The organism is Streptomyces sp. P9-A2 (genome assembly GCF_036634175.1).
In the GTDB taxonomy this organism is placed as follows: domain Bacteria; phylum Actinomycetota; class Actinomycetes; order Streptomycetales; family Streptomycetaceae; genus Streptomyces; species Streptomyces pratens.
On sequence record NZ_JAZIFX010000001.1, the window covers coordinates 2,006,798 to 2,458,041 of the forward strand.

Sequence of the window (451,244 nt, forward strand, 5' to 3'; positions counted from 1 at the left end):
CGGCCCGGGCTACGCGGCGACTGGGCCGGGGCGCTGACCGCGTTCGACACGGCGTGCCCCGCGGACGACTCGGACGCCGGAGTGCGGGCCGACCGGCTGGCGGACCTCAAGGCGACCCTCGCGGGGCTCGGGGCGCCGCTGCACACCTGGTACGGGGTGCGGGTCTTCACGAACACGGCGGTGGACGGGGCGAGCGCCGCGCACACCCCCGGCTGCCCCGACGACCTGACGGCGCTCCTCGCGGTCGAGGAACGGGCCGGCCGCACGGACCCCTACCGCGGGGTGGCGGCACTGCTCCACCTGTGCGGCGTACGGGGCTAGAAGACTCACCAAGATCTTCATGAGTCTTCTAGGACAGACCCTGGCGGACGTGGGACGGGCGAGGGCCGAAGCCCCCGCCCTGAAGGTCATGTCGCCCTCGCCCGGATTCTCACGTCCGGGGGCTTCACGCCCGGGACTTCACGCCCCTGGGTTCACGTCCGGGGCTTCACCCCCGGGGTCCACGTCCGTGGGTTCACGCCTCTTCCGCGTGCAGGCTCATCGGCCCGTAGATCTCCGTGGTGTCCTCCAGCAGCCGCACCTGGTCGGCGCCACCCTCCACCAGGGCCTTCCAGTTCTCCCCGATCCAGGACTCGGCGTCCCCCTGCGTGGTGAATTCCTCCGGCGTCACCGCGGGCTCGACCTGCGTCCCGTCGGCCTTCTCGAACCGCCACGTCCATGCCGCCATGTACGCCTCCATGGGTATGAGCACCTGCACGACAGGAGCCGGATCATGGTCCGGCTCCTGGAGCAGAGCCTAGAGCCTGTCCGGCGGATGATTCGGGGGATCATCGGTGTCAGTGCCCGGTCGGGCGCGCAGGAGCCGTGGGGAGGGGCGAAAATCGGGTCCGTGGAACTCACTCTGCTCGGCACCGGTGCCCCAGCGGGCCTGCCCCGCCCCGACTGTCCCTGCGCCGCCTGCGCGTCCGCCGCCGGCCCCCGCGCGCGCGCCGCGACCTCGCTGCTCGTGGACGGCTCGCTGCTGCTCGACCTGACGCCGGGCGTGGCGTTCGCCGCCGCCCGCGCGGGGCATTCGCTGGGCGGTGTGCGCCAGGTGCTGCTCTCCCATCCGCACGACGGCCCCGCGGTCGAGGTGCCCGCCGGGCTGCCGCAGCCCGGCCGGGTGCCGGACGGCCGGGAGCTGGCGCTGCTGACGGGCCACCGGGTGCGGGCACTGGCGCTGGACGCACCGGGCACCGGGTACGCGGTGACCGGCCCGGACGGGCAGCGGCTGCTGTATCTGCCGCCGGGCACGGCGCCGGCCGGTCTGGAGGAGCCGGCCGAACCGTACGCCATGGTGCTGCTCGACGTCGTGGGGCGTCCGGACGGGCTGGCGCGGCTGCGGGCGGTGGGTGCGGTGGGGCCGACGACGGACGTCGTCGCCGTGCATCTCGACCACGACGTGCCGCCGGGCGCGGAGGAGCGGCGCCGGCTCGCGGCGGCCGGGGCGCGCGCCGTGCCGGACGGGACCACGCTGGAGGTGGGCGCCTACGAGCACGTTCCCGATCTGCCGCGCCGGACGCTGGTCCTGGGCGGGGCGCGGTCCGGCAAGTCGGTGGAGGCCGAGCGCCGGCTGGAATCCCTGCCCCAGGTGCTGTACGTGGCGACCGGCGGGTCCCGCAACGGGGACACCGAGTGGGCGGCCCGGGTGTCGGCCCATCAGGAGCGGCGGCCCGGGTCCTGGCGGACCGTGGAGACCTGCGATGTGGTGCCGTTGCTGGGGACCGACGGGCCGCCGCTGCTGGTGGACTGTCTGTCGCTGTGGCTGACGGACGCGATGGACTCCGTCGGGGCGTGGGACGACGCCCAGTGGGCGGACGGCGGGGAGCGGGCGCTCAAGGAACGGGTGCGCGAGCTGACGGACGCGGTGCGCGCGACCCGGCGGACCGTGGTCGCCGTCTCCAACGAGGTGGGTTCGGGCATCGTCCCCGCCACCGCGTCCGGCCGCCGGTACCGGGACGAACTCGGGCGGCTGAACGCGGCGTTCGCGCAGGAGTGCGAGCAGGTACTGCTGGTCGTGGCCGGCCAGGCACTGGTGCTCCGGGGGTGAACAGCCGGTGCCTGGGCGGGGGCCGGGGCAGGGTGCGAGGCCGGGGCGGGGTCAGTTCGCCGGCTTTCGGGCGATGATCCGGTACGCGTTGGCGAACGGGGTGTGCCGCAGGACGGGCGCCAGCGCGAGGTCCGTCAGCGCCGCGACGGCGACCAGCGGGGCGCCCGCGCGCAGCAGTACGGCACGCGCCTGCTGCTGGAACGGGGTCGGCGGGATCGCGCGCCAGGGGGCGTCCGGGGCGGGCAGGGCACGGGAGAGGGCCAGCGCGGTGGCGCCGGCCAGGTCGTACGGGACGTACAGGGAACGGTGCCCGGACCTGGACGTGCCGGACCTGGACGTGCCGGACCTGGCGGCGGACCCGGTGATGCCGGGCCCGGTGGTGACGATCGCACAGCCGAGTGCCTCCAGTTCGGCCCGGAGGTTGCGCGGCGGCAGCAGGTGGAGCCGGCGGGGCTGGTCGTAGGACAGCCACCGGTTGCCGAACAGAGCGGCGAACACGCAGCCGGGGTCCAGGGTCTCGATGAGCAGATGGCCGCCGGGGCGCAGGGCGTCCAGGGCGGCGTGGAGTTCCGCCCGCGGGTCGGTGGTGTGCTCGAGGTGGTGCAGCAGGCTGACGACGTCGTAGCGGGCCGACACCCGGGCCAGCAGCTTCGGGTCCGTCAGCGCGCCGATGTGGGCCTCCTCTACGCGGCCGAGGACGCGGGCGCGTTCGACGCGCGCGGTGAGGTCGGTGCCGTCGAAGGCGGTGTAGGGGAAGAACTCCCGCGCGATGTCCGGGAAGCGGCCGTGTCCGGTGCCGACGTCCAGCCAGCTCTCCGGTTCGCCGAAGCGCAGCATCGCGCGGGCCGTGGCCCGGCGGCGGCGCGGGGCGTCGCGCAGCGCGAGGACGTGGTCGGTGACGGCGTCCCGGGGGGCTCCGCGCGGTGTCCGGCGGTGGAAGGCCAGGCCCTCGGCGGTGAGCCGGGGGTTCTGGAAGGTGTGCCCGCATTCCCGGCACGCGTCGACGGTGAACCGGCCCGGCCGGTGCCGTCGCAGGTCTCCGGTGCGCAACCGGTTGCGCAGCCGCGTGGAGCCGCACCAGGGACAGTCTCCGCGGCGCGGCTCGTGCACCCGCACGGAGGCCTGCTGGGCGGGGACGACCGGGGCGCGGGGGACGGCGGGCGCGTCGGCGGACGACGGGACGGCGGCGGGCGCGTCGGGTTCGGACATGGCGGCTCCGGATGAGTCGGGCGGGGCGAGCGGGGACAGAGGGGTGAGCGGAAGAGGCAGTGGAGGGGCGAGCAGGACGAGCAGGAGCGAGAAGGGGCAAGCGGGAGGAGCGAGCGGGAGCGGTTGAGCAGGAGGGGTGAGCAGGAGGGGCGAGCAGGAGGGGTGAGCGGGGGCAGAGAGAGCGAGCAGGGGCCGAGGGGGTGAGCAAGGGCCGAGGGGGTGAGCAGGATGGGTGGAAGGGACTCGGGTACTGGTCGGACGGGCGGGGCACAGTGATGACATTCCCTTGCAAAACGTTACGGATCGGATGGCGCTCCCGGGCGCAACGACGTCGGGGTGGCGTCGCCCGGTGGGTGGGATTCCGACGACGGGCCCCAGGGCTCCGGCGTGTTCGAGCCGGGCCGGTACTGTTCGGCGAATGAGCGCGCTTAATCTCGACGACTTCACCGATCTGATCGAGCGTCCGGACGGCGGGGTACGCCGTGACGCGGAGGCGCGTCGCGAGCGCCAGATCGTGCCGCCCGGGTCACTGGGCCGCCTCGACGAGCTGGGCGAGTGGCTGGCCGCCGCACAGTCCGCGGTGCCGGTGCGGCCGGTCGAACGGCCGCGGGTCGTCCTCTTCGCCGGTGATCACGGGATCGCCCGGCAGGGTGTCTCGGCGCGGCCCGCGGGCAGCGCCGGGGAACTGGTGCGCGAGGTGCTGGAGGGCGGCCGTCCGGTGTCCGTGCTGGCCCGGCGGCTCGGGGTGCCGGTGCGGGTGGTCGACATGGCCCTGGACTGCGATCCGGACACCCTGCCCGAGGACGTCGTACGGCACCGGGTGCGGCGCGGCAGCGGACGGATCGACGTCGAGGACGCGCTGAGCCCCGAGGAGGCCGAGGCGGCGTTCCTGGCCGGGGTCGCGGTGGCCGACGAGGAGGCCGACTCCGGTACGGACCTGGTGGTGCTCGGCGATGTGAGCGTGGGCGGGACCACGGCGGCGGGTGTGCTGGTGGGCGCGCTGTGCGGGACGGACGCGTCCGTGGTCACCGGGCGCGGCGGGCTGGCGATCGACGACCTGGCCTGGATGCGCAAGTGCGCGGCGGTCCGCGACGCGCTGCGGCGGGCCCGGCCCGTGCTCGGCGACCAGCTGCGGCTGCTGGCGACGGTGGGCGGGGCCGACCTCACCGCGATGACGGGCTTCCTGCTGCAGGCCGCGGTGCGGAAGATGCCGGTCGTGCTCGACGGGGTCGTGACGGCGTCGTGCGCGCTGGTGGCGCAGCGGATCGCCTTCCGGGCGCCGGACTGGTGGCTGGCCTCGCACGACAGCGGGGAGCCGGGCCAGGCGAAGGCACTGGACCGGATGGCGCTGGAACCGCTGCTCTCCCACGGCGTCACCGTGGGCGAGGGCACGGGTGGCCTCCTGGCCCTCCCCCTGGTCCAGGCGGCGGCCGCCCTGGCCGCGGAACTCCCGGAACGCCCGAAGGAGCCGGAGGGGCCGGAGACACCGGAGACACCGGAAGCACCGGAAGCACCGGAAGCACCGGAGACACTGGAATCCTCGGAGCAGCCGGCCGTGGCGGACGACCGGCCGAAGGAGTCGAAGACCTCGGCAGTACCGAAGCCCGAGTAGCCGTCCCCGTACGTCCCTCGCGCCCGCTCCCGGAGCAACACCCCACCCCGTCGCCCGCGTTCGACGGAGCGGGGAAAGGTCCCGGCCCCGGACCGACATGGCGGTCCGGCCGAGGCAGCGGCAGCGGCAGCGGCAGCGGCAGCGGCAGCGGGGGAAGTCTTTCCGCCGGGCACTCGCCGGCTCCACCCCCGGGAAGGCGTTCCGGGCAGCCCGCACCCGTACCGGCCGAAGGGCCGCGCCCCGGCGCAAGCCCTCCGCCCGTCCGTCACCCGCGTTCGAGCGGGCGGGGCGGGTCGGGGTCGGGCTTGCCGCCGAGCCAGTCCTGGACGGCGCGGCGGGGCGCCGACCAGCGGAGGTCGTGGTGGTAGGCGCGGAGGACGGCTTTGGCGCGGGCGCGGTGCCTGCGCCGGTAGAAGCGCCGGGACCACGGGGAGCCGGGACGGGCCAGCCGCAGCGCGCCGATCACGGCGATGACGGGGACGATCACGCCGAACACGGCGATCCTCGCCTTGCCCTTGCTCAGGGCGATGAGCGAGAAGAGGAAGTTGACCGCGACGTTCAGGGCGACCCCGGCGCGGTTCTGGAGTTCGTCCTCGCTGAGGTCGTTGACCCCGAACGGGGAGAACCCGGCCAGCACCAGCCCGACCAGGGCGGCGGTGAGGACGACCACCTCGACGCTCTGCCGGCCCGCCTCGGTCCAGTAGACGTCGTCGAGGTGCAGGATCAGCGCGAACTCGTCCAGGACGAGACCGGCGCCGATGCCGAAGACGACCGCGCTGAGCGCCGACCCGAAGCCGTGCCGGCCGCCCGCCACCGCGCCGAAGCCGCCGACGACGGTGAGGATCACGCCGGGCACGACGTGGTGGATGTGCAGGCCGCCCGCCTCGACGTTGCCGAAGGGGCCCTTGCCGGTCCGGATCAGCCGGGTGACGGCCCGGGTGATCACGAAGGTGAGGACGAAGGCGGTGAGGGCGAGAAGCAGCGGCAGCTTGCCCGGTTCGATGATGTTCCGCTGCAGCCAATGTCCCATAAGCGCACTTTATCCACGGCTGCCCGGGGCGCCCTGCTGACCACCGGGTAACCTGCGCCGGTGCCCGCACCCTTCCCGACCTCGCTGTCCGACGGTCTGCGCTTCGCCTTCGGCACCCTGACCGTGCTCCCGGTCCGGGTGGCCCGCTGGGACCGCCCGGCCGCGCGCGGCGGCATGCTGTGCGCTCCGCTCGCCGGGCTGGTGGTGGGCGCCGCGGCCGCCGCCGTCGGACTCCTGCTGCTGTTCCTCGGCGTGGGCGCGTCGCTCGCCGCCGTCGCCACCGTCGCCGTACCCGCCGTTCTCACGCGCGGGCTGCACCTCGACGGGCTGGCCGACGTCGCGGACGGGCTCGGCAGCGGCAAGCCGGCCGCGGACGCGCTGCGGATCATGAAGCAGTCGGACATCGGGCCGTTCGGCGTGCTCACCCTCGTCCTGGTGCTGCTGGCCCAGACGGCCGCGCTGGCCCGGGCGTACGACGACTCCTGGACCCGGGGCGCGCTCGCCGCCGTGGTCGCGGCGGTCGCGGCCCGGCTCGTCCTCACCCTCGCCGCCCGCAGCGGGGTGCCGCCCGCCCGTCCGGAAGGGCTGGGCGCCGCGGTCGCCGGGGTCGTCCCGCGGGCGGGTGCGGCGGCGGTCGGGCTCGCGGTGGCCGGGGGCGCGGCGGCCGGGGGCGCCCTCCTCGGCGCGGACGGCGTCGTCCGTACCGTCCTCGCGGTGCTGCTGTCGGCCGCGGCCGCGGAACTCCTCCTGCGGCACTGCGTCCGCCGCTTCGGCGGGGTCACCGGCGATGTGTTCGGCGCGCTGGCGGAGACCGCGGCGACGGCCGTCCTCGTCGTCGCCGCGCTGGGCTGAACCGTCCACGAGGCCCCGGGGCCCGTCCGGTACGGGTCTCAGCAGGCCCGGCGCCAGACCCCCAGTTCGTACTTCTTCAGCAGGGAACTCAGCCGCAGCCGCCGGGAGTCCGCGCAGAAGCGGTCGGTGGGCAGTTCGTACTCGGCGTGGAAGACGGCCTTGCCGGCCTCGACGAACGGGGTGAGCCGCGCGCACTCGCCGTACTGGGCGCACTGCTCGTTGACCGCGAAGTCGTAGTCGCCGACCAGTTGCGGGATCTGGTCCAGGTCGTTCTTCAGGCCGACGGCCAGGCCGCGTTCGTGGGCGAGCCGGGCGATCAGGCGGTTGTAGCGGAGCTGGTCGGCGGCGGTGAGCGGGAACCCGGTGCGGTTGCGGTAGCCGTCCATGTTGTCCGGCTCCACCGCGTCGAAGCCCTTGTCGCGGCACATGTCGAACCGCTCGGCCATGATCGGTCCCAGCACGTCGGTACGCCGGATGTCGAGCCAGCGCTCGCCCTCCCAGCCGTTGCCGCGGCCGATCACCTCGTCGGGGAAGTCGCCGGCGTCGGGGCGGAAGTCCTCCCAGGCGCCCGTGGACAGATAGCAGATGACCTTCCGGCCGTCGCGGTGCAACCGCGCGACCGTGTCCCCCGAATGGTCGAACCCGTCGATGTCGTAGACCGGTACGTCCACGGAGGTGTCGAGGCGCCCGCTGAGCTGCCACTGCCAGTCGGTGCCGGGACGCGGCTGCCAGCGGGGACCGCTGCTCCACCCGGACCCGGAGCCGGACCCGGATTCGGACCCGGATTCGGACCCGGATTCGGACCCGGAGCCGGGCCCGGGGTCCGTTCCCGAGGCGCAGCCCGCGAGCAGCAGCAGCAGCAGCGCGCACAGGGCGAGCGGCACGGCAAGCAGTCCTGGGGGTCGTCTCATGGGTGTCCCTCACCTTCGCCGCCGTCAGGCGGTCCGCGGGCAGGGCCCCGACGACGGCCGCCACGTCACCGATCGGTGAAGACCCGCGTGAGGGAGTGGACACACAGACGCGCGTAGTCTCGTCCGGAGTGTCGCCGTACCGGGGACGGCCCCGCCGAGACCGTACCGCCAGGTCGCCGTCAGGGTCGGCGCCGGGCCGGTCGACCCACACCTTTCGGCCACAGCAACTTCACATCGGAAGCGAGAATTCACCACCGTGACTGCTCTCACTCTCAGCACCGCCGCGTTGCCCGGCCTGCGGGCCGACGCGATCGTGATCGGTGTCGCCAAGGGCACTGCGGCCGGGCGCCCGGTCGTCGTACCGGGCGCCGAAGCCGTGGACAAGGCCTACGACGGCGGGCTCGCCGGCGTCCTGGAGACCCTCGGCGCGTCCGGCGCCGAGGGTGAGGTGACGAAACTCCCCGCGCCGACCGGCTTCAAGGCGCCGCTCGTGGTCGCGGTGGGTCTGGGCACCCGGCCCGAGAAGGACGCCGCACCCGACACCGAGGCACTGCGCCGGGCGGCCGGCGTGGCCGCCCGCGCCCTGTCCGGATCCAAGAAGGCCGTCTTCGCCCTCCCCATGACGGACGCCGCCGACGCCGGCGCGGTCGCCGAGGGCGCGCTGCTCGGCGCGTACTCCTTCGACGCCTACAAGAGCGGCGACGACACCGGCGGCAAGAGCAAGAAGAAGGATCGCGGGGCGCCGCTCGCCGAGGCCGTGCTGGCCGGCGTGAAGTCCCGCGACAAGGCGTTCAAGGCGGCCGTGGAGCGTGCCACCGCGGTGGTGGAGGAGCTCAACCGGGCCCGCGACCTGATCAACACCCCGCCCAACGACCTCGACCCCGAGGCGTTCGCCGCCGTCGTGCAGGCCGCGGCCGAGGAGCACAGCATCAAGGTGCAGGTGCTCGACGAGAAGGCGCTGGCCAAGGGCGGCCACGGCGGCATCCTCGGCGTGGGCGCCGGCTCGGCGTCGGGTCCGCGGCTGGTGAAGCTGTCGTACACCTCCGCCAAGGCGAAGAAGCACCTCGCCTTCGTCGGCAAGGGCATCACGTACGACTCGGGCGGCATCTCGCTGAAGCCGGCCGGGCACAACGAGACGATGAAGTGCGACATGAGCGGCGCCGCCGCCGTGTTCGCCGCGGTCGTCGCCGCCGCCCGCCTCGGCCTCGCGGTCAATGTCACCGGCTGGCTGGCCCTGGCCGAGAACATGCCCTCGGGTTCCGCGACCCGCCCGGGTGACGTGCTGCGCATGTACAGCGGCAAGACGGTGGAGGTGCTCAACACCGACGCCGAGGGCCGTCTGGTCCTCGCGGACGCGCTGTGGGCCGCCTCGGAGGAGAAGCCCGACGCGATCGTGGACGTCGCGACGCTGACCGGCGCGATGGTCCTGGCGCTGGGCAACCGCACCTTCGGCATCATGGCGAACGACGACGCCTTCCGCGCCGCGGTGCTGGAGGCCGCCGAGGAGGTCGGCGAGCCCGCCTGGCCGATGCCGCTGCCGGAGCACCTGCGCAAGGGGATGGACTCGACCGTCGCCGACATCGCGAACATGGGCGAGCGGATGGGCGGCGGACTCGTCGCCGGTCTCTTCCTGCGCGAGTTCGTCGGCGAGGGCATCACCTGGGCCCACCTCGACATCGCGGGGCCGGCCTTCAACGAGGGCGGCCCGTTCGGGTACACGCCCAAGGGCGGTACGGGTTCGGCGGTACGGACGCTGGTCCGCCTCGCGGAGCAGACGGCGGCCGGCGAGCTGGGCTGAGCCGACCGGTCGCGGCGGGACCCCGTGCGCGGGCAGGACGGGGCCCCGCCGACCGGGCCGGCCGGGTCACGCCCTGCCGGCCCGGTCGTGCCCTGCCCGGGTCATGCCCTGCCCGGGTCGTGCCCTGCCCCGGTCATGTGTCATGCCCTGCCCGGGTCGTGCCGCGGAGACGTGTCGTAGGGGTCGTCACGCGTGCTCACCTTGCCCGCGACGGGCGGGTGTTCGAACGTGGGACGCCTCACACCGCCGCCCCACGTCTCGTTCCGCGTCGACAAGTGCGAGGATAGGGCTCGGCAGGACAGGGCCCCACCGAAGGGCCGAAGGCAAAAAAGCGGCCGGACACCAGCCGCCGACCGGTCGCTGGAGACCGGCGTGGCGCACATGCATGGAGGACGTGACGTGGCGAACGACGCCAGCACTGTTTTCGACCTAGTGATCCTCGGCGGTGGCAGCGGCGGTTACGCCGCGGCTCTGCGCGGGGCGCAGCTGGGCCTGGACGTCGCCCTGATCGAGAAGAGCAAGGTCGGCGGTACCTGCCTGCACAACGGGTGTATCCCCACCAAAGCCCTGCTGCACGCGGGAGAGATCGCCGACCAGGCCCGCGAGAGCGAGCAGTTCGGTGTGAAGGCCACCTTCGAGGGCATCGACATGGCGGCCGTCCACAAGTACAAGGACGACGTGATCTCGGGCCTGTACAAGGGTCTGCAGGGTCTGATCGCTTCCCGCAAGGTGACCTACATCGAGGGTGAGGGCCGGCTGTCCTCGCCGACCTCCGTCGACGTGAACGGTCAGCGGGTCCAGGGCCGCCACGTCCTGCTGGCGACCGGCTCCGTGCCGAAGTCGCTGCCGGGCCTGGAGATCGACGGCGACCGGATCCTCTCCTCCGACCACGCCCTCGTCCTGGACCGGGTGCCGAAGTCCGCGATCGTGCTGGGCGGCGGCGTCATCGGCGTCGAGTTCGCCTCCGCGTGGAAGTCGTTCGGCGCCGAGGTCACCATCGTCGAGGGCCTCAAGCACCTCGTCCCGGTCGAGGACGAGAACAGCTCGAAGCTGCTGGAGCGGGCGTTCCGCAAGCGGGGCATCAAGTTCAACCTGGGCACCTTCTTCCAGAAGGCCGAGTACACCCAGGACGGCGTGAAGGTCACCCTCGCCGACGGCAAGGAGTTCGAGGCCGAGGTCCTGCTCGTCGCCATCGGCCGCGGCCCGGTCTCGCAGGGCCTGGGCTACGAGGAGGCCGGGGTCGCCATGGACCGCGGCTACGTCCTGGTCGACGAGTACATGCGGACCAACGTCCCGACGATCTCCGCGGTCGGCGACCTCGTCCCGACGCTCCAGCTCGCGCACGTCGGCTTCGCGGAGGGCATGCTGGTGGCGGAGCGGCTGGCCGGTCTGAAGACCGTCCCGGTCGACTACGACGGCGTGCCCCGGGTGACGTACTGCCACCCGGAGGTCGCCTCCGTCGGCATCACCGAGGCCAAGGCCAAGGAGATCTACGGCGCGGACAAGGTCGTCGCCCTGAAGTACAACCTGGCGGGCAACGGCAAGAGCAAGATCCTCAAGACCGCGGGCGAGATCAAGCTCGTCCAGGTCAAGGACGGTGCGGTGGTCGGCGTCCACATGGTCGGCGACCGTATGGGCGAGCAGGTGGGTGAGGCCCAGCTGATCTACAACTGGGAGGCGCTGCCTGCCGAGGTCGCCCAGCTGGTCCACGCCCACCCGACGCAGAACGAGGCGCTCGGCGAGGCGCACCTGGCCCTCGCGGGCAAGCCCCTCCACTCCCACGACTGACGTCCTCGGTCACGGGCGCGACGACACAGACTTCCGCACTTCTAAGGAGCAACCGAAACCATGGCGGTTTCCGTAACCCTTCCGGCGCTCGGCGAAAGCGTCACCGAGGGCACTGTCACCCGATGGCTGAAGGCCGAGGGCGAGCGCGTCGAGGCCGACGAGCCGCTGCTCGAGGTCTCCACCGACAAGGTCGACACCGAGATCCCGGCTCCGGCCTCCGGCGTGCTGTCCTCCATCAAGGTCGCCGAGGACGAGACCGTCGAGGTCGGTGCCGAGCTGGCCCTGATCGACGACGGCAGCGGTGCCCCCGCCGAGGCCCCGGCCCCGGCCGCCGAGCAGCCCGAGCCCGCCGCCGCACCGGCCCCTGAGCCGGCGGCGGCCGCCCCCTCCACCGAGCAGCCCGCCCCGGCTCCGGCGCCCACCGCCGACGCCACGGCCGGCGGCGGCTCCGCCGAGGGCACGGACGTGGTCCTGCCCGCGCTCGGCGAGTCCGTCACCGAGGGCACCGTCACCCGCTGGCTGAAGTCGGTCGGTGACAGCGTCGAGGCCGACGAGCCGCTGCTCGAGGTCTCCACCGACAAGGTCGACACCGAGATCCCGGCGCCCACCTCGGGTGTGCTGCTGGAGATCACGGTCGGCGAGGACGAGACGGCCGAGGTGGGCGCCAAGCTCGCCGTCATCGGCGCTCCGGGTGCCGCTCCGGCGGCTGCCGCCCCGGAACCGGCTTCCGCCCCGCAGGCCGCCCCCGCACCGGCTCCGGCCGCGACTCCGGAGCCCGCCCCGGCTCCGGCCGCACCTGCACCTGCTCCGCAGCAGGCCGCCCCGTCCCCCGCGCCGGCGGCTCCCGCCGCTCCGGCTCCGGCCGCTCCGGCTCCCACCGCTGCCGCGCCCGCCGCGGCTCCGGCCGCCGCGCAGCCGGCCGACGACGGCGCCTACGTGACCCCGCTGGTGCGCAAGCTCGCCGCCGAGCACGGCGTTGTCCTGTCCACCGTCAAGGGCACCGGCGTCGGTGGCCGTATCCGCAAGCAGGACGTGGTGGCGGCGGCCGAGGCCGCGAAGGCCGCCCCGGCCGCCGCTCCCGCGCCGCAGGCGGCACCGGCCGCCAAGCGGGCCCCGGTCCTCGAGGCCTCGCCGCTGCGCGGCCAGACCGTGAAGATGCCGCGGATCCGCAAGGTCATCGGCGACAACATGGTCAAGGCGCTGCACGAGCAGGCGCAGCTGTCCTCGGTCGTCGAGGTCGACGTCACGCGGCTGATGAAGCTGCGGACGCGGGCCAAGGAGTCGTTCGCGGCCCGCGAGGGCGTCAAGCTCTCCCCGATGCCGTTCTTCGTCAAGGCCGCCGCCCAGGCGCTGAAGGCCCACCCGGCCGTCAACGCCCGGATCAACGTGGACGAGGGGACCATCACCTACTTCGACACCGAGCACATCGGTATCGCGGTGGACTCCGAGAAGGGCCTGATGACCCCGGTCATCAAGAACGCCGGTGACCTCAACATCGCCGGCATCTCCAAGGCCACGGCCGAACTGGCGGGCAAGGTCCGGGCGAGCAAGATCACCCCGGACGAGCTGTCCGGCGGGACCTTCACCATCAGCAACACCGGTTCGCGCGGTGCGCTGTTCGACACGATCATCGTGCCTCCGGGCCAGGTCGCGATCCTGGGCATCGGTGCCACGGTCAAGCGTCCGGCCGTCATCGAGACGGAGGAGGGCACGGTCATCGGCGTCCGCGACATGACGTACCTGACGCTGTCCTACGACCACCGTCTGGTGGACGGCGCCGACGCGGCCCGTTACCTGAACTCGGTCAAGGCGATCCTGGAGGCGGGCGAGTTCGAGGTCGAGCTCGGCCTGTGATCCACGGCCACTGAAACCGGGTCGCCGACCCCGGTCCCTGGTGCCCCCGTCCGGAAGTCTCCGGGCGGGGGCACCGTCGTGTGCGCGGGGACGGGGCGAGGGACGGGTGGGGGTGGACGGTGCGCGGGGGACGGTGCGGTGGTGGACGGTGGACGGGATCCGGTGCACGGGCCGCGCGGGCCTGGCCGTACAGCCCGTCCGGGACTCGGCGCATACGTCGTGGGACGTGACGTATGCGCCGTGTAAGCCTCGTCTCACCTGCTCCAAAGCACCCTGTGCGCCCCTCCCGGACGGCGTCACAGCCGTATTGTCTAAGGGTCAAACGCCCTCAAGGGTCCTGTCCGTCGTCCGTCCGCCGCCCCTCGACGGGGGGCCCTTCGGGCGGCTGCCCCGGATTCACGAGCCCTGTTCAAGGAGCACTCATGACCGCGCCCGTCGTCCACTCGCTGCGCGAGCAGATCCGCGAGCACATCCTGGAAGGGATCATCAGCGGGCGCTGGCAGCCGGGCGAGCGGATCGTGGAGCGGCGGATCGCGACGGAGCTGGAGGTCAGCCAGACACCGGTGCGGGAGGCGCTGCGCGAGCTGGAGTCGCTGCGGCTGATCGAGTCGGCGCCCAACAAGGGCGTGCGGGTGCGGAACCTCTCGGCCACCGACCTGGAGGAGAGCTACCCGGTGCGGGCGGGTCTCGAGGCGATCGCCGCGGAACTGGCGGCGGACCGGCTGTCGGAGGACTGCTCGGCGCTGGAGCCGCACGTCGCCGCGCTGTACGAGGCCGACCGTGTCGCCGACGGCACGGGCCAGGTGCGGCACACGGTCGCCTTCCACCGCGAACTGGTCCGTGCGGCCGGCAACTCGGTGCTGCTGCACACCTGGGAGGGCCTGGGCATCGAGGTCTTCACCGCCCTGTCCATCCGCTGGCTGGGCACGGTCCAGCAGTCCTACGCGGAGGAGCACCAGGACCTGGTGGCTGCGTTCCGTCGCCGTGATCCGCGGATCGCGGAGATCGTGAAGGCCCATGTACTGGGGTGCGCGCCCCGGGCGTGAGCCCGGCGCGGGCCTCGGGCGGCAGGCGCTCGAGCCCGTACGGGAACACCCGGACGTGCGCCGGGGCGCCCGCCGGAACCCGTGTCGCGACACCTGCGGAGACCCGCGCTCACCTGCGAAAACATCCCCTTTTTCACGTCACTCGGTGCCACCTCCCCGGGCACCGCGTGCCGACTTTCTTGAAATCAAGAGATTTTCACCTGAACTCTTTGATCGATCATCGATCAGCAGGTTATTGTCACCGACGGGGTCTCCATCAGAGACCTCAGCCCTGTCCTGCCAAAGACCAAGGGCAACCCCGAACCCTTACCGATGAGGGAACCCCCTTCGACTGAGGAAGGCGGCGACATGACCGACCCCAAGGCCATCCAGCCGAGTGAGCTGGACCAGCTCCCGGACCGCGACCCCGAGGAGACCGCCGAATGGCGGGCCTCGCTCGACGCCGTCGCCAAGGCAGCCGGCCCGCACCGGGCCGCGTACCTGATGCGCCGTACGCTGGAGCGCGCCGAGGGCGCCGGCATCGCACTGCCGCGGCTCCTCGAGACCGACTACGTCAACACCATCCCCACCGCCGCCGAGCCCGCCGTGGACGGCGACGAGGCGATGGAGTCCCGTATCACCGCGTGGAACCGCTGGAACGCGGCGGCGATGGTGAGCCGCGGCAGCAAGTACGGCGTCGGTGGCCACATCGCCACCTTCGCCTCCGCGGCCTGGCTCTACGAGACCGGCTTCAACCACTTCTTCCGCGGCAAGGAGGGGGACGGCTCCGGCGACCAGCTCTACATCCAGGGCCACGCCTCCCCCGGCATCTACGCCCGTGCCTTCCTCGACGGCCGGCTGACCGAGGCGCACCTCGACAACTTCCGCCGCGAGGCCGGCGGCGACGGACTGCCGTCCTACCCGCACCCGCGGCGCCTGCCCTGGCTGTGGGAGTTCCCCACGGTGTCGATGGGCCTGGGCCCGATCTCCGCGATCTACCAGGCGCGGTTCAACCGCTATCTGACCAGCCGCGGCATCAAGGACCTGTCGAACTCCCACGTGTGGGCGTTCCTCGGCGACGGCGAGATGGACGAGCCGGAGTCCACCACCGCGCTCACCCTCGCCTCCCGCGAGGGCCTGGACAACCTGACCTTCGTCATCAACTGCAACCTGCAGCGGCTCGACGGTCCGGTCCGCGCCAACTTCAAGATCGTGCAGGAGCTGGAGGCCCAGTTCCGCGGCGCCGGCTGGAACGTGATCAAGAGCCTGTGGGGCACCGCCTGGGACGAGCTGTTCCAGCTGGACACCACGGGCGCGCTGGTCCGCCGCCTGCGCGAGGTACCCGACGCGCAGGTCCAGACGTACCAGACCCGCGACGCCGCCTACATCCGCGAGGACTTCTTCGGCAAGGACCCGGCGCTCGCCGAGATGGCGAAGCTGCTGAGCGACGACAAGATCATCGAGTGCTTCCAGCTCTCGCGCGGCGGCCACGAGGCCCGCAAGGTCTACGCCGCCTACCGCGCCGCGCTCTCCCACACGGGCGCGCCGACCGTGATCCTGGCCCAGACGGTCAAGGGCCACACGCTCGGCGACGGCTTCGCGTCGAAGAACGCCAACCACCAGATGAAGAAGCTGTCGGCGGACGAGTTCAAGGCGATGCGTGACCGCCTCGAACTGCCGATCAGGGACAGCGACTTCGTCGACGGCGAGGTCCCCTACGGCCACCCGGGCGCCGACTCCCCCGAGGTCCGTTACCTCCAGGAGCGGCGCGCGGCCCTCGGCGGTCCGGCCCCGGCCCGCCGCGTCCACCCGGTCGCGCCGCTGCCGGCCCCGGCCGAGAAGGCGTTCACCGCCTTCGACAAGGGCTCCGGCTCGCAGAACGTGGCCACCACCATGGCGTTCGTCCGCCTGGTCAAGGACCTGGTCCGCGACAAGGAGACCGGCAAACGCTGGGTGCCGATCGTCCCCGACGAGGCGCGCACCTTCGGCATGGAGTCGCTCTTCCCCTCACTGGGCATCTACTCGCCCAAGGGCCAGACGTACGAGCCGGTCGACCGCGACCAGCTGATGTACTACAAGGAGGCCAAGAACGGCCAGATCCTCAACGAGGGGATCACCGAGGCCGGTTCCATGGCCAGTTTCATCGCCGCCTCCACGTCGTACTCGACGCACGGCGAGCCGGTGATCCCGTTCTACATCTACTACTCGATGTTCGGCTGGCAGCGCACGGCCGACCAGATGTGGCAGCTCGGCGACCAGCTCGGCCGCGGCTTCCTCGTCGGCGCCACCGCCGGCCGTACCACCCTCACCGGTGAGGGCCTCCAGCACGCCGACGGCCACTCCCCCGTCATCGCGGCGACCAACCCGGCCGCGCTGACGTACGACCCGGCGTTCGCGTACGAGATCGCCGTCATCGTCAAGGACGGTCTGCGCCGGATGTACGGCGAGGCGGCCCCGGGCGAGGACCAGAACGTCTTCTACTACCTGACGGTCTACAACGAGCCGGTCCGGCAGCCGGCCAAACCGTCGGCCGCCGGGATCGACGAGGGCATCCTCAAGGGCCTGTACCGCTTCAACACGGCGGAGTCGGCCGGACTGGCCCCCGCGGCCAACGCCGCGCGGATCCAGCTGCTCGGCTCCGGTACGGCGATCCACTGGGCGCTGAAGGCGCAGCGGCTGCTCGCCGAGGAGTGGGGCGTGGCGGCCGACGTGTGGTCGGCGACGTCGTGGACCGAACTGCGCCGGGACGCGCTGGACGCCGACGCGGCGCTGCTGCGCGGCGAGGAGCGGGTGCCGTACGTCCGGCAGGCACTCCAGGGTGCCGAGGGTCCGGTGCTGGCGGTGTCCGACTACATGCGCCAGGTCCCCGACCAGATCGCGCAGTGGGTCGAGCAGGACTACTCCTCGCTGGGCGCCGACGGTTTCGGCCTGTCGGAGACCCGTGAGGCGGCCCGCCGGCACTTCGGTGTCGACGCCGAGTCCATCGTCGTCGCGGCGCTGGCGCAGCTCGCCCGGCGCGGCGAGGTGCAGGCCACGGCCGTGAAGGAAGCGCGCGAGAAGTACGGCCTGTAACGAAGCAGGGCCCGTGACAGGGCACCCGGTCCCGCGGACCGTGAAGGCAGGAGGCCCCCGCTGCGGCGGGGGCCTCCTGCCGCATCATGGGCCGCATGCGTGCTGCCCGGCTGATCAAGATGGTGCTGTTGCTCCAGTCCCGGCCCTCCATGACCGCCGCCGAACTGGCGCGCGAGCTGGAGGTGTCGGAGCGGACCGTCACCCGGGACGCGCAGGCGCTGTCCGAGGCCGGGGTTCCGGTGTACGCGGAGCGGGGGCGGGCCGGCGGGTACCGGCTGGTCGGCGGATACCGGACCAGGCTGACGGGACTGGCCCGCGGCGAGGCGGAGGCGCTGTTCCTGTCCGGGGTGCCGGGCGCGTTGCGCGAGATGGGGCTCGAGGACACGGCCTCCGCGGCCCGGCTGAAGGTGTCGGCAGCGCTGCTGCCCTCCCTGCGGGACGCGCCGAGGACGGCGGCGCAGCGGTTCCATCTGGACGCCCCGGGCTGGTTCCGCGAGGTGCCGGCGCCCGAGCTGCTGCCGGCCGTGGCGGACGCGGTGTGGGACGACCGCCGGGTCGTCGCGCGCTACCGGCGCGGGGACACCGAGGTGGAGCGGGAGCTGGAACCGTACGGGCTCGTACTCAAGGCGGGCGTCTGGTACCTGTGCGCGCGGGTGCCGGGGCGGAAGGCGTCGGAGCGGGGGCCGTCGGGCCCGGGGGCCCACCGGGTGTACAGGGTGTACCGGATCGACCGGTTCACGGCGGTGGAGGCGGTGGCCGGGGCGGATGCGGGTCCAGGCCCGGGTCCGGGTCCGGGCCCGGGCCTAGGTGCGGGTCCGGGCCCGGGTGCGGGTCCGGGCCCGGGCCCAGGTGCGGGTCCGGGCCCGGGCCCAGGTGCGGGTCCGGGTCCGGGCCCAGGTGCGGGTCCGGGTCCGGGCCCGGGTCCGGGCCCGGGTCCAGAGCCGGGTCCGGGTCCAGAGCCGGGTCCAGAGCCGGGTCCGGGTCCAGAGCCGGGTCCAGAGCCGGGTCCGGGTCCAGAGCCGGGTCCAGGTGCGGGTCCAGGACCGGGTCCGGGTCCAGGTGCGGGTCCAGGTCTGGACCCAGGTGCGAGTGCGGGTCCGGGCCCGGGTGCAAGTACGGGTCCGGGTCCAGGGCCGGGTGCGGGTGCGGCACGTTTCGAGCGCGACCCGGAGTTCGACCTGCCCGCGTTCTGGGCGGAGCGGGCGGAGCAGTTCGCGCGCTCGATCCTGCGGGCGGAGGTGGTGGTACGGCTGTCGCCCGAGGGAATGCGCGCGCTGCCGCACGCCGTGGACGCGGTGGCCGCGCGGGAGGCACTGGCCGGGGCGGCCGGGACCGGGGCGGACGACGACGGCTGGGTGACGGTGACCCTGCCGGTGGAGTCCGAGGAGGTCGCCCGTACCCAGCTGACGGCGCTGGGCCCCGAGGCGGAGGTACTCGCGCCCGCCTCGCTGCGGGAGTGGTTCGCCGCCCAGGCCGTACGGCTGGCCCTGCTGTACGGGAGGAATTGATCCGCGTATTCCGGGGTGCGTCCCGGGGTTCCAGGGCCGATGCTTGACGCGTGATGGACGAGACGGAGTTCTGGGAGCTGGTCGACACCGCCCGCGGGGACGCCGAGGGCGACCCGGAGGAGCAGGCCGACCTGCTCGTGGAGCGGCTCGCGCAGCTGGATCCGGAAGCCGTCCTCGACTTCGCCCGGCACTTCGAGGCCCGCTACCACCGCGCCTACCGCTGGGATCTCTGGGGCGCCGCCTGGGTCCTCCTCGACGGGGCGAGCGACGACGCCTTCGACTTCTTCAGGTGCTGGTTGATCGGCCAGGGCCGCGAGGTCTACGAGGGCGCGTTGCACGACCCGGACGCGCTGGCCGATCTGCTGGACGACTTCGACGAGGAGATCGACGGCGACGGCGAGGAGCTCGGTTACGCGGCGGACGAGGCGTACGAGCAGCTCACCGGCACCGTGGCCCCCGACCTGGACCTTCCCGCGGGCCCGGCCGAGCCCGCGGGCACGCCCGCCGACTTCGAGAACGACTCCTTGCTGGCCGAGCGCTATCCCCGGCTCTGGGACCGGTTCCGTCCCTGAGCCCCGGGGGCCTGCTCACCTCGGGGTCCCCGCGATCCGGCTGTTCTCCCCCTGCGCCTTTTCCTGTGCTTTTTCCTGTGCCTTCTGCTGCTGCTCCTGCAGGCTTCCGGGGTCCGGCCGGCGACCCTGCAGTTCTGCCGCCATCTCCCTGATCCTCGGCAGGCGTGCTTGCAGGGCGGCGCCCGGACAGCTGGTCATGAAGCCGTCGCTGTGGCCCGCGAGGGCGGGCAGCATCGCGGTGGTGCCGGCCGCGTACCGGCTGCCGCCGTTGCTGGAGACCAGCCGGACGTCGGATCGCGGGTCGGTGCCGGACAGACCGAGCTTCCAGGCGGCCAGCTCGGCGATCGCGCGCTCCATCGCGGGTGGCACGGCCACCCCGGCGCTGAAGGTGCCGAGCGCGGCGATGCCCGTGCTGCGGTGGTTGAAGCCCTGGGTGTGGGCGCCGGTGACGGGACGGCCGGTGCCGCCCGCGCGGCCTTCGTAGATGGTGCCGCAGCGGTCGACGACGAAGTTGTAACCGATGTCGTCCCAGTCCCGGGCAGTGGTCTGGCCCTCGTAGAGGCTGCGAATCTGGGTGGGGGCCCCGGCGCAGTCGTAGTCGTTGGGCGAGTCGGTGTGATGGACGAAGACGGCGACGACCTTGTCGTCGTAGCGCGGGGGCGGTTGTTCGCGGCCGGCGTCGCCCACCCAGGCCGCTCTCGACACGATGGGCGGCCTGGACGCCGTGTGGGCGGCCGTCTCACGGACGGGGGCCGGGGCGGCGGCCGAGGGCTCCGCGGCCCGTTCGACTCCGTACGCGCACAGCACCAGGGCGGCCGCCGCGGCGACGCCGGGCAGGCAGCCGAACAGCACTTTGACGGTCCTGGGCAGGCTCGTACGGCCGGTTCCGCGGGATATCCGGGAAGCATGGCGCGGCCGCGCTCCCCTTGGTCTTCTGAGGACACGCATGTCTTCACTGTGGGGCGGACAGAGCGGGCCCGCGACGTGGCCGTGCCAACCGGTGGAACCATCGTCCGGGTCCACGGCGGAACCATCGTCCGGGTCCTCGGCGTTCTTCCGGGTACACGCGCGTGCGACCGCTTTCCGGTGGTCACCCGCGCGTGGCTGATCACCGGGCCCCTCCCCCACGTATGAGAGGGCCCGAGAGAAAGGCGGCGTGCGTGGACCTGCTCGACATCCTGCTGTTGCTGGTCGTCCTGGCCTACGCGGCGTCCGGCTACCGGCGCGGTCTGCTGGCCGGCTGCGTGTCGCTGGCCGGTTTCGTGGGCGGTGCCCTCGTCGGCGTGTGGATTCTGCCCTGGGTGATGGACCTGGTGACCCCGGGGACCACCGGGGCCACCGTGACGGCCCTGGTCACGGTGTTGCTGCCGGCGGCCGTGGGCCATGAGCTGGCGGGCCGGCTGGCGCTGCGGCTGCGTCGGGAGCTGGACCGGGGGCCGCTGCGGGTGGCGGACGGCGTCGGCGGGGCGGTGGCCAACTCGGTGGCCGTGCTGATCGTGGCCTGGGTGATCGCGTCCGTCCTCGGTGCCTCCTCGTCCCCGCTGATCACCTCCGCGATCCGGGACTCGCGGCTGCTCGGCACGGTCCACGAGGTGATGCCGGACAGCACCCCCGCGTGGTTCTCGCGGGCCACCTCAGCGCTGACCGAGGCGGGTTTCCCGCAGGTCTTCAACCCGTTCGAGAACGAGTCGACGGCCGAGGTCGCCGAGCCCTCCGGCGACAGCGTCACCGCCGCCGCCACCCGGGCCGCCCAACGGAGCACGGTGAAGGTCGAGGGCGTCGCGGGTCTCCAGGGCCGCGAGGGCAGCGGCTTCGTGTACGCGACGGAGCACGTGATGACCAACGCCCATGTGGTGGCCGGCATCGACGAGCCGACCGTGCGGGTCGGCGGCGTCGGGCGGGCGTACGAGGCCCGGGTGGTGCTGTTCGACCCGCAGAAGGACGTGGCCGTGCTGTACGTGCCCGAACTGCGGGCGCCCGTCCTCCGGTTCGTCGACGACGCCGACCGCGGCGATTCGGCGGTCGTCGCGGGCTACCCGCAGGACGGCGATCTGAATCTCCAGGCGGCGACGGTCGCGAACCGGGTGCAGGCGAGAGGACGGAACATCTACGGCGACCAGGGCGTCACGCGCGAGATCTACTCCATCCGCTCCACCGTGCGCCCCGGCAATTCCGGCGGGCCGCTGCTGAGCACCGACGGCCGGGTGTTCGGCGTGGTGTTCGCCCGGTCCACCTCGGACGTGGAGACCGGCTACGTCCTGACCGCGGCCGAGGTCGCCGGCGAGGCGGAGCGCGCGGCGAACGCGACGGCACCGGTGGACACGGGAGAACCGGTGACGTCGTAGGCGGCGGGGTGGGCCGGTGGCATGCAAGGTGCGACCAGGTGTCGCGGTCCAGCAGGGCCGGTTCCCGCTCGTCGGAGTGGTGTGCGGCGCGGATCGACAGGCCGGGAGTGGGGGCACTTTACGGTCGGGTCCGTCGTGTTCCCGCCGTGATGCCCGGGCGGCGGGGCAGGATGGGAATCGTGACTCCGCTCCCCTCTCGAAAGAAGGGGGCTTCCCACCCGAGGGTCGCGGTCCAGCCCGAACCGATCCCTTGCGGGACACCAGAAACGTACGCCAGGGATTCGATTCCCCCACCGGCTGAAGTCGGTGGTTCCCTCGAAAGAGGTCCGATGGAACCTTCCCGAATCGCGGTGGCCGGTGCGTCCGGCCTCATCGGCGGTGCACTCGTCCGGTCCCTCACCGCCGACGGGCACCGGGTGGTGCGCCTGGTGCGCAGGACTCCCCGCGCGGAGGACGAGGTGCGGTGGGACCCGGAGCGGGGGTCCGTGGACGCGGCCGGGCTCGCCGGGTGCGACGCCGTGGTCAATCTCGCCGGTGCCGGGGTGGGCGACCACCGCTGGACACCCGAGTACAAGGCGCGGATCCGCGACGGCCGGGTGCGGGGCACGGCCGCGCTCGCCGAGGCGTTCGCCGGGATGGAGCGGGACGTACGGCCGCGGGTGTTCGTGAACGGCAGTGCGATCGGCTACTACGGCGAGACCGGCGACCGGACGGTCGACGAGAGCGCGCCGGCGGGCTCGGGCTTCCTGCCGGAGCTGTGCGTCGAGTGGGAGGCCGCCGCGGCACCGGCCCGGGAGGCGGGCGTGCGGACGGCGTTCGCCCGGACCGGGCTCGTGGTGGCCCGCGGGGGCAGGGCGTGGGGCAGGCTCTTCCCGCTGTTCCGGGCCGGGCTGGGCGGGCGGCTGGGCGACGGGCGCCAGTACTGGTCGTACGTCGCCCTGCACGACGAGGTGGCCGCCCTGCGCCATCTGCTCGACACCGACGGGCTGTCCGGGCCGTTCAACCTGACCGCGCCGCACCCGGCGACCAACCGTGAGATCACCGCGGCGATGGCGCGGGTGCTGCGCCGGCCGGCGGTGTTCGCGGTACCGGCGCCGGTGCTGCGGACGGTGCTCGGGGAGATGGCCCAGGACGTGCTGGGCAGCGCCCGGGTGCTGCCGACACGGCTGCTGGAGTCGGGGTTCCGATTCGCGTTCCCGGACATCGAGGGGACGATCCGCGCGGCGCTGTGACGGGACGGCCTGGGCGGAGGGCACCCCGGGTGCGGAGGATGCCAAGGGCGCGGAGGGTGCCAAGGGCGCGGGCCCGCCGGGCGGGTGTGCCCTCGGTGACCGCGGTCCGCCGTCGAGGCCCCGGAACCACCCCGGCCCGGGACCACCGGAGCGCGGAACCACCCCGGCCCGGGACCACCGGAGCGCGGGGCCGCCAGGGCGCGGGACCACCGGAGCGCGGGGCCGCCAGGGCGCGGGACCACCGGAGCGCGGGACCACCGGAGCGCGGGCCCGCCGGGGCGGGTGCGCCCTCGGTGACCGCGGTCCGCCGTCGAGGCCCCGGAACCACCCCGGCCCGGGACCACCGGGGCGCGGAACCACCGGGGCGGGTGCGCCCTCGGTGACGGTGGTGTGTCGTCCGGCGGGCGTATGCGACCGCCGTGCGCCCGTGCCCCTGTCGATGCGCGACTCCCCGGGTGCCCTCCCGGACCTAACCTCGAGCAGAACTCGGGTATTCCTGGGGCCTGTTGGGGGCATGACGTCTCCAGCGTCCGCGCAACCTCGAGGAGGGGCACGTGCTTGAGCCCACGTACCAGGCGGACGTCGTCGTCGTGGGGGCCGGGATCGCCGGACTCTCCGCGGCGCGACGCCTGACCGGCGCAGGAGTCACCACCGTGGTCCTGGAGGCCGCCCACGCGGTGGGCGGCCGGATGGCCACGGAGAAGGTCGACGGCTTCCGGCTCGACAGAGTCGGGCAGTTGCTGTCCACGGCGTATCCCGAGCTGCGGCCGACCGCGGGCGTGGAGGGGCTCGTACTGCGCCCGTTCGCGCCCGGGATCCTGCTGCACAGCGACGGACGGCACCACCGCGCGGGCGTGCCCACCGGCGCGAGGGGCGCAAGGGGCGCACTTCATGCGGTGCGCGCCCTCGCGAGCGCCCCTCGGGCGGGGTCGGTGCCCAGGAGGCCGGTGGCCGTTCCCGGACGGCAGGTGTCCACACCCCGGAGCCGGACCGGTGCCCCGCTGGGCACCGCCGTCGACCAGGCCCGGCTGGGCGCCGCGTTCACCCGGCTCGCGGGCACACCGGTGGAACGGCTGCTGGCCCGGCCGGAGTCGACCGCCGCGGAGGCGCTGACGGCCCGGGGCCTGCCGGCCCGTACCGTCGACGGCTTCCTCCGTCCGCTGCTCGCCGCGCTGTTGTGCGACCCGGACCTCACCACGTCGAGCCGGTGCGCGGATCTCGCGCTGCGGGCCTTCGCGGCCGGGCGGCTGTGTCTGCCGGAGGGCGGCGCGGAGGCGTTGCCGGAGCTGCTGGCGCGGGGGCTGCCCCCGGGCACGGTGCGCACCGGCGTCCGGGCCGTCTCCGTCTCGACGACGTCGGTGACCACCGCCGAGCACGGCGAGTTCCGCTGCCGCGCGGTGCTGATCGCGACGGACGCGCGCGCCGCCGCGCAGTTGCTGCCGGGCCTGCGGGTGCCGGACTTCCACCCGGTGACGGTGGTGCACCACGCGACCGACGAGCCCCCGCAGACCGGCACCTCGCTGCTCCTGGACGCCGACCGGGGCGGCCCGGTGACGCACACGGCGGTGGTCAGCCGGGTCGACCCGTCCCGGGCCCCGGCCGGCCGCGCGCTGGTGTCGTCCACGGTGCTGGGCCCACCCGGAGCGCAGGTCGACGCGGACGTACGCGTGCACCTGTCCAGGCTGTACGGCATGCCGACGGCGCGCTGGGAGACACTGGCGGTCCACCACACCGCCGACGCCGTGCCGGCGACGCCTCCGCCGCACGATCTGCGCCGCCCGGTACGGCTGCTGGCGGGCCTGTACGTGTGCGGCGACCACCGCGACACCAGCACCGTGCAGGGCGCCCTGCACTCGGGCCGCCGCGCCTCGACCGCGATCCTGGCGGACCTGGGCGCGGACCGCCCCCTGCACACGGCCGACCCCCTTCCGACGGCCCGGGCGGCCTGACCGCCCCGGCGGGCGGGACGGCGCCCCGCGCCGCCCCGCCGTCTCCTGGCCGGACACCCCGCCCTCCACCGGCGCACGGGGCTTGTCCGGACCCGGGCAGCCGGGAGCCGGGGTCCGGGCAGCCCGGGGAGCCGTCAGTCCCTCCACGAGGCGTCAGGCGGCTCTCCGGCGGCCTCCCTGCGGCCCTCTTGCCGGATCCCGTGGCCCGGTGGTGGCTGCGGCGGCCGAGGGGCGCGTAGCCACCGTGGCCGCTCGGCCCGCGCCCCTCCGCCCGCGCCCCTCGGCGTCGCCGCTCAGCCGTACGCCGCGATCCTGTCCCGGTAGACGCGGACCGGTGCCGCGTCGCGGTAGGGCTCCAGGCGGCGTTCGAAGTCGCGGACGTACTCCACGGCCCGTACCGAGCGCATCTCGGCGGCCTGGCCCGCCGCCTCGGCGGCGATGAGGCAGGCCTGGTCGAGTTCGCCGAGACCGAGGCGCGCGGTGGCGAGGACGACCCGGCAGAACAGGCGGCTGCGGGCGTAGCCGGGGGCGCGCAGTTGCAGCGAGCGCTCCGCGTGCTGGGCGGCGGCCCGGAACTGCTGGAGGTCGCGGTGGCAGTGGCCGAACTCGTCCGCGAGCTGGGCCTCGTCGAAGAAGCGCACCCAGTGCGGGACCTCGTCGCCGGGCCGGGCGCTCTCCAGGGCTCGTTCGGCGCGTACCAGCGCCGCGGTGCAGGCACGGACCTCACCGAGCACCCCGTGCCCGCGCGCCTCCACGGCGTGCAGCAGGGCCTGCACCAGGGGCGGGGTGGAGCCGCCCGCACCCTGCTGGGCCACCCGCGCCAGTTGCACGGCCTCCCGGCCGTGGCCGAGGTAGACGGCCTGTCGGCTCATGGTGACCAGGACGTACGCGCCGTAGGCCCGGTCCGCGGCCGCCTGGGAGAGGCGGAGCGCCTGGACGAAGTAGCGCTGGGCAAGCCCGTGCGCGCCGATGTCGTACGACGTCCAGCCGGCCAGCCGGGTCAGGTCGGCGACGGCGGCGAACAGGCGGCGTCCGGTCTGTTCGCCGTAGCTGCCGCGCAGCATCGGCTCGCACTCGTGCTCCAGGTAGCGCACCAGGGCCTGGCGGGCGTGGCCGCCGCCGTAGGCGTCGTCGAGGGTGCGGAACAACTCGCTCACCGAGCGCAGGGCGGCGATGTCGCCGCCGGTGACCCGCTGGCCGGGACCGCGTTCGGCGGCGTGCCGGCGGCGGGCGGCGAACCCTGGCGGCCGCCCCGCCGGCCCGCCCGCCGACCGGATCTGGGCGGGAACGCGGAGCGGTGGCTCGGCGCGGGCCACCTTCTCGTCGGCGCGGCCGATGAGCCAGTCCCGGCTGGGCACGACGAGCCCGGCCGAGGTGAAGGCGATCTTGCGCAGCTCGGCGTGACTGCCGGAGTCCTTGCGCCACAGCCCGCTGACGATGTCGATGGCCTCGTCGGGGGCGGCGGCGAACTCCAGGCCCGCGTAGACGGGGGCACAGGCGTCCAGGCCGAGGTCCTGGGCCGTGAGCCTGCGGCCGAGGCGCCGGGTGAAGACCTCGGCGATGAGCGCGGGTGTGGTGCCCCTGGGCTGCTGCCCACGCAGCCAGCGGGTGACGGAGGTCTTGTCGTATCTCAGGTCGAGCCCGTGTTCGAGACCGAGCTGGTCCACGCGACGGGCGAGTCCCGCGTTGGAGAACCCCGCTTCTGCGATGAGCGCGGCGAGCTGGCGGTTGGGGGTGCGCTGCGCGGGTCGTTCCGACATCTGCGGTGCGGTCTCCTGCCTTCCGGTGAACGTGGTGGTGCCCGGATGGCCCATGAGCAGCCGATGCGCATCCGTGAGCAGCTCTTATGACCTGCCGAACGGCGCGAATGTAGCGGAGAGTGAACGCTCGGTTGCGGCCTTCGATCCGCATTCATCCGATCGTGTGAGGATTGACCTCACGGCTGACGACGGACGGCGACCGGCCGCACGGTCGTACAGTTGCTTGGGCACGTTTCACGCCTTACCGCTTGTTTGCCTTACTGCCTTACTGCCTTACTGCCTTACTACCGTCTGGGGAGGCGCTTGCCGTGAGTGAGTTGCGGTTCGTCCGAATGGGTTTCGGAACCGAGTCCGTCGACTACCAGGTGGCCTGGGACGAACAGCGCCGGGTGCACGCGGCGCGGTTCGCCGACGAGGTGCCCGACACCGTGATCCTGCTGGAGCACCCCCCGGTCTACACGGCCGGCCGGCGCACCCAGGACAGCGAGCGCCCTCTCGACGGCACCCCGGTCATCGACGTGGACCGCGGCGGCAAGATCACCTGGCACGGTCCCGGCCAGCTGGTGGGCTACCCGATCCAGAAGCTGCCCCGCCCGGTGGACGTGGTGGCACACGTGCGGCGCCTGGAGGAGGCTCTGATCCGCGCCTCCGCGGAGTTCGGCGTGACCGCCACCCGCATCGAGGGCCGCAGCGGGGTGTGGGTGCTGGGCGACCCGGTCGAACAGCGTCCGGCGCGCTATGGAGGGGCGGCGCGCAGCGCTTCGGCCGAGGGTGGCGGCGGGCGACGGGCGGGCCTCTCCCTCGACTTCGACCCCCGCCTGACCGACGAGGAGTTCGACCCGCGGCTGAACGGCCCCGAGTACGCGCCCTCCAACGCCGGCCAGCGCCGCGAGGACCGCAAGCTCGCCGCCATCGGGATCAGGGTGGCCAAGGGCGTCACCATGCACGGCTTCTCGTACAACGTGCAGCCGGACAACAAGTGGTTCGACCGGATCATCCCGTGCGGCATCCGCGACGCGGGCGTCACCTCCCTCGCGGCCGAACTGGGCCGCGACATCACGATCGACGAGGCGCTCCCGGTCGTCGAGCGCCACCTGCGCGACATCCTGGAGCACGCCGACCCGAAGCCCCGGGAGATCGTCCGCGCGAGCGCCTGATCCGGACCGGGCCGGCCCGGTCCGGACGAGAGGCCCCGGCCTCGCGTCCGGGAATGCGCCCCGCGCCTCGGAGGTTGGCCTGACCGCCAGGCCCGACAAACACGGGCGTACCCTGGTGTACGCCGAAGAATCGAAGCTAGGGAGCCGATGTGTCCGCAGTCGCACCCGACGGACGCAAGATGCTGCGCCTGGAGGTCCGCAACAGCCAGACCCCCATCGAGCGCAAGCCCGAGTGGATCAAGACACGGGCGAAGATGGGGCCCGAGTACACGAAGATGCAGAACCTCGTCAAGAGCGAGGGACTGCACACGGTCTGCCAGGAAGCCGGCTGCCCGAACATCTACGAGTGCTGGGAGGACCGCGAGGCGACCTTCCTCATCGGCGGCGACCAGTGCACCCGGCGCTGTGACTTCTGCCAGATCGACACCGGCAAGCCTGAGGCCCTCGACCGGGACGAACCGCGCCGCGTGGGCGAGTCCGTGGTCACCATGGACCTGAACTACGCCACCATCACCGGCGTCGCCCGCGACGACCTGGAGGACGGCGGCGCCTGGCTGTACGCCGAGACCGTGCGCCAGATCCACGCGCAGACCGCCGAGCGCGCGGACGGCCGCACCAAGGTCGAGCTGCTGGCCCCCGACTTCAACGCGGTCCCCGAGCAGCTGGCTGAGGTCTTCTCCTCCCGCCCCGAGGTGTTCGCGCACAACGTCGAGACCGTGCCCCGCATCTTCAAGCGGATCCGCCCCGGCTTCCGTTACGACCGCTCCCTGGAGGTCATCACCGCCGCCCGGGACTACGGCCTGGTCACCAAGTCGAACCTGATCCTCGGCATGGGCGAGACCCGCGAGGAGGTCGGCGAGGCGCTCCGGCAGCTGCACGACGCCGGCTGTGAGCTCGTCACCATCACGCAGTACCTGCGTCCGTCGGTGCGCCACCACCCCGTCGACCGCTGGGTGAAGCCGCACGAGTTCGTGGAGCTGAAGGAGGAGGCCGAGCAGATCGGCTTCTCCGGTGTGATGTCCGGCCCGCTGGTCCGCTCCTCGTACCGCGCCGGCCGCCTGTATCAGATGGCGGTCGAGAAGCGCGGTACGTACGTCGCGGCGCAGGCCGTCTGACGCCACGTCCCCGCCCGTTCCAGCACCGGGTGAGGCATCCGTGTGAACTCACGCACAAGATACTACTGACCAGTAATGGCCGAGAAGAAGCGGCCCCGGCCGTCCTCGCAGATGAGGGCGTACGCCGGGGCCGCGTCGGCTTCCGCGGGGCTCGAACCTCGGCTTCATCTCCGTTTGACCGAGGGGTCACGCCCTGGTAACACCAATCAGTGACCCTGGAATCACACCACGTACTCCCATACCCGAAGACGTTTCGAGGGGGGACCTCCACCATGCAGGCCGCGCCCGTCCGCGCCACCGCCATTCCGTCCTTCGGCACCGCCCTGCGCGCTGTCGAGTCACTTCTGATGAGCGGCGGTCAGCGCACCGCCCGCCGTAACGCCTGGACCTCCGTGCTGGAGGACCGCCGTCGCGCCAAGGACCGGGTCGAGGCACAGCGCGTACTCGACCGGTCCCCGACCGTCACCAGCCTCTGATCCCTCTCCCCGCTTCCCGGACTCCGCCTGTCCCCACCAGGTTCCGCCCCGATGCCGGTTCCGCGCCCACTCCCCGCGCGGTGCCCGGCCTCCGCCCGGCCCCTCACGGACACTGCCGTCGTCCTCGCTCCAGAGGGCACGTAGACTTCGTGGCATGGCGAGGAAGGAAACCGCAGCGGACGCTGCGAACCCCGGGCGACTGAAGCAGATCGCTCTGACCTACAAGATGACCCGCAGGGCCGACAAAAAGATCGGTCTTGTACTCGCAGCTGTCGGAATTGTCACCTTCGGTGTCTTCCTCGCGATCGGTTTCTTGATCGGTCACCCCATCTATCTCGGCATCCTGGGCTTCCTGCTCGCCTTCCTCGCGACGGCGATCATTTTCGGGCGCAGGGCCGAGCGAGCGGCCTTCGGGCAGATGGAGGGACAGCCGGGCGCTGCCGCGGCCGTACTGGACAACGTCGGCCGGGGCTGGACCACCACCCCCGCCGTGGCGATGAACCGCAATCAGGACGTGGTGCACCGCGCGGTCGGCAAGGCCGGCATCGTACTGATCGCCGAGGGCAACCCGAACCGGGTGAAGAGCCTGCTCGCCGCCGAGAAGAAGCGGATGAACCGCATCGTCGCGGACGTGCCGGTGCACGACATGATCGTGGGCACGGGTGAGGGGCAGGTCGAGCTGAAGAAGCTGCGCACGACCATGCTCAAGCTGCCCCGTGTCCTCACGGGCCCGCAGGTCACCGCGACCAACGACCGGCTGCGCGCGCTGGGCGACCTGATGAGCAACATGCCCCTCCCGAAGGGCCCGATGCCCAAGGGTATGAAGCTCCCCAAGGGCGGCCCGAAGGCCCGCTGAGGCCCCGTATACGACGCTTGCACGAGGAGGGGGCGCCCGGAATGACTCCGGGCGCCCCCTCCTCGCCGTACCGGCTTCGTCGTACCGGCATCCTCGGCGTCAGGCCCGCACCTCGACCGTGCGGGCGAGCCGGTCGTGCAGACCGCGGCCGTCGCGGTCCCAGATCAGGGCGGGGACGGCCAGGCAGAGCAGCGCCGAGCGGACCAGGCCGCGCACCGGCTGGACCCGGCCGCTTCCCAGGGCGACGACGCGCAGACCGAAGAGGCGCTTTCCGGGAGTGAACCCGACCGTGCCGACGGTGAGGACGCTCAGCGCGAAGAACAGCAGAAGCGCCCAGTTGCCGGTGCTCTGCCCGTAGCCGTCGGTGATGAGGCCGTATGCGATCAGGACGCACAGCGCCCAGTCGACGGCCAGGGCGCCGATCCTGCGCCCCGGAGGGGCGATGGAGCCCGGTCCGTCCTCCGGAAGCCCCAGCTGCTCGCCCCGGTATCCGAACTCGGCGCCGGCCTCTTCGAGGGCCGCGCGCGGCCCGGAGAGCCACGATCCGATTGCCTGCCTGTTGTCCACCCGACCACGGTACTGCGCCCGTGCACGACCGGCGGAGGGTGGGGTGGACCGGGGAAGGCCCGGGGACCGGGGCCGGGCCGGGGCCGGGCCAGGGCCGGGAAGAACGACGATGCGACGGCGAGACCCGACCGGACTACCGTGAGAGATGAGCCGGTTAACTTGTGCGAAACAAATGGGTCACGCACGAGAAATCACCCCTGCCTAGGGTCGAGTGCAGCGTGGGCCGCCCGCACTGGCCGCACGAACGATCTACCACCCCGGCGGGACGGTCGGGAGTAGGAGGAGCTGGATGTTCCAGAACGCCGACGAGGCCAAGAAGTTCATCGCGGACGAGGACGTCAAATTCGTCGACGTCCGGTTCTGCGACCTCCCGGGCGTGATGCAGCACTTCACGGTGCCTGCTGAGGCGTTCGACCCCGATGAGGAACTGGCCTTCGACGGATCCTCGATCCGCGGCTTCCAGGCCATCCACGAGTCCGACATGGCGCTGCGCGCGGACCTCACGACCTCCAGGGTCGACCCGTTCCGCCGTGACAAGACGCTGAACATCAACTTCTTCATCCACGACCCGATCACGGGCGAGCAGTACTCCCGCGACCCGCGCAACGTCGCCAAGAAGGCCGAGGCCTACCTCACCTCCACCGGCATCGCGGACACCGCCTTCTTCGGCCCCGAGGCCGAGTTCTACGTCTTCGACAGCGTGCGCTTCAACACCTCGGCGAACGAGTCCTTCTACCACATCGACTCCGAGGCGGGCGCCTGGAACACCGGTGCGGTGGAGGACAACCGCGGTTACAAGGTCCGCTACAAGGGCGGCTACTTCCCGGTCCCGCCGGTCGACCACTTCGCCGACCTGCGCGCCGAGATCTCCCTGGAGCTGGACCGGTCCGGCCTGAAGGTCGAGCGCCAGCACCACGAGGTGGGCACGGCCGGCCAGGCCGAGATCAACTACAAGTTCAACACCCTGCTCGCGGCCGCCGACGACCTGCAGCTCTTCAAGTACATCGTGAAGAACGTCGCCTGGCGCAACGGCAAGACCGCGACCTTCATGCCGAAGCCGATCTTCGGCGACAACGGCTCGGGCATGCACGTCCACCAGTCGCTGTGGACGGGCGGCACCCCGCTGTTCTACGACGAGCAGGGCTACGCCGGCCTGTCGGACATGGCCCGCTACTACATCGGCGGCATCCTCCGGCACGCCCCGTCGCTGCTGGCCTTCACCAACCCGACGGTGAACTCGTACCACCGCCTGGTGCCGGGCTTCGAGGCCCCGGTGAACCTGGTGTACTCGCAGCGCAACCGTTCCGCCGCGATGCGCATCCCGATCACCGGCTCGAACCCGAAGGCCAAGCGCGTCGAGTTCCGCGCCCCGGACGCCTCCGGCAACCCGTACCTGGCGTTCTCGGCGCTGCTGCTCGCCGGCCTGGACGGCATCAAGAACAAGATCGAGCCGGCCGAGCCGATCGACAAGGACCTCTACGAGCTGGCCCCCGAGGAGCACGCCAACGTGGCGCAGGTCCCGACCTCGCTCGGCGCCGTCCTCGACCGCCTCGAGGCCGACCACGAGTTCCTCCTCCAGGGCGACGTCTTCACGCCGGACCTGATCGAGACGTGGATCGACCTCAAGCGCACCACCGAGATCGCCCCGCTGGCCCTGCGCCCGCACCCGCACGAGTTCGAGCTGTACTTCGACGTGTAGGAGGCAGGCCGGGTGTGCCCTGGGCTTGAAGCCCTGGCAACAGGCTGTGACCTGCGAAAGTCCGTCACCGCTTGTCTTCCGCCCCCTGGGCGCCGAGTGCGCACCGTCCCCTGACGTGATGCCAGATATCAGAACGCGGCGAGGGCCGCTCCCCCATGGTCGGGGGGAGCGGCCCTCGCCAGTCCTGACGGTCAGGCAGGACGGTGCTACCGGCGCGGTACCGTGCGATTCTGGGGCCGACCCCGCCAACCCGCCCCTGACCGGCTGATCGGTACCTCCCGCGCAGTGCGGTGGTGCTTCGGGAAGGGGGACGAACGCGATCTCTTGCACTGAGCCGCATCGTCCTCGTTGACGTCCACGTTCGGCGGGGAGAACCCTACGCCGCGGTGAGCGTCGGGCACGAGCTGCTCGGTACGAGCCCAACGCTGGGGTCGGTCCGTGTCGTGCACCGACTTGACGATCTGCGTCGTCTGCTGGAGTCCCATCAGCAGGCCGCCCATGCCTTGATGGTGTCCCACCAAGTGGTGTAGGCGATCAAGGCGCGAATCCGCAGGTCACCGTCAACGTCAGGGCTTTCCGGGCGTGAGATCGAGTGACGGTATGTCAGCCTGGGATTGATGGGTGCCCGATGCGGTGGATCTCTGCCGCCCTACGCCCGAGGTCAGGCTCACGGGCTCCGCGGCGGTGGTGATCCGGGATGCGACTGGCATGACGGTCCGTCAATAAGCTGACCGTCACCGATCGGTAGACCCTGGACGCGACCTGCAGCTTTCCACGTTGATCCCCTACACCACTCGGCGGGACACGATCCTGGCGGCGCGGGACCAGCGCTTGGAACTGCTCCCACAGAGGGTCGGTGATGGTTGAAGGCAGGACGGGCACGTGCCCTTCTGCTTGGCCATGGTGATCGTGGGCCTGTTGTCCAGGGCTGCGCCCGGTGCCCCCGACCGCCCAGGCGCGGTGCACGCCGCACCAGTGCCGTGGCGGGTAAAGCCAGCCGATTGGCCTAGCACTTGCGGGATGGCCGGGAGCATATGAGTGTTGTTAGTGGAACATCCGCTGCAGGGGAGTCGGCTGAGCGCCCAAAAAGCCTCGGGAGTGCGGAGCACGGAGCACAAGCCAGCCGCAGACCCCAAAGCCAGCAGCGTGACGTCAGGCGCCGCCCTCTATGGCAGGCGCACTCCAATCCCCCCAGACGGCACCTTGCACGCAATCGTGCCCACGCCTTGGCCTGCGTTTATCGCCTCGGCACGGTCGTCGGATCCGCCCCGAAGCACATCAACGCTCGATGGAGGCTGAAATGTCTACTCGCACAAAGACCACTCTCGGAGCCATGGCCACCCTGGCCTCGCTCGCAGTCGCCGCGCCCATGGCGATCGGCACCACGGCGCACGCAGACGTCAACAGCGGGACCGTCAATGTCGTCGGAACCGTGAGTTGCCTCGGGCTTGGCGACAACTCGAGCCCGACCGGGGTGTCGATCACCACCACGGACGGGGTCACCCGTAATACCGCCCTCCGGACCGAGGACACAGACACGCTGTACAGCGTGACCTTCCCCAACATCCCGAAGACCGGGGGGACTAGGGCGATGGCAACGGTCACCTGCAAGGCCCCCAACGGTAACGAGACGCCCTTCTCGAAGGAGATCAAGATAGACCGACCGGCACTCGCCAACCAGTTCAACCTGACCAGGGACCTCGGCTGAGCTTGTCCTTGAACCCCGACGAGATCGTTTCTCGTCGGGGTTCATCGTGCCCGGACGGCAGGCGCGGCAGCGATCAGAGGGTGTTCTCGAACAGCAGCAGGTCGGGGGGCCGGCGGGGTTGTTCTTGATCACACCGCTGGTCGCGTCGCTGGTGATCCATCTGTTGCCGGTGGAGGAGGCGCCGCCGTTCGCACCCTTGTGGAGCACGCCGACACCCGCGACCGTGCGGGCTGGCCATGGAGGTGCCGCTGACGGCGTTGGTGTCGCCGAGGACCCAGGCGGAGGCGATGCCCACGCCTGATGCGTAAGGCTCCACGCACGAGCCGTGGTTGGGGAAGGAGGCAGCGTTGTCGTTCTTGTCGGAGGCTGCGACCGTGGTCACACCGGAGGCGCCGGCCGGCGACGTGTCACAGGCGACTTCGCCGTCGTTCCCGGCCGCAACGGCGAGGAAGATACGGTGTTCATCTCAACTTCGCGAGAGGACCAGGTGACCTGACGGACGGCTGGCACACGGTGCAGCGCGTCCGTCATCGATCAGCACGTCACGTCCTCCGAGGAGGCGTCGCCTCCGTCGGCATCGCCTCGGTCCACATCGGTTCCGTCACGACGGCGGTCGGGGCGGTGAGCCGTTCGGCGGCGTACCGGAGTTCGTCCTCGCGCCGCGGATCGTACGGCTCCTGCGACGACCTGGCCACCCGGCCGCGGTCGGCGTAGGAGCCTGTAGGCGCCCCGGTCGCGCCGAGAGCGACGTCCGCGAGGCGGCGCCCGGCGGTGCTGCGGCCGATCCCTCGGCTCACGCCCGTCATCACGATGGGGTGCTGCGTGGAAGGCTCCTTCTGAGGCAGGCCCGACGACGCCTGACCGCCCCACGAGACCATCTGCCCGGGTCAGGAGCTAGGCGCCCACGTGTGTCCGGAACCCGCTTTCCCCGGTGAGCCCCGCGAGGGATGATTGAACTGACACTGTTGTTCGAGAGAGGTCACGGGGATGTCCGAGAGGAACGACGAGGAGCGCGAGTTCGACATCAAGTGGGCGGACACGGCCGAGCACAAGGAGCCGTCGGCCCGCGCCCGTATGCTCGCCGCACGCTGGAAGGACAACCCTCCCGGCCCGGTCCCGTTCCGCGGCGAGCCGGAGCGCAGGGCGTCCCGCCGCTCGTCGTCGTCCTGGGTCTCCACCGCCGTGGTCCTCGGCTGCGTCGCCGCAGTGATCGTCTTCCTCGGCTACATCAACTTCCGGCCGTACTGATCGCAGAGCGGCCGGGCACCCCCGGGGATCGGGGGCACCCGGCGCCGGTCAGGGCCCGGCTCAGCGGTTGTAGCGCATGAAGGCCCGGACCATGTGGCAGGTCGTGTCCGACGGCGTGTGGATGCCGATCAGGTTCGCCACGCCGCGTATCGTCTCGTTGCGGGCCTGGTCGGGGAGGTAGACGCCGGAGTCGAGCAGGGCGATGGCGAGCCGCATCGCCTTGAGGCGGCGGTTGTGCGTCACGTACCAATCCCGCGGGCGGCCCGGCGGCAGCGGCCGCTTCGTCACGGGCGCGCAGGGCATTTCGAGCTGGACGGCACGCTTCGCTGTGGACTGGATGGGCATCGGCTTGAGTGCGGCAACGGGCACAGGGATCCTCCTGTCGCGGTCAGGGTGTCCACCGGGATCCACGCCGGCCCCGGCAACACCCTCGAACACTGCTCCTAGTTTACTGCCCGGCACTGACATTCGGGGAACCCGAAGCAGCCATCGAATGCCCAGGTGAGGCCGCAAATTGTGGCCGCGGAACACCCGGTCCGCAGGGGGCGTGTGAGGCCGGAGAGAAATCGAACAGAGCCGGACCGGGCGTACGGTGGGCGGCATGGAGATCTGGATCAATCCGGCCTGTTCCAAGTGCCGGAGCGCCATCAGCCTGCTGGACGCCGAGGGTGCCGGCTACACCGTCCGCCGTTACCTGGAGGACGTGCCGAGCCCGGACGAGATCCGGGAGGTGCTGGAGCGGCTCGGGCTGGAGCCCTGGGACATCACCCGCACCCAGGAAGCCGCCGCCGAGGAGCTCGGGCTCAAGGAGTGGCCGCGGGACGACGGATCGCGCGAGCGCTGGATCACGGCGCTCTCCGAGCATCCCCAGTTGATCCAGCGCCCGATCATCACCGCCGAGGACGGCACGGCGGTCGTGGCCCGCACCGACGAGGCGGTACGGGACGCCCTGTCCCGCTGAAGACCAACTCCCTTGTGACACAGGCCACTTCGGAGAGTTGGCCGGGGCGCTGAGCAACTCCGTTCGGGATCTCGTACATAGCGGCGTACGCTCCCCTACCGTTTCAGGAGGCGCGCATGTCGCGCAGGAGAACGCTCGGCCCCAAGAAGAAGATCGCGCTGCTGGTGAGCGCGGTGACGGTGGCCGGTGGCGGTGCCTTCGTCATGGCGAGCACGTCGAACGCCTCCCAGGCGCCCACCACCAAGTCGGCGGCCGACTCGACCGTCTGTCAGGGCCTCGCCACCGCGCTCGGCAACAACCAGAAGTTCATCGAGGGGCAACGGGCCGCTCCCGACGCGCTGTCCGAGGCGCGGATCGCCAACCGCGAAGCGGTCATCGCCGAGATCGAGCTCAAGCAGGAAGCCTCCGGGTGCACGGTTGGGGAGTCGGCTCAGGACTCCCAGCCCGCACAGCCCCAGCAGCCTGCGCAGCCCGAGCAGCCCGCCCCGGACGAGCAGGCCGGCGGGGACGAGCAGGCCGGCGGGGACGAGCAGGCGGGCGGGGACGACGCCGCGCAGAACCCGGGCGGCGGCGGCGCGGCGGCCTCCGGTGAGCAGGTGTGCAACGGCTCCACGATCACCCTCTCCGGCGAGGACGGCGCCCCGGCGGCGTCCAGCAACCAGTTCCCGGCCGGGACCAAGTTGAAGGTCACCAACCTGGACAACAACAAGTCCACGACCGTCGAGGTCACCGGCGTGTCCGGCAGCTGTGCCCTGCTCAACAACGCGGCCTTCGAGCAGGTCCGGGAGCCCGGCAAGTTCCTGATCCGCCGGGCGCTCATCGAGAAGGTGGGCTGAGACCCGGGGGCAGGCCCGGAACCCGGAAGCACTCGTAAAAGCCCCCTGAGGCGCAGACCAAGTTCGGGGAGCGGGGCGTGCCGCAGCGCGCCTCCGCCCGGTCGCGCCCGGGGTGGGAGCCCTCCCCCGCTCGACCGCCGTCGAGAGCGGAGGAGGGCTCTCTGTCGTGTGCGGACCGCCGTGCGGCGGCTGTCGCGTACGGCCCGTCGTACCGCCCGGTCGTGCCTGCCCGGTCGTACGGTCCAGTCGTGTACAGCCCTGTCGTGTACGGCCTCCTCACGTGATCCCGTCCCCTACGAGTCGCCCCCTGCACGCCGTGCTCACAGGGTGATCCGGGGACAACCGTCGCCGGTGACACGGGGTTCACACTCGGGCGATGGTCGGGAAATCGCCTGTTGGCAAGCTGCGTGCCGGCCGGCTCGATCTCTCCCCCGACACCCGCTGGTGAGGCGAGGGATGCCCGTCCACCGGGTGCCCCTCGCTTCGTCGGGTTTCGGACCGCCCCGGGCGTCCATGCCGTGAACGAGGCTCCTGCTGGGGCCCGGGGTCTGCTTCAATGGGGGCATGGACGGTTTCCGGGAGCTCATCGCGACGGGTCGCCATGACCTCGAGCCCTTCTGGCCCTCCCGTCAGCACGACGACTTCGACCGGGAGTGTTGCCGCGCGACGACCGCGCCGGCCCTCTGACGCCGTACATCCCGGCCTTCCACCGGCGCGCACCGCGTACGTCCTCGACGAGCCCGGCCACGATCCCGCGGCCGTCGAGCCTCTCGACGAACCCTTCGCGCGAAAGAGCTGACTCCTCATGGCGACCACTCGTCCTGTCTCCGCCGCGGCCGACGCGGCCACCACCGTCTCCGCGGCCCCCTCCGCCTCCCCCGCCCCGCTGGGCGCCCCTCTCAACACCTCACCCCACGCGTCCCGCACCGCGTCGGTGAACGGTCATCCGCGTCACCGGCTGCGGGCCGTCGCCCCGGACGAGGTGGTCACCGTCGCCGACCTGCTTCCGCCGGGGGCCACCTGGCTGCCCGCGCCGCAGCACAGCCTGCCCGCCCTGCCCGGACATCCGCCGATGGTCGGCTACCTGGTGCTGGTCCCCGCCGACCAGCGGCCGCCGTTCCCGGTGGCGGTCCCGGGCCCCGGAACCGCCCAGCACCCCGGCACGGCTTCCGCGGCCGCACCCGCCGCCGACGCCGGCGCCGGCGCCACCGCCACCCAGCGGATCCGGGTCGACACCGTGCAGCGCACCACCGAGGTAGACGGTCGGCAACTCGACCTCACCTACCTGGAGTTCGAGCTGCTCGCCCATCTCGTGGCCCATCCGAACCGGGTGCACAGCCGCGACCACCTGGTCGCCACGGTCTGGGGCTACGGCCATGTGGGCGACGGCCGCACCGTCGACGTCCACATCGCCCGGCTGCGCCGCAAACTGGGCGCGGAGCACCGGGGCACGATCCAGACCGTGCGCCGGGTCGGTTACAAGTACACCCCCTGAGTCACCGTCGCTCTGCCCTCGGCAGATCCCTGTTCCCTCACGCCACCCGGTCCGGCAGAGTCCGACGTATGAGGCTTCTGGTGCTGGGTGGTACGGAGTTCGCGGGACGGGCCGTCGTGGAGGCGGCCCTGGGGCGGGGCTGGGAGGTGACCGTCTTCCACCGGGGGCGGCACGCGGCCGTGCCGGGCGTGCGGTCGCTGCTGGGCGACCGCACCGCCGTCGACGGCCTGGCCGCCCTGGACGAGGCGGACGGCACGTGGGACGTCGTCGTCGACACCTGGTCGGCGGCCCCGCGGGCCGTCCGTGACACGGCGCGGCTGCTGCGGGACCGTGCCGGCCGGTACGTGTACGTGTCGAGCCGCTCGGTGTACGAGTGGCCCGCGCCCGCCGGAGCCACCGAGGAGGCCCCCCTGGTAGCGGGCGCCCGCGCGGACGCCGATCGCACCGACTACGCGCGGGACAAGCGGGGCGGCGAACTGGCCGCCGTGGACGCCTTCGGCGCCGACCGGTCGGTGCTGGTGCGGGCGGGGCTGATCCTCGGGCCGTACGAGAACGTCGGCCGGCTGCCCTGGTGGCTGAACCGGATGGCCCGCGGCGGCCCGGTCCTCGCCCCGGGGCCGCGTGACCTGCCCCTCCAGTACGTCGACGTCCGCGACCTGGCCGAGTGGATCCTCGGGGCGGCCGAGCAGGGGATCGGCGGGCCGTACAACCTGACCGGCCCGCCGGGGCACGAGACGATGGGCACGCTGCTGGAGGCGTGCGCGGAGGTGACGGGGGGCACGGCCGAGCTGCGGTGGACCGCACCGGAGACGATCCTGCGGGCGGGCATCGAACCGTGGACGCAGCTGCCGGTCTGGGTGCCGCCGGGCAGCGAGGCGCACGACGCGATGCACGCCTCGGACGTCTCCCGGGCGCTCGCGACGGGGCTGCGCTGCCGTCCCGCCACCGAGACCGTGGCCGACACCTGGCGCTGGCTCCAGGACCTCGACGGGGCCGCGCCCCAACGCCAGGACCGGACGGCCAAGGGGCTCGACCCGGAGACGGAGGCGAAGGTGCTCGCGGAGATCGGGGAGAAGGGCGGAGGCGGGGAGAAGATGTAGGCAACACCACCCCGGTGTCGGGGAGTTCGGCCCGGGACCGGGTGCCGCCGCTCGGCCGGACTCTGACGTCATGACCACAAGGCGCGGGACCACGGGCCGCATGAGCGGTGCCACAACGGCCACGGACCCCACGAGCGCGGAGGCCGGGAGGTTGGTGGCCATGAGTTCGGAGGCCATGAGTTCGGAGGCCATGGGTTCGGCGGCCATGGGTTCGGCGGCCGGGAGCAGGGGCACCAAGAGGGGCGGCGGGCGTGAACGACACACCAAGGGCCTTCCGAAACGGCCCAGGGCCGGTCCGACGCGGCGATCGCCGGCAAGCTGGTGGTGACGGAGCGCGCCATCGCCAAGCACACCTCGAACATCTTCGCCGAACCGGGCCTGGAGGTCTCGGACGACGACAACCGGCGGGTGCCGGCGGTTCTCGCCCATCTCGGCCAGGGCAGGCGAAAGGGGACCCGGTCACGCACCCCACGTGGTCGATCAACAACCCCCGGTACTCCAGGGGCTGTTGAAACCAGTGCGCCGGCAGGAACTTCTCATCGATTTCCGTTACGGATGAACACCCCCGGGGCGGCTCCCGTATTCAAGGGAGCCGCTCCGCTTCTGTCGGGCGATTCGATACCCGTAAGGGGGTGCTCCTCAGCGAAGTCAGAGGAGTTCAGTGACTCCACCCACCGCTGAGGCGGCGGGCTTCCAACCGAAGACTGCGGTCCAACTCGAACCGACCCCCTTTTGCGGGGCACAGCGCGAACTACCAGAGCACCGGGAAGGCCGAGAGCCCCCTTGCGAGGAGAATGATGGGACGCAATACAAGAAAACGCCGTATGCCGTTGGCCGCCAAGGCCGTGGCCGGGACGGCGGTCCTGGCGCTCGGTGGGGGCGGGCTGGTCTGGGCGAACTTCTACGCTTCGGCCGGCGAGTCGAACCAGTCGCAGAATCAGACGAAGGCGAACGCGGCACAGCAGATCGCCACGATCGACTGCCCGGACGTGGGCCAGCAGCTCCCCGACGTGCCGGACCCGGCCCGCGGTGAGGTCGACGGCGAACTGGCCTCGATGGACCAGCAGATCACCGACGCCTATCAGAGCCTGGTCACCACCCGCCGGGCTCAGGCCGGGGACTCGCGGTACGTCCAGAACACCATTCTGGGTCCGCTCAAGGACCGGCGTAAGGCGCTCATCGACCGGATCAAGCTGCAGATCACCCGCGCGGGCGGTCAGGCTCCCGGGAACCTGGACGAACTCGCCTCCTGCTCCGGCCGCCCCGCCGACCAGCCGCTGCCGACCGACGGTCAGAACGGTGACGGCCAGGACGGCGGTGGCCAGGACAACGGTCAGGACCAGGGCGACGGTCAGAACGACGGCGGTCAGAACGACGGCGGCCAGGACCAGGGCGAGGGCCAGACCCCGAACGACAACGGCAACGGCGCCGCGGGCCCGTTCGCCGAGGACTTCGTCAACATCAACGACGTCCAGCCGAACTCGCGGAACCTGCCGAACGGTCTGGCCGCCAACGGCAGGTCCGGCTCCAAGGGCAGCTTCACCACGAAGTGCGGTGTCAACGAGAACGAGCTGTACAACAGCGACAACATCATCGTGGCCCCCGGTGTCGCGAACGGCGCGCACCACATGCACGACTACGTGGGCAACCAGAGCAACAGCTCGCTCTCCAGCGACGACGACCTGGTCGCCGCCGAGACCAGCTGCCAGAACCAGGGCGACAAGTCCTCGTACTTCTGGCCGGTGCTGCGCGTGCAGGACGGCACCCAGGAGTTCGACGCGGCCGACCAGGGCGGTGGCGCCGAGGGCAACGTCGGCAAGATCCTGCAGGCTCAGGAGGCCCAGCTCCGGTGGGTCGGCAACAAGCGGAGCAAGGTCGTCGCGATCCCGAAGCTCATGCGCATCATCACCGGTGACGCCAAGGCGTTCACCAACGGTCTCGCGAACGCCAACACCTCGTACAGCTGCACCGGCTTCGAGGACCGCCAGTCCACGGACAAGTACGTGCTGTGCCCCGAGGGCAGCCAGCTCGTGCGCACGTCCAACTTCCAGAGCTGCTGGGACGGACAGAACACCGACAGCGCCAACCACCGCGCCCACGTGGCGTTCGTCCAGGCGGACGGCAGCTGCGCGAACGGTTTCAAGGCCATCCCGCAGCTCCAGGTCCGCCTGGTGTACGACGTTCCCACCCCGACCATCGAGAACGGTCAGGTGAAGAACCCGTACGCCGTGGACAGCTTCCCGGAGCAGCTGCACAAGCCGATCACCGACCACAACGACTTCATCAACGTCATGGACGAGAGCCTGATGAACAAGATGGTCAAGTGCATCAACACGGGCAAGAAGTGCACGTAGTCCCCTCGGTCACCCACTGAGAAGGACCGGTGAGGTGAAAGGGCCGGTGGCGGGAATCCCGCCACCGGCCCTTTCCGTGTTCCCGGTGTTCCCGGCTGTCCGGTGTGCTCGTCCGGACTCCGGACTCCGGACTCCCGGCTCCGGGCTCCCGGCTCGGCTTCAGCCCTCGTGCCCGGCGTGGCCGGAGTGCCCGCCCTCTTTCTTCTCCCCCGCCGGGCCGGACGGATGCGCGCCGCCGCCGTGGTCCATGTTGCTGTGGTCGATGCCCTCCTCCACGTCGCCGCCGAGCCGGCCCCGCAGGTCCTCGAGCACGTTCTCCTCACCGACGGCGACCCACTTGCGGCCGACGAGGTAGAAGCCGCCGTAGTCCTTGGCCGTCTCGATCCACTCGCGCTGGCCGCGGTCGGTGGCGAAGGTGGCGAGGACGTACTTCTCCTTGCCCTTCTCGCAGATGGCCTGGCGGATCGTGTCGGCGTCGGTCTGCATGTTCGGCTCGCACTTCACCTCGGCCGCCAGGTGTTCCAGGCTGCCGGTGGCCATGACCGGCGCCTCGCTCTTCCCGTCGCCGTTCGTTTCCTCACCGCCGGACCCGCAGCCCGCCAGCGCCAGTACCGCCACCGCGCCGGTCAGCGCGAGCATCGGTCGGGTCAGCCTCATGAGTTCCTCCGGTCCTTCCGGCGACATGCCGCACGGAGCCCCGGCGAGGGGCTCTCCGCCTTCGATACGGTTCGGGGGCCCGGAAGTACTCAATCGGTGACCTACGGGCGCATCGCTCGTTCTGCCTACCGTGCAGTCACAGCATGCCGCCAAGCGCCCCGCGCCCCCTTCCCCCGACGGACCGCTCGTCGACGTCGGGCAGGCCGAGGCCGCCCTCGTCGAGCACTATCCGCGGCTCGTCCGGCTCGCGTACCTGATGCTGCCGTCGGAGCCGGGCGGCCGGGGCAGGCGGGTGCTGACCGCGCACGCCCTGGTCCAGCGCGCGCTGCCCCGCGGCCGCACCGCGGCGCCGGCGATCCCCGCCCAGCCCCGGCAGTCCGCCGGCGGCCGGGCCGCGCACTCCGCCCGCTCCGGGCGGCGGCCGGAGCGGCCCGCCCAGGCCGCCCGGCCCGCCTGGGCCGACGACCGTGCCGGTGACCCCGGGTACGCGCTGGTCAGGCTCCAGGTGGTGCGTACCGCGCTGCGGGCGGGCCCGTCGCGCAGGCGCGGGACACGGCGCAAGCGGACCGGGCTGCCGGCCCTGCCCCCGCTGCCGCCGCCGCTGCCCCAGGTATGGGGACTGCGTCTGTTCCCCCGGTCCGGAGGCGCCGACGAACTCGCCCTGGAGCAAAGACTGTCCGCCCTGTCCGGCCCGGCCCGCGCCGCCTGGGTGCTGCGCGGTCCGGAGCGGCTTTCGGACGACGACGTCCGCACGGTGCTCACCGACGCGGGTGTGGCCGACGCCGCGGGGGCGCTGCGCGAGGCCGACCGGGTGCCGGCCGAGGACCGGCTGCTCGGCTCTCCCGCGTTCGACCCTTGTTCGCTCCAGGCCCGGCCCACCGATCTGGTGCGGCGCCGCAGGCGCCTGAAGGCCGTACTGGCCGCCGGGGCCGCGCTCGTCGTCTGCGGTGCGCTGTTCGGGCTGCCGGACGACGGCTGGGGCCCCGAAGGTGCCGCCGCGCCGCCGTACGCGCTGAACCGGGCCGCGCAGGCTGCCCTGGACCCGGGGAAGCTGACCCAGGTCTCCCCCAGCGTCTGGAAGACCTCCGCGCGTACCGACTTCTCCGTGTGGCCGGCCCGCGGCGACCTGGCCGGCGACGCGGGCCTGCTGCGCCGTGCCCTCGCCGTGTGGGCCCGGCCCGGTGAGCGGGTGCGGGTGTCGGCGACGCCGGGCACCCCGTCCGGCGGTCCGGCCGGGCCGCCCCAGCTGCTGTACGCCGGGGTGGTCGACAACGCGCGCGTGGTGGTCCTCCACGACGGTCTGCGCATCGCCAGGTACGCCGAGCCCGTGGACGGCGCCGAGGGCGCAGAGGGTGCCGCCCTCGACTTCGCCCGGGTCGACGGCGCGGACCGGGCCGGGGCGAGCGCGCTGGTACTGGGCCGGTCCGACGGCAACATCCGCTATCTGACGGCGCCCTGGGTCCGTGCGGCGGGTGTGCGGGACCTGCGCGAGCCCGGCGTGGACGCGGCGGACCTCTCGCTCACCGGCGGTGTGACCTCGCCGCTGGCCGGCCCGGCCCCGAAGCCCGGCTCGTGCGCCTCGTGGAATGTGCTGGAGCTGACCGACGACGCCGGCACCCGGCTGATGACCGACCTCGGCGAGCTGGTTCCGGCCGTGCTGACCGCGGGGCGGCCGGGGGCGGCCCGTGAGACTGGCGGTGAGTCCGCCGATGGGCCCGCCCGTGAGTCCGCCGGTGCCGAGGTATCGCGCACATGGTCGCCGTTCGCCTGCTCGCTGGCGTCGATGCGCTCGGCGGGCGTACGGAGCGTGAACGCGTGGGCGTTCGCCGAGCAGCCGCTGCCGGACGCGAGCGACGCCGGCGTGGGGTCTCCCCGCCCGGGGGACGGGGGAGGTTCGGCGGCCTGGGTGTGCACCCGGGCCGAGACCTGGCGGGGCGGCGGTACCCGGGTACAGGCTCAGTTCCACACGCCGGGCGGACCGTCCGGGGTGGTGGCGGCCCAGGCCGAGGACGTACCGCAGTGCGGGGAGCGGGAGCCGCGGGTGCTGGCCGGGGTGCTGTGGAAGTCCGGGGCGGGCACCTGGTACCTGCTGGCCGCCGGCAGCCGCGGCACCACGTCGGTCACCGCGACGGGCGGGGTCGAGGGCACCGCTCAGGGCAACCTGCTGACCCTCGAGGCCGAACAGGGGGCCCAGGCCGACCTCGAGGGCACCCTGGAGAACGGGGAGCCGGTCACCGGGCTCCGCTGACCCGGGGCGGGCCGGCCGGAGGAAGGGATGGTCGTTGCCGCCCGGTCCGGACCGTTCACGGCCGGATTCGATCGGTAGGCTGTGTATATGACTACCGGGGTACGCCGCAGAATGGGAGTCGAGGAGCGACGGCAGCAGTTGATCGGCGTAGCCCTCGAACTGTTCAGCCGTCGCTCGCCCGACGACGTCTCCATCGACGAGATCGCGTCGGCGGCCGGCATCTCACGCCCGCTGGTCTACCACTACTTCCCGGGCAAACTCAGCCTCTACGAAGCCGCGTTGAAGCGTGCCGCGGACGATCTGGCGTCGCGGTTCGTGGAGCCGCGCGAGGGTCCGCTGGGGGCGCGGCTGGTGCGGGTGATGGGCCGGTACTTCGACTTCGTCGACGAGCACGGGCCCGGTTTCTCCGCCCTGATGCGCGGCGGTCCGGCGGTCGGCTCCTCGACCACCAACGCGCTGGTCGACTCCGTACGGCAGCGGGCGTACGAACAGATTCTGTCGCACATGGGCGCGATGGACCCGCCCGCGCGGCTGGAACTGGTGGTGCGGTCCTGGATCTCGCTCGCCGAGTCGACGGCGCTGATCTGGCTGGACGGCCGTCGCATACCGCGGGAGGAGCTGGAGGTCCAGCTGGTGCACGACTTCGCCGCCCTCTGTGCCGTCGCGGCGGCCCACGACGAGAAGTTGGGCGTGCTGCTGCGCGGCCTGCTCAAGGACGAGCCGGGCGACGGACCGTTCACCGACCTGGTGGGCAGGCTCATGGCGCTGGCGTCCCGGTGAGCACCGTGACGACGTGGGGTCTGGTCGTCGAGACGACGATGGGCGCCGGGGAGCGCAAGCACACGGAGGCCCAGGTGGTGGCGCACGTCACCGGATCCCGGGCGGAGGCGCTCGCGCAGCTGGAGCGACGGGCGCGCCACCACGTACCCATGCACCCCATGAGCCCCAAGCGTCGTCGCCTCCTGCGGGCCGGCGACGGGTTCCTGCTCGTCGTCGACGGGGCGTGGCAGTCGTTCGTGACCCGGTTCACCGTGGCGGAACTGCTGGAGGACTCCGCCGCGCCCCCTGTCCCGGAACCCGTGGTCGAGGCACCGGCCCCGCTGCCGGACGCCCCTGCCGCTCCGCCGGGTGAGCCGGCGGAGCAGCGGGGCGAGCCGGCCGTCGAGCCGACTGTCGAGCTGGACGAGGACGGAGTGCCGGTGCGGCCGGCCTGGCTGGGCCGCGCCGACCTGACCTGACCCGGCCTGAAACCGTCCGCCGTCCGGTGAGGACCTACTCGCCCTCGAACTTCCGGTAGGACGCGTCGAGCTCGCGTACCTCGGCGGAGGCGTGCAGGGTCAGGTCGCCGACCGCGCGCACATGCTTCCGTACCAGTTCCAGAACGGCCTCGGTGAGCCGTGCCTTGGTCTCCTCGGTCCGCCCGGGGAGCAGGGCGATGTGGACGTGCACCAGGGCGTGGTCCTCTGTCCGCTCGTGGCCGATGAAGACGTCGCCGGTCGGGCGCAACCGGGTCTTGCACGCCGGGAGCCTCGCCGCCGCGATCTCCACCACGGTGCTGTGCAGGTCCCGGACGAAAGCGGGCCAGTCGCATTCGAAGAAAGACGTCACTTGTGCGGAGTGGTCGACGGTGATCTGCGGCATGGGTGGGCCCTCCGGTTCCTGGTCGGAGGGCCCACCCTAGCTTCCGCTGCTTCGCACCCGGCCTCTCAGCCGGCCGCGGTGAACACCGCGACCGAGCGGGCCGGGACCGTGAAGGTGCCGGTGTCCGACGCGTAGGACGAGGTCTTCACCACCGCGTCCGAGCCCGCCGCCTGCACCGGGTGCAGCAGGTGGTCCGTGCCGGCGAGGGCGCCGACGCGCTGTTCCTGCCGCTCGGGCGTGGCGTTGAAGACCACGACCAGGTCGCCGAGCCGCATGGTGATGACACCCGGTGTCTCGTCCTTCCCGGACAGCGGGAAGGACAGCGCGGCCTGTACCTGCCCCGCGGTGTCGAGGGAGAAGGCCCCTTCCGTCGTACGGATCTTCAGCAGGTCCCGGTACGCGGCCGAGGCGCCCTCGATCTGCGGGCATCCGACCTGCACGGCGCCCAGCAGGGGCTTGGCGTAGGGCCACTTGTCGGCGTTGTCGGCGGCCGGCGGCAGACCGCGGCCGAAGCCGTTGCCGTCGGCGCAGTTCCAGTGGACGGCGTTGAACCAGTCGCCGCTGTCGTAGGAGTTGCGGTCCAGGGACTTGGAGCGCAGCAGGTCGGTGCCGGCCTGGGAGAGCGCGGGGCCCTGGGACAGGGCGGCGGTCGCCATGGCGAGGACCTGCATGCGGGCCCGGTCGTCGGCGCCCACGGACGTCGGCAGCTTGAACGCGAGGGCGTCGAACAGCGACTCGTTGTCGTGCGCGTCGGCGTAGGCGAGGGCGTCACCCGGGGCGTCGGCGTATCCGGCCGGTGCGCCGTTGTAGTCGACCTGGGAGCCCTTGACCTCCTTGCCGTCGGTGTCGGTGAAGCGGTACTCGGCGAGGTTGCCGCTCAGGCCCACCTTGATCAGGTCCTGGTAGTGCAGGAGGCGGGCCTTCTGCTCTGCCTCGGTGCCGTTGTCCTGGGAGGAGTTCGGTTCGGTGTAGAGGCCGGAGGCGAAGCCCTGGACGCCGGGGTCCTCGTCGAAGGGGCCGCCGCCGCGGACGGCGTCACGGGCCCGGTCGGAGAAGGTGGCGATGCCGGTGCCGGCCATGTTCTGCTGCGTGGCCTGCTCGAAGCGGGCGTCGTCGGCGATCTCGCCGAAGTTCCAGCCCTCGCCGTACAGGATGATCTTCTTGCCGTCGACGCCGTCCTTCTTGAGGGTCAGCGCGTCGAGGGCCTTGCGGACGGCGAGGATGTTGGCCTTGGGGTGGTGGCCCATGAGGTCGAAGCGGAAGCCGTCGACCTTGTACTCCTTGGCCCAGGTGACGATCGAGTCGACGACGAGCTTGCCCATCATGGTGTTCTCGGGCGCGGTGTTGGCGCAGCAGGTGCTGTTGGCGACGGAGCCGTCGGCGAGGAGCCGCTGGTAGTAGCCGGGCACGATCCGGTCCAGGACGCTCGTCTTCTCCTGCCCGCTCGCCGCGGTGTGGTTGTAGACGACGTCCATGACGACGCGCAGGCCGTCCTCGTTGAGCGCCTTGACCATCTTCCGGAACTCGACCGTGCGGGCCGTGCCGTCCGGGTCGGTGGCGTAGGAGCCCTCGGGGACCGTGTAGTGGTACGGGTCGTAGCCCCAGTTGTAGGCGTCCTTGGCGGCGGCCTTCGCCACGCACTCCTGCTGCTTGTCGGAGTCGGCCGGGTGGGCGGCGAGGTCGCAGTCGACGGTGGCCTGGTCGGACTTCTTCTCGGGGATGGTCGCGATGTCGAAGGCGGGCAGCAGGTGCACGTAGGAGGTGCCGGCCTCGGCCAGCTTCCGCAGGTGCTTCGAGCCGTCGCTGTCCTTGTCGGTGAAGGCCAGGTAGGTGCCGGGCCGCTTCGCGGTGCGGTCCTCGACGGAGAAGTCGCGGATGTGCAGTTCCTGGATCTGGGCGTCCTTGAGGGGGACGGCCTTGGGCTTGTCCAGGCCCGGCCAGCCCTTGGGGGCGAGGTCGCGGTCGCCGAGGTCGACGACGAGGCTGCGTACGGAGTCGGTGGTCAGGGCGACCGAGTAGGGGTCGGTGACCTTGTTGGTGACGAGTTCGCGGGTGCTGGGCGCCCACACCTTCACCACGTACCGGTACGCCTTGCCCTTCCATGCCTTGGGGCCGGTGACGGACCAGACGCCGGTGGCGTCGTCGCGTTTCATCGTGGCGGTGGAGCCGCCGATCTCCAGCGCAACACTCTGCGCGGTCGGCGCCCACACGGAGAGTGTGGGACGGCCGTCGCGGAAGACGGGGCCGAGCGCCGCCTTCGTCGCGCCGGCCGCGTACAGGTCGTCCAGGGCGCCCGCGATCTGCACGCCGGTCGCCGCGAGGACCGCTCCGTTGGCGGCACGCTGGGTGGCGACGACCTGGCCACGCAGGGCCTCGCGTACGCGGTCCCGGTCACGCGGGTCGACGGAGTGGGCGGTGCCGTCCTTCAGGTGCGGGAACTTCTCCTTCTGCGCGTCGGTCAGGGCGGCCGGGAGCAGCCGGATCACGCGCGCGTCGTCGCCGGTGGTGAGCGTGCCGCCCTCCGCCTTCACGGAGCCGGTGCGGGAGGCGAGGAGCTGGGTGGAGGCGGCGCTCGCGGAGCCGTCCCAGACGACGGTGTTCCGGTCGATCCAGAGCGCCTTGGCGGTGGCCAGGTCGACGGCGGCGGCCGAGCCGGGCGGCTGGGGCAGCAGGTGCTTCTCCTCGCCGCTCAACAGCCACACCTCGTGGCCGTTCGCCTTGAGGTCGAGCGACCGGTCGGAGGGGAGGTCCTTCTCGTCGCCCTTGTGGATGATGTAGCTGAGGCTGGTGGCACCCGCGGTGAGCGGTACCTCGAAGACCGCGCCATAGGGATCAGTCTTCACCGGCTTCAGGGGTTTCGACCAGTCGGTGGGGTCGGCGGCGCCGGTCCAGGTGTGCAGTCCCCAGCCGTCGTAGTCGCCGTCGGCGCGCTGGTAGTGCAGCACCGCCTTGCTCTTGTCCTGCGCCGGGTACTCGGGGCGTTCGGTGGTGACGGTCTCCTCGCCCTGCTCGATCCAGACCTCGCCGCTCTTCGTGACGTCGATGGTGCGGTCGGTGGAGACGTCCTTGTCGCCGTCCTTGTCGATGACGAGGAAGCCGACGTCGGAGGCGCCGGGCTTGAGCTTGACGTGGGCGAAGGCGCCGTAGGCGTCGCGGCCGGTGAAGGGGTGGCTGTTCGGCCATTCGGTGGCCTCGCCGTCGGCGAGGTCGCCCCAGGCGTACAGGCCCCAGTCGTCGTAGTCGCCGTCGGCGCGCTGGTAGTGGACGACCACGTGATCGCGGGAGGCGGCGGTGGGCGGTTCCTCGACCGGCGGGGTGCCGGTGGTGGAGGCGGCCAGGGCGCTCGCGGTGCGGCCGGCCGAGTCGATCGCGACGGCCTTGTAGCGCAGGGCGGTACCGGCGGGCACGTCGTCGCCGATGGTGTGGGTGACCTTGTGGGGGGCGTGGTCGGAGGAGCCGAGCGTGCGCCACTTCCCGGTGCCGGTCTGCGCGGCGAAGACGACCCGGTTGAGCTGCCCGCCCTCGACGTCGGCGGTGAGCTCGACGGTGCCGGTGGCGCCGGCCTCGGGGGCCTTGAGGGTGACCGTGGGCTTGGCGGCGGGCTGAGCGAGCTTGCCGGACGCCTTGAGGACGATCGCCGAGCCCGCCGGGACGGTGACGGTGATCTTCTTGTCCGCGCCGCTGGTGACGGTGGCGCCGGTGCCGTGGAGTCCCTTGAACGTCATCCGGGCGGAGTTGGTCGCGAAGGTGGCCTTCTGGGCCTCACCGGCGTTGTTGAAGGCGACGACGTACTCGGTGGTGTCCTGGCCGGTGCGGGTGCCGGTGCGGGCGCCGGTCGCGGTGCGGGAGAAGGCGTAGACGCCGGGGCCGTCGGCCGCGTGCCGCTCCTGCTGCACGCCGTCGGTGAGAGCGGGGTGGGCCTTGCGGAGCTTGGCGAGGGCGCTGATCTGCCGGTAGAGCGGGGACTTCGTGTCGTAGGTGTCGTCGGCGTGGGTGCGGTCGGTGCCGATGAGGTCGTCGTCGAGGTAGTCGGCGGTGCGGGAGGCGAACAGGGTCTGGCGGGCGTCCTTGTCGCCGCCGGCGCCGGTGAAGCCCTGCTCGTCGCCGTAGTAGACGACGGGGTTGCCGCGGCTGAGGAACATCAGCTCGTTGGCGAGCATGTCCTTCTTCAGCAGGTCGGCGTCGGACGCCTTCGGGTCGTCCTGCTTGAGGAACGTCCCGATGCGGCCCATGTCGTGGTTGCCGAGGAAGGTGACCTGCTCGTAGGCGTTGGCCTTGTCGGTCGTGTACTTGTGGTCGTCACCGAAGACGGAGGCCAGCTTCTGCGCGCTGCCGCCCTGGGAGGCGTACTGGCGGGCCGCCTCCTGGAACGGGAAGTCGAGGGTGGCGTCGAGGCGGCCCTCGGTGACGTAGGGGGCGGTGACGTCGGTGTCGGCGGAGTAGACCTCGCCGAACATGAAGAAGTCGTCACGCCCCTTCTTCGCCGCGTAGGCGTCGAGGGCGGTGGCCCACTGGGTCCAGAACTCCATGTTGACGTGCTTCACGGTGTCGATCCGGAAGCCGTCGATGTCGAAGTCCTTCACCCACCGCTGGTAGATCTTCTCCATGCCGTCGACGACCTCGGGACGCTCGGTCCACAGGTCGTCGAGGCCGGAGAAGTCGCCGTACTCGCTGGACTCGCCGGCGAAGGTGGAGTCACCCCGGTTGTGGTACATCGCCGGGTCGTTGAGCCACGACGGGACCTTGACGTTCTTCTTCGCGGCGGGGACGACCGGGGTGCGCGGGAAGGAACCGACGTCCACGCGCGGGAACTTCCGCGAGCCGTCGGCGTAGTCGGCGTCGTCGAAGGGCTTCCCGTCCTTCGTCAGGTAGGGGAAGGCGCCCTTGGAGAGGTAGTCGTAGGACTTCTCCTCGTAGTCGACGACGTCGGCGGTGTGGTTGGTGATGACGTCGAAGAAGACCTTCATGCCCTTGTCGTGGGCCTTGTCGATGAGGGTCTCGAGGTCCTTGTTGGTGCCGAAGTGCGGGTCGACCTGGGTGAAGTCGGTGATCCAGTACCCGTGGTAGCCGGCGCTGGCGTCCTCGCCGGTGCCCTGCACGGGCTGGTTCTTGAAGATGGGCGCCATCCAGATGGATGTGGTGCCGAGCCCCTTGATGTAGTCGAGCTTCTGGGTGAGGCCCTTGAGGTCGCCGCCCTGGTAGAAGCCCTTGTCGGTGGGGTCGTACCCGGTGCTGAGCCGCGAACCGGTCAGCCCGCCCCGGTCGTTCTTGGTGTCCCCGTTGGCGAAACGGTCCGGCAGGACGAAGTAGAACTGCTCCCGGGTGAGGTCGTGCCGCGCGGGGGCCTTCGCCAGCGTGGCGTCCGACGGGGGTGCGGGGGGCGGGGCGGCACCGGCCGCCACGGGCGAGAGGAGGGTGGCGGCGAGCGCGGCCGCGGTGACGGCTGCCACTCGGCCGCCGTACACGGTGCGGCGTCTCCCGGACGCCGGCCATCTGGGTGTCACAGGTGTGAACTCCTTGCGATTACGGCACATTTCGGGTCCGACCCCGCACCACGGCACAACCTGTTCCGGCCATGTCACCGGGGTGTCGCGCGACCGTATCGCCGTTGAAAGCTTTACAGCAAGGGTGTTGAAAGTAACGGTAAGGACTTGCATGCGGACGCCGGACGCGCCGCCCTCGTGAAGGGCGGCACGACCGGCGCGCGTTCAGCAGCTCGACTTGCCCGCGTACACCGCGAGGGCCGAGTTCGAGCCCAGGGTGGCGGTGAGCTGGCCCGAACCGTTCACCGTCACCGGTGTGTTGTTCTGGACGTTGCAGTACGTGCCGGAGGGCAGCGAGGTCTGGTAGGTGCGGGTCAGGGAGCCGGACTCGTGGTTGATGGCCACGAAGCCCTTGTTGCCCCGGCCGAAGGCGATGGCGTCGTTCCCGTTGTCCCACCAGTTCGTCACGGCCTGTCCGCGCGTGGTGTTGCGGAAGGCGACCATGGACTTGATCTCCGGCCAGGCGTGCTGGCACTTCCAACCGTTCTGCCAGCAGGCGTTGACCTGACCGCCGCTGGGCGGGCCGGCGTCGTGGTCGGAGAACTCGTACCCCGAGTTGATGTCCGGGGAGCCGTAGGGCCAGGCCAGCATGAAGACGTTGGCCAGGGTGTAGTTGGCGCCGTCCTTGTAGTTCAGCGTGGAGCCGTTGCGCTCGGTGTCGTGGTTGTCGACGAAGACGCCGGAGACGGAGCTGTTCATGTAGCCCCAGCCCTCGCCGTAGTTCTTCAGGTAGGCGAGGTTCTCGTTGTTGAAGACCCGCTTGAGGTCGTAGGCGTAGCGGAACTCCTGGACGTCGCCGGTGCCGGTGTACTCGCCGGGCTGGACGGCCTCGCCCGCGCCGTAGATGGCCTCCTGCTTCCAGTACACGCCGGGGTTGGAGAGCCGGGACTTGATGTTCGCCAGGTCGGCGGCCGGCATGTGCTTGGCCGCGTCGATGCGGAAGCCGTCGACCCCGAGGGAGAGCAGGTCGTTGAGGTATCCGGCGATGGCACCGCGGACGTAGTTCTCGCCGGTGTCGAGGTCGGCGAGACCGACCAGTTCGCAGTTCTGGACGTTCCCGCGGTCCTGGTAGTTGGTGATCTGCGAGGTGCAGTTGTCGAAGTCGGGCGACGAGTACAGGCCCGGGTAGTTGTACTTGGTGTACGAGGAGCCGCCGGTACCGGTGCCGTTGCCCGCGGCCATGTGGTTGATGACCGCGTCGGCGACGACCTTCACGCCGGCCGCGTGACACGTGTTCACCATGTTCCGGAAGGCGGTGCGGTCACCGAGCCGACCGGCGATCTTGTAGCTGACGGGCTGGTACGACGTCCACCACTGCGAGCCCTGTATGTGCTCGGCGGGCGGGGAGACCTGGACGGAGCCGTACCCGGCGGGGCCGAGGGTGGTGGTGCACTCGCGGGCGACCGAGTTGAAGTTCCACTCGAAGAGGACGGCGGTGACGTCCTTGTTCCCGGGCGGCGCGGCCTGCGCGACAGTCGGGGTCATGACAACCGAAGCGACCGCGAGTGCGGCGACCCCGGCGAGGGTTCTGCGTGCCATGTGGGGTTCCTTCTTCATCGAAGGGTGTGGGGAGTGCGAAGGCGACTGAAGCTTCTTGCTGAAACCTTCAGAAACCTTGCGGTGACGCAGATGTTAAAGCTTCACCCTCCGAAAGGGCAGCACCCCGTACGAAGTTGCTGCAGGAAATCCGGGTCATCAGCTTGCGTGACGTCTTTGAAGGGGGGTCTCAGCGGCGGCCGGAGCCGACCCCGGCCAGCCCCGTGCCGACAAGAACGTAGGCGACGAAGGCGGGGATCGGCATGTGCCCGCCCGGGAAGTCGATGTCGTCGATGGAGTACCCGGAGACCCCTACCCAGACCAGTCCGCCGACGAGCACGAGCACGGCGTTGCCGGTCTCCCCCATCATCCGCATACCGGCCCACAGCAGCAGGGGCATGAGAGCCCAGGAGGCGGCCGTGGTGAGTAAGAACTCGAAGGCACCGGAGAACATCGTGTGATCGGCTGTGGCTCTACTGTCCTGGGACCACGCGTAGCCGGCGGACATGAGGGCGTGGCAGGCCGCGGTGGCGGCGACGACGGTGAGGGCGCCCTTGGCGTGTCGTATGTACTGCATGGTGGAATCCTTGCTCTTCGCAGGCCGGTGGGCCCCGACGCGCCCGTGTCGGGACCCACCGGCCGTGCGCGGACGGTGACCACGAGGTCGGGTCCCCATAGTGACCCGCATCAGCGCGCGCTGGTTCGTATGCCGTCGATGAAGGTGGCCCAGGCGGAGGTGCTGATGAGCAGGATCATCGGATTCCTTTCGTGGATACCCCCGCCTTCAGGCGGGGGTGGGGGTACCGCCCGCTTGCGAGGGAGAAACGAAACCCCTGCGGAGCAGGGCAGGAGGCGGCGTTTCGCCGCCAGGGCGAAACGCCGTGCTCTGACCAGCGGGCTTGATCCTCACAAACAGGTACACTAGTTTGTGAGCTATGGCCACTCACGTGAAGCGGGCGTACAAGTACCGCTTCTGTCCGACCGATGCGCAGGCAGCGGAGCTGTCGCGCACGTTCGGATGCGTGCGGAAGGTCTACAACCTCGCCCTCCAGGCCCGCACCGAGGCGTGGACACGGCAGGAGCGGGTCAACTACAACGCCACCTCGGCGATGCTGACGGCCTGGAAGAAGACCGAGGAACTCGCCTTCCTCAACGAGGTGTCCTCGGTCCCGCTCCAGCAGTGCCTGCGGCACTTGCAGACGGCGTTCGCGAACTTCTTCGCCAAGCGGGCCAGGTACCCCCACTTCAAGAGCCGGAAGAAGTCCCGGGCGTCCGCCGAATACACCACCTCCGGCTTCCGGTTCCGCGACGGCCGGCTCACCCTCGCCAAGATGACCGAGCCTCTGGACATCGTGTGGTCGCGCCCGCTTCCCGAGGGGGCGAAGCCGTCCACGGTGACGGTCTCGCGAGACGCGGCCGGGCGCTGGTTCGTGTCGATGCTCGTCGAGGAGACGATCACCCCGCTTGCCCCGTCGCGGGAGCGGGTCGGTATCGACGTGGGCCTTACTTCTTTGCTGACCCTGTCGACCGGCGAGAAGATCACCAACCCGAGGCATGAACGCAGGGACCGTGCCCGTCTGGCCAAGGCCCAGAAGGCACTCGCCCGCAAGGAGAAGGGCTCCGGCAACCGGGCCAAGGCCCGCCTCAGGGTCGCCCGCATCTATGCCCGGATCACCGACCGCAGGCGGGATCACCTGCACAAGCTGTCGACTCGTCTCGTGCGTGAGAACCAAACGCTCGTGATCGAGGACCTGACCGTACGCAACATGGTCAAAAACCGGAGGCTGGCCCGCGCCATCTCCGATGCCGCATGGACCCAATTCCGGAGCATGCTGGAGTACAAGGCCCAGTGGTACGGCCGGGAAGTGATCGCGGTCGACCGCTTCTTCCCCTCCTCCAGGCTGTGCTCGGCCTGCGGCGCCCTGCAGAGCAAGATGCCCCTCCATGTCCGCACCTGGACATGCCGGTGCGGCATCACCCACGACCGCGACGTGAACGCCGCGAAGAACCTTCTGGCCGCCGGACTGGCGGCAGCAGCCTGTGGAGACGGTGTAAGACCTCAACGGAGCACTCCGGGCGGGCAGTCGTCGATGAAGCAGGAACCCCAGCGGGCGACCGCTGGAATCCCCCGCCTTTAGGCGGGGGAACATGTCAAGGCACCACAGGAACGTACGAGGCGCGCGGCCGCGATCCAGGACGCCGACGAGGCCAGGAACGAACTCTCCTCGGCACTGGACGACGCCGGCGTGCTCCTGCCCTCGCTGGGGCTCGACACCGTCTCGCTGGCCAGCGGCTATCTGCCGCCGCTGGTGGATCTCGGACGCTGCAATCCGGGCACGGCACGCAAGCTGGCGGAGGCGCTGCGGGAGGGCCGCGCCGCCGGATTGATCACCAGGGTGCGTGAGGTGAACCAGCGGAGCGAGCAGCGCATCAGGTAGCACCCGCAACGGGCGAGGCCCGCCGCTCCCGGTCGGGGAGCGGCGGGCCCTGTGCCCGGCCCGTGAGGCCTCAGTCCTTGGCGAACCACACCGTCGTGTCGCCCGGCACCTTCGTCTCGCCGTCCGCCTCGTCCACGTCACCGCTGGCGAGCAGTACCCGCCCGTACGCCGGGGTGGTCACCGCCTCGCCCGTGGTGTTGGCGACGCACACGAACTCCCCGCGCCGGAAGGCGAGTACGCCCTCGGGTGCCCGCAGCCACTCCACCGTGTCGCCCGCGCCCAGATCGGTCTGTTCACGGCGCGCGGCGAGCGCGGCGCGGTACAGCTCCAGGGTCGAGCCGGCCGTGCCGGTCTGCGCCTCGACGCTCAGCTCGCCCCAGTTCTCCGGCTGCGGCAGCCAGCTGCCGCCGCCCCCGAAGCCGTACGAGGAACCGTCGCGGGTCCACGGGATCGGCACCCGGCATCCGTCGCGGAAGCCGTCCTGGCCCGCGCCCCGGAAGTACGCCGGGTCCTGGCGCACCTCGTCCGGGAGGTCCACGACGTCCGGGAGTCCCAGTTCCTCGCCCTGGTAGACGTACGCGGAGCCGGGCAGCGCCAGCATCAGCAGCGTCGCCGCGCGGGCCCGGCGCAGGCCCAGTTCCCGGTCACCGGGCAGCCGGATCTGGGTGCCGAGGCCCGCCGGGTTGGCGAAGCGGGTGGCGTGCCGGGTCACGTCGTGGTTGGACAGCACCCAGGTGGCGGGGGCGCCGACCGGGCGCATGGAGTCCAGCGTGCGGTCGATGACCACGCGCAGTTCCTCGGCGTCCCAGTGGGTGCCCAGGTACTGGAAGTTGAACGCCTGGTGCAGCTCGTCGGGGCGGACGTAGTTCGCGGTGCGCTCGACGGTCGGGGTCCAGGCCTCGGCGACGAAGATGCGCTCGCCGGAGTACTCGTCGAGGATGAGCCGCCACTGCCGGTAGATGTCGTGCACGCCGTCCTGGTCGAAGAACGGCATGACATCGTTGCCCAGCAGCTTCAGCTGCTCGTGGTCCCCCAGGTCGGGCAGGCCCTCGGCCTTCACCATGCCGTGCGCGACGTCGATGCGGAAGCCGTCCACGCCCATGTCGAGCCAGAACCGCAGGATGGAGCGGAACTCGTCGCCGACGGCCGGGTGCTCCCAGTTGAAGTCGGGCTGCTCGGGTGCGAAGAGGTGCAGGTACCACTCGCCCGGGGTGCCGTCGGGTTCGGTGACCCGGGTCCAGGCGGGGCCGCCGAAGATCGACTCCCAGTCGTTGGGCGGGAGTTCGCCGTTCTTCCCCTTGCCGGGGCGGAAGTGGTAGCGGTCGCGCGAGGGCGATCCGGGGCCTTCGGTGAGCGCCCGCTTGAACCACTCGTGCTGGTCGGAGGAGTGGTTGGGCACGATGTCGACGATGATCCGCAGGCCCAGCTCGTGGGCGTCCCGGATCAGCGCGTCCGCGTCGAGCAGGTTGCCGAACATGGGGTCGACGGCACGGTAGTCGGCGACGTCGTAGCCGGCGTCGGCCTGCGGGGAGGCGTAGAAGGGGCTGAGCCACACGGCGTCCACCCCGAGGTCGCGCAGGTACGGCAGGCGGGAGCGGATGCCCTCCAGGTCGCCCATGCCGTCGCCGTTGCTGTCGGCGAAGCTGCGCGGATACACCTGGTAGATCACCGCGTCCCGCCACCAGTCATGGCGTCTGGCGACGGTGGCTACGGCAGCGTCGGTCGTCGGGGTGGGGGCCGGGGCGGCGGCGTGCTGCTGGCTCATGTCGTCCTTGAATACGTGGGGTCGGTCAGGGAGGCGAGTGGGGCCGAGGCCGAGGAGGGATACGGAAGGCGGGAGACAAGGCGGCCGCGGTGCCGGCGGGGTCTGGGGGTCCCCCCTGCTCGAAGAGCTTGGGGGCGGACACCGCGGCCGCCTACCCCGCGCGGCACAGCGCGCGGGAGTCGTCGGACGGAGGGCGTCAGCCCTTCGTGCCGCCCGCGGTGAGGCCGGCCACCAGGTTCTTCTGCACGAGGTAGAAGAACGCGGAGACGGGTATCGCGATCAGGACCGCCGTGGCGGCCATGAGGTGACGCTGGGAGTCGTGCTCGCTGACGAAGCTCTGCAGACCGACGGCGAGCGTGTACTTCTCGTCGTCCAGCATGAACGTCGTGGCGAAGGCGACCTCGCCGAACGCGGTGATGAAGCTGTAGAAGGCGGCGACCGCCAGGCCCGGCTTGGCGAGCGGCAGGATCAGCCGCACGAACGTGCCGAACGGGGACAGCCCGTCGACCCGGCCCGCTTCGTCGATCTCGAACGGAATGGTGTCGAAATAGCCCTTCATCAGCCACGCACAGTACGGCACCGCGGTCGAGCAGTAGACGAGGATGAGGCCGAAGTAGGTGTCGATCAGCTGAAGGTCGGACAGGATCTGGTACATCGGGACCATCAGGACGGCCACCGGGAACATCTGGGTGACCAGCAGGACCCACATGAACTTCTTGTACCCGGGGAACCGCATCCGGGACACCGCGTACCCGGTGGTGGCGGCGACCAGGACGCCGATGACGGTCGTGCCGAGCGAGACGATCAGCGAACTCTTCAGCCAGTCGAAGAAGTTCGTCTCCTGCAGCACGAACGCGTAGTTGTCCAGCGTCATCTTGCCCCAGATGCCGCCGGGGCGCAGATAGTCGTCCTTGTCCGGGCCGAGGGACAGGAAGACCAGCCAGGCGACCGGGAACAGTGCGATGACGCTCGCCACGATCAGGATGCCGTGCGAGCCGAGGGCGCCGCCGCGGCTGACCTCACCGCGCCGCCGCGTTTCGGGCCGGCGGGGTGTGGTCCTCCCGGCCGGCTTGCCCGTCACCACGGCCGGCGGTGGGGTGTCGAGGGTGCTCATGGGGGCTCCTGCCTCAGATCGCGAGCTGCTGCTCATTGCGGTTCAGCCAGCGGCGGTAGAAGGAGGTGAAGACGATCAGGATGGCCAGCAGCAGCATGCCGTAGGCCGCGGACTGCGCGAAGTCGCGCGGTTGCTGCCCGAAGCCGAGTTGGTACGCCCAGGTGACGAGGATCTGGGCCTCCGGCGCGGTGTTGCCGAACAGCAGGAAGATGACGGCGAACTGGTTGAAGGTCCAGATGATGCCGAGCAGCACGACGGTGGAGCTGACCGAGCGCAGACCCGGCAGGGTGACGTGGCGGAACCGCTGCCAGGCGGTGGCGCCGTCCATCTCGGCCGCCTCGTACAGGGTCCCGTCGATCGACTGGAGGCCGCCGAGCAGGGAGACCATCATGAACGGCACACCGCACCAGGTGTTGACCATGATCGCGGCGAACCGCTGCCAGAAGGTGTCCTCGAGCCACAGCGGTGTCGGCAGGCCCAGGGACTCCAGGCCCGAGTTGATGATGCCCGCGTCGGCGAGCATGAACCGCCAGCCGAAGACGGTGACGAAGGTCGGCACGGCCCACGGCAGGATCAGGATCAGCCGGTAGAAGGTGCGGCCGCGCAGCTTCTGGTTGAGCAGCAGGGCCAGGCCCAGACCGATGGTGTAGTGCAGGCCGACACAGGCCGCCGTCCAGACGATCGTCCAGATGAAGTGCGACCAGAAGCGGTCGTACGACGTCTCGCCCCAGAGGATGTCGGCGTAGTTGTCCAGGCCGATGAACTTGTACGTGGCCTCGATCTCGTTGACGCCGATGGTGCGGGCCGAGTTGAGGCTGTTGGCGTCGGTGAGAGTGAGGTAGAAGCCGTACGCCAGGGGATACAGCACGAGGACGCCGAGCACGACGACCACGGGCACGATCATGGCGAAGGCGTACCAGTACTTCTGGTAGGCGTGCTTCAGGCGGCCGGCCCGGCCGGCACGGGGCGGACGTTCACCGCTGCGCTTGCCGGTCGCGCGGTCGATGGCGACTGTCATGGTTCGGCACCTTCTGGATGATCAAGGGGTTCGGCACACAGGCCGGTGGCCGCCGGCTCCTGGAAGGGATCCGGCGGCCACGCGGGCCCTACTTGCTGAAGTCCGGCACCAGCTTGGTGATGGCGATCTCGGCGTCGTTCAGCCCCTTGTCCAGGGACTTCTTGCCACCCGCGATCTGGGGCAGCTCGTCGTCGAGCGGAGTCCACAGCGAGCTGTACTCGGGCAGGGCCGGGCGCGGCTGGGCGGCCTCGAGGACCGTCTGGTAGCCGGCGATGCCCGGGTCGGCCTTGACCTTGTCGGTGTAGGCGTCGTCACGCGTGGGCAGCGTGGAGTTCTTCAGGGCGATGCTCTCCTGGGCCTTGGCCGAGGTCATGAAGTTCACGAACTTCAGCGCGGCCTCCTGCTTCGCGGCGTCGGAGCCGGCGTAGACGGAGAGGTTGTGGCCGCCGGTCGGGGCGCCCGCCGTGCCGGTGGAGCCGGCCGGGACGGTGGCGATGCCCAGGTTGTTCTTGTCCTTGAAGGCCGAGCCCTTGTAGAAGTTGGTGATCTCCCACGGGCCCTGGATGATCGCGGCGACCTTGCCGTTGACGAACGCGTCCTGGATGTGGGCGTAGGCGTCGGCGGTGGTGTCGGCCTTGTGCAGGCCCTTGCCCTTGAAGAGGTCCAGCCAGGTGCCGTAGGCCTTCTTGGCCTCGGGCGACTTGACGGTGATCTTCTTGGCGTCGGCGTCGACCGTGTCGGTGCCCTCGCCGTAGAGGAAGGACTGGGCGTAGTAGGCCTGGGTGGAGCCCCAGTAGCCGTCGACGTCGGTCTTGTCCTTGATCGTGGCGGCGGCCTTCTTCAGGTCGTCCCAGGTCTTGGGGGCCTCGACGCCGGCCTTCTCGAAGAGTTCCTTGTTGTAGACCAGCGCGAGCGTGTCCGTGACGAACGGGACGCCGTAGACCTTGTCCTCGTACGTGGCCTGCTCTATCAGGTTGGACTTGAACTTCGCCTGGTCCTTCAGCGCCTCGGTGCCGTCCAGCGGCAGGAAGAAGCCCTTCTTGGCGAAGGCGGGGGTCCAGCCGACCTCGGAGCGCAGCACGTCGGGGGCGCCCTTGGAACCGGCGGCGGTGTCGAACTTGTTCTGCGCCTGGTCGAAGGGGACGTTGACGTACTTGACCTTGACGTCCTTGTTGGCGGCCTCGAACTCCTTGACCAGGGCCTGGTAGGTCGGCGCCTCGTTGGTCGCGTTGGAGGTGTCCCACCAGGTGATGCTGACCGGACCGTCGGCCGAGTCGCCGCTGTCGCTGTCTCCGCCGCAGGCCGTCGCTGTGAGGGCGAGGGACGCCACCAGCGCGGTGGCCGCTATGCCACGCCGCATGAGTTCTCCTTGAGGGTGAAAGCCCGTGTAGTGCAGGGACGGCCCCGTCTGCCGTCCTGCCGACTTGCCGACCGCGCCGATGGGGCCGCCGGGCGACGTGAACGTAACAGCGATGCAACCGATCCGAAAGACCTTGCTGAAAAATTTTGCAAGAAAGCTCGACGGTTACCCCGTCGTGACCTCTCCTCGATCCCCTCCCCGTGATGCCCCGATCGCCGTACCACCGCCGGTTTTCCGATGCCAGGACAGGAGTTCGGACTGCTGTGCAAGACTCTGCAAGTACTTGCCGTCCGTTTCCGTCGGGGGAATGATCCGTTGCGGTACGGACGCCGTGCAGCCTGCCGAGCACGACGTGTCGCATACGACATGCCGACCACGACATGAGGGACCGCGATGACCCAGCAGCCCGCGACGGGCCGTTCGACCGCACGCGCCAGGCGTCCGGCCGGTGTGCAAGGACGGGGGCGGCCGATAGGGTCCGGTGCTGTGACCACACGTCTTGCCGACATCGCCGCTCAGGCCGGGGTGAGTGAGGCGACCGTCAGCCGCGTGCTCAACGGCAAGCCGGGCGTCGCCGCCACCACCCGCCAGTCCGTCCTCGCCGCCCTCGACGTCCTGGGCTACGAACGTCCGGTGCGGTTGCGGCAGCGCAGCGAGGGCCTGGTGGGGCTGATCACTCCCGAGCTGGAGAACCCGATCTTCCCGGCGCTGGCCCAGGTCATCGGGCAGGCGCTGACCCGTCAGGGCTACACGCCGGTGCTGGCCACCCAGACCCCGGGCGGGTCGACGGAGGACGAGCTGACGGAGATGCTGGTCGACCGCGGGGTGGCCGGCATCATCTACGTCTCCGGACTGCACGCGGACACCACGGCCGACATGCAGCGCTACGACCGGCTGCGCGCCCGGGGGGTGCCGTTCGTGCTGGTCGACGGCTTCTCGCCGAAGGTGCAGGCGCCGTTCATCTCGCCCGACGACCGGGCGGCGATGGCGCTGGCGGTCACGCATCTCGCCTCCCTCGGCCACACCCGGATCGGGCTGGCGCTGGGGCCGAAGCGGTTCGTGCCGGTGCAGCGCAAGATCGAGGGCTTCGTCCGCGCCGTGCAGGAGCAGGTGGGGCTGGCCGCCGAGACCGTGGAGACGGAGCTGGTCCAGCACTCCCTGTACACCCTGGAGGGCGGCCAGGCCGCCGCCAGCGCGCTCATGGACCGGGGGTGCACGGCGGTGGTGTGCGCCAGCGACATGATGGCGCTGGGTGCGATACGGGCGGCCCGCCAACGAGGGCTCGAGGTGCCGACGGACATCTCGGTGGTCGGCTTCGACGACTCCCCGCTGATCGCCTTCACCGACCCGCCGCTGACCACGGTCCGCAAGCCGGTCCCGGCGATGGGCCAGGCCGCGGTGCGCACCCTGCTGGAGGAGATCGGCGGGACGCCCGCCCCGCACAGCGAGTTCGTGTTCATGCCGGAACTGGTGGTCCGGGGCTCGACGGCTTCGGCACCCGGGGACCGCAACCGCTCCCGATGACCTGAGCCGGGACGCGGCGCGGCGTCGGCCCACTGCCGGTGCACGGGGTCCTCGGCGTCACAGGTCACAACGTCACGGCGCTCTCGGCGTCACGGGGTTCTCGACGTCACGGGTCACAACGTCACGGCGCTCTCGACCTCACCGGGTTCTCGGCGTCAGGCGGGCCGATCACCCCAGTCGAGGCGGAGCACGGCCAGGTCGTCGGAGTGGCGGCCGGCGTTCAGCGCGTGGGTTTCCTTGATGAGGAGGTCGACGTGATCCGCCGGGTCCGCCGCCGGCAGGTTCCCGATCAGCGCGAGCAGCCCTTCGATGCCGAGCCGCTCGCCCTTCGTCCCGTTGTGTCCTTCGATGAGACCGTCGGTGTAGACGGTCAGGGCTCCGGCGGCCGGGAGCGGGACGACCGTGGAGGGCCAGTTGCGCTCTCCGGGGACGATGCCCAGGGCGATGCCGTGTTCGGCGCTCACCTCCCGGGTCCCCTCGGCCGTGGTGAGGAGGGGCTCGTGGTGGCCGGCCAGGTGGAGGACGGCGGTGCCGGAGCGCTGATCGAGAGTGAGGAGAGTGCAGGTGGCGAACAGGTGCTGGCTGTCGCGCTCGGCGATCAGGAGACGTTCCATCAGGTGCAGCAGGTCCTCTCCGCGGTGCCCGCCGAGCACCAGGGAGCGCCAGGCGATCCGCAGGCAGACACCCAGTGCCGCGGCGTCGGGACCGTGGCCGCTGACGTCGCCCACGACGGCGTGCAGCAGCCCGTCGTCCCCCTCCACCACGTCGAGGAAGTCCCCGCCGAGCAGGGCCATCGCGGCACCCGGCAGGTAGCGGGACGTCACCCTCACCGTGGAGGTGTCGAGCATCGGCTGGGGCAGCAGGCCGCGTTCCAGGCGGGCGTTCTCCTCCGCGCGCAGCCGGGTGGCCTGGGCCTCGGCGCTCGCGCGTTCCGTCCGGCTCCGGTAGACGGCGTAGCGCAGCGTTCTTCGCAGCAGGTCCGCCTCGACCTTGCCCTTGACGAGGTAGTCCTGCGCTCCGGCGGCCATGGCCTCGGTGCCCGCCCGGTCCTCGGACAGCCCGGTCAGGACGATCACCGCGGTGTGCGGGGCCAGCCCGCGCACGGCCGTGACCGCGTCGACGCCCGACACGTCGGGCAGGTGCAGGTCGAGGAGGATGCAGTCGATCGGGCTGCCGGCCAGTTCGGCGCGCGCCTCGGCCAGGGTGGTCCGGATGGTCAGCGCGAACCGCATCCCCGTGTCGTGGAGGAGTTCCTCCACGAGCAGGGCGTCGCCCGGGTCGTCCTCGATCAGCAGGATGCGGTACACCGGCCCCTCGGGGGCCGCTTCCGGCACGGCTGCCGTGAGCGCCGTCATCGCACCGGCTCCGCGTCGACGCGGGTGGCCTCCGGCGTGGTGGACGGGGCGGGGCTCTCCGGCGGCCGGGGGGCGAGGGTGAAGGTGATGCGTGCGCCGTCGTGGTGTTCCGGGTCGACCCCGATGGTGCCTCCGTGGAACTCGACGATCTTCTTGCACATCGCGAGGCCGATTCCGCTGCCGGTGTAGGTGTCCTTGGTGTGCAGCCGCTGGAAGATCACGAACACCTTGTCGGCGTACTCCGGTGCGATGCCGATGCCGTTGTCGGTGACGGTGAACCGCCACAGTTCGCCTTCCCGGGCCGCCGTGACGTGGATCTTCGGCGTTTCGCCCGGGCGGCGGAACTTGACGGCGTTGCTTATCAGGTTCTGCCAGAGCATGCCCATCTGGGTGGGGTCGGCGACCAGGGTCGGCAGCGGATCGTGGGTGATCTCCGCTCCGGCCTCCTCGATGCCGACGCTCAGCTCGGACAGGGTCCTTTCCAGCACCTTGTCCAGGTCGACGTTCTGGTGGGAGTTGTGCAGCCGTCCGACCCGGGAGAAGTCGAGCAGGTCGTTGATGAGGGTCTGCATGCGGTTCGCCCCGTCGACCGCGAAGTCGATGTACTGGTCGGCCCGGCTGTCGAGCTGTCCTCCGTAGCGCCGCTGGAGGAGCTGGGTGAAGCTGGAGACCTTGCGCAGCGGTTCCTGCAGGTCGTGGGAGGCCACGTACGCGAACTGCTCCAGCTCGGCGTTGGAACGCTGGAGGTCCGCGGCCTGCGCGTCCAGCCGCAGCCGGGTGTCCTCGCTGAGGGCCAGTTCCTGTACGAGACGCTGCCGCATGAAGTCGATCTCGCGGCTGAGGTTGCGCAGGTCGGCGGGACCGGTCGGGGTGATGGGATGTTTGAAGTCACCGCCGGCGACGGCGCGGGCGTCCGCGCCGAGCCGCTCCAGCGGCATGTTGATGCCGCGGCGCAGTCCTTCGAAGATCAGGGCCGTGAGGACGGCGATGAGCACCGCGATGGCACCGAACACCCAGTTCCTCAGGACCATCGTGTCCATCAGGTCGTGCCTCGCCCGTTCGCGGTCCGCGTACAGCCGTTCCTGCTGGCGGCTGAGGGCGGCACGTACGTCGTCGAAGGCCTCCTTGCCCTCCGCCGCCCGCCGGGTGGCCATCGTCGAGGGTGAGCCGGCGGGCGCGGCGGCAATGGGCCGGGCGACCCTCTCCTGCCACTTCGCCACGGCGTCCCGCACGGCTTTCAGGTCGTCCAGCCCCGCGCGGTCGCCCTCGAGCAGCCCGGTGAGTTCCGCGAGGCCCGCTTCCTGCTCGGTGAGCCCCTGCTCGTAGGGGGTGATGAACTCCGGCAGGCCGGTGAGCCCGTAGCCGCGGATCCCGGTCTCCTGGTTGAGCACGGCCGCCTCCAGGCGGATCGCGACGGTCAGCGCGGGGGACCGCACGTTCACGAGGTCGTCGCTGATCGTCTGGGTGCGCCCCAGCACCCATGCGCCCACGGTCCCGAGCAGGGCCAGCACCACGAGGGACACGGCCACCCCTACGCGAAGCCACCGCCTGGTCGTCCAGGCGGAAAACCCTCGTATGCGCGATTGCCTCTCGTCGGCGGTCATCCTGTGGGCTCCTCGTTGCGGCAATCACCTTGAAAGTTGGGCCAGCACACTTTAAAGGGCGACAACCCTTGTTGTCGCGGAGCTGCTCCGGGACCTAGAGTTTCGGACATGCCTGGCAAGGACTTCGTATCGCGGATCACCCCGCAGGAGACCGCCTCCCTCACGGACGCGGCAGTCGGTGACCTCGCGCAACGCCTCGCCCGCCGGCTCCTGGGAGCACCTTCGCACCCGGCACCGGACGACCCGGCACAGGCCCTGGCTCTGCTCCGCGTGCTGGATCAGCTCAAGCAGGCCGCTGAACGGCTCCAGCGGGAGGCGGCCGTGGCGGCCGCCCGCGCGGGTGCCGGCTATCCGCAGATCGGGGCCGCCTGCGGTATGACCCGGCAAGGTGCCCGGCGCCGCTGGCCGGGACTTTTCCACCATTCGACCGAGAAACCCACGGAGCGCCCGACAATGACCACCCCCGCCCGCCCCTTCGACGTCCTGCTGGTCGAAGACGACATTGCCGACGCCATGCTCATCGAGGAAGCCCTCTCCGAGCGCGGGGCCCGCAACCTCGTCCAGGTCACGGACGGGGTCGCCGCGCTGGAGCACCTGCGGGCCCCGGGCACCCCGCGGCCCGACCTCATCGTCCTGGACCTGAACATGCCCCGGATGAACGGCCGCGATCTGCTCAAGGTCCTGAAGAACGACGACGACCTGCAGACGATCCCCGTGGTCGTGCTGACCACGTCCACCGCTCCGGACGACGTCACCGGCGCGTACAGCAGCCACGCCAACGCCTACGTGACCAAGCCCGTCAACCTGGAGGAGTTCGAGCGGGCCGTCCAGAGCATCGACTCCTTCTACCTGGACACCGCCACCCGGCCCCGTCTCTGAACCGGCCAGGGCCCGGGAATCCCGGGTTCCCCCGGGTCACCGTGTCATCCGCAGGTCGCAGCCGGGGAGCCCCCGCGTCCTGCTCCAGGAGGAGGACGCGGGCCCCTTCCCGGAGAGGACATGCGGGTCGATCGCCCCTGGGGGAGGATCTCTCCCAAGGGCTTTTCTGGCAGACTCTGTGCCCATGGGCGAAACGACGGTGACCACGCTGGAAGGTCGGCACCAGGCCGCAGCGCACCCCGTCGAGAACCGGACGGGGCACGGACTCCTGCACCGTCTGCGCACCCCCCGCCGACCGCGGTTGTGGTTCGAGATCCTGCTCATCGCGGTGAGCTACTGGACGTACTCGCTCGTCCGCAACGCCGTCCCGGAGCAGAAGTCCGAGGCCCTGCGCAACGCGGACCGGCTCTGGGACCTGGAGCGGCAGCTCGGTCTCGCCTTCGAGCAGTCGGTCAACCACGCCGTGAACTCGGTGACCTGGCTGGTCGTCGGCATGAACTACTACTACGCCACACTGCACTTCGTGGTCACGCTGGGGGTCCTGGTGTGGCTCTACCGCAGTCACCCCGGCCGTTACGCGGCGACCAGACTGGTGTTGTTCTCGACCACCGCCGTCGCCCTGGCCGGTTACTACCTGTTCCCGCTCGCCCCGCCGCGCCTGATGAACGGCGGCGCCTTCATCGACACCGTGATGGTCCACGAGACCTGGGGTTCGATGGCCTCCGGTGACCTGAAGAACATGTCCAACCAGTACGCCGCGATGCCGTCGATGCACATCGGCTGGTCGGTGTGGTGCGGGCTGACCGTCTTCGCGCTGGCGACGGTCCCGTGGGCGAAGGTCCTGGGCCTGCTGTACCCGGCGGGCACGCTGGTGGTCATCGTCGCCACCGCCAACCACTTCTGGCTGGACGCGGTGGGCGGCGTGCTCTGCCTCGCCTTCGGCTACGCGCTGGCGACCCTCTGGTACGGGAGGATGCCCTACGCGCTGCCGCGAGAGGCGCCCGACGGCGGGGGCGGGGGCAGCCGGGACAGGGGCGGCTGGAGCAGGGCCCTCTCGGGCAGAGGCTTCCCGGAGAAGGGTTTTCCGGGGAAGGGTCTCCCGGGCAGGCGCGGCACGGACAGGGCCGTCGCGGGTTCGGACGGTGGGGGCGCGGGTTCGGACGGTGGGGGCGCGGGCCGTACGAACGCGGGCGTCGTGAGCCCGCGCGCCCCGGACGACTCCCCCGGCCCTCGCACGGCCGACGGCGCCCCCGCCGCGAGCACCACCGCCCGCGCGCCGGACACCCCGCGCCACTGAGACATCCGTCCGTTGCCAAGACCCTAGTCGGGTCTCAGCATTCCGGGCATTTCGGCCCGGAAGGTCCGTCTCGTCACCAGAGCGTGAGGGCTTCGGCTTGAGTACGGTCTCTCGCTTCTGTCTGCCGCTGCTGCGGCAGGGTTGCGCCACCTGCCCGCCCCGCACTCGTCCTGCGACGGGTGCGGGTGGCGCGGGTCTTCTGGTCGGCTCCACGAGGCTTCGACACCGCCGGGGCGGCGTCCTGGTCTCCGGCCACTCCGGTACCAGTCATGCAGGATGCCGCGAGTGCGGCGAGGTTGAGTGCGGCGTTGTCGTCCCGGTCGATGACCAGGCCACAGGCGTCGCACTCATAGGTCCGCACGTGCAGCGGCAGCTTGGCTTTCACCGCGCCGCACCCGGAACAGGTCTTGGAGGAGGGGTACCAGCGGTCGGCGACCACGAGGCGGGTGGCGTGGCGCCGGCGGGTCTTGTACTTGAGCTGTCGGCGGATCTCGCCGAATCCGGCGTCGGCGATCCGGCGGGCCAGACGCCGGTTCTTCAGCATCCCGGCGACGTTCAGGTCCTCCACCACCACGGTGCCGTACTCGGCCGCCACGCTGGTGGTGAGCTTGTGCAGGGCGTCCGCTCGAAGGTTCGCCACCCGGTGATGCACCTTGTTCCGCTGGGCGTTGGCTTTCTCCCACCGGCGGGACGGCTTGCACCCGGTCCTGCGGTCGGGGCCCTGGCGTCGGGACACGATCCGAGACGCACGGCGCAGTTGCTTGCGTGCGGTGTCGTAGTGCCCGAGGTTGGGGACCTGCCGGATCTCGCCCGTCGAGTCGGCCATGACCGCGAGGGTCTTCACGCCGAGGTCGATGCCGACGGCCACGTCCGGGCGTGCCACGCGTTCGAGGTCGCGCTTGACCTCGGCCTGGAAGGACACGAACCAGCGTCCCCGCTCGTGGCGCACCGTGGCGGACAGGATGCGTGCCGTTCCGGCCTGGACGCGGGCGAGGAGCCCGGCGGTGGGCTCGTGGGTACGGAGCGTGCCCAGCCGGGGCAGCGTCACATGCCGGCCGTCCGTATCCACGCGGATGGTGCCGGTGGTGAACCGGCAGGCAAGACGCGCCTTCCGCTTCGACTTGAACCGCGGCGTGCCCATCCGCTTGCCGCCCCGCTTTCCGTTCTTCGACTTCGCGTAGTTGTCGAACGCGGCAGCAGCGTTCGCGAGACCGGTGTTGTACGCCTCCTTGGAATTCTCCTCCCACCAGGCCGCGAACCGCGGGTCGGTGTGCTTGGCCTCGTTGAACGCCTTCCGCAGCGCGGGCAGCGACCACGGCCGCCACGGCGTCAGCCCGGCCTCGGGAACGCCATATGACTCTTCCGCACGGCGCTGCCACCACGACGCGGTCACCCAGCCGACGGCCCAGTTGTAGGCGGCCCGCGCGGCACCGCAGTGCGACCGCAGCGCGGCGTCCTGGGTGACGTTCGGGTCGAGTGCGAACCGGAACGCCTGCACGACGAACCCGGGCTGCGGCCGGAACTTCTTCACTCGTCGGCCTCGTCGGCCTCGTCGGCCTCTTCGGTCGCCACGGCCACCGCGCGGGCGGCCCGATTCTTCGCCGCCCGCCGCCCGTACAAGCGGGCGCACATGGAGGTGAGCACCTCGGTGATGTCCCGTACCAGGTCATCGGTGGTTTCGGTGGGGTCGAGAACGACCAGGCGCCGCCCGGACGCCGACAGGGCCGCCTCCAGGTACTCGACACCGAACCGGGCCAACCGGTCACGGTGCTCGACCACGATCACGGCCGCGCCCGGATCGGACAGAAGCCGATGCAGCGTGCGGCGCCGCCCGTTGAGGCCCGAGCCGACCTCGGTCACGACCTCCGCGACAGCCAGGCCCAGCCCGTTCGCGCCGGACACGACCCTGGCGGCCTGCCGCTCAAGATCGGCTTTCTGGTCGGCGGACGAGACACGGCAGTACGCCACCACACGCCCGGACGGCTGGACAACGACCTCGTCGACCAGCCACGTCCCGGACGGCGCCTGGCGGACCGGAACGGGCATCTTCCCGTCCTTCACCCACCGCCAGGCGGTCTGGTAGCTCACGCCCTGCTGACGGGCCCACTCCGAAAGCTTCACAAGCCCACCGCATGTGAGACATACGACTAAAAACGACTATAAATGACTAGAAAATCTGTAGCAGCTTTCACCCCCCCTCGGGGAAACGCCCCCGGCGCCGGGGGGAAAGCGCCTCCTCGTCGGGGAGGCGCTTCCATGCCTCTGCGGCGCCCCGCGCGCTCCGGTGACCGCGCCCGCCGGCCTTTTCGTGCGGGGTGCCCGCACCGGATGCCCGCGCCGGGTGCCCGCGGTCCGCTCCTACGACCCGCCGTAGAACAGTTCCTCCATCACGCCCCGCGCCCTGCGGGCCGTGCGCCGGTACACGTCCAGCATGTCACCGGCGTGGCCGGCGCCGTAGCCGAGGTAGCGGCCGACCGCGGCCAGGTCGCGGGGGTCGACGGGGAAGGTGTCCCCGGCCCGGCCCCGGACCAGCATGACCGCGTTGCGTACGCCGGTGGCCAGCACCCAGGCCTCGTCGAGGATGCCCGCGTCGTCCGCGGAGATCAGTCCGGCCGCATGGGCGGCCGCCAGCGCCTCGCGGGTACGGGTGGTGCGCAGCCCCGGCTCGTGCGCGGCGTGCCGCAGCTGGATCAGCTGGACGGTCCACTCCACGTCGGACAGGCCGCCGGGACCGAGCTTGACGTGCAGCTTGGGGTCGGTGCCGCGCGGCAGCCGCTCGGACTCCATGCGGGCCTTCAGCCGCCGGATCTCGCGCACGTCGTCCTCGCCGAGCCCGGCGGGCGGGTAGCGCAGCGGGTCGATCAGCTCGACGAAACGGCGGCCGAGGTCCTCGTCGCCGGCCACGTGCTCGGCGCGCAGCAGCGCGTGCCGCTCCCACACCAGGGACCAGCGCCGGTAGTACGCCTCGTACGACTTCAGGGTGCGCACCAGCGGTCCGGACCGGCCCTCGGGGCGCAGGTCCGCGTCGACGAGCAGGGGCGGGTCGGCGCTGGGGGCCTGGAGCAGGCGGCGCATCTCGGCGACGACCTTGGCGGCCGCGTCGGCCGCCTCCCGCTCGTCCACGCCGTCGCGCGGCTCGTGGACGAACAGGACGTCCGCGTCGGAGCCGTAGCCCAGCTCGTGGCCGCCGAAGCGGCCCATGCCGATGATCGCGAAGCGGGTGGGCAGGTCGTCCCCCCAGCCCTCCCGGACGACGGCGCGCAGCGTGCCGGCGAGGGTGGCTGCGGTCAGGTCGGAGACGGCGCCGCCGACCAGGTCGACCAGGGCGCCCTGGTCGGCCTCGGCGGGCTGGGACTCGGTGCCGTAGGAGCCGATGATGTCGGTGGCGGCGGTGCGGAACAGTTCGCGGCGGCGGATCCCGCGGGCGGCGTCGACGGCCTGGGCGGCGCCGTCGGCGCGGCGGACGGCGGCGAGGACCTCCTGCTCCAGGTGGGCGCGGGTGCGTGGCCTGAGGCCGCCGGCCTCGCCGTCGCCGAGCAGGGCCACCGCCTCGGGGGCGCGCAGCAGCAGACCGGGGGCGAGCCGCCCGGCGGACAGGACGCGGGCGAGGTTCTCCGCGGCGGCGCCCTCGTCCCGCAGCAGCCGCAGGTACCAGGGGGTCTTGCCGAGCGCGTCGGAGACCTTGCGGAAGTTGAGCAGGCCGGCGTCCGGGTCGGCGGATTCGGCGAACCAGCCGAGCAGCACCGGCAGCAGGGTCCGCTGGATGGCCGCCTTGCGGGTCACGCCGGACGCCAGCGCCTCCAGGTGGCGCAGGGCGGCGGCCGGGTCGGCGTAGCCGAGGGCGACCAGCCGTTCGCGGGCCGCCGCGGCACTGAGCCGGGCCTCGCCGGGGGCGAGCTGGGCGACCGCGTCGAGCAGCGGCCGGTAGAACAGTTTCTCGTGCAGCCGCCGTACGACGGAGGCGTGCCGCCGCCACTCGCGGGTCAGGCTCGTCACCGGGTCGGTGCGCAGGCCCAGGGAGCGGCCGATGCGGCGCAGGTCGGCGTCGTCCTCCGGGACCAGGTGGGTGCGGCGCAGCCTGAAGAGCTGGATGCGGTGTTCCAGGGAGCGCAGGAAGCGGTAGGCGTCGTCGAGCTTGGCGGCGTCCGCACGGCCGACGTAGCCGCCGGCGGCGAGGGCGCCCAGCGCGTCGAGGGTGGTGCCGCTGCGCAGGGAGGCGTCGGCGCGGCCGTGCACCAACTGGAGCAGCTGCACGGCGAACTCGACGTCGCGCAGTCCGCCGGGGCCGAGCTTGAGCTGGCGGTCGACCTCGGCGGTGGGGATGTTGTCGATCACCCGGCGGCGCATCTTCTGCACGTCGGCAACGAAGTTCTCCCGCTCGGCGACCTGCCACACCAGCGGTCGCAGGGCGGCGACGTACTCCTCGCCGAGGGCGAGGTCGCCGGCCACGGGGCGGGCCTTGAGCAGCGCCTGGAACTCCCAGGTCTTGGCCCAGCGCTGGTAGTAGGCGCGGTGCGAGGCGAGGGTGCGCACCAGCGGGCCGTTGCGGCCCTCGGGCCGCAGGTTGGCGTCGACGGGCCAGATGGTGCCCTCGACGGTGTTCGCGGAACAGATCCGCATCATGTGCGCGGCCAGCCGGGTGGCGGCGCGCAGGGCCTTGTCCTCGTCGGCGCCGTTCACCGCCTCGCCGACGAAGATGACGTCGACGTCCGACACGTAGTTCAGCTCGTGCCCGCCGCACTTGCCCATCGCGACCACCGCGAGCCGGCACAGGGCGGCGTCCTCGGGCGCGTCGGCCTCGGCGAGCGCGAGGGCGGCGCGCAGGGTGGCGGTGGCGAGGTCGGCGAGTTCGGCGGCGGTCTCGGACACCTCGATGGTGCCGCAGACGTCGCGGGCGGCGATGGACAGCAGGCAGCGCCGGTAGGCGACGCGCAGCGACACGGGGTCGCCGGCTTCGGCGAGTCCCTGCTCGAACTCGGTCACACCGGGGTGCAGGTCGCGCGCCTCGTACGTGACGAGCGCCTGCCAGTCCTCGACGTGCCGGGCGAGATGGTCGGCCAGTGCCTCGGAGGCGCCGAGCACGCCGAGCAGCCGGTCACGCAGCGGCTTGGCGGCGATCAGGGTGTCCAGCAGCTCCTGCCGGCCGGCGGCACCGGTCTGCGCCTCCAGCATCCGGGCCAGCCCCAGCAGCGCGAGGTCGGGGTCGGCGGTCCGGCCCAGCGCCTCCAGCAGCACCGGGTCGTCGCGCACCGCGGTCAGCTCGGGGCCGTCCAGCAGCCGCTCGGCGGCCGACGGGTCGGTGAAACCGTGCCGCAGCAGCCGCGTGAAGGTACTGCTCCTGCGCCCCGGCACCGACGTCATCCCCGGCCTCCCTCGGTCCTCGGCCCGCACCGGCCTCACATCGGGCTCACATCGGGCTCGCCACGAACTCATCCAGGCGACGAGCCTATCCGCCCCACCGCGCCCCGGCCCCGGGACGACCGTGCGCGATGAGTTCCGGAGGCGGGCGGACGGGGCCGAATCCTCCGGGCACGCTGTCGTGTTTTCGGTGGCGCCGCGCACCGTTTTCGGCTTCGGTGAGGGAGAACCCCGTTCAGCCGGACCGGACGGCGGTTCACGTGACGCCGAGAGCCCGCACCGACCGGGCCCACCGCACCGACCGCACCGACTCAGCCGGAGGAAACCCGATGAACATGGCCATGACCCTCGAAGTGCTTCCGCTGCCCGTCAGCGACATCGACCGGGCCAGGGACTTCTACCGGGACAAGGTCGGCTTCCACGTCGACATCGACCAGGAGGTCATGCCGGGCATGCGCATCGTCCAGCTGACACCCCCGGGCTCCGGCTGTTCGATCGCGCTGGGCAACAGCATCTGGGAGATGTCGGGCCACACCCGCCCGACCCCGGGCTCGTACCAGGGCCTGCAGCTCTGCGTCGCCGACATCAAGGCGGCCCACGCCGAACTCACCGCCCGCGGCCTGGAGATCTCCGAGCCGGTCGTCTACGCCCCGGACGACGGCGCCACCTTCATGTACTTCAAGGACCCCGACGGCAACGGCTGGGCCGTCCAGGAGTACCGCCGCCGCGCCACCGAACCCCTCCACCAACTCCTGACGGACCAGGCCACCGAGGCGGGCAGCCCGGATCACTCGTAGGTGTACCGCTCCCCTCTGCCCCTCACCCACCCTCACCGCCTTCCCTACCGTGAGACGCCTCGCGGTACAGGCGCGGTACATGTCCTCCAGCGCGGGCGTCAGTTCGTCGCCGCCGAGACCGATCTCGCCCTGCGGACGTGGCTCAGGCTGCCGAGTCGCGTCCATCCGGTAGCGCTTCCTCCGGCTGATGGCGTCCGTGCGGGGTGAAGGTAAAAGCCGACGTGTCACGATCCAGGTCGATGGTCAGTGACGCGTCCAGAGCCTTGGCCAGACGGGTGAGCAGCGGCAGAGTCGGTACAGAGTCTCCGCCCTCGATGTTGGAGATCTGCGGCTGGGTCATCTCCGCCCGCCGCGCCAGCTCGGTCTGCGACAGGCCGAGCGCGGTACGCCGGTCGTGGACAGCCTGGCCGAGGGCGAAGGCATACCCGGCTTCGATATAGGCGGCGGACTCCTCGACCGTCTCCCCCAGAAGCTTCCTGGTCCGGCGGGTCTTCCATTCCGAGTGGTTCATGGGTTCCCTTCCTCCGTCCGGTCGTAGCTGTGCTCGGCAGGGCCGTGACCGGCCTCGCATACCTTCTGCACCTGCTGGGCACGCTCGACCTCGCCACTCTCGCGTTGCTTGGCCTTGCGGAACACCGTCAGCAGCACAATGCGCCGGTCGGGAGCGAGCCAGTACGTGATGCGGACGGCATTGCCGTCCATGGTGAAGCGCAGCTCTCGTACCTTGCCGCCGAGGTGACGAGCGTACGGCTCCCCCAGAGTGGTCGGCTGGTCCGCGAGCATGTCAACAGCACGTTCAGCCTTGTCGTAATGCGCGTCCGTCAGGAGCTCCAGCCATCGCCGAACCTCCGGTTCGATCTCGATCGACCATCGATCTTCCACGCTCACCACTATATAGAAATCCATATGAGGCGCCGATGGGAGGTGCGACCTGCGACACTCCCCCGCCACCCCACTCCTGGAACAACCATGAGTCACCCCTCGTGGACGGCGGCGGCCCGCCACTGCACGGAGCAACCGCCCTTCTTCACCCTCGCGCTCGCCGCCTTCGCGGCCTTGAGCACGACCTCACCGACCCCCGGATCACTCGTAGGTGTACCGCTCCCCTCTGCCCCTCACCCACCGTCATCGCCACACCTACCGTGAGAGACCTCGCAACGCGGTACGTACGACGGAGGGGTGCGGATGTCGGTGGACGGTGAGGCGGTACAGGTCAGGGACGAGGCGGACGAGCCGGGCTGGGAGGTCGACCCTGACGACGAGTGGGGGACGGCCGTCATCACCACGGTGGGCCGTCAGTTGAAGCTGCGACGGGAGTCCGTGGGCATGCGGGTTGCCGACTTCGCGGCGGCGATGGGATACGGGGAGGACCTCGCCTACAAGGTCGAGGCCGGCAACCGGATCCCCCGCCCCGAGTACCTGGAGAAGGCCGACGAGGTACTGGGCGCGGGCGGACTGCTCGCCGCGATGTCGGAGGACGTGGCGAAGGTCCGGTACCCCAAGAAGGTACGGAACTTGGCGAAGCTGGAGTCCCAGGCGGTGGAGCTGCTGTCGTACGGCAGTCACAACCTTCACGGAGTCCTGCAGACCGAGGAGTACGCCCGCGCGCTCCTGAGCACGCGGCGGCCGACGCTCTCGGAGGACGAGTTGGAGAGGGCGGTCGCCGCGCGTACGGCTCGCACCGCCGTCTTCGAGCGGAGCCCCGCACCGGAGCTGAGTTTCGTGCAGGAAGAGGTGACTCTCCGACGGCCGATCGGAGGCATCATGGTGCTGCGCAGGCAACTCGAACACCTTCTGGAGTTGGCACAGTTGCGACACGTGTCGATTCAGGTGATGCCGACGTCCCACGGGGATCATCCGGGGACCGGAGGACGAATTCAGATGCTCAAGTTCGCAGACGGCACAGCGGTTGGACGGGCCGACGACGAGTTCGGCAGCCGTCCCGTCACCGACCTTCGACATCTGAGGATTCTGGAGCTGCGCTATGGCATCATCCGAGCCGAGGCGCTGACCGGACGAGAGTCGTCGACTTTCATCGAACAGGTGCTGGGGGAGACATGAACCGCAAGGGATCGGTCACGGACGACGTCGAACTGACCTGGTTCAAGAGCACCTACAGCGACAGCAGCAACCCCAGCGACTGCGTCGAGGTCGCCATATCCCCCGGCGTCGGCACCGTCCTCGTCCGGGACAGCAAGAACGCCCAGGGGCCTCGACTCATCGTCGCCCCGGCCGCCTGGACGGACTTCCTCGGGGGCGCGGACCGGGAGTGACGGTCAGGATCTTCGTCCCCTCCGTGCCGCAGCGGAGCGTCACAGCGCCAGCGGGTTCTTACGCACCTTGAAGGCGGTGGCGTCGGAGCGGTACGCCTCCCCCTCCTGGCGCTCGTTGCGGAGGAATCGGTGCGGACCCGGGTCGGCCGTGATGCACGCCCGGCCGATCCGGGGACGACGGTCGCGCGGCGGGTGTCCGCGCTCGGCGGTACGCCGAGTACGCCGGCGCTGAGGGCCGGCGCCGATGACGGGCACCGGACCTGGTGGACGTGTTCGGCGGCCGGACGGGGCCCCGTTGACAGAACTCGGGCAAGATCACACAATCATCGCCATGACCACGTACTGGTTCGTCAGGATGTCAGGGGCGCCGCGCGTCCCGGATCGAACCGGCTGCGAGCGCTCCGGCCGATAGCCGGCCGCACCCTCTGGCCCCGGCCGGCCTCTCGCCGCTCCGAGCCCTGCTTCCCCACCTTCCCGGCCGACGGCCTCGCACAACCCCTTTCCCGGGCCGTCCCGGCACTTCCGCGCACCCGCGTACGGCGGGTGCGCTCCTCGGCGTCCACGACGCCGGGACGGTCCGTGCCCCGACACGGCCGGCCCGTCCGCATCCGTGACCCGTTCGAACCCCGTATGCAGAGGAAGGATGTCCCATGACCGTCACGAGCACCGCACCGACCGCCACTTTGCGTGAGGCATGTATCCCCGGAGACGGCGTCTACGAAGGACGGCGCATCCTGCACCGTGTGCCCGAGGGGTGGGAGGAACGGCCCTACGAGCTGTTCGAGGTCGAGCCGCAGGCGCGCACGATCGGCGCCGAGATCAGAGGAGTCGACCTGTCCCGTCCGCTCGGCCCCGAACTGCGCGCCGAACTCCACCGGGCCCTGCTGGAGTGGAAGGTGCTGTTCTTCCGGGCCCAGCACCTCGCCCCCGACCGGCAGCGCGCCTTCGCGCGCCACTGGGGCGAGCTGGAGACCAACCCGCTGCTCGCGGCCGGTTCCAGCGAGGACGTCGTCCGCTTCGACAAGGGCAGCGGGTCCACTCCGACGTTCGAGAACATCTGGCACGCCGACGTCACCTTCCGCGAGCGGCCGGCGCTCGGTGCCGTCCTCCAGTTGCGCGAGGTGCCGCCGGCCGGCGGCGACACCCTGTGGGCCGACATGGCCGCCGCCTACGACAACCTCCCGCAGGACGTGAAGGACCGCATCGACGGTGCCCGCGCCGTGCACGACTTCATCCCCGGTTTCGCGCGCTTCTACGGGCCCGAACGGCTCGCGCCGCACCAGGAGCACTTCCCGCCCGTGGAACACCCCGTCGTGCGCAGACACCCCGACACCGGACGGCGCATGCTGTTCGTGAACGCCTCCTTCACCACCCGGATCACCGGCATGCCCCGTGAGGAGAGCGACCGCCTGCTGCGCTACCTCTTCCAGCAGGCGCACATCCCCGAGTACCAGGTCCGTTTCCGCTGGCAGCCCGGTGACGTGGCGTTCTGGGACAACCGGGCCACCCAGCACTACGCGGTCAACGACTACGGCACCCACCGCCGGGTCGCCGAACGCGTCGCCATCGCGGGCGACCGCCCCTTCTGACCTCCGGCACACGGCCGTACGGGGTCCCGGACCCCGCACGGCCGACGGGGCCGGGCGGGCGACGCCGCTTGCAGCGTGCGTCCCGGACGGTCCGCCACCAGCGTCACGAACCGGGCCGACCCCTCAGGCCCGGCCTCCCTCGGCCATCACCGCGAGGGCGTGGAGCAGGCCGGTGGTCTCGGTGGGTTCGGCGCGGTCCCCCTCTTGAAGTTTCCCCGCCGAGCCGGACGCCTGGACACCGGGTGGTGAACCGGGGCGACCATCGGGGCTCCCACCCCTCCGCGCCGCAGCGGAGCGTCACAGCACCGGCAGCAGGTTCTTCAGCTCGAAGGCGGTGACCTCGGAGCGGTAGGCCTCCCATTCCTGGCGCTTGTTGCGCAGGAAAAAGTCGAAGACGTGTTCGCCCAGGGTCTCGGCGACCAGGTCGCTGCGTTCCATCAGGGCGAGGGACTCGCCGAGGTTCTGCGGAAGGGGTTGGATGCCGAGGGCGCGGCGTTCGGCGTCGGAGAGGGCCCAGACGTCGTCCTCGGCGCCGGGCGGGAGTTCGTAGCCCTCCTCGACGCCCTTCAGGCCGGCGGCCAGGAGGAGCGCGTAGGTCAGGTACGGGTTGGCGCCGGAGTCGATCGAGCGGACCTCGACGCGGGCGGAGCCGGTCTTGCCGGGCTTGTACATGGGGACGCGCACCAGGGCCGAGCGGTTGTTGTGGCCCCAGCAGATGTAGGAGGGGGCCTCGCCGCCCGCGCCCGCGGTGCGCTCGGAGCCGCCCCAGATGCGCTTGTAGGAGTTGACCCACTGGTTGGTGACCGCGGAGACCTCCGCCGCGTGCCGCAGCAGGCCCGCGATGAAGGAGCGGCCGACCTTGGAGAGCTGGTACTCGGCGCCCGACTCGTAGAACGCGTTGCGGTCGCCCTCGAAGAGGGACAGGTGGGTGTGCATGCCGCTGCCCGGGTACTCCGAGAACGGCTTGGGCATGAACGTGGCCTGCACGCCCTGCTCCAGCGCCACCTGCTTCATGACCAGGCGGAACGTCATGATGTTGTCGGCCGTGGACAGCGCGTCCGCGTAGCGCAGGTCGATCTCCTGCTGGCCGGGAGCGCCCTCGTGGTGGGAGAACTCCACCGAGATGCCCATCGACTCCAGCATGGTGATCGCCTGCCGGCGGAAGTCCATGCCCACGTTGTGCGGGGTGTGGTCGAAGTAGCCGGAGTTGTCCGCCGGGGTCGGGCGGCTGCCGTCGACCGGCTTGTCCTTCAGCAGGAAGAACTCGATCTCCGGGTGGGTGTAGAAGGTGAACCCCTGGTCGGAGGCGCGGGCCAGCGCACGCTTGAGGACGTAGCGCGGGTCGGCGAAGGACGGCGAGCCGTCCGGCATCAGGATGTCGCAGAACATGCGGGCCGTGCCGGGGGCCTCGGCGCGCCACGGCAGGACCTGGAAGGTCGACGGGTCCGGCTTGGCGATCATGTCGGACTCGTACACCCGGGCGAAGCCCTCGATGGCGGAGCCGTCGAAGCCGATGCCCTCGTCGAACGCCTGCTCCAGTTCGGCCGGGGCCACGGCCACGGACTTCAGGAAGCCCAGCACGTCCGTGAACCACAGCCGTACGAACCGGATGTCGCGCTCCTCCAGCGTCCGGAGCACGAATTCCTGCTGCTTGTCCATCTTCCGCTTCCCCATCCTTGCCGGTCAGGCCGCCAGTCTCTCCCGCGCCGGGTGGCCTCCTCGGGCGGCGGTCGGGCACTCGGGCCATCCCACCACATCCGGGTTTCGCCCGTGTTGCCGACCTTGATCGTTCCACGGGTCCCGGCCGCGCGTACGCACATGGCTCGACGTCCCGTCCACGCCGGACGCACGACCCTGCGCATCACCTTGCGTATCACCCTGCGGCCCGTCCGGCCCACTGTCCATCCCGCCTCCCCACGGACCGGCGTCCGTCACCGCGTGAGCGGGCCCGCCGCCAGGCCCCCCTTGTACACGGTCCCCCCGGCGGCCCGACACCCACCCCCCCTTAATTGGTATTTCAGATGCAAGTTTTAATGGGTGACGCAGACAGTCGAGAAGGCAGTCGAGAACGAGGAGACCCGATGCTGTCCGAGCAGTCCGCCGTTACCGTCCGCGCCACACTTCCCGCCGTCGGCGGGGCCCTCGGTGAGATAACCGAGCGGTTCTACGCCGGGATGTTCGAAGCCCGCCCCGAGCTGCTGCGCGACCTGTTCAACCGCGGCAACCAGGCCGCCGGCACCCAGCGCGAGGCCCTCGCCGGGTCCATCGCGGCCTTCGCCACGCACCTGCTGGCGCACCCCGACACCCGGCCCGACGCGATGCTGGGGCGCATCGCCCACAAGCACGCCTCGCTCGGCATCACCCCGGACCAGTACGCGATCGTCCACGAGCACCTGTTCGCCGCGATCGTGGAGGTCCTGGGCGAGGCCGTCACACCCGAGGTCGCGGCCGCCTGGGAAGAGGTCTACTGGCTGATGGCGAACGCCCTCATCGCCATCGAGAAGCGGCTCTACGAGGAGCAGGGCGGGCCCGGCTGGCGGGAGTGGGAGGTCGTCGAGCGGGTCACCGAGACCGCCGACGTCGTCTCCTTCCGGCTGCGCCCCGCCGACGGGGGCCCGGTGCGGGACTTCCACCCGGGCCAGTACGTCTCCGTCCGCGTCGCCCTGGACGACGGCGCCCGGCAGATCCGCCAGTACAGCCTCTCCGGCGCGCCCGGCCCCGACGAGCGGCAGTTCAGCGTCAAGCGCGTGCACGACGACGGAACGCCCGAGGGCGAGGTCTCCGGCCACCTGTACGCGCGCGTGCGGGCCGGCGACGTCCTGGAGCTGTCCGAGGCATACGGCGATCTCGTCCTCGCCACCGAACCCGCCGCCCCCCTGCTGCTCGCCTCCGCGGGCATCGGCGTGACCCCGATGACCGCGATGCTGGCCCACCTCGCCGACCACGGCTACGACGCCCCCGTCGTCGTCGTGCACGGCGACCGCTCCCCCGCCGACCACGCCCTGCGCGTGGACCACGAGACGTACGCGGCGAAACTGCCGGACGCGGCGGTGCACCTCTTCTACGAGCAGGACGCCCCGGCCGGCACGTCCACCGGCTACGTCGACCTCACCGATGTACCGGTCGCGTCGGGCACGCGCGCGTACCTGTGCGGTCCGCTGCCGTTCATGCGGACGGTGCGGGAGCAGTTGATCGGCAAGGGCGTCGCGCCGGCCGACATCCACTACGAGGTGTTCGGCCCGGACCTCTGGCTGGCCAAGCAGGGCTGAACGCGCCCCGCACGGCCGCGCACGACCCCGCACGGCCGCGGCTCGCACGGCCGCACCCCGCCGCGGCCACGGCCACGGCTACGGCCGCGGCGCGCGGGCGATCTCCAGCAGCAGCGGGCCCGTCGGGCCCGTGCTGATGTCCGCCACGGTGAGCGGGTCCAGTGAGGTGAAGAACGCCTCCTGGGCCTGCCGCAGCGCGCCGCGCAGCCGGCAGGCGGAGCGGAGCGGGCAGGGCGTGCCCGTTCCGGACGCGGACGCGCCCTCGCAGTCGACGACGTCGTCCTCGCCCTCGAAGGCGCGCACCAGGGCGCCCACCGAGGCCGTGCGGCCCCGCTCCGTGAGGGTGAGGCCGCCGCCGCGGCCGCGGCGGGCCGTGAGCAGTTCCATGTGCTGGAGTTCGGCGACGACCTTCGCGGCATGGGTGTACGGCACGTCCATGGCCTCGGCGACATCGCGCGTCGTCGGGTTGGTCTTCTCTTCGGCCACGGCCAGGCGCATCAGGACCCGCAGGGCCAGGTCGGTGGAGCGCAGCAGCCTCATACAGGGCAGCGTAGGTAATACGCATCCCGCGTTCAAATTTTTCCGGCCCGTGATGCTCCGGGGTCCACCGTGCCCGCCACCCCCATAGCGTCGAATTGACGATTACACTGGGCCGCGTGCCTCAACTTCGTCTCGCTCTGAATCAGATCGACTCGCGTGTCGGCGACCTCGCCGGCAACGCCGACACGATCGTCCGCCGGACCCGGCACTGTGCCGAACAGGGAGCCCACCTCGTGGCGTTCCCGGAGATGGCGCTGACCGGGTACCCCGTCGAGGACCTCGCGCTGAGATCGTCCTTCGTGGAGGCCTCCCGTGAGGCCCTGCGCTCCCTCGCCGCGCGGCTCGCCGAGGAGGGCTTCGGGGAACTGCCCGTACTCGTCGGCTATCTCGACCGCAGCGCCACCGAACAGCCGAAGTACGGCCAGCCCGCGGGCGCGCCGCGCAATGCCGCGGCCGTGCTGTACGGCGGCGAGGTCGTGCTGGGCTTCGCCAAGCACCATCTGCCGAACTACGGCGTCTTCGACGAGTTCCGGTACTTCGTACCCGGCGAGACGCTGCCCGTCCTGCGGCTGCACGGCGTGGACGTCGCCCTCGCCATCTGCGAGGACCTGTGGCAGGACGGCGGCCGGGTCCCGGCCGCGCGGTCCGCGAAAGCCGGGCTGCTGCTCTCCGTCAACGCCTCGCCGTACGAGCGGGAGAAGGACGACACCCGGCTCGAACTGGTCCGCAGGCGCGCCCGGGAGGCCGGCTGCACGACCGCGTACCTCGCGATGACCGGCGGTCAGGACGACCTGGTCTTCGACGGGGACTCCATCGTCGTCGACCGTGACGGTGAAGTCGTGGCGCGCGCACCGCAGTTCACCGAGGAGTGCGTGGTGCTCGACCTCGACCTCCCGGCGGCCGCCGCGGACGCTCCCCCGGCCGGCGAGGTGGTCGACGACGGGCTGCGGATCGACCGTGTCGTCCTGTCCGAGGCAGCGCTGCCCTCGTACCCGCCGGAGCGGACCGGGGTCCTCGCGCAGCCCCTCGACGACGACGAGGAGGTGTACTCGGCGCTGGTCGTGGGGCTGCGGGCGTATGTCGGGAAGAACGGGTTCGAGTCGGTGCTGATCGGCCTGTCCGGCGGGATCGACTCGGCGCTCGTCGCCGCGATCGCCTGCGACGCGGTGGGCCCCGAGAACGTCCACTGCGTGGCCATGCCGTCGAAGTACTCCTCGGACCACTCCAGGGGCGACGCGGCGGAGCTGGCACGGCGGACCGGGCTGAACTTCCGTACCGTCTCCATCGAGTCGATGTTCGACGCCTATATGGGGGCGCTGAAGCTGTCCGGGCTGGCGGAGGAGAATCTGCAGTCCCGACTGCGCGGGACGATGCTCATGGCGATCTCCAACCAGGAGGGCCACCTCGTCCTGGCACCGGGCAACAAGTCGGAACTGGCGGTCGGCTACTCGACGCTGTACGGGGACTCGGTGGGGGCGTACGGGCCCATCAAGGACGTCTACAAGACATCGGTGTTCCGGCTCGCCCAATGGCGCAACCGCTCCGCCGCTGCGCGGGGCGAGACCCCGCCCATCCCCGAGAACTCGATCACGAAGCCGCCGAGCGCGGAACTGCGGCCGGGTCAGGTCGACACGGACTCGCTGCCGGACTATCCCGTCCTCGACGCGATCCTCGAGCTGTACGTGGACCGGGACCGGGGCGCGGACGAGATCGTCGCCGCCGGGTTCGACGCGGAACTGGTGAAGAAGACGCTGCGGATGGTCGACCGGGCCGAGTACAAGCGGCGGCAGTACCCGCCGGGGACGAAGATCTCCCCGAAGGGCTTCGGCAAGGACCGTCGGCTACCGATCACGAGCGGCTGGCGGGAGTAAGGCCTACCGTCGGGCGAACAGGGCGGGGGCGGCCCCGGGACTCCGTTCCCGGGGCCGCCCCCGCGCCTCAGCCGCCCCGCATCTCAGCCGCCCGGCGTCGCCAGCTTCACCCGGGCCGCGATGGGGAGATGGTCGCTCGCCGTCGCGGGGAGCGACCACGAGCTCTCCGGTTCCGCGCCCTTGACCATGATCTGGTCGATCCGCGCCATCGGGAACGCCGCCGGCCAGCTGAAACCGAAGCCGTCGCCCGCCGCGCCCTGGGTCGACCGCATCTGGGAGGTGACGGCGTTCAGTGCGCGGTCGTTCATCGTGCCGTTCAGGTCGCCGAGCAGAACGACGTTCTCCAAGGGCTCCCTTCTGATGGCCGCGCCCAGGGCGTCGGCGCTCTTGTCCCGCTGACGGGCGGTGAAGCCGGCCTCCATCTTCACCCGTACGGAGGGGAGATGGGCGACGTACACGGCGACCTGCGCCTCGGGCGTCGCCACCGTGGCCCGCATCGCGCGCTTCCAGCCGAGGCGTATGTCGACGGCCGCCACGTCGCTCAGCGGGTACTTGCTCCACAGTCCGACGGTGCCGACCACCGCGTGGTGCTTGTACGTCGACGCCAGCGCCTCCCGGTACGTCGGGACCGCCGACGCCTTCAGCTCCTCCAGCGCCAGGACGTCCGCCCCCGAGGCCGCGACGCCGCGGGCCGTGCCGGACGGGTCGGGGTTCTGGGCGTTGACGTTGTGCGTGGCCACCGTGAGGTCGCCGCCGGAGCCGGTCCGGTCGATGAGCAGGCCGCCGAAGAGGTTCAGCCAGACGACCAGGGGCAGCAGCAGCGCGATCAGCGCGGTGGCCGACCTGCGGACGAGAGCCGACACCAGCAGCACCGGGACGGCCAGCCCCAGCCACGGCAGGAACGTCTCGAGCAGACTGCCCAGGTTGCCGACCACGTTGGGGATCCGGGCGTGGGCGCCCATGACCAGGGCGATCAGCATCGCGCACACGGCCAGGATCACGCCCCGGCGCCAGATCCGGCGGTCCCCGCGCCAGCCTCTGGTCAGGCGGTTCCACAGGCGCCGGATCCCGGCTGTCCGGCGTTTCTCGGGCCCTGAGCCGCCGTCGTCCGTCTCCGTCATGTACGCCTGCTGCGCCATACCGTTGCCTCACACCTTGCCGTGCACACCGTCGCCCCCGTGTGCGTAGACCATAGGGGATGCTCGGCGCTCTTCCCGCCGTCCGTCGACGGCAGTACGGAGGCGAGGACGAACGGAGCCGCTCCGGGAGTTCCAGGCGGGACCGGGGAAAGCGCGCTCTGTGACGAAATGCGCACAGTGTGGCGGCCGGGAATCCGGGGATCCGGGGATCCAGCGGTCATGGAACGGGACGCAGGCCCTGGAGGAGAGTGTCGACGACCTGTTCGGCGAGTCCGTCCGGCAGACCGGCGTCGGGGCGCAGGAGCGTGCGGACGAGCAGGGGGCCGACGACGATGTCGTTCAGCAGCTCGAGGTCGACGTCGGCGCGGAGTTCGCCGTTCTCCCTGCCGCGGCGCAGCACCTCCAGGCCGAGCCTGCGGCGTGGCAGGACGACGGTGTTGTGGTAGGCGGCCCAGATCTTCGGGCTGCTCTTCATCTGGGCGTGGACGTTGTGCAGGATCACCGAGGCCCTGCTGGCGAGGCCGCGCCGGCGCAGGGACTCCAGCAGGGCGACGAGGTCGTCGCGCATGGAGGTGCCGGGGAGTTCAGGGTCGCCGGGTTCGGCGGCGCGCAGGACGTCGACGAAGAGTTCCTCCTTGCCGCTCCAGCGGCGGTAGATGGTGGCCTTGCCGACGCCGGCGGTGCGGGCGATCCGCTCGATGGACAGCTCCGCGAGGGGCACACCGTCCTCCAGGAGCTTCATCGCGCCCTCGATGATGGCCCGTTCGACGGCCTCACTGCGGGGTCGACCACGCGCGGGGCCGCCCGGCCGGGGGACGGGACCGGAACTTGGGACGGGGCCGGTGGTACCAGGGCCGGCGGTGCCGGGATCGGCGGTACCAGGGCCGGTAGCACCAAGGCCGGCGGTGCCGGGATCGGCGGTACCAGGGCCGGTAGCACCAAGGCCGGCGGTACCGGGATCGGCGGTACCAGGGCCGGTAGCACCAAGGCCGGCGGTGCCGGGATCGGCGGTACCGGGGCCGGCGGTGCCGGGGCCGGCGGTGCCGGGGCCGGCGGTGCCGGGGCCGGCGGTACCGGGATCGGCGGTACCAGGGCCGGTAGCACCAAGGCCGGCGGTGCCGGGATCGGCGGTACCGGGGCCGGCGGTGCCGGGGCCGGCGGTGCCGGGGCCGGCGGTGCCGGGATCGGCGGTGCCGGGATCGGCGGTACCAGGGCCGGTAGCACCAAGGCCGGCGGTGCCGGGATCGGTGGTGCCGGGGTCGGCGAGGCTCACGTCGCTGTGTCCTTTCCGTGGGCTGGGACGATTCTCCCCGGTGCGTCTCCCCTGCCCGATCCCCGCGTCGTCTCCCGTGTCCCGGTCCGCTCCTCAGTCCCGCCTCTTCGCCGCGCCCTTCGCCCCCGTCGTGTCCTTCGCCCCCGTCGGCACCAACTCCTCGTCCTTCCCGTCCCCTCCGGGCTCCGGGCTCCGGCCGGGCAGGAACAGGGCGACGACGATCGCGCCGAGCACCGCGACGCCCGCGCCGCACAGCGCCGTGATGTGCATGGCGTGCAGGAAGGCGTCGTTGGCCGGACCGACCAGGGCGTCACCGCGTGGCCCGAGCCGGGCCGCGGCGCCCAGGGTGGCCTCGATGGACTCGCCGGCGGCGTGCCGTACGCCCGGCGGCAGCAGGACGAGCTTGTCCTCGATGTGCGTGCGGTACGCGGTGGACAGCACCGAGCCGAGGATGGCGACGCCGAAGGCGCCGCCGACCTGGCGGAAGGTGTTGCTGAGCGCGGAGGCCGAACCCGCCTTCTCCCGCGGCAGCGCCTGCATGATCACGACGCTGACCGGCGTCATGACGTTCGCCATCGCGGTGCCCATCAGGAAGAAGATCACCTCGAGGATCCAGATCGGCGTGTCCGCGTCCAGGGCGGCGAACGCGGCCAGCGTCGCCGCGAGCAGCAGCATGCCGCCGGTGGTGGTCGCCCTGTTGCCGAAACGGTCCACCAGCAGCCGGGCCCGCGGCGCGAAGATCATTTGCGCCGCGGCCAGCGGCAGCAGCAGCAGACCGGTTTCCAGCGGCGAGTACCCGCGCACGCTCTGGGTGTAGAAGACGGCGAAGAACATCACGCCCAGCAGTGCGAAGAAGACCAGCGCGATCGCGGTGATCGAGGCCGAGAAGACCTTGTTCCCGAAGTACGCCATGTCGATGGACGGATGGGTGCTGCGCTTCTCGAGCACCACGAACGCGACGAGGACGGCGAGCCCGGCGCCGATGGCCGACAGCGCCGTGGGGTCGGTGAAGTCGGCGAGCTGGCCGCCCTTGATGATGCCGTAGACCAGCAGCACCAGGCCGGTCACGGACAGGACGACGCCGACGGGGTCGATCCGGCCGGGGTCCGGGTCGCGGGAGTCCGGCACCAGCCACAGCATCAGGGCGAGGGCGATCAGCACGATCGGCACGTTGACGAGGAAGACCGAGCCCCACCAGAAGTGGTCCAGGAGCACTCCGCCGGTGACCGGGCCGATGGCGATGGCGAGGCCCACACCGCCCGCCCAGATGCCGATGGCCTTCGGCTGCTCGTCCCGTTCGAAGATGTTCATCAGCACGGCCAGAGTCGCCGGCATGACGAAGGCGGCACCCAGACCCATCACCGCGCGGAAGCCGATCAGCTCCGCCGGGGAGCCGGAGAACGCGGCGAGCGCCGAGCCCATGCCGAACACCGCGAGGCCCCCGAGCAGCACTTTCTTACGGCCGAGCCGGTCGCCCAGCAGACCCGCCGTGAACAACAGGCCCGCGAAGACGAGCGTGTAGGCGTTGATCGCCCACTCCAGCTCGCTCTGGGTGGCGCCCAGGCCGGTGGGGGCGGGCGTGGAGATCGTCTTGATGGCGACGTTCAGGATCGAGTTGTCCAGGACGACGATCAGCAGGCTCAGGATCAGCACACCGAGGATCACCCAGCGGCGCCGGTGCACGTGTTCCGGTATGCGGCGACCGGGGGCGGCGGCGGGGGAAGTCATACGGCCACCGTAGAACCGTTTCGAAACGGCACGGTCTCGTATCGGAATTCCTTTGCCGAGACCTTGCCGCGGCATTGCGCACCTTTCGGTGGAGACCGTCCCCTGGCACCGACTCCCGCGAGGTGCCACCATGGAAGGGATCCGGGGACGCCGTCAGGGTGCCTCGAGATGACGTGTTAGGAGCCGTTGCCATGACGCAGCTTTCGGCTGCCCAGACGGGCAAGTCCGTCCCCTCCGACGGCAGTAAGGCGCTGTACGGGGGCAAGAGCACACGCCGTGTCACCGTCCGCGACATCACCCTCGCCAAGGAACGCGGCGAGAAGTGGCCCATGCTCACCGCCTACGACGCCATGACCGCGTCCGTCTTCGACGAGGCCGGCATCCCGGTCATGCTCGTCGGCGACTCCGCGGGCAACTGCCACCTCGGGTACGAGACGACCGTTCCCGTCACCCTCGACGAGATGACCATGCTGTCCGCGGCCGTGGTCCGCGGCACCGGCCGCGCCCTGATCGTCGCCGACCTGCCCTTCGGCTCGTACCAGGAGGGACCGGTGCAGGCGCTGCGCTCGGCGACCCGGCTGGTCAAGGAGGCCGGGGTGGGCGCCGTCAAGCTGGAGGGCGGGGAGCGCTCGCACCGGCAGATCGAGCTGCTGGTCGAGTCCGGCATCCCGGTGATGGCGCACATCGGACTCACCCCGCAGTCCGTGAACGCCATGGGCTACCGCGTCCAGGGGCGCGGCGAGGAGGCCGCGCAGCAGCTGCTGCGGGACGCGAAGGCCGTGCAGGACGCGGGCGCCTTCGCCGTCGTCCTGGAGCTGGTGCCGGCCGAGCTGGCCGCCGAGGTGACCCGGACGCTGCACATCCCCACCGTCGGGATCGGCGCGGGACCGGAGACGGACGCGCAGGTGCTGGTGTGGACCGACATGCTCGGGCTGACCGGCGGCCGGGTACCGAAGTTCGTGAAGCAGTACGCGAACCTGCGTGAGGTCATGGGCGGCGCGGCGAAGGCGTTCGCCGAGGACGTCGTGGGCGGAACGTTCCCGCAGGAGGAACACTCCGTCCACTGAGCGATCGCAGTCGCCGGAGCAGCGCGGTGGCGCTGCCGCTGAACCAACGCCGCACACTGACGGGCCCGCCGGTCTTCCCCCAACCGGCGGGCCCGTCCCTCTCTTTGCGCCTGAACCGGCGCCGCTCTCGCGGAGGGGGTGGCTCGCCGTCGGGGTTGCTCAATTGATGGTTGCGGTGGTCGTCGTGGGGAGGTGGGGGCGCGTGGGATCGGCTGCCCGCCCACACCGGCGCAGTGCCCCTGCGACGAACCCCCGACAGCTTCCCGACAGTTCTCTGTCGGGAAGCTGTCGGGGGTTTGTCGGTGGGGGGTGCGAGGGTCGGGGCATGAAGCGAAACGACAACGACTCCGGTGGCGCGGACAGCGCTGTCACCGTACGGGGGCTGGTCAAGCACTACGGCGAGACCAGGGCACTGGACGGTGTCGATCTGGAAGTGCGCGAAGGCACCGTGATGGGGGTTCTCGGGCCGAACGGCGCCGGCAAGACCACCCTCGTCCGCATTCTCTCCACCCTGCTCGCCCCGACCGCGGGCGAGGCCACCGTCGCCGGGTACGACGTACTCCGCCAGCCCCGGCAGCTGCGCAGGGTGATCGGGCTGACCGGGCAGTACGCCTCCGTCGACGAGAAGCTCGCCGGCTGGGAGAACCTGTACCTGATCGGCAGGCTGCTCGACCTGTCCCGTAAGGAGGCCCGGGGCCGCGCCGACGAGCTGCTGGAGCGGTTCTCTCTCACCGAGGCGGCCCGGCGTCCGGCGGCCACGTACTCCGGCGGTATGCGGCGCCGGCTGGACCTGGCAGCGTCGATGATCGGCCGGCCCGCGGTGCTGTTCCTGGACGAGCCGACCACGGGACTGGACCCGCGCACCCGCAACGAGGTGTGGGTCGAGGTCAGGCGGCTGGTCGGGGACGGGGTGACCGTGCTGCTGACCACCCAGTACATGGAGGAGGCCGAGCAGCTCGCCTCCGAGCTGACCGTCGTGGACCGGGGCAAGGTCATCGCGAACGGCGGCATCGAGGAGCTGAAGGCCAAGGTCGGCGGCCGCACCCTGCGGATCCGCCCGGCCGATCCGCTCCAGCTGCGCCCGCTCGCCTCCGCGCTCGACGAGCTGGGCATCACCGGGCTCGCCGCCACCACCGTGGACACCGAGCGGGGTGCCGTCCTGGTGCCGATCCTCAGCGACGAGCAGCTGACCGCGGTGGTCGGCGCCGTCACCGCGCGGGGCCTGACCCTCGCCTCCATCAGTACCGAACTTCCCAGCCTGGACGAGGTGTTCCTGTCGCTCACCGGCCACCGCGCCGGCGCCCCGCAGGACACCGCGCCCGCCGAGACCCATGAGGAGGCCGCCGCATGAGCTCCGCGACTTCCGCGACTTCCGCGAAGACCACGACGACCGCGAAGACCGCCACGACTGCCACGACCGGCCCCGCTGCGGCCGGGGCGGGCAGGGCCGGCGGAGCGGGCGGGCCGTCCGGGGCCTCCCGCGCGAACTCCGCGGACGGGCGCATTCCGCTGCGTTCCCATCTGCGTCACACCAGCGCCCTGGTCCGCCGCAATCTGCTGTGGATCCGGCAGGACCCGGAGTCGATGTTCGACGCCGTGCTGTTCCCGATCGTGTTCACCCTGCTGTTCGTGTATGTCTTCGGCGGCTCGATCGGGCAGTCGCTGGGCGGCGGGCAGGAGGCGTACGTGCAGTACATCGTGCCCGGCCTGATGGCCATGATGGGCATGAACATGGCTATGGGGGTGGGTACCGGCTTCAACCAGGACTTCAACACGGGCGTCATGGACCGTTTCCGGTCGCTGCCCATCGGCCGGGGCTCGGTGCTGTTCGCCAAGATCGCGGTCGAGGTGCTGCGCATGCTGATCGCCACCGCGATCCTCATGGTCGTCGGTGTCCTGGTCGGCTTCGACATCACCAACTGGCCGGGACTGTTCGCCGCCGTGGGACTGGCCGTGCTGTTCGGTTCGGCCCTCATGTGGATCTTCATCACGCTGGGCGTGGCGATGAAGAACGCGCAGTCGGTGCAGGCGATGGGCTTCCTGGTGCTGATGCCGCTGCAGTTCGGTTCGTCGATCTTCGCTCCGACCCAGTCGATGCCTGGCTGGCTGCAGACCTTCACCGATGTCAATCCGCTGTCCTCGCTGGCCGACGCCGCGCGCGGTCTGATGGTGGGCGGCCCGGTCGCGGACGATCTGTGGCTGACGGTGGCCTGGTCGGTGGGGATCACGGCGGTGATGGCGCCGGTCGCCATCCACAAGTTCCGCACGAAGAGCTGATCCCGCGTCCCCGCGGCCCCTCGTCCCCGCACCCCCGCGCTCCCGCGCTCCCGCGTGACGGGTCAGACCAGGGTGGCGGCCTCCTCCGGGGAGAGGTGGCCGCCCTCCGCGTACGCGGTCTCGTACGCCGTGTCGCCGAGGGCGTCCCGGGTCCGCCGCTCGGCCAGCTCGCGCACCTCGCGCTCCATGCGCCCGGCGACATGGCGGGGCGGCAGCGAGGCGTCGGCGGCGCCGAGGCAGCGGGCCGCGTCGCGGGCGCGCCGCCCGCCGTCCACCGTGGCCAGGGCCGTGGCGCCCAGGGTCAGATGCGCGGCACGCATGTGGGCGGCCATGGCCAGGGTCAGCGGATTGCCGGACTGCTCGAGCGCCGCGCGGATCGCGACCAGCGCCCGTTCGTCCTGGCCGTCGGCGACGTCGAGCCAGCCCTCGGCACCGAGGATGAACGCGTCGAAGACGACGTAGTGCGCGATACGGAACTCCTCGCGAAGCACGCGCAGTTGGTCCCGGGCCTCGGCGGTGCGCCCGGTCAGACCGAGCCAGCCGGACAGGAAGAGCCGAGCGGCGGGCAGGGCAGGCTCGTGCCTGCCGCCGCCCTGGTCGATGACCTCGCGCAGCAGCCGCTCGCCGCGCTCCTCCTCACCGGCCTCCAGCAGTACGCCGCCCAGCCGGGCGGTGAGCACGGCCGTCTGGGCGTGGGCGCCGAGGCGTTCGGCGTGCTCAATCGCCGCCTCGTAGTCGGCGGCGGCGAGCGCGCGCTCACCGCGGCGCTCGCGTGCCTCGGCGCGCGCGGCGAGGGCCTCGGCGGCGCCCCAGGCGTCGCCGAGACGCCGGTAGATCTCCAGGGCCTCTTCCGCGTCGCGCAGCGCGTCGCCCGCCCAGTCGCTGCGGTTGGCGAGGAAGTTGGCCCTCATATGCAGGTTGGAGGCCAGTTCCCAGTCGAATCCGGGTGTCTGCCGGCAGGTGCGGACAGCGTTGTCGACGACCGCGCGCAGGGTGTTCATCTCGCCGGTCAGCATCAGGGCGAACGCCCAGAACGTGCCGGGCGGTCGGCACGTCTGCGGCTGGCCGGGCTCGTAGGTCGCGGCGATGACCCGCAGTCTGTGCTGCGCCTGCGGGGTCGTCCAGTCCTCCAGCTCCGTGTCCATGCACGCCATGTGGGACAGGTGCACCCCTCGTCTGGCTTCGGCGAGCATCTCGCCGCTCATCGGCGGCGGGGCGTCGATGCAGCGCTGCCACAAGGAGGGGACGGGGCGTACCGGTTCGGTGAAGGGGTCCGGGCCCAGCGCCATCACCTCACGGCACCAGTTCCGGGCCTCGATCCGCTGGTCGCGCATCTGCCAGTACCAGCTCAGCGACAGTGTCAGGCAGAGCGCCTCCTGCTCGTCGCGGGCGGCGACGGCGTGGCGCAGCGCGGTGCGCAGGTTCTCGTACTCGCGCTCCAGCCGTTCGATGGCGGCCAGTTGGTCCGGTCCGCGCAACAACGGGTCGTTGATGCGGGCGATTTCGCGGTAGTAGGTGAGGTGGGCGCGTTCGGCGCCGGTCCGCTGTCCGGCCTCGTCGAGCCGTTCGGAGGCGTACTCGGCGACCGTCTCCAGCAACCGGTAGCGCATCTCGTCGCCGCCGGTGCGGTCACCCGAAGGGGCTGCCACCACAAGGGATTTGTCCACGAGTGAGCCGAGGGCGTCCAGGACTGCGGGCCCGCACACGGCCTCGGCGGCGGCGAGGTCGCAGCCGCCCGCGAAGACGGACAGCCGCCGCAGAACGTCCCGTTCACCGTCGTCGAGCAGGTCCCAGGACCAGTCGACGACGGCCCGCAGGGTCTGCTGGCGGGGCCGGACGGTGCGGCTGCCGGAGGTGAGCAGCCGGAAGCGGTCGTCGAGCCGGTCGGCGATCTGGCGCGGGGTCAGCATCCGTAGCCGGGCGGCGGCGAGTTCGATGGCGAGGGGCAGCCCGTCGAGCCGGTGGCAGATCTCCGCGCACGCCTTCGGGTCGTCCTCGACCCGGAAGCCGGGGCGGGCGGCGGCCCCGCGGTCGGCGAGCAGCCGCAGCGCGACCGGTTCCGGCAGCGGTTCCACCGGGCGCAGCACCTCCCCCGGAACGCCGAGGGGTTCACGGCTGGTGGCGAGCACGGTGAGGCCGGGGCAGCGTTCGAGGAGCGTCTCGACCAGCCGGGCGGCGGCGTCCACGACGTGCTCGCAGTTGTCCAGGACGAGCAGCATGCGCCGCCGGCCGCAGTGTTCGGCGAGGCGGTCCACGGGGTCGTCGCCGCGTTCGGTGGCGGCCCGTATGCCCTCGGCACCGGCGCCGTACAGCACGGTCTCGCGGGCACCGACGGCGGTGACCACCGCTTCGGGGACACCGGCGGGGTCGTCGACCGGGGCGAGTTCGGCGACCCGGACTCCGTCCCGGGCCACCCCTTCGTCGCCGCCCCCGTCGCCGCCCCCGTCGCCGTGGTGCGCGGCGGACGCCCGCAGGAGGGCTTCGGCGGCCTCCTGCGACAGCCGGGTCTTCCCGGCCCCGCCGGGGCCGATCAGGGTGACCAGGCGGGCCGAGGCGAGGTCGCCCCGGACGGCCTCGAGGTCGGCCTCCCGGCCGACGAAGGAGGTCAGCCTGGCCCGCAGACCGCCGGGCGGGGACGAGGACGAGGACGAGGGCAAAGGCGGGAGTGGGGACGGGGTGTCGGCGGGCTTCCCCGCTCCGGGCGCCCCCGCCTTCCCGGGCCGGGCCGGCGGCGCCGCTTCGGGTACCAGCAACTCCGCATGCAGGGCGCGCAGTTCGGCGCCGGGGTCGGAGCCGAGACGGTCGGCGAGCAGCCGGCGTACACCCTCGTAGGCGGCCAGTGCCTCGGCGGTGCGGCCGGCGTCCCGCAGGGCGCGCAACCGCAGTACCTGGAGGGGTTCGTCGAGCGGATGGCCGTCGCACAGGGCGGTCAGCTCGGGCAGCGACCGCTCGGCCTCGCCGAGGGCGAGGGCGGCGCCGTGCCGGGCGCGCAGGGCGTCCAGGTGCCGGGCGTCGGCCCGGGCCGCCTCGGCGGTGCGGTAGGGCAGATCGGCGAGAGCGGGGCCCCGCCACAGGGCGAGGGCGTCGTCCAGGACGAGGCCCGCCTTGGCCGGATTCCCGTCGGACAGCGCGCGCAGGCCCTCGCCGGCCAGCCGCTCGAACCGGTGCAGGTCGATGTCGTCGGCCGTGGCGGTGAGGCGGTAACCGCCGTCGTCGGAGGCCACCGCGTCCGCGCCGAGCGCCCGGCGCAGCCGCCCCACCAGCGCCTGCAGCGCCCCCGTCGCGTCGGCCGGCGGTTCGCCGTCCCACACCTCGTCGACGAGCAGACGTACCGGCACCGTACGGCCGGCCCGCAGCGCGAGCACGGTCAGCAGCGCACGCAGCCGTGCCCCGCCGACCGGGACGGCGGTGCCGTCGGGGCGGAGTACCTGGGTGGTACCGAGGATGCGATAGCGCACGGGGTCCATTGTCTCCGGTGGGCCGGGGGCGGTCACAGGGTGGGGGCGGGTGGGCGGGTCGGCGGCCCTCCCGCACGCCCCTCCCCCGCCGCCCCGTTCAGGTCCCCACCCTCTCCGGAACCGGTGGCCGACGCGAGACGTTTTCCGGGTGCGCCCGGTACGGTCGGGCAGTCCGCGCGCGGCGCCCCGCGCGTCCAACCATGTGCCCGCCGGCCTCGTCCCCGCCGGGCCGTGGCCCGACAGTCAGCCCAGGGAGCCCCATGACCACCGCCACCACCCGCCACGGCGACCGGAGGATCAGCCCGGTGTTCCTGGGCATCCTGGCCGTCACGGCGGTCACGGGATGGGCCACCTGGACCGGGTTCGCGAACCAGCCGGGCGTCGCCGTGTTCCTGTTCGTGACGGCCGCCTGGATCGTCTCGCTGTGCCTGCACGAGTACGCGCACGCCCGCACCGCGCTGCACAGCGGCGACATCTCGATCGGCGCGAAGGGCTACCTCACGCTGAATCCCGCGAAGTACACCCACGCCCTGCTCAGCATCGTGCTCCCCGTGCTGTTCGTGATCATGGGTGGGATCGGTCTGCCGGGCGGGGCGGTGTTCATCGAGCGGCACCGGATCCGGGGGCGCTGGCGGCACAGTCTGATCTCGGCGGCGGGCCCGCTGACGAACGTCCTGTTCGCGCTCGTGTGCACGGCGCCTTTCTGGCTGGGCGCGCTGGACGGCGTGCCGGCCGACTTCCGGTTCGCGCTGGCGTTCCTGGCGCTGCTCCAGGTGACGGCCGCGATCCTGAACTCCCTGCCGGTGCCGGGCCTGGACGGCTACGGCGTGCTCGAGCCCTGGCTGTCGCGGAGCCTGCGGCGCCAGGTGGAACCGTTCGCACCCTTCGGCCTGCTGTTCGTGTTCGCGCTGCTGTGGGTGCCGGCGGTGAACGGCGTGTTCTTCGACGTGATCGACTCGATCCTGTCGGCCCTGGGCATCCACGAGTTGGAGACGTACTGCGGCCTGGATCTGTTCCGCTTCTGGCAGGACGAGAGCGAGTTCTGCTCGGTCACCGCGTAAGGAGACCGGCCGGCGGGCGACGGGGGACCGACGGGCGGCCGCGGCGCGTGACCCGTCGGCGCGTGACCCGTCGGCGTGTGACGGGTCAGCCCGTGACGGGCCGGTCGCCCTGCGCCGTCTCCGCGCCCTGCGCCGCCTCGGCGGCGGCCTGCCGCTCCATCTTCCCCCGCCGCACGTAGTACCAGGTCATGTTGGACGACAGTCCCGCGAGCAGGATCCAGACGACGCCCAGCCAGCTGCCCTGGACGAAGGACACGACGGCCGCGGCGACGGCGAGAAAGCAGACGGTGAGGGCGTAGAGAGCGAGTCGGGGCATGGCGGCTGGGCTCCTGTCGGGGGACACTGCTTCGCCCACCAGTGTCCCCCATGAGGTCATACGTCCGTCACACGGAGCCCGGCGTGTGCCTTGTAGCGGCGGTTGACGGAGATCAGGTTGGCGACCAGGGACTCCACCTGGTGGGCGCCTCGCAGCCGCCCGGCGAAGATGCCGCGCATGCCGGGGATGCGTCCGGCGAGGGCCTGCACGATCTCCACGTCGGCGCGGACCTCACCGAGCACCATCACGTCGGTGTCGATCTCGTCGATCTCCGGGTCCTGGAGCAGGACCGCGGACAGGTGGTGGAAGGCGGCGGTGACCCGGGAGGCCGGGAGGAGGGCGGCGGCCTGCTGGGCGGCGCTGCCCTCCTCGGGCTTCAGCGCGTAGGCGCCCTGCTTGTCGAAGCCGAGCGGGTTGACGCAGTCGACGACGAGCTTGCCGGTCAGTTCCTCGCGCAGGCTCTCGAGCGTCTTGCCGTGGCCGTCCCAGGGCACGGCGACGATCACGATGTCGCTGCGGCGGGCGGTCTCGGCGTTGTCGGCGCCCTCGACGCCGTGGCCGAGTTCCTCGGCGGCGGCCCGCGCGCGTTCGGCGGCGCGCGAACCGATGATCACCTTCTGGCCGGCCTTGGCGAGCCGGAAGGCAAGGCCCTTGCCCTGCGGCCCGGTTCCGCCGAGCACGCCGACGACGAGCCCGGAGACGTCGGGCAGGTCCCAGGGGTCCTTGGCGGGAGCCTTCGCGGGGGCTTTTTCGGGCTGCTGTGCGCTGTCGCTGGGGGTACTGGAGGTCATGGCCCGACTCTACGGGCGCGGCGGAATCGTTTCCGGCTCACGCGGCCCCACGTGAGCGCTGTCACTGCGCCGCCCCACGCCCCCCGGTCGGATGAATCAGGGGCGAATTCCACGTCACCGGGGCCCGGTTGGGGCAGGGTGCGCCTCATGGACGCCGTACGGGTCGCGCTGCTGAGGGACGTGCTCGCCGGGACCGAGTGGCTGGGGGCCACCCGGCGGTTCGCGGGGGCCCTGCGGGGGTCGGTGGTGTCGCACGGGGGCGGGCTGCTGCTCGTGGGGACGCGGGAGTACGAACCGTGGCACCTGGCGGCGCACCTGGTGGACGAGGCGGCCTGGTCGGGCACGCCGGAGCTGGTCCCGACGCTCGTACGGCACGACGCGCGCCCTTCGGACCCCGCGCATCTGGCGGTGGGGCTCGGCCGGCTGGAGGCGGCGCGGCGGGGCGAGACGCTGCTGGTGGTGGCGCCCGGTGAGCCCACGGCCCCGCTGCTGGAGCGGGTGTCCGACGCCCGCCGGGCCGGCGCGACCCTGCTGGCCCTAGGCCCCGGCGACGGCGAGCTGCCGGCGCTGGCCCACGAGACGCTGGCCGTCCCGCCGGGCGCCGAACTGGACCTGGACACCGTGCAGCACCTGGTCGGCGCGGCGGCCGGCGAGAACGCCCTGCCGTCACCGCGGGGCCACCGCCGTTTCCGGGACCGCGTGTCCCGCCTGGCCGACCTCCTGACGGCCCCGCCCCCGGCCCGCTGGTAGCCGGAGCGGGCCCGCCCGGCACCTGGGCTCAGCCCGCGGCCTCGGCTCAGCCCGCGCCGCCCCGGCCGCTGCCGCTGTCGCCTTCACCTTCGCCGGTGGGGGCGTCGTGCCACTTGGGGTCGTTCTCCCACTGGAGGTTGCGCTCACGGGCCGTCGCCATGGCGTGCTCGGCCTCGGTGCGGCTCGTGTAGGGACCGAAGCGGTCCTTGTTGGGACAGTCCGGGCCCTCCTCGACCTTCTGGTGTTCCAGGCAGTAGTACCACTCGCCCGGCTTTCCGACCGTCCGCTTCTTGAACAGGGGCATGACCGGCTCCTCTCGCCACGGAAGACGGTGCCCCGTGGGCTCTGAATTAGACTCGCCGCCATGTCTGGCCAGTCGCTGCTCATCCCAGGGGAGCTCTCTCCCACCCGTTCCGTACCCGGAAACATCCGCCGCCCCGAGTATGTCGGGAAGCCCGCTCCCACGCCGTACACCGGGCCGGAGGTGCAGACCCCCGAGACCGTGGAGGCCATGCGGACCGCCGGGCGGATCGCGGCGCGCGCGATGGCGGAAGCCGCCGCGCTCATCGCGCCCGGCGTGACCACCGACGAGCTGGACCGGGTGGCGCACGAGTACATGTGCGACCACGGCGCGTACCCGTCGACGCTCGGTTACCGCGGTTTCCCCAAGTCGCTGTGCACCTCGGTCAACGAGGTGATCTGTCACGGCATCCCGGACTCGACGGTGTTGCGCGACGGCGACATCGTCAACCTGGACGTGACGGCGTACATCGGCGGGGTGCACGGCGACAACAACGCCACGTACCTGGTGGGCGATGTGGACGAGGAGAGCCGGCTGCTGGTGGAGCGGACCCGGGAGTCGCTGAACCGGGCGATCAAGGCCGTCAGGCCGGGCCGGCAGATCAACATCATCGGCCGGGTCATCGAGTCGTACGCCAAGCGCTTCGGTTACGGCGTGGTCCGGGACTTCACCGGTCACGGCATCAACACCTCGTTCCACTCCGGGCTGATCGTCCCGCACTACGACAGCCCGCACGCGACGACGGTCATCCAGCCGGGCATGACGTTCACGATCGAGCCGATGCTGACCCTGGGCACGCACGAGTACGACATGTGGGACGACGGCTGGACGGTCGTGACGAAGGACCGCAGGCGGACGGCCCAGTTCGAGCACACCCTGGTGGTGACGGACACCGGCGCGGACATCCTGACCCTGCCGTAACCGGAACCGGAACCGGACCGGGGCCCAGGCTCCCGACCTCGAAGCCCGCTCTCTTCGGAGGGCGGGCTTCCGTCGTCCCGCAACGGGGTAAAGAGTTACCGACGGACTGTCGGCAAGCTCTTGACTTAGGTAAGCCTAACCATAGAAGATCTGGACTCATGGACTCCTTCTCGACCCTCATCCGCACCGCCTCCCACGAGCAGCACGTGGAGGCGGAGACCTCGACGTTCATGAGTGACCTGCTCGGCGGACGCCTGGGCATGGAGGCGTACGCGCGCTACACCGAGCAGCTGTGGTTCGTGTACCAGGCACTGGAGTCCGGTACGGAGCAGCTGGCGTCGGACCCGGTGGCCGGCCCCTTCATCCGCCCGGAGCTGCTGCGCCTGCCCTCTCTGGAGCAGGACCTGGCCCGTCTGCGGGGCCCCGAATGGCGCGCGACGCTGACGGCACTGCCCGCCACACAGGCGTACGCGGAGCGGGTCGCGCACTGCGCGAGCGCATGGCCGGCGGGCTACATCGCCCACCACTACACCCGCTACCTCGGCGACCTCTCCGGCGGCCAGATCATCCGCGACAGGGCGGAGCGCACCTGGGGCTTTCCGAAGAAGGGCGACGGCGTCCGCTTCTACGTCTTCGAGGGGATATCCAACCCGGCCGCCTTCAAGCGCGAGTACCGCGAACTGCTCGACGGCATCCGGGCGGACGACCTGGAGAAGCAGCGCGTCATCACCGAGTGCAAGCGCGCCTTCGCCCTGAACACCGACGTCTTCCGCGCCCTGGGCGAGGAGTTCCCCCTGTCGGCGTGACATTCCCTCCGGGGTCGGTACCGCGATCACAGTGAGGGATTCGCCGTGATCGCGGTACCGGGCGGCCCTCCGAGCGGGAAGGTGCCCGCTGACGCCCTCCGGCCGCTCCTCCCGCCCCGCCGTGACCGACGAGGAAGACGGCGGAAAGCAGCCGCCGGCGACTGCCCGCCATTCATTCCACCGACGAGAACCCGGCACATCGCACGCGGTGCTCCGGTCGCCGTGGTCGGGGATGCGGCAGAGACTGAACCCGGATTCTGTTCAGGAACACCCCCGGAGCGCAGGAGAATGGGCCCCACTCGGGCGTTACCGCCCCGCGAAAGGCAGCGGCTTCGATGGCTGCCCGCCGTGCTGATCCTCGGCGTGTTCGTCCTCGACCTCCTCAGCCCGCGAGGTATGAGGGTGTTTCCCCTGCTGGCGGCCGCCCCCGTGCTGGTCGCGCCCTGGTTCTCCCTGGCCGGGACGATCGCCACCGGCGGGGCGGCGTTCCTTGCCGCGCTGCTCCTGCCGCTGGTGAGAGGCAGGATGCCGTTCGGCGTCGACGATGTCGTCCCGTTCTCCACCTTCGTCACCCTGACCCTCCTGGCCGTGGTCGTCAACCGGCTGCTGGCCCGCGAGCGGCGGCAGCTGAAGAACGCCCGCGAGGTCGCCGAGGCCGTCCAGCGCGCGGTGCTTCCCTCCCCGCCCGGGCGGATCGGGCCGCTGGCCGTGGCCGTCCGGTACGAGGCCGCCGCACGGGAAGCCGCCATCGGGGGCGACCTGTACGCGATCCACCCGACTCCCCATGGCGTCCGGCTGATGATCGCCGATGTCCGGGGCAAAGGCCTGGGCGCGGTCCACACCGTCAACGCGCTGCTGGGCACCTTCCACGAGGCCGCCCTTCGCGCTCCGGACCTGCCCGGCGTGGTCTGCTGGCTGGAGGATCGGGTGCGGGAGGCCAACGCCGCCGAGGGCGGGACAGGACCCGAGACGTTCGCCACCGCCGTCATCGCCGAGTTGTCCACCGACGGCTCCACCCTGCGCATGGCCAATCGGGGACACCCGGCGCCGTTGCTGGTCCACCGCGGCCGGACCCGCCCGCTGGAGCCGGCCACGCCTTCACTGCCGCTGGGTCTGGCCGACCTCGGCATCCCGAACGTCCTCCCGGACATCCCTGTCGACCAGTACGCCCTGCCCGAGGGGGCGGTCCTGGTGCTGTTCACCGATGGCGTCGTCGAGGCCCGCGACCGCCGCGGGGTCTTCTACGACCCCGTCCCGCGGCTGTCCCGACCCCTCCCACCGGACCCGGACCACGTGCTGGACGCCCTGCTCGCCGACCTGTACCGGTACACCGCGGGGCACCTCGACGACGACGTCGCGCTCCTCGCCATCGGCCTGCCCCGCGACGCGCACGACGGCCTCGACAGGGCCCCGGCCGTCCCCCGGGGGAAAGCGGACGACAGCCGGCGCGTCTGAGGAAACCCACGACTCTGCGTCGAACCCCGCCAGGGCCTGGCCGCACCCGACGGGGGCTGGGGTGCCGCCCCCTACCAGCGTCGCGTGTGGGCGCCACCTGTCCGAACATTTCGGGTCAGTCGGATGATTCCGGGCGCGGCGTGGTGATGATGACGGTGCGCAGTTCCTCCACGGCGCGGGCGCGGGCCCCGGCGAGTTCGGGTTCGGTGACCTGGGCCGCCGCGACCGGCACGCTGCGGGGCAGCTCCGCGAAGTGCTCGCGGATGGTCTCGGCGATGCCCGGCTCGGCGCCCCAGAGGCCCCCGAGGACGATCAGTCGGGGGTCCGCCAGGGCGACCGCCGCCGCCAGCACTCCGCCCACCGCGCGGGCCAGCGCGCCGCGGGTCCGCCGCGCCGTCGCGGAGTCGCCGAGGGCGAAGGCGACGCCGCCGCCGGTGATCCGCCGGATCTCGTCGACGGCGTCCTTCTCGCGTCCGTTGACCACGTGCGTGGCCCCGAGTTCGGTGGCGAGCTCCAGCCGGGAGGGCAGCACGTCGACCGCGATGACCGTGGTCGCGCCGGCCACCCGGGCGGCCATCACCGTACTGAGGCCGACCGCGCCCGTGCCCATCACCGCGAAGGTCGCGCCGGCGCCCACTTTCAGCGCCCGCAGGACCGTGCCGGCGCCGGTCTGGATGCCGCAGCCGAGCGGGCCGAGCAGTTCCAGCGGCGCGCCGGCGCGGACCTTGACGGTGTTGCGTTCGTTGGTGACCTCGTAGGTGGCGAAGGACGACTGCCCGAAGAACCGGTCGTGGAGTGTGCCGTCCCCTTCGGCGGACCGGAGCGCATGGGAGCCGTTGGGGCGCCGGCCGGCGAAGTTGATGGCGTTGAAGTTCGCGCAGCTCGCGGGGGACCCGTCGAAACAGGGGTGGCACCGGCCGCAGGGCAGGAAGCTGATGGCGACGTGGTCGCCGGGCGCCACCTTCTCCACGGTCGTGCCCACCGCTTCGACGACGCCGGCGCCCTCGTGGCCGAGGACGACGGGAAGCGGCACCGGATACACCTGGTCGCGGACCACCAGGTCGGTGTGGCACAGGCCGGTGGCCACGATCCGCACCAGCACCTCGTCGTCGCGCGGAGCGTCCAGTACGGCGGACTCCGACTCGAAGGAACCCTTCTTCCGCACCACGGCGGCGGTGATCTCCCGGGCAGTCGCTGTATCGGTCATGGCAGCCGCCCTCACCGGTACTCGTACATCGCCCACGCCACCATCTCGGCGTTGGGCACGGTCGCTTCCTCGAAGCCGTACAGGCGGCCGCACTTCGGCCGCAGCGCGTCCGTGGCCTCGCGGGAGACGGTCGCGAAGAAGTCGGCCAGGAAGCCGGTGTGCGCGCTCGCCCCCGGGCCGACGAAGCTGCTGAACGGGTGCGCGGCCATCGCGTTGCCGACGGCCTCCTTGAGGTCCGCGACGAACGACAGCTCGAAGTCGATGTCCACCCGGGTGCCCACGTTGCCGTGGCTGCCGGACAGGTGGTCCCAGCCCAGGTCGTAGATCTGCCGGAGATTGTCCTCCTTCCAGTGGAACCCCGTTGAGGGGGCGGGGCAAGTCGCCGTCGAGACGAAGACCGTCTCCGCGCTCACCAGCCTCCCGCCCGGTCGGGCGAGCCCTTCGCGACTCTCCGAACTCGTCCGGAATCTCTGGTCGGTTGAGGCCCTGCACCACGTCGGAGACGTGACGTTCGGCGAGGACGCCTCGTGAGTACGCACCGGCACCGCACCCCGCGCCATGGCCGCCCTGCGCAACCTCGCCGTCGGGCTCATGCGCCCAGCAGGCTGGATCGACATCGCCGCCGCATACGAGTGTGTTCCGGCGTGCGGGAGTGAGTGCGACCAGCGCGATGTCGTTGACGAGCCGCCGGCTCACTACGCCATGAACATGGCCACGCGTTCCCTGCTACCTGTTCCCTGCCGTCCATTCGCTGGTAAATCGCATGGGCGGTCATTTCTTTCCAGGAATCGACCCGCCTCGAACAGAGATCGTGCAACTTTTCCCGTCATTCCGGCAAGCGCTTCCCCGAATTCCGAGAGATTCACACGCGGCACGAACTGACAGAAGACACCAGAGACCTAGAAAGCACCACAAACACCAACATTCCAGACGGCCGGAAAAATTTAGTTGAAGGTTTGAACGCACCGCTCCCCCTTCCCGTACTCGACCCCGTGAGCATTAATCCCGTCACCGTCACCGTGGCCTATCACGTGGTGCCGGGCTACGAGTCCGCCTTCCACTCCTGGGGGTGGGCCATACTGGCCGCGAGTGCGGCGCAGCCGGGCTTCATGGGGGGTGGTGTCCTCGTCGACCGAGAGGCTGAGTGGCATGTGGTCTACCGCTTCGACAGTGAAGGGTCCGCCCTGGCCTGGGAGGACTCGCTCGCCCGGAAGCAGTGGGAGACCCGGACGGAGGGTTTCGCGCGGCAGACGGCCCGCCACAGCGTGCGGGGCGCGAAGGAGTGGTTCAACTCCCAGGCCGCCAAGCCCGCCGCGCCGGCCCCGCCGCCTCCGCCGTCGAAATGGAAACTGTGGTTCGTGAATATGAGCGCGGTGTTCCCACCGGTGCTCCTGTTCAATGTCATCGTGCTTCCCTATCTCAGCAGCGTGAATCCGTTCCTCCGCGCACTGTTCCTTTGTCTGTGCGTGACGGCGCTCGTCACCTGGATTCTCATGCCGCGCCTCCAGCGTTTCTTCAAGAAATGGCTCTATCCGCCGCTCCAGACGCTTCGTGGACGGCACAAGCGACGGACCGCGTAGGCCCGTGAACGACCAGAGGGAGGTGGGCGGGTGAAGACCCTGCTCATCGACAATTACGACTCGTACACGTACAACCTGTTCCAGCTGATCGCCGAGGTCAACGGCGAGGAGCCGGTGGTGATCCGCAACGACACCCCCGCCGACGCAATTCCGGATCTCGCGGAATTCGACAACGCGGTGATCTCGCCGGGTCCGGGACACCCGGGCCGGACGCGGGACTTCGGCATCAGTGCCCGGATGCTCGCGGGGTCCCCGGTGCCGGTGCTCGGCGTGTGTCTGGGGCACCAGGGCATCGCGCTCGGGGAACACGGCCGGGTGCTGTCCGCGCCGGAGCCCCGGCACGGGTACCTGTCCGCGGTCCGGCACGACGGACAAGACCTGTTCCAGGGGCTGCCGCAGAACTTCACCGCGGTCCGCTACCACTCGCTGTCCGTGCACGAGCCGCTGCCCGAGACCCTGGAGGGCACCGCCTGGGCCGAGGACGGCGTACTGATGGGGCTGCGACACCGCAGCCGGCCGCTGTGGGGCGTGCAGTTCCACCCGGAGTCCGTGCTCACCGACTACGGCCACCGCATGCTCGTGAACTTCCGCAACCTCACGGCCGAGCGGGCCCGTAAGACGCGTACGAAGAACACCGCGGTCACCCCGATCCCGCGCCACCCGGCCGAACCGTCGGCCGTGGTCATCCCCCGGCCCCGGCGCCCCGACCGCCCCGGCTACCGCCTGCACACCCGCCGCATCGCCACCGCGGTCGACACGGAGGCCGCCTTCACCCTGCTGTACGGCGCTTCCGAGCGGGCGTTCTGGTTGGACAGCTCCCGGGTCGAGCCGGGGCTCGCCCGCTTCTCTTTCTTCGGCGACGACAGCGGCCCGCTCGCGGAGTTCGTGCGGTACGACGTCACCGCCGGCCGCTGCGAGATCGAGCGGACCGGGCGGCCGCCGCGCAAGGTCACGGCGAGTGTCTTCGACTACCTCAAGCGGCAGTTGTCGAACCGCCGGGTGGACGCCACCGGGCTGCCCTTCGACTTCACCGGCGGATATGTCGGCTACTTCGGCTACGAGACGAAGGCCGACTGCGGGTCGCCTAACCGGCACCGGGCCGAAACCCCGGACGCCTGCTGGCTGTTCGCCGACCGGCTGATCGCGGTGGACCACGAGGAGGGCTTCACCTACGCGGTCTGCCTGGCGGAGGACACCCCGCAGGCCGCGCGGGAGGCGGCGGACTGGCTCGAGAGCGCGGTCGCCCGACTGGCCTTCGTGTCCCAGGACGTGGAGCGGCCCTCGCCGCCGGCGCCGGCCGAACCGGACCTCGGTGCCGCCGAGCCGTGGCTGGTCCGCGACCGGGAGACCTACCTCGCGGACATCGAGACCTGCCGGCGAGAACTGCGGGCGGGCACCAGTTACGAGGTCTGCCTGACCAACGCCGCCCGTTTCCCCGCTCCGGCCGACGCGTACGACTTCTACCGGGTGCTGCGCCGCGTCAACCCGGCCCCGTACGCGGCCTTCCTGAGGTTCGGGGACCTCGACGTGGCCGGCTCCTCCCCCGAGCGCTACCTGCGGATCACACGGGAGGGGATCGCCGAGGCCAGACCCATCAAGGGCACCGCGCCCCGTGGCCACACCCCGGAGGAGGACGCCCGGCTCAGGGACGCGCTGGCGGCGGACGCCAAGACCCGTGCCGAGAACCTGATGATCGTCGACCTGCTCCGCAACGACCTGGGTCAGGTCTGCCGGACCGGGACGGTACGGGTCCCGCGGCTCATGGCGACCGAGACGTACGCCACCGTCCACCAGCTCGTCTCCACCGTCGAGGGGCGACTGCGCGCGGACACGGACGCGGTGGACTGCGTCCGGGCCTGCTTCCCCGCCGGGTCGATGACCGGCGCGCCGAAGCTCCGCACCCTGGAGATCATCGACTCCCTGGAGACCGAGGCCCGCGGTGTCTACTCCGGCGCCCTCGGTTACCTGGGGTGCAGCGGCGGCGCGGACCTGAGTGTCGTCATCCGTACGGCCGTACTCGCCGACGGTCTGCTGCACCTGGGCGCCGGCGGGGCGATCGTCCTCGACTCCGACCCGGTCGCGGAGTACGACGAGATGCTGCTGAAGACCGCGGCCCAGATGCGGGCCCTGCGGGAGCAGGCGGCGGGGGAAACCCCGGCGACCGCGGTACCTGCCGGGGCGCCTCGGCAGGAGCCCGCTCCGGCAACGGAACGGACCGTCGGCCCCCGCGAACCCGCCGCCCCACCGGCGGGTGTGTGTGAGGACGCCGGGCCGGTCGTCGTAGAGGAGGCCGTCCGATGACGACACCGCAGACCGCCACGGCTCCGCCCGACGCCGCTGCTCCCGGGAACCTCGCGGCTCAGCTCGCCGGACTCGCCGAGCGGCGGGGCTGGGGCGCCCGGGTCGCCTTCCACCAGGGGCATCGTGTCTGGACCCACGGCGAGGTGCACGCCCTCGCGGCCCGCGCGGCCGGTGTGCTCGCGGAGCGGGGCGTGCGTCCCGGCGACCGGGTTCTGCTGGCGCTGCCCGACGGCATCGCCTGGGTGACGGCCTTCCTCGCCACCGCCCGCCTCGGTGCCGTGGCCGTCCTGGTCAACCCCGAACTCCCGGCGGCCGAGCACGCCTTCATGGCCGAGGACACCGAAGCCGTGCTGTGCGTGACCGGGCCGGGCCTGGAGGACCGGTTCACCGACCGGGCCCGGCTCGGCGCCGACCAGCTGGTCGCGCTCACCGCGACCGCCGGGCCGGCCGACGCCCACCAGGCCGACGCGCACACCCCGCTGTACATCCAGTACACCTCCGGCACCACGGGCCGCCCCAAGGGGGTCGTCCACGGTCATGGCGACCCGAAGGCGTACCACGAGCTGATCGGCCGGCGGCTGCTGCGGATCACCGAGGACGACGTCACCCTGTCGGTGTCCAAGCTGTACTTCGCATACGGCTTCGGCAACGCCTTCGTCTTCCCGCTCTTCTCCGGCTCGTCCGCCGTTCTGGTGGACGGGCGCCCGACCCCGGCCGCCGTCGACGGACTGGTCGCCCGGCACCGGGTGACCCTGCTCTACTCCGTGCCGTCCGCGTACGCCGCGCTGGTGGCCGACCGGGGCAGCGGGCACCAGCCCTGCTTCGCCTCGGTGCGCGCCGCGGTGTCGGCCGGTGAGGGCCTGCCCGAGGGGCTCGGGCATCAGGTCACCGGTCTGCTCGGCGCGCCGGTCCTGGAGCAGATCGGCTCCACCGAGGCCGGGCACGCCTTCTGTGCCAACAGCCTCGACCACAACCACCCGGGCACCGTCGGCCGTCCCGTCCCCGGCTTCGAGGTGGAGCTGCGCGACCGGGCCGGGCGTCCGGTGCCGGACGGTACTGAGGGCGAGCTGTGGGTGCGCGGGCCGACGGTGACGCCCGGTTACCTGAACCGGCCCGAGGAGACGGACCGCACCCTGGTCGGCGGCTGGCTGGCCACCCACGACCGGGCGCGCCGCGAGCCGGACGGCGCCTACCGGCACCTGGGCCGCACCGACGACATGGAGATGGTCGGCGGCATCACCGTCTCCCCGCTGGAGGTGGAGGCCGTGCTGCGGACCCATCCGGGGGCACGGGAGGTCGCGGTCGTGGCCGTCACCGACGGGCGTGGCGTCAGCCGGCTGCGCGCGTTCGTCGTACCCGTCACGTCGCCGGAGCCCGGTCTGGCGGAGGACCTGATCCGGCTGGCCCGGGAGCGCCTGGCCGCCTTCAAGGTCCCCAGAAGCGTCAGCTTCGTCCCGTCGCTCCCCCGCACCCCCACCGGCAAGCTCCGCCGCCATCTGGTCCGCCAGGGCGCGTGGTGATCCGGTGACCGACCCGGCAGACCTCCCGACAGACCTTCCGACAGAAAGGACCGGCCCCATGCGACAGCAGGAGCCCTCGTTCTCCGACCGCGGGTTCTACCTGGGCCCGGTGTTCCGGCGGGCCGCCGACCGGCACGGAGCCGTCTTCGTCACCCTGGACCGCCCGCTGGACGTCCGCCCCGAGTTGGGGGTCGACCTCAGCTACCCGGTGCTGGCCGACGTCGTCGAGGAGCTGTCCGGCCGGCTGTGGGAGGCCGGGGTACGGCCCTCGGAGCAGGTGGTCGTGCACAAGACGGACAACGTCGACATCATGCTGCTGACCTGCGCCGTCTCCCGCATCGGCGCCGTGCCCGTACTGCTCTCGCCGGGTCTGGACGGTACGGTCGCCGGCCGGCTGCTCGCACGGCTCCGGCGGCCCTGGCTGATCACCGACAGGGCGAAGCTGGACGGCCCGCTGAAGGAGGTCGACCTCTCCGCGCTGGTGGGGCGGACACTGTCCGTGGACGACGCGCCGGGAGCCGATCCGCTGGAGAAGTACGCCGGCGCCGAACTTCCCGCGCCCGTGCGGCTGCACCCCCGCGAACCAGCGCTGATCACTCACAGTTCCGGCACCACCGGCGTGCCCAAGCTCGCCGTGCACTGCGCGAGCACCATGGGGAGCCGGCTCGTGCCGCAGAAGGCGATGGGCTGGCCCACGCGCGGTGAGACGGCGGCGCTGCACATGTCCTTCGTGCACTCGCGCTTCTACCATCTGCTCGGCGTCCTGCTGCACTTCGGCAGCCCGCTCGTGCTGATCACCGATCCGGAACCGGCCGCGGTGGGACCGTTGCTGGCCCGGCACCGGCCCGGCATCGTGGAGACCCACCCCAACACGTTCGTGCTGTGGGAGGAGCTGGCGGACGCGCCCGGAGCGCCGCTGTCCCGGGTCCTGTCGTACGGCTCCACGTTCGACGCCATCCATCCGCGCACCGTCCGGCGGCTGCTGGGCGCCTCCAGGCGTCGTACGCCCTGGCTGATCCAGCTGTACGGGCAGAGCGAGACGGGGCCGGTCGCGTTCCAGTGGTTCACCCGGCGCGGTGCCGCACGGGCGGACGGACGCCGGGTCGGGATCGGGATACCCGGCTTCACCCGCGTCCGCGTCACCGGCCCCGACGGCAGGCGGGTGCCGGCCGGTACACCGGGCCGGATCGAGGCCCGGACCAGGGGCCGCATCCTCACCTACCTCGGCGCCCGGGAGCAGTACGAGCGTCAACTGGACGGCGGGTGGTGGCGGATGGGCGACATGGGATACCGGAGCCGCTCGGGCGCGCTGCACCTGATCGACCGTGAGGTCGACCGGATCGACTCCCTGCGCAGCAACCTGGAGGTCGAGGACACGCTGATGTCCCGGCTGGAGGAGCTGCGCGAGGTCGTCATCGTGCAGGGCGCGAACCGCGAACCGGTGCCGGTGGTGTGCGTCAAGGGCGAACGGCCCCTGGACCCGGAGCGCTGGCGGGAGGCCACCGCCGACCTGCCGGCGATGGCCGAGCCGCGGCAGTGGCGGTTCGAGGAGCTGCCGATGACGGCCACGTGGAAGGTGAAGCGGGTAGAGATCACCCGCATGCTGGCAGCGGGGGTCCGCGCATGAGCCCGGACGTCGCCGGAGAGCATCCGGTCGTCGTGGTGGGCGCCGGTCCTGTGGGTTTGTCCGCGGCGCTCGCTCTACGGGCCCGCGATCTGCCGGTCGTCCTCCTGGAGGCCGACCCGAAGGGCCGTCGGCGTCCCGGCAGCCGCGCCCTGTTCGTGCACCGGGAGACCCTGCGGCTGCTCGACGGGATGCGTCCGGGGCTGGCCGCCGAGATCACCGCGTACGGGCGCACCTGGCACACCCGGCGGACCCTGTACCGGGGCCGTGAGGTGTACTCCCGCACCTTTCCGCCGCCCTCCGGCCTGCCGCCCTTCACCAGTCTGCGACAGGTGGACACCGAACGCTTCCTGCTCGCCGCCTGCGAGGCGGCCGGGGTGGAGTTCGTCTGGGACGCGGAGGTGGCGCACGTACGGACCACCCCCGCGGAGGCCGTGCTGACCACCGAGGACGGGCGGGCCTGGAGCGCCCGGCACGTCATCGCCGCGGACGGGGCCCGCTCGGCGGTCCGGGCCGCGCTGGACATCCGGATGGAGGGCACGCACGGGGAGGGCTTCCACGTCGTCGTGGACGTGGCCGACGTACCGGGCGCCGAGCTGCCGCTGGAGCGGGTCTTCCACTACGAGCATCCGGGGCTCGGCGGGCGCAGCGTGATGCGGGTGCCGTTCACCGGTGGCTTCCAGGTCGACCTGCAGTGCCGGGACGACGACGCGCGGGAGGCGTACGGCACTCGGGAGGCCGTACGGGAGTGGCTGCCCGCGGTCGTCGGGGACGGGTACGCCGAGCGGATCCTGTGGGTGTCGACGTACCGCTTCCTGCGGAAGGTCGCGGCCTCCTTCACCGATCCGCACGGGCGGGTGCTGCTCGTCGGCGAGGCGGCGCATCTCTTCCCGCCGTTCGGCGCGCGGGGCATGAACAGCGGGATCGCCGACGCGGCGGCGGCAGCGGAAGCCGTCGCGGCGTCCCTCGCTTCGGGGTCGGCGGCGGCGGTCGCCGGGTTCGCCGAGGTCCGGCGGGCGGCGGGCCTGTTCAACAGCGCCGCCGCCGGGACCGCGCTCGATCATCTGCGGCCACGACGCCGGATCATCCGGGTCAAGCAGCGGGTGGCCGCGGCCTTCTCGCCCGTACTGCCGTGGTGCGGGTCGTGGCTGGAGCACGCGCCGTACGGCCCCCGGCACGGGGCGCCCGCCGTCGCGGGCCGCAAGTACTGAGGAAGGAACGCCTGTGACACGACCGGTGAGGGCCGAGCGGTTGTCGACGTGGACGCCCCGTCGTGGGCTGACGGCCGGTCCGGCGGTCGGCGGGCGGTTGCTCGTCGCGGACTCCTGGCTGGTGCGGGACGGCCGGGTGCGTGCCCTCGACCGGCACCGGGAGCGGTTCCTGCGGGCCTGCGGCGAGTGCGGCGGGCCGCCGCTGCGACAGCTGCAGGACTTCTGGCGGGACATGACCGCCGCACTGCCGCGCACCGGCGAGTGGTTTCCCCGCGTCGAACTGGCGGCCGACTCCGGAGAGTTGCGGCTGCTGCTGCGGTTCGCGCCGCCGCTCGGCTCCGAGGTGTGCCTCTGGGCGGCCGGGCAGCCCGATCCGCGGGCCGCCCCCCGGCGCAAGGGCCCCGACCTGGACGCCCTGGCCCGGGTCCGGCGGCGGGCGGCCGTCAAGGGCGCCCAGGAGGCGGTGCTGACCACACCGTCCGGGGTGGTGCTGGAGGCGTCCACCGCGAGCGTGCTGTGGTGGGAGGACGACATCCTGTGCCTGCCCGTGCCGCAGCTGCCGGTGCTGGCCGGAGTGACCGGGGGCCTCGTCCAGGAGCGGGCCCTGCGCTCGGGCATCAGGGTCGCCCTCCGCGAGCGGACGGTGGCCGAACTGGACGGCCGTGAGGTGTGGCTGGTCAACGCGCTGCACGGGATCCGGCCCGTGACGGGCTGGGCCGGGGGGCCGATGCGGGCGGCTCCGGCGGTGCGCGCGCCGGAATGGCGGAAATGGCTGGACGAGGTCATGGAGCCGCTGCCGGGCGACTGAGAACCGGACACCGAAAAGGCGCCGGATCGCATCGCATTCGACCCGGCGCCATTTTCCGCTGCCCGAATTCGGTACTGTTTCTGAATTTCCGCTTCTGGAGTGCTGTTTCTGGAGTGCTACTTCTGAGCGGGCTGATAAGCCCCCGGGACCATCCGTGTCGCGATCGCGATCCGGTTGTAGGCGTTGATGACGGTGGCCGCCCAGAGGAGTGCCGCGATCTGCTGCTCGTCGAAGACCTCGGCGGCCTCGGCGTAGACCGCGTCGGGCACGTGACCGTCGTGCACCAGGGTGACCGCCTCGGTCAACGCCAGTGCGGCGCGCTCGCGTTCGGTGAAGAAGGGGGTCTCCCGCCAGGCGTTGAGGGCGTAGACACGCTGCTCCGTCTCGCCCTGGGCGCGGGCGTCCTTGGTGTGCATGTCGAGGCAGAACGCGCACCCGTTGATCTGCGAGGCACGGATCCGGATCAGTTCCAGGATTTCCGGTTCGACCTTGGCTTCCTGGGCCGCGGAAACGGCGGCGCCATGCAGGGAACCCATGGCCGCGGAGACGTCGGGGGTGACTTTCTTCAGGGCCACTCGGGATACGGAATCAATTTTGCTCATGGGGTGACTCTATACGCCCGAATGAGCTTCGGAAACAGAAAACGGCCCGGTTATTCGGCCGACGCCGCACACAATTCCTCCAGCGCGGCGGCGAGCAGGTGGACGGCTGCGCCGTCGGTGCGGGATCCGCGCACCGTCTTGCCGTCGACGGCCGGGGCGACCAGCGTGCCACCGGCTTCGTCGGCCGGGTCGGCGGCGTACCGGGCGAGCCAGGCGCCCACGGCGTCATCGAGCGCGTCGCCGTTCGGGCGGGCGAGGAGCCGTCCCGGCGGGGAGGCGTTCGGCGCGCCGGAGGTCGGTCCAGGTCAAGCGGACGGTTCCGGGCGGGGAGCGGTGATGATGGTGGTGCGCAGGGCCTCCACGGCTCGGGTGCGGGCGCCGACGAGTTCGGGTTCGGCGACCTGGGCCACTGCGACCGGCACGCCGCGGGGCAGTTCGGCGAAGTGTGCGCGGATCGCCTCGGCGATGCCCGGATCGGCGCCCCAGTCACCGCCGAGGACGATCAGCCGGGGGTCCGCCAGGGCGACCGCCGCCGCCAGCACCCCGCCCACCGCGCGGGCCAGCGCGCCGCGGGTCCGCCGCGCCGTCGCGGAGTCGCCGAGGGCGGCGGTGCGCAGGGCGTCTACGTCGATGGCGGTGGACTCGGCACGGCGCAGGCCGAGTTCGGCGAAGACCTCGATGAGGGGCAGCGCCGTGCCCCGGGGCCCCGCGGTGTAGAGGTGGGCGATCTCGCCGGCCAGCCCGTGGTGTCCGCGGCGGACTTCCGCGTCGGTGACCACCGCGCAGCCCAGCCCCTCGCCGAGGTGGACGTAGACGAAGTCGTCGACCCCGAGGGCGCATCCGGTGGCGCGCTCGGCGCGGGCGGCCCAGTTGATGTCGTTGTCGACGAGCACCGCCCCGTCCACCAGCCCGGTCAGCACCTCGGCCGGGTCCAGGTCCCCGACCAGGAACGGGGCGTCCGGCAGATGCACCAGGCGTCCGGTGGCGCGGTCGACCGGATCGGCCGCGCTGATCACGGCCGTACGCAGTCGGCCGTGCGCCTGGGGCCGGACGAGCGCGACCGCTTCGGTCAGGGCCCGGGCGGTCGCGTGCGGGCCCGGGGCGCGCCCCAGGCCGACTTCGGCGCGGGCGGTGACAGTGCCGAAGGCGTCGACCGTCTCCGCGACGACGCCTTCGGGGCTGATGCCCGCCACCAGCGCCACCCCGGTGTCCGCGGCCAGCGAGTAATAGGTGCCGACCCGGCCGCGGCCGGTGGTGCGCTCCCCCGTGTCGGCGAGCAGGCCCGCCTCGCTCAGCCGCCGCACACTGTCGGAGACCGTCGGTTTGGAGATCCCGGTCCGGGCGGCGATCTCCGCGCGGGTCAGGCGCCCTTCCTCCATCAGCGCGCGCAGCACGTTCTCGTCGGTCAGCGCGCGCAGCATTTCGAGTGACGGCTTGGCCAGTGACATGCCGAGGATTTTAGTCAGGACTCTTGCCCAAATGTGAGCGCGCGGCTACGTTGACTATCTAGTAAGGAGTCCTGACCAAAGGAGCCCGAGCAATGACGCTCGCAACCGGTACCCAGCAGGCCGCCCTCCCCGCCCTGCCGCACTGGGAGACCGTCCCCGACGACCTCGCCGCCGCCGTCCGCGAGATCAAGCCCGCGCTGCGCGCCCGCATCGAGGCCTCCGGACGCACCGTCGAGGAGGTCTTCGCCGTCGTCGAGGAACGCGTCCGCGCCCGCCTGGCGGAGATCCAGGCGGACAAGGAGCGCGGCGAGAGTGTGTGGCCGGTCATCGACTACGCGGACATCGCGAACGGCACCGTCACCCCGGAGCAGCTCGACAAGCTCCGCCGCCGCGGCTGCCTCATCGTCCGCGGCCACTTCGAACGCGACCAGGCCCTCGCCTGGGACGCCTCGATCGTGGACTACGTGGAGCGCAACGAGTTCTTCGAGAACTACCAGGGCCCCGGCGACGACTTCTTCGGCAGCGTCGGCTCCAAGCCGGAGATCTACCCCATCTACTGGTCGCAGGCCCAGATGGAGGCCCGCCAGAGCGACCGGATGGCCGACGTCCAGTCCTTCCTCAACTCCCTGTGGAAGCACGAGTCCGAGGGCGTGCGGTGGTTCGACCCGAACCGCGACGCGCTCTACCCCGACCGCATCCGCCGCCGTCCCCCGGGCGCCGACTCGGGCGGGCTCGGCACCCACCTCGACCCCGGCACCCTCGACCTGTGGCTGACGCAGGCCTACCAGCAGGCCTTCCGCCACCTGTTCGACGGCAGCGTCGAGGAGTACGACCCCTGGGACGCCGCGCACCGCACGGCCGGGCCCCAGTACCCCGGCTCCACCATGTGCTCGGCCTTCCGCACCTTCCAGGGCTGGACCGCCCTGTCGGACATGGACCACGACCAAGGCGTCCTGCACACCGTCCCGATCCCCGAGGCCATGGCGTACCTCATGCTGCGGCCGCTGCTCTCGGACGTCCCGGACGACGACATGTGCGGCGTGACCACCAACCAGGTGTTCCCCGCCGACGAGAAGTGGCACCCGCTCCTCATGGAAGCCCTCACCGGCATCCCCGACGTCAGGGCCGGTGACTCCGTCTGGTGGCACTGCGACATGATCCACGGCGTCGCGCCGATCACCGACCAGAAGGGCTGGGGCAACGTCATGTACATCCCCGCCGCTCCCTGGTGCCCCCGCAACGAGGAGTACGCGGTGAAGGTCCGCGAGGCGTTCCTGACCGGCTCCAGCCCCGGTGACTTCCCCGAGGAGCACTACGAGCGCACCTGGACCGGCCGCTTCGACGTCGACCGGCTCAACGAGACGGGCCGACGCGGCCTGGACCTCGACTGACGGACCCGTCGCCGTGCACCGGTGCGGCGCCGAAGTCTCTCGGCCGACGTCCCCCGGCATGACAGGGCATCACCCGGCGCGACACGGGCGGGGAGGGCACCCCGCGACCCCGCGCACCCCGCACCCCGCAGCGCAGTCCTCACCCGGACGGCGCCGGGGCCGGGCGCCCTCCCCGGGGCGGCCGTTTCGGCCCGCGCGCCACCTCCGCGCCGGTCCGTTCACGGCAGCGTGGAAGAACTTCACGCAGCCGCCGGACGACCCCGCTCCCGCCGGACGGCGCGGGCCCGACCGAGCACCCGCGATCGACCACCCACCCGGCTTGCCCACGGGCCGAAACGGCCGCCCACCGAAACGGACATCCGCCGAGCCGGCTCGCCCGGCTCAGGCAGTACCCCGCACAGCCCGCCCGGAAGCCAGGCACCGGTTTCCCCCCTTCCTCACCGGGCGCCGCCCTCCGCAGTGTGCGTACACCTGCCGCGGCGCCCGCTGTCCTTGCCCCCTGCTCCAGGCAGACGGCAACGGCACACATCCCAGGAGCTCGCAGGTGACCAGCACAGCACAGCAGCCTGCCGCCGGAGGCTTCTCGGCCCGGCCGGACCGGCTGCGTCACGTCGTCTTCATCGCGGCGTCCGCCGCCATGGGCGGCTTCCTCTTCGGCTACCGGGTTTGATTCGCAGTGCTCCGGCCTTCAGGCCGGGGGTGAAGCGAATCGTGTGACTGCGGCGCGGAGCGTCGCGGTGGCGTTGCGGCGGAGCCGGACAGTGCGGCCACCGAGGGTGAGGCCGGGAACGGATGTTCCCGGCGACATCCGCTGTGGATCGTTCGTACGCTCCTCGCATGCAGCTTCGGTACGCCTTCAGGTTGTACCCGCAGCCCGGTCAGCGCGCCGCGTTGGCGAAGGCGTTCGGGTGCGCCCGCGTCGTGTTCAACGACGTGGTGCGTGCCCGTGAGGATGCCCGTGGGGCCGGACAGCCGTTCCCGAAGGCGGCCGAGCTGTCCCGGAAGCTGATCACCGAGGCCAAGCGGACATCCGGGCGGTCCTGGCTGGGTGAGGTCTCCGCGGTGGTGCTCCAGCAGTCCCTGCGGGACGCCGAGAGCGCGTACCGCAACTTCTTCGCCTCCCTCAACGGCACCCGCAGGGCCCCAGGATCGGCCCGCCCCGCTTCAAGTCCCGCAAGGACGCCCGGCAGTCGATCCGGTTCACCGCCAACGCCCGCTGGAGCATCACCGACAGCGGCCGGCTGAACCTGCCGAAAATCGGCGCGGTAAAGGTGAAGTGGTCCCGCACGCTGCCCACCACCCCCACCTCCGTCACCGTCATCAAGGACGCGGCCGGCCGGTACTTCGCCTCCTTCGTCATCGACACCGGCCCCGCCGCCGACACGGCCCGGATGCCTCGGACCGACCGCACCATCGGCATCGATCTCGGCCTCACCCACTTCGCCGTCCTGTCCGACGGCACAAAGATCGACTCCCCGCGCTTTTTGCGCCGCGCGGAGAAGAAGCTGAAGAAGACCCAGCGGGAGCTGTCCCGCAAACAGAGGGGATCGAAGAACCGCGAGAAAGCCCGCCTGAAGGTCGCCCGCGCCCACGCCAAGGTCACCGACGCGCGCCGCGAGTTCCACCACCAACTCTCCACCAAGCTGATCGCCGAGAACCAAGGGATCGCCGTGGAGGACCTGTCGGTGGTGGGACTGGCCCGCACCAGGCTGGCCAAGTCCGTGCACGACAGCGGATGGTCCTCGTTCACCAGCATGCTGGAATACAAAGCGCAACGGTACGGCCGCACCTGTGTGAAGGTGGGACGGTTCGAGCCCACCAGCCAGACGTGCTCCGCCTGCGGGCACCGCGACGGGCCCAAACCCCTGCACGTGCGGGAATGGACCTGTCGCGCCTGCGGCACGCTCCACGACCGGGACCACAATGCGGCGATCAACGTGAAGACGGCCGCCGGACTGGCGGTATCGGCCTGCGGAGCGCCGGTAAGACCAGGAGCGATCCCGGCACAGCGCGAAGAAACAGGAAGCCATGGAAGCCCGCCCGACGCCCGTGCCGCGTAGCGGCACAGCACCGAGCGAGCAGGCCAGAATCTCCCTCCTCCAGGAGGGAGAGCAAGTCAAGACAGCGCCGTGATCAACGGCGCCGTCGAGGGCATCAGGGGACGGTTCGACGTCGGCGCCGCCACGCTCAGCGCCGTCATCGCCATCGCCCTGCTCGGCGCGGCTGGCGGCGCCATGCTCACGGGACGGCTCGCCGACCGCGTCGGCCGCCTCCGGGTGATGCGACTGGCCGCCCTGCTCTTCCTGGCCAGCAGTATCGGCTCGATGCTGCCGTTCACGGCGTGGGACCTGTCCTTCTGGCGCATCGTGGGCGGCATGGCCATCGGCATGGCGTCCGTGATCGGCCCGACGTACATCGCCGAGGTCGCGCCCACCGCGTACCGCGGCCGGCTCGTCTCCTTCCAGCAGGCCGCCGTCGTCCTGGGCATCGCGGTCTCCCAGCTGGTCAACTGGATGGTGCTCACCCTCGCGGACGGGGACCAGCGCGGCAGCCTGCTGGGGCTGGAGGCGTGGCAGGTCATGCTCGGCACCGCGGCCGTTCCCGCCGTGGTCTACGGTCTGCTGGCGCTGCGCATCCCGGAGTCGCCGCGCTACCTGATCTCGGTCGGCAGAACCGGCGAGGCCAAGGACGTGCTGCGCCGGCTCGAAGGCGAGCAGGTCGATCTCGATGCCCGGGTGGCCGAGATCGAACGGGCCGTGCGCGGCGACAACGCACCGCGGTTCAAGGACCTCCGCGGCCGCTTCGGGCTACTGCCGATCGTCTGGGTCGGCATCGGACTGTCGGTCTTCCAGCAGTTCGTCGGCATCAACGTGATCTTCTACTACAGCTCCTCGCTGTGGCAGTCGGTGGGCATCGACCCGTCGAGCTCGTTCTTCTACTCGTTCACCACGTCGGTCATCAACATCGTCGGCACGGTGATCGCGATGGTGCTCATCGACCGGGTCGGCCGCAAGCCGCTGGCCGTGACCGGCTCCGCCGGCATGGCGGTCTCCCTCGCGGCCGTCGCCTGGGCCTTCTCCCACAAGACCGGAACGGGCGCCGACATCTCGCTGCCCGACACCCAGGCCGCCGTCGCACTGATCGCCGCCCACACCTTCGTCCTCTTCTTCGCCATGTCGCTGGGTGTGGCGGTCTGGGTGCTGCTCGGCGAGATGTTCCCTAGCCGTATCCGCGCGGCCGCGCTCGGCGTCGCCGCCTGCGCGCAGTGGATCGCCAACTGGTCGGTCACCGCGACGTTCCCGGCCATGTCGGAGTGGAACCTGTCCGGGTCGTACGTGATCTACGCGATCTTCGCCGCCCTGGCGGTCCCGTTCATCATCAAGTGGGTGCCGGAGACCAAGGGCAGGACGCTGGAGGAGATGGGCTGAGCGTCCCGTGCAGGGATGAGTGCAACCACTCATCCCTGCACAGAAGTTCTGGAGAACGCCAGAAGCACACCTGGCCGCTTGAAGGCCTTCGCCACCCCGAACCCCGATATCTTCCGCGCCCCCTGGGCAGAGAGTTCCCCATCGACATGACTCCTGCCGGAGTCACAGGAAGCGCAATCGCTCCATGGCCCTGCGCAGCTCAGCGGTCCAGGCCCGGTACGCGGGAACCTTGCGCAGGGCATCGAGCGCGACCGTCTGCCCCAGCCGCCCGAAGTCCCGCTCCGCGTCGCGTCGGCCGCCGAGAGCCGCCTTCAGCACGGCCTTCGGGTCGGCGGCCTTCTCCACGTCGTGCGACACCTCCCACGCGGTGTCACGCGTGGGTGCCGCTTCTTTCAGCGCTGCGGGGTCCGCCAGCATCCACGCCTCGGTCTCCCGTACGGGCACCAAGGCCACGATCCGGTGCGCGTCGTCGGGGAAGCGGTCACGGAGGGCATCCACCTTGCTCCGCTCATTGTGGTCGTGGTGAATCATCACAATGTCGTAGTAGCAGAGCAGGTCGGCCACTTGACGCACCACAAGGTCTCGGTGCGCCACGGTGAAACACTCTCCGACGTCCGCTCCCGAGTAATCGAAGCCGGCGGGCGCTTCAAGGGCGAGTTCGGTGATCTGCCGGTCGATGAGCGGAACAAGGAACCACTGGTCACTCGCTCCCTCGGTCAGGAGAGCAAGGCTGAGATACCTACGCCCCACGCGCGTACCGCCCTGTGGGGTCGAGGTACTTCCGTACCTCGAGAGGAGTGACGAACGTCCCGCGCTCGCCGCTGTCGGCCACCTTCCGCGCCCGGGTCAGCCGGCGCGGCGGGAGTCCGTCACCGAACCGGGTCACCGTGTCCAGGAACACCACCGAGTCCGGGGCGTCCTCCAGTGCGGCGGCGAGCGCGACCGGGGAGTGCGTGGTGATCAGGATCTGTCTTCCGTCGCCGGAGGTGAGCGTCGCGGGATCACTGGTCCTGGCCTTCAACCGGGACAGCAGTTGCGGAACCCGGGTGGGGTGGAGACCGTTCTCGGGTTCCTCGATCAGAAGGAGCCCTTCGTGCGCGGGGTCGTGAGCGGCGGCGAGCAGAGCCAGAATGCGCAGGGTGCCCGCCGACGCCGCGCCAGGAGGCACTCGGTGCTCGTGCCGGTGCTGAAGCCAGACGTCCCACTGGCCCCACTCGGCGTTGGCCGCCACCGTGATGTCCACGAGGTCGGGGAGCAGCGCCACGGCGTCGGCACGGAAGTCGTACCAGGCCTCGGGGTCCCGGGCGATCCGCCCGAGAACGGCACCGAGGTTCTTTCCGTCCTCTGCGAGAGGTGCGGTGTCGTAGGTGGAGGAGACGACACGCATCGCCTTGGGTGAGGGCTCGAGGATCCGCCAGTTCCCGGAGGTCTCGGCCAGCTCTGCGCGGTATGCGGCCTCCTGCACGGGAACCTCCGTGCAGTGCAGCTGACCGGTTTCGCCAGGGCTCAGGTTCGGTGAGGGCGGGATCCGATCCGCGTCCCCCGCGTAGTGATCGTGGACGTTCAGGACTTCGGTGTCGACGCGCAGGGGGTCCGGCGGGTCCGCGTACGTCACCCGCGCTTCCACCCTGAGGTGGCAGTACCCGGCGTAGCCGTGCACGAGCACATGGGCCGCGATCCGCATGGCTCCGACCGGGACACCGTCCGGACCACGCCGGAACAGTTCTTTCGGTCCTCCCCGGCGGGCGTGGTCGACGATCGTCTGACTCGTCGGTTCCCGGATCAACTGGCCCAGCAGGTCCACGGCCTCCAGCAGATTGGACTTGCCCGAGGCGTTGGCTCCCACCAGGACGGTGAACGGCGGCAGGTCGAGGGCGAAGTCGTCGAACGACTTGTACCCGTCGATCTCGATCCGCGTGATCACCCTGCCACCCTCTCTCCGCACTGCCACATGCGCATGGCGCCACATTATCCGGAGCACTCGCCCGTCCGTAGGGTCAACGGTTCGGCCGCGCGCACCCGCAGTGACGGGCCTTCGTCCAGCTCCAGTACCACGGCGGGTCCACCGGCCGCGTACTGGTCGCTCCGCAAGGCGAGCACGGTCCGCCACTCGCCCCGCACCCGCACCGTCTGCCCGGCCCGGACCATCACCGCCGCCACCTCACGCGTCGCGGGCTCGGCCACGATGTCCGGGGCCTTCAGCTCCGCGAACACCGTCTTCCCGATCCCGGCGGTGCGCTCCTCACAGCCCCAGCGATGCGCGAGGGCCGCCACGAGCAGCAGCCCCCGCCCCCCGGTCTCGTCCTCGCCGGGGTCCCGGACCTCGGGCCGGCCGCCCCCGGCGTCGCTCACCTCCAACCGCAGTAATCCCTCGGCCGTGGAGCGCGCGATCCGCACCCCGATCTGCCGATCACTCGGCACCGGCACGCGCAGCGCGTTGGTCACCAACTCGGAGAGCACCAACTCGGCGTCGTCCACCACCTCTTGGGCGACGCCCCACTCACCGAGCACCGCATGCAGCAGCGCCCGCGCCCGGGGCACGCTGCTGCGACTGCGGGAGAGGCGGAAGGTGATGTCGTTCGATGAGGCCATGGGGGCTCCTCAGGACTCGGCGTCAGCGGCGAAATCCGCGTGGCGCAAGTTCCGCTGGGACTGTGCGCACCGACAGCCTGAAGGCGCATCACGTGGACTAGCAACGTTTCCAGTAGAGATGCGCTCAATGTTCCATCTTTCGGGTTAAGTCCCGCACATCCCAGCCATCCCGCTGCTAGAGCTGTTGCCATGTCTGCAAACGCCACTGCCTCCAGCCCGTCGACCGTCCTCGGCCGCCAACTGGGCGATGAACTACGTCGACTGCGCGAGGCCGCCGCACTCACCACCACGCAAGCGGCCGAGGCGCTCGACTGCACCAAGGGGAAGATCAGCCGTATCGAGAACGGCCGCGTGACGGTTCGCCTCCCCGACCTGACCGCGATGCTGCTCACGTACGGGGCCATGGACGCCGAACTGCGCGACAGGCTCAGCCTGCTTGCCCGCAAGGCCAATCGTCGTCGTAGGCAGGGGTGGTGGAACCAGTACGGGTCGGTGCTGGCCGACACCTACCGCGACTACATCGCGCTGGAAGCCATGGCCAGAACCATCCGCACCTTCCAGGCGCAACTGGTGCCGGGCCTGTTGCAGACTCCTGAATACATCCGCGCGGTGACCGTCGCCTCCCATCAGTGGCAAACGGCGGACGAGATCGAACAGTTCGTCCAGGTACGCCTCGCTCGTCAGAAACGCCTCGTCAACGACTCGCCACTCCAGCTCTGGGCGGTGCTGTCCGAAGCCGTACTTCTTCAACAGGTTGGAGGGCCAAAGGTGATGTCCGCGCAGTTGGAGCAGCTCCTGATCGCGTCCGAGCAGCCCAACGTAACCATCCAGGTCCTGCCGTTCTCCCGCGGAGCGCATGCGAGTATGTTCGGGCCGTACGTAGTACTGGGCTTCCCCGAGGAAGCTGCGCTGGACGTGGTACTGGCGGACAATCCCACCGGCTCAATGTGGCTGGAGCGAGAGGCCGAAGTCGGCCGCTATCAGGAGTTGTTCGACGCAGCCCGTACTGCTGCGCTCTCCCCCGTGGAATCCCGCACGGTCATCCGACGCAGAGCCAAGGAGCACAGGGCATGAACACCGCACGCCATGGCACGCCGGATCTGTCAGGCGCGAAGTGGCGTAGCAGCAGCTACAGCGGTGGCAACAACGAATGCCTTGAACTCGCCCACGGCGTCCCCACCCTCGCTCCTGTCCGCGACAGCAAGAACCTCAGTGGCCCGATCATTTCCTTCGGCCGTGCCGCCTGGCAGGCCTTCGTCACACACCTGGGCTGAATCCACCCGGGCAAGGAGTGGAGTGCGGGTCATGAGTCATTCGGTCACCGTCACCGCCGACGCACCGATATGGCGCAGGAGCAGCCACAGCGGTGGGCAGGGTGACTGCCTCGAACTCGCCCACGGCGTCCCCGCTCTCGCCCCCGTACGCGACAGCAAGGACCCGGCCGGTCCGGTGATCGCGTTCGGGCGCGCCGCCTGGCGTGTCTTCCTCACGCACCTGGGCTGACGTCAGCGTTCCAGGACCACCCGTCCGCCGATCTCGGTCCAGCCGTACGGCTGTGGAGCCGTGAGGATCTGGGAACCGGCGCCCTGGGTGATGTTCAGGGCGCGGCCCAGCCGGTCGGTGAGGAGCAGGGCGGCCGCGCCGGTCGCCTCGTCCTCGTGGATGTTGTCGTCGCGGCCGGGGAAGGCGCGGGCGCGGACCCGGCCGGCGGGCTCGTCCTCCCAGGCCCAGGCGTAGATCCACTCCCCCTTCGCCGGGACGGCCAGGGCGTCGACCTCGGCGGCGGTGGCGTACTGGCGCAGAGTGCGCGGCGGAACCCACTCCGCGCGCGCCTCGATCCAGCAGAACTCCCCGTCCTGCCGGGCGCCCACCGTCCCCGCGGGCGTGACCAGCTCGGGGACGTCGAGCAGCCAGGCCGCGCCGACGCAGGGGTGGCCGGCGAAGGGCAGGCGCAGGGTGGGGGTGTAGATGTCGATCACCCCGCGCTCGGGGTCGTCGACGAACACGGTCTCGCTGAAGCCGAGCTTCTCCGCGAACATCTGGCGCTCGCTCGGCTCGGGCATGAAAGAACCCTCGCGGACGACACCAAGTTCGTTGCCGTACCCGCCCCGGGGACCGCAGAAGACGCGCACCACGTCGTAATCACTCACGGGGGCATTCAAGCAGCCCACACGTCACTTCGGGACGAAGAGGCCGCTCTGTCAGGGGGTGCCGATACTCCCCGGCGGAAATGAGTACGTGTACTCACCCCCGCACGGGCTTCCCGGTCCACCGTTGAGAACGACACTCTTGGACCGACCTCAAGGAACCCGCGATGCCGAACAACTCACGCCCGCGCGGCTTCCCGCACCGGCTCCTCGCACTCGCCACGGGCAACTGGCTCGCCAGGGGCTATCTGGCCGCCTTCGCCCTCTCCGTCGTGGCCATGTTCCTCTTCCCGGAGAGCGGCGTCGCCCCGGGCCCTCTGCTGCTCACAGCACCTCTCTCCTTCCTGACGATGGTCCTGCCCTTCGGTCCGGGCACCGGCGGTGGCGGGGTGGTCGAGGTGTCGGCCATCGGTTTCTGGGTCGCATGGCTCCTTCTGTGCGCCTTCGTGAACGCCGCCGCACTCGGCGCCCTCCTCACGAGATCCGTGAACGCCGCCTCGCCCGGCTCCCGTGCGCCTCTCCCCCGTGTTCCGGGCTCCTCGGAACGAGGAGCGACGGACACGGCACGTCCCGCGAGCTCTGGTTCGCGCAGGACTCGGGCCCTGCTGGCGCCCGCGGTGGACAACTGGCTCGCGCGTGGGTATCTCGCCGTGGTCGCGGCGTCGCTGGGGTTCTTCCTTGTCGCCGCGTACCTGCTGCCGGACCCGGGGTTCGCCGGGATCTGGCCGCTCATGACCACGGCGCCGCTCAGCATCGTCGCCCTTATGGTGGCGTCCCCCGCCGAGTGGGCCTCCTCCCTCGTCTGGCTGAGCCCGTTACTCTTCTCCGCCGGTGCGGCCCTGTCCGGACTGTTCAACGCCGTACTGCTCGGCCGGTTCGCCCGCGCGCTGCGGATGCGGGAAGCGCGCCCCGCTGCCTGATGTCTCCGCTTACTGGCATCGCGGGCTCCGGGCAGGTCGACCTGGAGCCCCCGACGGCAGGGGCGGGTGGTGCGGTAGGCCTTCGGGGTGAGTGCGCTAACGTCCGGCGCCATGAAGAGAATTGGGGCGGGAACCCTTGCGACTGCCGTCGTGGCCGTTGCAGGACTGCTGCTGGTGGGGTTGCCCGCGGTGTACTTCCTGACCGTCTACGGCTGTGGTGAGGAAGAGGACCGGCTCGCCGAGGCGATGGCCGGCGAGGCGGTACTGGGTACGCCGCCGAAAGGGGCCGACCGGGCGAGCCGCTACCAGGAGTGCGACGACGACAGTCGCTTCGTGATCGTGGGGACGCAGTACCAGTACGCCGGTTCACCGAAGACGGCCCTGCGGCACTACCGGGAGGCAGCTCGGGCCGACAGTTGGCGGCTTCGCACCACGGCCGACGGCGAGAAGGTGCCAGATTGCTTCACCAAGCCGGTGGACGGGACGACCGCATACCTCAGTGTGGAGATCCTGGAGAAAGGCGTTCTTTACGTGGGCATCATCGCGGATCATGCGGGATCGGAATGGTGTTGAGTTCACGATGACCGCCTGATCGAACTCCTTGGAGTGCGTGCCGCAGCCCGGGGGACGGGCCACGGGGAGGGTGGACGGCGGGCCCTTCTACTCCGGGTCTTCCTCCGCGGTCGCCGTGCGGTCGGCCAGGCGTTCGTAGCGTTGTCTGGCGGCTTGCGGGGTGCCCAGGCCGAGGCCGAAGGCGATGTCCTGCCAGGTCATGCCGCGGCCACGGGCCATCTGGAGGAGCCCGGTCTCCAGTTCGTCCATCTCTCCGCGCACCAGCGGGACGAGACTCAACGCGGCGGTGATGTCGGCCCGGTCCACCTCCGGTTCGCCGTCCTCGCGCTGCGCGGCCCCACTGAGCAGGAACGACACCAACCGGACGGCCTCGTGCGGGCCGAGGACCGCGGGGTGGACCTGTCGGCTGCGCTGCTCGTCGGTGGCCGCGTGCCGCTCGGCGATACGGAACAGGGAGGCGTGGACGCGCTGTGCCCGCGCCCGCTCCGGCCGCGGAGGCGTGAAGGGGTCTGGGGCGGGGGCGGAGTTGGGGTTGGGGGCGGGGTGCTGTTCGGGAGTCGGCGGCATGGGACAAGGCTGCGACATCAACAGTTACGTGTCAACCAATTGTTTTGAACAATTCGTTTAATTCGGCTGTGCGACCAAGATCTCCCCACCCCATATGCAGGGCAACGACGCAAACCCGAGACGGTCGCATGAGCCGCCGGACAGGTCCTGATCGTCCGGACATCGCGCGTAGTCATAATGCCCAAGTGACCAGACTTCCCGTGCCGTTGCCCGCCGAACACATACCGCCCGGCACCGCCGACTGGCGGACTTACGACGCCCGGCGCTGGCTCGCCGCCGTGCCCGCCCGGTGGGCACACCCTCTGTGGGCGCTGCTGGCGTTGGTCGCCCCGCTGATCTGGGACATGGAGGCGGCTCCCGTCGCCCCCTGTACGTCCGCCGACCCGTGCGGCGCCGACTGGCTGGGCCTCGGGATGGCCGTCGTGCTGGTGCTGACCCTGTACTGGGTGTGGCGGCAGCCGCGGCTCGCGCTCGCGGGGCTCGCGGCCGTGCTGGCGGGGTTCGCCGTGGACGGGGGCTTCACGGCGGCGTTCGGCGAACCGTCCGCGCTCGCGTTCCTCCTGGCCGTCGCGTTCACCGCCACCGGGCTCGTCCACCGGCTGGCCGTCGCCGTGCGGCAGCGGGCGCTAGCCCTGGAGGCGGCCGGGCCGGTCGCACAACCGCTGCCCGCCGCCGCGCGGACGTTCCGCCGGGGCCGGTTCTCCTTCGTCCTGGCCGCGCTGCTGCTGGCCGTCGCCGGGTTCGGCTACTGGCAGGCCCAGCAGGTCGTCGACGCGTACGAGGAGCGGGCCGCGGGCGCCACACACCTGTCCGGACGGGTCACAGCCCTGAAAGAGGACGACGACGGCATCGGCATCCTCAAGGTGGAGGCCGACGGGCGCACCTATCGCTTCGAGACGGCCTTCCCCGAGGACTTCCCCGTGGACAGCCGGGTCGACATCGTCGTGGACGGCGACTGGGCGGCGCTGGTCGCGGAGCCGTACGACGCCTTCGGCTGGGAGCTGCTGGTGCTGGGCGGCTCCGTCGCGGGGCTGGCGTTCCTCATGAACGGCGTGGACGGGTGGACGCGTTCGCAGCGGCTGCGGCGCGGACCACTGCCGGTGCTGCACGTGCTGGTGCGCGAGGGGCACGATGACGACGTCCGCACCTGGGTGTTCGCGGCCGACGACCCGGAGGGCCTTCGGCCGATCCTGCACTTTCACTCGCTGTGCGCCTTCGAGGACGAGGACGGGGGCGAGGACGAGGACGGCCGCGACGCAGGCGACGGCCCCGCAGCCGTCGTCGAACTCGGCAAGATCACGGAGATTCTCCGGGGCGAGGACCCTCCCCCGCCGCTGCGGGAGGCCGTCCTGTACGGCGTCCCCTGCACCGGCGCCGAAGTCGCCTTCGTCGCGTGCGACGACGCGGACGACGCCGAGGTGTCGGTGGAGTGCAGCGTCACCCCGGTGAAGCCGGCCGTCCCGGGGTTGCTGAAGCGCGGGTCGCAGCGCGGTAAGCGGATGAACCCGCGGCGGTCCGTCGACGAGATCGCCGCCGGTATGACACCCACGGCGGGCCCGCGGGTGTGGACGGCGCACGGCTTCTCGCGCACGGTGGGCCTCGGCCTGCTGCTGGTGCAGGGCGGCGGCATCTGGGTCACGCTCGGCGAGGGGCCGTCATGGACCTGGCTGTGGCTGGCCGTGGGTCTGCCGTGGCTGGTGACGGCTGTGGCGACGGCGCTCACCTGGCGGATCACCGCCGACCGTGACGGGCTGTGGGTGACCGGGGCGTGGCGCGTGCGGCGGGTCCCGTGGAACGTGATCACGTCCGTGCGGCACTCCGATGACGGCATCCGCGTCGGCCGGGCCAAGGACTCCCCCGTCGAACTCTCCCCCACCGGCTGGGCGTGGCTGGAGCGCCGTCTGGCCCGCGAGCCGCATGTGGAACGCGCTGTCGAGGAGTTGCAGGCGCTGCTGCTCCGCCCGGAACTGCGGCCGCTGGAGGAGGCGCCGACGGGGCGGCAGGGCGTGCCGGTCGGGCCGCCGCTGGTGGCCCTGTCGGTGCTGTGGGGCGTGGCGGTGCTGCTTCTGCTTTGACCGGACCGCAGGTCGGTGACCGGGCCGCGGGTCCCGCTCCAGTCCGTGACCTGCGGCGGGCGGGCCGCGTCCCCAAGGGTGGAGAGCAGTTCCCCACCCGAGGAGTGGCCATGACGTGCAGCAGACCGCCAGGTGGCGGTAGTCCACAGGGCCATGCCCGACCTGAGCCTCCTCGCGGCCGACCGCCTCGTGCCGGAGGCCGCCGCCGGGCACGACCTAAGGGTCACCCCGAGAACTGGCCTTAAAATATGGGGGGTTGGACTCCTCTGTGCGCAGGATCTGGAGGGCGTGCGTGATCACCAGGATGGGGACCGCCCGAAGCGCCACCCCCTGGAAAGACGGAGTCCGCCCATGACCGCTCGTACTCGTACTCGTACTCGTACTCGTGCTCGTACTCGTGCTCGTACTCGTGCTCGTGCTCGCACCGCTGCCGCCTCCGCTCTGTTGGCCGCTCTGGTTCTCGGCCCGCTCGCCGGAGCGGCCGGCGCCCTTCAGCCGGGCTCCGCCCAACCCGGCACTGCGGCGTCCGGCGCCGTGCCGTCCGCCGGGGACGCCCCGGCCTCCGTCGGCCCCGACGTCGCCGCTCTGGAGGAGGCCCTCACCGGCATCCCCGACGGGGACATCTCGGCCGCCCTCGTCCGGGTCGGTGGCAAGGGCAGGTGGACGGGGACCGCCGGGGTGCGGGACCTGCGGACCGGAGCCCCGGCTCTGGAGAACGCGCGGTTCCGGGCCGGGTCGACGACCAAGGTGGTCACCGCGGCGCTGGTGCTTCAACTGGTCGCGGAGGGAAGGGTCGAGCTCGACGCGCCCCTCACCCGGTATCTGCCCGGCCTGCTGCCGGACTCCTTCACCGAGCCGCCGACCGTACGGCACCTGCTCACGTACACCAGCGGCCTGCAGCCCGGTGCGAACCTCGGTTCGACCACCGAGGAGATGTACCCGAACCGGTTCCGGACCCTCAGCCCGGAGCGGGTGGTGGCCACGGCGGTCGCGAAGGGGCCGGCGTTCGGCCCCGGGAAGCGGCAGAAGTACCAGAACATCGACTACACCGTGCTCGGCCTGCTGATCGAGAAGGTGACGGGCGACCGTTACGAACACCAGGCAGACGTACGGATCTTCCGTCCGCTGGGCATGCGGCGCACCGGGTTCCCCGCCGGGCCGGACCCGCGCATCCACGGCCCGCACCACCGGGCCTACACGGACATCGGCGGCCGGACCACCGACGTGACGGAGTGGAACATGTCGGACCGCTGGGCGGCCGGGAACATGATCTCCACCACCGCCGACCTGGAGCGGTTCCTGGTGGCCCTGTTCCGGGGCGAGGTGGTGCCGCAGCCGCTGCTGGACCAGATGCTCGTCGTCCCCGACGTCGAGGGCGACGCGTCCTACGGCATGGCGCTTCAGCGCTTCGTCCACAACGGGACGGAGATCTGGGGCAAGACGGGCTCCCGGCCCGGCTCCCACACGGTGCTGGCCGCGACCCGCGACCTGTCCCGGACGGTGGTGTACTCGGTGAACGCCAAGAGCGCCCGGGAGGACGGCTTCCCGCTCGTCGCACGGTTCGCCCTGCCCGCCTTCAACCGTTAAGGATTCCGGCAGGAGCACGTCCGCGGCTGTACGTGCGAAGGGTGCCCCTCGGCTGAGGGGCACCCTTCCCGGGCGCACGGTCACCTCCCCGCGCTCCGGTTCACTCCGTCGTGGAGCTGCGCCTGCGGAGGGCGAAGACCACGGCCGCGCCCGCGGCCACCGCCGCTGCCGCCGCGCCGCCGATGGCCGCGACCGGGGTGTCCGAACCGGTGCTGGCCAGGGCGCCGTTCAGGCCGCCCGTGGTGGAACCTGTCGTCGAGCCGATGACGCCGCCGGTGCCGCCGGTCGTGCCGGTCCCGCCCGTGCCGCCGGTACCGCTACCGCCCGTGCCACCGGTACCGCTACCGCCGGTACCGCCCGGGAGGTCGGCGTCGTCGCTCAGGGCGACCGACAGGTCGACGGGGTCGAGGGCGGTGCCGGCGGTGTAGAAGTCGCCGAAGGCCTTCGCGCCGGCCTCGGTGAGGGTGGCGGCGACGTCGTCGACGGTGATGACGTCGTCCTTGGCGGTCAGGGCGGACGACTTCGCCTTCAGGGTGGCCAGGACCACGTCCTGCGACTTCTCGCCCAGCTTGTCGACGTCGGCGGACAGCTTGCCCGTGCCCCCGTCGAGGGTCGCCTTCAGGTCGGTCAGGGTCAGGTCGAGGCTGTACTCGCCGCCCTTCTCATGGCCCTTGAAGTTCACCGCGCCCGCGAAGGAGGCGTCGAGGGTGCCGGCGTCCGTGTCGTAGGCGCCGGACGCGTCGGTGAAGGTGAAGGCGCCGTTGCCGGAGGCCTGGGACGCGCCGTCGGACGCGGTGACCTTGCCCTTGGCGATCGGGCCCACCACGTATGAACGGAAGGACTCCTTCACGCCCCAGCCGAGGGTGCCGTCGGCTATCTCGCCCTGGGCGGGCGCGGGGGTGTTGTCGTCGGAGGGGGTGGACGCCGACGGGGACGGGGACTGCGAGGAGGGGGACGACTGCGACGGGGACTGCGACGGGGACGACGGCTCGTCCGTGGGCTCCGGCGAGGTCGGTTCGTCCGTCGGCTCCGGCGAGGTGGGCTCGTCCGTCGGCTCGGGGTCGGTGCTGGGCTCCGGCTCGGTGGGCTCAGGGTCCGTAGGGGTCGGGTCCGTAGGGGTCGGCTTGGTCTTCTGGACGACCGTCAGCGGGTCGCCGGCCGCGCCCGCGTAGCTCGCGCTGCCGAAGACCTCGCCGGCCTTCTCGGTCAGCTCGGTCGCCATGTCCGTCATCGAGCGGGACACGGTGACGGTCGCGAGCGGGACGTCGTCCTCGGTCTCGCCGTTCCTGGTCACGTCGGCGGTGATCTCGGCGGACGAACTGTCGAACGTGACGTCGGAGAGGGTGAGGGCGAAGCCGTGCGCCTTGGACTCGATCGCCAGGCTGCCCTCGAAGCCGATCTCCATCCTGTGCGAGGTGGAGTCGTAGCTGCCGGTGCCGTTGACGAAGGTGAAGGCACCGTTGCCGGCTGCCTGGGTCGCGCCGTCCGCGGGGGTGAAGGTGCCCTTCGCGTAGGTGGCGACGTAGGTGCGGTACGACTCCTTGATGCCCCACGTCAACTCGTAACCAGTGAGCGGGACTTCGACCGCGGCGGCGGAGGTCGCGCCGGTGAGGGCGGTGGCGCCGAGGGCGGCGGCCGTGGCCACGGCGGCGGCGATGGCGGTGGAACGGCGTCGTCTTGCGGGCATGGTCGGGCTTCTCCTTGCTGCGGGTTCGGTGGTCCTGCGAAGTCCCTACGGGGTGTCCTGTCGGGGTTCCCTACGGGGTGTCCTGCGGGGTGTCCTGCGGGGTGCCCTGCGCAGGTCCCTGCGGGGTGGTGGTGTCCGCGGCCGGTTGTGCACGGCGCCTGCGGACGAGGAACGCGGCGGCTGCGGCGAACGCCGTCAGAAGTCCGGCCGCGAGGGCGAGGGGGAGGATGGGGAGGCCGCCGTCGTCGTCCTTCGCCGCGCTCGCCACGGGCTCGGCGGACGGATCGGTCGCGGCCTCGGACGGTGCGGCCTCGGGCGTCGGGGTGCTGCCGAGGTCGGGGAGGGCGGGGAGTTCGGCGTCGTCGGTGAGGGCGACGGCCAGGGAGACGGGGTCCATCGCGGTGCCCTCGGGATACATCCCGCCGAACGCCTCGGCGCCGTCGGCGGTGAGCTTCGCGGGGGCCTCGGCCAGAAGGGCCAGGCCGTCCTTCGCCTTGAGGTCCTCCGCCGTGAAGGTGACCAGCGGCACCTTCTTCCCGCTGTGGTCCGGGCTCTTCACGTCGGCGTAGAGGGTGCCCTTGTCGTCCTCGACGGTGACGCGTACGGCGCCGAGCCGCAGGTCGAGGCCGTTCTCGCCGGTGAAGCGGACCGTGCCGTCGAAGGCGGCGGTCAGGTCGCCGTCCTCGAACGTGCCCTCGCCGCCGGGGAAGCGGTAGAGGGCGCCGCCGTCGAGGGCGCCGGAGGCCAGGGTCCACTCGCCCTTGGCGATGTCGCCGGTGACGTACTCGCGGAAGGTGCGGCGCACACCCCAGTCGACGGCGCCGTCGGCCAGTTCGGCCCCGCCCTTCGCGGCCGGCTTCTTCTTCGCCTTCTCCGTCGTCTTCGGCTCGGGCGACTTCGGCTCCGGCGTGCTCGACGGCCGGGCGGCCGCCTGCCGTATGTCCGCCGAGAGGCTGACCGGGTCCAGTGCGGTGCCGGCGGTGTAGTAGCCGGCGAAGGACCGGGCGCCCTGGGAGGTGAGGGTGGCAGGCAGGTTGTTGAGGACGACGGAGGTGCCGCCGCCGCGCATGTCGATGCCGCCCAGGGAGAGGGAGGCGAAGGGCACCTGACGGGACGTCGTGACCGCCCCGGTGTCCCTCGCCTTGCTCACGACGTCCACGTAGAGCGTGCCGGAGGAGCCGGTGACGCTCACGGTGGGCGAACTGACGGTGAGGTCGAGCTGGTGGCCGCCGGATTCCGTGGCGTGCCCGAGGAAGCGCACTCCGCCGGAGAAGGAGGCGCGGAAGGCGCCCGTGTCGCCGTCGTAGGCGCCCGTCGCCGAGTGGAAGCGGAAGCCGCTGCCGCCGACGGTGGCCGCGCCGCCGGTGAGGGAGAAGCTCCCCTTCGCGACGGGCCCGGTGATGTAGCTCTGGAAGGACGACTTGATGCCCCAGTCGAGCCGTCCGCCCTGGACGGTGCGGCTCTCGGCGTGCGCGGTGGCGGCCGGGAGGAGGGCTCCCAGGACGGCCGCGCACAGCACGGTCACAAGAACACGCAGACGGGTGGGCATGGCGGATCCTCCGGGGCGACGACCAGCAGAAAGTCAGGTAAGGCTAACCTAAGCTACATCGCGGACGACATCCGCAGTACCGAAAGGAACGGACGGAACCGTGCGACCCTTGCGCACCCGACTGGCGGGAGCACTGCTGTCCGTGCTCGCCCTCACCCTCACCACGACCGCCTGCGGAGGGCCCTCCGGTACAGGCTCCGGAACGACGGCGGACGGGGCGGACGGCTCCTCGCGGGGTTCCCGGAACGCCTCCCCGGTCTCCGACCGCCTGGAGCCCCTCGCCGGCACCCCGAGCCCCGAACTCCCGGTCACCGTCCGCTCCGCCGACGGCAGGAAGGTGACCGTCGAGCGGGCCGACCGGCTCGTGCCGCTCTCCGGGAGCCTCGGCGAGATCGTGTTCACCCTCGGCCTCGGGGACCGGGTCGTCGCCCGTGACGTCACCGCCACCTTCGACGAAGCCGCCGAACTCCCCGTCGTCACCAGGGGACATGACGTCTCCGCGGAGAGCGTGCTGTCGCTGCGCCCCGACCTGGTGATCGCCGAGGCCACGACCGGACCGGCCGAGGCGATGGACCAGATCCGCGCCGCCGGCATCCGGATCCTGGTCGTCGATCCGGCGGCCGGCCTCGACGACGTGGGCCCGCGCATCCGGGCCGTCGCCGACGCGCTCGGCGTACCGGACGCGGGCAGGAAACTGACCACCCGCTCCGAGCAGCGGATCGCCGCCGTCACCGACTCGGTCCCGGACGAGGACCCCCGGCCCCGGGTCGCCTTCCTCTACCTGCGCGGCTCCGCCTCCGTGTACCTCATCGGCGGCAAGGGCTCGGGCGCGACCTCCCTGCTCGAGGCCGCCGGCGCGGTCGACGCCGGTGCCGAGTCCGGACTGGAGAAGGACTTCACCGCCATCACCAGTGAGGCACTCGTGCAGGCGGCACCCGACGCGATCCTCGTCATGGCCAAGGGCCTCGAGTCCGTCGGCGGTGTGGACGGGCTGGTCGAGATCCCCGGTGTGGCGCAGACGCCGGCCGGAATGGACCGGCGCATCGTCTCCGTCGAGGACGGGGTGCTCCTCAACTACGGCCCCCGCACCGACCAGGTGCTCACCTCTGTCGTCGAGCAGTTGTACGACACGGAGTCGGGCGCGGACTCGGCCACGGAATCGGACTCGGACGGTGCCGCGTGACGCTCCTGGAGAAGCCCGCGCGACCGGAACCGGAGCCGGGGTCGGTGCCGGGGTCGGTGCCGGAGCCGGGGTCGGTGCCGGAGCCGGGGTCGGTGCCGGAGCCGGGGTCGGTGCCGGGGCCGGCCTCCGTGCCCCCGCCCGCTGTCACCCCCGCCCCTCCCCCCTCCCCCGCGAAGTCCCGGCAACGGCGCACCACCGCCTGGCTGTTGACCGCCGGACTACTCGCCGGTCTGCTGGTCCTGATCCCCGTGGCCGCCGCGACCGGCGCCTACCACGTGCCCGTCGGTGACGTCCTGGCCTCGATCCAGCACCGACTCGGGCCCGGTGGCACGCAGTTGGACCGGGTCGCCGAGTCGGTGCTGTGGAACGTACGGTTCCCGCGGATCGTGCTCGCGCTGCTCGTCGGCGCCTCCCTGGGCTGTGCGGGCGCTCTGATGCAGGGTGTGTTCGGCAACCCGCTCGCCGAACCCGGCGTCATCGGCGTCTCCTCCGGCGCGGCGGTGGGCGCGGTCGCGGCGATCGCCCTCGGGCTGAACTTCGCCGGCAACTGGACGGTGTCGGTCCTGGCGTTCGTCGCGGGCCTCGTCACCGTGCTGGTCGTGTACGTGATGTCCCGCTCGGGCGGTCGTACCGAGGTGGTGACACTGATCCTCACCGGTATCGCCGTGAACGCCTTCGCGGGCGCGCTGATCGGCTTGTTCCTCTTCTTCGCCGACACCGCGGCCGTCAGCCAGATCACCTTCTGGCAGCTGGGGTCGCTGTCCCAGGCCACCTGGCCGAAGGTCCTCGCCGTCCTGCCGTGCGCGGCACTGGGCCTGGCCGTGGCCCCGTTGTACGCCCGCCCACTGGACCTGCTGGCGCTCGGCGAACGGCCCGCCCGGCACCTGGGCGTGGACGTGGAGCGGCTGCGGATCGTCCTCGTGCTGGTCATCGCGCTGCTGACGGCGGCGGCCGTGAGCGTCTCCGGGGTCGTCGGGTTCGTCGGCCTGGTGGTCCCGCATCTGCTGCGGATGGCGGCCGGTCCCGGGCACCGGTTCCTGCTGCCGGGCAGTGCTCTGCTCGGCGCGCTGGTGCTGCTCGCCGCCGACCTGACGGCCCGTACGGTCGCCGAGCCCGCCGAACTCCCCCTCGGTGTCCTCACGGCGCTGATCGGCAGCCCGTTCTTCTTCTGGCTGCTGCGCCGCACCCGTCGCAAGCAAGGAGGCTGGGCGTGATCCGCCTGCGTCGCCGTCCCGTTCCGCCGTCCGCACCGGAGCCCGGTGACGTCCTCGCCGAGGCGGAGGGGCTGTCCGTCCGGCTCGGTGCCCGTGAGGTGCTCACGGGGGTGGACGTCACCGTCCGGGCCGGTGAGCTGCTGGCCCTGGTCGGGCCCAACGGGGCGGGAAAGTCAACCCTGTTGAACGTTCTTGCCGCCGACCTCCCACCCACCTCGGGGGCGGTGCGGATCCACGGGCGCCCGGCGTCGGCCTGGTCCGCACCCGAACTCGCCCTGCGCCGCTCGGTGCTGCCCCAGTCGGCGTCGCTGTCCTTCCCGTTCACGGTGGAGGAGGTGGTCCGTATGGGCCGGGCACCCTGGACCTCGGCCCGTCCCGAGGACGACGACGCGGCCGTGGCCCAGGCGATGGCCGCGACCGAGGTGGCCGGCTTCGCCGCGCGCCCGTTCTCCGCGCTCAGCGGCGGCGAGCGGGCCCGGGTCGCCCTCGCCCGGGTGCTCGCCCAGCGCACTCCCCTGCTGATGCTCGACGAGCCGACCGCCGCCCTCGACCTCCGGCACCAGGAGCTGGTGCTGCGACTGTGCCGTGAACGGGCGCTCGCCGGGGACGCGGTGGTCGTCGTCCTGCACGACCTGGGAATCGCGGCGGCCTACGCGACCCGGGTGGCGGTCCTGCGCGCCGGCGGGATCGCGGCCGACGGGCCGCCGGACGAGGTCTTCTCCGAGCGGTTGCTGTCCGAGGTGTACGACCAGCCCGTCGAGGTGCTTCCGCATCCCCGGACGGGCGCGGTCCTGGTCCTCCCGAACCGGGACGGCTGACCCTCGCCCCCCAACGGTTCGCCCCGGCCCGGGACGGCCGCTCTCCGTCCCTGGCCCGGCCGGCTGCCCCCGCCCCCGCTTCCCCGCCCCCGCTTCCCCGTCCCCGCTTCCCCGTCCCCTCCGGTCCCTCACCACCCCCTCCGGCCCCTCACCTGGGCGGGTTCCGCGCCGGGTCACGGTGTGGCCGCTGTATCCGGTCCCGGCGTTGCCGCGGCACCTCGCCCCGGTAGGGTTCGCCTCCGGGAAGGGGAAGGTGAAGGAACCGGATGAGCAGGTATCTCGGCCTTCGAAGGCTCCACGGCCCTCGCGCGTCCCACGGATCGGGCCGGAGCGCGCTGATCGCGGCCTCGGTGACCGCTCTGTCGTTGACGGCGAGCGGCTGCGTGGTGGTGCACGGTGAGCGGGAGGTGCTTCCGGCCACCACCCGTGACGAAGCGGCCACGGCACTCCAGGAGTTCACGGCCGCCTACAACAAGGCCGACAAGGCGTACGACAGTTCCCTGGACGCCGAGTACACCACCGGCGCACTCGCCGACATCGACTCGGCGCGGCTGACGGCGGGCAAGGCCAACAGCCCTGACGGCAATGCCCGGCACGCGCCGCTGAAGCTGACGGACGCGAAGTTCACCATCCCCAAGAAGGCCGGCTGGCCCCGCTGGTTCCTCGCGGACGCGGCCGGCAACAAGGGCGGCGGCTCCCGCTGGTTGCTGGTGTTCACGCGCAGCGGGCTGGACGAGACCTGGGAGGCGGCGTATCTGACGCTGGTCGCCCCGGACGCCCTGCCGAAGTTCGCGGTGGACAAGGACGGCTGGGCCGAGGCGGTGCCCGCGAACGCGGCCGACCTGGCCGTACCACCCGGCGAGTTGAGCACGGCCTACACGACGTATCTGAAGAAGGGCGAGGACGGTGGCGAAGCCGCCTTCGCCGAGGGGCCGCACACCAGCGCGTGGCGGGCACTGCGGACGAAGAAGGCGGCCCGGCCGGGCCTGGCCACGCAGTACATCGACGAGCCGATGACGAACGGCGACTACGCGCCGCTGGCGCTGCGTACAGAGGACGGCGGGGCGCTGGTCTTCTTCACCACGCGCCACTTCGAGAAGCAGACCGCGGCCGCCGGGACGTCCGTGCCGGCACCGAACAAGGACGTACTGGCGCTGACCACCGGCGATATCCGGCAGACCCTGACGATGGAGTTCGTGTCCAACGAGGTGGCTCTGAACCCGGGCGGCGGCGGTGGCGAGGTGGAGATCCTGGGGCGGATCCAGGGACTGACGGCGGCGAAGGGCGATTGACTTGCTCTCCCTCCTGGAGGAGGGAGATTCTGGCCTGCTCGCTCGGTGCTGTGCCGCTACGCGGCACGGGCGTCGGGCGGGCTTCCATGGCTTCCTGTTTCTTCGCGCTGTGCCGGGATCGCTCCTGGTCTTACCGGCGCTCCGCAGGCCGATACCGCCAGTCCGGCGGCCGTCTTCACGTTGATCGCCGCATTGTGGTCCCGGTCGTGGAGCGTGCCGCAGGCGCGACAGGTCCATTCCCGCACGTGCAGGGGTTTGGGCCCGTCGCGGTGCCCGCAGGCGGAGCACGTCTGGCTGGTGGGCTCGAACCGTCCCACCTTCACACAGGTGCGGCCGTACCGTTGCGCTTTGTATTCCAGCATGCTGGTGAACGAGGACCATCCGCTGTCGTGCACGGACTTGGCCAGCCTGGTGCGGGCCAGTCCCACCACCGACAGGTCCTCCACGGCGATCCCTTGGTTCTCGGCGATCAGCTTGGTGGAGAGTTGGTGGTGGAACTCGCGGCGCGCGTCGGTGACCTTGGCGTGGGCGCGGGCGACCTTCAGGCGGGCTTTCTCGCGGTTCTTCGATCCCCTCTGTTTGCGGGACAGCTCCCGCTGGGTCTTCTTCAGCTTCTTCTCCGCGCGGCGCAAAAAGCGCGGGGAGTCGATCTTTGTGCCGTCGGACAGGACGGCGAAGTGGGTGAGGCCGAGATCGATGCCGATGGTGCGGTCGGTCCGAGGCATCCGGGCCGTGTCGGCGGCGGGGCCGGTGTCGATGACGAAGGAGGCGAAGTACCGGCCGGCCGCGTCCTTGATGACGGTGACGGAGGTGGGGGTGGTGGGCAGCGTGCGGGACCACTTCACCTTTACCGCGCCGATTTTCGGCAGGTTCAGCCGGCCGCTGTCGGTGATGCTCCAGCGGGCGTTGGCGGTGAACCGGATCGACTGCCGGGCGTCCTTGCGGGACTTGAAGCGGGGCGGGCCGATCCTGGGGCCCCTGCGGGTGCCGTTGAGGGAGGCGAAGAAGTTGCGGTACGCGCTCTCGGCGTCCCGCAGGGACTGCTGGAGCACCACCGCGGAGACCTCACCCAGCCAGGACCGCCCGGATGTCCGCTTGGCCTCGGTGATCAGCTTCCGGGACAGCTCGGCCGCCTTCGGGAACGGCTGTCCGGCCCCACGGGCATCCTCACGGGCACGCACCACGTCGTTGAACACGACGCGGGCGCACCCGAACGCCTTCGCCAACGCGGCGCGCTGACCGGGCTGCGGGTACAACCTGAAGGCGTACCGAAGCTGCATGCGAGGAGCGTACGAACGATCCACAGCGGATGTCGCCGGGAACATCCGTTCCCGGCCTCACCCTCGGTGGCCGCACTGTCCGGCTCCGCCGCAACGCCACCGCGACGCTCCGCGCCGCAGTCACACGATTCGCTTCACCCCCGGCCTGAAAGCCGGAGCACTGCGAATCAAACCCGGTAGCACGGCCACCGCCGTACGGACGGAAACCGGATCCGAGTGGAGGTGGCCGGACCTAAGCGACCGGGACGACGGGCCCCGGCGGCGCGACGGGTCTCAGCGGCGCGAGGGCCAGGCCGCGGCAGCCGCCTGTTCGGGGTACTCGCCGACGTGGCGGGCACAGGCGTCGGTGAGGTATTCCAGCAGGCTCAGCGGGTCGGGCAGCGGATGTTCCGGGCCGCGGACCCAGTGCACTGTCCGGTTGTCGTCACCGGGCAGTCGCGCGGGTGGTACCAGGACGTACGAACCGCGGCAGTGCCAGCGCAGGCCGGGATGCTCGTCCATCGTCTCGGGGTGGCAGTCCAGCTCGCACGGCCACCATTCGTCCTCGTCCTCGGGGGTGCCCCGGGTGAGGGTGAAGACCAGCATGCGGCCGTCGTCGCTCTCCGCGACGGGTCCGACCTCGACCCCGTCCGCGGAAAGGCGCTCCAACGCCTCGCGACCGGCTTCGAGGGGCACGTCGAGTACGTCGTGCACCATGCCGGTCGCGGTGATGAAGTTGGCCTGCGGCTGGTGGCGGGCCCAGCGTTCGATCTGGGCGCGGTCGGTGGTGGACTGCGTCTGCCAGGCGAACGACACGGGGTGCCGGGCGGGAGTCGGACAGCCCACACGGTCGCAGGAACAGCCGTATCCGGCCGGGTGGGCGGCGGGCGCGAGCGGGAGTCCCGCACCGGCCGCGGCGAGCAGCAGAGCCTCACGGTCGCCTTGGTCGACGGCCGGTTCCGGGCGGCGTCCGCGCAGCCATCGGGAGAGTTTGCCCTGCCTGCCGGTCCTACCGCCGAACTCCGCGCTCATCTAGCTCCTCGCCTCGCCGTCGTGCTCTCCAGCATGCCCTATCGTCCCACCATCCTGCGCCCAGGGAGGCCGGGGCACATAATCGGCACAGCCGGGACAAGCGGGGCCCGGACGTGACGAGAGGCGTCCCCCGGGGCGAAGGGTACGGCTGCGGGGCGCGAGCATCCTTCGTCATCGCGGCTGGTCAACGCGGGGTGAGGCCGTTGAGGGCGTAGTCGACGAGGGCGTCGGTGTACTCGTAGGTGATCGGCCCCGTGTACTGGAGCCAGCGCTGGGCGAGTGGCGAGACGAACAGTTCCAGGGCGATGCGCGGGTCGATGTCGGGGCGCACCTGACCGGCTTCCTGCGCGGAGCGCAGCCGGTCGACGTAGAGCTGGAGCTGCGGTTCCAGCAGCTTGGCGACGAATCTCCGGCCCAGTTCCTCGTTGACGACGCCTTCGGCGGCCAGTGCGCGGGACGGCGCCTCGAACTTGGGGTCGTGCAGTTCGTCGACCGTGGCGCGCAGGACGAGTCTGAGGTCGGCGGCGAGGTTCCCGGTGTCGGGGATCCCCTGACTCTCGTCGTCAGCTCGACCCTCCTGCCCCTCCTGCCCCTCCTGCCCCTCCTGCCCCTCACGGTCCTCGGGTTCCTGCGGGACGGCGCGGGCGGCCTGCTCGCTCAGGTCGAGGAATGCCTCCAGCAGAACGTCCGCCTTCGACCCCCACCACCGGTAGATCGTCTGCTTGCCGACGCCGGCGCGGGCGGCGATGCCCTCGATCGTGGTCCTCGGGTAGCCGATCTCCACGACCAGGGAGATGGCCGCGTCGTAGATGGCGCGGCGGGAGCGCTCACTGCGTCGGGTGGAGTCGGGGGGCGTGGGGCTGTTCGAGGCCATGGGCCGAATTTATCAGGTTGACAAGACGGCGCGTCTCGCCGAAGAGTGATGAGCGTTGACAAGACGATACGTCTCGCCAACGGTTCGGTAGCCGGAAGAGCGGAGATCACCATGTCCCGAGGCGGATCCGGAAACATGCTGGGCGTCGGCGGCAGCCGACGGCACCTCGGCCGCAAGGCCCTGCGCGGCGGCGAACGCGACGGTCGTATCGGCGGCGGGCTCGACGCCCGGGCCCAGAAGCGCGAACTGCTGCGCAAGCTCCAGGAACGACGGGAGCGGGAACAGCGGCGGGAAGAGCGGCAGGAAGAAGCCGTAGGAAGCGTAGGAATCGAAGGAGGCGAGGAGGGAGGGCCCCGGAAGCGGGCCTAGTGTTCCTCGTCGTCGGCCGACGGGGGCGGCCAGGCGTCGCCCCAGTCGGTGTCCCGGGCCGCCCGGTACAGGTCACCGTGGCGCTTGGTGACGGTGATACGGCGCAGGGCCGGGTCCTTCTCGCACAGGTCGAGGAGCACCTGGCCCTTGCGGATCTGCGGCTTGCGCACGACGCGTGCGGGTGCGGGTGCGGGACTCACCGGGAGGCGGGTGGCGGCGACGTAGCTGAACTTCTCGTCCTCGTAGGCGAGGGAGCCGCCCTTGACCTGACGGTGCAGTGAGGAGCGGCTGACCCGGGCCGAGAAGTGGCACCAGTCGGTGCCGGGGGCGATGGGGCAGGCGGCGCTGTGCGGGCAGGGGGCGGCGACCCGGAAGCCGGCGGAGACGAGCCGGTCGCGGGCCTCGATGACGCGGGCGTAGCCGTCGGGGGTGCCGGGTTCGACGATCACGACAGCCCGCGTGGCCCCGGCGGCGGCGTCGACGAGGGCGGCGCGGTCGCCCTCGGTCAGTTCGTTGAGGACGTAGGAGACGGTGACGAGGTCGGCGCTGTCGAGGGTGAGGGCGGTGCCGATCCGGGAACGCTGCCAGCGGGTGTCCGCGAGGGCGGGGTGGGCGGCGGCGAGCTCCCGGCCGAGGGCGAGGGCGGGCTCGGCCCAGTCGAGGACCGTCACCGGCCGCTTCCCGCCCCAGGTGGCGCTCACCGCCCAGGCGGCGGCGCCGGTTCCGCCACCGATGTCGAGGTGGTCGCCGGGTGTCCACCCGGGCACCGCGTCGGCGAACGCGGCCAGCGCGGACCGTACGGCCTCGAACGTGGCGGGCATCCGGTACGCGGCGTACGCGGCGACGTCCGCGCGGTCGCGCAGGATGGGCGCCCCGGTCGGGGTGACACCCCGGTAGGTGGCGATCAGCCGCTCGACGGCCTGCGCGGCCTGCCGCGGCGGGAGCCCGTCGAGCAGCCCGGCGAGTGCGCTGCGCAGAGTGTCGGCGGGAGAGGCGGGAGCAGGGGCGTTCACCTGGCGATTCTATGGCGCCGGGCGGAGGCCGGATCACCGGCCGGGACGGCGGGCGGCGGGGCGGCGGCAGGCGGCGGGGCGGCGGCAGGCGGCGGCAGGCGGCGGCGGCAGGCGAAGGGCGAAGGGCGAAGGGGGACAAGGAACGGTCGGCAGAACGGCGGGGCCGCTCCGTGCCCGGGGCCCCTCACCGCACCCTCACCGTCCCCGTATCGCCCGCGCCACCCGCGTCGCCGCCTGTGCGCGCGGGGTGTTGTCCGGGGTGCGGGGGCGGCGGGGGTGGACGGTGTTGGCGAGGAGGACGAGGTAGGTGTCGGTGGCGCGGTCCAGGACCAGGGAGGTACCGGTGAATCCGGTGTGACCGGCCGCGCCCCGGCCCGCCAACTCCCCCATGAACCACGGCTGGTCCAGGGCGAAGCCCAGGCCCGGCGGGGTGAGCAGCAGGTCCACGAAGTCGGGGCCGAGGATGCGGGCGGGGCCGTACGAGCCGCCCGCGAGGAGCGTGCGGCAGAGGACCGCCAGATCGGGGCCGGTGGAGAAGAGGCCTGCGTGGCCCGCGATCCCGCCGAGCGCCCAGGCGTTCTCGTCGTGCACCTCGCCGCGCAGCATGCCGCGGTCCGCCTTGGCCCAGGGCCGCCGCTGGTCCTCGGTGGCCGCCGCGCCCGGACACGGGCCGAAACCGGTCGCGGTCATGTCGAGCGGCCGGGTGATGCCGTCGCGGACGAGCGTGTCGAGGGTGCGGCCGGTGAGGCGCTCCAGGAGGTGCTGGAGCAGCAGCATGTTCAGGTCGGAGTAGCAGTACGTGCCGGGCACCCCGACCGGCCGCTCCGCGCGGAGCCGGGCCAGGCGCTCGGCGTCGTCGGCGCAGTCGTACAGCGGGAGTTCGGGGCGCAACCCGGAGGTGTGGGTGAGTAGTTGCCGGACGGTGATGCCATGCCGTACGGCCGCGGGGAAGTCCGGCAGGTACGCGCCCACCCGGGCGTCGATGCCCAGGGTGCCGCGCTCGATCTGCTGCACGGCGGCCACCGAGGTGAACAGTTTGGTCAGGGACGCCAGGTCGAAGGGGGTGTCCACGGTCATCGGCACGCGGTCGCCGGGCGGCAGTTCCACCGGGGTGCCGGTCCGTTCGTCGTACGCCGCGTACCGTACGGCCCAGCCCACCGCCTCCCGCACGGCGAGCACCGGGCCGCGGCCGGCGACGACCACGGCGCCCGCGGCCCAGGGGCGGTCCCCGGTGGTACGGGCGCGGACCTCCCGGACGAGGGCGGCGAGTTCGCGGGGGTCGAGCCCGGCCCGTTCCGGTGTACCGGGGCGCAGCCTCGGCGCGCTCAGCTGTCCGCCCCCGCTCTCCCGGTGCCACCGGTTGCGCGGGCTCCACCGGTTACGCCGGTCCCGTCGGGTCCGCCCGCTGCACCGACTGCGTCAGGTCCGCTCGCTGCACCGGCCGCACGCCGGCGGAGGGTGATTCCGTCGTCCGTGTCGTTGCGTCCTCCCCAGGGACGGCACATTCCGGCGAAACAGGCCAGGGCCACCAGAGCGGCGACCAGTTGGACGATGCCCATCGGGACGGCAGTGTCCTCCCCCGCGATACCGACCAGCGGGGAGGCGATGGCGCCGATGAGGAAGGACGACGTACCGAGCAGGGCGGACGCGGAGCCCGCGGAGTGCTTGACGCGCATCAGGGCGAGCGCCTGGGTGTTGGGCATGGTGATGCCCATGGCGGACATCAGCACGAACAGCGCGACGGCCATCGGTACCAGCCCGACGTCCCCGAACACGCCCAGCGCCATCAGCAGGATCGCGGTGGAAGCGGCCACGACGACGACGAGGCCGAGACCGAGCACCCGGTCCAGCCGGACCCGCCCGACCAGCACCTTGCCGTTGATCTGGCCCATGATCATCAGCCCCACCGAGTTGATCCCGAACAGCAGGCTGAACGTCTGCGGGGAGGCGCCGTAGATCTCCTGGATGACGAACGGGGAGGCGGCGACGTAGGCGAAGAGGCAGGCGAAGGCGAAGCCGCCGGTGAGGACGTAGCCGCTGAAGGCCCGGTCGGCGAGCAGCCGGCGCATCGAGCCCAGCGCCTCGCCGGCCCCACCACGATGACGGTCGGCGGGCTCCAGCGTCTCCGGCAGCTTCCGCCACACCACGATCGCCATCAGGACACCGAGGAGAGTGAGGACGGCGAAGACTCCCCGCCAGTCCGTCACGCGCAGCATCTGCCCGCCGATCAGCGGGGCGACGACCGGGGCGACACCGGAGATCAGCATGAGCGTGGAGAAGAAGCGGGCCATGGCCACGCCGTCGTACAGGTCACGGGCGACCGCCCGCGCGATGACGATGCCGGCCGCGCCGGCGAGGCCCTGGACCAGCCGGAACGCGATGAGGAGTTCCACGGTGGGCGCGATCGCGCACAGCGCGGTGGCCACGATGTAGACGGCGAGACCGATGAGCAGCGGACGGCGGCGCCCCCACCGGTCGCTCATCGGCCCCACCACCAGTTGTCCGAGCGCCATGCCGGCCAGGCAGGTGGTGAGGGTGAGTTGAACGGTGGAGGCGGTGGACCCCAGCGCCCGGGTGACCTCGGGGAGCGCGGGGAGGTACATGTCCATAGCCAGCGGGGCGGTGGCGGTGAGGCTGCCCAGGACGATCGTGACCAGGAGGCTCGCCCGGCCCTGGGCTCCGGGCCCCCCGCTCCGGCTCCCCCGGCCGGCGGCGGGTGCCGAAGCGGCCGTTCCCGGCGCCGCACTCGGTGCCGGCCCGGATGTCGTCGCCGATGCCGGTCCGGATGTCGTCGCCGATAGCGGCCCGGATACCGGCCCGGACATGGATGCCTCGCCCTCGGACATATGGCCCCTCCCTTTTCGAGTCATGCGCTCCTTATGCTCTCAGCCCTTACGGGGTGCTCGTCAGGGACGGTGCTCTCGGGTGAAGATGTTCGCCAAGACGTCATGGGAGCGCTTCCACGGAAAGGCACGGGCGCTCGCACGAGATCGCGGACCACGAACCATGAGCGCCGAACGACGAACGACGAACCATGAACAACGAACAAGCAAGGTGGGGCGGATGACAGGGCAGAACGTGCGCTGGGGAATTCTGGCGACGGGCGGGATGGCCGCGACGTTCACGGCGGATCTGGTGGATCTACCAAACGCGGAGATCGTGGCGGTGGCCTCGCGGTCGCCCGAGCCGGCGAAGGCGTTCGCCGAGCGGTTCGGGATACCGCGGGCGTACGGCGACTGGGAGTCGCTCGCGCGGGACGAGGAGATCGACATCGTCTACGTCGCCACTCCGCACTCGGCGCACCGGGCCGCGGCCGGGCTGTGCCTGGAGGCCGGGCGGAACGTGCTGTGCGAGAAGCCGTTCACCCTCAACGTGCGCGAGGCGGCGGAACTGGTCGGCCTGGCGCGCGAGCGCGGACTCTTCCTGATGGAGGCCATGTGGATGTACTGCCATCCCATGGTGCGGCGCCTGAAAACACTGATCGACGACGGCGCGATCGGTGAAGTACGCACGGTGCAGGCCGACTTCGGGCTGGCGGCTAACGTCTCCGCGGCGCACCGGCTGCGGGACCCGGCGCTGGGCGGCGGCGCGCTGCTGGACCTCGGCGTGTATCCGGTCTCGTTCACGCAACTGCTGCTCGGGGAGCCGTCGGACGTCGTGGCGAAGGCCACGCTCTCGGAGGAGGGGGTCGACCTCCAGACGGGCGCGCTGCTCTCCTGGGAGAACGGGGCCATCGCGTCGGTGCACTGCTCCATCGTCGGCGGTACGGCGACGTCCGCGTCGGTCACCGGTTCGGCGGGCCGCATCGACATCCCGTACGGCTTCTTCTTCCCGGACCGGTTCGTGCTGCACCGGGACGGCAAGGAGACCGAGGAGTTCACCGCCGATCCGGCGGACGGGGCCCGTAACAGTCTCAAGCACGAGGCGGCCGAGGCGATGCGCGCCCTGCGTGCGGGCGAGACCGAGTCCCCGCTCGTCCCGCTGGACGGCACGCTCGCGGTGATGCGGACGCTCGACACCATCCGGGAGCGCATCGGGGTCCACTACCCGGGGGAAACCGTCTGAGCCGTCCGGACGCCAGGGCGTCGGCTCGTCATGTCCGCCGGCGTCCTCAAGGCCCCCGCACCGCGCCACCCGAACGGCGGACGGCCGCAGGCCGGGCCGGACGCCGGAGTGCGACGGTGGTCACGCCAAGCGAATCCGAATGCGACTGCCACTGCGACTGCCACTGCCACTGCGACTGCGACTGCGACTGCGACTGCGACTGCTCGGGGACCGGGAGACGACGTGACCTGTTACGACCGATGTGATCTGGGCCTGCTGCTGCTCCGGCTGGGGACGGGCGGGGCACTGGCGGCACACGGCGCGCAGAAGCTGTTCGGCTGGTTCGGCGGGGCCGGGATCGAGGGCACCGGCCAGTTCATGGAGACCATCGGCTACGCACCGGGCAGGGTCAGCGCCACGGCGGCGGGCCTCGCGGAGGCGGGCGGCGGCGCGCTGCTCGCACTCGGTCTCGCCACCCCGGCGGCGGGTGCGGCGGCGGCCGGTGCGATGGCGGGCGCGGCGGCCGTGCACGCGCCCAACGGCTTCTTCAACCAGGAGGGCGGCTACGAGCACGCCGCGACCCTCGGTCTGACGGCGGCCGGCCTCGCCGTCACCGGGCCCGGCCGCCTCTCCCTGGACCACGTCCTCGGCCACTCGGCCGACCGCGACTGGATGGTGGTCGCGGCCTTCGCCGCGACCGCGGCGGCCACGGCGGTGGTCGTGGGGGCGCGCAGCCGGCGCCTGCGCAAGGCGCGGGAGGGCGAGCAGGAAGCTCTGTTCGACTGACGGCCGACGTGCCTGCGGCGGTCGGACGCCGTCCTGAGGGCCGGGGGCCGGGGGCCGGGGGCCGGACGTGGTCGGCGTCCTGTGCCAGGGTCTACCGTATGAGCGACCCGAGCCCCAGCCCGATGCCGATGTCGACGCCGATGCCTGTCCAGAGCGCACCCGCGCTCGCCTCCTTCCCCTCCGCTCCTTCCATCCCTTCCCCGTCTTCCTCGTCGTCCGGTGGCCTCTGGGATTCCGTCGACGGACTGCACGCCTGGCTGGAGACCCATGGCGCGGTCGACGGCCGGGAGGCCCTGCTGCTGCGCGTCCTGAAGCTGTCCGAGGAGGTCGGTGAGGTCGCCCAGGCGGTGATCGGCGTCACCGGGCAGAATCCGCGCAAGGGCACCACGCATTCCTGGGACGACGTCGGTGCGGAGTTGTGCGATGTCGCTCTCACGGCGCTCGTCGCCCTGCGCTCCCTCACTCCCGATGCCGGTGAGGTCTTCACCCGGCACGTGGCGAAGGTCGCCGCGCGCTCGCTCGGCGGGGACGCGCCCGCCGCCGGTCAGGAGCGCCGGGCGGCGCCGCCCTCCAGGTAGCGGAGGACCGCGGCGACCCTGCGGTCGGTACGGTCGGTGGGGGCCAGGTCGAGCTTGGCGAAGATGCTGCGGATGTGCTTTTGACATCCTCCGCCTCTTAAAAGAGGGGGATTCCGACCCGGGCGGGTCGAGGTTCACGGGCGCTCGAGCGGCCGGTGGCCGCTGTCACCCCTCCGGCACCGGCTGCACGCCGGGGGCGGGGAATCCCGCCCTGTCCTGCCGCGACGTTGACCGCTGCGTTCTCATCCGCGTGGCAACTGAACCCGCAGGACACACAGACGAACTCGGCTTGGCTCTTGCGCGAGTCCTTCGCGATCCATCCGCAGGCACTGCACCGCAGCGACGTGTACGGGGCGGGCACGTCCTCGACCCGGCCCGGCGCCTTCTCCCCGGTCCGGCGGCGCAGCAGGCCCCAGCCCTGGGCGAGGACCGCCCGGTTCAGCCCGGCCTTCTGCCGCACCCGTGTACCAGGTTGTTCGATGGTTCCCTTCGCCGAGCGGGTCATGGTCGTGATGTTCAGCTTCTCGAACCGGATCAGACGGTAGCTGCGGGCGAGCATGGTCGAGGTCTTCTCGCACCAGTCCTTGCGCCGGTCCGCCTCCCGGGCCTTGATCCTGGCCACCTTGGCGTGCTCGGCGGCCTTGGCCTCGCTGCCCTTCGGCGCGCGGGCCGCGCGGCGCTGGTGCTTGCGGACCCGGGCCCGTTCCCGGGTGGTGAGCCGCGGGCAGTTCAGCTTTTGCCCGTCGGACAGGGCGGCGGTGATCGTCACGCCCCGGTCGATGCCGACGATCGCGTCCGTGCCGGGCGCCTCGGCGGGATCGGGGATCACGGCGAAGGCGATGTGCCACCGGTCGTTGCGGAAGGTGACCCGAAAGGTCTTCGCCACCGGCAGCCCGGTGCGGGTGAGGCGGAAGCGGACCCAGCCGCAGCCGGGCACCTTCACCCGCGCCCACCGCCGGTTCAACCTCCGCACCACCACCGAGCGGCCCATCACCTGCCTGCCCCGGGCATTCAGCCTCGGCGAACCGTCCGGATGGGACTCCGGGACCCGGTCGGTGCCGATCACGCGGAAGCCCTCATGCCGGTGTTTCCTGCGCCAGGTCGGCTCGCCGAACCCGGAGGCGAAACGCGCGGCTTTGGCCCTGGCGAGTCCTGCAGGGCCTGCTGCTGCACGTCCGCGTTCCCGGCCCGCAGCCACGCATTGTCCCGCCGGGCCTCGGTGAGCTGGCGGCACTGCTCGGCGAACCCGGGAGCGGACCTGCGCCCCGGCTGCCAGTGCGCGTGCTGCTCGACGGCCAGGTTCCACACGTACCGGGCGTACGCGCAGTGCCCGAGCATGACGCCCGCCTGCTCACCCGTCGGGTACATCCGGAAACGTGACATGCCGCCCAACCTAGCCCCGCCCCTCGCTCCCCACCTCGCATCCCACCAGGCTCACCCGAACGAGCGACCGAACCCCGCCACCACTCCCCGCCACACACCATCACACCCCTGCCATGACCAAGCCCGCCACCGTCCTCTCCCGGGACACCGCATCACCCCACAGGCGATGCGACTCCTCCTGCCCCGCTCCGCGGGAACTGGCATTCACTCCGGCCCCGAAAGGCCGGGCACCCCGCCCGGCAAGAGAGGTGGACAGGGTCAGGTCCCGGTCGGCGACGACGGCGACCGTCTTCGCGTACCGCTGCGACTGGCCGTGGTAGCGCCAGCCGGACTCCACGAGCAGCGCGCACGCCATGAGGACGGCGACGCCGGCGGCGAGGGCGACGAACGTCGCCACGAAACTGCCCTTGCGGTGGCGCAGCATCTGCGCGGCCAGAGTGAGCACGGCTCAGCCCTCCCGGCGCACGGCGGGCCGCGCGGGGGCTTGTGCAAAGGACTGCGCGAAGGACTGCGCGGCGGGTCCCGCGAACGACTGGGTGCCGGGCTGTACGACGGGCTGGGTGACGGACTGCCGACTGCCGAGCTGTGCGACGGACTGCCGGCTGCCGAGGTGCGCGAGGTGCTCGGCGATCCGCTCGGCGCCGGGCTGCGGCATGTCCCGCACGATCCGCCCGTCGGCGAGGACCACGACCCGGTCCGCGTAGGACGCGGCGACCGGGTCGTGGGTCACCATGACGACGGTCTGTCCGGCCTGGTCGACCACCGACCGCAGCAGCGACAGAACGTCGGCCGCGGTGCGGGTGTCGAGGGCGCCGGTGGGCTCGTCGCAGAAGATCACCTCGGGGCGGGTGACCAGCGCACGCGCGATCGCGGCCCGCTGCTGCTGGCCGCCGGAGAGCTGCGCGGGCCGGTGCCGCAGCCGGTCGCCGAGTCCGACCCGGTCGACGACCTCGGCGACCCACGCCGGGTCCGGCCGCTGCCCGGACAGCCGCGAGGGCAGCAGGATGTTCTGCTCCACGTTCAGGGCTCCGACGAGGTTGAACGCCTGGAACACGAAGCCGACCCGGCTGCGGCGCAGTTCGGTCAGCCGCTTCTCCGACATCGCCGCCAGGTCGGTGGCCCCGATCCGGACCGTCCCCGCGTCGGGCCGGTCCAGCCCCGCCGCGCAGTGCAGCAGCGTGCTCTTCCCGGAGCCCGACGGCCCCATCACCGCGGTCGCCGTGCCCCGCAGGAAGCGGACGTCCACGTCGTCCAACGCCACCACCGGCTGATCACCGCCGTACGTCCTGCATACGTGCTCGAGGCTGACGGCGACGTCGGCCGAGGTCACTGACATGGTGAAACGCCTTCCGGGGGAGCGTGAAGCGGAACACCTCGACGCTAGGTCCCCCGGCCCCGCGAACCCATCCAGCCAGCGACCGGATCGGTGGTGGCGCAGGCACTACCGGCGGACGTGACGGAGCCCGGGAGTCGTATCCAGCTCCCGGGCCCCTGGGGATGCCACCTCATTGCGCACGCCGGCGCGTTTAAGAGGAAGGATCAGTCATCAGGCCGTCGTGTTCTGCCTTTGAACTACCGCACCAGGCAGAGGTGCAGGCGAGAATTGAACTCGCATCCGACGGCAATCGTCCTTCCCCGGTCGTTCCGGCGATCGGCGGCGATACTGAGACTGGAGCGAGAGTCTGAGATTGATACGGCCTTCACGTGCGGAACGCCGTTCCTTCAGGCTGAACGTCAGTTTCAGCTTGCGCTCGTCACGCGGACCGGTCCTCAGTCCGGCCCGCGCTGTCGCGCACCCCCGCGCTCGCACGCGGGGGCGATCATGGGGCTACCGGCCCGGCGTCAGCCGAACAGGTAGCCGAACACCGCGTCACCGGCCCGCTGGTCGGTGATCTCGGTGGCATTGGCCTCCTCGCGGGCGAACTTGACCGCCTGCTGGAGCTTCTCGACCCGCTCCACCAGCTCGTTCACCCGCCGCGCGGGAAGCGCGCCGGAGAACTTCACGGTCGTCCAGTACCCGATGGGCACGTCCTCGTAGTACACCTCGACCTGCGCCGGGTGCTTCTCGGTCGCCTCGGCCTTGACGTGGTTGCGGGGGACCTTCTTCGTACGGATCGTGCGGACCGGGTCCGTCTTCCACCAGTCCGTGGACGGGTCGTGGGTCCAGGACTCGGCGGCGTCGAGGGTCGGCAGCTTCCTGACGAAGGCGTGCAGGTCGGTGAGCTGCTTCTCCAGGAAGAGCAGATAGCTGACCGGGACTTCGGCGAGGACGGTCCGTCCCTCGACGACGACGTCCGCGCGGGCCGCGCAGTTCGCCCAGTCCTTGGTCGCCGTAACGTCGAACAGCCGGGTCAGCGAGGCCGCCATCTCGCGCAGCACGTCCTCGCCCTGCACCTGCACCCGCGTGGACTCGGGCGGCAACTGCTCACCCTCCTCGTCCTTCGGCTGGTACGTACGCGAGATACCGGCGAGCAGCGCGGGCTTCTGCACCTTCTGGTGCGCCCCGTTGACGTCCTGAACGGCCTTGCTCTTGACGCCCTTTTCGACGGCGATGATCTGGTTCAGCCTGGTCACTGGTCCCCCTTCGAACAGGAGGAACCTATCCCAACTCCCTTGACCCGTCATATGAATTACCGCTGGTCGGGTCGTCGCCGGGGGACGCACGCGATGGACGAGCGAGGCCGGAGCATCACTGGACAGCCTCGGGCGGGACCTCACATCCTCGAGAGCGGACAGAGCACGAGAGCCGCATCCGATCGCAGGCTCTCAGTCCGCGAGAGTCAACGGAGTTCATCGAAGGGGTACTGGGATCGCCATGAACAACGCTGAGTCCTCGACCGTCTCCTCCGGCCTCGCCTGGTTCAAGAGCAGCTACAGCGGAACCGAGGGCGGTGATTGTGTAGAGGTCGCGGCCGCCACGGCCGCGGTGCACGTCCGGGACTCCAAGGCCACCGCCGGGCCCGTCCTCACGCTGTCGCGTGACGCGTGGACGGGGTTCGTCGGATCGTCGGCCTTGTCGAAGCGGAGCGTCTGACACACGCACAGCCGTGAGAGCCCCGCCGTCCCCTTCGGGACGGCGGGGCTCTCACGTGCGCGGGAGGCCCGATCAGCTTCAGACGTCGCCCGGAGGGGCGGTGTCACCGAGCTCCCAGTTGACCGCGCGCGGGCATCGGGCGAACTCCTTGCAGGCGAACCGCATTTCCCTCTTGCGGTGGACAGGACGCAGCGGACGCGGATACGGCAGCGACTTCGCCCCGTCCAGACATCATGGACAGGCGTCCATGTATGGTGGACATCTGTCCATGATGTCTGAGGGTGGGGATACCCGGTGGAAACGACTGCGAACGTGCTGGTGGGGCTGGTGGCCGCGCTGCATGCGTATTTCCTGGTTCTGGAGATGTTCCTGTGGGAGAGGAGGCCGGGCCGCAAGCTCTCCGGCTTTGATGCGGCCATGGCCCGTGCCACTGCCCCGCTCGCCGCGAACCAGGGCCTCTACAACGGGTTCCTGGCCGCCGGGCTGATCTGGGCGCTGATCGCAGACGATCCGACCGGGTTCCGGGTCCAGGTCTTCTTCCTCAGCTGCGTACTCATCGCCGGGCTGTACGGCGGGCTCACCACCAACCGGCGGATCCTCATGGCCCAGGCAGCGCCCGGGGCCCTGGCGCTCACCGCCGTTCTGCTCGCCCGATGACTGCCGGGCAAGCGGACCCCCGCACGACACGGACGCGGGCCAAACTGGGCCGGGCGCTGCTCGAGGAGTGCGCCCACCGCCCGTTGGCAGAGGTCAGCGTTGCCTCCCTGGTGCGCCGGGCGGGAGTCGGCCGCGCCACCTTCTACCTCCACTACGCCGACCTGGAGGCGCTCGCCGTCGACGTGTGCGCCGATATCGTCCGCGAAGCCGTGGACGCCCTGCACGCATGGCGCGGCACGCCCGATCCCGAGGCCCCTCCACCCGCCCTGCTTGCCTTCTTCGACCGTCTCGCCCCGCACGCCGGGCTCTACCGGGAGCTGCTGCTTCCGGGCGGCAGCGGCCCTCTCGGCCATGTACTCCACCGGGATCTGCGCGCCCGTAGCCACACCGAGCGCGCCCTGGCCGGTGCGCCGGAGCCGGACCTGGTCGCCTCGGCCGTGGCCGCGACCTTCGCCGGAGTTCTCGCCGACTGGCTGCACGGCCTCATCGAGGCCACACCCACCGAGATCGCGCAGCGGGTCTGGCGTCTGCTCGTCAACCTGCACCGCACCCCCCTGCCCTGACCGGCCGTCTGCCCCGACAGCCTTCCCTCCGCGGTGTTCACCCGCCATCGGCGAGTCACCCCGGACGCCGCCCGCGGACGTTCCCGCGCGCACATCGCCCGTGTAACCCGTGTATGGAGCCACCTGTCGACACCGTGCGCCGCCGGTGCGGTCGTCGGGGCCGGTGCGGTCGGTTTCGTTGATTAGGTCGGTGAGGTCGGGGAGAGACCCGGGGCGGTGTCCGCCGCCGGCTCTACCGGGTTCACCGGGCCACCGGGACCGTCGGGTCACCGGGACCGTCGGAGCCTCCCGGTCTGCGGAGGCAGGAAGGGCTGGCCGACGGCGGGTCCGGCGCCCGACCGGTGCTCGGAGACAGGCAGCGGAATGGTCGGTGCCGTGGACATCCACCCCGTGCCGTCGCCCAGGAACGTGAGCGGGTGGCCGGTATGGCTGTCCGCCCACCCTCCGGCCCACTCGATCTCCTCCGCGGTCACGACGCCGTAGAAGCCCGGGTCGCCCTCCGCCCAGGGCGCGTCCGGTGCCTCGCCCTCGTCGACCGCCTTCTGCGCCAGCTCCCGTACGACAGGGTCGGCGCGGCCGACGAGCGCTTCCGGAGGCAGTACCGGCGTCAGGCCGACGGCGGCGACCCGCTCCCGGAGTTCCCCCGCCGCCTGTGCGACGGTCAGACCGGCATCGGTGAGCAGGGCGGACAGGCTCTCCCGCACACCGTCGAGATCCGGACGCCGGAGCGGTTCGTCGACGATCACCCGGCCCAGCAGCGGCAGAAAGGCCGGGGCGACGCCTTCCCACATCGGGGGCACCATCAACGGCATGTAGGGATACGGCGCCCGGCCCGTCAGCGCGAAGAAGAGGGTGGCACCGAGGGCGTAGACGTCGGCGGGCGCCTCGACGTGCTTGGTGTCCCGCAGCTGCTCGACGGGCATGTAGGGGCGCGTGCCCAGGCGGTCGCCGGTCCGGGTGAGTGCCTGACTGGACTGGCGCTCGGCCACGACCGACAGGCCGAAGTCCAGCACCATCGGCCCGTCCGGGCCGAGCACGACGTTGCTCGGCTTGAGGTCGCGGTGCAGCAGCCTCGTACCGTGAATGGCGGCCAACGCGTCCACGAGGGCCAGACCGAGCGCCGCGCACGGCCCGAAGGGAAGAGGGCCGGACTCGTTCACCATGGTCTGCAGCGACGGTCCGGCGATGTAGTCCATGGCGAACCACGGCTCTCCGGCCTCCGGATCCGCCGCGCGCAGCGCCGGAACCCGGTCACTGACCACCGCGCGGACGGCGTCGATCTCCCGCGCGAACCGCTCGCGGGCCTGCGACTGGTCCAGCAGGTTCGGCTGGATCATCTTCACCACGACGAGCCGCGACGGGTCGGCCGCCTGGTCCTCGTCACGGCCACGTTCGGGTTCGGGTTCGGGTTCGGTCAGCCGGTAGGCCGCGACCATCTCGTCGGAGAGACCGTCCAGCGGGATCTCGCGCGCCAGATAGGCGACGCCCATGCCGCCCGCGCCGAGCCGGGCGAGCAGTTCGAACGGCCCCACCACACGCGGGTCCGCATTGGTGTCCAACGGCTTCATCGGCGCTCCCGTATCCCCACACTCTCGTCGCGGTCCCCCGGCCACACCGGCGTCCCGCACTCTACGGTCTGCGGTCGGGTGAACACGGAAGGCTTCAGCCGGTCGTCCGGGGCTTGAAGCGGCGGTGTTCCGAGAGCTGTTCGAACGTGCTGCCGCGAGATCGCGGCACGCGGGGCCACCCGGCCACGAGGGCCGCGCGCCCGTGGCCGTCCCGGTACGCAGGTGGCCCGGCACCGGATTCCAACGCCGCGGCCCGACCGGGGAGCCGTTGACGAGCGCCGTTCGAGGCGTTCCTCGTCGTTCGGGCCGCGCCGTGACCCGCACTCCCTTCGGGTGACCTGTCCCAGGGCACGGAGCTGACGGGCGGGAGCGGTCGGCGGGACCTCGCCCGTCACGGGGTGTGGGTGACCTCCACTGACACGGTCAGTTCGCCCTCGTTGTCGTGGAGGCAGCCTTCGTCGTCGTTGATGCGCAGTTCCACCACTCCGTCGCCGGCCGCCTGGAAGGTGACGGCGTCCCCGACGGCGAGGACGGGCGCGGCGTCCTTACCGGCCAGACGCAACAGCAGTGTGCCGAACGGCGCCTCCGGGGCGACCTTGCAGTGCTCAGCGAACCCCAGCAGCCGGTCGTTCTCCGCGTCGTAGCCGGCGGGCCCCGTCATGGGCATCTGTTCACGGTCGACCGACCACTCGCCCCCCTGGAACCTCACGGTGACGCTGTCGCCCTCCCGGACCACCGCCTTCTCCACCGGCTGCCAGCCCACGTCGGACCCCACGGCCTGCGCGACGGAGGTCACCACGGGCAGTTCCGTGCCCTTCTCCTGCCCCTGCTCCCGGTCGTTCGCCTTCTCCTGCCCCTGCTCCTCGCCCTGGAACGGCGGCGCGCCCACGAGGAACAGCCCGCCACCCACCCCCACGGCGAGTACGGTGACCCCGGCGAGCACCGGTGCCAGCCACTTCCTGCTCCCCGGCCGGCGCGCGGGCACCGACATCGCGGGGTGGACCGCGATGCCCCCGAACCCGTTCCCGGTCCCGCCCGCGGGCACGACGAGCGTGTCCCCCGCCCGGACGGGCTGCCGGTGCAGGCTGGTGACGGTGACCGCGTCGTTCACGGATCCACCCGTGGACCCGGCCGCGCTCATCGTGCTCGTCGCCGGCTGGTATGCGCGGGGGTCGGCCGCGGGCAGCGGGTCGATGTCCGTCTCCCCCGCCGCGACACGCTGCAGCGCGACCGCCACGTCCGCGGCGGTGGGACGCTCGCTCGGCCCCTTGCGCAGCAGGGCCTCGACGACGGGACGGAGCGGGCCCAGCCGCTCCGGGAGCACGGCCTCGTCGTACACGACCGCGTGCAGGGTCGCGGAGTAGGCGGGACGGCGGAAGGGGGACTGACCGCCGCAGACCGTGACCAGGGTCGCGCCCAGCGACCACAGGTCGGACGCCGGTCCGGACTCCTGTGCCAGCGCCCGCTCCGGCGCCATGTACTCGATGGAACCGACGAGTTGACCGCTGGAGGTGAGGAACTCGCCGTCGTCCAGGGCGGCGATGCCGAAGTCGGTGAGCACGGCGGCGCCGTCCGGGCGGAGCAGGACGTTGGCCGGTTTGACGTCGCGGTGCAGTGTCCCGGCGTCATGAACGGCCCTGATCGCGCCGAGCAGTTGGAGGCCGAGAGTGGCGGTGTGCTGCGGGGTGAGGGGCCCGGACCTGGCCACGCGGTCGGCGAGCGAGGGACCCTGCACGAGCTCCATGACGATCCAGAGCCGGTCCTCGTACTCGACCAGATCGTGCACCCCGACCACATGGGGGTGCGGCACCCGGGCGACGGCACGCGCCTCACGGACCGCACGGCGCATCCGTACCCGGTGGTCCTCGTCGCCATCGGCGGCGATGTGCAATTCCTTGGCGGCGACCTGACGGTCCAGCAACTGGTCGTGGGCCCGCCAGACGGTGCCCATGCCGCCCCTGCCGAGGATGTCGTGCAGCAGATAACGGTCGGCGATCAGGCCTCCGGATCCTTGGTCCGCCTGCCGATCAGGAATACCGGACAGCACCGGTCTCTCACGTCCCCTTCGCTACCGCGCCCAGCCCTTGAAGACCGTCGCGGCACCGACCGTGACGCAAACGAACAAACCCGCACTGGATTCGGGCAAAAAGGGAGGCGACGTCGACATCATCGACACCCTACTCGAACCCGAGCTCCAACAACCCATGGAACCAGGGCCCTTGACGCCTACCAGGCGGGCGCGGGACCGAGCCCGCCTGGTAGGCATGGACGATCACCACAGCGTCCGCCGTTCGTCCCGCCGCGGCCGCCCTCGACGACGGCGCTGTCGGCGTGAACTCGGTGAAGAAGACCCTGCTCGACGACGCCGACGATGCCGTTCCCTGCCACAACCCGCGTAGAAGGAGGCGGGCCCGACCGACTCCGGCGCCGTCTCCGTCGACCCACTCAGGTGTTGAGCGGGTGCCCGGTCGTTATCTCCACATGGTCCGGGACCTCGTCGTGACGATCGCCCACGGTCGGTGTCCCAGCGGGCTCGAACATCAGGATTGCGGCGCCGGCCGGAGCGTACGGCTTGTGCTCCGTGCCTCGGGGGACGGTGAAGACCGCGCCCTGCGGGAGCAGGACCGTGCGCTCCCTATCGGTCTCGCGCAAGGAGATGTGCAGCTCTCCGTCGAGTACGAGGAAGAACTCGTCGGTGTCGTCGTGGACGTGCCAGACATGTTCGCCCTCGATCTTGGCGATGCGGACGTCATAGTCGTTGACGCGCGTGACGATGCGAGGGCTCCACAGGGCATCGAAGGAGGCCAGAGCCTTTTTGAGGGGGACGGGTTCGTTACTCATGGGCTCATCCTGAGCCGTTCTGCACGGCCGACGTGAGTGCTAGGAATTGCGCATGGCGAAAGAATCCTCGCACGCACTGCGCTCGGCGGACGTACACCGCGTCGTCGTGATCGTCGACGAGAACTCGAACCCCTTCGAGCTCGGCTGCGCGACCGAGGTCTTCGGTCTGCGCAGACCGGAGATCGGCCGTGCCCTCTACGACTTCAGACTCTGCTCCCCCGAGCCCCGCACCCTGATGCGGGACGGATTCTTCACGCTCACGGGAGTCTCCGATTTGACGGTGGCCGACACGGCGGACACCTTGATCGTCCCCAACCGTCCCGACGTCGAGGTGCCCCGCCGTCCCGCCGTGCTCGATGCCGTCCGACGGGCGCACACGCGCGGCGCGCGTCTGATCGGCTTCTGCAGCGGCGCCTTCACACTGGCCGAGGCCGGAGTGCTCGACGGGCGCCGGGCCACCGCGCACTGGCAGTGGGCGGATTCCTTCCGGGCCCGCTTCCCTTCCGTCCGCCTCCAGCCGGAGGTGCTGTTCGTGGACGACGGGGACATCCTCACCGCTGCGGGGAGCGCGGCCGCGCTCGATCTTGGGCTGCATGTGGTGCGCCACGACTACGGCGCGGAGATCGCCAACTCCGTGAGCCGGCGACTGGTCTTCGCGGCGCACCGCGACGGCGGACAGCGGCAGTTCGTGGAGCGCCCCATGCCCGACCTGCCCGACGAGTCCCTGGCGCCTGTCCTGGCCTGGGCCCAGGAACGGTTGGACTCACCGCTCACGGTCTCTGCCCTGGCGACGCGCGCGGCGGTCAGTCCGGCGACGCTGCATCGCCGCTTCCGGGCACAACTGGGAACGACGCCGTGGACGTGGCTCACGGGGGAACGACTTGCCCTGGCATGCCGGTTGATCGAGCAGGGTGAGTCCCGCTTCGAGATGGTCGCACGGCTCAGCGGGCTCGGCACCGCTGCCAATCTGCGCATACTGATGCGCCGTGAGGCGGGTATCACTCCATCGGCATACATGCGTCGGTTCGGACCGGAGATGAAGTGACGGCGGGGCATTCCCCTCCGGTGCGGCACGGGAAGGTGCCTCAGCGCCGGATGCCGCCCGGCGCCAGGAGACCGGTGAGTCCGACGCCCCGGACCCGCCGGACGGCAGGCCGTCCTGGAGGAGCGGAGCCGTGGCGCGCTGGGCGGTCTCGTCCGCATCGGGCGGGAGGAAGCGGCTCGCCCGGCCGCTCCAGGTGACGGCGAGTTCGTCGCGGGCACGGGTGGCGGCGGCGAACACCGGAGAGCAGATCCGCATGGGCGTCCAGCGGCTTCATCGGCGCTCTCGTCTCCCCGCACTCTCGTCGCGGTCCACCCCCGGCCGCACTGCCGTCCTGCGCTCTACCGGCTGCGGCCGGTCGCACACAGACGGCTCGAACCGGTCAACCAAGGGCTTGAAGCGGTCGTACTCCAAGAGCTTTTGTGATGGTTCGCTATAAGGTCGCGGCACGCGCGACCGCATGATCACAGGACGTGTGCAGAACAGGGAGAGGGGCGGTATGCGGGCCTGGGTGGTGCGTGCGGGAGAGAACGGCGAGCGCAAGCGGGCGGCCCTGCGCGAGGGCGTGGTCGTCCGTCGGATGGGACCGGCTCACCGGCAGCGATCTCGCCGACGCCACCACGCGTGAGGGCATCAAGGCCGCCGTGGCCGCCGCCTACCCCGACGAGGGCCCGTACACGATCGGGAACTGGACCGGCCAGCTCCAGCGCTTCGCCCACGAAATCCGGCCGGGCGACCTGGTCGTCCTGCCTCTGCGAACCCCGCAGGTGGCCATCGGCCGGGTGACCGGCCCCTACGAGCACCGGGCGAACGCCCCTGAGGGAATGCGGCACGTCCGACGCGTGGAGTGGCTCGTCACCGACCTCGACCGGCAGGAGATCCAGTCCGACCTGCTGGACAGCATGGGCTCGTTGCTGACCGTCTTCGAGATCAGCAGGTTCGGGGCGACGACCGCCGGCTGCTGCGCAGGCTGGCCGGTCTGGTCGCCGACATGCTGGTCACCAAGCACGCCTACACCGACCGGTTCTTCCAGGCCCGCCGCCGCGAGCCGATGAGCGTGGCCGCGGAGATGCAGTGGTCCCTGCTGCCGCCGCTGACGATGTCGGTGCCGCAGGTCGCGGTGTCCGGGGCCGTCGAGCCCGCCTACGGCATCGCCGGCGACAGCTTCGACTACGCCCTCAACGACGACATCCTGCACGTGGCCGTCATCGACGCGATGGGCCACGGCCTGGACGCCGCCACGATGGCGACCGTCGCCGTCGGCGCCTACCGGCATGCCAGACGTACCGGAATCGGCCTGGCCGAGATGTACGCGTTCATGGACCGGGCCGTCGCCGAGCAGTTCGGGTCCGATCATTTCGCCACCGCGCAGATGATGGACCTGAACGTCACCACCGGCCGCCTGCAGTGGGTCAACGCCGGCCACCCCGCACCGCTGCTGATCCGCGACCATGAGGTCGCCCAGCAGCTGGAGAGCCCGACCACACTGCCGGTCGGCCTGGGCGGTGAGCACCCTCCGATCAGCGAGCACCAGCTCCAACGCGGTGACCGGGTGCTGTGTTACACCGATGGCGTGATCGAGGAGCGGGACGCCGAGGGAGAGCTGTTCGGTGAGGAACGGTTCATCCGCTGTGTCAACGCCATCGAGCGCGCAGACGCGGAAGGAGGAATGCGGGCGGGGGCACTGTGGCTCTCCCGCATTTTGAAGCGGGAGCGCGGCGGGCGGACCAGCGACGACGCCACAGTCCTTCTGATCGAGTGGCGCGGGGGCGCCACCGACCACTTCACCACCCTGGAATGACCACGTTTCCCCACCTCGCGCCGACGCCCGTGGGTTCCTGGAAGGCACGCCCGTCGAGACGACGCACGACCGGGTCGCCAAGAAACGCAGAGCAGCCGGTGCGCAGGCACACGCCGCGGCCGGCCCCGGGCTCGACGACGTACTCGCCCTCGCCCTCGTCGGCTCATAGTCCTTGACGATGTCCTCAGCGCCGGCTTCGTCGCCGTTTCGTTCGTCGATCGCCGGTCGCGGATGCGGTCGGCGGTGTCGCACCGGGGATGATTGAGCCGATGGTTGTCAAGTTTAGTGAGGTGAGGTATATAGGTGGTGTCGCCATGTGCATCCCGTCCCGGGAAAGGAGTGACCGATGACGCTCATGCGAACTGACCCCTTCCGCGAGCTGGACCGGTTCACCCAGCAGGTCCTCGGCACCGCTGCGCGGCCGGTTGCCATGCCGATGGACGCATTCCGTGACGGCGACACCTTCGTCGTCGAACTGGATCTGCCGGGCGTGGTCACTGAGTCGATTGACCTGGACATCGAGCGCAACGTCCTGACGGTCAAGGCGGAACGCAGTCCGAGCGTCGGCCAGGACAACGAGGTCGTGATCGCGGAGCGACCCACCGGGTCCTTCAGCCGCCAGCTCTTCCTCGGTGAAAACCTGGACACCGAACGCATCGACGCCTCCTACGAAGCCGGTGTGCTGCGGCTGCGCATCCCGGTCGCCGAGCGGGCCAAGCCCCGCAAGATCGCCATCAGCGGCGGGGACTCGCGCCGGCAGATCAGCGGCTGAACCCGCAGGACAAGGCGGGCGGGAACCCGGACCCCGGACTCCCGCCCGCGCACCTCGTTCGACGCCGGTCTGTCCACTTCGGAGGACGTCATGCGCATGCACTGGGACGCGTTCGTCTCCGCGGTCCAAGAACGCGGCGATTACTCCTCGCAGGAGGAAGCGGAACGGTCCTCCCGTGTCGTCCTCGCCCTGCTGGGGGCTCATCTGGTGGGCGAAGTGCGCGCCGAGCTGGCCGCCCGGCTGCCGGAAACGCTGGCGCTGGTTCTGCTCAACCCCCTTCAGGCGCACGAACCGCTTTCGCCGGAGCGGTTCATCCGGGCGACTGCGGCCTGGATCGAAGGGGCCACCGAGAAGACCGCGACGTGGGACGTCAGTGCCGCCCTCAGCGTGGTGGCCGACATCGCGGGTGATGACCTGGTCAACCGCATCCTGCTCCAGCTGCCGCCGGGCTACGACCTGCTCTTCGGCAGGCCCCGGCCGGCCTGACCACTGCCCCACCCATGCGTGGAAGTGACCCGTGCACAGCTCAGCAGCAGGGACCGGTCTCAGGGACTTTCAGCTTCGTCCGAGGGACTTCCGAGGGACCTTTCGCCGCCTGACGCGGCAAGCCCGAAAGATCGGAAGGGGCCTCCGACACAGATCGGAGGCCCCTTCCGAGGTAAAGCCGCAAGAAGCGGCAGACGAGTCGGGCTGTACGCCGGGTTCTGTCCCCCGGGCCCTCGCGGGCCTCGGGTCGACGGCCATCCATCTAGGGCCGGCGTTGCCGCCGGCCTCGTGCGGTCTACCCGCGGACTCGGGCGGGCAGCCCTCGAACGTCCGCGCAGAAACACCGTGGTGTTTCCTTTTGACCTTGCTCCGGGTGGGGTTTACCCAGCCGCCTGAGTCACCTCAGGCGCTGGTGGTCTCTTACACCACCGTTTCACCCTTACCGAACACCTGAGCGTCCGGCGGTCTGTTTTCTGTGGCACTGTCCCGCGGGTCACCCCGGGTGGCCGTTAGCCATCACCCTGCCCTGTGGAGCCCGGACGTTCCTCGGGAAGATCCCCGTCAGGGGGTCTCCACGCGGCCGTCCGCCCGGCTCGTCTGCCGTGCCGACCATGGCACCGGGCGTGAGCGGGGCCTCGGCGCCGCGGCGGTCACCAGCGCGCGGCGGACGTGTCCTGCGCCTCGTCGACCACGACGCACTGGTGGCGCGGTTTGAGCCACCTGCCACCTGCCGCCGCCCGCCTCCCGGTGGACGCGGTCGAGCGTCTCGGCCTGGAATCCCTGCACGCGGCGATCCGGCGGGCGCAGCGACGATCAGGCGGGGAAGAGCATGCAACTGCTGGTGGCGTGGGCGAGCAACCGGTCGGCCGAATCGACGAGTTCGACCTGGGCGAACGCCGTGCGACGACCGCTCTTGAGGACCGTGCCGACAGCCCGGACCTTGCCCGTGTCGACGGTGACCGGGCGTAGGAACTTCACGTTCAGGTCGAGCGACGTGTACCGCGTGCCCTTCGGCAGGATCGACAGCACGGCACAGCCCGCCGCCGAGTCGAGCAGGGTGGCGTAGACACCGCCGTGCACGCTGCCGAGCGGGTTGTAGTGTTCCTCGCCCGGGACAAGTGCGAACACCACACGGCCCTGCTCGACCTCCTCGAGGGTCATCCCGAGTGTCGCCGCGATCGGCGGGTCGGGAAGACGGCCGGCCAACCACTCGCGCATCACGTGAAGACCGCTGTCCTGCCCCATGGCCGCGTTCAGGATTCCCGGGTCCTCCCAGCCGAACGTGCGTGTTCTTCCCACGGAAACACCCTTCCCCACCTGACTATTTTTTTCGAAGTTAGACGGCGCGGCACCTGGGTGTCAATACCGAAGTCTGCTTACCATGCCCGTATGACGTGGCTTGAGACGAGCACCGAGAACTGCACGGTCCAGCGGACTCTCGACCTGGTCGGAGAGAAGTGGTCGCTGCTGCTTGTCAGGGACGCCATGAACGGCGTACGTCGCTTCGACGACTTCCGTCGGCACGTCGGGCTGTCCGAGAGCGTGCTGACCGACCGGCTGCGGAAGCTGGTCGCGGCCGGGATCCTGTGCACCGTCCCCTACAGCGAGCCCGGCAGCCGTACCCGCCATGAGTACCGGCTCACCCGCAAGGGCTGGGACCTGTGGCCCGCGATGATCGCCCTCAAGCAGTGGGGCGACCGCTATACGGCGGACCCCGAAGGGGCCCCGCTGGAAGTCGCTCACCGCGAGTGCGGCCGGCCGGTGGAAGCCGTGGTCGTCTGCACGGCGGGACACGGTGCGCTCATTCCACCGGAAGCACTCACCCGCTCCGGCCCGTCCGCTCACCCCGCGGCCGCGCCTGCCCGGTAACAGCGGACCGACGGGGTGCGGGCATCCGTGTTTCTCGGCCCCACGCGGCCGCGCCCGGCCTCACCGTCGACGCCGGCCGCGGCCGTCTCCGTCGTCGGTGCGGCTCCTTGGCCAACGCCCTCCAGGAATTCTCCGTCTCCTCGGCGGCCGGAAGGGGCTGCCGCCAAGGGGTGGACGCGTCGTTGTCCGGCGTGCAGCGCCGCAGCCGTTCCGCCATGACCTCTGCGTCGTCCCCCACCGAGACGGCCAGGAGTCTGAAGGGAGCCGTGGGCCGCAGTTCGACGCACACCACGGGCCTGCCGGGCCGTACTGCCACGAAGTCCTGTCCACCGGGGTGACCCCGCGTGCCGACGCACAGCACGCCGGGAATCCAGACGCCGTGCAGAACCACTCCGCGCAGGGCACGCCACCAGGCGGGTTCCACCGTCACCCGGCGCACAGCCGCCAGCGGCACGCGCACACTTCCGCGGCGCGCGGCAGCCTTTTCCCGCCACGACAGGCGCACCACCAGGTCGTCGCCCTGCACGAGGAGCCGTGCCATGTTCGCTCCCTTCCTTCCCTTCTCGCTCCAGGCCGGGGTGGCGACACAGGCTCCGCGAGGCTCAGGACGACGGCCACCCGCCGCAGCGACCGTCCGGCGGCGGCCGTCGGACAGCCCCGGTGGTGAACCCGGTAGGTCTCGGACACCGGGTACTCGGTGGTCGTCGACGTGTGGGGGTGAGTGACCATGGCGAACAACGTCATCATGCCGCCAGAACGGCTCGGCACAGTGCTACCGCTGAGGGATGCCGAGTTCGCGGCCGCGGTAGAAGCTTTCCCGTTCCTCGACGACGTTCGGGGCCATGGCCGCACGCCGTTGCGCCTCCGCCTCGGAGGACCGCCACGAGTCGCAGGCCTCCTGGGAGTCCCAGAACGACACCCCGGTGATCTCCTGTCCGTCCCCGGACCAGTAGGCGAAGGCGCGGCGAAGCCCCTGCGGGGCGGATTCCGGCCGCCACGCCTTCCCGAAGTCCTCCAGGGTGCCCGGCCGAATGCGCCGCGTCGTCACCCAGACGAAGTGCTCTTCCATCGCAGCCTCCTCCGTAACACCGGTCGGCTCGCCGAGCTCTCTTCGCCCACCGTAGGCCCGTGGCACGATCTCTGCCTGCCTGGAACGCCGGCGCCGCCGATCCCGGCTCGTAGGCGCCCACGGTGGCGAGAGCCGTCCGGGACAGCTGCGGCAGCCGTTCGAGGATCGCCTTCCTGCCGATCCTGCGGTGGTCGGGGATCGGCAGATCCAGTTCCGGGAGGAGGGCTCCCTCCGGTGCGCCCTGGAGCCGGTCCACTCCCGAGATGCCCTCGCCCGCGTCTTCCCGACGGCTCCTGGTCCGGTTCCGTGTCCGGAGCGATCGTGTGCCCTTGCGGGCCCCGTGTGCGGCAGACATCCTGGGCCGCCGAAGGCGGGACATGATGGAAGTACACACGTGTTCCGTAGGGAGGAAGGACGGCATGACCGGGTCGGGCTCTGGCAGCACCGAGGGCGCGGGAGACGGCAAGGCACGGTTCGACGACATCTACGACCGGCCGGATCCGCGCGCGTACTTCAGGGGCCTGGCCCCACTGGAGTACGAGATCCCCCACCACGCCCAGCCGGTCTTCCGGCAGATCGCCGCCGAACGGACCGCGCTCGACGATGGCCGGCCGCACAGGCCGGCGGTGCTGGACGTGTGCTGCTCGTACGGGATCAATGCCGCGCTGCTCAACCACCAAGTGACGCTGGCGGAGATGTTCGAGCGGTACACCTCCCCTGCTTACCAGACGATGTCGACGGCGGAACTGGCAGCACGGGACAAGGAGTTCTACGCCGAGCGGCGCCGACCGGACGCAGTGCCGGTCTTCGGCCTGGACGTCTCGGCACCCGCCGTGCACTACGCACTCGAGGTGGGGCTCCTGGACGCCGCCTTCACTGACGACCTCGAACAGGGCTCGCCCGGCCCCGGGCTGAACCGAGCGCTCGCCGAAGTCGGCCTCATCACGCTGACCGGCGGCGGCAGCTACGTCACCGCCCGAACGTTCACGGCGCTGCTGGACGGCGCCCGGAGACCGGTATGGATCAACGCGTTCGTGCTGCGGACGGTGTCGTACCAACCGATCGTCCGGACCTTGGCCGCACACGGTCTGAGCACCAGCGTCGATGTCTCCCGCACCTATCCGCAGCGCCTCTTCACAGACGAGCGAGAACGGCAGTACGCAATCGCGGCGGTACGGGCGCTGGGCGGCGACCCTGCAGGGCGCGAGGAAGCCGGTCGCTTCCACAGCCTGCACTATGAGTCCCGGCCCGACACACCATGACAGCCGGGCAGCCTGCGCCATGCCATGTCGCGGCTCATTGCCTCCCCTATGTCCGAACAACAGACGGCACCCTTCGGACCGGCCGGGTGTGCCGCCGCATTCGATCACAGCACAACAACATTGGAACTTCCTGGAAAATCTTGGCATAGATTGGCTCCTGCGCTATGCTGCCCCGCATGGCGGCATCACTGGAGGCGCTCGAACAGCGCTTGTCCCACCTGCGCACCGAACTGCGCGGCGCTGTACGCGCACGGGACAAGGCCGAAATCGCGCGCATCCGCCGCGCGCTGCGCGAGGCCGAGGCGGCATGGGAGCAGGCCCTCGAGTCCGAGGCCGGACCGGACAGCGAGACACTCCTGGCCGAGCCACCGGCCCCACAGGTGTCGGTGGCCGCAGGAGAACCACGTCGCAGGGAACGCCCTGCGCACGGCTCCATCCCGGTCCGCGAACAGGTTCACCAAGCGCTCACGCTGCTGGGCGCCCCCGCCTCCCCCAAGCTCATCTCGTCCACGTACGAGGCGTTCTTCACCGAGCCGCTGGTGGCCACCAAACTCGCGTCGCTCCGTCGCGACGAGGAGCGCTCCTTCACGGCGCAGGGTTATGCCCGCCCGTACTACGTCTGTGCGGCGCTGACCCACGACCGCCTCGTCCCCGCACGCGGGCTCCTGGCCCTGTCCACCTGGCCCGTGGAGCGGCGGATCATCGGTCCGCTCAGCCCGCGCACCGACTTCCTCACCCACGCGGTGGGAACCGCCGAGCAGATCCAGCGACTCGCCACTGCGGGGCATCCGGCCCCGGAGGCGGCCGGGCGGCTGCTGCGCCGTTTCGCCCTCCCGATCCCGGGCGCCTACGACGCCGCGGCCCCGGAGCCCGATCCCGCCCGCGTGATCGCCGCCGCCCGTGCCGAAGCTGCCGTCCACCAGCAGGAGGACGACCAGCAGCGGCAAGCGGCCGCACAGCGTGCCCGTGCCCAACTCGCAGACGGACAGCAATTGTTCGGTGCCCCGCCGATGCGCGACGCCCTGCGCGACGCGAGCGGAACCCTGCCCTGACCCTTCCCGGCGGCGATGACGCCGGATGCCTCGTGCTCCGGCGAGTCCCGAAGACGTTCCGAAGTAGAGACGATGCCCTCGCAGCAGTCCGAACCTCCCGACGACCGATTCGCACGGCTGCGCGGACGGCAGTCCCCTCAGCCGTACACCGCCCGCAAGATCACCGCCTTGACCGCCAACCCCGCCTGCTCTCGCCGCGCCGTCCTCGACGCCGCCGGAGTGGACAAGGCGCTTCTCGCCCAACGGGTCGGATATGAGCCGCGCTTCGGCCAGTCGCCCTTCGCCCTCGCCCGCGAGCAGGCGTTCCACGGCCTCGTGAAGTGGGGCGCGTACGCCGAGCTCATCCGGCTGCTGCGCGAACAGCTCTCCGTCCCCGTGGCGGAGGCCCACGTCACCGACCTCAACGAGGTCGGGGGCAACACGTCCCTGCACGTACGCGAGCGGGAGACCCGCCGCCTCATCGCGCACGTGTCCTCCGGCCAGGACATACGGCTCATCCTCGACCGCCCCGTGCTCACCCTCGAAGTCGCCGGCCAGACGGCGTACTTGGAGCCGGACGCGCTCACCCACCGCATCGAGGGGAAGTTCCACGTCGTTCTGATCCGCTCGTTCGCGGCGATCGACGGCCAGGCCAACCCGACCGCCGTCGCCGAGGCGGCCAAGCAGGCCGCGGTGTACGTCCTCGCCCTGCGCCGCACCTTCGAGACCGCCGGCCTGCCCACCGGGCAGATCTCCCACGAGTTCCTGCTCGTCTGCCCCAAGGACTTCTCCAACCGGCCCTACGGCCGTCTGCTCGACCTCCGGCAGGAACTCGACGCCCTCCAGTTCCAGCTCTCCCGGCTGCGGCGCGCCGAGGACCTCGCGGCCCGGCTCCCCGAGACGGCGACCCTGGACACGGACCGGAGCGTGGACGAACTCTCCTCGTCCATAGGGGCGTTGGATGCCTCGTACACGCCCGACTGCCTGTCCTTCTGCGAGATGGCGCGCTACTGCCGTGACGAGGCCGACGAGTGCGCCTCGCCGGCCCGTCTGGGCAGCGGCGTGCGCAACGACCTGCCGGGCATCGACTCCACCCGTATCGCACTCGACTACCTGGACGGCGTCACCGCCCCGGGGGAGGCCGAGGCGGAAGCCGCCGACCGGCTGCGCGCCGCCGCCCGGCTGCGTCGACTCCGCCGGGGGGCCGCATGAGCGTCCTGTCCACCGTCGCGGCGCTCACGGCGTCCCGCACCGGCCGTGCCGAGCCGCTGACCACCGTCCGCCACCAGCACCTGGACGAGAAGCCGTTCGTCCTGGTGCCGCTCACCCTCGCCGGGGAGACGTGCGCGCCCCTGGCCGCGCTCGCGGGTACGGACCTCGAACACCCGACCCTCCTCACCGTCCGTCAGCCGCGCAACCGAGCCGAACGCTTCCGGTTCGCCGAACGCCTCGCTGCCCTGCTCCTCGCGCACATCGACGGATGCCGGACGGAGACGGAGCCCTACACCGTCGGCCGCGGCAAGGAGAAGGAGGAACGCCTGCGCTTCCAGCGGGCCCCGCAGTTCCTCGTGCCGAACGGCGAGGGCATCGCGTACGTGCGCCTGCTCGGCCGTCTGACCCGACTGCGCGCCACCGAAGGACCCTACGCGGTCGCCCCGTCCGTGCCCGCCCTCGGCAAATGGCTGACCTGGTACGCGGAGCTGGCCGAGTTCCCGGACTCCGGTGTGCTCCTCGCGATGACCCGGCTGCTCTCCGCACACTGGGCCACGGGCCAGAGCCCGTCGGAGGACTCCCACCTCGCGTCCCTCCTCGCCTGGATCGATCCGCCGGAGGGTGGCGATGGCGCGCAGGCGGCGCGCGAGGCGGAGGACCCCGCGGTGTGGCCACCGGCCGGCCCGTCCACGGACCCGGTCTTCGACCGGACCCTCCACGAGCTGATGACGCGCTACGACGAGGCGTCCGACGACCGCGGACGCGAGGCGGTCGGCCGTCAGATCGACCGTGAGCTGAGCGGCCAGATGCTGCCCACCTGGCGGCTGATGTGGCGCGGCGTGGAGCTGCTCCGCGATCTGCCCGAGGGCGACCACGTCCCCGGCCGCTGGGCCCTCGACCGGCGCTGGTTCTCCGAGTACGCCGAGTACCTGGACGCCGACGGCCGCCCGCAGGCCCGCCGCGACCAGGCCGTCAGGGCCGCCCGCCGCCTGGCCCGGCTGGAGGACGCGGTCGCCCGCTACGAGGCGCAGCGCGCGTACGACGATCCGCTGGTGATGGCGGAGTACGAGCTGGCCGGTGAGGCGTTCACCGGGACGGTGACGGCCAGGGACGAGGACCGCTTCCTCCCCGGTGCCCGGCCGGGTTCCCAAGTGTGGCGTCCGACGATCACGCTGCGCACCGACACCCGTATCGGCCTCGCGGTCGGCACGGAGGTGAAGTCCCCCGCCCGGCCCGGCCAGGAGGCGCGGATCCTCGAGGTACGGCAGGAGGACGACGGCGGCCACACCGTGCTGCTCCAGCTCAAGGGCGGCTTCGCGAACAAGCGCAAGCCTCCGGCACCGGCCGGCACCCTCGCGGACACCGGCGAGGAGCTGACGTACACCACGCTCAACCCCACGGCCATGCCGTCCGCCCTGCCCGGCGAGGAGAACACCCCCTGGACCCACGGCGGCCCGCCACGGCCCTACGAACCCACCGACGAGGACGCAGAGGAGACCTGGGAGTGACCACCCTCCTTCCCGGCACCGAAAACCCCGACGCCCTCACCCCCGGCGAGCGCGCGGACCTGGCGGTCGCCGGAATCCTGACCAGTCTCGACACGGCGCCCGGCCGGGGCGTCGTCGTGGACTCGCCCCCTGGGGCCGGAAAGTCCACGCTGGTGGTGAAGGCAACCGGGCACCTGACGTCCGCGGGTCATCAGCTCATGGTCGTCGCGCAGACCAACGAGCAGGTCGACGACCTGGTGGACCGCATCGCGCAGACCCATCCCGACCTGGCGCTCGGCCGCCTCCACGCCGGCGGCCACGTCCTCCCGCCCCGTGTCACCCGTCACCCCAACGTCACCGGGAGCAGCCAGGTGACGGACCTGCGCGACCTGCCCGTCGTGGTGTCCACCGCGAAGAAGTGGTCGTTCGTCAGCCCGGACAAGTGCGCGCCGTGGCGGTGGGCCATCGTCGACGAGGCGTACCAGATGCGCTCGGACGCGCTCCTGGCGACGGCCCCGCTGTTCGCCCAGGGCGACTCGCAGGTCCTCTTCGTCGGCGACCCCGGCCAGCTCGACCCCTTCGCCACCGTGGAGACCGACCGCTGGCACGGCCTGACCTGGGACCCCCTGCGCAACGCGGTCGACGTCACCCTCGCCCACAACCCCGACCTGGTCCGCCACCAGCTCCCCGTCTCCTGGCGCCTCCCGGAGACGGCGGCACCCCTGGTCGAGCAGGCCTTCTACCCCTTCTACCGGTTCATCCCCGGCACGACGGCGCCCGAGCGTGTGCTGTCGTACGCCAGCCTGTCCCACGGCTCCGGCCCCCTGGACGACGTCCTCGCCCGGGCCGCCGACTCCGGCTGGGGCCACCTGGAACTCCCCGCCCGCCACACCCTCGACCAGGACCCGGAGGTGGCGGATGCCCTCGCGGCGACGGCGGCCAGGCTGCTGGAGCGCGGTGCGCTGGTCAACGGCGAACCCCTGACCGCGGACCGCATCGCGATCGGCACGGCACGCACCGTGCAGGCGGAGGCGGTCCGCTCCCGCCTCACCGCCCGCGGCCTGACCGGCATCACCGTGGACACCGCCAACCGCCTCCAGGGCCGTGAGTTCGACGTCACCCTCGTCTGGCACCCGCTCTCCGGCCGCCAGGACGCCTCCGCCTTCCACCTGGAGACGGGCCGCCTGTGCGTCCTGCTCTCCCGGCACCGCTTCGCCTGCATCGTGGTCGCCCGCGCCGGCATCCGCGACCTCCTGGACCGGCACCCGCGCAGCAGCCCCGTGTACCTGGACGTACCGCCGAAGTTCCCGGACGGGTGGCGGGCGCATCAGGTGGTCATGGGGTGGCTGGAGCGGGGGGAGCACAGGGTGCGGGCTACTTGATCTTGGGACGAACGGGGTCATTGCCGGTGGCAGGATGTACGGTCCACGCAGATGTGGCGTGAGGGAGATATTTAGAGCATGGCAGCAGTGATCGAAAACTCGATCATCAATTCGCCGTACGCGGAGCCGGCCGAGCTCTGGGAGCTGGATGAGCGGGAACAGCCGACGGGCCAACGGCTTCCCGGTCGCCGCCCGAGCGAGACCCCATGCCGATCACCGGTACACCTTGTGTGACCTACGCCAGTGAATCCACGTCCACACCCCGGAGGTTCCGTTTTTATGGTCCCCAGCGAAGCGGGCCGCACGATCGACCGTTTGGGCAAGCATCTGACCGGCGCTACGCGTCTGGACTCGCTGTCTGAGTCGTTCTCCGTGTTCGTCTACGAGGCGCTCCAGGACGATTTGGCCGATGTCGACCTGCGCCTGCTCCTGCACGGTCACAGTCTCGACGACTTCGCCCTGAACGGCCTCGCTGCGGAGAATCTCCACCGCGCCCGGCTGGACCAGCACCGCATTGCCCGGGCGTTTACGGCCTGGGCCGAAGAACATCTCCGGACAAGGGCCCTCAAGCGGCGCACGCGCGGCACCTGGACGAGCGTCGACGGCCCGTTCCCTTATGTCGTCGACGGCGCGGGCCTTGAGGCCGAAAGCCTCGGTCTGGTGGCGTCCCAGGACCTGTACTTTCCCCTGGAGACCACGGACGCTGACAAGGTGGCGCAGACCGTGGTCCGCTTCGAGCGCATGTGGCACGACGACGCGACCAGCACTGCCGTTCAGGAGGAGTTCCTCGACGCGGCCCGGGCCCTCTTCGAGGACAGGGCCCCCGAGTCCGTTTACCTGCGCGTCCTGACGTCTCTGTTCAAGGATTTCGTCGAGGAGGCCGGCGAGGAAACCGTCGAGCGCGGCAGAACGGGCTTCTACGACTCCGCAGTGTGGAAGAAGCTCTACAAGTTCCAGCGTGACGGTGTGCTCGGCGCTATCGAGAAGCTCGAGCGCCATAACGGCTGCATCATCGCCGACAGTGTGGGCTTGGGAAAGACCTTCGAAGCACTCGCCGTCATCAAGTACTACGAGCTGCGCAACGACCGTGTCCTCGTCCTGGCGCCCAAGCGACTGCGGGAGAACTGGACCATCTACCGCGGCAACGACAGGCGAAACCCGCTGGCAGCGGACCGCTTCCACTATGACGTCCTGAACCACACCGACCTCAGCCGGACCGGCGGGCTATCGGGGGACATCGACCTGGCGAACGTCAACTGGGGCAACTATGACCTCGTCGTGATCGACGAGTCCCACAACTTCCGCAATAACCCGCAGGTCAAGGGGCGGACGACCCGGTACGAGCGCCTCATGGAGGAGGTCTTCAGGTCCGGTGTGAGGACCAAGGTCCTCATGCTCAGTGCGACGCCCGTGAACACGCGCCTGGCCGACCTGAAAAACCAGGTCCTGTTCGCCACCGAGGGAGACGACCGGGCACTGGCTTCAGACGGGATCAGGAGTATCGAGACCACACTGAACAAGGCGCAGAGGCACTTCAAAGAGTGGCAGCGCCTGCCCGCGGCCACCCGGAGCACGAAGTCCCTGGTCGGTACGCTCGGCATGGATTACATCCGGCTGCTGGACCTGGTCACGATCGCCCGCTCCCGCAAGCACATCGAAAAGTACTACGGCACCAAGGACGTCGGGAGATTCCCCACCCGCCTGGCTCCGGTCAACCTCATTCCGCCCATCGACACGACCGACATGATGATCTCGCTGGAGGAGATCAACCGGTCGATCCTGCGCCTCAACCTGGCGGCCTACAAACCCACTTCCTACGTCAGCGCGAAGTACGAGAGCAAGTACGCGGCCCTGTACGACCAGAGAGTGCGCACGGGCGGCCAACGTGTGTGGCGACAGACCGACCGTGAGAACAACGTGGTCCACCTGCTGCGAGTGGGTCTGCTCAAGCGCTTGGAGTCCTCCGTCAACTCCCTGGGCAAGACTCTCGGCAAAATCCTCGCCACTATGGAGGGCGCGATCGCCAGCATCGACGCCTACGAGGCGACCGGGGCCGAGGGAACGTCCATTGACAGTTTCACCGACCTGGAGAAGATCGACCTGGACGACCCCCAGTTCGAGGACACTGTCGGCGGCAGCGTCAAGGTCTTCCTCGCCGACATCGACCGGGTGCGGTGGCGACAGGAACTCGAGCAGGACCGGGACACCGTGGCCGCTCTGCTCGCAGAGGTGACGGCGGTCGACGCCGACCGCGACGCCAAGCTGGCCGAGCTCAAGCGGTTCCTGCGCGACAAGGTCGAGCACCCCACCAACGACGACAACCGTAAGGCCCTGGTGTTCACCGCGTTCAGCGACACCGCCGAATACCTCTACGGGCATGTGGCCCACTGGGCACGTGACGAACTGGGTGTTCACATGGCCCTGATCACGGGGCAGAGCACCCGGACCACCCTCCCGATGAAGCGCGTCCACATGGTCGACGTCCTCACCGCGTTCTCACCGCGCTCCAAGGACGGTAACCCGGACGACCCGCAGATCGACATCGTGATCGCCACCGACACCATCTCCGAGGGCCAGAACCTCCAGGACTGCGACACGGTGATCAACTACGACATCCACTGGAACCCGGTGCGCATCGTCCAGCGTTTCGGCCGCGTCGACCGTCTCGGCACCACCAACACGAGTGTCCAACTCGTCAATTTCTGGCCCAACATGGACCTGGACGCCTACATCAACCTCGAGGCGCGTGTGTCCAGCCGCATGACCCTGTTGGACGTCTCCGCAACCGGTGAGGAGAACGTCCTGGACGTCACATCCGGTGATATGAACGACCTCGCCTACCGGCGCAAGCAACTGCAGCAGATGCAGCAGGCCGCTCCCACCATGGAGGACCTCGCCGGCGGTCTGAGCATCACCGACCTGACGCTCTCCGACTTCCGGATGGACGCCGCCGCCCGTGCACGGGGAGAGCTTCAGGAGATCACCGGGTGGCCCCTGGCTCTCTTCGGCGTCACCCGCTTCGACAAGGCCCTCGCCGACGACGGGCTCGTTCCTGGAGCAGTCTTCCTCCTGCGCGTGAGGGACGACGCGATCTCCTTCTCCGAGGCGTACCCGCTGGCGCCGTACGTGCTGGCCTACGTGACCGACGACGGCAGCCTCGCGCACGAGATCGAGGAACCCAAACTGGCCCTCGACGTCCTGCGCCACCACTGCCTGGGCGACACCGAACCCGACGCCGCCGTCCTCGCGGAGTTCGACCGGGCGACCAGGTCGGGCAGGTCCATGAAGCACTACCGCAACCTTCTGGACGTGGCGGTCCGAGCCGCTTCCGGCAAGGCCGAAGAGAGCATGGTGGCCTCACTCTTCTCGGCGGGCCCCTCACAACTGGGAACGGAGGCCGCCGCGCCCGGTCTGGAAGCCGTGGACGTGATCGCGTGGATGGCGGTGCTCCCGTGACGGACGTACCCCGCGATCACGACGGTGCCGCCCTGTTGGCTCTGCCCGACAAGGCACGCCAGCACCATCGCATCACGAAGAAGCTGCTCGCCGCCCAGTTCGAGGATCAGGCCCCCGCCGACGCCCGTCTGATCACCAAGGCGGTGGCCTCGGCTCAACTGGTCGGCATCCTGCGCCCGGAGACCATCCAGGCACCCATGTACCAGGACAGCGAGCGTGCTGTCGTCGACATCCCGGTTCTCGAGGCGTTCCTGGCCGACAAGACCTCGGCGTCGGACAGGACCCGCGTGGCCGAACTCATCCACCGCAGCATGGCCAAGCCGGTGGTGCTGTTCGCGCACATACACGACGGCACCACCACCCTCTCGCTGGCGCTCAGCCACGTCAGCCGCACGGACCCCACTCAGTCGACCTCCGTGATAGACGCACACGTCATGGTGCCGACCGGGGGCATCGAACCGGGCGCCCTGCACCTGGAGCGGCTCGACCGCACGGACATGTGGGCGCTGTACCGCGACCTCGTGCGCACCGCCGCCGCCGACGGCCGCCCGGCCGGCACTGCCCTGCGGGCAGCGAACGCGATCACGCTGCGTCGACGGTTGACCGACCTGGAGAGCGAACTGATCGCGGTTGTACGGGACGCAAAACGTGCGAAGAACCAGCAGCAGCGCATCGATCTGAACACGGCGACACGGACGCTACGTGCACAGATCGGACATGTCAGAGGCAACCTATACAGTGCCGACGGCGACCGCGACAACACCTGAGCAGTCCATAAATCCCCACCTATACACACAAGAAAGACATCACTCGTGACCCTGGACTTCGAATCAGTCGACGACCTGACCGGCCCCGGCGAGGCCAAGTCGAACCTCGACGCACTGGCCCGTCTCTTCCCCGACGCCGTCGTCAACGGCACCGTCGATATCGAGGCCCTCCGGGACCTGCTGGGTGAGAACGCCGCCCCCACAACCGCCGAGGCGTTCGGCCTGCGCTGGCCGGGCATGGCCGAAGCCCGCCGCCTGTCCACCCTCCCAGCGACGGGCACGCTCCTGCCGAAGCAGGAGGAGTCCGTGGACTGGGACAACACCCGCAACATCGTGGTCGAGGGCGACAACCTCGAGGTGCTGCGTCTGCTGCGGCGCGGGTATACCAACAAGGTCGACGTGATCTACATCGACCCGCCTTACAACACGGGCAACGACTTCATCTACGACGACAAGCGCGTCACCTCGCAGGTCGAGCACGAGATGGTGGCGGGGCAGCGGGACGAAGAGGGGGCGCTTCAGACCGGCACCGGCTCCGACCGGGCACAGGATCGCAGGGCCGGAGCATCCAAGCATTCGGCATGGTTGTCGATGATGTATCCGCGATTGCTTGTGGCACACCATCTACTCAAGGAAACGGGCGTCATCATAATTGCCATTGATGACACAGAGCATGCACGTCTCAAGCTTCTGATGGATCGGGTGTTCGGGGCGGAAAACTTCGCGGCAAACGTAGTATGGCAAGGGTCCGGCCGGAATGACGCCCGATTCACTTCCGCAGGAATCGACTACATGGTCATCTATGCGAAGTCGAAGAAAACTTTGATTCAGAAAGATGCGCGTTGGACCGAGGAGAAGACGGGTGGGGCTGAAGTCGCCGCGGCGGCACACAAATTCTGGGAAGAGAACCGCCATGACCCGGAAGCAGCGACTGAAGCTTTGCAGAATTGGTGGAAGAACGCCCCGAAAGATATCGCGAAGGGCCTTGGGGGCTCTCGCGGATACAAGGAAATCGACGAGAACGGGCGTGTTTTTGCGCGGGGCGACTTGAGCTCCCCCAATCCTCGGGAAAACCTCATGTACGATCTCCCTCACCCCGTGAGTGGGCTTCCCGTCCGCAGGCACTCAAGCGGTTGGCGCTACTCGCGAGAGACCATGTCACAAAAGATTGCCGAGGGTCGAATTCTTTTCGGCGAGGACGAGACCGTGAGCCCCCGGTACAAGCGCTTCCTGGATGAGCTTGAGGACCAGCCAATCCGTCCTGTTTTCGAGCGAGATCGGGCAGCCGCAGGGGCGCAGCTTTGCCGCCTTCTGGGTAGCGATGTATTCGAGTATCCGAAGGATCATACTGTGCTCGCCAAATGGATCAGCGCAGTGTCCGAATCGGATCCTGATGCAGTAATTCTTGACTTTTTTGCGGGTTCGGGCTCTACGGGCCACGCCGTCATGGACCTCAACGCCGCTGACGGCGGCAACCGTCGGTACATCCTGGTCCAGCTCGACGAGGCCGTCGACAAGGACGGCTACGACACGATCGCCGACATCACCCGCGAGCGCCTCCGCCGTGCGGGCCAGCAGATTACGTCCGAGCAAAACCCCAACACAGCCCTCATCGACACCGGCTTCCGGTCGTACCGCCTCGCGTCCAGCAATGTGAAAGCCTGGGACGGGACACCCGACCAGCTGGACCTGCTGGAGGCCGTGAACAACCTTGTGGCCGGGCGTACCGCGGACGATCTGCTAGTCGAGATGATGCTGCGTATGGGCGTGGAGCTGACCACGCCGCTGGAGACGCGCGAGGTTTCCGGTAGCCCGCTGTACAACCTAGCGGGCACGCTATTCGCGTACTTCGGTACCGACATCACGATCGACCGGGCGAACGAGGTCGCCAAGGCTCTGGCGGCCTGGCGTGACGAGGACCCGAGCGACGCCGACACCACGGTCGTCGTCCGCGACACCGGCTTCGTCGACTCCGCCACCAAGCTCAACTTCGCCGCCGCGCTCAAGCAGGCCGGCTTCACCACATTGCGGAGCATCTGAATGAAGTTCTCCTTCGACGCGGACCTCGAGTACCAGCGTCAGGCCATCGACGCGGTCACGGGCCTGTTTAAGGGACAGGAGGCCATGACCTCCCAGTTCACCGTGCACGCGCATCCGTCCGCGCACGGTGGGTTCGAGGGGCTCTCCGACCTGGGGTACGGCAACATGCTGCACCTGGACGAAGAGACAATCCTCGCGAACCTGCGCGAGGTGCAGAACCGCACCGGTCTCGCCCCGGAGCCGTCGCTGGACTCGATGAACTTCACCATCGAAATGGAGACCGGAACCGGCAAGACGTACGTCTACCTGCGGACCATTTACGAGCTCAACCAGCTCTACGGATTCACCAAATTCATGGTGGTCGTCCCGTCGGTAGCTATCAAGGAGGGCATCGAGACGTCCATCCAGATGCTGCGTGAGCACTTCGCGACCCTGTATGGAAATCCGCCGATGAACCCCTTCCAGTTTGACGGCAACAATCCCTCCCGCGTTCGTTCCTTCTCCACCTCGCCCAGTATCGAGGTCATGATCGTCACCGTCGGGGCGATCAACAAGAAGACCAACAAGATCTACCAGCCTGCTGAGGACCTCGACTTCGAGGTCCCCGCCGATCTGATCCGGGCCACGAAGCCGATCATCATCGTCGACGAGCCACAGAGCGTGTACGGGGACACAGGTAACGGCAGGAAGAAAGGCGCGGGGCGCAGCGCGCTGGAAAACTTCAATGCCCTGGCTACGTTGCGCTATTCAGCCACCCACCCGAAGGACGACAAGGCCAACCTCGTCTACCGCCTCGACGCCATCGCCGCCTACGAGAACGAGCTGGTCAAGCAGATCGAGGTCGACTCCCTGGTCACCTCTGCCAGCGGGACGACCCCGTACGTCAGGTTCCTCGGGGCGAAGCGCGGCAAGGCTGGAACGATCACGGCCCGCGTCGAGGTGGATGTCGAGGAGGGCAACGAGATCAAGCGTAAGGCGGTCACCGTCGACACCGGGTCACGCAGCAACCTCGCGGATGCGACCGGACGTGACTTGTACAAGGACCTCACGGTGGTCGCCATCACCGCGACCCAGGGGCAGGAGAGCATCTCCTTCGACACCGTCGCACAGCCACTGGGTTCAGGCGACAGTATCGGCGCCGAGGTCAGCGTAGGTGAGCGAGCCCGCCAGATGATCGCCCAGACCATCCGGCAACACCTGTGCAAGGAGCAGGAGTTCGCGATCCACGAACGCGACATAAAGGTACTCAGCCTGTTCTTCGTCGATTCCGTGGCCAAGTACCGGGAGTACGGCCCCGACGGAGAGGCCCTGCCGGGCGAGTACCAGCGGATCTTCGAGGAGGAGTACACGCGCATCACCTCCGAGCCAGAGTTCAACACTCTGTTGGGCGGCTCCGCCGCCGACCAGGTCGCGAAAGAGACCCACCAGGGGTACTTCTCCGTGGACCGCCGCAAAGGCGGCAGCGAGGTGCTGGTGGACACCAAGGAGACCACTGACAAGGGGCGCCAGCAGGCCGGTCTGGCCTACGAGCAGATCATGCGGGACAAGGTCGGCCTGACCACGCCCGGCACTGCCATCCGGTTCATCTTCAGCCACTCTGCACTGCAAGAGGGCTGGGACAATCCCAACGTTTTCCAGATCTGTGTTTTGAGGAACATGGGCACAGAGCGGTGGCGACGCCAGTCCATCGGGCGGGGCCTGCGCCTGTGCGTGGACGGGTCGGGCAACCGGGTGCACGGCTTCGACACCAACCGCCTCACCGTGATCGCGAACGAGTCCTACGAGGAGTTCGCCGAGCGCCTCCAGCGCGAGATGGCCGACGACCTGGGTATCCGGTTCGGCGTCGTCACCGTGGACGGCATCGCGCGGCTGACTTTCAAGGCAGAGGACGGGAGCGTCGCCCCCGTGGGCGCGACCGCCGCGCAGCAGCTGTACCAGGCCTTGTTCTTCGAAGGGTATGTCGACGTCAAGGGGAAGGTGCAGGACAACCTGCGCGAGGCCGTACAGACCGGTGACGCGAAACTTACGAAGCTTGTCAGCGACGCCGTGGATTCGGAGGCCGCCACCAAGGCTGTACTCGGACACTTCAAGCGCCTGGCCAAACCAATCGATGTCAAGAAAGCCGGCGAACGCATCGCGGTGCCCGTCGTCCAGGAGCGGCTGGACAGCCCCGAGTTCCAGGAGCTCTGGAACCGCATCCGGCACCGCACGGAGTACCGCGTCGAGGTCGACGAAACCGACCTGCGCGCCGCAATGGTGAAGGCGCTGCGCACCATGCTCCCCGTGCCCAAGCGCCGGGGCGAGTGGTTCACGCGCCGTGTACGGCGCATAGACCAGAGTGGTCTGACTGCCGAAACTACGGCCGCGAGACGCACGGACGTCACCTACGCGGACAGCGAGGACCTGCCCGACATCCTGTCCGTTCTCGCGGACCGCACGCAGTTGACCCGTGCCACGATCGCCCACGTCCTCACCGAGTCGGGCACCCTCGGCCAGTTCCGGAACAATCCGCAGGCGTACATCGACCAGGTAGGCCGCCAGCTCAACATCACCAAGGACCGCTTCCTGGTCGAAGGGGTGCGCTACGAGCTGGTGGACGCTTCTCGTCCCGAGGGGGACCGCCGGTACGCCCTCAGCCTGTTCCACGAGGCCGACCTCGCCGGCTACACCGGCCCCGGAGGAAACATCATCACGGACGCGGACGGCAACGCGGTGTCGTTCAAAGAGAAGTCCGTGTACCGCTACCTGATCATCGACTCGAATCCGGAGAAGGAATTCGCGCTCGCGCTCCTGCAGCGCCCCGAGGTCAAGACCTTCGTCAAGCTCCCGCCCTCGTTCAAGATCCCAACCCCCCTGGGGAGCTACAACCCCGACTGGGCCCTGACCGTAGAACGGACCGACGGCAGCCGCTACATCGTCTTCGAGACCAAGGATGTCAACGAGACAGAACTACTGCGCATCGGAGAACAAGACAAGATCACTTCTGCCCGCGCACACTTCGACGCGGTAACGCGAGATGCCGCAATAGACGATCTTGAGTACGAGGTCGTCAACGGCATCGAGGCGGCGACCGCCGTGATGGAACGGGACGCTTGAGGCCATAGTGTGCTGCGGGATCGGGCAACATCGCTCCCGCAGCACACGGCTCGACGTCTGCGCCCCTCACGCCTCCGTGACGAACCCCACGAACCGCGTCCACTCCCCACGCCCGACGGCGAAGTGGGTGCGCGTCACGTCCTTGGAGTCCCGTACGCACACGGCCTGTTCGGTGACGGCGACCTCGACGCAGCTGTCACCCTGAGTGCCGCTGTAGCTGGACTTGAACCACGCCAGTTCCGTCGTGTTCATAGCTCTCCTCGGAGTCGCTCCAGCAGGCCACGCGAGTCCTTGGGGTTCAGGGCCTGCGAGCGCAGTGTGTCATAGCGCTGGCAGAGGAGGCTCACCTCTTTCGGGTCGGAGATCAGCCGGCCGTTCTGCTGTCCCTCCGAGTACGCGAGGCGCCGCTGTCGCGGCGTCTCCAACAGCTGTACAGGGCCGTCCAGGCAGGCGTGGAACTCAGTGCCCAGCGGCATGATCTGAAGTGTCACGTTACGCGGGGCAGTCAGCTCCAGTACGTGGGCGATCAGCTCACTCATGACCTCGGGACCGCCCAGTTGACGCCTGAAGACGAACTCCTCAACGATGAAGCTGAACACGGCATTTGGCCGCTCCCCGAGCAACTTCTGACGCTCAAGACGCGCCCTGACCTGGTCCTCCAACTGCCCATCCGTCAGTGGCGGAATGGCATTGTCGAACACCGCCCGCGCATACCCCTCCGACTGCAACAACCCCGGTACCAGCCGGGACTCGTATGTACACAGGCTCACCGCCACCCGCTCCAGCCGAGCCCACTGCCGGAACCACGCCGCGAGTCCCACATCCCCGCGTCCCCGCGTCACGTACTGCGACGACTTCCGCAGCGCCCCCGTGTTCCCCAGCGCTTCCTCGGACCGCTCCACCAACGCCACGTCGGGCATCCTTCGCCCCAACTCCACCGACTCCACCGTGTGCTTGGAGAAGCTCACCAGGTTCGCGAACTCGTTTCTGCTGTACCCCGCGTGCTCGCGCAGTGCCTGCATGACCGCCCCGAACGTCCGCAGGCTGTCCGAGGGATCGGGCTCCCGGTCCGCCTCGCCGCACGGCACGTCCTCGTCGTCCACCACACCGCCGTCGGTCATCCGCGGCCACCTCCGGTTCCGTACCCGCTCTGTTCGTCGTCCCACACCTGACGACACTCAGCGTGACGCATGAACCGTCGTACCGTCCACGGAATGTGCTCGTACGCTGACACAGCGTACGGATCGCACCTCTGGAACACGCCCGCGCGCACCCGTCACCGTGGCCTCATGAGCGCAACCACACCCCAACTCAATCCCGCCGTACACACGTTCGCCCAGCTCCTGTCGTCCACCCGCCGAGGAGCCCGGCTCGCCCGCCTCCTCGCCGCCGAGCAGCTCCGCGCGTGGCCGGTGTCACTCGGCGTCACCGAGCGCGCCGAGCAGATCGTGGCCGAACTCGCGGCCAACGCCGCCCTGCACGGTCGCGTCAACAGCCGCGACTTCCGGCTCGCCCTCACCCTCGACACCACGGCCGGCCTGCTCCGTATCGCCGTCACCGACGCCCGGGGCGAGCACCTCCCGTCACCTCCTGCGGACTGCGGACCACCCCTGGACGCCGAGTCCGGCCGCGGCCTCCTCCTGATTTCCGCCCTCGCCGACCGCTGGGGCGTCGAGCCGTATCCGCCCGGCGGCAAGACGGTCTGGGCGCAGATCGGCGGCCCCCACTCATGAGGACCGCACCTGCCGGATGCTCCGGACAGGCAAGCCCACGGCCGGCCTCCGCTCCGCCTCTCGGGTGTTTCTCACCTCGTACGCAGGCTCGGCGCGGTGCGGCCGAAAAATCTCTGTGACACTGACTGAATCAAAGAGCTATCGTTGATTCAGGACGGGGAGGTGCGGGGGTATGGATCTGAGGGAGATCGGCGAAAGGGTCGCGCGGGAGCGGGCGCAGGCGGGGCTGAGTCAGCGGGAGCTGGCTGTGCGTGCGGAGCTGAGCCAGCCGACACTGGCGAGAATCGAGAGGGGAGAACGGTCGGCGCTGACGCTGGCCGAGCTCGACCGTATCGCTGCGGCGCTGGCGGTTTCGCTCACGCTGCTGACCAAGGGGAACCCGGTGCGGCGGCGCATGCAGGTGGCGGCGCGGGCCTCGGAAGGCGCCGAGGAGGAGCTGAGACAGGCCGAGGGGCTGGTCGGCGAGATCCTGGCTCTCGATGATCGCCTCGACCGGTTCGTGCCGGACGGCCACAAAGCCGATCGACAGCGGGCGGCCCGACTGAAGCGGCCCCTCACACAGGTCGTCGATGCCGAGCGCGAGGGCCGGGACCTGGCGGAAAAGCTTCGTGAGTGCCTCAGGCTGGGTCTCGGCCCCGTCCCGGACCTCGCCGAAATCGTGGAGTCGGCGATCGGCTTGGACACGGCCGCGCTCACGCTTCCCCAGGACGTATCCGGATTCACCGCGCTCGACTCCGAGCGTGAGGTGACGATCTCGGTCGTCAACGCGTCACACGTGCCCGAGCGGCAGCGTTTTTCACTGGCGCACGAGCTGGGACACGTACTGCTGTCGGACGGTGTGGCCGCGCACCGGCTGGACGGCCGGCGGACACCGGCCGAGAAGCGGTGCGACGCCTTCGCCCGGCATCTGCTGGCCCCGGCGGAGGGCGTCCGCCGCTGGATGGAGTGCCTCTCGGTTACCGAGCCGGGACGCAGAGAGTGCGCCATGGCGGCCCGGCACTACGGCGTGAGCCTTCCCGTGCTGCTCATCCAGTGCAAGGAGCTGGGACTGTTGACCGACGCCCAGGCCAAGAGGGTGCAGGGTCCGACGGGGCGCGAACTCGCGTGGACCTACGGCTGGGGGCCTCAGTACAGCGTGGAGTGCGAGGCCGCGGCGCGCGTGCGGCCGCCGCGCCGGATCATGGAACGGGCCGTCGAGGCCTACCGGACAGGACACATCGGGGTGCGGGCCATCGCGTCGCTGAGCGGCGCCGAGCCGCGTACCACCGAGCGGGAACTGGACGAAGCCGGTATTCGGCCCCCCCAGGTCGCGTTGTCGGGGCGTGTCGACGTACGAAGCCTCATCGCCCGTCGCGGCCGGCCGGCACACCGGGCCACGGAGCCGCCCGAGGACGGACAGGAGCAGCGGTAGGAGTGAGTTTTCCGCAGGAGCCCGTGGCCGAGGAGAACGCGCCAGGGGAAAGAGAGGACACCTGCGTCCTGGACGCAGTCGTGTGCGTCCACTTCGCGGGCGCCAACCTCAATCGCGTGCTTGTGACTGCCCTCGAGTCCATGGAATGGGTCATCCTGGTCCCTGCCGAGGTCTGCGACGAGATCGTGCGCAAAGACGCCAAGTACCCCGGGCTCCGCAAACGCTGGCTCGCGCTGGAGCGCAGCGACCGCATCAGAGTGCTGCCCGCTCTGGAGATCGGTTCCGCACCCGCCCGGGTCGTCGAGGTCCTGGAAGAGATCCGAGACCTCGAGTTCGACCAGGCGCTGAGGCGTTCACGTGACCTCGGAGAGTGCGTGGTCGTAGCGCATGGCGTGCACCTGTCCGAGCAGGGACATGAGGTCACCCTGATGATGGACGACGCGGAGGGACGGCAGCTCGCCGACGAGTGGGCCCTGCAGCACCTCACCATCGAGGACGTACTGGTACTCGCCGTCCATGCGGGATGCTTCGACACGCTGGATGCCCTCAAGCAGGCCTATCACCGGCTTCAGCAGTTCGGTTCCGGCCTGCCGGACTTCCCCCGGACGGCTCTCACGGAGTACTACCGTGAGTGGAGTGCGGCGTCGGGAGGCACCCCCGCATGAGGTCACCGTGCTCACCCGGCGTGTCCCGGAAGGCGGCTGTGCCGTTCCCGGCCGTGGGCGAGCTCCAGAGCCTCCTCGACTTCACGACGTTCCTGTTCCTTCAGTTCCGGGGCGGGTTCGGCAGACAGCCGGTCCGCCGCCCGTTCCGCCCGGGCGATGAGCGCGTCCACCTCGGCGAACTGTTCCTCTATGGCATCGCTCTCGGTCATCTGGCGCGTCGTGGCGTGCACCAGGTAGGCCGAGACGTCCATGCCCGCCCGCTCCGCGTGCTGCCTGATGCGTTCGGCCTGGTCTCGCTCCAGGCTGATATTGATCCGCGTCTTCGCCACGGAGGCATCGTAAGTACGCGTATGACGACGGTGCGCGTGCGATCGGATGTGGGCGACCCGGCCCCCGGTGCCTCGCTCCATGGCTCCCCGGTCCGTACCACGCTCGCCGACCGGTGACCGCCGCCCGCCCCGCGCGGCGGACCTGCGGTCCGGTGGCGATCCGTCACCTCATCCGGGGCGCCAAGGCTCCGATCACCCGCTCGACGTCATCCCGCCACGCACGCAACTCCCCCTGTGTGGGAGCCAGCTCGTACCCGTGGTAGTGGCAGGCCCGGCTCAGGCCGGCCCAGGTCGCCGACCAGCGGCGGGCCGTGTCGGGGTCGGCGTAGGACTCCAGGCACAGGGCCTGGGCGTGCGGCGGGCAGTGGGCCAGCTGCGGTTTACGGGCGTGCCAGTAGCGGCGCAGGGCCTCTTCGAGGGCGTGGCGCAGCAGCAGTGCGACGGCGCGCGGCCAGACGCCCGTGGTGGAGGCGGTGGCCGTGCCGAGCAGTCGGTCCGCTCCCGCGAGCAGTTCCTCCGGTGCCGGGACGGACGACGGCGAAGGCGGGAGGGCCGCAGCGGGCCGGGGCGGGCGCGGGGACGGAACAGGGGCCGCCGGGCGGGTCGCGGTCACAGGGCCCGCACCGCCTTCGCGAGGTCCGCGGTGCGGCGGATGATGTCCTCCACGTCGCCGACGGGCACCGCTTCGTGGGTGCCCTTGTTGCACCACCGGATGTGGTCGGTGGCCTGGGAGCCGTAGGCCCGGGTGAGGTCGGTCATGGCCTCGCCCGCCCGGTCTGCTTCGCCGTAGAGGGCGAGGGAGGCCAGTTCGGTGAGCTTGCGGGCCTTGGCGATGTGCTGCTCGATCTCGGCGTGCGGCAGGCCCGTGCCGAGGAGCCGGCGTCGGGCCGGTTCGAGGAGTGCGGCCTCCAGGGCGGTGCGGCACAGGCCGGGCAGGACCCGGGCGACGACGTCGCCGGGCAGGTCGCGGGTCTTGGCGAGCGCCTTCGCGTCGTACAGGGCCTGCTTGACGGGGTCGTCGCCGGAGCGGACCCGTACGGCGGAGCCTTCGCGGCGGTCGACGGTGAGGACGGTGGCGGGCAGCCGCAGGTACTTCAGGGCCTGCGGCAGGCGGGTGTCGTGTGTGAAGACGACGACCTGGCGGTGCTCGGCGAGGAGGGCGAGGACGCGGGCGAGGGGCCGGGCAGGCCGGCGGCAACTGAGCGGCAGAGGGACACACGGGACCAGCGGCGTGATGCGAGGGCCGTGAGCCGTGAGATGCGAGGTGTGAACGACCATAGCCCACACGAGCTCAATCATGGAACTCTTTGGAATTACATGGAGAGTTTTGGTATTCAGGGTCGGGGTGCGCCATCCCGGCCCTCGCACTCAGAAACGCCACTCCTCGAAGAGCACGCCCAGCAGCTCCTCCTGCCTGGCCTTCAGCAGCTCGGGGGTCCACTCGGTGTGCTGAAGCACCTGACTGGTCAGCGCGAAGGGGACCACTCCCCCGCGGCCGGTGAAGTACTTGGCCTTCTTGGTGGCGAAGTCGTAGTTCTGGGCCGCCGAGTTCTTGGCGCGGTTCAGCAGCACCAGGTTCCCCAGGCGGTGCGTCCACTGCATGCGCTGCTCGTCGTCGAACAGCTCCACCCACTCCGAGTCTGCCTTCGGGTTCTGCGGCAGGACGTGCTCCACGGTGATGAGCGAGTGGTTGTACGTCACCCCCTGGCTGCGGGCCAGCAGCTCATCGAGCCGGAGCAGCACATACTTGCGGATCTTGCCGACGAGATAGAGATCGCCGTCGAGCCTGGCCCGGGTCTCGGTCTTCTCGTCGTCCCTCAGTTCGAGGGCCGGGGAGTCGAGACCCTGCCCTTCGTCGAGCTGCCGAAGCAGCTCGGTGTAGCGGGTGACACGAGGTGTCGTGTAGACACGGCGGATGAACATGCTGGCCGAGAGCCGCTCCAGCGCCTGCATGAACATGTCGAGCCAGGCAGGATCGTTCTCGTGGTGTCGCAGCGCCCACAGGGCGGCCGGCCGCCAGTCGTAGTTGTCGACCTGCTGGAGTCGCCTGAACCAGGCGTTGACCGTCTCCGCGCCGGTGGCCGATTCGTACCGGGCCTCCCTGATCTGCGCGTACGCTTCCGCGTACGGCCGGACGACGTCGTGGACGAAGCTCTCGGCCCGGCCGGGGAGATAGCGGCTGAGCACCTGCTCCGGGAACTCTTTGAGCAGCTCCTGCTCCGCCCTCTTCTTGGCGAAGATCATACGAAGGTGCTGGAAGAGTTCCGCGAAGTCGTCACGCCCCAGCATCTCCTCTGCGTCCTCCCAAGTGGTGGAGCACGCCTCGGAGGCTTCCGCACCGAGATCACCGATTATCTGCGACTTGAAGATGTCGGTGGGCGACAGATCCAGGCCGCGGGAGTTCATGACGCTGAAGATCCGGTGCGCGCTGTCGAGGTCGGGAGTGCTGACGACGACCAGGAACGTCCGCTCCGCGAGCATCTGGGCCAGTTCCAGCCGACGCTCCTCGGTCTGCTCGGTGAGGCTGCGGTGCAGGGCCGTCGCATTGCGGAGGACGGCCTTCTGCGCGTCGGTCCGCAGTGCGTCTTCCTTGAACGACAGCAGCGTGTCCACCGCGCCCTTCGTCTGGACGTACTTCTCGAAGAAGTCCGTGTCGCGGCTGCGCAGGGTGAGCCGCGGCCTCGGTGCGAGCCCACGGATCTTGGCGCCCGGCTCCATCACCAACCGGTCGAGGTCGCCGCGCAGTTCCGAGTCCTCAGTGAGGTCACGCAGGACCGACAGGAGGATGGTCAGAGTCGTGAGACGCTGCTGGCCGTCGATGACGTGCGCCTTCGGCGCCCCGCCGTCCTTGACGAGCACGATGGAGCCGAGGAAGTAGGGTTCGTCCGTTCCGCGGTCCAGGGCCTCCTGCAAGTCCATCAGCAGCTGTGACGCCTGCTCCTCCTGCCAGGCGTAGGGGCGCTGGTAGTCGGGGATCTGAAAGTCGTAGTCACTGCTGAACACCTTGTGCAGGGGCATCTCGTGCGCCTCGAGTTTTTGCATGCCCCGATGATGGCGAAGAATGAAGTTTCACGGCACTCGATCGGCTCATCTTCCACCCGAAGCAGTTCCGTGGGAGTCATCAGCGCCTGCGCCGGCCGATCGGCGCTTCGTCGCCTCAGCCAAGAAGATCGGCAGCCGCGCTGCGGAGCAGGCGGACGAGTTCCGGGGCGTCGGCCGAGGGGCTGTGTGCGTACAGAAGGTTGCTGGCGAGTGCGGCGCGCTCTGCGGTCGTGCCGCTTCGGAAGTCCTCCGAAGCGGCCAGTCGCGCCGCCCAGTCCGGGAGTGCGGTCTGCCACTGCGCCCGCTGCCGCTCAAGGACGATGTCGGCCCGCTCGGTCCGCGCTCTGCCGAGAGCGCGCCGGATGTAGTGCGACTCCACTGGGCAGTCGGGGCCGAACATGCTGCGAGCGAGATCCCTGCCCCGACTGTCTTGGGCCGAGGGTGTTTCGGCCGCCATGAACTGATCGTCGTCGACCAAGGCCCGGTGCAGCTGCTTCCCCCACTGTTTGAGGTGGGGGAAGCCGGCCTGCTCCTCCCGCACGGCCCTCACGCGCCTCTGCCAGTCGTCCATGTGCTCTTCCAGGCCCTCGACCCAGTCGGCTTGGACCTGGTAGCGGTGCACCGCGTCACCGGAGCGGAACACCGCGATGAAGCCGCTCAGTTCGCCATCGCGCTGCGCCGCTTCGGCCCGCACCCCCTTCAGGCCTCGCAGACCGGGATGCTTGAGGCCTTCTGTTCCGTGCAGGCGCTGTGACCAGCCGCCTCGGTACTGCTCGATGTAGACGCTGCCCGGCTGTTCGGCAGCAACCGTGCGCAAGAAGGCTTCCCGATCTCCCCAGTCGACGACAGAGGTTCGGGCGCCGCCTTCCGAAACCGTGTCCGGTCGTTCCGGATACGGGTGCGGGACGGTATCGATACGGAGGTGGTCACGGCCGGTGTGGCCAGTCTCCAGATCATCCAGCAGTCCGTGCAATGCGGCGAGCAACAGGTCGAGTTTTTCTACCGGTGGCCGTTGGTCCTCCAACCACTCCAGGGCGTGCACGCTTGTACGGACCTGCACCCTGAAGCTGTCGCCGCTGCCGTGGAAGCCGGAGCCGAGGATGCATCCGTGGTCAACGAGCGCTTCGGTGGCCGCCTTGATGACTTGGGCGTCCCGGTCGCCCGACAAGACGGCAGGGATCGCGGCAGGCAGGGAGAAGGTCAGCGTGCCCACGTAGGTGGCGTTGCCGGGCAGGCCCAGATCGTCGTACAGCTCGATGGAGTACTCCCCCGGGCCGACGCCGGTGATGTAGGCGCTCATCCATCCATGGAAATCGCCGGCCTCCTCCATCTCGTTGTCCAGCTCGTCAGACCCTTCGTCCAAGGAACTTTCCGCGGAATCCTCGGCCCACTGCCTCCACGCCTCGTCCGGGTCACCGCCCGCGATCCGCAGATAGCAGTTGGGGTCGCCCAGATCGTGAGAAGCGACGGCGGAGGCGAAACCCACGGCGTCGCGGGCGTTGGTACCGACGACGGCAGGATCGATGCCCGCTCTCACCAGGGTGTCGGCGTCATCGGAGCTGCACCCCAGTTCCAGGAATTGCGCCCTGGCCGCTTCCTTGTCGTACACGTGCACGGTCTCCCTACCTCGTGCGCGCCTTTTTCCGGTGGCTTCTCGGACCGGATTGCGCACGGCAGGCCAGGCTGCCCCACGGGGCAGCCGCCTGTCGATGGCTTCACGACACGCCACCCATGGCACTTCTCAGGGATTTCAAGGTCATGTCCCACGACGTGGTGTAGGGGATCAAGCGCTTCGCGTTCCGGTACGAGCCCGTGGCGATCTCTGTGGAGGCGGCAGCCCGCGAAGCGTCCTGCTGAGGCGGGTTGAACACCCAATCCGGCGGGACCACCGCCCCTGACCTGCGGATTCCGGCTCCTTGATCCCCTACACCACCTGGCGGGACGCTATCGATTTCAACGCTTGCTGAGAGAAGTCCAGCGGTTCCTCGGCAAGCCCGCCAGGGACGGTCGTAAAGAGAATGCGACGAAGGCCGGAAGCCTGCTTCGAGAAGAACCCGTGGACAGCGGCAGACGAGTCGGGCTGTACGCCGGGTTCTGTCGCCCGGTCGCCTCGCGGCGGCCGGGGAGACGGCCATCCATCTAGGACCGGCGTTGCCGCCGGCCTCGTGCGGTCTACCCGCGGACTCGGGCGGGCAGCCCTCGAACGTCCGCGCAGAAACACCGGGGTGTTTCCTTTTGACCTTGCTCCGGGTGGGGTTTACCTAGCCGCCTGAGTCGCCTCAGGCGCTGGTGGTCTCTTACACCACCGTTTCACCCTTACCGGGGGCCGGAGCCCTCGGCGGTCTGTTTTCTGTGGCACTGTCCCGCGGGTCACCCCGGGTGGCCGTTAGCCATCACCCTGCCCTGTGGAGCCCGGACGTTCCTCGGGAAGTCCCGCAAGGGACTCCACGCGGCCGTCCGCCCGGCTCGTCTGCCGTGTCGACCATGGTACCGGGCGGGAGCGGGGCTTCGGCGCCGCGGCGGTCGCCAGGACCGAGCCGGTGAGGATCAGGGCGAAGGCGGCCAGGACCGTCGCGGTCAGGGACTCGCCGAGGAGGAGCACGCCGGCCGTGACCGCGACCGCCGGGTTGACGTAGGTGATGACGGTGGCCCGGGTCGGCCCCGCTTCCCTGATCAGTTCCAGGAAGGCGACGAACGCGACCGCCGTGCAGACGGCGCCCAGGGCCGCGAGGGAGATCAGGGCCCCGGCCGAGGGCAGCTCGGCCGGTCGCGTGATCACCGCGGCCGGGGCGTAGACCAGTGCTGCCAGGGTCAGGCAGACGGCCGTGAGCTGGAGGGACGGGACCTGCTTCAGATGGCGTGCGGCGATCAGCGGGGCGATGGCGTAGCCCAGGACCGTCACCAGCACCTCGGCCAGTGAGCGGGCGTTGCCGCCGGTCAGGTGCGGGACGGTGAGGACGCCCACGCCCACCAGGCCGAGCCCCAGGCCGGTGAGGCGGCGGGCGCCGAGGCGTTCCGTGTCGCCGAAGAACCGGGCGAGCGTCACACCGACGATGGGAACGCCCGCGATCAGCAGACCGGCGGTGGAGCTGGAGAGGTGGCGTTCCGCGGAGGTCAGGGTGTACCAGGGGCCGATGATCTCGATGAGGGCGAAGGCGAGCAGGGGGCGCCAGTGGGCGCGGACGGTCCCGGCCAGGCCTCCTTGCCGTAGGGCGAAGGGCAGCAGGAGCAGGGCGCCGAGGGCGCAGCGGGCGAAGACGACCCCGGACGGGGACACCTCCTCCACCGCCACCTTGATCATCAGATAGGGGACGCCCCAGACGACTCCCATCAGGGAGAACAGGAACCAGCCGCGTGCAGTCATGCGGCGAGTCTCGGCCGGGTCAGCGCCCGGCGTCTTGAACGCTGTTGCGGTACGCCGCCGGGGTCACCCCGAGGACGCGGCGGAACCAGCGGGTCAGATGGGCCTGGTCGGCGAAGCCCACGAGTGCGGCCACTTCGGCGGGGCGCAGCCCGGCTTCCAGCAGGCCGCGGGCCCTGGTGACCCGGTACTGGGCGAGCCAGGCGTACGGCGGTATCCCCATCGTCGTACGGAACGCGCGCAGGAGCTGGTAGCGGGACAGGCCCAGGTCGGTGGCGAGGGAGGCGAGGGAGGGCGGGGCGAGCAACTCGTCGGCGAGGCGGTCGCGGACGGCCAGGGCGATGTGCCCGGCACCGGGGACCGCGCAGGCGTCCGCCCGGGCGGTGGAGTGGCGATGCGCGAGGGCGGTGAGCAGCCAGGGCAGCCGGGACTCCGCCTCCAGGGGGTCGGGGCAGGCGCTGACCTCGGTGTGCGCGCGGCGCAGGGCGCCGGCCAGTTCGGGGTCGTCGAGGACCGGCTCACGGAAGTACGGGAGGCCGGTGCCGTGGGTGCCGTCGGTGAGCAGGGCGGGGGCGGCGTACAGAGCGCGGTAGGAGTAGCCGTCGGAGGCGGCCGGACCGCCGGTGTGCACCTCGCCGGGTTCGAGGACGACGATGGTCCCGGGGCCGGAGACGATGCGCCCGCCGCGGTACGCGATGGCCTCCAGGCCGCCGACGGTCACGCCGACCGTGAACTCGTCGTGGGCGTGCGGGGCGTACTCGTGCCGGTCGAAGCAGGCGGTGAGCAGGTCGAGCGGCGGCCCGCAGCGTCCGAGCCGCGTTCTGGTCCAGCTGGCCTGTTCCCGTGCGTTCGTCACCTCACACCGTTCCTAAACAGTGTCCAGGAGTGGGTCTTGGACCCACGTCCCGGAACTGCGCGCATCCCGAACGGTGTTGGATGTGCTGGTCTCCCGCGTTCTGGTTGTCCCTGTCCGGCGGCGTGCATCCTGTGCACGTTCCGTGACGGGGTGGCGGGTTTCCTCACGTCCTCGGTCACCACGATCGGCCTGGACGGTCCGATGCCCGGCACCATCGCTCTGGTGATGCCGGGGCGGTGCCGTCCGTCGCCGGATCGGGTGCCCGAGGGCGCGTCTGCCGATCGCCACCGAGGCGGCGTCATGGCGGGTCATGTGACGGGTCTTGCCGGTGAGGGGCTTGCGCCAGTGCTGGTCGCCCCACATGGAGGTGTACGCCGGGTCGACGGCGACGATGGCAATGCCGTGTTCGGCGGCCATGGACACGATGCGGGCCTTGAGCTTGCCGGTGGGCATGCCGGAGATGAGCTGCCGGAACCGCTTCTTGCGGCCGTGTTTCTCACGGGTCTTCTCGGCGGCGAAGTCCAGGTTCTCGATCCCGACCGCCTGCGCGCCGGTCTGCCTGGTCCAGTGCAGGAGCCGGGTGAGGGCGTGCCGGATCTGGGCGTCGCGGTGCTCTGCGGTGCCGGACAGGTCGTAGGCGAAGCGGCGCGGAGAGCCGATCGGGTTGCCGTGCCGGTCGAGCCGGTAGGCGGCGAAGTGGTCGGCGTTGGTGTCCACACCGACCATGCCCCGGGCGCGGGCGGTCTCCAGCGGAACCGTCTTGACGACGGGCTTGGTCCACGAGGCGGTGAGGTACCAGCGGCCGCGCCGCACGTCGAGGTGGACGCGGTAGGCGACGGCCCGGTTCTGCTCGATGCGGTCGCGCCACTCGCCGCCCCGGTGGACGAAGGCGACCTTCGAGGCGAGCACGTACCGGCCATGCTTGCTGTTGGCCAGGTGGGCGAGCGGTGCCGGCAGCCTGATGGACACCTCGCCGTCCGGGGTGACGCGGATCGTCTCGTTCCCGAACCGCTTCCCGGATTCGCCGTCGGCGGCGAAAAACCAGCGCTCGGCCTCCCAACGCTCGTGCCACCGATCCTCGGTGAGCCCGGCCTTTTCCAGGTTGTGCCGGGTGTTGAGCATCCGCCTGCCGCCGCGAACGACGTGCACGACGCCGGCCTCACGCTCAGCGCGAGCCACGTCGAGACGGTGCTCCAGGACCGCCAGGCGTCGGGACTTGTAAAACCACTCTCCCTTCGACCGGTAGCCGCCCGGAGCCCGCTTGGTTCCCTTCTCCCCGATGGGCTGCGACAGGCGGTGCATCAGCGTCCGCGCACCGGCCTCAAGGCCCTGGAGGTGCGCAAGCTGACAACGCCGGGAGAGCGCCCACTGATCGTGGGTCGCCTTCGTGATGCTCCCGGCCCAGCGTGAGGACGACTCGGCCGTCAGTGCCTGCTTACGGGCCGCCCACATGTCACTGTTGTGCTCCAGGCCGTCGGAGCACCGCTGCTTGAGGTCCAGCGATGCCAGGCGCCCCAGGTGTCCGCCGACCAGGCGCAACACCTTCTCGTCTTCTGGAGTGAGCTGCTTGAGGCGGTCACGTATCGCCACCCCGGACGGGCCGGGGGCGACGAACGGATCGTCGAGGGTACGGATCTGCTTCTTACTCATCGGCGGCAGCCGCTTCCAGGGCCTTCTCGGCACGGTTCTTCGCACTGCGGCGGCCGTACAAGCGGGCGCAGAACGAGGTCAGTACCTCCACCATGTCGCGTACCAGGTCGTCTTCGACTTCGCCGTCACCGAGGACAACGAGTCGGCGGCCAGTGGCGGACAGTGCGGCTTCGACGAGTTCGACGTTCATGCGGCCGAGGCGGTCCTTGTGTTCCACCACCACGGTGGTCACCTTCGGGTCGGCCAGCAGGCGACGCGCCTTGGTACGGGCGCCGTTCATGCCCGAGGCGATCTCGGATTCGACACGGACGACCTGGTGTCCGGCCTTTGCGGCCCACGCCGACAAGCGGGCGGTCTGCCGCTCCAGGTCGGCCTTCTGATCGTGAGAGGAGACGCGGGCATACAGGCCCACACCACCTGTCGCCGAGGGTGAGGTGTTCGCGTCGATGTTGACCAGGATCGTGCGCGGCCCCACTCGCTCCGCAGGGACCGGCAACGTGCCCTCACGGAACCAGCGATACGCGGTACGCGGGGCGATTCCCTGTGCGCGCGCCCATTCCGTCAGGTTCATACACGAGACCATACAGCACTCATAACACCTAAAAGACACTTATGAACACTCATTCGAGAGCAGTTACAACCCCCCTCCCGATCCCGGGGGATCAAGGGGATCAGAGGAAGCCGGTGGTGTCCAGGTCGAAGTCGAAGGGTGCGGGGAGGCGCAGGGATTTGCCCAGGGGGCGGGTGCAGACCTCGCTGCTCCGGGTGCCGATCCACCAGGTGGACCGACCGCTGCGGGCCGCGCACCTTGCCCGCGGCCCGCGGGTGCGCTGTCCGAGGCCGGCCGGGAAGCGGCATGTCGCACACGCGGCCCGGAGCGGGACGTGCGCGGCCCGACAACGGTACCTAGGGTGGGGGGTGCGGGAGTGCAGGTCTGTGACACGGCCTGGAACGAGTGACGCAGAAGGAAGACCAAGAAGTAGGACGCGCGACGCAGTGCCCGGTCCGCTGCAGGCCCGGCCGCGACGGACGGCGACCGGCGCGGGCCGTGCACGCCGTCGGGAGTCGGGGAGGGACCAAGGGCGGTTCTGAACCATGAGGGATGCACATCGGCTCGAGCCCATCTCGGCGAACCTGGGCGGCGGCACCGTGCTCGCGGCGTGGGAACGGTTCGTGCAGGGCGAGGACCAGGTCCCGGGTGTCCGGCCCCTGGTGGCGATCTCCTGGCATCGCTGCCGGGAGCAGTACCGGGTCGATCCTCACCTCACAGAGGCTCCGATGGCCGTCGCGGCGCCCGACCGTACGCCCGAGCACGATGTCGTATTCGCTGAGCTGGGTTTTCGTGCCGCCTCCGTGGCACACGAAGTGGGCAACCTCGGTGGCATCGTCACCGTCGCCGATGCCACCGGCCGGATCCTGGCCGAGTGGGGTGACCAGGCCACGCTCGCCAGAGCCGGCGACTCCCATCTGGCGCCCTGGTTCTGCTGGTCCGAGTGTGCGGTCGGCACGAACGGCATGGGCACGGCGCTCGAGGCGCACGGCCCGGTACCGATCAGGGGCGCGGAGCACTGGTGCCAGGCGTTCCACGACTGGGTCTGCGCGGGCATCGCGGTGCGCGACGTGGTGACCAGGGAACCGATCGCGGTCCTGAACATCTGCTGCTGGCGCAGCCCGCTTCCCGCGTCCGCGGAAAGCTGGCTGGCGAACGCGGTCACCATGACCCAGCACCCGCTGAAGAGGCGCGCCCGGGACAGCGGCGCCGAGTTGGTGGCGGCCTACACCCGGGCCAGGACACGCTCCGGTGCGGCGCTCGCCGCGGTGGACACCGCGGGCAAGGTGGTGATAGCCGACGACACGGCAAGCATGCTCCTGGGCGTCCCGGCATCGACCCCGGCGGTCGATCCCACGCTGCGATGGAACGCCGGACTGCCGGAATTGATAGCGGCCGCCCGGTATGCGACCAGGCAGGCGGCCCGCGACCCCGACTGGGTCGGCTCGACGCAGATCTTCGCCCACCTCGCGGACGAACCGACACCGATCAGCATCCGACCCGTCTTCTCGTCAGGACACCTGATCGGGAACCTGGTCTCGTTCGGTGCCTCCGACGGGGCGCAGTTGCCCCGGGCGGAGGGGCCCACGCCCCCTCGGGCGCAGCCCCGCCGACTGGTCGCGACGCGCGACAACCGGATGGTGCTGCTGCGGCTGCCGGAAGTCTCCTTCGCGAAATCGCAGGGAAACGACGTGTGGCTCTCCACCGATCAGGGGCGATTGCGAGCCGCTTCTCCGAGCCTGGACAAGCTCGACGGTGAGCTGGCGGATGTCGGCTTCCTGCGGGTGCACCGCCGGTATGTGGTCAACCTCAGCCGCATCCGGGAGATCGAGCGCGGCCCCAAGGGCGAGCTGTCTCTGGTCATGGATGACCGGACGAACGAGATGGTGCCGGTTTCCCGGCGAAACGCGCCGGCCGTGCGTCGCGCGCTGGACCTCTGAGTTTCCCGGAAGGAAATCGCCGTGTCTGACAGTCCGGACGCCGTTGCCGGCGAGACGAACGCGGGGGGCGCGGGCGGCCTCGGCCTCTCTGTCTCGGCCGGGCACCGCGGTCACCCCATCGGGGGCGCGAGCAACCGCGACTGGTGGCCGAACCAGCTCGACCTGAGGATCCTCCGGAAACACCTCGCCATGGCCGACCCCATGGGCGAGGACTTCGACTACGCCGCGGAGTTCCGGACGCTCGACCTCGACGCCCTGGCGCGGGACGTCGACGAGGTGCTCACGACGTCGCAGGAATGGTGGCCGGCCGACTTCGGCCACTACGGGCCGCTCATGATCCGGATGGTGTGGCATTGCGCCGGGACGTACCGCATCGACGACGGCCGCGGTGGCGCGGGCGCCGGCATGCAGCGTTTCGCGCCGCTGAACAGCTGGCCGGACAATCGCAACCTCGACAAGGCGCGCCGGCTGCTCTGGCCGGTGAAGAAGAAGTACGGCCGCAAGATCTCCTGGGCCGACCTGATGGTCTTCGCGGGCAACCGCGCCCTGGAGACGATGGGCTTCACGACCTTCGGCTTCGCCGGCGGCCGGGCGGACGTCTGGGAGCCCGACGAAGACGTGTACTGGGGTCCCGAGCGCGCCTGGCTCGGCGACGAACGCCACAGCGGCGTCCGGAAGCTGGAGAGCCCTCTGGCCGCCGACCAGATGGGCCTCATCTACGTCAACCCGGAGGGACCGAACACCGTCCCGGACCCGCTCACCGCGGCCCGGGACATCCGCGAGACGCACCGGCGCATGGGGATGAACGACGAGGAGACCGTCGCGCTGATCGCGGGCGGCCACACGTTCGGCAAGACCCACGGCGCGGCCGACCCGGACGCCCACCTCGGCCCCGAACCCGAGGGCGCCCCCCTCGAGGAGCAGGGCCTGGGCTGGAAGAGCGGCTACGGCACCGGAAAGGGCGCGGACGCCGTCTCCAGCGGGCTCGAGGGTACGTGGACACCCACCCCGACGAGATGGGACAACAGTTTCTTCGAGACGCTGTTCGGCTACGAGTGGGACCTGGAGCTGAGCCCCGCCGGTCTGTGGCAGTGGATCCCGAGGGACGGCGGCGGGGCCGGTACCGTGCCGGACGCCCACGACCCCTCGACGACACACGCCCCGACGATTCTGACGACGGACCTCGCGCTGCGGTTGGACCCGGTCTACGAGCCGATCTCGCGGCGCTTCCTGGAGAACCCGGACCAGCTCGCGGATGCGTTCGCCCGGGCCTGGTTCAAGCTGACGCACCTCGACATGGGCCCGATCCGGCGCTACCTCGGACCGCTGGTCCCCCGGGAGACGCTGCGCTGGCAGGACCCGGTGCCCGCCGTGGACCACGAGCTCGTCGGGGTGGCGGAGATCGCCGCGCTCAAGAGCCGGATCCTCGCCTCCGGGCTGTCGGTCTCCCGGCTCGTCTCGACCGCGTGGGCGTCGGCCTCGACGTTCCGCGTCAGCGACAAGCGGGGCGGGGCGAACGGCGCGCGCATCCGCCTCGATCCGCAGCGGGGCTGGGAGGTCAACGAGCCCGACACGCTGGCACAGGTGCTGCGCGCCTTGGAGGGGATCCAGGAGTCCTTCACCAGCTCCCATACCGGGGACAAGAAGATCTCGCTGGCCGACCTCATCGTGCTCGGCGGAGCCGCCGCCGTCGAGCGGGCCGCCAGGACCGCGGGCCACGACGTCCGGGTCCCCTTCACTCCGGGACGCACGGACGCCACGCAGGAGTGGACCGATGCGGAGTCCTTCGCCCCGCTCGAGCCGACCGCGGACGGGTTCCGCAACTACCTCGGCACGGGCGACCGGCTGCCGCCGGAACACCTGCTGGTCGACCGCGCGAACCTGCTGAACCTGAGCGCGCCCGAGATGACCGTCCTCGTGGGCGGCCTGCGGGTGCTGGGCGCCAATCACCGGCAGTCGCCGCTGGGCGTCTTCACCTCGGCGCCCGAGTCGCTGACCAACGACTTCTTCGTGAATCTGCTCGACACGGGCACGGAATGGAAGCCGACATCCGCGGCCGCGGAAACCTTCGAGGGTCGCGACCGCGCCGGCGGCGAGGTCAAGTGGACCGGTAGCCGCGTCGACCTCGTCTTCGGCTCGAACTCCGAACTGCGTGCCGTCGCGGAGGTCTACGCGAGCGACGACGCACGGGAGAAGTTCGTGCGGGACTTCGTCGCCGCGTGGGACAAGGTCATGAACCTCGATCGGTACGACCTCGCTTGATCCTCCGTCGGAGCCCGGATGTCGGGAGAGGCGTCGTGACCGGTCAGCCGGTGTCGATCGGCGACGATCGATCGGAGCTGCTGCCGGCCCCGGCGCGACGCGGTGCAGTGCGGCCCCGCTCCTCCCAACGGTGGCACAACCGGTACGAACGGTGGCTGGTCGCGGACGAACGGCATGGGCCGGTCCGAACCGGTGCTCACCCTTGTTGCTGTGATTCGCCCAGCGTAGCGTGCTTCTTGAATACCGATTCTTCGCCCTTTCCGGTGTGATTCGTCTGAGGTGGCGCACTCTTTGACCACCGATTACAACCGGACAGCGAACGACACAAAAGAAGCGATTCCGAGGTCAATTCGGAGAACATTTTCCGGGCGGAGGTGGAACCGGCCGCGGCGTGCCGCCATCAGCGCGGCCGATGCGAAGTGGACACAGCGATTCGGGACAAGGAGAGTGAAGCCCCGATGACGACCGCGCAGGAGCGAGTCGACCTGCTGAACAAGATCGGGTTGGCCGCACAGAACAAAGCAGCACTGGGTCAAGTGCTGGGAACCGGAAGCATTGGGCAGGCCACCGAGGGATCGGACGGCCGCATGCAAGCCACCATTCGCATCAATCCGGATGAGCTGACCTGGGATCCCTCCATTCTGGTCATGCCCCATGGAGGCGATATCGAGCTCGAGCTCGTCAATGACGACCTGAACACGCACTGCGCGCTCCTGCCGAGCAATGGCGACCGGAAGTTCATCTGGTTGGTGAACCATTCGCGAGGACGGGCGACCCTCAACCTCGACGGGCCGGGCTACTACTGGTTCAGCTCGCCCACGGGCAACGACGAGGGCCGGGGGCTGACCGGGGCCATCGTCGTCATGGGGGACGCTCCGCCGGAGGCTCGCCTCGACCGCCCCGAACAGCCTCGGCCGTAGAAAGGAAGAGGCAATGACTGTTGCATACGTGGACGCGGGTGAGGCTGTCGACCAGGGAAACCTGAGCGGCAAGGTCGCGGGCGGGGAGGTCGCGCCGCCGGTAGTGGCCGGCGTCGACTACGAGCGCATACTCAATGCCCGCGAGGAACCCCAGAACTGGCTCACCTACTACGGCGCCTACGACGGGCAGCGGTACAGCCCGCTGGACCAGATCAACACGGAGAACGTCAAGCGCATCGGCCCCGCCTGGGTCTTCCAGGCCGGCACGACCGGCCTGATCGCGGGCGCGTCGACCTACTCGTTCGAGGCCGCCCCGATCGTCGTCGACGGGGTCATGTTCCTCTCCGGCTGGGACGGCTGGGTCTGGGCCCTTGACGCGAAGACGGGTGTGGAGATCTGGCGGTACAAGCATGCGGTCCCCTTCGACGTGTCCTTGTGCTGCGGGAACGTGAACCGTGGGGTCGCCGTGGCTCAGGGGAAGGTCTTCTTCGTCACGGCGAATGCTCGTGTGCTCGCGCTCGACGCCACCACCGGCAAGCGGATCTGGGACAGGACCTACGGAGACGTCCGGGCCGCGGAGAGCGCCACGGTCGCCCCGCTGGTCGTGAAGAACATGCTCATCGTCGGGAGTTCCGGCGGCGAGTTCGGCGTACGCGGTCACCTCGACGCGTTCGACCTCGAGACCGGCGAGCACCAGTGGCGCTGCTACACGGTGCCGAAGCCCGGGGAGCCCGGTTCGGAGACCTGGCCCGCCGAGGGCGAGGCCTGGGCACGGGGCGGGGCGAACTGCTGGGTCACCGGCACCTTCGACCCGGAGACGAACCTGCTGTACGTCGGCACCGGCAACCCGGCGCCCGACTTCGACGGAGGTGTCCGCGAGGGCGACAACCTCTTCACCGACAGCGTCATCGCCGTCGACGTGGACAGCGGCCAGATCCGCTGGCACTACCAGTGCACCCCGCACGACCTGTGGGACTACGACAGCATCGCCGAGTGCATCCTGTTCGAGCAGGGCGGGCGCAAACTGCTCGGGCACTTCGACAAGAACGGCTACTTCTTCGTCCTCGATCGCACGAACGGCGAGAGGGTCCGGATCACCCCCTTCGTGGACCGCATCACCTGGGGGGCGATCACGAGGGACGGCCAGGTGACGGCCAAGGTGTACCCGGACAAGGAGGGAGAACCGGTCCACTTCTACCCGGGTCCGGCCGGCGCCAAGGAATGGACCCATGCGGCCTACAGCCCGAAGACCGAGCTCTTCTACGTCCCCGTCCAGGACACCGGCGCCACGGCCACCCGGCGGCGCCGGGAGTTCAAGGAGAGCATTCCGTACTGGGGCGCGGGCGTTCAGGTGGACATCGAGGACATGGCGGGGTCCATCAGCGCGTTCGACGCCGACGGCGAGGAGAAGTGGCGCTGGCGCAACGAACTCCCGATGTGCGCCTCGGTGCTGGCCACCGGCGGTGACCTGGTGTTCGCCGGGGAGCCCTCCGGGGAGTTCAACGCGCTCGACGCCCGCACCGGGGAGCTGCTGTGGCAGTTCCAGTGCGGAAGCGGCCACCACAGCAACCCGACCACCTACGTGGTCGACGGCAGGCAGTACATCGCCGTGCCGGTCGGTTGGGGCGGATGGGCCGAGGGGTTCCTCCCCGGCATGCTCGGCGCGGGGCACGGAAGCGCCCTGATGGTCTTCGCCCTCCCTGAGTCGTCGTAGCGCGTGACCGGAGCCTGCCGCAATGCGGACCGTGAGGAGGTGAATCCATGGAGTCCCAGCTCGCTGTGTGGGAGACCCCCGAGTTCGACGAGATCGGAGTCGCGGCCGAGGTGACCATGTACGTGGCTCGGTTGGAGGACGAGTGACGTGGGGCGGCGCCGGACCAGGTCCGGCGCCGCCCGAGGACTCGGGACGGCCACGGACGGCCGGGCCGGTGACGGACCCGGATCTTCAATGAACGGAGTGCCGGCGTGTTGCTGCGGGTGCTGGGCTCGGCGGCGGGGGGCGGCTCCCCGCAGTGGAACTGCGGGTGCCCGGTGTGCGCCGCGGTCCGCTCCCGGGCCGGCCTCGCGCGCACCCAGTCGTCGGTCGCGGTCAGCGCCGAGGGCCGCCGGTGGTTCCTCATCAACGCCTCGCCCGACGTCCGTACCCAGATCGAGGCCTTCCCCGGCCTGCACCCGCACGCCGACCGGACGACGCCGCTGGAGGCGGTGCTGCTCACCGACGCCGAGCTGGACCACACGCTGGGCCTGCTTCTGCTGCGCGAGGCCCGCGCCCTGCGGCTGTACGCCACACCGGCGGTGCGCGAGACCCTGTGTACCGGCTCGGGGATTCTGCGCACCCTCGAGCGCTACTGTCCGGTCGAGTGGCGGGCGGTGAGCCCCGGCACCGACCTCGCCCTGGCGGACGGGCTGTCCTGCCGAGCGTTCGACGTTCCCACCGTCAAGCGCGATCGGTTCGGAGCCGGGGTGGACCACGGCCGCGTCGTGGGCTACCGGCTGACCGACGAGCGCAGCGGGGGGACGCTGGTGTACCTGCCAGGGGTGCAATCGCTGACGCCGGCGCTGCGCGTGGAGATCAAGGGCTGTGCATGCCTGCTGATCGACGGGACCTGCTGGCGCGACGACGAGCTCGTACGGCTCGGCCTGGCCGGCAGGACGTCCCGGGAGATGGGCCACCTGCCCATCGACGGCCCGGACGGCAGCCTGGCGCAGCTCCCGTCGCTGGGCGTGGGGCGGACGGTCTTCGTGCACATGAACAACACCAACCCGATCCTCCTGGAGGACACGCCCGAGCGACGTACCGTGGAGGAGAGCGGCATGGAAGTGGCCATGGACGGCCTTGAGATCCAGGTGTAGAGCCATGACGACAACCACCACGGGAACCAGTGCCGACGGCTTCGTCGAGACGTTGCGGTCCCACTCGCGCCAGTACCACGACCAGCACCCGTTCCACGTCCGGATGAACGCCGGCCGGCTGAGCCGCCGGCAGATCCGGGGCTGGGTGGCCAACCGCTTCTACTACCAGGAGAACATCCCCCGCAAGGACGCCGCGATCCTTTCCAACTGCCCCGACCTCGAGGTCCGCCGCCGCTGGATCCGACGGATCGTCGACCACGACGGTACCGCCGCCGGCGAGGGTGGTATCGAGGCGTGGCTGCGCCTCGGCGAGGCCGCCGGGCTGACCCGCGAGGAGGTCCAAGGCCACCGGCGCCTGGTACCCGGGGCGCGGTTCGCCGTCGACGCCTACGTGAACTTCGCCCGGACCCGCCCGTGGGTGGAGGCGGTGGCGTCCTCGCTCACCGAGCTGTTCGCGCCCGACCTGATGGCGGCGCGGCTGGCCGCGTTCGAGCGGTGGTACCCGTGGATCGACCCCGAGGGCCTCGCCTACTTCCGCGCCCGCCTGGAACAGGCCCCCCGCGACTGCGAGCACGCCCTCGAGGTGGTCACCGCGCACTGCCTCTCCGCCGAGTCCCAGGCGCGCGCCGTCGACGCGCTGTCGTTCAAGTGCGACGTCCTGTGGAGCCTGATGGACGCCGTCGACCAGGCCTACCCGGAGTGACCACCATGGACCCGACCCCTACCGGAACGCCCCAGACCGGGACCATCACCCGACCCGGCGTCGGGGTGTCCGGCTCAGACCGGCCCCGGTTGGCGCGCCATGTCCGGCTGACCTTCTGCCGGACCAGGCAGCGTCAGATCCTGCAGCTCCCCGAGACGGTGGTGGTTCTGAACGGCAGCGGCGCGGACATCCTCGAGCTGTGCGACGGGCGGCACACCGTGGCCGAGATCGTGGCCGAGCTGGGCGCGCGCTACCGGACCGTCCCCGACGACGAGGTGCGGCAGTTCCTGACCCGGCTCGTCGCCCGGCGCTGGGTGGAGCTCTCCGATGGATAGCCCGTTCGGGTTGCTCGCCGAGCTCACCTACCGCTGCCCGCTGGCCTGCCCGTACTGCTCCAACCCGCTGAACCTGGCCGGCTACCAGGACGAGCTGGCCACCGACGAGTGGCGGCGGGTGCTGGTCGAGGCCGGTGAGCTGGGGGTTCTGCAGTGCCACCTGTCCGGCGGGGAACCGCTGCTGCGGCGCGATCTGGTGGAGATCGTGGCGGCCGCCCACGACCTGGGCCTCTACACCAACCTCATCACCAGCGCCCTCGGGCTCTCGCGTCCGAGGGCCGAGCAGCTGCGGGCCGCCGGCCTGGACCATGTACAGATCAGCATCCAGTCCGACGATCCGACCCTGTCCGACCGGATCGCCGGGACCCCGTCCTTCCAACGCAAGATCGAGGCGATGGGCGTGGTCAAGGAGCTGGGCTGGCCGCTCACCATGAACGTGGTGCTGCACCGGCTCAACATCGACCGCGTCGCCGACGTGCTCGGGCTGGCCGAGGAGGTGGGCGCCGACCGGGTGGAGCTGGCCAACACCCAGTACTACGGCTGGGCCTGGCGAAACCGTGACGCGCTGCTGCCGAGCCGGGCCCAACTCGAGGCGGCCGAGGCCGTGGTGCGGGCCGCCCGCGAGCGGTTGCGGGACCGCATGGACGTCATCTACGTCCTCCCCGACTACTACAGCCGCTATCCGAAGCCCTGCATGGGCGGCTGGGCCTCCCGGCAGCTGACCGTGACGCCGAACGGCGACGTCCTGCCCTGCCCCGCCGCTCATTCCCTGCCGTTGCCGCGGGCCAGCGTGCGGGAGGACTCGCTGGAGCGGATCTGGGCCGAGTCCCCGGTGATGACCGCGTTCCGGGGGACGGACTGGATGCCGGAACCCTGTCGGAGCTGCCCCCGGCGGGAGCTGGACTTCGGAGGGTGCCGCTGCCAGGCGTTCCTGCTCACCGGCGACGCCGCCCGCACCGACCCGGTCTGCCACCTGTCCCCCGACCACGACCTGGTCGCCCGGGCGGTCGAGGCCGCCAACGCCGACTCGCGGGCCGACGATCTTCCGCTGATCCCCCGCCCGCACCGGGTTCGCCGGCCGGCCCTCCACCCGGGTGGAGAGGGCCGACCCGCTCCCAGGGTTGAGTGAGCGGGCTAGCCGAACACGAACGGCAGCGCCACAGCAGCGATGATCAAGGTGATCCCGCTCAGCAGGTCCGAGCGGATCCGGATGAGGCGCGCCGCGGCCCGCCCGAGCCTCAGCCCGATCAGCGACATCACCGCCGTCATGACACCGAAGACGGCGGCCGAGAACCACGGCGAGAGCCCGAGGATCCCCAGGCTCGCTCCGGCGACCAGATTGTCCAGGCTCAGCGTCAACGGGATGCCGAACAGCGCCCACGGGTGGTCCAACTCGTCCGGCTCGGGGTTGCGAAGGGCCGAGATGACGAGGTACAGACCGTACCCGCCGAGCGCGGCCGCGCCCACCAGCTCGGCGACGCCCCCGACGGACTCCCCGATCCGGCGACCGATCAACAGCCCGGCCAGGGGCATGATCGCGTCCCACAGCCCGAAGGTCAGTGCGACCTGCATCGCGCGCTTCAGACCGAACGGGACGGTGCCGAGCGCGATCGATACCCGGAAATTGTCAAGACTGAGTACGAAACCCAGGACCAGTATTTCCCAGATCATGGCGACGTCGCTGCCCGATGACGCCCGACGCGGGCAGGAATGATTCTGCCTCGGCTAGCATTCGCCATACTAAAGATGCTATCTCGGATGGTCCGCGAAATAAACCCGGTCAGCCGAGTTCCGGAAGTTTCTCGACACTACTCGCCCAACGTTGGCCCACAGGCTTGCCAGGGCGCCTGACGAGCATATTCGCGGTGGTCCGTCCGCTGCACCGCGCGGGGCTCGCCACCTCGCCATGGTCCGCTCCCGCACACACTCCCGCATCAACGGAAATCCGCCGGAGCCAGGAGCCGCTCTCTGACGAGCCGACGGTCCCGGACAATGGAATCGTAGGATCCCACCATTGCCGTTCATCGTTTCAGCATTCAACAATACGTCGCGAACTCCATCCCGGACAGTTGTTCAGAACAGTTCATGATGTTGCTTACTGATGTGTTTCCCAGGAGAAGCGTCAGCAATTCCGTACCCACACGGAAGGACCCATGCCACTTGCTTACTGACTTTCAAAGCGTGGTGCCGGAGGGCTGACGGCCCGTGATCACTGCGGTATGCCGAGTTCCGCGCGTGGGTGTCAGGGGCGTCGTGCGGGCGGCTGCCGGCGCAGGACGCGGGCGAGCCAGTCGGTGCGGGTGCGGCGGGCTGTGGCAGAGATACGCGCCTGCGGGTACAGGGCGTCGAAGCCGTGGAAGCCACCTGCCCAGACGTGGAGTTCCGCCTGGCCACCCGCCGTCCAGATGCCGCCGGCATAGGCGATGCCCTCGTCGCGGAAGACCTCGGCGGAGCCGGTGTCGATATTAGGTGGTCGGCAGGCCTGAAAGATCGTCCGACAGTGCGGGTGAGACGTACGTGTGATCTTGTTCCACTTTGACGGACACCGTTGGTGTGGTGGTCAGGCTGCGCGCGGTCTCGTACTCGGCGGGACCGAGGTAGCCGAGGCTGCTGTGCAGTCGGCGCAAGTTTTCCTCCGCCGGCAACCCCTATGGCCGCCCCGGAATCCTGAAGGGCGGCCATAGGGGTTGCCGCGCTGGGCGCAGCCTTGTTTTGATGCTGAACCCAGCTCATGACGCCTCCCCGCACGCACGAAACTACGGAACGTCATTGCGCTGCTGCCTGGCGGCCTCCCTCCGGGCATGGGCGAAGTGCTCGGCGGCGCACACGGCCGACCGGCTCACCGCCGACGTGGCACCGGGCCCGGGCGGGGCTTCCGTGTCGAGGCCAGGACCACCGCGGTCACCCTGCGTACCACGCCCGGCCACAGGGGATCGATCAGAGGAAGTCGGCGGTGTCCAGATCGATATCGAAGGGGGCCGGGAGGGGCAGGGGCTTGCCCAGGGGGCGGGTGCAGACCTCGCGGTAGTCGTCCCGCTCGGGGGCGCTGAACAGCGTGATCGAGGAGGCCTCTCGGTCGACGAGGAGGCAGAGGGGGATGCCACCTCGGGCGTAGCAGCGGCGTTTGGTCTCGCGGTCGGCCCGGGGCCTGGTGGACGTCACCTCCAGCACCATCGCTACCCCCTCGCAGGGCATCCATGAGTCGGCTTCCAGGTAGAGCTTCAGTTCGGCAGGAGCGAAGGTGCCGTCCGGGATCACGCGGTCCTTCGGGCAGGCACCACCGCTCTTCAGTCGGAGGCCCTTGTTCCCGGAGTAGTCCATGTCGATTCGGGAGTTCCTGATCACCTGCTTCATCAGCAGGTTGATGTAGTGCTCGTGCTCCCCGTCCGGTGGCGGTGTCACGACGATCTCCCCCTCGATCAGCTCCGCCCGGAAACCTTCCGGGGTGTCCAGGGCGAGAAAACCCTCCAGCAGGACGTCTTCCTGCGTGAGCGGCTCGTGGGCCATGGCAGTCATGTCACGCCCCTCCTTCTGTCGCCCGTCAGACTGGGACATCGGCTGATCACCTGTCCGTGGTGTCGGGAATCGTCCACTCGATCGTGGCACAGGAGCACGGTCCTCGTCAGATGCCACGGCCACTCGCTTGACCCTGCCGCGACGTCAACGTCTCTACTGGGGGCATGCGGATCGGAGAACTCGCCACGGCCGTCGGTGTCACCACGCGGGCCGTACGGCACTACCACCATCTGGGGCTGCTGCCGGAGCCGGAGCGGCGGGCCAACGGGTACCGGGACTACACGCTGCGGCACGCCGTCGTGCTGGCTCGGATCAGGCGGCTGACCGAGCTGGGGCTCGGGCTGGCCGAGGTGCGGGACGTGCTCGCGGACGACGCCGGCAAGGACCTCGTCGAGGTGCTGACCGAGCTGGACGAGGACCTGGCGCGGCAGGAGGCGGCGGTCCGGGAGCGTCGGGCGCGGCTGCGGGCGCTGCTGGAGACGGAGGGCGGGCTGACCGACGTAGGGCCGGTCTCCCCCGAACTGGCCGCATTGTTCCGGGAGATGCCGGATGTGTCCGGCTCCCCTATGGCCGCCAAGGATCGGGAGATGCTCGCGCTGATCGAGACGACGGCGACCCCGGAGGAGCGGGAACGGTTCATGGGTGCGTTCAGCGGGGCGATGGGCGCCCCGGGCGGGATGGAGCAGGCGCTCGCCGCCTACGCGCTGCTCGACGAACTCGCCGACGCCGCACCGGACGACCCCCGCGTGGACGAGGCCGCCCGCGCCCTCGCCGAGTGCCTGCCCGCCGGCCTGCTTCCGGAGGGGGCGTCGCTCGACCAGGACGACAGCTTCCTGCGCGCCATGTACGCGGACTTTCCCCCGGCCCAGGCGGAGGCGGTCCGCCGGACCCTGCGGATCGTCATGGAGGGCGGGCGGTCATGAGGGTTGTCAGAGGCGGCCGGGTTCTCGCCCGGCACGAGCTGCGGCTGATGGTGAGCCTGGCGCTGTGGCTGGCGCGGCGGACGCACGGCGTCGGGGGCGGGACGGCCTTCGGGTACGCGCGGGGACACGGCGCGATCATGTTCGGGTTCGCCTTCGTGTGCGTGGTCGAGACGGTGGTGATGTCCGTGCTGCTGCTGGCCTGGCCGACCGTCCACGCGGTGGTGCTGTTCCTGGACGTGTACACCGTCGTGTTCGTCGTCGCGCTGCATGCCGCGAACGTCGTACGGCCCCACGTCCTGGACCCGGACTCCGGCACGCTGCGGATTCGCGGGGCCGTCCACGTCGATCTGCGGATACCGCTGGAGCGGATCGCCTCCGTACGGCGTGAGCTGCGGATGAGCCATGAGCGGGCCGAGGGGGAGCTGAACGTCGAGGTCGGTTCGCAGACCACCGTCACGCTGGAACTCACGGAGCCGGTCACCCACGTCACCTTCTTCGGGCGGCGCCGGGAGGTCCGCGTCGTACGGTTCCACGCCGACGCGTCCGACGCCCTGGTCCGGGCACTGGCGACGGGGCGCCGGGAGGCGGAACAACGGGCCGCTCAGGCGTAGGGGCCCGGCACCGTACCCTGACGGCTGAGTTCTACCGTGAGGAGCAACGCGTGCTTGTCCTGCTGCCGCCGTCCGAAGGCAAGGCCGCTTCCGGCCGCGGCGCCCCGCTGAAGCCTCAGTCCCTGTCGCTGCCGGGGCTGGCCGGCGCCCGGGAGGCCGTGCTCGCCGAGCTGGTGGACCTGTGCGCCGCCGACGAGGAGAAGGCGCGCGAGGTGCTGGGGCTGAGCGAGGGGCTGCGGGGCGAGGTCGCGAAGAACCTGGAGCTGCGGACCGCCGGGGCCCGGCCCGCCGGGGAGATCTACACCGGGGTGCTGTACGACGCCCTGGACCTCGCCTCCCTCGACCCGGCCGCCCGGCGCAGGGCCGCCCGCTCGCTGCTGGTGTTCTCGGGGCTGTGGGGCGCGGTCGCGGTCACCGACCGGATTCCCTCCTACCGCTGCTCGATGGGCGTACGGCTGCCGGGGCTCGGGGCGCTGGGCGCGTACTGGCGTACGCCGATGGCCTCGGCGCTGCCGGAGGCGGCCGGTGACGGCCTGGTGCTGGACCTGCGGTCGGCCGCGTACGCGACGGCGTGGAAGCCGAAGGGGGAGGTGGCCGCCCGTACGGCGACCGTGCGGGTGCTGCACGCGCCGACCCGGAAGGTGGTCAGCCACTTCAACAAGGCGACCAAGGGGCGGATCGTCCGCGGTCTGCTGACGGACGGGGCCGCGCCGGAGGATCCCGCCGCGCTGGTCGAGGCGCTGCGGGACCTCGGGTACGTGGTGGAGGCGCGGGCGCCGGGCCGTGCGGGGACGCCGTGGGCGCTGGACGTGCTGGTGGACGAGGTGCGCTGACGGCCACCGAAAACCCTGCGCGTTGCATCCTCCGCAACACCCTTTGCGCAGGATGCTTCGCCGGGGGCAGGATGACGCCATGAGCTCACCCCTGCCCTCCGCTCCCCTGCCCCCGTCGGCCCCCGCCCCCGTTGCCACCGCCACTGCCGCTGCTGCCTCTGCCTCTGCCTCTGCTGCGACCGCATCCGTGCTGGATCTCGCGCCCGTCATACCGGTGGTCGTGGTCGAGGACGCCGCCGACGCCGTGCCGCTGGCGCGGGCGCTGGTCGCCGGTGGGCTGCCCGCGATCGAGGTGACCCTGCGGACGCCCGCCGCCGTGGACGCCCTCCGCGCGATCGCCGCCGAGGTGCCGGACGCGGTGGTCGGGGCCGGCACGGTGATCACACCGGGGCAGGTGCGCGAGGTGGTGGCGGCCGGGGCACGGTTCCTGGTCAGTCCGGGCTGGACGGACGTCCTGCTGGAGTCGATGCGGGCGTCCGGGGTGCCTTTCCTGCCGGGGGTGTCGACGGTCTCGGAGGTCGTGGCGCTGCTGGAGCGCGGGGTGCGGGAGATGAAGTTCTTCCCGGCGCAGGCAGCGGGCGGCACCGCGTATCTGAAGGCGATCGCCGGGCCGCTTCCCCAGGCCCGCTTCTGTCCGACCGGAGGGATCGGCCCGGACTCCGCGCCGGACTACCTCGCGCTGAAGAACGTCGCATGTGTCGGCGGGAGCTGGATGCTCCCGGCGGACGCGGTGGCGGCGCGCGACTGGGCGCAGATCGAGCGGCTGGCCCGCGCGGCGGCGGGGCTCAGCGCAGGTGGGACGTCTCGTTGAACAGCCGGACGCTGGCGTTGCCGTCGGCGTAGTACGCCACCGCCGAGAGCGAGGCCGCCGACAGTTCCATCCGGAACAGGGCCTCGGGCGGGGCGCCCAGGGCCAGCCGTATCAAGGTTTTGATCGGTGTCACGTGGGTGACGAGCAGGACCGTGCGGCCGGCGTACGCGGCGGTGAGCTTGTCCCGGGTGGCGGCGACCCTGGTCGCGGTGTCCGCGAAGCTCTCGCCGCCGCCGGTGGGCTCGGCGTCCGGTGAGGAGAGCCAGGCGTTCAGGTCGTCGGGGTGGCGTTCGCGCACCTCGGCGAAGGTGAGGCCCTCCCACGCGCCGAAGTCGGTCTCGCGCAGCCCCTCCTCCACGCTGACCTCCAGGCCGAGCCGGGCGGCGACGATGCCGGCGGTCTCGCGGGTACGGGCGAGGGGGGAGGCGACGACGGCCTGGACGGTGCCGCGCCGGGCGAGCGCCTCGGCGGTCCTCTCCGCCTGCTCGCGGCCGACGTCGGAGAGGGAGGGGTCGCTGCCGCCGCTGCCGGAGAACCGTTTCTGGGGTGTCAGCGGGGTCTCGCCGTGCCGGAGGAGCACGAAGGTGGCCGGCGGGCCCATGTCGGCGGGCGCCCAGCCCGAGGAAGGGGTGGCGGCCGGTGCCGACCCGGTACGGGGGGCGGCGTCCGTCTCCGTGCCGGGGGCGGCCACGGCCTGCGCAGCCCGTACATCAGCGGCGGTTTTTCCCGCGGGGGCGTTGCTCACACCGGCACCGGTGCCACCGGTTCCCCGCACGCCCGACTCCGTAGCGCCCGACTCCACGGCGGAGGCGGAGGCAGCGGATGCAGAAGCCGAGGCCAGCGCCGCGCGGGCTCGTGCCGCACCGGCGGCCGCGTCCCCGGGCGGCCCGGACGACTGGGACGGATCGGGTGCCATCGGCCGTGCGACCGGTGTGTCCGGCGCGGCACGCGAGGCCGACGCGCTCCTTCCCCGATCTCTCAACTCCGTTCGAGCAGGGGAGACCCCAAGTTCACCCCGCTGCCCCGCGTCCATCGCCTCGTTCGCCAGGCGGTCCGCGTGCTTGTTCCGCTCCCGCGGAATCCACTCGTACGTGACCCGGCCCGGCGGAAAGACGCGTGCCGCCTCGGCCGCCAGCGGTTTCATGGCGGGGTGCTTGATCTTCCAGCGGCCCGACATCTGCTCGACGACGAGTTTGGAGTCCATCCGGACGTGGACCGCGGCCTGCGGGTCCAGCTCGCGGGCGGCCCGCAGGCCGGCCAGCAGACCCGAGTACTCGGCGACGTTGTTCGTGGTGGTGCCGAGGTACTCGGCCGCCTCCGCCAGGGTCTCCCCCGTCGCCGCGTCACTGACCACGGCCCCGTAGCCGGCGGGTCCCGGATTGCCCCGCGATCCGCCGTCCGCCTCGATGATGAACTCCCGCACCGGGAAAACCTCTCAGATCTCCTTGTAACCCGTCGGACCCCTGGGGCCCGTCGGACCCCCTCGGATCCCCTCGGATCCCTGGGACCCCCTACAGCCCCGAATCCGACGTGCGGACCAGGATGCGGCGGCAGTTCTCGCAGCGCACCACGGTGTCGGGCGCGGCGTGGCGGATCTCGTTCAGCTCGGTGATGGCGAGTTCCTGGCGGCAGCCCTGGCAGGTGCGGGCGTACAGCTTCGCCGCGCCGACGCCGCCCTGCTGCGCGCGCAGCTTCTCGTACAGCTTGAGCAGGTCCGCGGGGACGGATACGGCGACGACTCCGCGCTCCTTGGTGACCGTGGCGATCTCGCCGTCGATCTCCGCGCAGGCCGCGTCCCGGCGGGCGGTCGCGTCGTCCATCCGCGACTGGACGGAGGTGACCCGCTCGGCCAGTTCACCGGCCCGCTCCTGCGCGGACTCGCGGCGCTCCATGACCTCCAGGACGACGTCCTCGAGGTTGCCCTGGCGCTTGGCGAGGGAGGCGATCTCGCGCTGGAGGTTCTCCAGGTCCTTGGGCGAGGAGACGGCGCCGGAGTCGAGGCGCTTTTGGTCGCGGGCGGCGCGCTGGCGCACCTGGTCCACGTCCTGTTCGGCCTTGGTCTGCTCGCGGGCGCAGTCGCTCTCCTCGGTCTGCGCGGCCACGTGCAGGTCACGCAGCTGGGCGAGGTCCCGGGTCAGCGACTCGATCTCGGCGTGCTCGGGGAGCGACTTCCGCTTGTGCGCGAGCTGCTGGAGACGGACGTCGAGATCCTGGAGGTCGAGGAGTCGGATCTGGTCGGCGGGCTCGGCGTTCAGTTGGGGGCTCCAGAGGTATCGGTGTCGGAGGAGGCCGCGTGGGCGGTCCAGGGGTCGGTGACCGTGGCGGAGACATGGACCCGCAGGCCCCATCCGTGACGGTCGGAGATCGTGTCGAGCTGGGCCGCGGCCAGTTCGCACCACGGCCACTCGGTGGCCCAGTGTGCCGCGTCGAGCAGCGCGGGAGGCCGGCCGGCGGCATGCTCCGCCGCGAACTCCGACGCCGGGTGGTGGCGCAGGTCCGCGGTGAGGTAGGCGTCCACGCCGGCCGCCCTGACGTGGGCGAAGAGGCTGTCGCCGGAGCCGCCGCTGACGGCGACCGTCCGCACGAGCGCTTCGGGGTCGCCGGCGACGCGGATGCCCTGGGCGGTGCGGGGCAGGCGCTCGGCGGCGCGGGCGGCGAGCTCGCGGACGGTCAGCGGGTGGTCCAGTTCGCAGACGCGGCCGAGCCCGCGGCGGCCCTCGGGGTCCGTGGTGTCCGGCACCAGCGGCCGGACGACGCGCAGGTCCAGGGCGCCGGCCAGGGCGTCGCTCACACCGGGGTCGGCCGTGTCGGCGTTGGTGTGGGCGACGTGCAGCGCGATGTCGTTCCTGATGAGCGTGTGCACCACACGGCCCTTGGAGGTCGTGGCCGCGACGGTGGTCGTGCCGCGCAGATAGAGCGGGTGGTGGGTGACGAGCAGGTCGGCGCCCAGCTCCACCGCCTCGTCGACGATCTCCTGGACGGGGTCCACCGCGAACAGGACCCGGCCGACCTCCTGGTCGGGGTCGCCCGTGACGGTACCGACCGCGTCCCAGGACTCGGCCCGCTCGGCGGGCCACAGGGTCTCCAGCGCGGTGATGACTTCAGACAGACGGGGCACAACGCAAGGCTACCTGCCCGTATGGCGCGGCAGTACCGGAGCGGGTACGGGAACCGTGCCCGCTCACGGCCTGCACATACGCCTCCGCCTCCTCAGGCGAATCGTTCCTGGAACACCCTTATGTGTGAAGCGGGGTCCAGTGGGTCTCCCGTCCGCGCGTACGAAAACTACGTTCGTCGCCGGAGGTGACCGAACGATGACGACGATGACGATGCGTGCGATCGAGCCTTCCACGGGCCGGGAGGTTCCGGATCGCGGGGTCTCGGATCGCGGGGTCTCGAGTCACGAGGGCACCGGGCACGAGGGCACCGGGCACGAGGAGAGGATGGCGGCGGTGGCGGTGGCGGCGGCGCCGTCACCGGGTTGTGTCCTCAGCGCCGACGGTTCCTACGGCGCGCGCCTCGCCCGCGAGGGCGAGTCCCCGTTCCCGGAGCGCTGGACCCTGAACGGCCCCGAGCCCTACGCGGTGCCGCTGCGCACCGATCAGCCCGAGGAGCCCGGCACCGAGGTACAGCCCATGGGCGACGGGCGGGTCCTCATCCACCGACTGGCGGCCGGGAGGCACGCGTTCTCCCTGCTGTACCCGACCGGTTCCGGCACCGGCGAGGTGGCACTCGGTGCGGTCGCGTGCCCGGACGGGGGAACCCGGCTGAGGCTCCTGCCGCCCGCGCCGTGCGGGCGGCGGGCGTACGCCGTCGCCCTGGGCCCGCGGTCGACGGCCCTGTGGCTGGTGGCGGGCGGCGCCTTCGGGCCCGAGCGCGTCGCCGAGATCCCGGGCCGCTGCTCGGGCGGGACGTGGCTGGACCGCGCCGGCCGGATGCTCTCCCTGGACCGGGAGACCGGCGGGCGCACCAAGGCGGTCGTCGTGGACCTGGAGCGTGGGGGCGAGGTGTCGCCGTTGCTGCAGCTCACCGAGGAGAGCGACGACCGGGTCCTGCTCGCCGACCCGGACAGCGGCCTGCTGCTGATCCGCTCGGACGCGTCCTCGCCGGGGCAGGGCCGGCTGGGCTGGGGGGTGCTGGGCAGCATGCTGCCGGTGCGCTTCCCCGCGTGCCTGCGGCTGCCGGACTGCGCGGTCACACCGTTCGCGATCCAGCCCGGCCAGGCGCTGACGCCGGAGGGGTGCGCGGTGGCGCTGCGCGTCGACGGGCCACTGGGCAGTTGGGTCGGGGTGTGGCGGCCGGCCCAGCGGCAACTGCACCATCTCCCGGCGCCCGAGGGGTGGTTGGCCGGCAGTGGGCTGTGGACGGCGGACGGGGTGCTGCGCCTGCCGTGCGCCACCCCGGTGATGCCGTGCGGGGTGGCCGTACTGAACCCGCCGGGGCCGAACCCGCCGGGGCCGAAACGGCAGTCGGAGCAAGACCGGAAGGAGGACCGGGAGGGCTCCTCCAGGAAGCCTGAACAGCCCTCCCTCGAAGGGGAGTCCACGACTCCGGCCGAACCGCCCGCACCGGCCGCACCCCGTCCCGTCCCCCTGCAACAGGCGCCCCTGGGACGGCTTGTAACGAAGTAGTGGCAGTCTGCGTGGTCGCCTGGATCCACCCCCCAACCCCCCGGTTAAAATCGCCCGGTTGCAAGAAAGATCATGTTTACGGGGTGAGTTTTCCGATGAACGATGCGAGCACCGACCAGCCGCAGACCGTCGACGGCGGGCAGACCGCCGTCGGGCACGGCAAGCACCGCGGACCGGTGTCCCGGCAGGACGCCACGACGGCCCCTCGCGGCCGCCATCGGAGGCCTGTCGGCGAGAACGAGCGCGTGGAGTCGGCTGCCTGACGTCACGCCAGGTACACACTCGGACGCCGAGTGGACAGCCGAACGGCCCCGTTCGTCGTGGACGAGCGGGGCCCTTCCGTGTCCGCATCCGTGCCGCCGCCAAGGCCTCGACGGGACCCCGGTACGGCCGTCCGCGCCGTCCGCGCCGTCCGCGCCGTCCGCGCCGTCCGCGCCGTCCGCGCCGTCCGTCGCACCAGGATCGTCACGGGCCGCGGAAACCCGCCGGTCCCGGCACGCGTTCCCGCACGGCGTCCCCTGCATGGCCCAGCCCTTGCACAAGCCCAGCCCTCGACCACCGCGAAGACTCCCACGTCGGGGTGGAACATACGCCCCGACAGGGACATACCACCACATCCGCCCTAAGCTTCCCACGTGAACGAGATGCCCGTGGACCACCGGCCCGCCAAGTCCGTACGGGTTCTGCTGGCGGAGGACGGCGGGACGGCGCACGGGGCGCTGGCCTTACTACTCCGGATAGAGCCGGACCTCGAGGTCGTCGCCCAGGTGGCGGCGGGGGACGCGGTCCTGGACGCGGTGCTCGCCCACCGCCCCGACGTCGCCCTCCTGGACATCGAACTGCCCGGCATGAGCGGCCTGGACGCCGCCGCCGTGCTGCGCGACCAGGTACCGGACTGCCGGGTGCTGATCCTCGCCACGTCCGGCCGTCCCGGCCATCTGCAGCGGGCCATGGCCGCGGGAGCCGCCGGTTTCCTGGTCAGGGACGGTTCGGTGGGCGAGCTGGCCTCGGCGATCCGCCGGGTGCTGACCGGGGAGACGGTGATCGACCCCGTCCTGGCCGCCGCGGCCCGGAGCGCGGAACCCCCTCCCCTCACCCCCGTCGAGTGCGCCGCCCTCGACGCCGCGGCGCACGGCACACCGCTCGCCGACCTGGCCGCCCGGCTCCACCTCTCCGAGGCCGCCGTCACCGCCCACCTCGCCGGCGCCCTCGCCAAGACCGGCACCCCCACCCCCACCGAGGCACTGCGCGAGGCCCGCAGACTGGGCTGGGTCTGAGCGCCGGTCGATCAGCCCGGCCGGCCGCCGATCGCCGGTCACCGGCTGGTCGGTCGATCCGCCCCTCCACCCGCTCATCCATCCATCCACCCGCTTGTCCACCCGTCCGTCCACCCGTCCGTCCACCCGCCCGTCCGCCCGTCCGCCCGTCCGCCCGTCCAGGAACTCAGTGGGCCGCCGCGGCCTTTCGGGGCAGCCACAGCCACATCAGGACCAGGCCGACGGCCAGGATCGCCGTTCCGGTGCGGAAGGCCAGGGCGTAGCCCTCGGTCAGGGCCTCCGGAGTGGTGCTGCCTCCCGTACGGGCCGCCGCGAGGGTCGACAGGACGGCCAGACCGAGCGAACCGCCCATCGTGCGCGAGGTGTTGATCAGGCCGGAGACCAGGCCGGCCTCCTCCGGCGCGGTGCCGGAGGTGGCGAGTGCGGCAAGGGGGGTTCCGGCGAGGCCCCCGCCCAGCATCATCAGGATGCCGGGGAACATGATCGCCGTCAGGTACGCGCCGTCGGCCGTCATCGTCGACTGCCAGACGAACCCGGCCAGCGCGACGAGCGTGCCGAGCACGGCCACGGCACGTGCTCCGGCGGCGCGCATCAGCCGGGGCGCGGCCTTGGAGCCGACGACCACGGCGAGCGAGCTGGGCACCAGGGCGAATCCGGCCTCGAGCGGGGTGTAGCCGAGCACGTTCTGGGCGTAGAGGGTCATGAAGAACCACATGCAGAACATGGCGGCGCCGTTCAGGAACATCGCCGCGTTCGCCGACGACACCGACCGCACCCGGAGCAGTCCCAGCGGCATCAGCGGGGCCTTGGTCCGCGCCTCTACGAGGAGGAACAGGGCGATGAGGGCGAGTCCGGCGCACAGCGGCACCAGGGTGGGCGGCGCCGTCCATCCCTCGGCCTCGGTCTGGGAGATGCCGAAGGCCAGGGTGGCGAGGCCGGCCGTCACCAGCAGCGCGCCGGGCAGGTCGAGCCGCCGTCCGTCCCCGGCCCGGCCCTCTGCCAGCCACCAGGCCGCCCCGGCCAGGACCAGCACCCCGATCGGCACGTTGATCAGCAGCACCCAGCGCCACGACAGGGTGTCCGTGAGCACTCCGCCGACGAAGCCGCCGGCCGCGCCGCCGCCCGCGCCGACGGCGGTCCAGGTCGCGATGGCGCGGGCCCGCGCGGGGCCCTCCAGGACCGCCGAGGTGACTATGGTGAGGGTGGACGGCGCCAGGACCGCGGCCCCGAGTCCTTGTACCGCCCGCGCCAGCAGCAGCTGCCAGTCCTCCTGGGCCAGCCCGCCCGCCAGGCTGGCCAGGGTGAACAGGCCGAGGCCGACGAGGAACATCCGCTTGCGCCCGTAGAGGTCACCGGCGCGTCCGCCGAGCAGCATGAACCCGGCGAAGGCGATGGCGTACGCGTTCACCACCCACTGCAGGCCCTGCTCGCTGAGCCCGAGGCCGGTACGCATCGACGGCAGCGCGACGTTGACCACGGAGACGTCGAGCACGACGAGGAACTGCCCCAGACACGCGAGCGCCACCGCCAGCCAGGGGGGCGGGGTGCGGCGACGGGGTGGGCGGGCGGTGAGGGCGGCGTCCGGGGCTCCGAGCATGGGTGCCATGGTCTCAACCGTCCGGTGCTCCTTGCATCGGGATTTCGCCGGGCGGGTCCTCCGTCTTCCGTCCTAGGGCGATCAGGAAGGAGCCCGCACCCGCCGGCGTCCCGCAGGATGGTCCGGCGGCCCTCGACGGCCCGCGACGGCCCAAGGGTTGGTCAAGAAATCGTTAGTGTGCCGAAGCATCGGAATAGTTGCCCCGGCACACAGGTTTCGTACGCACGTATCCGGCACCCCATGTCCCGTACGGACTGTCCCGTACCGACCTCACGCTTCGGCCTGGAGGCCCTTTTCCATGACCCAGTCGACGAACGGCCGTCCCGCGGGCGGAGCGGACGGAGCCGACGTAGCGGGCAGAGCCGTGGTCCCGGTGCTCGCCTTCGCGGGCATCGTCGTCGCGGTGATGCAGACCCTGCTCGTCCCGGTGATCAAGGATCTGCCCCGCCTGCTGGACACCACGCCCGGCGACGCCACATGGGTCCTGACGTCGACGCTGCTGTCCGGTGCCGTCGCCACGCCCATCATGGGCCGCCTCGGCGACCTCTACGGCAAGCGGCGCATGCTGGTCGCCAGCCTCTCGGTCATGGTGGCCGGCGCCCTCGTCAGCGCGCTCACCAGCGACCTGCTGCTGATGATCGCCGGCCGTACCCTCCAGGGCGTCGCGATGGGTGCGATCCCGCTCGGCATCGGGCTGATGCGCGACATGCTGCCGCCGGAGCGGCTGGGCTCCGCGATGGCGCTGATGAGTTCCTCGATAGGCGTCGGCGGGGGTCTCGCGCTGCCCGCCGCCGCGCTGGTGGCCCAGAACTCCGACTGGCACGTCCTCTACTTCGGCGCCGCCGGCCTCGGTGTCCTCGCCATCGCCCTCACCCTGACCCTCGTACCGGAGTCACCGGCACGGGCGCCCGGCACCTTCGATCTGCCGGGCGCGCTGGGGCTGTCCGCCGGCCTCGTCCTCTTCCTCCTGCCGCTCACCAAGGGCGGCGACTGGGGCTGGACGTCCGGGACCACGCTCGGCCTGTTCGGGGCGGCGGTCGTGGTGCTCCTGCTCTGGGGTGTGATGGAACTGCGGGTGCCCGCACCCCTGGTGGACCTGCGCACCACCGCCCGCCGCGAGGTCCTCCTCACCAACCTCGCGTCGATCATGATCGGCGTCTCCTTCTTCGTCATCTCCCTGGTGCTGCCCCAGCTGCTCCAGCTCCCCGCCTCCACCGGGTACGGCCTCGGCCGGTCGATGGTGGTGGCGGGTCTGTGCGTGGCGCCGCTGGGCGTGACGATGATGTTCACGGCGCCCGTCTACGCCCGGTTGTCCGCCCGCTACGGCCCCAAGGTCACCCTCGTCCTGGGCCTGTCGGTCATCGGGGCCGGTTACGCCGGCGGTCTGGGTCTGCTGGACGCGGTCTGGGGAGCCGTCGTCATCTCGGTCGTCATCGGCGCGGGCATCGGTCTGGCCTACGCCTCCCTGCCCGCCCTGATCGTCGGCGCGGTCCCGGCCTCGGACACGGGCGCGGCCAACGGCCTCAACACCCTGATGCGCTCGATCGGTACGTCGATGTCGAGCGCGGTCGTCGGGATGGTGCTGGCCAGTACGGCGAACACGGTGGGCGGGGTGGAGATCCCGAGCATGCACGGCTTCCGCCTCTCCTTCATGATCGCGACGGCGGCGGTGACCGTGGGCCTGGTCCTGGCCCTGTTCATCCCCGGCCGACGTCCCTCGGACACCCTGCGGCTGCGCGCGAGCAGCGAGGAGGACGCCAACCTGGAGCGCGCGGAGCAGGCCCTGCGCGAGCCGGTCCCGGCCTGACCGCCGGACCGGCGTCGCCCTCCTTCCCCGGTACTCCTTCGCGTCGCTCCTCGCCGCGCCCATGCCGTCCCCCTGGCAGTACCCCTGCCGTACCGCACGGCGGGCGGTACGGCAGCATGGGCACCCCAAGACATGCGTCCAGGACATGCGCTCAGGACATGCGCCCCAGGCCATGCATCCAGGACACACGACCGAGAGGACGCCGGACCGATGCCCGCTCCGACTCCGACGCCGCCGCCGAACCCCCCGGCACCGGGGCCCGAGATCCTGGCCGCGTTCGAGGCGGCGAAGGGCTTCATGCCCGTCGGCGAGGGGCTGGCCCTGTACGCGGCGGCGGCCGAGGCGGGACGGCTGGGCCTCCCCCTGCTGGAGGTCGGCACCTACTGCGGCCGCTCCACGATCCTGCTCGCCGGTGCCGCCCGCGAGGCCGGGGTCACCGCGCTCACCGTGGACCACCACCGGGGCAGCGAGGAGCAGCAGCCGGGCTGGGACTACCACGATCCGGAGACGGTCGACCCCGAACTGGGCGTGATGGACACCCTCCCCGCCTTCCGCCGCACGCTCCACCGGGCGGGCCTGGAGGACCACGTGGTCGCCCTGGTCGGCCGCTCCCCCGAGGTCGCGGCCCTGTGGAACTCCCCCCTCGCCCTGGTCTTCATCGACGGCGGCCACACGGACGAGCACGCCACGGCCGACTACGAGGGCTGGGCCCCGCACGTCGCCGAGGGCGGTCTCCTCGTCATCCACGACGTCTTCCCCGACCCCGTCGACGAGTTCACCGGCCAGGCCCCGTACCGCGTCTACCTCCGTGCCCTGGCTTCCGGCGCCTTCACGGAACTCCCGGCGACGGACTCGCTGCGCGTCCTGCGCCGTACCGGAGACGGGATCTGAGGCGGAGGCCACCCGTCCGGACGATCAGGGCGATGGCGGGTGCGGACGGCCGTTAGGGTGACTGCGTGTCGTACACAGGACCCGACTTCGATCCGCCGCCGTCCCGCCGCTTCCGGCGTGGACCGCTGACCGTGGCGCTCGCCGCGCTCGTGCCGGGCGCGCTGCTCGGCTGGGCCGTCTACGCGGCCGTGGGCGGGTCGGGGGACGACGGGGGCGACGCGAGCACGTCCGCCGGAGCGTCCGCCTCGGCTCCGGCCTCCTCCCTGCCACCGTCCTCCCCAGGCACCCCGTCGCCCAGCGGGTCCGACGAGCCGGACGAGTCGGACGGCAAGAAGCCGAGCACCTCCCCCGGCTCCACATCCCCCTCCGCGTCCGTGCCCGCCGGGACCGGGCCACTCAAGGGGAAGGTCGTGGTCATCGACCCCGGGCACAACCCGGGCAACTTCCAGCACACCGCCGAGATCAACCGCCAGGTGAACATCGGGACGAACTCCAAGGAGTGCGACACCACCGGCACGTCCACCGACGACGGTTTCAGCGAGGCGAAGTTCACCCTGGACGTCGCCCACCGGATGCGCGCGCTCCTCGAGGGGCAGGGCGCCACGGTGAAGCTGACGCAGGACGACGACCGGCCGTTCGGGCCGTGCATCGACGAACGGGCGCGGATCGGCAACGAGGCGAAGGCGGACGCCGTCGTGTCGATCCACGCGGACGGTTCGGGCACCGGGAACCGCGGTTTCCACGTGATCCTTCCCGGGCCCGTGAACTCCGGCGCCGCCGACACCCGGGCCATCGTCGAGCCGTCCCGCGAACTCGGTGAGCGCGTCGCGGGCAACTTCGTACGCGCCACCGGCAACGGGCCGTCCAACTACGTGGGCGGCGGCACCGGTCTCGTCACGCGTAAGGACCTGGGCGGTCTCAATCTGTCAACGGTTCCCAAGGTGTTCATCGAGTGCGGCAATATGCGCGATAGCAAGGACGCGGCACTTCTGACCAGCGGTGCCTGGCGGCAGAAGGCGGCGCAGGGAATCTCCGAGGGAATTGTGAGTTTCCTGCGCGGGTAGGGGTAGACGGGCTGATCCGGGCGAACAGCCCGATCGTGCGGACGATAGTGTCGTCCGCACGATGAGGGGTCACCCCCGCGCTTCACACCGGGCCCCGAGGGCGACGGGGTGACAGCGACGCCTCTGCCGACGACGAGACGACCGAGAAGGACCTGAAGTGAATATCCGCTCCCTCACTCGAGGCGACGGCGTGGTGATCGGAGCAGCGGTACTGCTGTTCATCGCGTCGTTCCTCGACCTCTACTCGATCGACGGCGCCCCCGACGACATCATCCCCAGCCTGTGGAGCAGCGGCCCGGTCGTGCTCGGTGTCGTACTGGCGGGCATCATCGGCGCGGCGCTCGTCGTCGTGTCCCGCGGGCTGCCGCAGCCGCCGAAGGTCGCGGGGCTCGACCTCGGCCAGTTCGGCGTCGCGTTCACGGTCTTCGCGGCCTGGAGCGCACTCGGCAACATCTTCGACCCGGCCGGCGGCGCCAACAACGTCACCACCGGTTCCTCCTCGGACGGACCCGACTCCGGTATCGGTCTGATCCTGGCCCTCGTCGCGACGCTGGTCATGGCCGCCGCCGCCGTCGCCACCCCGCTGGTTCCGGCCCTCAAGGGCTCGCTCGTACCGGCCGCCCGTCCCGCCGCCCCGCAGCCCTACGGCGCCCAGCCGCCCGGTGCTTACGGTTACCCGGGTGCGCAGCAGGCCGGCTTCGGCGGCCAGCCGCAGCCGGGCCAGCCCGGTCAGTCGTACCCCGGCCAGCAGCCCGGTCAGCCGGCCGCGCCGCCCTCGGCCGACTTCTCGCCGTTCTGGTTCGCCGTGCCGGTGCCCCGGCCGCTGTTCCCGGAGGACGGTTCGCAGACCCCGATCGCCGAACTGGCCCCCGGCACCTGGTACCTGGCCGTCGAGCAGCGCGGTCCGGCCCTCGTCGCCCAGACGCAGGACGGCCGTCGCGGTGTCCTCCAGGACACCTCGGGCATCCAGCGCGGCTGACCCGCTCCACAGCGCACGGCCCCTCGCCCTTGTGGGCGAGGGGCCGTTGTCGTAGGGGCGACACCCGTGCGGACGACCCACCGGCCGGGTTTCAATCGCGGTTTCGGGGCCAGACGGACACCATGTCCCCACGAACTCGCAGTGGTTCCAGCTCCGCAGGGACGGCCGTCGCGGTGATCGCGGACATCATGGCCGCCATTCTCGGACTCTGGATTCTGATGTACCTGTTGGACGCCAACCGGGCCAATGAACTGGTCCAGTTCGTCCATGACGCGGCCAACTGGCTGGCCGGCTGGTCGCGTGATCTGTTCACCTTCGACGAGGACTGGGCCCGGGTGGTCGCCGGATACGGTCTGGCCGCCGTGGTCTACCTCTTCATCGGCCACGCCCTCGCCAACAGCCTCCACCGACGCTGACCCACACCCCGCACGGGCCCCCGCCCCTCCACCCACAACCCGACCGACCGAACGCCTGATCGCGTGATCAGGGGGTCCGGGGGCACCCCCCGGAGAACACAGCACCTTCGACGAGGACCGGGCCCGGGTGGTCGCCGGATACGGTCTGGCCGCCGTGGTCCACCTCTTCATCGGCCACGCCCTCGCCAACAGCCTCCACCGACGCTGAGGGCGAGGGCCTTCGCCCGCGTCCGCCGGGGACGCGGCCACCGGACCGGGCGCAACCACCGGACCGCCGGGGCGGCCCCTTGTGGCGCGCGGGCCGGTGACCGGCACATCGGTGCGCACGCCCGGCCCGTACCGGCTTCGGGTGCTTGCCGCTCTCAGCGCCCGGGGACTCAGCGGAAGATGGCCACCGGGTCCAGCAGCAGTTCACTCGTCTCCGATTCCCACCTGCGTACCCTGCCCAGGCAGCGGGCTGGGAACTCCCCCGTGTAGTACTCCTCGTCGCGAAGTTCTTCCTGCTCCTCCTCCGACACACAGGTGACCCGCACACACGCGTCGCCGTCCCCGTACCGTGCCCTCAGCTCCACGTCGCCGTTGTCCTTGCGACGGGCGGTGAACCGGCCGGTGACGGAGACCCACTCCGAGACGAAGGCGCTGAGCGGGACCTGGCCGTCGTCCAGGTCCCGCAGGCTCTCGGAGAGGGACCGGTTGAGGACCAGCCGGCCGGTGATGAGGTCGGCGTCGACGACGACGTCCTCCTTGCGCATGGTGTCCATGAGCACCCCGATCACGTTCATCGGCGTGCTCTCCCGCAGGTAGGTGGTGACCCGCTCCTTGGTGATGCCCTGGTCCGCATGCGCGTTCCAGAAGAAGAGCTTGCCGAGCAGGCCGATGTTGCGGGTGACATTGATCCGGTCGGCGACCTCCTCCGCCAGGGACTCCGAGAAACCGCCCACCTCGTAGATGTCCATGACCCGCTTTTTGTGCAGGTAGAGACATATGCCGAGGACGGTGCGACCGCCGCGCCGGCGTCGCCTGCGCGACGGGAGCAGGCGCAGCAGCGCGTACCGGAGCAGGACGGCGAAGCAGACCGCCGTCAGGATCCAGACGACCAGCCACGGCCACCACAGGCCCCACCACTGACTGTCAGTGACACCCACGGATCTCCTTGAAAGCGCCGGTGAGGGAGGAGAGGTTCGCGTCGACCATGCGCCCGCCGGTCTCGTCGGCGGCGCGTTCCAGGGCTGCCGCGTCGGCCTCTCCGAAATGGACGGGGAAGGTGGGCACCGCCTTCGCGTCCGCGCCGAGGGCGCGGTGGCGGTCGAGGAACTCCTCGTACGTGGTGCCGGCGTTGTTCTCGCCGTCGGTCATCAGCACGATCGACACCGGCCGTTCGGGCTCGTCGCGTACGGCGTCGGCGGCGATACGGTAGCCGCGGTCCAGGGCGGACCACACGGCTGTGGCGTCGTCGTAGCCGCCCTCGGTGACGAACCGGTCGAGGGTGCGCAGCTCGTCGTCGCCCTGCACGGTCACCGTGAGCTCCTCGAGCATCCGGCCGCCGAACCGGACGACGGTGAGGCGCTCGCCACGGTAGAAGCGGGCGAACTTGCCGGTGGAGGTCTCGTCGGCGCCGCTGAGCCCGGCGAACGCGGCCCGCAGCTCGGCCATCCGCTCGCCGCGCATCGAGGTCGAGAAGTCCAGCAGGAAGACGACCTGGTCGGCGGTGGGGTCGGCCGGATCGCCATAGTAGGCGACCAGCCGTTGCACGATGGACAGGAGGTCGGGGAAGGAAAGCGCGTTGCCGACGGGTGTCGTCAGCGGCTTCAAGGGCTCGACGTCCTGGTTGACGGGGCGGCGGAAGGTCTGCTCCATCAGCCGGCGCTGGGTGTCGTCGCTGAGCAGCCAGTCCACCACCTTGCGGTACGCGGACCGCTGCTCCGGGTCGAGCAGCAGCAGCGGGAAGTCGGAGAGCACCATGCCGTCGTCGGGGTGGATGATCTCCAGTGGCTCGGGCAGCCTGCCGGAGGAGTTCAGGGACAACAGCTCGGACTCGTGGGCTATCAGTGCGTTGGTGCCGCCGGAGGCGCCGGGGTAGTCGTCGATCAGGTCGCGGGAGCTGGGCGCGGTGAGGGTCTGGCCGGAGCGGAAGCCGCGCAGCCGGTCGCAGGAGACGTCCTGCGACCGCAGGGCGCTGCCGGTGCCGGCGGCCGCGGTGGCGACACCGACGAGCGCGGCCCGACCGGTGTCGCTGCGCCGCGGGTCGGCCATCCCGAAGCGCACGGTGCCCTCGGCGGCGGCGTCCGCGACGTCCGCCCAGGAGATCCGGCCGCCCGGGGCGGTGTTCCTGAGCCGCCGCGCAATGCCGGCTTCCAGACCGACGACCACCGGCGAGTGCATGATCGGGGTGGACTCGGGCCGGTCCAGGCGTCCGCCGGAGTCCTGTACGCGCAGCAGGAAGGAGCGGTCGGAGGCGAGCCAGGCCAGGTCGGGGGCGGCGCGGCCGGATGCGGGGAACTGGCCGTCGAGGTCGGCGTTCGCCTCGTACTCCATCTTCAGCTTGATCCCGGTGTCCTTTTCCAGCTTGCCCAGCAGCGGCTCCACGTCGGCCAGTTCCGGGCCGGCGAGGACGCGGAGGGTGACGTGCTCCTCGTCCCGGGTGCAGGAGGTCAGGCCGAGGAGGAGAGTGAGCGTGAGCGCGCCGGCCAGGACGCGTACCAGACCGGTCACGGGGCGTCCTCCGCAGGCGGCGGGCAGTTGCCGACATGGTTGATGATGTCCTGCAGGACGTCCTGCTCGGGCTCGTACGCCTTGGTCTGGTCGGAGTTGGGCACCGGGGCCTGTATCCCGTGCTCCCGCAGATAGGCGTTCAGTTGCTCGCTGCTGCCGTCGTCGCCGGAGAACCGGACCCTGAAGCCCAGCTCCAGGGCTCGCTGGCGCAGTTGCTCATCGTCTTCGATCACTTTCACCAGGCGGTCGCCCTCGTCGCTGAAGGAGATGAGTTGCGGTTCGGTGAGCGCGTACGGCTTGGGGTAGAGCAGTACGCGGCTGGTGTCCTGCTCGCCGTGCCTGTCGTGGCGGGCCGTCTGGTGGGCCAGGTACTGGTGCTCGTAGATCAGAGAGATGGGCGCCATGGACTCGCCGAGGTCGGAGAAGTAGCTGTCCGCCTGCTCGTCGGCCCACATGCCCTGGAGGTTGATGAGAGGTTTGATCTCCTGGGCGAGGCGGCGTACGGCCGCCTCGGCGGCCTTGGGGTCGTTGGTCCTGGTGGTGCCCGGCGCCTTGTTCCCGTTGGCGACGAAAGCGAGCAGGCTGAGGTAGGTGCCGGCGCTGTTGGATCCGCAGACACTGGACGTGCGCACCAGGACGTTGCCGCTGTTGCTGCGATTGCCCTCGGTGACGTCGTTGTAGCCGATGCCGTTCCAGGTGTCCGCGGTCTTCCCGGCGCCGTCCGCGGGCTCGTGCGGGGCGTCCTCGCCGTCGAGCAGGATCATGAACTTCGCCATGTCGAGGTCGTAGTAGAGCGTAGGAGTGTCGCCGGTCGACTGCTGCCGGGTGGCCACTCGCGCCTTCACCAGGGTCTCGGCGTAGTCATGGAAGGTACCCAGCACCAGGGGTGTGGCGAAGGGACGCACCGATCTCAGGGCGTGCTTCTGCCGGCTGAGCACCTGCTTCGCGGCGGGCTGACCGGACGGGAAGACCACGTCCAGGTCTTTCAGGGACTGCGTGGCGATATCGCGGGAGCCTAGGCGGCGGATGTCCACACGTATGCCGTGCTTCAGTAACAGCCGCTGCACTTCCGGGTCTTTGAAGTAGTCGGACTTGGAGCCCATCTTGGCCTCGATGACCGTGACCTGATCGAACGGCCGGAGCATGTTGCCCGAGGAGAACAGTGAGAACAACCCGGCGAGGGCGAGCGGCAGCGCGACGAGGACGTGTCGTGGGACGCGTCTTCGGGAAGTGATCCGACGGGTGATGAATTTCGGTTCCTGGGACAACGCCCCTCCTGCCGCTCAAGAGGGCAGCATCATCAAGCATCCCGGGGGACAGGGTCCCCCAGGAATGGCCAATTCCGTCCGAATGTGAGGCGACGGGCCGGTGGTGTCGGTGGCGCGGTCCTCAGGTGCCCGCCAGGTGAGCGGCAACCGCCCGGCCGCACGACCTGTTCACCTTCGGCACGACATGAAGCGCGGAGCGCGGGCGGCTGCGGACTCGCCGCGATCGCCCGTCTCTCCCCCGGACCACGTGTTCCGGGGCCGCCCGCAACGCCGTTGATGTCCCGCCGGGTTCAGGTACCGCAGCAGTCCGGGTCGAGGCCTCGGGGCAGGCGGTCGCCGCTGAAGACCGCGCAGGTGGCTTCGTGGCCGCCGAGCGCGGCGACGGCCAGCAGCAGCGAGCCGGCCGTCCAGGCGGTCAGTTCGACCGGCCAGATCGCCTCGTCGTCGAAGACGTACCCCGTCCAGTACAGGCCGGTCTGCGGATCGCGCAGGTGCTGGATGGACTGGAGCACCTCCAGCGCGCGGTCGGATTCGCCCATCACCCAGAGGGCCAGGGCGAGTTCGGCCGACTCGCCGCCGGTCACCCACGGGTTGGGGGACACGCAGCGCACTCCGAGGCCGGGGACGACGAAGCGGTCCCAGTCCTCCTCGATCCGCTCCTTGGCCTCGGCGTCGGTGAGGGCGCCGCCCAGCACGGGGTAGTACCAGTCCATGGAGTAGCGGTTCTTGTCGAGGAACCGCTCCGGGTGGTGCCGGATCGCGTGCCGGAGCGCGCCGGCCGCCAGCTCCCAGTCCGGCTGCGGCTCCTCCCGCTGCTCGGCGATGGCGAGGGCGCAGCGCAGCGCGTGGTGGACGGAGGAGCAGCCGGTGAGCAGCGCGTCCGCGGTGGGCGTGCCGTCGTCGTCGCGCCGCCAGCCGATCTGCCCGCCGGGCTGCTGGAGCCGCAGCACCCATTCCACGGCCGCGTACACGGTGGGCCACAGACGGTCCAGGAAGGTGTCGTCGCCGGTGGAGAGGTAGTGGTGCCAGACGCCGACGGCGACGTAGGCGACGAAGTTGGTCTCCCGCCCCCGGTCGGTGACGTCGTCGGGGTCGCCGTCGGCGTACGCGGCGTACCAGGAGCCGTCCGTGAGCTGGTGCCTGGCCAGCCACAGGTAGGCCTGTTCGGCGGCCTCGTGGGCGCCCGCGGCGTCCAGGGCCATGGCGGCCTCGACGTGGTCCCACGGGTCGAGGTGGTGGCCCCTGAACCAGGGGATCGCCCCGTCCTCACGCTGTACGGCGAGGATGCCGGCGACGGTCTCGACGGCCTGCTCTGCGGTGAGGACCCCGGGCAGGACGAGGTGTTCCGTACGGGAGGCCGTCACTGGGTGACCGCCCCGGCCTCGGCGGCCGCCGAGGCGTCCGCGCCCGCACCGGCCCCCGCACCGGCCTCGACCTCGGCTCCGGTCTCGGCGCGGGGCAGGTGCGGCTTGGTCGCGTACGCCACGAAGCTCTTGCCCATCACCGGGTTCAGGGTCCGCTCCGCGAGGCGGGTCGCCAGCGGCTTCTTCATGATGTCCCAGACCAGCAGCTTGTGGTACGCCCGTACCGGCAGCGCCTTGTCGTTGTCCACGCCGAAGGCGCACTTCAGCCACCAGTACGGCGAGTGCAGCGCGTGCGCGTGGTGGGTGCCGTAGGGGCGCAGACCGGCCTCGCGCATCCTGGCCAGCAGTTGGTCGGCCTTGTAGATGCGGATGTGGCCGCCCTCGACCTCGTGGTAGGCGTCGGACAGGGTCCAGCACACCTTCTCGGGGCCGTAGCGCGGCACGGTGACCGCGATACGGCCGCCGGGCCTGAGCACGCGGACCATCTCGGCGAGGACGCCCTTGTCGTCGGGGATGTGCTCCATGACCTCGGAGATGATCACGACGTCGAAGGACTCGTCGGGGAAGGGCAGGGCGAGGGCGTTGCCCTCCATGGCCGTGGCGGTGGCCCCGGCGGGCGCCTCCCCGGCCTCCTTCATCGCGGCGAACCACTTGGCGACCTCGCGGATCTCCTCGCCGTTCTGGTCCAGCGCCACGACCTGCGCTCCGCGCCGGTAGCACTCGAACGCGTGCCGGCCGGCACCGCATCCGAGGTCCAGGACACGGTCGCCCGGGGCGAGCGGGAACCGGGAGAAGTCGACGGTCAGCACGTGGCCCTGCTTTCACGGTGGGAGGTGACGGGTTCTTCTGCGACGGACGCCCGGGCCGCTCCGGGGCCGGCGGCGCCCGTGGCACCCTCGGCGGCCGGACCGACCGCCACGGGCGCCGGGCCGGCCGCGGGAGCGGCGACGACGGCATCGGCGACGGCGGCGACGGCGGGATCGGCCGCCGCGGCCCCGTCGGCGCGGGCCATCGCCTCGCGGTAGCGGGCGACCGTGCCCTCGGCCGCGCGGGCCCAGGTGAAGTGCCGCAGTACCCGTTCCCGTCCGGCGGCGCCGAGCCGCGCGCGCAGCTCCGGGTCGCCGAGCAGCCGGTTCAGCCCGGCGGCCAGCGCCTGCGCGTCACCGGGCGGTACGGCCAGGCAGGTCTCCCCGTCGCGGCCGGCGACCTCCGGGATCGCACCGCCGGTCGTGGCGAGCAGCGGGGTGCCGGTGGCCATGGCCTCGGCGGCCGGCAGCGAGAAGCCCTCGTACAGCGACGGTACGCAGGCGACCTGGGCGGAGCGCACGAGGTCGACCAGTTCCGCGTCCGAGATGCCCTTGACGAACTCGACGGCGTCGCCGAGCCCGTACCGCTCCATCGCCTGCGCGACGGGCCCCTTGGCGGGGCGCGTGCCGACGACGACGAGGTGTGCCTCGGGCTGTTCGACGCGGACCTTGGCCAGCGCCTCGACGAGGAAGACCAGGCCCTTGAGCGGTACGTCCGCGCTGGACGTCGTCACGATCCGGCCCGGCACGACGGGCACCGACGCGTCCGGTGAGAACAGGTCGGTGTCGGCACCGATGTGGACGACGTGGATGCGGTCCTGGCCTACGCCCAGGTGACCGACGATCTCGTCGCGGGAGGTGCCGGAGACGGTGAGTACGGAGGGCAGACGGCGGGCGACCCGCTTCTGCATCCTGGTGAACGCGTACCAGCGGCGCACCGAGGCGCGCCTGCGCCTGCTCTCCGCCGCGTCCAGGTCCAACTGCCGGTCGACGGTGATGGGGTGGTGGATCGTGGTCACCAGGGGTGCGCCGACATCGCCGAGCAGGCCGTAGCCGAGCGTCTGGTTGTCGTGGACGACGTCGAAGTCACCGCGCCGGGCCCGCAGATGACGGCGGGCGCGCAGCGAGAAGGTCAGTGGTTCGGGGAAGCCGCCGGTCCACATGGTGCCGACCTCGAGCGCGTCGATCCAGTCGCGGTACTCGCCGCGGCCCGGGGTGCGGAAGGGGTCCGGCTGACGATAGAGGTCGAGGCTGGGCAGCTCGGTCAGGCTCAGCCCGTCGTAGCCCTCGTCGAGGACGGGGTAGGGCTGGGCGCCGATGACCTCGACCTGGTGTCCGAGGCGGACGAGCTCGCGCGAGAGGTGCCGGACGTAGACGCCCTGTCCGCCGCAGAACGGGTTCCCCTTGTAGGTGAGGAGCGCTATGCGGAGCGGTCGCAAGCCGTCGGCGGACGGGCCCTGCGAGAGCCCGGCCTGACTGGCCTCAGCGGTCACTCTGGGCCCCCTTCTCCCTGCGCGGTCCCGCGACTGTACGTCGGGACGCTAACCTAGAACAAGTTTCAGAGTTGATCGTTCGGAGGCTTCGAATCTACCGGCAGGTAGGGACGCGGCGAGCAGTGGATCAGGTGATTCACGCCACGGCGGGATGCGTGCCATGCTGTCCGATCATCAACCCTCACCGACGGTCACGGAATGGGGCCCATGTCCGCGGAAGCCCACAGGGACAAGGCGGCCGAGGCGGCGAAGCCGAATGAGCCGGCCGAGGCGGACAGGGCGGCGAAGCCGGGAGCCGGCACCGCCCGCACCTCCCCTGCCTCACCCCTGACCGAGCGGCAGGAGGCGCGCAGGCGGAGCATCCTGCGCGCGAGCGCCCGGCTGGCCGGCCGGGGCGGCTTCGACGCGGTGCAGATGCGCGAGGTCGCGGAGTCCTCACAGGTGGCACTGGGCACGCTGTACCGGTACTTCCCGTCCAAGATCCACCTGCTGGTGGCCACGATGCAGGACCAGCTGGAGCACATGCACGGCACCCTGCGGAAGAAGCCGCCGACGGGCGAGACGGCCGCCGAGCGGGTCGCGGAGACCCTGATGCGAGCCTTCCGCGCGCTCCAGCGCGAGCCGCAGCTGGCCGACGCGATGGTGCGCGCCCTGACGTTCGCGGACCGCAGCGTGAGCCCGGAGGTCGACCAGGTCTCCCGCCAGACGACGATGATCATCCTGGACTCCATGGGCCTCGAGAACCCCACGCCGGACCAGCTCTCGGCGGTCCGCGTCATCGAGCACACCTGGCACTCGGCGCTCATCACCTGGCTGTCGGGACGCGCCTCCATCGCCCAGGTCAAGCTCGACATAGAGACGGCGTGCCGCCTGATCGACCTGGCGGCACCCGTGCCGGTATCCCCACCGGTGCCGGCACCGGCACCGGCACCGAAGGATTCCGACTGAAGAAGTCGAAACTTTCGATTCCTCCCCCTCGGCCGCTCCCCTCCTCAACACCCGTCACCCTTCGGCCATAAGTGAATCGGTTGCGCGCGAACGGTTGACCACCCCCCTGTTCATTCATATCGTCTGCGCTGCCATTCGAAGCTTGCTCCGAAACATTCGAAACCGCAGGGCGCGCCTCGAGCACCTCGGCGCAGAGCATGACAGCAGACGATCCCCGCCATCCGCACCACCACGGCACCCCCACCGGAGAAGAGATGACATGCGCATGATCAAATTAGGAGTCCGAGAGGCGAGAGCCAAAACAGTCAGAGGCCCCCTGGCCGTCGCCGCGACCGCGCTGCTCACCGTGACCGCGCTCGTGGCGCTCCCCCAGAGCACCGCGCACGCCGCCGACACCCTGGGCGCGGCGGCGGCCGAGAAGGGCCGCTACTTCGGTGCCGCGGTCGCCGCCAACCACCTGGGCGAAGCGCCGTACGTCAACACGCTCAACACCGAGTTCAACTCGGTGACGCCCGAGAACGAGATGAAGTGGGACGCCCTCGAGCCCAGTCGCGGCTCGTTCAGCTTCGGCAACGCCGACCGGATCGTGAATCACGCCCGGGGCCGGGGCATGTCGGTCCGCGGGCACACCCTGGTGTGGCACTCCCAGCTGCCCGGCTGGGTCTCCGGCCTCGGCGCCACCGACCTGCGCTCGGCGATGAACAACCACATCAATCAGGTCATGGCGCACTACCGGGGCAAGATCCACTCATGGGACGTGGTCAACGAGGCGTTCCAGGACGGGAACAGCGGCGCCCGGCGCAGCTCGCCCTTCCAGGACCGACTCGGCAACGGTTTCATCGAGGAGGCCTTCCGCACGGCCCGCACGGCCGACCCGAACGCCAAGCTCTGCTACAACGATTACAACACCGACGGTGTCAACGCGAAGAGCAACGCCGTCTACAACATGGTCCGCGACTTCAAGTCCCGCGGCGTGCCCATCGACTGCGTCGGCTTCCAGTCCCACTTCAACAGCGCGTCCCCCGTTCCCTCCGACTACCGGGCCAACCTCCAGCGCTTCGCCGACCTCGGCGTGGACGTGCAGATCACCGAGCTGGACATCGAGGGCTCGGGCGCGGCCCAGGCCACCAGCTACGGCAACGTCGTCACGGCCTGCCTCGCGGTGTCGCGGTGCACCGGCATCACGGTGTGGGGCATCCCGGACAAGTACTCGTGGCGGTCGGGCGGAACACCCCTGCTGTTCGACAGCAACTACACCAAGAAGCCCGCCTACCACGCGGTGCTGAGCGCGCTCGGCGGCTCCCCCGGCGGTGGCGGCGACCCGGGGAGCCCGGGCGCGAACTGCACCGCCGTCTACAGCAGGGCGGAGGTGTGGGGGGACCGCTTCAACGGCAGGGTGACCATCACCGCGGGCAGTTCGGCGATCAGCAACTGGTCGGTGAACGTCACGGTGACGTCCCCGCAGAAGATCTCGACCACCTGGAACGGCTCACCCAGCTGGGACAGCAGCGGCAACGTGATGACGATGCGGCCCAACGGCAACGGCTCACTGGCGGCCGGGGCCTCGACCAGCTTCGGCTTCACCGTCATGACGAACGGCAACACGACACCACCGGGCCTCGGCGCCTGCACCGCTTCCTGACCCGCCCTGACCCACCCCGGCATCACAGGCAGACCCGCCGGCCCGCCCCGAAACCCACGGGGCGGGCCGGTGACGTACACGGCCGGGCGAGGCGGTGACGGGTACGGCGATGGGAGCGGTGGCGTACGCCGCCGGTGACCTCGGCCACCCTCTTCAGGCCACCCCTGACCGCTTCCCTACGGACGGGTACAGTGGCGACGTCGTCATCACACCCGTACGGGGGGAAGCCGGTGCAATTCCGGCGCTGACCCGCAACCGTGAGCCGTCCGCCAGGACGGCGAGCCGGAATGCCCCGGACGGATCGTGACCGGCTCACGCGTCCGGCGGTTTGCCGGTGCGCGGCACCGTCGAGGATACGGAGCCGAGCCGCCGGGGTGTCCCGTGCCGCCCGGCTCCCCCGCAGGGAGAGGCACCCGCCGATCATGAACGTCCGCAGCAGCGCAGCGGTCCTGGCCGCCATAGCCGTGCTCGGCGCCGCCGCACCGGCCGCCGCCGACTCGTCGCCGTCCCCCTCGCCGTCCCAGCAGGCCCTGCCCTCCGCCCTGTACGGCGAGAGCGACCCGCAGTACGACGGTGTGTGGCGCCAGTCGCTGGCCCTGCTCGCCCAGCACACGGTGGGTGCCGAGCCGCCGAAGGAGGCCGTCGACTGGCTGGCCGGCCAGCAGTGCGCCGACGGCTCCTTCGCCCCGTTCCGCGCCGACACCGGCACCGCGTGCGACGCCAAGACCATGGTCGACACCAACCAGACCGCCGCCGCTGTGCAGGCCCTCGCCGCGCTCGGCGGGCACGACGCCGTCACCGGCAAGGCCCTCGACTGGCTGAAGTCCGTCCAGAACAAGGACGGCGGCTGGGGCTACATGGCGGGCGGGGACAGTGACGCCAACTCCACGTCCGTCGTCGTCGGCGCGCTCGCCGCCGCGGGCGAGAAGCCGGCCGAGGTGGTCAAGGACGGCAAGTCCCCCTACGACGCCCTGCTGAAGCTGGCCCTGCCGTGCGACGCCAAGGGCGACGGGGCGGGCGCCTTCGCCTTCCAGCCGGACAAGAAGGGCGAACTGGTCGCCAACGCCGACGCCACCGCGGCCGGTGTGGCCGGCTCCCTCGGCGCGGGCCTGGTCGTCGAGCCGGGCAAGGACAGGAGCGGGGCGGCGGACGACGCCGCCTGCGAGAAGGCCGGGACGCCCGAGCAGGCCGCCGCCAACGGTGCCGCCCACCTCACGGACGCGCTCGCCGCCGATGGTCACCTCGTCTCCGCCCTCCCCGGCGCCGAGGACCAGCCCGACTACGGCAACACCGCCGACGCGGTGGTCGCGCTCGCGGCACAGGGCGCCACCGGGCCGGCCGCGAAGTCCGTGGCCTGGCTGGAGAAGAACGCCGCCGGCTGGGCCGCGCAGAGCGGTCCCGCCGCCTACGCCCAGCTGATCTTCGCCGCCCACGCCACGGGCACCGACCCGCGCTCCTTCGGCGGCACCGACCTGGTGAAGAAGCTGGCCGCCACCGGGCCCGCCGCGCCGGCGGCCGGCACCTCCGGCGAGAAGAACGGCCAGGAACAGAAGGACGCGAAGGAGAAGGACGACTCGGGCTCCGGTTCGGGTGTCTGGTGGGCCCTCGGGATCTGCCTGGCCGCCGGCGCCGGCGTCGGCGTCCTGGTGAGCAGCCGGAAGAAGAGGCAGCAGCCGTGACCCGACGGCCCCGCCGGGCCGTCGTCCTGTTCCTGGCCGCGCTCCTGCCCCTGCTGGCGGGCACCGGCCAGGCGCAGGCCGCCGGCTACCGGTACTGGTCCTTCTGGGACCTCGACGATGACGGTTGGACGTACGCCACCCAGGGCCCGTCCGTCGCCCGCCCCGCCGACGGCGACGTCCAGGGCTTCCGCTTCGCCGTCAGCGAGGAGTCCGACGACTCGGCGCAGCCCCGCGGTGCCACCGACTTCGCCGGCATCTGCGGGCAGACACCGGCGAAGGACGGCAGCAAGCGGGTCGCCCTCGTCATCGACTTCGGTACGGCCGGGGACGCCCCGTCCGGCGAGACCCCGCCCGCGAACCGCACCGCCTGCGCCCGGGTCGCCCCCGACGCCAGCACCGCCGAGGCCCTGGCCTCGGTCGCCGAACCCCTGCGCTACGACAACAGCGCCCTGCTGTGCGCCATCACCGGATACCCGCAGCGCGGGTGCGGGGAACAGGTGTCGGGGACGGGCACGGAGCCCGGCACGGGCGCATCGGCGTCCGGGAAGGAGTCGGAGGACGGGACCGAGGACACCGGTTCCCCGGCGTCCGAGAAGTCCGGGGAGTCCGGGGAGTCCGGGGAGTCCGGGGAGTCCGGGGAGTCCGGTGGCCCCTCCCTCGGTCTCGTCGCCGGGGGCGCCGTGGTGGCGCTGCTCGGGGCGGCGGCCTTCTGGCAGGTACGCCGTCGTGGCTGAGCCCGGCGGCGGCCGGCCACGGGAACGCATCACCCCCGCCCCCTCCACCGCCCCCCGCCGTCGGCAGGGCGACTCCCTGCACCCCGGCGCCTGGTGGCTGTGGGCGCTGGCCCTCGGTGTCGCCGCCACCCGCACCACCAACCCCCTGCTGCTCGCCCTCCTCGTCGTGGTCTCCGCCTACGTCGTGGCCGTCCGCCGGCCGGACGCCCCCTGGGCCCGCTCGTACAGCGCGTTCGTCAAGCTGGCGTTGCTCGTGATCGTCGTGCGGCTGCTCTTCGCGATCGTCCTGGGTTCCCCGATCCCCGGTACGCACGTCCTTCTCGACCTGCCCGAAGTCCCGCTCCCCGACTGGGCGCAGGGCATCCGCCTGGGCGGCCGGGTCACGGCCGAGGCGCTCACGTTCGCCCTGTACGACGGCATGAAGCTGGCCACGCTGCTCATCTGCGTCGGCGCCGCGAACGCCCTCGCCAACCCGTCCCGCCTGCTGAAGTCCCTGCCCGGCGCGCTGTACGAGATGGGTGTGGCCGTGGTCGTGGCGCTGACCTTCGCGCCGAGTCTGATCACGGACGTCCAGCGACTGCGCGCCGCCCGCCGACTGCGGGGCCGTCCCGACCGCGGGGTCCGGGGTCTGCTCCAGGTCGGACTCCCGGTGCTGGAGGGCGCGTTGGAGCGTTCGGTCTCACTCGCCGCCGCGATGGACGCCCGCGGGTACGGCCGTACGGCACAGGTACCGGCCGGGGTCCGGCGTACCACCGCCGCCCTCACCCTCGGCGGGCTGCTCGGCGTCTGCGCGGGTACCTACGGGCTGCTCACCGCCGAAGGTGCCGTATACGGCGTCCCCGTACTCCTCGCCGGTCTGGCCGCCGCACTCGCGGGACTGTGGCTGGGCGGGCGGCGTTCCCCGCGCACCCGTTACCGGCCCGACCGCTGGGACGCCCGCGCCTGGCTGGTCGCCGGCTGCGGCGCGGCGGTCGCGGCGCTGCTGGCCGTCGCCGCCGCACGCGACCCGGCGGCCCTGCACCCCGGTGTGGTGCCGCTGGTCGCGCCCACGCTGCCCCTGTGGCCGGCGGCGGCCGTACTCCTCGGCCTGCTCCCCGCCTTCGTCACCCCCGCCCCCGAGGACACCGGCAAGGAGCCGTCGTGATCCGCTTCGAGAACGTCTCCGTGACGTACGACGGCTCCCCCGAACCCTCCGTGCGAGGCGTCGACTTCGAGGTCCCGGAGGGCGAACTCGTCCTGCTCGCCGGGCCGTCCGGCGTCGGCAAGTCCACGGTGCTGGGCGCGGTCAGCGGCCTCGTCCCGCACTTCACGGGCGGCACCCTGCGCGGCAGGGTCACGGTGGCCGGCCGCGACACCCGTACCCACAAGCCACGCGAACTGGCCGACGTGGTCGGGACGGTGGGCCAGGACCCGCTGTCGCACTTCGTGACGGACCTCGTCGAGGACGAACTCGCCTACGGCATGGAGTCGTTGGGGCTGCCCCCGGACGTGATGCGCCGCCGCGTCGAGGAGACGCTGGACCTGCTGGGCCTGGCCGACCTGCGGGAGCGCCCCATCGCCACGCTCTCCGGCGGCCAGCAGCAGCGCGTCGCCATCGGCTCGGTCCTCACCCCGCACCCCCGGGTGCTGGTCCTCGACGAGCCGACGTCCGCACTGGACCCCGCGGCGGCCGAGGAGGTCCTCGCGGTGCTCCAGCGTCTCGTCCACGATCTCGGCACCACCGTCCTCATGGCCGAGCACCGCCTGGAACGCGTCATCCAGTACGCCGACCGGGTGGCGCTGCTGCCGGGACCGGGCGAACCCCCGCTGCTCGGGACCCCCGCGGAGGTGATGGCGGTCTCCCCGGTGTTCCCGCCGGTGGTGGCCCTGGGCCGGCTCGCCGGCTGGTCCCCGCTCCCGCTGACCGTACGCGACGCCCGCCGCCGCGCGGCCCCCCTGCGCGAGCGCCTCGCGGAGGCCGACGAACGGGCGCGGGCGCGGGCGGAGACACCGGCAGAGACGGTGGCCGCGCCCGCCGCACCGGAGCCCGCCCGGAAGGTCCCGGCCGCCCCCCTCACCCCCCGCGGCTCGTTCCTCTCCCTGTTCGCCCGCAAGCGGCCCGACGGCACCGCTGCCGCCCCACCCGCCTCCCTGTCCGCCCCCGTCCGTGTGGCCGAGGTCCGCGCCCTGGCCGTCCGGCGGGGCGCCGTCCGGGCGCTGCGCCACATCGATCTGACGGTCGCCCCCGGCGAGACGATCGCGCTCATGGGCCGCAACGGCGCCGGCAAGTCCACACTGCTCGGCGCACTGGTCGGGCTGGTGGAACCGTCCGCCGGTTCGGTCCGCACCGGTGGCGCCGTGCCGCACCGCACCCGCCCCCGCGACCTGGTCCGCCGGGTGGGACTCGTCCCGCAGGAGCCGCGGGACCTGCTGTACGCGGACACGGTCGCCGCGGAGTGTGTGGCCGCCGACCGGGACGCGGAGGCGGAGCCGGGCGTCTGCCGCGCCCTGCTGTCGGAACTGCTGCCCGGCATCGCGGACGACACCCACCCGCGTGACCTGTCCGAGGGCCAGCGCCTGACCCTCGCCCTGGCGGTCGTCCTCACCGCCCGCCCGCCGCTGCTCCTCCTCGACGAGCCGACCCGCGGCCTGGACTACGCGGCGAAGGCCCGCCTGGTGACCGTCCTGCGCGGGCTGGCCGCCGAGGGCCACGCGATCCTGCTGGCCACGCACGACGTGGAGCTGGCGGCGGAACTCGCCCACCGGGTCGTCCTCCTCGCCGAGGGCGAGGTCATCGCCGACGGCCCGGCGGCCGACGTGGTCGTCGCGTCGCCGTCCTTCGCCCCGCAGGTGGCGAAGATCCTGGCCCCGCAGCACTGGCTCACGGTCTCCCAGGTCCGGGAGGCCCTGTCATGACACCCGCTCCCACCCCGGCCACGGACAAGGCCACCATGGCCACCACGGCCACCACCCTCACCGGTAAGGCCACCGGCGCCCAGCGCCAGGCGCGGGCCGTCCGCCTGGGCCCGCGTTCGCTGGTGGCGCTGGCCCTGGTGAGCGCGGTGGGCGTGGCCGCGTTCGGCTGGCCCTTCCTGGCCCCGCCCGCCTCCACCCTCAACGCCCACGCGCAGGACGCGCCGTGGCTGTTCGCGGGGCTCCTCGTGCTGCTGGTCGGGGTGGTGGCGGCGACGATCTCGGAGTCGGGCCTGGGCCCGAAGGCGGTCGCGATGCTGGGCGTGCTGGCGGCGGCGGGGGCGGCGCTGCGCCCCATCGGCGCGGGGACGGCCGGCCTGGAACCCATGTTCTTCCTGATGGTCCTCAGCGGGCGGGTCCTCGGGCCGGGTTTCGGTTTCGTGCTCGGCTCGGTGACGATGTTCGCGTCCGCGCTGCTCACGGGCGGGGTGGGCCCGTGGCTCCCGTTCCAGATGCTGTCGATGGGCTGGTTCACGATGGGTGCGGGCCTGCTCCCGGGCCCGGACAGGCTGCGGGGCCGGGCGGAGCTGTGCCTGCTCGCCGCCTACGGCTTCCTGGCGGCCTTCGCCTACGGCACGATGATGAACATGGCGGGCTGGCCCTTCATGGCCGCCCTGGCCTCGAACATCTCCTTCGACCCGGACGCGTCGGTCCCCGCCAACCTGGCCCGTTTCCTGGCGTACTGCCTGGCCACGTCCCTCGGCTGGGACCTGGGCCGGGCTCTGCTGACCGTCGTCCTGGCCCTGACTCTGGGCCCCCCGGTGCTCCGCGCCCTGCGCCGTGCCACCCGCAGGGCGGCTTTCGAGACGCCGGTCACGTTCACCGGCCACCCCTGAGTGTTCCCGCGTACGCCGACGGTGACGGAACTGACGGCCCGTCGTGAGGCGCCCCACATGACCCGGCTCACATACGAAGCGGGGTCGTAGTCCGGGAAGCCTCTCCGCCTCCGCGTCCGCCCGCCCCGACCTGCGCGGATGACCGTCAGTCGCAGACCGGCACTCCCCCGGATGCGACCAGGGGTAGTAAAAGGGACCTTTGCGGACAAACCCCGAAAACTGTTTCTGTGGAGCAGTCGCCAGGCGCCGACGTGCCCCACCCGGGCCGCGGCGCCGACGTACGCCCCACCCCCACGCACCACCAGGTGTTCCGGGGGCCGGAGCTACGACGACCGTCCTGCCGCCGAAGAAAAGGTTTCTATATGTCCGCCGTTTCCATCCTCCGCACCGTCGCCACCCCGAAGAAGGCCCTCGCCGGTGCCGCCCTCACCGCCGCCACCTGCGGCGCGCTGATCGCCGCCACCCCCGCGCAGGCCGCCACCACGGCCACGGGCTCGGCCCAGGCGACCGCGCAGTCGATGATCGGTGACTCCGCGCAGTACCAGTGCTTCTCGAACATCGTCCAGCACGAGAGCGGCTGGAACCACACCGCCACCAACGCCTCCAGCGGCGCCTACGGCCTGGTCCAGGCCCTGCCCGCCTCGAAGATGGCCTCGGCCGGCTCGGACTGGAAGACCAACCCCGCCACCCAGATCTCGTGGGGCATCGGCTACATGAACGAGCGCTACGGCAGCCCGTGCGCCGCCTGGGACTTCTGGCAGGCCAACAACTGGTACTGACCGACCCGGCACCAGCCCCGCACCACCCCGCATACCGAAAGCGGCGGCCCCTGATCCCCTGGGCCGCCGCTTTCGCCGTGCCCGGCGGGCCCTCGCGGACCACTGCGGCGGCAGGGGGACCACGCAGGAAACTACTTCCGGGCAGGCTCCTCCTGTGCGGGTTTCTCCTGCACGGGGAAAGGGCCCGGCGGCTTCGTCTCCGCGGCCTCCGGCCCCGGACCGGTGTCGGTGCCGGTGCCGGTGCCGGTGCCGGTGCCGGTGACCGCGGTGGTCGCCGCCGTGCGGGCCCGCGGGCCCTGGAGGAAATATGTCAGGCCGAAACCGGCCGCGACGACGAGGGCTCCGCCCACCGCGTCCAGCACCCAGTGGTTGCCGGTGGCGACGATCGCGGTGACGGTGAACAGGGGGTGGAGCAGGCCGAGCGCCTTCATCCACATCCTGGGCGCGATGATCGCGATGGCCAGGCCGCACCACAGGGACCAGCCGAAGTGCAGGGACGGCATCGCCGCGTACTGGTTGGTGAGGGCGGTGAGGGTGCCGTAGTCCGGCTTGGAGAAGTCCTGCACGCCGTTCACCGTGTCGATGATCCCCAGGTCCGGCATCAGGCGCGGCGGGGCCAGCGGGTAGAGCCAGAAGCCGACCAGCGCCAGCAGCGTGGTGAAGCCGAGGCTCGCGCGCGCCCAGCGGTAGTCGACGGGGCGCCGCCAGTACAGCAGGCCGAGGACCGTGAGCGGGACGGCGAAGTGGAACGACGTGTAGTAGAAGTCGAAGAAGTTCCGCAGCCGGCCGATCCCCACGACCGCGTGGTTGACCGCGTACTCGATGTCCAGGTGGAGCAGACGCTCGAGGTCGAGGATCTGGTGGGCGTGCTCCTCCGCCCGCTCCCTGCCACCGGTGGCCGCCAGCCGCACCTTGGAGTACGCGGCGTAGGTGACGCGGATCAGCAGCAGTTCCAGCAGCAGGTTGGGACGGGTCAGGACCCGGCGCAGGAACGGCAGCAGCGGGACGTGCTTGAAGCGGGTGGGGACGGGTTCGGCGTACCGGGTCGGGACGGGCGTGCGGAAGTACGGCGAGGTGCGCGAGAGGAACGGGACCGCCGTGGCGGCGGCGAGGGCGGCGAGCAGGACGATGTTGTCGCGGACGGGGTACAGGAACGGCATCTCGGGCAGGATCATCTGGGCCGGCAGGGTCATCACCAGGACGACGGCGACGGGCCACACCGGCCGGTCGGAGGCGCGTCTGCCGGCCACGCCGACGAGGGTGAGCAGCACCCACAGCAGCTGGTGCTGCCACGCGGCCGGGGAGACGACGATGGCGGCGCAGCCGGTGATCGCGACGGCGAGCAGCAGCTGGCCGTCGTGGGCGTAGCGCACCGCGCGGCGCAGGCCGAGGGCGACGACGGCCGCGCCGATCAGCAGGAAGAGACCGATCTCCAGGGGGCCCTCTGCTCCCAGGCGGAGCAGGGCGCCGTGCAGGGACTGGTTTGCGGGGTCGTCGGCCCGGCCGCCGAGTCCGGCGCCCGCCATGTGGTGCACCCAGTAGGTGTGCGAGTCCTGGGGCATCACGGCCCAGGCGAGCGCGGTGCCCGTGGCGAAGGTGATGCCGGACGCGGCGGCGGCCCGGCGGCGGCCGGTGAACCAGAGGAGGGGGGCGAAGATCAGCAGGGCCGGCTGGAGGGCGGCGGCGACACCGATCAGGATGCCGCCGGCCCGCTGCCCGCGGGCGACGAAGCAGCCCAGCAGGACGAGGAGGACCGGGATGATGCTGGTCTGTCCGAGCCACAGGGTGTTGCGCACGGGCAGGGACAGCATGAACAGGCTGATCGCGACCGGTGCGGCCAGCGGCGCGGTGCGGCGTCCGATCGGCTGGGGCAGGGCGCGGGCGGCGATCAGGCCGAGCGCGACGACCAGCAGCAGTGTGCCGAAGGTCCAGCCCCAGCCGAGCGCCTGTTCAGCCGATCGGGTGAGGGGTTTGAGGACGAGCCCGCCGAACGGCGTGCCGGTGAAGCGGGTCGACGCGTAGAGCGAGCCGCTGACCTGCAGCACGCCGTCGTGTCCGAACCAGGTCTCGAGGTCCGTGAGCCGCTCCCCGCGCGGGGTGGTCAGGACGGCCGCGACCTGGCGTACGGCGAGGACGGCGGCGAGCAGCCACAGCCCGAGCCGCACCGTGTGCAGGCGTGATCCGGTGTCTCCGACGGCCGCGGCCTGGAAAACCTCCGCCGGTCGCGCCCTGTGTTCCGCGTTTGTCACGCCTTGTCGGCCTCCCGCCCCGTTGCCCCCTTGCGTCCCGCCGCGCGGGGGTCCCTCCGCGAACCCTACGAGGCGCGCGCCGCCCCCCGGAAGAGACGCAGGCAACCCCCGGTTCACCTGACGTCCGCTCCACTTTGGTCCCGCTTTGGCCGGGATGGCGATGGACGCGCGGGCGGGTCGCCCGCCGGGACGCGGGAGGGATCACCCGGGAGACCCGGGACGCCCGGGTGCGGGGCGCCCGGCACCGCCTGGAGCAGGCCCTGAAGCTCCCCCGCGCGGGACGGGGGTCCGGGCGGGCCGGCGGCGAGGGGTACGACGGTTTCGCCCCGGCGCGGGTGCCGGGGCGAGCCGGGGTGTCCTTGCGGCAGCGGCTTTCCGCCTCACACTTCGTGGTAGAAACCCACGTTGACGCTGCGCGGGGCCGAGCGGTCCAGGATGACGACCTCGCCGTTGCCGCCCCGGGGCAGGGCGACGCTGCCGCCGTAGGCGACCGGGTGGGCCTGGTCGCCGATGGTCAGCCGGACCTCGGAGGACGGCTCGGGGAGTGAACCGCGCAGCCAGCTCAGGTACCAGGTGCCGTCCTGGGCGCACTGGAACTCCAGGTGGACCCTGGACACGAACAGCCAGTCGTCCGGTGTGGAGAGCCGGCACACCGACCTGTCCCGGCCCACCCGCAGCACGGCGCCGGGCTCGGTCGGCGCATCGGCCATGAGCATGCCGGCCGTGGCCCCCGATTCCGCCGACGACACGGTGGCCATGGTGAGTTCGAGCACGTGTGCTCCTCCTGAGACGTTCTGGCGGACCGGCCGGACCGGCCCGACGGCGGCCACGACGGCCTGGTGCGGCGGCCGGAACGGCTCGCTGTCGCCGAATGATAAAACGCCCGGCTCCCTCCCGTCCGTCCGTCCGGTGGGCACAATTGCCTCATGACCGAGCGAAAGCCTCCGGACGTGTCCTTCGAAACGTGGGTGGACCGGCAGATCCGTGACGCCGAGGCGCGCGGGGACTTCGCGCGGCTGCCGGGAGCGGGAAAACCCCTTCCGCGCGACCTGGAGTCCCCGTACGACGAGATGTGGTGGGTCAAGCGGAAGCTGGCCCGCGAGGGCTACTCGGTGCTGCCGCCGACGCTCGCCCTGCGCAAGGAGGCCGAGGACGCCCTGGAGGCGGCCTACGCGGCCCCCTCGGAGCGGATCGTCCGGAGGATCCTCACGGAGATCAACGTCAGGATCCGCGACATGATGTACAAGCCGCCGCCCGGCCCCCCACTGGGCAAGAAGCCGTACGACGTCGAGGACGTCGTACGGCAGTGGCGGGAGCGCCGGGCGGGGGCGGACGGGCCGGAGCCCGGGGACGCCTGACGGCGGCCCCGGGCTCGGTCCCGGGCTCAGTCCCGGGCCAGGCCCCGGTCAGGCGTGCAGGAGCCGTTCCGCCAGTTCGCGGTAGTCCCGCAGGGCCAGGCGCAGTTGCTCGGTGCCGGTCTCGGCGGCGTTCGGGCCCTCGCCGACGTCCTCGGTCTGCCAGGACCGGCGCAGGGTACGGCGCCGCTCGGTCACCGCGTCCGTGAAGCGGGCGGCGAGTTCCTCCAGCACGCGATCGGCCTCCGCGACGGAGTCCCTCGGGGTGTCCACGAAACCGGCCACGGCGTGCTGCAACCGCGCGGTGAGCTTGTCGCCGTCGTCGTGCGGGAGCAGACGGGGACCGTGCGCCTCGTCGAGGGCGTGGTCACCGCCGTGGCGGTCGCGGCGCTCGTCCGGGGACGTGTACGTGTCCGGCGTGCCGCCGGTCCGCGGGCGGCCGGCGGCCGAAGGGCCCACGCCGTCGCGGACGGGCGGCACTGTGCCGGTGTCCTCGCGGAGGTCCGGTGCGCCGGGTCGGGCGCCCTTTTCGTAGGCGTCCCGGCGGGGGTCACCGTGGAGGTCGCCGTGGAGGTCCTGGCGGGCGTCCTCGCCGGCACCCCCGTGGGTCCCGGGGACGGTCGTGCGGGTGGTGGTGCGGGGCGCCTCGGTCAGCGGTTCGTCGCCGGGGCGCCGTGTCGTGTCGGTCATCTCGGTCAGCTCTCCTTCGCCTGTCGCCGGTGGAGCAGTGAGGGCGTGTGGGTGCGGCCGCGTTCGGCCGTCTTCGCGCGGTGGCCCTCCGGGTCGCCGCGGTGGTCCTCGCCGTCGTGACGGGACGGCCGCACCAGGTCGTCGAAGAGGGCGCGGGCCTCGATCATGGCCTCGCGCATCTCCTCGGTGCCCGCGCCGCCCTCGTGCCCGCCGTTCACGCGGGCCTGCGCGACCCGGTGCACCCGGCGGTAGCCGTCGACGTGGTGGGCGTGGTGCACGGACAGGGCGGCGAGCTGCTCCTCGTACTGGCCGCCGTCGGGGTAGCCCCGGGCGGCGGCGAGGTCGGCGAGCAGCCGGTCCGCCTCGGCGACGGCCTCCCGCGGCGAGTCGACGAACCGCTCCTGCGCGGCCGTCCAGCCCGCCTCGTACCTCTCCCGTTCGGCGGTCCCCAGCGGGCGTGCCCGCAGGTCGCCGTGAAGCTTCACGCGCTGGGCCAGTTCGCGTTCGGCGGCCTCCGTGTCCCCGTCGTGCCGGGTGACGGCCCGGTCGTACTCGGGTCCGAAGCGCCGCTTCAGGTGCGCGCCGTGGCGTGGCCCACGGGCGCGCAGGGTCAGTACGGCCGCCGCGATGACAACGACCGCCACGATCAGGATCAAGGCAATGATCAGGCCAGTGGACATGGATGCCTTCCGGTTCGTCGGCCAACCGGCTTTCCTCACACGCCGGTTCTCCGTTCGGGTTGCCCGAAGAACCGCCCGCAAACAGAGTTGCGCGCTCGGGGAGAGACATACGCAGAATGCGGACATGACATGGACCGTCCACCCCGAACTCCCCGGTTCCCCCGTCGCCACCGCGCTCTGGCGGGCGTACTACACGGAGCTCAGCGACCGCTGGTACCTGCTGCACGAGGGACGCCGGACCGATCCGCAGGAGCTGGAGCGGGAGATCGCCGCGGAGTCGGGCGCCGACCTCGTGCCGCCGCGCGGGCGTCTGCTGGTCGCGCGGTACGGGGGCGAGGCGGCGGGCAGTGTGGGGATCCGGCTGTCGGCCGGTACGACCGCCGAACTCACCCGGGTCTTCCTGCACCCGGGGATGCGGGGCAGGGGCGGTGCGGCGCTCCTGGTGCGCGCCGCCGAGGACGCGGCCCGCGCGTCGGGGGCCGCCCGGCTGATCCTGGACACGCGCGGCGACCTGGTGGAGGCCCGTGCCCTGTACGCGCGGCTCGGCTTCACCGAGACGGAACCGCACAACAGCGAACCGTTCGCCGAGCACTGGTTCACCAAGCGGCTCGGGTGAACTCCGGGCGGGCTCGGGTGAACTCCGGGCGGGCTCAGCCGACCGGCGCGCCCGGGCGGCCGCCGCGCGCACCCCTCGGACGTCCGGCGCCGTCGTGCGGGCGTTCCCCGCTCGATCCGCCCAGCTCCCCCGACAGTTCGTGCACCAGCTGCACCAGATCGGTGGGCCGGTCCGGCCCCCACCAGTCGCCGAGCAGCTCGGCCAGGGACTCCTCCCGGGCCCGCGCCAGCCGCTCGGCGGCCTCGAACCCGTCGTCGGTCAGGACGAGACCGAGGCCCTCGCGCCGGGCGAGGTGCCGCACCTCGGCCTGGCGGGCGGCCTCCATGACGACATCGAGCGGAACGGTGCTGCGCTCGGCGAGCAGGGCCGGTTCCACCGAGCCGTGCCTCCTGATCCGCAGCAGCAGCCAGCTCGTCGCGGGCAGCAGGTCGTAGCCCGCGCGGGTGGTGGTCTTCCGGTAGACGTCGCGCCGGCCCTCGCGGGTGCCGAGCAGGGACAGCGCGCGGCACACCTCGTCGTACGACGACCGCTCCACCGGGTTGGCGGCCAGTGTCTCGGTGCCGTCGGGCGCGGTGACCGAGGCACGCAGCTTGTCCTCCTTGAGGAACCAGGCGAGGACGAACCCGACGAGGGCGAGGGGAACGGCGTACAGGAACACGTCGGTGATGGCGGAGGCGTACGCGTGGACGACCTCCGGGCGCAGGGCGGCCGGCAGGCCCTGGATGCCGCGCGGGTCGGCCTCCAGCGCGTCGGGGGAGACGCCGGGCGGGAGCCGGGCACCGCGGAAGGCGGCGGCGAGTTTGTCGTCGAGGCCGTTCGTGAAGATCATGCCGAAGACGGCTACGCCGAAGGAGGCTCCGATGGAGCGGAAGAAGGTCACGCCGGAGGTGGCGACGCCGAGGTCCTGGTAGGAGACGGCGTTCTGCACGATCAGTACCAGGACCTGGATCACCAGGCCGAGCCCCAGGCCGAAGACGAAGAAGAAGGCGCTCATCACGAGGGTGGGGCTGTTCTCGTCGAGCCGGTGGAGCAGCAGCAGGCCGATGCTGATGAGACCGGTGCCCGCGATCGGGAACACCTTCCAGCGGCCGGTACGGCTGACGATCTGTCCGGAGGCGGTCGAGGCCAGCAGCGTTCCGGCCACCATCGGCAGCATGTGCACACCGGACATGGTCGGGCTGACGCCTTGGACCACTTGGAGGAACGTCGGCAGGTAGACGTTCGTGCCGAACATGGCGAAGCCGACGATGAAGCTGATCACGGCGGTGAGCGCGAAGGTGCGGATCCGGAACAGCCCCAGCGGCAGCACCGGTTCGACGGCCCGGCGTTCCACGGCCACGAACGCGACGGTGAGGACGGCGCCCAGCACCGAGAGGCCGATGATCTGCGATGAGCCCCAGGCCCAGGTGGTGCCCCCGAGGGAGGCGACCAGGACCAGACAGGTCGCGAGGGAGGCGATGAGGAAGGTGCCGAGGTAGTCGATGACGTGCCGGGTCGACCTGCGCGGGATGTGCAGCACCGTCGCGATGACGGTGAGGGCGACGATCCCGAGGGGCAGGTTGATGTAGAACACCCAGCGCCAGCTCAGGTGCTCGGTGAACAGTCCGCCGAGCAGCGGCCCGAGGACGCTCGTCGTGCCGAAGACGGCACCGAACATGCCCTGGTACTTGCCCCGTTCACGGGGTGGCACGAGGTCGCCGACGATCGCCATGGACAGCACGATCAGTCCGCCGCCGCCCAGCCCCTGCAGCGCGCGGAAACCGATCAGCTGGGCCATGTCCTGCGCCACGCCGCACAGCGCGGACCCCACCAGGAAGATGACGATGGCGCCCTGGAACAGCCGCTTGCGGCCGTACTGGTCGCCGAGCTTGCCCCACAGCGGGGTCGCGGCGGTCGAGGCCAGCAGATACGCGGTGACCACCCAGGACAGATGCTCCAGGCCGCCCAGTTCACTGACGATGGTGGGCAGCGCGGTGGCCACGATGGTCTGGTCGAGGGCGGCGAGCAGCAGGCCGAGGAGCAGGGCGCTCATCGAGACGACGACGTTGCGGGGCACCTGCTCGTGAGGGCCGCCGACACCACCCGGACCACCCGGGCCACCCGGAGCGGCATCGGGGGCCGGCGGTCCGGAACCGGCACCGGGCGAGGGCCGCGCGCTGCCCGCCCTCTCCGCCCTGCCGTGCGCGTCCCCGGACATGACCACCTCCACAGGTTCTCGTTTCCACGGTCCATCGTGATCGGTATGACCGGTTATGGCCTGTCGAGCCCATCCGGAAGACCGTATTCCGGGGGCGTGTGCGTCGGCGTGTGGAGAAGATCTGCATAATCTCTGGAGATCGCGAGGGGAGGGAGTACACGTGGACGATTCGACGGGCACCCCGTGTCCGGAATGCGGTGCGTCCGGGAACAGGGACAACACCCCTTCCTGCGCCTGCACTCCGCGCGCGTCCGGCACCCTCCGCGACGCCCGTACGGCGCAGGTGGCAGAGGCCGAGGACTTCACTCCGCTCCGCATCCGCCCGTACGTCGAACTCAACGACGACACGACGGCCGCAGCGGCCGCGGTGGTCGCACCGGGTACGCCGAACAGCGGCGGCCGCCCCCCGGAGCCTGAAGCCGGACAGGGAGCCGACCGGATCGAACAGGCCGGGCAGGCCGGGCAGAAGGCGGAAGAGTCCCCCGCCCCGCCCGACGCGAGCCGGCAGGACACACCGGCGGCTCACGGCGGGCCCGCGGCGCGGAACGAGCAGATCCCGCGAAACGAGCAGCCCTCGCAGACCCAGCAGGCCGGGCAGGCGACGCCCGGCGCACCGCAGCCGGCCGACGCGACCATGCAACTGCGCACCATCACCCCGGACGCGCTCACCGCACCCGGGGCCCCGGGTGCTCCCGTCACTTTCGGAGCCCTTGGGGCTCCAGGGGCTCCGGAGGACCCGGACGCGACGTCCGTCCTCCCCTCGACCACCCCGGCGACGGCCCCTCAGCCCTCACACCTCGCCGCGCCTCTGGCGCCGCCCATGAGCGAGCCGAGTGCCACCGACCTGAACCTGTTCGACTCCACGCGCCCGCTCAGGGCGGTGTCCGTCGCGGCGGGGCCGCGCACGGGCCCGGTCCCGGACGTCGGCGGGCCCGCTCCCTCCGCCGGCCGCAGCCGTCGCCGCGCCACGCTGCTCGTGGCCGCCGGAGCCGTCGTGGCGGTGGTCGGGGCCGCCGGATGGGCGGGCGGGCTGTTCGCCTACGAGACGCCGTCGCGGGACGGCGCGCTGCCGAAGGACGTACGGGCGAGCGTGCCGGACGCGCCGTCCGACGCGCCCCTGGTGGCGCCGGCCACGAGCGCGTCCGGCTCACCGGAGGCGTCCGCCCCGGTGTCGGCCTCGGCCACTCCGTCCGGGAGCGCGAGCCCGTCGGCGTCGCCGTCGGCCTCGGAGTCGGAGCCGGAGCCGGAGGACGAAGCGGAGGAGGGGGCTTCGGCGACCCCGTCGAACGCGGCGGAGTCCTCCGCGGCCCCGACGACGACCGCCCCGGCCGCCGCCCCCGAGGAGACGGAGGAGGCGGACGACGGCAACGTCACCGGTGCCACGCTGAGGCGCGGCGACCGGGGTCCGGAGGTCTCCGACCTCCAGCAGCGCCTGAGCAAGGTGTACCTGTACAACGACTCGGCCCACGGCCGGTTCAATCACCGTACGGAGGACGCCGTCCGCGCCTACCAGTGGTCGCGGGGCATCCGCGGCGACGAGCTGGGGGTGTACGGACCGGAGACCCGGAGCCGTCTGGAGGCGGAGACGAACAACCGCTGAGGCGACGGAACGCGCCGCGCCGGCCTCGCCGCCGCGCGGCGGCGGGCGACGTCAGCCCGCGTGCCCGGCGTCCGTGATGTGCAGCAGGATCGTCCCGTCCGCGCCGCGCTCCACCCGTACCTGGGTCAGGTCGCGTACGACCACGTCCGGGTCGTGGAATCCGGCGCGCGGGCCGATGCCGACGACCTTCATGCCGGCCGCGCGTCCCGCGGCGATCCCCGCCCCGGAGTCCTCGAAGACCACGCAGTCGGCCGGGGCGACGCCCAGTTCCGCCGCGCCCTTGAGGAAGCCCTCGGGGTCGGGCTTGCTCGCGCCGACCGACTCTGCGGTCACCCGCACCTCGGGCCGCTCCAGTCCGGCGGCAGCCATCCGTGCCGTGGACAGGGCGACGTCGGCGGAGGTCACCAGGGCGTGCGGGAGGCCGTCGAGCGAGGCGAGGAACGCGCGGGCGCCCGGTATCTCGACGACGCCCTCGGTGTCCGAGGTCTCCTCGGCGAGCATGCGCGTGTTGTCGGCGTGGTTCTGCTCCATCGGCCGGTCCGGCAGCAGCAGCGCCATCGAGGCGTAGCCCTGGCGGCCGTGCACGACCTTCATGACCTCGTCGCCGTCGAGCCCGTGCCGCTCGGCCCAGCGCCGCCAGACGCGCTCGACCGAGGCGTCCGAGTTGACGAGGGTGCCGTCCATGTCCAGCAGGAGGGCGCGGGCGGTGAGTACGGCGGTGGCCGTCATCGGCAACTCCAAAGCGCGGAGGCGGGGCCCGGGCGCAGGACCCGGGTGCGGGCCCGGTGCGGTTCCCGGGGAGGGGGACAAGGCGGCCCCGCCCGCCGGTCAGGGGAAACGGGCGGGAGCCACTTTGTTCATCCACGATACAAAACAAGTCCGGCATCCCGCCAGCACCCCCGCCGACCTTTCACGGATCGCCGGCCGCGCCGTCACCCCCGCGCAGCCGTCGGCGGAACCGGCCGACCGATCCCTTCGCGCCGCCCGCCCCGACCCGCCGGCCCGGTCCGCCCCGCTCAGCCGGTCACCGCCTCCCACAGGCTCCACACCCCGAGCCCCAGCATCAGCAGCGCCGCGATCCGGGTGATCAGCTTGAGCGGCACCCGCTTCATCAGGGCCTTTCCGCCGACGATGCCCAGCCCGGCCACCGCCCACAGCGCCAGCACCGCACCCAGGCCGACGGAGAGCGGGTCGTCGTAACGGGCGGCGAGGTTGGCCGTCATGATCTGGGTGAGATCGCCGAACTCGGCGACCAGGATCAGCATGAAGCCCGCCCCGGACACCTTCCAGAAGGACTGGTTCTCCGGCTTGCGGATCTCCTCCTCGTCGTCGTCCTTCCTGAACAGCAGCACCGCCGCGCCGCCCAGGAAGAGCACGCCCGTGATCGCACTCACGAGCTGCTGCGGCAGCAGGGTGAGCACGCTGCCCGCCGCCACCGCGAGCGCGACGTGCACGGCGAAGGCGGCGGCGACACCGGCGAAGACGTAGGAGGCCCGGTAGCGGGTGCCGAGGACGAGGCCGGCGAGCGCGGTCTTGTCCGGCAGCTCGGCGAGGAAGACGACGCCGAACACGACGGCCGTCACGGTCAGGTTGATCAAGGTTCCTCGATCGGTCGGGGCTGCCCCACCGAGAGTCTGTGTGTATCCACGGGACGCCTCGGCACGGCAGCGCACATGGCACCCGCGCCGAGGGGCACGGGCGTGCACTGCTTGCCGAAGGTCTCGCCGGCCGACCCCTGTACGGGGCCTGCCTCCGGGCGCCGGCTCAGACGGGCTGAGCAGTATGTCGACGGTCCGGCGAAGGGCTACTCCCCCTCTGCGCCGTCCATCGTACGCGAGGCCGGCCCGAGCGCCCTCCCGAGCACTCTCCTGAGCGCCCGCCCAAGGGCCCTCCCGAGCGGCTGCCGGGCAGTCGCACCCGCCCTCCCGCGCACCCCCGCACACCCCTCGACACCCCGCCCGTAGAGGCGGGACTCCCGCGGAAACGTCACGCCCGCACGGCATCCGCACCACATCGACACCACCGCACACCTAGACACGCCATGCACACGTCATTAACTTCTCACCGGACCCACCCCTCCCCGTAACGCCGCAAGGCCAGCATTCCCCTTGCTCGCACTCCAACGGCCCCACCCCACAAGGGAGTTCGCATGCCGAAGTTCTACGCGCGTCGACGTCTGGGCACGATCGCGGCACTCACCGCGCTCATAGCCTCCGCCGGGATACTCAACGGCCCGAGCGCCTCCGCCGCCCTCCCCACCCCGGTCAGCGCCTCCACCGCCCGCACCTACCTCGCCTCACTGCCCGTCTCCACCGAGGTCCGCACCGGCTACAACCGCGACCTCTTCCCCCACTGGATCACCGTCAGCGGCACCTGCAACACCCGCGAGACGATCCTCAAGCGCGACGGCACGAACGTCGTCACCGACTCCGCCTGCGCCTCCACCAGCGGCAGTTGGTACTCCCCGTACGACGGCGCCACCTGGTCCGCCGCCTCCGACGTCGACATCGACCACGTCATCCCGCTCGCGGAGGCGTGGGACTCCGGCGCCCGGAACTGGAGCACCTCCCAGCGCCAGTCCTTCGCCAACGACCGGACCCGCCCGCAGCTGCTCGCGGTCACCGACAACGTCAACCAGTCCAAGGGCGACAAGGACCCCGCCGAGTGGATGCCGTCCCGCACGGCCTACCGCTGCACCTACGTCCGCGCCTGGGTGCAGGTGAAGTACTACTACGGCCTGTCGGTCGACTCGGCCGAGAAGTCCGCCCTGCAGGGCTACCTCGCGAGCTGCTGACGGCGCGGTACACCGCAACGGGCTCAAGATCCCCCGTACTCCTCCGTCGTTCCGTACCGTACGGGGCGACGGAGGAAGGGGCACCACCATGAACGGACTGCGCCTCGGACCGCTGCTGAGGTACATCGACGGTTCGTCCGCGACCGTCTGGGTCGAGACGAGCCGGCCGGGCACCGCCGAGGTGCGCTGCGCCGACGGATCCGGCGGGACGGCCCGCACCTTCCTGATCGCGGGACACCACTACGCGCTCGTCGAGGTGACCGGCCTGGCCCCGGGCACGACGACGCCCTACGAGGTGTTCCTCGACCGCGCCCGCGTGTGGCCGCCGGCCGAGGACGAGGCCTTCGCGTCGCTGCCGCCCTCCGTCATCTCCACGCCCGGCGCGGAGGCCGGCACCGGGGTGCGGGTCGCCTTCGGCTCCTGCCGCTGGGCGTCCCCGCCGGCCGGCGAGCCCGATCCCGTCGGCCCCGACGCGCTGCACGGCCTGGCCGCGCGCATCGCCGCCGATCCGGGCGGCGAGCGGCCCGACGTGCTCCTCCTCCTGGGCGACCAGGTGTACGCGGACGAGGTCTCCGACGCCACCCGTGCCTATCTCGCCGCCCGCCGCGACCTCGAGGCCCCGCCGGGCGACCAGGTGGCGGACTACGAGGAGTACACCCACCTCTACTACGAGTCCTGGCTCGACCCGCTGGTGCGCTGGCTGCTGTCGACCGTCCCCACGTGCATGGTCTTCGACGACCACGACGTGATCGACGACTGGAACACCTCCGCCTCCTGGGTCGCCGACATGCGGGCCACGTCCTGGTGGGGTGAGCGGGTGCGCAGCGGTCTGATGTCCTACTGGGTGTACCAGCATCTCGGCAACCTCTCCCCGCGCGAGCTGGAGGCGGACCCGCTGTACGCGTCCGTGCGGGAACACCCCGACAGCACGGACGTGTTGCGGGCCTTCGCCGCGAAGGCCGAGGCGGACGCGGCCTCGGTGCGCTGGAGTTACCGGCGCGACTTCGGCCGGGTGCGGCTGCTGATGGTGGACACCCGGGCGGCCCGGGTCCTGGCGGAGGGCGCGCGTGCGATGCTCGACCCGGCCGAGGCGGCCTGGCTGCGCGAACAGGCGCTGGACGGGCGCGGCGCGTACGACCATCTCCTCATCGGTACGTCCCTGCCCTGGCTGCTGCCGCATCTGGTGCACGACGTCGAGGGGTGGAGCTCCGTACTGACCCGGGGCGACAAGGGGCCCCGCTGGGCGCGGTTCGGGGAGTGGCTGCGGCGCGCGGCGGATCTGGAGCACTGGGCGGCGTTCCCGGAGTCCTTCGGGGAACTGGCGGAGGTGATCGCCGAGGCCGGTACGGGACCGGACGCGCCGGCGACGGTGTGTGTTCTCTCCGGTGATGTCCATCACGCGTATGTCGCGGAGCCGAGCTGGGACACGAAGGCCCGGGGGCGCGGGCCCGGAGACGGACGGGGACGGGTGCGGGGGCCGGATGCCCGGGTGGTTCAGCTGACCTGCTCCCCCGTGCACAACTCCATTCCCCTGTCGATCCGGCTCGGGTTCCGCTTCGGCTGGAGCACCGCCGCCCGCGGCCTCGGCCGGGTCTTCGCCCGGCACGGGCGCTCGGGGCGACCTCCGGTCAAGTGGCGCAGGACCGGCGGGCCTTGGTTCGGAAACCAGCTCATGACGCTGACGATGCGCGGGCGTTCCTCGGTGCTGCGGCTGGAGCAGGCGCACACGGCGGAGCGCCCGGTGCCGGGGACGGACTCGGGGCAGCCGGGCCCGGGACCGGAGGTCCGGCTGAGAAGGGTGACGGAGACCGAACTGGGCGGATGAGGCACGGGGAGAACGCGGGGCGACACATACGCACGGCGTCGTACGCACGAACTCTTCGTGACCTTTCCGTCACCTGCCCGGCGTACTCTCAGTGACTGTCAACGGTCATTCCTGCCGCTCCTCCGCGCCACCGCGGCACGGTCTGGCCGACGGGGGAGCAACGGGGAGTTCGGGTGGAGAGTTTCGGGTCGCTGATCGGCAGCCCATGGGTCTACGCGGTGGTGGCCCTCTCGGTCCTCCTTGACGTGTTCCTGCCGGTGCTGCCGAGCGGGGTCCTCGTGATCGCCGCGGCCACGGCCGCCGCCGCGGGCACCGCGACCGATGTGCCCGACATCCTGGTCCTGACGCTCTGCGCCGCCACCGCCTCCGTCCTGGGCGATCTGGTCGCCTACCGTCTCGCCTGGCGCGGCGGCGACCGCCTGGACCGGGCGATCGCCCGCTCCCGCCGTCTGGCCGGTGCGCAGGAACGTCTCGGCGGCGCGCTGGCCCGCGGCGGCGGTGGCCTGGTCGTCCTCGCCCGTTTCGCCCCGGCCGGCCGCTCACTGGTCTCGCTCGGCGCGGGCGCCGCCCGCCGCCGGGCCCGCGACTTCCTGCCCTGGTCGGCGCTGGCCGGCCTGTCCTGGGCCGCCTACAGCGTGGCCCTCGGCTACCTCGGCGCCCACTGGCTGGGCGCGACCTGGATCGCCACCGCGGTGTCGGTCGGCGCGCTGTTCGGGGCGGGCGCGGGGGCGGCGTACCTGATGCGCAGGCAGCCGGTACCGGTGGAGGCGTCGTGACGGGGTGACGGGGGCCCGCCCCACTCCTCTTCACCCGCTACGTCGTTCACCCACTACGTCGTTCACCCGCTCGCCCCGTCGCCCCGCCCCTCGCGTCTTCTCGTCCACCCCGCCCCTCGCCTACCTCGCCTACCCCACCTGCCGCGCCGTGGTCGTGGTCGCGCCGGCGCCGCGCACCTCCAGTCCGTCCAGCAGCCCGGCCGTGGCCTCGGCGATCGCGTCCACGGCCCGGTCGAAGGCCTCGCGGTTGTGGGCGGCCGGCGCCCGGAAGCCGGACACCTTCCTCACGTACTGCAGGGCGGCGGCCCTGATCTCGTCTTCGGTGGCCTCCTCGGGCAACGCGGGCGGACGCAGGGTCTTGATGCTCCGGCACATGCCCCCAGTCTCACCCCGGAACATCCTTGCCCGCCATACCGGACGACCGCGTACCGTGCTCGCCCGATCGGGCGAACCCGGCGAGGAGACGCCCGAGTTGACTCGCCCCCCAAAATCGAACAGGCGTATCATTAGCGTGTGGCTGCGACCTATGACTTCCCGAGTGACCTCCTCGCCGGTCAGGAGGAGTTGCGTCAGGTCCAGGCCGAACTGTCGGTCCTGTTGAAGCGGCTCCCCTGGTCGGTGGAACCGCTCGACGGGTTCAGCGACGACACCGGCTGGCGCCTGGTCGAGCGCCCCGCCTCACCCGGCTGGACGGACGACGAGCAGGCCGAGGTGGAGAAGCTCCGGCGCCGGGAGCACGAGCTGGTGGTGTTCGTCAGCACCCATCGGTACTGGGCGGAGCTGGCCGGTGCCGACCGCGTCCACGCCCGCTCCCGGCTGAAGCACACGCACACGCACGCGGCACCGCCGCCGGGCGGAACCGAGCCGTCCCCGTAGGGGCCCCGGACACGAACGACACAGGGTCCCCCGGAGGAACTCCGGGGGACCCTGTTCTCGTGAGACCGCAGACCGTGGACCATGGGCTCGCGACGCGGTGGGCGCGGACGGTTTCGAACCGCCGACATCCTGCTTGTAAGGCAGGCGCTCTACCCCTGAGCTACGCACCCGGGACCCGGGCGCACCGCCCAGACCGATTCGACAGCCTACATGGCCCGGGGAACGATCCCGGCTGCCGGGTCCTTCCACGTCCGTCCGGGCGGGGTCCCCTACGGGTTCTCTCGGAATTCTCTCCGGTTCCGCCCGGGGGGTAACCCCACCTCGAATCCGGTAGCGGCCCGGATCCCCCGGCGGGGCGCGGCTCCGTACGGTCGAAGAGCGCCGGAAAGCGCGACCGTCCGTCCCAGGGGGAGACCGTCATGACCCGCACGACCCGCAGGCCCCGCACGTTCAGCACCACCGGTACCACCGGTACCACCGGTACCACCGGTACCACCGGCACGACCCGCGCCACCGCCGGCTCCTCCCGTGGCGTGCGCCTGCGCGCGGTCGCCCTCGGCGGGGCCGCCGTGGTGCTCGTCGGCGGGCTGACGGCCTGCGGGGCGTCGGCCGCGGACGACACCGACCCCGACCGCCGGTCCTTCGACCTGCCGGGCAGCACCCTCACCGTCGACTCCGACGACTCCGCGCTCGAGATCGTCGCCGCGGACCGCACCCCGTCGGGGAAGGTCGAGGTCACCCGGTGGTTCCAGGGGACCGTCGCTCTCGGCACGGACCCGAAGGTGACCTGGTCGATGGAGGGCGACCGGCTGAAGCTGCGGGTCACGTGCTCCGGCGTCGTCGCCAACTGCTCCGCCAAGCACCGCATCGAGGTGCCCCGCGGGGTCGCGGTGAAGGTCGAGGAGGGCGACGGCAGCGTGCGCGCCCGGGGTTTCCGCGACGCGCTGAACATCCGTACCGGGGACGGCTCCATACACGTCACCGACACCGCCGGCCCTCTGACCCTGCGTACCGGCGACGGATCGGTGCGGGCCGAGGTCGCGTCCCGCACGGTGCGCGCCCGGACCGGCGACGGCTCGATCCGTCTGGAGCTGAGCGCCGTACCCGACCTGGTGGAGTCCCGCAGCGGCGACGGTTCCACCACCGTCGAACTGCCCCGGGCCGCCTACCGGGTGACGTCCGGGACCGGTGACGGCGCCGAGAAGGTGTCGGTGCCCCGCGACGACACCAGCCCCCATGCGGTGGACGTCCGTACCGGCGACGGGAGCCTCACGGTCCGTACGGCGGACTGACCGACCCGTGTGTTCGCCCCTCACCGGTGGGACAATGGCCGTCGGGAAGGGCGAACGACAGTACGGGAGAGGGATGTGACGGCGATACCAGAGCAGCCGTACTCGCCGTCGAGACCACGCGTGGGCCGTACGCGTGGTCTTCTGTCCGGGGTTTCGGTCTTCCGGGGCCCCGTCTCCCAGGGCCCCGGAAGGCAGAGCTCCGGAAGGCAGAGCTCCGGAAGACAGGGCCTGGTGGTCACCCGGGGCCGGGTCGCCGGCCCGCTCCGTGACACGCTCACGCTGACGGTCCTGCCGCTGGTGGTGCTGGCCCTGCCCGCCGCGTTCGCCGGCGGCGGCACCCGGCGCTGGTTCGGCGGGCGGGCCGAGAACCAGCGGGCCGAGGCGCAGGCCGCCAAGGACGCGGCGGCGGCCGCGTTCTACGAGCTGGACACCGCCCAGCGGGACCTGCGGATCTCCGTCGAGACGATCACCGCCGTGGACAGTTCCCCCGCCGCCCGCCGCGCCGTCGCCGACTTCGAGGCGCTCGGCCGCCGGATCGACGAGGCCAGCCACACGTATATCGACGCAGTCGACGCCCATGATCTCGACCGCCACGACCTGGACGCCTCCACCGCCTCCCGGGCCCGCACCGAACTGGCCGCCGCCAAGGGTGAGCTGGACCGGGTCAAGCGGGAACTGGACCGCTTCACCGACGGGCTCGGCCCCCTCCTCGGCAAGGCCGAGACCCAGCTGGCCCGGCTCGCCCCCGCCGTCGAGCGGGCCCGTCAGGCGCTGCTCGCCGCGTCGAACGCGCTGGACACCGCCCGTGCGGCGGAGCTGCGGGCCGATGATCTCGCCGCCCGGCTCGCCGCGCTCTCCCCGGAGCTGACCAAGCTGAACCAGGGCGCCGGGCAGCACGGTGTGCCGCAGACCCTGGAGCGGGCCGAACGGGTCATCCGCCAGGCCGAGGCCATCCGCGCGGAGGCCGACCGGCTGCCGGAACTGGCCGCGGAGACCGGCCGCCGGGTGGTCTCCCTGCGCACCCGCGCGCAGGCCCTCACCACCCGTTCCGAGCAGGTGGAGCCGGTGCTCAGCGAGCTGCGCCGGCGCTTCAGCGCCGCCTGCTGGCAGGACCTCCAGGGCGTCCCCGACCTGGCCACGGAGAACGTGCGACAGGCCGAGAGCAAGCTCGCCGAGGCGGGCACCGCGCGCGACGAGCAGCGCTGGGCGGACGCCACCGCTCTGCTGTCGACCGTACGGGCGCTGCTGAACACGACCGACGAGGCCGTGTCCGCCGCCGGAGACCGGCTGCGGCAGCTGAACGCCGTGCAGAAGGACCCGGAACAGGAGATCGAGCGCACCCGCTTCGCCATCCGGGACGCCCAGCGCCTGGCCATGGCCGGCCGCCACACCCCGGACCCGCGCCACGCGCACCCGCTGGACAGTGCCGTGGCCCGGCTGGAGCGGGCCGTCGCCGGGCTGGAGGGCCGCCACCCCGACTACTGGCACTTCCTGACGGAGACGGAAGCGGTCCGACAGTCGGTGGCACGGGTGGTGTCCCTGATCCGTGAGGACCGGGGCGGCTCCGCCGGCTGACCGGGACGGATCCGGCCCGGCCGTCTCCCGCCACAATCCGCGACCCGTGCCCCCCACACCTCGGCCGGCGGCCACCGTCACAGGCCACAATCGCCATCCGCCGGTTAGCCTGTGCTCATGCCTCGCTACGAGTACCGCTGCCGGACCTGCGGCGACACCTTCGAACTGAGCCGTCCCATGGCCGAATCCGCTGCCCCGGCCGACTGCCCGGCAGGACACGACGACACCGTGAAGCTCCTGTCCACGGTCGCCGTGGGCGGTGCCGCCCAGGCACCGGCCGCCGCTCCCCGCGCGGGCGGAGGCGGTGGTGGCGGGGGCTGCTGCGGCGGGGGCTGCTGCGGCTGACCTCCCCCACTCCGGCGGCACCCGGCGCCGGGGCGCGGCCGGAGGGCTGTCGGCGATCTTCCTCAGGTTCTCTTCAGTTACGGCTCCGTACGGTTGCCCGATGACAGTCATCGCAGCCCACACCGTGTCCGCCGCAGCCGGCGGGGAAGCCGGGCCCCAGTGGGTCAACGGCCTTATGGACACCTTGGGTGCGCCGGGGGCGGGTCTCGCCATCGCGTTGGAGAACCTCTTTCCGCCGCTGCCGAGCGAGGTGATCCTGCCGATGGCCGGGTTCGCCGCGAGCGGCGGGCGGATGGGTCTGCTCGCCGTGCTGCTGTGGACGACGGCCGGTTCGGTGATCGGCGCGCTCGCCCTGTACGGCGTGGGTGCGCTGCTCGGCCGGGAGCGGACGGTGGCGATCGCGGGGCGGCTGCCGCTGGTGAAGGTCTCGGACATCGAGAAGACAGAGGCGTGGTTCCTGCGGCACGGGACCAAGGCGGTGTTCTTCGGCCGGATGATCCCGATCTTCCGCTCGCTGATCTCGGTGCCGGCCGGTGTGGAGCGCATGCGGCTGTCCGTGTTCCTCGGTCTGACCACGCTGGGCAGTGCCATCTGGAACACCGCCTTCGTGCTCGCGGGCTACACGCTGGGCGAGAACTGGCAGCAGGTCACGACCGTCGTGTCGGCCTACTCGAAGGTGGTCCTCGGCCTGGCCGCGCTGGCGGTGCTCGCGTTCCTCGTCCTGCGGATGCTGCGGCCGGGTGCCGGCCGCGGGCGGCCCGACCGGCAGGCGGGCACGGAGGGGGGACGGCCGTCGGGCTCCTCCGAGGAGGACGGTCCCGAGGAGGAGTACCCCGCCGGCCGGTACGACCTGGCCGGCCAAGAGCGCCACGGCTGACGCTTCTCGCGGCTGACCCCTTTCGCGGCTTCCGCTCGGCCGCACCGAGACCCGTCTCGGTCCCGGTGCGGCCGCCTCAGCAGTGCGGCCGACTCACCGGCCTTGGCGCGCCGCTCCCAGGAACTCCCGCAGGATCTCCTCCCCGGCCACGACCCCGCGCTCGGGGAGCGCGGTGATCCCGGGGGCCGTCCAGTCGGCGTCGGCCAGTTCACCGTGGCCGGGGCGCCAGCCCCGGTCGGCGGCGAGCAGCAGGTCGGCGTCGAGGAGCGAGTCGCCGGCGGCGAGGGTGAGGTCGGCACCGGTGCGGCGGGCGACCTCGCGCATGGCCGCGCTCTTGGTGAGCGGCTTGGGTACGGCGTAGATCTTGCGGCCCTGCAGGGAGACCGTCCAGCCGCGGTTCTCCGCCCAGACGGCGAGTTCCTTCACCCACTGCTCGGGCAGCAGCTCCCGCTCGACGACGAGGTAGGCGAAGAGGTCCTCGGCGACGCGGTGCTTGCGCGTCCAGGCCGGGTCGGCGGTCCGCTCCAGGTGCGCCCGCACCTCGGAGAGCGGGGCGCACTCGGCGGCGAGGCGAGCACTCACCCGAGCGTGCCAGTCCGGGTCGGTCTCGCCGTCGACCAGGAGGTGGCCGCCGTTGGCGCAGATCGCGTACGCCGGGGCGGGGCCGGGGAGGCTGATGCGCCGGTACTGCTCGCGGGTGCGGGTGGTGGTCGGTACGAACACGGCGGCGTCGCCGAGTTCGGTGAGGAGCCGGGCCGCCGTCTCCGTCAGGTAGGACAGCGGGCGGCTCTCGTAGACCTCCACGCACAGCAGGCGCGGGGCGTCGGCGTCGGGCCCGGTCAGGGCGAGGGCGTTGGCGGAGTAGATGAGGGTGCGGTCGAGGTCGCTGGCGACGAGGACGGTCATCAGGACGTCACCGCCCTGCCGTCGGCGCCGGTCGCGCCGCGCGTGTACCGGGGGTGGATCAGACCGACGCAGGTGTACGGCAGTCCCTCGACCTCCTCGACGGGAACGCCCCGCTGCTCGGCCAGCAGCCTTACGTGGTCGAGGTCGTGGCCGGCTCCGGCGCGCGCGAGGATCTTCCACGGCACCCGGCGCAGCAGGACGCGGGTGGTCTCGCCGACGCCGGGCTTGACGAGGTTCACGTCGTGGATCCCGTACTCCTCACTGATGCGTTCGACCGCGGCCCAGCCCTCCCAGGTGGGGGTGCGGTCGGTGGCGAGCAGTTCCTTGGCCTGGGCGCAGGCGTCGTCCGTGACCTCGGGGAAGCGGGCGGAGACGGCGTCCAGGAAGGCCACCGAGGCGTCCGCGCCGACGAGTTCGCGGTAGAACTTGGCGCCGTGGAAGTCGTCCGGACCGACCAGGTCGGCGCGCAGGACGGTGCGTGAAATGAGGCCGGAGACGGTTGAGTTGAGGCAGGCGGACGGGATCAGGTAGTCCTCGCGGGTGCCGTACGTCCGCACGCAGGAGCCGGGGTCCGCCAGTACCGCGATCTCCGGGTCGAAGCCGGTGACGCCGTGGCTCTTCTCGAACTCCTCGACAGCCTGAGCGAGTTCGCGGGTGATGGCGCCCTTGCCGGTCCAGCCGTCGACGAAGACGACGTCCCGGGGGTCGTGGTGGGCGGCCAGCCAGCGCAGCGCGTTGGCGTCGATGCCCCGGCCGCGGACGATGGAGACGGCGTAGTGCGGGAGGTCGAGCCGGTGGTGGTACTGGGCCCAGCGGCGCATCAGGATGCCGATGGGGGTGCCGGCCCGGGCCAGGGAGACGAGCACCGGGCGCGGGGATCTCTCGGCGAGCACGGTTTCGGTGACCACGCCGACCGCGTGGGCGAGGCGGGCCGCCGAGGTGTGCAGGGCCGCGCGGAACAGCTCCTGGTAGTCCACGCTCGGCTGGTATTCGACGGGCAGGGACTCGGCGTAGTGCGCGCCGCCGCTCTGGATGGCCTCCTCGCGTTCCTCGGTGGGTGCCTCCAGGGTGACGTCGGAGAGGTCCTGGAGCAGCCAGCCGACTTCTTCGGGCGCGTACGAGGAGAAGGCGGGGCCGCGAAGGGGCTCGGGCAGCATGGGGGCGGGCCTTTCGGGGGCGGCCGGGGCGTCCGGTCCGGCCGGCGCGTCAGGTGGGGCGGGTGCGTACGACGGTACGACCGCGAGGAGAACCTGCGGGGTGTGGGCGGCCAGTTCGGCCAGCAGCCCGCCGGGCGCGTGCAGGGCGGGGGTGTCGGCCGCCGAGTCGACGACGGCGACGACGGTGTCGAAGCCGGCTCCGGCGACGTTGTAGGCGTAGCGCTCGCCGGGGCCGTCGGCGGGGTCGTCGTGGGCGGGGAAGGCCAGCCGGGTGCGTATCGCGTAGCCGGGGTCGTCCACGGCGAGGACGGGCGAGCGGGTGGTGGTCGAGAAGCGGACCTCGGCGCCGTCCTTCCGGACGGCCGGTGTCCGCTCCGGACTCTCTCCCTGCTTCTGTTCCCGCCTCTCTCCCAGCTTCTGTTCCAGTGTGTGGGCGAGGCGGAGCGGGGCGTACATCAGTTCCTCGAAGCCGAGGACGAGGACGCGGCGTGCGCCGTCGGGCAGGGCGTCGGCGAGCCTGTCGGCCATGGCGGGCAGGGCGTCGTCCAGGCGGGCGCGGTGCGCGGGCGTGAACCCGTGCCGCCCGCCGTCGGGCAGCCCGTCCGGCCAGCCCAGCTCGACGCGCGCGACCCGGCCGGCCCGCGGTGCCGTCCCGGCCGCCGTCTGCGCGACCGTCTGCGCCTCCGCCTCCTGGCGGGCCACGAGCTCCCTCCCCTTCTCCAGCACGCCCTCCGGGAGCCGTACCGTGCCCGAGAGGGTCGTCACCAGGTCGACACGGGCGCCGATCCCGTGGGCGAAGTCGTCCAGCCGGCCGGTGTCGGCGGGCGAGCGCATGTCGACCAGGGCGACGACCACGTACCGCCGCCGGGGGTGGCGTGCGTGCAGGTCGCGGATGGTGTTCAGGACCGTGTTGCCGGTGGAGAACTCGTCGTCGACCAGGACCAGCGGCCCGTCCCCGGCCAGCAGCCCGGGGTCCTCGGGGAGCAGCAGGTGCGAGGTGGCGTGGGAGTGGGACTCCTCGAAGCCGCCCGCCGTGGCGACCCCGGGGACCGGACGGCGGGTGGAGTGCAGACAGGGGGCGACGCCCAGGCCGTCGGCGACCGAGTGGCCGAGGCCGGTGGCGGTCTCGGCGTACCCGAGGACCACCGCCCGGTGCGCCTGTTCGCCGAGCAGTTCGCGGACCCGGCGGCCCAGGGCGACGCCGTGGCCGTACACGACGGCGGGCGACTGCGGTACGTGCTTGCCGAGGACGTGGGACACCAGCAGGTGCGCCCGCTTGGGGTTGCGGCGCAGTGCCAGCCCCAGCAGCCCGGTCAGCCGGTCGTCGCCCGCCAGCTCGACGCCGAGGCGCTCGGCGACCCAGCTCCCGGACCAGACATCCCCGGCGGGTATGTCCCCGGCCGGTATGTCCTCGCCGGTCCGCGATCCGTCGCGCGCCTCGCGGCGCACTCCCTCGTTCACTGCCTTCTCCATGGATTCCTTGCCGTCGGTCCGGTCGGTCGGGTCGGTCGGGTCGGTCGGGTCACTTGGCCAGGCCGGCCGCGAGCAGCTCCACGAACCCGATGTCCTCGTTCGCGACGCCGAACACCTCGGCGCGCAGCACGGTCCGCTCGGCCCAGGCGCGGTGCGGCTTCACCTCGTTCATCTTGTTCGTGTACGCCGACCTCATGACACCGCCGCCGTCGCGTTCCGGCCGCAGGATGTCCTGGGCGTCGCTGTACTCCTCGTGGCTGACGACGGACAGCGCGTGCACGGGCAGGACGTGCGAGGGGTGGATGCAGGTCTTGCCCTGCAGTCCGTTGGCCCGGTCCAGGGAGATCTCCCGCAGCAGGCCGTCCATGGCGTGCTCGATCAGTGACTGGCGCAGCTCCACGGCCTTCACCTCGAGGAACGGGCTCTGCCGCAACTGCGGTTTGAACATGCGCTCCTGGGCCCGGAAGTACTCCCAGACCGGCCCGGTCACGGTGAATCCGGTGCCGTCGACCCGGGCCAGCATGTTCACCACGTCGGCGATCACGGAGGCGACGATCTGGAGGTCGTAGGCCGTCATGTCGGGACCGCGGCGCAACCCGTACGGGGAGCAGAAGTCGGTCACGCCGAGGCGCAGGGCGAGAACCCGGTCGCGGTACTTGTCGACCGCGCGGAGGATGCCCTCGAGGGTCTCCACCCGGGTCTCGCGGTAGAGCAGCTCCGGGGACTCCAGCACCGGCATCGCGAAGAGGCGGTGTCCGCCGGAGGCCTCGGCGACGGTGAGGGCCTCGAGGAAGGGCGTGCCGCGTTCCTCGGTGAACTTCGGCAGGACGAACCCGGACAGCAGCCCGGCGGTGGGGCCGAGGCGTCGGACGAGGTCGGGTATCTGCTCGGGGGTGCGGACCCGGATGAACAGCAGCGGCAGATCGGCCCCTGACCGGCCGGCCAGGTCGGCGAACTGGGCCACGAGGTTCGCCTCGCCGGCAGCCACGTCGTCGTCGCCTATGGAGTCCTCGAGGCACAGCACCATCGAGACCACGCCGTTCCCGGCCTGCTTGACGATGTCGTCGGCGAGCCGGGGGCGGGTCGCGGGGCTGTACAGCGTGGCACCGAGGGCCATGGAGAGCAGGCGGGCCGGGGACCGGGCCGTGAACCGGCCCGGCTCCCGGTGGAAGAGACGTTTCCGCGCCGCAGGGGCGATCTGTCCGAAGTGATGCATGAACTCCCCCTGGGCCGTTGGACATGCTGAGGAATGGCTGTGGAATGTCGGAAGGTGGCCGGTAATAGTACGTACGTATCGATGTCGGCGGTTCCCGCCGGGTGTGAACTTCGGGTGACCCGATCATGTCGGTGCCGGTCGGCGTCGGCGCGTGCCGGTACCCCGCATTGTCGTGACCAGGACGGAGAAGGCAGGATGACCGCATGACGCACGCCATGCTGAAGGGGTCGAACGTCCCGCTCCGGACCACCACGGTACGCGCCGTGCTGCGCTGGTCGCCTGGCCAGGGGGTACCTGACGTGGACGCGTCCGCCCTGCTTCTCGGGCTCGACGGCCGGGTCCGGTCGGACGAGGACTTCGTCTTCTACAACCAGCCCCGGCACCCCTCCGGCAAAGTGTGGCGGCTGGGCAAGAAACGCGTCGCCGAGAACCTGACCGACACGATCCAGACTGATCTCGGCGGGGTCGAGGAGGGCGTCGGGCGGATTCTGCTGGTGGCGTCGGCGGACGGTGTCGCCTTCGACACCGTGGACACCCTGTGCATCCTGCTGTACGACGCCGAGGCCCCGGACACGGAGGCGCTGGCGTCCTTCGACGTCACGCCGGAGACGGGCCGGGAGACCGCGCTGATCTGCGGTGAGCTGTACCGGCGCGGGGACGGCTGGAAGTTCCGGGCGCTCGGCGAGGGCTATTCGAACGGGCTGAAGGGCCTGGCGACGGACTTCGGGATCTCGGTGGACGAGTCGGAGGCGGCACAGGAGCCTGTGACCGCCGACGCCGACGCGCCCGCGCCCTCGGTCTCCTCCGAGGCGCCGGCCCTGGCATCACACGCCCCCGCCCCGCCGGAGCCCTCGGTCTCCTCCGAGGCACTGACCCAGCAGGTACATTCCCCCGTCGCGGCCGATCCGTCCCTCCCGCTGCCGCCCGAGCAGCCGCCGGGGGTCCCGGCACAGCCCGCCTACGGCTATCCGCCCCAGCAGCCGCCGGCCACGCAGCCGGCCTACGGCTACCCCCAGCCGACCGCCCCGCCCGCCTACGGCTACCCCCAGACGTCCCCCGTGCCCGCCGTCGCGGCGGCCCCGTCCGGCTACGGCTACCCGCCCCCGGCCGTCCACACCCCCGACCCCGACTTCCGCCTGCCTCCGCAGGGGCCGCAGTTCATCGGGCGGTAGGCCCCTCCGGGAGCCCGGTCACCGCCCCGTCTTCGACTTGAAGCCGCGCCCCCACTGCAGGCCCCAGCCGTAGAGGCGGTCCAGCTCTCCCTGGAAGCCGTAGACGAACTTCACCTCGCGGTGGACGATGATCTCCCCCTTGATGTTCTCGATCATCACCACCGCGCAGGAGCGGGCCTGCGGGTGGCGTTCGTCCAGGCTTATCTCGATCCGCGGGCCGTTGCCGGGATAGAGCGTGACCATGGCCCGGGTCCGGTCGAAGGCGGGCGTCTGGTCGTAGATGTACACGAAGACCAGCAGGCGTTTGATGTTCTCGCGCTGGTCCAGGTTGACGTAGAGCGTCTCCCCCGAGCCCGAGCCGAACCGGTCGTCGCCGCTGAGCTTGACGTACGGCGGCCCGTTGACGTCGCCGAGGAGGCCGCCGAGCGGCTGGACCACGCCCTTGGTGCCGTCCTGGAGCTCGTACAGGCAGCCGAGGTCCAGGTCGACGTCGACCATGCTCTGGCTGTGGGCGATGACCTCCGGGGGCTTGAGCGCCTTGAGGGGGTGGCGCAGCAGGCTCTCCCGCTGGGAGCCGCCCAGGTCGGAGGTCCGCATCCGCCAGCTCAGGTTGACCCGGAGATTTCCGGTGGCCGCGCCCTGTTTGGTCAGGGACACCTGCGCATACCGTTTCGTCAGCTCGATGGCGTTGGTCGCCGCGTTGCCCGAGTCGAAGGCGCTGTCGTTTCCGCGCCACAGTCCGTCCAGGAAGCCCATTCCCGCCCCAAGTCCACTCGTCGAACCCCGCTGCCCCGCTGATACCGCTGCCCCGTGATCCCGCTGACCCGCTGATACCGCTGCTCTGCTGCCCTGCTGTCCCGTCGCGCCCCTGCTGTCCCGCCCGCCCCTCACGGGCCGCCGCACCCTCACGCCTCACGGGCCGCCGCCCCCTCACGGGTCGCCCTCCCTTCCACGGGCCGTCCGGCGCCCGTGCGGGCTCCGGACGGCCGTCGGGGCGGCCCCGAGGACTGGTCCTCGACGGCCGCCCCGAACAGAGCGTTCCTCACCCGGAGGGCTGTCACACCCCGGAGGAGACCTCGGTCTTCTCGCCCGAGCCGCCCTCGGCCGCCGCGTGGGCCTTGTTGCGGCGCACGGAGGACCAGAAGGACAGGCCGATCAGGAAGACACCGATGAGACCGGTGATGATCTCGTTGACCTCGTACTGGATCGTGATGAGCAGGAGCGCGGCGAGAGCGCCGATCGCGTAGTGCGCGCCGTGCTCCAGGAAGACGTACTCGTCGAGGGTGCCCTGGCGGACCAGGTAGACCGTCAGCGAACGGACGTACATGGCGCCGATACCGAGGCCCAGGGCCATCAGCACGATGTCGTTGGTGATGGCGAAGGCGCCGATCACGCCGTCGAAGGAGAAGGAGGCGTCCAGGACCTCGAGGTAGAGGAACATGAAGAACGCGGCCTTGCCGCCGATGGCGAGGGCCGTCTTGGGCTTGCCGGCCCGCGCGGCCTTCTCCTCCTCCTCGTGCTCGTGTTCCTCCGACTCCTCGAGCCGGTTCTCGAAGTAGCCGGAGAGTCCGCCCACGATCATGTAGGTGATCAGACCGCCGATACCGGCGAGGAGGACCGTTTCCGCCTTGTCGACATGCATGCCGCCGTGCTGGTGGGCGTTGGCCCCGACCGTGAGGGAGGCGATCAGCAGGACGATCAGCGCGATGCAGGCCGACAGCATGTCGACCTTGCCGAGCTTGGACAGCGGGCGCTCGATCCAGGTCAGCCACTTGATGTCCCGGTCCTCGAAGATGAAGTCCAGGAAGATCATCAACAGGAACATGCCACCGAAGGCGGCGATCGACGGGTGGGCGTCGGTGACCAGTTCCTGGTAGCGGTCCTTGTCGGTGAGGGCGAGATCGACCGCCTCGATGGGTCCGAGCGAGGCGCTGATGGCGACGATCACGACGGGGAAGACCAGCCGCATACCGAAGACGGCGATCAGGATGCCGATGGTGAGGAAGATCTTCTGCCAGAAGGCATTCATCTTCTTCAGGATTCCGGCGTTGACCACCGCGTTGTCGAAGGACAGCGAAATCTCGAGGATCGAGAGGATCGCCACGATGCCGAAGGCGGTCCACCCCCCGAAGAGGATCGCTGCGACCAGGCCGAGCGCGGTGACCGCGAACGACCAGCCGAAGGTTTTCAGAACCACTGGCTACCCCATCATGTGTGGGGGGCTCCCCCGGACGATCTCCGGAGGAGACTCTCCCCGCTGCCATAGTCGGCTTTACGAAACATTGACTCCGAAGTCTAGAGCGATGCCCCGCAGCCCGGACGCGTACCCCTGCCCCACCGCCCTGAACTTCCATTCGCCCTGATAACGGTAGAGCTCGCCGAAGATCATCGCGGTTTCGGTGGAGGCGTCCTCGCTCAGGTCGTAACGGGCGAGTTCCTGGCCGTCCGCCTGGTTGACGACTCGGATGAAGGCATTACTGACCTGACCGAAAGCCTGGCCCCGGTCGTCGGCCAGGTGGATGGAGACCGGAAAAATGATCTTGTCGCACCGGTCCGGCACCTTGGAGAGGTCGACCAGTAGGGACTCGTCGTCGCCGTCGCCCTCACCGGTGAGGTTGTCACCCGTGTGCTCCACCGAGCCGTCCGGGCTGTGGAGCTGGTTGTAGAAGATGAACCACTCGTCCCCCATGACCCGGCCGCCGCTGCACATCAGTGCGCTGGCGTCGAGGTCGAAGGGGGCTCCGGTGGTGGAGCGTGCGTCCCAGCCGAGCCCGATCAACACCTGCGTGAGGTTCGGTGCGGCCTTGGACAGGGAGACGTTTCCTCCCTTGGCGAGTGTGACGCCCATATTGCTGGTCCCTCCCCGGGTGATGTTTCTCGGAAGCCGCCGTCCAGCACCGGAAGGGGGTCGGACAACAGCCTCACAGGTGGTCCTGCGCGTCCGGCGCCGCACGTAAACCGTGCGGCGCCGGACGGAACAGCCGTACGAGACGACCCGTCCCGGGCGCCGACGCCCGGGACGCGAGGTCTCAGACGTTCACGCCGAAGTCCTGGGCGATGCCGCGCAGACCGGAGGCGTAGCCCTGGCCGATGGCACGGAACTTCCACTCGGCGCCGTGCCGGTACAGCTCACCGAAGACCATGGCGGTCTCGGTGGAGGCGTCCTCGGACAGGTCGTAGCGGGCGATCTCGGCGCCGCCGGCCTGGTTGACGACGCGGATGAACGCGTTGCGCACCTGGCCGAAGGACTGCTGGCGGTTCTCGGCGTCGTAGATCGACACCGGGAAGACGATCTTCTCGATCTCGGCGGGGACACCCGCGAGGTTGACCTTGATCTGCTCGTCGTCGCCCTCGCCCTCACCGGTGAGGTTGTCGCCGGTGTGCTCGACCGAGCCGTCGGGGCTCTTGAGGTTGTTGAAGAAGACGAAGTTGGCGTCGTTGGTGACCTTGCCGGTGTTGTTCACCAGCAGCGCACTGGCGTCCAGGTCGAAGTCGGTGCCGGTCGTGGTGCGGATGTCCCACCCCAGTCCGACGATGACCGCGGTCAGGCCCGGCGCCTCCTTGGTCAGCGATACGTTGCCGCCCTTGCTGAGGCTGACTCCCACGAGTCCTCCATTGATTGTCCGGGGGCAGGAAGCCCCGTCGTGCGTCGGATGTCGGATCAACGAGTCGATCCTAGTAATGGGTTCCCGGCCACCGCAGGTCCCGGGGCCGGAGAAGTATCGCCGCCGGGCGTGCTCACAGCGTGTCGAGCGCCTCGGTGTAGTCGTTCAGGTCACGTGCGTCGGGCAGCGCGTTGACGACCGTCCACCGGACGAGGCCCTCACGGTCGATGACGAAGGTCCCCCGTACGGCGCAGCCCTTGCCCTCGTCGAAGACGCCATAGGCGCGCGAGACGTCCCCGTGCGGCCAGAAGTCCGACAGCAGGGGGTACTCCAGGCTCTCCTGCTCGGCGAAGACCCGCAGGGTGTGGATGGAGTCGGTGGAGACGGCGAGCAGCCGCGTGTCGCCGTCGGCGAGGCGGGCCGGGCCGTCGCGCAGGGCGCGTAGTTCGTCGGTGCACACGCTGGTGAAGGCGAAGGGGTAGAAGACGAGCACCACGTTCTGACGGCCGTGGTGGTCGGACAGCCGGACGGGCGCGCCGTGGTTGTCCTTGAGTTCGAAGTCGGGGGCGTGATCGCCGACCTGGATCGCCATCGCCTGGTTCGTCCCTTCGGGGTGCTGTGCCCGGTCTGTTCCCTGGGAACACCCTACGCAAGGGGTACGACAAGAGGCCGGACGGGCTGAGCTGAGCAGCCCGTCCGGTGACACAGCGGGGGACGGCCGGCCGCGGGAGCGGGCCGCCGCCGTGGTTCTACCTCCGGGACTTGGCCGCCTTGGGAGTGGCCAGCCTGCTGCCGCTCCAGTCCTTGCCGACGCTGACGCCCTTTGCGGCGGTCAGGCCGGCGGTGGTGGCGGCTTCCGAGACGTCACTCGGCTCCACGTATCCCGAACGGCCGGTCTTCGGCGTAAGGAGCAGGATCGCCCCGCCTTCCTCGATGTACGTGCCGGCGTCCACCAGCGCGTCCGTCAGGTCGCCGTCGTCGTCGCGGAACCACAGCACAACGGCGTCAGCCACGTCGTCGTAGTCCTCGTCGACAAGGTCGCTCTCGATGACGCCCTCGATGGCCTCGCGGAGCTCCTGGTCGACGTCGTCGTCGTAGCCGATCTCCTGGACCACCTGCCCGGGCTGGAAACCCAGCCTGGCGGCAGGGTTCGTCCGCTCCTCCGCGTGGTCCGCGGTCGCGCTCACGGTTTGCCTCCTGATCATGGTTTGGGAATATCTCAGCCACGCGCGGGCGCGCGGCGTTGGCCGTAGTCCACACGGGCGGGACGGATCGCGCAAGTACCCGGCCGCTCGGACCGCCTAAACGGTGACGATCCTGGCCGGGCCACCGCAACTCCAGGCACATCATCCTGACTCACAGCGACTTGCACCATACCCTTGTGCCCCGAATGGGCGTTTGGGAACTGTATACGGGTACGAGACTCGCATGACTCCGAGATTCGCTCCGTACGCGCCACCGTACCGGTGTCGGGTGCGGGTTACCTATCGGTAGAGATGACGTGCGCGGCCCCGAGGTGGACGATGGGGATCGCGCAGACCCGACTGCACCAGTGAAACAGCGGCCTCCTCACGGCCCTTCGACAGGTAAGGAACAGCGTGGCTTCCGCATCCGATCGCAACCCGATCATCATTGGTGGCCTCCCGAGTCAGGTTCCTGACTTCGACCCCGAGGAAACCAAGGAGTGGCTCGACTCCCTCGACGCCGCCGTCGACGAACGCGGCCGGGAGCGGGCCCGCTATCTGATGCTGCGCCTGATCGAGCGGGCCCGCGAGCGGCGCGTGGCCGTGCCCGAGATGCGCAGCACGGACTACGTGAACACGATCCCCACCCGCGCGGAGCCGTTCTTCCCGGGCAACGAGGAGATCGAGCGCAAGATCCTCAACGCGACCCGCTGGAACGCGGCGGTGATGGTCTCGCGGGCGCAGCGGCCCGGGATCGGCGTCGGCGGCCACATCGCCACCTTCGCCTCCTCGGCGTCGCTCTACGACGTGGGCTTCAACCACTTCTTCCGCGGCAAGGACGAGGGCGACGGCGGTGACCAGGTCTTCTTCCAGGGCCACGCCTCGCCGGGCATCTACGCGCGGGCGTACCTGCTGGACCGGCTGAGCGAGCGGCAGCTGGACGGCTTCCGGCAGGAGAAGTCGAAGGCACCCGAAGCACTGTCGTCGTATCCGCACCCGCGTTCGATGCCGGACTTCTGGGAGTTCCCGACCGTGTCGATGGGCCTCGGCCCGATCAGCGCGATCTACCAGGCCCGGATGAACCGCTACATGCAGGCGCGCGGCATCACCGACACCTCGAAGTCGCACGTGTGGGCGTTCCTCGGCGACGGCGAGATGGACGAGCCGGAGTCGCTGGGCCAGCTGACGCTCGCGGCCCGGGAGAACCTCGACAACCTCACCTTCGTCGTCAACTGCAACCTGCAGCGCCTGGACGGGCCGGTGCGCGGCAACGGCAAGATCATCCAGGAGCTGGAGTCGGTCTTCCGGGGCGCCGGCTGGAACGTGATCAAGCTGGTCTGGGACCGCTCCTGGGACCCGCTGCTCGCCCAGGACCGGGACGGCGTCCTGGTCAACCGGATGAACACCACGCCGGACGGCCAGTACCAGACGTACGCCACCGAGTCCGGGGCGTACATCCGCGACCACTTCTTCGGTGACGACCACCGGCTGCGCGCCATGATCGAGAACATGACCGACGATCAGGTGCTGCACCTGGGGCGCGGCGGCCACGACCACAAGAAGATCTTCGCGGCGTACCAGGCGGCGAAGGACCACAAGGGCCAGCCGACGGTGATCCTCGCCAAGACGGTCAAGGGCTGGACCCTCGGCCCGAACTTCGAGGGCCGCAACGCCACGCACCAGATGAAGAAGCTGACGGTCGACGACCTCAAGGGCTTCCGCGACCGGCTGCACCTGCCGATCTCCGACAAGGAGCTGGAGTCCGGCCTGCCGCCGTACTACCACCCGGGCCGGGACTCGGAGGAGATCCAGTACATGCACGACCGCCGCAAGTCGCTCGGCGGGTACGTGCCGACGCGTGTGGTGCGCTCGAAGCCCCTCGCACTGCCCGAGGACAAGACGTACGCGAACGTGAAGAAGGGCTCGGGTCAGCAGTCCATCGCGACGACCATGGCCTTTGTCCGCCTCCTCAAGGATCTCCTGCGGGACAAGGAGATCGGCAAGCGTTTCGTACTGATCGCGCCGGACGAGTACCGCACGTTCGGCATGGACTCGTTCTTCCCGAGCGCGAAGATTTACAACCCGCTCGGGCAGCAGTACGAGTCCGTGGACCGCGAGCTGCTGCTCGCGTACAAGGAGGCGCCGAACGGGCAGATGCTGCACGACGGCATCTCCGAGGCCGGCTGCACGGCCTCGCTGATCGCGGCCGGCTCGGCGTACGCCACGCACGGCGAGCCGTTGATCCCGGTGTACGTCTTCTACTCGATGTTCGGTTTCCAGCGCACCGGTGACCAGTTCTGGCAGATGGGTGACCAGCTGGCGCGCGGTTTCGTCCTCGGCGCGACCGCGGGGCGTACGACGCTGACCGGTGAGGGCCTTCAGCACGCGGACGGCCACTCGCAGCTGCTGGCGTCCACGAACCCGGCGTGCGTGGCCTACGACCCGGCCTTCGGGTTCGAGATCGCGCACATCGTGCAGGACGGTCTGCGCCGGATGTACGGCAGCGACGAGCAGCACCCGCACGGCGAGGACGTCTTCTACTACCTGACCGTCTACAACGAGCCCATCCGGCACCCGGCCGAGCCGGAGAACGTGGACGTGGACGGCATCCTCAAGGGCCTGTACCGCTTCAGCGAGGGCACGGCGGGCTCGATGCCGGCCCAGATCCTCGCGTCCGGTGTCGCGGTGCCCTGGGCCCTCGAGGCGCAGCGGATCCTCGCCGAGGAGTGGGACGTCCGGGCCGACGTCTGGTCGGCGACCTCCTGGAACGAGCTGCGGCGCGAGGCCGTGGAGTGCGAGCGGCACAACCTGCTGGGTCCGGAGGAGGAACAGCGGGTGCCGTACGTCACCCGGAAGCTGTCCTCGGCGCAGGGGCCGGTCCTGGCGGTGTCGGACTGGATGCGGTCGGTGCCGGACCAGATCGCGCGCTGGGTGCCGGGGACGTACCAGTCGCTGGGCGCGGACGGCTTCGGCTTCGCCGACACGCGCGGGGCGGCCCGGCGGTTCTTCCACATCGACGCGCAGTCGATCGTGGTGGGAGTGCTGACGGAGCTGGCCCGCGAGGGGCATGTCGACCGGTCCGTGCTGAAGCAGGCCATCGACCGCTACCAGCTGCTCGACGTGACCGCGGCCGACCCGGGCCCGGCGGGCGGCGACGCCTGACGCGGGCGCGCGGCGCATGATGAGCGGCGCATGATGAAGGGCCTCCGGCGTTCGCCGGAGGCCCTTCATCCGTTGCGTTCCGGAGACTTCTGTCCGGTTTCCGGGTCACCCGGGTCGTCCGGGGCGGCCGGGTGGTCAGAACACTCCGTAGCCCGGGCCGGTGGCCGAGGCCAGCCAGATGACCGCCAGCAGCGTGTCGATGGCGCCCAGGACCACGGCGACCAGCGCCGGGATCGAGCGGGACCCGCCCCAACTGCGGCCCATGGCGAGCCAGCCGCAGACGATCGCCGCCGGGCCGAGGACGATCCCCAGCACGAAGAATCCGGCGACCGCGCAGATGACTCCGATGATTCCGAGCGTCGCGCGATCCGGCCCGGTCCGTAGCCCCGTCCGGCCACGTGAGCGGGGGTGCCTGCGCGTGCTGCCTCCGAAGCTCGCCATCATCAACTCCCCGAACCCCGTGGTTGGTTGGAGTTTCAGTGGGGTTCGACATGCGGGTACCCCCACTCGGGGCGTGAATGCCCCCGAAGCGACGGCGGACGAGCCGCTGCCGGCGCGCTGCCCCCCTCCAGCAGCGCGCCGCAGCCGCATCCCCCAGGCCCTGCGGAGGACCTGACCCACTGTGACCTGCGACCCCCTCCCAACGGGAGGGACCACCGCACCGGTTCACCCTGACGAGCGAACCCGGTCACCGGCTCCGGGTCCAGGCCCGGGTCCGTCAGATGTGTCCGACGCCCGCGCCGGCCTCCGCGTTCTCACCGCGCTTGGTGAGGAAGGCGACGCCCACCGCCACGACGGCGACTCCGGTGGCGACCAGGGAAGCCGTGCTCATGCCGGAGATGAAGGTCTCGTGGGCCACGTCGGTGACCGTCGCGACCATGTCCGGGGGCATCTGCTCGCTCACCGGGGGCACACCCACCTGGACGGCCTCGGCGGCCTGCGCGGCCTGTTCCGGGGTGAGCGGCTGGAGCCCCGCGTCCGCCCAGTTGTCCGCGAGGTCGCTGTCGACCTTGGAGGCCATCACCGCGCCCAGCACGGCCGTACCGAGGCTGCCGCCGACCTGCATGGCCGACTGCTGGAGACCGCCGGCGACGCCGGAGAGCTCCAGCGGCGCGTTGCCCACGATGACTTCGGTGGCGCCGACCATGACGGGCGCCAGGCCGAGGCCCAGCAGGGCGAACCAGAGCGACATCACGGCGCTGCCGGTGTCCTTCTGGAGCGTGGAGATACCGAACATGGCGAGCGCGGTGAAGGCCATGCCGCCGGCCAGCGGGATGCGCGGACCGGCCTTGGTGATCACCACGCCGGCCAGCGGGGAGCCGACGATCATCATGCCGGTGAGCGGCAGCAGGTGCAGACCGGCGTCGACCGGGCTCAGACCGTGCACGTTCTGCAGGTAGAAGGTGACGAAGAACAGGCCGCCCATGAAGGAGATGGCCATGAGGACCATCAGCACCACACCCGCGGACAGCGGGACGGAGCGGAACATCGCCAGCGGGAGAAGCGGCTCCTTGACCCGCTTCTCCCAGAACGCGAAGGCCACGAAGAGCACCACCGAGACGGCGATGAACCCCCAGGTCTTCAGGTCTCCCCAGCCCCACGCGGGGGCCTTGATCAGCGCCCAGACGAGGCAGAACATCGCACCGGACAGCAGGGCGATGCCGGGCACGTCGAAGGAGTGCGGGCGGTTCTCCGCGCGGTGGTCGAGCAGGATCCACACGCCGAGGGCGAGCGCGACGACGCCGACCGGGACGTTGATCCAGAAGACCGACTGCCAGCTGACGTGTTCGACGAGGACACCGCCGAGGATCGGGCCGCCGGCGGTGGAGGCACCGATGACCATGCCCCAGATGCCTATGGCCATGTTGAGCTTCTCGGCCGGGAAGGTCGCGCGCAGCAGGCCCAGCGCGGCCGGCATCAGCAGCGCGCCGAACAGCCCCTGTACGACACGGAAGACGATGACCGCCGCGATGCTGTCGGACAGGCCGATCGCGCCCGAGGCGGCGGCGAAGCCGACGACGCCGATGAGGAAGGTCTGCCGGTGGCCGAACCGGTCGCCGAGCTTGCCCGCGGTGATCAGGGAGACCGCGAGGGCGAGGAAGTACGCGTTGGTGATCCACTGGACGTCGGCGAAAGTGGCGCCGAGGTCGCTGGCGATGGCGGGGTTGGCGATGGCGACGATGGTGCCGTCGAGGGCCACCATCATGACGCCGACGGCGACGGTGAAGAGGGTGAGCCAGGGATGTCCGCGCAGCCCTCTGCCGCGTGCCGCGTCCGACGGGGTGTCCGGAGGTGCCTTGTCCCCGGGTCCCGTCGCGTCGATGGTGGTCTGACTAGTCATGCCTTGGAGGCTAGTGACAGCCACTGACAGTTGACAAACCAATTCATCGATCAGTAACTCGGTCGACACACCCGTATAGCCTGAACTGGGAGAACAGTTCCGGAAGCGTCCCGGGGGACCACGGGAACCCCGAGAACCACCGGGGAACCGCAGGGGAATCGATCCGGAGAGCCACGGGAGGAACCATGGAGACGGTCGGGACCGTCGTCGGCGCGGTGCCGGCGCCGGGTCTGCGGGAACGCAGGAAGCGGCTCACCCGCGACGCGCTGGTCCGGTCCTCCCTGGAGCTGTTCGCGACCCGCGGCTACGAGGGGACGACGGTCGACGACATCGCGGCGGCCGTCCACGTCTCGCAGCGCACCTTCTTCCGCTACTTCGCCAGCAAGGAGGAGGTCGCGTTCTACGTCCCGCGCCTCGCGGAGTCCCTCGTCGTCGACGCCGTACGGGGGCGCCCTCCGGGCGAGCCGCCGCTGGACGTGCTGCGCGGGGCCCTGCGGGAGAGCTGGGACGGCATCAACGAGGTCGTCGAGCAGGTCGTGCCGCTGGAGCTGCACCTGCGGGTGTACCGGGTGATCGAGTCGACGCCCGCGCTGCTCGCCGCGCATCTGCGGCGCTCCAGTGAACTGGAGGAGCGGCTGGCCCGCGTGATCGCCGGCCGTGAGGGCGTCGACCTGGACACCGACCCCCGGCCGCGCATCCTGGTGGCCGCGGTCTGCGGCGTGGTCCGGGTGGCGGAACGGTCCTGGTCCGCCGGGGACTTTGGCCTCGCCGCCCTGCGCGAGCTGGTGATGGCCCACCTGGACCAGTTGAGGCCCGCCCTGGCGGGACCCTGGAGCGACGCCCGACGCACCTCCGGGTGACTACTGCTCACCATCGACGTATCGAAACGTGATACCCGTCACTTGATTGACGCGAGACCCTCCCGTTCTCCTAGTGTGTCCTGTCAGTGACTTCCTTCGACACCACCCCGCAACTGAACGTGTGGCGTGCGCTCCTCGCACTGGCCGTCGTCTTCGTGATGCTGGCGACCACCGGCTGGACGGCACTGCGCCAACAGCGGGACAAGGCACCTCTCCCGGCCTCGCTCCTCGCCTGGGAGAAGGGGCACATAGGAGGCCACCGGCTGCCCGCCCCCGAGACCGCGCCCGCCGAACTGGCCCGGTTCTTCGCCTCCCTCACCAAGGCTCAGCGGACGGGCCTCGCCCACCGGTTCCCCCTCGCGGTCGGCAACATGAACGGGGCCCCGGCCGCGCTGCGCTACCGCGCCAACCGCATCGCGCTGGGGCAGGCCCGTGAGATCGAGCGGGAACGGATGCGCGACAAACGACTCACGCCCGCCGGACAGCATCAGGCGGGCCGCCGGATGAACCGCTTCACGGCCCTGATGAGCCCGGACCGCCAGATCCTCGCCTTCGACCCGTCGGGCCCCGGCCGGGTCGCCGAGGTGTTCGGCGACCTGCGCGGGGCCGAGCGGGTCTCGGTCGTCGTCCCCGGCGTCGACACCGACCTCCTCACCTTCCAGCGCACCCGACGCCGCTACGCGGCGCCCGTCGGCATGGCCCGGTCGCTCTACGCGGCCGAGCACGCGGCGGCCCCCTCGACCCGTACCGCCGTGATCGCCTGGGCCGACTACACCGCGCCCAGCGGGCTCGGCATGGAGTCGGCGATGGCGGCGCGCGCCGAGAGCGGCGCGGCACGCCTCGGCGCGCTGCTGCGCGCCCTGCCCGGCGAGGCCCGCGTCTCCCTGTTCTGCCACAGCTACGGCTCCGTGGTGTGCGGGCTCGCCGCGCCCACGCTGCCTGGCCGGGTGACCGACATAGCGGTGGCCGGCAGCCCCGGCATGCGGGCCGAGTCGGTCACCGACCTGCGTACCCACGCGCGGGTGTGGGCGATGCGGGACGCCGACGACTGGATCCAGGACGTGCCCTACCTGGAGGTCGGCGGACTGGGGCACGGGGCCGACCCGGTGTCCCCGGCCTTCGGGGCACGCGTGCTGTCGGCGCGTGAGGCCCGAGGACACAGCGGGTACTTCGTGCCGGGCACCGACAGTCTGCGCAACTTCGCCGAGATCGGTGTTGGCGCATACCGCGCGGTGGACTGCGCACAGGAGAACGGCGTATGCCGGACGGGTTTGTCCGACGCCGCCGCATCGGGACGCGCGTAGAGAACGGAGGAACCGCGGTATGTACGGGGAGGGGACGAAAAAGCTCGTGCCGCATACGATGAGCCGCATGGGTGACGTACTGGCCGGATTTCACGCTGCCTGGGAGTTCACGTCCGACTCCGTGCTCATCCGGTACGAAAGGGGGATCAGAACACCCAAGTTGTTTCAGGCACTCGAGGAACGGCTCATCCCCCTGGAGGCCGTCGCCGGAGTGACGCTGACCCCCGGAAGACGCGACACCGTCGTGCTGCGCATCGAGCCGCGGCCCGGCGCCGACCCGTTGATGGAGGCGGCGGCCGGGCAGCTGAAGGACAGCTGCGACCCCTACCGGCTCGTGCTGCCCGCCGAACGCGAGACGCTCGCCGAGTACTACGCCGACGAACTCCTCGCCCTGCTCACCGAGTCGGGCCCCGCCGAGCGCCACCTGGTGTCCGCCCCGAAAACACCGCTGCACTTCAAGGCGTACGACGGCAGGGCCTCCTTCGACGGAAAGGCGGTCTCCTTCCGCTGGTCCTGGACGGGGGCCTCGTCCGCGAAGTGGAAGGCCGGCGACCAGCGCTTCCCCGTCGAGGAGTTGCGCGGCGTGGAGTGGCGCTCCCCGGAGGTCTTCGAAGGGCATCTGCGGCTGCTGCACCACGACGAGCCCGCCCAGTCACCGCACGCCGACCAGGATCCGGCGGCCGTGGTGTTCGGGCTGGGCTACGGACCCGTGCACGAGTCGCTGCCGTTCGCGGCGGCCGTACTGGCGGCGGCGCGGACGACCGCGCCGGTGCCCGTGGCGGCCGCGTCCGCCGTACGCCGCGACCCCGCGGACATCGCCGACCGCATACGCCACCTCGGGGAACTGCACCAGGCGGGACTGGTGACGGACGAGGAATTCTCCGTGAAGAAGGCGGAGTTGCTGGCGGAGTTGTAGGCGCCCCGGTCGAGGCACCCCGTCGGGTCCACGGCGGGATCCACAGCGGGGGCGACTCGTGGGTGCCGCCGCATCCCGGCCGCCCGGCGGGTACGTCGTCGGCGAAACCGTGAGCACTGTGCGGCACGGTGCTCACAGCCTTCACGGATGAGCGCCGGTCGAGCAGAGGGGCCGTCAGTGTTCACCGCCCAGCCCTTCGGTACCGCCGTCGCTCAACGCGACCTCTCCGACGCCAGGGCGCGCCCGGCGTCCGCGTAGAAGTTGATCTTCCGGTCGAGCAGGGCGAGGGTGTCCTGGAGCTCCGCGATCCGGGTCACCACGTTCTCGCGGGTCGCCTTGATGAGCTCGAAACGGTCGGCGTAGGTGTGGTCGCCCTCCCGCACCATCTCCGCGTACCGGACCATGTCCGCGACCGGCATCCCGGTCAGGCGGAGCTTGCCGACGAGGGCGAGCCAGTCGAGGTCGCGGTTGCTGTAGCGGCGCTGGCCGGTGTGCGACCGGTCGATGTGCGGCATCAGCCCGATGCGCTCGTACCAGCGCAGGGTGTGTGCGCTCAGCCCGGTGAGGGCGGCCACCTCGCTGATCGTGTATCTGTCCGCGCCGTCCGGCCGCCGGTCGCCCTGCGGCGGCCCGGCGCAGGTGTCGGTCCTGGCACCCGTGGTCTCACCCGTGGTCTCCGTCACCGTCATACCCTCCACGCTAGATCCCTGGAGTGCACTCCAGGCAAGCACGAGCGGCGGGAAAAGGCGGGAGGGCGGGTGCCCCGGCCGATTAGCATGCCGGCCATGACTCGTGTGCGTGTACGCCGTGCGGTGCCCGGGGACGCGGAGGAAGTACTGCGCCTGCGCCAGGTGATGATCGACTCGCTGGCCCGTTCCTCCCCCGCCACGGACTGGCACGCCGACGCCCTGCCGGTGCTGCGCGCGAAGCTCGCCGAGCCGGACGGCCCGTTCGTGGCGTTCGTCGTGGACCGTCCGGAGCGGGGCGGGCTGTCGGCGCTGGTGGCCGGCACGATCGAGTACCGCATCGGCGGCGCGCACGACCCGCACGGCACCGACGGCTACGTCTTCAGCGTCGCCACCGACCCGGACGCCCGCCGCCGGGGCCACGCGCGGGCCTGCATGGAGGCGCTGCTGGATTGGTTCCGTGAGCGCGGCGCCCGCCGCGTCCGCCTCACCGCGTCCGCACAGGCCGAGCCGCTGTACGCCTCGATGGGCTTCACCCGCAGGCCGGACCCGTTGCTCGAGCTGCGGCTGTGAGCGCATACCCTCGATGGCATGTCGCTCAAGAGCCTCGCGTCGATCGAGAACTGGCCGGTTCCCACCGCGGCGGCGGGAGCCGTCCGGGCGGACGGCACCGTCCTGGACACCCACGGCCCCACCGGCCACCGCTTCCCGCTCGCCTCGGTCACCAAGCCGCTCGCGGCGTACGCGGCGCTCGTGGCGTACGAGGAGGGCGCGATCGAGCTGGACGAGCCGGCCGGCCCCGAGGGCTCGACGGTCCGCCACCTCCTCGCCCACACCTCCGGCCTCGCCTTCGACGAGCACCGGGTGACCTCCGCCCCCGGTGAGCGCCGCCTGTACTCCAACGCCGGGTTCGAGCAGCTCGGCGACCACATCACGAAGGCGACGGAGATCCCGTTCGCCGAGTACCTGCGGCAGGCGGTGCTGGAACCGCTGGGGATGACGTCGACGTCCCTCGACGGCACCGGCTCCCCGGCGAAGGACGGCACGTCCACGGTGGACGACCTGCTGCGCTTCGCCGCCGAGGTGCAGGCCCCGCGCCTGCTGGACCCGCGGACCGTCGCCGAGGCGATGACGGTCCAGTACCGGGGAACGAAGGGCGTCCTGCCGGGCTACGGCCACCAGAACCCCAACGACTGGGGCCTCGGCTTCGAGATCCGCGACTCCAAGACCCCGCACTGGACGGGCGGCTCCTCCTCGCCCCGTACCTTCGGCCACTTCGGCCAGTCGGGCACGTTCCTGTGGATCGACCCGGCGGCGGGCGTCGCCTGCGCGGCCCTGGCCGACCGCGCCTTCGGCCCCTGGGCGGTCGAGGCCTGGCCGCCGTTCACCGACGCGGTGCTGGCGGAGCTGCGGGGCTGAGGGCGCACTCCGCGGAAGCACCGGCGGCAACCTGATCGCCACGGACAGCGGCGCCTGCGGGGCACCCTCGTGCGGACTGCCAGAGGGTAGAGCAGCCGGCGACACGACCTCTGGCCATATCGTCACCCTCTGGTTGGCCGCGAAACCCAAGTTTTACTTGAGCTTCGCGCAGCGCCATGCGCAAAACTAAAACCTCCGCTGTACTGCACGACCCTCAGGAGCCCGGCCGTTCACCAAGGCGGTGCCGTCCGAGGCCCGGGGCCGAGTGCACACTCGAACCACACGGTCTTGCCACCACCCGTCGGACACGGCGTGACACCCCACCGATCGGTCACCGCCTCGACGAGCAAGAGCCCGCGCCCACCCTCGGCCAACGCTTCCTGCGCTGCCGCCACGGGCAGTCGCGGGCACGCGTCGGAGACCTCGACCCGGACCGCTCCCGGCAGCAGCAGGAAGCAGATGCCGCAACGGCGGCCGGGGACATGCCGGATGACGTTGGCGAGCAGCTCCGACAGCGCGAGTTCAGCCGCGTCGGCGACCTCCAGCAGGCCGGATCCCTTGAGGTAGAGCCACAGAATGCGCCGCAGGTGCCGGACCGAGTGCTCACCCAGGGCGAACTCGGCCCGGTACCGCGTCTCGACGTCCGCCGCACGCGGACCAGTTGCTTGATTCACACCACCAGAATGCGACGCTCTGCGTACGCTCGACTACGCAACGAAACCAACGTCATGAGACGTCAAGACCAGGCCGGAGGCACCACCGTGGCCAACATCCAGACGCTCGACCCCAGCGCGTCCCCCCTCGACTACTACGGCTGGGAGTTGCGCCGCCAGCGCGAGGCCCACGGCCTCAAGCAGGGCCAGCTCGGCGAGATCATCTTCTGCACGGGCTCGCTGATCTGCCAGATCGAGACCACGAGGAAGGTCCCCACCCGCGACTTCTCCGAACGCGTGGACGCGGCTCTCGGCACGGACGGCCTCTTCTCCCGCCTGATCGGCTTGGTCCTGCGAAGCCAACTGCCCACCTGGTTCCAGCCGTACGCGGAGATGGAGGCGAAGGCGACGTACATCTCCACGTACCAGGCCCAGGTGGTGTACGGACTGCTGCAGTCGGAGGAGTACGCACGGGCGGTGCTCGCTACCGGGATGCCGGACGATCTGGAAAGCCTGGTGACCGCTCGGATGGAGCGCCAGCGCATCTTGGAACGGGAGCAGCCGCCGCTGGCCTGGGTGGTGCTGGATGAGGCCGTACTGCACCGGCCGATCGGCGGCCCTGACGTCATGCGGCGCCAACTGACACACTTGTTGAAGTTCACCGGTAACCGGTGGGTGCACGTACAGGTGCTGCCGAACAAGGTCGGTGGACACTCCAGCCTCGCTGGTTCGTTCAACTTCCTCCGCTTCGAAGACGACCCGGATGTGGTCTACACGGAAGACCTCATCTCCGGTCATATGACGGCCAATCCCGAGACTCTCAGGGAAGCTTCCCTCCGTTACGCTCGCTTGCAGGCCGCCGCGCTCTCCGCGGAGGATTCGGCGGAACTGATCATCCACGTGATGGAGGAACGCTATGGACACCGCTCCCAGCTCGAGGAACAGCCAGTGGCGTAAGTCCAGTTACAGCGGCAACACCGGCGGGGACTGCGTGGAGTGCACCATCACGGACGGCGCTGCCTGGCGCACTTCGCGCTACAGCGGAAGCAACGGCGGCGAATGCGTCGAGATGGCCGTCGGCTGCCCGACCGGTGCCGTCCCGGTGCGTGACAGCAAGAATCCGGCTGGCCCCGTCCTCACCGTCGGCGCCCCCGCCTGGCAGACCTTCGTCACCGGTCTGCGCTGACCGCTCCGCCCGAGAGCTGCGTCAACCGCCCCCACACGACGGCATGGTCTCGTCGGCATCCGATGCGACGGGACCCACCGCCCTCTACCTCGACGGCGCGACGCCACGATCCGCCCGGCGCAACTCACCGGCAGCCAGGACTGCGTATGCGGCACCGACGAAGGCCACGCCGGACATCGTGAGCATGCTGCGCTGATCGGTCTCCAGGACAGCCTGATACCGCTCCCGGGAGAGTTCGACCGTGCCGCGTGCAGTGGTGTCGAAGGCGAAGTACCGCCCGTCCCTCGCCTCGGCGGACTGCAGGTTCCCTTCCTGTCCCAGGCTGAGGAACATCATCGCCATACCCGACAGAGCCAGTACCGCGAGCCCTGCCTGAACCTTGCCAGGAAGACACCGAAAGGCCTGCCAAACCAAGGCTTTGTCCACCCGCATCAGGACAAGACGGGCCAGGGCAGTTGCGAGGACAGGGAAGACCAGGACAACGATCAGCGCCAGCAGCCCTGTCTCCTCCGGCAGCGGCAGGGTCCCGGGCAGCCGAGTGAGCCAGGCCAGCACCACCGAAACGGCGCCCAGCACGGCCGCGACACCACCGTGCACCTTGAACGACCACCCCATGATCCGCAGCCTGCCACAGGCATCGCACCAGGTCACTGCCCGCTCCCGGCAGCGATCACCGCTTCAGCCTGCCGCATCCTGCTCTGCCAGGATCAGCTGCCCGCCAAATCGCTTCACCACCGGGCTGAAGCCCGGCGCACTGCAAATAGGCCCGGTAGCCAGGAGGTAGATCTTCCGGCCGTCCGCTCGGGCAGCACCCCGGAGCGACTTCCTGCCGACGGTCGGCCCGCGCGGACCGGGGATCTTGTCCTGACGGTCCGTGAGGCCAGGCGCCGACCGCGCGGTCCAGGGCGTCGGTGCCGACCCCGGCCGGCAGCCTGTAGATCGCGGACTCCGCAGGCCAGGACCGCGCACGTAGTCAGCGCGAGCGGTGTCACGGGTGAGTGCCGTGCCCCACGGGGATCACGGAGGTCGGGGACCTGTGCGAGGCATTCCAGCAGGCCCGCAATCCCACTCGCGTCGACTTCCGGACGTGGGCTGAGCCGGCCAAAGGCAGAAGAGATCAGAGAGGACGCGTCGGTAGGCACGGGCTTCCCAGGGCCACAAAGCGTAGAGAACCCCATGATCACGGGCGCCCGCTCCTGTCTTGTGGCGGCCACCGTTTCGTGACCGCCCCGGTACCCCTGGCGGGACAGCTCCACCGTCGGCGCGCAGGTGGACTTCACCGTCCACCTGCGCGCCGGCGGCGGGCCGGATCCGGCCCACTCTCCGGCATGGGTCGAATCAGTGGATGCTCCATAGGTCGTGTTGCTCGCCAATCTGCTTTTGATCACCGCACACTGAAGTTCTTCAACGCAGTCCGTAGAGGAAAGGGATCCCAGATGGCAAGCCAGCCCATTCTTTTGTTCGACGGAGACTGCGGTTTTTGTAGCAGAACAATCGAGATTGCTCGGCGCACCGTTCAGCCGCGTGCGCAATTCGTCCCCTGGCAGTACGCCGACCTCGCCGCCCTGGGCGTCACCGAAGACAGAGCCGACCGCGAGGTCCTTTGGATCAGTCCGGTCGGCGGCAAGGTCTACGGTGGACCGCGCGCCCTGTCCGCCGTGCTGATGTGCGGACGGAGGCGCTGGTGGTGGCTCGGGCTTGTTCTTCGGCTGCCGCCTGTCAACTGGACGGCACGTGGCGTTTACCGGGTTGTCGCGAAGAACCGCCATCGCCTGCCGGGCGGCACAGCCTCCTGCTCTCTCCCGGCTCATATGCGAGGGAAACCGGACTGCTGACCCCTATTTCAGTGAGGGCTGCGGCGGTACCACAGCGGGTGCTGTCCCGACCGGGGCTTCCGCTCCCATGGCACCTGTGCGCTGGAAGGTGCGCCGCCACAGCCGTCCCAGGGCGCGGTAGAAGCGGTCCGGTAGGAATGCGGCATCGGCGACGATCATCGCGCCGGAGAAGAGAGGCAGCCCCATGAGCACCGCGATATTCACGTGCATGCCCAACAACAGAATCAGGACAGGGTATTTGAGCCTGCCGAACAGGACGAACGGAAAGGCGACCTGCACCAGCACCGTCAGGTAGCCGACGACGGCGATCAACACGTGATGGCCGGCGATCATCTGGGACAGCTCGGGCCAGGGCCGGAACAGGTCGATGTTCAGGACGTAGTGAAGGGCGGTGCCGTCGCCCCACTTCAGACCCTGCACCTTGTACAGGCCCGCGCATCCGTAGAGGAAGCAGACCTGGGCGGCGATGACGAACATGCCGCAGTTGTGCAGCACGGTGGTCAAGATGGTGCGGGCGTCACCGAGATGGTGCCGGAGATCGCCGCCCCGCGGGCCTGCCGTCCTGCCCGCCGACGCCTGGAGCCGGGTCCTGCGGGCGTCGAGGGACCAGCGCCGGCCGCACGCGGTGAAGACGAGGTAGACAGCCATGAGGACCATGAGATTGTCCCCGCCGTCCGCCATGTAGATCGCCCTGGCGTGGAACGACACCACCACGACCGCGAACAGCACGGACACCGCCCGCGTCCGCCAGCCCAGCAAGAACAGCGCACACGTCACCAGAGCCACGGCGTAGCAGATCTCGAAGTACACCTGGCTGTCGGACAGGGTGAGGACGCTGGCCCACCCGCTCTGGTCGAACATCTGCCTGGCCAGCGTGGGCGTCCACGGTGAACCTGGGCCCCACATCTCGTTGCGGTGCGGAAACTCGCGGAGCAGGAAGACGAGATAGAGCAGCCCGTACCCGATGCGCAGCACCGCCGCCGCGTACAGGGAGACCGGCCGCTCGGTCAGGAGGGCGAGGAACGCGTGGGCCCGGTCGAGTACGCGCTGCGGCATGCGAACGGCTGCCCGCTCGGTGGTGCGTTCGGACGCTGTGGGCGCCGCGGCCGGTTTCTGCTCAGTCCGTTGCATGCGAGGCCACCTTCCACCAGGGCAGATACCGGGTTTCGGCCCGCGTCGATGCCGTGGCGGCCGAGGGGGGTTCACCCGCTGCGTCGGGCGCAGCGATAGGCCGCGAGATCACCCGCAGCTGGAGGGAATCGAAGGTGCCGCCTCGTTGGGCGGTGACGCGATCCGCTGCGATGTTGCGCAGGTACTTCTCGATCATCAGAGCCCGCTCCGAGCTCGGCCGGTTGTCGCCGCCGTGCGTTTTCAGGTACGCGTTCCAAGCCTGGCGCAGCATGTTCTGTGCCGTATGGCTCGGAAAGACGTTGTGCTTGACGGCGGCATCGTCCTCAGCGGTCAGATCGATCCAGCCGCTCACCCGCGCGGTGCCGTCCGGTGCCGTCTGCCTGGTCCTCGCCGAGATCTGCCGGTTGGCGGACTGCGGATTCGGGGCGAAGAGCCGCCAGTTCTGCTCGAACACGGGCCGGACCCACGCGTCGACCTGCTGGCTGTACGCCTTTGAGATGGCGTTCGGAGGCGCCACGTACAGAAACACCAGGAGTACATGGACCAGGGTCACTGCCAGACACAGGGCCACCGCGGTTCCCGTTGCAGCGCTCAGCGGGCGGGGTGGCCCTGAAATCCCACGGGTGCTACCCGGTCCCCCGCCACTGTCCTGCGCTGCCGGCTCAGCTCCGGTCCGCTGCGGATACTTCACGTTTGTCGACTCAGCGCCGCTCAGCACGGCCCCACCCGGTCCTTCCCATCCTGACTGCTCGCACCTGCTGCTCCTGCTGCTCCTGCTTCCGCGGGTGGCACGCGACGGAATCGATGACGATCCGCCGCGCGCCACCCGTCTTACATTCAGTGCGAAATTTTCACCTTGGGCGTCTCGGGCATCTTGTGCTTGCCGGACTTGCCGGGCTTCTTCTCATAGCCGGACTCCCCCGGCTTGTCCTGGTGGCCGGGCTTGCCAGGCTTCCCAGGCTTCTTGTGGCAGTCGCAGTCGTGCCCGCCCACGGCGTCACCAGTCGCGGCATCGCCAGTCGCAGCGGCATCGCCGGTCGCAGCAGCGTCACCGGTCGCAGCAGCATCGCCAGTCGCGGCGTCACCGGTCGCAGCAGCATCGCCAGTCGCGGCGTCACCGGTCGCAGCAGCATCGCCAGTCGCAGCAGCGTCACCGGTCGCAGCAGCATCGCCAGTCGCAGCAGCATCGCCAGTCGCGGCGTCACCGGTCGCAGCAGCATCGCCGGTCGCAGCAGCGTCACCGGTCGCAGCAGCATCGCCGGTCGCAGCAGCGTCACCGGTCGCAGCAGCATCGCCAGTCGCAGCAGCATCGCCAGTCGCGGCGTCACCGGTCACGGCATCGCCAGTCGCGGCGTCACCGGTGGTCGTGGTGGTGCTTTCGCACTCCGGCCTGGTGATCACGTTGTTGTCCAGCGTCACGGCCCCGTTGCGGGCCAGCACCCGGCCCTCGATGGTCGCCCCATTGTTGACAGTGATCGAGGTGAGTGCCATGAGGGTGCCCACGAAGGTGGAGCCGGATCCGAGCGTGGCCGATTCGTCGGTCACCCAGAACACGTTGCACGCCTGGGCGCCGTTCTGAAGGACGATGCTGCTCCCGGATGCCGTCGTCAGGCCCGCAGGAACCTTGAACACCCAGACGGCGTCAGGGTTGCCCTGGGCATCCAGGGTCCAGGTACCGTTGACCAGGAGACCGGACGTGACGGCGTAGGTGCCCGGAATCAGTGTGGGGGTCACGGGCGCCGCGGAAAGGTTGAACTCCGTGGGCTGACCGAAAGCGTCGTCGTACGCCGTAACGAGGTCGGCCTTCGCGCCTGCCGCCGCCGCGCCTGCGTAGATCGTCCCGCCCACTACCGTACCTGGCGGGAATCCGGTAACGGCCGCTCCCGGAGAGACGCCAACGTCTCCGGTGACCACGGAATTACCTGTGTTGGTGACCGTCGAACCGGCCAGTACCGCGAAGCTTTCCGCGGTACCCAGCTCTACAGCTGTTGCTGCATTTGCTTGTTTAGGTGTCACCGCCACAACGGCAAGGGCGACCAGCAGGGTGAGCACCCCCGCGATCCAAGCCGTCATTGTGCGCCGTTGCGGCACATCGGGAATGTTCAGTGTCATCGAGTGTCCAACTCCTGTGGGGGGCGTCCTGCGTTCCTTGTCGAACAGAATCGCCTCTTCTGTCGGCGGCATATTACGCAGACGCCTGATCCCGGTGACGATTCACTCGGGCAGTGTCGCCGGAATCAATCAATATGCATCAAAGAACGTACGATAAATATTGAGCCGAATGACTGCCCCCCATCCGTGCGGCGATCCGCCGGAGAGCCGACACTTCGACCGCATCAGTGAGCCTCTTCCCTCTTCAGTCCGAGCTGGTAAGGCCCAGAAAAGACAGCCCTGCGCGTCTGCGATGACCCGCGCGTTCATGCCGTGCTTCTGGTGTTTGCCGGAGCAGAAGGGCTCGTCGGCGGCGATTCGGCCGATCGGCAGCAGCGTCCCGTCCAGGATCAGATACGCCGTCATCACCACGGCCCAAACAGCTTCGGCGAGTCTGGGGGCGAGGGTGGCCAGGAGCTCGACGGCCACGGTGACGTAGCTGTGGACGGTAGTGGTGTCCACGCCGAAACCTGCTGCGAGCTGGGCACAGGTGTGTCCGTTGCGGAGGCGGGCGAGGGCGAGCAGGGCCTGTCGACTCGTGCTCAGGCGCATCCATCGGGTACCGAGAGCGCGGCGACGCGCCCGCAGTCCGGCGGGCAGGAAGCGAAGGGCAGAGCTGGACACGTCGACGCCATGGAGCCTCCCCTGTTCGAGCGAAGCCGAGAGCTTGGGGAAGGGTAAAAAAACACGCGAAGCCTCTGACGGCGACGGTTCTCTTGGTCGAAAACCCGTCTACCAGTGGCTTCACCTACCTGTCAGCACAACGGCCAGGCTAATCCACCAGGTTGGGAAGGGGTCAGTGAATGTCCCCTGGATGGCACAGGCCGGAGAAGCATCCGCCGGGCCTGATACGGATTCCGGGATCGGTCACGCGCCCGCCTCGCCGGACCACCGTGCCCGGGGAGCTGTCGATTACCGGGCACCAGCTACCACATGATCGAACCGAGTAGTTGTTGATCGACAGCTCCCTGCCGTTACAGGAGAACAGCGGCGACACAGCTCGAAGGATTAACGACTGGCTGCAATCGGACTCAGCGGAATCCGCGCCGGCCATCCCCTCACCCCCGTCGGATCACCGGTCCCGGGCCGGTGTCCTGGGCTGGAGGATGTCGTGGAGGGAGTCCTCGCGCCACTGCTCGAGGAGTTGGTGGAAGGCGTGGGCGCCGTGGGGGTAGGCGGACGGGCCGTTGGGGCGGCCTCGGCCTTCCCTGTTGTAGTAGCCGGGGGTGCACTCGGCGTGGAACCACTCCTGGTCGGGGGCGTCCTCGGCCAGGGTGGCGAGCCAGGCGTCCTCGATCTCGCGGGGCGGTTCGACCAGGGCGTCCTCGGCTTCGGCGGCGGCGACCAACGTGGCGGCGTGGACGGCCTGTTCGTCCAGGATGTGGGTGAAGTTGACGCTGCTGGCGTTCTGCAGGGACCCCATCTGGATCAGGTTCGGGAAGCCGTTGCTGGTGAAGCCGTGCAGGGTGCGCGGGCCCTGCCGCGCCCAGACGTGCAGGAGTTGGGTGCCGCCCCGGCCGTGGACGGGGAGCTTCCCGGAGAGGACGCCCGAGGTGCCGACGGAGAAACCCGTGGCGAAGATCAGGCAGTCGAGGTCGTACGTCGTGTCGCCGACGACCACGCCGGTCTCGGTGACGCGCTCGATGCCGTGGGTGTCGGCGGTGTCGACCAGGGTGACGTTGGCGCGGTTGAAGGCCTGGTAGTACTGGTCGGAGAAGGTGGGGCGCTTGCAGGCGTACCGGTACCAGGGCTTGAGCTTCTCCGCCGTGTCCGGGGCGGTGACGGTCTGCTCGACGCGGGCGCGGAGATCGTTCATCTTGGCGGCGTCGGCCGCCTCGTAGGCCGCTTCGAAGGCCTCCCGGTCGTCCTGGCGGCGGAAACTCGGCAGGAGCTTCTCCAGGAGGCCGGCCGACTCGGTCCAGCGGTCGGCGACGAGATCCCGGTCGGCCGGTTCGCCGGAGACGATGCGGAGGTAGTTCTCGCGGCGCTCGCGCGCCCAGCCCTCGCGGTCGGCGCCGACGTCCCGGGCGGTGGTGCGGCGGTTGGCGCGGACGTCCACGGTGGAGGGGGTGCGCTGGAAGACGTGGACGTGTGCGGCGTCCTCGGCCAGCATCGGGATGGCCTGGATGCCGGTGGCGCCGGTGCCGACGACGCCCACCCGCTTGTCCGCGAGGCCGGTCATGCCGCCGTCCGGGGTGCCGCCGGTGTAGGCGTAGTCCCACCGCGAGGTGTGGAAGGTGTGGCCCTTGAAGTCCTGGATGCCGGGGATCCCGGGGAGCTTGGGCGTGGAGAGGGTGCCGGTGGAGGTGACGACGTACGTGGCGCGGAACGCGTCGCCGCGGTCGGTGGTCACGGTCCACGTCTCGTCGGCCTCGTCCCAGGTCAGCGAGGTGACCGAGGTGGAGAACAGGGCGTGCTCGTAGAGGTCGAACTGCCGGGCGACGCGCACCGCGTGGCGGCGGATCTCCTCGCCGGGGGCGTACTTCCACTCCGGGACGTATCCGGTCTCGTCGAGCATCGGCAGGTACACATGCGACTCGATGTCGCAGTGGATGCCCGGGTACCGGTTCCAGTACCAGGTGCCCCCGAAGTCGCCGCCCGTCTCGACGACGCGGACGGACTGCACGCCCCGCTGCCGCATCCGCGCCCCGGCGAGGATGCCGCCGAATCCGCCGCCGACCACGGCGACGTCGACGGTGTCGCGCAACGGCTCCCGCTCGGCGACCTCACCGACATAGGGGTCGGCGGCGTAGTAGCCGAACTCGGCTTCGGGGGCCTGGTACTGGGTGGCGCCGTCCTGGCGTACGCGGCGCTCGCGCTCGGAGCGGTAGCGCTGCCTCAGCTCGTCCAGTTCCTCGCGGGACGGGGCCTGGTGGGGCGGTATGTGAGGGATCGTCATGTGGGGGGACCTGCCTCAATCCTCTGTTGTTCCGGCCGCTTCGACCTGTGCGGTCGTCGGCTCCGCTACGGTAACAACTACCGGACAGTACTGTCCGGTTGGGATTCGGACGCGCGGTGGCGCGTACTGACCCGTCCCCGCCCCGTCCCACTGCCGCCGGCGCCCTCGACCCCACTCCCCTCCCCACAGCCGACAGGAAGAGCGATGCCCCCCATGCGACGACTCCCTCTACGCTCCATCGCCGTGCTCGCCGCCATCGGTTCCCTCGCCCTCACCGGATGCGGTACGCAGACGGGTGACGCCGGTGAGCAGACGGCCGGCGCTCCCGGCGCGGGCGGCCAAAGCATTCGCGCGCAGCAGGTGATGCGACTGACGGAGGTGCACAAGCAGACCGGGATGACGCTGCTGGAGGGGCCGGTCTTCGGCGCGGACGGCGGTCTGTTCGTCGTCGACGTCACCGCGCCCGAGGGCGAGCCGAAAGTGATGCGCGTTGATGTCCGCAAGAAGACGAAGCGGGCGGTGCACACCGACGGGCGCGGGGCGTACACCTCGGCGCAGTTCAGCCCGTACGACGGACGGCTCTACCTGACCGACTTCGCGCACGGCGAGATCGTGAGCCTGAGCCCGGACGCCCTCGACGCCGACGGTGGCGACCTGCGGACCTTCTTCTCCGGCAAGGTCGACGGGGCGCCGATGAACCCCGACGACATCGCCTTCGACGAGGACGGCAACCTGTACGTCAGCGACTCGCGCGGCCTGACCGAGGGCAAGGCGCTCGGGCGCGTGGTGCGGATCGACCGCGACGGCGAGGAGGCCACCGTGCTGGCCGACGGCCTCGCCGCGACGAACGGGATCTCCTTCGACGCGGAGTACCGCGGGCTGTGGTTCAGCGAGCTGACGGAGAACCGGATCTCGTACCTCCCCGTCGGCAGGAAGGGCGGGGTCACGGCCCGGCACACCGCCATCCGGGTCGACGGCGGGATCGCGCAGACCGACTCCATCGCCGTGGACGCGGACGGCAACCTCTACCAGGCGCTGCACGGGCGGCCCGCGATGGTCGTGTACGACCGGCACGGTGAGCGCCTGGCGACCGTCGAGGTGCCCGCGCGCGCCGCCGAGGGCCTGGAGTCGGCGACGAACGTGGCGATCACGCCCGGCGGGACCAAGGCGTACATGACCGTCAGCGGGCCCGCGGGCGGGTACCTGTACACCTTCGACGCGCTGGCGAAGGGCACCCGGCAGTCCAACGGCGGCTGACGGCTGCTGACTTCACCCCGAGAAGGGCCGCACCGGTCCCACCTCGACGCCGAGGAGCCGCCAGGCCGCCAGCGCCCTGCGCTCCCGCTCCTCGCGGGAGGGGCCGGCGACTGCGCCGGAGACCATGGCGACGGCGAGCATGAGGTCGTCCGCCGCGATCGGCCGGTGGCCGCCGCCGTCGTCGCCGGGCAGGTGGGCGCGCAGGGCGTGCTCGACCCGCCGGGACAGGGCCAGGGCGTGCGCGCGGACGCCGGAACGGCGGTCCGATCCGTCGGCGTGCAGGAGGCCGATGAACGCGGCCGACTCCTTCAGGTGCCAGGTCAGCACGCCGAGCACACCGGCGAAGGTCGCGTCCTCGGCCGCGGCCGCCTGCTCGACCTCGCGGACGTTCTCCTCCAGCACCGCGGCCGTCACGGCGGCCCGGTCGGGGAAGTGCCGGTACAGGACGCCCTGCCCGACCCCGGCGCGGCGCGCGATCGCGGACAGCGGGACGTCCAGGCCCTGCTCCGCGTAGATCTCCCGGGCGGCGGCGACCAGCGCGGCACGGTTGCGGGCGGCGGCCCTGGGCCCGTCGTTCGCGGGCCGTTGCCGCTGGTCCGGCACGGGATGCTGCGTCATCCCGGCAGGGTACGGCAACGCTCGCTCGACACCGCCGCGTCGGCTCGCACACCCCCGCCCTTCACGGACGCGGCGCCGGCCGAGGTGCAAGGCTGAGGGCGCACTCGAACCAAACGGTCCGGCCGCCACCGGCCGGAGACGGCGTACCCCCACCGATCGGTCACCGCCTCGACGAGCAGCCCGCGCCCGCCATCGGCCGGCGCGCCCCGGTCCGCCGGCACCGGCAGTCGCGAACAACTGCCGGAAACCTCCGCCCGTACCGTGCCGGGCGGCAGCAGGAAGCAGCTGCCACATCGACGCCCGGGTACATGCCGGATGACGTTGGCGAGCAGTCCCGACACCGCGAGTGGTGGCCCCGCGCCCTGCCGGCCCCGGTCCCCCCGTCCGCACGCCCGCACGCCCGCACGCCCGCACGCCCGCACGCCCAACTGCCGGGCTGCCGGGCTGCCGGGCTGCCGGGCTGCCGGGCCCTTGTGACAGCTCGATCACGAGCCGGAGTCGTGGCGGGGCCGGGAGGGGTGAGAGGGAGGGGCCGGGCCCGTGAAGCGCCGGTGAAAACCTGTGGAAGTGGTGTCGGTGGGGCCGCTTATGCTGCACCGGTTGATCACGCGGGACCAGGGAGGGCACGGCATGTTCGGCAAGCTGTTCGGCAGGGGTGCGGAGAGACCAGGGGCGGATCCGTACGCTCTTCCCCCCACCCGCAGGCAGAGGAACGGGGTGTACACACTGCGCGCGCTCGGGGACGTACGGGTGCTCGCGCTGGTGGAGGCGGCCGACGCGGGTGACTGGGAAGGAGTGAAGGAGTCGCTGGAACCCTTCGACCTCGGCCGTGATCACCACATCCTCGGTGAACTGGCCGACCTGGACGGTCTGCAGGACTGGATCGGCCGGGCCGTCGAGGAGGACAAGGAGCACCGGGCGACGGCTCTGCTGATATCCGGGGCGCGGCACATCGTCTGGGGCTGGGAGGCGCGCACCGCGGAGCGCGCCGTGAACGTCACGCAGGAACAGTGGCGGATCTTCCACGAGCGGCTCCGCATCGCCGAGGAACAGTTGTTCGAGGCAGCCGAGTTGCGGCCCGAATGGATCACGCCGTGGCGCCAACTGCTCACCTCCGGACGTGGTATGTCGCTGGGCGGCGCCGTCACCGAGACCCGATTCGACGCCGCCCTGCGACGCGACCCGCTGGACCTATCGAGCCACCTGGAGCGGGTGGGCCAGTTGCAGCCCCGGTGGGGCGGCGAGCCGGGCCAGGCCCTGGAGTTCGCGCGCGAGGCGTTCGCCGGCGCGCCCGAGGGGCACCGCCTCGGCTGTGTGATCGCCATGGCGCACATCGAGAACTGGGTGGAGTCGGACGACGAGAACTGCCTCGACACACCTGAGATCCAGGCCGAATTGAACGACGCTGCCCGCCGCAGCATCCTGCACCCCGGCTACGAGCGGCGCCTGGGCTGGCAGAACGACTTCAACATGTTCGCCATGGCCCTGGCGCTGGCCTCCGAGAGCACCGTGTGCCGACGCGTCTTCCACGAACTGGACGGCGCCTACACCACCTGGCCGTGGACGTTCATGGCGCAGCCCGAGAAGCAGTACGCCCGCTTCCGGCGCCACGCTTGAGCCCGCGACCCTCCCACCCCTCCCTCCCGCCATCCCGGACGGCACGATGACTCTCCCCGACACCGCCACGAACCCGGCCGGCGCCGACCGCACCTTCCAGGTGGATCTGCGCGGCCTCGTCGACCTCCTCTCCCACCACCTCTACTCCAGCCCTCGTGTCTACCTGCGCGAACTCCTGCAGAACGCGGTGGACGCGCTGACCGCCCGGCACGGCCTCGCCCCCGACGCGCCCGCCGACGCGTTCGGCATCCGCCTGTACGCCGACGGTCTGGTGGTCCGCGTCGAGGACGACGGGGTCGGTCTCACCGAGGCCGACGTGCACACCTTCCTCGCCACCATCGGCCGCAGCAGCAAGCGTGCGGAGAAGATCGCCGAGCAACGTGCCGACTTCATCGGCCAGTTCGGCATCGGCCTGCTCTCCTGCTTCCTGGTCGCGGACGAGATCCACGTCCTGAGCCGCTCCGCCCGTACCCCCGACGCGCCCGCCGTGGAGTGGCGGGGACGCGGCGACGGCAGCTACACCGTGCGCGTCCTGCCCGCCTCCGCCCGGCCCCGGCCCGGCACCACCGTCACGCTGACCCCGCGCGCGGACGCCGGCGAGTGGACCCGTCCCGCGCAGGTGCACGCGCTGGCCCGGCACTTCGGCTCCCTGCTGCGCCACCCGGTGACCTTCGACGACGGTACGGGCGGCCCCGGCGGCACGGGTGCGTCCGTGAACCCCGAGCCGGCGCCCTGGGTGCGTACGTACCCCACGCCGGGCTCCCGTTCCCGGGCGCTGGCCGCGTACGGCGAGGAGGTCTTCGGGTTCACGCCGCTGGACACGATCGAGCTGGACCTGCCGGCCGTGGGCCTGAAGGGCATCGCGTGCGTGCTGCCCGAGGCCGTGCCGGTCGGTCGCCGCCACGGCCACCGCGTGCACGTCAAGGGCATGCTGCTGTCCGAGCAGGCCGAGGAGATCCTGCCCGAGTGGGCGTTCTTCGTCCGCTGTGTCGTCGACGCCGAGAGCCTGCGCCCGACGGCATCACGCGAGTCCCTGTACGAGGACGACACCCTCGCCGCCGTCCGCGACGCCCTCGCCGAGCGGCTGCGCGCGTGGATCGCCCGGGCCGCGGCCAGCGACCCGGAGCTGCTCGGCCGCTTCCTCCAGGCTCACCACCTGGCCGTGAAGTCGCTCGCGGTGCACGACGACGAGATCCTGCGGATGCTGCTGCCCTGGCTGCCGTTCGAGACCACCGACGGGCACTGCACCCTCGACGAGTTCGCGCGCACTCACCGCACCGTGCTGGTGACGTCGAGCGTGGAGGAGTTCCGGCAGGTCGCGGCGATCGCCTCGGCCGCCGGACTCGGCGTCGTCAACGGCGGCTACACCTACGACCGTGAACTGGTCCACCGGCTGCCCGAGATCAGGCCCGAGGTCACGGTCGCCGACCTCGACCCGGCGACCCTCACCGCCCACCTCGACCCCGTCGACCGGGAGACGGAACTGGCCGCGGCGGCCTACCTGGCCCTGGCCCGCGACGCCCTCGCCGTCTTCGACTGCGACGTCGCGCTGCGCACCTTCCAGCCCGCCTCCGCCCCCGCCCTCCTCGTCGACAGCCGCGAGGCACGGCACGAGCGCACCCGCTCCCAGCTCGCCCGCGAGCAGGAGGGCGGCCTGTGGGGCGACATCCTGGGCGCCCTGCGCCAGGAGGCACCGCGGGCGCAGCTGATCCTCAACCAGCTCAACCCGCTGGTGCGCACCGCCGTGACCATCGACGGGCCCGAGCTGGCCCGCACCAGCGCCGAGGCCCTCTACGGGCAGGCCGCGATGCTGTCCCGGCGTCCGCTCAGACCCGCCGAGTCGAGCCTCATCAACCGCTCCTTCCTCGATCTCCTCGCCCACGCACTCCGCAAGGACAGCTGACGATGCCGACCGCCGCACCCCAGACCACCGACGAGCTGTACCAGGCGCTCCGGGAGAACGACAAGCGCCCCTACGGCCGCACCCGCACCGTCACCGCCGAGGAACTCGTCGACGCCGCGGAGCAGTTCGAGGAGGCCCGCCCGCTGGTCGACGCGCTGCTCGAACTCCAGGAGGCGTACACCTACGGCTCCGAACCCCGGAAGTCGCCCGTCGTCTTCGCCCGCCTGCTGACCCTCTTCGACGAGCAGCCCGACGTCTTCGACGAGCGGCTGCGGCACCTGCTGTTCTGGCGTTTCAAGTGGGTGGCCAACGCCCTGCGCGCACTGCCCGAGATACCGCTGGCCAGCCTGCGCCAGTGGCTGACGGAGATGCGCGACCGGTACGAGAAGGCCGGTCTGGACCTCCATCCCTACTACGGGCAGGCGTACCAGCTGGCCGCCCACATCGGCGGGGACACCGCCCTCGCCTACGAGCTGTGGGCGGGCCGCGCCCGTACCCGGCTCAGCGACTGCGAGGCCTGCGAGATCTGCGAGCGCGCCCTGTACCACCTGGCGGCGGGCGACGACGAGCGGGCGCTGCGCGCCTGGGAGCCGGTCCTGGCCGGGAAGGAATCCTGCCAGGAGGAGCCGGCCCGCTCCCTCTCGTACGCGCTGCTGCCCCTGCTGCGCACCGGCCGTACCGACCGGGCGCGCGAACTGCACCTCGCCGGCTACCGCGGCTGCCGCCGCAACCCCTCGATGTCCGGGGAGATCGGCCGCCACCTGGAGTTCTGCGCGCTGACCGGCAACGAGGCACGCGGTCTCGAACTGCTCGCCGAGAACCGGAACCTGTTCGACGAAGTGGACTCGCCGCAGGACCTGTTCGACTTCCTCACCGGCGTGGAGGTCCTCCTCCAGCGCGTCGAGCTCCTCGGCCACGGCGAACTGCCCGTTGCCGGATACGCGGGCCGCACCTGGACGGTCGCCGGCCTGCGCGCCGAGGTGCGGGACCGCGCCGACGACCTCGCCGCCCGCTTCGACGCCCGCAACGGAACCACGGCCCACACCGACCGCCGCAGGGACCGCCTCGACCGTGCCCCGCTCCTGGACACGCTGGAACTGACCCTGCGCACCCGCGGCCTCGACGACGTGGCCCCGGTCGCCCCGGTCGCCGCTCCCGCCGCCCGTACGGCCGCCACTGTCCCCGAGTCGCTGCCTGAACTCATTTGCCGGGCAAGGGCATTGGACGAGCAGGGACACCCGGACGCACAGGCCTGCTGGGCGCGGCTGCGCACGCTCGTCGCCGCCCGTGACTACACCCATCCCGACGACCCGGCCGTGGGCCCGATCGTGCGGCTGCACGCGGACCTGCTGGCCGACGAGGCGAGCCGGACCGGCGAGAAGGACGAGTTCGCCGACGCCGTCGCCCTCCACGAGGAGGCCGCGGGTCTGTACGACGACGCCGGACTGCCGGGTCACGCGGCACTCGCCCGCGCCTGCGCCCTGCTCGCCGCCGCCGAGGTCCCCACGGAGGACGCCGACGGTGCCGAGGCGAAGGCCGCCGCGCTGACCGCCGCCCACACGTCCCTGGTCCGCCTGCACGAGGAGACGCCCGGTCTCGCCCCGTACCAGGAGGCCCGCCTGCTGCGTCTGCGGGCGACCGCGCTCGGCCTGCGGCTGCAGACGTCGGGGAGTGAGGAGCACGTCGCGCCGGCCCTCGCCGAGGTGGACCTGCTGCACGGGTTCGCCACCCGGCACGACGTCGTCGGGCAGATCGCCGGGGCCCTGCTGCTGCGGGCCACCACGTACGCCCTGTCCGGCGACCTGCCCACCGCGCTCACCGAGACCGACGGTCTCCTCGACCGGCTGAGGTCGCACGGCCCGGCCTGGCACCTGCCCCGCACGCTCGCCCTGCGCGGCCGGCTCCGGCTCGGCCTCCAGGACCCGCAGGCCGCGCACACGGACCTGGCCGAGGGCCTGCGGCTGGCCGCCGACTGGCCGGCCGACGTGGTCGACACCTCCCGCCTGCACACCGAACTGGCCGAGATCTGCATGCACCTGGGCCGTCCCGACGAGGCGCTGCGGCACCTGACGCGCTCCGCGGAGCTGGACCTTCGCCGCGGCAGCCGGTTCGCCGCGTACTGCACCTACAGCAACGCGGCCCAGCTCAGCCTCGATCTGGGCCATGTCGAGGACTGCATCGCGCTGCTCGACTCGCTGCTCGTCGAACCGGACGTCACCGCTGGAGAGCTGGACGACCGGCTCGTCGCTCAGCTGCGCCTGACCCGCGCCCGCGCGCTGCACGCGGGGGAGGACCTCAAGGCCGCGACGGCGGAGCTCGTCGCCCTCGCGGCCGAGTCGGCGGGCTGGGACGACGATCCGGGCAGCCACGCCATGATCGCCGCAGAGACGGCCGTACTCCTCGGCAAGTCCGGTGAGTTCGGCCGGGCCCGTAAGGCCGCGGACCAGGCACTCGCCGCCCACGCCCGAGCCCCGCGCTACGAGTACCTCAGCAACTCCCTGCGCGAACTCGCCCGCCTCCAGGCCCAGCAGCAGGGACCCGACGGCCTGGCCGACGCCCGCGCCCTCCTCGCCGACGCCGGCCGGATCGCCGACGAGGCCCGCGCCGCCGAGTACGAGGCCCACGGTCGCTCCCTGGAGTCGGCCCTGGCCTACGAGCACGGGCGGGTCAACGCCTACGCCGGTGCGTACGAGGACGCCCTGACCGCCCTGGACAAGGCCCTCACCCTGCTCGGTGAGCCGGGACCGGAGCAGGACCGTGCCGGCGAGTGGGCCGAGTGCGTCCGCCTCGCGGGTGCCGTGGAGGGCATCTACCTGGAACGCCCCGCCCCCGCCCTCGCCCGCCTCGACGCGGCGGTCTCCCGCCTGACCGCCCTGGGCCACGCCGAGGAGACCGAGCCGCTGACATCCTTGGCGGCCCGGCTGCGCGACGAGGAGTGACGGAGGGCCCGGTGCCGGGGCGGCAGCCCGTCCCGGCACCGGGGCCACGATTCGCCTGACAGGTCCTTGCCTATGCGGCCCGCATCTCCCACATCAGCAGTTCCGCGTCCGACGTCGCCACCACCACGAGCCTTTTCGTGTCCGTGAGGCGGGCCGCGTCCCCCGGACCCAGCCCGGCCTCGCCCAGGAGGACTTCGCCGCGCACGACGTGGACGTACACGTACGCCGCGTCAGGGATCGCCGTGCGCTCCCCCGCCGTCAGCCGGCGGACGTGGAGCATGGCGCCGGCCTCCGGGAGGGCGTACGGGGTGGAGTCGGCGATGCCGCGGACGACCTCGTAGCAGGGGTCGCCGCCGGGTTCCAGCGGGGCCAGCCACATCTGGAGGAAGGTCAGGGGGACGGGGCCGTCGTTGCGTTCCACGTGCCGTACGCCACAGGCGGCGCTCAGGCGCTGGACGTCGCCGGGGCGGACGAGTGTCTCGTGGCCGGTGGAGTCGCGGTGGGTCAGCTCGCCCTCCACCACCCACGTCACGATCTCGGTGTGGCTGTGCGGATGCTCGTCGAAGCCGGCGCCGGGGGCGAGCCGCTCCTCGTTGCAGGCGATCACCGCGCCGAAGCGGAGGTGGTCGGGGTCGTAGTGCGGGCCGAAGGAGAAGGCGTGCCGGCTCTCGATCCCGGCCGCCGGATCGCCGCCCTGGAAGCGCTCGTGCGCGCGCCGTACGTCGGTCACGCCGTCCACGGTAGCCCCGGTGCGAGACCCCTGGGGCCCGACGCGAGACCGCTGAGGCCCGACGGGAGACCCGGTGGGAGATCTCCGGAGTCCTCGGCGCAGGACCCCGAGGGCCCCGGCGCGAGACCCCGCGAGGTCCGGCGCGAGACCCTGAGAGCCCGGCGGAAGACCTCGCGGGAGACCCGGCGACGCGTTGCGGTGTCCGGATGAGGCAGTCTTGTCACCGTGCCCGAACCCGAAACCAGCATGCCCGAGACCCCGGCAGGACCCGCCCACCCGCATCCCGCGACGCTGAAGCGGCTGGAGAAGTCGTCCGGCCGCCTCGCCGCGCAGGCCATTCTGCGGATGGACGAGACGCTGCCCTGGTACCGGGCGATGCCACCGGAGAACCGTTCCTGGATCGGGCTGGTCGCCCAGGCGGGCATCGCCGCCTTCACCGAATGGTTCCGGCGCCCCGAGGCGCCGCAGGCCATCTCCACCGACGTCTTCGGGACCGCGCCGCGTGAGCTGACCCGGGCCATCACGCTGCGGCAGACCGTGGAGATGGTGCGTACCACCATCGAGGTCATGGAGAGCGCCATCGACGAGGTGGCGGCGCCGGGCGACGAGTCGGTGCTGCGCGAGGCGCTCCTGGTGTACGCGCGGGAGATCGCGTTCGCGACGGCTCAGGTGTACGCGCAGGCGGCCGAGGCGCGGGGCGCCTGGGACGCGCGGCTGGAGTCGCTGGTCGTGAACGCGGTGCTCAGCGGCGAGGCCGACGAGGGTGCCGTGTCGCGGGCCGCCGCCCTGGGGTGGAACTCGCCGGAGCATGTGTGCGTGCTGCTCGGCACCGCGCCCGACGGCGACTCGGAGCTGACCGTGGAGGCGATCCGGCGGGCCGCCCGGCACGCCAAGCTCCAGGTGCTGACCGGGGTGCTGGGGAACCGGCTGGTGGTGATCGCGGGCGGCAGCGACAATCCGCTGGCCGTGGCCAAGTCGCTGATCGGGCCGTACGCACAGGGGCCGGTGGTGGCGGGTCCGGTGGTGCCGGACCTCCAGGCGGCGACCCGGTCCGCGCAGGCCGCCGCGGCGGGCCTGAAGGCGTGTTCCGCCTGGCAGGACGCGCCGCGCCCGGTGCTGGCCGACGATCTGCTGCCGGAGCGGGCGATCTCCGGTGACATCTCTGCCCGTGAGCAGTTGGTGGAGGAGATCTACAGACCGCTCGAGGAGACCGGGGCCGCGCTGCTGGAGACGCTCAGCGTCTATCTGGAGCAGGCGAGCAGCCTCGAGGGGGCCGCCCGGATGCTGTTCGTGCACCCCAATACCGTGCGTTACCGGCTCCGACGTGTGACGGACGTCACCGGATGGTCACCCTCCGATGTACGCTCTGCGTTCACACTGCGGGTCGCGCTGATCCTGGGGCGTCTGGTCGACGGCGATCTTCAGCTCTAGCCTCTTGTCGGGGTTCCACAAAACCCCCTCCTGTTCTTCGTCCCTGTCCTCACGGGCGGCTTCGGCCGTCGTCAAGAGAGAGTGTGAGAGTGCTCGTACTCGTCGCTCCCGGCCAGGGCGCTCAGACGCCCGGCTTCCTGACTGAATGGCTCGACCTCCCCGGTGCCGCGGACCGCGTCGCCGCCTGGTCCGACGCCATCGGACTCGACCTCGCCCACTACGGCACCGAGGCCGACGCGGACGCGATCCGCGACACGGCCGTCGCCCAGCCGCTGCTGGTCGCGGCCGGGCTGCTGTCCGTCTCGGCGCTGGGTGCCGGTGCGGACGACGCCGCCTCGGCGGTGGCGCGGCTCGCGCCCGGCGCGGTCGCCGGTCACAGCGTCGGCGAGTTCACCGCGGCCGCGTTCGCGGGGGTCCTCGACGACACGGCCGCGCTGAGCCTGGTCCGCAAGCGGGGTCTGGCCATGGCCGACGCCGCCGCGATCACCGAGACCGGCATGGCGGCGCTGCTCGGCGGCGACCCGGACGTCACCGTGGCACACCTGGAGAAACTGGGGCTGACCCCGGCGAACATCAACGGCGCGGGCCAGATCGTGGCGGCCGGCACCAAGGAGCAGCTGGCCGCGCTGGAGGCGGACAAGCCCGAGGGCGTGCGCCGGGTCGTCGCGCTCAAGGTGGCCGGCGCCTTCCACACGCATCACATGGGCCCCGCGGTCGACACGCTGGCGAAGGCGGCCGAGGACCTGACGCCGGGCGACCCGAAGGCCGTCTACGTGTCGAACAAGGACGGTGCGACGGTCGCGACCGGCGCCGGGGTGCTGGAGCGCCTGGTGGGCCAGGTGGCGAACCCGGTGCGCTGGGACCTGTGCATGGAGACGTTCAAGGAGCTCGGGGTGACCGCGCTGATCGAGGTGTGCCCCGGAGGGACCCTGACCGGCCTCGCCAAGCGAGCCCTGCCCGGCGTCGCGACGCTCGCCCTGAAGACCCCCGCCGACCTCGACGCCGCCCGCGCGCTCGTAGCCGAGCACGCCTGACGCCCTTAGGAGCAGAATCCGCATGGCGAAGATCAAGCCCAGTAAGGGTGCCCCGTACGCCCGCATCCTGGGTGTGGGCGGCTACCGGCCCACCCGGATCGTGCCGAACGAGGTGATCCTGGAGACGATCGACTCGTCCGACGAATGGATCCGCTCGCGTTCCGGCATCGAGACGCGGCACTGGGCGTCGCCCGAGGAGACCGTCGCGGCGATGTCCGTCGAGGCGTCGGGCAAGGCGATCGCGGACGCGGGCATCGACGCCGGACAGATCGGCGCCGTGGTCGTCGCGACCGTGTCGCACTTCAAGCAGACCCCGGCCGTGGCCACCGAGATCGCCGACCTGCTGGGCACGGACAAGGCCGCCGCCTTCGACATCTCGGCGGGCTGCGCGGGCTTCGGCTACGGCCTCACCCTCGCCAAGAGCATGGTGGTCGAGGGTTCCGCCGAGTACGTGCTCGTCATCGGTGTGGAGCGGCTGAGCGACCTGACCGACCTGGAGGACCGGGCCACCGCCTTCCTGTTCGGTGACGGCGCGGGCGCGGTCGTCGTCGGCCCCTCCCAGGAGCCCGCCATCGGCCCGACCGTGTGGGGCTCGGAGGGCGACAAGTCCGAGGTCATCAAGCAGACCGTGCCGTGGACGGACTACCGCGACGGCGAGGTCGAGAAGTTCCCCGCGATCACGCAGGAGGGCCAGGCGGTGTTCCGCTGGGCCGTGTTCGAGATGGCGAAGGTCGCCCAGCAGGCGCTGGACGCGGCCGGGATCACCTCGGACGAACTGGACGTCTTCATCCCGCACCAGGCCAATGTGCGGATCATCGACTCGATGGTGAAGACCCTCAAACTGCCGGAGCATGTCACGGTCGCCCGTGACATCCGTACCACCGGCAACACCTCGGCCGCCTCGATCCCGCTCGCGATGGAGCGGCTTCTGGCGACCGGCGATGCGAAGAGCGGCGACACCGCGCTCGTCATCGGCTTCGGGGCGGGTCTCGTCTACGCCGCAACGGTCGTTACTCTCCCCTAGGCACTCCGTGCCGGACCACCCGGTCCGGCAGTACGGAGAACCGCACCACCCGCCGCTGTCGCGGCGGGCGCCACACCCTCAGGAATCACAGCGAAGGAGCGCCATCATGGCCGCCACTCAGGAAGAGATCGTCGCCGGTCTCGCGGAGATCGTGAACGAGATCGCCGGCATCCCGGTTGAGGACGTCCAGCTGGACAAGTCCTTCACCGACGACCTGGACGTCGACTCGCTGTCCATGGTCGAGGTCGTCGTCGCCGCCGAAGAGCGCTTCGACGTCAAGATCCCGGACGACGACGTCAAGAACCTCAAGACCGTCGGCGACGCCACCGAGTACATCCTCAAGCACCAGGCCTGAGCGCTGCCGGTCCTTCCGTCCGGATCACGCCGAGCCCGGCGTGATCCGGACGGAAGGTCCGAGGCCGGGAGTCCCCGGCCCCGCCGCCCGGCGGTGGCGCCGTACGAATCCTCGTATCCGTTGGAGAAAGAATTCCGATGAGCTCGACCAATCGCACTGTGGTCGTCACCGGTATCGGCGCAACCACACCGCTGGGTGGCGACGCGGCCTCGACCTGGGAGGGTCTGATCGCCGGACGTTCCGGGGTCAAGCCCCTGACCCAGGAGTGGGCCGCCGACCAGGCGGTCCGTATCGCGGCCCCCGTGGCCGTGGAACCCACTGAGACCATTCCGCGGCCGCAGGCCCGCCGCCTGGACCGCTCGGCGCAGTTCGCGCTGGTCGCGGCCAAGGAGGCATGGGCCGACGCCGGCTTCGAGGGCAGGGCCGGTGAGGACCCGAACGTCGCCCCGGAGCGGCTGGGCACGGTCATCGCCTCCGGTATCGGCGGTGTGACGACCCTGCTCGACCAGTACGACGTGCTGAAGGAGAAGGGCGTCCGCCGCGTCTCCCCGCACACCGTCCCCATGCTGATGCCGAACGGCCCGTCGGCCAACGTCGGCCTGCTCGTGGGCGCCCGGGCGGGTGTGCACACCCCCGTCTCGGCCTGCGCCTCGGGCGCGGAGGCCATCGGCTACGCCATCGAGATGATCCGCAGCGGCCGCGCCGACGTCGTCGTCGCCGGCGGCACGGAGGCGGCGATCCACCCGCTGCCGATCGCCGCGTTCGGCAACATGATGGCGATGTCCAAGAACAACGACGACCCGCAGGGCGCCTCGCGGCCGTACGACGTCGGCCGGGACGGCTTCGTCCTCGGCGAGGGCGCGGGCGTGATCGTCCTGGAGTCCGCCGAGCACGCCGCCGCACGCGGCGCCCGCGTCTACGCGGAGGCGGTCGGCCAGGGCATCTCGGCCGACGGCCACGACATCGTGCAGCCGGAGCCGGAGGGCCGCGGCATCTCGCACGCCCTGCAGAACCTGATGGACGCCAACGACCTGGACCCGTCCGAGATCGTGCACGTCAACGCGCACGCCACCTCGACGCCGGCCGGTGACATCGCCGAACTGAAGGCGCTGCGCAAGGTGTTCGGCGACGACGTCGACCACATGGCGGTCTCCGCGACCAAGTCGATGACCGGGCACCTGCTCGGTGGCGCCGGTGGCGTGGAGTCGGTGGCGACGGTGCTCGCGCTGTACCACCGGGTGGCTCCGCCGACCATCAACCTCGACACCATCGACCCCGAGGCCGAGGCGAACGCGGACGTGGTCCGCGGCGAGGCGCGCAAGCTGCCCGTCGAGGGCCGCATCGCCGCCCTCAACGACTCGTTCGGGTTCGGCGGGCACAACGTGGTGCTGGCGTTCCGGTCGGTCTGACCGGCGCCGGTACGCCGGGTGCGTACGTGCGAAGGGCCCCACCTCACCGGGTGGGGCCCTTCGGTGTGTCGGGAGAGCGGAAGTACGCCGTACGGGGGTATCGGGACGGAGTACGGAGGCACCGGGTATAGGGGTACCGGGCACGGAGGTATGGGCGTACCGGCACGGAGGTATGGGGTAGGGGGTGGTGCTGGGTTCCGGTGCGGTCAGACGACCTGGTGGAGCCAGCGGACCGGGGCGCCCTCGCCCGCGTAGCGGAACGGTTCCAGCTCGTCGTCCCAGGGCTTGCCGAGGAGCTTGGCGATCTCGGCCTCCAGGTCGGTCTCGCCGTGCTGGGACCTGGCCAGGGCGGCGCGCAGCCGGTCCTCGGGGATCATGATGTCGCCGTGCATTCCGGTGACGGCGTGGAAGATGCCGAGGTCGGGGGTGCAGCTGTAGCGCTCGCCCTCGGCGGTGGGGCAGGGCTCCGAGGTGACCTCGAAGCGCAGCAGTTGCCAGCCGCGCAGCGCCGAGGCGAGCTTGGAGGCGGTACCGGCCTGGCCCTTGAAGGAGAACTCCGAGCGCCAGGTGCCGGGGGCGGCGGGCTGCCGGATCCAGTCCAGGCTGACGCGCACGCCGAGCACCCCCGCGACGGCCCACTCGACGTGTGGGCACAGCGCACGCGGCGCGGAGTGCACGTACAGGACTCCACGTGTCGTCACCGGAACCTCCGGGCAGAGCGGTACAGGTCGGAAAGGGCCGATCAGCGGGTGGCCGGGAGGACCACGTTGTGGCCGAGGCTACCGTGTGGCGGGGGAAGGAGTGTGACGTACCGTCCGTCCCGGTGCCCGGAAATCGCCGCCATTCACCCGGCAGGCCGATAACCCGGGGAGGCCGGCCCAAGATCATGTGAGCCGTTCCATATACGCCGTTCCGTCCGAGCCGCCCCGTCCGCCCGGCGTTCCGCCCGGGCGGACGGGGCGGGCAGGCGGGAACTCCCGTGCGTTGTTATGCATGGGGGACGGTGACGACGATGTGCGGGGAGGCTGTGGATGGAGCAGGGGAAACGGTGGAAGGGGCCGGAGCGGGGCGGCCGTTCACGGGCCGTGCTCGCCGCCGTGGTGGCCGCCGCCGTGCTGGGGGCCGTCGGCTGCGACGCCGTCGGCGGTGACGAGGCCGCTCCGTCCGGCGCCGGGGCGAAGAAGGCCGCGCCGGCCCCGTCGCCCACTCCGGTCTGGGACACCAGCCCCGCCTCCGTGGCCGCCGTGGGCGATTCGATCACGACCGGTTTCGACGCGTGCGCTGTGTTGACGGACTGTCCCGAGGTGTCGTGGGCGACGGGCGGCAGCGAGAAGGTCGACAGTCTGGCGGTGCGGCTGCTGGGCCCGGCGGGGGCGGCCGAGCGGAGCTGGAACTACGCGGTCACCGGGGCGCGGATGGCGGACCTGCCCGGTCAGATGGCCCGGGCGGTGGGCCGGAAGCCGGAGTTGGTGGCCGTGATGGCCGGGGCCAACGACGCCTGCCGGGCCACCACATCGGCGATGACGCCGGTGGCCGGCTTCCGCGCGGACTTCGAGGAAGCGATACACACCCTGCGCAAGGCGCTGCCCAAGGCCCAGGTGTACGTGGCGAGCGTGCCGGACCTGAAGCGGCTGTGGGCGCAGGGGCGGACCAGTGAGATGGGCAAGCAGGTGTGGAAGCTCGGCATCTGCCCGTCGATGCTGGGCGATCCGGACGCCCTGGACGCGGCTGCGAACGAGCGGCGCGCGACGGTGCAGGACCGGGTGGAGGAGTACAACAAGGCGCTGGAGGAGGTCTGCGCCGAGGACGAGCGGTGCCGCTACGACGGCGGGGCGGTGTACGAGTACAGGTTCGGCACCACGCAGTTGAGCCGCTGGGACTGGTTCCACCCCAGCATCGACGGTCAGGCCCGGCTGGCGGAGATCGCCCACCGTACGGTCACGGCGACGAAGCCGTGACTTATCGTTTCGCACATGAACGAACTCTTCGGCACACTTTCCGACGGCACTCCGGTGCACCGCTGGACCCTGGAGCGGGCCGGCGTACGCGTACGGGTGCTGTCGTACGGCGGGATCGTGCAGGCCGTCGAGGTGCCGGACCGGGAGGGCCGGACCGGGAACGTGGTGCTGGGCTTTTCCGGCCTGGACGGCTATCTCGCCCATCCGGGACCGTACTTGGGCGCCCTGATCGGGCGGTACGCCAACCGCATCGCGGGCGCCCGCTTCCCGCTGGACGGCCGGGTCCACACGCTCGCCCCGAACAACGGGCCGAACTCGCTGCACGGCGGTGAGCGGGGCTTCGACAAGCGCGTGTGGGACGTGACGCCGGTGACACACGGCCTGCGCCTCACCCTGGTCTCCGCGGACGGCGAGGAGGGCTTCCCCGGCCGCCTGGAGATGTCGGTGACGTACACCCTGGACGAGCGGGGCGCGCTGGGGATCGGGTACGAGGCGGTGACGGACGCGCCGACGGTGGTGAACCCGACGAACCACTCGTACTGGAACCTGGCCGGGTCCGGGTCCGGGTCCGGGTCCGATGCCGGAACCGATGTGGGACCCGACGCCGGCTCCGGCCCTCGCTCCGGCGCCGCGGCCGGACACGAACTGCGCCTCGCCGCCTCCCGCTTCACCCCCGTCGACGCGGATCTGATCCCGGCCGGTGACCACCAGGACGTGACCGGCACCCGCTTCGACTTCCGCGAGGCGCGCGGGGCCGGCACCGGGTACGACCACAATTACGTGCTCGACAAGGGCGTGACGCCGACACCGGTGGAGGTCGCCGAACTGTACGACCCGGGTTCCGGGCGGGTGCTCACGGTGGCGACCACCGAACCCGGGATGCAGGTCTACACCGCCGACCACATCGGGGAGCCCTTCGCTCCCGGTGCCGGCATCGCGCTGGAGACGCAGCACTTCCCGGACTCCCCGAACCGGCCCGACTTCCCGAGCACGGTCCTGCGGCCGGGCGGGACGTTCCGCTCGGAGACGGTGTACGGCTTCGCGGTGCGTTAGGGCCTGTCCGGCGGATCATGCCGGAGACGCGAGGGCCGGCACGCCCTCCTCCGCCTTGCGGCTGGACGCTCCCCCACGCTCGAACATGCTCGCGCGGGAGGTGCCCCCATCGCCCTCGCTCGGCCCAGCCGGAAAGGCGCCGCCAGTTGCCTCCGACTCGATCCGCCGGACAGACCCTGGCGGGGACCGCTCCCCCGGATCCGTCCGGGTGACATACATGAGCCCCGGCCCGGGGTCAGGGTCCCGGACCGGGGCTGCTCATGCAGAGGGATACCCCGACCTACGGGAGCTACCCCGATTCAGAAGGTAATCGTCGCGGTGACCCCGCGGTCCGCGATCGAGCATTCGATCGGGAGTTCGTACGAACCCTTCACAAAGGGCCACGATGTGGTCACCTCGGCGTACTCTCAGTGTCCGTCCCGGCTCAGTGTCCGTCCCGGCTGATCTGCGGAGACGGCTGCGACGGCGCCCCGGACGTCCCAGGCGCCTCGGCGCCGTCGTCGTCCCTGGTCTCCTCGCCGAGCAGGTCCCGTGCCATGAGGGTGGCGCCGGCGACCGCGCCCGGCATCAGGAACACGGCGACGAACGGGACGAGGAAGGCCAGTCCCAGCGGCGTGCCGAAGCCCCAGACGAGGGTCTTGCGGCCCCTCAGCAGGGCCAGCCGCGCCCGCAGTTCGACCCCGCGCCGTTGCAGGGCCACCGCCGCCAGTTCCTCGGTGAGGAAGAACCCGGTGACCATGAACCCGATCACCGGTACGACGGTCTGCCCGACGAACGGGATGAATCCGAGCGCGAAGAGCAGCACCGCCCAGAGCAGGGCCCGCACGACGATCCGGAGGCTGTCCCGGCCGGAGATCCACAGGTCCCGCCACAGCGGCAGATCGGACTCGGGGGCGGTGCCGTCGGGCGAGACGTCCCGGTCGACCTTCTCGGAGAGGCTGTCGTAGAAGGGCTGCCCGATGAGCAGGGTCACGGCGGTGAAGGTGATGACGGAGAGCAGCAGGCCGAGCGCGAAGAGGAGGACGATGAGCAGTCCGCGGAACAGTCCGAGCCAGGGGCTGGACCAGTCGTCCGCGAACGGTGTCGCCCAGCCGACGAAGTCCGCTCCCCACATGGCCAGCGCGAGCAGCGCCGCCACGTAGAGCACCAGCGTGATCAGTCCCGGCAGCAGGCCGAAACCGTACTGCTTGCCGTGCCGGGCGACCCAGCGCTGGCCTTTCAGGAGATACCGGAAACCCACCCCAAGATCGCGCATGGGGGAACTATAGGGGCCCGTCGTCGGCGTGTCGTCGGCCGGTGGTCCGGTCATCGGCCGACGCCCGGCCGGGCGTCGGCCGGGCGTCGTCTTCAGGGCTGGCGTCAGAGCTTGACGATCATCTTTCCGGTGTTGTCGCCCCGCAGGACGCCCAGGAACGCCTCGAGGTTGTTCTCGATGCCCTCGACGACGGTCTCCCGGTACTTGAGCTCGCCCGAGGCGATCCAGCCGCCGACCTCCCGCACGAAGTCCGGCCGCAGGTCGTTGTGGTCGCTCACCAGGAAGCCCTCGATGCGGCCGCGGGTCTGGATGAGACGGGCGAGGTTGCGCGGGCCCGGCGCCGGCTCCGTGTTGTTGTAGACGGAGATCATCCCGCACACGGCGATCCGTCCGCCCCGGTTCAGCGAACCGATCGCGGCCTCCAGGTGGTCCCCGCCGACGTTGTCGAAGTAGACGTCGACGCCGTCCGGCACGGCTTCGCGCAGTTGCCGGCTCACCGGGCCGTTCTTGTAGTTGAACGCGGCGTCGAATCCGTACTCCTCGACGAGCAGGGCGACCTTCTCGTCGGATCCGGCTGAGCCGATCACCCGCGAGGCGCCCTTGAGCTTCGCGAGCTGCCCCACCTGGCTGCCGACGGCACCGGCGGCACCGGACACGAAGACGGTGTCGCCCTCCTTGAGGGCGGCGACGCGCAGCAGTCCCGCGTACGCGGTGAGCCCCGGCATGCCCAGCACGCCCAGGTAGGTGGAGAGCGGCGCGGCCCCGGCGTCCACCTTGGCGGCGCTCTTGGCGTCCACCAGCGCGTACTCGCGCCAGCCGAGGCCGTGCAGCACGTGGTCGCCGACGGCCAGTCCTTCCGCGCCGGAGGCGACGACCTCGCCGACGGCACCGCCCTGCATGGCCTCGCCCACCGCGTACGGCGCCACGTAGGACTTGGCGTCACTCATCCTTCCACGCATATAAGGGTCGACGGAGAGGTACATGTTCCGCACCAGTACCTGGCCCTCCCCCGGCGTGGGGATCTCCGCCTCGACCAGGGCGAAGTCCTCGGGCTTCGGCCGGCCTACGGGCCGGCTCGCCAGGTGCCATGCGCGGCCGGTGGTGGGGAGTGCGGGGGTGTCGGACATGGGGTGGGGCCTCTCCTCGAATGCTTCATTACCTGAAACAACCATGCCGTTGAATATTTCAGGATGTCAAGCATGTGGGTACCCTGAGAGCATGGCCACCACACCCAGTTCCCCCGGACGCCCCGACGACCTCACCCTGGAGGTCGTCGGCCTCATCGGCTCGGTGGTGGCCCGCTACCACGAGGAGTACGAGGAGGCGGCGGCCGGACACGACCTCACCGGCGCGCAGGCCCGGCTCCTGAGCCTGCTCTGCCTGGAGCCCCTGCCGATGCGGAAGCTCGCCCACCGCCTGAAGTGCGAGCCGTCGAACGTCACCGGCATCGTCGACCGCCTGGAGTCCCGCGGTCTGGCCGAGCGCCGCCCGGACCCGGCGGACCGCCGCGTGAAGGTGGCGGCGGCGACGCGGGAGGGCCGCAGGGTGGCCCGCGGCCTGCGCGAGTCGCTGCGCTTCGCCCGCGAGCCGCTGGCCGCCCTCACGGACGAGGAACGCCGCTCCCTGCGCGACATCCTGCGGACGATGCTGGACACCGAGGGAACGGTGCCCGAAGGCCGGGAGTGAGCGGCCGTCAGGTGCACCACCACAGGAAGCGGTCGCAGGTCTCCGAGGGTTCCGGCTCCGGGTCCGGGTCGGCGTCCGGGTCCTGTTCGGGGTCCTGTTCGGGCTTCGTGGGGTCCGGGTCGTCCGGGTCGGCCGGGGTGTCCGGCCGACCCGAGGGCTCCTGCGGCCGGCCGGTCGCCGGGTCGGCCGAGGAGGTGTCCGCGGGCGCCGACGAGGTCGCCTCGCCGGGCTCGCCCTCCGCCTCCGCCGATTCCCCGCCCGTCGGCGACTGCGAGACCGACGGCGAGCCGGACACCTCCGGGGAGGGGGACGTCGCGGACGCGTCCGCGCCCACAGCGGGAACGCCGCTCGACTGCGGCGCCGGCTCGGTCCCGACCGGTCCGCCGGCCGGTGTCTCGTCCCCGGCCACCGCCGGCTCGGACTTCGACCCGGACGCGTCCAGCCCCAGCTCCGCGAGGCTCAACGCGCCCGCCGCCAGGACGAACCCCGCAACGACCAGCAACGAACGCCGCCGTCGCCTGCGGTGCGCCGCGGCCTTGGCGTCCCGGCGGCTCGCACCCGCCCCTGCCACTTCGTCACCTTCGTCCGCGGCCGGGACGACCTCGCCCGCGGGGTCCGCGGGCAGCGGGGGCGGGGGGTTCTCGTCCCGCCCCCGCTGCCCGGGTCCGGCGGCCCCACCGGCCTCGCCAGGTCCCGGGGCCGCCCCCGGGTCCGGCTCGCGTCCGCGGTCCGGACCAGGTCCGGATTCCGGATCCGGATCCGACGGGTCGTTCTCGTACGCCGTCCGGGAGGCGTCGGAAGCCTCCGGGCGGGCCGGGAGGGTTTTTTCGGCGGGGGTGCCGCACCCAGGGCAGGCGAGGGCGCCGTTGAGGTGCCTTCGGCACGGGTGGCAGTAGTCCATGTCGGGTGAAGGCTAAGTTCCGCTCACGTCCGGTTCCTAGAGCAGGCTGTGAAGGTTTGGTAGGGACGCTTGCCCATAGGTTTCGAAACTGTCGAAACCGTTATGCGCGAGACCCATTGACACCCCCGCCGCCCCGTCCTTACTGTCACGCCAGCATTTCGAACGTGTGACGAAATATCGAACATGCCGAGCCGAACCATCGAACGATCACAGGGTCCACAACGCAGCGAGGGGCAACTGCCGTGCGTATCACCGGAATCAGCACACACGTGGTCGGGACGCCGTGGCGCAACCTGACGTACGTCCAGGTGCACACCGACGAGGGGATCACGGGAGTCGGCGAGACCCGGATGCTGGGGCACACCGACGCCCTGCTGGGTTATCTGAAGGAAGCCGAGGTCAACCACATTCTCGGCTCGGACCCGTTCGCTGTCGAGGACCTGGTCCGCCGGATGAAGTACGGCGACTTCGGCCGGGCCGGCGAGATCGTGATGTCCGGTATCGCCGTGGTCGAGATGGCCTGCTGGGACATCAAGGGCAAGGCCCTCGGCGTCCCCGTCTGGCAGTTGCTCGGCGGGAGGGTGACCGACAAGGTCAAGGCGTACGCCAACGGCTGGTACACCACGGAGCGCACCCCGGAGGCGTACCACAAGGCCGCGCAGGCGGTGGTGGAGCGCGGCTACCGGGCCCTGAAGATCGACCCGTTCGGCACCGGGCACTTCGAACTCGACCGCAAGGAGACCCTGTACGCCATTTCCCTGATCGAGGCGGTCCGCGACGCCATCGGCCCCGAGGCCGAGCTGATGCTGGAGATGCACGGCCGTTTCTCCCCCGCCACCGCCGTCCGCCTCGCGCGGGAGCTGGCGCCGTTCGATCCGGCCTGGCTGGAGGAGCCGGTTCCGCCGGAGAACCTCAAGGCGCTGGAGAAGGTCGCCGCCAAGGTCGACATCCCCCTCGCCACCGGTGAACGCGTCCACGACCGCATCGAGTTCCGTGAGCTGTTCGAGAGCCAGGCCGTCGACATCCTGCAGCCGGACGTCGGCCACATCGGCGGCATCTGGGAGACGCGCAAGCTCGCCGCGACCGCCGAGACCCACTACATGCTGGTCGCGCCGCACAACGTCGGCGGCCCGGTGCTCACCGCCGCGTCCCTCCAGGTCGGCTTCACCTCACCGAACTTCAAGATCCTGGAGCACTTCAACGACTTCGCCGACGCGGAGATCAAGAAGGTCGTCAAGGGCGCCCCGCAGGTGAACCCGGAGGACGGCTGCTTCCACCTCTCCGACGCCCCCGGCCTCGGTGTGGAGCTGGACGTCGACGCGGCGGCCGAGTTCCCGCAGCAGCAGGCCCGGTTCGACCTGTGGGCCGAGGGCTGGGAGCAGCGCAAGCCCACGTCCGGCTCCGAGGGCACGAAGTGACCGGGCGGACAGGCGGCCCCCCGGCCGCTCCCGCGGCCCCCCGCGCGGCCGGGGACTCCGTCGCCGTCGTCGTCGACGGCCCCGGCGCGCACCGCCTGGTCGCGCACGAGCCGCGCGACCCCGGCCCCGGCGAGGCGCTGGTCCGGGTGCACGCGACCGGCATCTGCGGCAGTGACCGCGAGGTGTACCAGGGCAACCGCCCTGAGGGATACGTGCGTTATCCGCTCACGCCGGGTCACGAGTGGTCCGGCACCGTGGAGCGGGTGGGTGAGGGCGTGCCCGCCTCGCTCACCGGCCGCAAGGTCGTGGGAGAGGGTTTCCGGAACTGCCAGGTGTGCGACCGCTGCCACGCCGGCGAGACGACACTGTGCTCGGCGGGCTACGAGGAGACCGGGTTCACCCGACCGGGGGCGATGGCCGCCACGCTGACCCTCCCGGCCCGTCTGCTGCACGTCCTGCCGGACGGCGCCGACCTCACCGCGGCGGCGCTGCTGGAGCCGGCGGCCTGTATCGCCGCCGCCGCGCTCAAGGCGAACGCCGTGCCCGGTGAGCGGGTCGCCGTGGTCGGCACGGGGACCCTCGGCATGTTCGCGGTGCAGTTCCTGCGCGCGAACTCCCCGGCCGAACTGCTGGTCGTCGGTACCCGCGACGACCGGGAGGAGCTGTCCCGGCGGTACGGCGCCACCGACTTCCGCACCAAGGACCGGGAACTCCCGGACGACTTCGACGTGGTGATCGAGACCGCCGGGTCCGCCGGCGCGGCCCGCACGGCCGCCGCGCTGCTGAGGCGCGGCGGGCGGCTCGTCCTGACGGGCATCCCGGCACCGGGCGCGGACGGTCTCGACCCGACGGACCTGGTCGTACGGCAACTGGAGGTGCACACCGTGTTCGGGGCGCCGCCGGACGCCTGGGCGCACACGGTGCGGGTGTTCGCCGCCGGGCTGCTCGATCCGCTGCCGCTGGTCACCCACGAGCTGCCGCTGGCCGGGTTCTCCGAGGCCATCGAGCTGGTGGGGTCCGGCGACCCGAAGGTGGGCAAGGTCCTGTTGCGTCCCTAGGGCGCCCGGTCGTGCGCCGGTGCGGGGCGTCCTGACCACCCCCCGTACCGGCGCACCCGCCCTCCTCTCTCCCGCTCGCCTCCGTCCGCCTCCGTCCGCCGACCGTGCCCCGCCCGCCCCCTCTCACGGGCCGCTCCCCCCACGGGCCGCCTTCTCCCACGGGCTGCGAACCTCGTCCGACATACCGAACAAAAGGACATCTTGTGACCGACGCTTCCGCCAAGCCGGCCCGCGGGCCCGGTGAGCAGGCGCTCACCGCGCTCGGCCTGGGCGCTCCCGCCCCCGACCCCGCCGACGCCTCGCCGCACTCCTTCCCCGGCGGCGGCCGCTGGCGCACCGAGGTTCCCTCCTGCGAGGGGCCCGAGGCGCTGGGGGTGGTCCTGAAGGAGGCCTCCCGGCTGGACGTGCCGATCCACCGGATCAGCCAGGGCAGCGGCGTCTGGATGCTGACCGACGTCGAGATCACCGAGATGGTCGAGGCCACCGCCGAGCGGGACATCGAGCTCTGCCTGTTCACCGGCCCGCGGGGCACCTGGGACATCGGCGGCTCCACCCGCACCGACTCGCGCGGCGCCGGCCTGCGCGCCCGGGGCCACGACGCGGTCGCCGGCTGCGTCGAGGACGCGGTACGGGCGACGGAGTTGGGGGTCAAGTGCCTGCTCGTCGCCGACGAGGGGGTGCTGTGGACGCTGCACCGGGCGCGGGTGGCCGGGATCATTCCGCAGGACACCACCTTGAAGGTCTCGGCCCTCATCGGACCGGTCAACCCGGCCTCGTACGCGGTGTACGAGCAGCTCGGCGCCGACTCGATCAACGTGCCCAGCGATCTGACGCTGGATCATCTCACCGAGATCAGAAGGGTGTCGGCCACCCCGATGGACATGTACATCGAGGCCCCCGACGACCTCGGCGGCTATGTCCGGATGTACGAGGTGGCCGAACTGATCCGGCGCGGTGCGCCGTTGTACCTGAAGTTCGGCCTGTCCAAGGCGCCCGGGATCTATCCGTACGGGCACCACATGCGGGACGTCACCCTCGCCAGCGCCAAGGAGCGGGTGCGGCGCGGCCGGCTCGCCCTGGACCTGCTCGCCCGCCACGGCGCGGACGGCGACATGGACCCGCTCGGTTCACGGCTCCCGGGGGATCTGCGCAGGTTCGGCATCTCGTCATAACGTTCCGGAAACTCGGCTTCACAGAAGCAGACACAGACGCGCACAATCCCACACACTCCTTTCGCGGGATTGCCCGGCACCTTCTTCTCACCGCACCGCCCCGCAGCACCCCGCACCGCAGCTTCATCGCCAAATCACTTGGTCCGAAAGCGACTTCGCACCTCCGGGCCGCCCTGCACACACATCGAGGATGATGATCATGCGTAACCGCAGAGCCGTCACCGCCGCCATAGCCACCGCCGCCTCCCTCGCCCTCACCCTGTCCGCCTGCGGTCAGAGCGGTGAGGGCGGCGGCGAGGACGACAAGGGTGGCTCCGATGGAGCGACCATCGGCATCGCGATGCCGACCAAGTCCTCCGAGCGCTGGATAGCCGACGGCAAGTACGTCGTGAAGGAGGTGGAGTCCAAGGGCTACAAGACCAAGCTGGTCTTCGGCGAGGACGACCCGGACCAGCAGGTCGCCCAGGTCGAGAACCTGATCACGCAGGGCGTCAAAGCGCTGATCGTCGCGGCGATCGACAACAAGTCGCTGAACAACGTCCTGCAGCAGGCCAAGGACGCCGACATCCCGGTGATCTCCTACGACCGCCTGATCCTCGGCACGGAGAACGTCGGCTACTACGCCTCGTTCGACAACGAGAAGGTCGGCGAACTCCAGGGCGACTACATCGCCGACAAGCTCGGTCTGAAGGACGGCAGCGAGAAGGGCCCCTTCAACATCGAGCTGTTCGCCGGCTCCAACGACGACAACAACACCCGCTACTTCTTCCAGGGCGCGATGAACGCCCTGCAGCCGTACATCGACAAGAAGCAGCTCGTCGTCCGGTCCGGCCAGACCGAGCTCAACCAGGTCACCACCCTGCGCTGGGACGGCGGCACCGCCCAGAAGCGCATGGACGACATCCTGACCTCGTCCTACAAGAGCGAGCGGGTCGACGCGGTCCTCTCCCCGTACGACGGCATCTCCATCGGCATCCTGTCGGCGCTGAAGTCGGACGACTACGGCTCCAAGAACAAGCCGCTGCCGATCGTCACCGGCCAGGACGCCGAGGTCGCCTCGGTGAAGTCGATCATCGCCGACCAGCAGTCCATGACGGTCTACAAGGACACCCGTGAGCTCGCCAAGGTCGCCGCGAACATGGTCGACGCGCTCCTGAACGACAAGAAGCCCGAGGTCAACGACACCAAGTCCTACGACAACGGCGTGAAGGTCGTGCCGGCCTACCTGCTGGAGCCGGTCGCCGTGGACAAGAGCAACTACCAGGAGACCGTGGTCGACTCCGGCTACATCAAGGAGAGCGACCTCAAGTAGCCGGCCCCGGCACACCGCCGTCACCTACGGATTGGAAGGCACGACCATGGCGGGACCCGTCCTGGAAATGCGCTCGATCGTCAAGACCTTTCCCGGCGTCAAGGCGCTGTCGGACGTCACTCTGACCGTCCAGCAGGGCGAGGTCCACGCCATCTGCGGCGAGAACGGCGCCGGCAAGTCGACCCTCATGAAGGTCCTCTCCGGCGTCCACCCGCACGGCACCTACGAGGGGGAGGTCCTCTTCGAGGAGGACCTCTGCCGGTTCAAGGACATCAGGGCCAGCGAGCAGCAGGGCATCGTCATCATCCACCAGGAGCTCGCCCTGGTGCCGTACCTCTCCCTCGCGGAGAACATCTTCCTCGGCAACGAGCACGCCCGGCGCGGCTTCGTCGACTGGCACGAGACGCTGCGGCACGCCACCGAACTGCTGCGCCGGGTGGGGCTCGACGACCACCCGGACACCCGGGTCGCCGACATCGGCGTGGGCAAGCAGCAACTGGTGGAGATCGCCAAGGCGTTGTCGAAGAAGGTGAAGCTGCTCATCCTCGACGAGCCGACCTCGGCGCTCAACGACGAGGACAGCGGCAAGCTGCTCGACCTGATCCTCCAGCTGAAGGCCCAGGGCATCACCTCGATCATCATCTCCCACAAGCTGAACGAGATCCGCGCGGTCGCCGACTCGGTGACCATCCTGCGGGACGGGCGGACCATCGAGACGCTCGACGTGAAGGCCCCGGAGACCACCGAGGACCGGATCATCAGCGGGATGGTCGGCCGCGACCTCGAGCACCGCTTCCCGGAGCGGACCCCGCACCACCCCGAGGAGGGCATCGCCCCCGCTCTCGAGGTGCGCAACTGGACCGTGCACCACCCGATCGACCAGCAGCGCAAGGTCGTCGACGACGTGTCGCTGCGGGTCCGGCGCGGCGAGATCGTCGGCATCGCCGGCCTGATGGGCGCCGGCCGCACCGAACTGGCGATGAGCCTGTTCGGCCGCACCTACGGCCGGTACGCGGGCGGCACCGTGCTGCGGGACGGCCGGGAGATCCGTACCAAGACCGTCCCCGAGGCGGTGCGGCACGGCATCGCGTACGTCACCGAGGACCGCAAGCACTACGGCCTCAACCTCATCGACACCATCAACCGCAACATCTCGCTCAGCGCGCTGGGCAAGGTCGCCAGGCGAGGGATCGTGGACGAGCACGCGGAGCGTCAGGTCGCCGAGGGCTTCCGCACGTCGATGAACATCAAGACGCCGACGGTCTTCGAGCCGGTGGGCAAGCTGTCCGGGGGCAACCAGCAGAAGGTCGTCCTCAGCAAGTGGATCTTCGCCGGTCCCGAGGTGCTGATCCTGGACGAGCCGACCCGCGGTATCGACGTCGGCGCCAAGTACGAGATCTACAAGGTCATCGACCAACTGGCCGCCGAGGGCAAGGCGGTCGTCTTCATCTCCTCCGAGCTGCCCGAACTGCTCGGCATGTGCGACCGCATCTACACGATGGCCGCCGGGCGGCTGACCGGGGAGTTCTCGCGGGCCGAGGCCTCCCAGGAATCGCTGATGCGCCGGATGACGAAGGACAAAGAGGTAACCCGATGAGCACGGATGTCACCGACAAGACCCCGGCCGCCGCGCCGCCGGGCAGGAACGGGGCGGGCACCGGTGACGGCCTGCTCCAGCTGATGCTGGACGGCATGCGCCGCAACATGCGCCAGTACGGCATGCTGATCGCCCTCGGCCTGATCGTGGCGCTGTTCGCGGTGTGGACCGAGGGCGACCTGCTGCTGCCGCGCAACGTGTCCAACCTGGTGGTGCAGAACAGCTACATCCTGATCCTGGCGATCGGCATGATGCTGGTCATCATCGCCGGCCACATCGACCTGTCGGTCGGCTCGCTGACGGCGTTCGTCGGCTCGATGGCCGCCGTGTTCATGGTCCGCAACGACCTGCCCTGGCCCGTCGCGGTACTGCTGTGCCTGGCGGTGGGCGCGATCGCGGGCGCGGTACAGGGGTGGTTCATCGCGTACGGCGGACTGCCGTCGTTCATCGTGACCCTGGCGGGCATGCTCACCTTCCGCGGTCTGACCGAGATCTTCCTCGACGGCCAGACCCTCGGCCCGTTCCCGAAGGGGCTGCAGACGACCGCCAACGGCTTCCTGCCCGAGGTCGGACCGAACACGAACTACCACAACCTCACCCTGTTGCTCGGCCTCGGACTGATAGCCCTCGTGGTGCTCCAGGAGGTCCGCGACCGGCGCCGCCAGCAGGGGTTCGCGCTCGACGTCCTGCCCGTCAAGCTGTTCCTGCTGAAACTGGTGGCGCTCACCGCCGCCATCCTCACCGTCACGCTGCTGCTGGCCAGCTACAAGGGCGCCCCGATCGTGCTGCTGATCCTGGGCGCGCTGCTCGTCGGCTTCGGTTACGTGATGCGCAACGCCGTCATCGGCCGCCACATCTACGCCATCGGCGGCAACCTACCCGCGGCCAAGCTGTCGGGCGTGCGGGACAAGAAGGTCACCTTCCTGGTGTTCCTGAACATGGGCATGCTCGCGGCCCTGGCGGGTCTGGTCTTCGCCGCCCGCTTCAGCGTGGCCTCGCCCAAGGCCGGCCTCAACTTCGAACTCGAGGCGATCGCGGCCGCGTTCATCGGCGGCGCGTCGATGAGCGGCGGTGTCGGCACCGTGCTCGGCGCGGTCATCGGCGGTCTGGTCCTGGGCGTGCTGAACAACGGTATGAACCTCGTCGGCGTCGGCACCGACTGGCAGCAGGTCATCAAGGGCCTGGTGCTCCTGGCGGCGGTCGGCTTCGACGTGTGGAACAAGCGCAAGGTCGGTTCTTGACATGCTCCCTGGCCTAAGGCCCAGGGATTCCGGTCTGGGCCGTCTGACCCTTCCGGGGGCTTCCTGCTTCACCGCGCTGTGCGGGCACACGTGCCCGTCTTACCGGCACTCCACAGGCGTTTCGCGTCTCCGCCCGTCCGGCGGCGACGATACGGCGTCCTTCGAACAGGACGTTGCAGGCCGCGTTGCGGTCACGGTCGTGCACGGTGCCGCACGCCCCGCACGTCCACTCCCTCACGTGCAGGGGTTTGGGACCGTCCCGGAAGCCGCAGGCCGAGCAGATCTGAGAGGACGGGAAAGCACGGTCCACCTGGGCGAAGGTGCGGCCGTGCTTGACCGCCTTGTACTCCAGCATCCGGACGAACGCGGACCATCCCGCGTCGTACACGGACTTGGCAAGCCGGGTGCGGCCGAGACCGGACACCGCGAGGTCCTCCACGTACACCGCTTGGTTGTCGCGGATGATTTGTGTGGATGCCTTGTGTTGGAAGTCCCGGCGCTGGTTCGCGACCTTCGCGTGACAGCGTGCGACCTTGCGGCGGGCCTTGGCCCAGTTCTTCGATCCTTTCGTCTTCCGAGACAGCTCCCGCTGACCGCGCTTGAGCTTCTTCTCCGCCCGGCGCAGGAAGCGCGGGCTTCCGATCTTCCGCCCGTCGGAGAGGACTGCGAAGGCGGTCAGGCCGAGGTCGATACCGGTATCGATCTCTCCCTTGGGGAGAAGGTCCGGTTCGGTGTCCACGACGAAGCTGAGGAAGTGCCGTCCACAGCTGTCCCGGGTGACGGTCAACGACGTGGGTGCGGCCGGAAGCGGGCGGGACCACCTCACCGCCAGTTCACCGACCTTGGCCACATACACCGTGCCGTTCTCCCTCAGAGAGAAGGCGCTGGCGGTGAGACGGACCGACTGACGGGTGTCCTTCTTCGACTTGTAGCGGGGAGGGCCTGCCTTGCGGCCCTTCCGCTTGCCTTTGAGGCTGTCGAAGAAGTTCTTGTAGGCGGCATCCAGATCCCGCAGGGACTGCTGCAGGACAACCGCGGAGACATCGGCGAACCAGGCGCGCTCGTCGGTGCGCTTGGCCTGGGTGATGCGCAGCCGGGACAGCTCCGCCGACGTCACGTACGGCAGCCCGGCCGCGTGCGCTTCCTTCCGGTCGCGCAGGCAGTCGTTCCACACCACACGGGCACACCCGAAGGCACGTGCCAGCGCACGGCGCTGGGAGGCATCCGGGTAGGCCCGATAGTTATAGCGAAGCTGCACGAACCAAAACGCTACGGCCATTTCCCTCAACGCGTCACGGAACAACGAAAGGCATATAAGACGCATTACTTCCATGAGGGAGAGATGCGCTTGATTCTTGTGACGCGGTACCGGCACGAGATGTTGACATGCTGCGCAGAGGTCATGCGCACGGTCTGCGAGGAAGGGGAAATGAAGAAGTTCGGCGGGCGATCACGACCACGTTCACCTCCTGATCCGCCACTCCATCGAACAGCAACAACGTGCGCTCTGAGGTGCACGTCAAAACAGCCTTGAGACGCCTTCGCCCCCGGCGTATGCGCTGAGGCCCTTCTGTAAGAGTCCTCGGTCAGTCAGCTCGGGCCCGCCGGACGGCGGGGCCCCTTCGCTTTCGGGAGTTGCACATGGAACTGAGCAGACGCACGGTCATCGCAGGAGCCGGAGCGGCGGCGGCCGGAGCGGCCGCCACCACCGCCCTCGGCGGTACGGCCCACGCCTCACCGGGCAGGGGGAAGCCGGCGCGGACCCTCTTCGGCCGGCTCGCGGACGGCACGAAGGTGCACAGCTGGTCGCTGGCCAACGGCGGGACCCGGCTGAAGGTCCTGTCCTACGGCGGCATCGTCCAGTCCCTGGAGGTCCCCGACCGCCGGGGCCGCCACGCCAACGTCTCCCTCGGCTTCGACACCCTCGAGGAGTACGTCGCCTCCAGCCCGTACTTCGGCGCCCTGATCGGCCGCTACGGCAACCGGATCGGCAAGGGCCGCTTCACCCTCGACGGCACGGCCCACCAGCTCTCCGTCAACGACGGCGCCAACAGCCTGCACGGGGGCGACCGGGGCTTCGACAAGCGGGTCTGGGACGTCGAGCCGTTCACCGAGGGCTCCGATGTCGGACTGCGCCTGTCCTACGTCAGCGCCGACGGCGAGATGGGCTACCCGGGCACCCTGCGGACGAAGGTGACGTACACCCTCACCCGGCACGGCGACTGGCGTATCGACTACGCGGCCACCACCGACCGGGCCACCGTCGTCAACCTCACCAGCCACGTCTACTGGAACCTCGCCGGCGAGAGCAGCGGTTCCATCGGCGACCACGAACTGTCCATCGCCGCCGCCCGCTACACGCCGGTCGACGCGGGGCTGATCCCCACGGGTGAACGGGCCCGGGTCGGCGGCACCCCCTTCGACTTCCGCGGCGCCAAGCCGGTCGGCCGGGACCTCCGCGTCGCCCACCCACAGGTGCTGTACGGGCAGGGGTTCGACCACAACTGGGTGCTCGACAAGGGTGTCACCACCCGCCCCGGGCACGCCGCCACCCTGCGCGACCCGTCCTCCGGCCGCACCCTGCGGATCGCCACCACCGAGCCCGGACTGCAGTTCTACTCCGGCAACTTCCTCGACGGCACCCTCGTCGGCACCGGCGGGCGGGTCTACCGCCAGGGCGACGGGCTGTGCCTGGAGACCCAGCACTTCCCGGACTCGCCGAACCAGCCGTCCTTCCCGTCGACCGTGCTGCGGCCGGGCGAGACATACCGGACGACGACGGTGCACTCGTTCGACACCTGAGCCCCGAACCCGGGCCCGCACGGGTCCTGACGGGCCCTTGCGCGGTTCCTGGCGCGGGTCCTGACGGCCCTCGAGGAGGGCCGGCCCGCGGAGGCGTGACGCATAAACCCCGCCCGGGGTTCACGTCGTCACACTTTTTTCACACCGGTTGAACAGCGCCACACCCCCCTCCGTATGTACGGGTGGCCCGTGCTCCCCCGCGCGGGCCACCCACGCATGACGGGCCCGGTACATCCCCGGCGGGCCCGCCGTACACGGAGGTTCCATGGCCGACAACGTCGCCTCGTTGTTCCGCAGCAACGCGGCGCACAGCCCTTCGATGGCTGCGCTGGCTCGGGAGAGCGACGGGGCCGGCCTGGTGGACTTCTGCATTCCCTGCAATCCGTACTTCCCCACCCCCGCCATGTTCGAGGACATGGCGACGCGGCTGCGCGAGATCATCACGTACTACCCGAGCAGCGCCGACACCATCACGGCCGAGCTGTGCAGCCTGCTCCGGCTCCCGCCGCAGTGCGTGGCGATGGGCAACGGATCGACGGAACTCATCACCTGGATCGACCACCTGCTGGTCCGCGAGTCCCTCGCCGTCCCCGTCCCCACCTTCGGCCGCTGGACCGACCAGCCCATGGAGACCGGCAAGCGGGTCGACATGTTCCCGCTCCAGGAGTCCGGCGGTTTCGCCCTCGACCTCGCCCAGTACGCCGAGTTCATCCGCGCGCGGGGCACCAAGGTCGCGGTGATCTGCAACCCCAACAACCCCGACGGCGGCTTCCTGCACAAGCACGCGATCGTGCAGTTCATGGACGCGATGGCCGACCTCGACCTGGTGGTGATCGACGAGTCGTTCCTGGAGTTCGCCGACGCCGAGGTGGAACCGTCGGTGGTGCAGGAGGCGATGCTGCGCCCCAACGTCATCGTCCTGCGCAGCCTCGGCAAGAACTTCGGACTGCACGGCATCCGGTTCGGCTACCTCGTCGCCAACCCCTCGCTCGCCGGCCGCATCCGCTCGATGCTGCCGAAGTGGAACCTCAACTCCTTCGCCGAGCACGTGGTGTTCATGCTGAAGGAACACGGGACCGAATACCAGCAGAGCCTCCACCAGGTGCGCCGCGACCGGATGGACATGTCCGGCCAGCTCTCCTCACTGCCCGGTCTGACGGTCTACCCGTCCCAGGGCAACTTCCTCTTCGTGCGCCTCCCCGTGGGCGCCGAAGGCACCGTGGTCCGGGACCGCATGCTCACCGAGCACCGGCTCCTGGTCCGCGAGTGCGGCAACAAGATCGGCTCCTCCAGCCGCTTCCTGCGTCTCGTGGTACGTCCGCAGGTGGACGTACGCCGCCTGGTGTCCGGCCTGGAACAGGTGCTCTACGGGACCTCCAGGAGGGGAGCCGCCGTGCCCGAGCAGGCCACAGGGACCGGCTACAGCTCGGGCACGGCGGCGGTGGACCGCCTGTTCAGCGAGACCAACGGCGCCGGTACCCAGGGCCTCGCCGCCCAGGCCATCGGCGCCGGTACGGGGGCGCCGGGCCTGCCCGCCGCTCCGGCCGCCGGCATCGGCATGCCGCTCCCCGCCGTCCCGTCCCAGGTTCCGATGGGTACGAGCGGCGGGATGCCCATGCCGGCGGCAGCCTCGTCGGGGCCGCAGCAGATGCCCCAGCAGGCACCACAGCCCGTGCAAGCCCCGCCCATGCAGGCCCCGCCCGTGCCGTCCCCGCCCGTGCCGCAACAGCCGATTCCCCAGCAAATACCGCAGCAAATGCCCCAGCAGGTGTCTCAACAGATGCCGCAGCACCCTCTGGCGGCTCCGGTTCAGGCTCCGGTCCCCGCGCCCGCCCCGATGCCCGCCGCGGCGTCGTACCCGTCCCAGCAGATGCCCACCGGTCCCACGCCGCCCGGGGTTCCCGCCCGTGGCGGTCTGACGGCGGCGCAGGTCAGGGGCACCGACGGTCTGTCCCAGGCCCCGGGGACCGGCTGGTCCGGACCACAGAGCTGGCCGGAGGCGGCGGGCATGGCCCCGCTGAGCTGACAAGAGCCCCCCACGGGATCCACGGACGCGTCGGGGTGCCGAGCACGCACCCCGACGCACCTGGGTTCCGGACCGGTCGGTCAGACCGGGTTGAGCCGCCACTGCTGGCAGGTGTTGTTCAGCCAGGTCCACTGCCGTACGTCGGCCGAGTCAGCGGTGGAGCAGTCGGCGACGTCGGCGACCTTTCCACTGGCCTGGTTGACGATCCGGACGTGGCCGCTGTCGGTGGCGACGAACCGGAACCGCTGGCAGGTGTTGTTCAGCCACGACCACTGGCGCAGGTCTGCCCCGTCGACGGCGGAGCAGTTCTCGGTGTCCAGCACCTTGCCGCCGGCGACGTTGACCAGCCGGTGGGTGTCGTCGCCGAGATCCTCCAGCCGCCAGCGCTGGTTGGCTCCGCCGTTGCAGGCGTACTGCTGCACATTGGCTCCGTCGGCGGTCGAACTCCCGGCGACTTCGAGGCACTTGCCGCTGTTGCGGTTGGTGAGGGTGTAGGTGGCGGTGACGGCCGACGGCTCGCCCGAGGGTCCGGTCTGGCTCGCCCCGAGCCGTACGGGCGTACCGAGGTTCGGTGAGCCGTCGGAAGTGGAGTCGTTGGCGTGTTGAAGTGCTCTCCCGGCTGAAGCCGGGAGATTCCCGCCTACCTTGCGGCAGCGGGCTTGACGCGCTGCGCGCGCCTGACGACTGCCCTCCCGGCAGCCGGGACGAGCGCGAGGCCCGTCCGGTACAGGTGCAAGACGTTGCGGGCCGCGTTGTGGTCGGCGTTGCCCGACCAGCCGCAGTCCGGGTTCCTGCACACGAACACGGCCTGGGACTCCCGGCTGCCGGGCGTGGTGAAGCCGCACGCCGAGCAGCGCCTGGAGGTGTTGGGGGCGGGGACCTTGTGCAGGGTGCCGCCGTGCCGGGCGGTCTTGTAGGTCAGCAGGGTGACCGTGCGCCCCCAGGCCTCGCCGCTGATGGCACGGTTGAGCCCGGACTTCTGGGCGACGTTCTTCCCCGGCTCCTCGATGGTGCCCCTGGCCGATCTGACCATGTTCGGGATGGTGAGTGCTTCGACCACGACGGTGGCGTAGGTGCGGGCGATGGTGGTGGTCGTGCGGTGCTGCCAGTCCAGGGCCCGGCGCTTGGCTTTCGCGCGCAGTCCCGCGATCCGGTCATAGGTGCGGTGCAGCCGGCGGCTGGTGCGCTCGCCGGGCCTGCGGCGCTGCTTGCGCCGCGCGGCGCGCTGCTCCAGATGCAGGAGCCTGGTCTTCTCCTTGTCGGTCAGCCATGCGCCGTGCTCGTACGTCTCGCCGTCCGAGAGGGCGATCGGCACGGTAATACCGACGTCGATGCCGATGTCCGGCCCCTGGTGGGGCCCGGGTGCGGCCTGAAGGGTCTGGACGCGGAAGGCGATGTGCCAGCCGAGCGCGTCCTTGATCAGCCGGGCCCCGGTGATCCGGTTCTCCACGGTGGCACGTTTGCCGACGGGCAGGTCCTTGGTCCACCGGAAGCGGACCCGGCCCACCTTGGGAAGGTTGACCTGCCCCCAGCGTCGGTGCACCCGGGTGATGTTCAGGTCCCGGCCCTGCGGGATGTCCACGGACATCACCGTGCGGATGCGGCTCTTGAAGTTCGGGGCGTCGGCCCGGTGCTCCCAGCAGTTCTTCCACGCCCGGAAGTACGTCTTGAGTACCGCCTGCGCCGCCTGCGCGGGCAGGACGACCAGGAAGTCGATGTCCTTACGGGCCTGGCGGATCGCGGCGTCCGCGTGTTTGAGTGTCCGCTTCTCCTTCGGCATCATCTGCCACCAGGCGTGCAGCAGGTTCCACAGGGTGCGGGCCGCGTGCGCCTGGTCATCCACCGCGCGAACCCCGGAAGGCGACAGTGCAAGCCGGGCACGGTGCCCGAACTGCCGCTTGACCAGGGTGTCTCGACTCACGATCACGAGAATAGCCATGGTTGGTGTCACCGCGCTGGGACTCTGACCCCGGTGCCGGAACCGGCCGCCATGTTGTTCACCACCTGCATGTTCACTTGGTTTTTGTTACGAAATACCGGCGGAAGACGTTCACCGACACCATGCCGCGCCGAGGCGGTCATGCGGGAGGTCTGTGCCGGCTTCGAAGCCGGGCTGAAGCAGTTCAACGGCGAACAGGACCACGTCCACCTGCTCGTGCACTACCCTCCCAAGGTCCAGCTCTCCAAGCTGGTCGACTCCCTCAAGGGCGTCAGCTCCCGCAGGCTCCGCCTGGCGGCACCTCCCGGCCGAAGGCTGGGGGAGTACACCACGCATGTCCGCCGGTACCCGTGGGGCGGACACTTCCGGTCCGGCTCCTCCTTCGCAGGATCATGCGGCGGGGCGCCCCTGACCGTCGTCAAGCAGTACATCGAAAGCCGGCAGCGTCCCGGCTGACCGTCAACCCGGAGACGAAGAGCACTCCGGCACTCCGCGCCTCCGGGCCAAGGACGGCCTTCACCCCCGCCCTGAAGGGCGGAGCACTGGCCAAGATCAGAGGTAGAGGTACCAGCGGCCGTTGAGGTAGTGCAGTTCGGGCGCCCAGATGTTGCAGCACCGGGAGGCCGCGTCGCCCTGCCACACCTGCACGCTGGGCGCGGTGTTCAGCCCGGCGAGGGTGGCCGACTTGCGGATGGTGATGACGTCGGTCCAGGACGTGCTGATCAGGTAGTAGTCGCCCCCGTGGCGGACGATCCAGGGGTCGGCGCCCTTCTGCGCCTTGACGGGGTTGCCGAACGAGGCCGCCTGCGCGGAGGACTGCCCGAGCGACAGGGCGAGCAGCAGTGCGGCCAGCAGGGTCAGTAGGCGACGGGCCATCCGCTGCTCCAGTTCAGGAGGTTGATGCCGAGCTTGGGGGTGCCGTTGTCGTTGGCGTCGTAGTAGTGGTAGACGATCAGGTCGCCGTCGACGTCGTTCATGATCGACTGTCCGCCGGGGCCGACGATGCTGCCGTGCGACTCCAGCACGGGCGTCCCGCCGTTGCTCATCGTCGAGACGCCGTTCTTGTCTCGGTACGGCCCGGTGATGCTGGTGGCGCGGCCGACCTTGACCTTGTAGGTGGAGCTGGTGCCTGCGCAGCAGGTGTCGTAGGACGCGAACAGGTAGTAGTACCCGCTCCGTTTGACGATGAAGGGCGCCTCGACGGCCTTGGTCCCGGTGGGCCGGGAGGCGAGAGAGTAGCGGGTGGTGTTGCTCGAGAGCTGCTTCCCGCTGGACGGGTTGATCTGGATCATCTTGATCCCGGTCCACCAACTGCCGAAGGAAAGCCACCACTTGCCGTCGTCGTCGACGAAGAGGTTGGGGTCGATGGCGTTGTGGTCGCTGGAGGAGCTGGAGGTGTGGACGGTGCCCTGGTCGGTCCAGCTCCCCGGCTGCCCGGTGCTGGAGGTGGCGAGCCCGATGGCGGAGGTGTTGGAGCCGAACTTCGAGACGGAGTAGTACATCAGGTACTTGCCGCCGTGGTACGAGATGTCGGGCGCCCACGCCTCCGGCACGGAGGAGTAGGTCCGCCACCAGCTCGGCCGGGAGTTGAAGGCGTCCGCCCCGGCGCTGAAGGCGGTGCGGTCGTTCGACGTCTTGTTGCTGATACCGCCACCGGTCGCGTACAGCAGGTACTGCCCCGACGACGTCCGCATCATCGACGGATCGTGGGTGATGACGGAGCCGGTGACCCGACCGGGGTTGGGGTACGCCGACGCGGTGGTGGGCATGAGGGCGAGCAGGGCGGCGGTGGGGAGAGCGAGGAGGACGGTGCGTTGACGGAAGGAGCTGCGGCGGCGCATACGGGTCTCCTTGCGGTGGGGGCCAGAGCGTGTCCGTGATGTCGAACGACGATCGCAAGTTCGAACGGGACCGTAGAATCGAACCACTTGCGCGTCAATGACCCTCGCAGCCCCAATCGACGCCCACCTCCGCCCGGACGGTCTTCGCCGGCGGCTCCCGGTCCACCACCTCCCACCGCTCGGCGAGCGCCTCGACCAGCAGGAGCCCGCGCCCGCGCTCGTAGAGAGGGCGTGGGTTCCCACGCCACCGGGCTCAGGCGGATACGGCGGCCCGGTACGCGTATCGGCCACCTCGACGCGGACGCCGGCGGCGAGGCGAGTGAGCGTCAACTCGAAGTCCCGCCCCGGCACGCGGCCGCGCAGAGCGCGAGGCAGGCGAGCGCGGCGAGGCCGACGCGGTCGCGCAGCCGTCCCTCCCGCGCAGCCGGCGCGGGAGGGACGGGCGGGAGTCTCCGGCGGCACCGCTCATGGGCGCACTCCTGGAGTGGGTCGAGCGGTCAGAGGCGGATGCCGGGCGGGTTCGGTCGGGCGAGGCCGAGATCGTAGGCGAGGATCGTCGCCTGGACGCGGTCCCGCAGGCCCAGCTTTTGCAGCAGCGCGTTGACGTGGGACTTCACGGTGCCGACGGTGATGCCGAGCCGCTCGGCGATCTCCCCGTTGGTGAGGCCGGAGGCTACCAGGGTGAGGACGGTGCGCTGGCTGCCGGTCAGGCTGTCCAGCCCGGGGGAGCTGCCTGCCGGGACCGCGGGGCCCCGTCCGGACGCGTAGTGGCCGATGAGGCGGCGGGTCGCGGACGGCGCGAGGACACTCTCCCCCGTCGCCACCATCCGGATTCCCTGGAGCAGTTCGGCGGGGTGGACGTCCTTGAGGAGGAAGCCGGAGGCGCCGGCGCGCAGCGCGTCGAAGACGTAGACGTCGAGGTCGAAGGTGGTCAGGACCAGGACCTTGGGCGCGTCCTGGCGGCCGGTGATGACGCGGGTGGCGGTGATGCCGTCCAGTTCGGGCATGCGGACGTCCATGACGACCACGTCGGGCGACAGTTCCTCCGCGAGCCGTACCGCGGCGGCGCCGTCGGCGGCCTCACCGACGACCGTCATGTCCTCCTCGGCGTCGATCACGGCGGCGAATCCCGCCCGCACGATGCTCTGGTCGTCGACGACCAGCACGTCGAGGCTCATCGTTGTCCCTTCTCGATGTCCGGCGCGCCCGCGAGGGGCAGCCGGATCCGTACGGTGCCCCGGGGGCCGGTGGTCAGCGTGCCGCCGAGTGCGGTCACCCGAGTGGCCAGCCGCTCGTCGGCGGCCGTGTCCGCGGTGTCGGGCACTCCGGTGGCGGTGAGCGTCAACGTATCCGCGTCCGCGTCCAGTTCGACGACGGCGGGTTCGTCCCCGCCGATGGCCAGAACCGTCTCGGCGGCGTGGTAGGCGGCCAGGTCGACGGCGGTGGGAAGACGGGCCGGTACGCGGTCGGTCAGCCGTATCTCCACGTCCCGGCCGGTGGCCCGGCACTGGTGGGCGAGCAGGTCGAGCGCCTGCAGGGTGGGCTGGGGCCGCAGGGCGGGCTCCGCCTCCGCGTCGCGGACCGCGTCGAGCAGGGCCCGCATCGCGGCCAGGGCCTCGCGGGCGCGCTCGGCGGTCGCGTCGAGGCGGCCCGCCTCCGCCTCCGCGACCATGTCGGCGGTGCGGGAGAGGACGGTGGTCTCCAGTCCGGCGGCGATCCTGCGACGCTCGGCCCACGCGTCCCGGACGGCCTCCTCGGTCCACGTGACGAGCCGGTCCTGGTGGGCGCCCCGGGCGGCCCGCTCGCGCCGGCCGCGCCGGGTCCCGGCCCAGCGGCTCGCGCCGGCCACCAGAGCCGTCGCGGCCGTCGTCCCCGCGACGACCGCCACGACGGGGAGTGTGGTGCCCCGGTCCAGGACCGCCGCCGTGGCGGCCCCCGCGTGCACGGCCACGGCGGCGACCGGGAGAACCAGGCGCCTCACCGGCCAGGTGGCGGGCGAAGTCAGGCGCGAGCGGGTGCCGGTGCCCACGGCCGACGGACCGGCGGTGTCCGCTGCCCGCGCGTGCGGGGGGCGGGCTCCGGCGCGGGACGGGGCGGCAGCCCTCCGGGCGGCGTCCGCCACGAGCGCCGCGCAGGTGGCCGGCAGGCTCAACGCGAGAGGGAACAGCACCGGGCCGGTGTAGTGGCCCGCGGACATCGCCACCGGCCAGAGCGGGACCAGGGCGAGCAGGGCACCCCGGGCCGCGCGGGGCGACCTGCGCAGCCACAGCAGGGCGACCGCCTGGGCCACGGCGAGCAGCCCGAAGAACACGCCCGCGGGCACCGTCGCACCGGGCTGCACCTCCTCCCGGTGGAGCACCAGCACCGGCAGCATCGGCTGGACGATCAGGCCGAACGCGGCCGTCAGCTGCGCCAGGCGGTAACCGCGCGGGACGGAACGTTCCACCGGGGCTCCGGTCCGGCCCGGCAGAGCCGCGCGCACCTCCCAACCGCCGTCCGCCGTGGGGCCGGTGACCAGGGTGCCGCCCGCCTCACGGGCCCGCGACCGCAAGAAGCCCTGGCCACGTCCGCCGCCGAGTCCCGCGCCGTGCGCCGCCGCACCGGCCGGCGGTGCCGAGCTGGTGACCACGACGTCGGTGCCGGTGTCGCCGTACCGGACGCGCACCGTCGTCCGCGCGCCGGGAGCGTGGCGCGCCACGTTGGTCAGCGCCTCGCGCACGATGCCGTGCGCCGCGTCCGCGACGGTGCCGTCCGGCAGCGGGTCGATCTCACAGTCGACCCGCTGGTCCAGGCGCCGGAAGCCCGCGACCAGATCCTGCAGCCGCTCCTCCGGTGAGGGAACGTCCTCGCGGGAGGGCGCCGGGGCCCGTACGGCACTGAGCGCGCGGGTGACCTCGCGACCGGTGCCAACGGCGAAGTCCAGTGCCTCCTCGACGAGTTCGGGGCGGCGGTCGCGCAGCCCGAGCGCAGCTCCCGCCGTGACGACCACGGCGGTCAGATGGTGGGCGCTGACGTCGTGCAGCTCCCGTTCCATGCGCCGCCGTTCGACCGCCGGCAGGCGGTGGCGCTCGGCCTCCGTACGCTGCCGCAACCGCTCGGCGGCGCGGCGCGCACGGCGGGTCCGTCGTGCGCGGACACCGGCGCCGCACGCGGCGGCGTACAGCAGCGCCGTCAGGGCGAGGTGGAGGCTGTCGCGGCTGCTGATCCCGTGCAGGCTGACGTTGTACAGCGGCTGCCAGAGGGTGAGCGTCAGGACGCACAGCACCGCGGTGAAGGCGTCCCGCCGGGCCGCCACCGTGAACAGGGCCAGCCCCACCCCGGCCGTGCCGAGCACCGCCGTCGCCCCGGCGGGCAGCGGGCCGGCGCCCAGCGCGCAGGCGGCGACGACCACGAGGAGGGCGACCACCGGACGGTTGCGGCGCAGGACGAGCGCGGCCGTCACCACCACGGCGACGAGCACCGCCACCAGGAGGGCGCCCGCGGACGGGACCGCCCCGCGCACCAGCGGCGCCCCCGGCCACACCAGGGCCTGGGCACAGATCAGCAGGACCGGGAGAAACCGGTCGTCGGTTCGCTTCATGAGACGCCAAGGCTATGACCGCGGACGAGGGGCCCGGCTCCCGCTGAAGGCGGATTCCCGTCTCTTACCTGGGTTGCAGATGCTCTGCCCGTGGTTCCATCCGCCGGTCATCCCACAGGGCGACGACCGCGCCGTGTGCCCGGACCTAGGCTCGATCACATCGAGAAGACGGCCGACCACCGCCTCCCCGAGAACGTCCCACCAGCGCCTTCGCCGCGTTCAGCGGTCCTTGCCCGCCGTACACGCCGTACCCGGGCGAGAGGGCGCGTCCGATTCTCCACCGCACACGATTCCAGGGGGATTTCCCATGTCCAAGCGCATTGTTCTCGCCTCGCCCGACCGCACCCGCCCGGCATCCGTCTCCGACCGCTCGACCCACTCCAGGAGTGCCCCCATGACCGGTGCCGCCGCGGACTCCCGCCCGTCCCTCCCGCGCCGGCTGCGCGACCGCGTCGGCCTCGCCGCGCTCGCCTACCTCGCGCTCTGCGCGGCCGTGCTCGTGTGGGCGGTGGTGGCGACCGTGACCGACGACTCCGGCGAGTCGATGGCGCTCGTCCTCCCGCTCCTCGTCACGGCCCCCTGCAGCCTCGTCGTCTCTGTCCTGCCGGAACACGGCTCGATGTTCCTCGCCTCGCTCGTCTTCGGGGCCGCGGTCAACGCCGCGGTCATCAGCTGGTGCACCAGCGTCCTGCGCCGGGGGCGCCCGGACCCGGAGTCCTGATACCGCTCCCGGGTGCGACGGCGGGCGGTCGCCCGACCGGAGAAAGGGGGAGTGCGTGACACGCACCGCTCCGAGCCGGCGATCGCTCAGGGCCCTTCCCCCGGTCATGACAGACGGACGGCTCGTCCGGGGTGACCTCCCCGGTGTCCACGGCGGGCCGCGGGCCGCGGGCCGCGGGCCGCAGCAAGGGTCGAGGAGCTGGCGGCACTGGTTCCTGGCCTGTCCCCTCACCGTGTGCTGGATTGGTGCCGGGCCCTGGCCGCCCTCAATGCGGTCCCCGGAATGTGCGCAGGGCGGGACGATGCGGAGACACAGTTCCTTAGGGCCTGGCCGGCGGCTGATCCGCCCGGTGACGGTGGCTGTGACTGTGGCCGGATCCGCTCAGCCCTTGCCACAGTGCCTGTCGGCTGATGCAAGCGCCCGGAGCGTAGCTCTTCCAGGAACGCCTGTCTCGGTGGCGATTCGGATGGTGCTTCTGTCGTGGTAGCCGAGTGCCCGGGCTACCACGGGGACCGGTGCCCGGGGCGCGCGAACCGAGCGGCCAAGGTTACGCAAGGAGCGGCGGCCGAACACGGCATTCGGCTCCACCCTGGAAGGGCGTCTCTCCCGCCGCAAGATCCACGTCATGCCGACGGAGGGGGAGAGGGGACACACGCCGGGCTCGACGGCCCCGTCCAGGAATGAATGCAGGGTGGCACCGGAAATTGATCCGGTGCCACCCTGCATTCAGGTGAGGCGCATTCCTTGCTCTACCAGCGATACCACCGGCCTCGGCTTCCGCCCGTATTGGTGGAGCGCATGACGAAGCCGAGCAGCCACACGGCCAGCACGATCACCGCCACGATCCACAGTGCCTTCAAGGCGAATCCGGCACCGAAAAGAACAAGGGCCAGCAGGAGTACAAGAAGCAGGGGAACCATAGTTATCAACCTCCGAGAGAGCAGATGCCCCGGAGTTCTCGTAGCACGCGTGCTGTCTTGATGTTTCTTTTATGTCGTAGCGGGAAAACGCGCGCCCGCGCCACCTCGGCATACCCGCCTCGTGTCCCGTGCCTCGCACGGATGGCCTCGCTCGAGATGCGCGGCCGCCAGGAGTGCCAAAACTGACCGTATGGCAGAACCACGTCGCTCCGATGCCGGGAGCTCCAAGACGGCCCCTGCCCGCCGCACGGGAGCCGCGCGGGGGCCCGAGCACGCGGCCCGTACTGCCCTCCAGAGCCTGGCGGGGCTGATCGACCACCCGGCGGAGGGCGTGTCCGCCGTTCGGCGGTCCGACGACGGCTGGTGCGTGGTGGTGGACGTTCTGGAGGTTCCGCGGATCCCCGACACCACGAGTCTCCTGGCCTCGTACGAGGTGCTACTCGACCGGTCCGGCGACCTCCTGGAGTACCGCAGGGTCCGCCGCTACCGACGGGGTGCGGCCGACGAGTGATCCGTGTCCGCTCCCTCCGCTGGAAGGAACTTCCATGCCCGTGACCACCTACTCGGACGAAGTAGTGGCCTGCCCGCCTCGCGCCGGCACGTTGTACGACGTACTGGAACTGATCCTCGACCGCGGCATGGTCATCGATGTGTTCATACGGGTCTCGCTGGTCGGGATCGAGATCCTCAAGATCGACGCGCGCATCGTCGTCGCGAGTGTGGACACCTACCTGCGGTTCGCGGAAGCGTGCAACCGGCTGGACCTCGAGCGCGATTCAGGCAGCACCACGGTTCCCGAACTGTTCGGCGGCGGGGCGGCCAAGGCCGTCGGCAAGCGCAAGGTGCGCAAGGCCGCCGACACCGTGGGCGACACCCTACGCAAAGCGGTGGGTGGCGGCGACGACACGTCCGACGACGACGAGTACGAGGACGAGGGCGAGGGCGAGCAGCAGGAACGCCCGAGGAAGCGGCGCGCCCCCGCACGCAAGAGCAGCCGACGCCGCGAGGAGGCATGACCGTGGCGACCGCCGGGGTGTACGTCTACGCGATCCTGCGGGCGGGAACGGCGCTCCCGAAAGGGCTCGGCGGTGTGGGGTCCCCTCCCGCCCCGGTGCGGACGATCGGGCAGGGTCCGCTCGACGCGGTCGTCAGCGACGCACCGCCCGAGCTGCGCGCGCGACGTCGCGACCTGCTGGCACACCAGGAACTCCTGATGCGCCTGGCGGACGAAGGGCCGGTGCTGCCCATGCGGTTCGGCATGGTCGCGCCGGACGAGGAGACGGTCCTCGATCAGCTGGCCGCCGCCGGGTCCCGCCATGCCGCCGCTCTGGAACAGCTGGACGGCCGCTTCGAGATCAACGTCAAGGCACTTCCGGCACAGAACGCGCTGGCGGCCCTCGTCGCCGAGGAGAAGGACGTACGGCGGCTTCGCGACGCCGCGCGCCGGCGTCCCGGCTACGAGGCCAGTATCCGACTGGGCGAAGCCGTCACCACCGCGCTCACCCGCAGAGCGGCGGCGGCGGGACGGCGCATGGTGCGTGAACTCACGCCCGGGGCCCGCGCCGTGGCAGCGGGCCCCACTGTCCCGGGCTGTGCGCTCAACATGTCCTTCCTCGTCGACCGCGGCGACACCGACACCTTCCTCACCCGGGCCCGGGCCTTCGCGGACGTTCATCGGGAGCATGTGGAGCTCCGGCTCGCCGGCCCGCTCCCCTGCTACAGCTTCGTCTCGTCCGAGGCCCGCCCCGTACCCGTGGGCGGGGCCTGACATGGGACTGATCACCGGCCTGCTCACGCTGCCCATCGCACCGGTCCGGGGCGTGGTCTGGGTGGCCGAGAAACTCCACGACGCCGCCGAGCGCGAGTTGCACGACCCCGCCGTGCTGCGTACGCAGCTGGCGGTGCTCAACCAGGAGCTCGAGGCGGGCGACATCACTGTGGACGAGTTCGAACGAGAAGAAGAACGGCTGCTCGACCGACTGCACGCCGTGCGGGTCGGTCCGGCACACAACGATCGCGAACGAAGGTGACGCGCTGATGGAAGACCAGTCCAAGGCTGTCCTCGGGGCCGCGGTGGTCGGCGGCTACCTACTGGGCCGGACCAGGAAAGGGCGGCTGGCCATCACCGTCGCCACGTACCTGGCCGGCCGGCGGTTCGGTCTGGAGCCCCGACAGCTCGCCGCGGAGGGGATCCGCCGGCTCGGAGAGGTTCCCCAGTTCGCCCAGCTCCAGGAGCAGATCCGGGGCGAGGTCCTCGACGCGGGCCGCAAGGCCATGACCGCCACCGCCAACCGCAGCCTGAGCTCACTGGCCGACTCGATCAGTGGCCGCACGGCCCGTCTCACCAAACCTCCGCGGGACGAGGACGAGGACATCGAGTACGAGGGCGAGGACGAAGAGACGCCGGACGACGAAGGCGCGGAGTACGGGGACGACGAGTACGAGGCCGAAGAGGAGCCCGGCCCGGAGGACGAGGAGGAAGAGGAAGAGGAAGAGGAAGAGGAAGAGGAGCGCCCCGAGCGGAAGCCGAAAAAGCGGCCGCCGGGAAGGAAGACCCCGGCGAATAAGTCCGCCCCTGCCAAGAAGACAGCGGATAAAAAGACAGCAGCGAAGAAGACGGCTCCGGTAAAGAAGACGGCCGCCAAGAAGTCCGCTCCGTCCAAAAAGACGGCGGCCAAGAAGAAATCTCCGGCGAAGGAGACCGAATCCCAGCGCACGAAGCGTCGGAGGTAGCCGATCATGGCCAAGTCGAAGAACACAGAACCCGAGGCAGAGGAATCCGGATTGAGCAGGCTCCGGGGGGAGCTGTCCGGCTTCCTCGGCGCACAGACGGGGAAACTCGCCGAGAAGGCGGGAGACAAGCTGACCGGCGTCACGAACCGGCTGACCGACGTCGCGGAGAACGGCGGGTCCCTGCCCGCGATCGGCTCACGCGTCCTTCAGGGCGATTCACCGGTGAAGGCATTCGTCTCGGAAAAGGCCAAGGGCGTCAAGGACAGTGTCGTGGAAAAGGCCAAAGAGACCTTCGGCGGGGGAAAGGGAAAGCGCAAGTCGGGCGGCGGCAAGCTCATGAACATCATCGAGGTGCTCGATGTGGGAGTGCCGCTGCGTACCGCTTACGACCACTGGACCCAGTACGACCAGTTCAGCGGTTTCACCAAGGGAGTTCAGGACGTCTCGATGGAGGACGAGACGGGCAGCAACTGGAAGGTCAAGATCGGACCGTCCTCGCGCAGCTTCAAGGCGACGGTCCAGGAGCAGGTGCCCGACGAACGCATCGTGTGGACGTCGGAAGGCGCCAAGGGCACCACGCGTGGTGCCGTGAGCTTCCACGAACTGGCTCCCTCCCTCACGCGCATCGTCCTGGTCCTCGAGTACTACCCCTCCGGGTTCTTCGAGAAGACGGGCAACCTCTGGCGTGCTCAAGGGCGCCGTGTCCGCTTGGACTTCAAGCACTTCCAGCGGTACGTCACGCTCACCAACGATGAACCCGAAGCCTGGCGCGGCGAGATCCGCGACGGAGAAGTCGTCAAGTCCCACGAAGAGGCCATGGAGGAGGAGGAAGAAAGAGAAGAGGACCAGGACGGCCGGGAAGACGAGGAGTACGAGGATGAGGAAGAGGACGGCGAGGCCGCGGACGATCAGCTGACGGGCGAGGACGAGGAAGAAGACGAGGACGAGGACGAGGAGTACGAGGACGAAGAGGAGCCCGGCCCTGAGGACGAGGAGGAAGACAAGGAGGAGGAAGAGGAAGAGGAGGAGAAGCCCGCCAAGCGGCGCTCCCGGAGGGCGCGTCGTGACTGACCTCGACTTCCGGCACGACATGGACCACCCCGTCCCCGGGCCCCCGAACACCAACCTCGCCGACATCCTCGAACGCGTCCTCGACAAGGGCATCGTGATCGCCGGCGACATCAAGATCGACCTTCTCGACATCGAGTTGCTGACCATCCGGCTGCGTCTCTTCGTGGCCTCCGTGGACACCGCGAAGAAGGCCGGCATCGACTGGTGGGAGACCGATCCGGCGCTCAGCTCCCGCGCGGCGCGAAGCGCTCTGCGGGAGGAGAACCGCGAACTGCGCGCCCGCCTGGAGGCACTCGAATCCGGGCCCCGGGACATGGCGTCGTCCGATGCGTGAGCCGGGGAGGGACAGAGGCATGACGGAGCGCAGCCCCGGAGCCCCGGGGACGACCGCCCTCTACGTGTACGCGGTCTGCCGCGCCGACGGAAGTCCGGTTCTCGACGGGGTGGCAGGGGTCACCCGGGACGAACCCCTGCGGACGCTTTCCCTCGGTTCGCTCACCGCGATCGTGCAGACCGTGCGGGCCGCCGAGTTCACGGACGAGGCCTGGCAGGAGCGTCTGACGGACGAGCCCGAACTCGAACGGTACGCGCGGGCCCACCACGAGGTCGTGTCGGCGGTCGCCGCCCAGGCACCCACGGTGCCCTTGCCCCTGGCGACGCTGTACACCGCGGAGGACAGGGCCGAGCGCGTGCTGGGCAACGAGTCGGCGCGCTTCCACACCGCCCTGAAGCGCATCGCGCACCATGCCGAATGGGGCGTGAAGGTCTACGCGACCGGCTCTCCGGGCGATGACGGCGGCGGGGCGGCGCAGCGGCCGGGCACGCCGAGCCCGCCGAGTACGCAGGGCGACCGGGGCCGTCCGGCTCCGGGAGCGGGGCGGGCTTATCTGGAACGCAAACGGAACCTGCGGGCACGGCGCGAGCGGCAGCGGGAGGAGTCCCTGCGCGTCGCCGAGACCGTGGACACGCGGGTGTGCCGCATCGCCAAGGCGTCCCGTCGGCTCCGGCCGCACGGCCCGGGAGCGGTCGGCGACCACCGCGTCCAGGTCCTGAACGCCACCTACCTGGTCGCCGAGCACCGGTCGGCCGAACTGGAGCTTTTGGCACAGGACTTGCGGGAAAACACCGGCGCCGGAATCGAACTCTCGGGCCCGTGGGTGCCCTACTCCTTCGTGGGCGAGGTGTGAGGGGTGACGCACGACGTGGTGCCGTGGGACACCCCGGGCCCCTTGAACGGCCCCATCGGGGTGCCGTTGGTCGATCTTCTGGACCGGGTCCTGGCGACCGGGGTCGTCGTCAGTGGGGACCTGGTCATCGCGATCGCCGATGTCCCGCTCGTGCGGGTGTCGTTGCACGCCCTGCTGTCGTCGGTCAGTGAACGCGTCCCCGCCCCCTGGGCCGACAGTGGGCCGCTGTGACGGCCTCACGGGTCGACCTGGACTCCGAGCAGATGGGGCGCGATCTCGTCGCCCTGGTCCTCACCGTGGTGGAGCTCCTGCGCCAGTTGATGGAACGGCAGGCCCTGCGGCGCATCGACCAGGGCGACCTCACCGACGACCAGACCGACGAGATCGGCACCACCCTCATGCTGCTCGACCAGCGCATGACGGAACTCTGCGAGCAGCACGGCGTACGCCCGGAGGATCTCAACCTCGATCTGGGGCCGCTCGGCACCCTGCTGCCCCGGGACTGAAGGGGAGACGGGGCGGGTGGATCCGGTGCCTCCGCCGGCCGCTCACCCGAATGGCGGAGGACCGGTTTCCGGAGCACAGTGGAGTGAGGGCGCGAGGCGGTGGATGCCGGTGGATGGCATCCGCCGGATCCGGCCCACCCCCCTCCCCGACAGCTCTGTGCGAGGAACTCATGACGACGAACGACAGTCTGAGCGGCACTGCCCTGGGCACGGGCGGCACCGCGGGTGAAACCCCTGGGACGACCGTCATCGCGAACACCGTGGTCTCCACGATCGCGGGCATAGCCGTGCGCGAGACCGAGGGAATCTACTCTCTCGGCGGGGGCGCCTCGCGAGCTCTGGGAGCGGTCAAGGACAAGGTGTCCCGCTCCACCGACCCCAGTCGTGGTGTGAAGGTGGAGGTGGGCGAGAAGCAGACCGCCATCGACGTCGATGTCGTGGTGGAGTACGGCATCGAGATCCTGGAGGCCGCGAGGGAGGTCCGCTCCCGGGTCACGGACGCGGTCGAGACGATGACCGGACTGGAGGTCGTCGAGATCAACATCAAGGTCCTCGACGTCCATGTCCCGGGGGCGGATGAGGGCGACGAGGGCACGGAGCGCGTTTCCTCGGGTTCCCGCGTCCAATGACGCGGGTCTCCCGACCCGCCTCGCACCCCTGCCTGCGGGAAACACCGTTACCTGAGGGGAACCGCTGACGGACTCGGCCGATGTCTCCGGGACGGCTCAGTCGGCGGAGGGTGCGGCCGGGTCTGTGGGGCACGGGGAGGTGGTCGGGGAAGACGTGGGGTCGGGGGACGGGGATCCTGACTCCGGGGAGCAGCCGTCCGGTTCGGTGGGTGAAGGGCCCGGGTCGGTGGGGCCCGGGTCGGTGGGGTCCGGGGAGGGCGACGGGTCTTCGGTGGGGGACTCCTCGGGTGGTGTGGAGGGGGTCTCGCTCTCCGGGGGTTCCGTCGGCGCGGAGGGGCCCGGTGACGGGGACGACGGGGAGGGAGAGGGGGAGGCGGTGGGTGACGGGGACGAGGAGGGGGGCCGTGTGGGGGTGGCCGGGTCCGGGCCGATGATGATGCCGTCGCCGTTCTCGTCCTCGGTGTCGGCGGGTTCGGTGGCCGGGGTGTCGCCGCCCGCGCCGGGGCTCCTGGGGATGACGCCCTTGCCGTCGGGGACGGTGTGGACTCCCCGGCTGTAGAAGTCCAGCCAGTGCCTGACCAGGTTCACGTAGGCGCGTGAGTGGTTGTAGCTGAGGATCGCCCGGTCCAGGTCCGCGGCCCGGCCTAAGTTCCGGTCGCCCGCGCACAGGTAGTGCCCGGCCGCCAGGGCCGCGTCGAAGATGTTGTTCGGGTCGGCGCGGCCGTCGTCGTTGCCGTCCGCGCCCCAGCGGGACCAGGTGGACGGCAGGAACTGCATCGGCCCCACCGCGCGGTCGTGGACCGTGTCACCGTCGTGGGCGCCCCCGTCCGTGTCCCGGATCAGGGCGAAACCCCGGCCGTTGAGCGGCGGGCCGGTGATGCGTCCCCGTGTGGTGCCGTTCTTGTCGACCGCTCCGCCGCGCGCCTGGCCGGACTCGACCTTGCCGATCGCCGCGAGCAGTTCCCAGGGCAGCCGGCAGCCGGGGTCCGTCCTGCCGACGGAGGTCTCGGCGGCCCGGTAGGCGCGCAGCACGGTGGCCGGGATGCCGGACTGGGAACGGAGGTCGCGGAAGAGCGCCGGGGCCGCCGACGCGACGTCCGGCACCTTCAGGGGCGGGATGTCGGTGTGGTAGGAACCGTCGCCCGGCGGTGCGAGCTCGGCGTACGGGATGCCTGCCGCCGTCGGCCTGCCGTCGTCGCCGGTCGAGGAGGCGGTGTGGGCGTCCTTCACGTCCCGGGTGAGGCCGGGTGCCTGGGAGGCGGTGAGGGCAGCCACGGCCGTCACCGCGAGGGCGGTCGTCCGCAGTCTCCTGCGGGCCCGGCCGGGACGCCGACGTCGTGCGCGTGCGCGGTGTCGTGCACGGGGTAAGGACATGGCGGTCACTCCTGTCGGATGCGGGGCGTACGTGCGGGGCCGTGCGCGCGGGGCCGTACGTGCGGGGCCGTGCATACGAGGTCGGTCGCGCGGCCGGCTCTCAGCGGCCGAAGGTGTCGATGTCGGAGACGAGCCAGCGTCCGTCACGGTGGACGACGTCCACGGCGAGCAGGGCCCCGGCGTACACGCCCTCGTTCTGCCGCTGCTCCTGGTCGCCCTGCTCGCCCTTCGTGGCCTTCCCGTCCTTCTTCGCGGAGGGCTTGGTTCCGGCGGTGCCGACACTGCTCTGGTCGGCGTAGACGAGGACCCGGGCCCGGTCGCCGTCGATGCGTTCGACGGCGCTCTCGGTGACCGTCGTGGTGATCAGCGCCTTCTGCGCGTCGGCCCGCTCGCGGACGTCGGCGAGCAGGGTGTCGTGCCGGCCGACCGCCTTCTCCGTGAGGAGGTCCTTCGCGGCTTTCTCCAGGGCGCCGGGGTCGGTGTGGTCGTAGGAGAAGAGCGCCTCGACGGCCTTGGCCGTCTGCCCCTTGATCTCGCTGGTGCGGGCGAGGTCGGTCAGGGCGGTGTTGCTCCGCGCGGGGTCGTCCCGGAGCGCCTCGGCCCGTGCGTGGGCCCAGCCAGCGAAGCCGCCGAGGAGCAGGGTCAGGGCGCAGAGGACCGCGAGGGTCGTGGCCGGGCGGCGCGGGCCGCGGCGGTCCCGGGGGTTCTTCCCGCCGGCCGCGCCCCCGGGCGCCTCCTTCCCGACCGTTCCGGGCGCCTTCCCGGCCGTTCCGGGCGCCTTCCCGGCCGTCTTCCCGTCCGTGGCCGGCTCGGCCGGAGGGGGGAGGACGGCCGTGTCGCCCGTGCCGGGCCGGCTCTCGGTGCCCGGCCGGGGCCCGGCGGAGGGGCGGGTCTCACGGGCCTGCCGGCGGCGCTGGCGGTTGATGTGATGGCGGGTCGTCGACATCGTGCGGGTGTCCTCCTCGGTGCGGCGGCTGGCGTTGCACGGGGCCGGGTCAGCCGGCCGGTGTGCCGCCCACGGGTGCCTGGCCCAGGGCGCTCAGCTTCCAGCGGCCCTCGGTCCGGGTGAGTTCGCCGAGCATGCGACTGTCCTTGTCGGTCTTCGCGCCGTCGGCCGCCTCGACGGTGACGCGCAGGGCGATCAGCACCCGGGCGCGTCCGGCGCGGTCGTCGATCTCGGTGACCGCGCCCGACAGCACCCGGGCCGTGGTGACCGTCTCCGCCGCTTTCACCTGATCGGCGAACTCCGTTCGACCCGAAGCGAGTTGGTCGTGCAGCTCCCCGGTCGTCGAGGATTCCCACAGGTCGAGGCCCCGGTCCAGGTTCTGGTGGTCGAGCGTGTTGAGGTTCTGCACCGCCTGCTCCCCGGCGGCGAGCGCCTCGTCCCGTTGCCCGGCGTACGCGGCCCGGTCGTCGTGGGCCGCGCGGTACCAGTCCTGTCCCGCCCACGCCGCGAAGCCGCCCGCGGTGAGGGTGAGGGCGAGCAGCACGGCCGGCAGCGGCCGGGCACGGGTTCCGGCGAGGGCGCGGACCGCGCGTTTCATGGGGTGCTCCGTTCTCCCGCGCACGGTCAGCGGGCCTTGATGTCGGTGATCCGCCACTGGTCGTCCACGAGCCGTGCCGTGACGGTGAGTTGGGCCGCAGCGGTGGTGGCCGTGTCCTTGCCGCGGTGGGAGGTCTGGTCGAGGAAGACCAGCAGACGTGCTTTCCCGCCGTCGAGTTCGATCACTCCGGTGCGGGCGACCCGGGTGCTCAGGGTGACGTGCTGTTCGGTGAGGTCCTCGCGGACCTGGTCGAAGAGGGCCTGGTACTGGCGGGCGGCGCGGCCGCTGAGGGCGGTGCGCGCGGAACGTTCGGCGGCCGCGGTGCCGTCCGGTGTGTAGGAGAAGGCCCGCGCGAGGGCATGGCCGACCTCACCGGCGACACGGGTGGTGGCCTCGGTGTCGGTGAGCGCCTGGTTGCGGACGGGCGGTGCCGACCGCAGCTGATGGGCGCCGTAGAAGAAACCGCAGCCGGCGACGAGAAGCAGGGCGGCGGATCCGGCGAGGGCGGCCCGTCGAAGGCGTCCGGCGGGGATGCGGCCGGAGCGGGCGTCGCGTGTCGTGCCTGCCGGCTCCGGAGCGGCTTCCGACTCCCCGGCTTCCGTAGCGGGTTGTACGTCTGCCACATCCGGCGCGCCCGGCGCATCCGGCGCGCCCGGTACGTTCCGCGTGCCCGGCGTACCCGATACATCCGACGTGCCCGACGTGCCCGACGTGCCCGACACATCCGGCGCGCCCAGCACGTCCGGCGCGGGAGTTCCGTCGGGCTCGGTCCGTCTGCCCCTGCGCAGCAGCCGGGTCAGCATCGGGGGCGGCATCGGGGTCGGCGTCATCGGCCGCTGCCCTCCTTCTCCTCGGAGGTCTCTCCCGCGTCCCGTGCCGTCCTCTCCCCCGTGACCGGCACCGCGCTCAGGGCTCTCACCTTCCACTCCCCCTCGTCCGTGCGGGCCAGAACCACCTCCAGCCTTTTGCGGTCGGTGGCCGGCTGCTTCGTCCCGGCGGGCGTGATCTCGACCCGGACGGTGGTGATGAGCTTGGCCGTGCCGGTGCGGGTGTCGAGGGCGGTGACGGCGGCCTCGGTGACCGTGCCGCGCGCCGAGGCACCCGTCTTGGCCTCGGTGCCGCCCAGTTCCTCGCGCAGGGGACCGGTGGAGGCGGCGCGCCAGGACGCTATGCCCTTCTCGGCCCGCTGCCGGGTGGAGGCGTCGAGTGTGGTGAGTACGGCGACGCCCTTGCGTCCGTCGGCGAGCGCCCGGTCGCGCTCCCTGCCGTAGGCGAGCGCGTCGTCGGTGCGTGCCTGGGCATAGGTCCACGCGCCGGTGCCGCAGAAGCCGAGCGCCAGTGCGAGCCCGACGCCGGTGAGGATGCGGGTCCGCCTCATCGGGTGCTCCCGGTGGCCGGGGTGAGCAGGGCCGTCATGTCCTCGGGTGCCTCGCCGTCCTGGCCGGGCAGGGCGAGGGCGCCGGGGAGCGTGGCCGTACCGGCCGTCCTCGCCCCGCCGTCGCTGCCGCTGCCGCCGCTGTGGTTCCCGTCGGAGCCGCTGCCGGAGGGCAGGGTGCCGGGCTTGGCCGGTTCGGGTACCGGGCCGCCCTTCGGAGCGTTCGCCGAGCCGCGCACGTTGACCCCGTCCGTGGCGGAGGCGGTGCAGGCCGCGCCGGTGTTGAGGGCGGGCGTGGTGCCGAGGTCGAGCCCGTTGCGGTAGCGGGTGGCGCCGTATCCGGCGGTGCAGGGCAGGGGGTTGAAGAAGGTGACGGCCATGCCGAAGTTCAGCTTTCCTCCGTCGACGGCGGTGGCCCCGGCGGCGACGGCCGCCGGGAACTTCACCAGGAACTCCTCCGTGCCGCGCTGCCGGGTGACGGCGATCTCGGAGGTGGTGAGCAGGTTGGCGAGGACGACGCCGAGGCTCGGGTCGAGGTCCCGCAGGACGCCGCTGACCTGGGTGGCGGCTTCGGGGGTGACGGTCAGCAGGCGGCGCAGGTCGGCGTCGGAGCCCTTGAGGGCGCGGGCCAGTTCCTCCGCTCCGGTGGCGAAGTCGCGGATGGCCTGTGCCTCTTCGGCCTGGGTGCGCAGGACGGTCTCGCCGTCGGTGATGAGCCGGGTGGTGGACGGCAGGTTGCGGTCGGCGGCCTCCACGAAGCCGCTGCCGCTCTCGAGCAGGACCTCGAGGTCGTCGCCGTGGCCCTCGAAGGCCTTGCCGAACTCGTCCACGACCGTGCGCAGGTCTTCGAGCGGTACGGAGGCGGCGAGGGCGTTCACGCTGCTGAGGACGTCGGTGACGGGGGCGGGGACCTGGGTGTCGGTCTCTTCGATGCGGGTGCCCTCGGCGAGGTAGGGGCCGCCGTCGCTCTCGGGCCGCAGGTCGATGTACTGCTCGCCCACGGCGGAGAGTCCGGCGACCACCGCGCGGGTGTCGGCGGGGATGCGCGGGGCGGACTTCTTGATGCGGAGTTCGGCGACGACGCCGTCGGCGGTGAGGCCGATCGGGCCGACCCGTCCCACCGAGACGCCCCGGTAGGTGACGTCGGAGTGGGTGAACAGGCCGCCGGTGCGCGGGAGCAGCACGTCGACGGTGTAGTGGTCGGCGACGCCGATGTGCCGGCCGAGGTCGGCGTAGCGGATGCCGAGGAACGAGAGGGCGAGGACGGCGACGAGGAGGAAGGCGAGGTTCTTCAGCCGTACGGCGAGGGTGATCAACCGGACGCACCTCCCCGCGTGGCCGCCGGGTCCGCCGGCGTCCCGGAGGCGGTGCCGAAAGCGGAGGCGGAGGCGGGGGCGGAGGCGGGGGCGGAGGCGGGGGCGGAAGCCGTGGCGGGGACGGAGGGCAGGGGCAGCGGGGGCGAGTGCTCCGGTGCGGGCCGCCCCGACGACGGCGTTCCCGACGACGGTGTTCCCGACGACGGTGTTCCCGGCGACGGTGTTCCCGGCGACGGGGACGGCTCCTGTCCCCGGCCGGACTCCTCTCCTTCACCGGCCTTCCTGGAGGACGGTCCCGCCCCGGCCGCCGCCGGTCCGCCGTCCGCCGGGGCGGAGGGGGAGGCCGTGGTCTGCGGCACCAGGGGCGGGATCACCTGGGTGCCGGGGGCGGCGGTCATGTTCAGGTACACGTTGAGGTAGTCGCCCTTCACCCCCCGCAGCACCTCGTCGGTGAACGGGTACGTCAGCAGTACCTGGAGCGAGTCGGGCAGGTCCGTGCCCGCGTCCGCGAGCGCCTTCAGGGTCGGCGCGATGGCCTTGAGGTCGGCGATCATGTCGTCCTTGCTCGCGTCGATGGTGGAGACGGCGACGCCGGAGAGGGTGTCGAGGGAGCGCAGCATGGTGAGCAGGGAGCCGCGTTGCTTCTCGAGTGTCTTCAGTCCGGGCGAGAGGTCGGTGAGGACGGTGCCGACGTCGTCCTTGCGGGTGGCGATGGTCGCGGAGAGCCGGTGGACGGCGTCGAGGGCGTCGGTGATGTCGCCCCGGTTGTCGTCGAGTTCGGTCACCAGGGTGTCGACCCGCTTCAGTACGGAGCGGACCTCGGGTTCACGGCCGCCGAGCGCCGCGTTGAGCTCCTGAGTGATGGTCTTGAGCTGGTTGACGCCGCCGCCGTTGAGGAGCAGGGACAGCGCGCCGAACACCTCCTCGACCTCGGTGTCGCGGCTGGTGCGGGAGACCGGGATGACCCCGCCGTCCTCCAGCCTTCCGGTTCCGGTCCCTGTTCCGGTCCCTGTTCCGGTCCCTGTTCCGGCCTTGCTGCCGGATTCCTTGGCGGGTGCGACGAGTTGGACGTACTTCTCGCCCAGCAGGCTGGACTGTTCGAGCCGGGCGGTGGCGTCGGCGGGCAGCCGCACCTCGCCGTTGATCCTCATCGTGACGCGGGCCGACCAGTCGTCGTGGCCGAGTTCGATGGCGGTGACCCGGCCGACGGCGACGTCGTTGACCTTCACCGCGGACTGCGGGACCAGACTGAGTACGTCGTGGAGTTCCGCGGTGACGGTGTAGGGGTGGTCGCCGAGGTAGGCGCCACCGGGCAGCGGCAGGTCCTCGATGCCGTCGAAGCTCGGGAGGCCGGTGGTGGTCGCGCCGAGGGCCAGGGTGAAGCCGAGGCCGAGGGCGATCAGTCCGCCCAGGGTGAGGCCGACCGCGCCGCCCGTGGTGAGCACGCCGCGCTTGATCCCGTCGGCTGCCGGGGCGGCGCGCCGTGCGCCGCGCTTGCCCGCTCCCTTCATCGCTCCCCCTTCCCGGAGGCCGCGGCCCCGCCGTCGCTCCCGGCCCCGCTGCCGCCCGTCGCCCCGCTGCCGCCCGTGGCCGGGCCGCCCGCCGCGGGCAGGGGCAGCAGTGGTCCGCCCATGCTGATCTCGTTGAGGTCGGCGCGGCCGTCGATGGTGCGGGTGTCGGGGTTGTAGGCGCGTACGAGGTTGCCCGCGGCCAGCGGTGCCACGTCCAGCGCCTCGGCGAGGGAGGCCCGTTGCTCGACGAGGGTCCGGGTGACGGGGACGAGCCGGTCGACGTTCTTCTTCAGCTCGCCCCGGTTGTCCTCGATGAAGGTCTTGACCTGGCCGAGGGCGGTGCCGAGTTCCTCGAGCGCGCCGGTGAGGTCGTCCTTGTTGTCGGCGAAGAAGGTGACGACCTCGTCCAGGCGTTCCTGCGCGGTGCGTACGTCGGTGTCCTTGTCCTTCAGCATGGTGGTGAAGGTCTGGAGCCGGCTGAGCGTGCTGAACAGGTCGCCGCTGCTGCCGTCGAGGGTCTTGGCCGCCTTGCCGAACTCCTCGATGCTCGTGCCGATGGTCTCGCCGTTGCCGTCGAGGTTGGCGGCGCCGGTCGTCAGCAGGTCGGACAGCGCGCCGGCGGAGTTGGCGCCGTCCGGGCCGAGGGCCTCGGAGAGTTCGGTGACCGAGTCGTAGAGCTGGTCGATCTCGACGGGGGTGCGGTTGCGGGAGGCGGGCAGTACGGCACCTTCGGCGAGGGCGGGCCCCGAACCGTGGGCGGGGGTCAGCTGCACATAGCGGTCGGCGACGACGCTCGGTGCGACGACGACGGCCCTCGCCCCCTCGGGGACCTTCACGCCCTCGTCCAGGAGGAGGCCGACGCGCACCGTGGTGCCCTGCGGCCGCACCGACTCCACCTCGCCGGCCCGCACCCCGAGAATGCGCAGGTCGGACCCGGCGTAGATGCCGACGGCGCGGTCGAAGTAGGCGGTGACGCGGGTGCCTTCGGAGTCGAGGACCTTCACGGCGGTCAGCCCGCCGGCGGCGAGCACGGCGAGGGCGAGCACGCCGGTGAGGACTTTTCTGCGTCTGCTCATCGTTCACCGTTCCCCTGGGCCGCCGTCTGTTTCGGCGGCAGGCATCCGGTCTCGGGCAAGGACGTCTCGGGCAGGTAGTCACGAGGGACGACACCGCACAGGTAGCTGTCGAACCAGCGGCCGTTGCCCAGGGTGTTGCCGACGAGGCGGTAGTACGGTCCGGCCAGCGCGAGGGTCTTGCCGAGCTGGGCGTTGTTCTTCTCCAGGACGCCGGTGACCCGGCCGAGGGCCTTGAGGGTGGGGCCGAGCTGCTTCTCGTTGTCGTCGACGAGGCCGCTGAGTTCGGCGCCGAGCTTTCTGCTGCCCTTGAGGAGGGCGCGGATGGCGTCACGGCGGTCCTGGAGTTCGCCGAGCAGGGAGCCGCCGTCCTCCAGCAGCGTCTCGAAGCTGGACTCCTTGTTCTGCAGGGACTTGGTGAACGTGGCGCTGCCCTTGAGGAGTTCGGAGAGTTCCGTGTCCCGTTCGGAGACTGACTTCGACAGCGCGGACAGACCGCCGGCGGCTTTCCGCACGTGGGGCGGGGAGTCCTTGAAGGTGTCGGAGAGGGTCTCGAAGCTCTCCGCGAGTTTTTGTGTGTCGATGGCGTCGACGGTGCCGCTGAGATCCTGGAACGCCTGCGTCACGTCGTAGGGGGAGGTGGTGCGGGACAGCGGGATGCGGCTGCCGGGGTCCTGCCGGGCGGAGCCGAGCGGGTCGAGTGCCAGGTACTTGTCGCCGAGGAGGGTCTTGATGGCGATGGCGGCGGTCGTCCGGTCGCCGAGCCAGGCGTCCTCGACCTCGAAGGTGACCTTCACCTTGGCGCCGTCGAGCCCGACGCCGGTGACCAGGCCGGCCTTGACGCCGGCGATGCGCACCTCGTCGCCCTCCTCGAGGCCGGCCGCCTCGGAGAAGTCGGCGCTGTAGGAGGTGCCGCCGCCGAGCGGCAGCCGGTCCACGTGGTAGACGAGGGCGGCGAGCAGGGCGAAGCCGAGCAGACCGACGACGGCCACGGCGACGGGGTCGCGTTCCTTGACCGGTCTGATGCGCGGGCGCCGGGGCCCGGCCACCGCCTTCCCGGCCCTCTCCGCCTTCTCCGCCTTGCCTGCCTTCTCGGCGCTCTCCGCTTCCTCGGCCCTCTCCGCCTTCTCCGCCTTGCCTGCCTCGTCGCTTCCGCCGCGTCGTGTGAAGGGCCTCATCCCTGGCACCTCGATTCGGTGATCGTGATGCCGGTCGGCGGCTCGGAGCCGTCGGAGGTGGTCACTCCGCTCACGCGGGCCTCGCAGAGGTAGAGGTTGAGCCACGATCCGTAGGAGGACAGGCGGGCCAGTGCGGTCATCTTGGCGGGGGTCCGGTCGAGGAAGTCCTCGATCTGCGGGGTGTGTTCGCCCAGGCCCGTCGAGAGCCGGCCCAGTTCACGGATGTCCTGCTTGAGGGGCGCGCGTCCGTCCTCGAGGAGGCCGGCGGTGACGGTGGTGAGGTCGCCCATGGCCTCGACCGCTTCGCCGAGGGGCTTGCGGTCCTCGTTGAAGCCGGTGACGAGGTCCTGCAGGGTGTCGACGAGGTCGTCGAAGCCGGCCTCGCGGTCGTTGAGGGTCTTCAGGACGGTGTTGAGGTTGTCGACGACCTGGCCGATCACCTTGTCCTTGGCGGCGACGGTGGTGCTGAGCGAGCCGACGTGGCGGATCAGGCTGTCGACGGTGGCGCCCTCGCCCTGGAGCACCTGCACGATCGATCCGGCGAGTTCGTTGACGTCCTTCGGGGACAGTCCTTCGAACAGCGGCTTGAACCCGTTGAAGAGCAGGGTCAGGTCGAGGGCGGGCGCGGTGCGGTCGAGCGGGATGGTGGCGCCCTCGTCGAGGGTGCCGGCGAGGGTGCCGCTGCCGCGGTCGAGGGCGACGTAGCGCTGGCCGACCATGTTGAGGTACTTCACGGCGGCGGTGGCCGACCGGGGCAGCCGGCGGTCGTCGCGGACGGTGAAGGTGACCTGCGCGGTGCGTCGCTGCACGACGCGCACATCGGTCACCTCGCCGACCTTCACCCCGGAGATCCGCACGCTGTCGCCGTCGACGAGCCCGGTGACGTCGGTGAACAGGGCCTTGTAGCTGTGGGTGTCGGAGCCCACGCCGGTGTTGGCGACGCTGAGGCCGAGCACGGCCGTGGCGAGGGCGGTGACCAGGACGAAGACGAGGGACTTGAGCAGCGGCCCGGTCAGCGGGCGGCGCCGGGTGTGCGCGTGGTCCGGGGTGGTCATCCGAGGGTCACCTCCGTGCCGCGGTAGACGGGCCCGACGAGCAGGCTGCTCCAGTCGGGCAGGTCCGCGGGGCTCCGGCCTGCGGCGGGCGCGAGCAGTTCGTTGACGAGGGCGTTCTCCTGCGGGGAGTTGGCGGGGCCGAGGTCCTCGCCCGTCCCGGCGGACGCACGGGCGGCGGGTGCGGCGGACGCGCCGAGGTAGGGCACCGGATAGCAGCGGGGGCCGCCGCCGGAGTCGTACGCCGGGGTGTCGCGGCCGGGGACGTAGGCGCCGCGCGAGGGGACGGTGGTGACGTCGACGTGGATGCCGGGCCGGTCGGTGCCCTTGCCGAGCGCCTTGTCCATGGCGGGCACGAACTCGGCGAGGGTGCGCAGGGTGCAGGGGAAGGAGCCGGAGTACTCGGCGAGCAGTTCCAGGGTGGGCCTGCCGGTGGCGCTGAGGCGGATGACGGTGTCCTCGTTCTTGCGCAGGAAGGCCGTCATGTCCTCGGCCGTGCGGGTGGTGGCGCCGAGGGTGCCGGCGAGGTCGGCCTCCTGCTCGGCGAGGGTGCCGCTGGTGGTGGTGAAGTCGGTGAGCGCCGTGATGATGTCGGGTGCGGCGTCCGCGTAGACGTGGCCGACCTTCACGAGCTGTCTGAGGTCCCGGTTGAGGGTGGGCAGGTGGGGGTTGAACTTCCGCAGGTGGTCGTCGAGCACGCCGAGCGTGTCGCCGAGCCGGTCGCCGCGACCCTCCAGGGCCTGCGAGACGGCCGACAGGGTGGCGGAGAGCTTCTGCGGCTGGACCGCGGTGAGCATCGGCAGGACGTTGTCGAGGACCTGCTGGAGCTCGACGGCGTTCTCGGAGCGGTCCTGGGGGATGACGGCTCCGGCGGCCAGCGGCCGGGGCGAGGGGTTCTCGGACGGTACGAGGGCCACGAACCGTTCGCCGAACAGGGTGGTCGGCAGCATCTGGGCGCGGACGTCGTCCGGTACCCGGTCCAGGGTGCCGGGCTTCATGGCGAGGGTCAGCCGGGCGCCGTCGCCGTGGGTGTCGATGGAGCGGACCTCGCCGACGACGACACCGCGCAGTTTGACCTCGGCGCCCGGGTGCATCTCGTTGCCGACGCTGCCGGTCTCGACGACCACCGGGTCGGAGTCGGTGAACCGCTTGTCGTAGACGGCGACGGCCAGCCAGATCAGCAGGGCGGGCACCAGCAGGTACGCCACCCCGGCACAACGGCGGCCCAGTGTCGCGCCTCGTCGTCCGCTCATGTCACCCCGCCACCTTCACGGTCGTGGTCGCGCCCCACAGGGCGAGCGACAGGAAGAAGTCGGTGACGCTGATCAGCACGATGGCGTTGCGCACGGACCGGCCGACCGCGATGCCGACACCGGCGGGGCCGCCCGAGGCGCGGTAGCCGTAGTAGCAGTGGGCCAGGATCACCATCACGCTGAAGATCAGCACTTTCAGCACGGAGAGCAGGACGTCCGTGGGCGAGAGGAAGAGGTTGAAGTAGTGGTCGTAGGTGCCCCGGGACTGGCCGTTGAACAGGACGGTCACGTAGCGGGACGCCACGTAGGAGGAGAGCAGCCCGATCGCGTAGAGCGGGACGATGGCGACGACGCCGGCGATGATGCGGGTGGTGACCAGGTAGGGCATGGAGCGGATGCCCATGCCCTCGAGGGCGTCGACCTCCTCGTTGATGCGCATGGCGCCGAGCTGGGCGGTGAAGCCGGCGCCGACGGTCGCGGAGAGGGCGAGTCCGGCGACGAGCGGGGCGATCTCGCGGGTGTTGAAGTAGGCGGAGACGAATCCGGTGAACGCGGCCGTGCCGATCTGGTCGAGGGCCGCGTAGCCCTGGAGTCCGACGACGGTTCCGGTGAAGAGCGTCATCGCGATCATCACGCCGACGGTGCCGCCGACGACGCCGAGGCCTCCGGTGCCGAAGGCGACCTCGGCGAGGAGGCGCTGCACCTCCCTGAGGTAGCGGTGCAGGGTCCGCGGGATCCAGACCAGGGCCCGGGTGTAGAAGAGCAGTTGGTCGCCGGCGCGGTCGAGCAGGGCGAGCGGGGAGGCCATCGCGCTCAGCCTCCCTTCGGCGGGACGATCTGGAGGTAGCCGGCCGTCATCACCATGTTGACGAAGAAGAGCAGCAGGAAGGTGATGACGACGGACTGGTTGACGGCGTCGCCGACGCCCTTGGGGCCGCCGCGCGGGTTGAGGCCCCGGTAGGCGGCGACGATGCCCGCGATGAACCCGAAGACCAGCGCCTTGAGTTCGCTGATGTACAGGTCGGAGAGCTGGGCGAGGGCGGAGAAGCCGGCCAGGTAGGCGCCGGGGGTGCCGCCCTGCAGGACGACGTTGAAGAAGAAGCCGCCGAGGGTGCCGACGACGGAGACCAGGCCGTTGAGCAGGACCGCCACGCCCATGGTGGCCAGCACCCGGGGCACGACCAGGCGTTGCACGGGCGAGACGCCCATGACCTCCATGGCGTCGAGTTCCTCGCGGATCTTGCGGGAGCCGAGGTCGGCGCAGATGGCGGAGCCGCCGGCGCCGGCGATGAGCAGGGCGACGATGAGCGGGCTCGCCTGCTGGACGACGGCGAGGACGCTGGCGCCTCCGGTGAACGACTGGGTTCCCAGTTGCCGGGTCAGGGAGCCGACCTGGAGGGCGATGACGGCGCCGAAGGGGATCGAGACGAGGGCGGCGGGCAGGATGGTGACGCCCGCGATGAACCAGAACTGTTCGACGAACTCGCGGAACTGGAAGGGTCTTCGGAAGACGGCGCGGCTCACTTCGGCGGTGAGCGCGAAGAGCCGGCCGGTCTGCCGCAGCGCGCCGGTGATCATGCGCTGCTCCCGGTGGCGGGCATCGGCAACGTGGGTGCCTGGGCGGGGTGCGTGGAGGTCTCCCGGATGGCGGAGCGCGCGGCGGGCGGCAACCGGTCGAGCATGCCCATGACTCGTTCGCGCCGTCGGGCGACGGCCCGGCGCGGCGGGAGGCCGGGCGAGGGCTCCAGCTGCGGGACGATCCTGCGGGGCCGGACCTCGGCGGCGGCGGTGCCCGCCTCGGCGGCGAGGGTCGCCGCGTCCTTCTCCTCGGACATCCCGATGGGTCCCTCGCGCCGGCCGTCGAGGAACTGGGCCACGACCGGCTCCTCGCTGGTGAGCAGCACCTCGCGCGGGCCGAAGGTGACCAGCTCGCGCCGGAAGAGCATCCCCATGTTGTCGGGCACGGTGGCGGCGATGTCGAGATTGTGGGTGACGATCAGCATCGTCGCGTCGATCTGCGCGTTCAGGTCGATCAGCAGCTGGGAGAGGTAGGCGGTGCGGACCGGGTCGAGCCCGGAGTCCGGTTCGTCGCACAGGACGATCTGCGGGTCCAGCACGAGCGCGCGGGCCAGGCCGGCCCGCTTGCGCATGCCGCCGCTGATCTCCCCCGGCAGCTTGCCCTCCGCGCCCAGCAGTCCGACGATCTCGATCCGCTCCATGACGATGCGGCGGATCTCGGACTCCTTCTTGCGGGTGTGCTCGCGCAGCGGGAAGGCGATGTTGTCGAAGAGGGACATCGACCCGAAGAGGGCCCCGTCCTGAAACATGAGACCGAACAGTTTCCGGGTCTCGTAGATATCCCTCTCGGGACTGTTCACCATGTCCACCCCGTTGATGAGGACACGGCCCTGCTCGGGTTTGAGCAGCCCTATGAGCGACTTCAGGAAAACGGTCTTCCCGGTGCCGGACGGTCCCAGCATCACGCTCACCTCTCCGGCAGGAAGAGTGAGTGTCACGTCCCGCCAGATACTCTGCTTACCGAAGGACTTGGTCAGGCCCTCGACCACCACTTCGATTCCCATATCACCTCCAGCGGACGCAGGTCTGATGTGCGCTGCGGGCGCACGTTAAGTCGGTGCGGAGCGTCATGACAACGGGCGCGGCGCCGGATTCCCCTCCCCTTTCCGGAACTTGTCACCGCGCAGACAACCCGCCCGGCCGCACTTGTCTCCGGGGAGACAGGGGCAGGGTCCCGCGGCTCCGGGGGTGCGGATCCGCGAGACCCTGCCTACGGACGTCCGGGCCCGGTGGGAGGGTGAGGCCGGAAAGCATCCGCCGCGGCTCCGGCCGACGGGGGCCACCGACCTGGAGCCGAGCACCGCACCGGCACGTTACGGCCCAGTAACCTCGGCGGGCAATACCGGGATCCGAGTTTTCCGGGATACCCACTTCAGCCATCCGGAACCTGTCAGCGCGCAGCTAAAAACGCCCCGGAAATTGTCATCGGGTGAGCAGGGCCGCTCGGCGGCGGGCGGCGACCGGCGAGATCACGTCCCGCCGGACGAAACGTCGACATTGACAGCCCATGACTAAAAAGACCTGTGCACCACTCACCCCGGACACAGATGTTTCCACTTTCAAAAGAATCATGAACAACGGCATTGTTCGGCTAAGTTTCCCGCGAGTAACGTCATTTCCCGCGGACAGGGAACACCGAGCCGCGGGCCGCACGGCCTTCCCTCGATCGACCGGCCACGGCCCACCTCTGCCGGCCAATCCACAAGGAGTCCTGACGTCATGAAGAAGAACACGAGAAGGTTCGCAGTCGTGGCGGGTGCGGCCGCGGCCGCCTTCGGTCTCGTCGCCGCGCCCGCCTCGGCGGTGCCCTCCACCACCTGGACCGTCACCCCGTCGGGCAGCTACACGGCGACGAACAGCAGCAACATCGTGCTGACCGCCACCATCCCGATGACCTGCACCACCTCGAGCGCGTCGGGCACCATGGCGAGCACCACGGGCAACCCGGCCACCGTCGCCGCCATCAACGCCATCAACTTCGGCACCGCCGGCTCCCCGTGCACCAGCGTCCTGGGCAACGTCACCACGGTGGCGGTCACCCCGTGGACCGTCGTCGCGCAGGACTACACCGCCGCGACCGGCGTCACCAAGGGCTACGTCGGCAACGTCACGGCCAACGTGACCGCCGGCGCCTGCAAGTTCACGGTGACGGGCAAGGCCTCGGCCACCTACACCAACTCCACCGGCATCCTGGCCGTCAACAGCGTCTCCGGCGACCTGGCCGTCAGCTCCAGCCCCGCCCCCGTCAACTGCGGCGCGGTGGTCACGCCCACCACCAAGCCCACCTTCAAGGGCAACTACGCCATCAAGGCGTCGAACGGCACCATCCCGAAGATCGTCGGCAGCAACCCGTAAGGCGCCACCGGTCCGCGTCCGCCCGGCCGGCATTCCGGCCGGGCGGACGCGGACCGTGCGTGCCGGACCTCGCCGATACCGGCGGTCGGTTCCAGGTTCCAGGTTCCGAACGACTCGAGCGGAGCAGCGTTGAGAGACACCCGTACCGTCACGTCCCGGCCGTCCCGCGTCCGCGCCAGGAGCGCGGCGATCGCCGCGTTCGTCGTGCTCGCCGCCATGGTTCCGGCCGCGGCCTCCGCCGCGGGCACCCAGGAGGTCGACACCGAACTTCCCTACGTCTGTGCGCTCCCCTCGGGAGAGCGGCCCGCGACGGTACGGATCTCGGCGGACTTCCCGGACCGGGCGAAGGCGGGCGAGGCGTTCTCGCCCACCGATGTCACCACCACCGTGGAACTCCCGGCGGAGGCGGTCACGGACCTCACCGCGCTCGAGGCCACCACCGCGCGGGCAGCCACCCGCCTCACCGTCGGCGTCGCCCAGAACGAGGCCACGGCCGAGGCGACCTGGCGCGGCACCGCGGAACCGGTCACCCTTCCCGTGTCCGGACCGCTGACGCTGACCGCGACGGGTGACGTCCCGTCGGTGACCGGGCAGAGCGAAGGCGAGCTGACGTTCTCCGCCGGGAACCTCGCCGTCGACCTGTCGCTCGGCACCGCGGACGAGGACACCACCGGTCCCGGGACGCTGACCGTCGACTGCTCCCCCGCCGAAGGCGCGCCGGCGAAAGGGCCGCTGGCCACCGTGCCGGTCGGTACGGACACGGCGGAGCCGAACGGCTCGCCGTCCTCGTCCGATCCCTCCCCCGATCCCTCCCCCGGGACACCGGGCCCCTCCTCCGGGACACCGGACGAACCGGAGGACCGACAGGGGGACCGCGCGCCGAGGGTGGCGGAGACCTCGCCCGGCGCCGCCGCGGACCGTGACGCACCGCCGTGCCTCTACGACGACGAGCACCCGGCCACGTCGTCGTCGCTGAACGCCTACGCCACGGGCTACACCAACGTGAAGAAGCTGGACGCCGCCTCGTACCTGCCGGCGTCCTGCATGCTGATCGAACAGGGGAACCCCGTGGACGGCCCTGCCGACCCGGACCACCTCGTCTTCGACACCGTGTCGTACGCCGACTTCCACTACGAGGGACGCAAGGAGACGCCTCCCTTCGAGAGCACCTTCCTGGCTTTCGGCTTCACTCCCGTGAAAGCCACCATGGTGCTGAAGCAGACGGGCCCCATCACCATCCACTCGCGCATCAAGCTGCGCTGGTCCGACTTCAGAACGATCACGGACACCTACGTCCGGGCTCCACTGACCCTCCATGTGACCGACCTCGAGGTCAACGGAACCCCTCTGGACGTCGGCCCCGGCTGCAGGACCGAGAAGTCCCTCACCTCCGTAGAGCCGGATCCCGCGCACCATCCCGGTGACCACCTGGTGCTGTACGGCAGGGGCGAGCAGGACCTCGGCATGCCGGCCACCGGCTACCTGCTCCTGTCCGGCGGTGTCCTGTCCGGTGAGGCGACCGTCCCGGCCTTCACCGGCTGCGGCGCCGGCGGCGAGAACCTCGACCGCCTCCTCACCGCCTCCGTCTCCGGTCCCGGCAACCAGATCAAGCAGGTCCAGGGCCAGACCTGCAGCATCGCCAATCCGGTGTTCGGAGACGAGTTCAACGCACCCCAGTGCACCGGCGACCTGCAGCCGCACGTGATCCCCGTTCCCGAACGCTGAGCCGCTCCCCCTCTCGCCACTGCCCCTCTCGCCACTGCCCCTCCTCCACGGAAGGCCCCACCATGCCCCTGCTCTCCACCCGCACCCGGCTCGCGACCGTCTCCGCGCTGACCGCGCTCGGCGCCTTCGCCTCCATGGGCACCGCCACCGCCGCCGACCCCGCGCTGAACGGCGAGTGGGCACCCTTCACCCGCTGCCCCGTGAACGCCCCCGCGATGCTGGCCGCGGACGGCCTCGAGAAGACCCCGCAGTGCGTGGTCTCCACCTCCGCCGGCGGCACCATCAAACTGGGCGAGACCACCGTCGTCACCGGGAAGACCGACCTCCAGCTCGGCATCGTGCAGAACGCGGACGGCACCAGCAGCGTGGTCGCCCCCTCCTCCGGCGCGCTCGTCGCCGACCCCGCCACCGTTCCCGGCGGCCTGCTCGGCCTGATGTGTCCGAGCGACATGCCGGTGATCACGGCCATCTGCAAGTCGCTCGACAACTCCTCGCTCAACAGGATCACCGCCACCATGGAGTCCGTCGGCGCGCCCTACGCCTTCGACCAGACCGCGGGCATCCTCACCGACCTGCCGATCGTCGCCCTCCCGGTCCGCATCCACCTGGAGAACCCGCTCCTGGGCAGCAGGTGCTACGTCGGAACGGCCGCCAACCCCATCCTCCTGCGCCCGGAGAACCGCAACTACCCCGAGTTCGGGATGAGCTTCTTCCAGGGTGACGGCACCCTGGACGAGGCCGGTGAGATGAGCCGGATCAACCTCACCGGCGCCACCCAGAACGACAGCACCTTCGCGGTCCCCGCGGCCACCGGCTGCGGCCTGAACGTCGGCCTGATCAACGCGGCGGTCAACGCGAAGACCGGGCTGCCCTCCGCCTCGGGGCACAACAGCCTCACTCTCAACAGCACCCGGACCGGCCTCACCGGCCTCAACGCGCCCGGGACCGTCGCCCCCGACGCCGGCAGGGTGCTCGCGGAGAACTGGCACTCCGCCGTCAATTGACGTGCTCCCTGGCCTAAAGTCCAGGGATTCCGGCCTGGCTCGTCTGAGCCTTCCGGGGGCTTCCTGCTTCAACGCGCTGTGCGGGCACGTGTGCCCGTCTTACCGGCGCTCCACAGGCGTTTAGCGTCTCTGCCCGTCCGGCGGCGACGATGCGGCGTCCTTCGAAAAGGACGTTGCGGGCTGCGTTGTGGTCGCGGTCGTGCACGGTGCCACAGGCCCTGCACGTCCACTTCCGGACGTGCAGGGGCTTGGGGCCGTCCCTGAATCCGCAGGCCGAGCAGACCTGAGAGGACGGAAAAGCGCGGTCCACCTCGGCGAAGGTGCGGCCGTGCAGAGCCGCCTTGTACTCCAGCATGCCGACGAACGCGGACCATCCCGCGTCGTGCACGGACTTGGCGAGCCGGGTGCGCCCGAGGCCGGACACCGCGAGGTCTTCCACATACACCGCTTGGTTGTCGCGAATGATCTGTGTGGATGCCTTGTGGTGGAAGTCCCGGCGCCGGTCCGCCACCTTGGCGTGCTGGCGTGCGACCTTGACGCGGGCCTTGGCCCGGTTCTTCGATCCCTTGGCCTTGCGGGACAGCTCCCGCTGAAGACGCCTGAGCTTCTTCTCCGCCCGGCGCAGGAAGCGAGGACTGTCGATCTTGCTGCCGTCGGACAGGACCGCGAAGGCGGACAGGCCGAGGTCGATACCGGACTCCGCCTCCACGTCCGGGAGGATGTCCGGCTCGGTGTCCACGACGAAGCTGAGGAAGTACCGGCCGCAGCTGTCTTTGGTGATGGTCAGGGACGTGGGTGCGGCCGGAAGCCGGCGCGACCACCTGGCCTTGAGGTCGCCGACCTTGGCCACGTACACCGTGCCGTCGCTCTTCAGGGAGAAGGCGTTGGTGTTCAGGCGGATCGACTGCCGGGTGTCTTTCTTCGATTTGTAGCGGGGCGGGCCGACCTTGCGGCCCTGCCGCTTGCCCTTGACCGAGTCGAAGAAGTTCTTGTAGGCGGTGTCCAGGTCTCGCAGGGACTGTTGCAGGACGACCGCGGAGACGTCGGCGAGCCAGGAGCGTTCCTCAGTGCGCTTGGCCTGGGTGATGCGAAGCCGGGACAGTTCGGCCGACTTCACGTACGGCTCTCCCGCCGCGTGTGCTTCCTTCCGGTCGCGCAGGCAGTCGTTCCACACCACGCGGGCACACCCGAACGCACTGGCCAGCGCACGGCGCTGGGCGGTGTCCGGGTAGGCCCGGTAGTTGTAGCGAAGCTGCACAAACCGTGACACTACTACGATTTGATCTCATGGAGGGGCAGAACGACTACAGGCGTGGCAGGCATGTCGTTTCGGCGATGCGTGTGCACGTGGTCTTTGTGACGAAGTACCGGCGCGGGGTGTTCAACGACGAGATGCTGACGCGCTGCGAAGAGATCACGCGCAAGGTCTGTGAGGACTTCGAAGCAGAGCTGAAGGAGTTCAACGGCGAACGCGATCACGTCCACCTCCTGGTGCACCACCCGCCCAAGGTCGCCGTCTCGAAGCTGGTCAACAGCCTCAAGGGAGTCTCCGCCCGCCGGATACGGCTGGGGGCACCTCCCGGCCGAAGACTGGGGGAGAGTTCACCGGCCGGATCAACCGCGCCATCATGCACGGGCACCTGTGGTCGCCCTCGTACTTCTCCGCATCGTGCGGCGGAGCACCGTTGGCGATCGTCCGCCAGTACATCGAGCAGCAAAAACGTCCGCTCTGAAGTGCACGTCAGAGCAGCGTCGAGATGCATTCATCCCCGGCGTGAACGCCAGGGCCTTCTGCAAGAGTCCCGGTAACAGCCACCGAACGGCGGTTCCCGGCCGTCCCACCGGACGGCCGGTGCCGCCGTACGCCACTTCTGCTCAAAGCGTGTACAAGGCAACCGAGTTGATTTAGCTTCAGCGTGCCAGAACGGCGTGACCTCATGGACCCGGCCGGACGTCACTCGCCCTCCGGCACAACGGCGCCCGGCCGGCCACCCCGCCGGACACATCTGAGAGCGAAGGGTGGCTCATGCCCTCGATCACACGGTCACCGGAGGCCGGGGAACCGCTCGGCCCCCTCCCCAGACAGTTCGCGGCCTTCATCCGGCCGGAACTACCGGGGCTGCTGAACGAGATACGGGCGGAGGTCACCCGCGCCTACCCGGTGTACGGCCGGCTGTTCGACGGCCCCGACGGGGACGCGATCCGCCAGGGCGTGGAACATACGCTGGCCGTCTTCGTGGACCGGGTGGCCAACCCCGGCCAGAGCTCGAAACCGCGGGACGAACTACTGCGCAGGTTCGGCCGGGTCGAGGCCTACGAGGGCCGTGACCTGGAGACCCTGCAGGGCGCCTACCGGCTCGGCGCCCGCATCGCGCTGCGCCGAGCCAAGACGGTGGGACGCCAGCACAACCTCTCCCCCTCCCTCGTCCTCACCTTCGCGGACGCCCTCTTCGCATACGTCGAGGAGCTGGAGGCGATCACCCGCGAGGGGTACGCGGAGGTACGGGAGCGGAGCGCGTCCGAGGTGTCCGCGTTACGAAGACAGCTGTTGCACCTGATCCTGGCCGCACCGCCGCTGCCCCGGGCGACCGTCTCCGAACTGTGCGAGGCCGCCGCCTGGGAACTGCCCCGGGAGTGCACCCTCGTCGCCCTCCGCCCCCCGGTGCCCCACCACATCCAGGCGGGTCTCGACGACGACGTCCTCGCCGGCCTCGACGTCCCGCAGCCGCATCTGCTCGTCCCCGGGAGCCTCACCCCGCAGCGCCTCACCATGCTGGGCACGGCCCTGGCCGGCACCCGCGCCGCGGTGGGCCTGACCGTACCGCTCGCGCAGACCGCCGACTCCGTGCGCTGGGCCCGCCGTGTGCTCCAGCTCGTCGACGACGGTGTCGTGCCCGACACCCCGCTGATTCGCTGCGCGGACCATCTGACGACCCTGTGGCTGCTCTCCGACCCCGCCCTCGTCGACCACCTCGCCGCCCGCGAACTGACCCCCCTCGACGGGCTGTCCCCCAGCCGGCGCGACCGGCTCGTCGAGACCCTCCGGGTCCACGTCTCCACCCGGGCACCCGCCGAACAGGTCGGCGGGATACTGGGCGTCCACGCCCAGACCGTCCGCTACCGCCTGCGGAACCTGGACGGCTACCTGGGCGACACCCTCAGCGACCCCGATCGCCGCTTCGCGCTCGAAGCGGCCCTGCGCGCCCTCCACCTGCGCGGCGGCGCCGGCCAGGAGTGACGTCCCGCGGCCGGCCCCCTCCCCCGTCGCCCGGGCCGGCGCGCCCACGCACCGTGCGGTGGTACGACGGGCGCCGCGTCCGGGGGTGGGGGCCTGCGGTGGAGACCGGCGTGCGACCCGTGCGGCCCGTGCGGCCCGTTCCGCCGGGGCCTGGACGCACGGGCCGCTCGCTGTCGCCCCGTCAGGAGCCGGGGCACTCCTTCCAGGCCATGTGGTAAATCGTGCTGATGTCGCCGTCGGTGGAGTCCATCGCACGACGATCTTGTCCGGGGCCGGGTCCACGGACCCGGTCGACGGGTTGTGCAGGGGGCGACGGAAACAGCCCGCGCACACGTCACCCGTACCGGGCGAAACGGACGTACCGGGAACCTGGCGTGAACACCGGGGTGCCCAGGCGTAGACAATGGCCCACCAGGACCACCCGTCACGGCGGACCAGAACCACCCGACGGCACCACCCGCGGCCCCATGCGGCCGCACCAGCGGCACACCAGGAGGCGGCTCCCTTGGAGCTCAGCAGGCGTACCTTCACCGCGCTGGCCGGCACGGCGGCGCTCGGCCTCGCGCTGGCCGGCAGCGGGGCGGCGACCGGCACGAACGGGACGCGTACCGTGCCGACGGGGCCGCCGCCCGCCCCGCCGCGCGCGGACGGCAGGCGGCACGAGGTCGGCTTCGACCGGTACTCGCTCCTCGTCGACGGCCGGCGGCTGGTGCTCTGGTCGGGCGAGATGCACCCCTTCCGGCTGCCGAGCCCGTCACTGTGGCGGGACGTGCTGCAGAAGCTGCGTGCCCACGGCCACAACGCGGTGAGTCTCCCCGTCCCCTGGAACCTCCACTCCCCCGCGCCCGGCGAGCACGACTTCACCGGGGTGCGCGACCTCGACCTGTTCCTCACGACGGCGGCCGAGGAACGGCTGTACGTCGTCCTGCGCCCGGGGCCGTACCTCGGCACCGCCGACCTCGACGCCGGCGGCTTCCCCGGCTGGCTGACGGTCGCCGAGGGCGCGGCCACCGCCGCGGACCCCGCGTATCTGGAGCACGTGGACGCGTGGCTGGGCGCCGTCGACGCCATCGCCGTCCGGCATCTGTTCACCGGGGGCGGCGGCACCGTACTCCTGTACCAGATCGAGGACCGGTACGAGGGGCGGGGCGGGAGCGGCCCCGCCGACGCGGGCGCGGGTGCCTACATGTCCCACCTCTGCGGGAAGGTGCGCGCCGACGGGATCGACGTACCGCTGTTCCACAACGACGGCGGCGCGGACGGGCTGTGGGCGCCCGGGACCTTCCCCGCCGGTACGGGCAAGCGCGGGGAGAACTGGCTGTACGGGTTCGAGTCCTCGCCCGTGCCCGGTGAGGTGCCGGCCGATCTCGGGCACTTCGGCAGGCGCGGGACGGGGGCCCGGGCCAGTGAGCGCACTCCCGGGTTCGTCGCCGGGGCGGCCGTCGGCGCGTCCGACCCCTGGGGCGGGGTCACCTCCGGGGGCAGGGGGTACATCGAGGTGCGCGGGAGGTGGGACCCGGCGTACGAGCGGAGCAGTCTTCTCACCGGCCTCGCCAACGGGATCACCCTGCACAACACGCGCGTGGCGGCCGGCGGGACCTCGTGGGGGTGGCTGGCCTCGCCGCACGTCTACACCTCGTACGACTACGGGGCGCCGATCGACCACGCGCGGCGGCCCACCGCCAAGATGGCCCCGCTCCAGCAGCTCGGGCATCTGCTGCGGACCGTGCCGGACCTCGCCCGCCTCGAACCGGCGCCCGCGGTGCGGCCCGAGGACGAGCGGCTGACGGTCTACCACCTGGCCAACCCCGACACCGACGCCCAGGTGTACGTCCTGCGCAACGACTCCGCGGACGAGGTCCGGTCGGCGCTGCCGGGCACCGGTGTCGACGTACCCGTCACGGTCGGCGCGCGGGACGCCAAACTGATCGCCACCGGGCTCCGGCTGGGACGGCGGCGGCTGGCGTTCACCACCGCGCAGCCCCTGTTCGGCGTGCGGGCCGGACGCCACGACATCGCCGCGTTCGTGGGCCGGGCCGGCGAGACGGCCCAGATCGCCCTCGACTGCGACGTCCAGCCGCTGACCAACCGACTGGACCCCGAGCCCGCGTGGTCCTACGACCGGGGCCGGCTGAACGTGGTCGCGCCGCTCGGGGCGGGCGGGCTGAGCCGGGTCCTGATCGAGGGCGGCGACTCCGACACGCCGATGCTGCTGCTGTTCGCCGACGACGCGACCGCCCAGCGGCTGTGGCCCCACGAGACCCCGTCCGGCCCGCTGCTGGTCTACGGTCCGACGCTGCTGCGGTCGGCCACGCTGAGCGGCTCCACCGTCCACCTCACCGGCGACAACACGGGCCAGACCGGCCTGGAGGTGTGGGCGCCGCGCGGAATCACCACCGTGACCTGGAACGGGCAGCCGGTGCGCACCACGGTCAGCAGGTCCGGGGCCCTGGTGAGGGAGGGGCTGCTGCCCGGCACGCCCGCGCCGTCGCTGCCCGCCCTCACCGGCTGGCGGCGGCGGGCGGAGAACCCGGAGTCCGCGCCGGACTTCGACGACGCGCGGTGGACTGCCGCCGACCGGACCGCCTCCCCGGCCGCCACGCCCGTGCCGGAGGGACAACCCGTCCTGTTCGCCGACGACTACGGCTTCCACTACGGCGACGTCTGGTACCGGGGGCACTTCGAGGACGCGCGCGACGCCACGTCGGTGTCCCTGTCCTACAGCACCGGCACGCAGGGGCTGCTGATGGCCTGGCTGGACGGGAAGCCGCTGGGCACGCACCGGATGCCGGTGCCGGACCAGGACACGGCGGGCCGGGGAACCTGGACCGCGACCGCGACGTTCCCCGTGCCCGGGAAGCTGCGCGGGCGCGGCGAGCACGTCCTGTCCGTGCTCGTACGGCGGATGCAGCAGGAGGGGGACACGACAGGCACGGCAGGCCCCGCAGGCGCGCGGGAGCCCGCGGCCGGGCGCGGCACGCGCCGGGCGGCCCGTGGACTGACCGGCGTCGCCTTCGAAGGGGCCTCCCCCGAGGTGAGCTGGCGGATCCAGGGGGCCGGGGCGCCGGACCGGGTGCGCGGGGCGCTGAACAACGGCGGGCTGTACGGGGAGCGCGAGGGCTGGCACCTGCCGGGGTACGGCGGCGACCGGGACCGGAGCGCCTGGAAGGCCGTGGACCGGCCGCGTGAGGACCGGCGGCGGCAGGGGGTCACCTGGTACCGGACGGAGTTCCGCCTCGACGTCGCCCCGGACGTGGACGCGTCGGTCGGGCTCGTCCTCGAGGACGACCCCGGGCGCGCCTACCGCGTCCAGATCTTCCTCAACGGCTGGAACATGGGCCAGTACATCAACGACGTGGGCCCGCAGCACACCTTCATGCTGCCGAACGGGATCCTCCGCACACGGGGGAGCAACACACTGGCCCTGGCCGTACTGTCCGACGGGACCACACCCTCGGGGCCGGGCGAGGTGCGGCTGACCCTGATGGGCGCGGCGCGCGGCGGAGTGCCGGTGGAGGCGGTGGAGTCACCGGGACGGTGACCCTCGCGCCTCCACCGGCCCCATGACCTCTCGTTTCGGGTCGTGCGGGGTTCACGCCAGCCGGATCACGTTCCAGGACAGCGGTTCCAGTACGGTCTCGAGCCCGCCGTCCGTCAGGGTCGTGCCCCCGACGGTGTGCGGGGTGACCCGCTCCGGTTCGGCGAGGGTGTTGCGGGCGTCGGGGTCGGCGTCCGCGAGGACGGTGTGCTCCACGACCGAGGTGAGGCCGAGGCCGCCGAGGGCGATCTCCAGCGGCAGCGGCTCGGTGCGGCCGCGGTTGACGGCGAAGACGGTGACCGTGCCGTCGTCGGCGCGTACGGCGGTGGCGTGCAGCAGGTCGGCCGTGCCGTACCTGTCGGTCTCGTACGTCGGTGAGTCCACGCGGACGTCGAGGACCTCGCCGCGCCCGTGCCGGGAGGCCTGCGCGAACGGGAAGAACGTCGTCTGCCGCCAGGCGGGGCCGCCGGGCTCGGTCAGGATCGGCGCGATGACGTTGACGAGCTGGGCGAGGCAGGCGACCTTGACCCGGTCGGCGTGCCTCAGCAGCGCGATGAGGAGCGAGCCGAACACGACGGCGTCGGTGACGCTGTAGTTGTCCTCCAGCAGGCGCGGCGCCTCGGGCCAGTCGTCCTGCGCGAAGGTCGTCGCCCGCTCCTGCCAGCGGGTCATGTACCAGACGTTCCACTCGTCGAAGGAGAGGTTGATCCGCTTCGTGGACTTGAGCTTCGCGCCGACGTGGTCGCAGGTGGCGACGACGTTCTCGATGAAGGACTCCATGTCGACGGCGGAGGCGAGGAAGGAGTCGAGGTCGCCGTCGTGGGGCTCGTAGTAGGCGTGCAGGGAGATATGGTCGACGAGGTCGTACGTCTCGGTGAGGACCGTCGCCTCCCAGGCGGCGAAGGTGGGCATGGACTGGCCCGAGGAGCCGCAGGCGACCAGCTCGACGCCGGGGTCCTGCTGGCGCATCGCGCGGGCGGTCTCGGCGGCGAGGCGGCCGTACTCCTCGGCGGTCTTGTGGCCGGTCTGCCAGGGGCCGTCCATCTCGTTGCCCAGGCACCACATCCGGATGCCGAAGGGGTCCTTGTCGCCGTGCGCGACGCGCAGGTCGGACAGGGCGGTGCCGGCGGGGTGGTTGGCGTACTCCTGGAGTTCGAGCGCCTCGGTGACGCCTCGGGTGCCGAGGTTGACGGCCATCATGGGTTCGGCCTGCGAGCCGATCTTCCGCAGGAAGGCGATGTACTCGGACAGGCCGAAGCGGTTGGTCTCGGTGGAGTGCCAGGCCAGGTCGAGGCGGCGGGGTCGGTCCTCGGCGGGGCCGACGGAGTCCTCCCACTTGTAGCCGGAGACGAAGTTGCCTCCGGGGTAGCGGATCGCGGTGACGCCGAGTTCGCGGACCAGGTCCAGGACGTCGGTGCGCAGGCCGTCGGAGTCGGCGGCGGGGTGGCCGGGTTCGTGGATGCCGGTGTAAACACAGCGGCCGAGGTGTTCGACGAAGGAGCCGAAGAGACGGGGGTCGACCGAGCCGACGGTGAAGGCGGGGTCGAGGGTGAAGCGGGCGGTACGCATGTGTTCCTTTCGGGGAGTTCGCCGGTGTCCGCGAGCGCCGGTGCGGGACGGCGGGTGCCGGTGCGGGGCCGGTGCAGGACGACGGATGCCGGTACGCGGCGGCGGGTGCCGGCGCGGCGGGGGGGGGCGTCACTGGCCGGCGAGGCCGGTGTGCGCGACGCCCGCCACGATCTGGCGCTGGAAGAAGACGAAGACGACGATCAGCGGCAGGCTCGCCATGAGGCCGCCTGCCATCAGCTGGGCCCACTGGATGCCGTAGGAGTTCATGACGGTCGCGATGCCGTTCGGCATGGTCATCAGGTCGGGGTTGTTGGTGACCATGTAGGGCCACAGGAAGTTGTTCCAGGAGCTGATGAAGGTGAAGATGCCGACCGCCGCGAGCGAGGGGTGCGACAGCGGCAGGATGATCGTGAAGAAGACGCGCCAGCGGCCGGCGCCGTCGATGAAGGCGGCCTCCTCCAGTTCGCGCGGGACGCCCTGGAAGAACTTGTAGAGGATGTAGACCATCGCGGCCGGCGCGCACTGCGGCAGGATCATTCCCCAGTACGTGTCGACCATGCCCATCTGCTGCACCGTGGTGAACAGGGGAACGCCGAGCACGGCCGGGGAGACCATCAGCCCGGTCATCACAACGCCCATCAGGACGCCCCTGCCCCGGAACTCGGTGCGGGCGAAGCCGTATCCGGCCAGCGCGCCGGTCACCAGCACGACGGCGGTCACGCACACCGACACGACCAGGGAGTTGACGAGCCAGTCGATGAGGTTGCCGGACTCGAGGACCGCCGACCAGGCCTGGCCGGTCCACTCCTTCGGCAGCCAGTGCGGCGGTACCTCGACGGCCTCGGTCTCCGACTTCAGGGAGGTGAACAGCGCCCAGGCCAGGGGCGCGAGGAACACCACGGAGACGGCCGCGCCGACGAGGGTGAGCACGATCTGGCTCGGCGGCCAGTTCCGGCGGGGCCTGACCCTTACCTGCGGTGCGGCGGTGGTCATCGGCCGCCCTCCTCACGGTTGCGCAGCAGCCACATCCGGGCGAGGGCGACGGCGGCGATGAGCACGAAGAAGATGATGGAGACGGCGGAGGCGTAGCCCACGCGGTAGCTGGTGAAGCCCTGTTCGAGGGTGTACTGCACGAAGGTGCGGGTCGATTCCTCCGGTCCCGGCCCGAAGTCCTGGATCACGACGGCCTGGTCGAAGACCTGGAGCGAGGCGAGGATCTGCAGGGCGAGGACGAGTCCGGTGATGTTGCGCAGCATCGGCAGTGTGATGTGGAGCATGCGGTGCCAGGCGTTCGCGCCGTCCAGCCTGGCGGCCTCGTACAGGTGCGCGGGGATGCCCTGGAGCGCGGCGAGGTAGAGCAGGAAGCTGAAGCCGGCCGTCCACCACAGGGTGGTGATGACGATCGCGAGCATCGCGTAGGACTTGTCGGTCAGCCACGGCGTCTCGAGGCCGAAGACGTGGTTGATCATGCCGGTGCCGGGGTTGAACAGCCACTGCCACAGGTTGGCCGCGACGGTGGACGGCAGCAGGAACGGCATGAAGAAGCACAGCCGCCACAGCCAGGTGCCGTGCTCGATGTGGTGGGCGAGCATCGCGAGGAGGAAGGCGAGGACCGTGATGCAGGGCACGACGAGCAGCGTGAAGTAGGCGCTGTGGCCGAGCGAGTCCCACATCAGCGGGTCCTTCAGGGCCTCGCGGTAGTTGTCGAGGCCGATGAAGTGCGCGCCGTCGCCCGAGATGTTGGCGTCCGTGAGGCTGAGGTAGAGGCCGCGCAGCAGCGGCCAGATCACGAAGAGCGCGAACAGGGCGAGGAACGGGGCGACGAACCAGCCGCCGTGCTGGAATCCCTGCTTGCGGCGGGCGGTGGCGCCGTCCGCGGCGGTCGTCGCGCGCACCGGGCGGACGACGGTCTCGGCGCCGGTCGCCGTCATACGGTCGCACCTCCCTCGGCGGCGGTCCTGCCGTCCATCGGGTTCTTCGTGGCGAGCAGTCCGGTGAGCGTGCTCCTCATCCGGCGGGCGGCCGTCTCCGGCTTCGCGGAGCCCATCGTCGAGGAGACGACGAGCGGGCCGACGCGCTGGGCGAGGATGCCGGTGGACCCGGCGAACCACACCTTCGGCTCGGTGGCCTGGTGGTCCATCGCCGTGACGTACTCGTTCTGCGGCTCCAGTTCCCGGTACGCGGCCGAGGACAGGGTCGGCGTGTGGGCGGGGATGTGTCCGCCGCCCGCCCACTGCCGGGCGTGCTGGACGACGTAGGCGGCGAGCCGGTGCGCGCCCTCGTTGGCGGCGCCGCCCCGGTCCGACTGGTGCGGCAGGACGAAGGAGTGCGACTCGGCGTGGGTGGCCGGCTTGCCGAAGACGGGCGGCAGCGGGGTCGCGCCGTAGTCGACTTCCGCGGTGTCGAAGACGGGCACCGACCAGTTGCCCTCCCAGACGAAGGGGGCGCCGTTGACGAACTGTTCGGCACCCGCGCCGCCCCCGAAGCCCGGGTCGGCGTACCCGTCGGTGATGTGCCGGCGCAGGAACTCCAGGACCTGGACGGCCTTGTCGGTGTCGAAGGTGACCTCGGTGCGGGCGTCGTCGAACCAGGTGCCGCCGAGCTGGGTGTAGAAGGCGACGAAGAACCACCACTGGAAGTTCTGGTCGTTGACCCACAGGCCGATGGTCTGCAGCCCTTTCCCGGTGGCCTTCTTCGCCTCCTTCAGTACGCCGAACCACTCGTCGGCCGACGTCACGGGCACCATGCGCCCGTCGGCGCCGAGCAGGCCCGCCTTCCCCAGCACGTCCTTGCGGTAGAAGCAGAGCTGGACGTGGATGTCGAGCGGCAGGGCGTAGAGCTTGCCGTCGATGACGGCGCGCTTCCACAGTTCGGGGTTGAAGTCCTCCTCCCGCACGCCGTACTCGGCGAGCAGGCCGACGTCCCAGGGGTCCAGGAGGCGGCCCGGCGAGAAGCCGGTGACCCGGCCCAGGTGCATGACGCCGAGGTCCGGCGCCCTGTTGCCCGCCGCGGCCATGGCGAGCTTGGTGTAGAAGGGGCTGCCCCACTGGAGGGTGGAGTCCTTCACGTCGATGCCGGGGTTGTCCTTACGGAAGGCGTCCAGCATCGCGATCATGTTGTAGCCGTCGCCGCCGCTGAAGAGGTTCCAGTACCGCACCCGCGTACCGGCGTCGGAGGCCAGGGCGTCCGCGCCGGTGCCGAGGGCCGCGAAGCCGAAGCTGCCCGCGACCGTCAAGCCGCCCGCCGCGGCCAGTAAGTGCCTGCGATTCAGGCCAGGTCGTCCCATGCCCTGCCTCATCTGTCGAGGTGTCGTGTCGGAGAGGTGTGCGTGCAGGAGGTGCGCTCGTAGGAGGTGGCGCGGCATCCGAAGCGGGTGCCTCGGATGCCCGGGGCCACATGTTCGACATATCGGATGACGCCCGTAACTTCGAACGGACCGTAAGGGGCGGGCGCGGGCACGTCAATGCTTCGGACAAGATCTCGGAGCCTGGCCGACGGGACACCTGTTCGCATGACGTGAACCCTCACGGCGCGTAGTCTCGGACGGCCTTGAGATCACCCGGGGGAACAGGGAAACAAGGGAGAGAGCGGTGCGTACCAGGAAGGAGATGCGTCGTCTCGCCGACGCACTCATCGAGCCCATCCGGGTGCCGGTGCCCGCCGAGCCCGAGGCCCTGTTCAACGCGCTCGTCGCCTCCGTCGGCGCCTGGCGGGGACGTGAAGTCCTCGTCCACCGGGCGGCGTTCCCCCCGCACACCGCGAGCGGACTGTGGCTGGAGCGGGAGAGCCACGACGACGTGGTGGTGGACGAACGGGCGGCCGCGTGGCACCAGATCGTGATCTTCTGCCACGAGGTGTGGCACATGAACCGGCGGCGGATGGAAACGGAAGCGGGATCCGGAGGACGCCGGACGGCAGAGTTCACGAACCGTCGATCCGTCGCGGCGCGAACCGACTTCAGCCTCGCCGAGGAGCAGGAGGCCGACCGTTTCGGCATGCTGATGGGTCGTCGGCTGCGCACCTTGCTGGACGCCTCCACCGACTCCGTGTTCGCCGCCGGGGGCGGCGGCTCCGGCGAACCGCAGGACCTCGCCGGACGCATCGGGGCCGCGCTCAACCACCGCGGGACGAGACGATGAACGGTCTGATCAACTACGCCAGTTGCGGAGTGCTGTGGCTCGGTCTGCTGGTGCGGGCCCCGGATCTGCTGCGGCACCGGCGCGATCCGTATCTGCGCTCCATCTGCGCGGTGCTGGGGCTGGCCGGGCTCTGCTTCCTCCTCGGGGCACCGCCGACGGTGGGCGCGGTCAACCGCCTCGGTGGAGTGCCGAACCTGGCGGCGCCGCTGACGTACGCGGCGATCATCGCCTACGGCGCCGCCTCCCAGGTCCTCATCGTCCACTGGCGCGGCGGCCCCGGGGTGCGCCGCACCGCCCGCCGCTGGATCCTCGCCTACACCGGCGTCCTGATCGGGGTGGCGGTGACCTTCGCCCTCGGGGACGCGCCGGTGGAACGCCGCACCGACCTGGACACCTACTACGCGACGACCCCGTACCTGGCGCAGATGATCGTGCTGTACCTCGTCGCGCACCTCATCGCGGTGACCGTGACCGCGGTGACGTCACTGCGCTGGGCGCGCCGGGTGCGGGGCGGACTGCGGGCGGGCCTGACGCTGATGGGAGTGGGCGCGCTGTGCGGCACCGGCTACAGCGTGGCCAAGCTCGTCGCGGTGGCCGCCCGCTGGTCCGGCCGGGACTGGACGGCACTCGGCACCGCCGTCTCCCCGGCCGCCGCGGGGCTGGGCGCGCTGCTGACGGTCGTCGGGGTGCTGGTACCGCTGGTCACGCCCCGGGTGGCCCGGTGGGGGCGGACCCTGCGGACGTACGCCCGGCTCGAACCGCTGGAGCGGGCGCTCGACGACCTGCTCGTCCGCCGGACGCTGCGGCTGCCCCGGCCCCGGCTCGCGTCCCCCGCCGCCCTCCTCGTATGGCGCCAGACCAGCATCCACAACGCGCTGAGCCACCTGGACGCCTACTTCGACCGGGACCTGTTCGACCGGACCCGCGCGTCCGCGCTCCGCACGACGGCCGATCCCGAGTGGGCCGAGGCCGCCGCCTGGGCCGCCGTGATCGTCACCGCGGTACGGGACGAGGCCGCACCCGGACGTCACCTGCCGCCGGCCCACGGCACCGGACGGTTCCTCGACCGGATCCCGGGGCCGGCCGGACTGGCCCTGATCGCCGACGCCCTGGCCGGCACCGCCCCGGCCGCACCCGCCGCCCCGGTGCCGCGGGCCGCACCGGTGGCACCGGTCACGCCTGTGCCGCCGACGGCTCCGGCGCCCTCCGCCACGGCACCCCCGGCACCGACGGGAGTCATATGAACCCCGACACCCCCGACCGTCACGGCAGCCCCGACACCCCCGACCGTCACGGCGGCCCCGATGCCCTCGGCGGTCCCGATGTCCGCGGCGGCCGTGGCCGCCGGTCCGGCGAGGCCGGGCACACCGCGCCGCCAGGGAGCCGTACGGCATGAGTCTCGTCGTGTACCTGGCCGCCTTCATGCTGGGGATCTCCTCCGTCCTGGTGCGGCGCCGCCCGCGCACCGCCCTGCGCGACCCGCTGACGCTGTCCACCTGCGTGGCGATCGCGCTCGCCGCCCTGGTCTTCGTCTGTGCCGCCCCGGCGACCCTGGCCGCCGTCAACGAGCTCACCGGCATCCCCAACTTCGGTGCGCCGCTGACCTACGGGATGCTCTCCGCGTACAGCTGCGCCGCGCTCGTCCTGCTGATCAACTGGCGGGGCGGGCCCCGCGAGCTGGTGCGGCGCATGGTGCTGCGCAGCGTCGCCGCGTACGGGCTGCTGGTGCTCGCCATCGTCGTCCTGTTCGCGCTCGCCGACGCGGGCACCGAGCGGCTGACCGACCTCGACACGTACTACGCCAACACCCCGTTCATGCGGGAGATGATCCTGCTGTACCTGCTCGGGCACAGCGCGGCCATGCTGGTCATGTGCGTGGTGTGCCTGAAATGGGCCCGTGAGGTCACCGGGCTGCTGCGCACCGGGCTGTGGCTGATCCTGCTGGGCACGCTGCTGGACGTGGTGGGCTTCCAGCTGACCAAGTACACGGCGGTCGTGGCCCGTTGGCACGGGCATGACCTCGACTTCCTGTCCACCGACGTCGCCCCGCCGATGGCCTCGCTGGGCGCGGTGCTGTGCTCGGCGGGATTCGTGCTGCCGAGGCTGCTGCCCCCGACGCTCGCCCAGTGGCGGGGGCTGCTCGACCACCGGCGGCTGGCTCCCCTGTGGTACCTCGTACGGTCGGCGTCCACCGCTCCCAAGCCGCCCACCGCCTGGTGGCAGCTCCCCCAGGTCCGGCTGCAGTGGCGCGAGGTCTCCATCCACGACGCCCTGCTCGCGCTGGCACCGTACTTCGACCACCGCGTCCGTGAACGGGCGCGGGACGACGCCCTGGCCGCCGGGCGCTCCCCCCACGAGGCCCGGCTGGCGGCGGAGGCCGCCCTGCTCGCCGACGCCGCGCGCCGGGCCGCCGCCCGCGAGGAACCGCCCCGGACGGACGGCAGTTACCGGCTGCACGCCACCGAGGTCCTGGGGACGAGCGGGCTGGTGGAACTGGCCCGGGCGCTGGACCGGGAGCGTGACCGTCCTTCCCCCGCCACTCCCCACACCCCCCACACGCCTCCCGCGCCCGACGGCGCGGGGCCGAACTCCATGGCTGGACCCATGGCAGAACCCGAGGAGCCCCATGTCGCGTAGAGCTGTCGTCATCGGTGCCGGGCTGGCCGGCATGCTGGCAGCGGCCGCCCTGTCCGACGCCGGAGCGGACGAGGTGATCGTGCTGGACCGCGACGGTCTGCCCGCCGGCCCCGAGCACCGCCGGGGCCTGCCGCAGGGGCACCACGCGCATCTGCTGATGCCGGGCGGGCTGGACGCCATGGAGGAACTGCTGCCGGGCGTGGATCCACGGGGACGGCTGCTCGCCGCCGGCGCGCACGAGGTCTCCCTCAGCTCGGGCATGCTGGCCCTCACCTCCGAGGGCTGGCTGAGGCGGTGGCGGCGCGCGGGACCGGTCATGCTGACGTGCACCCGGCCGCTGCTGGACTGGGTGATACGGACCGCGGTGCTGGAACACGCGCCGGTCGAGATCCGCAGGGCGGCGGTGACCGGGCTGACGGGATCCGCCGGGCGGGTGCACGGAGTACGGGTGGCGGCGCCGCCCGGCGGCGGGGAGAACCGCCGCACGGTCCGTGACGAGGAAGAGGAACTCGACGCGGACCTCGTCGTCGACGCGAGCGGGCGCGGTACGCGGGTCGTGACCTGGCTGGACGGGATCGGTCTTTCCGGCATCCGGGAGCGGACCGTGGACTCCGGTCTGGTCAACGCGACGCGTCTGTACCGGGTGCCGGAGGGTGCGGAAAGGTTCCCGCTGACGATCGTGCAGGCGAACCCGTTCGTCTCCCGGCCGGCGCGGAGCGCGATGGTCATGCCGGTCGAGGGCGGCCGGTGGCTGGTGAGCTGCGGCGGCTCACGCGGTGGTGAGCCGCCCGCCGACCCGGAGGGCTTCCTGCGGTACATGCTCGACCTGCCGGACCCGATCGTGGGCCGACTGGTCTCCGGCGCCGAACCGCTCACCGACATCCATCTGAGCCGGTCGACGAGCAATGTGCGGCGCTATCTGGAGAAGGCGCCCCGGTGGCCGGACGGCTTCGTCGCCCTCGGGGACGCGCTGGCCACCTTCAACCCCGCGTACGGGCACGGCATGTCGGTGGCCGCGTTCGGCGCGCGGGTCCTCGGCCGGGAGCTGAACGGGGTGGCCGGTGACCTCGGCGCGCCCGGTCTCGCCCGGCGGGTGCAGCGGGGCGCGGCGCGGGTGGCGGAGGCCGCCTGGTCCATGGCGGTCAGTCAGGACGTGCTGTACCCGGGGGTGCGCGGTGGTACGCCGACCGTCGCCGACCGCGTCGTCTCCGCGTACACGCGGCGCGTCACGCGGGCGGCCACCGGTTCGTACCCGGCGGCCTCGGCGCTCTGGGGCGTCACCGGTCTGCGCGCGTCCCCGGCCCGGATGTTCCACCCTGCCACGGTGCTCGCCACCGTCGCCGGCTCCCCCCTGCCCCCGTCGACCCGGCCGCCGATGACCTCCGGCGAGCGGAAGGTCCTCGAGCGGCTGGATCGTACGGAGGTGTGAACACCGGGCCGGACAGGCCCCGGCCCCGGGAAGGGAACCGGGGCGTGCGTCAGCCCGCGAAGGCGGGCTGGGCCACGCCCCGGCCCGCGTCCGGGACCACCAGGAGCGAGCCGGCCAGGGGCGGTGCGGGGTCCAGGCCCACGCGGGCCGTGGTGATGTACAGGTCGGTCAGGCCGGGGCCGCCGAAGGCGCAGGCGGTGACGCGCGGGACCGGGAGTCCGATCACCCGGTCCAGGGCGCCGGACGGGGTGTAGCGGCGTACCGCGGCGCCGTCCCACAGCGCCACCCACACACAGCCCTCGGCGTCGACGGTGAGGCCGTCGGGGAAGCCCGCACCGTCCTCGATCACGGCCAGCGGGCGGCGGCCGGTGACCCTGCCGGTGTCCGCGTCGTGGTCGAAGACGTCGATACGGCGGGTGGGGGTGTCGATGTAGTACATCAGGCGCCCGTCGGGGCTCCAGCCGGTGCCGTTGCTCACCGTCACGTCGTCGAGGACGAGTTCGGCGGTGCCGTCGCCGGTGACGCGCGCGAGCGTGCCGCCGCCGGTGGCCTCGTCGTAGCGCATGGTGCCGGCCCACAGGGCGCCGTCGGGGGCGACGGCGGCGTCGTTGCCGCGGCGGCCGGGGACGGGCTCGTGGCGCAGCCAGCGGAAGGTGTCGTCGGGGTCGAGCAGGCCGATGCCGTCCCGCAGGTTGAGGACCAGGCCGCCGCCCGCGCGGGGCTTGACCGCGCCCACGTGCTGTTCGGTCCGGCGCAGGGTGCGCCGGCCGGTGGCCGGATCGTAGCTGTGCAACCGGGAGTCGAGGATGTCGATCCACAGGAGGCGGCCGGTCGCGGGGTCCCAGGTGGGGCCCTCGCCGAGGGCGGACTCCGCCCGGACCGCCACCTCGTACGGGGCGCCGTCACGCGTCGTCGTCATGGTGTCCTCCGGTGGCCGAGGCGCTCGGACAGGTCGTCGGCGCCCTTGGCGGCGAGCTGTTCCAGCTCGGCGAGGCGGGCGTCGCTCCAGCGGATCATCGGTACGGAGATGGACAGCGCGGCGACCACCTGTCCGGTGCGGTCGCGGACCGGGGCGGCCACGCAGCTGACGTCCGGGTTGGACTCACGGCTCTCCACGGCGACGCCCCGGGCCCGGATCCGTGCGAGGGCCTCGCGCAGGGCGGCCGGGTCGGTGATGCTGTTGGGGGTCATCGCGGCCAGCTCGGCGTCGTCGGGCAGGCGCGCGGCGAGTTCCCTCTCGGGGAGGGAGGCCAGCAGCATCTTGCCCACGGAGGTGCAGTGCGCCGGCAGCCGGCGGCCGGCCGCCGACACCATCCGTACCGCGTGGGTGGAGTCCACCTTGGCGATGTAGATGACGTCGGTGTCCTCCAGGATCGCCACGTGCACCGTCTCGTCGCAGGTCTCGGCGACGGACCGGGCCACCTGCTGGCCCTCGGCGGCGAGGTCGAGGTGCTCGGCGTAGCGGGCGCCGAGCTGGTACGGGCGTACGCCGAGCCGGTAGCGGCCGGGCCGGCCGGTCACCGGGACGATGTACTTCCGGGCGGCGAGCGTGGTCACCAGTTCGTGCACGGTGGTGCGTGGCAGTTGGAGCCTGCGCACGATGTCGGGGGCGGAGAGCGTTCCGTCCCCGTCGAGGAAGAGCTCGAGAATGTCGAGAGCCCGGGTCACGGCTGGTACGAGGCGTCCCACGGCCGGCCCCTCCCTGTCTGTCTCAGCCCGTTCGATATATCAACAGGCGATCGGAATGACGAACACACAGGCTAGCCATCCGGACCCACCCGGGCAATGCCCTCCCGAGGAACCGACACCGTCCCCGCCGGCCGACCCGGCCCTGACGGTCCGACCCACCCTTGCCCACCTCGACCCTCCTACCAGCCCCACCAGCCCTGACAGGCCCACCGGCCTCACCCGTCCTGGCAGACCCACCGGCCTCACCCTCACCCGTCCTGCCAGTCATGCCGACTCTGCCGGTCCTACCGTCTCGCGCCGGACCCCGCCTGCCCGGCTGGTCGTGACTGACCTGTCTGCCCCGCCTGCCTGGCTGGTCCTGGCAGCCCTGCCCACCGGTGCCGGCAACCCCGCCGGCACCACTCGTCCAACCGGCCCGCCTGCCCGGCTGGTCCTGACCGTCCGACCGGCCCTTGCCCGCCCTGCCTGCTCCACCGTTCCTGTCTGGTCCGCCGGTCCCGCCTGCTCCTCCTGCTCCACCGGCCCCGCCTACCCAGCCGGTCCGGCCCGACCCGGCCCGGCCCGGCCCCGGTCAGCGTCGGGTGCGGGGGCCTCCCAGTTCGCCGCGGAGGCGCTGTGCCCTCAGGACCAGTTCCAGTTCGAAGCGGCGGTCCGGGTCGTCGATCTCGTCGCCCCACAGTTCGCGGATCTGCCGCAGCCGGTAGCGGACGGTCTGCGGGTGCACGCCGAGCCGCGCCGCCACCTCGGGCGCGCCGCCCCGGGTCTCCAGCCACGCCAGCAGCGTCTCCGCGAGCCGCCGCCCGTTCGTGGGGGCGCAGTGGGCCAGCGGGGCGAGGCACTTGAGCGCGAGGTCGTCGATGAGTTCCTCGGGCTGGAGCAGTACCAGCGCCTCGGTGTGCTGGGTGCAGTGCAGCACCTCGCCGGAGGGCAGCAGCCCGCGCTCCATCAGGCGCAGGGCGGCCTCGGCCCAGCGCAGCGACTTCGCCGCGTCGGCCGGCGGCACCGGCGGGCCGATCGCGCCGGACCAGCCGGTGAGCGCGCGGTGCAGCAGCTCGGGGCGGCCCGCGGCGTCCGGCTCGGGGACGATCATCCGGGGCTGCTCGTACTCCATGTCGAGCAGCACCTCCTGCCCCACGGCGGGCGCGACCGCCTCCCGCGCGGGGCGCCGCAGGACGCCCACCGCGACCTTCCCGGGCAGCGGCCAGCCGACGCGGGCGGCCCGCTCGGCGAGCGCTTCGGCCGGATCGCCCCGGTGGTGCTCGGTGAGCAGGAGCTCCATCAGCCGGCGCTGCAACCGCAGCCGCTCGCCCGCTTGGCGGGCGGCGGCCTCGGCGTAGCCGCGGACGGACTGGTCGACCAGTCCGTCCAGGTATTCGTAGCCCGCGTCGGCGAGTTCGTACATCGCGGGTGGCGGGATGTCGATGCGCTGGCCGATCTCGGCGAGCCGCCGCCAGGCCATGCGGACGCCGAGCCGGTAGATCGCCTGGAGCGAGTCCAGTGACCGTCCGTGCAGGCCCTCACCGCGCCCGAAGTCGTGGAACAGGCCGGGCGGCGCCGTGGGAGGGCCCGCCGAGTGGTCGGCGTGCTCCAGATGCTGCACGAACACCTCGATGGCGCGGCGGATGCCGATGAGAGCCATCGGTTCGCCGGAGTCGTCGAGGACGACGGGGAGTTCGGGGTACTCGCGCTGGATCTCGCTCATGATCTCTTCGGCGAGTCCGGGCGCCTCGGCCATGGCCGTCTCGGCGAACCTGTGCACCTGGGGGCGTGGTACGTCCTGCCACGCGGAGCGGGCCGTGACGGTTCTGGACGCCGTCACGGGTCAGCTCCCCTGGCCCGCGTGCTCGTAGGTGATCAACGGCGTGTTCGGCTGGTCGGGGGTGGCGTCGAGCAGCGCGACCACGCCGAGGGCGGCGCCCACGGCGAGGGCCGAGGCGAGCACGACCGTCAGCGCGGCGGCAAGCAGTCTGGACATTTCAGGGTCAACCTCTCTGTTCGGAGGATTTCCCCACCCCCCGAAAGTACGTTCCGCCACCCCTGTCCGTCGCCCCCCAGTGTCGAGTGTGCATTGACACTGCGTCAAGGGGCGTTTACGGTTCCCGGCCCAGAGGGAGTTTCGGTCCCGGCCCGCAGGGGGTGCCGGATGACTCCGCCCCTCCGCACTCGCGTTTTTCCTCTACGGATCCGGCCTGTCCGCGCCGATCCGTCCCAAGCCCCTGGAGTACCCGGATGCGCCGCACAGCCTCCCCCCTTTCCCTGGTCATGCTCGGTTTCGGAACGTTTCTGCTGGTGCTGGCCCCCCTGCTGGCGTGGTACGTCCAGCCACGCGCCGCGGTGAACCCGATCGACATCGACACCACCGCCGTCTACAACGGCCGGGGCAGCGTGTTCGACCTCGACAAGGTCGAGACCGTGCCGGACCAGGCGATCACCGTCACCCAGCGGGTGCGCGGGAACGTCGAGGCCGCCCTGGACAGCGGGAACGCCGTGTGGGACGTGATCACCACGGTGGACACCGCCAAGTCGCTGCCGGCCGCCGACCCGCACGACGCGCTGGACTTCGCACCGCACCGCTGGGTGCTGGACCGCGAGACCACGAAGCCGGTCCACTGCTGCGAGGAGACGCCCCGCATCGAGGGCGAGGCGTACCTCAAGTTCCCCTTCGACGTGCAGAAGCGCTCCTACCAGTGGTGGGACAACACGCTCGGCGACACGGTCGTGATGCGCTACCGGGGCACCGAGAAGGTCCAGGGGTACACGGGTTACCGGTTCACCGCCTCGGTGCCGGCGACGAAGAGCGGCACCCGGCTGGTGCCGGGCAGCCTCGTGAACGAGCCGGACCAGCCGCAGGTGCTGGCCGAGGAGTGGTACTCCAACCACGGCCTCGAGCTGATCGTGGACCAGGCCACCGGCCGGGTGATCTACGCGCAGACCGGACCGAAGCGCACGCTGCGGGCGCCGGGCGGGGACGAGGACGCGGCGGTGCTGCTGGACGCGGAGAAGCTCGCGTTCACGACCGCGACGCAGAAGGAGGCCGTGCGGCAGGCGAAGCGTGACAGCGGGCAGCTGCGCATGGTGGGCGAGACCGCTCCGGTCGGCGCGGCCGTGGCGGGATTCGTACTCGCGGCGATCGGTGGGGCTCTGGTGGCGCGTGGCCGGAAGGAAGAAGAACGTCCCGGTTCGCCCGGTACTGCTCAGTAGATGCTCACCAAACTCAGTGACTTTCGAGTCGACAAGGACCGAAATTGTCACCCCGGTGAGTAGCACTGGGGGACGTCTGGGCGAAAACTGTCCATCCCCACCCCGTACACAAGCCATTCACCGTGCACGCTTCGGGACAGCCCGAGTGCTCTCCCGAAGCGTGCGCGGTGCGATCGACGTCACCCCGTCCGTCCGAAATCCATCCGTCCCGCACCACCACGTTCCGCACCACCACGTTCCGCACCCCCTGCGCCTCGTGACACTCCCTGCACCTCAGACACTCCCCGCACCTCAGACACTCCCCGCGCTTCGCAACGCGGTCCACGCTTCGAACACTCCTGTCCCATCCGCACGTGTCCCGCGTACCCCACGCATGACCTCAAGGCGAGTTGGAGCACCGATGCCCCAGCACGTACCGTCCCCCTCGCTGCGCACGCCGCTGCACAGCGTGCCGCAGCCACCTCCGGTGGCGCCTCCCCATCCCCGCCGGATCGTCTTCCTCGCCCACCGCGATCTGGACAATCCCTCGGCCGGTGGCTCCGAGCTGCTGGTCGACCGGCTGGCCGACGGCCTGACCCGCATGGGCCATCAGGTCACCCTGCTGTGCGGGGGGCCCGCCTCCGCCAGGCTCTCGGCGGCGCCCGAGCGGGGCGGCGGTCCCGTCCGCGACTACCGCGTGGTGTCGGCGGGCGGCACCTACAGCCACTTCCTGCGCGCCCGTTCCGCCTTCGCCCGCCAGGTCGGCGACTGCGATCTGCTGGTCGAGGTCTGCAACGGCATGCCGTATCTGGCACCGATGTGGCATCGCGGGCCGACGCTGTGCCTGGTCAACCATGTGCACACCGACCTGTGGGGGATGCGCTTCGGCGGTCCGCTGGCTCCGGCCGCGCGGATCGGACGCAGGCTCGAGCAGTGGGCGCTGACCGGCGCCCGGCAGCACGGGCTGATGGTCGCCGTCTCCCCGTCGACCGCGGACGCGCTGCACGGAATCGGCGTGCCCCGCGGGCGGATCAGGGTCGTGCACAACGGTGTGGAGGAACCCGGTCCGGCCACCGGGCGCTCCCCCGAGCCGCTGTTCGTGGCGGTGGGCCGGCTCGTCGAGTACAAGCGGATCGATCTGCTGCTCCGGCTGTGGGAGCGAGTGCGGCCGGTCACCGGCGGCCGGCTGGTGATCGTCGGCGACGGCCCCGAGCGGGAGCGTCTCGAACGCCTCGCGGGTCCCGGTGTCGAGTTCACCGGTCACGTCTCCGAGGAGGAGAAGCACCGTCTGCTGTGCGCGGCCTGGCTGCTGCTGCACCCCTCCGCCGTGGAGGGGTGGGGCCTGGTCGTCACGGAGGCGGCCACCCGCGGGACCCCGACCGTCGCCTTCGACGTGCCGGGGCTCAGGGACTCCGTGGTGGACGGTGAGACCGGCGTGCTGGCGCCCGGCGAGTCCTCGTTCGCGGCGGCCTGGTGCACGCTCACCCTGTCCGGCGCCCGCCGGGAACTGATGGGCGAGACGGCCAGGAGCCACGCCGCCCGTTTCCGCTGGGACCGCACGGTGCGGCAGTTCCGCACCGTCGCGGCGGAGGCGGTGCGGACCTACCGGCCATGAGCGGCAGACGTATGACTGACAGGGGCATGACCCACAGAGAACCGGGCGGCACAGGTATGAGCGGCAGAGAAAGGAGCGGCAGAGGCAGGGGCGGCGGCGCGCCGAAGGATCCCTCCCTGCGCCGTTCACTCGCTCTCTTCCGCGCCTTCATGCGTGAGCAGGAGGACCCCGACGCCTGCTACGCGCTGCTCGCCCGGGACGCCGCCGACCAGGTCGAGGCGTACGGCGGGCCCGTGGCGGGCCGGGTCGTGGTCGACGTCGGCGGCGGCAGCGGGCACTTCACCGAGGAGTTCCGCCGCCGCGGCGCGGACGCCTTCCTGTTCGAGCCCGATGTGCGCGAGCTGGCCGAGAAGCCGCCCGAGGGCACCGTGGTCGCGGACGGCTATCTGCTGCCCCTGTGCGACGGGGCCGCGGACGTCACGTTCTCGTCCAACGTCCTGGAGCACGTGGCCGATCCGCAGACCTTCCTCAGTGAGCTGGCCCGGGTGACCAAGCCGGGCGGTCTCATCTATGTGTCGTTCACCAACTGGTTTTCGCCGTGGGGCGGGCACGAATGGGCCCCGTGGCACTATCTCGGCGCCGAGCGGGCCCGCGCCCGCTACCGGCGCCGCACCGGCAGGCCCGCCAAGCACACGCTCGGCGAGAACCTCTTCCCGGTACACATCGGTACCACCCTGCGGCAGGTACGGGGCCGCGCCGACGTACGCATCGTCTCGGCGCGCTCCCGTTACTGGCCGTTCCTCACCGAGACCGTGGTCAAGGTGCCCGGTCTGCGTGAGTTCGCGACGTGGAATCTCCTTCTCATCCTCCGGCGGTGTCCCGAATGACGACCACGGTCCAGGCTCCCCCTCCGGCAGCCTCCTCCCGTACCGCGACCGCCGCGGACCCACCCCAGGGCCCGCGGTCACGGCGCTGGCTGCTGGGCTTCTGGGCGGTGGTGTTCGCTCTCTTCCTGGCGGTGCAGCCGGGGCGGCAGACGTTCGACACCAAGCTGGGTGTCACCGTCGACCCCGGCCGGTTCCTCGCCGACCTGGGCCAGCTCTGGCAGAGCCAGGGGTCCTTCGGCGGGGTCAACAACCAGTACATCGGCTACCTGTGGCCGATGCTGCCGTTCTACTGGCTGTGCGACCTGGTGCAGCTCCCCGTGTGGCTGGCGGAGCGGCTGTGGTTCTCGCTGATCGTGTCCGTCGCCTTCTGGGGCGCGCTGCGTCTCGCGGAGCGGCTGCGCGTCGGCAACGGGACCTCCCGGCTGCTCGCGGCGACGGCGTACGCGCTGTGGCCGTTGTTCACGACGGTGATCGGCTCGACGTCGGCCGCCGCCCTGCCGGGCGCGCTGCTGCCGTGGGTGCTGCTGCCGCTGACCGACGAGCGGTACACGGCCCGGGTCGCGGCGTTGCGTTCGGCCCTGCTCGTCCCGTTCATGGGCGGGGTCAACGCGGCCTCGACGCTGGCGTCACTGCTGCCCGTGGGCCTGTACCTGCTGTCCCGGCCGCCGGGACCGCGCCGGTGGAAGCTGATCGCCTGGTGGGCGCCCGCGGTCGCGGTGGCGACCGCCTGGTGGTGGATCCCGCTGCTGCTGCTCGGCGTGTACGGCGAGAACTTCCTGCCCTACGTCGAGACCGCGCAGACCACGACGGACACCATGGCGGCCACCGAGGCGCTGCGCGGGGCCGGCAACTGGGTGGGGTACCTGCACTTCGGTGAGGCCTGGCTGCCCGCGGGCTGGACGGTCGTCTCCTCGGTGCTGGTGATCGTCTGCTCGGCGCTGGCGGCCGGTCTGGGTCTTGCCGGGCTGGCCCGGCGGGACCTGCCGGAGCGGCGCTGGCTGGTGCTGACGGTGCTGGTGACGGTACTGGTGCTGCTCGCCGGATACGGCGGCGCGTTCGGCGGCCCGTTCCACTCGGTGGTGCAGGGCTGGCTGGACGGCCCGCTGTCGCCGTTCCGCAACATCTACAAGTTCCAGACGGGCCTGGCGCTCGCCCTGATCCTCGGTCTGGCCCATCTGGTGGGCACGGCCGCGCGGTCCCGGACGGCCGAGGGGGCCCACGGAATCCGGCGACGGGTACGGGGCCGGCACTTCGCACCCTTGGTCGCCGCGGTGCTGATCCTGCCGGGGCTGGCCTGGCCGTATCTCAACGGGTCGATCCTCAACCCCGGTTCGTTCCAGGAGATCCCCAAGTACTGGCAGGCCACGGCCGACTGGCTGGAGGAGAACTCCCCCGACTCCCGTGCCCTCGTCGTGCCGGCGACCGCGCACGGTATCCACACCTGGGGCTCGACCATCGACCAGCCGCTCGACGTGATCGCCGACTCCCGCTGGGCGCAGCGCGACTACGTTCCGTTCGGCACCCCGGGCAACCGGCGGGCCATGGACGCGGTCGAGCAGGCCCTGCTGACCGGCGCCGAAGTACCTGGCCTCGGCGACTACTTGAGCCGCGCCGGCCTCTACTACGTCGTGGTGCGCAACGACCTCGATCCGGACCAGGTCGGCCAGGTGCCGACCACGACGGTCAAGCGCACCCTGGAGCAGTCCGGGTACGAGCGGGTCACCGGGCTGGGTCCGGTGTCGACCGGCGGAGTGATCGCCAACGGCACCCCGCTCCAGGTCGAAGGGCTGTACCCGCAGCAGCGTGCGGTGGAGATCTACCGTCCGACCGGAGCGGACGTCCGGCGGCCGGGGCAGGCCTCGCTGGCGCCGATCGCCGACACCGCCGTGGTCTCCGGCGGCCCGGAGGCACTGCTGCCGCTGGCCGGCGAGCTGCGCGGCCGGCCGGCGGTGCTGACCGGTGACGGCCACCCGGGGCTCGGCACCCCGCCGGTTCAGGTGACCGGCGACGGGATGCGGTACGCGGACACCCGGTTCGGCCTGGTCAACTCCAACACGTCGTACACGTACACCCCCGACGAGCGCAACGCGCCCGACTCCGTGCAGGACGCGGGTGAGCGGCCGCGCCAGATCCTTCCCAAGGAGGGCCTGGACCACCAGACGGTGGCCGAACTGCGCGGTGCCCGTTCGGTGTCGGCGTCCTCGTACGGCAACTGGCTGTTCCACCTGCCGCAGTACGACCCGGTGAACGCCTTCGACGGCAGCCCGGACACGGCCTGGGCGGAGGGCTCGGCCGGCTCGCCGGACGGGCAGTGGCTGCGGATCGCCTTCGAGGACGGCTACGACATGCCGGACTCCTTCGGCGTCATCCCGCTCCCGCAGGACAGTGTGCGGGCGGCGGCGACCAAGGTGCGGGTGGAGACGGAGCGCGGGTCCGAGACCAGCTTCCTCCAGGCGAACGGCACCAAGCAGGACGTCAAGGCGCCCGAGGGCCAAACGCGTTGGATGAAGCTGACGATCGTCGACTCGGTGTCCGGGCACTCCGGTCTGGGCGGCGCGGGCTTCTCCGAGATCGACCTGCCGGACGTGCGGGTGACCCGGATGCTGCGACTGCCCACGGACTCGGCGGACTCGACGGCGGCGGCCCAGGTCGTCTCGCTGCACCGCGCCGCCGACCCGACCGGGCTGTCGCCCACGGGCACGGAGAACGGACTGCACCGCACGTTCGCCACGGGCACGGCGGGCACGTACGAGGTCGCGGCGAGCGCCGTGGCCGTGCCGGGCGAGGGACTGGACCGGCTGCTGTACGAGGTGGCACCCGAGCAGCAGGCCCGGATCACCGCCACCGCCGACTCCACCGCACGCCTCGGCGCCGGCCTGTCCGCGCGCAACCTCACCGACGGCGACCTGACCACCTCCTGGATCGCGGGCGACAAGCCGGTCGTCCATCTGAGCTGGAACGGCAAGCAGCCGATCGACGAGATCGTGCTGGCGGCCGCGGGCGGCCTGTCCACCCGGCCGACCGAGGTGCACATCGGCTCCCCGGACGGCGCGGCGATCGCGAACGTCGACGACAACGGCAAGGTCGGCTTCCCGGCCATCACCACGGACCGGCTCGACATCACGATCACCCGCACCGCACCGCTCACCCTGCACAACCCCGTCGTCGGCGAGGACCTGGACCTGCCGGTGGGCCTGACGGAGGTCTACGTTCCGGCGCTCGACGAGTACCGCACCCCGCAGCCGTCCGCCGACCGGGAGTTCACCCTGGCGTGCGGCAAGGGACCGGTGCTGGCCGTCGACGGCCGGCTGCACGAGACCAGCGTCAAGGGAACGGTGGGTGACCTGGTGGAGCGGCGTCCGGTGGACGTGACGCTCTGCCAGGAGGGCCAGGAGGAGACGGCCCTGGAGCTGTCGGCCGGAGACCACCGGGTCGAGGCCGGTGACGAGGGACCGCTCACCGTGACCGCCCTGACCCTGACCCGCGGCACCGTGCCGGCCGTCTCGGCGGCCGACCGCGAGCTGACGGTCAAGGACTGGCTGGGCGACCAGCGCGAGCTGACGGTCGGTCCGGGCGCCGCCTCGTACCTCACGACGTACGAGAACCACAACAAGGGCTGGACGGCCACCCTGAACGGCGAGGAACTGACGCCGCTGCGGCTGGACGGCTGGCAGCAGGGCTGGCGGATCCCGGCCGGCGAGAGCGGCACCGTGAAACTGTCCTACGGTCCCGCCACCACGTACGACGCCGCTCTGATCGGCAGCGGCGCCGGAATCGCGGTGCTGATCGGGCTGGCCCTGTGGCGCCGCAAGGCCGAGAACCCCGACGCCCCGCAGTCCGCGCCGACGGCGCCCGGACTGTGGCTGGGAGCGGTGGCGCTGACACTGGTCGGCGTGGTGATCGCGGGCTGGTGGGCGCTGCTGGTCCCGGCGCTGGCGCTGCTCGCGTGGCGCAGGGCCGCCCTGCTGGTGCCGGTGGCGCTGGCCGCCCTCGCGGGAGCGGGGATCGTGGCGGCCTTCGGGGCCGGGGAACCGGCGGGCGCGGGCGAGGGTGCCTTCGGGCACCTGGCCCAGCTGCTGGCACTGATCGGTCTGTTCGCGGCGCTGGTGAGCCTCGGCGGTCCGGATTCCGGGCGCACGGTCCGGGAGGACGGCTGGGGATCCGGGCGCACGGACGGGACCGGGACGGCCGAGTACGGGCCCGGAGCCGCCGGCGGCCCGGGGTACGACACGGCGCGGTACGACACAGCGCGGTACGACACGGGCGCGCCGCCCCCGGCGCCGCCTCACGTTCCGGCGCATTCGGCGCCGCCCGGCCTGGAGAAGCCCGCGCAGCCGCTTCCCCGCGTCCGGGAAACGGCTGACGCGGACGGCTCGGCGGACGGCTCGGCGGGCGGACCGGCGGGCGGACCGGCGGGAAGGGGCACGACCGGATGACCGCTCCCCTGCGTATCCCGTTCCCCGTGGTGGACGAGGTGTCCCGGCACTGCGTCCAGGAGGAGGAACCGGAGACGGTGCTCATCGAGGTGCACCTCCCCGGGGAACTGGATGCCGGCCGCCTGCGCAAGGCGTTCCTGGAGGCGCTGCGCCGGCACCCGCGCATCCTCATGCGCGAAGCCCCCGGCCCCTGGTACCGGCGCCGCTACGAGTGGGAGCTGACCGACGAGCCCGACGTGGAGGCGGTGAGTTTCGCGCCGCCGGGGCCCGGCTCCCTGCGGGACGCCCGCGGCCGGGCCATGGCCGTGGCGCCCCCGCTCACGACCTCCCCGCCGATCCGCCTCGAGGTGGTGCCCGCCCCGGGGGACACCGAGTCCGGGGCGGGCGGCGGGGCGGACGGCCGCGCGGCCGCCCCGACGGGCACCGCACTGCTCCTCACCCTCAACCACACGGCGCTCGACGGCCCGGCCTGCCTGCGCATCCTGGCCACCGCCGCCGAGATCTACGGCGGCCGGGACAACTCGGCCGCCGCCCCGCCCGTACGGCCGACCGAGACACCACGGGCGGAGTCCACGGGGACGCCCTCCCCGTGGACTCCGTCCGCCCGGGTGTCCCGCGGCGCCCCGGACCCGCGCCCGGGTCCCCGGCGCGGCAACGGACTGCTTCACACCGAGCTTCCGCTGCCGCACCGGCCCAAGGGATCCCCGTACACCGTCAACGACCAGCTCATGGTCGCCACCGCCCTGACCCTCGCCCACTGGAACCGCGAGCACGGCGCCCCGGCCCGCCCGCTGCGCATCACCATGCCGGTGGACGACCGCCCCCGGGACGCCACGATGCCCATCGGCAACGGCACCCGGCTGGTCGAAGTCCCCTTCCCCCTCGGCGAGTTGGACACATCCGACCTGCCCGGCCTGCTGCGCCGCACGGCCCTGCGCACCCGCGCCCTGAAAGCTCTCCCCCGCCCCCAGCTGGGCCACGGCGCGAACCTGCTGACCGCGCCATGGGCGCCGGTCGCCGCCCGCGCCGCCCTCACCCGCGCCCTGCGCAGGGCGGCGGCGCCCTGGATGTCGACGACGCTGCTCAGCAACATCGGCCGCATCCCGTACCCGCTGGACTTCGGGGAGGAGGCCGGGTGCGCGCACGCGGTGTGGTTCTCGGCCCCCGCCCGGATGCCCCGCGGCCTCACCTTCACCCTCGCCTCCACCGCGGGCCGGCTGCACCTGGCCGTGCGCTGGTCCCGCGCGCTGCTCGGGCACGACGACGGCGTCCACCTCCGCGACCTGTTCACGCACCATCTGCACTCCACGGAGGCAACCCCGTGACGACCACCGCGTCCCCGCCCCGCGACCTGCGTGACTTCTACGAGAACCCCGCCGTCCCCGTGGCCTCGGGCCCCTCCCGCAGCCTCCGCCAGGCCCGGATGCTCGCCCGGGCGCTCGGCCCCGCCGGCGTCGGGGGCGCGCGGACGATCCTCGACATCGGCTGCGGCGACGGCTCCGCCGCGGCCACCGCCGCACCCCTCCTGCACGGCCACCGGCTCATCGGCGTCGACTGGTCCCAGGACGCCCTGGCACGGGCCCGCACCCGGATGCCGTACGCGGTGCGCGGCGAACTCACCGACGGTGGGCTGCCGTTCGCGTCCGGATCGGCCGACGCGGTGCTGTTCAGCGAGGTGATCGAGCATCTCGTCGACCCGGACGCGGCCCTGGAGGAGATCCACCGGGTGCTGCGCCCCGGGGGCCATCTGATGCTGTCCACCCCCAATCTGGCCGCCTGGTACAACCGGGCGCTGCTGCTGGCCGGGGTGCAGCCGGTCTTCTCCGAGGTCAGCCTGCGCGGTATCCACGGCAGGCCGGGTTCGGAGGTGGTGGGGCATCTGCGGCTCTACACCGCCCGCGCGCTGCGGGAGTTCGTCGCCGCGTCCGGCTTCACCGTCGTACGCCTCGAAGGCGCTCCCTTCCACGGGGTGCCGCGTCCCCTGCGGATGCTGGACCGGCTGGCCTGCGCCCGACCGCCGCTCGCGTCGATCCTGCTGCTGCACGCGCGCCGGGCGTAAGGGGGACCGGGGACCATGTGGTGGGGAGTGGCCGCCGCCCTGGTGTCGAACATCCTGTACAGCGGCGGGTTCGTCCTGGAGAAGCGGGCGCTCGCCACCCTGCCCGAAGTAACGGTTCACCAGCCGGCGCGGCTGCTGCGGCTGGTGCTCGGCAGCCCGCTGTGGATCGCCGGCGCGCTGTCCCTCGCCGCCGGTTTCGGCGCCCAGCTCGCCGTCTACCGGACCCTGCCGATCGCCGCCGCCCAGGGACTGTTCGTCTCCGGCCTGGTGCTCCTCGTGATGCTGTCGGCGCGACTGCTCGGCGAGGAGACCACCGGCCGGGAACGGTACGCGCTGGGCGCCATCCTGCTCGCATTGCTGATGGTGGTGCTGTCGCTGAAGGAGGGCGGCGCGGGCGCCGACACCGTCGGCCGGGACGCACCGTACCCGCTGATCCTGCTGGTGTGCGTGCCGTCGCTGGCGGCCGGGGTGTGGCTCTACCGGTCCGCCGAACGCCGCGCCCGGCGCCGGCACCGGATGCCGACCACCGGCGTCGAGTACGGGGTCGCCGTCGGCCTCCTCTACGGCGTCAGCTCGCTCGCCATCAAGGGGGTGTCGAGCCACCTGACGGCCGACGGCATCGGCGACGCGCTGCTCGGCCTGCTGCGCTCCCCCTACCCGTATCTGCTGCTGTTCACCGGCGCGTTCGGCCTGGTGCTGTCGCAGGCGGCACTCCAGCGCTGCCGGGCCTCGCTGATCGTGCCGGTGTGCACGACCGTGACGTGCCTGTACACGGCGGTGCTCGGCACACTGTCGTTCGGCGAGGAACTCCCCGACGAACCCCTGCGGCTGGCCCTGCGCGTGGCGGGTACGGTGCTCGCGGTCACCGTGCTGCTGGCCATGCCGAAGCACGACACCACCTCACCACCAGGTACCGAGACCGAGACCAAGAACGAGGAGTTGACGCCCCCGTGAAGCCCGACGACCCGCTGCTGAGGATTCTGGCCTGCCCGCTCGACAAGGGCCCGCTGCATCTGCTCCCCGCCACCGCCGCTGCCGCTGCCGCTGCCGGGAAGGACGGCGCAGCGGCGGTGGACGGAGCCGAGGAGGCGCTGTACAACCCGCGTCTGCGCCGCCGCTACCCGATCATCGACGGCATCCCACAGCTGCTCCCGTCCTCCGGCGAGCAGGTCTCGGACGAGGAGCACGAGGCACTGCTGGCACATGTGTCCGAGGCCCATATGACCGCGGAGCACATGTCGGAAGAGCACACGGCCAAGGACCACACAGCCGAGGACCACATGGCCGAGGACCACATGGCCGGGAACAACACCAGCCGTCCCGGCACCCCGGGGGCGACCACATGACGAAAGGCCGTCCCAGGGTCACGTTCGCCGCCCGTGCGGCGTCCGTCCTGCCCACCCGGGTCGTGGCCGCCGCCGCCCGCGCGGTCTACCCGCGCTTCGAGCCCGAGCTGGCCCGGCTCGCCGACCTGTGCCCGCCGGACTGCGGCACGGCGATCGACGTCGGCGGCTGGTACGGCCCCTGGACGCACCGGCTGGCCCGGCGCGCCCGCCAGGTGGTGACCGTCGAACCGGTCCCCCACCTGGCGCGGCTGCTCACCTCCGGCGCCCCGTCGAACGTCCGCGTGATCCGCGCGGCGGCCTCGGACCGCGCCGGGATCGCCCGGCTGTGGCTGCCGCCGGACGACGGCGGCGACCGGGGGGTGTCCTCCCTGGTCCGCCGGGACATCCACGGCCACGCCCTGGACGTCACCTGCGTCACGCTGGACGCACTGAACCTGAAGGACGTCGGCTTCATCAAGATCGACGTGGACGGCAACGAATCGGCCGTGCTGCGCGGCGCCACCGGCATCCTCTCCCGCGACCGCCCGGCACTCTTCGTGGAGCTGGAGTCCCGCATCCAGCCGGTCGCGCCCGTGGTCACCTACCTGTCCCTGCTGGGCTACGACGGCTGGGTGCTGCCCGGCGACGACTGGATCCCGCTGGCCCGTTTCCCCCTGGAGGCCCACCAGGCCAGGGCCTCCTACGTCGTCTCCCACGGTCTGCTCCGCCGCGTCCTGCCGCACAGCGCGCTCAGGGGCCCGCGCTATGTGAACTCGGTGCTGTTCCTCCCGGACGGCCGCCGTCCCGGAACGCCCCCGGTGGGCGACGATGGTCCCCGTGCCTCCCGCGAAACCCCCCGGTAGCCCGTCCGGCCCCTCCGTCCCGTTCACCCCGCTCGATTTCCAGCTCGTCCTGCTGCGTCGTATGGCCGACCACCATCCCGGCCTGGTCGAGGACGCCCGTCACGAACTGGGCGTCTCCCTCGCCGGGATGCGCGAGGCGAACAGGCGCTGGCAGGCCATGGTCCGCTCCCCGCGATCCCGTTCGGCCCGCTCGAGGTATCGGTCCGTGCTCGGCGAGCCGGATTCCCGGGTCCGGCGCCGGATCGGCGACCTCGACTGCGAGGCGTCGCGGTGGCGGCTCCCGCTCTGGCCGGACCTCCGCTTCGAGATCCTCACCACGCCCGACGGCACCGTCTGGAACGAGTGGCTGGTCCGCGCGCCCGACGCCGGCCCGCCCGCCCTGCGCACCCTCGAGGACCTGTCGCCCTGGTCCTGCACGGTCGACGAGGCCGCCCGCGCCTTCGCCCCGGCCCGCCCGCTCGAAGGCACCGCGCCCACCCGGTGGGGCCTCGTCTTCGTCGCGCCGGACGCGCGGGGCGTGCGGCACGAGGTGGTCGCCGAGTTCACCTGGGGCTTGCTGCAACGGACCTCGGTCGGCCCACGGACCGCGGCCGGCGATCCGCCCCTCTGTGAACCGCCCCTCTTGTGAACCGCTCGGCACCCCCCTCGGCGAGCCGCCGCCCGGATGACCGCGTCCACCACCCGGGGCATCGAACCGGTGTGCGGGACGGTCGAGCGCGAGGCGGCGCGTCGCGGCGGCGGCCTGCCCGGCACCGGACGCCGGCCACGGAGTTCGCTCCGGCAGCCGATGATGTACGGAGGAATCGTGGTCTCGCCGGTACCCGCGGTGATGTGGCTGGTACCGGCCGTGCCCGGCCGGGGTAGGAACTCGGTCGGACCCGGTGCCCCCGGGAACGACAGCCGCACCACCCGAACGGTCAAGGAGTACGACGCGTGTCCTCTCTCTTCCCGGCCCTGACCGACGGCGGCGGCCCTGCCGCCGGCCGGCCCGCCCTCCGGTTCGGCGAGCGCTCACTGACGTACGGGGAACTCGCCGCCGCGGCCGTCCCGGTGGCCGGGGCCGTCCGGGAGGCGCGGCGGGTCGCCGTCTGGGCGACCCCGACGCTGGAGACGGCGGTCGCGGTCACCGCGGCGCTGCTCGCCGGGGTGACCGTGGTGCCCCTGAACCCGAAGTCGGGTGCCAAGGAGCTCGGCCACATCCTGTCCGACAGCACCCCGGACCTGGTCCTCGCCGCCCCCGGCCAGGAACTCCCGGAGGCGCTGCACGGCCTGGCCCGCCTGGACGTCGACCCGGCCGACCGCGCCCCCGGCACGCTCCCCGGAGACCTCGCCGGGGACCGCGCGGACGACGAGGACCCGGCCCTGGTCGTCTACACCTCCGGCACCACCGGCCCGCCCAAGGGCGCCGTCATCCCCCGCCGCGCGATCGCCACCACCCTGGACGCGCTCGCCGACGCCTGGCAGTGGACCGGTGACGACGTCCTCGTCCACGGGCTCCCGCTGTTCCATGTGCACGGGCTGGTCCTGGGCATCCTGGGCCCGCTGCGCCGCGGCGGTTCGGTGCGTCACCTCGGCAGGTTCACCACCGAGGGGGTGACGCGGGAGCTGAGCGGCGGCGCGACCATGCTGTTCGGTGTACCAACCATGTACCACCGTGTCGCGGAGGCCCTGCCCACCGAGCCGGAACTGGCCGGGGCGCTGGCCGGGGCACGGCTGCTGGTGTCGGGGTCGGCGGCGCTGCCCGTGCACGACCACGAGCGGATCGCGGCGGCCACCGGACGCCGGGTGATCGAGCGGTACGGCATGACGGAGACGCTGATGCTGTGCTCGTCCCGGTGGACACCCCCGGACCCCCGGCCCAGCGTCCGCGCGGACGGCGAGGCCCGGCCCGGCACCGTGGGCGTGCCGCTGCCGGGCGTGGAGCTGCGGCTGGTGGAGGAGGACGGGTCCCCGGTGGCGGCGTACGACGGGGAGACGGTGGGCGAGATCCAGGTCCGCGGCCCGAACCTGTTCACCGAGTACCTGAACCGGCCCGACGCCACCGCGGGCGCCTTCACCGCCGACGGCTGGTTCCGCACCGGTGACATGGCGGTGCGCGACGCCGACGGCTATGTCCGCATCGTCGGCCGCAAGGCCACCGACCTGATCAAGAGCGGGGGGTACAAGATCGGCGCCGGTGAGATCGAGAACGCGCTGCTGGAACACCCCGGCGTCCGGGAGGCCGCGGTGACCGGGGAGCCGGACACCGACCTGGGCGAGCGGATCGTCGCGTGGATCGTCCCGGCGGATCCGGGGGCGCCGCCCGCCCTCGACGAGTTGGCCGACCACGTCGCCGCCCGCCTGGCCCCGCACAAACGTCCGCGGGTGCTCCACCACCTCGCCTCGCTCCCCCGCAACGACATGGGGAAGATCATGAAGCGGACGCTGCGCCATGACTGACCGGCTCACCGCGCGCGAGACCGTCACCCTCGTCGCCGACGACGCGGGGCGCGGCCGACGACGCGGAGGCGGAACGGCAGGGGGCGGGGCGGCCATCGCCGACCTGTTCGCCGCGGTGGCCATCGCCGACCTGTTCGCCGCGGTGGCCGCCGCCCGCACCCCGGTCACCACGCACGTCGTCGGCGAGGGCGGCCCCGGGCACCACCCGGGCCACGCCCGACAGCCGCTTCTCGGCGATTCCTCCCCGGCGTGAACGCCGGGGCCTCCTCGCAAGAAACAGGTGAACCGGGGGCCGCCCGCGGCACCTCGGCCAAGCCTGCGACGCGTACGGGGCCGGGGCCGGGGCCGGGGCCGGGGAAGCTCGAGGCTGTCCCTGCGATCGCCGTGCCCCTCCCTCTCGTTCAGCGGCCCCTCGCCCGGCCCTCCACAAGGGGCGGTGTCCTGCGCGGGCGCGCACGATGGTCCTGAGGTCCGCCGTCCGGCGGCCCGCAGGACCGCGCACTCGGGAGGATTGCCGTGACCGCCAGTCTGGAGCAGTTGCGCCGCTGCCACTTCGCCGTCGACCTGGGAGCGGCCCGCACCCGGGTCTACGTCAAGGGTGCCGGTCTCGTCGTCGACCAGCCGTCCGCCGCCGCCGTGAACACCCGTACCGGCGCGCTGATCGCGGTCGGCGAACTCGCGGAGCGGATGAAGGGACGGACGCCGAGCTACATCCGCGTCGTACGGCCCGTGTCGGGCGGCACCGTCGTCGACATCGACATGGCGCAGCGCATGCTGCGCCATCTGCTCGGCGACCGGATCCGCCGCACGCTGCGCCGCCGGCCGGGCCTGCGCGCCGCGGCCTGCACCCCGCACGACGCCGATCCACTGGCCCAGCGCGCCACGATCGAGACCCTGGTCGGGCTGGGCGCCCGCCGGGTGGAGCTGGTCGACACGCTCATCGCCGCCGCCGTCGGCTGCGGGCTGCCCGTGGAACGTCCCGAGGCGACCATGATCCTGGTGTGCGGGGCGGCGACCACGCAGGTGGCCGTGCTCTCCCTCGGCTCGATCGTGACGGCCGAGCGCATGCCCGTCGGCGGTGACGCCGTGGACCACGCCATCGTCCAGCACCTGCGCCACCATCACGAACTGATGCTGCCGAGCCAGTCCGTACGGCCGTTGCAGCTGGCCCTGTCCGGCAACGGGCTCACCCCGCACGGCCCGGAGTCGACGGAGATCCACGGCCGGGACGTCGCCACCGGTCTCGCCCGCTCGGTCAAGGTCGACACGGCCGCCGTACGGCACGCCATCCAGACCCCGTTGACAGCGGTGCTGGACGGGATCGGCAAGGTGCTGCGGGGCTGCCCGCCCGACCTGGTCGCCGACCTCGTCGACCGCGGGATCATGATGGTCGGCGGCAGCGCCCTGCTGCCGGGCCTCGACCAGATGCTGCGGCAGGCGACGGGTATGCCGGTCCACATCGCCGAACGGCCGGACGTGTGCGCCGTCCAGGGCCTGGGCGCCATGCTGGAGGGCAGGATCGCCCCCCTGGTACTGAACCCGCTGGCGAACTGAGCCGCCGAGCCGACCGCACCCGCCCTGCCCGCCCCATCCACCATGTCCGGCCGGAATTCCGGCCGGTTCGGCGACAAGGGGCGTAAGGCTCGGCAAACCGGGCAGGCGCATCCGCGAGCACTGCATGGACCGCGTACGTTCCGCACCCTCGCATGTCCCGCACGCCCTGCCGCCCGGTCCGCGGCGACCGAACCGTACGCCCGACGGCCCGCACGCGTACCGACAAGGCGGTGTCATGACCTCCGCGGCCCCACCCCCTTTCTCGGGACGACCCTTCTCGGAACAGCCCCTCCCGGGACGACGCGGCACCCTGGTCATCGGCGAGCGCATGGAAGCGGACCGGGCACTGCTCACCCCGCGCGGTGAACTGGTCCACGGCTGCGCGGATGTCCTCGCCCGGAAACTGGCCCAGTTGCCCGCCCGTACGGCCCGGGTCGACCTGGACATGAGCGGGGTGCGCTTCATGGACACGGCGGGACTGCGGTTCCTGGAGGTCCTGCGCGACCACGGCCGCCTGCGGTCGGTGCCGGTCACGGCCACCGGCTGGACCGGTCAGCCACGCCGCATCCTGGCGCTCGTCGGCCTGGACACCACCGACCCGCTGCGCCCTCCCGGCGAGAAGAGCGCGCCGGCGCCCGCCACCACCCCGGCGGCGGAGGCGGCGCCGGCGAAACGGCCGCCCGTGCGGGAGGAGGAGGTCGAGCGGCTCCGGGAGTCGATCGCCGCCCGGCCGGCCGTCGACCGGGCCCGCGGCATCCTGATGACCGCCCACGGCTGCGGCCCGGACACCGCCTGGCGCGTCCTGCGCGAGACCTCCCGCCTGTCCGGCGCCTCTCTGCGCACGGTCGCCGCGGTGGTGGCCGCCGACGCCGACCGGGCGGACCCCCGCCCTCCGGAGGAGGTACGGAAGGCCCTGGCCACGGCCCTCGCCCGCCACCTCCGCCCGCCCCGGGCCGGAACGGGCCAGGAGGGGACGGACCCGGGCACGCCCCACCGGTGAGCGCGCCGAGCGGTGTCACCGAGTGCCGTAAGAAGCTTTGTAGAACTTGGCTTCCTCCCCTGCCTGAAAGCGGGGATTCCCGCGGTCGCCCGCCGGGTTTCCCGCTTCACCGACGACCGCCCCGCCCGGGAGGACTCCCGTGGAGGTCTTACCCCGTCTCCACAGGCGGACGCCGCCGGCCCGGCGGCCAGGATGTTGCGTGCCACGTTCACGTCGCGGTCATGCACCGAGCGTGAGGGGTGGCGCAGCTTGCTCGTCGTCTTGGCCTCGACCTGGCGTATGCGTTCGCGTGTCACGCCGTAGAAGATCGTGCGAGTGGCAGGCACTCGGTGAAGCGGCGCCTCGGCGGGGCCGAGGCACGTGGGCGAGTTCAAGCGGTCCGTGCGTCCCGGCGCAGCCGGGACGGGCATCAAGGGGCCGGCTTCGGTGCCGCGGCGTTGTCGGGTCGGTCGCCTGGACCGCGGTGAGCCGGGCCGTTCTCGGCCGGGCCCGGCTTGGACAGCTTGAGTCCGGCGATGCAGCCGATGATGCCGGCCAGGAACAGCACTTTGAGCACGCTCGCCGCCTCGCCGCCGGTGGCCATGGCCCAGGCGACGGTGAGTGCGGCGCCGGTGCCGGTCCACACGGCGTAGGCGACGCCGATGGGGATGTGCTGGGCGGCGCGCGACAAGCCGATCATGCTCAGAATCATCGCGATGAAGAACACCACGCTCGCGACGGGCTCGGAGAGACCGTCGCTGGCGCCGAGCGCTGTGGCCCAGACGGCCTCCAGCACGGCGCTGACAAGAAGGATCAGCCAGGGCATTCAGCTCACCGCTTTCAGTCCGACGATGCAGCCGATCAGGCCGGCCAGCAGGACCGCGCGGAGGGGCGTCAGCTTCTCCTGGCCCCGCGCGGTGGCGATCACGACAGTCAGCACGGCCCCGATGCCGACCCATACGGCATAAGCGGTGCCGGTGGGCAGCGAGGTCATCGCGTAGGCCAGTCCCGCCATGCTCAGCACCGCGGCGACGGCGAAGACGGCGGTCGGCGCGAGCCGCCGGAACCCCTGGGACATGCCCAGGGCGGTGGCCCAGACGGCCTCCAGTACGGCGGAGGCGATCAAGACGGTCCACGCCATGCGCACATTCCTCTCCATGTTTTCGTACGGCTGTACCAAAACGAAGCTAGCACGTAGTCGTACAGTCGTGCGACAATGGTGTCATGCCTCGCGTGATCGACACCGGTGAACGCAACCGCCAGGTTGCGGAAGCGGCGTGGAGAGTTCTGGTGCGCGACGGCATCCCGGCACTGTCGGTGCGCAAGGTCGCCGCCGAGGCGGGGCTGCCGCCGAGCTCGCTGCGCTACACCTTCCCGACCCAGGCCAGCTTGCGGATCAGGGCGTACGACATGGTGGTCGAGCGCCTGGCCGACCGGATCGCCGCCATTGCGCCGGGTGATGACTGGGCGCGGGCGGTACTGCTGGAACTGCTGCCCCTGGATGAGCCGCGGCGCTTGGAGATGGAGATCACCGTGGTCCTCGGCACGGCCGCGATGACGGACGGCGACCTGCGCGCGACACACCACAGGGCGCACCGGGCCGTAAGGGACCTGTGCGAACGGGTGGTACGCGTACTGGGCGTGGCCCCGGAGGGGACCCGGACCGAAACGGATCGCCTGCACGCGATGGTGGACGGGCTCGCTCTGCACATGATCCGACAGGACCGGGACGAGGACACCGACTGGGCCGCCCGGGTAGTGGACACCCACCTGGCCGATCTGAAACGAGCCCCGTCACCTCAGGCACTGCGACAGGAGTCCAGGCCTCCAGCCTCCGCCCGGTCGGCATCAGATCGAGAACGATGAGGCCAAAGAGCGGCACGTCCGGCGCCGTGCGGCTCGCGGCCCCGCCAGGCAGCGTTGCGCGCTACCAGGCAGCGTTGCGCGCCGCCCGGTAGCGGACCGCGACGTCCGCGAAGCGACTGACAGAGAGCAGCGTCGCGCAGACCGGTCAGTGCCCTGGCCGGCTGCTGACGCTCACACCGAAGAAGCCCCCTCCACCGGAAGGGGGCTGACGCTGTTTCGCAGATGGAACGGTTCTCCGGGAGAACCTCTTGGTGGGGCGGGTGGGACTCGAACCCACGGCCGACGGATTATGAGTCTGTTGGGGATCTTGGTGGTCCTTGTCGATCACTGCTCATCTATCACGTTTTCGCAGGTCAGACGGGGTTATCCATATGAGCACTCCTCAGTCCTTGTCAGTCTGTTCCTGTCCTTGTGGCCTCAACTCGGCCTCAAGGAGGCCCTACAGGAACGCGCTGAATACATAGAGGACGATCGCGCCGGCTCAAGGACGGGGATCGAACTCTTGCTTGTCGGCTTGACCGGCGGTCACAGCTCCTTCGCGTAGGTGTCCTGGTACGCCACCCTCCCTCCGAACACGTTCAGGCCGATGTGTCCGCTCGTGTACGTCGTGTCCGTCACGTCGATGATCCGCTTGCCGTTGAGGAACACCTGGATGCGGTCGCCCTCGGTGAGGATGCGGACGGGGTAGCTCGTGCCGCGGCGGACCAGTGCCGGGACGCGGGCGAGGGCGGCGCCGTCGTCGAAGTAGCCGTTGGCCTTGGCGACCAGGCGGATCACGCGTAGGTCGGGGTCGATGTTGAGGCAGTAGGCGTCGGCGCCGTCGGAGGAGGCGCGCCAGAGGAGGGAGAGGGCGCCGCTCGTGTCCGGGGCGGGGCCGCCGAGCCGGACCAGAGTGGTGAGGTCCAAGTCCGTCGCCGTGCGGGCCGAGATCGCGTTGGAGTCCTTGTCGAAGCTTCCGGCGCGGCCCGCGCTGTCCGTCGACCAGCGGCCGGCGGGGGTGATCGTCAACTTGCCGAGGTCCGAGCGGAATTCACCGCCGCTCGGGGCGGCCACCAGCGGCTTCACCCGATCCACCAGGCGGAAGGTGCTGTCGAGCCTGTGCACCTTGAGCGACTCGATGTGCGCGGTGCCGCCCTTGGCGTAGAAAGCCATGCCGTCAGCGTCCGGGCCGGGGAAGATCAGGCTGGTCACGGCGGCCTGTCCGTCCGCGCCGAATGCCTCGACCGAGGACGAGTCGACGTACACGCGCAGGGTCGCGCGGCCGTCGGTCGTCTTCATCGGCGCGGTCGTGCGGCCCGTGAAGTACTGCGTGAAGTCGCTCAGGCCCGATGCCGAGCGGTCCACGAACAGCTCCTGCGCCTCGGCGTCGTATCCGACTGTCGTGTGCTGCTCGTCGTCGGTCCGGAGCCGGAAGCCGATCTCCCTGGCAGTACCAAGGGTGATCTCGGCCTCGATCTCGTAGGCGATGCCCCGGACTCCCGCGAGCGGGTTCGCGGAGGTGGGGCCGACGGCGAGGTCCTTGCGGGTTGTGGTGGACGTGCGCAGCGTGACCAGCTCCGGGACCGGGCGCTGCGCCAGGCGTACGCCGTCGGCGGTGTCCGTGAGGGTCAGTTCGCGGGGGGTGCTCAGCTGGCCGTTCCAGCCGCCGGTCGGGGCGCTGAAGGGGTAGTCCCAGTTGCTCATCCAGCCGAGCCAGACGCGGCGGTCGTCGGTCAGGCCGTAGAAGGACATGGCGGCGTAGTAGTCACGGCCTGAGTCGGCGCGCAGGACCGTGCCGGCCTTCTGGTCGGGAGCGAAACCGGTGCCGTTCCACTCACCCGTGAAGTACTGGGCGGCCGAGCCGTTCGTGGCGCGTACGGCACCGGTGCTCAGGGTGAGGACCCACTTCACCTTGTCCTTGTCGCCGTCGACGGGGAGCGGGAAGAAGTCGGGGCACTCCCAGACGCCGGGTGTGGCCCAGTCGCCGTAGCCGAAGGAGCTGACCTGGGTCCAGGTGAGGAGGTCGGTGGAGGTGAAGAAGCGGATGTGGTCGCCGCCGGAGACGACCATCAGCCACTGTTCGTGGGCCTCGTCGCGGATGACCTTCGGGTCGCGGAAGGTCCAGTCGGCGTCTGGGCCGCCCGGGTTCTGCACGGCCGGACTCGAGCCGCCGTGCAGCTGCCACGATCGGCCCTTGTCCTTGCTGTACGCGATGCGCACGCTGGCGTTCCCGCCCGGCTTGTCCGGGTGGTAGCTCGTGTAATAGGCGATCAGGCCCGAGCCGCCGTCGAAGAGACCGGAGGTGTCGTCGGCGTCCACGACCGCGCAGCCGGTCCAGCAGTGGCCGTAGGCGTTCCAGGGCAGGGCGATCGGCAGGGGCTGCCAGTGGACGAGGTCGGTGCTGACCGCGTGCGCCCAGCGGCCCTCGTCCTGGTGGAAGAGGTGGTACTCGCCGTCGTGGTGCAGCAGGCCGCAGGGGTCGCTGGTGGAGCCGGTGAGCTGGGAGTAGTGGTACGTGGGGCGGTACGGCTCGGTGAAGTAGTCGGCGGTGCTGTGGACTTCGACGTTCTGGAAGTACGACGTCCCGTGCGCGGCCGCGGTGCCGAAGGCGGCGCCCTTGGTGCGGGACACGCGGGTCTTGAGCGCCCGTACGCCGTCCACGTACACCTCGATGGTTCTGCCCGTCGCGCGGGCCTCGACGCGGTACGTGCCTCCGGCCGTGATGCGCCGGACCGGGCCGGAGGCGGAGGCGAGGCGGGTGCCGGAGGAGCGGTCCAGCAGGACGACGGCGTTGCGGCCGGCTTCCAGGCGGGCTTCGTAGCCGCCGGAGCCGTTCGCGGACGCGCGCAGGGCGAGGCCGGCCGAGGAGGAGCGGTCGCCGGGTGTGATGTCGGCCCTCGCCACCAGGTCGCCGTCGGTGAAGGGGGCCGTGCGCAGGCCGTTCTCGCCGCGGATGCCGCGCAGGTCCGGGGTCCAGGTGCCGGAGCGGGCCGTCCAGCCCTGGAGGCCGGTGGCGAGGTCGGCCGCGGCGATGTTCTCGAAGGACACCTCGCCGGCCGAAGCCGTGACGGCGAGTCGGCCCTTCGTGTGGGTGGAGTCCTGGGCGGTGATGACGGGGCTGTAGCCGTCGGGAGAGAGGAAGTTGGTCTGCCAGTGCACGCGCAGTTCGTCGTGTTCGGCTTCGACGCGCAGACGGTAGACCGTGTCGGCCTTGATGGTGGTCGCGTAGGTGCCGAGGGTGACGTTGCCGTCGATGCGGTAGAGCCTCAGCCTGTCCTGGTCCGCGTCGACTTGGACGCCGTAGCCGCGCGTGGCCTTGGCGTCGGTGCGCACCAGCAGTGCGGCGATGGCGGAAGCGTCGTGCAGGAGCAGGTCGGCCTGGAGCGCGGTGTCGTACGTCTTGGTCGTGGTGATGGCGCGGGCGGTGGCTCTCTGGGTTGGGGCCGCGCGCCAGCCCAGCGGACTCGCCGTCCAGGTGCCGCCGCTCGTGGTCAAGCCGGTGAGGTTGGTGGTGACTGAGGAGAGGGAGGGCGGGCCGAAGGTGACCTTGCCGCCCTGGGCGAGCAGGCCCACCGAGCCGGTGTCGTGGCGGTGGTCCTCGGTGTGGAGGAGCCGCTTGCCGTCGACATGCACCGTCAGCTCGGGTCCGTCGACCGCCACTTCGAGGTCGTAGGGCTTTCCGGCCTGCGCGCCCGGGAGTGGAGCGGTGGCGAGTGTGTCGCCGCCGGCCAGGTCGTAGAGCCGTATGCGGGCGCGGCCGGGGTCGAGGGCGACCGCGTATCCGGTCGAGCCGTCGAGGGCTGTCCGGAACACCAACGCGCCTACGGAGGAGGAGGATTGGGGCGTGACGCGGGCCGCGTACGTGCCCTTGGCCGCGAGTTGCTGCTCGGACAGGGCGAGGGAGGGCCCGCGACGGCCGGCGGTCACCTTCTGGCCGCCGTCGGAGGTGCGGGTCCAGGTGCCGGTGACGGGGATGGGGTCGGGGATCGGGGTGGCGGCGGGGGTCGCTCCGGTGGTGCTCGGGGTGGCGGCCTGTGCTGCGGGGAGGATGCCTCCGAGAGGCAGCAGGGTGGCGGCGGTTCCTCCGGCGAGCAGGAGGGTACGGCGGGACACGCTCATGGCGGCTCCTGATGAGAACAGGGGAGGGTGGGCCACGGCCCGGGGGGGGACGTCCACCCCGGGCCGTGGTCGTGTGTAAGACGGTCACGGCCACAGCGGCCGGGGCCCGTCGGTCAAGGCCGACGCCATCTGCCAGGCGTCGAACCGCTCCAGGGCCACGTCGCCGTCGGCACCGATACCGACGCCGACGGCCTCGTCCGGGCGGGTGGGGTAGATGCGGGCGGTGAGGGGCCGCCCGTTGGCGAAGATCTCCAGTGCGGAGTGGTCGACGAGGACGCGCAGGTCGACCCGGCCCTCGGGGCCCAACGACAGGTCGCCGTACCGGGGTTCGGTGTCGACCGTCGGGTCGAGGCTGCTGGTCTCGCGGTGCAGACGGAGGGTGCCGCCCGTTCCGTCGTGCGACCGGCTCACCTCCACGACCGTGCGTTCCGCGCCGTCCGGTGTCTCGCGGAGCACGAGCCGGACGGTCGCTCCGGGAGCGAGACGCAGGGTCGTCTCGATGTCCAGCTGGTCCCCGCGCACGGCGGGCAGCCGGGTGTACGGGTCGGCCAGCCGGCCCGGAGCCACCTCTACGCGCTCCCGCCGCAGCTCGGTCAGCTCCGGTACCGGGGCCTGGTGCAGGCCGCCGTCCGTGGCGAGCGTGACGACCCTCGGCAGGGACATCACACCGCACCAGCCGGCCTGCGCGTTCGCCTCGTCCGTCCGGCCCTCCTGGAGCCAGCCGAACATGATGCGGCGGCCGTGCTCGTCACGGGTGGACTGGGGGGCGTAGAAGTAGCGGCCGCCGTAGTCGAGGCGGTGGAGGGCGGTCGGGGTGAAGGTGTCGCCCTGGTAGCGGCCGGTCCAGTACAGGGGGTGGTGGGTGGTGCCCCCGTCCCAGGCGGAGAAGACCAGCACGTCGGTGCTGCCGGCCTCCTCGTCCTCGCCGAGCCGGAAGAGGTCGACGCACTCCCACATCGTGCCGGTCCAGTCGAGCTCGCCCCGGTTCTGCGAGGCGTCGCCGGTCAGCAGGGGGCCGACGTAGCGCCAGCTGCGCAGGTCGTCGGATTCGTACAGGAAGGCCGTTCCACCGACGCCCCGGATTCCCGAGCCCACCAGCTGACGCCACACCGTGTTCTCGCCGGAGCCCTCCCGCCAGACGCAGTGGTCGCGGAAGGCCGTGATGTCGACGCCCTCCGGCGGGGCGGTGATGACCGGGTTGGCCGAGTCCTTGGTCCAGTACGTCAGATCCGCCGATCCCCTGGCCACGCAAGGGAGTTCATGCTCGCCGTGCCTGCCCGAGTAGACGAGCGTGGGCACCCCCCCGTCGTCCACCAGGACACCGGACCAACAGCCGTCGCGGTCCGGGCCGTCCGAGCCTGGCACCAGGGCGACTGGCTCATCGGCCCAGTGCACGAGGTCGGTACTGGTGGCGTGGCCCCAGTGGATGCGGTGGTGGGCGGCGGCGAGCGGGTTGTACTGGTAGAAGAGGTGGTAGACGCCGTTCCAGTGACTCAGCCCGTTGGGGTCGTTGAGCCAGCCGCCGGGCGAGGTGAAGTGGAAGCGGGGGCGGTGGGGGTCGCGCAGGGCGCGCTCGGCCAGCCCCTCGGCGGTGGGACTGCCGGAGGGGAGGGTGAGGTCGTGGGTCATACGGCGGTGGTCTCCGCTTTCTCGGTGTCGTCGGTGGCCTCGCTGTCCGGCCGGTCGGTGGCCTTGAGGACGCGGCGGGCGATGTCGGAGGCGGGTGCGCGCAGGTGGCAGCGCACCCAGTGGGGCTGTCCGTCGTCTTCGCCGACGATGTGGCGGACGGGCTCGGTGCGGCTGCACGTGCCGTCGTCGCCATAGGGGCAGGACGTGGGGTTGAGGATCGCCTCGCGGAGCTTGGCGCGCTCGACGGGGTCGTAGCTGCCGGCCCGTTCGGGGTCGGGTACGGCGGACAGCAGCAGGCGGGTGTAGGGGTGGGCGGGGGCGTCCATGACGGCCAGTGCGTCGCCGCCCTCGACGAGTTCGCCGGCGAACATGACCATCGTGGTGTCGGCGAGGTAGCGGGCGGAGCCCAGGTCGTGGGTGATGTAGAGCATGGCGATGTTCCGCTCGTCGCGCAGGCGCCGCATCAGGTTGAGCACGCCGACGCGCACGGAGACGTCCAGCATCGACGTCGGTTCGTCGGCCAGGATGAGGCGCGGTTCCACCGCCAACGCGCGAGCGATGGAGACGCGCTGACGCTGGCCGCCAGAGAGTTCGTGCGGGTAGGACTGGAGCATGTCCTCGGTCAGGCCGACCGTTTTTATCAGCTCGCGCAGCGCCTCTGGTGTGGCGGAGTGGCCGTGCAGGACGAGGGCCCGGGTGAGGAAGTGCTCGATGCGGTGGACGGGGTTGAGTGAGCCGAAGGGGTCCTGGAACACCATCTGGACCTTGCGGCGGTACGCCCGTGACGCCCGGCGCCGCTCGGTGCGCAGGACGTCCTCGCCGTCGAGCAGCACCTGTCCGGCGGAGGGCTGTTCGAGGCGGGCGAGACAGCGGGCGATGGTGGACTTGCCGCTGCCGGACTCGCCGACCAGGGCGGTGATCCGGCCGGCCGGGAGATCGAAGGAGACGTCGTTGACGGCTCGGACGCGGCGCCGGGAGAAGACGGTGCCGACCTGGAAGTCCTTGGTCAGACCGCGTACGGACAGCAGGGGCTGGGTCATCGCGGGGCTCCCTGGGCACTCTGGGCCGCCCACCGGCCGGGGGCGATCTCGCGCAGGTCGGGGATGTTCATGGAGCAGTCCGAGCGGTCCTCGGGACAGCGGACGTGGAAGCCGCAGCTGTCGGCGGTGCGCGGGGCGTCGAAGAGGCCGGTGAGTTCTTGGCGCGGGCCGGTCAGCGGCGGGAAGGCGTTCATCAGCGCCTCGCTGTAGGGGTGGAGCGGCCCCGCGAACAGCTCCTTGGCGTCGGCGAGTTCGACGATCCGTCCGCCGTACATCACGCCCATGCGGTCCGACAGCTCGACCATCAGGGACATGTCGTGGGTGATGAAGAGGATGGAGAAGCCCAGTTCCCGCTGGAGGTCGCGGATCTGCGCCATGATCTCCTGCTGCACGACCACGTCGAGCGCGGTGGTCGGCTCGTCCATGATCAGCAGCCGGGGGCGCAGTGCGACTGCCATGGCGATGACGACGCGCTGGCGCATGCCGCCGGAGAGCTGGTGCGGGTACGCCTTCAGCCGCCCCGGGTCGATGCCCACCATCTGAAGCAGCTCGCCCGCCCGCTCCCGCGCGGCCCGCTTCTTCAGCTTCTCGTGGGTGGTGAAGATGTCGACGATCTGCTCGCCGATGGTCAGGACGGGGTTGAGCGAGTTCATCGCCGACTGGAAGACCATGGCGATCTCCCGCCACCGGAAGGCGCGCAGCTCGCGTGCGTCCAGGGCGAGGACGTTGCGGCCCTGGAAGCGGATGCTGCCCGCGGTGATTTCCGCCGGGGGCTTCAGCAGTCGCATCACCGCGTTGGCGATGGTCGACTTGCCGCAGCCGGATTCTCCGGCGAGGCCGAAGATCTCTCCGGCGCCGATGGAGAAGGAGACGTCGTCGGCGCCCACGACGGTGCGTCCGTCACCGCGGTATTCGACGCGCAGGCCGTTCACCTCAAGTACGGGTTCCATGGCTCAGCCCCTCCTTTCACGCCGGGCACGGCGGCTGCGCAGCCTGGGGTTGGTGATCTCGTCGACCGCGTAGTTGACCAGCGCGAGCGCGAACGCGACGAGCGCGATGCACAGTCCGGAGGGGACGAAGGCCCACCACGTGCCGGTCATCAGCGCGCCGTCGTTGCTGGCCCAGTACAGGTTGGTGCCCCAGCTGACGACGCTGCTGTCGCCGAGGCCGAGGAACTCCAGGCCGGCCTGGGCGCCGATGCCGAAGATCACGCAGCCCAGCAGCGTGGTCATCACCACGGACGCCATGTTGGGCAGGATCTCGCGGAACATGATCCGCAGGGGGCGCTCGCCGGTGACGACGGCGGCGGCCACGAAGTCCTTGCCGCGGATCGACTTGGCCTGCGCGCGCAGGACCCGGGCCGAGCCCGCCCAGCCGGTGACGACGAGCACCAGGATCACGGTCGAGGTCCCGGGCGGCAGGAACGCGGCCAGGATGATGAGCAGCGGGAGGCCGGGCAGCAGCAGGAAGATGTTGGTGACCAGGGTCAGCGCGTCGTCCACGATACGGCCGAAGTACGCGGACGCCAGGCCGACGAGGATGGCGACGCCGGTCGCCACAAGGCCCACGGTGAAGCCGACGAAGAGGGAGCTGCGCGCACCCCACAGGGTGAGGGCGAGCACGTCCTGTCCCTTGGCGGTCGCACCCAGCCAGTGTGCGGCCGAGGGTGCCTGGCTGCCCGTGGAGTTGATGAGCGACGGGTCGCCCGGTGCCAGGACGGGCGCGAGCAGAGCCAGCAGCGCGAAGAGAGCGAGCAGGATCAGCCCGGCCAGCGCCTTCTTGCTGTCGATGAGCTGGCGCAGCAGTCCGCGCCGGCGGGACGTGCGTGCGGGGATGGTCGGCGTGGTGGCCGTCGCGATTTCGATGGCGGTCATGTCGGCAACCTCCTCAGCGGACGCGGACGCGCGGGTCGAGGCGGACGTAGACGAGGTCGACGAGGAAGTTCGCGAGCAGCACCGCGGCCGTGATCGTCAGGAAGATGCCCTGCATCAGCGGGTAGTCCAGGCCCTGGACGGCCATCAGCAGCTGGTAGCCGATGCCGGGGTAGGCGAACACGACCTCGGTGAGCAGGGCGCCGCCGATGACGAAGCCGAGCGCCATGCCGAAGTTGGTGACGGAAGGCAGCAGCGCGTTGCGGGCGGCGTAGCGGAACATGATCCGCGAGGGGCTGAGGCCCTTGGCCTCGGCCATCGTGATGTAGTCCTCGGCCGTCGTGGCGATCATGGTGTTGCGCATGCCGAGCATCCAGCCGCCGATGGAGACCAACACGATGGTCAGCGCCGGCAGCACCAGGTGGGTGGCGACGTTCGAGAGGAACTCGCCGTTGAAGCCGGGAGTCAGGCCGACGTCGTAGGCGTGCCGCATGGGGAACCAGCCGAGGCTCACCCCGAACAGGTACAGCGCGCCCATCGCCAGCCAGAAGTACGGGAACGAGCCGACGAAGATCAGCAGGGGCGGGAAGGCGGAGTCGAGGACGCCGCCGCGCCGCCAGGCGGCGACGATGCCGAGCAGGTTGCCGAGCACGGCCGCGATGACGAGCGCGACGCCGCCGAGGAGCAGGGTCCAGCCGATCTGTGAGCCGATCACGTCGGAGACCGGGGTGGGAAAGCGGGTGATGGAGATGCCGAGGTCGCCGGTGAAGACGCTTTTGACGTAGGAGACGTACTGCTCCCAGAGTGGGCGGTTGTCGAGGCCGAAGAGTTTCCGCAGCTGGGCTATCTGATCGGGCTGCATGGTGCCCTGGGCCTGCGCGAACATCCGGGAGACCGGGTCTCCCGGCATGAAGCGCGGGAGAACGAAGTTCAGGGTGATGGAGGCCCAGAAGGCGAGCAGATAGAACCCCAGGTTGCGCAGGATCAGACGCACGGGTCGTGCTCCCTGTCGGTGGGGGGTGAACGTGTGGCTCGGTGCGCGGGGGCGGCCGTCCGGGGAGGAGGGCGGCCGCCGGTCCGCGGGCGGCGTCAGCTCTTGACGGGCTTCAGCGACGTGAGCACGAGGATCGTGCTGCCGTTGCGGTTGCCGAGGGTGGCGTACGGGTTCTCTTCGGTGGGCCAGCCGGTGAAGCGGGCGTCCGTGTACGCGCCCCACTCGGGGCCGGTGAACAGCGGGACGACGGGCGCGTCCTTGTCGTACAGCTCCTGCAGGCCGTTCATCTGCTCGCGCTGCGCACTCTCGTCCGTGGCGGCGGCGAAGGCGTCGATGAGCTTGTCGGCCTTCTTGTCGCCGAAGCGGTGGTAGTTCTCCGTGGCCTGCTTGCCGACCGGCTGCACCATCTTGGTCGACATCACGCCGCGGAAGTACTCGTACGGCGTGGCGCCGTTGTTGCTCCACACGATGCCGGTGTCGAACGTGCCGGTGTTGTACGACGACGAGACCGCCGACCAGTCGGGCGTCTTCACGGTGGCGGTGATGCCGACCTTCGCGAGGTTCTGCTTGATGATGTTGGCGACCGAGATCCAGTCGGAGGAGGCTGAGCCGACGGAGATGTCGAGCGTGAAGTCCTTGCCGTTCTTCAGCTTCCGCTTGCCGCCGCTCTCCTCGTAGCCGGCCGCGTCCAACGCCTTGGCCGCCGCGTCGGTGTCGTACTTCGTCCAGGTGCAGGAGGCGGCCAGCGACGTGTCACGCCACTTGTCGTACGTGCGGGCCAGGCCCGTGCAGTCGGCGGGTTCGGCGTAGCCGTTCATCGCGACCTTGGTGATCTGGTCGCGGTCGACGGCCATGCTGAGGGCCTTGCGCACCGCCGGGTCGTCGAAGGGCGCCTTGGTGGTGTTCAGCTGCCAGTTGATCATGGCGCCGGTGGCCGGGAACCAATAGTGGTTGTGCTTCTTGTCCTTGGCGACGAAGGACTTCTCGATGTCCGGGATGAACGACTGCGTCCAGTCCACCTCGCCGTTGGTGAAGGCGATGTTGGCGCTGTCGTTGCCGGAGAAGGCGAGTATCTGGATACCGGCGATCCGCTGCTTGTCCGGCTGCCAGTAGTCGGGGTTCTTGCGCAGCTCGTACGACTGGCTCTGGAACTTCTCGATCTTGGTGTACGGGCCGGTGCCGACCGGGTTCGGGTTGGTGAACTTCGCCGGGTCCTTCACCTTGGACCAGATGTGCTTCGGCAGGATGTAGTGGCCGCTGATCTCGTAGAAGGCGGTCGAGAACGCCTTGCTGAAGGAGAACTTCACCGTGTGGGCATCGACCGCGGTGACCTTGTCCAGGTAGTCGAAGCCGCCGAGCACCTTCTTCTGGAGCTCGAAGGTGTAGACGACGTCGTCGGCGGTGAGCGCCTGGCCGTCCGACCACTTGACGCCCTCGCGCAGCGTGAAGGTGAGGGACTTGCCGTCCTTGGCCTGCTCCCACTTGGTGGCCAGCCACGGCGTGTCCTTGGCGTCCGCCATGCTGTGCACCGCCAGCGGCTCGTAGACCGCCTGCAGGGTCATGGGGGCGGCCTGCGGGGAGAGCGGGTTGAAGTTGCGCGTGAACGTCGCCAGATCCTCGCGCGGGATGGTGAGCAGCTGGTTGCCTGAGGTGTCACCGGCGCCGGAGGTGCCCGAGCCGCCCGTACAGGCGGACAGGACCAGGGCCGCGGCGGCGGTCACGGTGACCGCTCTCAGGACGGCTCGGGGCCGCCGTGAAGGTATGCGGGAGGGTGCCATAATGGAGACTCTTTTCCTCTCTTCAACACACAGGGCGAAGACGGGATGGGATTCCTCGGCGGACTGATTAGCGGTCAGACCGACGAGCGTTCGAGCAGCGGGCAGTCGATCGTCACCTGACGGGTGTCGAGCGGCTGCCCCGCTGCGAGAGCGGCGAGCATGTCGATGCCCTTGGTGCCCATGGCCTCGAAGGGCAGGGCGAGCGTCGTCAGCTTCGGCCGCAGATAGGCGGCGATGAGTTCCTGGTTGTCGAACCCCACCACGGCCACGTCGTGCGGGATGCGCAGCCCACGTTCCTTGATCGCGTCGTACGCGCCCATCGCCATCCGGTCGTTTCCGCAGAACAGCGCGGTCGGCCGGTCGCCGGCCGGGCGGTCAAGGAGTTCGCAGGCGGCGGTATAGGCGCTGTCCGCGGTGGCCCAGCCGGGGACGACGAGGGAGGGGTCGGGGGTGATCCCGGCCTCGCGCAGGGCACGTTCGTACCCCTCGCGCCTGCCGATGGCCGCCGGGATCGCCGGGTCGAGGTTGATGAACCCGATGCGGGTGTGACCGGCGTCCAGGAGCCGGCGGGTCGCCTTGTAACCGCCCGACACCTCGTCGGGCAGGATGCACGGCAGCTCACCTTCCGCGTCGTAGCAGTTGACGAGCACCGTCGGCACCTCCCGGGCTGCCTTGGGGAGCGTGACGGCCCGGTGCCAGGTCGTGGCGTACAGGAGCCCTTCCACCCGGTGTTCCAGCATCTGGTCGAGCGCGGCGGCCTCCTGGGCGGGGTCGCCCTCGCTCGCGGCGATCAGCAGGAACCTCCGATCGCCCCAGGCACGGCTCTGCGCACCCGTGATCACCTCGGTCGCGAAGGGGCCGGTCACGATCTCGGTGATCAGCCCGAACCACCCGCTGCGGTTCGCGGCCAGCGCCCGCGCCCCGGCGTTGGGCCGGTAGCCGAGCTCGTCGATCGCCTCCAGGATCCGCCGACGGGTCTCCTCGGGGATGGCGGCGCCGGGCTTGTCGTTGAGGACGAAGGAGACGGTGGTCCGCGAGACACCCGCGTGGCGCGCCACATCGCTCATGGTCACGCGCTGCGTCCTGTTCGTGGCCACTTCCAGTCCCTTTCGGCCGTCCGGCGGTGAGACAGCACCTCCGGTTTCGCGCTTTAATAACGCGCGTTACTTCCGTGTTGCAGGGAAGTTACGTGCGTCTTGAGCGGCATGTCAATACCTGCGCATGGGCCACATCAGGCCACCGGGCCGGTGGCCTTCGCCCCCCGCGCTCTTCCCGAGAGAGGCAACCAACCACCATGGCCCGACCCCAGGCCCCCAGCAGCGTCACCGTCCTCGGCGAGTGCGTCGCCGAGGCCTTCACCGACCCCGCCCGGTCCAGCTCCGAGTGGACACCGTCGGCGCCGGGGACTCCTTCACCGCGGGCCTGCTCCATCGCCTCGCCGCCCTCGGACACCTTGGCGGGCGACTCGACGCACTGAGCCTCGAGGACGTCACCGACTCCTGCTCCTTCGCCGCTCACGTGGCCGCCGTGACCTGTTCCGTCCACGGCGCGAACCCGCCCTGGGTGGACGAAGCGGCGATGGAGGCCGGCGTGGAACAGCTCCTGCCGCATGCCTGAACGTGGCATGCCCCTCCCCGCAGACAGGACTGCGGGAACGGGCGTCGAATCCACACGGCCGGCACCCCGTACGCGCTGTTGCCATGGCGTCGTCATGGTTGCGGAGCCGCAGAGCCGGGGAGCCGAGCGGTGCTTGAGATCAGGTGCGGCTCTCAGTGAGGTCTGCCAGCTCGGCCTGGATGCGGTCGGCCTCCTCGCCCAGTTCGTCGACCCGACAGCGAGCTGCGAGCTCGTGCTGTTCCAGCAGTCCGACAACCGACGGCATCCGCGACCTCCCGGGGAGCGACGACACGGCAGGCCATGGCTCCCACGGAATCACCGACCCGCCTGACCAGCGGAGATACCGTCCTCAAGTCCGGAAAGACAACAGCTTCACGACTTCTTCGGCCGCCTTGCCTTCTCCCCGGACACCGGCACCCTCGCCGTGCTCACCGCGCGAGCGGAGGTGATCCATCTGAGACGCGTTAGTCGAAGCCGCCGGCCGTCACACCGACAGTGACCGGGCATCGGAACATACTCAGCTGCCGGCGGTCCGTAACCTGAGCAACTGGACGAGACCCGTCTTCGACCGCCCCGACGTCCTGACCACATGAACCACGGAGCACCCCACGAGAGGACCGAGTGACCGCTCGGGGCCGTTTCCTCTTGGGGCAGTTCCTGGCGCCCACCGGCCATCACCACGACGCACACTCTCGCGCGCCGCACACCCAGACGGCCACCACGTCGAACGCCTCGACCCACCTGCGCCGACCGGAGCACAGGATCATCGATAACACTGTCCTCGTTACCAGCGGCCTCAGGATGGCCTCAATTCATGGCCCTACGCAGCGCGGCCCAGCAGAACACGTCTCCTTGGCTACGCACCTACGCGCATTCGTGCAGGTCAGAAGGCCACCAGCTGTCGCAGACCGAGCCGCCCCCAAACTCACGAGCAGCGGATTCAGTCCGTTCAGGCAAAGTTGACGCTCCGACAGCCAAAAAAGAACGTTTCCGCAGGTCAGAGACCTGTATAGGTGGGGCGGGTGGGACTCGAACCCACGGCCGACGGATTATGAGTCCGTAGTTATTACTCCGGCTCACTCTGACTCACTCCGGATAGTCCAGAAACTCCAGGTGGTGAGCGGCTGGGACTCTGGCTCACTCCAGCTATTTCGGCCCCCTTCGGGACCTCCGCTCACGCACCGCTCACGCAATCCCCTTGGGCTGCATGACGCCTGACCTGCGCTGATCCCATTGTCCCGCACTCCCCCGCGCACCACAATGCCCGAGCACGAGAGCGGCCCCGGTCGGCGTCAGGGACACCGGCCGGGGCCGCGAGCTGAGCGGCCGCCCCGCCACGGGGACAGCGAAGGCGGCCGCTCTCATCCCGCTACCGGCGTCGGCGCGAGCCGGCAGCGGGGGTCTGGTGGGCTACCGGCCGAGACCGGACGGAGCAGTCTGGCGGGGTGTCGGTCGGCAGGGGATCCGGCACACGGTGATCGTGGCCCCGGCCCCCGTTGCGCCTGGGTTGTCGAGCTGCTGGGCGTCGCGCTCCTTGAGCGGCTTGTCGCAGCGCTGGCAGAACATCAGCAGCCCTCCCTGATGAGGCGGTGCACCTCGACAGAGATCGGGCAGGTGGGGGACTTCTGACAGTGCTCGCACCCGGGTGCGTGATCGAACAGGTAGCGGTAGGCCCGTCGTCCGACGCAGCGCCTGCACCCGCGGGGGAACCAGTCGTAGGTGCTGTCCAGCCACTTCTTCTTCCGCGGGCCCAGGTTGACGGCCGTGAGCGAGGTGAGGGCGATCCCGTCCCACACGCACGTCGCGCCGCGCACCTGCGCCTGGGTGAGGCCGTCCAGGTCGGGCAGCGTCAGGGCCGCTATCACTTGGTCCCGGGCGGTCTGAGTCGTCGTGGGGCTGTCGTCCGTGCAGGCGGCTTGCGTAGGCTCTGCCATGTCGTCGCTCCTCTGAAGCGTCGTCCATGCCCCCGGACCGGTCGCACGGTCGCGGGGGTCTTCTGTGTGAGCCACCGTACTGGAACCGCACCCCTGCACAACCCTCTTCGTATCACTACGTACCTCCGCGGCGCGCCGCGCTGCCAAGAGGCGGCGTGCGGAGGAGCGCGCGATCCTGCGCTCATGAGCGACGACGACAGCCTCGAGGTGGTCTACGAGTACGTGCGGATCGCCGACCTGGTCGCCGCAGACATTGCGTCCGGCCGGCTTCCGCTCGGCGCCCGGTTGCCGGGTGAGCAGGAACTCGCCGACATGCACGGGGTGAGCGTGAGTACGTCGCGGCGGGTACGGCGTGAGCTGGTGCGGCGCGGCCTTGTGCGGGCGCTACCCGCAAAGGGCACGTTCGTGATCCGGACATCGCCGGTTGACCCCGGGCATGACGAAACGCCCCCGCCCTCCCCGTAACAGGGGAGAGCGGGGGCAGTTGTTGGGCGGGGGATGAGACGTCCCGGGCCGGCCTCCCACCACGGGGCCGGTCCGGGACTTACACGCCGGTGCGGTAGTAGTCCTCGACATCCTGCGGCGGCGGCGCCGGTGTCCCGCCTCGGTCCGTCACCTGGTCCCGGAGGACGAGCGCCCACCGGCTGATCGACCACAGGACACCGCGGGTGCGGGTCTGTTCCTCGCGCAGCTCGGTGCACTCTTCCTTCAGCCGGTCGACGGACGCTTGGAGCACAGAGAGGTCGACCTGCTTCGTGTTCGGGGCGGTGGAGATGCGTGCCGCGCTCCGGGTGCCCCGGTAGGTGATGACTCCCATCGTGATGGTGCCGATGACGCTGATGACCGCCCCGACGACTCCCCAGACACCGTTCACCCGGGTCTCCCCTCAGCCGCCTGGCCGAGGTTCCGGGGTGTACCGGCATCAGGCGGGACTCTCGATGCGCACCAGATCACCCCACAGTGCGATGTGATGTACCAGGCCCACAGCCACAGGCCGCGCGTGTAGTCGCCGCCGATGCCTGCCCAGCTGTAGGCGAACGCCCAGAGCGTCGGCGGGGCGGACGCGGCGACGAAGCCCCAGCGGTCCGGTCCGAAGCGCACCCAGGCGCAGCAGAATGCGGCGGCGCCGCAGATGATCCAGATCCACGCCCAGTAGCGCAGGGGTGCGAAGTGGAGCAGCAGCTCGAGGCCGCCGGTCGCCGTGGGCGGGTTGAAGATGAACGACGCACCGAAGCACACCTTGCCGGCGCCCATGAAGACGAGGAAGGGACCGCGGCGGCCCAGCCGGGTGCTGAGCCGCCGGACCGCCGCGCGCATCAGACGCTCGGCGCCGAGCTGGCGCTGTTCTTCGCGCCCACCACCCGGGCCGCGATCCCCTTCACCAGCGTCACCACCGCCGCTATGCCGGCGACGGCGACGCTTTCCCAGAAGGAGGCGGACAGCATGTCGGCCGGTCCTGCGGCGAGGGCGACCGCGCCGGCCGCGCCGAGGAACGTCCAGATGATCCGCTCGATCAGGTCGACCGCGTAGGTGCGGGCCGTCTTCACGACAGTCTCGGCGTGGGGCAGGTTGATCTCAGACATGGTCAGGAACCCTTCTTCTCGAGCGCGGTGACGCGCTTCTCCAGAGCGGTGAGCCGCTCCTCGGTGGTGGGCTTCGGGGCCGGGGCCGGGGGCTTGGGTGCGGGCGGCTTCGCGCCAGGCGACCAGCTGGCGGGGTGGGTGAGGCGCTCGGCGACGCGAGTGCGGATGGTGCTGTGCCCGGGGTAGCCCGGGCCGCGCGGGTCGACCTTGCCGGGCTGCCACTCCTCGTGAGCGATGACGGAGATGGTGCCCTTGCCGTCCTTGTTCCAGCCGTGTTCCCGGAGCACCGCAGCGGAGGCGCGCACGATCGCTTCGACCTGGGCGGCGGGCCAGGGGTCCTTGCCGTCGCCGAGGTTCTCGCACTCGTAGCCGTAGAAGTGCCGGTTCCCGTCGGTGTTCGACTCGTTGTCCGCGGGGAGGACCTTCTCCGCGATGACTGCGCGCAGGACGTCGTCGTCGCCCAGGCCGGCGTGGTTGGTCCGGCCGTAGCCGATGAGGTGGACGGTGCCGTCCTTGGTGATGACGCCGTGGCACAGCGGGCCGGGCAGACCCGAGTAGCCCTTGCGGCAAATGTCGACCGTGCGGGCGGATCCCTGGGTCACGGTGTGGTGGATCATCACCCCATGCACCGGACCGAACGGGCCCTTGCTGTTGCGGTTGTGGTCGCGCCAGTCGCCGACCTCGACAACCTGCACGCCCTCCGCTTTCAGCGCGGCGATGAACCGGGCAGCGGTCAGCGGTGTGGCCATGAGGCCTCCAGACATGAGAGAAGCCCCGGGCCGGTGGCGCGGGGCGTGCGGTGAAGTGGGGCGTCAGGTCGTGCTGATCGAGGTGATCCAGATCAGCCCGGTCGCCGACGCGGCGTAGTTCCTGCCGACGTACACGTACCAGGGCACGCGGAACGCGCTGTCCGTGACGGTGGTGGTCAGGCCGGCGATCTCCGGCACGGACAGCGTGATCTGCGTCGCCGTCAGCACGATCCGCAGGGTGTAGACGGTGTTCGCGACCAGCGCCGTGCCCGCGGTCGTGTTCGCCAGGTTGGTCGACGTGCCGGCCGTCTTGCTGTCCTTCCAGATCCTCAAGGACCGGTCATTGCTGATCTGGAAGGTGTAGCCGTCGTGCTTGATGTCGGAGCCGGACAGTATGGTCGCCGCGTCGTCGGCGCCGATGTGCACGGAGAACAGGGACCAGCCGGTGCTGCCCGCGGTCGGGAACGAGAACTTCACGTTGATCGTCGTCGCCGCCGGGGCCGGGGACACCTCGCCGGCGAGCAGCACGACCGCATCCTCGGGCGTGTTGGAGGCGGGCGGCGGCAGCGGGATCCGACCGGAGGCGTCCAGCACCGGGCGGGCGGCAGCCGAAGGCACGTAGCCGTACCCCCACTGGCCGGTCGAGAAAGTGCTTGTGGTGCGGCGGGGTATGCGGCCGGAGACGTAGCCGGGGTAGTCGGTGATGATGCCGCGGCAGCCCAGCGCCAGGGCCCGGTCGTGTTCGGTGCGGCGCACGAGGGTGTGCGCCCACACCCCGAGCGGATAGCCCTGCGCGACCGCGGAGGCGATCTGCGCGTCGGTGCCCGCAATGTCGATGTCCAGCAGATCGGCGCCGGTCGCCTTGACGGTGGCCGGGTTGTCGGTGGCCATCTGTGCCGTCGACCGCCACAGGTGCGCCAGACACCCGGTCGCCTTGATGGTCGGCACGATCGCCGTGTTGTTCGTGTTGATGAGCACCGACCGTTCCAGGCGGCGGGCGAGGATCATCGCGGCGATCTTCTCCACCCCGGCCGCGTTCTTCGCCTCGATGGTCATCACCCGACGGCCGCCGAGTTCGTCGAGGACCTGCTCGACGGTGTGCAGCGGCAGGTCCGGTGCCTGCGCGGCGAACCAGGTCGACGGGTCCGAGCGGATCAGGCTCCACTGCGCCGCGTTGAACAGCGACACGTTTCCGGCGGCCTTGGTGGTGCGGTCCACGGTCGAGTCGTGCATCAGCACGGGCGTGCCGTCGCCGATCACCTGGCTGTCGATGTCGAGGACGTCCACCCACGGCATCGCCCCGCGCAGCGCCGCGAGGGTGTTCTCGGGGGCTTCGCCGGCGCCGCCGCGGTGTGCGTCGTAGACGATCGGCGGCAGGGTGTCGATGGTGGCGACGGGAGGCAGCCGGGAGGTGACCGCGGCGATGGCGTCACTGGCGTCGACCCGTGCCGTCCCGGCCTGCTCGAGCGCGGCCTCCGCCGTGGTGGTGGCGGACGCTGCGGACGCCTGCGCGTTGTTCGCTGCGGTGAGCGCCTCGCCCGCCTGCTCCGCCGCTTCGGTGGCGGTGGCGGCCGCCCCGGTGGCGGCCTGCAGGGCCTCGGTGGCGACCTCGCGCCCGGACTCGTACCAGGCGACGGTGCGGCCGCCGGTGGCGAGGTACTCGTAGCGGATCTGCGGCCACTCGCACATGAACGTGCGGATGGCGCCCGGTGCAGCCGAGTCGGCCGGGTTGGACCGCAGCTGGCCGATTGGGGTGGCGCCGTCCGCCTCGTACAGCTGGGTGACCAGGGCGCCGCTGACGGCCTCCCGTACCTGCACGGGGTAGTTGGGGACGACGTCGCCGGTGACGGTGGTGAGCACGGCTGACGGGTTGCCGCCGAAGGTGTACAGGGGCATGACGGCCTTTCAGTCGAGCCAGTAGAAGCCGGAGATGTCGGCCCAGAACACGCCCGCGGTGCCGCCGTCCTGCATGCCGTCCTGGCTGTGCCAGACGAGGGAGCCTCTGTTCCCGTTGATGTTGCCGTCCTGGTCGGGGGAGAAGACTTCGACCCGGCCCACGCCGGTCATCGCGTCGCCGGTGAGGCTGCCGCCGCCCGCCCACATGGCGAGCTGCTTGGGGATGGCCGCGGCGGGCACGCTGCCGAGCCGGACGCCGGCGGCGGGCAGCAGGGTCCCGTCGGCGCGGGCGATACGGCCCCGGGTCCACACCCGGCCCTGCCAGATGCGGAGCTGGGGGACGGTCTCCCCGGCGACGTAGCCGGAGGCGAGGGTGACGGGCTGCCAGGCGGGCAGCGGCTCCCAGAGTGTGATCCACGTGTTCATCGTGGCGCTGGTCTTGATCCAGCTGGTGCCGTTCGGGGTCACGGCGACGGTCCGCGCCGGGGCGCCCGCCAGCCTCGTGTTGCGGTCGGCCTCGTTGGTGACGTGCTGCCACAGCCGCGGGTCGATCGCGACGGCGAGCTCGGCGAGGTGTCCGGGCGTGGTGGGGCTGTCGCCGCCGCCCGGGACGGGCAGGGCGGCGTATCCGATGGTCGCCACAGGTGCTCCTACGAGAAGGTGATGGTGATCTTGCCGCCGGTCACGGACATGTAGTCGTTGCTACCGGTCGCGTAGATGGCCAGGCCCCGCGCGGATCCGGAGGCCAGCGCGGCCGCCCAGGACCGCGGCAGGGTCGCGGTGCCCTTCGCGCCGACGGACAGGCGCAGCAGGGCCTCGGGCCCGTCGCCGAGGTTGAGCTGACCGGACGGGGGCGAGGCGTGGTTGTGCAGGTACAGGTGGACGGGCCGTTTGGCGTTGACGCCGGACCCGGTCTTGCGGGTGAACGCGACCTTCATGGACGCCACGGTCTTGCCCGCGCAGGCGGCGCTGATCCGGCTGCCGTAGAACCATGCCCCCCTGCGGTTGCCGCGGCCGGTCCAGTCGCCCTGCGTCGGCGAGGACGCGTAGTCGTCGGGGCGGCCGCTGCGCCAGGTGCCCGAGGCGGTGGGGGAGATGGTGGCCGGGCGGGGGGAGGGCACCGCCGGCGTCTCGGGTGACGGATCGGCGACGGACCCGACCTGAAAGTAGACCTCCAGGCGGCCGTCGACCTTACGGACGTGCACCGCGGAGGCGGCCTGCCAGCCCGCTCCTGCCGGGGCGCCGGTGCCGTAGGTCGCCGCCCGCACCACCTGCACGTCGCGGGCGGCTTGGACGGCGAGCCGCTCCACGTCGACCTGCTCGGTCTCCGCCGGGTCGTCCCCGAGGCGCCACAGGACGACGGGGACGGCGCCTCGGCGCACGGCCACGATGTCCCCGGCCTTGCGGTTGCGGTAGGCGTCCGTACACGCCACCTCGTACAGTTCGGCGCCCTGCATGACCAGGTTGACGCGGCCTTCCTCGGTGACGTCGATGACCTCCGCACTGACGGTCTGCAGGCCCCCGGCGGCCGCGCCCAGAGAGTCGAGGTCCTTGCCCAGCTGGTCACGGATGCTCACGTCACACCCTCCTGGTGCTGGTGCGGGTCTGGCAGGCCATCGACACGCCGCCCAGCGTGTACGGGTTGGAGTCGATCAGGTGCCGCTCCCACACCCCGGCGGCGACTTCGGCCAGGACCACGTCGCCCGGCTCCAACGCGGGATTGCACACCGCGGTGAAGGACAGGGAGGCCTGCACTCCGAGGGAGTCGGCCAGTTGCGCGGCCGCCACGTCGCGCGCCTGGTCCAGGCCGGTGATCAGCGGGGAGGTGTAGCGGCCGGTGCGCACCCGCACGCCGGGCAGTCCGAGCCGCTGCGGTGCCAGCGGATCGGCGACCGGGTCCGGTCCGGCGTAGGTGATCGACTCGGGGTCGTCGTCCCAGCGGAACACCGGCCCGAGGACCTGGTCGCCGCTGCCGGCGTCGCCGGTGACCGCCCACAAATTCCGCAGCCCCTCGGCCGTCTCCTCCTCGGACGGCTCGGCGGTGAACAGCTCTCGAGGGATCTCCCACACCACCGGGTCGGCCAGCGTGGGCACCGGCGCGAACACCGGGATGCCGCGGGCATCGCAGTACACCTCCGCCCCGAGCGAGGCGGCGATGCCGGTGGCCGTACCGGAGGTGTCGGTGCCGCCGGAGACGGCCGCCCACCGGTCCTCGTCGACCACGAACGCCGGCATCACCGTGCCCGCCTTCACCCCGTCACGCCAGGCGATCGGGGAGCCGGGCAGCGCCTCGCCGAGCAGCTGCTCGGCGCACGCCTGGGCGGTGTCCGGGCCGACGGTGCGGGCGATGGGCAGGCCCGCCCCGCGCACGATGTCCTCGCGGCCCAGCAGGTCCAGGGACACCCCGAGGCGGGTCCGCTTCAGCCGGTCGACGGCGTAGCGGCCGGCGGGGATCCACTCCACGTCCCGGCGGGGCACCCTGATGCCCTGGAAGAGGCGGATCTCGGTGGACACGCTGTTGATGCCGTGCCTGCCGCGGGGGGCGTCCAGCAGCTCCACGGATGCCGCGTAGCGGACTTCGGCGGTGCGGTCCGGGGTGACCTGCCCGGACCCGAAGGCGACCGGCTGCCACGTCTGCCCGCCGTCGTTGGACCACTCCGCGAGCACCGGGCGGGCGGTGGCCTGCCCGAGCGCGGCCAGCGCGGCCGGGCTGATGGGCAGCATCAGGTCACCACGCCGTTCGTCGCCAGCGCCACATAGCTGGAGTAGGAGGCCGTGACGGCGTCGTAGGTGGCGAACGCCGCGGCCATGGCGTCGTAGGACCAGCCCGGGGCCCGCATCGGCTGCCCGGCCGTCGCGGGCCGCTCGATGGGCACGATGTCGAACGTGACCGTGTAGCCCCCGGTGCTGCCCAGCTTGCCGGTGGCCTTCTCTCCCACCTCCCCGGGCACGAAGTAGCGGTCCGGGATCCGGTAGCCGGGCCGCACCTGCGCCAGCAGCACCCCGGAGCGGATCAGCCGGCGGAATTGGGCGATGTCCGCGGCGAGGACGTCCACCGAGACCTGCTCGGACGGCGCGGCCGCGGTGTCGTAGGCGATGGCCGCATACGGGCTGCCGGTGCGGTCCGCAGCCTCCTGCCGGGCGGCGCTGCTGGTGCCCTGGGCGGGCCCGTACATCACCCGCATGGACAGGCCCGGCTCCTCGAGGGACTTCAGCCACAGGTCCTTCGTCTGCGCCGGCGCCGGGGCGGGCACCACCAGCCCGAGCGACGACGTCGGCCCCCAACTGCCGTCCGCGTACTGCGGGCGGGCGGTGTAGGCGACCGCGCCCCCCAGCGGCGGCTCGTGGTCGTAGGCCTGCCCGACGCCGTCCAGCGCCCACGCCAGATCTGCCGAGCGGACCGGGACCGGCGTGCTGCCGCCCGGATCCTGCCGGGTGATGAGGGTCTTCACCACCTGGCCGGCGTTCGGCAGCGGCACCGGCCCGCCCGGATAGTTGACGCCCAGGTAGACGCCCGCCCACTGGTCATCGACGACCGCGGTCAGCCAGCCGTCCGGACTGGTGATCGTGGTGGGCGGGGTGATCTGCGGCGCCGACGGATCCACGATCATCGGCATGGCTGCCCCCTCACTTCTTCGATCCGGCTCGCTTGGCGCGGCGCACGTCGGTCAGACCCGCGTCGACCCGGTCGGACACGTAGGCCCGCAGGACGGTGCCGTCCTCCACCACCAGGTAGAGCGGCCCTGACGGCAGGCCACCGGACGCACCACCGGAGGACGCCCCGGAGGTGACCGGGACAACCCCGGCGGGCACCGCCGATGCGCCCAGCCGTGCGGCGGCCGACTCGATGGACGGCCCGGCGGCGACCATCCCGGCGACCAGCCCGGCCCCCAGGTCCTTGCCCGCCTCCGCACCCTTACGGGACGGGCTGCGGGCGTCGATACCCTTCTTCGAGCGGATCGCCTTGACCGCGGCGGCGCCCAGCTTGGCCATGGCCGCCTTGACTTCCTTCTCCTGCGCGATGAGACCGGCCAGGAAGCCCTTGGCGGCGTCCTTCCCGGCATCGTGCATAGAGTCGGCGATGCTGCGGCCGTAGGACGTGGCGACCCTGGTCCCGGACACGTACACCGAGTCGAGCTGCTTGATCTGCGCCTTGCTGGCCCGGCTGAGCATGTCGATCAGGGGGCCCCCGGGGCCCTGCTCCACCAGCTGGCCGATCAGGTTCTGACTCAGCCCCTTCTTGGCCAGACCTGAGATCTGGGCCTGGAAGGCCTTCAGGTCCGCCTGCCGGGTCTTCATGGAAGCCAGCAGGCCGTTGAAGTCGGTGATCTCGCCCACCTGCGACATCCCCAGGTAGTCGGCGGCCGACTTGCGCTGATCGTCGGCGGTCTGCCGGGCGGCGGCGATCCGCTTGCCCAGGCCGTCGCGCAGCGTCGCCATGGTCTGCAGCCGCTTGGACGCGATGGTCACCGAGGCGATGAAGCCCTTGCTGCCGATCCCGGCCGCCTTCATGTCCTTCGTCAGTTCCTTGGACGCCTTGGCGATGGCGGCCGCAGACCCGGTGAGGGACTTAGTGAAAGCGGTCAGGTCGCCGGGGATTTCCTTGCGCGCCTTGGCCCTGGTGGCCGCGGTGCCCTTGGCGAACCCTCGCGCACCGATGCCCTCCCACATCCTCAGCGAGTCGCGGTGGTTGTAGACCTCGGCGCTTCCGCTGCCGAACTTGACCAGCTCGGGGCCCTGCTCGCCCACCCATGCGACCTCACCCGGCCTCGGTTTGCCGCCGTCGGCGTAGCCCTTGGCCGCGAAGCCGTACCGGTGCGTGAACATCGAGTCGCGGTAGGAGCGGGCCCGGGCGCCGACCACCACACCGTCGCCGCCCCTGCTCTCGACGTTGACGCCGTTGATGGTGCCGGCGGTGTGCCCGACGCCCGCGTTGGTGATGCCGATCTGGTACGGGGAGCGCTTGTTCAGCACCCAGCCGCCGGGCGCGGTCGCCCCAGAGAACGCCCCGGTTGCCCACCGGCGGTGCGGGGACTGGCCCCGGATGACGGACTCGATGGCACTGACGAAGCCGCTGCAGTCCCAGCTGGGGTTGCCGTTGCCGCCCCACTGGTACCGCTTGCCCGCCTGGGTGCGCGCCCAGGCAAGGGCGCCCTTGAAGCCCTTCCCGCCGATGCCGGCCTTCTCCATCTCCTTGTCGGCGTCGCCCGAGTAGCTGACGATGCTGCTGATCATCTTCTTCGGGATGCCGGTCACCATGTCCCGGTACACCGACGCCGAACCGGAGATCTTGTTGATCAGGGGCTTCACCACCGAGTTCAGACCGGCCACAGCGGAGGACTTGATGCCGTCCTTCAGCCAGTCGAACCCACTCTTCGCCAGGTCGACGCCCTTGGACGCGGCGTTCTTCACCCAGCCGAAGATGCCGCCCTTGGCGAACCCCTCGCCCTGGAACGGGCGCAGGCTCTGGCCGCGCATGGCGGCCTGGTTGACCGCGAGCAGGCGGGCCCGCTCATACGGGTCGCGCATCGCCTCGGACACGGCCACACCCTCGCCGCGCCGCATCGGCACGAGCTGGTCGTCGCCGTCGCGGTACGAGGACATCCCGGGCAGCACACCGCCGCGGGCGAAGCCGGTGATCGGGTCGAGGGTGGGGGCGCCGAACTTCCCGGCAACCGCGTTCCAGACCTTCACGACTCCGTTGTTGTAGACGGTGTCGATCACGAACTTCACCGGCGCCTTGGCGATGCCCTTGACCTTGTCCCAGGCCGCTTTGATGCCGCCGCGGGCGACGTCGAAGGCGCCGGCCACGGACTTGGTCGCCGTCTTCAGCCGGTCGAAGACGGGCTTGATGCCGGAGTTGTAGACGGTCGAGATGACCGACTTGATGGAGTTGAACGCGGGCTTCACGCCGTTGTTGTAGAGCCACTTGAAGACCGCTCCGACCGCCCGGATCCCGGTCATCAGGTAGCCGAAGTACAGCTTCACGCCCGTCCACCACAACTTCGCCCCGGCGACGATCCACCCGAAGACCGGCTTGACCCCGTTGGTCCAGAGCCATTTGAAGACGGCTCCGATGGCGCGCACGCCGGTCATCAGGGCGCTGAAGTACAGCTTCACGCCCGTCCACCACAACTTCGCCCCGGCGACGATCCACCCGAACACGGGCTTGATCGCGGCCGACCACAGCCACTTGAAGATCGCGCCCATCACCTTGACGTACAGGTAGACCGGCGTGAACACGATCGTGATCAGGACCGTGGCCAGGATCTTCGCGGCCGTGGCGATCGCCGAGAAGACCGGCGACAGGACACCCCACAGCCAGGACGCCCACTGGCCCAGCGTGCGCACGCCGGTCATGAAGCCGTCGACCATGGGCTTGATGCCGTTGGTCCACAGCCACATGGCGCCGGCCTTGATGGCCTCCCAGACGCCCAGCACGATGTTGCGGAACGTCTCGCTGCGCTTCCAGGCGACGACCAGGGCGACACCCAGGGCGACCAGCGCGATGGCGATCAACGTGAAGGGGTTCAGTGCCATGACCGCGTTCAGCATGGCCTGCGCGGCGGCGAACCCGGAGGTGACCGCGGTACCGACCAGGATCGCCGCCCGGTAGACGCTGAAGACGGCCGTCACGAAGCCGGTAGCGATGGCCTGCGCGTTCAGCGCCAGGGTGACGCCACCGATCAGGACAGCGAGCGGGGCCAGCCAGATGCCCCACTCCTTGAACCAGCGGATCGTGCCACCCACCATCTCACCGAGCGTCCTGATCACCGGCACGACGTAGGTGTCGACGAACCCGGCGAAGTCCTTCACCTTCGGCAGGACGTCGGAGTGCAGGAAGCGGCCGAAGTCCATCAGCTTCGGCAGGACGTGCGTGCCCAGGGCGTCCCCGATCACCATGAGGCCCTTGCGCTTGAACGTCTCGAACTGCGTGCCGACGTCGCTGCGCAGACTGTCGCCGGCCTTCTTCGCCGCTCCCGAGAAGTTGCCGATCTTCTTGGACGCGGTATCGACATTCAGGGAGAAGAGCGACGACCCGAGGTCCTCGCCCGGCCCGCCGAACAGGTCCTGGACCGCGCGGGCCTTGGTCGTCTCGTCGGGCACCATCCGCAGCGCGTCGAGGATCTGGTCGAGCGCCTTGCGGGCGCCGGGCCCGCCGTCGGCGATCGCCTTCATCACGCCGCTGCCACCCAGGCCGATGGACGACAGAGCGTCCTTCACCGCCTGGTCGCCGCCGGTGATGCGCAGGTACAACTCCTTGAAGGAGTCGCCGATCTTGTCGGTGTCCCAGGCGCCCGCGTCGAGGCCCTGTGACATCAGCCCGAGCGCGTCCTTGGTGTCCAGGCCGAAGTTCTTCATGAACGGGCTGTACTCGTTGAACGTCTCGGCCAGGTCCTCGGCCTTCACCCCGAGGTTCTGGAAGCCGTAGGTCATCGCGTCGACGGCCTCGGTGCCGCTCTTGGCGAAGCCGGAGTTCACCATGGACGCGGCCGCCTTGGTGGCCATGGTGATGTCCTGGTCGAACAGCTTCGCCAGGTCGGTGACCGAGGTGGCGATCTTCCCGATCTCCTTGGTCGACGCAGAGGAGTCGACCAGGCCGGTGCCCAGGACCAGCTTGACGGCCTCGGCGCCCTCTTCAATGGTCTCCGTGACTGAGCTGGACCAGAGCTTGCCCGCGACCTCGCCGGCCTTCTTGGCGTCCTGGGCGGAGATGTCCAGCTGGCCCTTGATGGTGGCGGCGGCCTTGCCCTTGGCCAGGGACGTCTCCAGCCCCTTGACCATCAGCGCCCCGGCCGCCACGCCCACGGCCACGGCTCCGGCCGCCACCGCCGCCTTCATCCCGCTCATCATCGACTCGCCGCCCTGCTCACCGGCGCGGGCGGCGGACTGGCGGACGGGCTCTTCCAGGTCCCGGCGCAGGTCGCGCCGGAACTGGGACATCGACGGCAGGACGTCCAGCCACACGGATGCAGCGCGGGGCATGGTCGATCACCCCTTCTCTGCGTACTGCGGTGTCGCCAGGGCGACGATCCGCATGTATCCGGTACGGGCCTCTGCGGCTTCGCGCTGCTTGGCCTTGGCCTGCTGTTTCTCGCTGGGCTGGTTGGGCCGCCACACCGGATCCGGGTACGGCCGCGGGGCCGCCTTCTCATCCCGGTTGGCGTTGCCGAAGTCGGTACGGAACCGGGCTTGCAGGTCCAGCAGTTCGGCCAGCATGAATTCCAGGTGCTGCCAGTGGTGGCCGACCGTCCGGCGGGACATCGCACCGTCCGGCGGCAGCCCTTCCACCAGGACCCGCAGGTGCCGCAGCGTGATGCGGTCCTGGAAGAACGCCCGCAGCGGGCCGCCCTCGCCGTACTGCGGGTACTGGTGGCACAGGTCAGCCTCGACGGCCTCGGGATGGGGTCCGAGGACGTCTAGGACCGTGTAGGGCGGCCCTTCTTCAGGGCTCCCTTCATGTCCTCCATTGCGGCCATGCGGATGAAGTTGACGTCAGCGGCTACGCCGCCGGCCTCGACGTACTTGGCGTACTGCTCCTCGCCCAGCATCGCCTCAGCGATCTCCTCGTCCGACTCCGCGTCGTCGACCGCCTTGGTCCACGCCGACGGGGCGAACATCGGGTGCGGCATGGTGAACGTCGCGCCACCCGGGCCCTCGAACTCGATCTCCTCGCCGCCGACCGCCTCGGCGTACTGGGCGCGGACCGTGGACAGGACGTAGCGCTTCTTGTTCGGCTTGCTCATGGTCGTCTCTCGCTTCTGGGTGGCCGCTGGGTGAGCGGGTGAAGGCACAGCGGCGGCAGGGCTCACCCGGGGCCGCCGCCGCTGTGCCGGTTTGCGGGGAGCCGTCACGGCGTCTCGGGCTCCGCCAGGTCGCGCCAGCCCGGACCGTCGATCCAGGCGACGGAGTCCGTGCCTGCGGCGTCGTCGACATACGCCTGGTACGTCACCCCGCGGGCGATCTCCGCCGTGCGCGTCCACTGCTCGTCCTCGCGTCCCGTGCGCAGCGCGCTGGGGAAGTGGCGGACGATGTAGATCGCCTTACCGGTTTCCTTGTTGAGGTCCTCGGCGATGAACACCAGGCGCCGGTACAGGGTGGGCGGCGTCTTCGGCCGCGACCAGGTCCAGGTCGCGGTGCCGAGGTCGGGCAGGGCGCCGGCGCCGGCCAGCGGCAGGTTCTCGTAGAGACTGACCGCGGCCGCGTTGGTCTCCTGCGGCACCCACTGCGCGGTCTGGATGTCGGTCTCCACATCCGAGCGGGTCGGAGAGGAGGACTGCCCCGACTCCACGTCACTGTTGGACAGGTCGCCGGAGAAGGTCACGCCGTCGGTGGTGGTGTAGCCGACCGGCACGTAGCCGGCGGGCAGGGTCTGCAGGATGCCGCCCTCGTCGAACGGCGCGGCCACCGCGGCCGCGGTCGTGTCGGCCGCGAAGATGGCGTAGCGGAGTGCCTTGCGGATCAGCGACTGGCGCAGTTCCGCGATGGTGGAAAAGTCAGCGGCCGGCATCGCGGCCCCCTTCCAAGACGAAGCCCCCACCGGAGGCGGGGGCGGATGTTGGTTGCGCGTCAGGCGGGCGCCTGGGCGCGGCTGGTGAGCCGGTAGGTGGCGACCGCCCGGCGCAGGGCCGGGTTGCCGTAGGAGACCGGAGCGGGCCGCACGTCGGTGGACACCGAGTCGATGACCAGGCCCCCACTGGAGTGGCCGGCCAGCGCCAGCATGCTGGTGTGCGCCGTGCGGGCGAGATCCCACATGGCGGTGCGGTCCTTGCCGAAAGCGTCCACGTCGATCAGGGTCACGCCCGTGGTGCCGTCCTCGCCGCCCCCCGGGGTCACCTGCACCTGGACCAGGGGCAGCTTCTTTTCCAGGTCGGCGGGCAGTTCGTTGACGACCCGCACGCCCGCGTGCCGGGAGCGCAGCCACAGGGCGACCGCCTGCTCTACGTCGCCCCAGTCGTGCTCGGGCCAGCTCATGACCGGTTCGCCCGGTCGTGGAAGATGGTCTCGGGCTGCACGGCGGCCGCGCGACCCAGCACGCGGCGCCGGTCGGTGTTGCTGCTACCCCACTCATGGTCGGCGGCGTCCTGCCGGTCGGCGATCACCTTCGCGGTCGGCCGGCCCGAGGGGCGGATCTCCTCCGAGACACGGATCTCGGAGGCGAACCCGTCGTCGATCTCCGAGGACGCGATGGAGCGGGCCCGTGCGGCGATCTCCTCCGCCTTCGCCTTCAGCGCCGCCCGCACCTTGGGATGCCGCATGATCTCGGTCAGGCCGCGCTCATCGAACCGGATCCGGGGGGCTCTGCTCATCCCGTGAACTCCTTCAGCACAGCCGAGGTGTGGGTGAGGAACGGCGTCACGGCCCGGGACAGGCCCGGCTTGCCGTCGACCTCGTACTTCTCGCCGTCCACCTCGATCAGGTCGGTGGCCTTCAGCCCCATGCGTTGGGGGCCGAAGAACTGCCAGCGGGACACGATGTGGTCACTCTCGCTGGTGAGGTACTCGGCGGAGTCCAGCGGCTGCACCGAACAACCGTGGACCTCCACCGGGTCCCCCTCGATCCAGGCGTCGTTACCGCGGTCGTCCTCGCCGTAGTGGCGCGGGATGTGCACCACCATCTGGTCCAGCAGCAGGGAGTCACCGAACACCGGTCACCCCCGAGACGCGGCCCATCGGCCCGAAGCGGGCCCCGGGCCGGTAGCGCTGGAGCTTGTCCCTCTCGATCTGCGAGAGGGACACCGTGAACGATTCGGTGGCGAACGTCAGGGACCGCTGGCCCGTCGACTCCTGCCGCAGGTAGCGCGGGTTGACGATGGAGCGGGCCACCGCGTCCAGGACGATGCCCTTCACCGGGGCGGGCACGGTCTGATAGCCGTGCTGCCAGGTGACCCGGGCGCGGCGCGGGTAGCCCCGCAGTACGTGCCGGGACAGGGTCACCGTGCCGTCGTCCACCTCCCACTGGGAGGGCGTCAGAGCCTCGCCCGCCACGGTCACGGACTCCACGGCGAGCACCGGCCCGGCCGGCGTGATGACGCCGTCCTCGATGGGCAGGGACGCCGTGGAGACGCGCATGGTGAACGGGCAGCGGGCTTCGTCCCGCACCAGCCCCGACGCCACGTCCAGGGCCAGGGTCGCGGCCCCCTGGGGAGCGGCGCCGGGGTCGACCTGCAACCACGTCTCCAGCTCTGTGACGGTGGCGAGGGGCGGGAGCGGGGCCACGGCTCACCCCTCCTTGACGGAGGATTCGCCCGTCTCGATGTTCCGCTCCACGGTCACCTCGGTCCCGTCCGGGCGGGCCGCGGTGTACGTCTCGGTGCGGTCCTTGCCCGTCCGCTTGGCCGTCGCCTTCTTCGGCAGGGGCACCACGGCGTTCACGGTGCCGTGCCCGGCCTTGGCGGCCGCCGCCTTGTCCGGGGTGGCGGAGCTGGCCCGCTCGTCCGGGTCGGTGGTGTCGGCCGGCCCGTCCCCGGGTGCGGTGGTCGACGGCTTGTCGAGGTGGTCGTCCAGACGGGTTTCGTCCGGCGTGCTGCTCTTGCTGGTGGCCATGGGCCGTCTCCTCTCTAGGTCAGGCGTTCAGGACGCCGCGGATACGGGCACCGGCCTTGCCGCCGAACACGCCCAGCCCGCAGTAGAACTCGATGCGGGTGCGGTAGGCGGGCTTCTCCTGGAGCTCGCCCAGGTCGTACACCTGGACACCCCCGTTGGTCAGCCCGGTGACGGCCTGGTCGCCCTCGTCCTGCCCGTACTTGACGACGTAGATGGACGACGCCGTACCGGAGGCCGTCCCCTGGGTCTCGGTCTGCGGGAGGATCGCCGTGCCGGCCGCGGTCGCGCCCGGGTCCAGCAGCGGGATGCCGTTGTAGGTGGCGACCATCTTCTGGGTGAGGGCCTCGCGGACCATCTCCACGCCACCCAGGCGCCGCGCGGACGACTTGATGCGCGCGATGGCCGCACTGTTGGCGTAGATGGCTCCGTTGGAGCCGTTGACCCCGGGCACCTGCGCGATGGCCGCGTCCAGGACGTCGAAGAAGTCGTGGCCGCCGGCGACCGGGCCCAGGCCGTTGGTCGCCGCGTCGAGGACCTGCGCCCCGGTGAGCCGCTTCTTCAGGCCGTCGAAGCTCTTGGCGTCCACGGCCACGTCGCCGTTGAAGAACGTGTCCTGGAACTTGTACGCGGCCGCCTTGACCTTCATCCGGGTCTGGGTCGCGCGCTGGTCGTTGAGGTTGCCGCGGGTGCGGACGATGAACCGGTCCACGTCGGCGTCGCCACCGAGGATCACCAGGGACTCGGACTTCTGGTTGAACGTACCGGTGGACTCGGTGTAGGCCTCGTTAACCGAACGGAACGCCACGCCCGGGAGGGTGGCCTCCTCGTTGTAGGCGTAGGCGTTGCCCTCGATCTGCATCAGCGGGATGCGGTCCAGGATGGACGACTCCTGCACGAACGTCTCGATGACGCCGCGCTGGAGCTGGGTCTGAGACAGCTTCGCCGCCTCGACAAGGGTTACGGCCACGGCGGGCCCCTTTCAGGTGAGGCCCGCTGCGCGGGCCGGGTTACTTGGTCTTGGTCTCGGTGGCGTAGGCGTGCCGCAGACGGCCCAGGCCGGGCTCCACGTCCGCGGACGGGCCCGGGTGGTGGCCGCCGCCGACGTCGCCCCATTGGGGGCCCGCCTGGCCGGCGAGGTAGGGGCGTTCCTTGAGGACCTGGTCGATGGCCTCGGAGATGGCGGCCTTGTCGGGCCTGCCGTCCTTGGCCAGAGCGGCGATCTTCTCGGTGCCGACGAACAGCACCGCGTCCTCGGGCTTGGCCAGACGGCCGGTGGCCGCCGCCTCGAGCTGGGCTTCCACCAGTCCCGCGGCGAACTCGGAACGGATCTCCGCCTTGATGGCCTCCATGTCGGTGCCCTTGCTGGCCGCGTTCGAGCGGCGCAGTCGGGACACCTCCGCCTCGAGGTCGGTCAGCTTGCGCTCGGCTTCCTTGCGGGCGGTGCGCTCCTCGGCCAGCGCCTTCTTCCCGGCCTCTCCGAGGGCTTCGTCGCCCTCGGCCGGCTTCGGGTCGTCGGGCTTGGCCTCGCCCGCAGGATCGCCCTGCGGTTTGCCGCCGTCGCCCTTGGGGTCGTCCGGTCCGTTGCCTGCTCCCTCGGCCCCCGTGCCGCCGCCTGCGTCGCCGCCGTCGGCGTACAGGACGAACGGGTCGGTGCCGTAGGGGTGCGTCCACCCGGCGCCCATTGCGGCGGCCAGGAAACGCGTGCGGGTGTTGTGGGGCATCGCGCCCTCTCCTTCGCTGGGTGCGGCATCGCGCCGCGGTGATGTGCCGCCCGCCCGGCGTCGCGCCGTGCGGGCCCTCCCGGAGAATCGATCCAGGAGAAGTCAGTAGATGTAGCCGTGCTTCTTCAGCAGCCGCAGCTGGTGTTCTCGGTCGTCGGCCAGCCGGAGAATCTCCTCCGGCATCAGCCGCGGCGACTTCGAGCGGCGGTAGCGCTGGCCGGGCAGCTTGTCCGCACCCAGGTCCGTGGCCAGCCGCTTGCCGGCGATACCGCGCACCGTGGAGCCCTCGGTGGTCGCCTGCACCTTCCGGCCGAAGACGGTCATCGTCTGCATGCCGCGGCGCGCGTTGACGACCTGCGCCAGGTCCGCGCCCTTGGCCAGGGCGTCGACCGCGGCCGCACCCAGCCGCTTGCGCTGCTCCTCGGGCGTCATCTGCGCCACCAGCTTCTCCGGGCTGGGCACCTCGCCCCACCGCTCGATGTCGATCGGGTCCATGCCGCAGTCGCATTTCGGGTGCCGCTTGAAGCCCGTGCTGTAGGAGTACTGGCGGCCGGCGAGGATGAGGCACCGCCCGCACGCGGGCAGCTTCACCACCCGCACATAGGCGATGCACCGGCGGTGCGTCACCATCGACACCTGGGTGGCCGCGCGCGAGGTGTCGGCGATCTGCGTAGACACCATCCGCGCCATCTGGTTCATCCCCGCCAGCAGCGCGGTCCGCGGATCCGCCCCGCCCGCCAGCGTCGTGAACGTGGTGATGGCCGGCTGGAACAGCAGCGTGGTCAGCGGACGGCCGTCGGACGCGATACCGGCGAACGCCTCGGGCGCCACCTCGGCGGCCAGCCGCGCCGCCGCGGCCCGCTCCGCCATGGCCTGCGCCACGAACGCCTGCGCACCCTGCGCCGCGGTGAGCTGCCCGGCCACCACCGCGTCGAGGATCGCCGCGCCCTGGTCGCCCTGGAGCGAGGCGAGGATGTGCGCCGGGTCCAGCCCGGACCAGATGGCGGAGACCCGGGCGACGACGGCCTGGGCGAGGGTCTGCACCTGCGTGTAGCGGGCGTCCGCAGCGTCACTCATGCCGCCTCGCTGTCGTCCTCGAGGTCGTCGCCAGCATCCTTGGGGCCGAACTCGTTGAACGCGGCCGCGGCGGCCTGCGCGGCGGCCTGCGCCTGCGCGTCCCGCATCCGGATCCAGGCCTCCACCTGCTCCGGCTCCACGTCCGGGATCATCCGCCACAGCGCCTCATCGGGTACGCCGATCGCCTTGTACTTCGTCAGGGCGTCCGCGTACTGCGCCTCGGAGCGGTACTGGGCATCGCGCCAGATCACCTTGCCCATGGCCAGGGACTGCGCGCGGGCGCTGTCCCCGGAGGCGAGGGCCTCGAGCCGCACGAGCTCGCGGATGTCGGCGCCGAAGTAGGTCTGTTTGTCCTTGGCCTTGGCGACCAGACCGGACTCCGCCGCGGTCAGCGCGTCGGCGGCGATGTTGGACATCTCGCCCAGCAGGTAGTGCGGCGGGGTCCTGGTCTGCGCGGCGATGTGCCGCACGGCCGCCTCGATCACCACCAGGTAGTTCCGCAGGTCGGCGGCGGTGAACTGGGCGATGTTGGCGCCCTGCTTGGACAGCCACAGCAGCCGGTCCCGGCTGAACTTGGTCAGCGGGATCTCTTCCTCGTCGACGATGTTGCCCTCGTCGTCGCGGATGTCGCGCATGGGCTTGTCCATGCCGAGGACCACCCGCTGGGGCAGGGCCATGTAGTCGGCGCCGGTCAGCAGGTGCGCCCACAGGGTGTTCACCGTGCGCTGGAGCGAGGCCACCTGTTTGATGTCCGACTCCGGCTCGCCACCGAGGCGGGCCCGGTTGGCGATCTCCACCAGCGGGACGGCGCCGGCCTCGCCCATCGGGTTGGGGAAGTCGACCCGTTCCGAGGACCGCAGGCCGATCGTGCGCGGCTCCCACGTGCCGCCGGTCCTGCGCTGCCGCCGGTAGATCATCGGCGGCAGCCCGTCGCGGCCGCGGACGAACAGGGTGGCGAAGTCGTGGGAGCCGTCGGACCAGGTGCGCATGCCCGCACGGCGGACACGGCGGGTGCCCGGGGCGTAGTCGACGATCGCCTCACCGGTCGGGATGAACGTGATGTCGGAGGCCTCGCCGGTGGGGTTCCACACCAGGGCGTGCGAGCGGGAGACGACCAGGGAGTCCAGCAGCGCCAGGCCGATCTCCACGTCCGCCTCGTTGCGCCGCCACGCCTCCATCGCCTGCGTGTCCATCTGGCCGTCGGCGCCCTGGAATGCGGTCACCCTCAGCCGCTCCCGGCAGGAGTCCGGCACCGTGCGGCACCAGTTGTCGGAGAAGTCCTCGAACAGGCCGCCGGTCAGCTCCTCGAACTCCGGGGAGGCGAACAGCAGCGCTTCCTCCCCGTTGTACAGGTCGTTCCACTTGTTCTCTTCACCCTTGCGGGCGTCCATGCGCTGGGTCAGCTTGTCCAGCATCTCCTCGGGGGAGTCGCTGTCCGCCAGCGCGGGCCCGTCGTTGCGGAGCTTCGCCATGCCGTCCCCCTCTCACGCCGTAGCGGCTTCGTCTCTCGTCTGCTTGCGCCGCAGGTAGCCGTCCACGGCGTTCACCAGGGCGGCCATCCCGTCGATGCGGGCGGTGGCCTTGCCGCGCTTGGGCTTGACCAGGCGGATGTTGTCGTTGCCGTCGCGGATCACCTCGGCGCACTGGGCGTTCCAGCGCAGCACCTTGTGCCCGTCGTGCCGCAGCGCGTGCGTGCGCAACAGCCGCTCGGTCTCCTTCACGGCCGGCGACTGGCCCAGGTAGGTCTGGTTGATCGGGACGACCTCGCCGATGCGCGGGTTGTTCTCGATGCGCTGGAGCGAGCCGCCGGCGAACATCCGGTCGTATCCGATCCGCTTGATCCGGTACGTGCGGGAGTCCTTCAGGATCTGGTCCTCCACGGCCGCGTAGTCGATGGCGTCGCCCTCGGTCAGGTGCAGCAGGCCCGCATCTGCCCAGTCGCGCAGCGGCACCTGAAGCTCGTGGGACAGCTCCTCCACCCGCTCCTCGGGCACCCAGAAGTGCGGGACCATCTCCAGCTCGATACCGGGCTGCCGGGACTTGACGATCAGCATCCACGCCGTCAGGTCGGACACCGCCGACAGGTCCAGCCCGCCCCACGCGTCCTGGAACTTCAGCCGCCGCTCCGAGGACACCTCGCCCTCGTTGGCATCCCACAGCGGCATCGGCATCCACCGCGACTTCGTGTTCATCCGCCGGTTCAGGTACAGCCGGCAGAAGCCGGGGAACGCCGACGGTGTCGTCTGCGCCTTCCGGGCCGCGTCCTGGATCGACTTCAGCGTGGGCGCCCCGTAGCGCAGGCCCGGATTCGCCTTGTGCCACGTGGCCTCGGAGAACGGGTCGTCCTCCTCGCCCGCCCGCCAGATGACGCCGTAGTGCGCCGGGTCCTCCACGACGTTCTCCGCGACACGCACCGTGTACGTGTGCTTCTCGTCGTAGATCGTGAACTCGGTGCCCTCGTCGGCGGTCGTGATGAACAGGATCAGCGGCTGCTCCCGCGCGCCCGTGCCCGTCTCGATCGCCTCGATCAGGTCCCGGGACTTGTGCACGTGGACCTCGTCGATGACGCCCCCGGACACGTTCAAGCCGTGCGCCGCCTCGGCCACCCGGGACAGGGCCCGCAGGATGCCGCCGTTGCGCCGGCCGACCAACACCGCGGCCTTCGGCTCGATGGCCCGCTTCCCGCCCCGCGACGACATCGCCATCTGCTTCGCGTCGCTGAAGATGCGCGACGCCTGCTCCCGGTCGACGCCCGCCGTGTACACCTCGGGGCCGATCTCCCGGTCCGCGGCCAGCAGCGTCAACGCGACACCCGAGGACAGGGTGGACTTGCCGTTCTTGCGGGGGACCTCCACCCACGCCGCCCGGATCACCCGGACCGCACGCTGAAGTTCCTCGTTGTAGTGCAGCCAGCCGAAGACGGGGGCGATGACCCACACCAGTTGCCAGGGCATCAGCTTCAGCGGCGTGCCGCCCCACCGGCCCTTGGTGTGCTTGAACGACTCGATGGCGTCCTTCGCCCGCCGCGCCGCCTCCACCGAGAAGAACGCGCCCGGCTGCCGGTCCGCGTGGAAGGCGACCACGTCCGGCTTGGACTCCAGCGCGACGGCGATGTCCTCATCGCTCAGGCCCAGCTCGTACAGCGCGGCCCGCGGCACCGGCAGGCCGTCGGCCAGGTCCTCGAGGGACAGCCGTTCAGTCGAAGACACCGTCATCGTCGTCTCCGCCCTCCGGCGGCGTGAGCCGGGTAGCCGCCGCCGGCGACAGGCCCAGCTCGCCGACCAGGGACCGGAAGTGGGCACGGTACTGGTGGGCGATCGTGGTCCACGGGTTCTTCACGTTGCCCCGCTCGGTCCCCACGACCAGGCCCTCTACCGACAGGTGGCGCTCCGCCTGGACCAGCCGCGCCCAGGTGATGCAGTACTCCAGCGCGGTGTCCCGCTGCGTGTCCGTCAGGCCGGCCGCCACCACCAGCATCGGCACCACCCGCGCCCACGCCGCCGCCGCGTGCTCACGGACCCGGTCGCTCTCCTCGCCCTCCCCGGGCAGGTGCTCCGACCAGTCCGGCTCCACCGGGTCCGACGGGGCGAACCGCACCCCGGGCGACTGCCGGTCCTCCCGGTACGTTCCCTCGCGCACGGCCTGAAGGTGCGGCTTGGGCTTCGCTCCACGCACGGCCACGCCCTCACCTCACCTTCCGTGACGAGATGGCCCGTTTGGTCACCCACAGGAACGGCCCAATCGGCCATCGCAAGAGCCGCCCTCCCCGGCGGGTGGCCGTGGGGTGGGGGAGGGGAGTCACCCCCCAGGGGCGGCGCGAGGGGTAGGCCAGTGAGCTCGGGCCATGTCGTTGGACAGCTCGTAGGCAGTGCCCTTGCGCGGTCCTTCGGAGTCGTCGTGGGGGCCGTAGAGGACGTCTGCGATGGCCCTGGAGAGCGTGGCGGTGGCCTCGGAGTGTTCCGCGAGGGCCTGGGCGAGCTTCGCGCGGGCTTCGGCGACGGCTGCATCGGTCTGTGTGGCTCCGAGGTGAGCGGTCTGGAGCCGTTCGAGCTGTTCGGGGGTGGGCTGGTGGGTGGTCATCGGGCGTTCCAGCCTCCGGGTTGGTGCCGTGCCGTCTCGGATGAGTGGCATCGCGTGCACAAGGGCCGCAGATGTCTGTCAGCGTCCGGATCGGGATCGCCTTGGGCTATCAGGTCCTTGCGGCTCACTGGGTAGTGATCAGGCACCTTGGAGGGCTGACCGCAGAGCACGCACCATGGATGGTGATAGAGGTAGTTGGCTCTGCGTCGTTGCCATCGTGTGTCGTATCCGCGTTGGCTGCTGCTGCCTCGCTGTTGCTCTGCCTGCCTGGTGTGTCTGTCGCATCTGCCCTGGGTGACGGTCTCGGGGCATCCGGGTATGGGGCAGGGCTTACGGGGGCGGGAGGGCATGGGGGTGGGCCTCCCGTGGGTGGGTGGGGGGCTGGGGTAGGGCAGGCAGGGGCATAGGTGCTGGGGTACCCCTTGCTGGGGGGTCTCTGGGTACGCGTAAGGCCCCGCTGGTGGACGGGGCCTTGGGGTGTCTGTGGTGCCTCATGTGGGCACAGTGGTGCACCGCGATCGTTGCACTCGGTCTGACCTGCGGTCAAGCGGCGGCGCGTGCGGCCCGCTTCGCGGCGAGGACAGCGACGTCCTTGGCGGCGTACCAGGGCTGTCGCTCGGTGCCGCCGGAGCGGGTCAGTTGGCCGCGGTGGACGAGCGTGCGCAGGCCAGTCAACTCGACGCCGAGGACGCGCGCGGTCTGGTGTGCGGTGAGGTGGCCGGGCCGGATCATCTGCGACTCCATGAGTTGATTTTTGCAGAGGCCTCAGACAGGGATGCGTGCTCAGCTGATGCAGTGATGGGCGGCAAGTTGCAGCCCTCATTTGTGTGATTAGAGTGGAAAGTGAACCCTATGTGATCTATGTGACAAGGGGTAGGGCATGAACGCTAGTTACTGGAAGCGATCAATCGTCCTGAGTGCGGCTCTCATCCTCGGCCTCTCTCCTGTCGGCGTGCAGCAGGCTTCGGCCGCTCCGGCAAGCGAGACTCAGGCCAGTGCGCCGACGGCCGTAACCAGTCGAGCGGACTACCGGGAGGGCTTCCGCGATGGCTTCCGCGATGGATTCGCAGATGCCAGGCAGGACTGCCGACTGGACGGAAGCTTCTCCGATAACAGCAGGAGTAACCGCGACTATGCTCGGGGCTATGCCGATGGCTACAGCGCTGGTTTTGCCCGAGCCGAGCGGCGGTACTGCTAGGTGTTGGCTGACACGGGCGTTCAGTAGCTCGCAAGTGAGTGACGCATGGGCAGCCCTCAGAGAGGCGCCATGTGGAGGCAATTAAGGCCCCTGCAACGGGCCTCATCACCTCACTGGACCGTCGTTTCCGCTGATCAACCCCAGTGAGGGTGGGCAGTGACGCTCCGAGTGGAAAGTCACTGCCCACTGCCGAGTCACTGAGCCTCTGCGATCTCTTCCGCTCGCCGGTCGAGGGCCCTCTCGACGCTCTCCAGCCTCACTACGGGGTAACCGTTATAGGTCCCCGACTCCTCGTCGTACTCGGCGAGCAGGGCCTTGAGGCGGGCGCCGGTCCAGTGCTCGTAGACGGCATGGTTGCGGGCCTTCAACCGGTGCAGGACCTCGGTGGTGCGCACGCGCTTTTCCCGGCCCACGACGGCCGCCAGGTCGCCGAGGTGGTTCACGGGCTTTGCGATCTCCAGCTTGTGGACGGTGGCGACGTCCTGGCGGCGGGCCTTGGCCCGGTCGGTAAGCACGAGGGCGTCCTCGCCGCTGATGAAGTGCGTGCGGACGGTCACGGAGGACTGCCCGGCTTCGAGGGGGATGCCCTCGCCTGCGACGACGAGGGTTCCCCGGTCGAGGCCGCGGCGGAGCTTGTGCGGGGCGGCGCCGGCGTCCACGGGGGCCTCGCCGAGCGCCATCTTCGCCTGCGACTCGGTGCCGAGGGCGAGGGAGCCGCGGATGTGGTTGCCCTCGCGGGACCGCTTGGGCAGGTTCTCGTCGGTGGGGTCCTGGGTGCCTTCCCAGATGGTGACGTTCACGGCGCGGCCCTGGTCGTGGATCTTCTTGACGGCCTGGAAGTAGCGGGACGTGGCCTTGCTGCCGCCGTAGGGGCGGCCGTCCTCGCTCTTGGCGCCGCAGCCGTAGGCGACCTGGGCCTCGTCGACGATGAGGACGATGGGACGGAACCGCGGGTCGGTGCGGGCCATCTCGCGGGTGACGCCGTCGGTGGCGCCGGACTCTTCCAGCAGGCCGATGCGCTTCTGCATCTCGTCGACGCCCCATTCGACCATGTCGGTGGCCTGGGCGACGTGGTCGTCGGTCGGGCCCTGGATGAGCACCTGGGCGAGCCCGAGGAAGCCCCGCCAGTCGCCGACGCCCTTGAGGTCGGCGATGTAGAAGTCCACGGTCTCGTCGAAGGCCAGCCACAGGGCCAGGGCGCGCAGGGCGGCGGTCTTGCCCTGGTTGGACAGGCCGGTGAGCAGGACGTGCCGCTGGAAGACGCTCACGCCGGCGGCGTCGCCGCGCAGGTTCTGTCCCCACGGTGCGCTGCCGGTGTAGTAGTCGGCGGTCGTGTCCTCTTCGAGGATCAGCGGGGACGGGCCGATGGGTTCGTCGAGGGCGCCGCTGTCGGCGATCCACAGGCGGACGGTGCGCGGGGCGGGCGGGATGGTGATGAACACTTCGTGCTCGTGCCGGTTGAGGTTCTCGGCGAGCTTGCGCCGCTTGTTCTGGATCTCCTCGGTGGAGACACCGGAGGGCAGGTGGACGTCGACTTCGACGCCGCATCCGGCGATACGGATCGGGCCGAGCAGGGCGGCACCGACGTCGCCCATCGCGTCGATGGCCTTACGCAGCGGGGAAATGCCCAGGTCACGGAAGGCGATGACGACGATGGACGGGGTGATGGCGGCGCCGAGGTCGCGGGCTTGGGCGGGCAGCGCCCACTGGGGGGCGGTGTGGCGGTGCTGGCCGACGGCCCATACGGCGGCGAGGCCGATCCAGGGGGCGGCGAACAGCAACGGGCCCCAGACGACGCCTGCGACGAACGCGGCCCAGCTGACCAGCTCGATGACGGCCTCGATGGGGGTGAGGACGTCGCGGACGTCTCCGGAGCCCCAGGCGAGCATGATGCCGATCATCAGCAGGATGCCGGTGCCGCCGACGGTGCCGTAGGCGATGGCCTTGGGGGCGTGGACCATGGCCTGCAGCAGTTCGAGGCGCCGCTTGTGGCGGGCGGCCCGGTACGCCTGGGCGCGCTGCTCCCACTCCTTGACCTCGTCCATGAGGCCGGCGGCTTCGGCTGCGCGGATCATCCGCTCGTAGCGGGAGGCGGTGCGGCCGTCCCAGGCGCGGCGGGCGACGATGCGGGCCCCGCCGGTGATGTAGGCGCCGTGGCGGACGGTGAGGCGGCCGAAGGCGCGCACGCGCTCGTCCTGCAGGGCTGCGCGGGCTGCGGTGCGGAACCGGGCCCGGCGCCGCTCGCGGTAGCTGGAGGGCGCCTCCGTGTCGTCCTGTGACGCCTTGATCATGTGGACTGTCATGCTGGGGCTTCCTGCCTCTTGCTGGGGTTGGGAGGCCCGGGGCGGCCGGCTTGCTGCCAGGCGGACGGCCGCCCCGGGGTCGAGCTACTTCTTCTTGCGGGCGTCCTCGCGGGCCTGCGCCTTCTCGCGGATCTCGTCGACGCGGGCCTCGAGCCGCTTGGTGCCCTTGCCCTGCGCCTTCCTGCGCTGGATCTGGGCGCCGAGGGCGACGACGCGGGCCAACTCGCCCCAGGTGTGCGGGTCGTGGTTCGTAGCGGGCATCGTCAGTTCCCCTCGGTGGTGTCGGGCAGCAGAGCGGCGATAGCGAGGTGGGTGCGGGCGACGGTGGACCAGGCGGCGGACGCCGCGGCGAACGCGGGCGTCTTGGCCGGGTCAGAGTGGGCGTGGTCCTCGGCTTCGCGGGCGAGGCTGGCCGCACGGGTGGCGGCGGCGTCCGCCATCGTCAGGCGCTGCTTGCGGTCCATCTGGTCCTCCTTGGCTTGGTTCGGTCAGCGCTGCACGACGGGCTTGCCGAGGTCCCGGTGCCGGACGGTCACGGTGTAGCCAGCGGCGGTGAGCATGTCGGCGAGGGCCTGGGCGAACGTCGGTGCCCGGTGCCGGCCGCCCGCGCACCCGGTGGCGACGGCGATGGTTCCGGCCGACGGACCGGCAGCGAACGCCTCTACCGCCGCCGCGATGGCGTCGACCAGCTGCCGGATACCGGGCGTGGCCAGGACCGCGACACGGACGGGCTCGTCGCCGGCGGTCATGTACCGCAGGTCCGGGGAGACGTGCGGGTCCCGGAAGTGGTGCCGGAGGTCGACCGTCAGGTGTGCCGCGGGCGGGGCGTCGTGGAGGTAGCCGAAGGAAGTGATCTCTACGGTGGTGGTCTTCATGGGTCAACGACCCTTCTGGTAGTCGGCCCAGAGGCTGCGCAGGACCAGGGCGAGGATCGCGACGGAGACGGCGCCGATGGCGACGGCGACGGCGAACAGCGAGGCGACCAGTCCGCCGGCGATGCCGAGGAAGCCGAGCGTCAGCCACTTCTTCGTGTCGAACTCGGACCGCGGCGCCGGGGCCGGCTGCTGGGGCTGCTGCTGGTTGAGCAGCTGCTGCGCGGCGAGGAACGCGGCGATGATCTCGACCTGCCGGGTGTTGTCGGCGGCGGCCACCGCATCGGCGGCGGCCTTCTCAAGGGCGTCGCTCATCGGGTCCACCTCCCCACCAGGGGCAGGTGCGGGCGGGCTGCGGCACCGAGGGCGAACGCGACCAGCAGCGGCTGGGAGGCCAGCGCGGTGACCACGGTGGTGGTCAGGGCGAGCACCTGCGGGATGGTCAGGAGCAGCCCGAGCAGGGCGCCGAGGAGAAGCCACTTCATGACCGCTCACCCCCGACGACCTCGTGCCGCAGCTTTGTCGCTTCTCGACGCGACAGGCCGAGTTCGTCCTGAAGCGTCTTGATGGTCACCGACCGGCCGTTCGACCTGACCGCTTCCCGGTTCAGCCTGCGGGCCTGTCGCCGCAGGTCGGACGGGGTGAGCGTGACGGCCGCGGTGACCACCTGCCGGGGCTGTTCGGCGGGGAGTGCAGCGGGCACCTTGCCGGTCACCGCAGGTGCGTCGAGGTCCTCCCATCGGAACGGTGCTGCGGTGATCGCGGGGGTCTGCGGCATGACCACCTCGGTGGGCGCGTACCGCTTGAGGGTGTTGTCCCACCAGTGCCGCAGCAAGGGCTCATTGGTGGTCACTTCGACCGGCTCGGGCCGGGCGACGATCGGCAGCAGCCGGGCACCGGCCGGGACCACCTCGGGCCGGGGGCGGGGTGCCTCGACGGCGGGCACCTGGCCGGCGTCGAGGCGTTCCAGGGTCACCTCGGGCAGGTCGGGGGCGGTCGGGGCGGGCGTCACGGTGAACATGTCGAGCAGGGCGGCGTCGCCGGCCGCGGTCAGCCGCGTCCGCTGTACGCCGACCAGGTCCACGCCGAGTTCGGCGTCTCCCGCGCCGGCGTGCTTGGCCAGCCGCCATGCGGCCCGCTCGGACCACAGGCGCGTCCACTTGCCCGGGTGGTTCGCTGAGCGGGCCCGGTGGTAGGCGAGCTGCTGCAGGGTCGCCGCGTTGCGGCGCTGGGCTTCGGCGTCGACGCCGGTGGTGTAGATGACGACGCGGCGGGCGATGAGCCCGAGGCCTTCGGCGGCGCCGCTCATGCCGAGCGGGGTGGTGCCGTAGACGACCGCTTCGGTGAGCGTGTCGGCGAGGGCGAGGCCGGTACCGCAGGCGCCCAGCGGGGCAAGCCACAGACCGACGCGGACCCAGGCCGGGGCGGACTGCCCCAGCAGGGTCAGGCCCAGCATCGTGAGCGCCAGGATGAGGGTCAGGCCCTCTCCGGCGGCGACGATGCCGGCGGCGGTCTCCTTGCGTCCGAACTCGGCGAGGGCGTTGGAGAAGGTGCCGACCGCTCCGGCGATACCGACGGCGACCATGACGGCCGCGGCGACGCCGAGGACGCCCTTCTGGCCCTTGGTGAGGTTGCGGGTGCTCATCGGTGATCACCTCGGAGGCGGGCGACCTCGTCGAGGGCGCGGTCGATACGGACGGCGGCGGCGCGCAGCGCCTGGGTGAGGTGCCGGCCGTCCTCGACGCCGACGGTGGCGTCGACGGTCACGTTGATGGCGAGCAGCGGCAGCGGCTCCGGGCGGATCTCGCCGTGCGGGGCCTGGGTGATGCGCGCCTCCAGCACCTGCAGCGGCCCGTACTGGGCGGTGACGGCGTCGGCGCGGATGGCGGGCCCGTTGTGGGTGACGTCCGCGAGGTGGCCGACCAGGTCGTCGTCGTGGCCGCGGCACCAGACGGGCTCGGGCACGACGACCTCACCGCGGTCGAGGGTCTGCAGGACGACGACGCCGTCCCGGTAACGCGGATCCTGCCGACGGGGCTGGGTGCTCACTGGCCCTCACCCCGCTCGGCGAGCATCTCCAGCAGCTGCTCCAGGGCGACCTCGAGCCGGCCGACCCTGCGGGCCATCGCCCGGTCGTCCGACAGGTCCACCGGGGCGGCGAGTTCCTCGCGGGCCTTCCGCACCCGGTACTCGTCGTGCCGGAGGGCGAGCTGGTCGCGGGTGCCGATGGTCGGGCAGCGCAGCGCGGGCGGCTCGGTGGCGGGCTCGGTTCCGAGGGCACGGAGCAGGAGGCGGAGGGCCTCCTGGAGGGAGAGGATCTGGTCGCTGTGCAGCAGCTGCTGGGCGACGCTGATCGCGACCTCGAGGTCGCTCGGTTCGATGGTGCGCAGGGCGGTGTTGTCCGCGCATGCAGGCGTGGCAAGATCGGCCATAGCCGGATCTCCTCCTGGTCTAGTCAGGTAGGCGGTGCGGTCAGGCCCTTGGCTGGGACGGCAATCCCGGCCTTGGGCCGTCTTCAGTTGTGGGTGCTACTCGGTCTTCTTCTGGTAGGCGCGGATCGCCTGGTTCACGCTGGGGGTCTTCACCCCGAGTTCGCGGGCGACTGCGGCCTGGCTTCCGAGTTCTTCAGCCCCGTCGATGAGGGCGAGTGCCCGTTCGTCGGTGGCTTCTTGGTAGGCGTCGAGTGCGGCCTTCTGCTTGCGGACGGCAGCGTCGTGCCGTTCCTTCCATGTAGTCACGTCCCTCCTCGTACCGGAGGTGACTGCATGACCACAAATATAAGCAGGGGTGCTTACCTCCGTCAAGGCGGTCACGCCGCCTCCTTCGGCTGGAAGTGCAGGAGCATCAGCAGGTCCCGCTCCGACTCGTAGGTGTAGCCACACCAGCGGCACGTCAGCCGGGTCTGTCCCGGCAGGCGGGAGATCACGGCGCCGCAGACGACGCCGTCGCTGTCGACCGCGACGCACGTGCCGAGGCGCTGCGGCCGCGGCGCCGGATCGCCGACGATCGTGCGGGCCTGCAACTCCAGCTCCCGCACCTCGCGCGCCAGGTCGCCAGCCCCCGGGTAGTGCTGGACGATCCAGTCCAGTTCCATCGCCAGCCACCGGCAGTCGGCGGCGAGCGGGGCCGGGGCCGGGGCCCCGTGCCGCGGCCACCGGACGCGCTGCACGTCCAGCCGCCACAGGCGTATCACCTCGGCGGCCCGGGTCACGTTCACCGTGTCGAGGACGTCCTCGTCGAGCGGGGAGCGCGGGCCGGCCGCGCTCTTCGTCGCGACGATCTCCCCCCAGCCGTACCGGCGAGGCACCAGGCACTGGCCGACCTCGGTGTACAGGACGGGCAGGTCGTCCAGCCGCTTGGCGAGCTGGACGGCGTGCCGCTCGCACAGGTACCGGCCGCCGGTCTCCTCGCCGCACAGCTCGCACGCAGGGGTACACGCTGGCGTGTACCCCTTCTCGTCTGCGGCGGTCACGGCACGAGCCCGTAACGCTGCTGGACCTGGTACAGCTCCAGGCTGCGCAGGAAGGTGTCACCGGCCGCCCGGCGGCGGATCTGGTGGGACTCGGCGAGGCTGCGGTTGGCCTCGCGCATGTCGAGGACCATGCGCCAGATGGCCATGGGCCAGGCGCCGAGCATCATCCCCACGATGAGCAGCTGCAGTTCGTTCGCGGTCACGTCGACTCCTTGATCAGAACGGGGGCTGGTCGGAGTAGCCCGCGGCCTGGGCGGCGGGCTGCTGCGCGGGCGGGGCGGATCCCCAGCCGCCGCCCTGCTGCTGGCTGTTCGCGGGCTTCGCGCCGGACCACGGGTCAGCTGATCCATTTGGATCAGTAGCCGTCCGCCCGCCGCCGGTCTTCTTGGTGACGTTGGCGGTGGCGTAGGTGAGGGACGCGCCGACCTCGTCGACGTCCAGCTCGTACACCGTGCGCTTGACGCCCTCACGGTCCTCGTAGGACCGCTGCTTCAGCCGGCCTTGCACGATGACCCGGGTGCCGCGGGCGAGGGACTCGGCGACGTTCTCGGCGGCCTGCCGCCACACCGAGCAGGTGAGGAACAGGGCGTCGCCGTCCTCCCAAGCGTTCGTCGTCTTGTTGAAGGTGCGCGGCGTGGACGCGACGCGGAACTTGGCCACGGCCGCGCCGGACGGAGTGAAACGCAGCTCAGGATTGTCGACCAGGTTGCCGACGACGGTGATCACGGTCTCGCCTGCCATGGCGGACTCCTTCTCGGGAGGGCGACTTACTTCCTGCGGGGAAGCAAGTCGCGGGATGCTGGGTGGGTGGCCGGGCCCGAGTCCCGCGGGCCCGGCCGCTGTCGTGCGGGTCAGTGGCGGGTGATCTGGAAGTGGAGCCCCCCGGCGGAGTGCTCGCGTGCGTCTGTCTCGGTCCACACCTGCTCGCCCCACACGAAGGCGGGCTCGACGCGGGTGGTGACGGTGCCGTCCTTCATGTGGGCCTGGACGACGGTCGCCCAGCCGATGACCGGGCAGACGTTGTCCGCGCTGTTGCCCTCGCTGAAGATGACGACCCAGCCGGGGGCAGTGGGCGCGATGTTGATGACGGAGCCGGTGGCGATGTTCATGAGTTCTCCTCGGTGGTGGTGTCGTTTGAGGCGGACGGGGTGTCCGTCTCGGATCCGTCCGTCGTGCGGGCGGAAGCCTGGTTGCGGAGCTTGGCGGCGTGCCGTTGGGCGAGGCCGCGTTGCCGGGCGGCGTTGAGGGCTGCGCGCCGGCGCTTGGCCGCCTCGGCGCGAGCTGTGGCGGCGGCGATCTTCTCCGCGACCACGTCGTCGACGTTCATGAGGAGCGGTGTTGCGGAGGGGGCGGGAGGTGCGGCACGGGGTTTCCTCCATTAATTCCATGGGGTGGGGACGTGCAGGACAGGAGGCCTGCATCTCGGTCGGTACGGTGGGTAGTCATTCTGGTTACAGAGAGTAGTAATTAGTTAAAAATAGGCTTACGGGGACTCCTGGAAGTAACTCCAGGCCCGTTCACGCCACCCCATGAGGCATGGAATTAATGGAGATAACCCGCCCCTCACTGGGCTCGAAGACGTCCGGGTGAGCAACGAACCTCGGCTTCGGCGGGCGCCCTGCACGTCGCTCAGGAGCCTCAGGCGGATCGATCTGCCGCAGCCACCCGGCACGCACGAGAAGGTTCAGGGCGTCGTCGACGTCGGCCATCTCCGTGCACCACGCCTGCCCCCGAACGCCCTTCTCGACGTCGCCCGCAGGGAACCGGCCGGCCACCTGCTTACGGCGCAGCCAGTCCAGTACGGCGCGGGCGGGGCCGAGCTTCGACTGTCGCTCGGCTGACATCAGGTCGGACACCAGGCGGGCGTGTGCGATCAGGTACGGCACCAGGGCAACCGCGTCGTCCATCACGTCCCCCGGCACGATCAGCGACTCGGGGTTCTCGAACAGGGTGAGGACCGCGGCGATCCGGAGGACCTGCCCCGGCAGCTTCTTCGCCCAGCCCTCGATGGCGGCGAGGTCGCCGTGGGCTTTGTGCCGGGGCTCCAGCGCTTCCCAGAACTCCCGGAAGGAGCGCTTCGCAGCGGCGTCGAGCTGCATCTCCTGCGGCTCGTCGTCGTCCCAGATCCTCTCCATCATCGCTTTGATCCGGGCACCCCACGCCTTGCTTGTGTCGGTCGGGATGGGGTCGGTGTCGTACACGCGGTCGCCGACCCGGCTGACGGGCATGGAGAAGATGAACCGGGCCATGAGGCCGCGGGCTTCGAAGACGTCACCGGTCTCGCCCATGCCGGTGAGGAACCCGGGCTGTACGGCCAGACCGAGGGTGAGGTTCGGGCGCTCGAGGAGTAGCGGCTGCCCGCTTTTCCGGTTCACGGCGTGGGGTTCCTGGGACCACGCCTTGAGGACGATCTCAGGGTTGGCGTTCTTGCTGTACCGGCCGCCGACGTTGCCGAGGAACGAGCTCTCGGTGGAGAGCACGGCCAGGCGCTCGCCCTGGTGGGCGATGAGGTCGGCGGCAGCCTCGGGCGTGGTGTCGTCGGCGACCAACTGTGTGAACACCCGTGGTTCGCCGAGCGCTTCGAGCTCATCGCGTGCCGCGTCGAGGAGAGCGCGGGCGTTCTGGCGCTTGGCCGGGTCGGCGGCCTTGATGACCTTCGACTCGGCGTCCGACACGCAGGCCTCGGCGATGCGCCGGTCTTGCTGGTCCCGGGCGACGGCGGAACTGTCCTCGAGCCGCCGCCGCTTCTGCTCCTCGAAGACGGGCTTGGCCATGAGGCCGAGGGCCGGCGACTTCATCTCGCCCGGTGCCGCGACGGGCATCGTGTACAGGGTGACGGGCTCGATCCAGTCCGGCTTCGGGCTGACGGTGCGGCGGCCGCCGATCGCGGTGGACGCGACGGCCATGCCGAGCCATGCGGGCAGGTCGACGGGGACCTGCAGACTGTCGGACACCGCCTGGGCCATGACGCCAATGCCGCGGAGCTTGGCCGCGTCGAGGGCAGGGGCGGCCGGCGGATTGAGAGGGACGGGCTCTTCCCATCCCTGCGCGTCCTCGGCATGGACGCCGGTGTCCCAGGACGGCGCCTTGATGTCGGGCTTCCAGTTGGGTGCGGCACTCACACCGTCACCGCCGGGTCGCCGGGGTACGGGACGGGTGCCCACACCTGGTCGAAGTCCGAGTCCTTGTGACCGGCCGCGAAGTGGTCGGCGGCGTCCTTACCGGTGCGGGCCTGGACGACGTACACGGAGTGAGCCAGACCGCGGAGCGACTCGACGACGGCGGTGGCGTGTTCGCGGCCCTTGTCGTCGCGGTCGGCGACGATGGTGACGTCAGCGTCCTCGAGGTAGCGGGCGTGTTCGGCGGTCCACTTTCCGGCGCCGCCCGCGTTGCAGGTGGCGGCGAGGCCGTGGTCGATGAGTGCGTGGGCGTCCTTCTCCCCTTCGCACACCCAGATGACCCGGTCGGCTTCCTTGGCGGCGAGCAGCTCGGGGAGCAGGTACGGGACCAGGGGGACGAGCCGGTTGCCGCGTTCGTCGTTGAGGGACCAGCGGCGCCCGGACTTCGTGGCCGGGTCGGGCCGCCACTGGGCGAAGTCCTTGTGGTCGCAGCGGGTCACGCCGTGGACGACGGCGCCGTTCTCGTCGCGGTAGACGTACTGTGCGACCCGCTTGTGGCCGTGACGCTGGCAGGGGATCCAGGTGTCGTCGGTCGGCCGGTCGCGCTGCCGCTCGAGGGGCGCGTCGAACAGGTCGGCCTCAGTCCAGCCGAGGGCGGCGAGGAACTCGGTGTTCCCGTCGCATTTGTGGCAGTGGATGACGACGCCGCCGTTGTTGCCGCGGCGGATGGCAACGGTGCTGGGGCTGTCGCCGTCGTGGCAGATGCCTCGGGTGCGCAGTGCTCCGCCCTGGTAGCGCATGGGTTCGCCCCGGTCACGGAGGAGATCCGCGATGCGATTGAAGGCGATGGTGTCAGTCACGAACGTGCTCATTTCTGAGAGCGGTTGGCCAGTTGGTTCGTGGGGCGGGGCGGGCGCTGCCCCCATGCGCCCGCCCCGCGGTTCATGCGCTTCTGCGCTTCTGTCGGGCGACCTCTTCGCCGATGGCGGTGACGTCGGCGCTCCAGTGCCGGGCGGCGGCCTGCACGGCACTGGCCGTGGGCTGCTCCTCGAGGTGCGCGCGGATGGAGCCGAGGACGATCTCGCGGCGGCCACGTTCGGCGGCCCGCTTCAGGTAGAGGTCATCCGGGACCAGGTCGACGGGTTCGTCTACCGGCCACTGGCCGGGGCGGCGGTCGCTCACGACGCCTCCTCCTTGCGGTGGGCCGGCCAGCCGGGGCCAGGCGGGATTTCGGGCAGGCCCTGCAGGGCGCGCGGGGTGTGGGCGGGGCAGCGGTGGCCGGGCAGGTAGTGGCGGACGCCGTCGACCTGGCGGCAGTGCCGTCGCTCGTCGCCGATCCAGTGGCCGCACTCGGGGCGCGACTTCTCGGTCACGCCTGCCGCCCGAGGTGCTCGTTGCGGATGCGGATGAGTTCGGCGTGACGCTGCCTCATGGCGGTGAGCCGCTGCTCGACGGTGCCGATGACGGCCTGCAGGCCGTCGGGGTCGAGGTCCTCGATGAAGTGGTCTTCGAGGATTTCGACGCGGGCGTGCGGGATACGGCGCGCCGGCTTGTCGCTGAACGGCTCGCAGGCGATCACGGTGCTCAGGACGTAGAGGTCCTCGGGGGTGCCGGTCTCGTTGACCGGCAGAGTGCGGGGCTCGCTGCTGTCGGTGTTCCAGCAGTAGACGTCTTCCGAGAAGACGGGGTTGTCGATGCTGTGCTGGTGGTCGGTGGTGCAGCCTGCGATGCAGGTGACGGTGCGGTGCGCGCCGGTGTCCCGGTCGGTGAACGTCCACGTGGTGGGCGCGGGCGGGGTGGGGGTGGTGGCGGCCTGGAACTGGAGGGCGAGCCGGACGGCGTCGTCGATCTTCTTGTGCGCCTTGCCTGCCTCGTTCAGCACCTGGTCCGCGGTGACCACCTGAAGGTCGCCGTGGTTTCCCTGCGTGCTGGAGACCAGCGTGGGCTGGCCGGTGTCGAGATCCGTCATGGTCTCGACGTGGAAGATGGTGGTGCTGCTCTGGTCCTGGACTGCAGGCGTCCCCGTCGACGCCTCTGCCTGTACCTTGGTGTTCATGGGCTTGCTCGCTATCTGCTGGCTGTGGATGCGCTGACTTGCCCGACAGGAGGGGCCGCCTCGCACGCGGCCCCTTCGTCGTTTCCGGCTGCCGATCCCGCCTCGCACGCGGGACCGGCGCCGTTCTCCTGCGGGACGAGCCCGAGGAAGCGGTGGAGGTCGACGGTCCGCACGTAGCGGCGCCGGCCGAGTCGCACGCACTCGAAGGGCAGGCGCCCTTCCTTGGCGAGCTGATAGATCGTGGATTCCGCCTGGCCCAGGGCCCGGCCGACGGTCGGCCACAGGGGGACGACGGCGGGCAGGTCGAGGATCTCGGCGATGGTCAGGGCCGGCGCCGTCATGCGGCTTCCGTTTCGGACGAGGCACCTGCAAGCCCTAGTACTGCCGCCCACTTCAGGGCCACAGCACCTCGCGGCTGACTGATGCCCGTCTCCCACCTGGAGACGGTGGAAGGGCTGGCACCGATGGTGCGTGCGAGTTCACGGAGTCCGATGTGCCGCGCCTCTCTCAAGGCTCGAGCGTGTCCGCTTGAGGCAAGACAGCGCAGCTCACCGACCGTCCGAAGTTCTTCCGGGGTCATGCGAATGATGAAACACGATGGGGAGGCGTTGCGCAACTGTTCCCAGACATGTTTCAGAATGATCTTCGGGAAGTGTTGCAGAACTGTCCCAGCACCGCGACGATGGCGACATGACTGCACTGAGCCTGGAAGTAAAGATCGGCGAAGCCGAGGGGCAGCCCGACTCCCTTGTCGCAACGGTCACGATTTACGACGAGCGTTACAAAAAGCTCTTGGTGATCTTCGACTACCTAGTCAAGGGCGAAGAGGAGCCGAAGCTTCATGTGGTGCATTTCGAGCCCAGGGCGGAAACCCTGGAATCCGGAGATGTTCTACATCTAACGCCGACCCTTATCCGAGATTTTCCAATGAGCCAGTGGGACCGGATTGCGCAAGCCGCAGTTCGTAGGTCGCGCGCGACGCACCTCTTGCAGGGCGCTAAGCGCTCACTGGAATCAACGCGTGTAAAAGTGATGGGCCTCGAGCCAGCGGTCGAGCGCGACGCGGCGATGCCGCTGACGTGGGGCCCATCGAAGATCGAGGCCGTTGAACTGCCAAAACCCAAGCCAGAAGACGTGGTGGGGCTCCTCGCCCCTGGCTTGAACCCTGAGCAAGGGCCAGGCGCCAAACGGCGCTGGAACAGCCTGATGCGGTACGTCAAGATCTACACTGAGTACGAGGAGCTACTCGCCGGCGGAAATACAGATCCAATCACAGCACTGGCCCAGCAGAATGACGTCGCGAAAGCCACTGTCCGATCCTGGCTACATAGGGCAAGGGAGGCGGGCGTAGATAAAGTTGTTCAACTCGGATTGTCTCAGCTACCGCTCTTCCCGTTCCCTGAAAAATCTCACGACCAGCCAGAACCGCCTAAGAATGGAGACCAGTGAAGGGTTCGACGTACCGACGCTGTTACTGCCGGGACGGTAACGGCAGGGTCATAGGCAAGGCTTGCCCCCAGTTGTCGAGCCGACGCCATGGGGTCTGGGCTGTACGCCAGGAGCTCCCGCCGCGCGCCGACAGCGGCCGGCGCTCCTTCTCCCGCTCCGGCTACGCCACCGCCAAGGACGCCCAGGAGGCCCTCGACGCCGTGCGCGCCCTGCTCGCCCTCGCCCCCGGCGACGACCAGGAAGCACAGACGAAGATCGGTGACCTGCTCGAGGTGGTCAGCAAGAACAAGAACGCCCCGCTGCCCGACCTCGCCGAGACACGCCGCAGGTTCCGCGCCGGCCAGCCGCTCACCTCCAAGCTGACGGTGGGCGACTGGCTGGACGAGTGGTGGGAGTCGAAGAAGCGGAAGAAGAGCACGCTCAACGGGTACAGCTCCCACATCCGCGTACACCTCAAGCCGGGCCTCGGACACATCCTGCTGGACCGTCTGAACGTCGGGCACCTGGTGGAGTTCTTCGACGCCATCGACACCCAGAACGAGACGATCGAGGCGGAGAACCAGCAGCGGCGCGAGCAGCAGGATCGGGCCACGTGGGGGAAGCCGTCGCGGCCGCCGGCGTCCGAGACGGCACGGCTGGCGGCTGAGCGCGCGAAGCTGGAGTCGCTGCCCCCGTACCGACGGGTCACCGGCCCGGCGACGCAGCAGCGGATCCGGGCGACGCTGCGGTCCGCGCTCAACGCGGCGATCTCCCAGCAGCTGCTCACGTTCAACCCGGCCTCGCACGTCGAGCTGTCCTCGGGGAAGCGGCCGAAGGCTGTGCTGTGGACGCCCGAGCATGTGGAGCGGTGGCAGCGGACTGGCGAGAAGCCGTCAGGGGTCATGGTGTGGACGCCGGTTCAGGTCGGCGAGTTCCTCGACCGCACCGAATCCGACCGCCTCTACGCCCTGTTCCACCTGATCGCGTTCCGGGGCCTGCGCCGCGGCGAGGCCGTCGGGCAGGACTGGGCGGGGATCGACTTCGCCAAGGCTCAGCTGACGGTCTCTAAGACGATCATCCAGGACGGGTGGAAGCCGGTGGAGAGCGACCCGAAGACGGAGGGCAGCGCGGCCACGATCGCGCTGGGGCCGGCGACGCTGCAGGTTCTGGGCGAGCACCGCGACCGGCAGCTCGTGGAGCGCCAGGCCTGCCTCGAGAACGGTCTCCCTTGGCAGGACACGGGGAAGGTGTTCGTCGACGAGGACGGCGGCTGGCTGCACCCGGAGAAGGTCTCGGATGCGTTCCGGCGGCTGTGCCGGGAGGCGGCGCTACCTCCGATCAATCTCCGTGATCTGCGCCACGTGGCCGCGACCCTGATCCATGCGGGTGGTGGTGACCTCCACGCGATCAAGGAGACGCTGCGGCACGGCACGATTCAGCTAGCCTCCGACACGTACACCAGCCTCCTCCCCCAGGTCGACCAGGAGGTGGCGAGGAACGCCGAGAGCATCGTGCCCCGTGCCCGCCGGCCACTGCCGTCTGACACAGCCGCTCACGCATCGCTCACGCAGGACGCCGGAAACGACTGAGCGCCCCTTCTGGTCTAAACCAGTCGGGGCGCTCGGATCGCTGGTGACAACGGTTCTTCGAACGTGTGTCCCGGTGGGGCGGGTGGGACTCGAACCCACGGCCGACGGATTATGAGTCCGTTGCTCTAACCGGCTGAGCTACCGCCCCAAGCGGCGTGTCGCGCACAGGTGTGCGTGCCGTCTGCCGCAGCATAGCCGCTCATACGATCTCCTGCCTCAATGATCGACTAGGCATGAGCCCCCTCACAGACCCGAGGACTGCCCCCGGGCCCGCCCGGTCCCTCCGGGCGGGCGGCCAGGACGCGGACCGGGCATGAAAAAGGACCCCTGAAGGGGTCCTCGTTCAGCATGCTCCCCCGACTGGACTCGAACCAGTAACCTGCCGGTTAACAGCCGGCTGCTCTGCCAATTGAGCTACGGAGGACCGAGCTCCCCCGACTGGACTCGAACCAGTAACCTGCCGGTTAACAGCCGGCTGCTCTGCCAATTGAGCTACGGAGGAATGCCTCGTCTGCATCGAACGCACCCACCTGGGTATCCGCCAGGGGGCGCGCGCTCTCTGCGACACATACATTAGCGCAAGCAGGGGGGTGCTTCGCCAATCGGTACCCTCCGGCGCTGTCACCGCAACCGGAGAGCCGTGCAGACCCGCACGCAGTCCTACACAAGGGAAGGGTGGCCGCCATGCGTTACCGGCTCACGTTCGTCACCGGAGTCGTCCTGGGTTACGTGCTGGGCACGAGGGCCGGGCGCGAGCGTTACGAGCAGTTGAGGAAGGCGGCACGGCAGTTCGCTCAGAACCCCGCCGTGCGCAACACGGCGGAGACCGCGGCCCAGCAGGGCCGGGGCATCGCGGGCCGGGCGTACCACGTGGTGAGTGACAAGGTGGGCGACCGGATGCCCGACTCGGTGGCTCAGCGGGTCCGCACCCTGCGCGAGCGCACCTCGCAGGGTGCCGGCGAGGACGACTGGGGCACGAGCAACACCTGACCGGGACACCGGTGACACCGGCGGGGAACCCTCGGCGGACCGGCCCGGCGGCACTACGTCGCCGGGTACGGCAGAATTTTGGCCATGGGGATAGTCGCCGGGTTGGACAGTGCGCCCGATTTCACTCGTATCGTCGTCTGTGACGCCGACAGCGGGACCGTGCTCAAACAGGGATATGCGCCGCACCCGGTGGACCACTCCCAGGGCACGGGCCGTCCGTCCGACGTCGATCCGCAGAACTGGCTGCTGTCGCTGGGCGAGGCGGCGGGCGGTGGACTGCTCGAGGGCGTGCAGGCCATCGGGGTCTCCGCGCAGGCGAACGCGCTGGTGCCGCTGGACTCCCAGGGCAACACCGTGCGGCCCGCCATGGTCGGTGCCGACAAACGGACCCAGGTGGCGGCTGCCGATCTGCTCGACGCGCTCGGCGGCCGTGAGGCGTGGGCGCAGGCGGTGGGCAGCGTTCCGCAGGCCGCGCACCCGGTGAC

The 451,244-nt window shown here is 71.1% G+C and carries 404 protein-coding genes, 5 tRNA genes, 2 other RNA genes, 21 pseudogenes and 1 riboswitch (2 of these 433 running past the window's edge); of the genes and pseudogenes, 211 read left to right on the forward strand and 221 right to left on the reverse strand.

Annotated elements, in window-relative coordinates:
• A protein-coding gene (locus V4Y04_RS09070; protein ID WP_332432767.1) for a class I SAM-dependent methyltransferase crosses the window boundary here: on the forward strand, window positions 1-321 show its 3' portion. Its footprint begins 399 nt before the window's first position; 321 of the gene's 720 nt are visible here — the last part of the coding sequence; its start codon lies beyond the left edge, outside the window; it ends in the stop codon at window positions 319-321.
• Between the two features lie 193 nt (window positions 322-514).
• Here V4Y04_RS09070 and V4Y04_RS09075 read toward each other — a convergent pair whose 3' ends face one another.
• Window positions 515-727, reverse strand: coding sequence for a hypothetical protein (locus V4Y04_RS09075; protein WP_332426874.1), 213 nt, complete (start codon window positions 725-727; stop codon window positions 515-517).
• 162 nt (window positions 728-889) lie between these two features.
• Between V4Y04_RS09075 and V4Y04_RS09080 the strand changes: the two genes are divergently transcribed.
• The gene (locus V4Y04_RS09080; protein ID WP_332426875.1) at window positions 890-2,089 is read left to right on the forward strand and encodes a bifunctional adenosylcobinamide kinase/adenosylcobinamide-phosphate guanylyltransferase; all 1,200 of its coding nucleotides are present in this window, start codon (window positions 890-892) and stop codon (window positions 2,087-2,089) included.
• 51 nt (window positions 2,090-2,140) lie between these two features.
• Here V4Y04_RS09080 and V4Y04_RS09085 read toward each other — a convergent pair whose 3' ends face one another.
• Window positions 2,141-3,298: a methyltransferase domain-containing protein gene (locus tag V4Y04_RS09085; RefSeq protein WP_332426876.1), complete on the reverse strand. Its 1,158-nt coding sequence runs from the start codon at window positions 3,296-3,298 to the stop codon at window positions 2,141-2,143.
• A gap of 418 nt (window positions 3,299-3,716) precedes the next feature.
• On the opposite strand from V4Y04_RS09085, the gene cobT reads away from it, so the two are divergent.
• Window positions 3,717-4,910: a nicotinate-nucleotide--dimethylbenzimidazole phosphoribosyltransferase gene (cobT, locus tag V4Y04_RS09090; protein ID WP_332426877.1), complete on the forward strand. Its 1,194-nt coding sequence runs from the start codon at window positions 3,717-3,719 to the stop codon at window positions 4,908-4,910.
• 265 nt (window positions 4,911-5,175) lie between these two features.
• On the opposite strand, the gene V4Y04_RS09095 is transcribed toward cobT, so the two are convergent.
• A complete protein-coding gene (locus V4Y04_RS09095) occupies window positions 5,176-5,940 on the reverse strand; it encodes a hypothetical protein (RefSeq protein WP_332426879.1) in 765 nt (254 codons plus the stop codon).
• A gap of 60 nt (window positions 5,941-6,000) precedes the next feature.
• Between V4Y04_RS09095 and V4Y04_RS09100 the strand changes: the two genes are divergently transcribed.
• Window positions 6,001-6,792 carry an adenosylcobinamide-GDP ribazoletransferase gene (locus tag V4Y04_RS09100; RefSeq protein WP_332426880.1) on the forward strand — a complete coding sequence of 264 codons (792 nt, stop codon included), beginning with the start codon at window positions 6,001-6,003 and terminating at the stop codon, window positions 6,790-6,792.
• 38 nt (window positions 6,793-6,830) lie between these two features.
• On the opposite strand, the gene V4Y04_RS09105 is transcribed toward V4Y04_RS09100, so the two are convergent.
• The gene (locus tag V4Y04_RS09105; RefSeq protein WP_332426881.1) at window positions 6,831-7,703 is read right to left on the reverse strand and encodes an endo alpha-1,4 polygalactosaminidase; all 873 of its coding nucleotides are present in this window, start codon (window positions 7,701-7,703) and stop codon (window positions 6,831-6,833) included.
• A gap of 256 nt (window positions 7,704-7,959) precedes the next feature.
• Between V4Y04_RS09105 and V4Y04_RS09110 the strand changes: the two genes are divergently transcribed.
• The 8 genes and pseudogenes from V4Y04_RS09110 (at window position 7,960) to V4Y04_RS09140 (ending at window position 19,320) form a co-directional block, all read left to right on the forward strand.
• Window positions 7,960-9,501, forward strand: a complete 1,542-nt coding sequence (locus tag V4Y04_RS09110) for a leucyl aminopeptidase (RefSeq protein ID WP_332426882.1) — start codon at window positions 7,960-7,962, stop codon at window positions 9,499-9,501.
• Between the two features lie 399 nt (window positions 9,502-9,900).
• Entirely contained in the window at window positions 9,901-11,289 is a 1,389-nt protein-coding gene (gene lpdA, locus V4Y04_RS09115; RefSeq protein WP_332426883.1) for a dihydrolipoyl dehydrogenase, read from the forward strand.
• A 60-nt stretch (window positions 11,290-11,349) separates the two neighbouring features.
• Window positions 11,350-13,143 carry a 2-oxoglutarate dehydrogenase, E2 component, dihydrolipoamide succinyltransferase gene (gene sucB / locus V4Y04_RS09120; protein WP_332426885.1) on the forward strand — a complete coding sequence of 598 codons (1,794 nt, stop codon included), beginning with the start codon at window positions 11,350-11,352 and terminating at the stop codon, window positions 13,141-13,143.
• Between the two features lie 422 nt (window positions 13,144-13,565).
• Window positions 13,566-14,189 (forward strand): GntR family transcriptional regulator, encoded by a 624-nt coding sequence (locus V4Y04_RS09125; protein ID WP_332426886.1) that lies wholly within the window; start codon window positions 13,566-13,568, stop codon window positions 14,187-14,189.
• Window positions 14,190-14,537: 348 nt separating this feature from the next.
• A complete protein-coding gene (gene aceE / locus V4Y04_RS09130) occupies window positions 14,538-17,240 on the forward strand; it encodes a pyruvate dehydrogenase (acetyl-transferring), homodimeric type (RefSeq protein ID WP_332426887.1) in 2,703 nt (900 codons plus the stop codon).
• Between the two features lie 95 nt (window positions 17,241-17,335).
• A pseudogene (locus tag V4Y04_RS37705) lies at window positions 17,336-17,992 on the forward strand (helix-turn-helix transcriptional regulator); the annotation flags it as partial.
• Between the two features lie 387 nt (window positions 17,993-18,379).
• A pseudogene (locus tag V4Y04_RS37710) lies at window positions 18,380-18,748 on the forward strand (transcriptional regulator); the annotation flags it as partial.
• Window positions 18,749-18,801: 53 nt separating this feature from the next.
• Entirely contained in the window at window positions 18,802-19,320 is a 519-nt protein-coding gene (locus V4Y04_RS09140) for a DUF4240 domain-containing protein (RefSeq protein ID WP_332432768.1), read from the forward strand.
• Between the two features lie 15 nt (window positions 19,321-19,335).
• Here V4Y04_RS09140 and V4Y04_RS09145 read toward each other — a convergent pair whose 3' ends face one another.
• On the reverse strand, window positions 19,336-20,172 hold the full coding sequence (locus V4Y04_RS09145) for a peptidoglycan recognition protein family protein (RefSeq protein WP_332426890.1): 837 nt from the start codon (window positions 20,170-20,172) through the stop codon (window positions 19,336-19,338).
• Between the two features lie 308 nt (window positions 20,173-20,480).
• Between V4Y04_RS09145 and V4Y04_RS09150 the strand changes: the two genes are divergently transcribed.
• From V4Y04_RS09150 to V4Y04_RS09160, 3 genes are all read left to right on the forward strand, one after another.
• Window positions 20,481-21,665, forward strand: a complete 1,185-nt coding sequence (locus tag V4Y04_RS09150) for a MarP family serine protease (RefSeq protein ID WP_332426892.1) — start codon at window positions 20,481-20,483, stop codon at window positions 21,663-21,665.
• Window positions 21,666-21,994: 329 nt separating this feature from the next.
• Entirely contained in the window at window positions 21,995-22,897 is a 903-nt protein-coding gene (locus tag V4Y04_RS09155) for a TIGR01777 family oxidoreductase (RefSeq protein WP_332426894.1), read from the forward strand.
• A 554-nt stretch (window positions 22,898-23,451) separates the two neighbouring features.
• A complete protein-coding gene (locus V4Y04_RS09160; protein WP_332426895.1) occupies window positions 23,452-24,846 on the forward strand; it encodes an NAD(P)/FAD-dependent oxidoreductase in 1,395 nt (464 codons plus the stop codon).
• 293 nt (window positions 24,847-25,139) lie between these two features.
• On the opposite strand, the gene V4Y04_RS09165 is transcribed toward V4Y04_RS09160, so the two are convergent.
• Window positions 25,140-26,606 (reverse strand): regulator, encoded by a 1,467-nt coding sequence (locus V4Y04_RS09165; RefSeq protein ID WP_332426896.1) that lies wholly within the window; start codon window positions 26,604-26,606, stop codon window positions 25,140-25,142.
• 308 nt (window positions 26,607-26,914) lie between these two features.
• Here V4Y04_RS09165 and lipB point away from each other — a divergent pair, with 308 nt between their 5' ends.
• From lipB to V4Y04_RS09185, 4 genes are all read left to right on the forward strand, one after another.
• Window positions 26,915-27,763 (forward strand): lipoyl(octanoyl) transferase LipB, encoded by an 849-nt coding sequence (lipB, locus tag V4Y04_RS09170; protein WP_332426897.1) that lies wholly within the window; start codon window positions 26,915-26,917, stop codon window positions 27,761-27,763.
• Between the two features lie 149 nt (window positions 27,764-27,912).
• A complete protein-coding gene (gene lipA, locus V4Y04_RS09175) occupies window positions 27,913-28,878 on the forward strand; it encodes a lipoyl synthase (RefSeq protein WP_332426898.1) in 966 nt (321 codons plus the stop codon).
• Window positions 28,879-29,150: 272 nt separating this feature from the next.
• A complete protein-coding gene (locus tag V4Y04_RS09180) occupies window positions 29,151-29,354 on the forward strand; it encodes an SCO2195 family GlnR-regulated protein (RefSeq protein ID WP_332426899.1) in 204 nt (67 codons plus the stop codon).
• 154 nt (window positions 29,355-29,508) lie between these two features.
• Window positions 29,509-30,210, forward strand: a complete 702-nt coding sequence (locus V4Y04_RS09185; RefSeq protein ID WP_332426900.1) for a DUF4191 domain-containing protein — start codon at window positions 29,509-29,511, stop codon at window positions 30,208-30,210.
• 99 nt (window positions 30,211-30,309) lie between these two features.
• On the opposite strand, the gene V4Y04_RS09190 is transcribed toward V4Y04_RS09185, so the two are convergent.
• Window positions 30,310-30,777 (reverse strand): RDD family protein, encoded by a 468-nt coding sequence (locus V4Y04_RS09190; protein WP_332426902.1) that lies wholly within the window; start codon window positions 30,775-30,777, stop codon window positions 30,310-30,312.
• A gap of 289 nt (window positions 30,778-31,066) precedes the next feature.
• Here V4Y04_RS09190 and glnA point away from each other — a divergent pair, with 289 nt between their 5' ends.
• Window positions 31,067-32,476 (forward strand): type I glutamate--ammonia ligase, encoded by a 1,410-nt coding sequence (gene glnA, locus V4Y04_RS09195; RefSeq protein WP_332426904.1) that lies wholly within the window; start codon window positions 31,067-31,069, stop codon window positions 32,474-32,476.
• Between the two features lie 1,300 nt (window positions 32,477-33,776).
• Window positions 33,777-34,184: a hypothetical protein gene (locus tag V4Y04_RS09200; RefSeq protein ID WP_332426905.1), complete on the forward strand. Its 408-nt coding sequence runs from the start codon at window positions 33,777-33,779 to the stop codon at window positions 34,182-34,184.
• Window positions 34,185-34,257: 73 nt separating this feature from the next.
• On the opposite strand, the gene V4Y04_RS09205 is transcribed toward V4Y04_RS09200, so the two are convergent.
• Window positions 34,258-34,638 carry a S8 family serine peptidase gene (locus tag V4Y04_RS09205; RefSeq protein ID WP_332432769.1) on the reverse strand — a complete coding sequence of 127 codons (381 nt, stop codon included), beginning with the start codon at window positions 34,636-34,638 and terminating at the stop codon, window positions 34,258-34,260.
• Window positions 34,639-34,726: 88 nt separating this feature from the next.
• Window positions 34,727-34,990: a hypothetical protein gene (locus V4Y04_RS09210; RefSeq protein WP_332426907.1), complete on the reverse strand. Its 264-nt coding sequence runs from the start codon at window positions 34,988-34,990 to the stop codon at window positions 34,727-34,729.
• 181 nt (window positions 34,991-35,171) lie between these two features.
• On the opposite strand from V4Y04_RS09210, the gene V4Y04_RS09215 reads away from it, so the two are divergent.
• Window positions 35,172-35,432: an SCO2583/SCO2584 N-terminal domain-containing protein gene (locus tag V4Y04_RS09215; protein WP_332426909.1), complete on the forward strand. Its 261-nt coding sequence runs from the start codon at window positions 35,172-35,174 to the stop codon at window positions 35,430-35,432.
• A 60-nt stretch (window positions 35,433-35,492) separates the two neighbouring features.
• Here V4Y04_RS09215 and V4Y04_RS09220 read toward each other — a convergent pair whose 3' ends face one another.
• A complete protein-coding gene (locus tag V4Y04_RS09220; protein WP_332426910.1) occupies window positions 35,493-35,801 on the reverse strand; it encodes a hypothetical protein in 309 nt (102 codons plus the stop codon).
• 232 nt (window positions 35,802-36,033) lie between these two features.
• On the opposite strand from V4Y04_RS09220, the gene V4Y04_RS09225 reads away from it, so the two are divergent.
• The 6 genes and pseudogenes from V4Y04_RS09225 to V4Y04_RS09250 all read left to right on the forward strand — a co-directional run bounded on the left by V4Y04_RS09225 (window position 36,034) and on the right by V4Y04_RS09250 (window position 42,178).
• Complete coding sequence (locus V4Y04_RS09225; RefSeq protein ID WP_332426912.1) at window positions 36,034-36,393, forward strand: arsenate reductase family protein; 360 nt, start codon at window positions 36,034-36,036, stop codon at window positions 36,391-36,393.
• Between the two features lie 116 nt (window positions 36,394-36,509).
• On the forward strand, window positions 36,510-37,229 hold the full coding sequence (locus V4Y04_RS09230; protein WP_332426914.1) for a hypothetical protein: 720 nt from the start codon (window positions 36,510-36,512) through the stop codon (window positions 37,227-37,229).
• 805 nt (window positions 37,230-38,034) lie between these two features.
• A complete protein-coding gene (locus tag V4Y04_RS09235) occupies window positions 38,035-38,724 on the forward strand; it encodes a winged helix-turn-helix domain-containing protein (protein WP_332426917.1) in 690 nt (229 codons plus the stop codon).
• Window positions 38,725-38,792: 68 nt separating this feature from the next.
• Entirely contained in the window at window positions 38,793-39,824 is a 1,032-nt protein-coding gene (locus tag V4Y04_RS09240; protein WP_332426918.1) for an SDR family oxidoreductase, read from the forward strand.
• Window positions 39,825-40,106: 282 nt separating this feature from the next.
• A pseudogene (locus V4Y04_RS09245) lies at window positions 40,107-40,268 on the forward strand (DNA-binding response regulator); the annotation flags it as partial.
• Between the two features lie 353 nt (window positions 40,269-40,621).
• Window positions 40,622-42,178, forward strand: a complete 1,557-nt coding sequence (locus V4Y04_RS09250; protein ID WP_332426919.1) for a DUF1996 domain-containing protein — start codon at window positions 40,622-40,624, stop codon at window positions 42,176-42,178.
• Between the two features lie 159 nt (window positions 42,179-42,337).
• On the opposite strand, the gene V4Y04_RS09255 is transcribed toward V4Y04_RS09250, so the two are convergent.
• A complete protein-coding gene (locus V4Y04_RS09255; RefSeq protein WP_332426920.1) occupies window positions 42,338-42,835 on the reverse strand; it encodes a hypothetical protein in 498 nt (165 codons plus the stop codon).
• A 130-nt stretch (window positions 42,836-42,965) separates the two neighbouring features.
• Between V4Y04_RS09255 and V4Y04_RS09260 the strand changes: the two genes are divergently transcribed.
• From V4Y04_RS09260 to V4Y04_RS09270, 3 genes are all read left to right on the forward strand, one after another.
• A complete protein-coding gene (locus V4Y04_RS09260) occupies window positions 42,966-45,083 on the forward strand; it encodes a hypothetical protein (protein WP_332426921.1) in 2,118 nt (705 codons plus the stop codon).
• Window positions 45,084-45,170: 87 nt separating this feature from the next.
• Window positions 45,171-45,863 carry a TetR/AcrR family transcriptional regulator gene (locus V4Y04_RS09265; protein WP_332426922.1) on the forward strand — a complete coding sequence of 231 codons (693 nt, stop codon included), beginning with the start codon at window positions 45,171-45,173 and terminating at the stop codon, window positions 45,861-45,863.
• On the forward strand, window positions 45,860-46,321 hold the full coding sequence (locus tag V4Y04_RS09270; protein WP_332426924.1) for a hypothetical protein: 462 nt from the start codon (window positions 45,860-45,862) through the stop codon (window positions 46,319-46,321). The genes V4Y04_RS09265 and V4Y04_RS09270 overlap by 4 nt, the downstream gene beginning before the upstream one ends.
• A 34-nt stretch (window positions 46,322-46,355) precedes the next feature.
• Here V4Y04_RS09270 and V4Y04_RS09275 read toward each other — a convergent pair whose 3' ends face one another.
• The 4 genes from V4Y04_RS09275 to V4Y04_RS09290 form a co-directional block, all read right to left on the reverse strand.
• Entirely contained in the window at window positions 46,356-46,724 is a 369-nt protein-coding gene (locus V4Y04_RS09275; RefSeq protein ID WP_332426926.1) for a 5-carboxymethyl-2-hydroxymuconate Delta-isomerase, read from the reverse strand.
• A gap of 65 nt (window positions 46,725-46,789) precedes the next feature.
• Entirely contained in the window at window positions 46,790-52,228 is a 5,439-nt protein-coding gene (pulA, locus tag V4Y04_RS09280) for a pullulanase-type alpha-1,6-glucosidase (RefSeq protein WP_332426928.1), read from the reverse strand.
• Window positions 52,229-52,432: 204 nt separating this feature from the next.
• Window positions 52,433-53,806 (reverse strand): alpha-amylase, encoded by a 1,374-nt coding sequence (locus tag V4Y04_RS09285; RefSeq protein WP_332426929.1) that lies wholly within the window; start codon window positions 53,804-53,806, stop codon window positions 52,433-52,435.
• 187 nt (window positions 53,807-53,993) lie between these two features.
• Entirely contained in the window at window positions 53,994-54,380 is a 387-nt protein-coding gene (locus V4Y04_RS09290; RefSeq protein ID WP_332426931.1) for a hypothetical protein, read from the reverse strand.
• A gap of 358 nt (window positions 54,381-54,738) precedes the next feature.
• On the opposite strand from V4Y04_RS09290, the gene V4Y04_RS09295 reads away from it, so the two are divergent.
• Window positions 54,739-55,941: an RNA-guided endonuclease InsQ/TnpB family protein gene (locus V4Y04_RS09295; RefSeq protein ID WP_332426933.1), complete on the forward strand. Its 1,203-nt coding sequence runs from the start codon at window positions 54,739-54,741 to the stop codon at window positions 55,939-55,941.
• Window positions 55,942-56,049: 108 nt separating this feature from the next.
• A complete protein-coding gene (locus V4Y04_RS09300; protein WP_332426934.1) occupies window positions 56,050-56,241 on the forward strand; it encodes a hypothetical protein in 192 nt (63 codons plus the stop codon).
• A gap of 70 nt (window positions 56,242-56,311) precedes the next feature.
• Here V4Y04_RS09300 and V4Y04_RS09305 read toward each other — a convergent pair whose 3' ends face one another.
• From V4Y04_RS09305 to V4Y04_RS09320, 4 genes are all read right to left on the reverse strand, one after another.
• Window positions 56,312-58,006, reverse strand: coding sequence for a glycoside hydrolase family 13 protein (locus V4Y04_RS09305; RefSeq protein ID WP_332426935.1), 1,695 nt, complete (start codon window positions 58,004-58,006; stop codon window positions 56,312-56,314).
• 196 nt (window positions 58,007-58,202) lie between these two features.
• Window positions 58,203-59,120, reverse strand: a complete 918-nt coding sequence (locus V4Y04_RS09310) for a sugar ABC transporter permease (protein ID WP_332426937.1) — start codon at window positions 59,118-59,120, stop codon at window positions 58,203-58,205.
• Window positions 59,121-59,133: 13 nt separating this feature from the next.
• Window positions 59,134-60,138, reverse strand: coding sequence for a carbohydrate ABC transporter permease (locus V4Y04_RS09315; RefSeq protein WP_332426938.1), 1,005 nt, complete (start codon window positions 60,136-60,138; stop codon window positions 59,134-59,136).
• An 88-nt stretch (window positions 60,139-60,226) separates the two neighbouring features.
• Window positions 60,227-61,498 (reverse strand): extracellular solute-binding protein, encoded by a 1,272-nt coding sequence (locus tag V4Y04_RS09320; RefSeq protein ID WP_332426939.1) that lies wholly within the window; start codon window positions 61,496-61,498, stop codon window positions 60,227-60,229.
• A gap of 486 nt (window positions 61,499-61,984) precedes the next feature.
• Between V4Y04_RS09320 and V4Y04_RS09325 the strand changes: the two genes are divergently transcribed.
• Window positions 61,985-63,022: a LacI family DNA-binding transcriptional regulator gene (locus V4Y04_RS09325; protein ID WP_332426940.1), complete on the forward strand. Its 1,038-nt coding sequence runs from the start codon at window positions 61,985-61,987 to the stop codon at window positions 63,020-63,022.
• A 155-nt stretch (window positions 63,023-63,177) separates the two neighbouring features.
• Here V4Y04_RS09325 and V4Y04_RS09330 read toward each other — a convergent pair whose 3' ends face one another.
• Both V4Y04_RS09330 and V4Y04_RS09335 read right to left on the reverse strand, forming a co-directional pair.
• Entirely contained in the window at window positions 63,178-64,377 is a 1,200-nt protein-coding gene (locus tag V4Y04_RS09330; RefSeq protein ID WP_332426941.1) for a PP2C family protein-serine/threonine phosphatase, read from the reverse strand.
• Entirely contained in the window at window positions 64,374-65,981 is a 1,608-nt protein-coding gene (locus V4Y04_RS09335; protein WP_332426942.1) for a sensor histidine kinase, read from the reverse strand. Before V4Y04_RS09335 ends, V4Y04_RS09330 begins: the two co-directional genes overlap by 4 nt.
• Window positions 65,982-66,089: 108 nt before the next feature.
• Here V4Y04_RS09335 and V4Y04_RS09340 point away from each other — a divergent pair, with 108 nt between their 5' ends.
• Together V4Y04_RS09340 and V4Y04_RS09345 are read left to right on the forward strand one after the other, a co-directional pair.
• A complete protein-coding gene (locus tag V4Y04_RS09340; RefSeq protein WP_332426944.1) occupies window positions 66,090-66,860 on the forward strand; it encodes a response regulator in 771 nt (256 codons plus the stop codon).
• A 184-nt stretch (window positions 66,861-67,044) separates the two neighbouring features.
• Window positions 67,045-67,881: pseudogene (locus V4Y04_RS09345) on the forward strand (phosphatase PAP2 family protein); the annotation flags it as partial.
• Between the two features lie 349 nt (window positions 67,882-68,230).
• Here V4Y04_RS09345 and tnpB read toward each other — a convergent pair.
• From tnpB to V4Y04_RS09360, 3 genes are all read right to left on the reverse strand, one after another.
• The gene (gene tnpB / locus V4Y04_RS09350) at window positions 68,231-69,688 is read right to left on the reverse strand and encodes an IS607 family element RNA-guided endonuclease TnpB (protein WP_332426945.1); all 1,458 of its coding nucleotides are present in this window, start codon (window positions 69,686-69,688) and stop codon (window positions 68,231-68,233) included.
• Window positions 69,685-70,278 (reverse strand): IS607 family transposase, encoded by a 594-nt coding sequence (locus V4Y04_RS09355; protein ID WP_332426946.1) that lies wholly within the window; start codon window positions 70,276-70,278, stop codon window positions 69,685-69,687. Before V4Y04_RS09355 ends, tnpB begins: the two co-directional genes overlap by 4 nt.
• Window positions 70,279-70,515: 237 nt before the next feature.
• The gene (locus V4Y04_RS09360) at window positions 70,516-73,518 is read right to left on the reverse strand and encodes a bifunctional [glutamine synthetase] adenylyltransferase/[glutamine synthetase]-adenylyl-L-tyrosine phosphorylase (protein WP_332426947.1); all 3,003 of its coding nucleotides are present in this window, start codon (window positions 73,516-73,518) and stop codon (window positions 70,516-70,518) included.
• Between the two features lie 332 nt (window positions 73,519-73,850).
• On the opposite strand from V4Y04_RS09360, the gene V4Y04_RS09365 reads away from it, so the two are divergent.
• Entirely contained in the window at window positions 73,851-74,312 is a 462-nt protein-coding gene (locus V4Y04_RS09365; RefSeq protein WP_332432770.1) for a VOC family protein, read from the forward strand.
• A 142-nt stretch (window positions 74,313-74,454) separates the two neighbouring features.
• On the opposite strand, the gene V4Y04_RS09370 is transcribed toward V4Y04_RS09365, so the two are convergent.
• Together V4Y04_RS09370 and V4Y04_RS09375 are read right to left on the reverse strand one after the other, a co-directional pair.
• Complete coding sequence (locus V4Y04_RS09370; RefSeq protein ID WP_332426948.1) at window positions 74,455-74,823, reverse strand: helix-turn-helix domain-containing protein; 369 nt, start codon at window positions 74,821-74,823, stop codon at window positions 74,455-74,457.
• Window positions 74,820-75,218, reverse strand: a complete 399-nt coding sequence (locus V4Y04_RS09375) for a type II toxin-antitoxin system RelE/ParE family toxin (RefSeq protein ID WP_443079982.1) — start codon at window positions 75,216-75,218, stop codon at window positions 74,820-74,822. The genes V4Y04_RS09370 and V4Y04_RS09375 overlap by 4 nt, the downstream gene beginning before the upstream one ends.
• Before the next feature lie 279 nt (window positions 75,219-75,497).
• On the opposite strand from V4Y04_RS09375, the gene V4Y04_RS09380 reads away from it, so the two are divergent.
• Entirely contained in the window at window positions 75,498-76,373 is an 876-nt protein-coding gene (locus tag V4Y04_RS09380) for a helix-turn-helix domain-containing protein (protein ID WP_332426949.1), read from the forward strand.
• A complete protein-coding gene (locus tag V4Y04_RS09385; RefSeq protein ID WP_332426951.1) occupies window positions 76,370-76,585 on the forward strand; it encodes a DUF397 domain-containing protein in 216 nt (71 codons plus the stop codon). Before V4Y04_RS09380 ends, V4Y04_RS09385 begins: the two co-directional genes overlap by 4 nt.
• 39 nt (window positions 76,586-76,624) lie before the next feature.
• Here V4Y04_RS09385 and V4Y04_RS09390 read toward each other — a convergent pair whose 3' ends face one another.
• Window positions 76,625-76,840: a hypothetical protein gene (locus V4Y04_RS09390; protein ID WP_332426953.1), complete on the reverse strand. Its 216-nt coding sequence runs from the start codon at window positions 76,838-76,840 to the stop codon at window positions 76,625-76,627.
• A 395-nt stretch (window positions 76,841-77,235) separates the two neighbouring features.
• Between V4Y04_RS09390 and V4Y04_RS09395 the strand changes: the two genes are divergently transcribed.
• Window positions 77,236-78,174 carry a TauD/TfdA dioxygenase family protein gene (locus tag V4Y04_RS09395; protein ID WP_332426955.1) on the forward strand — a complete coding sequence of 313 codons (939 nt, stop codon included), beginning with the start codon at window positions 77,236-77,238 and terminating at the stop codon, window positions 78,172-78,174.
• Between the two features lie 297 nt (window positions 78,175-78,471).
• Here V4Y04_RS09395 and V4Y04_RS09400 read toward each other — a convergent pair whose 3' ends face one another.
• Entirely contained in the window at window positions 78,472-79,833 is a 1,362-nt protein-coding gene (locus tag V4Y04_RS09400; RefSeq protein WP_332426957.1) for a glutamine synthetase family protein, read from the reverse strand.
• A 422-nt stretch (window positions 79,834-80,255) separates the two neighbouring features.
• Between V4Y04_RS09400 and V4Y04_RS09405 the strand changes: the two genes are divergently transcribed.
• Window positions 80,256-81,443 carry a globin domain-containing protein gene (locus V4Y04_RS09405; RefSeq protein ID WP_332426959.1) on the forward strand — a complete coding sequence of 396 codons (1,188 nt, stop codon included), beginning with the start codon at window positions 80,256-80,258 and terminating at the stop codon, window positions 81,441-81,443.
• A gap of 78 nt (window positions 81,444-81,521) precedes the next feature.
• Here V4Y04_RS09405 and V4Y04_RS09410 read toward each other — a convergent pair whose 3' ends face one another.
• Window positions 81,522-81,983 carry an RrF2 family transcriptional regulator gene (locus V4Y04_RS09410; RefSeq protein ID WP_332426961.1) on the reverse strand — a complete coding sequence of 154 codons (462 nt, stop codon included), beginning with the start codon at window positions 81,981-81,983 and terminating at the stop codon, window positions 81,522-81,524.
• Between the two features lie 116 nt (window positions 81,984-82,099).
• Between V4Y04_RS09410 and V4Y04_RS09415 the strand changes: the two genes are divergently transcribed.
• Entirely contained in the window at window positions 82,100-83,854 is a 1,755-nt protein-coding gene (locus V4Y04_RS09415) for an NAD+ synthase (RefSeq protein WP_332426963.1), read from the forward strand.
• 83 nt (window positions 83,855-83,937) lie between these two features.
• On the opposite strand, the gene V4Y04_RS09420 is transcribed toward V4Y04_RS09415, so the two are convergent.
• The 3 genes and pseudogenes from V4Y04_RS09420 to V4Y04_RS09430 form a co-directional block, all read right to left on the reverse strand.
• On the reverse strand, window positions 83,938-84,993 hold the full coding sequence (locus V4Y04_RS09420) for an endonuclease/exonuclease/phosphatase family protein (protein WP_332426965.1): 1,056 nt from the start codon (window positions 84,991-84,993) through the stop codon (window positions 83,938-83,940).
• 217 nt (window positions 84,994-85,210) lie between these two features.
• Window positions 85,211-85,807 (reverse strand): annotated as a pseudogene (locus V4Y04_RS09425) (TetR/AcrR family transcriptional regulator); the annotation flags it as partial.
• Window positions 85,808-86,359: 552 nt separating this feature from the next.
• Window positions 86,360-87,994 carry an MFS transporter gene (locus V4Y04_RS09430; RefSeq protein WP_332426966.1) on the reverse strand — a complete coding sequence of 545 codons (1,635 nt, stop codon included), beginning with the start codon at window positions 87,992-87,994 and terminating at the stop codon, window positions 86,360-86,362.
• Between the two features lie 191 nt (window positions 87,995-88,185).
• Between V4Y04_RS09430 and panB the strand changes: the two genes are divergently transcribed.
• From panB to V4Y04_RS09445, 3 genes are all read left to right on the forward strand, one after another.
• The gene (panB, locus tag V4Y04_RS09435) at window positions 88,186-89,061 is read left to right on the forward strand and encodes a 3-methyl-2-oxobutanoate hydroxymethyltransferase (RefSeq protein WP_332426967.1); all 876 of its coding nucleotides are present in this window, start codon (window positions 88,186-88,188) and stop codon (window positions 89,059-89,061) included.
• Window positions 89,062-89,386: 325 nt separating this feature from the next.
• Window positions 89,387-90,412, forward strand: coding sequence for an ATP-binding cassette domain-containing protein (locus tag V4Y04_RS09440; RefSeq protein WP_332426969.1), 1,026 nt, complete (start codon window positions 89,387-89,389; stop codon window positions 90,410-90,412).
• Window positions 90,409-91,338, forward strand: a complete 930-nt coding sequence (locus V4Y04_RS09445; protein ID WP_332426971.1) for an ABC transporter permease — start codon at window positions 90,409-90,411, stop codon at window positions 91,336-91,338. The genes V4Y04_RS09440 and V4Y04_RS09445 overlap by 4 nt, the downstream gene beginning before the upstream one ends.
• 62 nt (window positions 91,339-91,400) lie before the next feature.
• Here V4Y04_RS09445 and V4Y04_RS09450 read toward each other — a convergent pair whose 3' ends face one another.
• Window positions 91,401-94,805 (reverse strand): AfsR/SARP family transcriptional regulator, encoded by a 3,405-nt coding sequence (locus tag V4Y04_RS09450; RefSeq protein WP_332426972.1) that lies wholly within the window; start codon window positions 94,803-94,805, stop codon window positions 91,401-91,403.
• A 251-nt stretch (window positions 94,806-95,056) separates the two neighbouring features.
• Between V4Y04_RS09450 and V4Y04_RS09455 the strand changes: the two genes are divergently transcribed.
• A complete protein-coding gene (locus tag V4Y04_RS09455) occupies window positions 95,057-95,857 on the forward strand; it encodes a site-2 protease family protein (protein ID WP_332426973.1) in 801 nt (266 codons plus the stop codon).
• An 85-nt stretch (window positions 95,858-95,942) separates the two neighbouring features.
• Here V4Y04_RS09455 and V4Y04_RS09460 read toward each other — a convergent pair whose 3' ends face one another.
• Together V4Y04_RS09460 and npdG are read right to left on the reverse strand one after the other, a co-directional pair.
• A complete protein-coding gene (locus tag V4Y04_RS09460; protein ID WP_332426975.1) occupies window positions 95,943-96,173 on the reverse strand; it encodes a hypothetical protein in 231 nt (76 codons plus the stop codon).
• A 56-nt stretch (window positions 96,174-96,229) separates the two neighbouring features.
• Entirely contained in the window at window positions 96,230-96,964 is a 735-nt protein-coding gene (gene npdG / locus V4Y04_RS09465; protein ID WP_332426977.1) for an NADPH-dependent F420 reductase, read from the reverse strand.
• Window positions 96,965-97,111: 147 nt separating this feature from the next.
• On the opposite strand from npdG, the gene V4Y04_RS09470 reads away from it, so the two are divergent.
• Window positions 97,112-97,714 (forward strand): hypothetical protein, encoded by a 603-nt coding sequence (locus V4Y04_RS09470; RefSeq protein WP_332426978.1) that lies wholly within the window; start codon window positions 97,112-97,114, stop codon window positions 97,712-97,714.
• Between the two features lie 46 nt (window positions 97,715-97,760).
• Here V4Y04_RS09470 and V4Y04_RS09475 read toward each other — a convergent pair whose 3' ends face one another.
• Window positions 97,761-98,018: a hypothetical protein gene (locus V4Y04_RS09475; RefSeq protein WP_332426979.1), complete on the reverse strand. Its 258-nt coding sequence runs from the start codon at window positions 98,016-98,018 to the stop codon at window positions 97,761-97,763.
• A gap of 60 nt (window positions 98,019-98,078) precedes the next feature.
• On the opposite strand from V4Y04_RS09475, the gene map reads away from it, so the two are divergent.
• The 3 genes from map to V4Y04_RS09490 all read left to right on the forward strand — a co-directional run bounded on the left by map (window position 98,079) and on the right by V4Y04_RS09490 (window position 101,197).
• A complete protein-coding gene (gene map / locus V4Y04_RS09480) occupies window positions 98,079-98,936 on the forward strand; it encodes a type I methionyl aminopeptidase (protein WP_332426980.1) in 858 nt (285 codons plus the stop codon).
• A gap of 158 nt (window positions 98,937-99,094) precedes the next feature.
• On the forward strand, window positions 99,095-99,742 hold the full coding sequence (locus V4Y04_RS09485) for a biliverdin-producing heme oxygenase (protein WP_332426981.1): 648 nt from the start codon (window positions 99,095-99,097) through the stop codon (window positions 99,740-99,742).
• A 396-nt stretch (window positions 99,743-100,138) separates the two neighbouring features.
• Entirely contained in the window at window positions 100,139-101,197 is a 1,059-nt protein-coding gene (locus V4Y04_RS09490) for a PP2C family protein-serine/threonine phosphatase (protein WP_332426982.1), read from the forward strand.
• A 115-nt stretch (window positions 101,198-101,312) separates the two neighbouring features.
• Here V4Y04_RS09490 and V4Y04_RS09495 read toward each other — a convergent pair whose 3' ends face one another.
• The gene (locus V4Y04_RS09495; protein ID WP_332426983.1) at window positions 101,313-102,404 is read right to left on the reverse strand and encodes an NAD(P)-dependent alcohol dehydrogenase; all 1,092 of its coding nucleotides are present in this window, start codon (window positions 102,402-102,404) and stop codon (window positions 101,313-101,315) included.
• An 11-nt stretch (window positions 102,405-102,415) separates the two neighbouring features.
• Entirely contained in the window at window positions 102,416-102,817 is a 402-nt protein-coding gene (locus V4Y04_RS09500; RefSeq protein ID WP_332426984.1) for a hypothetical protein, read from the reverse strand.
• A 579-nt stretch (window positions 102,818-103,396) separates the two neighbouring features.
• Between V4Y04_RS09500 and V4Y04_RS09505 the strand changes: the two genes are divergently transcribed.
• The 6 genes from V4Y04_RS09505 to V4Y04_RS09530 are packed head-to-tail and all read left to right on the forward strand — an operon-like array spanning window position 103,397 to window position 111,448.
• Window positions 103,397-103,984: a hypothetical protein gene (locus V4Y04_RS09505; protein ID WP_332426986.1), complete on the forward strand. Its 588-nt coding sequence runs from the start codon at window positions 103,397-103,399 to the stop codon at window positions 103,982-103,984.
• A gap of 30 nt (window positions 103,985-104,014) precedes the next feature.
• Window positions 104,015-106,285 (forward strand): aminodeoxychorismate synthase component I, encoded by a 2,271-nt coding sequence (pabB, locus tag V4Y04_RS09510; RefSeq protein ID WP_332426988.1) that lies wholly within the window; start codon window positions 104,015-104,017, stop codon window positions 106,283-106,285.
• Window positions 106,282-107,805, forward strand: coding sequence for a benzoate-CoA ligase family protein (locus V4Y04_RS09515; protein WP_332426990.1), 1,524 nt, complete (start codon window positions 106,282-106,284; stop codon window positions 107,803-107,805). Before pabB ends, V4Y04_RS09515 begins: the two co-directional genes overlap by 4 nt.
• 58 nt (window positions 107,806-107,863) lie before the next feature.
• Window positions 107,864-109,432 carry a class I adenylate-forming enzyme family protein gene (locus V4Y04_RS09520; protein ID WP_332426992.1) on the forward strand — a complete coding sequence of 523 codons (1,569 nt, stop codon included), beginning with the start codon at window positions 107,864-107,866 and terminating at the stop codon, window positions 109,430-109,432.
• Window positions 109,429-110,640, forward strand: coding sequence for an FAD-dependent monooxygenase (locus V4Y04_RS09525; protein ID WP_332426994.1), 1,212 nt, complete (start codon window positions 109,429-109,431; stop codon window positions 110,638-110,640). The genes V4Y04_RS09520 and V4Y04_RS09525 overlap by 4 nt, the downstream gene beginning before the upstream one ends.
• Window positions 110,641-110,653: 13 nt before the next feature.
• The gene (locus V4Y04_RS09530; RefSeq protein WP_332426996.1) at window positions 110,654-111,448 is read left to right on the forward strand and encodes an aminotransferase class IV; all 795 of its coding nucleotides are present in this window, start codon (window positions 110,654-110,656) and stop codon (window positions 111,446-111,448) included.
• 116 nt (window positions 111,449-111,564) lie between these two features.
• Here V4Y04_RS09530 and V4Y04_RS09535 read toward each other — a convergent pair whose 3' ends face one another.
• The 3 genes from V4Y04_RS09535 to V4Y04_RS09545 form a co-directional block, all read right to left on the reverse strand.
• On the reverse strand, window positions 111,565-112,050 hold the full coding sequence (locus V4Y04_RS09535) for a carboxymuconolactone decarboxylase family protein (protein ID WP_332426998.1): 486 nt from the start codon (window positions 112,048-112,050) through the stop codon (window positions 111,565-111,567).
• A gap of 50 nt (window positions 112,051-112,100) precedes the next feature.
• Window positions 112,101-112,271 carry a hypothetical protein gene (locus V4Y04_RS09540; RefSeq protein WP_332427001.1) on the reverse strand — a complete coding sequence of 57 codons (171 nt, stop codon included), beginning with the start codon at window positions 112,269-112,271 and terminating at the stop codon, window positions 112,101-112,103.
• Window positions 112,272-112,355: 84 nt separating this feature from the next.
• Entirely contained in the window at window positions 112,356-113,498 is a 1,143-nt protein-coding gene (locus V4Y04_RS09545; RefSeq protein ID WP_332427002.1) for an ROK family transcriptional regulator, read from the reverse strand.
• A gap of 92 nt (window positions 113,499-113,590) precedes the next feature.
• Here V4Y04_RS09545 and V4Y04_RS09550 point away from each other — a divergent pair, with 92 nt between their 5' ends.
• The 4 genes and pseudogenes from V4Y04_RS09550 to V4Y04_RS09565 form a co-directional block, all read left to right on the forward strand.
• On the forward strand, window positions 113,591-114,889 hold the full coding sequence (locus tag V4Y04_RS09550) for a DUF1479 domain-containing protein (protein WP_332427003.1): 1,299 nt from the start codon (window positions 113,591-113,593) through the stop codon (window positions 114,887-114,889).
• A gap of 544 nt (window positions 114,890-115,433) precedes the next feature.
• Window positions 115,434-115,559: a hypothetical protein gene (locus V4Y04_RS09555; RefSeq protein ID WP_332427004.1), complete on the forward strand. Its 126-nt coding sequence runs from the start codon at window positions 115,434-115,436 to the stop codon at window positions 115,557-115,559.
• Between the two features lie 167 nt (window positions 115,560-115,726).
• Window positions 115,727-116,949, forward strand: a pseudogene (locus V4Y04_RS09560) (RNA-guided endonuclease InsQ/TnpB family protein).
• 60 nt (window positions 116,950-117,009) lie between these two features.
• Window positions 117,010-118,317 (forward strand): annotated as a pseudogene (locus tag V4Y04_RS09565) (sugar porter family MFS transporter); the annotation flags it as partial.
• A 162-nt stretch (window positions 118,318-118,479) separates the two neighbouring features.
• Here the strand turns inward: V4Y04_RS09565 and V4Y04_RS09570 are convergent.
• Genes V4Y04_RS09570 through V4Y04_RS09580 form a run of 3 tightly spaced genes read right to left on the reverse strand, consistent with a single transcriptional unit; the run spans window position 118,480 to window position 120,909 of the window.
• Entirely contained in the window at window positions 118,480-119,067 is a 588-nt protein-coding gene (locus V4Y04_RS09570) for a DUF4276 family protein (RefSeq protein ID WP_332427006.1), read from the reverse strand.
• The gene (locus V4Y04_RS09575) at window positions 119,057-120,241 is read right to left on the reverse strand and encodes an AAA family ATPase (RefSeq protein ID WP_332427008.1); all 1,185 of its coding nucleotides are present in this window, start codon (window positions 120,239-120,241) and stop codon (window positions 119,057-119,059) included. Before V4Y04_RS09575 ends, V4Y04_RS09570 begins: the two co-directional genes overlap by 11 nt.
• A 44-nt stretch (window positions 120,242-120,285) precedes the next feature.
• Entirely contained in the window at window positions 120,286-120,909 is a 624-nt protein-coding gene (locus V4Y04_RS09580) for an ATP-binding protein (protein ID WP_332427010.1), read from the reverse strand.
• Window positions 120,910-121,098: 189 nt separating this feature from the next.
• Here V4Y04_RS09580 and V4Y04_RS09585 point away from each other — a divergent pair, with 189 nt between their 5' ends.
• Genes V4Y04_RS09585 through V4Y04_RS09595 form a run of 3 tightly spaced genes read left to right on the forward strand, consistent with a single transcriptional unit; the run spans window position 121,099 to window position 122,412 of the window.
• A complete protein-coding gene (locus V4Y04_RS09585; RefSeq protein ID WP_332427011.1) occupies window positions 121,099-121,983 on the forward strand; it encodes a helix-turn-helix domain-containing protein in 885 nt (294 codons plus the stop codon).
• The gene (locus V4Y04_RS09590) at window positions 121,980-122,183 is read left to right on the forward strand and encodes a DUF397 domain-containing protein (RefSeq protein ID WP_332427012.1); all 204 of its coding nucleotides are present in this window, start codon (window positions 121,980-121,982) and stop codon (window positions 122,181-122,183) included. Before V4Y04_RS09585 ends, V4Y04_RS09590 begins: the two co-directional genes overlap by 4 nt.
• A gap of 31 nt (window positions 122,184-122,214) precedes the next feature.
• Window positions 122,215-122,412, forward strand: a complete 198-nt coding sequence (locus V4Y04_RS09595; RefSeq protein ID WP_332427013.1) for a DUF397 domain-containing protein — start codon at window positions 122,215-122,217, stop codon at window positions 122,410-122,412.
• Window positions 122,413-122,414: 2 nt separating this feature from the next.
• On the opposite strand, the gene V4Y04_RS09600 is transcribed toward V4Y04_RS09595, so the two are convergent.
• Window positions 122,415-123,059, reverse strand: a complete 645-nt coding sequence (locus tag V4Y04_RS09600) for a PhzF family phenazine biosynthesis protein (RefSeq protein ID WP_332427015.1) — start codon at window positions 123,057-123,059, stop codon at window positions 122,415-122,417.
• 164 nt (window positions 123,060-123,223) lie between these two features.
• Between V4Y04_RS09600 and V4Y04_RS09605 the strand changes: the two genes are divergently transcribed.
• A complete protein-coding gene (locus tag V4Y04_RS09605) occupies window positions 123,224-123,976 on the forward strand; it encodes an SCO4225 family membrane protein (protein WP_332427017.1) in 753 nt (250 codons plus the stop codon).
• Window positions 123,977-124,126: 150 nt separating this feature from the next.
• Entirely contained in the window at window positions 124,127-124,549 is a 423-nt protein-coding gene (locus V4Y04_RS09610) for a hypothetical protein (RefSeq protein ID WP_332427019.1), read from the forward strand.
• An 87-nt stretch (window positions 124,550-124,636) separates the two neighbouring features.
• On the opposite strand, the gene V4Y04_RS09615 is transcribed toward V4Y04_RS09610, so the two are convergent.
• Window positions 124,637-125,116: a DNA-binding protein gene (locus V4Y04_RS09615; protein ID WP_332427021.1), complete on the reverse strand. Its 480-nt coding sequence runs from the start codon at window positions 125,114-125,116 to the stop codon at window positions 124,637-124,639.
• A 128-nt stretch (window positions 125,117-125,244) separates the two neighbouring features.
• Between V4Y04_RS09615 and V4Y04_RS09620 the strand changes: the two genes are divergently transcribed.
• Entirely contained in the window at window positions 125,245-127,191 is a 1,947-nt protein-coding gene (locus V4Y04_RS09620; RefSeq protein ID WP_332427023.1) for a hypothetical protein, read from the forward strand.
• A 351-nt stretch (window positions 127,192-127,542) separates the two neighbouring features.
• Entirely contained in the window at window positions 127,543-128,778 is a 1,236-nt protein-coding gene (locus V4Y04_RS09625) for a serine hydrolase domain-containing protein (protein ID WP_332427025.1), read from the forward strand.
• Between the two features lie 100 nt (window positions 128,779-128,878).
• Here the strand turns inward: V4Y04_RS09625 and V4Y04_RS09630 are convergent, their stop codons facing one another.
• Window positions 128,879-130,465: an HtaA domain-containing protein gene (locus V4Y04_RS09630; RefSeq protein ID WP_332427026.1), complete on the reverse strand. Its 1,587-nt coding sequence runs from the start codon at window positions 130,463-130,465 to the stop codon at window positions 128,879-128,881.
• A 70-nt stretch (window positions 130,466-130,535) separates the two neighbouring features.
• Window positions 130,536-132,014: an HtaA domain-containing protein gene (locus tag V4Y04_RS09635; RefSeq protein ID WP_332427027.1), complete on the reverse strand. Its 1,479-nt coding sequence runs from the start codon at window positions 132,012-132,014 to the stop codon at window positions 130,536-130,538.
• A 109-nt stretch (window positions 132,015-132,123) separates the two neighbouring features.
• On the opposite strand from V4Y04_RS09635, the gene V4Y04_RS09640 reads away from it, so the two are divergent.
• From V4Y04_RS09640 to V4Y04_RS09660, 5 genes and pseudogenes are all read left to right on the forward strand, one after another.
• Complete coding sequence (locus V4Y04_RS09640; protein WP_443080169.1) at window positions 132,124-133,197, forward strand: heme/hemin ABC transporter substrate-binding protein; 1,074 nt, start codon at window positions 132,124-132,126, stop codon at window positions 133,195-133,197.
• 128 nt (window positions 133,198-133,325) lie between these two features.
• The gene (locus V4Y04_RS09645) at window positions 133,326-134,411 is read left to right on the forward strand and encodes a FecCD family ABC transporter permease (RefSeq protein ID WP_332427031.1); all 1,086 of its coding nucleotides are present in this window, start codon (window positions 133,326-133,328) and stop codon (window positions 134,409-134,411) included.
• Window positions 134,408-135,229 carry a heme ABC transporter ATP-binding protein gene (locus tag V4Y04_RS09650; RefSeq protein WP_332427033.1) on the forward strand — a complete coding sequence of 274 codons (822 nt, stop codon included), beginning with the start codon at window positions 134,408-134,410 and terminating at the stop codon, window positions 135,227-135,229. The genes V4Y04_RS09645 and V4Y04_RS09650 overlap by 4 nt, the downstream gene beginning before the upstream one ends.
• A 169-nt stretch (window positions 135,230-135,398) precedes the next feature.
• A pseudogene (locus tag V4Y04_RS09655) lies at window positions 135,399-135,530 on the forward strand (iron transporter); the annotation flags it as partial.
• Complete coding sequence (locus V4Y04_RS09660; protein WP_332427035.1) at window positions 135,496-136,521, forward strand: hypothetical protein; 1,026 nt, start codon at window positions 135,496-135,498, stop codon at window positions 136,519-136,521. The pseudogene V4Y04_RS09655 and the gene V4Y04_RS09660, both read left to right, overlap by 35 nt.
• A gap of 56 nt (window positions 136,522-136,577) precedes the next feature.
• Here the strand turns inward: V4Y04_RS09660 and V4Y04_RS09665 are convergent, their stop codons facing one another.
• The 3 genes from V4Y04_RS09665 to V4Y04_RS09675 all read right to left on the reverse strand — a co-directional run bounded on the left by V4Y04_RS09665 (window position 136,578) and on the right by V4Y04_RS09675 (window position 139,686).
• The gene (locus V4Y04_RS09665; RefSeq protein WP_332427037.1) at window positions 136,578-137,801 is read right to left on the reverse strand and encodes an RNA-guided endonuclease InsQ/TnpB family protein; all 1,224 of its coding nucleotides are present in this window, start codon (window positions 137,799-137,801) and stop codon (window positions 136,578-136,580) included.
• A 273-nt stretch (window positions 137,802-138,074) separates the two neighbouring features.
• Window positions 138,075-138,812 (reverse strand): bifunctional DNA primase/polymerase, encoded by a 738-nt coding sequence (locus V4Y04_RS09670; RefSeq protein WP_332427039.1) that lies wholly within the window; start codon window positions 138,810-138,812, stop codon window positions 138,075-138,077.
• Window positions 138,813-138,996: 184 nt separating this feature from the next.
• Window positions 138,997-139,686, reverse strand: a complete 690-nt coding sequence (locus V4Y04_RS09675; protein ID WP_332427041.1) for a TetR/AcrR family transcriptional regulator — start codon at window positions 139,684-139,686, stop codon at window positions 138,997-138,999.
• Window positions 139,687-139,797: 111 nt separating this feature from the next.
• Between V4Y04_RS09675 and V4Y04_RS09680 the strand changes: the two genes are divergently transcribed.
• Window positions 139,798-140,055, forward strand: a complete 258-nt coding sequence (locus V4Y04_RS09680) for a DUF6243 family protein (RefSeq protein ID WP_332427043.1) — start codon at window positions 139,798-139,800, stop codon at window positions 140,053-140,055.
• Here V4Y04_RS09680 and V4Y04_RS09685 read toward each other — a convergent pair.
• The 3 genes from V4Y04_RS09685 to V4Y04_RS09695 all read right to left on the reverse strand — a co-directional run bounded on the left by V4Y04_RS09685 (window position 140,052) and on the right by V4Y04_RS09695 (window position 143,893).
• Window positions 140,052-141,068 (reverse strand): small ribosomal subunit Rsm22 family protein, encoded by a 1,017-nt coding sequence (locus tag V4Y04_RS09685; protein ID WP_332427046.1) that lies wholly within the window; start codon window positions 141,066-141,068, stop codon window positions 140,052-140,054. The two genes, V4Y04_RS09680 and V4Y04_RS09685, sit on opposite strands and share 4 nt — an antisense overlap.
• A gap of 195 nt (window positions 141,069-141,263) precedes the next feature.
• Window positions 141,264-142,382, reverse strand: a complete 1,119-nt coding sequence (locus tag V4Y04_RS09690; RefSeq protein ID WP_332432772.1) for a serine hydrolase domain-containing protein — start codon at window positions 142,380-142,382, stop codon at window positions 141,264-141,266.
• A gap of 11 nt (window positions 142,383-142,393) precedes the next feature.
• Window positions 142,394-143,893 (reverse strand): multidrug effflux MFS transporter, encoded by a 1,500-nt coding sequence (locus V4Y04_RS09695; protein ID WP_443080170.1) that lies wholly within the window; start codon window positions 143,891-143,893, stop codon window positions 142,394-142,396.
• Between the two features lie 238 nt (window positions 143,894-144,131).
• Between V4Y04_RS09695 and V4Y04_RS09700 the strand changes: the two genes are divergently transcribed.
• From V4Y04_RS09700 to V4Y04_RS09710, 3 genes are all read left to right on the forward strand, one after another.
• Complete coding sequence (locus V4Y04_RS09700; protein ID WP_332427050.1) at window positions 144,132-145,133, forward strand: Gfo/Idh/MocA family protein; 1,002 nt, start codon at window positions 144,132-144,134, stop codon at window positions 145,131-145,133.
• 222 nt (window positions 145,134-145,355) lie between these two features.
• Window positions 145,356-145,898 (forward strand): DoxX family protein, encoded by a 543-nt coding sequence (locus tag V4Y04_RS09705; protein WP_332427052.1) that lies wholly within the window; start codon window positions 145,356-145,358, stop codon window positions 145,896-145,898.
• 140 nt (window positions 145,899-146,038) lie between these two features.
• Complete coding sequence (locus V4Y04_RS09710) at window positions 146,039-146,476, forward strand: MazG-like family protein (protein WP_443080171.1); 438 nt, start codon at window positions 146,039-146,041, stop codon at window positions 146,474-146,476.
• On the opposite strand, the pseudogene V4Y04_RS09715 reads toward V4Y04_RS09710, so the two are convergent.
• From V4Y04_RS09715 to V4Y04_RS09740, 6 genes and pseudogenes are all read right to left on the reverse strand, one after another.
• Window positions 146,443-146,568 (reverse strand): annotated as a pseudogene (locus V4Y04_RS09715) (DNA-binding response regulator); the annotation flags it as partial. The gene V4Y04_RS09710 and the pseudogene V4Y04_RS09715 overlap by 34 nt on opposite strands.
• A gap of 5 nt (window positions 146,569-146,573) precedes the next feature.
• Window positions 146,574-147,542 carry an RNA-guided endonuclease InsQ/TnpB family protein gene (locus V4Y04_RS09720; RefSeq protein ID WP_332427053.1) on the reverse strand — a complete coding sequence of 323 codons (969 nt, stop codon included), beginning with the start codon at window positions 147,540-147,542 and terminating at the stop codon, window positions 146,574-146,576.
• A complete protein-coding gene (locus V4Y04_RS09725; RefSeq protein WP_332427054.1) occupies window positions 147,539-147,859 on the reverse strand; it encodes a helix-turn-helix domain-containing protein in 321 nt (106 codons plus the stop codon). The genes V4Y04_RS09720 and V4Y04_RS09725 overlap by 4 nt, the downstream gene beginning before the upstream one ends.
• A 100-nt stretch (window positions 147,860-147,959) precedes the next feature.
• Entirely contained in the window at window positions 147,960-148,304 is a 345-nt protein-coding gene (locus V4Y04_RS09730) for a hypothetical protein (protein ID WP_332427055.1), read from the reverse strand.
• A gap of 156 nt (window positions 148,305-148,460) precedes the next feature.
• Window positions 148,461-149,195, reverse strand: a pseudogene (locus V4Y04_RS09735) (ABC transporter ATP-binding protein); the annotation flags it as partial.
• Between the two features lie 506 nt (window positions 149,196-149,701).
• Window positions 149,702-150,433: a DUF7873 family protein gene (locus V4Y04_RS09740; RefSeq protein ID WP_332427056.1), complete on the reverse strand. Its 732-nt coding sequence runs from the start codon at window positions 150,431-150,433 to the stop codon at window positions 149,702-149,704.
• Between the two features lie 241 nt (window positions 150,434-150,674).
• Here V4Y04_RS09740 and V4Y04_RS09745 point away from each other — a divergent pair, with 241 nt between their 5' ends.
• The 3 genes from V4Y04_RS09745 to V4Y04_RS09755 all read left to right on the forward strand — a co-directional run bounded on the left by V4Y04_RS09745 (window position 150,675) and on the right by V4Y04_RS09755 (window position 152,113).
• On the forward strand, window positions 150,675-150,893 hold the full coding sequence (locus tag V4Y04_RS09745; RefSeq protein WP_332427057.1) for a DUF397 domain-containing protein: 219 nt from the start codon (window positions 150,675-150,677) through the stop codon (window positions 150,891-150,893).
• Window positions 150,894-151,187: 294 nt separating this feature from the next.
• Entirely contained in the window at window positions 151,188-151,550 is a 363-nt protein-coding gene (locus V4Y04_RS09750; protein WP_332427058.1) for a DUF1304 domain-containing protein, read from the forward strand.
• Entirely contained in the window at window positions 151,547-152,113 is a 567-nt protein-coding gene (locus tag V4Y04_RS09755) for a TetR/AcrR family transcriptional regulator (protein WP_332427060.1), read from the forward strand. Before V4Y04_RS09750 ends, V4Y04_RS09755 begins: the two co-directional genes overlap by 4 nt.
• Window positions 152,114-152,379: 266 nt before the next feature.
• On the opposite strand, the gene V4Y04_RS09760 is transcribed toward V4Y04_RS09755, so the two are convergent.
• From V4Y04_RS09760 to V4Y04_RS09770, 3 genes are all read right to left on the reverse strand, one after another.
• Window positions 152,380-153,681 (reverse strand): serine/threonine-protein kinase, encoded by a 1,302-nt coding sequence (locus V4Y04_RS09760; protein WP_332427062.1) that lies wholly within the window; start codon window positions 153,679-153,681, stop codon window positions 152,380-152,382.
• A gap of 391 nt (window positions 153,682-154,072) precedes the next feature.
• On the reverse strand, window positions 154,073-155,728 hold the full coding sequence (locus tag V4Y04_RS09765) for a serine/threonine-protein kinase (protein ID WP_332427063.1): 1,656 nt from the start codon (window positions 155,726-155,728) through the stop codon (window positions 154,073-154,075).
• A gap of 398 nt (window positions 155,729-156,126) precedes the next feature.
• Window positions 156,127-156,522 (reverse strand): cupin domain-containing protein, encoded by a 396-nt coding sequence (locus V4Y04_RS09770; protein WP_332427065.1) that lies wholly within the window; start codon window positions 156,520-156,522, stop codon window positions 156,127-156,129.
• A gap of 52 nt (window positions 156,523-156,574) precedes the next feature.
• Between V4Y04_RS09770 and V4Y04_RS09775 the strand changes: the two genes are divergently transcribed.
• The 5 genes and pseudogenes from V4Y04_RS09775 to V4Y04_RS09795 all read left to right on the forward strand — a co-directional run bounded on the left by V4Y04_RS09775 (window position 156,575) and on the right by V4Y04_RS09795 (window position 160,623).
• The gene (locus tag V4Y04_RS09775; protein WP_332427066.1) at window positions 156,575-157,567 is read left to right on the forward strand and encodes a helix-turn-helix domain-containing protein; all 993 of its coding nucleotides are present in this window, start codon (window positions 156,575-156,577) and stop codon (window positions 157,565-157,567) included.
• A gap of 515 nt (window positions 157,568-158,082) precedes the next feature.
• Window positions 158,083-158,619, forward strand: coding sequence for a restriction endonuclease (locus V4Y04_RS09780; protein WP_332427068.1), 537 nt, complete (start codon window positions 158,083-158,085; stop codon window positions 158,617-158,619).
• A pseudogene (locus V4Y04_RS09785) lies at window positions 158,502-159,365 on the forward strand (PP2C family protein-serine/threonine phosphatase); the annotation flags it as partial. The gene V4Y04_RS09780 and the pseudogene V4Y04_RS09785, both read left to right, overlap by 118 nt.
• A gap of 346 nt (window positions 159,366-159,711) precedes the next feature.
• Window positions 159,712-160,137 carry an Hsp20/alpha crystallin family protein gene (locus tag V4Y04_RS09790; protein WP_332427069.1) on the forward strand — a complete coding sequence of 142 codons (426 nt, stop codon included), beginning with the start codon at window positions 159,712-159,714 and terminating at the stop codon, window positions 160,135-160,137.
• A 90-nt stretch (window positions 160,138-160,227) separates the two neighbouring features.
• Window positions 160,228-160,623 carry a DUF2267 domain-containing protein gene (locus tag V4Y04_RS09795; protein WP_332427070.1) on the forward strand — a complete coding sequence of 132 codons (396 nt, stop codon included), beginning with the start codon at window positions 160,228-160,230 and terminating at the stop codon, window positions 160,621-160,623.
• Between the two features lie 191 nt (window positions 160,624-160,814).
• On the opposite strand, the gene rnpB (V4Y04_RS09800) is transcribed toward V4Y04_RS09795, so the two are convergent.
• Window positions 160,815-161,219, reverse strand: an RNA gene (gene rnpB / locus V4Y04_RS09800) — RNase P RNA component class A.
• A 217-nt stretch (window positions 161,220-161,436) separates the two neighbouring features.
• Window positions 161,437-161,922: a PaaI family thioesterase gene (locus tag V4Y04_RS09805; protein WP_332427071.1), complete on the reverse strand. Its 486-nt coding sequence runs from the start codon at window positions 161,920-161,922 to the stop codon at window positions 161,437-161,439.
• 90 nt (window positions 161,923-162,012) lie between these two features.
• On the opposite strand from V4Y04_RS09805, the gene V4Y04_RS09810 reads away from it, so the two are divergent.
• The gene (locus tag V4Y04_RS09810) at window positions 162,013-162,492 is read left to right on the forward strand and encodes a winged helix-turn-helix transcriptional regulator (protein ID WP_332427072.1); all 480 of its coding nucleotides are present in this window, start codon (window positions 162,013-162,015) and stop codon (window positions 162,490-162,492) included.
• Between the two features lie 772 nt (window positions 162,493-163,264).
• Here V4Y04_RS09810 and V4Y04_RS09815 read toward each other — a convergent pair.
• The gene (locus V4Y04_RS09815) at window positions 163,265-163,561 is read right to left on the reverse strand and encodes a hypothetical protein (RefSeq protein ID WP_332427073.1); all 297 of its coding nucleotides are present in this window, start codon (window positions 163,559-163,561) and stop codon (window positions 163,265-163,267) included.
• Window positions 163,562-163,980: 419 nt separating this feature from the next.
• Here V4Y04_RS09815 and V4Y04_RS09820 point away from each other — a divergent pair, with 419 nt between their 5' ends.
• The 9 genes from V4Y04_RS09820 (at window position 163,981) to V4Y04_RS09860 (ending at window position 179,294) form a co-directional block, all read left to right on the forward strand.
• Window positions 163,981-164,823 carry a hypothetical protein gene (locus V4Y04_RS09820; protein WP_332427075.1) on the forward strand — a complete coding sequence of 281 codons (843 nt, stop codon included), beginning with the start codon at window positions 163,981-163,983 and terminating at the stop codon, window positions 164,821-164,823.
• Window positions 164,824-164,999: 176 nt separating this feature from the next.
• Window positions 165,000-165,875, forward strand: coding sequence for a hypothetical protein (locus tag V4Y04_RS09825; protein WP_332427077.1), 876 nt, complete (start codon window positions 165,000-165,002; stop codon window positions 165,873-165,875).
• A gap of 72 nt (window positions 165,876-165,947) precedes the next feature.
• Complete coding sequence (locus V4Y04_RS09830; RefSeq protein WP_332427079.1) at window positions 165,948-167,066, forward strand: hypothetical protein; 1,119 nt, start codon at window positions 165,948-165,950, stop codon at window positions 167,064-167,066.
• Complete coding sequence (locus V4Y04_RS09835) at window positions 167,063-168,574, forward strand: hypothetical protein (protein ID WP_332427081.1); 1,512 nt, start codon at window positions 167,063-167,065, stop codon at window positions 168,572-168,574. The genes V4Y04_RS09830 and V4Y04_RS09835 overlap by 4 nt, the downstream gene beginning before the upstream one ends.
• The gene (locus V4Y04_RS09840) at window positions 168,571-169,935 is read left to right on the forward strand and encodes an AAA family ATPase (RefSeq protein WP_332427082.1); all 1,365 of its coding nucleotides are present in this window, start codon (window positions 168,571-168,573) and stop codon (window positions 169,933-169,935) included. The genes V4Y04_RS09835 and V4Y04_RS09840 overlap by 4 nt, the downstream gene beginning before the upstream one ends.
• A 279-nt stretch (window positions 169,936-170,214) precedes the next feature.
• A complete protein-coding gene (locus tag V4Y04_RS09845; RefSeq protein ID WP_332427083.1) occupies window positions 170,215-173,391 on the forward strand; it encodes a helicase-related protein in 3,177 nt (1,058 codons plus the stop codon).
• Window positions 173,388-174,158, forward strand: coding sequence for a DUF4391 domain-containing protein (locus tag V4Y04_RS09850; protein ID WP_332427084.1), 771 nt, complete (start codon window positions 173,388-173,390; stop codon window positions 174,156-174,158). Before V4Y04_RS09845 ends, V4Y04_RS09850 begins: the two co-directional genes overlap by 4 nt.
• 45 nt (window positions 174,159-174,203) lie before the next feature.
• On the forward strand, window positions 174,204-176,198 hold the full coding sequence (locus tag V4Y04_RS09855) for a site-specific DNA-methyltransferase (RefSeq protein WP_332427085.1): 1,995 nt from the start codon (window positions 174,204-174,206) through the stop codon (window positions 176,196-176,198).
• The gene (locus tag V4Y04_RS09860) at window positions 176,199-179,294 is read left to right on the forward strand and encodes a restriction endonuclease (RefSeq protein WP_332427086.1); all 3,096 of its coding nucleotides are present in this window, start codon (window positions 176,199-176,201) and stop codon (window positions 179,292-179,294) included.
• A gap of 66 nt (window positions 179,295-179,360) precedes the next feature.
• Here the strand turns inward: V4Y04_RS09860 and V4Y04_RS09865 are convergent, their stop codons facing one another.
• Both V4Y04_RS09865 and V4Y04_RS09870 read right to left on the reverse strand, forming a co-directional pair.
• Window positions 179,361-179,546, reverse strand: a complete 186-nt coding sequence (locus V4Y04_RS09865) for a DUF397 domain-containing protein (protein WP_332427087.1) — start codon at window positions 179,544-179,546, stop codon at window positions 179,361-179,363.
• A complete protein-coding gene (locus tag V4Y04_RS09870) occupies window positions 179,543-180,415 on the reverse strand; it encodes a helix-turn-helix domain-containing protein (RefSeq protein ID WP_332427088.1) in 873 nt (290 codons plus the stop codon). The genes V4Y04_RS09865 and V4Y04_RS09870 overlap by 4 nt, the downstream gene beginning before the upstream one ends.
• A gap of 168 nt (window positions 180,416-180,583) precedes the next feature.
• Here V4Y04_RS09870 and V4Y04_RS09875 point away from each other — a divergent pair, with 168 nt between their 5' ends.
• The 3 genes from V4Y04_RS09875 (at window position 180,584) to V4Y04_RS09885 (ending at window position 183,103) form a co-directional block, all read left to right on the forward strand.
• Window positions 180,584-181,027 carry an ATP-binding protein gene (locus V4Y04_RS09875; protein ID WP_332427090.1) on the forward strand — a complete coding sequence of 148 codons (444 nt, stop codon included), beginning with the start codon at window positions 180,584-180,586 and terminating at the stop codon, window positions 181,025-181,027.
• Between the two features lie 172 nt (window positions 181,028-181,199).
• Window positions 181,200-182,438, forward strand: coding sequence for a helix-turn-helix domain-containing protein (locus tag V4Y04_RS09880; RefSeq protein ID WP_332427091.1), 1,239 nt, complete (start codon window positions 181,200-181,202; stop codon window positions 182,436-182,438).
• A gap of 2 nt (window positions 182,439-182,440) precedes the next feature.
• On the forward strand, window positions 182,441-183,103 hold the full coding sequence (locus V4Y04_RS09885; protein ID WP_332427092.1) for a hypothetical protein: 663 nt from the start codon (window positions 182,441-182,443) through the stop codon (window positions 183,101-183,103).
• Between the two features lie 11 nt (window positions 183,104-183,114).
• On the opposite strand, the gene V4Y04_RS09890 is transcribed toward V4Y04_RS09885, so the two are convergent.
• From V4Y04_RS09890 to V4Y04_RS09930, 10 genes and pseudogenes are all read right to left on the reverse strand, one after another.
• On the reverse strand, window positions 183,115-183,432 hold the full coding sequence (locus V4Y04_RS09890; protein ID WP_332427093.1) for a plasmid mobilization protein: 318 nt from the start codon (window positions 183,430-183,432) through the stop codon (window positions 183,115-183,117).
• A 163-nt stretch (window positions 183,433-183,595) separates the two neighbouring features.
• Complete coding sequence (locus V4Y04_RS09895; RefSeq protein ID WP_332427094.1) at window positions 183,596-184,045, reverse strand: hypothetical protein; 450 nt, start codon at window positions 184,043-184,045, stop codon at window positions 183,596-183,598.
• Window positions 184,042-184,731, reverse strand: a complete 690-nt coding sequence (locus V4Y04_RS09900) for a hypothetical protein (protein ID WP_332427095.1) — start codon at window positions 184,729-184,731, stop codon at window positions 184,042-184,044. The genes V4Y04_RS09895 and V4Y04_RS09900 overlap by 4 nt, the downstream gene beginning before the upstream one ends.
• Before the next feature lie 69 nt (window positions 184,732-184,800).
• Window positions 184,801-186,474 carry a DUF262 domain-containing protein gene (locus tag V4Y04_RS09905; RefSeq protein WP_332427096.1) on the reverse strand — a complete coding sequence of 558 codons (1,674 nt, stop codon included), beginning with the start codon at window positions 186,472-186,474 and terminating at the stop codon, window positions 184,801-184,803.
• A gap of 115 nt (window positions 186,475-186,589) precedes the next feature.
• Window positions 186,590-188,083, reverse strand: a complete 1,494-nt coding sequence (locus V4Y04_RS09910) for a hypothetical protein (protein WP_332427097.1) — start codon at window positions 188,081-188,083, stop codon at window positions 186,590-186,592.
• A 458-nt stretch (window positions 188,084-188,541) separates the two neighbouring features.
• Window positions 188,542-188,943: RNase P RNA component class A (rnpB, locus tag V4Y04_RS09915), an RNA gene on the reverse strand.
• Between the two features lie 67 nt (window positions 188,944-189,010).
• Window positions 189,011-189,838, reverse strand: a pseudogene (locus V4Y04_RS37715) (DMT family transporter); the annotation flags it as partial.
• A gap of 19 nt (window positions 189,839-189,857) precedes the next feature.
• Window positions 189,858-190,691 carry an AraC family transcriptional regulator gene (locus tag V4Y04_RS09920; protein WP_332427098.1) on the reverse strand — a complete coding sequence of 278 codons (834 nt, stop codon included), beginning with the start codon at window positions 190,689-190,691 and terminating at the stop codon, window positions 189,858-189,860.
• A gap of 12 nt (window positions 190,692-190,703) precedes the next feature.
• Window positions 190,704-192,341, reverse strand: coding sequence for a transposase (locus tag V4Y04_RS09925; RefSeq protein WP_332427100.1), 1,638 nt, complete (start codon window positions 192,339-192,341; stop codon window positions 190,704-190,706).
• Entirely contained in the window at window positions 192,334-192,912 is a 579-nt protein-coding gene (locus tag V4Y04_RS09930; RefSeq protein ID WP_332427102.1) for an IS607 family transposase, read from the reverse strand. The genes V4Y04_RS09925 and V4Y04_RS09930 overlap by 8 nt, the downstream gene beginning before the upstream one ends.
• 524 nt (window positions 192,913-193,436) lie before the next feature.
• Here V4Y04_RS09930 and V4Y04_RS09935 point away from each other — a divergent pair.
• The 9 genes from V4Y04_RS09935 to pqqE all read left to right on the forward strand — a co-directional run bounded on the left by V4Y04_RS09935 (window position 193,437) and on the right by pqqE (window position 203,033).
• A complete protein-coding gene (locus V4Y04_RS09935; RefSeq protein WP_332427103.1) occupies window positions 193,437-194,831 on the forward strand; it encodes a DNA-binding protein in 1,395 nt (464 codons plus the stop codon).
• Between the two features lie 117 nt (window positions 194,832-194,948).
• On the forward strand, window positions 194,949-197,093 hold the full coding sequence (gene katG, locus V4Y04_RS09940) for a catalase/peroxidase HPI (RefSeq protein ID WP_332432774.1): 2,145 nt from the start codon (window positions 194,949-194,951) through the stop codon (window positions 197,091-197,093).
• Between the two features lie 458 nt (window positions 197,094-197,551).
• The gene (locus V4Y04_RS09945) at window positions 197,552-198,013 is read left to right on the forward strand and encodes an MSMEG_3727 family PQQ-associated protein (RefSeq protein WP_332427104.1); all 462 of its coding nucleotides are present in this window, start codon (window positions 197,552-197,554) and stop codon (window positions 198,011-198,013) included.
• A 13-nt stretch (window positions 198,014-198,026) separates the two neighbouring features.
• A complete protein-coding gene (locus tag V4Y04_RS09950; RefSeq protein WP_332427105.1) occupies window positions 198,027-199,727 on the forward strand; it encodes a PQQ-dependent dehydrogenase, methanol/ethanol family in 1,701 nt (566 codons plus the stop codon).
• Window positions 199,728-199,774: 47 nt separating this feature from the next.
• Window positions 199,775-199,873: a pyrroloquinoline quinone precursor peptide PqqA gene (pqqA, locus tag V4Y04_RS09955; RefSeq protein WP_109382866.1), complete on the forward strand. Its 99-nt coding sequence runs from the start codon at window positions 199,775-199,777 to the stop codon at window positions 199,871-199,873.
• 105 nt (window positions 199,874-199,978) lie between these two features.
• Window positions 199,979-200,866: a pyrroloquinoline quinone biosynthesis protein PqqB gene (pqqB, locus tag V4Y04_RS09960; protein WP_332427107.1), complete on the forward strand. Its 888-nt coding sequence runs from the start codon at window positions 199,979-199,981 to the stop codon at window positions 200,864-200,866.
• 4 nt (window positions 200,867-200,870) lie between these two features.
• On the forward strand, window positions 200,871-201,569 hold the full coding sequence (pqqC, locus tag V4Y04_RS09965) for a pyrroloquinoline-quinone synthase PqqC (RefSeq protein ID WP_332427109.1): 699 nt from the start codon (window positions 200,871-200,873) through the stop codon (window positions 201,567-201,569).
• A 5-nt stretch (window positions 201,570-201,574) separates the two neighbouring features.
• Window positions 201,575-201,904, forward strand: a complete 330-nt coding sequence (pqqD, locus tag V4Y04_RS09970) for a pyrroloquinoline quinone biosynthesis peptide chaperone PqqD (protein ID WP_332427111.1) — start codon at window positions 201,575-201,577, stop codon at window positions 201,902-201,904.
• Entirely contained in the window at window positions 201,897-203,033 is a 1,137-nt protein-coding gene (gene pqqE / locus V4Y04_RS09975) for a pyrroloquinoline quinone biosynthesis protein PqqE (RefSeq protein WP_332427113.1), read from the forward strand. Before pqqD ends, pqqE begins: the two co-directional genes overlap by 8 nt.
• Before the next feature lie 5 nt (window positions 203,034-203,038).
• Here pqqE and V4Y04_RS09980 read toward each other — a convergent pair whose 3' ends face one another.
• From V4Y04_RS09980 to V4Y04_RS09990, 3 genes and pseudogenes are all read right to left on the reverse strand, one after another.
• On the reverse strand, window positions 203,039-203,575 hold the full coding sequence (locus V4Y04_RS09980; protein WP_332427115.1) for a manganese efflux pump MntP: 537 nt from the start codon (window positions 203,573-203,575) through the stop codon (window positions 203,039-203,041).
• Window positions 203,576-204,146: 571 nt separating this feature from the next.
• A pseudogene (locus V4Y04_RS09985) lies at window positions 204,147-204,420 on the reverse strand (alpha/beta hydrolase); the annotation flags it as partial.
• A 421-nt stretch (window positions 204,421-204,841) separates the two neighbouring features.
• Window positions 204,842-205,420, reverse strand: a complete 579-nt coding sequence (locus V4Y04_RS09990; RefSeq protein WP_332427116.1) for a Uma2 family endonuclease — start codon at window positions 205,418-205,420, stop codon at window positions 204,842-204,844.
• A gap of 164 nt (window positions 205,421-205,584) precedes the next feature.
• On the opposite strand from V4Y04_RS09990, the gene V4Y04_RS09995 reads away from it, so the two are divergent.
• The 4 genes from V4Y04_RS09995 to V4Y04_RS10010 all read left to right on the forward strand — a co-directional run bounded on the left by V4Y04_RS09995 (window position 205,585) and on the right by V4Y04_RS10010 (window position 208,598).
• The gene (locus V4Y04_RS09995; protein WP_332427118.1) at window positions 205,585-206,343 is read left to right on the forward strand and encodes a MerR family transcriptional regulator; all 759 of its coding nucleotides are present in this window, start codon (window positions 205,585-205,587) and stop codon (window positions 206,341-206,343) included.
• A complete protein-coding gene (locus tag V4Y04_RS10000; protein WP_332427119.1) occupies window positions 206,340-206,954 on the forward strand; it encodes a hypothetical protein in 615 nt (204 codons plus the stop codon). The genes V4Y04_RS09995 and V4Y04_RS10000 overlap by 4 nt, the downstream gene beginning before the upstream one ends.
• A gap of 50 nt (window positions 206,955-207,004) precedes the next feature.
• A complete protein-coding gene (gene yaaA / locus V4Y04_RS10005) occupies window positions 207,005-207,787 on the forward strand; it encodes a peroxide stress protein YaaA (protein ID WP_332427120.1) in 783 nt (260 codons plus the stop codon).
• Window positions 207,788-207,866: 79 nt separating this feature from the next.
• Window positions 207,867-208,598: a bifunctional 4-hydroxy-2-oxoglutarate aldolase/2-dehydro-3-deoxy-phosphogluconate aldolase gene (locus tag V4Y04_RS10010; protein WP_332427122.1), complete on the forward strand. Its 732-nt coding sequence runs from the start codon at window positions 207,867-207,869 to the stop codon at window positions 208,596-208,598.
• Here V4Y04_RS10010 and V4Y04_RS10015 read toward each other — a convergent pair.
• From V4Y04_RS10015 to V4Y04_RS10025, 3 genes are all read right to left on the reverse strand, one after another.
• Entirely contained in the window at window positions 208,573-210,021 is a 1,449-nt protein-coding gene (locus tag V4Y04_RS10015) for a bifunctional RNase H/acid phosphatase (RefSeq protein WP_332427123.1), read from the reverse strand. The two genes, V4Y04_RS10010 and V4Y04_RS10015, sit on opposite strands and share 26 nt — an antisense overlap.
• 88 nt (window positions 210,022-210,109) lie before the next feature.
• On the reverse strand, window positions 210,110-210,853 hold the full coding sequence (locus V4Y04_RS10020) for a zinc ribbon domain-containing protein (protein WP_332432775.1): 744 nt from the start codon (window positions 210,851-210,853) through the stop codon (window positions 210,110-210,112).
• On the reverse strand, window positions 210,850-211,716 hold the full coding sequence (locus tag V4Y04_RS10025) for a Nif3-like dinuclear metal center hexameric protein (protein WP_332427124.1): 867 nt from the start codon (window positions 211,714-211,716) through the stop codon (window positions 210,850-210,852). Before V4Y04_RS10025 ends, V4Y04_RS10020 begins: the two co-directional genes overlap by 4 nt.
• A 325-nt stretch (window positions 211,717-212,041) precedes the next feature.
• Between V4Y04_RS10025 and V4Y04_RS10030 the strand changes: the two genes are divergently transcribed.
• From V4Y04_RS10030 to V4Y04_RS10040, 3 genes are all read left to right on the forward strand, one after another.
• On the forward strand, window positions 212,042-213,229 hold the full coding sequence (locus tag V4Y04_RS10030) for a hypothetical protein (RefSeq protein ID WP_332432776.1): 1,188 nt from the start codon (window positions 212,042-212,044) through the stop codon (window positions 213,227-213,229).
• 95 nt (window positions 213,230-213,324) lie between these two features.
• Window positions 213,325-213,492, forward strand: coding sequence for a hypothetical protein (locus tag V4Y04_RS10035; RefSeq protein WP_332427125.1), 168 nt, complete (start codon window positions 213,325-213,327; stop codon window positions 213,490-213,492).
• A 381-nt stretch (window positions 213,493-213,873) separates the two neighbouring features.
• The gene (locus V4Y04_RS10040; RefSeq protein WP_332432777.1) at window positions 213,874-214,506 is read left to right on the forward strand and encodes a response regulator transcription factor; all 633 of its coding nucleotides are present in this window, start codon (window positions 213,874-213,876) and stop codon (window positions 214,504-214,506) included.
• A gap of 166 nt (window positions 214,507-214,672) precedes the next feature.
• Here the strand turns inward: V4Y04_RS10040 and V4Y04_RS10045 are convergent, their stop codons facing one another.
• Complete coding sequence (locus tag V4Y04_RS10045; protein WP_332427126.1) at window positions 214,673-216,112, reverse strand: MFS transporter; 1,440 nt, start codon at window positions 216,110-216,112, stop codon at window positions 214,673-214,675.
• Between the two features lie 289 nt (window positions 216,113-216,401).
• Here V4Y04_RS10045 and V4Y04_RS10050 point away from each other — a divergent pair, with 289 nt between their 5' ends.
• The 5 genes from V4Y04_RS10050 to V4Y04_RS10070 all read left to right on the forward strand — a co-directional run bounded on the left by V4Y04_RS10050 (window position 216,402) and on the right by V4Y04_RS10070 (window position 221,260).
• A complete protein-coding gene (locus V4Y04_RS10050; RefSeq protein ID WP_332427128.1) occupies window positions 216,402-217,910 on the forward strand; it encodes an MFS transporter in 1,509 nt (502 codons plus the stop codon).
• A 210-nt stretch (window positions 217,911-218,120) separates the two neighbouring features.
• Window positions 218,121-218,801 (forward strand): class I SAM-dependent methyltransferase, encoded by a 681-nt coding sequence (locus V4Y04_RS10055; RefSeq protein WP_332427129.1) that lies wholly within the window; start codon window positions 218,121-218,123, stop codon window positions 218,799-218,801.
• A 65-nt stretch (window positions 218,802-218,866) separates the two neighbouring features.
• Entirely contained in the window at window positions 218,867-219,865 is a 999-nt protein-coding gene (locus V4Y04_RS10060) for an N-acetylmuramoyl-L-alanine amidase (protein ID WP_332427131.1), read from the forward strand.
• Between the two features lie 157 nt (window positions 219,866-220,022).
• Entirely contained in the window at window positions 220,023-220,844 is an 822-nt protein-coding gene (locus V4Y04_RS10065) for a DUF5336 domain-containing protein (protein WP_332427132.1), read from the forward strand.
• Between the two features lie 122 nt (window positions 220,845-220,966).
• On the forward strand, window positions 220,967-221,260 hold the full coding sequence (locus V4Y04_RS10070) for a hypothetical protein (RefSeq protein ID WP_332427133.1): 294 nt from the start codon (window positions 220,967-220,969) through the stop codon (window positions 221,258-221,260).
• Between the two features lie 377 nt (window positions 221,261-221,637).
• Here V4Y04_RS10070 and V4Y04_RS10075 read toward each other — a convergent pair whose 3' ends face one another.
• The 6 genes from V4Y04_RS10075 to V4Y04_RS10100 all read right to left on the reverse strand — a co-directional run bounded on the left by V4Y04_RS10075 (window position 221,638) and on the right by V4Y04_RS10100 (window position 228,903).
• Window positions 221,638-222,405, reverse strand: coding sequence for a hypothetical protein (locus V4Y04_RS10075; RefSeq protein WP_332427135.1), 768 nt, complete (start codon window positions 222,403-222,405; stop codon window positions 221,638-221,640).
• Entirely contained in the window at window positions 222,392-223,972 is a 1,581-nt protein-coding gene (locus tag V4Y04_RS10080; protein ID WP_332427137.1) for a VWA domain-containing protein, read from the reverse strand. The genes V4Y04_RS10075 and V4Y04_RS10080 overlap by 14 nt, the downstream gene beginning before the upstream one ends.
• Window positions 223,969-225,240: a hypothetical protein gene (locus V4Y04_RS10085; RefSeq protein WP_332427139.1), complete on the reverse strand. Its 1,272-nt coding sequence runs from the start codon at window positions 225,238-225,240 to the stop codon at window positions 223,969-223,971. The genes V4Y04_RS10080 and V4Y04_RS10085 overlap by 4 nt, the downstream gene beginning before the upstream one ends.
• Window positions 225,241-225,530: 290 nt before the next feature.
• Window positions 225,531-226,604: a prenyltransferase gene (locus tag V4Y04_RS10090; RefSeq protein ID WP_332427140.1), complete on the reverse strand. Its 1,074-nt coding sequence runs from the start codon at window positions 226,602-226,604 to the stop codon at window positions 225,531-225,533.
• Window positions 226,601-227,413, reverse strand: a complete 813-nt coding sequence (locus V4Y04_RS10095) for a class I SAM-dependent methyltransferase (protein WP_332427142.1) — start codon at window positions 227,411-227,413, stop codon at window positions 226,601-226,603. Before V4Y04_RS10095 ends, V4Y04_RS10090 begins: the two co-directional genes overlap by 4 nt.
• The gene (locus V4Y04_RS10100) at window positions 227,407-228,903 is read right to left on the reverse strand and encodes a glycosyltransferase family 4 protein (RefSeq protein WP_332427144.1); all 1,497 of its coding nucleotides are present in this window, start codon (window positions 228,901-228,903) and stop codon (window positions 227,407-227,409) included. The genes V4Y04_RS10095 and V4Y04_RS10100 overlap by 7 nt, the downstream gene beginning before the upstream one ends.
• 207 nt (window positions 228,904-229,110) lie before the next feature.
• Here V4Y04_RS10100 and V4Y04_RS10105 point away from each other — a divergent pair, with 207 nt between their 5' ends.
• The 8 genes from V4Y04_RS10105 to V4Y04_RS10140 all read left to right on the forward strand — a co-directional run bounded on the left by V4Y04_RS10105 (window position 229,111) and on the right by V4Y04_RS10140 (window position 238,473).
• Entirely contained in the window at window positions 229,111-229,851 is a 741-nt protein-coding gene (locus tag V4Y04_RS10105) for a TetR family transcriptional regulator (protein ID WP_332427145.1), read from the forward strand.
• A gap of 265 nt (window positions 229,852-230,116) precedes the next feature.
• Window positions 230,117-231,493: an endo-1,4-beta-xylanase gene (locus V4Y04_RS10110; RefSeq protein ID WP_443080172.1), complete on the forward strand. Its 1,377-nt coding sequence runs from the start codon at window positions 230,117-230,119 to the stop codon at window positions 231,491-231,493.
• 220 nt (window positions 231,494-231,713) lie between these two features.
• A riboswitch (cobalamin riboswitch) is annotated at window positions 231,714-231,786 on the forward strand.
• Between the two features lie 129 nt (window positions 231,787-231,915).
• Window positions 231,916-233,172 carry a prenyltransferase/squalene oxidase repeat-containing protein gene (locus V4Y04_RS10115; RefSeq protein WP_332427148.1) on the forward strand — a complete coding sequence of 419 codons (1,257 nt, stop codon included), beginning with the start codon at window positions 231,916-231,918 and terminating at the stop codon, window positions 233,170-233,172.
• Window positions 233,169-233,906: an SCO2322 family protein gene (locus tag V4Y04_RS10120; RefSeq protein ID WP_332427149.1), complete on the forward strand. Its 738-nt coding sequence runs from the start codon at window positions 233,169-233,171 to the stop codon at window positions 233,904-233,906. Before V4Y04_RS10115 ends, V4Y04_RS10120 begins: the two co-directional genes overlap by 4 nt.
• A gap of 28 nt (window positions 233,907-233,934) precedes the next feature.
• Entirely contained in the window at window positions 233,935-235,050 is a 1,116-nt protein-coding gene (locus V4Y04_RS10125; RefSeq protein WP_332432778.1) for a CbiQ family ECF transporter T component, read from the forward strand.
• On the forward strand, window positions 235,047-236,801 hold the full coding sequence (locus V4Y04_RS10130; protein ID WP_332427151.1) for an ABC transporter ATP-binding protein: 1,755 nt from the start codon (window positions 235,047-235,049) through the stop codon (window positions 236,799-236,801). Before V4Y04_RS10125 ends, V4Y04_RS10130 begins: the two co-directional genes overlap by 4 nt.
• Before the next feature lie 35 nt (window positions 236,802-236,836).
• On the forward strand, window positions 236,837-237,694 hold the full coding sequence (locus V4Y04_RS10135) for an ECF transporter S component (RefSeq protein ID WP_332432779.1): 858 nt from the start codon (window positions 236,837-236,839) through the stop codon (window positions 237,692-237,694).
• 362 nt (window positions 237,695-238,056) lie between these two features.
• A complete protein-coding gene (locus V4Y04_RS10140; RefSeq protein ID WP_332427154.1) occupies window positions 238,057-238,473 on the forward strand; it encodes a transglycosylase SLT domain-containing protein in 417 nt (138 codons plus the stop codon).
• 131 nt (window positions 238,474-238,604) lie between these two features.
• Here the strand turns inward: V4Y04_RS10140 and V4Y04_RS10145 are convergent, their stop codons facing one another.
• Both V4Y04_RS10145 and V4Y04_RS10150 read right to left on the reverse strand, forming a co-directional pair.
• Window positions 238,605-240,722: a bifunctional glycosyltransferase 87/phosphatase PAP2 family protein gene (locus tag V4Y04_RS10145; protein WP_332427156.1), complete on the reverse strand. Its 2,118-nt coding sequence runs from the start codon at window positions 240,720-240,722 to the stop codon at window positions 238,605-238,607.
• A 380-nt stretch (window positions 240,723-241,102) separates the two neighbouring features.
• The gene (locus tag V4Y04_RS10150) at window positions 241,103-241,495 is read right to left on the reverse strand and encodes an FHA domain-containing protein (RefSeq protein ID WP_332427157.1); all 393 of its coding nucleotides are present in this window, start codon (window positions 241,493-241,495) and stop codon (window positions 241,103-241,105) included.
• A 153-nt stretch (window positions 241,496-241,648) separates the two neighbouring features.
• Between V4Y04_RS10150 and V4Y04_RS10155 the strand changes: the two genes are divergently transcribed.
• Complete coding sequence (locus V4Y04_RS10155; RefSeq protein WP_332427158.1) at window positions 241,649-242,080, forward strand: J-domain-containing protein; 432 nt, start codon at window positions 241,649-241,651, stop codon at window positions 242,078-242,080.
• 48 nt (window positions 242,081-242,128) lie between these two features.
• On the opposite strand, the gene V4Y04_RS10160 is transcribed toward V4Y04_RS10155, so the two are convergent.
• Entirely contained in the window at window positions 242,129-242,767 is a 639-nt protein-coding gene (locus V4Y04_RS10160) for a hypothetical protein (protein WP_332427159.1), read from the reverse strand.
• A 5-nt stretch (window positions 242,768-242,772) separates the two neighbouring features.
• The gene (locus V4Y04_RS10165) at window positions 242,773-243,447 is read right to left on the reverse strand and encodes a hypothetical protein (RefSeq protein WP_332427161.1); all 675 of its coding nucleotides are present in this window, start codon (window positions 243,445-243,447) and stop codon (window positions 242,773-242,775) included.
• 124 nt (window positions 243,448-243,571) lie between these two features.
• On the opposite strand from V4Y04_RS10165, the gene V4Y04_RS10170 reads away from it, so the two are divergent.
• On the forward strand, window positions 243,572-244,063 hold the full coding sequence (locus tag V4Y04_RS10170) for a GNAT family N-acetyltransferase (RefSeq protein WP_332427163.1): 492 nt from the start codon (window positions 243,572-243,574) through the stop codon (window positions 244,061-244,063).
• A gap of 34 nt (window positions 244,064-244,097) precedes the next feature.
• On the opposite strand, the gene V4Y04_RS10175 is transcribed toward V4Y04_RS10170, so the two are convergent.
• On the reverse strand, window positions 244,098-246,260 hold the full coding sequence (locus V4Y04_RS10175) for an MDR family MFS transporter (protein ID WP_332427165.1): 2,163 nt from the start codon (window positions 246,258-246,260) through the stop codon (window positions 244,098-244,100).
• Between the two features lie 160 nt (window positions 246,261-246,420).
• On the opposite strand from V4Y04_RS10175, the gene V4Y04_RS10180 reads away from it, so the two are divergent.
• On the forward strand, window positions 246,421-247,860 hold the full coding sequence (locus V4Y04_RS10180; RefSeq protein ID WP_332427166.1) for a peptidoglycan-binding protein: 1,440 nt from the start codon (window positions 246,421-246,423) through the stop codon (window positions 247,858-247,860).
• A gap of 51 nt (window positions 247,861-247,911) precedes the next feature.
• On the opposite strand, the gene V4Y04_RS10185 is transcribed toward V4Y04_RS10180, so the two are convergent.
• Both V4Y04_RS10185 and V4Y04_RS10190 read right to left on the reverse strand, forming a co-directional pair.
• Complete coding sequence (locus V4Y04_RS10185) at window positions 247,912-248,589, reverse strand: HAD-IA family hydrolase (RefSeq protein WP_332427167.1); 678 nt, start codon at window positions 248,587-248,589, stop codon at window positions 247,912-247,914.
• A gap of 287 nt (window positions 248,590-248,876) precedes the next feature.
• Entirely contained in the window at window positions 248,877-249,458 is a 582-nt protein-coding gene (locus V4Y04_RS10190) for a TMEM165/GDT1 family protein (RefSeq protein WP_332427168.1), read from the reverse strand.
• A gap of 551 nt (window positions 249,459-250,009) precedes the next feature.
• Between V4Y04_RS10190 and V4Y04_RS10195 the strand changes: the two genes are divergently transcribed.
• The 3 genes from V4Y04_RS10195 to V4Y04_RS10205 all read left to right on the forward strand — a co-directional run bounded on the left by V4Y04_RS10195 (window position 250,010) and on the right by V4Y04_RS10205 (window position 253,255).
• Window positions 250,010-250,654 carry an HNH endonuclease family protein gene (locus tag V4Y04_RS10195; RefSeq protein WP_332427169.1) on the forward strand — a complete coding sequence of 215 codons (645 nt, stop codon included), beginning with the start codon at window positions 250,010-250,012 and terminating at the stop codon, window positions 250,652-250,654.
• An 88-nt stretch (window positions 250,655-250,742) separates the two neighbouring features.
• Complete coding sequence (locus V4Y04_RS10200) at window positions 250,743-252,479, forward strand: alkaline phosphatase D family protein (protein WP_332427171.1); 1,737 nt, start codon at window positions 250,743-250,745, stop codon at window positions 252,477-252,479.
• 173 nt (window positions 252,480-252,652) lie between these two features.
• Window positions 252,653-253,255 carry a DedA family protein gene (locus tag V4Y04_RS10205; protein ID WP_332427172.1) on the forward strand — a complete coding sequence of 201 codons (603 nt, stop codon included), beginning with the start codon at window positions 252,653-252,655 and terminating at the stop codon, window positions 253,253-253,255.
• A 129-nt stretch (window positions 253,256-253,384) separates the two neighbouring features.
• Here V4Y04_RS10205 and V4Y04_RS10210 read toward each other — a convergent pair whose 3' ends face one another.
• Window positions 253,385-253,630, reverse strand: coding sequence for a DUF2277 domain-containing protein (locus V4Y04_RS10210; RefSeq protein ID WP_332427174.1), 246 nt, complete (start codon window positions 253,628-253,630; stop codon window positions 253,385-253,387).
• A gap of 138 nt (window positions 253,631-253,768) precedes the next feature.
• On the opposite strand from V4Y04_RS10210, the gene V4Y04_RS10215 reads away from it, so the two are divergent.
• Window positions 253,769-254,131 carry a hypothetical protein gene (locus V4Y04_RS10215; RefSeq protein WP_332427175.1) on the forward strand — a complete coding sequence of 121 codons (363 nt, stop codon included), beginning with the start codon at window positions 253,769-253,771 and terminating at the stop codon, window positions 254,129-254,131.
• Between the two features lie 98 nt (window positions 254,132-254,229).
• Here the strand turns inward: V4Y04_RS10215 and V4Y04_RS10220 are convergent.
• Window positions 254,230-254,301 (reverse strand) — tRNA-Val (locus tag V4Y04_RS10220).
• A 249-nt stretch (window positions 254,302-254,550) separates the two neighbouring features.
• Between V4Y04_RS10220 and V4Y04_RS10225 the strand changes: the two genes are divergently transcribed.
• The 4 genes from V4Y04_RS10225 to V4Y04_RS10240 all read left to right on the forward strand — a co-directional run bounded on the left by V4Y04_RS10225 (window position 254,551) and on the right by V4Y04_RS10240 (window position 258,220).
• Window positions 254,551-255,423 carry a DUF4097 family beta strand repeat-containing protein gene (locus V4Y04_RS10225; RefSeq protein WP_332427176.1) on the forward strand — a complete coding sequence of 291 codons (873 nt, stop codon included), beginning with the start codon at window positions 254,551-254,553 and terminating at the stop codon, window positions 255,421-255,423.
• A gap of 75 nt (window positions 255,424-255,498) precedes the next feature.
• Complete coding sequence (locus V4Y04_RS10230; protein WP_443079983.1) at window positions 255,499-256,998, forward strand: hypothetical protein; 1,500 nt, start codon at window positions 255,499-255,501, stop codon at window positions 256,996-256,998.
• Between the two features lie 117 nt (window positions 256,999-257,115).
• Window positions 257,116-257,343: an FmdB family zinc ribbon protein gene (locus V4Y04_RS10235; protein ID WP_332427180.1), complete on the forward strand. Its 228-nt coding sequence runs from the start codon at window positions 257,116-257,118 to the stop codon at window positions 257,341-257,343.
• Between the two features lie 100 nt (window positions 257,344-257,443).
• Window positions 257,444-258,220 (forward strand): DedA family protein, encoded by a 777-nt coding sequence (locus tag V4Y04_RS10240; protein ID WP_332427181.1) that lies wholly within the window; start codon window positions 257,444-257,446, stop codon window positions 258,218-258,220.
• Window positions 258,221-258,313: 93 nt separating this feature from the next.
• Here the strand turns inward: V4Y04_RS10240 and V4Y04_RS10245 are convergent, their stop codons facing one another.
• The 3 genes from V4Y04_RS10245 to V4Y04_RS10255 are packed head-to-tail and all read right to left on the reverse strand — an operon-like array spanning window position 258,314 to window position 262,972.
• Window positions 258,314-259,126, reverse strand: coding sequence for an HAD family hydrolase (locus V4Y04_RS10245; protein ID WP_332427183.1), 813 nt, complete (start codon window positions 259,124-259,126; stop codon window positions 258,314-258,316).
• Window positions 259,126-261,756, reverse strand: a complete 2,631-nt coding sequence (locus tag V4Y04_RS10250; RefSeq protein ID WP_332427184.1) for a phosphoribosyltransferase — start codon at window positions 261,754-261,756, stop codon at window positions 259,126-259,128. Before V4Y04_RS10250 ends, V4Y04_RS10245 begins: the two co-directional genes overlap by 1 nt.
• Window positions 261,757-261,805: 49 nt before the next feature.
• Window positions 261,806-262,972 (reverse strand): HpcH/HpaI aldolase/citrate lyase family protein, encoded by a 1,167-nt coding sequence (locus tag V4Y04_RS10255; protein ID WP_332427185.1) that lies wholly within the window; start codon window positions 262,970-262,972, stop codon window positions 261,806-261,808.
• 203 nt (window positions 262,973-263,175) lie between these two features.
• Here V4Y04_RS10255 and V4Y04_RS10260 point away from each other — a divergent pair, with 203 nt between their 5' ends.
• Entirely contained in the window at window positions 263,176-264,144 is a 969-nt protein-coding gene (locus tag V4Y04_RS10260; protein ID WP_332427186.1) for a TerD family protein, read from the forward strand.
• Window positions 264,145-264,162: 18 nt separating this feature from the next.
• On the opposite strand, the gene V4Y04_RS10265 is transcribed toward V4Y04_RS10260, so the two are convergent.
• The 6 genes from V4Y04_RS10265 to V4Y04_RS10290 all read right to left on the reverse strand — a co-directional run bounded on the left by V4Y04_RS10265 (window position 264,163) and on the right by V4Y04_RS10290 (window position 268,936).
• Complete coding sequence (locus V4Y04_RS10265; RefSeq protein ID WP_332427187.1) at window positions 264,163-264,900, reverse strand: TerD family protein; 738 nt, start codon at window positions 264,898-264,900, stop codon at window positions 264,163-264,165.
• Window positions 264,901-265,201: 301 nt separating this feature from the next.
• Window positions 265,202-266,341, reverse strand: coding sequence for a DUF475 domain-containing protein (locus tag V4Y04_RS10270; protein ID WP_332427188.1), 1,140 nt, complete (start codon window positions 266,339-266,341; stop codon window positions 265,202-265,204).
• 75 nt (window positions 266,342-266,416) lie between these two features.
• The gene (locus V4Y04_RS10275) at window positions 266,417-266,992 is read right to left on the reverse strand and encodes a TerD family protein (protein ID WP_055595443.1); all 576 of its coding nucleotides are present in this window, start codon (window positions 266,990-266,992) and stop codon (window positions 266,417-266,419) included.
• Window positions 266,993-267,173: 181 nt separating this feature from the next.
• The gene (locus V4Y04_RS10280; protein WP_332427190.1) at window positions 267,174-267,749 is read right to left on the reverse strand and encodes a TerD family protein; all 576 of its coding nucleotides are present in this window, start codon (window positions 267,747-267,749) and stop codon (window positions 267,174-267,176) included.
• Between the two features lie 133 nt (window positions 267,750-267,882).
• Window positions 267,883-268,341 carry a peroxiredoxin gene (locus V4Y04_RS10285; RefSeq protein WP_332427192.1) on the reverse strand — a complete coding sequence of 153 codons (459 nt, stop codon included), beginning with the start codon at window positions 268,339-268,341 and terminating at the stop codon, window positions 267,883-267,885.
• A 157-nt stretch (window positions 268,342-268,498) separates the two neighbouring features.
• The gene (locus V4Y04_RS10290) at window positions 268,499-268,936 is read right to left on the reverse strand and encodes a DUF3052 domain-containing protein (protein WP_332427194.1); all 438 of its coding nucleotides are present in this window, start codon (window positions 268,934-268,936) and stop codon (window positions 268,499-268,501) included.
• Window positions 268,937-269,347: 411 nt separating this feature from the next.
• Between V4Y04_RS10290 and aceE (V4Y04_RS10295) the strand changes: the two genes are divergently transcribed.
• Complete coding sequence (aceE, locus tag V4Y04_RS10295) at window positions 269,348-272,095, forward strand: pyruvate dehydrogenase (acetyl-transferring), homodimeric type (protein WP_332427195.1); 2,748 nt, start codon at window positions 269,348-269,350, stop codon at window positions 272,093-272,095.
• 135 nt (window positions 272,096-272,230) lie between these two features.
• Here the strand turns inward: aceE (V4Y04_RS10295) and V4Y04_RS10300 are convergent, their stop codons facing one another.
• Window positions 272,231-272,539 (reverse strand): small hydrophobic protein, encoded by a 309-nt coding sequence (locus V4Y04_RS10300; RefSeq protein ID WP_332427196.1) that lies wholly within the window; start codon window positions 272,537-272,539, stop codon window positions 272,231-272,233.
• 274 nt (window positions 272,540-272,813) lie between these two features.
• Window positions 272,814-274,436 carry an MFS transporter gene (locus V4Y04_RS10305; RefSeq protein WP_332427198.1) on the reverse strand — a complete coding sequence of 541 codons (1,623 nt, stop codon included), beginning with the start codon at window positions 274,434-274,436 and terminating at the stop codon, window positions 272,814-272,816.
• Window positions 274,437-274,621: 185 nt separating this feature from the next.
• Between V4Y04_RS10305 and V4Y04_RS10310 the strand changes: the two genes are divergently transcribed.
• From V4Y04_RS10310 to V4Y04_RS10320, 3 genes are all read left to right on the forward strand, one after another.
• Window positions 274,622-275,296 carry a TetR family transcriptional regulator gene (locus V4Y04_RS10310; RefSeq protein ID WP_332427200.1) on the forward strand — a complete coding sequence of 225 codons (675 nt, stop codon included), beginning with the start codon at window positions 274,622-274,624 and terminating at the stop codon, window positions 275,294-275,296.
• Window positions 275,297-275,382: 86 nt separating this feature from the next.
• Entirely contained in the window at window positions 275,383-276,600 is a 1,218-nt protein-coding gene (locus tag V4Y04_RS10315; protein WP_332427201.1) for an alpha/beta hydrolase, read from the forward strand.
• Between the two features lie 67 nt (window positions 276,601-276,667).
• A complete protein-coding gene (locus tag V4Y04_RS10320) occupies window positions 276,668-277,516 on the forward strand; it encodes a DUF4429 domain-containing protein (RefSeq protein WP_332427202.1) in 849 nt (282 codons plus the stop codon).
• A 212-nt stretch (window positions 277,517-277,728) separates the two neighbouring features.
• Here V4Y04_RS10320 and V4Y04_RS10325 read toward each other — a convergent pair whose 3' ends face one another.
• Window positions 277,729-278,205 (reverse strand): MerR family transcriptional regulator, encoded by a 477-nt coding sequence (locus V4Y04_RS10325; protein ID WP_332427203.1) that lies wholly within the window; start codon window positions 278,203-278,205, stop codon window positions 277,729-277,731.
• An 87-nt stretch (window positions 278,206-278,292) separates the two neighbouring features.
• Between V4Y04_RS10325 and V4Y04_RS10330 the strand changes: the two genes are divergently transcribed.
• Entirely contained in the window at window positions 278,293-278,775 is a 483-nt protein-coding gene (locus V4Y04_RS10330; RefSeq protein WP_332427204.1) for a GNAT family N-acetyltransferase, read from the forward strand.
• A gap of 18 nt (window positions 278,776-278,793) precedes the next feature.
• Complete coding sequence (locus tag V4Y04_RS10335; RefSeq protein ID WP_332427205.1) at window positions 278,794-279,621, forward strand: serine hydrolase domain-containing protein; 828 nt, start codon at window positions 278,794-278,796, stop codon at window positions 279,619-279,621.
• 230 nt (window positions 279,622-279,851) lie between these two features.
• Here V4Y04_RS10335 and V4Y04_RS10340 read toward each other — a convergent pair whose 3' ends face one another.
• On the reverse strand, window positions 279,852-280,295 hold the full coding sequence (locus V4Y04_RS10340; RefSeq protein ID WP_332427206.1) for an ATP-binding protein: 444 nt from the start codon (window positions 280,293-280,295) through the stop codon (window positions 279,852-279,854).
• 87 nt (window positions 280,296-280,382) lie between these two features.
• Here V4Y04_RS10340 and V4Y04_RS10345 point away from each other — a divergent pair, with 87 nt between their 5' ends.
• Both V4Y04_RS10345 and V4Y04_RS10350 read left to right on the forward strand, forming a co-directional pair.
• Window positions 280,383-281,231, forward strand: a complete 849-nt coding sequence (locus V4Y04_RS10345) for a helix-turn-helix domain-containing protein (RefSeq protein WP_332432780.1) — start codon at window positions 280,383-280,385, stop codon at window positions 281,229-281,231.
• Window positions 281,191-281,460: a DUF397 domain-containing protein gene (locus tag V4Y04_RS10350; RefSeq protein WP_332427208.1), complete on the forward strand. Its 270-nt coding sequence runs from the start codon at window positions 281,191-281,193 to the stop codon at window positions 281,458-281,460. Before V4Y04_RS10345 ends, V4Y04_RS10350 begins: the two co-directional genes overlap by 41 nt.
• An 84-nt stretch (window positions 281,461-281,544) precedes the next feature.
• Here V4Y04_RS10350 and V4Y04_RS10355 read toward each other — a convergent pair whose 3' ends face one another.
• Entirely contained in the window at window positions 281,545-282,111 is a 567-nt protein-coding gene (locus V4Y04_RS10355; RefSeq protein WP_332427210.1) for a hypothetical protein, read from the reverse strand.
• A gap of 785 nt (window positions 282,112-282,896) precedes the next feature.
• Here V4Y04_RS10355 and V4Y04_RS10360 point away from each other — a divergent pair.
• On the forward strand, window positions 282,897-283,295 hold the full coding sequence (locus V4Y04_RS10360) for a thiol-disulfide oxidoreductase DCC family protein (RefSeq protein WP_332427212.1): 399 nt from the start codon (window positions 282,897-282,899) through the stop codon (window positions 283,293-283,295).
• A gap of 3 nt (window positions 283,296-283,298) precedes the next feature.
• On the opposite strand, the gene V4Y04_RS10365 is transcribed toward V4Y04_RS10360, so the two are convergent.
• From V4Y04_RS10365 to V4Y04_RS10385, 5 genes and pseudogenes are all read right to left on the reverse strand, one after another.
• Window positions 283,299-284,351 (reverse strand): HTTM domain-containing protein, encoded by a 1,053-nt coding sequence (locus tag V4Y04_RS10365; protein ID WP_332432781.1) that lies wholly within the window; start codon window positions 284,349-284,351, stop codon window positions 283,299-283,301.
• 61 nt (window positions 284,352-284,412) lie between these two features.
• Window positions 284,413-284,955 carry a DUF5819 family protein gene (locus V4Y04_RS10370; RefSeq protein WP_332427214.1) on the reverse strand — a complete coding sequence of 181 codons (543 nt, stop codon included), beginning with the start codon at window positions 284,953-284,955 and terminating at the stop codon, window positions 284,413-284,415.
• 308 nt (window positions 284,956-285,263) lie between these two features.
• Window positions 285,264-286,538, reverse strand: a complete 1,275-nt coding sequence (locus V4Y04_RS10375) for an ice-binding family protein (protein WP_332427215.1) — start codon at window positions 286,536-286,538, stop codon at window positions 285,264-285,266.
• A 252-nt stretch (window positions 286,539-286,790) separates the two neighbouring features.
• Window positions 286,791-287,201: pseudogene (locus tag V4Y04_RS10380) on the reverse strand (transposase family protein); the annotation flags it as partial.
• 448 nt (window positions 287,202-287,649) lie between these two features.
• Window positions 287,650-289,476: a flavin-containing monooxygenase gene (locus V4Y04_RS10385; RefSeq protein ID WP_332427216.1), complete on the reverse strand. Its 1,827-nt coding sequence runs from the start codon at window positions 289,474-289,476 to the stop codon at window positions 287,650-287,652.
• Window positions 289,477-289,689: 213 nt separating this feature from the next.
• Here V4Y04_RS10385 and V4Y04_RS10390 point away from each other — a divergent pair, with 213 nt between their 5' ends.
• A complete protein-coding gene (locus tag V4Y04_RS10390; protein WP_332427217.1) occupies window positions 289,690-290,733 on the forward strand; it encodes an SMP-30/gluconolactonase/LRE family protein in 1,044 nt (347 codons plus the stop codon).
• Window positions 290,734-290,745: 12 nt separating this feature from the next.
• Here V4Y04_RS10390 and V4Y04_RS10395 read toward each other — a convergent pair whose 3' ends face one another.
• Window positions 290,746-291,351 carry a TetR/AcrR family transcriptional regulator gene (locus tag V4Y04_RS10395; RefSeq protein ID WP_332427218.1) on the reverse strand — a complete coding sequence of 202 codons (606 nt, stop codon included), beginning with the start codon at window positions 291,349-291,351 and terminating at the stop codon, window positions 290,746-290,748.
• Between the two features lie 630 nt (window positions 291,352-291,981).
• Between V4Y04_RS10395 and V4Y04_RS10400 the strand changes: the two genes are divergently transcribed.
• The 3 genes from V4Y04_RS10400 to V4Y04_RS10410 are packed head-to-tail and all read left to right on the forward strand — an operon-like array spanning window position 291,982 to window position 297,810.
• Window positions 291,982-292,968 carry a hypothetical protein gene (locus tag V4Y04_RS10400; protein ID WP_332427221.1) on the forward strand — a complete coding sequence of 329 codons (987 nt, stop codon included), beginning with the start codon at window positions 291,982-291,984 and terminating at the stop codon, window positions 292,966-292,968.
• 46 nt (window positions 292,969-293,014) lie between these two features.
• On the forward strand, window positions 293,015-294,871 hold the full coding sequence (locus tag V4Y04_RS10405) for an HSP90 family protein (RefSeq protein ID WP_332427223.1): 1,857 nt from the start codon (window positions 293,015-293,017) through the stop codon (window positions 294,869-294,871).
• Window positions 294,872-294,873: 2 nt separating this feature from the next.
• Window positions 294,874-297,810, forward strand: coding sequence for a hypothetical protein (locus V4Y04_RS10410; protein WP_332427225.1), 2,937 nt, complete (start codon window positions 294,874-294,876; stop codon window positions 297,808-297,810).
• Window positions 297,811-297,880: 70 nt separating this feature from the next.
• Here the strand turns inward: V4Y04_RS10410 and V4Y04_RS10415 are convergent, their stop codons facing one another.
• Window positions 297,881-298,549, reverse strand: a complete 669-nt coding sequence (locus tag V4Y04_RS10415) for a pirin family protein (protein WP_332427227.1) — start codon at window positions 298,547-298,549, stop codon at window positions 297,881-297,883.
• A gap of 216 nt (window positions 298,550-298,765) precedes the next feature.
• Here V4Y04_RS10415 and V4Y04_RS10420 point away from each other — a divergent pair, with 216 nt between their 5' ends.
• The 5 genes from V4Y04_RS10420 (at window position 298,766) to V4Y04_RS10440 (ending at window position 303,793) form a co-directional block, all read left to right on the forward strand.
• Window positions 298,766-299,971: a PucR family transcriptional regulator gene (locus V4Y04_RS10420; protein WP_332427228.1), complete on the forward strand. Its 1,206-nt coding sequence runs from the start codon at window positions 298,766-298,768 to the stop codon at window positions 299,969-299,971.
• An 89-nt stretch (window positions 299,972-300,060) separates the two neighbouring features.
• Entirely contained in the window at window positions 300,061-301,005 is a 945-nt protein-coding gene (locus V4Y04_RS10425; RefSeq protein ID WP_332432782.1) for an ACP S-malonyltransferase, read from the forward strand.
• A gap of 22 nt (window positions 301,006-301,027) precedes the next feature.
• Window positions 301,028-302,029, forward strand: coding sequence for a ketoacyl-ACP synthase III (locus V4Y04_RS10430; protein WP_332427229.1), 1,002 nt, complete (start codon window positions 301,028-301,030; stop codon window positions 302,027-302,029).
• A 106-nt stretch (window positions 302,030-302,135) separates the two neighbouring features.
• Entirely contained in the window at window positions 302,136-302,384 is a 249-nt protein-coding gene (locus V4Y04_RS10435; protein WP_004988657.1) for an acyl carrier protein, read from the forward strand.
• A gap of 137 nt (window positions 302,385-302,521) precedes the next feature.
• Window positions 302,522-303,793: a beta-ketoacyl-[acyl-carrier-protein] synthase family protein gene (locus V4Y04_RS10440; RefSeq protein ID WP_332427235.1), complete on the forward strand. Its 1,272-nt coding sequence runs from the start codon at window positions 302,522-302,524 to the stop codon at window positions 303,791-303,793.
• A gap of 206 nt (window positions 303,794-303,999) precedes the next feature.
• Here the strand turns inward: V4Y04_RS10440 and V4Y04_RS10445 are convergent, their stop codons facing one another.
• A complete protein-coding gene (locus V4Y04_RS10445; RefSeq protein WP_332427236.1) occupies window positions 304,000-304,494 on the reverse strand; it encodes a DUF3145 domain-containing protein in 495 nt (164 codons plus the stop codon).
• Window positions 304,495-304,824: 330 nt separating this feature from the next.
• Between V4Y04_RS10445 and V4Y04_RS10450 the strand changes: the two genes are divergently transcribed.
• On the forward strand, window positions 304,825-305,751 hold the full coding sequence (locus V4Y04_RS10450) for an SGNH/GDSL hydrolase family protein (protein ID WP_332427237.1): 927 nt from the start codon (window positions 304,825-304,827) through the stop codon (window positions 305,749-305,751).
• Window positions 305,752-305,766: 15 nt separating this feature from the next.
• The gene (locus V4Y04_RS10455; RefSeq protein ID WP_332427239.1) at window positions 305,767-306,804 is read left to right on the forward strand and encodes an aldose epimerase family protein; all 1,038 of its coding nucleotides are present in this window, start codon (window positions 305,767-305,769) and stop codon (window positions 306,802-306,804) included.
• 424 nt (window positions 306,805-307,228) lie between these two features.
• On the opposite strand, the gene V4Y04_RS10460 is transcribed toward V4Y04_RS10455, so the two are convergent.
• Together V4Y04_RS10460 and V4Y04_RS10465 are read right to left on the reverse strand one after the other, a co-directional pair.
• Window positions 307,229-308,059, reverse strand: a complete 831-nt coding sequence (locus V4Y04_RS10460) for an EI24 domain-containing protein (protein ID WP_332427240.1) — start codon at window positions 308,057-308,059, stop codon at window positions 307,229-307,231.
• 104 nt (window positions 308,060-308,163) lie between these two features.
• A complete protein-coding gene (locus V4Y04_RS10465; protein ID WP_332427241.1) occupies window positions 308,164-309,186 on the reverse strand; it encodes an NADP-dependent oxidoreductase in 1,023 nt (340 codons plus the stop codon).
• 91 nt (window positions 309,187-309,277) lie between these two features.
• Here V4Y04_RS10465 and V4Y04_RS10470 point away from each other — a divergent pair, with 91 nt between their 5' ends.
• Window positions 309,278-309,745, forward strand: a complete 468-nt coding sequence (locus V4Y04_RS10470; protein ID WP_332427242.1) for a MarR family winged helix-turn-helix transcriptional regulator — start codon at window positions 309,278-309,280, stop codon at window positions 309,743-309,745.
• 7 nt (window positions 309,746-309,752) lie between these two features.
• On the opposite strand, the gene V4Y04_RS37720 is transcribed toward V4Y04_RS10470, so the two are convergent.
• Window positions 309,753-310,646: an SCO2400 family protein gene (locus V4Y04_RS37720; RefSeq protein WP_443079984.1), complete on the reverse strand. Its 894-nt coding sequence runs from the start codon at window positions 310,644-310,646 to the stop codon at window positions 309,753-309,755.
• Window positions 310,647-310,888: 242 nt separating this feature from the next.
• Between V4Y04_RS37720 and V4Y04_RS10480 the strand changes: the two genes are divergently transcribed.
• The 6 genes from V4Y04_RS10480 to mmsB all read left to right on the forward strand — a co-directional run bounded on the left by V4Y04_RS10480 (window position 310,889) and on the right by mmsB (window position 318,444).
• The gene (locus tag V4Y04_RS10480; RefSeq protein WP_332427244.1) at window positions 310,889-312,064 is read left to right on the forward strand and encodes a mandelate racemase/muconate lactonizing enzyme family protein; all 1,176 of its coding nucleotides are present in this window, start codon (window positions 310,889-310,891) and stop codon (window positions 312,062-312,064) included.
• Window positions 312,061-313,122: a zinc-dependent alcohol dehydrogenase gene (locus V4Y04_RS10485; protein ID WP_443079985.1), complete on the forward strand. Its 1,062-nt coding sequence runs from the start codon at window positions 312,061-312,063 to the stop codon at window positions 313,120-313,122. The genes V4Y04_RS10480 and V4Y04_RS10485 overlap by 4 nt, the downstream gene beginning before the upstream one ends.
• A 203-nt stretch (window positions 313,123-313,325) precedes the next feature.
• Window positions 313,326-314,294: a hypothetical protein gene (locus tag V4Y04_RS10490; RefSeq protein ID WP_332427245.1), complete on the forward strand. Its 969-nt coding sequence runs from the start codon at window positions 313,326-313,328 to the stop codon at window positions 314,292-314,294.
• Window positions 314,295-314,493: 199 nt separating this feature from the next.
• Window positions 314,494-315,606, forward strand: coding sequence for a multiple monosaccharide ABC transporter substrate-binding protein (gene chvE, locus V4Y04_RS10495; protein ID WP_332427247.1), 1,113 nt, complete (start codon window positions 314,494-314,496; stop codon window positions 315,604-315,606).
• Between the two features lie 46 nt (window positions 315,607-315,652).
• Complete coding sequence (mmsA, locus tag V4Y04_RS10500; protein WP_332427248.1) at window positions 315,653-317,203, forward strand: multiple monosaccharide ABC transporter ATP-binding protein; 1,551 nt, start codon at window positions 315,653-315,655, stop codon at window positions 317,201-317,203.
• Entirely contained in the window at window positions 317,200-318,444 is a 1,245-nt protein-coding gene (gene mmsB, locus V4Y04_RS10505; RefSeq protein WP_332427250.1) for a multiple monosaccharide ABC transporter permease, read from the forward strand. The genes mmsA and mmsB overlap by 4 nt, the downstream gene beginning before the upstream one ends.
• A 13-nt stretch (window positions 318,445-318,457) precedes the next feature.
• Here the strand turns inward: mmsB and V4Y04_RS10510 are convergent, their stop codons facing one another.
• Window positions 318,458-319,702 (reverse strand): RNA-guided endonuclease InsQ/TnpB family protein, encoded by a 1,245-nt coding sequence (locus V4Y04_RS10510; protein WP_332427251.1) that lies wholly within the window; start codon window positions 319,700-319,702, stop codon window positions 318,458-318,460.
• Between the two features lie 383 nt (window positions 319,703-320,085).
• Between V4Y04_RS10510 and V4Y04_RS10515 the strand changes: the two genes are divergently transcribed.
• Both V4Y04_RS10515 and V4Y04_RS10520 read left to right on the forward strand, forming a co-directional pair.
• Window positions 320,086-321,246 carry an aldose epimerase family protein gene (locus V4Y04_RS10515; RefSeq protein WP_332427252.1) on the forward strand — a complete coding sequence of 387 codons (1,161 nt, stop codon included), beginning with the start codon at window positions 320,086-320,088 and terminating at the stop codon, window positions 321,244-321,246.
• A gap of 265 nt (window positions 321,247-321,511) precedes the next feature.
• Window positions 321,512-323,272, forward strand: a complete 1,761-nt coding sequence (locus V4Y04_RS10520) for a pyridoxal phosphate-dependent aminotransferase (protein WP_332427253.1) — start codon at window positions 321,512-321,514, stop codon at window positions 323,270-323,272.
• Between the two features lie 80 nt (window positions 323,273-323,352).
• Here the strand turns inward: V4Y04_RS10520 and V4Y04_RS10525 are convergent.
• Window positions 323,353-323,856 (reverse strand): annotated as a pseudogene (locus tag V4Y04_RS10525) (RICIN domain-containing protein); the annotation flags it as partial.
• Window positions 323,857-323,912: 56 nt separating this feature from the next.
• Entirely contained in the window at window positions 323,913-325,193 is a 1,281-nt protein-coding gene (locus V4Y04_RS10530) for an RNA-guided endonuclease InsQ/TnpB family protein (RefSeq protein WP_332427254.1), read from the reverse strand.
• Between the two features lie 23 nt (window positions 325,194-325,216).
• Between V4Y04_RS10530 and tnpA (V4Y04_RS10535) the strand changes: the two are divergent.
• Window positions 325,217-325,667 (forward strand): annotated as a pseudogene (tnpA, locus tag V4Y04_RS10535) (IS200/IS605 family transposase).
• A 96-nt stretch (window positions 325,668-325,763) separates the two neighbouring features.
• On the opposite strand, the gene V4Y04_RS10540 reads toward tnpA (V4Y04_RS10535), so the two are convergent.
• The 4 genes from V4Y04_RS10540 to V4Y04_RS10555 all read right to left on the reverse strand — a co-directional run bounded on the left by V4Y04_RS10540 (window position 325,764) and on the right by V4Y04_RS10555 (window position 330,632).
• Window positions 325,764-326,087 carry a family 43 glycosylhydrolase gene (locus V4Y04_RS10540; protein WP_332427256.1) on the reverse strand — a complete coding sequence of 108 codons (324 nt, stop codon included), beginning with the start codon at window positions 326,085-326,087 and terminating at the stop codon, window positions 325,764-325,766.
• Entirely contained in the window at window positions 326,069-327,052 is a 984-nt protein-coding gene (locus V4Y04_RS10545; protein ID WP_332427257.1) for an arabinan endo-1,5-alpha-L-arabinosidase, read from the reverse strand. The genes V4Y04_RS10540 and V4Y04_RS10545 overlap by 19 nt, the downstream gene beginning before the upstream one ends.
• 497 nt (window positions 327,053-327,549) lie before the next feature.
• Window positions 327,550-328,230, reverse strand: a complete 681-nt coding sequence (locus V4Y04_RS10550) for a response regulator transcription factor (protein ID WP_332427258.1) — start codon at window positions 328,228-328,230, stop codon at window positions 327,550-327,552.
• On the reverse strand, window positions 328,227-330,632 hold the full coding sequence (locus V4Y04_RS10555; protein ID WP_332427260.1) for a sensor histidine kinase: 2,406 nt from the start codon (window positions 330,630-330,632) through the stop codon (window positions 328,227-328,229). The genes V4Y04_RS10550 and V4Y04_RS10555 overlap by 4 nt, the downstream gene beginning before the upstream one ends.
• A gap of 307 nt (window positions 330,633-330,939) precedes the next feature.
• On the opposite strand from V4Y04_RS10555, the gene V4Y04_RS10560 reads away from it, so the two are divergent.
• Window positions 330,940-331,353: an SCO4225 family membrane protein gene (locus V4Y04_RS10560; protein WP_332427261.1), complete on the forward strand. Its 414-nt coding sequence runs from the start codon at window positions 330,940-330,942 to the stop codon at window positions 331,351-331,353.
• 749 nt (window positions 331,354-332,102) lie between these two features.
• Here the strand turns inward: V4Y04_RS10560 and V4Y04_RS10565 are convergent.
• Window positions 332,103-332,273, reverse strand: a complete 171-nt coding sequence (locus V4Y04_RS10565; RefSeq protein ID WP_332427262.1) for a hydrophobic protein — start codon at window positions 332,271-332,273, stop codon at window positions 332,103-332,105.
• A 190-nt stretch (window positions 332,274-332,463) separates the two neighbouring features.
• On the opposite strand from V4Y04_RS10565, the gene V4Y04_RS10570 reads away from it, so the two are divergent.
• The 11 genes from V4Y04_RS10570 (at window position 332,464) to V4Y04_RS10620 (ending at window position 338,399) form a co-directional block, all read left to right on the forward strand.
• Window positions 332,464-332,784, forward strand: a complete 321-nt coding sequence (locus tag V4Y04_RS10570; RefSeq protein WP_332427264.1) for a gas vesicle protein GvpO — start codon at window positions 332,464-332,466, stop codon at window positions 332,782-332,784.
• Window positions 332,785-332,818: 34 nt separating this feature from the next.
• A complete protein-coding gene (gvpJ, locus tag V4Y04_RS10575; RefSeq protein WP_332427265.1) occupies window positions 332,819-333,289 on the forward strand; it encodes a gas vesicle protein GvpJ in 471 nt (156 codons plus the stop codon).
• A 2-nt stretch (window positions 333,290-333,291) separates the two neighbouring features.
• Window positions 333,292-334,041 carry a GvpL/GvpF family gas vesicle protein gene (locus tag V4Y04_RS10580; protein WP_332432784.1) on the forward strand — a complete coding sequence of 250 codons (750 nt, stop codon included), beginning with the start codon at window positions 333,292-333,294 and terminating at the stop codon, window positions 334,039-334,041.
• 1 nt (window position 334,042) lies between these two features.
• Complete coding sequence (locus V4Y04_RS10585) at window positions 334,043-334,303, forward strand: gas vesicle protein GvpG (RefSeq protein WP_332427267.1); 261 nt, start codon at window positions 334,043-334,045, stop codon at window positions 334,301-334,303.
• Window positions 334,304-334,310: 7 nt separating this feature from the next.
• Complete coding sequence (locus V4Y04_RS10590) at window positions 334,311-335,006, forward strand: histone protein (RefSeq protein ID WP_332427269.1); 696 nt, start codon at window positions 334,311-334,313, stop codon at window positions 335,004-335,006.
• Window positions 335,007-335,012: 6 nt separating this feature from the next.
• Window positions 335,013-336,077 carry an SRPBCC family protein gene (locus tag V4Y04_RS10595; RefSeq protein WP_332427271.1) on the forward strand — a complete coding sequence of 355 codons (1,065 nt, stop codon included), beginning with the start codon at window positions 335,013-335,015 and terminating at the stop codon, window positions 336,075-336,077.
• Window positions 336,070-336,411: a gas vesicle protein gene (locus tag V4Y04_RS10600; RefSeq protein ID WP_443079986.1), complete on the forward strand. Its 342-nt coding sequence runs from the start codon at window positions 336,070-336,072 to the stop codon at window positions 336,409-336,411. The genes V4Y04_RS10595 and V4Y04_RS10600 overlap by 8 nt, the downstream gene beginning before the upstream one ends.
• Before the next feature lie 19 nt (window positions 336,412-336,430).
• Window positions 336,431-337,264 carry a GvpL/GvpF family gas vesicle protein gene (locus tag V4Y04_RS10605; protein ID WP_332427272.1) on the forward strand — a complete coding sequence of 278 codons (834 nt, stop codon included), beginning with the start codon at window positions 336,431-336,433 and terminating at the stop codon, window positions 337,262-337,264.
• A gap of 3 nt (window positions 337,265-337,267) precedes the next feature.
• Complete coding sequence (locus V4Y04_RS10610; RefSeq protein WP_332427273.1) at window positions 337,268-337,495, forward strand: gas vesicle protein; 228 nt, start codon at window positions 337,268-337,270, stop codon at window positions 337,493-337,495.
• Window positions 337,492-337,770 (forward strand): gas vesicle protein K, encoded by a 279-nt coding sequence (locus tag V4Y04_RS10615; protein ID WP_332427275.1) that lies wholly within the window; start codon window positions 337,492-337,494, stop codon window positions 337,768-337,770. Before V4Y04_RS10610 ends, V4Y04_RS10615 begins: the two co-directional genes overlap by 4 nt.
• Window positions 337,771-337,940: 170 nt before the next feature.
• Complete coding sequence (locus V4Y04_RS10620; RefSeq protein ID WP_332427276.1) at window positions 337,941-338,399, forward strand: Asp23/Gls24 family envelope stress response protein; 459 nt, start codon at window positions 337,941-337,943, stop codon at window positions 338,397-338,399.
• A 96-nt stretch (window positions 338,400-338,495) separates the two neighbouring features.
• On the opposite strand, the gene V4Y04_RS10625 is transcribed toward V4Y04_RS10620, so the two are convergent.
• The 14 genes from V4Y04_RS10625 to V4Y04_RS10690 all read right to left on the reverse strand — a co-directional run bounded on the left by V4Y04_RS10625 (window position 338,496) and on the right by V4Y04_RS10690 (window position 352,657).
• Window positions 338,496-339,773, reverse strand: coding sequence for a lytic transglycosylase domain-containing protein (locus V4Y04_RS10625; protein WP_332427278.1), 1,278 nt, complete (start codon window positions 339,771-339,773; stop codon window positions 338,496-338,498).
• 100 nt (window positions 339,774-339,873) lie between these two features.
• A complete protein-coding gene (locus tag V4Y04_RS10630; RefSeq protein ID WP_332427279.1) occupies window positions 339,874-340,719 on the reverse strand; it encodes a hypothetical protein in 846 nt (281 codons plus the stop codon).
• Window positions 340,720-340,768: 49 nt separating this feature from the next.
• On the reverse strand, window positions 340,769-341,317 hold the full coding sequence (locus V4Y04_RS10635; protein WP_332427280.1) for a hypothetical protein: 549 nt from the start codon (window positions 341,315-341,317) through the stop codon (window positions 340,769-340,771).
• A gap of 26 nt (window positions 341,318-341,343) precedes the next feature.
• Entirely contained in the window at window positions 341,344-342,147 is an 804-nt protein-coding gene (locus tag V4Y04_RS10640; RefSeq protein WP_332427281.1) for a hypothetical protein, read from the reverse strand.
• Window positions 342,144-342,695, reverse strand: coding sequence for a hypothetical protein (locus V4Y04_RS10645; RefSeq protein ID WP_332427282.1), 552 nt, complete (start codon window positions 342,693-342,695; stop codon window positions 342,144-342,146). The genes V4Y04_RS10640 and V4Y04_RS10645 overlap by 4 nt, the downstream gene beginning before the upstream one ends.
• Window positions 342,692-344,008, reverse strand: coding sequence for an MlaD family protein (locus V4Y04_RS10650; RefSeq protein ID WP_332427283.1), 1,317 nt, complete (start codon window positions 344,006-344,008; stop codon window positions 342,692-342,694). The genes V4Y04_RS10645 and V4Y04_RS10650 overlap by 4 nt, the downstream gene beginning before the upstream one ends.
• Window positions 344,005-345,519, reverse strand: a complete 1,515-nt coding sequence (locus tag V4Y04_RS10655; protein ID WP_332427284.1) for an MlaD family protein — start codon at window positions 345,517-345,519, stop codon at window positions 344,005-344,007. The genes V4Y04_RS10650 and V4Y04_RS10655 overlap by 4 nt, the downstream gene beginning before the upstream one ends.
• Window positions 345,516-346,595: an MCE family protein gene (locus V4Y04_RS10660; protein ID WP_332427286.1), complete on the reverse strand. Its 1,080-nt coding sequence runs from the start codon at window positions 346,593-346,595 to the stop codon at window positions 345,516-345,518. The genes V4Y04_RS10655 and V4Y04_RS10660 overlap by 4 nt, the downstream gene beginning before the upstream one ends.
• Window positions 346,592-347,770, reverse strand: coding sequence for an MCE family protein (locus V4Y04_RS10665; RefSeq protein ID WP_443079987.1), 1,179 nt, complete (start codon window positions 347,768-347,770; stop codon window positions 346,592-346,594). Before V4Y04_RS10665 ends, V4Y04_RS10660 begins: the two co-directional genes overlap by 4 nt.
• The gene (locus V4Y04_RS10670) at window positions 347,767-348,825 is read right to left on the reverse strand and encodes an MlaD family protein (RefSeq protein ID WP_332427287.1); all 1,059 of its coding nucleotides are present in this window, start codon (window positions 348,823-348,825) and stop codon (window positions 347,767-347,769) included. Before V4Y04_RS10670 ends, V4Y04_RS10665 begins: the two co-directional genes overlap by 4 nt.
• Entirely contained in the window at window positions 348,822-350,075 is a 1,254-nt protein-coding gene (locus tag V4Y04_RS10675) for an MCE family protein (RefSeq protein WP_332427288.1), read from the reverse strand. The genes V4Y04_RS10670 and V4Y04_RS10675 overlap by 4 nt, the downstream gene beginning before the upstream one ends.
• A gap of 1 nt (window position 350,076) precedes the next feature.
• A complete protein-coding gene (locus V4Y04_RS10680) occupies window positions 350,077-350,883 on the reverse strand; it encodes an MlaE family ABC transporter permease (protein ID WP_332427289.1) in 807 nt (268 codons plus the stop codon).
• Between the two features lie 5 nt (window positions 350,884-350,888).
• Window positions 350,889-351,653 carry an MlaE family ABC transporter permease gene (locus tag V4Y04_RS10685; RefSeq protein WP_332427290.1) on the reverse strand — a complete coding sequence of 255 codons (765 nt, stop codon included), beginning with the start codon at window positions 351,651-351,653 and terminating at the stop codon, window positions 350,889-350,891.
• Window positions 351,650-352,657, reverse strand: coding sequence for an ABC transporter ATP-binding protein (locus V4Y04_RS10690; RefSeq protein ID WP_332427291.1), 1,008 nt, complete (start codon window positions 352,655-352,657; stop codon window positions 351,650-351,652). The genes V4Y04_RS10685 and V4Y04_RS10690 overlap by 4 nt, the downstream gene beginning before the upstream one ends.
• Window positions 352,658-353,372: 715 nt before the next feature.
• Between V4Y04_RS10690 and V4Y04_RS10695 the strand changes: the two genes are divergently transcribed.
• The 3 genes from V4Y04_RS10695 (at window position 353,373) to V4Y04_RS10705 (ending at window position 356,737) form a co-directional block, all read left to right on the forward strand.
• Window positions 353,373-354,008 carry a hypothetical protein gene (locus V4Y04_RS10695; protein ID WP_332427292.1) on the forward strand — a complete coding sequence of 212 codons (636 nt, stop codon included), beginning with the start codon at window positions 353,373-353,375 and terminating at the stop codon, window positions 354,006-354,008.
• Between the two features lie 129 nt (window positions 354,009-354,137).
• Window positions 354,138-355,733 carry a DUF6801 domain-containing protein gene (locus V4Y04_RS10700; RefSeq protein WP_332427294.1) on the forward strand — a complete coding sequence of 532 codons (1,596 nt, stop codon included), beginning with the start codon at window positions 354,138-354,140 and terminating at the stop codon, window positions 355,731-355,733.
• Between the two features lie 62 nt (window positions 355,734-355,795).
• Window positions 355,796-356,737: a hypothetical protein gene (locus tag V4Y04_RS10705; protein ID WP_332427295.1), complete on the forward strand. Its 942-nt coding sequence runs from the start codon at window positions 355,796-355,798 to the stop codon at window positions 356,735-356,737.
• A gap of 13 nt (window positions 356,738-356,750) precedes the next feature.
• Here V4Y04_RS10705 and V4Y04_RS10710 read toward each other — a convergent pair whose 3' ends face one another.
• Window positions 356,751-357,995, reverse strand: coding sequence for an RNA-guided endonuclease InsQ/TnpB family protein (locus tag V4Y04_RS10710; RefSeq protein WP_332427297.1), 1,245 nt, complete (start codon window positions 357,993-357,995; stop codon window positions 356,751-356,753).
• A gap of 29 nt (window positions 357,996-358,024) precedes the next feature.
• Here V4Y04_RS10710 and tnpA (V4Y04_RS10715) point away from each other — a divergent pair.
• From tnpA (V4Y04_RS10715) to V4Y04_RS10725, 3 genes and pseudogenes are all read left to right on the forward strand, one after another.
• Window positions 358,025-358,470: pseudogene (gene tnpA / locus V4Y04_RS10715) on the forward strand (IS200/IS605 family transposase).
• Between the two features lie 293 nt (window positions 358,471-358,763).
• On the forward strand, window positions 358,764-359,975 hold the full coding sequence (locus tag V4Y04_RS10720; RefSeq protein WP_332427298.1) for a helix-turn-helix domain-containing protein: 1,212 nt from the start codon (window positions 358,764-358,766) through the stop codon (window positions 359,973-359,975).
• Window positions 359,976-360,480: 505 nt separating this feature from the next.
• Window positions 360,481-363,516, forward strand: coding sequence for a glycoside hydrolase family 35 protein (locus V4Y04_RS10725; RefSeq protein ID WP_332427299.1), 3,036 nt, complete (start codon window positions 360,481-360,483; stop codon window positions 363,514-363,516).
• Window positions 363,517-363,567: 51 nt separating this feature from the next.
• Here the strand turns inward: V4Y04_RS10725 and arfA are convergent, their stop codons facing one another.
• From arfA to V4Y04_RS10745, 4 genes are all read right to left on the reverse strand, one after another.
• Window positions 363,568-365,082: an arabinosylfuranosidase ArfA gene (gene arfA, locus V4Y04_RS10730; protein WP_332427300.1), complete on the reverse strand. Its 1,515-nt coding sequence runs from the start codon at window positions 365,080-365,082 to the stop codon at window positions 363,568-363,570.
• A gap of 129 nt (window positions 365,083-365,211) precedes the next feature.
• The gene (locus V4Y04_RS10735) at window positions 365,212-366,075 is read right to left on the reverse strand and encodes a carbohydrate ABC transporter permease (RefSeq protein WP_332427301.1); all 864 of its coding nucleotides are present in this window, start codon (window positions 366,073-366,075) and stop codon (window positions 365,212-365,214) included.
• Entirely contained in the window at window positions 366,072-367,013 is a 942-nt protein-coding gene (locus tag V4Y04_RS10740; RefSeq protein WP_332427302.1) for a carbohydrate ABC transporter permease, read from the reverse strand. Before V4Y04_RS10740 ends, V4Y04_RS10735 begins: the two co-directional genes overlap by 4 nt.
• A complete protein-coding gene (locus V4Y04_RS10745; protein ID WP_332427303.1) occupies window positions 367,010-368,368 on the reverse strand; it encodes an extracellular solute-binding protein in 1,359 nt (452 codons plus the stop codon). Before V4Y04_RS10745 ends, V4Y04_RS10740 begins: the two co-directional genes overlap by 4 nt.
• A gap of 304 nt (window positions 368,369-368,672) precedes the next feature.
• On the opposite strand from V4Y04_RS10745, the gene V4Y04_RS10750 reads away from it, so the two are divergent.
• The 4 genes from V4Y04_RS10750 to V4Y04_RS10765 all read left to right on the forward strand — a co-directional run bounded on the left by V4Y04_RS10750 (window position 368,673) and on the right by V4Y04_RS10765 (window position 373,287).
• Complete coding sequence (locus V4Y04_RS10750; protein WP_332427305.1) at window positions 368,673-369,221, forward strand: toxin; 549 nt, start codon at window positions 368,673-368,675, stop codon at window positions 369,219-369,221.
• Complete coding sequence (locus tag V4Y04_RS10755) at window positions 369,218-370,465, forward strand: MAB_1171c family putative transporter (RefSeq protein WP_332427307.1); 1,248 nt, start codon at window positions 369,218-369,220, stop codon at window positions 370,463-370,465. The genes V4Y04_RS10750 and V4Y04_RS10755 overlap by 4 nt, the downstream gene beginning before the upstream one ends.
• Window positions 370,466-370,613: 148 nt before the next feature.
• Window positions 370,614-371,858 carry an MAB_1171c family putative transporter gene (locus tag V4Y04_RS10760; protein WP_332427308.1) on the forward strand — a complete coding sequence of 415 codons (1,245 nt, stop codon included), beginning with the start codon at window positions 370,614-370,616 and terminating at the stop codon, window positions 371,856-371,858.
• The gene (locus tag V4Y04_RS10765; RefSeq protein ID WP_332427309.1) at window positions 371,848-373,287 is read left to right on the forward strand and encodes an FAD-binding protein; all 1,440 of its coding nucleotides are present in this window, start codon (window positions 371,848-371,850) and stop codon (window positions 373,285-373,287) included. The genes V4Y04_RS10760 and V4Y04_RS10765 overlap by 11 nt, the downstream gene beginning before the upstream one ends.
• Before the next feature lie 49 nt (window positions 373,288-373,336).
• Here the strand turns inward: V4Y04_RS10765 and V4Y04_RS10770 are convergent, their stop codons facing one another.
• From V4Y04_RS10770 to V4Y04_RS10785, 4 genes are all read right to left on the reverse strand, one after another.
• A complete protein-coding gene (locus V4Y04_RS10770) occupies window positions 373,337-374,206 on the reverse strand; it encodes an SMP-30/gluconolactonase/LRE family protein (protein WP_332427310.1) in 870 nt (289 codons plus the stop codon).
• Window positions 374,203-374,976 carry an IclR family transcriptional regulator gene (locus V4Y04_RS10775; protein ID WP_332427311.1) on the reverse strand — a complete coding sequence of 258 codons (774 nt, stop codon included), beginning with the start codon at window positions 374,974-374,976 and terminating at the stop codon, window positions 374,203-374,205. The genes V4Y04_RS10770 and V4Y04_RS10775 overlap by 4 nt, the downstream gene beginning before the upstream one ends.
• Window positions 374,977-375,547: 571 nt before the next feature.
• Window positions 375,548-376,795 carry a helix-turn-helix domain-containing protein gene (locus tag V4Y04_RS10780; protein ID WP_332427312.1) on the reverse strand — a complete coding sequence of 416 codons (1,248 nt, stop codon included), beginning with the start codon at window positions 376,793-376,795 and terminating at the stop codon, window positions 375,548-375,550.
• A 3-nt stretch (window positions 376,796-376,798) separates the two neighbouring features.
• Window positions 376,799-376,951 carry a hypothetical protein gene (locus V4Y04_RS10785; RefSeq protein ID WP_181383736.1) on the reverse strand — a complete coding sequence of 51 codons (153 nt, stop codon included), beginning with the start codon at window positions 376,949-376,951 and terminating at the stop codon, window positions 376,799-376,801.
• Between the two features lie 254 nt (window positions 376,952-377,205).
• Between V4Y04_RS10785 and V4Y04_RS10790 the strand changes: the two genes are divergently transcribed.
• From V4Y04_RS10790 to V4Y04_RS10855, 14 genes and pseudogenes are all read left to right on the forward strand, one after another.
• The gene (locus V4Y04_RS10790; protein ID WP_332427315.1) at window positions 377,206-378,177 is read left to right on the forward strand and encodes a DUF3068 domain-containing protein; all 972 of its coding nucleotides are present in this window, start codon (window positions 377,206-377,208) and stop codon (window positions 378,175-378,177) included.
• Window positions 378,178-378,577: 400 nt separating this feature from the next.
• Window positions 378,578-379,771: a glycosyltransferase family 4 protein gene (locus tag V4Y04_RS10795; protein WP_332427316.1), complete on the forward strand. Its 1,194-nt coding sequence runs from the start codon at window positions 378,578-378,580 to the stop codon at window positions 379,769-379,771.
• 56 nt (window positions 379,772-379,827) lie between these two features.
• Window positions 379,828-380,598 (forward strand): class I SAM-dependent methyltransferase, encoded by a 771-nt coding sequence (locus V4Y04_RS10800; protein WP_332427318.1) that lies wholly within the window; start codon window positions 379,828-379,830, stop codon window positions 380,596-380,598.
• Window positions 380,595-385,034 (forward strand): alpha-(1->3)-arabinofuranosyltransferase domain-containing protein, encoded by a 4,440-nt coding sequence (locus V4Y04_RS10805; protein WP_332427319.1) that lies wholly within the window; start codon window positions 380,595-380,597, stop codon window positions 385,032-385,034. Before V4Y04_RS10800 ends, V4Y04_RS10805 begins: the two co-directional genes overlap by 4 nt.
• On the forward strand, window positions 385,031-386,359 hold the full coding sequence (locus V4Y04_RS10810) for a condensation protein (protein ID WP_332427320.1): 1,329 nt from the start codon (window positions 385,031-385,033) through the stop codon (window positions 386,357-386,359). The genes V4Y04_RS10805 and V4Y04_RS10810 overlap by 4 nt, the downstream gene beginning before the upstream one ends.
• Entirely contained in the window at window positions 386,356-387,093 is a 738-nt protein-coding gene (locus tag V4Y04_RS10815) for a class I SAM-dependent methyltransferase (protein WP_332427321.1), read from the forward strand. The genes V4Y04_RS10810 and V4Y04_RS10815 overlap by 4 nt, the downstream gene beginning before the upstream one ends.
• 15 nt (window positions 387,094-387,108) lie before the next feature.
• Window positions 387,109-388,047, forward strand: a complete 939-nt coding sequence (locus tag V4Y04_RS10820; RefSeq protein WP_332427323.1) for a hypothetical protein — start codon at window positions 387,109-387,111, stop codon at window positions 388,045-388,047.
• Window positions 388,044-388,304, forward strand: a pseudogene (locus V4Y04_RS10825) (Trm112 family protein); the annotation flags it as partial. The gene V4Y04_RS10820 and the pseudogene V4Y04_RS10825, both read left to right, overlap by 4 nt.
• 131 nt (window positions 388,305-388,435) lie before the next feature.
• A complete protein-coding gene (locus V4Y04_RS10830; RefSeq protein ID WP_332427325.1) occupies window positions 388,436-389,281 on the forward strand; it encodes an FkbM family methyltransferase in 846 nt (281 codons plus the stop codon).
• Entirely contained in the window at window positions 389,247-389,909 is a 663-nt protein-coding gene (locus V4Y04_RS10835) for a hypothetical protein (protein ID WP_332427327.1), read from the forward strand. Before V4Y04_RS10830 ends, V4Y04_RS10835 begins: the two co-directional genes overlap by 35 nt.
• Window positions 389,910-390,214: 305 nt before the next feature.
• Window positions 390,215-391,720, forward strand: coding sequence for an acyl-CoA synthetase (locus tag V4Y04_RS10840; protein WP_332427330.1), 1,506 nt, complete (start codon window positions 390,215-390,217; stop codon window positions 391,718-391,720).
• 41 nt (window positions 391,721-391,761) lie between these two features.
• Window positions 391,762-391,965: pseudogene (locus V4Y04_RS10845) on the forward strand (hypothetical protein); the annotation flags it as partial.
• Window positions 391,966-392,236: 271 nt separating this feature from the next.
• Window positions 392,237-393,274, forward strand: coding sequence for a rod shape-determining protein (locus tag V4Y04_RS10850; RefSeq protein WP_332427331.1), 1,038 nt, complete (start codon window positions 392,237-392,239; stop codon window positions 393,272-393,274).
• A 235-nt stretch (window positions 393,275-393,509) separates the two neighbouring features.
• On the forward strand, window positions 393,510-394,274 hold the full coding sequence (locus V4Y04_RS10855; protein WP_332427332.1) for an ANTAR domain-containing protein: 765 nt from the start codon (window positions 393,510-393,512) through the stop codon (window positions 394,272-394,274).
• A 71-nt stretch (window positions 394,275-394,345) separates the two neighbouring features.
• On the opposite strand, the pseudogene V4Y04_RS37725 reads toward V4Y04_RS10855, so the two are convergent.
• The 3 genes and pseudogenes from V4Y04_RS37725 to V4Y04_RS10865 all read right to left on the reverse strand — a co-directional run.
• A pseudogene (locus V4Y04_RS37725) lies at window positions 394,346-394,504 on the reverse strand (RNA-guided endonuclease TnpB family protein); the annotation flags it as partial.
• Between the two features lie 179 nt (window positions 394,505-394,683).
• Complete coding sequence (locus V4Y04_RS10860) at window positions 394,684-395,079, reverse strand: DMT family transporter (protein ID WP_332427334.1); 396 nt, start codon at window positions 395,077-395,079, stop codon at window positions 394,684-394,686.
• Window positions 395,080-395,394 carry a DMT family transporter gene (locus V4Y04_RS10865; RefSeq protein WP_332427337.1) on the reverse strand — a complete coding sequence of 105 codons (315 nt, stop codon included), beginning with the start codon at window positions 395,392-395,394 and terminating at the stop codon, window positions 395,080-395,082.
• A gap of 83 nt (window positions 395,395-395,477) precedes the next feature.
• Between V4Y04_RS10865 and V4Y04_RS10870 the strand changes: the two genes are divergently transcribed.
• Window positions 395,478-396,119 carry a TetR/AcrR family transcriptional regulator gene (locus tag V4Y04_RS10870; protein WP_332427339.1) on the forward strand — a complete coding sequence of 214 codons (642 nt, stop codon included), beginning with the start codon at window positions 395,478-395,480 and terminating at the stop codon, window positions 396,117-396,119.
• Between the two features lie 525 nt (window positions 396,120-396,644).
• Here V4Y04_RS10870 and V4Y04_RS10875 read toward each other — a convergent pair.
• The 8 genes from V4Y04_RS10875 to V4Y04_RS10910 all read right to left on the reverse strand — a co-directional run bounded on the left by V4Y04_RS10875 (window position 396,645) and on the right by V4Y04_RS10910 (window position 408,596).
• Complete coding sequence (locus V4Y04_RS10875) at window positions 396,645-400,217, reverse strand: glycoside hydrolase family 32 protein (protein ID WP_332427341.1); 3,573 nt, start codon at window positions 400,215-400,217, stop codon at window positions 396,645-396,647.
• Window positions 400,218-400,301: 84 nt separating this feature from the next.
• The gene (locus tag V4Y04_RS10880) at window positions 400,302-401,846 is read right to left on the reverse strand and encodes a glycoside hydrolase family 32 protein (protein WP_332427343.1); all 1,545 of its coding nucleotides are present in this window, start codon (window positions 401,844-401,846) and stop codon (window positions 400,302-400,304) included.
• Complete coding sequence (locus V4Y04_RS10885; RefSeq protein WP_332427345.1) at window positions 401,843-402,886, reverse strand: ABC transporter ATP-binding protein; 1,044 nt, start codon at window positions 402,884-402,886, stop codon at window positions 401,843-401,845. Before V4Y04_RS10885 ends, V4Y04_RS10880 begins: the two co-directional genes overlap by 4 nt.
• Window positions 402,883-403,836 carry an ABC transporter ATP-binding protein gene (locus tag V4Y04_RS10890; protein WP_332427346.1) on the reverse strand — a complete coding sequence of 318 codons (954 nt, stop codon included), beginning with the start codon at window positions 403,834-403,836 and terminating at the stop codon, window positions 402,883-402,885. Before V4Y04_RS10890 ends, V4Y04_RS10885 begins: the two co-directional genes overlap by 4 nt.
• A 3-nt stretch (window positions 403,837-403,839) precedes the next feature.
• Window positions 403,840-404,760: an ABC transporter permease gene (locus V4Y04_RS10895; RefSeq protein WP_332427347.1), complete on the reverse strand. Its 921-nt coding sequence runs from the start codon at window positions 404,758-404,760 to the stop codon at window positions 403,840-403,842.
• Between the two features lie 13 nt (window positions 404,761-404,773).
• Complete coding sequence (locus tag V4Y04_RS10900) at window positions 404,774-405,751, reverse strand: ABC transporter permease (protein ID WP_055595802.1); 978 nt, start codon at window positions 405,749-405,751, stop codon at window positions 404,774-404,776.
• A gap of 95 nt (window positions 405,752-405,846) precedes the next feature.
• The gene (locus V4Y04_RS10905; protein WP_332427350.1) at window positions 405,847-407,472 is read right to left on the reverse strand and encodes an ABC transporter substrate-binding protein; all 1,626 of its coding nucleotides are present in this window, start codon (window positions 407,470-407,472) and stop codon (window positions 405,847-405,849) included.
• Between the two features lie 131 nt (window positions 407,473-407,603).
• The gene (locus V4Y04_RS10910; RefSeq protein ID WP_055595809.1) at window positions 407,604-408,596 is read right to left on the reverse strand and encodes a LacI family DNA-binding transcriptional regulator; all 993 of its coding nucleotides are present in this window, start codon (window positions 408,594-408,596) and stop codon (window positions 407,604-407,606) included.
• 295 nt (window positions 408,597-408,891) lie between these two features.
• Here V4Y04_RS10910 and V4Y04_RS37730 point away from each other — a divergent pair.
• A pseudogene (locus tag V4Y04_RS37730) lies at window positions 408,892-409,146 on the forward strand (PfkB family carbohydrate kinase); the annotation flags it as partial.
• Window positions 409,147-409,285: 139 nt separating this feature from the next.
• Here V4Y04_RS37730 and V4Y04_RS10920 read toward each other — a convergent pair.
• The 3 genes from V4Y04_RS10920 to V4Y04_RS10930 form a co-directional block, all read right to left on the reverse strand.
• Window positions 409,286-409,411 carry a hypothetical protein gene (locus V4Y04_RS10920; protein WP_332433153.1) on the reverse strand — a complete coding sequence of 42 codons (126 nt, stop codon included), beginning with the start codon at window positions 409,409-409,411 and terminating at the stop codon, window positions 409,286-409,288.
• 749 nt (window positions 409,412-410,160) lie between these two features.
• Window positions 410,161-410,227 (reverse strand) — tRNA-Ile (locus tag V4Y04_RS10925).
• Window positions 410,228-410,711: 484 nt separating this feature from the next.
• A complete protein-coding gene (locus V4Y04_RS10930) occupies window positions 410,712-411,080 on the reverse strand; it encodes a hypothetical protein (RefSeq protein ID WP_332427354.1) in 369 nt (122 codons plus the stop codon).
• A gap of 183 nt (window positions 411,081-411,263) precedes the next feature.
• On the opposite strand from V4Y04_RS10930, the gene V4Y04_RS10935 reads away from it, so the two are divergent.
• Window positions 411,264-411,545 carry a GntR family transcriptional regulator gene (locus V4Y04_RS10935; protein WP_332427355.1) on the forward strand — a complete coding sequence of 94 codons (282 nt, stop codon included), beginning with the start codon at window positions 411,264-411,266 and terminating at the stop codon, window positions 411,543-411,545.
• A 79-nt stretch (window positions 411,546-411,624) separates the two neighbouring features.
• Here V4Y04_RS10935 and V4Y04_RS10940 read toward each other — a convergent pair whose 3' ends face one another.
• From V4Y04_RS10940 to V4Y04_RS37735, 48 genes are all read right to left on the reverse strand, one after another.
• A complete protein-coding gene (locus V4Y04_RS10940) occupies window positions 411,625-411,954 on the reverse strand; it encodes a hypothetical protein (protein ID WP_332427357.1) in 330 nt (109 codons plus the stop codon).
• Window positions 411,951-412,397, reverse strand: coding sequence for a hypothetical protein (locus V4Y04_RS10945; protein WP_332427359.1), 447 nt, complete (start codon window positions 412,395-412,397; stop codon window positions 411,951-411,953). The genes V4Y04_RS10940 and V4Y04_RS10945 overlap by 4 nt, the downstream gene beginning before the upstream one ends.
• Window positions 412,397-412,663, reverse strand: a complete 267-nt coding sequence (locus V4Y04_RS10950) for a hypothetical protein (protein ID WP_332427361.1) — start codon at window positions 412,661-412,663, stop codon at window positions 412,397-412,399. Before V4Y04_RS10950 ends, V4Y04_RS10945 begins: the two co-directional genes overlap by 1 nt.
• 2 nt (window positions 412,664-412,665) lie before the next feature.
• The gene (locus V4Y04_RS10955) at window positions 412,666-413,412 is read right to left on the reverse strand and encodes an N-acetylmuramoyl-L-alanine amidase (RefSeq protein WP_332427363.1); all 747 of its coding nucleotides are present in this window, start codon (window positions 413,410-413,412) and stop codon (window positions 412,666-412,668) included.
• A gap of 63 nt (window positions 413,413-413,475) precedes the next feature.
• Window positions 413,476-415,308: a glycerophosphodiester phosphodiesterase gene (locus V4Y04_RS10960; protein ID WP_332427366.1), complete on the reverse strand. Its 1,833-nt coding sequence runs from the start codon at window positions 415,306-415,308 to the stop codon at window positions 413,476-413,478.
• A gap of 9 nt (window positions 415,309-415,317) precedes the next feature.
• Window positions 415,318-415,950 carry a hypothetical protein gene (locus V4Y04_RS10965; RefSeq protein ID WP_332427368.1) on the reverse strand — a complete coding sequence of 211 codons (633 nt, stop codon included), beginning with the start codon at window positions 415,948-415,950 and terminating at the stop codon, window positions 415,318-415,320.
• Window positions 415,951-415,958: 8 nt separating this feature from the next.
• Window positions 415,959-416,885, reverse strand: a complete 927-nt coding sequence (locus V4Y04_RS10970) for a hypothetical protein (RefSeq protein WP_332427369.1) — start codon at window positions 416,883-416,885, stop codon at window positions 415,959-415,961.
• A gap of 1 nt (window position 416,886) precedes the next feature.
• Window positions 416,887-418,032 (reverse strand): phage tail protein, encoded by a 1,146-nt coding sequence (locus V4Y04_RS10975; protein ID WP_332427370.1) that lies wholly within the window; start codon window positions 418,030-418,032, stop codon window positions 416,887-416,889.
• Window positions 418,032-418,925: a hypothetical protein gene (locus V4Y04_RS10980; RefSeq protein ID WP_332427372.1), complete on the reverse strand. Its 894-nt coding sequence runs from the start codon at window positions 418,923-418,925 to the stop codon at window positions 418,032-418,034. Before V4Y04_RS10980 ends, V4Y04_RS10975 begins: the two co-directional genes overlap by 1 nt.
• Before the next feature lie 10 nt (window positions 418,926-418,935).
• On the reverse strand, window positions 418,936-423,294 hold the full coding sequence (locus V4Y04_RS10985; protein WP_332427373.1) for a phage tail tape measure protein: 4,359 nt from the start codon (window positions 423,292-423,294) through the stop codon (window positions 418,936-418,938).
• Between the two features lie 6 nt (window positions 423,295-423,300).
• The gene (locus V4Y04_RS10990) at window positions 423,301-423,573 is read right to left on the reverse strand and encodes a hypothetical protein (RefSeq protein ID WP_332427375.1); all 273 of its coding nucleotides are present in this window, start codon (window positions 423,571-423,573) and stop codon (window positions 423,301-423,303) included.
• Between the two features lie 155 nt (window positions 423,574-423,728).
• Window positions 423,729-424,055 carry a hypothetical protein gene (locus V4Y04_RS10995; protein WP_332427377.1) on the reverse strand — a complete coding sequence of 109 codons (327 nt, stop codon included), beginning with the start codon at window positions 424,053-424,055 and terminating at the stop codon, window positions 423,729-423,731.
• Between the two features lie 104 nt (window positions 424,056-424,159).
• Window positions 424,160-424,819 (reverse strand): phage tail tube protein, encoded by a 660-nt coding sequence (locus tag V4Y04_RS11000; protein ID WP_332427379.1) that lies wholly within the window; start codon window positions 424,817-424,819, stop codon window positions 424,160-424,162.
• A gap of 59 nt (window positions 424,820-424,878) precedes the next feature.
• On the reverse strand, window positions 424,879-425,283 hold the full coding sequence (locus V4Y04_RS11005; RefSeq protein WP_332427380.1) for a hypothetical protein: 405 nt from the start codon (window positions 425,281-425,283) through the stop codon (window positions 424,879-424,881).
• Window positions 425,280-425,618 carry a hypothetical protein gene (locus V4Y04_RS11010; RefSeq protein ID WP_332427381.1) on the reverse strand — a complete coding sequence of 113 codons (339 nt, stop codon included), beginning with the start codon at window positions 425,616-425,618 and terminating at the stop codon, window positions 425,280-425,282. Before V4Y04_RS11010 ends, V4Y04_RS11005 begins: the two co-directional genes overlap by 4 nt.
• Entirely contained in the window at window positions 425,615-425,956 is a 342-nt protein-coding gene (locus tag V4Y04_RS11015) for a hypothetical protein (RefSeq protein ID WP_332427383.1), read from the reverse strand. Before V4Y04_RS11015 ends, V4Y04_RS11010 begins: the two co-directional genes overlap by 4 nt.
• Window positions 425,946-426,527, reverse strand: coding sequence for a hypothetical protein (locus V4Y04_RS11020; RefSeq protein ID WP_332427385.1), 582 nt, complete (start codon window positions 426,525-426,527; stop codon window positions 425,946-425,948). Before V4Y04_RS11020 ends, V4Y04_RS11015 begins: the two co-directional genes overlap by 11 nt.
• A 3-nt stretch (window positions 426,528-426,530) precedes the next feature.
• Window positions 426,531-426,854: a hypothetical protein gene (locus V4Y04_RS11025; protein ID WP_332427386.1), complete on the reverse strand. Its 324-nt coding sequence runs from the start codon at window positions 426,852-426,854 to the stop codon at window positions 426,531-426,533.
• A 19-nt stretch (window positions 426,855-426,873) separates the two neighbouring features.
• On the reverse strand, window positions 426,874-427,821 hold the full coding sequence (locus V4Y04_RS11030; protein WP_332427387.1) for a major capsid protein: 948 nt from the start codon (window positions 427,819-427,821) through the stop codon (window positions 426,874-426,876).
• Window positions 427,822-427,861: 40 nt separating this feature from the next.
• Entirely contained in the window at window positions 427,862-428,575 is a 714-nt protein-coding gene (locus V4Y04_RS11035) for a hypothetical protein (protein WP_332427388.1), read from the reverse strand.
• A 102-nt stretch (window positions 428,576-428,677) separates the two neighbouring features.
• Window positions 428,678-429,652 (reverse strand): VG15 protein, encoded by a 975-nt coding sequence (locus tag V4Y04_RS11040; RefSeq protein WP_332427389.1) that lies wholly within the window; start codon window positions 429,650-429,652, stop codon window positions 428,678-428,680.
• A complete protein-coding gene (locus tag V4Y04_RS11045) occupies window positions 429,649-431,124 on the reverse strand; it encodes a phage portal protein (protein WP_332427390.1) in 1,476 nt (491 codons plus the stop codon). Before V4Y04_RS11045 ends, V4Y04_RS11040 begins: the two co-directional genes overlap by 4 nt.
• A 12-nt stretch (window positions 431,125-431,136) precedes the next feature.
• On the reverse strand, window positions 431,137-432,867 hold the full coding sequence (locus V4Y04_RS11050; protein ID WP_443079988.1) for a terminase large subunit: 1,731 nt from the start codon (window positions 432,865-432,867) through the stop codon (window positions 431,137-431,139).
• Window positions 432,848-433,333: a phage terminase small subunit P27 family gene (locus V4Y04_RS11055; protein ID WP_332427392.1), complete on the reverse strand. Its 486-nt coding sequence runs from the start codon at window positions 433,331-433,333 to the stop codon at window positions 432,848-432,850. The genes V4Y04_RS11050 and V4Y04_RS11055 overlap by 20 nt, the downstream gene beginning before the upstream one ends.
• Window positions 433,334-433,450: 117 nt before the next feature.
• Entirely contained in the window at window positions 433,451-433,732 is a 282-nt protein-coding gene (locus tag V4Y04_RS11060; protein WP_332427393.1) for a hypothetical protein, read from the reverse strand.
• A gap of 543 nt (window positions 433,733-434,275) precedes the next feature.
• A complete protein-coding gene (locus V4Y04_RS11065; protein ID WP_332427394.1) occupies window positions 434,276-434,476 on the reverse strand; it encodes a hypothetical protein in 201 nt (66 codons plus the stop codon).
• A gap of 648 nt (window positions 434,477-435,124) precedes the next feature.
• Window positions 435,125-437,233, reverse strand: coding sequence for an FtsK/SpoIIIE domain-containing protein (locus V4Y04_RS11070; protein WP_332427395.1), 2,109 nt, complete (start codon window positions 437,231-437,233; stop codon window positions 435,125-435,127).
• A gap of 84 nt (window positions 437,234-437,317) precedes the next feature.
• A complete protein-coding gene (locus V4Y04_RS11075) occupies window positions 437,318-437,494 on the reverse strand; it encodes a hypothetical protein (protein ID WP_332427396.1) in 177 nt (58 codons plus the stop codon).
• A 2-nt stretch (window positions 437,495-437,496) separates the two neighbouring features.
• Window positions 437,497-437,697, reverse strand: coding sequence for a hypothetical protein (locus tag V4Y04_RS11080; RefSeq protein ID WP_332427397.1), 201 nt, complete (start codon window positions 437,695-437,697; stop codon window positions 437,497-437,499).
• Window positions 437,698-437,721: 24 nt separating this feature from the next.
• Window positions 437,722-438,108 (reverse strand): RapZ C-terminal domain-containing protein, encoded by a 387-nt coding sequence (locus tag V4Y04_RS11085; RefSeq protein ID WP_332427399.1) that lies wholly within the window; start codon window positions 438,106-438,108, stop codon window positions 437,722-437,724.
• A 3-nt stretch (window positions 438,109-438,111) separates the two neighbouring features.
• Window positions 438,112-438,420: a hypothetical protein gene (locus V4Y04_RS11090; protein WP_332427400.1), complete on the reverse strand. Its 309-nt coding sequence runs from the start codon at window positions 438,418-438,420 to the stop codon at window positions 438,112-438,114.
• Window positions 438,417-438,590 (reverse strand): hypothetical protein, encoded by a 174-nt coding sequence (locus tag V4Y04_RS11095; protein ID WP_332427402.1) that lies wholly within the window; start codon window positions 438,588-438,590, stop codon window positions 438,417-438,419. Before V4Y04_RS11095 ends, V4Y04_RS11090 begins: the two co-directional genes overlap by 4 nt.
• Window positions 438,587-439,750, reverse strand: a complete 1,164-nt coding sequence (locus tag V4Y04_RS11100; protein ID WP_332427404.1) for a conjugal transfer protein — start codon at window positions 439,748-439,750, stop codon at window positions 438,587-438,589. Before V4Y04_RS11100 ends, V4Y04_RS11095 begins: the two co-directional genes overlap by 4 nt.
• Window positions 439,747-440,154 carry a DUF6907 domain-containing protein gene (locus V4Y04_RS11105; RefSeq protein WP_332427405.1) on the reverse strand — a complete coding sequence of 136 codons (408 nt, stop codon included), beginning with the start codon at window positions 440,152-440,154 and terminating at the stop codon, window positions 439,747-439,749. Before V4Y04_RS11105 ends, V4Y04_RS11100 begins: the two co-directional genes overlap by 4 nt.
• Window positions 440,151-440,537, reverse strand: coding sequence for a hypothetical protein (locus V4Y04_RS11110; protein ID WP_332427407.1), 387 nt, complete (start codon window positions 440,535-440,537; stop codon window positions 440,151-440,153). The genes V4Y04_RS11105 and V4Y04_RS11110 overlap by 4 nt, the downstream gene beginning before the upstream one ends.
• 96 nt (window positions 440,538-440,633) lie before the next feature.
• A complete protein-coding gene (locus V4Y04_RS11115) occupies window positions 440,634-440,843 on the reverse strand; it encodes a hypothetical protein (protein WP_332427408.1) in 210 nt (69 codons plus the stop codon).
• A gap of 71 nt (window positions 440,844-440,914) precedes the next feature.
• Window positions 440,915-441,577, reverse strand: coding sequence for a hypothetical protein (locus V4Y04_RS11120; RefSeq protein WP_332427409.1), 663 nt, complete (start codon window positions 441,575-441,577; stop codon window positions 440,915-440,917).
• Window positions 441,574-441,780, reverse strand: a complete 207-nt coding sequence (locus V4Y04_RS11125) for a hypothetical protein (RefSeq protein ID WP_332427410.1) — start codon at window positions 441,778-441,780, stop codon at window positions 441,574-441,576. The genes V4Y04_RS11120 and V4Y04_RS11125 overlap by 4 nt, the downstream gene beginning before the upstream one ends.
• Window positions 441,781-441,793: 13 nt before the next feature.
• A complete protein-coding gene (locus V4Y04_RS11130; RefSeq protein ID WP_332427411.1) occupies window positions 441,794-442,318 on the reverse strand; it encodes a single-stranded DNA-binding protein in 525 nt (174 codons plus the stop codon).
• Between the two features lie 110 nt (window positions 442,319-442,428).
• A complete protein-coding gene (locus tag V4Y04_RS11135) occupies window positions 442,429-442,686 on the reverse strand; it encodes a hypothetical protein (RefSeq protein ID WP_332427412.1) in 258 nt (85 codons plus the stop codon).
• Window positions 442,683-442,904: a hypothetical protein gene (locus tag V4Y04_RS11140; RefSeq protein WP_332427414.1), complete on the reverse strand. Its 222-nt coding sequence runs from the start codon at window positions 442,902-442,904 to the stop codon at window positions 442,683-442,685. Before V4Y04_RS11140 ends, V4Y04_RS11135 begins: the two co-directional genes overlap by 4 nt.
• A gap of 190 nt (window positions 442,905-443,094) precedes the next feature.
• Window positions 443,095-444,699, reverse strand: a complete 1,605-nt coding sequence (locus V4Y04_RS11145) for a YfjI family protein (protein ID WP_332427415.1) — start codon at window positions 444,697-444,699, stop codon at window positions 443,095-443,097.
• On the reverse strand, window positions 444,696-445,556 hold the full coding sequence (locus V4Y04_RS11150) for a toprim domain-containing protein (RefSeq protein WP_332427417.1): 861 nt from the start codon (window positions 445,554-445,556) through the stop codon (window positions 444,696-444,698). The genes V4Y04_RS11145 and V4Y04_RS11150 overlap by 4 nt, the downstream gene beginning before the upstream one ends.
• Before the next feature lie 82 nt (window positions 445,557-445,638).
• A complete protein-coding gene (locus V4Y04_RS11155; protein ID WP_332427419.1) occupies window positions 445,639-445,878 on the reverse strand; it encodes a hypothetical protein in 240 nt (79 codons plus the stop codon).
• On the reverse strand, window positions 445,875-446,069 hold the full coding sequence (locus V4Y04_RS11160) for a hypothetical protein (RefSeq protein ID WP_332427420.1): 195 nt from the start codon (window positions 446,067-446,069) through the stop codon (window positions 445,875-445,877). The genes V4Y04_RS11155 and V4Y04_RS11160 overlap by 4 nt, the downstream gene beginning before the upstream one ends.
• Entirely contained in the window at window positions 446,066-446,752 is a 687-nt protein-coding gene (locus tag V4Y04_RS11165; protein WP_332427422.1) for a DUF6907 domain-containing protein, read from the reverse strand. The genes V4Y04_RS11160 and V4Y04_RS11165 overlap by 4 nt, the downstream gene beginning before the upstream one ends.
• An 11-nt stretch (window positions 446,753-446,763) precedes the next feature.
• Entirely contained in the window at window positions 446,764-447,093 is a 330-nt protein-coding gene (locus V4Y04_RS11170; protein ID WP_332427423.1) for a helix-turn-helix domain-containing protein, read from the reverse strand.
• Window positions 447,090-447,332, reverse strand: a complete 243-nt coding sequence (locus tag V4Y04_RS37735) for a helix-turn-helix domain-containing protein (RefSeq protein ID WP_443079989.1) — start codon at window positions 447,330-447,332, stop codon at window positions 447,090-447,092. Before V4Y04_RS37735 ends, V4Y04_RS11170 begins: the two co-directional genes overlap by 4 nt.
• A gap of 110 nt (window positions 447,333-447,442) precedes the next feature.
• Here V4Y04_RS37735 and V4Y04_RS11175 point away from each other — a divergent pair, with 110 nt between their 5' ends.
• Together V4Y04_RS11175 and V4Y04_RS11180 are read left to right on the forward strand one after the other, a co-directional pair.
• Complete coding sequence (locus V4Y04_RS11175) at window positions 447,443-448,201, forward strand: hypothetical protein (protein WP_332427425.1); 759 nt, start codon at window positions 447,443-447,445, stop codon at window positions 448,199-448,201.
• Window positions 448,198-449,769: a site-specific integrase gene (locus tag V4Y04_RS11180; protein ID WP_332427427.1), complete on the forward strand. Its 1,572-nt coding sequence runs from the start codon at window positions 448,198-448,200 to the stop codon at window positions 449,767-449,769. The genes V4Y04_RS11175 and V4Y04_RS11180 overlap by 4 nt, the downstream gene beginning before the upstream one ends.
• Window positions 449,770-449,843: 74 nt before the next feature.
• On the opposite strand, the gene V4Y04_RS11185 is transcribed toward V4Y04_RS11180, so the two are convergent.
• From V4Y04_RS11185 to V4Y04_RS11195, 3 genes are all read right to left on the reverse strand, one after another.
• Window positions 449,844-449,917: transfer RNA gene (locus V4Y04_RS11185), tRNA-Ile, on the reverse strand.
• A gap of 203 nt (window positions 449,918-450,120) precedes the next feature.
• Window positions 450,121-450,193, reverse strand: a tRNA-Asn gene (locus V4Y04_RS11190).
• A 5-nt stretch (window positions 450,194-450,198) separates the two neighbouring features.
• Window positions 450,199-450,271 (reverse strand) — tRNA-Asn (locus V4Y04_RS11195).
• A 182-nt stretch (window positions 450,272-450,453) separates the two neighbouring features.
• On the opposite strand from V4Y04_RS11195, the gene V4Y04_RS11200 reads away from it, so the two are divergent.
• Together V4Y04_RS11200 and V4Y04_RS11205 are read left to right on the forward strand one after the other, a co-directional pair.
• Window positions 450,454-450,759 (forward strand): YtxH domain-containing protein, encoded by a 306-nt coding sequence (locus V4Y04_RS11200; RefSeq protein WP_332427428.1) that lies wholly within the window; start codon window positions 450,454-450,456, stop codon window positions 450,757-450,759.
• A gap of 84 nt (window positions 450,760-450,843) precedes the next feature.
• A protein-coding gene (locus V4Y04_RS11205; protein ID WP_332427429.1) for an FGGY family carbohydrate kinase crosses the window boundary here: on the forward strand, window positions 450,844-451,244 show its 5' end (the start). 1,054 nt of this gene lie beyond the right edge of the window; 401 of the gene's 1,455 nt are visible here — the first part of the coding sequence; its start codon is at window positions 450,844-450,846; its stop codon lies off the right edge, out of view.

Excerpts from the sequence above, each read along its gene's own strand:
- V4Y04_RS11070 (WP_332427395.1), bottom strand. The coding sequence starts at position 437,233 with ATGACAGTCCACATGATCAAGGCGTCACAGGACGACACGGAGGCGCCC.
- V4Y04_RS11110 (WP_332427407.1), bottom strand. The coding sequence starts at position 440,537 with ATGGCCGATCTTGCCACGCCTGCATGCGCGGACAACACCGCCCTGCGC.
- V4Y04_RS10820 (WP_332427323.1), top strand. The coding sequence starts at position 387,109 with ATGTGGTGGGGAGTGGCCGCCGCCCTGGTGTCGAACATCCTGTACAGC.
- V4Y04_RS10335 (WP_332427205.1), top strand. The coding sequence starts at position 278,794 with ATGTCGCTCAAGAGCCTCGCGTCGATCGAGAACTGGCCGGTTCCCACC.
- V4Y04_RS10375 (WP_332427215.1), bottom strand. The coding sequence starts at position 286,538 with ATGACACTGAACATTCCCGATGTGCCGCAACGGCGCACAATGACGGCT.
- V4Y04_RS10170 (WP_332427163.1), top strand. The coding sequence starts at position 243,572 with ATGACATGGACCGTCCACCCCGAACTCCCCGGTTCCCCCGTCGCCACC.
- V4Y04_RS09635 (WP_332427027.1), bottom strand. The coding sequence starts at position 132,014 with ATGCCCACCCGTCTGCGTGTTCTTGTGACCGTGCTGTGCGCGGCCGTC.
- V4Y04_RS09315 (WP_332426938.1), bottom strand. The coding sequence starts at position 60,138 with ATGACAGTCGCCATCGACCGCGCGACCGGCAAGCGCAGCGGTGAACGT.
- V4Y04_RS11060 (WP_332427393.1), bottom strand. The coding sequence starts at position 433,732 with ATGACCACCCACCAGCCCACCCCCGAACAGCTCGAACGGCTCCAGACC.
- V4Y04_RS09125 (WP_332426886.1), top strand. The coding sequence starts at position 13,566 with ATGACCGCGCCCGTCGTCCACTCGCTGCGCGAGCAGATCCGCGAGCAC.
- V4Y04_RS10325 (WP_332427203.1), bottom strand. The coding sequence starts at position 278,205 with ATGACGGTGACGGAGACCACGGGTGAGACCACGGGTGCCAGGACCGAC.
- V4Y04_RS09140 (WP_332432768.1), top strand. The coding sequence starts at position 18,802 with ATGGACGAGACGGAGTTCTGGGAGCTGGTCGACACCGCCCGCGGGGAC.
- V4Y04_RS10885 (WP_332427345.1), bottom strand. The coding sequence starts at position 402,886 with ATGACCCAGCCCCTGCTGTCCGTACGCGGTCTGACCAAGGACTTCCAG.
- V4Y04_RS10050 (WP_332427128.1), top strand. The coding sequence starts at position 216,402 with ATGACCCAGTCGACGAACGGCCGTCCCGCGGGCGGAGCGGACGGAGCC.
- V4Y04_RS10975 (WP_332427370.1), bottom strand. The coding sequence starts at position 418,032 with ATGCTGCCCATCAGCCCGGCCGCGCTGGCCGCGCTCGGGCAGGCCACC.
- V4Y04_RS09180 (WP_332426899.1), top strand. The coding sequence starts at position 29,151 with ATGCAGGCCGCGCCCGTCCGCGCCACCGCCATTCCGTCCTTCGGCACC.
- V4Y04_RS09275 (WP_332426926.1), bottom strand. The coding sequence starts at position 46,724 with ATGCCGCAGATCACCGTCGACCACTCCGCACAAGTGACGTCTTTCTTC.
- npdG (WP_332426977.1), bottom strand. The coding sequence starts at position 96,964 with ATGACCTCCAGTACCCCCAGCGACAGCGCACAGCAGCCCGAAAAAGCC.
- V4Y04_RS10680 (WP_332427289.1), bottom strand. The coding sequence starts at position 350,883 with ATGGCCTCCCCGCTCGCCCTGCTCGACCGCGCCGGCGACCAACTGCTC.
- V4Y04_RS09475 (WP_332426979.1), bottom strand. The coding sequence starts at position 98,018 with ATGCCCCTGTTCAAGAAGCGGACGGTCGGAAAGCCGGGCGAGTGGTAC.
- pqqE (WP_332427113.1), top strand. The coding sequence starts at position 201,897 with ATGGATAGCCCGTTCGGGTTGCTCGCCGAGCTCACCTACCGCTGCCCG.
- V4Y04_RS10405 (WP_332427223.1), top strand. The coding sequence starts at position 293,015 with ATGACTCTCCCCGACACCGCCACGAACCCGGCCGGCGCCGACCGCACC.
- V4Y04_RS10985 (WP_332427373.1), bottom strand. The coding sequence starts at position 423,294 with ATGCCCCGCGCTGCATCCGTGTGGCTGGACGTCCTGCCGTCGATGTCC.
- mmsB (WP_332427250.1), top strand. The coding sequence starts at position 317,200 with ATGAGCACGGATGTCACCGACAAGACCCCGGCCGCCGCGCCGCCGGGC.
- V4Y04_RS10250 (WP_332427184.1), bottom strand. The coding sequence starts at position 261,756 with ATGGAGAAGGCAGTGAACGAGGGAGTGCGCCGCGAGGCGCGCGACGGA.
- V4Y04_RS11050 (WP_443079988.1), bottom strand. The coding sequence starts at position 432,867 with ATGACGGTGTCTTCGACTGAACGGCTGTCCCTCGAGGACCTGGCCGAC.
- V4Y04_RS09980 (WP_332427115.1), bottom strand. The coding sequence starts at position 203,575 with ATGATCTGGGAAATACTGGTCCTGGGTTTCGTACTCAGTCTTGACAAT.
- V4Y04_RS09870 (WP_332427088.1), bottom strand. The coding sequence starts at position 180,415 with ATGACCGACGGCGGTGTGGTGGACGACGAGGACGTGCCGTGCGGCGAG.
- V4Y04_RS11090 (WP_332427400.1), bottom strand. The coding sequence starts at position 438,420 with ATGAGCGACGCCCTTGAGAAGGCCGCCGCCGATGCGGTGGCCGCCGCC.
- V4Y04_RS09755 (WP_332427060.1), top strand. The coding sequence starts at position 151,547 with ATGACTGCCGGGCAAGCGGACCCCCGCACGACACGGACGCGGGCCAAA.
- V4Y04_RS10550 (WP_332427258.1), bottom strand. The coding sequence starts at position 328,230 with ATGAGCCTCGACGTGCTGGTCGTCGACGACCAGAGCATCGTGCGGGCG.
- V4Y04_RS09875 (WP_332427090.1), top strand. The coding sequence starts at position 180,584 with ATGAGCGCAACCACACCCCAACTCAATCCCGCCGTACACACGTTCGCC.
- V4Y04_RS09670 (WP_332427039.1), bottom strand. The coding sequence starts at position 138,812 with ATGAGCGCGGAGTTCGGCGGTAGGACCGGCAGGCAGGGCAAACTCTCC.
- V4Y04_RS09990 (WP_332427116.1), bottom strand. The coding sequence starts at position 205,420 with ATGACTGCCATGGCCCACGAGCCGCTCACGCAGGAAGACGTCCTGCTG.
- V4Y04_RS10320 (WP_332427202.1), top strand. The coding sequence starts at position 276,668 with ATGGGTGACGTACTGGCCGGATTTCACGCTGCCTGGGAGTTCACGTCC.
- V4Y04_RS11025 (WP_332427386.1), bottom strand. The coding sequence starts at position 426,854 with ATGGCCACCAGCAAGAGCAGCACGCCGGACGAAACCCGTCTGGACGAC.
- V4Y04_RS11175 (WP_332427425.1), top strand. The coding sequence starts at position 447,443 with ATGACTGCACTGAGCCTGGAAGTAAAGATCGGCGAAGCCGAGGGGCAG.
- V4Y04_RS10830 (WP_332427325.1), top strand. The coding sequence starts at position 388,436 with ATGACGAAAGGCCGTCCCAGGGTCACGTTCGCCGCCCGTGCGGCGTCC.
- V4Y04_RS37720 (WP_443079984.1), bottom strand. The coding sequence starts at position 310,646 with ATGGACTACTGCCACCCGTGCCGAAGGCACCTCAACGGCGCCCTCGCC.
- V4Y04_RS09295 (WP_332426933.1), top strand. The coding sequence starts at position 54,739 with ATGGCCACTCACGTGAAGCGGGCGTACAAGTACCGCTTCTGTCCGACC.
- V4Y04_RS09460 (WP_332426975.1), bottom strand. The coding sequence starts at position 96,173 with ATGCCCCGACTCGCTCTCTACGCCCTCACCGTCTGCTTTCTCGCCGTC.
- V4Y04_RS10855 (WP_332427332.1), top strand. The coding sequence starts at position 393,510 with ATGACCTCCGCGGCCCCACCCCCTTTCTCGGGACGACCCTTCTCGGAA.
- V4Y04_RS10570 (WP_332427264.1), top strand. The coding sequence starts at position 332,464 with ATGGCAGAACCACGTCGCTCCGATGCCGGGAGCTCCAAGACGGCCCCT.
- V4Y04_RS10520 (WP_332427253.1), top strand. The coding sequence starts at position 321,512 with ATGGCCGACAACGTCGCCTCGTTGTTCCGCAGCAACGCGGCGCACAGC.
- V4Y04_RS10225 (WP_332427176.1), top strand. The coding sequence starts at position 254,551 with ATGACCCGCACGACCCGCAGGCCCCGCACGTTCAGCACCACCGGTACC.
- V4Y04_RS09305 (WP_332426935.1), bottom strand. The coding sequence starts at position 58,006 with ATGAGCCAGCAGCACGCCGCCGCCCCGGCCCCCACCCCGACGACCGAC.
- V4Y04_RS10155 (WP_332427158.1), top strand. The coding sequence starts at position 241,649 with ATGACCGAGCGAAAGCCTCCGGACGTGTCCTTCGAAACGTGGGTGGAC.
- V4Y04_RS10265 (WP_332427187.1), bottom strand. The coding sequence starts at position 264,900 with ATGGGCTTCCTGGACGGACTGTGGCGCGGAAACGACAGCGCCTTCGAC.
- V4Y04_RS10930 (WP_332427354.1), bottom strand. The coding sequence starts at position 411,080 with ATGGCAGAGCCTACGCAAGCCGCCTGCACGGACGACAGCCCCACGACG.
- V4Y04_RS09155 (WP_332426894.1), top strand. The coding sequence starts at position 21,995 with ATGGAACCTTCCCGAATCGCGGTGGCCGGTGCGTCCGGCCTCATCGGC.
- V4Y04_RS09770 (WP_332427065.1), bottom strand. The coding sequence starts at position 156,522 with ATGAGTAACGAACCCGTCCCCCTCAAAAAGGCTCTGGCCTCCTTCGAT.
- V4Y04_RS09550 (WP_332427003.1), top strand. The coding sequence starts at position 113,591 with ATGACGCTCGCAACCGGTACCCAGCAGGCCGCCCTCCCCGCCCTGCCG.
- V4Y04_RS09375 (WP_443079982.1), bottom strand. The coding sequence starts at position 75,218 with ATGGATTTCTATATAGTGGTGAGCGTGGAAGATCGATGGTCGATCGAG.
- V4Y04_RS09430 (WP_332426966.1), bottom strand. The coding sequence starts at position 87,994 with ATGACTTCCCCCGCCGCCGCCCCCGGTCGCCGCATACCGGAACACGTG.
- V4Y04_RS09820 (WP_332427075.1), top strand. The coding sequence starts at position 163,981 with ATGACCGGGTCGGGCTCTGGCAGCACCGAGGGCGCGGGAGACGGCAAG.
- V4Y04_RS09165 (WP_332426896.1), bottom strand. The coding sequence starts at position 26,606 with ATGTCGGAACGACCCGCGCAGCGCACCCCCAACCGCCAGCTCGCCGCG.
- V4Y04_RS10685 (WP_332427290.1), bottom strand. The coding sequence starts at position 351,653 with ATGATCACCGGCGCGCTGCGGCAGACCGGCCGGCTCTTCGCGCTCACC.
- V4Y04_RS10560 (WP_332427261.1), top strand. The coding sequence starts at position 330,940 with ATGTCCAAGCGCATTGTTCTCGCCTCGCCCGACCGCACCCGCCCGGCA.
- pqqC (WP_332427109.1), top strand. The coding sequence starts at position 200,871 with ATGACGACAACCACCACGGGAACCAGTGCCGACGGCTTCGTCGAGACG.
- cobT (WP_332426877.1), top strand. The coding sequence starts at position 3,717 with ATGAGCGCGCTTAATCTCGACGACTTCACCGATCTGATCGAGCGTCCG.
- V4Y04_RS09925 (WP_332427100.1), bottom strand. The coding sequence starts at position 192,341 with ATGAGTAAGAAGCAGATCCGTACCCTCGACGATCCGTTCGTCGCCCCC.
- V4Y04_RS10440 (WP_332427235.1), top strand. The coding sequence starts at position 302,522 with ATGAGCTCGACCAATCGCACTGTGGTCGTCACCGGTATCGGCGCAACC.
- V4Y04_RS10640 (WP_332427281.1), bottom strand. The coding sequence starts at position 342,147 with ATGACGCCGACCCCGATGCCGCCCCCGATGCTGACCCGGCTGCTGCGC.
- V4Y04_RS10870 (WP_332427339.1), top strand. The coding sequence starts at position 395,478 with ATGCCTCGCGTGATCGACACCGGTGAACGCAACCGCCAGGTTGCGGAA.
- V4Y04_RS10240 (WP_332427181.1), top strand. The coding sequence starts at position 257,444 with ATGACAGTCATCGCAGCCCACACCGTGTCCGCCGCAGCCGGCGGGGAA.
- V4Y04_RS10860 (WP_332427334.1), bottom strand. The coding sequence starts at position 395,079 with ATGCCCTGGCTGATCCTTCTTGTCAGCGCCGTGCTGGAGGCCGTCTGG.
- V4Y04_RS10455 (WP_332427239.1), top strand. The coding sequence starts at position 305,767 with ATGAACGAACTCTTCGGCACACTTTCCGACGGCACTCCGGTGCACCGC.
- V4Y04_RS09200 (WP_332426905.1), top strand. The coding sequence starts at position 33,777 with ATGTCTACTCGCACAAAGACCACTCTCGGAGCCATGGCCACCCTGGCC.
- V4Y04_RS09485 (WP_332426981.1), top strand. The coding sequence starts at position 99,095 with ATGGACTCCTTCTCGACCCTCATCCGCACCGCCTCCCACGAGCAGCAC.
- V4Y04_RS10555 (WP_332427260.1), bottom strand. The coding sequence starts at position 330,632 with ATGAAGCGAACCGACGACCGGTTTCTCCCGGTCCTGCTGATCTGTGCC.
- V4Y04_RS09595 (WP_332427013.1), top strand. The coding sequence starts at position 122,215 with ATGAGTCATTCGGTCACCGTCACCGCCGACGCACCGATATGGCGCAGG.
- V4Y04_RS09620 (WP_332427023.1), top strand. The coding sequence starts at position 125,245 with ATGAGCCGCCGGACAGGTCCTGATCGTCCGGACATCGCGCGTAGTCAT.
- V4Y04_RS09330 (WP_332426941.1), bottom strand. The coding sequence starts at position 64,377 with ATGACGGCGCTCACGGCAGCCGTGCCGGAAGCGGCCCCCGAGGGGCCG.
- V4Y04_RS10430 (WP_332427229.1), top strand. The coding sequence starts at position 301,028 with ATGGCGAAGATCAAGCCCAGTAAGGGTGCCCCGTACGCCCGCATCCTG.
- V4Y04_RS09900 (WP_332427095.1), bottom strand. The coding sequence starts at position 184,731 with ATGATTGAGCTCGTGTGGGCTATGGTCGTTCACACCTCGCATCTCACG.
- V4Y04_RS10955 (WP_332427363.1), bottom strand. The coding sequence starts at position 413,412 with ATGGCCACACCGCTGACCGCTGCCCGGTTCATCGCCGCGCTGAAAGCG.
- V4Y04_RS11170 (WP_332427423.1), bottom strand. The coding sequence starts at position 447,093 with ATGACGGCGCCGGCCCTGACCATCGCCGAGATCCTCGACCTGCCCGCC.
- V4Y04_RS10385 (WP_332427216.1), bottom strand. The coding sequence starts at position 289,476 with ATGACGATCCCTCACATACCGCCCCACCAGGCCCCGTCCCGCGAGGAA.
- V4Y04_RS09845 (WP_332427083.1), top strand. The coding sequence starts at position 170,215 with ATGGTCCCCAGCGAAGCGGGCCGCACGATCGACCGTTTGGGCAAGCAT.
- V4Y04_RS09585 (WP_332427011.1), top strand. The coding sequence starts at position 121,099 with ATGTCTGCAAACGCCACTGCCTCCAGCCCGTCGACCGTCCTCGGCCGC.
- V4Y04_RS10585 (WP_332427267.1), top strand. The coding sequence starts at position 334,043 with ATGGGACTGATCACCGGCCTGCTCACGCTGCCCATCGCACCGGTCCGG.
- V4Y04_RS10165 (WP_332427161.1), bottom strand. The coding sequence starts at position 243,447 with ATGTCCACTGGCCTGATCATTGCCTTGATCCTGATCGTGGCGGTCGTT.
- V4Y04_RS09680 (WP_332427043.1), top strand. The coding sequence starts at position 139,798 with ATGTCCCGAGGCGGATCCGGAAACATGCTGGGCGTCGGCGGCAGCCGA.
- V4Y04_RS09405 (WP_332426959.1), top strand. The coding sequence starts at position 80,256 with ATGCTGTCCGAGCAGTCCGCCGTTACCGTCCGCGCCACACTTCCCGCC.
- V4Y04_RS09700 (WP_332427050.1), top strand. The coding sequence starts at position 144,132 with ATGACAGGGCAGAACGTGCGCTGGGGAATTCTGGCGACGGGCGGGATG.
- V4Y04_RS09445 (WP_332426971.1), top strand. The coding sequence starts at position 90,409 with ATGAGCTCCGCGACTTCCGCGACTTCCGCGAAGACCACGACGACCGCG.
- V4Y04_RS09935 (WP_332427103.1), top strand. The coding sequence starts at position 193,437 with ATGAGGGATGCACATCGGCTCGAGCCCATCTCGGCGAACCTGGGCGGC.
- V4Y04_RS09580 (WP_332427010.1), bottom strand. The coding sequence starts at position 120,909 with ATGGCCTCATCGAACGACATCACCTTCCGCCTCTCCCGCAGTCGCAGC.
- V4Y04_RS09085 (WP_332426876.1), bottom strand. The coding sequence starts at position 3,298 with ATGTCCGAACCCGACGCGCCCGCCGCCGTCCCGTCGTCCGCCGACGCG.
- V4Y04_RS10945 (WP_332427359.1), bottom strand. The coding sequence starts at position 412,397 with ATGCGCGCGGCGGTCCGGCGGCTCAGCACCCGGCTGGGCCGCCGCGGT.
- glnA (WP_332426904.1), top strand. The coding sequence starts at position 31,067 with ATGTTCCAGAACGCCGACGAGGCCAAGAAGTTCATCGCGGACGAGGAC.
- V4Y04_RS09630 (WP_332427026.1), bottom strand. The coding sequence starts at position 130,465 with ATGCCCGCAAGACGACGCCGTTCCACCGCCATCGCCGCCGCCGTGGCC.
- V4Y04_RS10135 (WP_332432779.1), top strand. The coding sequence starts at position 236,837 with ATGGCCACCACGGCCACCACCCTCACCGGTAAGGCCACCGGCGCCCAG.
- V4Y04_RS09905 (WP_332427096.1), bottom strand. The coding sequence starts at position 186,474 with ATGCAAAAACTCGAGGCGCACGAGATGCCCCTGCACAAGGTGTTCAGC.
- V4Y04_RS10605 (WP_332427272.1), top strand. The coding sequence starts at position 336,431 with ATGACGGAGCGCAGCCCCGGAGCCCCGGGGACGACCGCCCTCTACGTG.
- V4Y04_RS10720 (WP_332427298.1), top strand. The coding sequence starts at position 358,764 with ATGCCCTCGATCACACGGTCACCGGAGGCCGGGGAACCGCTCGGCCCC.
- V4Y04_RS09660 (WP_332427035.1), top strand. The coding sequence starts at position 135,496 with ATGAGCAGGTATCTCGGCCTTCGAAGGCTCCACGGCCCTCGCGCGTCC.
- V4Y04_RS11200 (WP_332427428.1), top strand. The coding sequence starts at position 450,454 with ATGCGTTACCGGCTCACGTTCGTCACCGGAGTCGTCCTGGGTTACGTG.
- V4Y04_RS10540 (WP_332427256.1), bottom strand. The coding sequence starts at position 326,087 with ATGGCCCGTCGCCTACTGACCCTGCTGGCCGCACTGCTGCTCGCCCTG.
- V4Y04_RS10630 (WP_332427279.1), bottom strand. The coding sequence starts at position 340,719 with ATGTCGACGACCCGCCATCACATCAACCGCCAGCGCCGCCGGCAGGCC.
- V4Y04_RS10645 (WP_332427282.1), bottom strand. The coding sequence starts at position 342,695 with ATGAGGCGGACCCGCATCCTCACCGGCGTCGGGCTCGCACTGGCGCTC.
- V4Y04_RS09370 (WP_332426948.1), bottom strand. The coding sequence starts at position 74,823 with ATGAACCACTCGGAATGGAAGACCCGCCGGACCAGGAAGCTTCTGGGG.
- V4Y04_RS10655 (WP_332427284.1), bottom strand. The coding sequence starts at position 345,519 with ATGAAGGGAGCGGGCAAGCGCGGCGCACGGCGCGCCGCCCCGGCAGCC.
- V4Y04_RS09495 (WP_332426983.1), bottom strand. The coding sequence starts at position 102,404 with ATGACCGATACAGCGACTGCCCGGGAGATCACCGCCGCCGTGGTGCGG.
- V4Y04_RS10195 (WP_332427169.1), top strand. The coding sequence starts at position 250,010 with ATGCCGAAGTTCTACGCGCGTCGACGTCTGGGCACGATCGCGGCACTC.
- V4Y04_RS09725 (WP_332427054.1), bottom strand. The coding sequence starts at position 147,859 with ATGTCACGTTTCCGGATGTACCCGACGGGTGAGCAGGCGGGCGTCATG.
- V4Y04_RS10110 (WP_443080172.1), top strand. The coding sequence starts at position 230,117 with ATGATCAAATTAGGAGTCCGAGAGGCGAGAGCCAAAACAGTCAGAGGC.
- aceE (WP_332426887.1), top strand. The coding sequence starts at position 14,538 with ATGACCGACCCCAAGGCCATCCAGCCGAGTGAGCTGGACCAGCTCCCG.
- V4Y04_RS09105 (WP_332426881.1), bottom strand. The coding sequence starts at position 7,703 with ATGAGACGACCCCCAGGACTGCTTGCCGTGCCGCTCGCCCTGTGCGCG.
- V4Y04_RS09365 (WP_332432770.1), top strand. The coding sequence starts at position 73,851 with ATGGCCATGACCCTCGAAGTGCTTCCGCTGCCCGTCAGCGACATCGAC.
- V4Y04_RS10740 (WP_332427302.1), bottom strand. The coding sequence starts at position 367,013 with ATGACGGCGACCGGCGCCGAGACCGTCGTCCGCCCGGTGCGCGCGACG.
- V4Y04_RS10410 (WP_332427225.1), top strand. The coding sequence starts at position 294,874 with ATGCCGACCGCCGCACCCCAGACCACCGACGAGCTGTACCAGGCGCTC.
- V4Y04_RS09880 (WP_332427091.1), top strand. The coding sequence starts at position 181,200 with ATGGATCTGAGGGAGATCGGCGAAAGGGTCGCGCGGGAGCGGGCGCAG.
- V4Y04_RS09215 (WP_332426909.1), top strand. The coding sequence starts at position 35,172 with ATGTCCGAGAGGAACGACGAGGAGCGCGAGTTCGACATCAAGTGGGCG.
- V4Y04_RS11165 (WP_332427422.1), bottom strand. The coding sequence starts at position 446,752 with ATGAACACCAAGGTACAGGCAGAGGCGTCGACGGGGACGCCTGCAGTC.
- V4Y04_RS09545 (WP_332427002.1), bottom strand. The coding sequence starts at position 113,498 with ATGTCACTGGCCAAGCCGTCACTCGAAATGCTGCGCGCGCTGACCGAC.
- V4Y04_RS10990 (WP_332427375.1), bottom strand. The coding sequence starts at position 423,573 with ATGTCCCGCCGGACGGTCGGCCACCACTGGCAGCACCTGGAATTCATG.
- V4Y04_RS09265 (WP_332426922.1), top strand. The coding sequence starts at position 45,171 with ATGACTACCGGGGTACGCCGCAGAATGGGAGTCGAGGAGCGACGGCAG.
- V4Y04_RS10460 (WP_332427240.1), bottom strand. The coding sequence starts at position 308,059 with ATGCGCGATCTTGGGGTGGGTTTCCGGTATCTCCTGAAAGGCCAGCGC.
- V4Y04_RS09455 (WP_332426973.1), top strand. The coding sequence starts at position 95,057 with ATGACCACCGCCACCACCCGCCACGGCGACCGGAGGATCAGCCCGGTG.
- V4Y04_RS09320 (WP_332426939.1), bottom strand. The coding sequence starts at position 61,498 with ATGCGGCGTGGCATAGCGGCCACCGCGCTGGTGGCGTCCCTCGCCCTC.
- V4Y04_RS09255 (WP_332426920.1), bottom strand. The coding sequence starts at position 42,835 with ATGAGGCTGACCCGACCGATGCTCGCGCTGACCGGCGCGGTGGCGGTA.
- map (WP_332426980.1), top strand. The coding sequence starts at position 98,079 with ATGTCTGGCCAGTCGCTGCTCATCCCAGGGGAGCTCTCTCCCACCCGT.
- V4Y04_RS09420 (WP_332426965.1), bottom strand. The coding sequence starts at position 84,993 with ATGGCGCAGCAGGCGTACATGACGGAGACGGACGACGGCGGCTCAGGG.
- V4Y04_RS09815 (WP_332427073.1), bottom strand. The coding sequence starts at position 163,561 with ATGGAAGAGCACTTCGTCTGGGTGACGACGCGGCGCATTCGGCCGGGC.
- V4Y04_RS10620 (WP_332427276.1), top strand. The coding sequence starts at position 337,941 with ATGACGACGAACGACAGTCTGAGCGGCACTGCCCTGGGCACGGGCGGC.
- V4Y04_RS10360 (WP_332427212.1), top strand. The coding sequence starts at position 282,897 with ATGGCAAGCCAGCCCATTCTTTTGTTCGACGGAGACTGCGGTTTTTGT.
- V4Y04_RS09380 (WP_332426949.1), top strand. The coding sequence starts at position 75,498 with ATGTCGGTGGACGGTGAGGCGGTACAGGTCAGGGACGAGGCGGACGAG.
- V4Y04_RS10875 (WP_332427341.1), bottom strand. The coding sequence starts at position 400,217 with ATGAGCGTGTCCCGCCGTACCCTCCTGCTCGCCGGAGGAACCGCCGCC.
- V4Y04_RS10785 (WP_181383736.1), bottom strand. The coding sequence starts at position 376,951 with ATGTCCAGACTGCTTGCCGCCGCGCTGACGGTCGTGCTCGCCTCGGCC.
- V4Y04_RS10880 (WP_332427343.1), bottom strand. The coding sequence starts at position 401,846 with ATGACCCACGACCTCACCCTCCCCTCCGGCAGTCCCACCGCCGAGGGG.
- V4Y04_RS10795 (WP_332427316.1), top strand. The coding sequence starts at position 378,578 with ATGCCCCAGCACGTACCGTCCCCCTCGCTGCGCACGCCGCTGCACAGC.
- chvE (WP_332427247.1), top strand. The coding sequence starts at position 314,494 with ATGCGTAACCGCAGAGCCGTCACCGCCGCCATAGCCACCGCCGCCTCC.
- V4Y04_RS10635 (WP_332427280.1), bottom strand. The coding sequence starts at position 341,317 with ATGAAACGCGCGGTCCGCGCCCTCGCCGGAACCCGTGCCCGGCCGCTG.
- V4Y04_RS10745 (WP_332427303.1), bottom strand. The coding sequence starts at position 368,368 with ATGGGACGACCTGGCCTGAATCGCAGGCACTTACTGGCCGCGGCGGGC.
- V4Y04_RS09860 (WP_332427086.1), top strand. The coding sequence starts at position 176,199 with ATGAAGTTCTCCTTCGACGCGGACCTCGAGTACCAGCGTCAGGCCATC.
- V4Y04_RS10735 (WP_332427301.1), bottom strand. The coding sequence starts at position 366,075 with ATGACCACCGCCGCACCGCAGGTAAGGGTCAGGCCCCGCCGGAACTGG.
- V4Y04_RS09395 (WP_332426955.1), top strand. The coding sequence starts at position 77,236 with ATGACCGTCACGAGCACCGCACCGACCGCCACTTTGCGTGAGGCATGT.
- V4Y04_RS10675 (WP_332427288.1), bottom strand. The coding sequence starts at position 350,075 with ATGAGCGGACGACGAGGCGCGACACTGGGCCGCCGTTGTGCCGGGGTG.
- V4Y04_RS11010 (WP_332427381.1), bottom strand. The coding sequence starts at position 425,618 with ATGAGCAGAGCCCCCCGGATCCGGTTCGATGAGCGCGGCCTGACCGAG.
- V4Y04_RS10670 (WP_332427287.1), bottom strand. The coding sequence starts at position 348,825 with ATGACCACCCCGGACCACGCGCACACCCGGCGCCGCCCGCTGACCGGG.
- V4Y04_RS11100 (WP_332427404.1), bottom strand. The coding sequence starts at position 439,750 with ATGAGCACCCGCAACCTCACCAAGGGCCAGAAGGGCGTCCTCGGCGTC.
- V4Y04_RS37735 (WP_443079989.1), bottom strand. The coding sequence starts at position 447,332 with ATGACCCCGGAAGAACTTCGGACGGTCGGTGAGCTGCGCTGTCTTGCC.
- V4Y04_RS10140 (WP_332427154.1), top strand. The coding sequence starts at position 238,057 with ATGTCCGCCGTTTCCATCCTCCGCACCGTCGCCACCCCGAAGAAGGCC.
- V4Y04_RS09385 (WP_332426951.1), top strand. The coding sequence starts at position 76,370 with ATGAACCGCAAGGGATCGGTCACGGACGACGTCGAACTGACCTGGTTC.
- V4Y04_RS10800 (WP_332427318.1), top strand. The coding sequence starts at position 379,828 with ATGAGCGGCAGAGAAAGGAGCGGCAGAGGCAGGGGCGGCGGCGCGCCG.
- V4Y04_RS10260 (WP_332427186.1), top strand. The coding sequence starts at position 263,176 with ATGACGCACGCCATGCTGAAGGGGTCGAACGTCCCGCTCCGGACCACC.
- V4Y04_RS10470 (WP_332427242.1), top strand. The coding sequence starts at position 309,278 with ATGGCCACCACACCCAGTTCCCCCGGACGCCCCGACGACCTCACCCTG.
- V4Y04_RS10210 (WP_332427174.1), bottom strand. The coding sequence starts at position 253,630 with ATGTGCCGGAGCATCAAGACCCTGCGTCCGCCCGCGTTGCCCGAGGAG.
- V4Y04_RS10755 (WP_332427307.1), top strand. The coding sequence starts at position 369,218 with ATGAACGGTCTGATCAACTACGCCAGTTGCGGAGTGCTGTGGCTCGGT.
- V4Y04_RS10045 (WP_332427126.1), bottom strand. The coding sequence starts at position 216,112 with ATGGCACCCATGCTCGGAGCCCCGGACGCCGCCCTCACCGCCCGCCCA.
- V4Y04_RS09825 (WP_332427077.1), top strand. The coding sequence starts at position 165,000 with ATGGCGGCATCACTGGAGGCGCTCGAACAGCGCTTGTCCCACCTGCGC.
- V4Y04_RS10365 (WP_332432781.1), bottom strand. The coding sequence starts at position 284,351 with ATGCCGCAGCGCGTACTCGACCGGGCCCACGCGTTCCTCGCCCTCCTG.
- V4Y04_RS09440 (WP_332426969.1), top strand. The coding sequence starts at position 89,387 with ATGAAGCGAAACGACAACGACTCCGGTGGCGCGGACAGCGCTGTCACC.
- V4Y04_RS09290 (WP_332426931.1), bottom strand. The coding sequence starts at position 54,380 with ATGCAGTACATACGACACGCCAAGGGCGCCCTCACCGTCGTCGCCGCC.
- V4Y04_RS09520 (WP_332426992.1), top strand. The coding sequence starts at position 107,864 with ATGCGACAGCAGGAGCCCTCGTTCTCCGACCGCGGGTTCTACCTGGGC.
- V4Y04_RS09625 (WP_332427025.1), top strand. The coding sequence starts at position 127,543 with ATGACCGCTCGTACTCGTACTCGTACTCGTACTCGTGCTCGTACTCGT.
- V4Y04_RS09590 (WP_332427012.1), top strand. The coding sequence starts at position 121,980 with ATGAACACCGCACGCCATGGCACGCCGGATCTGTCAGGCGCGAAGTGG.
- V4Y04_RS09830 (WP_332427079.1), top strand. The coding sequence starts at position 165,948 with ATGCCCTCGCAGCAGTCCGAACCTCCCGACGACCGATTCGCACGGCTG.
- V4Y04_RS09250 (WP_332426919.1), top strand. The coding sequence starts at position 40,622 with ATGGGACGCAATACAAGAAAACGCCGTATGCCGTTGGCCGCCAAGGCC.
- V4Y04_RS09930 (WP_332427102.1), bottom strand. The coding sequence starts at position 192,912 with ATGAACCTGACGGAATGGGCGCGCGCACAGGGAATCGCCCCGCGTACC.
- V4Y04_RS10920 (WP_332433153.1), bottom strand. The coding sequence starts at position 409,411 with ATGCCGTCGGTTGTCGGACTGCTGGAACAGCACGAGCTCGCAGCTCGC.
- V4Y04_RS10590 (WP_332427269.1), top strand. The coding sequence starts at position 334,311 with ATGGAAGACCAGTCCAAGGCTGTCCTCGGGGCCGCGGTGGTCGGCGGC.
- V4Y04_RS09695 (WP_443080170.1), bottom strand. The coding sequence starts at position 143,893 with ATGTCCGGGCCGGTATCCGGGCCGCTATCGGCGACGACATCCGGACCG.
- V4Y04_RS10910 (WP_055595809.1), bottom strand. The coding sequence starts at position 408,596 with ATGAGCGATGTGGCGCGCCACGCGGGTGTCTCGCGGACCACCGTCTCC.
- V4Y04_RS10055 (WP_332427129.1), top strand. The coding sequence starts at position 218,121 with ATGCCCGCTCCGACTCCGACGCCGCCGCCGAACCCCCCGGCACCGGGG.
- V4Y04_RS10695 (WP_332427292.1), top strand. The coding sequence starts at position 353,373 with ATGAAGAAGAACACGAGAAGGTTCGCAGTCGTGGCGGGTGCGGCCGCG.
- V4Y04_RS10705 (WP_332427295.1), top strand. The coding sequence starts at position 355,796 with ATGCCCCTGCTCTCCACCCGCACCCGGCTCGCGACCGTCTCCGCGCTG.
- V4Y04_RS10515 (WP_332427252.1), top strand. The coding sequence starts at position 320,086 with ATGGAACTGAGCAGACGCACGGTCATCGCAGGAGCCGGAGCGGCGGCG.
- V4Y04_RS10035 (WP_332427125.1), top strand. The coding sequence starts at position 213,325 with ATGAACGATGCGAGCACCGACCAGCCGCAGACCGTCGACGGCGGGCAG.
- V4Y04_RS10395 (WP_332427218.1), bottom strand. The coding sequence starts at position 291,351 with ATGACGCAGCATCCCGTGCCGGACCAGCGGCAACGGCCCGCGAACGAC.
- V4Y04_RS09775 (WP_332427066.1), top strand. The coding sequence starts at position 156,575 with ATGGCGAAAGAATCCTCGCACGCACTGCGCTCGGCGGACGTACACCGC.
- V4Y04_RS10030 (WP_332432776.1), top strand. The coding sequence starts at position 212,042 with ATGGCGGCGGTGGCGGTGGCGGCGGCGCCGTCACCGGGTTGTGTCCTC.
- V4Y04_RS10595 (WP_332427271.1), top strand. The coding sequence starts at position 335,013 with ATGGCCAAGTCGAAGAACACAGAACCCGAGGCAGAGGAATCCGGATTG.
- pqqD (WP_332427111.1), top strand. The coding sequence starts at position 201,575 with ATGGACCCGACCCCTACCGGAACGCCCCAGACCGGGACCATCACCCGA.
- V4Y04_RS10810 (WP_332427320.1), top strand. The coding sequence starts at position 385,031 with ATGACCGCTCCCCTGCGTATCCCGTTCCCCGTGGTGGACGAGGTGTCC.
- V4Y04_RS10545 (WP_332427257.1), bottom strand. The coding sequence starts at position 327,052 with ATGCGCCGCCGCAGCTCCTTCCGTCAACGCACCGTCCTCCTCGCTCTC.
- V4Y04_RS09185 (WP_332426900.1), top strand. The coding sequence starts at position 29,509 with ATGGCGAGGAAGGAAACCGCAGCGGACGCTGCGAACCCCGGGCGACTG.
- V4Y04_RS10040 (WP_332432777.1), top strand. The coding sequence starts at position 213,874 with ATGCCCGTGGACCACCGGCCCGCCAAGTCCGTACGGGTTCTGCTGGCG.
- V4Y04_RS09240 (WP_332426918.1), top strand. The coding sequence starts at position 38,793 with ATGAGGCTTCTGGTGCTGGGTGGTACGGAGTTCGCGGGACGGGCCGTC.
- V4Y04_RS09230 (WP_332426914.1), top strand. The coding sequence starts at position 36,510 with ATGTCGCGCAGGAGAACGCTCGGCCCCAAGAAGAAGATCGCGCTGCTG.
- V4Y04_RS10835 (WP_332427327.1), top strand. The coding sequence starts at position 389,247 with ATGGTCCCCGTGCCTCCCGCGAAACCCCCCGGTAGCCCGTCCGGCCCC.
- V4Y04_RS09095 (WP_332426879.1), bottom strand. The coding sequence starts at position 5,940 with ATGGGACATTGGCTGCAGCGGAACATCATCGAACCGGGCAAGCTGCCG.
- V4Y04_RS09950 (WP_332427105.1), top strand. The coding sequence starts at position 198,027 with ATGACTGTTGCATACGTGGACGCGGGTGAGGCTGTCGACCAGGGAAAC.
- V4Y04_RS10185 (WP_332427167.1), bottom strand. The coding sequence starts at position 248,589 with ATGACGGCCACCGCCGTACTCACCGCCCGCGCCCTCCTGCTGGACATG.
- V4Y04_RS09760 (WP_332427062.1), bottom strand. The coding sequence starts at position 153,681 with ATGAAGCCGTTGGACACCAATGCGGACCCGCGTGTGGTGGGGCCGTTC.
- V4Y04_RS09535 (WP_332426998.1), bottom strand. The coding sequence starts at position 112,050 with ATGAGCAAAATTGATTCCGTATCCCGAGTGGCCCTGAAGAAAGTCACC.
- arfA (WP_332427300.1), bottom strand. The coding sequence starts at position 365,082 with ATGCGTACCGCCCGCTTCACCCTCGACCCCGCCTTCACCGTCGGCTCG.
- V4Y04_RS09235 (WP_332426917.1), top strand. The coding sequence starts at position 38,035 with ATGGCGACCACTCGTCCTGTCTCCGCCGCGGCCGACGCGGCCACCACC.
- V4Y04_RS10805 (WP_332427319.1), top strand. The coding sequence starts at position 380,595 with ATGACGACCACGGTCCAGGCTCCCCCTCCGGCAGCCTCCTCCCGTACC.
- V4Y04_RS09360 (WP_332426947.1), bottom strand. The coding sequence starts at position 73,518 with ATGACGTCGGTGCCGGGGCGCAGGAGCAGTACCTTCACGCGGCTGCTG.
- V4Y04_RS09335 (WP_332426942.1), bottom strand. The coding sequence starts at position 65,981 with ATGACCGCCGACGAGAGGCAATCGCGCATACGAGGGTTTTCCGCCTGG.
- V4Y04_RS11095 (WP_332427402.1), bottom strand. The coding sequence starts at position 438,590 with ATGAAGTGGCTTCTCCTCGGCGCCCTGCTCGGGCTGCTCCTGACCATC.
- V4Y04_RS10760 (WP_332427308.1), top strand. The coding sequence starts at position 370,614 with ATGAGTCTCGTCGTGTACCTGGCCGCCTTCATGCTGGGGATCTCCTCC.
- V4Y04_RS10105 (WP_332427145.1), top strand. The coding sequence starts at position 229,111 with ATGTCCGCGGAAGCCCACAGGGACAAGGCGGCCGAGGCGGCGAAGCCG.
- V4Y04_RS09710 (WP_443080171.1), top strand. The coding sequence starts at position 146,039 with ATGCCTGTCCAGAGCGCACCCGCGCTCGCCTCCTTCCCCTCCGCTCCT.
- V4Y04_RS11005 (WP_332427380.1), bottom strand. The coding sequence starts at position 425,283 with ATGAGCTGGCCCGAGCACGACTGGGGCGACGTAGAGCAGGCGGTCGCC.
- V4Y04_RS11000 (WP_332427379.1), bottom strand. The coding sequence starts at position 424,819 with ATGCCGGCCGCTGACTTTTCCACCATCGCGGAACTGCGCCAGTCGCTG.
- V4Y04_RS11040 (WP_332427389.1), bottom strand. The coding sequence starts at position 429,652 with ATGAGTGACGCTGCGGACGCCCGCTACACGCAGGTGCAGACCCTCGCC.
- V4Y04_RS09605 (WP_332427017.1), top strand. The coding sequence starts at position 123,224 with ATGCCGAACAACTCACGCCCGCGCGGCTTCCCGCACCGGCTCCTCGCA.
- V4Y04_RS10450 (WP_332427237.1), top strand. The coding sequence starts at position 304,825 with ATGGAGCAGGGGAAACGGTGGAAGGGGCCGGAGCGGGGCGGCCGTTCA.
- V4Y04_RS11130 (WP_332427411.1), bottom strand. The coding sequence starts at position 442,318 with ATGGCAGGCGAGACCGTGATCACCGTCGTCGGCAACCTGGTCGACAAT.
- V4Y04_RS09340 (WP_332426944.1), top strand. The coding sequence starts at position 66,090 with ATGCCTGGCAAGGACTTCGTATCGCGGATCACCCCGCAGGAGACCGCC.
- V4Y04_RS10895 (WP_332427347.1), bottom strand. The coding sequence starts at position 404,760 with ATGACCGCCATCGAAATCGCGACGGCCACCACGCCGACCATCCCCGCA.
- V4Y04_RS09675 (WP_332427041.1), bottom strand. The coding sequence starts at position 139,686 with ATGGCCTCGAACAGCCCCACGCCCCCCGACTCCACCCGACGCAGTGAG.
- V4Y04_RS10625 (WP_332427278.1), bottom strand. The coding sequence starts at position 339,773 with ATGTCCTTACCCCGTGCACGACACCGCGCACGCGCACGACGTCGGCGT.
- V4Y04_RS09665 (WP_332427037.1), bottom strand. The coding sequence starts at position 137,801 with ATGCAGCTTCGGTACGCCTTCAGGTTGTACCCGCAGCCCGGTCAGCGC.
- V4Y04_RS11035 (WP_332427388.1), bottom strand. The coding sequence starts at position 428,575 with ATGCCCCACAACACCCGCACGCGTTTCCTGGCCGCCGCAATGGGCGCC.
- mmsA (WP_332427248.1), top strand. The coding sequence starts at position 315,653 with ATGGCGGGACCCGTCCTGGAAATGCGCTCGATCGTCAAGACCTTTCCC.
- V4Y04_RS09795 (WP_332427070.1), top strand. The coding sequence starts at position 160,228 with ATGCGCATGCACTGGGACGCGTTCGTCTCCGCGGTCCAAGAACGCGGC.
- V4Y04_RS10300 (WP_332427196.1), bottom strand. The coding sequence starts at position 272,539 with ATGATGGCGAGCTTCGGAGGCAGCACGCGCAGGCACCCCCGCTCACGT.
- V4Y04_RS09835 (WP_332427081.1), top strand. The coding sequence starts at position 167,063 with ATGAGCGTCCTGTCCACCGTCGCGGCGCTCACGGCGTCCCGCACCGGC.
- V4Y04_RS11065 (WP_332427394.1), bottom strand. The coding sequence starts at position 434,476 with ATGGAGTCGCAGATGATCCGGCCCGGCCACCTCACCGCACACCAGACC.
- V4Y04_RS11080 (WP_332427397.1), bottom strand. The coding sequence starts at position 437,697 with ATGGACCGCAAGCAGCGCCTGACGATGGCGGACGCCGCCGCCACCCGT.
- V4Y04_RS11045 (WP_332427390.1), bottom strand. The coding sequence starts at position 431,124 with ATGGCGAAGCTCCGCAACGACGGGCCCGCGCTGGCGGACAGCGACTCC.
- V4Y04_RS09525 (WP_332426994.1), top strand. The coding sequence starts at position 109,429 with ATGAGCCCGGACGTCGCCGGAGAGCATCCGGTCGTCGTGGTGGGCGCC.
- V4Y04_RS10665 (WP_443079987.1), bottom strand. The coding sequence starts at position 347,770 with ATGAGGCCCTTCACACGACGCGGCGGAAGCGACGAGGCAGGCAAGGCG.
- V4Y04_RS10285 (WP_332427192.1), bottom strand. The coding sequence starts at position 268,341 with ATGGCGATCCAGGTCGGCGATCACGCCCCCGACTTCGAACTCAAGGAC.
- V4Y04_RS10435 (WP_004988657.1), top strand. The coding sequence starts at position 302,136 with ATGGCCGCCACTCAGGAAGAGATCGTCGCCGGTCTCGCGGAGATCGTG.
- V4Y04_RS10175 (WP_332427165.1), bottom strand. The coding sequence starts at position 246,260 with ATGTCCGGGGACGCGCACGGCAGGGCGGAGAGGGCGGGCAGCGCGCGG.
- V4Y04_RS10960 (WP_332427366.1), bottom strand. The coding sequence starts at position 415,308 with ATGCCCCTGTACACCTTCGGCGGCAACCCGTCAGCCGTGCTCACCACC.
- V4Y04_RS09490 (WP_332426982.1), top strand. The coding sequence starts at position 100,139 with ATGAGGGTGTTTCCCCTGCTGGCGGCCGCCCCCGTGCTGGTCGCGCCC.
- V4Y04_RS10565 (WP_332427262.1), bottom strand. The coding sequence starts at position 332,273 with ATGGTTCCCCTGCTTCTTGTACTCCTGCTGGCCCTTGTTCTTTTCGGT.
- V4Y04_RS11075 (WP_332427396.1), bottom strand. The coding sequence starts at position 437,494 with ATGCCCGCTACGAACCACGACCCGCACACCTGGGGCGAGTTGGCCCGC.
- V4Y04_RS10890 (WP_332427346.1), bottom strand. The coding sequence starts at position 403,836 with ATGGAACCCGTACTTGAGGTGAACGGCCTGCGCGTCGAATACCGCGGT.
- V4Y04_RS10995 (WP_332427377.1), bottom strand. The coding sequence starts at position 424,055 with ATGAGCAAGCCGAACAAGAAGCGCTACGTCCTGTCCACGGTCCGCGCC.
- V4Y04_RS09450 (WP_332426972.1), bottom strand. The coding sequence starts at position 94,805 with ATGGACCCCGTGCGCTATCGCATCCTCGGTACCACCCAGGTACTCCGC.
- gvpJ (WP_332427265.1), top strand. The coding sequence starts at position 332,819 with ATGCCCGTGACCACCTACTCGGACGAAGTAGTGGCCTGCCCGCCTCGC.
- V4Y04_RS10310 (WP_332427200.1), top strand. The coding sequence starts at position 274,622 with ATGGAGACGGTCGGGACCGTCGTCGGCGCGGTGCCGGCGCCGGGTCTG.
- V4Y04_RS11085 (WP_332427399.1), bottom strand. The coding sequence starts at position 438,108 with ATGAAGACCACCACCGTAGAGATCACTTCCTTCGGCTACCTCCACGAC.
- V4Y04_RS10390 (WP_332427217.1), top strand. The coding sequence starts at position 289,690 with ATGCGACGACTCCCTCTACGCTCCATCGCCGTGCTCGCCGCCATCGGT.
- V4Y04_RS09470 (WP_332426978.1), top strand. The coding sequence starts at position 97,112 with ATGGACGCCGTACGGGTCGCGCTGCTGAGGGACGTGCTCGCCGGGACC.
- V4Y04_RS09310 (WP_332426937.1), bottom strand. The coding sequence starts at position 59,120 with ATGAGCACCCTCGACACCCCACCGCCGGCCGTGGTGACGGGCAAGCCG.
- V4Y04_RS10935 (WP_332427355.1), top strand. The coding sequence starts at position 411,264 with ATGAGCGACGACGACAGCCTCGAGGTGGTCTACGAGTACGTGCGGATC.
- V4Y04_RS10765 (WP_332427309.1), top strand. The coding sequence starts at position 371,848 with ATGTCGCGTAGAGCTGTCGTCATCGGTGCCGGGCTGGCCGGCATGCTG.
- V4Y04_RS10255 (WP_332427185.1), bottom strand. The coding sequence starts at position 262,972 with ATGCATCACTTCGGACAGATCGCCCCTGCGGCGCGGAAACGTCTCTTC.
- V4Y04_RS10690 (WP_332427291.1), bottom strand. The coding sequence starts at position 352,657 with ATGGGAATCGAAGTGGTGGTCGAGGGCCTGACCAAGTCCTTCGGTAAG.
- panB (WP_332426967.1), top strand. The coding sequence starts at position 88,186 with ATGACGCAGCTTTCGGCTGCCCAGACGGGCAAGTCCGTCCCCTCCGAC.
- V4Y04_RS10305 (WP_332427198.1), bottom strand. The coding sequence starts at position 274,436 with ATGACTAGTCAGACCACCATCGACGCGACGGGACCCGGGGACAAGGCA.
- V4Y04_RS09225 (WP_332426912.1), top strand. The coding sequence starts at position 36,034 with ATGGAGATCTGGATCAATCCGGCCTGTTCCAAGTGCCGGAGCGCCATC.
- V4Y04_RS10950 (WP_332427361.1), bottom strand. The coding sequence starts at position 412,663 with ATGTCTGAGATCAACCTGCCCCACGCCGAGACTGTCGTGAAGACGGCC.
- V4Y04_RS10980 (WP_332427372.1), bottom strand. The coding sequence starts at position 418,925 with ATGCCGATGATCGTGGATCCGTCGGCGCCGCAGATCACCCCGCCCACC.
- V4Y04_RS09285 (WP_332426929.1), bottom strand. The coding sequence starts at position 53,806 with ATGGCACGCAGAACCCTCGCCGGGGTCGCCGCACTCGCGGTCGCTTCG.
- V4Y04_RS09865 (WP_332427087.1), bottom strand. The coding sequence starts at position 179,546 with ATGAACACGACGGAACTGGCGTGGTTCAAGTCCAGCTACAGCGGCACT.
- V4Y04_RS10010 (WP_332427122.1), top strand. The coding sequence starts at position 207,867 with ATGAGCTCACCCCTGCCCTCCGCTCCCCTGCCCCCGTCGGCCCCCGCC.
- V4Y04_RS10330 (WP_332427204.1), top strand. The coding sequence starts at position 278,293 with ATGCCGGCCATGACTCGTGTGCGTGTACGCCGTGCGGTGCCCGGGGAC.
- V4Y04_RS10200 (WP_332427171.1), top strand. The coding sequence starts at position 250,743 with ATGAACGGACTGCGCCTCGGACCGCTGCTGAGGTACATCGACGGTTCG.
- V4Y04_RS10115 (WP_332427148.1), top strand. The coding sequence starts at position 231,916 with ATGAACGTCCGCAGCAGCGCAGCGGTCCTGGCCGCCATAGCCGTGCTC.
- V4Y04_RS09945 (WP_332427104.1), top strand. The coding sequence starts at position 197,552 with ATGACGACCGCGCAGGAGCGAGTCGACCTGCTGAACAAGATCGGGTTG.
- V4Y04_RS09745 (WP_332427057.1), top strand. The coding sequence starts at position 150,675 with ATGAACAACGCTGAGTCCTCGACCGTCTCCTCCGGCCTCGCCTGGTTC.
- V4Y04_RS10770 (WP_332427310.1), bottom strand. The coding sequence starts at position 374,206 with ATGACGACGACGCGTGACGGCGCCCCGTACGAGGTGGCGGTCCGGGCG.
- V4Y04_RS11140 (WP_332427414.1), bottom strand. The coding sequence starts at position 442,904 with ATGAACGTCGACGACGTGGTCGCGGAGAAGATCGCCGCCGCCACAGCT.
- V4Y04_RS09790 (WP_332427069.1), top strand. The coding sequence starts at position 159,712 with ATGACGCTCATGCGAACTGACCCCTTCCGCGAGCTGGACCGGTTCACC.
- V4Y04_RS10660 (WP_332427286.1), bottom strand. The coding sequence starts at position 346,595 with ATGAGCAGACGCAGAAAAGTCCTCACCGGCGTGCTCGCCCTCGCCGTG.
- V4Y04_RS10465 (WP_332427241.1), bottom strand. The coding sequence starts at position 309,186 with ATGTCCGACACCCCCGCACTCCCCACCACCGGCCGCGCATGGCACCTG.
- V4Y04_RS10070 (WP_332427133.1), top strand. The coding sequence starts at position 220,967 with ATGTCCCCACGAACTCGCAGTGGTTCCAGCTCCGCAGGGACGGCCGTC.
- V4Y04_RS10275 (WP_055595443.1), bottom strand. The coding sequence starts at position 266,992 with ATGGGCGTCACACTCGCCAAGGGAGGAAACGTCTCCCTGTCCAAGGCC.
- V4Y04_RS09210 (WP_332426907.1), bottom strand. The coding sequence starts at position 34,990 with ATGACGGGCGTGAGCCGAGGGATCGGCCGCAGCACCGCCGGGCGCCGC.
- V4Y04_RS09810 (WP_332427072.1), top strand. The coding sequence starts at position 162,013 with ATGACGTGGCTTGAGACGAGCACCGAGAACTGCACGGTCCAGCGGACT.
- V4Y04_RS10235 (WP_332427180.1), top strand. The coding sequence starts at position 257,116 with ATGCCTCGCTACGAGTACCGCTGCCGGACCTGCGGCGACACCTTCGAA.
- V4Y04_RS09410 (WP_332426961.1), bottom strand. The coding sequence starts at position 81,983 with ATGAGGCTGCTGCGCTCCACCGACCTGGCCCTGCGGGTCCTGATGCGC.
- V4Y04_RS10350 (WP_332427208.1), top strand. The coding sequence starts at position 281,191 with ATGGACACCGCTCCCAGCTCGAGGAACAGCCAGTGGCGTAAGTCCAGT.
- V4Y04_RS10160 (WP_332427159.1), bottom strand. The coding sequence starts at position 242,767 with ATGACCGACACGACACGGCGCCCCGGCGACGAACCGCTGACCGAGGCG.
- V4Y04_RS09615 (WP_332427021.1), bottom strand. The coding sequence starts at position 125,116 with ATGCCGCCGACTCCCGAACAGCACCCCGCCCCCAACCCCAACTCCGCC.
- V4Y04_RS09995 (WP_332427118.1), top strand. The coding sequence starts at position 205,585 with ATGCGGATCGGAGAACTCGCCACGGCCGTCGGTGTCACCACGCGGGCC.
- sucB (WP_332426885.1), top strand. The coding sequence starts at position 11,350 with ATGGCGGTTTCCGTAACCCTTCCGGCGCTCGGCGAAAGCGTCACCGAG.
- V4Y04_RS10400 (WP_332427221.1), top strand. The coding sequence starts at position 291,982 with ATGTTCGGCAAGCTGTTCGGCAGGGGTGCGGAGAGACCAGGGGCGGAT.
- V4Y04_RS10790 (WP_332427315.1), top strand. The coding sequence starts at position 377,206 with ATGCGCCGCACAGCCTCCCCCCTTTCCCTGGTCATGCTCGGTTTCGGA.
- pqqA (WP_109382866.1), top strand. The coding sequence starts at position 199,775 with ATGGAGTCCCAGCTCGCTGTGTGGGAGACCCCCGAGTTCGACGAGATC.
- V4Y04_RS09515 (WP_332426990.1), top strand. The coding sequence starts at position 106,282 with ATGACGACACCGCAGACCGCCACGGCTCCGCCCGACGCCGCTGCTCCC.
- V4Y04_RS10865 (WP_332427337.1), bottom strand. The coding sequence starts at position 395,394 with ATGGCGTGGACCGTCTTGATCGCCTCCGCCGTACTGGAGGCCGTCTGG.
- V4Y04_RS09400 (WP_332426957.1), bottom strand. The coding sequence starts at position 79,833 with ATGGACAAGCAGCAGGAATTCGTGCTCCGGACGCTGGAGGAGCGCGAC.
- V4Y04_RS09075 (WP_332426874.1), bottom strand. The coding sequence starts at position 727 with ATGGCGGCATGGACGTGGCGGTTCGAGAAGGCCGACGGGACGCAGGTC.
- V4Y04_RS10245 (WP_332427183.1), bottom strand. The coding sequence starts at position 259,126 with ATGACCGTCCTCGTCGCCAGCGACCTCGACCGCACCCTCATCTACTCC.
- V4Y04_RS11135 (WP_332427412.1), bottom strand. The coding sequence starts at position 442,686 with ATGAACATCGCCACCGGCTCCGTCATCAACATCGCGCCCACTGCCCCC.
- V4Y04_RS10000 (WP_332427119.1), top strand. The coding sequence starts at position 206,340 with ATGAGGGTTGTCAGAGGCGGCCGGGTTCTCGCCCGGCACGAGCTGCGG.